General features: G+C 70.3%; 383 protein-coding genes, 2 tRNA genes and 4 pseudogenes (1 of these 389 running past the window's edge). 213 read left to right on the top strand and 176 right to left on the bottom strand.

Features of this window, described 5'->3' with window-relative positions; all coding sequences use genetic code 11:
• Positions 1–1,013: the 5' portion of a crotonyl-CoA carboxylase/reductase gene (gene ccrA / locus ACIOJD_RS26265; RefSeq protein ID WP_401918010.1), read on the bottom strand. The gene continues 334 nt to the left of window position 1, outside the view; the window shows 1,013 of its 1,347 coding nt (coding positions 1–1,013); it begins with the start codon at positions 1,011–1,013; its stop codon lies off the left edge, out of view.
• Between the two features lie 135 nt (positions 1,014–1,148).
• Entirely contained in the window at positions 1,149–2,363 is a 1,215-nt protein-coding gene (locus ACIOJD_RS26260) for a Glu/Leu/Phe/Val dehydrogenase dimerization domain-containing protein (protein WP_401918008.1), read from the bottom strand.
• A 255-nt stretch (positions 2,364–2,618) separates the two neighbouring features.
• On the opposite strand from ACIOJD_RS26260, the gene ACIOJD_RS26255 reads away from it, so the two are divergent.
• Positions 2,619–3,824, top strand: a complete 1,206-nt coding sequence (locus ACIOJD_RS26255) for an MBL fold metallo-hydrolase (RefSeq protein ID WP_401918006.1) — start codon at positions 2,619–2,621, stop codon at positions 3,822–3,824.
• Between the two features lie 53 nt (positions 3,825–3,877).
• Here ACIOJD_RS26255 and ACIOJD_RS26250 read toward each other — a convergent pair whose 3' ends face one another.
• The 4 genes from ACIOJD_RS26250 to ACIOJD_RS26235 are packed head-to-tail and all read right to left on the bottom strand — an operon-like array spanning position 3,878 to position 9,364.
• On the bottom strand, positions 3,878–4,885 hold the full coding sequence (locus ACIOJD_RS26250; RefSeq protein ID WP_401918005.1) for an ABC transporter ATP-binding protein: 1,008 nt from the start codon (positions 4,883–4,885) through the stop codon (positions 3,878–3,880).
• Positions 4,878–6,893: a dipeptide/oligopeptide/nickel ABC transporter permease/ATP-binding protein gene (locus tag ACIOJD_RS26245; RefSeq protein WP_401918003.1), complete on the bottom strand. Its 2,016-nt coding sequence runs from the start codon at positions 6,891–6,893 to the stop codon at positions 4,878–4,880. The genes ACIOJD_RS26250 and ACIOJD_RS26245 overlap by 8 nt, the downstream gene beginning before the upstream one ends.
• 14 nt (positions 6,894–6,907) lie before the next feature.
• Positions 6,908–7,834 (bottom strand): ABC transporter permease, encoded by a 927-nt coding sequence (locus ACIOJD_RS26240; RefSeq protein WP_401918001.1) that lies wholly within the window; start codon positions 7,832–7,834, stop codon positions 6,908–6,910.
• Positions 7,835–7,849: 15 nt separating this feature from the next.
• On the bottom strand, positions 7,850–9,364 hold the full coding sequence (locus ACIOJD_RS26235) for an ABC transporter substrate-binding protein (protein WP_401917999.1): 1,515 nt from the start codon (positions 9,362–9,364) through the stop codon (positions 7,850–7,852).
• 541 nt (positions 9,365–9,905) lie between these two features.
• Between ACIOJD_RS26235 and ACIOJD_RS26230 the strand changes: the two genes are divergently transcribed.
• Genes ACIOJD_RS26230 through ACIOJD_RS26210 form a run of 5 tightly spaced genes read left to right on the top strand, consistent with a single transcriptional unit; the run spans position 9,906 to position 13,781 of the window.
• On the top strand, positions 9,906–11,840 hold the full coding sequence (locus ACIOJD_RS26230; protein ID WP_401917997.1) for an ATP-binding protein: 1,935 nt from the start codon (positions 9,906–9,908) through the stop codon (positions 11,838–11,840).
• 7 nt (positions 11,841–11,847) lie between these two features.
• On the top strand, positions 11,848–12,285 hold the full coding sequence (locus tag ACIOJD_RS26225; protein ID WP_401917996.1) for a roadblock/LC7 domain-containing protein: 438 nt from the start codon (positions 11,848–11,850) through the stop codon (positions 12,283–12,285).
• A gap of 2 nt (positions 12,286–12,287) precedes the next feature.
• Positions 12,288–12,659 (top strand): DUF742 domain-containing protein, encoded by a 372-nt coding sequence (locus ACIOJD_RS26220; protein WP_401917994.1) that lies wholly within the window; start codon positions 12,288–12,290, stop codon positions 12,657–12,659.
• A complete protein-coding gene (locus ACIOJD_RS26215; RefSeq protein WP_401917992.1) occupies positions 12,637–13,254 on the top strand; it encodes a GTP-binding protein in 618 nt (205 codons plus the stop codon). The genes ACIOJD_RS26220 and ACIOJD_RS26215 overlap by 23 nt, the downstream gene beginning before the upstream one ends.
• On the top strand, positions 13,251–13,781 hold the full coding sequence (locus tag ACIOJD_RS26210) for a GAF domain-containing protein (RefSeq protein ID WP_401917991.1): 531 nt from the start codon (positions 13,251–13,253) through the stop codon (positions 13,779–13,781). The genes ACIOJD_RS26215 and ACIOJD_RS26210 overlap by 4 nt, the downstream gene beginning before the upstream one ends.
• A gap of 18 nt (positions 13,782–13,799) precedes the next feature.
• Here the strand turns inward: ACIOJD_RS26210 and ACIOJD_RS26205 are convergent, their stop codons facing one another.
• The 3 genes from ACIOJD_RS26205 to ACIOJD_RS26195 form a co-directional block, all read right to left on the bottom strand.
• Positions 13,800–15,227, bottom strand: coding sequence for a pyridoxal phosphate-dependent decarboxylase family protein (locus tag ACIOJD_RS26205; protein WP_401917989.1), 1,428 nt, complete (start codon positions 15,225–15,227; stop codon positions 13,800–13,802).
• On the bottom strand, positions 15,224–15,868 hold the full coding sequence (locus tag ACIOJD_RS26200) for a GNAT family N-acetyltransferase (protein WP_401917987.1): 645 nt from the start codon (positions 15,866–15,868) through the stop codon (positions 15,224–15,226). The genes ACIOJD_RS26205 and ACIOJD_RS26200 overlap by 4 nt, the downstream gene beginning before the upstream one ends.
• 95 nt (positions 15,869–15,963) lie before the next feature.
• Entirely contained in the window at positions 15,964–16,911 is a 948-nt protein-coding gene (locus ACIOJD_RS26195; protein WP_401917985.1) for a polysaccharide deacetylase, read from the bottom strand.
• A gap of 537 nt (positions 16,912–17,448) precedes the next feature.
• Between ACIOJD_RS26195 and ACIOJD_RS26190 the strand changes: the two genes are divergently transcribed.
• The gene (locus ACIOJD_RS26190) at positions 17,449–18,372 is read left to right on the top strand and encodes a hypothetical protein (protein WP_401917984.1); all 924 of its coding nucleotides are present in this window, start codon (positions 17,449–17,451) and stop codon (positions 18,370–18,372) included.
• 154 nt (positions 18,373–18,526) lie between these two features.
• Positions 18,527–19,744, top strand: coding sequence for an amidohydrolase family protein (locus ACIOJD_RS26185; protein ID WP_401917982.1), 1,218 nt, complete (start codon positions 18,527–18,529; stop codon positions 19,742–19,744).
• On the opposite strand, the gene ACIOJD_RS26180 is transcribed toward ACIOJD_RS26185, so the two are convergent.
• From ACIOJD_RS26180 to ACIOJD_RS26170, 3 genes are all read right to left on the bottom strand, one after another.
• Positions 19,741–20,253, bottom strand: a complete 513-nt coding sequence (locus tag ACIOJD_RS26180) for a DUF664 domain-containing protein (RefSeq protein ID WP_401917980.1) — start codon at positions 20,251–20,253, stop codon at positions 19,741–19,743. The genes ACIOJD_RS26185 and ACIOJD_RS26180 overlap by 4 nt on opposite strands.
• A 95-nt stretch (positions 20,254–20,348) precedes the next feature.
• Positions 20,349–21,248: a transketolase family protein gene (locus ACIOJD_RS26175; RefSeq protein ID WP_401917978.1), complete on the bottom strand. Its 900-nt coding sequence runs from the start codon at positions 21,246–21,248 to the stop codon at positions 20,349–20,351.
• Positions 21,249–21,316: 68 nt separating this feature from the next.
• Positions 21,317–22,018: a transketolase gene (locus ACIOJD_RS26170; protein ID WP_401917976.1), complete on the bottom strand. Its 702-nt coding sequence runs from the start codon at positions 22,016–22,018 to the stop codon at positions 21,317–21,319.
• Positions 22,019–22,156: 138 nt separating this feature from the next.
• On the opposite strand from ACIOJD_RS26170, the gene ACIOJD_RS26165 reads away from it, so the two are divergent.
• Positions 22,157–22,230 (top strand) — tRNA-Pro (locus tag ACIOJD_RS26165).
• A gap of 96 nt (positions 22,231–22,326) precedes the next feature.
• Here the strand turns inward: ACIOJD_RS26165 and ACIOJD_RS26160 are convergent.
• From ACIOJD_RS26160 to ACIOJD_RS26150, 3 genes are read right to left on the bottom strand one after another with little or no spacing between them, the layout of a single operon-like run.
• A complete protein-coding gene (locus tag ACIOJD_RS26160; protein WP_401917974.1) occupies positions 22,327–23,019 on the bottom strand; it encodes a site-specific integrase in 693 nt (230 codons plus the stop codon).
• Positions 23,020–23,066: 47 nt separating this feature from the next.
• On the bottom strand, positions 23,067–23,582 hold the full coding sequence (locus ACIOJD_RS26155; protein ID WP_401917973.1) for a hypothetical protein: 516 nt from the start codon (positions 23,580–23,582) through the stop codon (positions 23,067–23,069).
• A 1-nt stretch (position 23,583) separates the two neighbouring features.
• The gene (locus ACIOJD_RS26150) at positions 23,584–23,868 is read right to left on the bottom strand and encodes a helix-turn-helix domain-containing protein (protein WP_401917972.1); all 285 of its coding nucleotides are present in this window, start codon (positions 23,866–23,868) and stop codon (positions 23,584–23,586) included.
• 389 nt (positions 23,869–24,257) lie between these two features.
• Here ACIOJD_RS26150 and ACIOJD_RS26145 point away from each other — a divergent pair, with 389 nt between their 5' ends.
• The 8 genes and pseudogenes from ACIOJD_RS26145 to ACIOJD_RS26110 all read left to right on the top strand — a co-directional run bounded on the left by ACIOJD_RS26145 (position 24,258) and on the right by ACIOJD_RS26110 (position 27,849).
• The gene (locus ACIOJD_RS26145; RefSeq protein WP_401917971.1) at positions 24,258–24,395 is read left to right on the top strand and encodes a hypothetical protein; all 138 of its coding nucleotides are present in this window, start codon (positions 24,258–24,260) and stop codon (positions 24,393–24,395) included.
• Positions 24,395–24,595, top strand: coding sequence for a hypothetical protein (locus ACIOJD_RS26140; protein ID WP_401879417.1), 201 nt, complete (start codon positions 24,395–24,397; stop codon positions 24,593–24,595). Before ACIOJD_RS26145 ends, ACIOJD_RS26140 begins: the two co-directional genes overlap by 1 nt.
• Positions 24,596–24,606: 11 nt before the next feature.
• The gene (locus ACIOJD_RS26135) at positions 24,607–24,966 is read left to right on the top strand and encodes a hypothetical protein (RefSeq protein WP_401917969.1); all 360 of its coding nucleotides are present in this window, start codon (positions 24,607–24,609) and stop codon (positions 24,964–24,966) included.
• Between the two features lie 189 nt (positions 24,967–25,155).
• Positions 25,156–25,305, top strand: coding sequence for a hypothetical protein (locus tag ACIOJD_RS26130; protein WP_401917967.1), 150 nt, complete (start codon positions 25,156–25,158; stop codon positions 25,303–25,305).
• Positions 25,306–25,336: 31 nt separating this feature from the next.
• Positions 25,337–25,492 (top strand): hypothetical protein, encoded by a 156-nt coding sequence (locus ACIOJD_RS26125; RefSeq protein WP_401917965.1) that lies wholly within the window; start codon positions 25,337–25,339, stop codon positions 25,490–25,492.
• Positions 25,489–25,860, top strand: a pseudogene (locus ACIOJD_RS26120) (bifunctional DNA primase/polymerase); the annotation flags it as partial. The gene ACIOJD_RS26125 and the pseudogene ACIOJD_RS26120, both read left to right, overlap by 4 nt.
• Positions 25,861–25,876: 16 nt before the next feature.
• A complete protein-coding gene (locus tag ACIOJD_RS26115) occupies positions 25,877–26,902 on the top strand; it encodes an AAA family ATPase (RefSeq protein ID WP_401917963.1) in 1,026 nt (341 codons plus the stop codon).
• Positions 26,903–27,138: 236 nt separating this feature from the next.
• Positions 27,139–27,849 (top strand): HGGxSTG domain-containing protein, encoded by a 711-nt coding sequence (locus ACIOJD_RS26110; RefSeq protein WP_401917962.1) that lies wholly within the window; start codon positions 27,139–27,141, stop codon positions 27,847–27,849.
• A 115-nt stretch (positions 27,850–27,964) separates the two neighbouring features.
• Here ACIOJD_RS26110 and ACIOJD_RS26105 read toward each other — a convergent pair whose 3' ends face one another.
• The 5 genes from ACIOJD_RS26105 to ACIOJD_RS26085 all read right to left on the bottom strand — a co-directional run bounded on the left by ACIOJD_RS26105 (position 27,965) and on the right by ACIOJD_RS26085 (position 31,215).
• Positions 27,965–28,381, bottom strand: a complete 417-nt coding sequence (locus tag ACIOJD_RS26105) for a hypothetical protein (RefSeq protein ID WP_401917960.1) — start codon at positions 28,379–28,381, stop codon at positions 27,965–27,967.
• Between the two features lie 87 nt (positions 28,382–28,468).
• Positions 28,469–28,699, bottom strand: a complete 231-nt coding sequence (locus tag ACIOJD_RS26100) for an HNH endonuclease (RefSeq protein WP_401917958.1) — start codon at positions 28,697–28,699, stop codon at positions 28,469–28,471.
• Between the two features lie 157 nt (positions 28,700–28,856).
• Complete coding sequence (locus ACIOJD_RS26095) at positions 28,857–29,375, bottom strand: hypothetical protein (protein ID WP_401879430.1); 519 nt, start codon at positions 29,373–29,375, stop codon at positions 28,857–28,859.
• A gap of 50 nt (positions 29,376–29,425) precedes the next feature.
• Positions 29,426–29,953: a GNAT family N-acetyltransferase gene (locus ACIOJD_RS26090; protein ID WP_401917956.1), complete on the bottom strand. Its 528-nt coding sequence runs from the start codon at positions 29,951–29,953 to the stop codon at positions 29,426–29,428.
• Entirely contained in the window at positions 29,950–31,215 is a 1,266-nt protein-coding gene (locus tag ACIOJD_RS26085; RefSeq protein WP_401917954.1) for an XRE family transcriptional regulator, read from the bottom strand. The genes ACIOJD_RS26090 and ACIOJD_RS26085 overlap by 4 nt, the downstream gene beginning before the upstream one ends.
• Positions 31,216–31,443: 228 nt before the next feature.
• Between ACIOJD_RS26085 and ACIOJD_RS26080 the strand changes: the two genes are divergently transcribed.
• The 4 genes from ACIOJD_RS26080 to ACIOJD_RS26065 all read left to right on the top strand — a co-directional run bounded on the left by ACIOJD_RS26080 (position 31,444) and on the right by ACIOJD_RS26065 (position 36,973).
• Entirely contained in the window at positions 31,444–31,857 is a 414-nt protein-coding gene (locus tag ACIOJD_RS26080; protein WP_399339614.1) for an ATP-binding protein, read from the top strand.
• The gene (locus ACIOJD_RS26075) at positions 31,854–32,036 is read left to right on the top strand and encodes a hypothetical protein (protein ID WP_401917952.1); all 183 of its coding nucleotides are present in this window, start codon (positions 31,854–31,856) and stop codon (positions 32,034–32,036) included. The genes ACIOJD_RS26080 and ACIOJD_RS26075 overlap by 4 nt, the downstream gene beginning before the upstream one ends.
• Before the next feature lie 435 nt (positions 32,037–32,471).
• Positions 32,472–33,881 (top strand): methyltransferase, encoded by a 1,410-nt coding sequence (locus ACIOJD_RS26070; RefSeq protein ID WP_401917950.1) that lies wholly within the window; start codon positions 32,472–32,474, stop codon positions 33,879–33,881.
• A gap of 245 nt (positions 33,882–34,126) precedes the next feature.
• Positions 34,127–36,973 carry an AAA family ATPase gene (locus ACIOJD_RS26065; protein WP_401917948.1) on the top strand — a complete coding sequence of 949 codons (2,847 nt, stop codon included), beginning with the start codon at positions 34,127–34,129 and terminating at the stop codon, positions 36,971–36,973.
• A gap of 39 nt (positions 36,974–37,012) precedes the next feature.
• On the opposite strand, the gene ACIOJD_RS26060 is transcribed toward ACIOJD_RS26065, so the two are convergent.
• From ACIOJD_RS26060 to ACIOJD_RS26015, 10 genes are all read right to left on the bottom strand, one after another.
• The gene (locus ACIOJD_RS26060; protein ID WP_401917946.1) at positions 37,013–37,915 is read right to left on the bottom strand and encodes an alpha/beta hydrolase; all 903 of its coding nucleotides are present in this window, start codon (positions 37,913–37,915) and stop codon (positions 37,013–37,015) included.
• 30 nt (positions 37,916–37,945) lie between these two features.
• Positions 37,946–38,836: a BTAD domain-containing putative transcriptional regulator gene (locus tag ACIOJD_RS26055; protein ID WP_401917945.1), complete on the bottom strand. Its 891-nt coding sequence runs from the start codon at positions 38,834–38,836 to the stop codon at positions 37,946–37,948.
• Between the two features lie 333 nt (positions 38,837–39,169).
• Positions 39,170–40,114 carry an aromatase/cyclase gene (locus tag ACIOJD_RS26050; RefSeq protein ID WP_401917943.1) on the bottom strand — a complete coding sequence of 315 codons (945 nt, stop codon included), beginning with the start codon at positions 40,112–40,114 and terminating at the stop codon, positions 39,170–39,172.
• Between the two features lie 43 nt (positions 40,115–40,157).
• Positions 40,158–40,943, bottom strand: a complete 786-nt coding sequence (gene fabG, locus ACIOJD_RS26045) for a 3-oxoacyl-ACP reductase FabG (RefSeq protein WP_401917941.1) — start codon at positions 40,941–40,943, stop codon at positions 40,158–40,160.
• An 18-nt stretch (positions 40,944–40,961) separates the two neighbouring features.
• Complete coding sequence (locus tag ACIOJD_RS26040) at positions 40,962–41,231, bottom strand: acyl carrier protein (protein ID WP_401917939.1); 270 nt, start codon at positions 41,229–41,231, stop codon at positions 40,962–40,964.
• A 40-nt stretch (positions 41,232–41,271) separates the two neighbouring features.
• Entirely contained in the window at positions 41,272–42,057 is a 786-nt protein-coding gene (locus ACIOJD_RS26035; RefSeq protein ID WP_401917937.1) for an SDR family NAD(P)-dependent oxidoreductase, read from the bottom strand.
• Between the two features lie 69 nt (positions 42,058–42,126).
• Positions 42,127–43,098 carry a zinc-binding alcohol dehydrogenase family protein gene (locus ACIOJD_RS26030; RefSeq protein WP_401917935.1) on the bottom strand — a complete coding sequence of 324 codons (972 nt, stop codon included), beginning with the start codon at positions 43,096–43,098 and terminating at the stop codon, positions 42,127–42,129.
• Between the two features lie 55 nt (positions 43,099–43,153).
• Positions 43,154–44,158 carry an LLM class flavin-dependent oxidoreductase gene (locus tag ACIOJD_RS26025; protein ID WP_401917933.1) on the bottom strand — a complete coding sequence of 335 codons (1,005 nt, stop codon included), beginning with the start codon at positions 44,156–44,158 and terminating at the stop codon, positions 43,154–43,156.
• Positions 44,159–44,192: 34 nt separating this feature from the next.
• A complete protein-coding gene (locus ACIOJD_RS26020; RefSeq protein WP_401917931.1) occupies positions 44,193–45,083 on the bottom strand; it encodes an MBL fold metallo-hydrolase in 891 nt (296 codons plus the stop codon).
• Between the two features lie 29 nt (positions 45,084–45,112).
• Positions 45,113–45,427 carry an antibiotic biosynthesis monooxygenase family protein gene (locus tag ACIOJD_RS26015; RefSeq protein ID WP_401917929.1) on the bottom strand — a complete coding sequence of 105 codons (315 nt, stop codon included), beginning with the start codon at positions 45,425–45,427 and terminating at the stop codon, positions 45,113–45,115.
• Positions 45,428–45,650: 223 nt separating this feature from the next.
• Between ACIOJD_RS26015 and ACIOJD_RS26010 the strand changes: the two genes are divergently transcribed.
• From ACIOJD_RS26010 to ACIOJD_RS25960, 11 genes are all read left to right on the top strand, one after another.
• Entirely contained in the window at positions 45,651–45,968 is a 318-nt protein-coding gene (locus ACIOJD_RS26010; protein WP_401917927.1) for an antibiotic biosynthesis monooxygenase family protein, read from the top strand.
• Entirely contained in the window at positions 45,958–47,217 is a 1,260-nt protein-coding gene (locus ACIOJD_RS26005) for a nuclear transport factor 2 family protein (RefSeq protein WP_401917925.1), read from the top strand. Before ACIOJD_RS26010 ends, ACIOJD_RS26005 begins: the two co-directional genes overlap by 11 nt.
• A gap of 35 nt (positions 47,218–47,252) precedes the next feature.
• Positions 47,253–47,558, top strand: a complete 306-nt coding sequence (locus ACIOJD_RS26000; protein ID WP_401917923.1) for an antibiotic biosynthesis monooxygenase family protein — start codon at positions 47,253–47,255, stop codon at positions 47,556–47,558.
• Between the two features lie 23 nt (positions 47,559–47,581).
• A complete protein-coding gene (locus tag ACIOJD_RS25995; RefSeq protein ID WP_401917922.1) occupies positions 47,582–48,670 on the top strand; it encodes an LLM class flavin-dependent oxidoreductase in 1,089 nt (362 codons plus the stop codon).
• Entirely contained in the window at positions 48,667–49,503 is an 837-nt protein-coding gene (locus ACIOJD_RS25990; RefSeq protein WP_401917920.1) for an NAD(P)H-binding protein, read from the top strand. The genes ACIOJD_RS25995 and ACIOJD_RS25990 overlap by 4 nt, the downstream gene beginning before the upstream one ends.
• A gap of 163 nt (positions 49,504–49,666) precedes the next feature.
• Positions 49,667–50,932 carry a beta-ketoacyl-[acyl-carrier-protein] synthase family protein gene (locus ACIOJD_RS25985; protein WP_401917918.1) on the top strand — a complete coding sequence of 422 codons (1,266 nt, stop codon included), beginning with the start codon at positions 49,667–49,669 and terminating at the stop codon, positions 50,930–50,932.
• Positions 50,929–52,194, top strand: a complete 1,266-nt coding sequence (locus ACIOJD_RS25980) for a ketosynthase chain-length factor (RefSeq protein ID WP_401917916.1) — start codon at positions 50,929–50,931, stop codon at positions 52,192–52,194. The genes ACIOJD_RS25985 and ACIOJD_RS25980 overlap by 4 nt, the downstream gene beginning before the upstream one ends.
• 147 nt (positions 52,195–52,341) lie before the next feature.
• Positions 52,342–53,433, top strand: a complete 1,092-nt coding sequence (locus ACIOJD_RS25975; protein ID WP_401917914.1) for a phosphotransferase family protein — start codon at positions 52,342–52,344, stop codon at positions 53,431–53,433.
• Between the two features lie 23 nt (positions 53,434–53,456).
• Entirely contained in the window at positions 53,457–53,984 is a 528-nt protein-coding gene (locus ACIOJD_RS25970) for a flavin reductase family protein (protein WP_401917912.1), read from the top strand.
• A complete protein-coding gene (locus tag ACIOJD_RS25965; protein ID WP_401917911.1) occupies positions 53,981–55,036 on the top strand; it encodes an LLM class flavin-dependent oxidoreductase in 1,056 nt (351 codons plus the stop codon). The genes ACIOJD_RS25970 and ACIOJD_RS25965 overlap by 4 nt, the downstream gene beginning before the upstream one ends.
• 37 nt (positions 55,037–55,073) lie before the next feature.
• A complete protein-coding gene (locus tag ACIOJD_RS25960; protein ID WP_401918061.1) occupies positions 55,074–55,811 on the top strand; it encodes an SDR family NAD(P)-dependent oxidoreductase in 738 nt (245 codons plus the stop codon).
• Positions 55,812–56,026: 215 nt separating this feature from the next.
• Here ACIOJD_RS25960 and ACIOJD_RS25955 read toward each other — a convergent pair whose 3' ends face one another.
• Positions 56,027–58,849, bottom strand: coding sequence for an AAA family ATPase (locus ACIOJD_RS25955; protein ID WP_401917909.1), 2,823 nt, complete (start codon positions 58,847–58,849; stop codon positions 56,027–56,029).
• A gap of 266 nt (positions 58,850–59,115) precedes the next feature.
• Here ACIOJD_RS25955 and ACIOJD_RS25950 point away from each other — a divergent pair, with 266 nt between their 5' ends.
• Both ACIOJD_RS25950 and ACIOJD_RS25945 read left to right on the top strand, forming a co-directional pair.
• Entirely contained in the window at positions 59,116–60,048 is a 933-nt protein-coding gene (locus ACIOJD_RS25950; RefSeq protein WP_401917907.1) for an NADP-dependent oxidoreductase, read from the top strand.
• A 196-nt stretch (positions 60,049–60,244) separates the two neighbouring features.
• The gene (locus tag ACIOJD_RS25945) at positions 60,245–61,009 is read left to right on the top strand and encodes an SDR family NAD(P)-dependent oxidoreductase (protein WP_401917905.1); all 765 of its coding nucleotides are present in this window, start codon (positions 60,245–60,247) and stop codon (positions 61,007–61,009) included.
• A 121-nt stretch (positions 61,010–61,130) separates the two neighbouring features.
• Here ACIOJD_RS25945 and ACIOJD_RS25940 read toward each other — a convergent pair whose 3' ends face one another.
• Positions 61,131–61,784, bottom strand: a complete 654-nt coding sequence (locus ACIOJD_RS25940) for a hydrolase (RefSeq protein WP_401917903.1) — start codon at positions 61,782–61,784, stop codon at positions 61,131–61,133.
• A gap of 209 nt (positions 61,785–61,993) precedes the next feature.
• On the opposite strand from ACIOJD_RS25940, the gene ACIOJD_RS25935 reads away from it, so the two are divergent.
• Both ACIOJD_RS25935 and ACIOJD_RS25930 read left to right on the top strand, forming a co-directional pair.
• Entirely contained in the window at positions 61,994–62,467 is a 474-nt protein-coding gene (locus ACIOJD_RS25935) for a MarR family winged helix-turn-helix transcriptional regulator (protein ID WP_401917901.1), read from the top strand.
• A 338-nt stretch (positions 62,468–62,805) separates the two neighbouring features.
• Positions 62,806–64,766: pseudogene (locus tag ACIOJD_RS25930) on the top strand (glycoside hydrolase family 127 protein); the annotation flags it as partial.
• A gap of 31 nt (positions 64,767–64,797) precedes the next feature.
• Here ACIOJD_RS25930 and ACIOJD_RS25925 read toward each other — a convergent pair.
• From ACIOJD_RS25925 to ACIOJD_RS25860, 14 genes are all read right to left on the bottom strand, one after another.
• Positions 64,798–65,853 (bottom strand): acyl-CoA dehydrogenase family protein, encoded by a 1,056-nt coding sequence (locus ACIOJD_RS25925; RefSeq protein WP_401917899.1) that lies wholly within the window; start codon positions 65,851–65,853, stop codon positions 64,798–64,800.
• Positions 65,854–65,936: 83 nt separating this feature from the next.
• Entirely contained in the window at positions 65,937–66,884 is a 948-nt protein-coding gene (locus ACIOJD_RS25920) for a carbohydrate ABC transporter permease (RefSeq protein WP_401917897.1), read from the bottom strand.
• On the bottom strand, positions 66,881–67,711 hold the full coding sequence (locus ACIOJD_RS25915; protein ID WP_401917896.1) for a carbohydrate ABC transporter permease: 831 nt from the start codon (positions 67,709–67,711) through the stop codon (positions 66,881–66,883). Before ACIOJD_RS25915 ends, ACIOJD_RS25920 begins: the two co-directional genes overlap by 4 nt.
• Positions 67,708–69,105, bottom strand: a complete 1,398-nt coding sequence (locus ACIOJD_RS25910; protein WP_401917894.1) for an ABC transporter substrate-binding protein — start codon at positions 69,103–69,105, stop codon at positions 67,708–67,710. The genes ACIOJD_RS25915 and ACIOJD_RS25910 overlap by 4 nt, the downstream gene beginning before the upstream one ends.
• A gap of 264 nt (positions 69,106–69,369) precedes the next feature.
• Complete coding sequence (locus ACIOJD_RS25905; RefSeq protein ID WP_401917892.1) at positions 69,370–70,947, bottom strand: MFS transporter; 1,578 nt, start codon at positions 70,945–70,947, stop codon at positions 69,370–69,372.
• Between the two features lie 3 nt (positions 70,948–70,950).
• The gene (locus ACIOJD_RS25900; RefSeq protein ID WP_401917891.1) at positions 70,951–71,508 is read right to left on the bottom strand and encodes a hypothetical protein; all 558 of its coding nucleotides are present in this window, start codon (positions 71,506–71,508) and stop codon (positions 70,951–70,953) included.
• Entirely contained in the window at positions 71,505–73,175 is a 1,671-nt protein-coding gene (locus ACIOJD_RS25895) for a class I adenylate-forming enzyme family protein (RefSeq protein WP_401917890.1), read from the bottom strand. Before ACIOJD_RS25895 ends, ACIOJD_RS25900 begins: the two co-directional genes overlap by 4 nt.
• Positions 73,162–74,025 carry a hypothetical protein gene (locus tag ACIOJD_RS25890; RefSeq protein WP_401917888.1) on the bottom strand — a complete coding sequence of 288 codons (864 nt, stop codon included), beginning with the start codon at positions 74,023–74,025 and terminating at the stop codon, positions 73,162–73,164. Before ACIOJD_RS25890 ends, ACIOJD_RS25895 begins: the two co-directional genes overlap by 14 nt.
• Positions 74,022–75,281 carry a beta-ketoacyl-[acyl-carrier-protein] synthase family protein gene (locus tag ACIOJD_RS25885; protein ID WP_401917887.1) on the bottom strand — a complete coding sequence of 420 codons (1,260 nt, stop codon included), beginning with the start codon at positions 75,279–75,281 and terminating at the stop codon, positions 74,022–74,024. The genes ACIOJD_RS25890 and ACIOJD_RS25885 overlap by 4 nt, the downstream gene beginning before the upstream one ends.
• Positions 75,278–75,559 (bottom strand): acyl carrier protein, encoded by a 282-nt coding sequence (locus ACIOJD_RS25880; RefSeq protein ID WP_401917885.1) that lies wholly within the window; start codon positions 75,557–75,559, stop codon positions 75,278–75,280. The genes ACIOJD_RS25885 and ACIOJD_RS25880 overlap by 4 nt, the downstream gene beginning before the upstream one ends.
• Entirely contained in the window at positions 75,556–75,840 is a 285-nt protein-coding gene (locus ACIOJD_RS25875; protein ID WP_401917884.1) for an acyl carrier protein, read from the bottom strand. The genes ACIOJD_RS25880 and ACIOJD_RS25875 overlap by 4 nt, the downstream gene beginning before the upstream one ends.
• A 60-nt stretch (positions 75,841–75,900) precedes the next feature.
• Positions 75,901–77,355: a class I adenylate-forming enzyme family protein gene (locus tag ACIOJD_RS25870; RefSeq protein WP_401917883.1), complete on the bottom strand. Its 1,455-nt coding sequence runs from the start codon at positions 77,353–77,355 to the stop codon at positions 75,901–75,903.
• A gap of 6 nt (positions 77,356–77,361) precedes the next feature.
• Positions 77,362–78,561: a 3-dehydroquinate synthase II family protein gene (locus tag ACIOJD_RS25865; protein WP_401917882.1), complete on the bottom strand. Its 1,200-nt coding sequence runs from the start codon at positions 78,559–78,561 to the stop codon at positions 77,362–77,364.
• Positions 78,558–79,385 carry a 2-amino-3,7-dideoxy-D-threo-hept-6-ulosonate synthase gene (locus ACIOJD_RS25860; protein ID WP_401917880.1) on the bottom strand — a complete coding sequence of 276 codons (828 nt, stop codon included), beginning with the start codon at positions 79,383–79,385 and terminating at the stop codon, positions 78,558–78,560. Before ACIOJD_RS25860 ends, ACIOJD_RS25865 begins: the two co-directional genes overlap by 4 nt.
• Before the next feature lie 517 nt (positions 79,386–79,902).
• Between ACIOJD_RS25860 and ACIOJD_RS25855 the strand changes: the two genes are divergently transcribed.
• Together ACIOJD_RS25855 and ACIOJD_RS25850 are read left to right on the top strand one after the other, a co-directional pair.
• Positions 79,903–81,270 carry an MFS transporter gene (locus ACIOJD_RS25855; protein WP_401917878.1) on the top strand — a complete coding sequence of 456 codons (1,368 nt, stop codon included), beginning with the start codon at positions 79,903–79,905 and terminating at the stop codon, positions 81,268–81,270.
• A gap of 313 nt (positions 81,271–81,583) precedes the next feature.
• A complete protein-coding gene (locus ACIOJD_RS25850) occupies positions 81,584–82,213 on the top strand; it encodes a tellurite resistance TerB family protein (RefSeq protein ID WP_401917877.1) in 630 nt (209 codons plus the stop codon).
• Between the two features lie 293 nt (positions 82,214–82,506).
• Here the strand turns inward: ACIOJD_RS25850 and ACIOJD_RS25845 are convergent, their stop codons facing one another.
• From ACIOJD_RS25845 to ACIOJD_RS25830, 4 genes are all read right to left on the bottom strand, one after another.
• A complete protein-coding gene (locus tag ACIOJD_RS25845) occupies positions 82,507–83,181 on the bottom strand; it encodes a hypothetical protein (RefSeq protein WP_401917875.1) in 675 nt (224 codons plus the stop codon).
• Positions 83,182–83,306: 125 nt separating this feature from the next.
• Complete coding sequence (locus tag ACIOJD_RS25840; protein WP_401917873.1) at positions 83,307–84,311, bottom strand: LacI family DNA-binding transcriptional regulator; 1,005 nt, start codon at positions 84,309–84,311, stop codon at positions 83,307–83,309.
• Positions 84,312–84,330: 19 nt separating this feature from the next.
• Positions 84,331–85,368, bottom strand: a complete 1,038-nt coding sequence (locus ACIOJD_RS25835; RefSeq protein WP_401917871.1) for a LacI family DNA-binding transcriptional regulator — start codon at positions 85,366–85,368, stop codon at positions 84,331–84,333.
• 242 nt (positions 85,369–85,610) lie between these two features.
• On the bottom strand, positions 85,611–86,600 hold the full coding sequence (locus ACIOJD_RS25830) for an acetylxylan esterase (RefSeq protein ID WP_401917869.1): 990 nt from the start codon (positions 86,598–86,600) through the stop codon (positions 85,611–85,613).
• 236 nt (positions 86,601–86,836) lie between these two features.
• Between ACIOJD_RS25830 and ACIOJD_RS25825 the strand changes: the two genes are divergently transcribed.
• From ACIOJD_RS25825 to ACIOJD_RS25805, 5 genes are read left to right on the top strand one after another with little or no spacing between them, the layout of a single operon-like run.
• Positions 86,837–87,853 (top strand): ABC transporter permease, encoded by a 1,017-nt coding sequence (locus ACIOJD_RS25825; RefSeq protein ID WP_401917868.1) that lies wholly within the window; start codon positions 86,837–86,839, stop codon positions 87,851–87,853.
• A gap of 47 nt (positions 87,854–87,900) precedes the next feature.
• Positions 87,901–88,773 (top strand): carbohydrate ABC transporter permease, encoded by an 873-nt coding sequence (locus ACIOJD_RS25820; protein ID WP_401917867.1) that lies wholly within the window; start codon positions 87,901–87,903, stop codon positions 88,771–88,773.
• 47 nt (positions 88,774–88,820) lie between these two features.
• Positions 88,821–90,476 carry an extracellular solute-binding protein gene (locus ACIOJD_RS25815; protein ID WP_401917865.1) on the top strand — a complete coding sequence of 552 codons (1,656 nt, stop codon included), beginning with the start codon at positions 88,821–88,823 and terminating at the stop codon, positions 90,474–90,476.
• Positions 90,473–91,279: a hypothetical protein gene (locus ACIOJD_RS25810; RefSeq protein ID WP_401917863.1), complete on the top strand. Its 807-nt coding sequence runs from the start codon at positions 90,473–90,475 to the stop codon at positions 91,277–91,279. The genes ACIOJD_RS25815 and ACIOJD_RS25810 overlap by 4 nt, the downstream gene beginning before the upstream one ends.
• A complete protein-coding gene (locus ACIOJD_RS25805; protein WP_401917861.1) occupies positions 91,276–93,384 on the top strand; it encodes a beta-galactosidase in 2,109 nt (702 codons plus the stop codon). Before ACIOJD_RS25810 ends, ACIOJD_RS25805 begins: the two co-directional genes overlap by 4 nt.
• 65 nt (positions 93,385–93,449) lie before the next feature.
• Here ACIOJD_RS25805 and ACIOJD_RS25800 read toward each other — a convergent pair whose 3' ends face one another.
• On the bottom strand, positions 93,450–95,495 hold the full coding sequence (locus ACIOJD_RS25800) for an alpha-glucuronidase (RefSeq protein WP_401917860.1): 2,046 nt from the start codon (positions 95,493–95,495) through the stop codon (positions 93,450–93,452).
• Between the two features lie 152 nt (positions 95,496–95,647).
• Between ACIOJD_RS25800 and ACIOJD_RS25795 the strand changes: the two genes are divergently transcribed.
• Complete coding sequence (locus tag ACIOJD_RS25795; protein ID WP_401917858.1) at positions 95,648–95,854, top strand: MbtH family protein; 207 nt, start codon at positions 95,648–95,650, stop codon at positions 95,852–95,854.
• A 171-nt stretch (positions 95,855–96,025) separates the two neighbouring features.
• Here ACIOJD_RS25795 and ACIOJD_RS25790 read toward each other — a convergent pair whose 3' ends face one another.
• The gene (locus ACIOJD_RS25790) at positions 96,026–96,661 is read right to left on the bottom strand and encodes an RraA family protein (RefSeq protein ID WP_401917856.1); all 636 of its coding nucleotides are present in this window, start codon (positions 96,659–96,661) and stop codon (positions 96,026–96,028) included.
• Between the two features lie 650 nt (positions 96,662–97,311).
• On the opposite strand from ACIOJD_RS25790, the gene ACIOJD_RS25785 reads away from it, so the two are divergent.
• From ACIOJD_RS25785 to ACIOJD_RS25755, 7 genes are all read left to right on the top strand, one after another.
• A complete protein-coding gene (locus tag ACIOJD_RS25785; protein ID WP_401917855.1) occupies positions 97,312–98,688 on the top strand; it encodes an MFS transporter in 1,377 nt (458 codons plus the stop codon).
• A gap of 99 nt (positions 98,689–98,787) precedes the next feature.
• Positions 98,788–99,594, top strand: a complete 807-nt coding sequence (locus tag ACIOJD_RS25780) for a LamB/YcsF family protein (protein ID WP_401917854.1) — start codon at positions 98,788–98,790, stop codon at positions 99,592–99,594.
• A 20-nt stretch (positions 99,595–99,614) separates the two neighbouring features.
• Positions 99,615–100,346 carry an allophanate hydrolase subunit 1 gene (locus tag ACIOJD_RS25775; RefSeq protein WP_401917852.1) on the top strand — a complete coding sequence of 244 codons (732 nt, stop codon included), beginning with the start codon at positions 99,615–99,617 and terminating at the stop codon, positions 100,344–100,346.
• Positions 100,343–101,344 carry a biotin-dependent carboxyltransferase family protein gene (locus ACIOJD_RS25770; RefSeq protein WP_401917850.1) on the top strand — a complete coding sequence of 334 codons (1,002 nt, stop codon included), beginning with the start codon at positions 100,343–100,345 and terminating at the stop codon, positions 101,342–101,344. The genes ACIOJD_RS25775 and ACIOJD_RS25770 overlap by 4 nt, the downstream gene beginning before the upstream one ends.
• Before the next feature lie 92 nt (positions 101,345–101,436).
• The gene (locus ACIOJD_RS25765; RefSeq protein ID WP_401917848.1) at positions 101,437–102,231 is read left to right on the top strand and encodes an SDR family oxidoreductase; all 795 of its coding nucleotides are present in this window, start codon (positions 101,437–101,439) and stop codon (positions 102,229–102,231) included.
• Between the two features lie 26 nt (positions 102,232–102,257).
• Positions 102,258–103,427: a pyridoxal phosphate-dependent aminotransferase gene (locus ACIOJD_RS25760; RefSeq protein ID WP_401917847.1), complete on the top strand. Its 1,170-nt coding sequence runs from the start codon at positions 102,258–102,260 to the stop codon at positions 103,425–103,427.
• A gap of 32 nt (positions 103,428–103,459) precedes the next feature.
• Positions 103,460–104,041 carry a TetR/AcrR family transcriptional regulator gene (locus ACIOJD_RS25755; protein ID WP_401917845.1) on the top strand — a complete coding sequence of 194 codons (582 nt, stop codon included), beginning with the start codon at positions 103,460–103,462 and terminating at the stop codon, positions 104,039–104,041.
• A gap of 90 nt (positions 104,042–104,131) precedes the next feature.
• Here the strand turns inward: ACIOJD_RS25755 and ACIOJD_RS25750 are convergent, their stop codons facing one another.
• From ACIOJD_RS25750 to ACIOJD_RS25730, 5 genes and pseudogenes are all read right to left on the bottom strand, one after another.
• Entirely contained in the window at positions 104,132–105,739 is a 1,608-nt protein-coding gene (locus ACIOJD_RS25750) for an AMP-binding protein (RefSeq protein ID WP_401917843.1), read from the bottom strand.
• 146 nt (positions 105,740–105,885) lie between these two features.
• Positions 105,886–106,146, bottom strand: a complete 261-nt coding sequence (locus ACIOJD_RS25745) for a transposase family protein (RefSeq protein ID WP_401918059.1) — start codon at positions 106,144–106,146, stop codon at positions 105,886–105,888.
• 166 nt (positions 106,147–106,312) lie between these two features.
• The gene (locus ACIOJD_RS25740; RefSeq protein WP_401918063.1) at positions 106,313–107,434 is read right to left on the bottom strand and encodes a hypothetical protein; all 1,122 of its coding nucleotides are present in this window, start codon (positions 107,432–107,434) and stop codon (positions 106,313–106,315) included.
• Positions 107,435–107,510: 76 nt separating this feature from the next.
• Positions 107,511–108,017 (bottom strand): annotated as a pseudogene (locus ACIOJD_RS25735) (serine/threonine-protein kinase); the annotation flags it as partial.
• A gap of 211 nt (positions 108,018–108,228) precedes the next feature.
• Positions 108,229–109,722, bottom strand: coding sequence for an MFS transporter (locus tag ACIOJD_RS25730; protein ID WP_401917842.1), 1,494 nt, complete (start codon positions 109,720–109,722; stop codon positions 108,229–108,231).
• 234 nt (positions 109,723–109,956) lie between these two features.
• Between ACIOJD_RS25730 and ACIOJD_RS25725 the strand changes: the two genes are divergently transcribed.
• From ACIOJD_RS25725 to ACIOJD_RS25715, 3 genes are all read left to right on the top strand, one after another.
• Positions 109,957–110,610, top strand: a complete 654-nt coding sequence (locus ACIOJD_RS25725) for a TetR family transcriptional regulator (protein ID WP_401918057.1) — start codon at positions 109,957–109,959, stop codon at positions 110,608–110,610.
• A gap of 317 nt (positions 110,611–110,927) precedes the next feature.
• Positions 110,928–112,769, top strand: a complete 1,842-nt coding sequence (locus ACIOJD_RS25720) for a flavin-containing monooxygenase (protein ID WP_401917840.1) — start codon at positions 110,928–110,930, stop codon at positions 112,767–112,769.
• 112 nt (positions 112,770–112,881) lie between these two features.
• Positions 112,882–114,447: a hypothetical protein gene (locus ACIOJD_RS25715; protein ID WP_401917838.1), complete on the top strand. Its 1,566-nt coding sequence runs from the start codon at positions 112,882–112,884 to the stop codon at positions 114,445–114,447.
• 85 nt (positions 114,448–114,532) lie between these two features.
• Here the strand turns inward: ACIOJD_RS25715 and ACIOJD_RS25710 are convergent, their stop codons facing one another.
• The 24 genes from ACIOJD_RS25710 to ACIOJD_RS25595 all read right to left on the bottom strand — a co-directional run bounded on the left by ACIOJD_RS25710 (position 114,533) and on the right by ACIOJD_RS25595 (position 147,017).
• The gene (locus ACIOJD_RS25710) at positions 114,533–114,778 is read right to left on the bottom strand and encodes a hypothetical protein (protein WP_401917837.1); all 246 of its coding nucleotides are present in this window, start codon (positions 114,776–114,778) and stop codon (positions 114,533–114,535) included.
• Positions 114,762–115,013 carry a DUF6400 family protein gene (locus ACIOJD_RS25705; protein WP_401917835.1) on the bottom strand — a complete coding sequence of 84 codons (252 nt, stop codon included), beginning with the start codon at positions 115,011–115,013 and terminating at the stop codon, positions 114,762–114,764. The genes ACIOJD_RS25710 and ACIOJD_RS25705 overlap by 17 nt, the downstream gene beginning before the upstream one ends.
• Before the next feature lie 273 nt (positions 115,014–115,286).
• Positions 115,287–115,907: a chloramphenicol phosphotransferase CPT family protein gene (locus ACIOJD_RS25700; RefSeq protein ID WP_401918055.1), complete on the bottom strand. Its 621-nt coding sequence runs from the start codon at positions 115,905–115,907 to the stop codon at positions 115,287–115,289.
• A 224-nt stretch (positions 115,908–116,131) separates the two neighbouring features.
• Entirely contained in the window at positions 116,132–116,473 is a 342-nt protein-coding gene (locus tag ACIOJD_RS25695) for a hypothetical protein (protein ID WP_401917834.1), read from the bottom strand.
• Between the two features lie 280 nt (positions 116,474–116,753).
• Positions 116,754–117,635 (bottom strand): peptidoglycan-binding protein, encoded by an 882-nt coding sequence (locus ACIOJD_RS25690; protein WP_401917832.1) that lies wholly within the window; start codon positions 117,633–117,635, stop codon positions 116,754–116,756.
• A gap of 27 nt (positions 117,636–117,662) precedes the next feature.
• Positions 117,663–119,306 carry a DUF6519 domain-containing protein gene (locus ACIOJD_RS25685; protein WP_401917830.1) on the bottom strand — a complete coding sequence of 548 codons (1,644 nt, stop codon included), beginning with the start codon at positions 119,304–119,306 and terminating at the stop codon, positions 117,663–117,665.
• A 153-nt stretch (positions 119,307–119,459) separates the two neighbouring features.
• Entirely contained in the window at positions 119,460–121,694 is a 2,235-nt protein-coding gene (locus tag ACIOJD_RS25680; RefSeq protein WP_401917828.1) for a hypothetical protein, read from the bottom strand.
• Complete coding sequence (locus ACIOJD_RS25675) at positions 121,691–125,515, bottom strand: putative baseplate assembly protein (RefSeq protein ID WP_401917827.1); 3,825 nt, start codon at positions 125,513–125,515, stop codon at positions 121,691–121,693. Before ACIOJD_RS25675 ends, ACIOJD_RS25680 begins: the two co-directional genes overlap by 4 nt.
• Complete coding sequence (locus ACIOJD_RS25670; protein ID WP_401917825.1) at positions 125,512–128,775, bottom strand: putative baseplate assembly protein; 3,264 nt, start codon at positions 128,773–128,775, stop codon at positions 125,512–125,514. Before ACIOJD_RS25670 ends, ACIOJD_RS25675 begins: the two co-directional genes overlap by 4 nt.
• Entirely contained in the window at positions 128,772–129,164 is a 393-nt protein-coding gene (locus ACIOJD_RS25665; RefSeq protein WP_401917823.1) for a GPW/gp25 family protein, read from the bottom strand. The genes ACIOJD_RS25670 and ACIOJD_RS25665 overlap by 4 nt, the downstream gene beginning before the upstream one ends.
• On the bottom strand, positions 129,161–129,499 hold the full coding sequence (locus ACIOJD_RS25660; protein ID WP_401917821.1) for a hypothetical protein: 339 nt from the start codon (positions 129,497–129,499) through the stop codon (positions 129,161–129,163). Before ACIOJD_RS25660 ends, ACIOJD_RS25665 begins: the two co-directional genes overlap by 4 nt.
• A 79-nt stretch (positions 129,500–129,578) precedes the next feature.
• Positions 129,579–130,103 carry a phage baseplate assembly protein V gene (locus tag ACIOJD_RS25655; RefSeq protein WP_401917819.1) on the bottom strand — a complete coding sequence of 175 codons (525 nt, stop codon included), beginning with the start codon at positions 130,101–130,103 and terminating at the stop codon, positions 129,579–129,581.
• A gap of 63 nt (positions 130,104–130,166) precedes the next feature.
• On the bottom strand, positions 130,167–131,306 hold the full coding sequence (locus tag ACIOJD_RS25650) for a hypothetical protein (protein ID WP_401917817.1): 1,140 nt from the start codon (positions 131,304–131,306) through the stop codon (positions 130,167–130,169).
• Positions 131,299–131,667: a hypothetical protein gene (locus tag ACIOJD_RS25645; protein WP_401917815.1), complete on the bottom strand. Its 369-nt coding sequence runs from the start codon at positions 131,665–131,667 to the stop codon at positions 131,299–131,301. The genes ACIOJD_RS25650 and ACIOJD_RS25645 overlap by 8 nt, the downstream gene beginning before the upstream one ends.
• 5 nt (positions 131,668–131,672) lie before the next feature.
• Positions 131,673–132,359, bottom strand: coding sequence for a hypothetical protein (locus ACIOJD_RS25640; RefSeq protein WP_401917813.1), 687 nt, complete (start codon positions 132,357–132,359; stop codon positions 131,673–131,675).
• Positions 132,356–133,063 carry a hypothetical protein gene (locus ACIOJD_RS25635; RefSeq protein WP_401917812.1) on the bottom strand — a complete coding sequence of 236 codons (708 nt, stop codon included), beginning with the start codon at positions 133,061–133,063 and terminating at the stop codon, positions 132,356–132,358. Before ACIOJD_RS25635 ends, ACIOJD_RS25640 begins: the two co-directional genes overlap by 4 nt.
• A 24-nt stretch (positions 133,064–133,087) precedes the next feature.
• Positions 133,088–139,666: a DUF4157 domain-containing protein gene (locus tag ACIOJD_RS25630; RefSeq protein ID WP_401917810.1), complete on the bottom strand. Its 6,579-nt coding sequence runs from the start codon at positions 139,664–139,666 to the stop codon at positions 133,088–133,090.
• Entirely contained in the window at positions 139,663–139,959 is a 297-nt protein-coding gene (locus tag ACIOJD_RS25625) for a hypothetical protein (protein WP_401917808.1), read from the bottom strand. The genes ACIOJD_RS25630 and ACIOJD_RS25625 overlap by 4 nt, the downstream gene beginning before the upstream one ends.
• 23 nt (positions 139,960–139,982) lie before the next feature.
• On the bottom strand, positions 139,983–142,139 hold the full coding sequence (locus ACIOJD_RS25620; protein WP_401917806.1) for an ATP-binding protein: 2,157 nt from the start codon (positions 142,137–142,139) through the stop codon (positions 139,983–139,985).
• A gap of 6 nt (positions 142,140–142,145) precedes the next feature.
• Positions 142,146–143,036, bottom strand: coding sequence for a Pvc16 family protein (locus tag ACIOJD_RS25615; protein ID WP_401917804.1), 891 nt, complete (start codon positions 143,034–143,036; stop codon positions 142,146–142,148).
• 4 nt (positions 143,037–143,040) lie between these two features.
• A complete protein-coding gene (locus ACIOJD_RS25610; protein WP_401917803.1) occupies positions 143,041–143,760 on the bottom strand; it encodes a hypothetical protein in 720 nt (239 codons plus the stop codon).
• Positions 143,753–144,499 (bottom strand): hypothetical protein, encoded by a 747-nt coding sequence (locus ACIOJD_RS25605; protein WP_401917801.1) that lies wholly within the window; start codon positions 144,497–144,499, stop codon positions 143,753–143,755. The genes ACIOJD_RS25610 and ACIOJD_RS25605 overlap by 8 nt, the downstream gene beginning before the upstream one ends.
• Before the next feature lie 31 nt (positions 144,500–144,530).
• Entirely contained in the window at positions 144,531–145,055 is a 525-nt protein-coding gene (locus tag ACIOJD_RS25600) for a phage tail protein (RefSeq protein WP_401879346.1), read from the bottom strand.
• Between the two features lie 111 nt (positions 145,056–145,166).
• A complete protein-coding gene (locus ACIOJD_RS25595; protein ID WP_401917799.1) occupies positions 145,167–147,017 on the bottom strand; it encodes a phage tail sheath family protein in 1,851 nt (616 codons plus the stop codon).
• A gap of 581 nt (positions 147,018–147,598) precedes the next feature.
• Between ACIOJD_RS25595 and nhaA the strand changes: the two genes are divergently transcribed.
• Positions 147,599–149,434 (top strand): Na+/H+ antiporter NhaA, encoded by a 1,836-nt coding sequence (gene nhaA, locus ACIOJD_RS25590; RefSeq protein ID WP_401918053.1) that lies wholly within the window; start codon positions 147,599–147,601, stop codon positions 149,432–149,434.
• A gap of 53 nt (positions 149,435–149,487) precedes the next feature.
• Here nhaA and ACIOJD_RS25585 read toward each other — a convergent pair whose 3' ends face one another.
• The 5 genes from ACIOJD_RS25585 to ACIOJD_RS25565 all read right to left on the bottom strand — a co-directional run bounded on the left by ACIOJD_RS25585 (position 149,488) and on the right by ACIOJD_RS25565 (position 153,766).
• Entirely contained in the window at positions 149,488–150,321 is an 834-nt protein-coding gene (locus ACIOJD_RS25585; RefSeq protein ID WP_401917797.1) for an alpha/beta fold hydrolase, read from the bottom strand.
• A 225-nt stretch (positions 150,322–150,546) separates the two neighbouring features.
• A complete protein-coding gene (locus ACIOJD_RS25580) occupies positions 150,547–151,014 on the bottom strand; it encodes an STAS domain-containing protein (RefSeq protein WP_401917795.1) in 468 nt (155 codons plus the stop codon).
• Positions 151,011–152,615, bottom strand: coding sequence for a PP2C family protein-serine/threonine phosphatase (locus ACIOJD_RS25575; protein ID WP_401917794.1), 1,605 nt, complete (start codon positions 152,613–152,615; stop codon positions 151,011–151,013). The genes ACIOJD_RS25580 and ACIOJD_RS25575 overlap by 4 nt, the downstream gene beginning before the upstream one ends.
• A gap of 288 nt (positions 152,616–152,903) precedes the next feature.
• On the bottom strand, positions 152,904–153,215 hold the full coding sequence (locus ACIOJD_RS25570; protein ID WP_401917792.1) for an STAS domain-containing protein: 312 nt from the start codon (positions 153,213–153,215) through the stop codon (positions 152,904–152,906).
• 137 nt (positions 153,216–153,352) lie between these two features.
• Positions 153,353–153,766, bottom strand: coding sequence for an ATP-binding protein (locus ACIOJD_RS25565; protein ID WP_401917790.1), 414 nt, complete (start codon positions 153,764–153,766; stop codon positions 153,353–153,355).
• A 337-nt stretch (positions 153,767–154,103) separates the two neighbouring features.
• On the opposite strand from ACIOJD_RS25565, the gene ACIOJD_RS25560 reads away from it, so the two are divergent.
• The 10 genes from ACIOJD_RS25560 to ACIOJD_RS25515 all read left to right on the top strand — a co-directional run bounded on the left by ACIOJD_RS25560 (position 154,104) and on the right by ACIOJD_RS25515 (position 163,193).
• Positions 154,104–155,327, top strand: a complete 1,224-nt coding sequence (locus ACIOJD_RS25560) for a PP2C family protein-serine/threonine phosphatase (protein WP_401918051.1) — start codon at positions 154,104–154,106, stop codon at positions 155,325–155,327.
• Between the two features lie 86 nt (positions 155,328–155,413).
• Positions 155,414–157,135, top strand: a complete 1,722-nt coding sequence (locus ACIOJD_RS25555) for a CHASE3 domain-containing protein (protein ID WP_401918049.1) — start codon at positions 155,414–155,416, stop codon at positions 157,133–157,135.
• A 5-nt stretch (positions 157,136–157,140) separates the two neighbouring features.
• The gene (locus ACIOJD_RS25550) at positions 157,141–157,584 is read left to right on the top strand and encodes a response regulator (RefSeq protein ID WP_401918047.1); all 444 of its coding nucleotides are present in this window, start codon (positions 157,141–157,143) and stop codon (positions 157,582–157,584) included.
• Positions 157,585–157,739: 155 nt separating this feature from the next.
• Positions 157,740–158,207: an ATP-binding protein gene (locus tag ACIOJD_RS25545; RefSeq protein WP_401917788.1), complete on the top strand. Its 468-nt coding sequence runs from the start codon at positions 157,740–157,742 to the stop codon at positions 158,205–158,207.
• A gap of 137 nt (positions 158,208–158,344) precedes the next feature.
• A complete protein-coding gene (locus ACIOJD_RS25540; RefSeq protein ID WP_401917786.1) occupies positions 158,345–158,860 on the top strand; it encodes a MarR family winged helix-turn-helix transcriptional regulator in 516 nt (171 codons plus the stop codon).
• Positions 158,861–159,054: 194 nt separating this feature from the next.
• Positions 159,055–159,396: an STAS domain-containing protein gene (locus ACIOJD_RS25535; RefSeq protein WP_401917785.1), complete on the top strand. Its 342-nt coding sequence runs from the start codon at positions 159,055–159,057 to the stop codon at positions 159,394–159,396.
• A 218-nt stretch (positions 159,397–159,614) separates the two neighbouring features.
• Complete coding sequence (locus ACIOJD_RS25530) at positions 159,615–160,010, top strand: ATP-binding protein (protein ID WP_401917783.1); 396 nt, start codon at positions 159,615–159,617, stop codon at positions 160,008–160,010.
• A gap of 218 nt (positions 160,011–160,228) precedes the next feature.
• Positions 160,229–161,476: a Gfo/Idh/MocA family protein gene (locus tag ACIOJD_RS25525; RefSeq protein WP_401917781.1), complete on the top strand. Its 1,248-nt coding sequence runs from the start codon at positions 160,229–160,231 to the stop codon at positions 161,474–161,476.
• Positions 161,473–162,414, top strand: a complete 942-nt coding sequence (locus ACIOJD_RS25520) for a PmoA family protein (RefSeq protein ID WP_401917780.1) — start codon at positions 161,473–161,475, stop codon at positions 162,412–162,414. Before ACIOJD_RS25525 ends, ACIOJD_RS25520 begins: the two co-directional genes overlap by 4 nt.
• On the top strand, positions 162,411–163,193 hold the full coding sequence (locus ACIOJD_RS25515; RefSeq protein WP_401917778.1) for a cupin domain-containing protein: 783 nt from the start codon (positions 162,411–162,413) through the stop codon (positions 163,191–163,193). The genes ACIOJD_RS25520 and ACIOJD_RS25515 overlap by 4 nt, the downstream gene beginning before the upstream one ends.
• Before the next feature lie 89 nt (positions 163,194–163,282).
• Here the strand turns inward: ACIOJD_RS25515 and ACIOJD_RS25510 are convergent, their stop codons facing one another.
• On the bottom strand, positions 163,283–165,625 hold the full coding sequence (locus ACIOJD_RS25510; RefSeq protein ID WP_401917777.1) for a discoidin domain-containing protein: 2,343 nt from the start codon (positions 165,623–165,625) through the stop codon (positions 163,283–163,285).
• Between the two features lie 306 nt (positions 165,626–165,931).
• On the opposite strand from ACIOJD_RS25510, the gene ACIOJD_RS25505 reads away from it, so the two are divergent.
• Positions 165,932–169,237 (top strand): family 78 glycoside hydrolase catalytic domain, encoded by a 3,306-nt coding sequence (locus ACIOJD_RS25505; protein ID WP_401917775.1) that lies wholly within the window; start codon positions 165,932–165,934, stop codon positions 169,235–169,237.
• Between the two features lie 76 nt (positions 169,238–169,313).
• Here ACIOJD_RS25505 and cobF read toward each other — a convergent pair whose 3' ends face one another.
• The gene (gene cobF / locus ACIOJD_RS25500; protein WP_401917774.1) at positions 169,314–170,213 is read right to left on the bottom strand and encodes a precorrin-6A synthase (deacetylating); all 900 of its coding nucleotides are present in this window, start codon (positions 170,211–170,213) and stop codon (positions 169,314–169,316) included.
• 178 nt (positions 170,214–170,391) lie between these two features.
• On the opposite strand from cobF, the gene ACIOJD_RS25495 reads away from it, so the two are divergent.
• Genes ACIOJD_RS25495 through ACIOJD_RS25485 form a run of 3 tightly spaced genes read left to right on the top strand, consistent with a single transcriptional unit; the run spans position 170,392 to position 173,266 of the window.
• Entirely contained in the window at positions 170,392–171,111 is a 720-nt protein-coding gene (locus ACIOJD_RS25495; RefSeq protein WP_401917772.1) for a (Fe-S)-binding protein, read from the top strand.
• The gene (locus ACIOJD_RS25490; RefSeq protein ID WP_401917771.1) at positions 171,108–172,580 is read left to right on the top strand and encodes a LutB/LldF family L-lactate oxidation iron-sulfur protein; all 1,473 of its coding nucleotides are present in this window, start codon (positions 171,108–171,110) and stop codon (positions 172,578–172,580) included. Before ACIOJD_RS25495 ends, ACIOJD_RS25490 begins: the two co-directional genes overlap by 4 nt.
• The gene (locus tag ACIOJD_RS25485; protein WP_401917770.1) at positions 172,577–173,266 is read left to right on the top strand and encodes a lactate utilization protein C; all 690 of its coding nucleotides are present in this window, start codon (positions 172,577–172,579) and stop codon (positions 173,264–173,266) included. Before ACIOJD_RS25490 ends, ACIOJD_RS25485 begins: the two co-directional genes overlap by 4 nt.
• A 53-nt stretch (positions 173,267–173,319) precedes the next feature.
• On the opposite strand, the gene ACIOJD_RS25480 is transcribed toward ACIOJD_RS25485, so the two are convergent.
• Positions 173,320–173,799 (bottom strand): DUF309 domain-containing protein, encoded by a 480-nt coding sequence (locus ACIOJD_RS25480; RefSeq protein WP_401917768.1) that lies wholly within the window; start codon positions 173,797–173,799, stop codon positions 173,320–173,322.
• A 102-nt stretch (positions 173,800–173,901) separates the two neighbouring features.
• Between ACIOJD_RS25480 and ACIOJD_RS25475 the strand changes: the two genes are divergently transcribed.
• Positions 173,902–173,975: transfer RNA gene (locus tag ACIOJD_RS25475), tRNA-Pro, on the top strand.
• A 382-nt stretch (positions 173,976–174,357) separates the two neighbouring features.
• Here ACIOJD_RS25475 and ACIOJD_RS25470 read toward each other — a convergent pair.
• Positions 174,358–175,155 carry an alpha/beta fold hydrolase gene (locus tag ACIOJD_RS25470; protein ID WP_401917767.1) on the bottom strand — a complete coding sequence of 266 codons (798 nt, stop codon included), beginning with the start codon at positions 175,153–175,155 and terminating at the stop codon, positions 174,358–174,360.
• A 36-nt stretch (positions 175,156–175,191) separates the two neighbouring features.
• Between ACIOJD_RS25470 and ACIOJD_RS25465 the strand changes: the two genes are divergently transcribed.
• Positions 175,192–175,812: a TetR/AcrR family transcriptional regulator gene (locus tag ACIOJD_RS25465; protein ID WP_401917765.1), complete on the top strand. Its 621-nt coding sequence runs from the start codon at positions 175,192–175,194 to the stop codon at positions 175,810–175,812.
• 127 nt (positions 175,813–175,939) lie between these two features.
• Here the strand turns inward: ACIOJD_RS25465 and ACIOJD_RS25460 are convergent, their stop codons facing one another.
• The gene (locus tag ACIOJD_RS25460; protein ID WP_401917763.1) at positions 175,940–177,340 is read right to left on the bottom strand and encodes an isopeptide-forming domain-containing fimbrial protein; all 1,401 of its coding nucleotides are present in this window, start codon (positions 177,338–177,340) and stop codon (positions 175,940–175,942) included.
• 617 nt (positions 177,341–177,957) lie between these two features.
• Here ACIOJD_RS25460 and ACIOJD_RS25455 point away from each other — a divergent pair.
• On the top strand, positions 177,958–178,407 hold the full coding sequence (locus ACIOJD_RS25455) for a spore-associated protein (protein WP_401917761.1): 450 nt from the start codon (positions 177,958–177,960) through the stop codon (positions 178,405–178,407).
• A 220-nt stretch (positions 178,408–178,627) separates the two neighbouring features.
• Complete coding sequence (locus ACIOJD_RS25450) at positions 178,628–179,851, top strand: cytochrome P450 (RefSeq protein ID WP_401917759.1); 1,224 nt, start codon at positions 178,628–178,630, stop codon at positions 179,849–179,851.
• A 12-nt stretch (positions 179,852–179,863) separates the two neighbouring features.
• Here ACIOJD_RS25450 and ACIOJD_RS25445 read toward each other — a convergent pair whose 3' ends face one another.
• Complete coding sequence (locus tag ACIOJD_RS25445) at positions 179,864–181,942, bottom strand: BTAD domain-containing putative transcriptional regulator (protein WP_401917757.1); 2,079 nt, start codon at positions 181,940–181,942, stop codon at positions 179,864–179,866.
• Positions 181,943–182,481: 539 nt separating this feature from the next.
• Here ACIOJD_RS25445 and ACIOJD_RS25440 point away from each other — a divergent pair.
• Positions 182,482–183,183, top strand: a complete 702-nt coding sequence (locus tag ACIOJD_RS25440) for a DUF6875 domain-containing protein (protein ID WP_401917756.1) — start codon at positions 182,482–182,484, stop codon at positions 183,181–183,183.
• 109 nt (positions 183,184–183,292) lie between these two features.
• Here the strand turns inward: ACIOJD_RS25440 and ACIOJD_RS25435 are convergent, their stop codons facing one another.
• The 7 genes from ACIOJD_RS25435 to ACIOJD_RS25405 are packed head-to-tail and all read right to left on the bottom strand — an operon-like array spanning position 183,293 to position 191,261.
• Positions 183,293–184,342: an LLM class F420-dependent oxidoreductase gene (locus tag ACIOJD_RS25435; protein ID WP_401917754.1), complete on the bottom strand. Its 1,050-nt coding sequence runs from the start codon at positions 184,340–184,342 to the stop codon at positions 183,293–183,295.
• A 5-nt stretch (positions 184,343–184,347) separates the two neighbouring features.
• The gene (locus tag ACIOJD_RS25430; protein WP_401917752.1) at positions 184,348–186,045 is read right to left on the bottom strand and encodes a class I adenylate-forming enzyme family protein; all 1,698 of its coding nucleotides are present in this window, start codon (positions 186,043–186,045) and stop codon (positions 184,348–184,350) included.
• On the bottom strand, positions 186,035–187,195 hold the full coding sequence (locus ACIOJD_RS25425; RefSeq protein WP_401917751.1) for a CaiB/BaiF CoA transferase family protein: 1,161 nt from the start codon (positions 187,193–187,195) through the stop codon (positions 186,035–186,037). The genes ACIOJD_RS25430 and ACIOJD_RS25425 overlap by 11 nt, the downstream gene beginning before the upstream one ends.
• Before the next feature lie 26 nt (positions 187,196–187,221).
• The gene (locus tag ACIOJD_RS25420) at positions 187,222–188,253 is read right to left on the bottom strand and encodes an ornithine cyclodeaminase (RefSeq protein ID WP_401917749.1); all 1,032 of its coding nucleotides are present in this window, start codon (positions 188,251–188,253) and stop codon (positions 187,222–187,224) included.
• Entirely contained in the window at positions 188,250–189,296 is a 1,047-nt protein-coding gene (locus ACIOJD_RS25415; protein ID WP_401917748.1) for a PLP-dependent cysteine synthase family protein, read from the bottom strand. Before ACIOJD_RS25415 ends, ACIOJD_RS25420 begins: the two co-directional genes overlap by 4 nt.
• Positions 189,297–189,301: 5 nt before the next feature.
• Positions 189,302–190,198 carry an oxygenase MpaB family protein gene (locus ACIOJD_RS25410; protein ID WP_401917746.1) on the bottom strand — a complete coding sequence of 299 codons (897 nt, stop codon included), beginning with the start codon at positions 190,196–190,198 and terminating at the stop codon, positions 189,302–189,304.
• A gap of 40 nt (positions 190,199–190,238) precedes the next feature.
• Complete coding sequence (locus ACIOJD_RS25405) at positions 190,239–191,261, bottom strand: hypothetical protein (RefSeq protein ID WP_401917744.1); 1,023 nt, start codon at positions 191,259–191,261, stop codon at positions 190,239–190,241.
• 399 nt (positions 191,262–191,660) lie between these two features.
• Here ACIOJD_RS25405 and ACIOJD_RS25400 point away from each other — a divergent pair, with 399 nt between their 5' ends.
• From ACIOJD_RS25400 to ACIOJD_RS25340, 13 genes are all read left to right on the top strand, one after another.
• Positions 191,661–192,476, top strand: coding sequence for a thioesterase II family protein (locus tag ACIOJD_RS25400; RefSeq protein ID WP_401917742.1), 816 nt, complete (start codon positions 191,661–191,663; stop codon positions 192,474–192,476).
• Positions 192,477–192,703: 227 nt separating this feature from the next.
• Positions 192,704–192,991 carry an acyl carrier protein gene (locus tag ACIOJD_RS25395; protein WP_401917740.1) on the top strand — a complete coding sequence of 96 codons (288 nt, stop codon included), beginning with the start codon at positions 192,704–192,706 and terminating at the stop codon, positions 192,989–192,991.
• On the top strand, positions 192,988–194,406 hold the full coding sequence (locus tag ACIOJD_RS25390; protein ID WP_401917739.1) for a TrpB-like pyridoxal phosphate-dependent enzyme: 1,419 nt from the start codon (positions 192,988–192,990) through the stop codon (positions 194,404–194,406). The genes ACIOJD_RS25395 and ACIOJD_RS25390 overlap by 4 nt, the downstream gene beginning before the upstream one ends.
• A complete protein-coding gene (locus ACIOJD_RS25385) occupies positions 194,403–195,605 on the top strand; it encodes an acyl-CoA dehydrogenase family protein (RefSeq protein ID WP_401917737.1) in 1,203 nt (400 codons plus the stop codon). Before ACIOJD_RS25390 ends, ACIOJD_RS25385 begins: the two co-directional genes overlap by 4 nt.
• Complete coding sequence (locus tag ACIOJD_RS25380; protein ID WP_401917735.1) at positions 195,589–197,205, top strand: amino acid adenylation domain-containing protein; 1,617 nt, start codon at positions 195,589–195,591, stop codon at positions 197,203–197,205. The genes ACIOJD_RS25385 and ACIOJD_RS25380 overlap by 17 nt, the downstream gene beginning before the upstream one ends.
• Complete coding sequence (locus tag ACIOJD_RS25375; protein ID WP_401917733.1) at positions 197,187–198,014, top strand: alpha/beta hydrolase; 828 nt, start codon at positions 197,187–197,189, stop codon at positions 198,012–198,014. Before ACIOJD_RS25380 ends, ACIOJD_RS25375 begins: the two co-directional genes overlap by 19 nt.
• Complete coding sequence (locus ACIOJD_RS25370; protein WP_401917732.1) at positions 198,011–198,376, top strand: nuclear transport factor 2 family protein; 366 nt, start codon at positions 198,011–198,013, stop codon at positions 198,374–198,376. The genes ACIOJD_RS25375 and ACIOJD_RS25370 overlap by 4 nt, the downstream gene beginning before the upstream one ends.
• Positions 198,377–198,386: 10 nt before the next feature.
• A complete protein-coding gene (locus ACIOJD_RS25365; protein WP_401917730.1) occupies positions 198,387–199,229 on the top strand; it encodes an enoyl-CoA hydratase/isomerase family protein in 843 nt (280 codons plus the stop codon).
• Positions 199,226–200,161, top strand: coding sequence for a TauD/TfdA family dioxygenase (locus ACIOJD_RS25360; protein WP_401917728.1), 936 nt, complete (start codon positions 199,226–199,228; stop codon positions 200,159–200,161). The genes ACIOJD_RS25365 and ACIOJD_RS25360 overlap by 4 nt, the downstream gene beginning before the upstream one ends.
• A gap of 420 nt (positions 200,162–200,581) precedes the next feature.
• On the top strand, positions 200,582–214,996 hold the full coding sequence (locus ACIOJD_RS25355; protein ID WP_401917726.1) for an amino acid adenylation domain-containing protein: 14,415 nt from the start codon (positions 200,582–200,584) through the stop codon (positions 214,994–214,996).
• A 165-nt stretch (positions 214,997–215,161) separates the two neighbouring features.
• A complete protein-coding gene (locus tag ACIOJD_RS25350) occupies positions 215,162–233,503 on the top strand; it encodes an amino acid adenylation domain-containing protein (RefSeq protein WP_401917724.1) in 18,342 nt (6,113 codons plus the stop codon).
• The gene (ccrA, locus tag ACIOJD_RS25345; RefSeq protein ID WP_401917723.1) at positions 233,503–234,747 is read left to right on the top strand and encodes a crotonyl-CoA carboxylase/reductase; all 1,245 of its coding nucleotides are present in this window, start codon (positions 233,503–233,505) and stop codon (positions 234,745–234,747) included. Before ACIOJD_RS25350 ends, ccrA (ACIOJD_RS25345) begins: the two co-directional genes overlap by 1 nt.
• A gap of 19 nt (positions 234,748–234,766) precedes the next feature.
• Complete coding sequence (locus tag ACIOJD_RS25340; RefSeq protein ID WP_401917722.1) at positions 234,767–235,705, top strand: TIGR03621 family F420-dependent LLM class oxidoreductase; 939 nt, start codon at positions 234,767–234,769, stop codon at positions 235,703–235,705.
• A 92-nt stretch (positions 235,706–235,797) separates the two neighbouring features.
• Here ACIOJD_RS25340 and desII read toward each other — a convergent pair whose 3' ends face one another.
• A complete protein-coding gene (desII, locus tag ACIOJD_RS25335) occupies positions 235,798–237,264 on the bottom strand; it encodes a dTDP-4-amino-4,6-dideoxy-D-glucose ammonia-lyase (RefSeq protein ID WP_401917720.1) in 1,467 nt (488 codons plus the stop codon).
• Positions 237,261–238,457: a dTDP-4-dehydro-6-deoxyglucose aminotransferase gene (locus tag ACIOJD_RS25330; RefSeq protein WP_401917718.1), complete on the bottom strand. Its 1,197-nt coding sequence runs from the start codon at positions 238,455–238,457 to the stop codon at positions 237,261–237,263. The genes desII and ACIOJD_RS25330 overlap by 4 nt, the downstream gene beginning before the upstream one ends.
• Before the next feature lie 219 nt (positions 238,458–238,676).
• Here ACIOJD_RS25330 and ACIOJD_RS25325 point away from each other — a divergent pair, with 219 nt between their 5' ends.
• Both ACIOJD_RS25325 and ACIOJD_RS25320 read left to right on the top strand, forming a co-directional pair.
• On the top strand, positions 238,677–238,886 hold the full coding sequence (locus ACIOJD_RS25325; protein WP_401917717.1) for an MbtH family protein: 210 nt from the start codon (positions 238,677–238,679) through the stop codon (positions 238,884–238,886).
• 118 nt (positions 238,887–239,004) lie between these two features.
• Positions 239,005–239,880, top strand: coding sequence for a hypothetical protein (locus tag ACIOJD_RS25320; protein WP_401917715.1), 876 nt, complete (start codon positions 239,005–239,007; stop codon positions 239,878–239,880).
• Positions 239,881–239,902: 22 nt separating this feature from the next.
• Here ACIOJD_RS25320 and ACIOJD_RS25315 read toward each other — a convergent pair whose 3' ends face one another.
• The gene (locus tag ACIOJD_RS25315) at positions 239,903–241,201 is read right to left on the bottom strand and encodes a glycosyltransferase (RefSeq protein WP_401917713.1); all 1,299 of its coding nucleotides are present in this window, start codon (positions 241,199–241,201) and stop codon (positions 239,903–239,905) included.
• A 152-nt stretch (positions 241,202–241,353) separates the two neighbouring features.
• Here ACIOJD_RS25315 and ACIOJD_RS25310 point away from each other — a divergent pair, with 152 nt between their 5' ends.
• The gene (locus ACIOJD_RS25310; RefSeq protein ID WP_401917712.1) at positions 241,354–242,724 is read left to right on the top strand and encodes a glycosyltransferase; all 1,371 of its coding nucleotides are present in this window, start codon (positions 241,354–241,356) and stop codon (positions 242,722–242,724) included.
• Here ACIOJD_RS25310 and ACIOJD_RS25305 read toward each other — a convergent pair.
• Positions 242,677–243,408 carry an aldo/keto reductase gene (locus ACIOJD_RS25305; RefSeq protein WP_401917710.1) on the bottom strand — a complete coding sequence of 244 codons (732 nt, stop codon included), beginning with the start codon at positions 243,406–243,408 and terminating at the stop codon, positions 242,677–242,679. The genes ACIOJD_RS25310 and ACIOJD_RS25305 overlap by 48 nt on opposite strands.
• Before the next feature lie 529 nt (positions 243,409–243,937).
• On the opposite strand from ACIOJD_RS25305, the gene ACIOJD_RS25300 reads away from it, so the two are divergent.
• The 9 genes from ACIOJD_RS25300 (at position 243,938) to ACIOJD_RS25260 (ending at position 254,748) form a co-directional block, all read left to right on the top strand.
• Positions 243,938–245,368, top strand: a complete 1,431-nt coding sequence (locus tag ACIOJD_RS25300; RefSeq protein WP_401917709.1) for an FAD-binding oxidoreductase — start codon at positions 243,938–243,940, stop codon at positions 245,366–245,368.
• A gap of 291 nt (positions 245,369–245,659) precedes the next feature.
• Positions 245,660–246,838, top strand: coding sequence for a PLP-dependent aminotransferase family protein (locus ACIOJD_RS25295; protein ID WP_401917708.1), 1,179 nt, complete (start codon positions 245,660–245,662; stop codon positions 246,836–246,838).
• Positions 246,835–247,482, top strand: a complete 648-nt coding sequence (locus ACIOJD_RS25290) for a GNAT family N-acetyltransferase (protein WP_401917706.1) — start codon at positions 246,835–246,837, stop codon at positions 247,480–247,482. The genes ACIOJD_RS25295 and ACIOJD_RS25290 overlap by 4 nt, the downstream gene beginning before the upstream one ends.
• Positions 247,475–249,091 carry an ABC transporter substrate-binding protein gene (locus tag ACIOJD_RS25285; RefSeq protein ID WP_401917705.1) on the top strand — a complete coding sequence of 539 codons (1,617 nt, stop codon included), beginning with the start codon at positions 247,475–247,477 and terminating at the stop codon, positions 249,089–249,091. Before ACIOJD_RS25290 ends, ACIOJD_RS25285 begins: the two co-directional genes overlap by 8 nt.
• On the top strand, positions 249,088–250,089 hold the full coding sequence (locus tag ACIOJD_RS25280; protein ID WP_401917704.1) for an ABC transporter permease: 1,002 nt from the start codon (positions 249,088–249,090) through the stop codon (positions 250,087–250,089). Before ACIOJD_RS25285 ends, ACIOJD_RS25280 begins: the two co-directional genes overlap by 4 nt.
• Positions 250,086–250,910, top strand: a complete 825-nt coding sequence (locus ACIOJD_RS25275) for an ABC transporter permease (RefSeq protein WP_401917702.1) — start codon at positions 250,086–250,088, stop codon at positions 250,908–250,910. Before ACIOJD_RS25280 ends, ACIOJD_RS25275 begins: the two co-directional genes overlap by 4 nt.
• Positions 250,907–252,601 carry a dipeptide ABC transporter ATP-binding protein gene (locus ACIOJD_RS25270; protein ID WP_401917700.1) on the top strand — a complete coding sequence of 565 codons (1,695 nt, stop codon included), beginning with the start codon at positions 250,907–250,909 and terminating at the stop codon, positions 252,599–252,601. Before ACIOJD_RS25275 ends, ACIOJD_RS25270 begins: the two co-directional genes overlap by 4 nt.
• Positions 252,602–252,757: 156 nt before the next feature.
• Positions 252,758–253,003 carry a hypothetical protein gene (locus ACIOJD_RS25265; RefSeq protein WP_401917698.1) on the top strand — a complete coding sequence of 82 codons (246 nt, stop codon included), beginning with the start codon at positions 252,758–252,760 and terminating at the stop codon, positions 253,001–253,003.
• A gap of 608 nt (positions 253,004–253,611) precedes the next feature.
• The gene (locus tag ACIOJD_RS25260) at positions 253,612–254,748 is read left to right on the top strand and encodes a hypothetical protein (RefSeq protein WP_401917697.1); all 1,137 of its coding nucleotides are present in this window, start codon (positions 253,612–253,614) and stop codon (positions 254,746–254,748) included.
• Positions 254,749–254,832: 84 nt separating this feature from the next.
• Here ACIOJD_RS25260 and ACIOJD_RS25255 read toward each other — a convergent pair whose 3' ends face one another.
• Positions 254,833–255,729 carry a 2-hydroxy-3-oxopropionate reductase gene (locus ACIOJD_RS25255; RefSeq protein ID WP_401917696.1) on the bottom strand — a complete coding sequence of 299 codons (897 nt, stop codon included), beginning with the start codon at positions 255,727–255,729 and terminating at the stop codon, positions 254,833–254,835.
• A gap of 440 nt (positions 255,730–256,169) precedes the next feature.
• Here ACIOJD_RS25255 and ACIOJD_RS25250 point away from each other — a divergent pair, with 440 nt between their 5' ends.
• Together ACIOJD_RS25250 and ACIOJD_RS25245 are read left to right on the top strand one after the other, a co-directional pair.
• Positions 256,170–256,370, top strand: coding sequence for a DUF3311 domain-containing protein (locus ACIOJD_RS25250; RefSeq protein WP_401917694.1), 201 nt, complete (start codon positions 256,170–256,172; stop codon positions 256,368–256,370).
• On the top strand, positions 256,367–257,860 hold the full coding sequence (locus ACIOJD_RS25245) for a sodium:solute symporter (RefSeq protein WP_401917693.1): 1,494 nt from the start codon (positions 256,367–256,369) through the stop codon (positions 257,858–257,860). The genes ACIOJD_RS25250 and ACIOJD_RS25245 overlap by 4 nt, the downstream gene beginning before the upstream one ends.
• 227 nt (positions 257,861–258,087) lie before the next feature.
• Here ACIOJD_RS25245 and ACIOJD_RS25240 read toward each other — a convergent pair whose 3' ends face one another.
• The 4 genes from ACIOJD_RS25240 to ACIOJD_RS25225 all read right to left on the bottom strand — a co-directional run bounded on the left by ACIOJD_RS25240 (position 258,088) and on the right by ACIOJD_RS25225 (position 261,730).
• A complete protein-coding gene (locus ACIOJD_RS25240) occupies positions 258,088–258,795 on the bottom strand; it encodes an SDR family NAD(P)-dependent oxidoreductase (RefSeq protein WP_401917691.1) in 708 nt (235 codons plus the stop codon).
• Between the two features lie 177 nt (positions 258,796–258,972).
• Positions 258,973–260,229, bottom strand: a complete 1,257-nt coding sequence (rocD, locus tag ACIOJD_RS25235; protein WP_401918045.1) for an ornithine--oxo-acid transaminase — start codon at positions 260,227–260,229, stop codon at positions 258,973–258,975.
• A 17-nt stretch (positions 260,230–260,246) separates the two neighbouring features.
• The gene (gene ddaH, locus ACIOJD_RS25230) at positions 260,247–261,059 is read right to left on the bottom strand and encodes a dimethylargininase (protein ID WP_401917690.1); all 813 of its coding nucleotides are present in this window, start codon (positions 261,057–261,059) and stop codon (positions 260,247–260,249) included.
• 137 nt (positions 261,060–261,196) lie between these two features.
• Positions 261,197–261,730 carry an Lrp/AsnC family transcriptional regulator gene (locus tag ACIOJD_RS25225; protein ID WP_401917688.1) on the bottom strand — a complete coding sequence of 178 codons (534 nt, stop codon included), beginning with the start codon at positions 261,728–261,730 and terminating at the stop codon, positions 261,197–261,199.
• A gap of 290 nt (positions 261,731–262,020) precedes the next feature.
• Between ACIOJD_RS25225 and ACIOJD_RS25220 the strand changes: the two genes are divergently transcribed.
• Entirely contained in the window at positions 262,021–262,764 is a 744-nt protein-coding gene (locus tag ACIOJD_RS25220; protein ID WP_401917686.1) for a hypothetical protein, read from the top strand.
• Between the two features lie 112 nt (positions 262,765–262,876).
• On the opposite strand, the pseudogene ACIOJD_RS25215 reads toward ACIOJD_RS25220, so the two are convergent.
• From ACIOJD_RS25215 to ACIOJD_RS25205, 3 genes and pseudogenes are all read right to left on the bottom strand, one after another.
• Positions 262,877–263,287 (bottom strand): annotated as a pseudogene (locus ACIOJD_RS25215) (S8 family serine peptidase); the annotation flags it as partial.
• 159 nt (positions 263,288–263,446) lie between these two features.
• Positions 263,447–264,157 carry a TetR/AcrR family transcriptional regulator gene (locus ACIOJD_RS25210; protein WP_401917684.1) on the bottom strand — a complete coding sequence of 237 codons (711 nt, stop codon included), beginning with the start codon at positions 264,155–264,157 and terminating at the stop codon, positions 263,447–263,449.
• A 129-nt stretch (positions 264,158–264,286) separates the two neighbouring features.
• Positions 264,287–265,480: a cytochrome P450 gene (locus ACIOJD_RS25205; RefSeq protein WP_401918043.1), complete on the bottom strand. Its 1,194-nt coding sequence runs from the start codon at positions 265,478–265,480 to the stop codon at positions 264,287–264,289.
• A 485-nt stretch (positions 265,481–265,965) separates the two neighbouring features.
• Here ACIOJD_RS25205 and ACIOJD_RS25200 point away from each other — a divergent pair, with 485 nt between their 5' ends.
• On the top strand, positions 265,966–268,530 hold the full coding sequence (locus ACIOJD_RS25200; protein WP_401917682.1) for a SpoIIE family protein phosphatase: 2,565 nt from the start codon (positions 265,966–265,968) through the stop codon (positions 268,528–268,530).
• 60 nt (positions 268,531–268,590) lie between these two features.
• On the opposite strand, the gene ACIOJD_RS25195 is transcribed toward ACIOJD_RS25200, so the two are convergent.
• The 4 genes from ACIOJD_RS25195 to ACIOJD_RS25180 form a co-directional block, all read right to left on the bottom strand.
• On the bottom strand, positions 268,591–269,334 hold the full coding sequence (locus ACIOJD_RS25195; protein ID WP_401917680.1) for an SDR family oxidoreductase: 744 nt from the start codon (positions 269,332–269,334) through the stop codon (positions 268,591–268,593).
• A gap of 92 nt (positions 269,335–269,426) precedes the next feature.
• On the bottom strand, positions 269,427–270,740 hold the full coding sequence (locus tag ACIOJD_RS25190; protein ID WP_401917678.1) for an MFS transporter: 1,314 nt from the start codon (positions 270,738–270,740) through the stop codon (positions 269,427–269,429).
• 156 nt (positions 270,741–270,896) lie between these two features.
• Positions 270,897–272,537 (bottom strand): phosphoglucomutase (alpha-D-glucose-1,6-bisphosphate-dependent), encoded by a 1,641-nt coding sequence (pgm, locus tag ACIOJD_RS25185; RefSeq protein ID WP_401917677.1) that lies wholly within the window; start codon positions 272,535–272,537, stop codon positions 270,897–270,899.
• Between the two features lie 169 nt (positions 272,538–272,706).
• On the bottom strand, positions 272,707–273,783 hold the full coding sequence (locus tag ACIOJD_RS25180; protein WP_401917675.1) for a LacI family DNA-binding transcriptional regulator: 1,077 nt from the start codon (positions 273,781–273,783) through the stop codon (positions 272,707–272,709).
• A 203-nt stretch (positions 273,784–273,986) separates the two neighbouring features.
• Here ACIOJD_RS25180 and ACIOJD_RS25175 point away from each other — a divergent pair, with 203 nt between their 5' ends.
• From ACIOJD_RS25175 to yicI, 11 genes are all read left to right on the top strand, one after another.
• Complete coding sequence (locus ACIOJD_RS25175; RefSeq protein ID WP_401917674.1) at positions 273,987–275,105, top strand: asparaginase; 1,119 nt, start codon at positions 273,987–273,989, stop codon at positions 275,103–275,105.
• Between the two features lie 22 nt (positions 275,106–275,127).
• Positions 275,128–276,006 (top strand): polysaccharide deacetylase, encoded by an 879-nt coding sequence (locus ACIOJD_RS25170; protein ID WP_401917673.1) that lies wholly within the window; start codon positions 275,128–275,130, stop codon positions 276,004–276,006.
• A gap of 423 nt (positions 276,007–276,429) precedes the next feature.
• Complete coding sequence (locus ACIOJD_RS25165) at positions 276,430–277,809, top strand: MFS transporter (RefSeq protein ID WP_401917671.1); 1,380 nt, start codon at positions 276,430–276,432, stop codon at positions 277,807–277,809.
• Between the two features lie 121 nt (positions 277,810–277,930).
• Positions 277,931–278,719, top strand: a complete 789-nt coding sequence (locus ACIOJD_RS25160) for an SDR family NAD(P)-dependent oxidoreductase (protein ID WP_401917669.1) — start codon at positions 277,931–277,933, stop codon at positions 278,717–278,719.
• A gap of 113 nt (positions 278,720–278,832) precedes the next feature.
• Positions 278,833–279,600 carry an SDR family NAD(P)-dependent oxidoreductase gene (locus ACIOJD_RS25155; RefSeq protein WP_401917667.1) on the top strand — a complete coding sequence of 256 codons (768 nt, stop codon included), beginning with the start codon at positions 278,833–278,835 and terminating at the stop codon, positions 279,598–279,600.
• Between the two features lie 59 nt (positions 279,601–279,659).
• The gene (locus ACIOJD_RS25150; protein ID WP_401917665.1) at positions 279,660–280,244 is read left to right on the top strand and encodes a hypothetical protein; all 585 of its coding nucleotides are present in this window, start codon (positions 279,660–279,662) and stop codon (positions 280,242–280,244) included.
• A 146-nt stretch (positions 280,245–280,390) separates the two neighbouring features.
• The gene (locus ACIOJD_RS25145; protein ID WP_401917664.1) at positions 280,391–281,521 is read left to right on the top strand and encodes a LacI family DNA-binding transcriptional regulator; all 1,131 of its coding nucleotides are present in this window, start codon (positions 280,391–280,393) and stop codon (positions 281,519–281,521) included.
• 215 nt (positions 281,522–281,736) lie between these two features.
• A complete protein-coding gene (locus tag ACIOJD_RS25140; RefSeq protein ID WP_401917663.1) occupies positions 281,737–282,981 on the top strand; it encodes an extracellular solute-binding protein in 1,245 nt (414 codons plus the stop codon).
• A 10-nt stretch (positions 282,982–282,991) separates the two neighbouring features.
• Positions 282,992–283,948, top strand: a complete 957-nt coding sequence (locus ACIOJD_RS25135) for a carbohydrate ABC transporter permease (RefSeq protein ID WP_401917661.1) — start codon at positions 282,992–282,994, stop codon at positions 283,946–283,948.
• 5 nt (positions 283,949–283,953) lie between these two features.
• Positions 283,954–284,772, top strand: a complete 819-nt coding sequence (locus ACIOJD_RS25130) for a carbohydrate ABC transporter permease (RefSeq protein ID WP_401917659.1) — start codon at positions 283,954–283,956, stop codon at positions 284,770–284,772.
• Positions 284,773–284,847: 75 nt separating this feature from the next.
• Positions 284,848–287,205, top strand: coding sequence for an alpha-xylosidase (gene yicI, locus ACIOJD_RS25125; protein ID WP_401917657.1), 2,358 nt, complete (start codon positions 284,848–284,850; stop codon positions 287,203–287,205).
• Between the two features lie 133 nt (positions 287,206–287,338).
• Here the strand turns inward: yicI and ACIOJD_RS25120 are convergent, their stop codons facing one another.
• Together ACIOJD_RS25120 and ACIOJD_RS25115 are read right to left on the bottom strand one after the other, a co-directional pair.
• Positions 287,339–288,115 (bottom strand): chitinase, encoded by a 777-nt coding sequence (locus tag ACIOJD_RS25120; RefSeq protein WP_401917655.1) that lies wholly within the window; start codon positions 288,113–288,115, stop codon positions 287,339–287,341.
• A 158-nt stretch (positions 288,116–288,273) separates the two neighbouring features.
• The gene (locus tag ACIOJD_RS25115; protein ID WP_401917653.1) at positions 288,274–288,792 is read right to left on the bottom strand and encodes a lytic polysaccharide monooxygenase auxiliary activity family 9 protein; all 519 of its coding nucleotides are present in this window, start codon (positions 288,790–288,792) and stop codon (positions 288,274–288,276) included.
• Positions 288,793–289,162: 370 nt separating this feature from the next.
• On the opposite strand from ACIOJD_RS25115, the gene ACIOJD_RS25110 reads away from it, so the two are divergent.
• Together ACIOJD_RS25110 and ACIOJD_RS25105 are read left to right on the top strand one after the other, a co-directional pair.
• On the top strand, positions 289,163–291,478 hold the full coding sequence (locus tag ACIOJD_RS25110) for an MMPL family transporter (protein WP_401917651.1): 2,316 nt from the start codon (positions 289,163–289,165) through the stop codon (positions 291,476–291,478).
• Positions 291,479–291,598: 120 nt separating this feature from the next.
• Positions 291,599–291,799 (top strand): antitoxin, encoded by a 201-nt coding sequence (locus ACIOJD_RS25105; RefSeq protein WP_401880672.1) that lies wholly within the window; start codon positions 291,599–291,601, stop codon positions 291,797–291,799.
• A 64-nt stretch (positions 291,800–291,863) separates the two neighbouring features.
• On the opposite strand, the gene ACIOJD_RS25100 is transcribed toward ACIOJD_RS25105, so the two are convergent.
• The gene (locus ACIOJD_RS25100; protein ID WP_401917650.1) at positions 291,864–292,511 is read right to left on the bottom strand and encodes an endonuclease; all 648 of its coding nucleotides are present in this window, start codon (positions 292,509–292,511) and stop codon (positions 291,864–291,866) included.
• Between the two features lie 168 nt (positions 292,512–292,679).
• Here ACIOJD_RS25100 and ACIOJD_RS25095 point away from each other — a divergent pair, with 168 nt between their 5' ends.
• The 4 genes from ACIOJD_RS25095 (at position 292,680) to ACIOJD_RS25080 (ending at position 295,949) form a co-directional block, all read left to right on the top strand.
• Complete coding sequence (locus tag ACIOJD_RS25095; protein WP_401917649.1) at positions 292,680–293,939, top strand: SGNH/GDSL hydrolase family protein; 1,260 nt, start codon at positions 292,680–292,682, stop codon at positions 293,937–293,939.
• Between the two features lie 175 nt (positions 293,940–294,114).
• On the top strand, positions 294,115–294,657 hold the full coding sequence (locus ACIOJD_RS25090) for a DoxX family protein (RefSeq protein WP_401917647.1): 543 nt from the start codon (positions 294,115–294,117) through the stop codon (positions 294,655–294,657).
• Positions 294,626–295,018 carry a GNAT family N-acetyltransferase gene (locus ACIOJD_RS25085; RefSeq protein WP_401917646.1) on the top strand — a complete coding sequence of 131 codons (393 nt, stop codon included), beginning with the start codon at positions 294,626–294,628 and terminating at the stop codon, positions 295,016–295,018. Before ACIOJD_RS25090 ends, ACIOJD_RS25085 begins: the two co-directional genes overlap by 32 nt.
• A gap of 283 nt (positions 295,019–295,301) precedes the next feature.
• The gene (locus ACIOJD_RS25080) at positions 295,302–295,949 is read left to right on the top strand and encodes an aspartate/glutamate racemase family protein (protein ID WP_401917644.1); all 648 of its coding nucleotides are present in this window, start codon (positions 295,302–295,304) and stop codon (positions 295,947–295,949) included.
• A 373-nt stretch (positions 295,950–296,322) separates the two neighbouring features.
• On the opposite strand, the gene gndA is transcribed toward ACIOJD_RS25080, so the two are convergent.
• Positions 296,323–297,765 carry an NADP-dependent phosphogluconate dehydrogenase gene (gene gndA / locus ACIOJD_RS25075; protein WP_401917642.1) on the bottom strand — a complete coding sequence of 481 codons (1,443 nt, stop codon included), beginning with the start codon at positions 297,763–297,765 and terminating at the stop codon, positions 296,323–296,325.
• Between the two features lie 421 nt (positions 297,766–298,186).
• Between gndA and ACIOJD_RS25070 the strand changes: the two genes are divergently transcribed.
• From ACIOJD_RS25070 to ACIOJD_RS25045, 6 genes are all read left to right on the top strand, one after another.
• The gene (locus ACIOJD_RS25070; RefSeq protein ID WP_401917640.1) at positions 298,187–298,948 is read left to right on the top strand and encodes a DeoR/GlpR family DNA-binding transcription regulator; all 762 of its coding nucleotides are present in this window, start codon (positions 298,187–298,189) and stop codon (positions 298,946–298,948) included.
• 165 nt (positions 298,949–299,113) lie between these two features.
• Positions 299,114–300,493, top strand: coding sequence for an ABC transporter substrate-binding protein (locus ACIOJD_RS25065; RefSeq protein ID WP_401917638.1), 1,380 nt, complete (start codon positions 299,114–299,116; stop codon positions 300,491–300,493).
• Positions 300,494–300,516: 23 nt separating this feature from the next.
• Positions 300,517–301,473 (top strand): carbohydrate ABC transporter permease, encoded by a 957-nt coding sequence (locus ACIOJD_RS25060; RefSeq protein WP_401918042.1) that lies wholly within the window; start codon positions 300,517–300,519, stop codon positions 301,471–301,473.
• On the top strand, positions 301,470–302,375 hold the full coding sequence (locus ACIOJD_RS25055; protein ID WP_401917636.1) for a carbohydrate ABC transporter permease: 906 nt from the start codon (positions 301,470–301,472) through the stop codon (positions 302,373–302,375). The genes ACIOJD_RS25060 and ACIOJD_RS25055 overlap by 4 nt, the downstream gene beginning before the upstream one ends.
• On the top strand, positions 302,376–303,368 hold the full coding sequence (locus ACIOJD_RS25050; protein WP_401917634.1) for a zinc-dependent alcohol dehydrogenase family protein: 993 nt from the start codon (positions 302,376–302,378) through the stop codon (positions 303,366–303,368). It abuts the gene before it with no gap.
• Positions 303,365–304,354 (top strand): PfkB family carbohydrate kinase, encoded by a 990-nt coding sequence (locus ACIOJD_RS25045; protein ID WP_401917632.1) that lies wholly within the window; start codon positions 303,365–303,367, stop codon positions 304,352–304,354. Before ACIOJD_RS25050 ends, ACIOJD_RS25045 begins: the two co-directional genes overlap by 4 nt.
• A gap of 177 nt (positions 304,355–304,531) precedes the next feature.
• Here ACIOJD_RS25045 and ACIOJD_RS25040 read toward each other — a convergent pair whose 3' ends face one another.
• Positions 304,532–305,890 carry a GH1 family beta-glucosidase gene (locus tag ACIOJD_RS25040; RefSeq protein WP_401917630.1) on the bottom strand — a complete coding sequence of 453 codons (1,359 nt, stop codon included), beginning with the start codon at positions 305,888–305,890 and terminating at the stop codon, positions 304,532–304,534.
• Positions 305,891–306,059: 169 nt separating this feature from the next.
• Between ACIOJD_RS25040 and ACIOJD_RS25035 the strand changes: the two genes are divergently transcribed.
• Both ACIOJD_RS25035 and ACIOJD_RS25030 read left to right on the top strand, forming a co-directional pair.
• Entirely contained in the window at positions 306,060–307,472 is a 1,413-nt protein-coding gene (locus tag ACIOJD_RS25035) for an ROK family protein (protein ID WP_401917629.1), read from the top strand.
• Positions 307,473–307,662: 190 nt separating this feature from the next.
• The gene (locus ACIOJD_RS25030) at positions 307,663–308,988 is read left to right on the top strand and encodes a peptidoglycan DD-metalloendopeptidase family protein (protein WP_401917627.1); all 1,326 of its coding nucleotides are present in this window, start codon (positions 307,663–307,665) and stop codon (positions 308,986–308,988) included.
• Here ACIOJD_RS25030 and ACIOJD_RS25025 read toward each other — a convergent pair.
• The gene (locus ACIOJD_RS25025; protein WP_401917625.1) at positions 308,869–310,020 is read right to left on the bottom strand and encodes a DMT family transporter; all 1,152 of its coding nucleotides are present in this window, start codon (positions 310,018–310,020) and stop codon (positions 308,869–308,871) included. The two genes, ACIOJD_RS25030 and ACIOJD_RS25025, sit on opposite strands and share 120 nt — an antisense overlap.
• 284 nt (positions 310,021–310,304) lie before the next feature.
• Here ACIOJD_RS25025 and ACIOJD_RS25020 point away from each other — a divergent pair, with 284 nt between their 5' ends.
• Both ACIOJD_RS25020 and ACIOJD_RS25015 read left to right on the top strand, forming a co-directional pair.
• On the top strand, positions 310,305–310,715 hold the full coding sequence (locus tag ACIOJD_RS25020) for a winged helix-turn-helix transcriptional regulator (protein ID WP_401917623.1): 411 nt from the start codon (positions 310,305–310,307) through the stop codon (positions 310,713–310,715).
• 111 nt (positions 310,716–310,826) lie between these two features.
• Positions 310,827–311,750: an NADP-dependent oxidoreductase gene (locus ACIOJD_RS25015; protein ID WP_401917622.1), complete on the top strand. Its 924-nt coding sequence runs from the start codon at positions 310,827–310,829 to the stop codon at positions 311,748–311,750.
• Between the two features lie 69 nt (positions 311,751–311,819).
• Here the strand turns inward: ACIOJD_RS25015 and ACIOJD_RS25010 are convergent, their stop codons facing one another.
• The 4 genes from ACIOJD_RS25010 to ACIOJD_RS24995 all read right to left on the bottom strand — a co-directional run bounded on the left by ACIOJD_RS25010 (position 311,820) and on the right by ACIOJD_RS24995 (position 315,308).
• Entirely contained in the window at positions 311,820–312,623 is an 804-nt protein-coding gene (locus ACIOJD_RS25010) for an ABC transporter permease (protein ID WP_401917620.1), read from the bottom strand.
• A complete protein-coding gene (locus ACIOJD_RS25005; protein ID WP_401917618.1) occupies positions 312,610–313,641 on the bottom strand; it encodes an ABC transporter substrate-binding protein in 1,032 nt (343 codons plus the stop codon). Before ACIOJD_RS25005 ends, ACIOJD_RS25010 begins: the two co-directional genes overlap by 14 nt.
• 75 nt (positions 313,642–313,716) lie before the next feature.
• On the bottom strand, positions 313,717–314,562 hold the full coding sequence (locus tag ACIOJD_RS25000; RefSeq protein ID WP_401917616.1) for an ABC transporter permease: 846 nt from the start codon (positions 314,560–314,562) through the stop codon (positions 313,717–313,719).
• On the bottom strand, positions 314,559–315,308 hold the full coding sequence (locus ACIOJD_RS24995) for an ABC transporter ATP-binding protein (protein ID WP_401917614.1): 750 nt from the start codon (positions 315,306–315,308) through the stop codon (positions 314,559–314,561). Before ACIOJD_RS24995 ends, ACIOJD_RS25000 begins: the two co-directional genes overlap by 4 nt.
• Positions 315,309–315,735: 427 nt before the next feature.
• Here ACIOJD_RS24995 and ACIOJD_RS24990 point away from each other — a divergent pair, with 427 nt between their 5' ends.
• A complete protein-coding gene (locus tag ACIOJD_RS24990; protein ID WP_401917613.1) occupies positions 315,736–316,509 on the top strand; it encodes a nucleoside phosphorylase in 774 nt (257 codons plus the stop codon).
• Between the two features lie 147 nt (positions 316,510–316,656).
• Positions 316,657–317,364 (top strand): IclR family transcriptional regulator, encoded by a 708-nt coding sequence (locus ACIOJD_RS24985; protein WP_401917612.1) that lies wholly within the window; start codon positions 316,657–316,659, stop codon positions 317,362–317,364.
• A gap of 73 nt (positions 317,365–317,437) precedes the next feature.
• Here the strand turns inward: ACIOJD_RS24985 and ACIOJD_RS24980 are convergent, their stop codons facing one another.
• The 5 genes from ACIOJD_RS24980 to ACIOJD_RS24960 form a co-directional block, all read right to left on the bottom strand.
• Positions 317,438–318,454 (bottom strand): ABC transporter permease, encoded by a 1,017-nt coding sequence (locus tag ACIOJD_RS24980; protein WP_401918040.1) that lies wholly within the window; start codon positions 318,452–318,454, stop codon positions 317,438–317,440.
• 5 nt (positions 318,455–318,459) lie between these two features.
• Positions 318,460–319,425: an ABC transporter permease gene (locus ACIOJD_RS24975; RefSeq protein WP_401917610.1), complete on the bottom strand. Its 966-nt coding sequence runs from the start codon at positions 319,423–319,425 to the stop codon at positions 318,460–318,462.
• Entirely contained in the window at positions 319,418–321,052 is a 1,635-nt protein-coding gene (locus tag ACIOJD_RS24970; RefSeq protein WP_401917609.1) for a sugar ABC transporter ATP-binding protein, read from the bottom strand. Before ACIOJD_RS24970 ends, ACIOJD_RS24975 begins: the two co-directional genes overlap by 8 nt.
• 1 nt (position 321,053) lies before the next feature.
• Positions 321,054–322,142: an ABC transporter substrate-binding protein gene (locus ACIOJD_RS24965; protein ID WP_401917607.1), complete on the bottom strand. Its 1,089-nt coding sequence runs from the start codon at positions 322,140–322,142 to the stop codon at positions 321,054–321,056.
• 157 nt (positions 322,143–322,299) lie between these two features.
• On the bottom strand, positions 322,300–323,448 hold the full coding sequence (locus ACIOJD_RS24960; protein ID WP_401917605.1) for a LacI family DNA-binding transcriptional regulator: 1,149 nt from the start codon (positions 323,446–323,448) through the stop codon (positions 322,300–322,302).
• Between the two features lie 124 nt (positions 323,449–323,572).
• On the opposite strand from ACIOJD_RS24960, the gene ACIOJD_RS24955 reads away from it, so the two are divergent.
• The 12 genes from ACIOJD_RS24955 to ACIOJD_RS24900 all read left to right on the top strand — a co-directional run bounded on the left by ACIOJD_RS24955 (position 323,573) and on the right by ACIOJD_RS24900 (position 338,983).
• On the top strand, positions 323,573–326,233 hold the full coding sequence (locus ACIOJD_RS24955; RefSeq protein ID WP_401917603.1) for a PA14 domain-containing protein: 2,661 nt from the start codon (positions 323,573–323,575) through the stop codon (positions 326,231–326,233).
• 252 nt (positions 326,234–326,485) lie between these two features.
• Positions 326,486–327,406 (top strand): NADP-dependent oxidoreductase, encoded by a 921-nt coding sequence (locus tag ACIOJD_RS24950; RefSeq protein ID WP_401917602.1) that lies wholly within the window; start codon positions 326,486–326,488, stop codon positions 327,404–327,406.
• 146 nt (positions 327,407–327,552) lie between these two features.
• Positions 327,553–328,245, top strand: coding sequence for a GNAT family N-acetyltransferase (locus ACIOJD_RS24945; protein WP_401917600.1), 693 nt, complete (start codon positions 327,553–327,555; stop codon positions 328,243–328,245).
• 244 nt (positions 328,246–328,489) lie between these two features.
• A complete protein-coding gene (locus ACIOJD_RS24940) occupies positions 328,490–330,010 on the top strand; it encodes an SDR family NAD(P)-dependent oxidoreductase (RefSeq protein WP_401917598.1) in 1,521 nt (506 codons plus the stop codon).
• Positions 330,011–330,232: 222 nt separating this feature from the next.
• Positions 330,233–330,403 carry a hypothetical protein gene (locus ACIOJD_RS24935; RefSeq protein ID WP_401917596.1) on the top strand — a complete coding sequence of 57 codons (171 nt, stop codon included), beginning with the start codon at positions 330,233–330,235 and terminating at the stop codon, positions 330,401–330,403.
• Positions 330,404–330,810: 407 nt separating this feature from the next.
• Positions 330,811–331,998, top strand: a complete 1,188-nt coding sequence (locus ACIOJD_RS24930; RefSeq protein ID WP_401917594.1) for a DUF6777 domain-containing protein — start codon at positions 330,811–330,813, stop codon at positions 331,996–331,998.
• Between the two features lie 63 nt (positions 331,999–332,061).
• Entirely contained in the window at positions 332,062–334,134 is a 2,073-nt protein-coding gene (locus tag ACIOJD_RS24925; RefSeq protein ID WP_401917592.1) for a SpoIIE family protein phosphatase, read from the top strand.
• A gap of 109 nt (positions 334,135–334,243) precedes the next feature.
• The gene (locus ACIOJD_RS24920) at positions 334,244–335,635 is read left to right on the top strand and encodes a wax ester/triacylglycerol synthase family O-acyltransferase (protein ID WP_401917590.1); all 1,392 of its coding nucleotides are present in this window, start codon (positions 334,244–334,246) and stop codon (positions 335,633–335,635) included.
• A 199-nt stretch (positions 335,636–335,834) separates the two neighbouring features.
• A complete protein-coding gene (locus tag ACIOJD_RS24915) occupies positions 335,835–336,851 on the top strand; it encodes an aldo/keto reductase (RefSeq protein ID WP_401917588.1) in 1,017 nt (338 codons plus the stop codon).
• On the top strand, positions 336,848–337,159 hold the full coding sequence (locus ACIOJD_RS24910) for an L-rhamnose mutarotase (RefSeq protein ID WP_401917586.1): 312 nt from the start codon (positions 336,848–336,850) through the stop codon (positions 337,157–337,159). Before ACIOJD_RS24915 ends, ACIOJD_RS24910 begins: the two co-directional genes overlap by 4 nt.
• 6 nt (positions 337,160–337,165) lie before the next feature.
• The gene (locus tag ACIOJD_RS24905) at positions 337,166–338,017 is read left to right on the top strand and encodes an amidohydrolase family protein (protein WP_401917584.1); all 852 of its coding nucleotides are present in this window, start codon (positions 337,166–337,168) and stop codon (positions 338,015–338,017) included.
• A gap of 99 nt (positions 338,018–338,116) precedes the next feature.
• Positions 338,117–338,983, top strand: a complete 867-nt coding sequence (locus ACIOJD_RS24900) for an Fpg/Nei family DNA glycosylase (RefSeq protein WP_401917582.1) — start codon at positions 338,117–338,119, stop codon at positions 338,981–338,983.
• A 51-nt stretch (positions 338,984–339,034) separates the two neighbouring features.
• On the opposite strand, the gene ACIOJD_RS24895 is transcribed toward ACIOJD_RS24900, so the two are convergent.
• Complete coding sequence (locus tag ACIOJD_RS24895) at positions 339,035–339,703, bottom strand: zf-HC2 domain-containing protein (RefSeq protein WP_401917581.1); 669 nt, start codon at positions 339,701–339,703, stop codon at positions 339,035–339,037.
• Positions 339,704–339,814: 111 nt separating this feature from the next.
• Here ACIOJD_RS24895 and ACIOJD_RS24890 point away from each other — a divergent pair, with 111 nt between their 5' ends.
• The 4 genes from ACIOJD_RS24890 (at position 339,815) to ACIOJD_RS24875 (ending at position 343,799) form a co-directional block, all read left to right on the top strand.
• Entirely contained in the window at positions 339,815–340,564 is a 750-nt protein-coding gene (locus ACIOJD_RS24890; protein ID WP_401917580.1) for a LytR/AlgR family response regulator transcription factor, read from the top strand.
• Between the two features lie 150 nt (positions 340,565–340,714).
• The gene (locus ACIOJD_RS24885; RefSeq protein ID WP_401918038.1) at positions 340,715–341,077 is read left to right on the top strand and encodes a hypothetical protein; all 363 of its coding nucleotides are present in this window, start codon (positions 340,715–340,717) and stop codon (positions 341,075–341,077) included.
• The gene (locus ACIOJD_RS24880) at positions 341,074–342,612 is read left to right on the top strand and encodes a cation acetate symporter (RefSeq protein WP_401917579.1); all 1,539 of its coding nucleotides are present in this window, start codon (positions 341,074–341,076) and stop codon (positions 342,610–342,612) included. The genes ACIOJD_RS24885 and ACIOJD_RS24880 overlap by 4 nt, the downstream gene beginning before the upstream one ends.
• Complete coding sequence (locus tag ACIOJD_RS24875; protein ID WP_401917578.1) at positions 342,609–343,799, top strand: sensor histidine kinase; 1,191 nt, start codon at positions 342,609–342,611, stop codon at positions 343,797–343,799. The genes ACIOJD_RS24880 and ACIOJD_RS24875 overlap by 4 nt, the downstream gene beginning before the upstream one ends.
• Before the next feature lie 87 nt (positions 343,800–343,886).
• On the opposite strand, the gene ACIOJD_RS24870 is transcribed toward ACIOJD_RS24875, so the two are convergent.
• The gene (locus ACIOJD_RS24870; protein ID WP_401917577.1) at positions 343,887–344,399 is read right to left on the bottom strand and encodes a hypothetical protein; all 513 of its coding nucleotides are present in this window, start codon (positions 344,397–344,399) and stop codon (positions 343,887–343,889) included.
• Positions 344,400–344,474: 75 nt separating this feature from the next.
• Between ACIOJD_RS24870 and ACIOJD_RS24865 the strand changes: the two genes are divergently transcribed.
• A complete protein-coding gene (locus ACIOJD_RS24865) occupies positions 344,475–344,741 on the top strand; it encodes a zf-HC2 domain-containing protein (RefSeq protein WP_401917575.1) in 267 nt (88 codons plus the stop codon).
• Here ACIOJD_RS24865 and ACIOJD_RS24860 read toward each other — a convergent pair.
• Positions 344,678–345,256, bottom strand: coding sequence for a sigma-70 family RNA polymerase sigma factor (locus tag ACIOJD_RS24860; RefSeq protein WP_401917573.1), 579 nt, complete (start codon positions 345,254–345,256; stop codon positions 344,678–344,680). The genes ACIOJD_RS24865 and ACIOJD_RS24860 overlap by 64 nt on opposite strands.
• 265 nt (positions 345,257–345,521) lie before the next feature.
• On the opposite strand from ACIOJD_RS24860, the gene ACIOJD_RS24855 reads away from it, so the two are divergent.
• Positions 345,522–346,706: a CapA family protein gene (locus tag ACIOJD_RS24855; protein WP_401917571.1), complete on the top strand. Its 1,185-nt coding sequence runs from the start codon at positions 345,522–345,524 to the stop codon at positions 346,704–346,706.
• A gap of 108 nt (positions 346,707–346,814) precedes the next feature.
• On the opposite strand, the gene ACIOJD_RS24850 is transcribed toward ACIOJD_RS24855, so the two are convergent.
• Positions 346,815–347,276 carry a universal stress protein gene (locus ACIOJD_RS24850; RefSeq protein ID WP_401917569.1) on the bottom strand — a complete coding sequence of 154 codons (462 nt, stop codon included), beginning with the start codon at positions 347,274–347,276 and terminating at the stop codon, positions 346,815–346,817.
• A 287-nt stretch (positions 347,277–347,563) separates the two neighbouring features.
• On the opposite strand from ACIOJD_RS24850, the gene ACIOJD_RS24845 reads away from it, so the two are divergent.
• A complete protein-coding gene (locus ACIOJD_RS24845) occupies positions 347,564–348,403 on the top strand; it encodes a polysaccharide deacetylase family protein (protein WP_401917567.1) in 840 nt (279 codons plus the stop codon).
• Positions 348,404–348,431: 28 nt separating this feature from the next.
• On the opposite strand, the gene ACIOJD_RS24840 is transcribed toward ACIOJD_RS24845, so the two are convergent.
• Positions 348,432–349,094, bottom strand: coding sequence for a class F sortase (locus tag ACIOJD_RS24840; protein WP_401917565.1), 663 nt, complete (start codon positions 349,092–349,094; stop codon positions 348,432–348,434).
• A 311-nt stretch (positions 349,095–349,405) separates the two neighbouring features.
• On the opposite strand from ACIOJD_RS24840, the gene ACIOJD_RS24835 reads away from it, so the two are divergent.
• The gene (locus tag ACIOJD_RS24835; RefSeq protein WP_401917563.1) at positions 349,406–349,891 is read left to right on the top strand and encodes a hypothetical protein; all 486 of its coding nucleotides are present in this window, start codon (positions 349,406–349,408) and stop codon (positions 349,889–349,891) included.
• Between the two features lie 168 nt (positions 349,892–350,059).
• Here ACIOJD_RS24835 and ACIOJD_RS24830 read toward each other — a convergent pair whose 3' ends face one another.
• Positions 350,060–350,578, bottom strand: a complete 519-nt coding sequence (locus tag ACIOJD_RS24830; protein ID WP_401917561.1) for a hypothetical protein — start codon at positions 350,576–350,578, stop codon at positions 350,060–350,062.
• 294 nt (positions 350,579–350,872) lie between these two features.
• On the bottom strand, positions 350,873–351,640 hold the full coding sequence (locus tag ACIOJD_RS24825; protein WP_401917559.1) for a hypothetical protein: 768 nt from the start codon (positions 351,638–351,640) through the stop codon (positions 350,873–350,875).
• Between the two features lie 63 nt (positions 351,641–351,703).
• Between ACIOJD_RS24825 and ACIOJD_RS24820 the strand changes: the two genes are divergently transcribed.
• The 4 genes from ACIOJD_RS24820 to ACIOJD_RS24805 all read left to right on the top strand — a co-directional run bounded on the left by ACIOJD_RS24820 (position 351,704) and on the right by ACIOJD_RS24805 (position 356,624).
• Positions 351,704–352,168: a hypothetical protein gene (locus ACIOJD_RS24820; protein WP_401917557.1), complete on the top strand. Its 465-nt coding sequence runs from the start codon at positions 351,704–351,706 to the stop codon at positions 352,166–352,168.
• A gap of 299 nt (positions 352,169–352,467) precedes the next feature.
• A complete protein-coding gene (locus ACIOJD_RS24815) occupies positions 352,468–353,436 on the top strand; it encodes an SCO0930 family lipoprotein (protein ID WP_401917555.1) in 969 nt (322 codons plus the stop codon).
• Between the two features lie 207 nt (positions 353,437–353,643).
• Positions 353,644–354,456 carry an SAM-dependent methyltransferase gene (locus ACIOJD_RS24810; protein ID WP_401917554.1) on the top strand — a complete coding sequence of 271 codons (813 nt, stop codon included), beginning with the start codon at positions 353,644–353,646 and terminating at the stop codon, positions 354,454–354,456.
• Positions 354,453–356,624, top strand: a complete 2,172-nt coding sequence (locus ACIOJD_RS24805) for a putative bifunctional diguanylate cyclase/phosphodiesterase (RefSeq protein WP_401917552.1) — start codon at positions 354,453–354,455, stop codon at positions 356,622–356,624. The genes ACIOJD_RS24810 and ACIOJD_RS24805 overlap by 4 nt, the downstream gene beginning before the upstream one ends.
• Positions 356,625–356,740: 116 nt before the next feature.
• Here ACIOJD_RS24805 and ACIOJD_RS24800 read toward each other — a convergent pair whose 3' ends face one another.
• Positions 356,741–357,691: a LysR family transcriptional regulator gene (locus ACIOJD_RS24800; RefSeq protein WP_401917550.1), complete on the bottom strand. Its 951-nt coding sequence runs from the start codon at positions 357,689–357,691 to the stop codon at positions 356,741–356,743.
• Between the two features lie 82 nt (positions 357,692–357,773).
• Between ACIOJD_RS24800 and ACIOJD_RS24795 the strand changes: the two genes are divergently transcribed.
• Genes ACIOJD_RS24795 through ACIOJD_RS24785 form a run of 3 tightly spaced genes read left to right on the top strand, consistent with a single transcriptional unit; the run spans position 357,774 to position 361,196 of the window.
• Positions 357,774–358,481 (top strand): succinate dehydrogenase, encoded by a 708-nt coding sequence (locus ACIOJD_RS24795; protein ID WP_401917548.1) that lies wholly within the window; start codon positions 357,774–357,776, stop codon positions 358,479–358,481.
• 1 nt (position 358,482) lies between these two features.
• Positions 358,483–360,453, top strand: a complete 1,971-nt coding sequence (locus ACIOJD_RS24790; protein WP_401917546.1) for a fumarate reductase/succinate dehydrogenase flavoprotein subunit — start codon at positions 358,483–358,485, stop codon at positions 360,451–360,453.
• The gene (locus ACIOJD_RS24785) at positions 360,450–361,196 is read left to right on the top strand and encodes a succinate dehydrogenase/fumarate reductase iron-sulfur subunit (RefSeq protein WP_401917544.1); all 747 of its coding nucleotides are present in this window, start codon (positions 360,450–360,452) and stop codon (positions 361,194–361,196) included. Before ACIOJD_RS24790 ends, ACIOJD_RS24785 begins: the two co-directional genes overlap by 4 nt.
• Positions 361,197–361,274: 78 nt before the next feature.
• On the opposite strand, the gene ACIOJD_RS24780 is transcribed toward ACIOJD_RS24785, so the two are convergent.
• Positions 361,275–361,490, bottom strand: coding sequence for a dodecin (locus tag ACIOJD_RS24780; protein WP_401917542.1), 216 nt, complete (start codon positions 361,488–361,490; stop codon positions 361,275–361,277).
• A 346-nt stretch (positions 361,491–361,836) separates the two neighbouring features.
• Here ACIOJD_RS24780 and ACIOJD_RS24775 point away from each other — a divergent pair, with 346 nt between their 5' ends.
• Both ACIOJD_RS24775 and ACIOJD_RS24770 read left to right on the top strand, forming a co-directional pair.
• Positions 361,837–362,664, top strand: coding sequence for a GNAT family N-acetyltransferase (locus ACIOJD_RS24775; protein ID WP_401917540.1), 828 nt, complete (start codon positions 361,837–361,839; stop codon positions 362,662–362,664).
• The gene (locus ACIOJD_RS24770) at positions 362,661–363,629 is read left to right on the top strand and encodes a lysophospholipid acyltransferase family protein (protein WP_401917539.1); all 969 of its coding nucleotides are present in this window, start codon (positions 362,661–362,663) and stop codon (positions 363,627–363,629) included. The genes ACIOJD_RS24775 and ACIOJD_RS24770 overlap by 4 nt, the downstream gene beginning before the upstream one ends.
• On the opposite strand, the gene egtD is transcribed toward ACIOJD_RS24770, so the two are convergent.
• The 5 genes from egtD to ACIOJD_RS24745 all read right to left on the bottom strand — a co-directional run bounded on the left by egtD (position 363,524) and on the right by ACIOJD_RS24745 (position 368,740).
• Positions 363,524–364,486 carry an L-histidine N(alpha)-methyltransferase gene (egtD, locus tag ACIOJD_RS24765; RefSeq protein ID WP_401917537.1) on the bottom strand — a complete coding sequence of 321 codons (963 nt, stop codon included), beginning with the start codon at positions 364,484–364,486 and terminating at the stop codon, positions 363,524–363,526. The two genes, ACIOJD_RS24770 and egtD, sit on opposite strands and share 106 nt — an antisense overlap.
• The gene (gene egtC, locus ACIOJD_RS24760; protein WP_401917535.1) at positions 364,483–365,238 is read right to left on the bottom strand and encodes an ergothioneine biosynthesis protein EgtC; all 756 of its coding nucleotides are present in this window, start codon (positions 365,236–365,238) and stop codon (positions 364,483–364,485) included. Before egtC ends, egtD begins: the two co-directional genes overlap by 4 nt.
• Positions 365,238–366,653 carry an ergothioneine biosynthesis protein EgtB gene (gene egtB / locus ACIOJD_RS24755; RefSeq protein ID WP_401917533.1) on the bottom strand — a complete coding sequence of 472 codons (1,416 nt, stop codon included), beginning with the start codon at positions 366,651–366,653 and terminating at the stop codon, positions 365,238–365,240. Before egtB ends, egtC begins: the two co-directional genes overlap by 1 nt.
• Positions 366,650–367,924: an ergothioneine biosynthesis glutamate--cysteine ligase EgtA gene (egtA, locus tag ACIOJD_RS24750; RefSeq protein WP_401917531.1), complete on the bottom strand. Its 1,275-nt coding sequence runs from the start codon at positions 367,922–367,924 to the stop codon at positions 366,650–366,652. Before egtA ends, egtB begins: the two co-directional genes overlap by 4 nt.
• Before the next feature lie 393 nt (positions 367,925–368,317).
• On the bottom strand, positions 368,318–368,740 hold the full coding sequence (locus ACIOJD_RS24745; protein WP_401918036.1) for a type II toxin-antitoxin system PemK/MazF family toxin: 423 nt from the start codon (positions 368,738–368,740) through the stop codon (positions 368,318–368,320).
• 221 nt (positions 368,741–368,961) lie between these two features.
• On the opposite strand from ACIOJD_RS24745, the gene ACIOJD_RS24740 reads away from it, so the two are divergent.
• From ACIOJD_RS24740 to ACIOJD_RS24730, 3 genes are all read left to right on the top strand, one after another.
• Positions 368,962–369,987, top strand: a complete 1,026-nt coding sequence (locus tag ACIOJD_RS24740) for a LacI family DNA-binding transcriptional regulator (RefSeq protein WP_401917529.1) — start codon at positions 368,962–368,964, stop codon at positions 369,985–369,987.
• Positions 369,988–370,134: 147 nt separating this feature from the next.
• Entirely contained in the window at positions 370,135–370,425 is a 291-nt protein-coding gene (locus ACIOJD_RS24735) for a hypothetical protein (RefSeq protein WP_401917527.1), read from the top strand.
• 198 nt (positions 370,426–370,623) lie between these two features.
• Complete coding sequence (locus tag ACIOJD_RS24730) at positions 370,624–371,814, top strand: thiolase family protein (protein WP_401917525.1); 1,191 nt, start codon at positions 370,624–370,626, stop codon at positions 371,812–371,814.
• An 87-nt stretch (positions 371,815–371,901) separates the two neighbouring features.
• On the opposite strand, the gene trxA is transcribed toward ACIOJD_RS24730, so the two are convergent.
• Positions 371,902–372,312, bottom strand: a complete 411-nt coding sequence (gene trxA, locus ACIOJD_RS24725; protein WP_401917523.1) for a thioredoxin — start codon at positions 372,310–372,312, stop codon at positions 371,902–371,904.
• A 128-nt stretch (positions 372,313–372,440) separates the two neighbouring features.
• Here trxA and ACIOJD_RS24720 point away from each other — a divergent pair, with 128 nt between their 5' ends.
• A complete protein-coding gene (locus tag ACIOJD_RS24720; RefSeq protein WP_401917522.1) occupies positions 372,441–373,883 on the top strand; it encodes a dihydrolipoyl dehydrogenase family protein in 1,443 nt (480 codons plus the stop codon).
• 82 nt (positions 373,884–373,965) lie between these two features.
• Here the strand turns inward: ACIOJD_RS24720 and ACIOJD_RS24715 are convergent, their stop codons facing one another.
• Entirely contained in the window at positions 373,966–375,324 is a 1,359-nt protein-coding gene (locus ACIOJD_RS24715; RefSeq protein ID WP_401917520.1) for a M14 family metallopeptidase, read from the bottom strand.
• Positions 375,325–375,712: 388 nt separating this feature from the next.
• On the opposite strand from ACIOJD_RS24715, the gene ACIOJD_RS24710 reads away from it, so the two are divergent.
• Positions 375,713–378,097, top strand: a complete 2,385-nt coding sequence (locus tag ACIOJD_RS24710; protein ID WP_401917518.1) for an alpha-L-fucosidase — start codon at positions 375,713–375,715, stop codon at positions 378,095–378,097.
• A gap of 15 nt (positions 378,098–378,112) precedes the next feature.
• Here ACIOJD_RS24710 and ACIOJD_RS24705 read toward each other — a convergent pair whose 3' ends face one another.
• The 3 genes from ACIOJD_RS24705 to ACIOJD_RS24695 form a co-directional block, all read right to left on the bottom strand.
• Positions 378,113–378,583 carry a hypothetical protein gene (locus ACIOJD_RS24705; RefSeq protein WP_401917516.1) on the bottom strand — a complete coding sequence of 157 codons (471 nt, stop codon included), beginning with the start codon at positions 378,581–378,583 and terminating at the stop codon, positions 378,113–378,115.
• Between the two features lie 168 nt (positions 378,584–378,751).
• Positions 378,752–380,152 carry an FAD-binding oxidoreductase gene (locus tag ACIOJD_RS24700; RefSeq protein ID WP_401917514.1) on the bottom strand — a complete coding sequence of 467 codons (1,401 nt, stop codon included), beginning with the start codon at positions 380,150–380,152 and terminating at the stop codon, positions 378,752–378,754.
• 146 nt (positions 380,153–380,298) lie between these two features.
• The gene (locus tag ACIOJD_RS24695; RefSeq protein WP_401917512.1) at positions 380,299–380,664 is read right to left on the bottom strand and encodes a DUF488 domain-containing protein; all 366 of its coding nucleotides are present in this window, start codon (positions 380,662–380,664) and stop codon (positions 380,299–380,301) included.
• Between the two features lie 227 nt (positions 380,665–380,891).
• Here ACIOJD_RS24695 and ACIOJD_RS24690 point away from each other — a divergent pair, with 227 nt between their 5' ends.
• Together ACIOJD_RS24690 and ACIOJD_RS24685 are read left to right on the top strand one after the other, a co-directional pair.
• The gene (locus ACIOJD_RS24690) at positions 380,892–381,797 is read left to right on the top strand and encodes a hypothetical protein (RefSeq protein WP_401917510.1); all 906 of its coding nucleotides are present in this window, start codon (positions 380,892–380,894) and stop codon (positions 381,795–381,797) included.
• A 266-nt stretch (positions 381,798–382,063) separates the two neighbouring features.
• Positions 382,064–383,083: an alcohol dehydrogenase gene (locus ACIOJD_RS24685; protein ID WP_401917508.1), complete on the top strand. Its 1,020-nt coding sequence runs from the start codon at positions 382,064–382,066 to the stop codon at positions 383,081–383,083.
• 53 nt (positions 383,084–383,136) lie between these two features.
• On the opposite strand, the gene ACIOJD_RS24680 is transcribed toward ACIOJD_RS24685, so the two are convergent.
• The 3 genes from ACIOJD_RS24680 to ACIOJD_RS24670 all read right to left on the bottom strand — a co-directional run bounded on the left by ACIOJD_RS24680 (position 383,137) and on the right by ACIOJD_RS24670 (position 386,044).
• Positions 383,137–384,165: an L-idonate 5-dehydrogenase gene (locus ACIOJD_RS24680; RefSeq protein ID WP_401917506.1), complete on the bottom strand. Its 1,029-nt coding sequence runs from the start codon at positions 384,163–384,165 to the stop codon at positions 383,137–383,139.
• Positions 384,166–384,260: 95 nt separating this feature from the next.
• Positions 384,261–385,031 (bottom strand): SDR family oxidoreductase, encoded by a 771-nt coding sequence (locus ACIOJD_RS24675; protein WP_401917504.1) that lies wholly within the window; start codon positions 385,029–385,031, stop codon positions 384,261–384,263.
• Entirely contained in the window at positions 385,028–386,044 is a 1,017-nt protein-coding gene (locus ACIOJD_RS24670) for a 2-hydroxyacid dehydrogenase (protein ID WP_401917502.1), read from the bottom strand. Before ACIOJD_RS24670 ends, ACIOJD_RS24675 begins: the two co-directional genes overlap by 4 nt.
• Positions 386,045–386,206: 162 nt before the next feature.
• On the opposite strand from ACIOJD_RS24670, the gene ACIOJD_RS24665 reads away from it, so the two are divergent.
• A complete protein-coding gene (locus ACIOJD_RS24665) occupies positions 386,207–386,974 on the top strand; it encodes an IclR family transcriptional regulator (protein WP_401917500.1) in 768 nt (255 codons plus the stop codon).
• A gap of 41 nt (positions 386,975–387,015) precedes the next feature.
• On the opposite strand, the gene nac is transcribed toward ACIOJD_RS24665, so the two are convergent.
• A complete protein-coding gene (gene nac / locus ACIOJD_RS24660) occupies positions 387,016–387,981 on the bottom strand; it encodes a nitrogen assimilation transcriptional regulator NAC (RefSeq protein ID WP_401917498.1) in 966 nt (321 codons plus the stop codon).
• A gap of 260 nt (positions 387,982–388,241) precedes the next feature.
• Here nac and ACIOJD_RS24655 point away from each other — a divergent pair, with 260 nt between their 5' ends.
• The 7 genes from ACIOJD_RS24655 to ACIOJD_RS24625 all read left to right on the top strand — a co-directional run bounded on the left by ACIOJD_RS24655 (position 388,242) and on the right by ACIOJD_RS24625 (position 394,996).
• Positions 388,242–389,036 carry a LamB/YcsF family protein gene (locus ACIOJD_RS24655; RefSeq protein ID WP_401917496.1) on the top strand — a complete coding sequence of 265 codons (795 nt, stop codon included), beginning with the start codon at positions 388,242–388,244 and terminating at the stop codon, positions 389,034–389,036.
• 1 nt (position 389,037) lies between these two features.
• Entirely contained in the window at positions 389,038–389,799 is a 762-nt protein-coding gene (locus tag ACIOJD_RS24650; RefSeq protein WP_401917494.1) for an allophanate hydrolase subunit 1, read from the top strand.
• A complete protein-coding gene (locus ACIOJD_RS24645) occupies positions 389,792–390,775 on the top strand; it encodes a biotin-dependent carboxyltransferase family protein (RefSeq protein WP_401917492.1) in 984 nt (327 codons plus the stop codon). The genes ACIOJD_RS24650 and ACIOJD_RS24645 overlap by 8 nt, the downstream gene beginning before the upstream one ends.
• A 73-nt stretch (positions 390,776–390,848) precedes the next feature.
• Positions 390,849–392,216 (top strand): MFS transporter, encoded by a 1,368-nt coding sequence (locus tag ACIOJD_RS24640; RefSeq protein ID WP_401917490.1) that lies wholly within the window; start codon positions 390,849–390,851, stop codon positions 392,214–392,216.
• Positions 392,217–392,300: 84 nt separating this feature from the next.
• A complete protein-coding gene (locus tag ACIOJD_RS24635; protein ID WP_401917488.1) occupies positions 392,301–393,044 on the top strand; it encodes an SDR family oxidoreductase in 744 nt (247 codons plus the stop codon).
• A 1-nt stretch (position 393,045) separates the two neighbouring features.
• Entirely contained in the window at positions 393,046–394,260 is a 1,215-nt protein-coding gene (locus ACIOJD_RS24630; protein ID WP_401917486.1) for an aspartate transaminase, read from the top strand.
• Between the two features lie 61 nt (positions 394,261–394,321).
• Positions 394,322–394,996, top strand: a complete 675-nt coding sequence (locus tag ACIOJD_RS24625) for a 4-carboxy-4-hydroxy-2-oxoadipate aldolase/oxaloacetate decarboxylase (RefSeq protein WP_401917484.1) — start codon at positions 394,322–394,324, stop codon at positions 394,994–394,996.
• 12 nt (positions 394,997–395,008) lie between these two features.
• Here ACIOJD_RS24625 and ACIOJD_RS24620 read toward each other — a convergent pair whose 3' ends face one another.
• From ACIOJD_RS24620 to ACIOJD_RS24610, 3 genes are all read right to left on the bottom strand, one after another.
• Entirely contained in the window at positions 395,009–396,178 is a 1,170-nt protein-coding gene (locus ACIOJD_RS24620) for a PP2C family protein-serine/threonine phosphatase (protein ID WP_401917482.1), read from the bottom strand.
• A gap of 367 nt (positions 396,179–396,545) precedes the next feature.
• Positions 396,546–398,063, bottom strand: coding sequence for an amidohydrolase family protein (locus ACIOJD_RS24615; protein ID WP_401917480.1), 1,518 nt, complete (start codon positions 398,061–398,063; stop codon positions 396,546–396,548).
• A gap of 181 nt (positions 398,064–398,244) precedes the next feature.
• Complete coding sequence (locus ACIOJD_RS24610; protein WP_401917478.1) at positions 398,245–399,732, bottom strand: M14 family zinc carboxypeptidase; 1,488 nt, start codon at positions 399,730–399,732, stop codon at positions 398,245–398,247.
• A gap of 375 nt (positions 399,733–400,107) precedes the next feature.
• Between ACIOJD_RS24610 and ACIOJD_RS24605 the strand changes: the two genes are divergently transcribed.
• The 9 genes from ACIOJD_RS24605 (at position 400,108) to ACIOJD_RS24565 (ending at position 410,355) form a co-directional block, all read left to right on the top strand.
• A complete protein-coding gene (locus tag ACIOJD_RS24605; RefSeq protein ID WP_401917476.1) occupies positions 400,108–401,817 on the top strand; it encodes a purine-cytosine permease family protein in 1,710 nt (569 codons plus the stop codon).
• Positions 401,818–401,999: 182 nt separating this feature from the next.
• Complete coding sequence (locus tag ACIOJD_RS24600; protein ID WP_401917474.1) at positions 402,000–402,734, top strand: FadR/GntR family transcriptional regulator; 735 nt, start codon at positions 402,000–402,002, stop codon at positions 402,732–402,734.
• Positions 402,731–404,347: an amino acid permease gene (locus ACIOJD_RS24595; RefSeq protein WP_401917472.1), complete on the top strand. Its 1,617-nt coding sequence runs from the start codon at positions 402,731–402,733 to the stop codon at positions 404,345–404,347. The genes ACIOJD_RS24600 and ACIOJD_RS24595 overlap by 4 nt, the downstream gene beginning before the upstream one ends.
• Positions 404,348–404,349: 2 nt before the next feature.
• Positions 404,350–405,468, top strand: coding sequence for an asparaginase (locus tag ACIOJD_RS24590; RefSeq protein ID WP_401917471.1), 1,119 nt, complete (start codon positions 404,350–404,352; stop codon positions 405,466–405,468).
• Between the two features lie 82 nt (positions 405,469–405,550).
• Positions 405,551–406,957, top strand: coding sequence for an aspartate ammonia-lyase (aspA, locus tag ACIOJD_RS24585; protein ID WP_401917469.1), 1,407 nt, complete (start codon positions 405,551–405,553; stop codon positions 406,955–406,957).
• Between the two features lie 63 nt (positions 406,958–407,020).
• Entirely contained in the window at positions 407,021–407,287 is a 267-nt protein-coding gene (locus tag ACIOJD_RS24580) for a hypothetical protein (RefSeq protein WP_401917467.1), read from the top strand.
• 149 nt (positions 407,288–407,436) lie between these two features.
• On the top strand, positions 407,437–408,309 hold the full coding sequence (locus ACIOJD_RS24575; RefSeq protein WP_401917465.1) for a trypsin-like peptidase domain-containing protein: 873 nt from the start codon (positions 407,437–407,439) through the stop codon (positions 408,307–408,309).
• Between the two features lie 215 nt (positions 408,310–408,524).
• Positions 408,525–409,388 (top strand): helix-turn-helix domain-containing protein, encoded by an 864-nt coding sequence (locus ACIOJD_RS24570; protein ID WP_401917463.1) that lies wholly within the window; start codon positions 408,525–408,527, stop codon positions 409,386–409,388.
• A gap of 181 nt (positions 409,389–409,569) precedes the next feature.
• Positions 409,570–410,355 (top strand): SAM-dependent methyltransferase, encoded by a 786-nt coding sequence (locus ACIOJD_RS24565; protein ID WP_401917461.1) that lies wholly within the window; start codon positions 409,570–409,572, stop codon positions 410,353–410,355.
• Positions 410,356–410,444: 89 nt separating this feature from the next.
• Here the strand turns inward: ACIOJD_RS24565 and ACIOJD_RS24560 are convergent, their stop codons facing one another.
• Genes ACIOJD_RS24560 through ACIOJD_RS24550 form a run of 3 tightly spaced genes read right to left on the bottom strand, consistent with a single transcriptional unit; the run spans position 410,445 to position 412,872 of the window.
• Positions 410,445–411,089, bottom strand: a complete 645-nt coding sequence (locus tag ACIOJD_RS24560) for an RraA family protein (protein ID WP_401917459.1) — start codon at positions 411,087–411,089, stop codon at positions 410,445–410,447.
• Positions 411,086–411,475, bottom strand: coding sequence for a RidA family protein (locus ACIOJD_RS24555; RefSeq protein ID WP_401917457.1), 390 nt, complete (start codon positions 411,473–411,475; stop codon positions 411,086–411,088). Before ACIOJD_RS24555 ends, ACIOJD_RS24560 begins: the two co-directional genes overlap by 4 nt.
• Complete coding sequence (locus tag ACIOJD_RS24550; RefSeq protein ID WP_401917455.1) at positions 411,472–412,872, bottom strand: MFS transporter; 1,401 nt, start codon at positions 412,870–412,872, stop codon at positions 411,472–411,474. The genes ACIOJD_RS24555 and ACIOJD_RS24550 overlap by 4 nt, the downstream gene beginning before the upstream one ends.
• Before the next feature lie 395 nt (positions 412,873–413,267).
• Here ACIOJD_RS24550 and ACIOJD_RS24545 point away from each other — a divergent pair, with 395 nt between their 5' ends.
• From ACIOJD_RS24545 to ACIOJD_RS24490, 12 genes are all read left to right on the top strand, one after another.
• The gene (locus ACIOJD_RS24545; RefSeq protein ID WP_401917453.1) at positions 413,268–414,980 is read left to right on the top strand and encodes a thiamine pyrophosphate-dependent enzyme; all 1,713 of its coding nucleotides are present in this window, start codon (positions 413,268–413,270) and stop codon (positions 414,978–414,980) included.
• A gap of 183 nt (positions 414,981–415,163) precedes the next feature.
• Entirely contained in the window at positions 415,164–416,456 is a 1,293-nt protein-coding gene (locus tag ACIOJD_RS24540; protein ID WP_401917451.1) for a M20 family metallo-hydrolase, read from the top strand.
• A gap of 200 nt (positions 416,457–416,656) precedes the next feature.
• Positions 416,657–417,763, top strand: coding sequence for a phenazine antibiotic biosynthesis protein (locus ACIOJD_RS24535; protein ID WP_401917449.1), 1,107 nt, complete (start codon positions 416,657–416,659; stop codon positions 417,761–417,763).
• Positions 417,763–419,157, top strand: coding sequence for an aldehyde dehydrogenase family protein (locus tag ACIOJD_RS24530; protein ID WP_401917447.1), 1,395 nt, complete (start codon positions 417,763–417,765; stop codon positions 419,155–419,157). The genes ACIOJD_RS24535 and ACIOJD_RS24530 overlap by 1 nt, the downstream gene beginning before the upstream one ends.
• 54 nt (positions 419,158–419,211) lie before the next feature.
• Positions 419,212–419,721, top strand: a complete 510-nt coding sequence (locus ACIOJD_RS24525) for a MaoC family dehydratase N-terminal domain-containing protein (RefSeq protein ID WP_401917445.1) — start codon at positions 419,212–419,214, stop codon at positions 419,719–419,721.
• Positions 419,722–419,723: 2 nt separating this feature from the next.
• Positions 419,724–420,155: a MaoC/PaaZ C-terminal domain-containing protein gene (locus tag ACIOJD_RS24520; protein WP_401917443.1), complete on the top strand. Its 432-nt coding sequence runs from the start codon at positions 419,724–419,726 to the stop codon at positions 420,153–420,155.
• 86 nt (positions 420,156–420,241) lie between these two features.
• Entirely contained in the window at positions 420,242–420,505 is a 264-nt protein-coding gene (locus ACIOJD_RS24515) for an acyl carrier protein (RefSeq protein ID WP_401917441.1), read from the top strand.
• A gap of 6 nt (positions 420,506–420,511) precedes the next feature.
• Positions 420,512–421,762, top strand: a complete 1,251-nt coding sequence (locus ACIOJD_RS24510; protein ID WP_401917439.1) for a beta-ketoacyl-[acyl-carrier-protein] synthase family protein — start codon at positions 420,512–420,514, stop codon at positions 421,760–421,762.
• Between the two features lie 11 nt (positions 421,763–421,773).
• The gene (locus ACIOJD_RS24505) at positions 421,774–422,955 is read left to right on the top strand and encodes a beta-ketoacyl synthase N-terminal-like domain-containing protein (RefSeq protein WP_401917437.1); all 1,182 of its coding nucleotides are present in this window, start codon (positions 421,774–421,776) and stop codon (positions 422,953–422,955) included.
• Between the two features lie 145 nt (positions 422,956–423,100).
• Positions 423,101–423,817 (top strand): 3-oxoacyl-[acyl-carrier-protein] reductase, encoded by a 717-nt coding sequence (gene fabG / locus ACIOJD_RS24500; RefSeq protein WP_401917435.1) that lies wholly within the window; start codon positions 423,101–423,103, stop codon positions 423,815–423,817.
• 52 nt (positions 423,818–423,869) lie between these two features.
• Positions 423,870–424,604 carry a 2-hydroxychromene-2-carboxylate isomerase gene (locus tag ACIOJD_RS24495; RefSeq protein WP_401917433.1) on the top strand — a complete coding sequence of 245 codons (735 nt, stop codon included), beginning with the start codon at positions 423,870–423,872 and terminating at the stop codon, positions 424,602–424,604.
• 271 nt (positions 424,605–424,875) lie between these two features.
• Positions 424,876–425,775, top strand: a complete 900-nt coding sequence (locus tag ACIOJD_RS24490; protein WP_401918035.1) for an endonuclease/exonuclease/phosphatase family protein — start codon at positions 424,876–424,878, stop codon at positions 425,773–425,775.
• Between the two features lie 94 nt (positions 425,776–425,869).
• On the opposite strand, the gene ACIOJD_RS24485 is transcribed toward ACIOJD_RS24490, so the two are convergent.
• From ACIOJD_RS24485 to ACIOJD_RS24475, 3 genes are all read right to left on the bottom strand, one after another.
• Positions 425,870–426,580, bottom strand: coding sequence for a hypothetical protein (locus ACIOJD_RS24485; RefSeq protein ID WP_401917431.1), 711 nt, complete (start codon positions 426,578–426,580; stop codon positions 425,870–425,872).
• Between the two features lie 42 nt (positions 426,581–426,622).
• Positions 426,623–428,875 carry an aminodeoxychorismate synthase component I gene (gene pabB, locus ACIOJD_RS24480; protein WP_401917429.1) on the bottom strand — a complete coding sequence of 751 codons (2,253 nt, stop codon included), beginning with the start codon at positions 428,873–428,875 and terminating at the stop codon, positions 426,623–426,625.
• Positions 428,876–429,040: 165 nt separating this feature from the next.
• The gene (locus tag ACIOJD_RS24475; RefSeq protein ID WP_401917428.1) at positions 429,041–430,060 is read right to left on the bottom strand and encodes a diiron oxygenase; all 1,020 of its coding nucleotides are present in this window, start codon (positions 430,058–430,060) and stop codon (positions 429,041–429,043) included.
• A gap of 77 nt (positions 430,061–430,137) precedes the next feature.
• Between ACIOJD_RS24475 and ACIOJD_RS24470 the strand changes: the two genes are divergently transcribed.
• From ACIOJD_RS24470 to ACIOJD_RS24455, 4 genes are all read left to right on the top strand, one after another.
• On the top strand, positions 430,138–431,424 hold the full coding sequence (locus ACIOJD_RS24470; protein ID WP_401917426.1) for a 3-deoxy-7-phosphoheptulonate synthase: 1,287 nt from the start codon (positions 430,138–430,140) through the stop codon (positions 431,422–431,424).
• 324 nt (positions 431,425–431,748) lie between these two features.
• Positions 431,749–432,339: a hypothetical protein gene (locus ACIOJD_RS24465; RefSeq protein ID WP_401917424.1), complete on the top strand. Its 591-nt coding sequence runs from the start codon at positions 431,749–431,751 to the stop codon at positions 432,337–432,339.
• A gap of 191 nt (positions 432,340–432,530) precedes the next feature.
• Positions 432,531–432,977 (top strand): MarR family winged helix-turn-helix transcriptional regulator, encoded by a 447-nt coding sequence (locus ACIOJD_RS24460; RefSeq protein ID WP_401917422.1) that lies wholly within the window; start codon positions 432,531–432,533, stop codon positions 432,975–432,977.
• A gap of 151 nt (positions 432,978–433,128) precedes the next feature.
• Positions 433,129–433,482 carry a nuclear transport factor 2 family protein gene (locus ACIOJD_RS24455; RefSeq protein WP_401917420.1) on the top strand — a complete coding sequence of 118 codons (354 nt, stop codon included), beginning with the start codon at positions 433,129–433,131 and terminating at the stop codon, positions 433,480–433,482.
• A gap of 64 nt (positions 433,483–433,546) precedes the next feature.
• Here the strand turns inward: ACIOJD_RS24455 and ACIOJD_RS24450 are convergent, their stop codons facing one another.
• Positions 433,547–434,011, bottom strand: coding sequence for a hypothetical protein (locus ACIOJD_RS24450; RefSeq protein ID WP_401917418.1), 465 nt, complete (start codon positions 434,009–434,011; stop codon positions 433,547–433,549).
• Positions 434,012–434,308: 297 nt separating this feature from the next.
• On the opposite strand from ACIOJD_RS24450, the gene ACIOJD_RS24445 reads away from it, so the two are divergent.
• Entirely contained in the window at positions 434,309–435,703 is a 1,395-nt protein-coding gene (locus ACIOJD_RS24445; protein WP_401917416.1) for an LCP family protein, read from the top strand.
• Positions 435,704–435,784: 81 nt separating this feature from the next.
• Here the strand turns inward: ACIOJD_RS24445 and ACIOJD_RS24440 are convergent, their stop codons facing one another.
• The 7 genes from ACIOJD_RS24440 to ACIOJD_RS24410 all read right to left on the bottom strand — a co-directional run bounded on the left by ACIOJD_RS24440 (position 435,785) and on the right by ACIOJD_RS24410 (position 444,106).
• Positions 435,785–437,674 carry an APC family permease gene (locus tag ACIOJD_RS24440; RefSeq protein WP_401918033.1) on the bottom strand — a complete coding sequence of 630 codons (1,890 nt, stop codon included), beginning with the start codon at positions 437,672–437,674 and terminating at the stop codon, positions 435,785–435,787.
• A gap of 667 nt (positions 437,675–438,341) precedes the next feature.
• On the bottom strand, positions 438,342–439,331 hold the full coding sequence (locus ACIOJD_RS24435; protein WP_401917414.1) for an ABC transporter substrate-binding protein: 990 nt from the start codon (positions 439,329–439,331) through the stop codon (positions 438,342–438,344).
• A gap of 92 nt (positions 439,332–439,423) precedes the next feature.
• Positions 439,424–440,176, bottom strand: coding sequence for an amino acid ABC transporter ATP-binding protein (locus ACIOJD_RS24430; RefSeq protein WP_401918031.1), 753 nt, complete (start codon positions 440,174–440,176; stop codon positions 439,424–439,426).
• A gap of 98 nt (positions 440,177–440,274) precedes the next feature.
• A complete protein-coding gene (locus ACIOJD_RS24425) occupies positions 440,275–441,312 on the bottom strand; it encodes an amino acid ABC transporter permease (RefSeq protein ID WP_401917412.1) in 1,038 nt (345 codons plus the stop codon).
• 43 nt (positions 441,313–441,355) lie between these two features.
• Complete coding sequence (locus ACIOJD_RS24420; RefSeq protein ID WP_401917410.1) at positions 441,356–442,321, bottom strand: ABC transporter substrate-binding protein; 966 nt, start codon at positions 442,319–442,321, stop codon at positions 441,356–441,358.
• Between the two features lie 4 nt (positions 442,322–442,325).
• On the bottom strand, positions 442,326–442,973 hold the full coding sequence (locus ACIOJD_RS24415; protein WP_401917408.1) for a GNAT family N-acetyltransferase: 648 nt from the start codon (positions 442,971–442,973) through the stop codon (positions 442,326–442,328).
• Positions 442,973–444,106 (bottom strand): LLM class flavin-dependent oxidoreductase, encoded by a 1,134-nt coding sequence (locus tag ACIOJD_RS24410; protein ID WP_401917406.1) that lies wholly within the window; start codon positions 444,104–444,106, stop codon positions 442,973–442,975. Before ACIOJD_RS24410 ends, ACIOJD_RS24415 begins: the two co-directional genes overlap by 1 nt.
• An 831-nt stretch (positions 444,107–444,937) precedes the next feature.
• Here ACIOJD_RS24410 and ACIOJD_RS24405 point away from each other — a divergent pair.
• A complete protein-coding gene (locus ACIOJD_RS24405; RefSeq protein WP_401917404.1) occupies positions 444,938–446,008 on the top strand; it encodes an amino acid ABC transporter permease in 1,071 nt (356 codons plus the stop codon).
• Between the two features lie 76 nt (positions 446,009–446,084).
• Here ACIOJD_RS24405 and ACIOJD_RS24400 read toward each other — a convergent pair whose 3' ends face one another.
• A complete protein-coding gene (locus tag ACIOJD_RS24400) occupies positions 446,085–446,465 on the bottom strand; it encodes a VOC family protein (protein ID WP_401917402.1) in 381 nt (126 codons plus the stop codon).
• A gap of 180 nt (positions 446,466–446,645) precedes the next feature.
• Here ACIOJD_RS24400 and ACIOJD_RS24395 point away from each other — a divergent pair, with 180 nt between their 5' ends.
• The 3 genes from ACIOJD_RS24395 to ACIOJD_RS24385 all read left to right on the top strand — a co-directional run bounded on the left by ACIOJD_RS24395 (position 446,646) and on the right by ACIOJD_RS24385 (position 448,170).
• Positions 446,646–446,909 (top strand): hypothetical protein, encoded by a 264-nt coding sequence (locus ACIOJD_RS24395; protein ID WP_401917400.1) that lies wholly within the window; start codon positions 446,646–446,648, stop codon positions 446,907–446,909.
• A 174-nt stretch (positions 446,910–447,083) separates the two neighbouring features.
• Positions 447,084–447,452, top strand: coding sequence for a hypothetical protein (locus tag ACIOJD_RS24390; protein WP_401917398.1), 369 nt, complete (start codon positions 447,084–447,086; stop codon positions 447,450–447,452).
• A gap of 169 nt (positions 447,453–447,621) precedes the next feature.
• Entirely contained in the window at positions 447,622–448,170 is a 549-nt protein-coding gene (locus tag ACIOJD_RS24385; RefSeq protein ID WP_401917396.1) for an ATP-binding protein, read from the top strand.
• Between the two features lie 188 nt (positions 448,171–448,358).
• Here the strand turns inward: ACIOJD_RS24385 and ACIOJD_RS24380 are convergent, their stop codons facing one another.
• Together ACIOJD_RS24380 and ACIOJD_RS24375 are read right to left on the bottom strand one after the other, a co-directional pair.
• The gene (locus tag ACIOJD_RS24380; RefSeq protein ID WP_401917394.1) at positions 448,359–448,886 is read right to left on the bottom strand and encodes a DUF5709 domain-containing protein; all 528 of its coding nucleotides are present in this window, start codon (positions 448,884–448,886) and stop codon (positions 448,359–448,361) included.
• A gap of 81 nt (positions 448,887–448,967) precedes the next feature.
• Positions 448,968–450,113, bottom strand: a complete 1,146-nt coding sequence (locus ACIOJD_RS24375; protein WP_401917392.1) for a glutathione-independent formaldehyde dehydrogenase — start codon at positions 450,111–450,113, stop codon at positions 448,968–448,970.
• Positions 450,114–450,435: 322 nt separating this feature from the next.
• Between ACIOJD_RS24375 and ACIOJD_RS24370 the strand changes: the two genes are divergently transcribed.
• From ACIOJD_RS24370 to ACIOJD_RS24350, 5 genes are all read left to right on the top strand, one after another.
• Positions 450,436–451,875 carry an NAD(P)/FAD-dependent oxidoreductase gene (locus ACIOJD_RS24370; protein ID WP_401917390.1) on the top strand — a complete coding sequence of 480 codons (1,440 nt, stop codon included), beginning with the start codon at positions 450,436–450,438 and terminating at the stop codon, positions 451,873–451,875.
• 1 nt (position 451,876) lies between these two features.
• Positions 451,877–453,727, top strand: coding sequence for a transketolase (locus tag ACIOJD_RS24365; protein ID WP_401917388.1), 1,851 nt, complete (start codon positions 451,877–451,879; stop codon positions 453,725–453,727).
• Positions 453,728–453,920: 193 nt separating this feature from the next.
• A complete protein-coding gene (locus ACIOJD_RS24360) occupies positions 453,921–454,103 on the top strand; it encodes a hypothetical protein (RefSeq protein WP_401917386.1) in 183 nt (60 codons plus the stop codon).
• Positions 454,104–454,475 carry a WhiB family transcriptional regulator gene (locus ACIOJD_RS24355; RefSeq protein WP_401917384.1) on the top strand — a complete coding sequence of 124 codons (372 nt, stop codon included), beginning with the start codon at positions 454,104–454,106 and terminating at the stop codon, positions 454,473–454,475. It abuts the gene before it with no gap.
• Positions 454,476–454,687: 212 nt separating this feature from the next.
• Complete coding sequence (locus ACIOJD_RS24350) at positions 454,688–456,097, top strand: NADP-dependent succinic semialdehyde dehydrogenase (protein ID WP_401917382.1); 1,410 nt, start codon at positions 454,688–454,690, stop codon at positions 456,095–456,097.
• Between the two features lie 268 nt (positions 456,098–456,365).
• Here ACIOJD_RS24350 and ACIOJD_RS24345 read toward each other — a convergent pair whose 3' ends face one another.
• Entirely contained in the window at positions 456,366–456,713 is a 348-nt protein-coding gene (locus ACIOJD_RS24345) for a tetratricopeptide repeat protein (protein ID WP_401917380.1), read from the bottom strand.
• Positions 456,714–456,867: 154 nt separating this feature from the next.
• Between ACIOJD_RS24345 and ACIOJD_RS24340 the strand changes: the two genes are divergently transcribed.
• Positions 456,868–457,833, top strand: coding sequence for a pirin family protein (locus ACIOJD_RS24340; RefSeq protein ID WP_401917378.1), 966 nt, complete (start codon positions 456,868–456,870; stop codon positions 457,831–457,833).
• A 127-nt stretch (positions 457,834–457,960) separates the two neighbouring features.
• Positions 457,961–458,674, top strand: a complete 714-nt coding sequence (locus ACIOJD_RS24335) for a hypothetical protein (protein WP_401917376.1) — start codon at positions 457,961–457,963, stop codon at positions 458,672–458,674.
• Here the strand turns inward: ACIOJD_RS24335 and ACIOJD_RS24330 are convergent.
• Complete coding sequence (locus tag ACIOJD_RS24330; protein WP_401917374.1) at positions 458,644–460,203, bottom strand: hypothetical protein; 1,560 nt, start codon at positions 460,201–460,203, stop codon at positions 458,644–458,646. The genes ACIOJD_RS24335 and ACIOJD_RS24330 overlap by 31 nt on opposite strands.
• Positions 460,204–460,462: 259 nt before the next feature.
• Positions 460,463–460,786: a putative quinol monooxygenase gene (locus ACIOJD_RS24325; RefSeq protein WP_401917372.1), complete on the bottom strand. Its 324-nt coding sequence runs from the start codon at positions 460,784–460,786 to the stop codon at positions 460,463–460,465.
• Positions 460,787–461,373 lie beyond the last annotated feature (587 nt).

Below are 461,373 nucleotides of genomic sequence, written 5' to 3'. Positions count from 1 at the left end.
GTGACGATCGTGCCGCCCTTGCGCGTGACATAGACGCTCGCCCCGAAGGTCTCCCGGCCCGGGTGCTCGAAGACGATGTCGACATCCTCGCCGCCGGTCAGCTCACGGATCCGCTTCCCGAAGCGCTTCCATTCCTTCGCGTCCGGGGTCCGCTCGTCGGCCCAGAACCGGTAGTCCTCGGCGCCGCGGTCGATGACGGCCTCGGCGCCCATGGACCGGCACAGCTCCGCCTTGGCGTCCGAGGACACCACACAGATCGGGTGGGCGCCGCCGTGCAGGGCGAACTGAGTGGCGTACGAGCCGAGTCCACCGCTCGCGCCCCAGATCAGCACGTTGTCGCCCTGCTTCATGCCCGCTCCGTTGCGGGACACGAGCTGCCGGTACGCGGTGGAGTTCACCAGCCCCGAGCAGGCCGCCTCCTCCCAGGTGAGGTGGGCGGGCTTGGGCATCAGCTGGTTGGACTTGACGAGGGCGATCTCGGCGAGGCCGCCGAAGTTGGTCTCGAAGCCCCAGATCCGCTGTTCCGGGTCGAGCATCGTGTCGTCGTGCCCGTCGGCGCTCTCCAGTTCCACCGACAGACAGTGCGCCACCACCCGGTCCCCGGGCTTCCAGCGGCGCACTCCCGGACCGGTGCGCAGCACGACGCCGGACAGGTCCGAGCCGAGGACGTGATACGGCAGATCGTGACGCGCGCCCTCCGGCCCGCACCGGCCGTAGCGCTCCAGGAAGGCGAACGTGGGGAGCGGCTCGAAGATGGCGCTCCACACCGTGTTGTAGTTGATCGCGCTCGCCATGACCGCGATCAGCACCTCGCCGGCGCCGAGTGCCGGCGTCGGGACCTCACCGATATGCAGTGACTTGCCCGGATCCTTGTCCGCGGAGGCCATCCCCTCGAACATGCCGGCCTCTTCCTTCAGCGTGAACGCGCCGCGGTACGAGTCGGGCACGGGGAGGGCGGCGAAGTCCCCGGAGACGGCTTCGTCGGAGAGCACGGCTTCGATGATGTCTTGCACGAGGCCCCGGTCCTTCGGTCGGAATGCGGAGATGGCATGCGGACGGTACCGCTCGGGTACACGGGAATTCCCCAGGACCTGTCGTCCGTCGGCCTCTTGGCATCGGCCTTCGGTCCGCCCTGCTGCCGACCGGGCTCAGCGGTACCAGCCGTACCGCCGCACGATGGCCGCCAGCCGGTCGGCCGCCATGGCGTGTGCGGCGGCGCGTGGCGTGCCGCCGTCCGCCTCGGCGCGCTCCAGCATGTCGTCCACGAGTCGGCGCATCGCCCGGCGGATGTGGGCGAACGCCTCGTCCGCGTCCGGGCCGATGTCACCGAAGAGCGTCCACCACCACCAGGCGTTCGTACCGGAGTTGACCACCACGTCCGGCAGTACGGTGATGCCGCGTCGCGCCAACAGCTCCTCGGCCTCGGGCAGTACGGGCATGTTCGCCGCCTCGACGATCCAACGGGCTTTGATCCCGGCCTGATTGCCGACGTCGATCGCGTACGAGACGGCCGCCGGAACCAGCACCTCCGCGTCGATGGACAGCCAGGCGTCGCCCGGCAGTTCGCGGTCCCCGGGCCGCAGGGCGGTACGGTCGACGGTGCCGTACGGGTCGCGGGCCGCGAGCAGGGACTCGACATCCAGGCCGTCGGGGTGGGCGATGGTCCCCCGGACATCGGCGATCGCGACGATCTTCAGCCCGGCCCGGGACAGGAAGCGCGCCGTAGCCCCGCCCATCGTGCCGAACCCCTGGACGCCGACCCGGACTCCCTCGTACGCCGTCCCCGCCCGGTCGAGCGCGGCGAGCACCGACTCGGCGACCCCGCGGCCGCCGGCCAGCGCGTCCAGACCGATGCCGTCGACCCGTACGGCGAAGGCGTCGGCGAGACGCCGCCGCGCCTCCCGTTCGTCGTCCAGCAGGGGATGGACCGCCTGGACGGTCGAGACGAGACCGGCTTCGGCGGCGGCCCTGTCCACGGTGTCCTGGGTCAGCCCCAGATCCTCGCCGGTGGTCCAGAAACACTCGATGTACGGCCGTGTCGCGCGGAGAAAACGGACCAGCACGCCGTACGCCCCGGGATCGCGCGGATCGCAGTCGATACCGCCCTTGGCCCCGCCCAGCGGGACATAACGAACCCTCGGGTCGTCCGCGTCGAAGTGCAGGGCCTCCTTCATGGTCATCCCGCGGGCCAGGCCGGTCACCTCGTCCAGCGTGCAGCCCCGGCGCATCCGCAGGCCGCCACTGGCGACACCACGGACCAGCTGGTCCACCACCAGATACCCCTGCCGGCCGGTGACGTGGTCCGTCCAGGTCAGCGAGATCAGCGGAGCGTCGGGCGGCGATGCCCCGGTTGACGCGGACATGGAATCTCCAGGCGGGGTGAAGGACCGCGGGGCGAGGGGCCGAGGATCTACTGAACCGCCGGTCAGTATCGACAGGGCGATCACGTATGTCAAAGAGATCGTCTTGATTCGGCATACGAGGGCGTGCCCGGGAATCCAGGGGGCAGTGACGACGTTGGACCGGCGTACGCGAGGGCGGGGAACGGCACCGGCTCGCCCCGCACCGAACGAACACCGGTGGCCATAATGAGACAACACCGACCTCCAGGAGGTGCCGTGACAGGCGCTGGTTCCCCCCTCTCGTTGCGCTCACGGCTGCGCTCGTTGCGACCCGCGGCCTTCGGGGCCGACTCGGCGGGAGAGAGGCTGGAGCGGATTCACCGCTCGCCGAACTTCGCCGACGGGGTGTTCCAGAACCCGGTGGGTGCCAGGACCCGACCGTCCGGCGCCTCCGGCCTGGAACTGGCGAAGATCTACTTCCAGAAGGAAGCGCGGGCCCGGCGGGCTCCGAGCGGCACCATTCCCGTGCACTCCACCACCCTCGCCGATCTTGCCGAGCCCCCGGCCTCGGGCCTGCGGCTCACCTGGATGGGGCATTCGAGTGTCCTCGCCGAGATCGACGGCCGCCGCGTGCTCTTCGACCCCGTATGGGGCGACCGCTGTTCTCCGTTCGCCTTCGCGGGTCCGAAGCGGCTGCACCCCGTGCCCCTGCCGCTCGCCGCTCTCGGGCCCGTCGATGTCGTGGTGATCTCGCACGACCATTACGACCACCTCGATCTGCCCACGATCCGGGCCCTCGCCTCCACGGACACCCTGTTCGCCGTGCCGCTCGGCGTCGGCGCGCATCTGGAGAGCTGGGGTGTGCCCGCGTCCAGGCTGCGCGAGCTCGACTGGAACGAGTCCACCGAGATCGCCGGTATCCGGCTCACCGCCACTCCCGCGCGGCACTTCTGCGGCCGGGGCCTGCGCAATCAGCAGCACACGCTCTGGGCGTCCTGGGCGGTGGCCGGTCCCGAGCACCGGATCTACCACAGCGGGGACACCGGCTATTTCTCCGGTTTCGCGGACATCGGCGCCGAGCACGGCCCGTTCGACGCCACGATGATCCAGATCGGCGCGTACAGCGAGTACTGGCCCGATATCCATATGACCCCGGCCGAGGGGATGCGGGCCCATCTCGATCTCCAGGGCGGCCGGGCGTCCGGCGTGATGCTGCCGATCCACTGGGGGACGTTCAACCTCGCCCCGCACCCGTGGGCCGAGCCCGGTGAGGGTACGGTCGAGGCCGCCGCAGAGGCGGGCGCCGCGCTCGCGCTGCCGCACCCGGGCCAGCCCTTCGAACCCACCGGCGACGACGTCCCGGCCGCCCCGTGGTGGCGCGCAGTGGCGACTCCGCCGCCCGGCGGCTGGCCCGCATGGCCGCCCGCCGGACCGGCGGCGCCGTCCGCCGAGCCGGCCCAGCTCGACCTCGCGGCCGACTGACGGCGCCCGCTGACGGCCGATGTCCAGGTCCGGTCGTCAGCACGCCCCGGCTGTCACGTCCCGGCCGCCGTCGCGGGCGTTTCCTCCAGCGGGAAGTGGCATGCCGCCCAGTGCAGCGAAGTCGTGTGCGCCGGTGCGGGAACGGCCTCGGCGCACACGTCCTCGGCACGCGGGCACCGGGTCCTGAAGCGGCACCCGGACGGTGGGCCGGCCGGGGAGGGGATCTCGCCGGTGAGCAGGACGCGCCGCCTCTTCGGCCCGCCCCCGGCGGCCAGGTACGGGGCCGCCGACAGCAGCGCCGCCGTATAGGGGTGGAGCGGCCGCTCGAAGACCTCCTCCGTCGGGCCGGTCTCCACGATCGCGCCCAGGTACATCACGGCGACCCGGTCGGCGACGTGCCGCACCACGGACAGGTCGTGCGAGATGAACACGTACGACAGCCCCAGCTCGTCCCGCAGATCGCCCAGGAGATTGAGCACCTGCGCCTGCACCGACAGATCCAGCGCGGAGACGGGTTCGTCGCAGACGACGACATCGGGTTCCAGCGCCAGGGCGCGGGCGATACCGATCCGCTGCCGCTGCCCTCCGGAGAATTCCTGCGGGTGGCGGCGCGCGTCGGATGCCCGCAGCCCGACCATCTCCAGCAGCTCACCCACCCGCGCCGCGCGCTTCGCCGCGGGCACGAGTCCGCGGTGGGTGAGCCAGGGCTCGCTGATCAGATCCGCCGCGCACAGCCGTGGGTTGAGCGAGCCGAAGGGGTCCTGGAAGACCATCTGCACCGTGCGACGCCAGGCGAGCAACCGCGCGCCCGACAATGTGAACGGGTCCACTCCCTCGAACCGTACGGTGCCCGCGTCGGGACGCTCCAGCATCAGCAGAATCCTGGCCAGCGTGGACTTGCCGCAACCGGACTCGCCGACCAGGCCCAGGGTCTCCCCGCGCCCCAGGCTCAGATCCACTCCGTCGACCGCGCGCAGCCTGGTGCCGCCCTTCGCGGTACGCGGCACCGCGAAGCTCTTGGTCAGGCCGGTGGCCTCCAGCAGTGTCCCCGGGTCAGGCATCGGCCAGGTCCTTCGCGAAGTGGCAGGCGGCGGCGCGATCGGCACCGGTGACGGCCAGCGCCGGCCGGTGGGTCGCGCACAGGTCCCGGGCCATCGGGCAGCGTGTACGGAAGGCGCAGCCAGTGGGTACGGAGCGTGGGTCGGGCGGGCCGCCGGGAATGGAACTCAGCCGGGCGCCCTTGTGCTGCCGGCCCGGTACCGACGCCAACAGCCCCAGCGTGTAAGGGTGGTTCGGCTTGCCGAACACGTCGGCCACCGTGCCGGTTTCCACGACCGTACCCGCGTACATGACGGCGACCCGGTCCGCGTGCTCCGCGACCAGCCCGAGGTCGTGCGTGATGAGGACCAGAGCCATCCGCCGCTCGCTCCGCAGTTCCGCGAGCAGGTCCATGATCTGAGCCTGCACCGTGACATCCAGTGCCGTCGTGGGCTCGTCGGCGAGCAGTACCCTCGGCCGCAGCGCGACGGCCATCGCTATCAGCAGCCGCTGGCGCATGCCGCCGGAGAACTGGTGCGGATACGCGTCGGCACGCGAGCGCGCCTCCGGGATGCCGACCCGCTCCATCAGCTCCACCGCTCGGGCCTTCGCCGCACGTCGGGACATCCGCTCATGGATGCGGAACGGTTCCGCGAGCTGCGCCCCGACGGTGAGGACGGGGTTGAGCGCGCTCAGCGCGTCCTGGAAGACGATGGCCAGCTCCGGACCGGCGAGCCGGCGCCTGGCCCGCGCTCCAAGTCCGAGCAGCTCCTCGCCGTTCAGCCGTGCCTCACCGCCCACGACTGAGGCGGCCGGGTCGAGCAGCCCCGCGACGGCATGGGCGGTCATGCTCTTGCCGCACCCGGATTCGCCGAGCAGGGCCAGTGTTTCACCGGAGCGGACGGCGAAGCTCACACCGCGCACCACGGGAACCGGCCCGGCGGGGGTACGGATGTCGACCGACAGACCCGCCACAGCCAAGGTGTCCGCTTCCGTCGCCGGGGTCACCGGATCGCTGCCGCCGCTCGTACTCTCTGTCGCTGAACGAGGCCGCCACGAGCGCCCGTTGATGTGCCGGAGCCCGCGTCGCCAGCGCTGTCCGGGGTCGGTCGCGAGCCGCGCCCAGGCGGCGAGGACGGTCGCCGAGACGGTCGTGATGACGATGGCGAGTCCGGGGAAGACCGCGATCCACCACGCGCTCCGCAGCTCCTGCCGTCCTTGCGCCACCATCAGCCCCCAGCTCATGTCCGGCGGTTGGACGCCGATCCCCAGGAAGCTCAGCGACGACTCGGTCAGCATCACGAAGCAGAAGTCGAGTGCCGCGACGGTCAGCAGCGTGGGCAGCACCGTGGGAGCGACATGGCGTCGGATGGCGGCCCAGCCGCCGGTACCGAAGGTGCGGGCCGCGTCCATGAACAGACGGCCGCGCAGTTCGGCGGACTCGGCCCGTGCGGTGCGCAGGTATACGGGAATCCTGGCGACGGCCAGGACCGACACGATGTTGGCGGCGCTCGGCGAGAAGACGTACAGCACGACCACGGCCAGCAGAAGAGAGGGGAAGCTGAGGATCACATCGGCGATCCGCAGCGACACACTCTCGCGCCATCCACCGTGATATCCCGCCCACATGCCCCAGACCGAGCCCACGGCGAGAGAGCACAGGACTGCGGGCACGGCCACGGACAGGGTTGTCCCGGCCGCGACCGCCAGCCGGGCGGCGACGGGGCGGCCCAGGGAGTCGCTGCCGAGTACGAAGGCCCATCCATGGTCGAGACTGAACGGGGGGCGACCGGGATCGCGCAGATTCTGACGTGTCGCCAGATCCCCGACGAGGAGCGGGCCCAGCACGGCGCACGCCGTGACGATCAACAGGACCAGGGCCGCCGCGGACGCGAACCGGTCCTGGAGCAGCAGGTCGGGCCACTTCCACCGCGCAGCCGCCCGCCCGCTCCCGGAATCCGTGCCCGTGCCCGTGCCCGTGCTCGTATCCGTATCCGTATCCGTATCCGTATCCGTATCCGTCTGGACCATGTCACTTCCTCGACTCATGCCGCCGCCTGCTGCCGGACCCGTGGGTCGAGGAGCGCGTGAGAGATGTCCACCAGGATGTTGAGCGCGAAGATCACCAGGGCGGTCAGCAGCACCGCGGCCTGAAGAACGGCGAAATCCCGCTGAAGAACCGAGTCGATCATGAGCTTGCCGATACCGGGCCAGCCGAAGACGGTCTCGACGACGACGGCTCCGTTGACCAGCCCCACGGCGAGATCACCCGCGACCGTGAGCGCCGGTGCGGACGCGTTGCGCAAGGCGTGGCCGAAGACCACGCGCCCCTCGCGTGCCCCTTTGCCGCGCGCCACTTTGACGTACGGGGCGGACAGCGCCGAGACCATGGCCCCGCGCACCACTTGGACCAGCACCCCGAACGGACGGATGAGCAGAGTGGCCACGGGAAGGACCCAGGCCGCCGCACCGTTCGTGCCGGAGGTGGGAAGCCACCCGAGCGTCACGGCGAAGACCAGCACGCCCATGATGGCGAACCAGAAGTCGGGGACGCTGGCGGCCGTCGAGGACAGGAAGCTCGCGATCCGGTCGGTCGCCGAGTTGGGGCGGTACGCCGCCAGGCTGCCGATCACCACGGCGCCCACGACGGCGAGCAGCATCGTCCACCCGGCCAGCTGGAGGGTGGCGGGGAAGGCCCGCAGCACCGCCTCGCCGGCCGGCTGGGCGGTGCGCAGCGATTCGCCGAAGTCCAGGTGCGTGACCTGGCTCAGATAGTCACCGAACTGGGAGAGCAGCGGATCGTCGAAACCGTTCCGGGCGGCGAACTCGGCTCTCATCTCGGGTGTCGCGCTGAGCGGAAGGTACAGATTGGCGGGATCCCCGGTCAGGCGGGCCAGGAAGAACACTCCGAGGACCACGACAAGCAGGGGGATGACGCTGGAGACCGCGCGGCGGCGCAGCATGGTGAACATCGGTCCGCTCCTCCCTCAGTCCGCGCGGCGCATGTCGGCGAGCCGCATCTCGTCATTGGTGGCCGAGTCCGGCCGGTAACGGACGTTCGGGGAGAGGGCCATGATCGCGGTCATGTTGGCCAGGACGGCGTCCCTCACGACCTCGTCGTTCTGGTGGGCGAACGCGTCCGCGAACGCCTTCTGCCGCTCCCTGCCCGAGGCGAGCTGGGCCCGAGCTGTCAACGCGTCGAGTCCGGGGGTGCCGTAGCTGCTCTGCGCGCCCCTGCTGCCGTAGATCTGGCCCAGGGTGAACGCGGCGTCCCCTGCCTGGTTGCCATGCTGCGCCTGGAGAAGAGTGGGGCCCGCGCCGGTGGGGAAGGGCCGCAGCAGGTACTCCAGCCAGGCGTTGACGTCGAGCATCTTGATCTCGACCTTCAGACCGGCCTTGAGCAGGCAGTCCTGCACCACCTCCATCGCCTCGGCGGCCTTCGGGTAGATGCCGTTGCGGCCGATGACGGTGATGGTGGTGCCGGTCGGGACTCCGTCGGCGCGGGCCTGGGCCACGAGTTCCCGGGCGCGATCGGGATCGTACGGCCATGGCCGGATACGCGGGTTGTATCCGGTGACGCCCTTCGAGACGAGCTGGCCGCTCGGCCGTCCCGCGAAGACCGCCGTGACCAGTCCTTCCCTGTCGAGGGCGTAGTTGACGGCCCGGCGGATCCGGATGTCGTCGAGGGGCGCCTTGGTGGCGTCCATCCGCAGGTACGAGACTTCGTTGGTGGCGAACTCGACCGCCCGGTCGCCCGCACCGTCCTCGGGGGCGAGTCCGATCGCGACATCCGCCTCGTTGTTGGTCACCATGGCCGCGCGTACGCCGCCCTCCGCACGCCAGACGTACTTGGCCGCGGCGAATTCAGGAGCCTTGCCCCAGTACCCGGAGAAGCGCTTCAGACGCAGAAAGCGGCCCTGGTTCCACTCGTCGATCCGGTACGGTCCGGTGCCGACCGGCTCACGGACCCTGGCCCGGGTGTCCGTACTCGTCGGCACTATTTCGACGAAGGACAGGCGCAGGGGCAGGATCGGGTCCGGCTTCGCCGTGGTGACCTCGAGTGTGGTGTCGTCGACCGGCGTGGCGGTCACTTCGCTGTCCGTGAAGACGTAGCCGTCGACATTGCAGTTGAGGTCCGAATCCGTGGCGCGCTTGATCGAGAACGCGGCTGCCGCGGCCGTGAACCGCGAACCGTCATGGAACGTGACACCCCCGCGGAGGGTGAAGGTCCATGAAGTCGGGGAATTACGTGCCCACTTGGTGGCCAAAGCCTGTTCCAGCCCGCCGGTGGACGGATCGCGCTCGGTGAGTGCCTCCGTCACATTGGCGCGGGTCACCCGGCCCGTCGCCGTGAGCGAGGCATCGCAGGGCTCAAGGGTCGGTGGCTCCTCGGGCAGGACGACGCGCAAGGTGTCCGGGCCTTCGCCGATCGGATCGGAGCCGGCCACCGAGCATCCGGAGGCGCCGAGCAGGACGACCACGGACGTGAACGCACCGGCCACTCGCCCGCATGGGCGATGGGCGAGCCAACGAGTGGGCAGTAATCCTGGACCGGTCACTGTTCCTCCGCGCTTTTCGAGGTGCGATCCGCCGTCGGCGGAGCGATGGACCTGGGGCGAGGTCGTCGGGAAGCAGGAGCGACCCAGGATCAGCGTCCATAAGAGAGAACTCGGTTTAGATATGCGGACATTGACATTATTGAGTGGGCGATGCCGAGCGCGTCAATAGGCGTGCGGCGGATCCCGGACGTCCGCGGGCCGGGGCCGTGGGTTCATGTACGCGACCGCCGCGCGCGTGATCGTTCGGCCGAACCGGGCCGGGGTGAATGCATTAATTCGTGCTGATGTGCGAGGTCTCATACCGGAGCGGGATGCTCTGTGGGGAAGTTTGTCAACTACCCGCCATGGATGAGCGCTTGGCAACTACCGTGTGTGCTCGGTGATCAGCGGAGGGCTCATGCGGCATGCGCCGGTCCTGCCGCTGCGCCACAGCCGGAACACCAGCACGGTGCCGATTCCCGGGGCCCACGTACCGAGGACACTGATGTCTCAACTTCGCGCACCCGCCGCGCGGCCGGAGCGCCGTGAGGGCGGGCGGCACGGCCGGCCGGGCTCCCGCTCGCTGTCGGCCACGGGCCGGGCGAACACGCCGGTGCCGCCGGAGCTCCGTATACGGCCACAACTCCTGCGTGCCGCCGTCCTCCCCGCGATAGTGGCGGCGCTGAGCGGCGCGGCGGCCGTGGTGCTCGTCCTGCGCTCGACCACGGCGGAACCGACCCCCCGGACCTGGACGGCCCTGGTCGCGACGGCGCTGCTCGCCTTCGCCGCCATCGGTACGGCCGCCCTGGGAGCGGAACGTACCGCCAGGTCCGTGCTCGGCCGCTGTGACGTGCTGCGCCGCTCCACCGCACGCGGCCGGGCCGACCTCGACGCGGTGGTCGAGCAGCTCAGGCGCGGCGACCAGGTGTCCGCGCACCGCGCGCCGCCGCCTCCCGCGGACCCCGACGCGGACGAGTTCGACCTGCTGGCACACGAGGTCGGCCGGTCCCAGTACGCGGCCATCGGCGCCGTGGTGCAGGCGTCCCGGCTGTCCAGCAGCGCCGGAAACGAACAGAAGGTGGAAGTCTTCGTCAATCTGGCCCGTCGGCTCCAGTCCCTGGTCCACCGGGAGATCCAGCTGCTCGACGATCTGGAGAACGAGGTCGAGGACCCGGAACTGCTGAAAGGTCTCTTCCACGTCGACCATCTGGCGACCCGTATTCGCCGGCACGCCGAGAACCTCGCCGTTCTCGGCGGGGCGATCTCCCGGCGGCAGTGGAGCAAGCCCGTCACCATGACCGAGGTGCTGCGCTCCGCCATCGCGGAGGTCGAGCAGTACCCGCGGATCAAGCTGGTGCCGCCCATCGACGGTACCCTGCGCGGCCATGCCGTGGCGGACGTGATCCATCTGCTGGCCGAACTGGTCGAGAACGCCACGCTGTTCTCGTCACCGCACACCCAAGTGCTGCTGAGGGCCCAGCATGTGACGGCCGGTCTGGCCATCGAGGTGGAGGACCGCGGGCTCGGGATGCCGCTCGGCGAACAGAAGAAGATGAACGGCCTGCTCGCCGACCCGGATCAGGTCAATGTCGCGCATCTGCTCCAGGACGGGCGGATCGGGCTCTTCGTGGTGTCGGCGCTGGCGCGCAGGCACGGGATCACGGTGCGTCTCCAGTCCAACATCTACGGCGGTGTCCAGGCCGTACTGGTCCTTCCGCGTGCGCTGCTCGGCTCCGACCGGACGGAGCAGCCGGACCGGACGGGTCAGACGGGTCGACTGGCCCAACCGGGCGGGGCGGATCAGCCGGATCAGACGGGTCGACTGGGCCAACCCGGCCGGGCGGATCAGGCGGATCAGGCGGATCAGGCGGAGGGGAACGGCCACCTGCCGCCGCGGCCGCCGCAGCCCGCGCAGTCGTACCTCTCGGAACTGTCCCCGCGTCGGACCCAGGCGACGCCGCCTCAGATTCCGCAGCCCCCTGCCCAGCCCCCGGACCATCCCCGGCCCCCGGACCATCCCCGGCTCCCGAGCCCGCTTCAGCCCCAGAACCAGCCCCGGAACCAGCTTCAGCCGCCGGCCGTGCCGCTGCCCGTACGTGGCGCACGCCATGGACGCCCCGCCACCCCCACGGACCCGCCGTCCCGACCGACCGAATCCACCGGAGACGGCGTCGCTCCCGGTGGCAGGAGCAAGCCCCAACTGCCCAAGCGCCGTGGCCAGGAGCATCTGGTCCCGCAGCTTCGGGGCGCTCCCGTCCCGCCCCCCGCCCAGGAGCCCGTGCTCCATGACCCGGGCCTGATGGCCGCCTTCCAGCGCGGTATCGGCCTCGCCGAGTCCCAGCCCGCCGCAGAGCATGACCACACGCCCGCCGATCCCCTGTCCCAGCCGCTCCCGGATCAGCCGGAACCGCAGCGCCACACCACCACCCACAAGGAGTAGATGCACCATGGCGAGCGATGTGCCGACCGGCCATGTCTCCGACCTCGACTGGCTGTTGAGCGGTCTGGTCCAGCGTGTCCCATACACCCGCAGCGCGGTGCTGCTCTCCTGCGACGGCCTGGTCAGGTCCATGCACGGCCTGGACCCCGACAGCGCCGACCACATGGCCGCTCTCGCCTCGGGCCTGTACTCCCTCGGCCGCAGCGCCGGGGTGCGGTTCGGGGACGGCGGCGAGGTCCGTCAGGTCGTGGTGGAACTCGACTCCACCCTGCTCTTCGTCTCCACGGCCGGTTCGGGCACCTGCCTCGCCGTGCTGGCGGGGCGTGAGGCCGACGCGGCGGTCCTCGGTTACGAGATGGCGATGCTGGTCAAGAGCGTACGACCGTACCTGGTCACCCCGCCCAGGCAACGGGCCGACGCCTCGTCGAGCACGTCGAGGCTCTGACCGTGCCGGTCCCGGCGGACGGGCCGTGGCTGGACGACGCGGCCGGCCGGCTCATCCGCCCGTACACCGTGAGCGGAGGCAGGACCCGGCCGACCACGGCCCTCGATCTGCTGACGCTGGTGATATCCACGGGTTCCGTGCCCCCGGCGCACTTCGGCCCGGAGCACACCCAGGCCGTGGGCCTCTGCCAGGGACCGATCTCGGTGGCCGAGGTCGCCGCGCATCTGAAGCTGCCCGTGACGGTCAGCAAGATCCTGCTCTCCGATCTGCTGGACTGCGGGGCGATCACCGCACGGCCGCCCGACAGCTTCGACAACCCCACCGACCGTTTCCTGCTGGAGGCAGTGCTCGATGGCCTACGACGACAGCTCTGAACCCTTCCGCGACCCCTCCCGCGAGTCGTTCCCCACGGCTGTGAAGATCCTGGTCGCGGGCGGATTCGGGGTCGGCAAGACCACCTTCGTGGGAGCGGTCAGCGAGATCGCCCCACTGAGTACGGAAGAGCTGCTGACCCAGGTCAGTGCCGCGACCGACGACCTGACGGGTGTCGAGACCAAGACATCGACCACGGTCGCCATGGACTTCGGCCGGATCACGCTGGACGAGCGGCATGTGCTGTATCTCTTCGGCACACCGGGCCAGGAGCGCTTCTGGTTCATGTGGGACGAGCTGTCCCGGGGCGCGCTCGGCGCGGTCGTGCTGGCCGACACCAGACGGCTGGAGTACTCCTTCTCCGCGGTGGACTTCTTCGAGCAGCGCGGTATCGGATTCGTCGTCGCCGTCAACGAGTTCGACGGTTCGTACCGTTACGAACCGGAGGAGGTACGGGCCGCGATAGACCTCGACCCGGCGGTGCCGATCGTGCTCTGCGACGCGCGGATCGCCAGTTCCGGCATCCATACCCTGGTCACGCTCGTGCAGCATCTGCTCACCTCGGTTCCCCCTCCGAGCGACGGAGTGCGCTCATGACATACGACCCGATCGGCCGTCTGCTGCTCACCCCCGTCGACCAGGAAGCGCACGACCGCGTGGCGCGGTTGCGGGGGCTCGGCCTCGGTGAGCGTCCCGAGCCCGCCCTCGATGCCTTCGCCCAGCAACTGGCGCACCTGACGGGCGCTCCCTACGCGATGGTCAACTTCCCTGATGAGGAACGGCAGTTCTTCGCGGGGCTGCACACCCCGCAGGGTGCCGGAGGCGAGCGGTTCATGGACCGTGACCACGGCTACTGCCCGTATGTGCTGGTACGGCGCAAGGCGCTGGTGCTGGAGGACGTCCGGGACTTCCCCCGGTTCGCCGGGAACGCGCTGGCGGACGAGAGCGGCATCCGCTCCTATCTCGGCGCGCCGCTCAACGACCGTACGGGCATGGCCCTGGGCACCGTCTGTGTGGTCGACACCGAACCACGGCGCTGGGGGCGGGCCGGTCTGGACACCATCAAGTCCTTCGCCGCGGAGCTGATGTCGCGGATCCACCGCGGAGAGGACGGACTCATCTGAGGCGACGCGCCCCGGGGCTCACCGTTCAGCGGTGCTGAGCCGGTCGCGGTGTGCCCGGAGGAACGCCGACGCGGTGGCTTCCGCGCTCTCCCGGCCGCTCTGCCAGTTGGATACGGAGATCCGTACGGCGTCGTGGCCGGTCCAGGTGGTGGGGGTCACCCAGCAGGCGCCGTTGTCGTTGAGCGTGCCCACCACCTGCCGGGTGTGGTCGTCGTCGCCGATGTGCAGCAGTACCTGGTTGAGGGTCACCGGAGCCAGCAGGCCGATGCCGGGTTCCCGGGTGAGGATGTCGGCGAGTTCGTGCGCCGCCTCGCAGTTGCGCTCGACGATGGTGGCGATCCCGTCACGGCCCTCGTGGTGCAGGACCGCCCACAGGGTCAGGGCACGGGCACGCTGCGAGATCTCCACGCGGTGGTCCATCGGGTCGCGGCCGGTGCGCTCCGTGGTCTGGAGGTAGTCGGCGCTGAAACGCACCGCGTCGGCGAAGGCAGCCGGGTGGGCGCACAGGGCGATTCCGCAGTCGTAGGGCGTGTTCAGCCACTTGTGGCCGTCGCAGGCCCAGGAGTCCGCCAGCTCCAGGCCTCGCAGCCGTGGCCGCAGGGCGGGTGAGGCGGCGGCCCACATGCCGAAGGCCGCGTCCAGGTGGAGCCAGCCGCCGTGCGCGTGGGTGATGGCGGCGATCTCGACCAGCGGGTCGACCGAGCCGCAGTCGGTGGAGCCGACCTGCCCGCACACGATGAGCCCGCCGGGGGCCCGGTCCGCCAGCTCGGCCAGGTGACGCGCGTCCATGCGGCCGTCGTCGCCCGCGTCGACCCAGCCGATCTCGCCGGCCAGACCCAGCAGCCGCAGGCACCGCAGGCCCGAGACATGGGTGTGGCGCCCGACCAGGACCGTCAGGGGCGGGGACCGGCGCATTCCTTGCTCGTTGACCTTCCAGCCCGCCTCGTGGAGCTGTTGCTCGCGGGCCGCGGCCAGACACGCGAGGTTCGCTGTCGTACAGCCCGAGGTCAGACCCATCACCGTGTCCGTGGGCAGTCCGAACAGGTCGACCAGCCAGCGTTCGCAGACCTGCTCCGCCACCGAGGCCAGCGGACTGGTCTCGTAGACCGCCGAGCACTGGTCCCAGAGGCTCACCAGCCAGTCCGAGGCGATACCGATCGGCAGCGCGCCCCCGATCACATAGCCGAAGCTGTGGGAATCCCCGGAGGCAAGCAGTCCCGACTCGCCCGCCTCGATGAGCCGCCGCACCGTCGAGAGCTGGGCGTTCCCCGTTTTGGAGAGGTCTCCGCCCAGCACTTGGCCGAGCCGCTCCGGAGCGCGTGCCCGCACCGGACGAGGGGATTCCAGGAAAGAACGCGCGTACTGGGCCACGATGTCGAGGAGGTCGGTGTCCTCGGGCAGGATCCGGCCGTCCGGCGCGCCCGATGGGTCATGCCTGCCGGTCATCTCGTCGCTCCGTCCGTTGCCTGCGGCGGTCGCCAGATGGGAAAGATCCGAGGCCCGTCGGGAAGTGTCAGCGCCTGCCCCAACCGGCGCTGCCCCAGACGTTCGTAGAGGGCGAGATTGCGTTTCGACGAGGCTTCCGCGTAGGCGCCGGCCCGGTCCTGGTCCGCCAGCGCGAACAAGGATCGTTTGAGGCGGGTACCGAGGCCCTTTCCTTGATGCTCCGGCCGCGCGGCCACATAGGTTCCGTAGTAGTGGGGAGGAAGCTCCCGTGGGTGCGAGGTGTCGAGTGTGGTCAGCAGGTAGATGACTCTCTCGGACCGGCTGCCCAGTTCGTCACGCATCGAGCGGAGAAGCTGGTTCTTGGTCTCTTCCGGCTGCTCCACCGCGTGGGGCGGGAAAAACATACTGACAGCCCCGTAGTCCTCGGTCTGCAGAGCGGACCCGCCATGGGCGAAGGTGTGGTCGACCATGATGGTGAAGTACCGGTCGAGCAAGTGTTTTCGCGTCGTGTCGTCCGGAAATAGCCAGGAGAAGACCGGGTCGTTGTCGAAGGCTTCACGGTAGATGGAGATCAGTTCCGCCTGCCTGCCAGGAGACGCGAGGGAGCAGGAGAACTCGATTTCCGGATCGGTGGATGTCATGGTTTCCATCCTTTGCGGAACGAAAGGGGACGTGTGAAGAGGCTTTCTTTTCGTGGGTGCTTGCGGTTCCTGCCTGCCTGAGTGGCCTGCTGTTTCTACGTATGGTGAGGCGGGATGTCGATCCTCTTCCCGGCATGGCGCGCCACCTCTTCGTGTGTGGCGAACCAGACGCCTGCCTGATCGCTGATATGGGACAGCAACTCCCGCAGAACGAGCACGCGTGACCGGTGGCCGATCACATGAGGGTGCAGTGTGAGCTGGAAGAGCCCGCCCGCCGCGAGGGCGCCGTCGAACTCGTCCTTCCAGATCCGCAGAACCTGACGGGGAGACATGACCTGCCGGTCTGCCGGGTTGTCGGGAAAGTAAGGAGCGTCGTCCCGAATCCAGGCGACCGGAATCTCGACGATTCCGGTCCGCTCACCGGAGTGCAGCAACTCGTACGGCTCGTCGTCGGCCATCATCGACGAGTCGTACACCAGGTCCAGATGCCGTGCGACGGGGAGGGTGTGCCCACTGAAGTCCCACCACGGTGTGCGCATCCCCCGGGGCATGACACCGGTGTATCTCCGGAGAACGTCGACGCTCCGTTCGGCCAGCGCGTACTCCTCCTCTCCGGAAAGATCGCCGCACCGTTCGTGAATCCATCCATGCATTCCGATCTCATGTCCCGCTGCCTGGATATCCCCGATGCCTTCAGGATTGAGCTGCATCGATACGGCGGGAACGAAGAAGGAAGCCGGTACGTCGTACTCCATCAGGGCCGACAGGATTCTCGGCAGTCCGACGCGTGCACCGTAGTGTGCCTGCGAGATATATCCGGGGGATGTCACATCAAGGCAGAACGGCGCCGTTTCGTCGTCGACATCGAAACTGATGGCCACCGCGACGGACACCCCCTGTGGCCAGCGGTGAAGTCCTGTGCCGCGCCCCGCGCCCACGCGGGTGGCGAGCCCTCGCCACCTCTCCTCCGGCCAGCGCCAAGGCCGCTCGGCGGAGGGATCCTCGGGTGCCGTCTGCTCGATGTCCGACGTCCGGTTCTCCATGGATCACCAGTTCTGCGAGTCGTTGGGCAAGACGGCAGTCCCGTTTCCGAGTGTCAGCCCATCGGCTCCGCGGCGCCAACCGTGGCCGGTACGAGCGGCTGACCTCCACCGTCCGCCGGCCATTCGGGACATGATTCGACAAAAAGACGCGAACAGGCCGGACCGATTAAACTCAGGTAGGCGGCGCACGCCCCCGGAAGAGGCCGGGCTACTCCTCCCTCAAGGAGCCGAGTATGGGGCTGGAAATAAACCAGGAGGCCTTCGCCGAGGCCGACTACTCAACCTTTCGTGAACGCCTGGAAGATTCCGTCGCGGTCCTGGATAAGGCATTGTCCGCTCCTGGATTCGGACAGACCGAGACCAGCGTCGGGGCGGAACTGGAAATGTTCCTCATGGCAGCCGACGGCCGTCCCGCCGCGCTGCACGAACGTATCCAGAAATCTGTTTCGGACCGCCGTATATCTTTGGAAGTGGACCAGTTCAACCTGGAAGCCAATCTGACACCGGTCGCACTGCGGGGGCCGGCCCTTCACCACGATGCGCGTCGAGACCGACGATCTGCTGGAGGCGGTCGGCGCGGTGGCCGCCTCCTACAGAGCACTGCCGGTACTGATCGGCACGCTGCCCACGCTCACCCCCTCCGATCTGTGCCGGTCCGCGCTGACACCGTGCGGCCGCTTCCACCACATCGAGAACGCCCTGGCCAGGTCACGCGGCAGCACGCCGTACCGCATCAGCCTCCGTGGCGAAGAGCCGACCACCCTGCTGGCCGACTCCATCGCGGTGCAAGGCGCCACCTCCTCCTGCCAGCTCCATCTGGTGGTGTGCCCTGGGGAGTTCACCCATACGTACAACGCGGCGCAACTCGCAACGGGACCGGTGCTCGCGGCGGCGGGCAACTCGCCCCTGCTCCTGGGCCGTCGGCTCTGGCACGAGACGCGTGTGCCGATGTACGAGCGGGGCTTCGGCGACGGCGGCGGAAGCGCCGGAGCGGCGGCTCCCGCGCGCGCCTCCTTCGGAAATCGCTGGCTGGACGGTGGCGTTGTGCGGCTGTTCGAAGACGCCGTCCGCGATCACGAGGTACTGGTCCCCGCGCTGTCCGCACGGGAACCGGCGGGCCTCACAGCGTCCGGCCGCCATCCCCGGCTTACGGAACTGCGCCTGCATCAGGGGACGGTGTGGACCTGGAACCGCCCGGTGTACGACCCCGGCGGGCACATCCGTATCGAGTTCCGGGCGCTGCCCAGCGGCCCCACCTCCATCGACATGGCCGCCAACGCCGCATTCCTCCTGGGGCTCACCCTCCACCTGTCCCGGCGGTCGGCCGACCTGGAGGCCATGGAGGTGCACACCGAGCGACGTACCGCCCTGGGCCGGCTGACTCACGCCTACACCCGGCTGAGCACATCAGGCGAACCCGTGCACACCTGGGGGATCCCGGCCCGATCCGGAAGGGGGTGAGAGGAATGGGCGAACAGCCGTCGGCGCGAGGGGACTTCGGACCGGACGTCGAGCCGTGCTCCGGACCTGGATCCAGGGCCGGACTCCGGGGGAGCGGTCACCGGCGTCACCGCGTGAGGCGTGGCCGCCGTCCGCAGAGCCTGGAGAGGATGACATGCCTGGAACGTCGTATCGCGACCTATGGCTGAGCGCGGACCGGCTCTGGGACGGAAGCTCCGACGCCCCGTCCGACGGTGTCTCCGTACTGGTGCGTGAGGGGAAGGTCGCCGAGGTGGGCGTCGCTCCGCTGCGGCCGGTGGACGCCGACATCCTCGAACTGCCGGGCTGCACGCTGTTGCCCGGCTTCATCGACTGCCATGTGCACACTCTGGACGAACAACTGGATGCCGCGTCGCCCGCCTACCAGACCCTCAGATCCCTGCCCGCGTTGAGGACCCTGCTGGCCGGTGGCTTTACCACTGTCCGTGACCTCGGCGGAGCGGACCAGGCACTCAACACCGCGCTGCGGCGCGCGGTCGACGAGGGCCTCATCGCGGGCCCCCGGATGGTCGTCGCGCCGAACATCCTCTCCCCCCGGGGAGGCCACGCGGACAAGGCACCGGAACTCGCCGAACGCTACGGTACGGAGATCGGCACGCTGGCCGACGGCCCGGACGAACTGCGCCGCGCCGTTCGCCAACAGGCGCGCGCGGGCGCGGACTGGATCAAATTCGTCGGCAGCGGAGGCTTCTCCTCACCCTCGGACAACCCCGACGACACCGCCTACTCCCAAGTGGAGATGGACGCGCTGGTCTCCACAGCCAGGGACTTCCACCTTCCCTGCGCGGCCCATGCCTTCGACGACGAATCCATCACCCGTGCCATCCGCGCCGGGGTGCGCAGCATCGAACACGGCTGCCTGGCCACGCCGTTGGCCTACACGCTCATGGAGCAGCACGGGACCTATCTGATTCCGACCCAGTACGTGCAGACGTACTTCCTGGAAAGACTGGGCGACGACATCTGGGAAGACCGTCCCGCCAAGATGCGCCGCGCGTACCGGCACTACGCGCAGGATCTGCGCGAGGGCCTGCTCCGTCCCGCCCGCACCGATGTGAAGATCGCCTTCGGCACCGACGCCGGGATGTTCCCGTACAGCGAAGGCTGGCGGGAGTTCCCCACCATGGTCGCCAACGGACTCTCCCCGCTGCGGGCCCTTCGCGCGGCCACCAGCACCGCCGCCGAACTGCTGCGCCGCCCCGACCTCGGCCGGATCGCGCCGGGAACCACGGCGGACCTCGTGGCGCTGCACGGCGACCCGTTCCAGGACATCGACGCCACGGGGCGCGTGGGTTTTGTCATGCAGGCCGGGCACGCCTGCCCACGGCGTTAGGGCCGCTCCAGCCACCCCCGGACAAAGGCGGCCTGCCCGACGTGCTGGAGGTCGTCGGAGATGACACTGATGAGCCGTACACCGAGGGTGACGGCGGGAATCCACGCGTCGTCGACGACCCGTCCGAAGTCGGCGTCCTTGAGGGTGCCGAGATACTCGACCGTCCGGTCGTGGACGGCGTCGTGGTAACCGGCCAGCAGTTCCGCCGTCACGCCGCCGAGCTTCGACACATCCTTGGGCGCGTGTCCGTATCCGGTGGAGTGGCGCGAGAACGGCAGCCCGTACCGCCGCGACCACTCCCGCGCGATCCACACCTCGTCCGTCCCGGCCGCGTCGGAGATGTGATCGTCCTGGATCCGGGTGAGATGCCAGACGAGCCAGGCGATCGAGTTCGCCCCGTCGTCGATACGGACCGCGAGCTCGTCGGGGCCGAGGCCGTCGACCACCTCGTGCACGGTTTCACGGATCCGGCCGAAGGCGTCGATGAGCAGGTCGCCGCTCGCGGTCATGGCACACTCCCTTGCCTGGTGGGGACGGGGTCCCGGCCGAGACGTCCCGGACCCCTCCAGGTTCCCTCGCACAGCGCGGGGACGCGTCCCGGGCGTCAGCGCACGAGGAAGGCCGAGATCCGTTCCCGCAGCGACGCCGGGTCGAGCCCCTGCCCGGTCAGGTGCTCCTCCAGCGTCCCGTACCGGCGCAGCTCGCGCCGGGCCACCCCGAGCCCGAGCACCCGGTGCGGCGTCCCGGCCAGGGCGTCATTGGCGGCCGCCGTGGAGGTCCCGGCGAGATACGGCTCCACGATCACGGCGTCCGCCGCGTCCGCGACACCGACGGCCCGCCGCAGCGCCGCCCCGTCGAAGGGCCGCACGGTCGTCGCGTACAGCACGGTCGTGTCCAGGCCTTCCGTCGCCGCCAGTACGTTGTCCAGCATCGGCCCCACGGCGATCACCACCCCGCGACGACCCTCCCGTACGGTGCTGAACCCGGCCGCCGCCACCGCCCGCGCCCGCTGGTTGCTCTGCATGGACAGCCGTACGTACACCCGGCCGTCCCCGGCGGCGGCGTGCCGCAGCAGGACCTCCGCCTCGTCGGGGTGGCCGGGCACATGCACCGTCCAGCCGTCGAGGGTGTCCATCAGGGCGACGTCGCCCGGAGCCATATGGGTGAAGCCGCCGGCCGGCCAGTCGTACGACGCCCCGGCACTCACCAGGACCCCGCCGACCCCCTGGTGGCCGAAGTCCAGCTTGACCTGCTCGAAGGGACGCTCGACCAGGAAACTGGCGAATGTGTGCACGATCGGGCGCATCCCGGCGAGGGCGAGCCCGCCGCCCACTCCGACCAGCAGCTGTTCGCGGATCCCGACATTGATCACCCGGTCCGGGTGGCGCCGTGCCGCCTCGACGAAGCCGTCCCGGCCGATCTCGGCCAGGACGAGCGCGAGCCGTGGGTCCTCGTCCAGGAGCTGGGAGGTGGTGGAGGCGAAACGGTCGCGCATGGTGTCCATGGAAAACCTCTCTGGGTGGTGTCTGTGAGCCGATGTGTTCCGGCGGAGCCCCGCCGGGGGCGTGACGCTCAGGGCTTGGGCTCGACGCGTGCGACGACCGCCCGTGGCCGGCCCGCGTGCGGCGCGGTGAAGGCCGCGTACATCGCCTCGTGGTCCCGTCCGTCGACGGTCTCCGCCGACCAGCCCGCCGCCTCGAACCGGGAGGCGATGCCACCGGGCCAGCCGTGGGTCGCGGACGTGTTGTCGATCACCAGGGTGTGGAGCTGTTCGAGTCCGGCCGGCCCCGCGTAGGCGATCGCCTCGTGATTGCTGCCCTCGTCCAGTTCGGCGTCGCCGATCAGCACCCACACCCGTGGACCGGTGAGTCCCCGCGCCCGGAGCCCGAGCACACTGCCCACGGCGAGCGGCAACCCGTGCCCGAGCGACCCGCTGCCGATCTCCACCCCCGGCAGGAGTGTCCCGTCGGGGTGATGGCCGAGGGGTGAGTCGTACGAACCGAATCCGGGCAGCAGATCCTCGGAGAGGAACCCCTTGGCGGCGAGGACGGCGTAGTACGCCATCGGTCCGTGCCCCTTCGACAGCAGGAAGCGGTCCCGCTCGGGTGCCTCGACGGTCCCGGGCGACACGCGCAGCACCCGGTCGTAGAGGACCCAGAGCGCGTCCAGGGTGGAAGTCGCGGCGGGCCCGTGCTTCTCGTCACCCGTCATCAGGGCCAGCAGGCGGTTCAGCTCCCGGCGGTGTGCGGGGGTGATCGTCTCTGTCGTCGTCATACGAGCCACGGTGCAACCTCAAGAGCGCTTGAGGTCAAGACCTCCTCGCCTCGGGAAAGCGATTCGTGACCACCGGCCCAAGTGCGGTATCGTTCTCATGCGCGTTCGGGCCGGGAAAACCCCAGGTCAGACGAGCATCGGGACGTGGCGCAGCTTGGTAGCGCACTTGACTGGGGGTCAAGGGGTCGCAGGTTCAAATCCTGTCGTCCCGACAGAGAGATAGCAGGTCAGAGGGGTCCTTCGGGGCCCCTCTTGATCGTTCCCAAGGGCGCCGTCTCACAATTTCTCACAAACGCTGTTGATCAAGGTCAGCCGAGCAGTTCGGCCAGCTTCTCCGAACCCGCCTTCAGTGACTGCGGGTCGGGGTGGACGTAGGTCCGCTTCGTGAACCCGAGGTCCGAGTGACCGGCCCACGCGGAGACCACCGTGTCCGGCACCCCGTTGTTCGCCATCCAGGACAGGCAGGCGTGCCGCCCGTCGTACAACCGCACCTTCCGTACGCCCGTGGTGGCCATCAGCTTGTGCGCCTCGCGCCGGAGCTTGTCCGTCTTCCACGGCTGTCCCAGATCGTCCACGAGCACGTACCCGCTGTCCGTGTACGCTTCCCCGGCGGCCAGCTTCTCCGCTGCCTGCTGCGCCCGGAACGCCTTCAGCGCCCGCAGGACGGGTTTCGGCAGGGGCAAGGTGCGCTTCCCCGCGTCGGTCTTGGCGCCCTTCTCCACCACCTTGTTCCGCTGCCCGCGCTCGGCCGTGCGGTCGTAGACGATCGTCCGCGTGTTCGTGCCGACTGCGATCGTCCCGGCCGTCAGGTCCACGTCCGGGCTCCAGCGGGCGCCGCACACCTCCGCCGGACGCTCCGCGATCAGGGCGAGCAGCATGGGTGCGTACGAGCGGTGGCCCTGGATGCCCTCCAGGAACCTCTTCACCTCTTCCTGGTTCCACGGCTTGTGTACGGCGGTGGCCTTCTTCGCCTTCTCCTTCGCCTGCTTTGAGATGGTCACGTGCTCCGCCACGTTGCGGACCACCACCCCGCGCCGCACCGCGAGGTTCAGCGCCGCACGGAACCGCCCGAGGGTGAGCCGTACCGACCGTATGCCGAGCCCGTCCCGGGCTTCCCGCCACGCTGGCGCCCCTCGGTCACCATCCAGTCGATGAACGCTTCCACGTCCTCTTCGCTCAACTCCTGAACGGGCTTGTGCCCGAGGTACTTCCGCACGGGCCGTAGGGCGTTGTCGTAGTTGCTGGCGGTGGCCTCTTCCGCGTCCCGGGTGGCTGACTTCAGCCACAGGTCCAGCAGGGCGCTCACGGTCATCTTCGTGGGGGCCACGTACGTGCCCGCACTGCGCTGGTGGCGGATGCGGGCCAGCTCGTTCTTCGCCTCGGTCTTGGTGTCCTTGGTGATCGTGAGCTGCTTCCGCTTCAGCTTCGCCTGCCCGGTGGCAGGGTCGGTGATCACCTCGCCGGTGGCCTTGTCGGTCTGCGGCTCGTAACCGATGTCGATCACGGCTCGGTACCTGACCTGCCCTCTTCGGTTGGGTGGCAGCTTCTTGATCGGATCGGCCATCTCACTCTCCTTCGGTGGCGGCCGGAAACTCCGGCTCGGTTGTGCGGGGTAGCAGGGCCGACGGGGTAACACCAAGGACGGCCGCGAGCGCGGTCAAGTCGTCCACGGTGATCTGCCGTTGGCCGGTCTCCATCCGGGTCACGCCGGACTGAGAGACGGGGTGCCCGAGAGCTTCGAGGCGCCCGGCCATGGTGGTGGTGGACATGCCGAGCTCCGTGCGGAGTTGGCGGATGGAGGCGGCAACGTGCCGCGTGGTGGGGCCGATTGGCCTGCGTGCGGTTGGCATAGAACTAAGGTACACGCTTATGCGGTACTGCATAAGAGCGTTTAAACGTTCGTGTTGTGTCGCTCGTTCTTCGTGATTTCCTTGCCTGGATGATCGTCGCAGATCAAGGGCACTGCCAAGCTGCCAAGCTCCCCATTTCCGGCCCCGTATCTATAGTCTTCGCAGGTAGGAAGCCTGAGAGCACCCCTCGGGCCGTGTCATTCTGGAATCACACGGAAAGACCGACCGAGGATCGGAAGGGATCGGAAATGGCGACCGCTGTAACGATGAATTCGGCGCCGACTCTGGCGGAGATCAAGACCTGACCCGCCACGATCAGTGTCACCCGCTGCGCCCTGGCGCTCGGGTGCAGCAAGAGCAACCTCTACGACCGGATGAAGCGGGGGCAGATGCCTGTGCGCACCGTCCGGCTCGGGCCCGGCCGCACGGTCGTGATCACGGCCTCCCTGGTCCGTCTGCTGGAGACCGGCGACCCGGACCCGATTCCCCCGGCCACGGCTGCGGTTGCCGCTCTCCAGGCCGCGTAATGGCCGTCCTGGGCTCGCGTTTCTACCTCACCGCCGACGGCGGCGGCCGGGTGGAGAGCGTGACTCACCCCGAGACCGGCGAACGCGTCTGGTCCTGCTCTTCCTGCGAGGCGCAGGGCAAGGGCGAGGAGAACGGCCGCGACCACGCGGCCACTTGCTCCACCACCGTCCGCACCACCCTCCAGCACCACTTCATCTGAGAGGCGAGATCATGACGAACTACACCACCGATGCAGACGGCCGGATCACGCTGTCGGCCGAGCAGCAGGGCCCGTTGGCCAACATCACGGACGAAGAGATGTACGACGTGATCGACACCGAGTGGCAGTTCGAGCTGTCCAACGCGGCCGACGCCCGCGAGGTGTCCATGGCGCCGGAGCGCGGCGACCGCATCGGCAAGCAGTACACGATCGTCGGCGGGAACGTCGTCGCCACGGCGACCACCGCTGAAGGCGAGGTGGCTTTCCTGTACTGCTACGGCTGCGGTGAGCGCCGGGAGTTCGGCTACGGCTGGGACGACCGGACCCGCGAGCACGCCAACAAGCACGCGGGCGGGTGCCGCGCCGCCTGACCCCGGAAACGCCGAAGCGGCGCCCTCACAGGGGACGCCGCTTCGACTGACGAAGTGCAGACCTGGCCCGGCCGGGAGCCCGGTATCTACGTGTTCAGGATACCGCCCCTCCCGCCTGGTCCCGGTCTCCCAGACGATCCCCCATCGGCCGAGCACGCGAGACGAAACCGACCTTGCGGAGGGGCCGAAATGATCAAGTCCAGCGCTCATGAGGGGCGCGACTGGAAGCCGTCCAAGACGGACGAGCAGTACAACGCGGAGATGGTCCGTGACTCCCTGGAGCCTTCGAAGCGGTGGCGCGGGAGACCGGTCAGCCGATCAGCGAACTGCGGACCGTGATCGCCATGCGTCCCACCAAGGAGGGATCGCCGTGAACGTGACCCGCAACGACGGAACGGCCGGAGAGCTGAGCCCCTCCGACCGCCGTACGCCCGAGGTCCGGGCGGACGCTCCGGCAGACCCCTGGGATGCCTTCTGGCTGCACCTGGCCGAGCTGTTCGAGGCTCGGGCAGGGGGCCAGTCGTGAAGTACGTGAAGGGCGCTGAGCGCCCCGAAAAGGCCCCGGAGGTGCCGGAGTCCACCGACCCCGGGAACGGAGCCCTGGCGGACCCTGACGGCCTGCTGGCGGCGGCCCTCGCTCTCACGGCCGAGGGCGTGAAGGTCTTCCCCTGTCACCGGGTCACCGAGGACGGGTGCACCTGCGGCAACTACGCCTGCAAGTCGCCCGGCAAGCATCCACGCAACGACCACGGCTCGAAGGACGCCACCACCGAGCCGGAGACGATCCGCATGTGGTGGATCAAGTGCGGCCAGCACGGGCGGCTGAACCTGGGGCAGACGCTCACCGGTCGCGCAGTGGTGGACGTGGACGTGGCCGAAGGGAAGCCGGGAGAGGCCACCTGGGGAGGCGTTGAGCGCTGCTCAGGACGTGCCCAAGACGCTGACGTACCGAACGGGTCGCGCGGGCCTCCAGATGGTCTTCCAGCTCCCAGACGGGGAGACCGGCGGCAAGGCCGACGGCTACTCGAACACCCTCGGGGCGGCCGTGGACTTCAAGACGGGGCCGGGCGCGTACGTCATGGTCCCGGGGTCCAAGACGGACGACGTTTACACGGTCGTCCACGGCGCCGAACCGGCGCCGCTGCCCGGTTGGGTGGCGGAGTTGGCACGCACGGCGGTGCCCGGTACGGGTGGCAGCGCGGTAGCTGGCCGGCTGGAGGGGTCCCACCTCTCTGACCTGCTCTCTCTTGCTGTCGACGACCCGGCGCGCGGGAACAACTGGCTGGCGGCGGTGGCCGGGCACTACGCCGCCGACACCTGGAAGTTCGCCCCGCCGCGCGGCTGGTCCTGGTACTCGGACATGGCACGCGCCGCCAACTCCGCGTCCGCCGACCCGATCGGCGAAGCCGACCTGCTGAAGACAATGCGGTCCATCTGGGACGCGGAGGCCCGGCAGCACGAGCAGGCGGAGGCGGAGGCCGTGGAGAACCAGGCCGCCGCGCTGCTGGACGAAATGCTCACGCTGGACGACCTCGCGGCCATTCCTCCGGCGCGGCCCGTGCTGAAGGGATACCTGTACCGGGGCACCGTGGCGCGGATGTACGGCGCGTCCGGCTCTATGAAGTCCTTCCTGGCGCTGGACGTTGCCATCCACGTGGCGAACGGATGGGACTGGTACGGGCACCGCGTGGAGGCCGGGCCGGTGGTCTACATCGTGGCCGTGGGTGCCGCCGGTGTCTGGAAGCGCGGCGCCGCCTGGCAGCAGCACCACGGCAAGAAGATCGGCCCGAACCTGAAGTTCCTGCCCCGCCCCGTCCAGGTCACCGGTCCCGAGTGGGACGCGCTGGTGGCGGCCTGCGAGCGGCTGCGCTCGGGGTCAAGGGCTACGTCCTCGGGGACGCCGAAAAGGCCGCCGGACCTGTTCAGACGATCTTGAAATGAACCCCTGTTCTGAACAGGTCTGAGGCTCCGACCTGTTCAACGGCTTGAACAGGTATCGCCTCAGGTCAGGCCACTACCTGTTCAACCTGTTCAGCCCTGTTCAGAACAGCCGGGACCCTACCTGTTCACCTGTTCACACTCCGTAGGAGTGAACAGGTGAACAGGTCCCCCGAACCCCCAAACTGCGACCCCACACCGGGGTCGCAAGAAGCACAGCAGAGGAGCGAGATCATGAGCGAGGCGAGCAACCCCATGCGCGCGGCTGGAGGGCGCGGACCCCATGCGCGCGTCCAGGCGGCCACCGGTGGCGGGAACGGCCCGGAGACGCCCGAGGACGGCCGCTGTACGGCCCGGACGCGGTCCGGCGGCCGGTGTCGTGGCATGGCCGTCACCGGGGCGACCGTGTGCCGGATGCACGGTGGTGCAGCACCGCAGGTGCGGGCCGCCGCACAGCGCCGGGAAGCCACGGCCGAGTTCCTGCGCACGTACGGGGATGTGGACGGCCCGCAGGAAGACCCGGCGGTCGTCGTCTCCCGGTTGATCCGGCAGGCGTCCGGCCATGTGGCGTGGCTGCTGGAGCGCGTGCAGGAGACCGAGGCCGAAGCCCTGGTATGGGGCATGAACTCCGAAGTGGAGCGGCAGGGCGGGGAGTTCCCGGGCGTGGACACCATGTACAGCGCGGCTGTGAACGGGTGGGTGCGGCTGTACGGGGAGGAACGGGACCGGCTGTTGAAGATGTGCGACCTCGCGGCCCGCATGGGTGTAAACGAACGGCTCGTGACGATAGCCGAGGTCCAGACGAAGATCATGTTCGAGGCTATGAACCGGGCCTTCGACGCCCTGGAGCTGACGCCCGAGCAGCAGCGACGCGTACCTGACCTGATGGCGGGCCTTCTGCGGGACATGGCCGTAGAGGGGCGGCCGGAGTTGCCCGCAGAGTGACCCATTCCGCCGGCCTGAGCCCCGTTCGCACTCCGGACGGGGCTCTGCCGCGAACAGGGCTCAGGCGGTCTTCCAACCCTCGCGACAACACCCCAGACCAGGAAGGCCCCCGCTTTCAATAGCCCGATGCACATCCGTTCTTATTTACAACTTCGTCCACGAGGATCGGAGGTGTCGGCATCACTTTGACTGTCCTCGGGGCAGGCCTATTGAGCACCTCGTGCATCTCATGATGCAGGTCTTCCCAAATCGCAGGGAAATCATCAGAGACCGGTCCCGCCTCCAGGAAGGCGGTGGGGACTGGCCTGCCCAGTACTTTGCAGGCCCTCGTCACGGACGCGTTCAAGATCTGATTGGACAGCTTGCCCATGCCTTTCGGCGCCACCGTGCAGAAGCAGAACTCTGCATACCAGGCCTCCTTGGTCGCCTTTTCGATCGCTTGCAAGCCCCGCTGGAGTTCGCTGGCTGAGGAACCGCGCTGCTCTGCCGCCTGAAACGCGGAGACAGCCGTGAGGGACATTTCGATGAACACGCGGAGTTTTTGGTAGGCCGTCAAAAAGTCAATGCGATCAGGATGTGCAGCGAGAGCGTAGGGGGAGAACGGGCTCAGGTTCGCCTTTTACTGGAGCACGGAAACGCGATTGATATGGCCTCGATCGAAGAGCGTATGGCAGGTCGGACAGAGGGCGATCAGGTTCGCAAACTCATGTCGCCTTACCTGGCTCCAGGGCCGGATGTGGGCAATCTCGATGACAGGGACACGGCAGACTGGTATGGCACAACGATGACCGGCTTCGACACGGACTCGCCGGTCCAACGCGCTAGGGATTGCGGGGCGATTGGCGGGCATGGTCATCATGCTAGAGAGAGCCACCGACAATCGATGCCCACTGCCCGCGCACCCTCCGGGCAGCATGGCGGCAGTCTGAACGCGCGGAAGCCGCAGCCCGGGAGCTGCGGCTTCCTGTTGTGTAAACGCGAGCCTGGCGTGCTGCCAAGCTGCCCAGCTACTGCGCTTGGTCCGCGTCGGTCTGAAGCGCCTTGCGTCCGGCCCTTACGAACTCCTTCATCGCTGCACGGGCTTCGGCCATGAAGTCGCCGCTGATCCGAACAGGGCGACCGTCATCGTCGACCAGCCCGGAAAGGTCCGCGCTGTAAGCGGTTGCATGCAGGTCCGAGAGTGCTTTGATCACCGTGTTTGCCGCGTCACTCACTGCTTGCGGCCCCTCCAGGTCCACTTCGGCAAGCAGATGCATCAGGGCCGGGAAGCGCTCGTCAAGCGCGAGGCAGAGAGGTCCGAGGTCAACCTCTGCCGTGTCCTCATCTACGAGATCCAGTACGGCCGTAACCGCTCCTCGGCAGGCAGTCAGGAAGTCGCTGTAGACCTTCCGCCTCGGCTCACGAAGCGCCAGTTTCGCGTTGCTCCTGATCTGGACCTTCGTCTGTCGGTAGGTGAGAAACGCGCCCAACGACGCTACGGCGCCGGTGATCCCGGCGCCAAGCACCGCTGCAAGTCCTGAGTCCATGCATGCATGATGTTCGATCGCCGCAACGCCCCGGGTCCGGGAGCGAGGCGTCAGGACAGTGGGAGATCCACGAGCATCACGGCGTACACCGGGGAGTCCGGGAACGGCTGGTCTTCCCCGACCCGCCGGTACCCCCAGGACTCGTACAGGGCTTCCACCTTCGGGTGCGTCACGTCTACCAGCAGCACCGCGAGATCTTCGTTCCTGGCATCCATCAGCGTTCTGTGAAGGCGCTCGGCAGCGCCCGTCTTCCGCCACTGCTCGCGCACCATCAGCTCCGAGAAGTGGAACGTACGGCCCTTCTCCGGCGTCGGGTCCAGGTGCTCCCGCCACCACTCGCGGCCCTCCGCGCCGGGGGCGCCGTACGCGAAGCCCACCACGTCGGCGCCCTCGTACGCGATCACGCACGAGAAGCCGGGGCTCCCGCCCCAGTGATCCACGAACCAGGGGAACTTCTGCCGGAACTCGTCGTCGGCCATGCGGTCGGCGTGCACGTCCGCGTGCACGCCGATCAACGTCTGCCGGATCTCCGACAGGTCGTCGTGGCCGTAGTGGCGCAGCTCCAGGGCAGGGGTCATCGAACCTGGCTCCATTCAGATCGGTAACGGTCTTCCCACTCTCGCGCAGTCGTGGAGTGCGGCGCCAGAGTAATCAAGTCGCGGAGAAAGTCCCCGAGGTAGGACCGCATCCGGCCCGGCAGGGCGTTCCCGTGCATCAGCACGAACACCTTCTCCGCCGTCGCGCACGCCTGGTCCACGTCGCGCTGGTGAAGCTGGGCTGTGGCGAGTTGGAGGGTGGCCAGGGCCCGGTTCCGGCGGAACTGCTGCGGGATGGCGGCCAGGGCGCGGTGGGAGGCCGCCTCTGCGCCCGCTGCATCCCCGATCTCGTCCCGCACGATGGCGGTGATGGCCAGCAGCTCCGCAGACCCGTAGAAGGCCACCCAGGACGGCCGGGGCTCGTCCGCGCCCGCCTTCGCCAGAGCGTCTTCCGCGTGCCCCAGCGACCGCAGGGCGCCCCGGCGGTCCCCGACGCTGGAATGCCCCACCGCCGTGCGCGCGTGCGCCAGGGAGGCGAACAGCGGGTCTCTGCGCGTGATGGCGGTCGCCTGCGCGGCCTGGCCCGCGTCCACGGCTTGCGAGAACTCCCCGCGATGCAGCGCGAGCATGGCGTGCGAGTTCCACACGCGCAGCTCCGCCACCGGGTCCTTCGCCATGCCCGCCAGGTACAGCGCGCGGTTCAGGTGGGTCAGCGCGCGGTCGCTCTGGCGGGCGTCCACGGCCGACCACGCGGCCGACGCGGTGTAGTTCGCGGCGACGCTGAAGAGGCGCTGCCGGATGCGCTGGGAGGCCGCGCGCTTCTGGAGGTCCAGGGCCTCGGTGGCGCCCGCGAGCGCGGCCCGCTCCAGGGCCTCGTGGCCGCCACGGGTGGCGTCCAGGGCCGTCAGGGCGTCCAGGCCGCTGCGCAGCCGGATCACGTCCGTGGTGCCCACTGCGTGCGGCCGGGCAGCGACCAGCGGCACAGCGGCGGCGGTCGCGCCGGTGGCGGCGGCGAGGAAGTTCCTGCGGTGCACAGGGTCCTCCTTCCTGGTTGTGCTTCGTCGGCCTGCTGGGGGTCGGAACCCGAGTTTCCCGGCACTACGGCCGAATACTGCCTCCAGGGCCTCGCGCTGCCGAGGGTGGGGCCAGCGGGTCTTTCCGGTCAGCCAGTGCCGCACCGTCCGGTCACTGACCGTGCCGTCCTTGCCGACCGACCGGAGGTAGTTGTTCACCGCCTCCGCTAACTCGGTCTGGGTCAGCCCTGCTTCCGTGAGCGCATCCGCCAGGTGCCTGTTCGCCTCCACGCTTTCAAGGTAGCGAGGTAGCAGGATCGGGGCGCCGGAGTGCGCGCGAAATTTCCGGTTGCCCCCGTTGCACGGCGGCCGGACTTTTCCTCACGAGGCGTCACAGCCCGTCGTTCACTGAGTGACAGGCCGCCACCGGACGGACAGCGGCGGCCGGTTGGCGTGGACCGCCCCCGCGTCCCCCGTCGGGGGCGGGCCGCACCACCCGCTCACCGACGAGGGGTCCTGATGACCGTGACCACCACTCCCAGACCGACCGGGCATCCCGGCTACAGCGAGACCCTGCCCCGTGAGCCCGAGAGTGCCGCGACCGCCCGCCGTTTGGTGCGCGCCGCCTGCACGGCGTGGGGGCTGGAGAGCGCGGCAGAGAACGGCGCGCTGATCGTCTCCGAGCTGGTGGCCAACGCGGTGCAGCACGCCCGGCGGGAGTCCATCCGCGTGGTGGTGGAGCGCACCACCGTGCGAAAGGTCAGGGTGGCGGTCGCGGACTTCTCGCGGACGCGGCCCGTGGAGCGTGAGGCGGGCGACGAGGACGAGGACGGTCGGGGCCTGGCGCTGGTGGCGGTGCTGGCGGCCGACTGGGGCACCGACGAACGGCGCTGGGGGAAGATCGTGTGGGCTGAGCTGGAGGAGCAGAAGTGATCGAGAAGCGGAGCCCGTGGGTGGGCGACCTGATCCACGACGAGGACGCCGACCGGCGCGGGATCGTCACCGACGTGCGCGGCGGCACGCTGTGGGTGCTGCGGCCGGAGCACGGTGTAGATCAGTGGACCTCGGAGAGCCCCGAGCGGCTGACCCTGCTGGAGACGCGGCAGAACTGAGACGCGACGAAGCCCCGGCTCGGTGGAGTTCACCGGCCGGGGCTTCGTCGTCTCACGCTCGTCTCACACAGATCTCACAGACTGGGTGTCTCCCCCCCCTGGAGATTACGGCCCTGACCTGGACGGTTCCGCGTCCCCTGGACTCCATGAGACCCCCTGGACAGTGTTTCGTTCACTGGGGGTCAAGGGGTCGCAGGTTCAAATCCTGTCGTCCCGACTTGTGTATTCGCAGGTCGTAGGCGGTATCGGAGAAATCCGGTACCGCCTTTGCGTATTTCCGGGGGACCAGCCGGGGACCACGGAGTCTGACGGCGCGCGTCTTGAGTTCTCTCCGAGTCGGCTCTGAGCCCACCCACGCCATGATCGGTCCATCGGTTTCAGCGTCTGTTTGCGCTGTGGCCATGACAGCCGTACGGCGACGGTACAAGGAGAATCATGGCTCTCACGAGCGAATGGAACGTGGGCTCCCATGCGGCCGAGGCTCGGCAGGCACGGCCGTTCTGGGACCGGCACCTTCCGGACGAGGTGGTCTTCCGGCCCGAGGAAGGAACGGTCAGGGTCTCCTCGTCGGAGACGCTGCTGACCGTGCCGCTCACTGCCTGGGGTTCCGCGGAGCGGGCGGACGCCGGTGACACGGAGATACCGGTACTGACCTTGTGGGTCCCGGATGTCCGGGACGCGCACGGCGAGGCGCTGGCGGCCGGGGTCCGTCTGCTCTCCCTGCCTCTGGTCTCCTCCGGACGGTTCCGCGCTGTCGGACCGTACGGAACGACCGTGGAGTTCGCACAGATGCGGCCCGAGACCCTGGTCTCGCGTCTGTTCACCAAGACCGACACGATCACCCCCTGGGCGATCCGGGCCGCCGTGACGCTGCGGTTGCCCGACCTGTTGGCGAAGCGGTCCCTGACCGTGGCAGAGGCGGCGGAGCGAACCGGGACCGAACCGGACGCGCTGCACCGGCTGCTGCGGTTGTTGGCCGCGCACGGCATCCTCGCCGAGGACGCCGAGGGCCGGTTCCGCGGCACCGCTCTCTCCGAGGCGCTGCGGGAAGACCACGCGTCGGGCCTGGTATCGGCCTTGGATCTCGACAGCGCCCAGGCGCGTATCGACCAGGTCTCGCGGGAGATTCTCCACTCGATCCGCACCGGGAAACCCGTCTACGAGCGTGTCTTCGGGCGCCCGCTGTGGGAGGACTTCGCCGCGGAGCCCAGGCTGTCGCAGTCTTTCCAGGAGTGGATGAGCGGCAAGACGACGCTGCTGGCCCCCTCCGTGCTCGCTGGGTACGACTGGAGCGAGGTACGGCATGTGATGGATGTGGGCGGCGGGCTGGGCAACCTGCTGGCCGCGCTTGTGGAAGGCGCTCCGCACTTGCGGGGCACCCTGCTGGAACTGCCCGAGACGGCGGCCGACGCGGTCGGCGAACTGTCGAAGAGCCTTGTGGCGGACCGGATTTCCGTGGTCGGCGGCAGCTTCTTCGACCCCCTCCCGAAGGACGCCGACACCGTTGTGCTGTACAACGTCCTGGTCAACTGGGACAACGCCGCGGCGATCCGTATTCTGCGCCGGTGCGCCGAGGCCGTCGGGCCGGACGGACGGGTGCTCATCCTGGAAGGGCTGCCCGCGGACACCGTCGGCGAGGACAGCGGCCGAGCCGGCGGCGTCCTCGACGACCAGCGGCTGCTGGCCCGGATCGACCTGCTCATGCTCATGCTCTTCGGCAGCAAGGAACGTTCTCTGCCCGAGTACGCCGAGTTGGCCGCGACGTCGGGGCTGGCCATCACCTCCGTATCGCCGACGTCGTCCGGTGTCTTCGTCGTGGAGTGCCGAGCGGTCGACAGCCCTTAGAAGTCCGCCCAACGACATTCACGAAGCCCGGTGTCCCTTGTCAGGCGCCGGGCTTCGGCCTGCAGTCCACCATTTCCCGGCAAACAAGAACATAAGGGTTTGAGAACTTGGAGGGAGAGCAATGATCATGCCTGGATCGTGGACCATACACGAAAGGCCCCTTCGGGGCAGGGACTTGGTCTGGAAGAAGACCCTGGCGGGTTGATGGACATCCGGCCGTATCGGTATGGCGGAGAGACTGGAGCATGTCGGTGGCCAATCAAGAAGAAGTGATGTCCACCCTTTTGGAGTTCACGCGAAGTTCACTTGGGAAGAGTGCCGGAGTCGCGGTGATCGATGGTCCGACCGGAGCGGGGAAAACGTTCCTGCTCGAACGGTTTGCACAGGAGGCGCGAGCCGCCGGGGCCGTGGTTCTGGAAGCCACCGGGGTACTCACGGAGCGGGGCGTACCGCTGGGGCTGATCGACCGGCTGTTCGGTGACGACGAGATCGTGCGGAACATGAACGCGGCGCGTCCGCCGGAGGCGGGGCACTCCTGTGATGCCGGGGTGGGACGACCGTGCGGGCCGTGCCAGTCCCTGGCATCCCACGTATGCTTATTGATCGAGGAATTACTCCGGCAGTTGGACGGAACCTCCCGCATGGTCCTCGTCGTGGACGACCTGCACTTCGCCGATCCGCTCTCCTTGTGGGTGCTCCGCTCTCTGCCGCACCGGCTCCAGCGGGTCCCCGTTTTCCTGGTCATCTCCGGCTGTTACGCCACATCGTGGCAGTTTCGGGACCTTCGGTTCGCCTTCATGAAGATCTCCTCCACCCTGATGCTCGACCTGTCGCCTTTCACGTCGGACGAGGCGGCGAAGCTGTTCCAGCGGGCGACCGGAAGCCGGCCCGCGGCGGCCTATGTGACCCGGGCCATGGAGCTGACCGGAGGCAATCCGCGTCTGCTGGCGGCTGTTGCCCACGACGCCAAGTCGCCGCCGGGTCCCGGATCCACGCCGGAGCAGGTGCCGTATCCGGGAAAGGGCTTCCGGGAGTCGGTACGGCTGATGCTCCGCAACAGCCATGTGGACACACTCGAACGGGTCGCGCGGGCCATGGCGGTCCTGGGCGGTGGCAGGACAGACGCCCTGCTCGGTGCCCTGAGCGGAGTGGACTCGACGCAGACCGCCAACGCGGTGGAACTGATCGAGGCCGGCGGGCTGACCACCGGAGGCGATTTCCGGCACCCGACCATCCGTGCCGCGATTCTGGAGGACCCGGCCTTCACCGAGCGTATCGCGTTCCACCGGTCGGCGGCGCTGCTGCTCCACCAACAAGGCGTCCTGGCACGTGAGGTGGCCGAGTACATCGCCGCCGCCGGGGTCGTGACGGAGGCGTGGGAGACGGCGGTGCTGCGGGAGGCGGCGCGGCACGCGCAGGGCGAGGGCGACTGGCACGAGGCGGTGGACCGTCTGGAGCTGGCCCGGACATCCCCGTGCGAGCCCGGTGAACATGTGGACATCCTGCTGGAGACCATCTGCGCCAAGTGGCTGGTGGACCCCCAAGCGGCCTTGAGCCATGTCCCCGAACTGATCTCCCACGCGGATCAGCGGCGGCTGACGGGCCGGGGAAACCTCCTGCTCTCCGCCCTGCTCGCCTGGGTCGGGCGGCAGTCGGAGGCCGACCGGATACTGGATCGCCTGAGTGACGTGGAACGCGCCGTACTGGACAAGGCCCGCAGCGTGCTGACCGACCCCGACGCGGCGCCCGAGCCGACGAAGACGCCGCACCAGTTCCCGGTCGGTCCCGGGCACGCCACATCCGCCGACCCGTGGCGGCGCGGCGAGAGAGCCTCGGTCGCCGAGGCTCTCAAGGGCGGTACGTCCGGGGCCTTCGTCCTGAGCGAGCAGATGATCCGCTCCTACTTCCTGGACGCCGACTGGACGACTTGGCCCATTGACGCCGCCTTCTTCACCTCCAGATTGCTCTACCACGTCTGCATCGAGCTACCGGCCATGCCGTGCGTCGACGGCTTGGCGAAGGACGGATCCGTCCTCATGAGCCCGTTCCGGCGCACGGTCCTGCACTGCCTCCAGGCGGTCAACGCGCTGGCCTGCGGCGATCCGGCAAGGGCGGAGCGGGAGGCGCGCAACGCGCTCGCCCAGCCCGCCGGCTGGGGAATCCATGTGGGTCTTCCGCTGAGCATCCTGATCCTTTCCCAGATCAACCAGGGAAAGTTCGAGGAAGTGAAGCTGTCACTGCGTATACCCGTGCCCGAAAGGACCTTCGAATCGGAGTTCGGCCGTCTCTACATGTATTCTCGCGGGTTTTACCGGCTGGCCATCGGAATGCATTATTCCGCGCTGGGGGACTTCCTCGCGTGCGGTGAGATCGAGAAGCGCCGGAGGATTCCTTCCGTGCCGGCCTGTCCCTGGCAGGCCAAAGCCGCGCACGCGTATCTGCTGCTGGACCGGAAGCAGGAGGCGGTACGCACCGCGGAGGAGGTCGTCGCCACGTCCGGCGACATCAGGGTGAAGGCGGCGGCCCTGCGCGTGCTCGCGCTCTCCCGCCCGGTCGCGGACCGGGCGGGTCTCCTGCGAGAAGCGGTACGGCTCCTGGAAGGTTCCCCGTCCAGGGTCGAACTCGCTTGCAGCCTCTGCGAGTTGGGGCGCACCGACTACGCCCTCGGTCATACGAGGGCGGGCCGGGTGCTCATGCGCCGGGGCTGGAGCATCGCCAGGTTCGCCGGCTTCGAGCCGTTTCTGAGAGCGGTATCGGCCAATGCGCTGTTCGACGACGAGGACACGGCGCCGGCGCTCGTGAGCATGGCCGCCCATGACGTTCCGGGCGAGGTGGCGGGCGATGCGCGGCAGGGCGTCGGTGCATCGGCCGAGGCCGCCGCCGGAAGCGCCGGCCTGCTCAGCTCGGCGGAACGGCGGGTGGCCTGGCTGGCCGGCATCGGGCACAGCAACCGGGAGGTGGCGGCCCAGCTCAACATCACGGTGAGCACGGTCGAACAGCACCTGACGAGGATCTACCGGAAGCTCGGTCTGAGGCGCAGGGAGGATCTGGTGACGGCGGTTCCGATCCCGCCGGACGGAATGCTCGGGTGACGTCCGCCGGCCGAAGAGCGCTCCGCCGCGGCCGGCCGCTCAGGGCCGGTGGTCCGGGTCGGCGCGCGCCGCTTCATGGGGGACGAGACAGCTCTCCAGGAAGGCGAGGGCCCGCAGATGGTACGCGCGGGCGGCCCAGCCCAGGCTGATGTTGTGGCCGGACCCCGGCTGCCGGTCGACGGTGATGTGCCGGGCGGCGGTGAACTGGGCGGCCAGGTCGGCCAGCGTGGCATCGTCGTGCCGCCAGTACCCCTCGTACTCGGCGAAGGTGAGCCGGAGGGGAGCCTCGATGCGGGGCGCGGTGGCCCGGAAGAGCACGGGCCACCGCGCCAGCCCCGCGCGCTCACGCTCGGGCATGGGTTCGACGATCCCTCGCCCCATGCCGAACGTCCCGGGTGGGTAGAGGCGCAGGGGGCCCCAGCTCTTCGGGGACCAGCCGCGCTGCAACTCCTTCGACAACTGGCCGGGATCGACCGTGTAGGCGTGTCCGCAGCCCGAGATGTCCAGGCCGATCAGCCGCTGCGGCGGGTGCTCGGCGGCGGTGACGAGCGCGACCTTGCCGCCGTAGGAGTGTGCCAGGAGGAAGAATCCGGCGCCGGTCGCGAACCGGGCGGCGAAGTCGTCCAGGGCCGCTCGCACCAGCCCGGCCTGTTCCCTCACACCCAGACCGGCGGGCAGTCGGGCGGCGGAGGCACGGTAACCGGGCCGGTCCACGGCGAGCACCGTGAGCCCGAGGCCGGCCCCCAGCGACAGCAGCGACAGTCGCGGATGTGCGGGTCCCGCGAAGTAGCCGGCGTTCATGCCTCCGCCGTGCAGAGCGACGACAACGGCACGGGGTGGCGTGTCGACGGGTTCGCTCAGCAGAGCGGACAGGGTGACGCCGGCGGCGTCGAGCGTGATCCGCCGTACGCCGACGGCCGGCTCATGGGCTGGTGAGGCCATGGGGGACTCTCCTCTATGGCATGCGGTGGGTCATGGAGTTCGCCGGACGATCCCGGAAATGACCTTGCGGGTCTCCTCGGAGGGGGACGGCTCGGACAGGACCGAGACGGACCTGAGGATGGCTTCCTGGAGTTCGCGAAGTTGCGGAGACGGTTCGATGCCCACCTGATCCAGCATGTCGGAGTAGAACTTCCGGTAGCCGTGGAGGGATTCGGCGATCTGCCCCGACCGGTACAGGGCCAGCATCCGCTGGTACTGGATCTTCTCGTTGAGCGGATGCAGCCTGGCCAGAGAGTTCAGGTCGGGAAGAATCTGGAGGTCGCAGCCCTGACCGAGGCAGGCGTCCATGCGCAGGATGTGCGCGGACATCCGTACCTCTTCCAGTTTCACGGCGAAGCTGTCCAGCAGGGAGCCGCGGTGGACGTCGACAAGGGCGGAGCCGCGCCACAGGCCGAGCGCGCCGGTGAGCAGTTCCACCGCGTCCGGGTAGTGGCCGGACAGTATCTTCTGATGGCCCTTCTCCACGGACTCGCCGAACACTTCGAAGTCTTTCCTGGCGGGCTCCGGCGTCTGGAACATGTAGCCCCCCGGACGAGTGACTATCGAACCCTTGAGTTCATTGATGCCGGCCTCTCCTTCGCCCGCCTCCTTGAGGATCTTCCGGATTTGCAGAATATAGGTCTGAAGGGTGGTCGAAAGGCTTTTCGGTGGCCTGCTGCCCCAGATTTCGTCGACGAAATCAGAGATGGTTACGACAGAGTTCGACCGTATGGCCAGCAGGGCGAGTATCTGCCGGAGCTTTGGTGCGGATGGGACGACGGAGGTTCCATGTATGAAGACTTCGAGCGCACCGAGGATTTTTACTTCCACCATTACCTCCACCATTTCAAGCGGCGATTTTCGCTTCGTCGCCTCTGCCAATGAGCGTCACATTTGCAGAAGTGACGCTAGAGGGGTTCTTGTGGGCAGCCAACCCCTATTCCGATTAGGGTCGTTTATTCGTCATATATCGCACCTCGTGACAGTCGGGGGCGACAGGGGTGGGGTAGGGGGAAACCCGTTCAAATATCGTAGCAAAAGGGTGCAATCGACTGCTTTTTCGATGTGACTCCCTTGGCTCGCTCCCTTGGCTGTGTATTTCCCGGGTGGCTCGGCAAATTTACAAAGGTTTAGCGCCAGGATGGCCGAATCCGGGTGTCCGGTTCGGTCGGCTGTGTGCGCCCCGCAACATGCGCGATGTTACGGGGCGCCCAGTCAGGATTTCCTTTCCGCGTATTCCTTGGCGTACCCGAGGGTGGCCAGGCTGTTGGTGCTCAAGGCGTTCCGGACGAATGTCCGGGCGTCCGCCACTTCCGCTGTCCCGCCGAGTACCTGAGGGATGGCGCCGGGGTTCAGCACCACCGTGTGCCGGGAGGTCGCGACCAGCCCGTCGGCCTGCTCGACCAGGATCCACTCGCCCGTGTGCACGGTCATCAGCGCGGGGACCCGAGTCTGTTTGTAGACGATCCGTGTGCGCGGGAAGCACACGCGGATCGACTCCGTGGTGTGCTTCGAGCCATCCTTGGTCAGTGTGTCCATGGTGAGCACTTGAAGCCCGGGGTCGTCCTCGCGCAGCTCCACCCGGTCGACGTGCGGCAACCGGTCCCGCCACCGGTCCGCCGCGTTGAGGAAATCGTAGACGTCCTCGGCCGAACCGTCGATGCGGACGGCGTCGTCGAAGGTCAGGAACAACTCACCGGTGCCGCCGGCGAGTTCCGCGCTGTCGCGCAGAGCGGCCAGCTCGGAGCGGCTGTTGCGGTCGACCGCCTCCTCGATCCAGGCCAGCGCCTCGGGGGAGTCCCCGACCGCGCGGTAGTCGTGCAGCAGCCGGACCCGGCAGGTGTCCGCGGTCAGTGGTTCGATCACCCAGGCACCCCCCATCGAGGCGACGGGAGGCGCGGACACCTCCTGACGGAAGGTGATGCGCAGGGCGTCGGGGGCCAGTTCTCTGCGGGAGGTCCAGGTCTTCGCCTCGCCCCCGGCGGTGGCCCAGATCTGTATCCGCTCCGAGGACCCCTCGGTGTCCAGCCGTTCCACGTGGATGGTGGGCGGGAAGACGTGCGGCCAATTCGTCACGTCCTCGATCAGCCGGTACACCGTGTGCGCCGGGGCCTTGACCACGATCTCGTGCTCGACCTCGCGCGGTGCCGATTCGCTCATCCGGTCGTCTCCATTCCTGTACGGCGTGTCTGCCTGCGCGGCTTCAGAAGTTGCCCAGTCCGCCACAGACGTTGATGGCCTGGGCCGTGATCGAGGCGGCGGTGTCGGAGGTCAGATAGGTCACCAGGCCGGCCACCTCCTCGGGCGTCGAGTAACGGCCCAGCGGGATCTTGGCCTGGAACTTCGCCAGGACCGTGTCCTCCGAGGTGTTCCACGCCTCGGCATATCCCTGGCGGACCCGTCCCGCCATCGGCGTCTCGACATACCCCGGGCAGACCGCGTTGACGGTGATGCCGGTGGGGGCCAGTTCGTTGCCGAGCGCCTTGGTGAAGCCCACGACACCGTGCTTGGAGGCGGAGTAGGGGGCGCCGAGGACGACGCCCTGCTTCCCCGCGGTGGAAGCGATGTTGACGACCCGTCCCCGCTCCCGCTCCCGCATGCCGCCGACGGTGAGCGCCTCGCGGGTCATGCGGAACACACTGTTCAGGTTGGTGTCCATCACATCGGCCCACAGTTCGTCGGAGATCCCCGCGGTCGCTCCGCCGCCGCTTCGTCCGGCGTTGTTCACCAGCGTGTCCACCGCGCCGAACCGCTCGACGGCGGCGGCCATGAAGGCCCGTACGTCCGCGCCGGACCGCACGTCGCACGGGGCGCCGTCGATCTCCAGGCCCTCCTCGCGCAGGGTCTTGACCGTGGTGGCCACGGATTCCTCGGTGCGGGCGCAGAGGTAGACGCGGTAGCCCTCGCGCGCCAGACTCCTGGTCACGGCGAGCCCGATACCGCTCGTCGCCCCGGTGACGACAGCCATCCGCTTGTCCTGCTCAGCCATGGTGTGCTCCCCGCTCACTCACGCCGGATCGGCGACGGACAGATGGTTGTTGACGACCTCGACCAGTGCTCGGGGCGTGCGGGCCTCGCCGAGGACCTCCTCGCCCAGGGCTACTCCGAACTCCCGCTCGATCCGCGTGCAGGTCTCCAGGATCGCCAGCGAGTCGTACCCCAGATCCTGGAAGTCGAGGTCGACGGTCGCCGCCTCCACCCCCGGCCCCTCCGGCTCTCCCGCCCCGTCGAGGAGAATCTGCTTCAGGTCGTCGATACTGAATACATTCCTGTTCATTTCTTTCCCTCCTGGTCCGTCTCTTGGTTTTCCGCGGCCGTTATGCGCGCGCGGAAGTCATGGCGCCGTCCACGACGAACTCCGCGCCGGTGACATTGGGCACCCGGTCGGAAGCGAGCAGCAGCGCGAGTGCCACGACCTCCTCCTGCTCTGTGACCCGCCCGGTGGGAATTCCGGCCAGCTTCGGCATGACCTTGATGACCTCGTCCAGCGGAATGCCCAGGTCCTTCGCCAGCCGGTCCCCGGCGCCGCCCGGCGACGTCCACAGACTGGTGTTGACGACACCGGGCGCGATGGTGTTGACCCGCAGTCCGTGGCCGGCGTACTGCCTCGCCACGGCGGCGGTGAAGTTGAGCGCCGCGGCCTTCGCCGCGCTGTACGGCATGTGCGCGGGGTCCGGGACGCGGGCGGCGACCGAGCTGATGTGAATGATGCAGCCCTGTCGCTCCAGCAGACTGGGGAGCGCCGCCCGCGTCATGCGCATCGTGCTCAGGAAGCTGACCTTGAGCGAGTCGTACCAGAACTTGTCGTCGATCTCAGGGAAGAGCCGGTCCGGGATGGAACCGTCGCCACCGAGGTTGTTGACCAGCACATCGATGCCGCCGAGCTGCTCCAGGGCGTAGTCGGCCAGCTGCTTCGGACCCTCCGGGGTCGACAGGTCCACCTCCAGTGCGAGGACACCGCTGTTCTTCGGTTCGGCGGGGGGTGTGCGGGCCCCGAAGACCACCCGCACACCCTCGGCCGCCAGTCCGCGGGTGATGGCCAGGCCGATGCCTCGGCTGCCGCCGGTCACGACAGCGGTCTTTCTCGTCAGGTGCAGATCCATGGCTGCGATGACTCCTCGGGCGTGTGTCGGCGCTCCCGTCGTCCGGCGGGAGCGGCTTGACGGTCGGGTTCAGGGGATGAGCAGGAGGCGCCCGAGGTGACCGCGTTCTTCGATCAGCCGATGGGCCTTGGCCGCCTCGGTGAGCGGCAGCGTGGCGCCGAGGGAGACACGCAGTCCGCCCGAGGCGAGCAGCCCGGCGAGCTGGTCGAGGCCGGCTCTGACCTCGTCGGGCCGATGCTGCCACCAGGCCCACAGACTGGACCCGGTCACGAACCGGAGGCCGATCAGCTCCATCGGGGAGATCCGGGGGATGTCGCCGCTGGCCGCGCCGTAGAACACCAGCCGGCCGAAGGGGGCCAGCAGTTCGATGCCCTGGCGCAGGACATCGCCGCCGACACTGTCCACGATCACGTCGACGCCTCGCCCGCCGGTGGCCTCGTGCACCCGATCGGCCCAGTCGGGGGCCGAGTAGTCGACCGCCACGTCGGCGCCGTGCTCGCGGGCGAAGTCGAGCTTGTGCGCCGAGCTCGCCGTACCGATGACCGTTCCCGCGCCCAGGTGCTTGGCCAGTTGCAGTGCCAAATGGCCGATGGAGCCGGACGCCGCGTGCACCAGGACCGTGTCGCCGGGCTTTATCTGTCCGGTCTTGAGCGTGCACAGCGCGGTCTGCGCGGGCGATGCCAGGACACTCGCCTCGGCGAGGCCGAGGTCGGCCGGGATCGGGGCGAGGAAGGTGGCGTCGGTGACCGCGTAGTCCGCGTACGCCTCTCCCGCGACGGGCGCGGCCACCCGGTCGCCGACCGCGACCCCGGTCACGTCGGCACCGGCCGCCACCACCGTGCCCACCACGTCGCCGTGCGGGGCGTTGGGCAGTGGGGTGGGGAACGGTGCCGTGCCGCGCCGCCGTTGGGTCTCGACGAAGTTCACCCCGATCGCCTCGGCCTTGATGAGCACGTCGCCCGGACCCGGTTCGGGGACCTCGGCCTCCTCGACGGTCAGCACCTCGGGCCCGCCGTAGGAGCGGTACCGGATCACACGCATGAAGTCCTCCTTGTCTCTGTGGTACGGAGCAGCCCCGCGTCCCGGGCGCCAAAGGTCACCGGGGAGTCAGCTCGAACGCCTCGGCGAGCAGCCGGTACGAGCGCAGCCGGTCGCCCTGGTCGTGGATCATCGACACGACACCCAGCTCCTCGACGCCCGTCGCGTCGGCCATCTTGGTCAGCTGGTCATGGACCCGGTCCGGTGAACCGACCACATAGCGCGGCCACTCGAAGGACTCGTCGGCCAGCGGGTCGGGGCCCGGGGCGGCCATCTCCGCGACGGCGAGGTCGGCCGGCGGCAGCAGCCGTACGTCGCCCTGGGACATCCGGCGGTGGAACAACCGGTGGGTGGCGTAGACCCGTTGGGCCTCGGCGTCGGTCTCCGCGCAGCACACCACCACCGACATGATCGGGCGGGGCGACGGGATGTCCTGGCTCGGCACGAAGGCGGCCCGGTAGGTGTCCAGCGCCTCCCGGGTGAACTGGGGCGTGATGAAGTGCGCGTAGGCGTACGGCAGTCCGAGCCGGGCCGCCTCCTCGGCGCTGGACACGCTCGCCCCGAGCAGCCACAGCGCCGGTCCGCCGGGCAGTTGGGGGGAGACCGGGAACGGCAGCGAGCCGTCCGGGTCCAGATAGGCGCGCAGTCGCTCCAGCCGACGCCACAGGTCTTCCGCGGTGGGCTCCTGGCCGGCCGCGTCGTCCCGCAGCGCCGCGAACACCGGCGGTTTGACCCGGTTGGCGCGTCCGATACCGAGGTCGATCCGGTCCGGGTACAGGGCGTGCAGGGTGCGGAAGACCTCGGCGACCTTCAGCGGGCTGTACAGGGACAGCAGCACCCCGCCCGAGCCGACCCGGATTCCGGAGGTCTCCGCCGCGATCCGGGCGATGAGGATCTCGGGGGCGGGTACGGCGTTGAAGATCTCGGCGTGGTGTTCGGCCACCCAGAAGCGCTCGTACCCCAGGCGGTCCGCCAGTCGGGCCAGCTCGATGCTGTGCCGCAGTGAGTCGGCCGGGGTGAGCCCTTCCACCACGGGAGCCTGTTCGACCACCGACAGTTTCACGGGATGTTCCTCTCGTTGCTCGGTGAGGGGTGATTCAGGCCAGGCAGCGCAGCGGACGGCCGCCGTTGTAGACGGTCATCTCGCGGAACACCGGGCCGGAGGCGATGTGTTCGCCGGGCCGGGCGCCGCGTTCCTCCGCGTAGGCCCGGTGCAGATTGGCGACCAGCCGTTCCGGGTCGACCAGTACGGCGTACTCCCCGAGGGCGGTCTCCCGCGCCACGGTCAGCGGGTCGAGGCCGGCCGCGATGCCCTCCCGGGCCAGCCGCTGTACCCACAGCAGATACCGCTCGGTGGCGTCGAAGACCTCGGGCCCGCACACCGGGCCGTGTCCGCACACCACGGTCTCGGCACCGAGGGCCCGCAGCCGGGTCACCGCCCGCAGGCTGCCCTCCACCGACCCCATCAGGCAGAACGGGGTGCAGCCGGACAGCAGGACGTCCCCGGCGAACAGGCATTTGCGCTCCGGCAGCCACACCACGACGTCGTTGGTCGAGTGCGCCGGTCCCACGTACAGCAGTTCGGCGATCGTGTCGCCGAGATGCAGGGTGAGCCGGTCGGAGAACGTGAGGTCGGGGAGGCGCAGTTCGAGGTGCCCCCAGTCGACCCCCGGCCACACCTGGCACAGCGAGAGCTGTTTCTCCGCCATCTCGGTCCGCGCGAGGTCGTGGGAGACGACGGTCGCCTGCGGAGTGAAGAGGGAGTTGCCGAAGGTGTGGTCCCCGTGGTGGTGGGTGTTCACGAGAAACCTCGGCGGCCGGGCGCTGAGCCGGCCGAGCGCGGTGTGCAGGGCGCGGGCTCTGGCCTCGGTGGCGGCCGTGTCGACCACACACGTCCGCTCGCCGCCCAGGACGATGCCCGCGTTGCTCAGACACCAGCCGCCGTCGGGCTGCACGAAGGCGAAGACCCGATCGGCGACCTCCGTCACGCGCGTCCGTGGGGACGTGGCGGGTGCTGTCACGTGGGCAGGCCCGCCTCGCTGACCACCTCGTAGATCTTCGGCGCGCCCTGCGTCAGCTCACGGACGTGGGCCGCCCGGGTGCGCACGTCCGGCTCGGCGATGGCGGTCTCCAGCACCTGGACGTTGTCCCACTCGGCGTAGATCAGGTAGCTCTCCGGGTTCTTCACGGAGCGGACCAGCCGGAAGCGGCGGAACCCGGGCTGGCGCCGCATGAAGGCACCGGCCTCGGTGATGGTCTCCTCCAGGTCCTTGGCGGCCTCCTGGTTCTCCGGGTCCTTCAGCGTGAGGGCGTTCGCGAAGATCGCAGTCATGTCATCCGTCCTTGCGGCATAGGTGAATTCAGCGGTGGGGTGTGCTGCGACAAGTATGTAAGTCCGCTCCTCGGTCCTTGATCGGCTGCCGCTCGGAAACGTCTCGGAGAAATTCTCGAGAAATGCTCATGCCGGTTTCCGAGGGGCTTCCGAGCCGCGATCAAGGCGGCGACTCCTAGTATTCGGTGTATTCGAATTCCGCTCTCCGCCGAGAGGTTCAAAAATGGTTATCCTGCTCAGCGAGTTCCGACTGGAATCGGAATCCGAAGAATTCCGTGACGTCTTCGAGGAGACCGCGGACTTCTTTCGCGTGCAGCCCGGCTACATCAAGCACCAGCTGGTGGGTGCGCTCGAGGACCCGCTCGCCCAGGTCTCCATCAGCTACTGGGCGGACAACGAGTCGGTCCGGCACATGGCGGCCCGGCCGGGGTTCCAGGACGTGATCGACAGGCTCGGCCGGGCCGCCCGGCACGTCTCCGACACCAGCACCACCGTTCTGTCGGTCAAGCACTCCCCCCGGACCGACACCCATGCCGGCTGAGCCGGCGGGCCGGCCGGTCCACCACGCCGAGCACGACGTCACTGTGCGGGCTTCCGCCGACACCGTCTTCGGTATCGTCGGCGACTTGGCCCAGTGGCCCCGCTTCTTCCCCGAGACGGTGCACATCGAGCCCCTCGGCCGGGACGGCGACGAACTGCGGATCCAGATCTGGCGGGCGCCCGGTGGTTCCGCGGGCGAGCTGAAGACCTGGGTCTCGCGGGTCCGACTGGACCCGGAGCGACGGATCATGACGTTCCGTCAGGAAAAGTCCCCGGCGCCCCTGGCCGCGATGAGCGGCGAGTGGCACATCGAACCGCTCGGCGCGGACCGCTCCCGGATCGTCCTCACCCATGCCTACCAGGTGGTCGACGAGTCCTTCCGGGCCCAGCTGGACGCGCTCATCGACCGCAACAGCGACCTCGAACTCGGCCATCTGCGGAACGCGGCCGAACAGGACCACCTCGCCGGCGGACTCGTGGTGACAGCCGACAGCTCGGCCGAACTGCCTCTGAACGCGGAGGCGTTGTACGGGCGCCTGTTGGAGACGGTCCCCGTGGACACCACGGTACGCGTCGGCGTACCCGGCCGCCGTATCGCAGAACGGGACTTCGCCACCGACCCGTTGCTGACCGTCAGCACCTCGGTGCTGGAACTCACCCCCACGGCCGAGGGCGTCAGGCTGACCGCCCGACGGCACGCGGTTCTCGCCTTCCAGGAGGGCGAGGGCACCCCGATCGACAGCGTCAAGGACAAGGTTCGTACGACTCTCCAGACGGAGGCAACCATGGCGGTTCAGCAGGTCGTTCAGCAGGAAGAGGAAGAGACCGGCGGCGGCACGGATCCGCTGCTCTACACCGAGGTGGTGCAGTTCTACGCCCGCCAGGCGCACCTCCTCGACTCCGGCGAGGCCGAACGCTGGGCCGACACCTTCACCGAGGACGGCCAGTTCGTGCAGAACGCCCGCCCGGAGCCCTGGATCGGCCGCGACCAGATCCGCGCCCGGATGCGCGCCGGCCTGGACCGCATCTTCGGCGAGGGCCTTCAGCGCCGGCACTGGCTGGGCATGGTGGACGTGGTGGCCTCCGACGACGAGACCGTGACCACCCGCTACTACGCGGCCATCTTCTCCACGGTCGAGGACGGCACCCCCCAGGTCTATCTGAGCACCGCCGTCGACGATGTCCTGGTCCGCACCCCCGGCGGGCTGAAGGTCCGCCACCGCCTGGTCACCCACGACAACGTCCGCTGACCGATTGACCGACACCGACCGGAGGACCCACCCCCATGATCGTCATGATCAACAAGTTCACACTGCGCCCCGGCACCACGGCCGAGCAGTTCGAGGCCCTCTTCGACAAGATCTCCGACCTGGCCCTGGACCACCCCGGCTACATCGACCACACCTTCACGCGCGACCAGGAGAACTCCGGCAGCTATCTGAACGTCGCCCGCTGGGAGAACGTCGAGCTGTACCAGGAGTTCATGAAGATGGACGCGCACACCGTCTTCTACCCCGAGATTCTCGCGATGACCGAGGTGAGCCCCGCCCTGTACGAACTCCAGCTGGAGTTCGAGGGACCGACAGTCTGAACCGCAGGAAAGGCGGCCACACCATGAAATTCGCGATCGTGTTCTTCCCGACCGTGGGCGGCAAGAACGGCGAGCTCACTCCGACGCAGTACTACGACGACGGACTGGCCATCGCCGAACTCGCCGACCGGCTCGGCTATTTCCAGCTCAAGCTGGTCGAGCACTACTTCTTCGAATACGGCGGCTACAGCCCCGACCCGACGACGTTCCTCGCGGCGGTCGCCGCCCGCACCAGCAGGCTGCGGATCGCCACCGGCGCCGTCATCCCCGCGTTCACCCACCCCGTGAAGATGTCCGGACAGCTGGCCATGCTGGACAACATCTCCGGCGGCCGGCTCGACGTGGGATTCGGCCGGGCCTTCCTGCCCGACGAGTTCGACGCGTTCGGCATCCCGCTCGACCAGAGCAGGGCCCGCTTCGACGAGAACGTCGAGGCATGCCTGCGGCTGTGGACGGAGGACGACCTGACGTGGGACGGCACGTTCCACCAATTCGGCCCGGTCACCATGCTGCCCAAGCCGACCCAGCAGCCGCACCCGCCGGTCTTCGTGGCCAGCACCGGCAACCTCGACTCCTGCCGCACGGCGGGGGAACAGGGCCGCAACCTCCAGTTGATCGCCTCGGTCGCCACCCGCGAGACGATCCAGGAGGCGCTCGGTGTCTACCGCCGGGCCTGGGCCCAGGCCGGGCACACCCCCGGCACCGAACGTATCGACCTCTCCTTCCCCTGCTTCATCGACGAGGACCGGGAGGCCGCCTACCGCGCCGGCGAGTACGTGGAGCGGAAGATGAGCGAGAAGATGGCCTCCGCGGTCAGCGCCTGGGCCACGGTCAAGAGCGACCAGTACCCGGGCTATGAACGACTGGCCTCCGCCGCGGTCGGCAACGGCGCCGCCTTCGACGAACGGGTCAAGAACAACAAGGTCCTCGCGGGCACCCCGGACGACGTCCGAGGCCAGCTCGCCGATATCGCCGAGTGGTACGGCGACGACATCACCGTCGGGCTGTCCGTGTTCTCCGGGCACCTGCCCCGGGCGGACGTCGAGCGCGGTCTGGAGCTCTTCGCCAAGCACGTCGCGCCCACCTTCGCGGACGACCGGGAGCCGCGATGAGCGTCCTGGTCACCGGTGCGGGCGGTACCCTCGCCCGGCATGTCGCCCGTACGCTGACCGAGCGCGGCACCGCGGTGCGGGCGGGCAGCCGAACTCCCGCCGCCGTCAAGGGACTTGCGGATGGGACGGAGCTGGTGCCGCTCGACCTCGCCGCACCGGCGACCTTCGCGCCCGCCCTGGAAGGCATCGACAAGGTCTTCCTGTACTGCGAGCCGCGCGGCATAACGGAGTTCACGGCAGCAGCGCGCAGCGCGGGCGTCCGCCACATCACGATCCTCTCCTCGGCGGCCGTGATCGACGGGCAGCCGCCCGCCAACCCCATCGCCGAGACACACGCCCGGGTCGAGGAGGCGGTCGCCGCCTCCGGCATCGGCTGGACCGCCGTCCGGGCGGGCACCCTGGCCACGGCCGCGCTGGCCTGGGCGGACGAGGTCCGCACCGGAGTGGTGCGCGGCGCGTACGCCCGCTCCGAATCGGCGCCCGTGCACGAGGCCGATGTGGCGGCCGTCGCCGTCGAGACCCTCACCGGCGAGGGCCACGCCTCCCGCCGGTACGTGGTCACAGGCCCCGAATCACTCACCCAGCGCCGACAGGCGGAGACAGTCGGGACAGTCGTGGGACGGACCGTACGGTACGAGGAAGTGCCGCCCGAAGCAGTGCGTGAGGCCCTGCTCGCCTTCATGCCGCCGGAGTTCGCGGACACCGTTCTGGGGTATCTCGCCGCCGGCGTGGACCGCCCGGCCCCCGTCGAGGACACCGTTCTCCGCGTCACCGGCACCCCCGCCCGCACCTTCGCCCAGTGGGCCGCGGACCACGCGGCCGACTTCCGCTGACCCGTCGTCCGGGCCAGGTGTCGCACGACTGTCCGGGCCCTCGTGCGGGCCGGACCTCCCCCCACTTCGCCCCTCACCCCGCCGAAGCCGTCGGAAAAGGGCGATCAGCACCGTAAGGAAGCGAAGGAATCGACATGCATACGATGTACGACAGGAGTGTCGGATGAACCGCCGAGCGGTGATCACCGGCGTCGGGGTCGTGGCCCCTCAGGGAATCGGCACCAAGTCCTTCTGGCAGCTCCTCTCCGAGGGGCGCACCGCCACCCGGGCCATCTCGCTGTTCGACGCCTCGGCCTTCCGCTCCCGGATCGCCGCCGAGTGCGACTTCGACCCCGAGAGCCACGGGCTCACGCCCCAGGAGACCAGGCGCATGGACCGCGCCACCCAGTTCGCGCTGGTCGCCGCTCGCGAGGCGATCGCCGGCAGCGGTCTGGAGACCGACGGCTGGGACCCGTACCGCACCGGGGTGACCGTCGGCACGGCCGTCGGCTGCACGATGAGCCTCGACGACGAGTACCGGGTGGTCAGCAACGGCGGCGAGAGCTGGACCGTCGACCACACCTACGCCGTCCCTCATCTGTACGACTACATGGTTCCCAGCTCGATCTCGGCGGAGGTCGCCTGGAACGTCGGCGCCCAAGGCCCGGTGACGGTGATCTCGACGGGGTGCACCTTGGGTCTGGACTCGGTGGGGCACGCGGTGTCCCTGATCCGCGAGGGAGCCGCGGACGTCATGGTGGCGGGCTCGACGGAGGCCCCGATCTCCCCGATCACGGTGGCCTGCTTCGACGCGATCAAGGCGACCTCGCCCCGCAACGACGACCCGGAGCACGCCTCCCGGCCCTTCGACCGCAGCCGCAACGGCTTCGTCCTGGGCGAGGGCTGCGCCTTCTTCGTCATCGAGTCCCTGGAGCACGCGCTGGCCCGCGGCGCGGACATCCGCGCCGAGATCACCGGCTTCGCCTCCCGCTGCAACGCGTACCACATGACCGGGCTACGGCCCGACGGAAAGGAGATGGCCGAGGCGATACGGCTGGCCCTGGACGAGGCCCACACCGCGCCGACAGCCGTCGACTACATCAACGCGCACGGCTCCGGCACCAAGCAGAACGACCGCCACGAGACCGCCGCCTTCAAACGCGCCCTCGGCGACCACGCGTACGCCACCCCGGTCAGCTCCATCAAATCGATGATCGGCCACTCCCTCGGCGCCATCGGCTCCCTGGAGATCGCGGCCTCTGTCCTGGCCATCGAGAACGACCTGGTACCGCCCACGGCGAACCTGCACGAGCCGGATCCCGAGTGCGACCTCGACTACACGCCGCTGACGGCGCGTGAGCGGCGCATCGACACCGTCCTCACCGTGGGGAGCGGGTTCGGGGGATTCCAGAGCGCGATGGTCCTGGCCCGGCCCGGGGAGGCGGCATGACCAGCCCGACGATCGACACCGCGGGCCCGGCGGCCCCTCCGAGGGCGGCCAAGGCCGTGGTCACCGGAATCGGCGTCGCCGCGCCCAACGGACTCGGCCGTGAGGGCTGGTGGCAGGCCAGTCTCGACGCCGTCAGCGGGATCGCCCCGGTCCGTCGGTTCGACGCCCTCGGCTACCCCGCCCATCTCGCCGGAGAGGTGCCGGACTTCAACGCCGCCGAGCACATCCCCAGCCGCCTGCTGCCACAGACCGACCACATGACACGGCTCGCTCTGGCCGCCGCCGAAGAGGCCCTGGCCGACAGCGGAGTCGATCCGGCCGCACTGCCCGACTACGCGGCCGGGGTGACCACCGCCAGCTCCGCAGGCGGCTTCGAGTTCGGCCAGCGCGAACTCGAAGCCCTGTGGCGCGACGGCGGCTCCCACGTGAGCGCCTACCAGTCCTTCGCCTGGTTCTACGCCGTCAACACCGGCCAGATCTCCATACGGCACGGCCTGAACGGCCCCAGCGGAGTCGTCGTCTCCGAACAGGCCGGCGGCATCGACGCCGTGGGCCAGGCCCGTCGGCAGCTGAAGTCCGGGGTCACCCTCCTCGTCACCGGCGGTGTGGACGGCTCACTGTGCCCCTGGGGCTGGACCGGCCAGCTCGCCACGCGGCGGATCACCACCCGTAGCGACCCCAGCCGCGCGTACCTGCCCTTCGACCGGGACGCCACCGGCTACGTCCCCGGCGAGGGCGGCGCCCTGCTGATCCTGGAGGACGCCGACACGGCCCGCGCCCGGGGCGCCACGCCCTACGGCACGGTCAGCGGATACGCCGCCACCTTCGACCCCCGGCCCGGAACCGGCGGGGAGCCCGGGTTGCGCCGCGCCGCCGAGAGCGCCCTGGCCGATGCCGGCCTGTCCGCCCAGGACATCGATGTCGTCTTCGCCGACGCGGCGGGCGTCCCCGAACTGGACCGGGCCGAAGCCGAGGCCCTGCGCGCGATCTTCGGACCGTACCGGGTGCCCGTCACCGCGCCGAAGACCATGACGGGACGTCTGTACGCGGGCGGCGGCGCCCTCGACCTCGCCTGGGCGTTCATGGCCCTGCGCGAAGGCGTGATCCCGCCGACCGTGCACATCACCGACGTCCCGGCGCACTACCAGCTCGACCTGGTCGTCTCGCGGCCCCGGCGGACACCCCTGCGGGCGGCGCTGGTGCTGGCACGCGGCTACGGCGGGTTCAACTCGGCGATGGTGCTGCGAAGACCTGCGGACTGAGGGTCCGAGGGGCACGAGCCCCGCAGCGTACCGGTCGGCATGACGCCGTCCCGCGCCGTGCGGCGCACGCCCGGTCGTACGGCGCGGACGCGGCGCCCGGTCCCACCGTCCACCACCCCAACCACCCTCTTCCTGAAGGGAGTTCACATGCCCGTCCCTGTCCACCGCGACGCACGGGCCACCGCGGACCGGCTCGCGGGCTGGTTCGGCGCACGTCTGCCCGGCGCCACCGACATCGCCGTGTCCGGCCTGGACGCGCCGACCGGCGCCGGCTTCACCAACGAGACCCTGACGATCCGGCTGACCTGGCGGGACTCCCGGGGAACCGCACGGGACCACGAGGTGATCCTGCGTGTGGCACCCACGCGCCACCAGGTGCACCCCGACAGCCGCTTCACCGCGCAGGTACGCCTCCAGCGCGTCCTGGCCGTCGACACCGATCTGCCGGTGCCGCCCGTCCTCTGGCACGAGGAGGATTCCTCGGTCCTCGGTGCACCGTTCATGATCATGGAGAGGGTGGAGGGGCGGGTCCCCGCCGACGTGCCCTCCTACCACCGGTCGGGCTGGGTCACGGAACTCGCCCCCTCGCAGCGTCGCGCACTCTGGTTCTCCGGGGTCGACGTCCTGGCCCGGCTGCACGCCCTGGACGCCGACGTCCTCGGCCTGGACTTTCTCGCGCAGGGCGACTCGCCGTCGTACCTGCTGCGCCAACTCGACCACTACGAAACCCACTTCACCTTCTACGCCCCCCACGAACCGCCCGCCGCCCGCCACGCCCTGACCTGGCTGCGCGCCCACCGGCCGCCGGAGCACGGACCGGCCCGGCCGCTGTGGGGCGACGCCCGGCTCGGCAATCTCATCTTCCAGGGCCTGTCCCCGGCCGCGGTGCTGGACTGGGACATGGCCGAGACGGGCCCGCCCGAGAGCGACGTCGCCTGGTTCCTGCACCTCGACCGGCACCTCAGCGAGGGCATCGGCGTCCCCCGGCTCACCGGGCTGCCCGACCGCACGCAGACGGTCCGCCACTACGAGGAACGCACCGGCGCACGCCTCCAGCACCTTGATTACCACGAGGTGTTCGCCGCCTTCCGGTTCTGCCTGATCACCGCCCGGGTGACCGCGCTGCTCGGCGCCCACGCTCCCGGCACGGACATCCCGCTGCACCGCAACGCGACCGGGCTGCTGGCGAAGGTGCTGCGGGAACGGACCCGGGCCCCGTCCACCGCGTCGGTCCGCTGACCCCGAACCAGAAGGAGAGCTCCATGCCCACCGACACGTCAGAAACCACCTCCGTGAGGGACGGAGCCGTCTTCCGGCACGCCTTCGCCTCCCTCCCCACCTCCGTCGCCGTCATCACCACCACCGACGCCCAGGGCACCCCCAAGGGCCTGACCAGCAACGCGGTGTGCGCGGTGTCCATGGACCCGCCGCTGCTGCTGGTCTGCGTCGACAAGTCCTCCCGCACGCTGCCGGCCCTCCAGCAGGCGAACGGATTCGTCGTCAACTTCCTCGCCGAGGGCGCCGAGCACGTCTCGCGGCAGTTCGCGACGAAGAGCGGGGACAAGTTCGCCGGGGTCCGGCACCGGAGGTCGGCGAGGGCGGCGGGCTCACCGGTCCTGTACGACGACTCCGTCGCCCATCTGGAGTGCGCCACCGAGTCCCGGATCGAGGCGGGCGACCACTGGATTCTGCTCGGCCGTGTCCTCGGCGGCGAGGTCCACGACAAGGGCGCCCTGCTCTACCACCGCCGTTCGTACCTGAAGCTCCTTCCCGAGAGGAACGCGTCGTGAAGTTCGGTATCAACCTGTTCCCCACCGTCGGCCCCGAGGACAAGAGCGGGGCCCAGTTCTTCGAGGAGGCCCTGGCCCTCGCGGAACGCGCCGAGCAGCTCGGCTACCACCATGTGAAGACCGTCGAGCACTACTTCTCGGCGTACGGCGGCTACAGCCCCGACCCGGTCACCTTCCTCGCCGCCGCGGCCGCCCGCACCAGCCGGGTGCGCCTGATCACGGGCGCGGTGCTGCCCGCGTTCAGCCATCCGGTGAAGCTCGCCGGCAAGCTCGCCATGCTGGACCACCTCTCGCACGGCCGCCTCGATGTCGGCTTCGGGCGGGGTTTCCTGCCGGAGGAGTTCTGGGCGTACCAGGTGCCGATGGACGAGAGCCGGGCCCGTTTCAACGAGGGAGTGGAGGCCTGTCTGAAGCTGTGGACCGAGGAGGAGACGACCTTCAAGGGCGACTTCCACTCCTTCGGCCCGGTCACCCTGCTGCCCCGCCCGTTCCAGGATCCGCACCCCCGGGTCCTGGTGGCGACGGCGATCACCCCCGAGTCGGGCGAGGCGGCCGGTGCGGCCGGGTACGGCGTGATGATGGTCCCGTCGATCAACAAGCAGGAAAAACTCCAGGAGATGTTGGCCCGCTACCGGGACACCCGAACGGCGGCCGGCCTCGCGGTGACCGACGAGGACATCCACTTCAGCTACAACTGCTACCTCTCCGAGGACCGCGACAAGGCCCGCCGGTTCGGCGAGTTGTACTCCGAGCGCACCAACCGCCTGCTCGCCGCCGCCGTCTCCTCCTGGCAGACCAACCGCAGCGCCGACTACGCGGGCTACGAGCGGATCGTGGCCCGGGTCAACAGCAGCGACTTCGGCAAGCAACTGCGGGACAACAAGGTACTCGTGGGCGATCCGCAGGAGGTCGCGGACCGCGTGGACCTCATCCGTGACCTGTACGGGGAGACCACCATCAGTCTCCAGATCGTCTCCGGGAACATGCCGTTCGAGGAGTCCGTCCGCACCCTCGAACTCTTCGCGGAACACGTACTTCCCAGGTTCGCCTGAGCCGGAAACGACAAGGAGAGGGGGCGCTGTGCCCACTATGAGGCTGGCCGGCCGGAAGGCCGTGGTGACCGGAGGCACGAAGGGGCTGGGCCGGGCCGTCACCGAGGCGTTCATCCGGGAGGGCTGCGATGTCGTCACGGCCGCCCGCAACGCCGACGAGGCGGAGTGGGAGACGTCCACGGGGCCGGGAAAACACTTCTTCCACCCGGTCGATGTCCGCAGCCGCGCCTCGGTCGACGCGCTCATGGAGTACGCCGACCGCAGCCTGGGCGGCCTGGACATCGTCGTGGCCAACGCCGGGGTGAGCCGCCCTGGTCCCGCCGCCACACTGGCGGCGGAGGCATGGGACGAGGTGATCGACACCAACATCACCGGCGTCTTCCACTGCGTCCAGGCCGCCGTGCCCTACCTGGAGCGCAGCGACCACGCCCGGCTCATCACCATGTCCTCCGTCGTGGCCGGGCAGTTGACCCCCGGGGCATCGGCCTACAGTTCCTCCAAGGCCGCCGTCGAGGCGTTCACCCGCGTCTGCGCCGCCGAACTCGCTTCCCGCGACATCACGGTCAACTGCCTCTCACCGGGTCTCATCGACGCCGGAATGGGCAGCCTGCTGCCCCGCAACGAGAAGATCTGGCCCCACTTCGAGGCCAAGCTGGCCATGGGGCGTATGGGGAGACCGGAGGAGGTGGCGGACGCGGCGGTGTTCCTGGCCGGCACGGACAGCCGGTACGTCAACGGGCATGTGCTGGAAGTGAGCGGGGGGTTGCGGTGGTGAGGTGAGGACGGGCAGGTCCGGTGTGAGCACCGGCCGTCCGCACGAACCGACCCACGCCGTCTGATCCACCTGTGGCCGCGCCCCGCCCTCGGCCGAGAGCGGGGCGCGGCCACATTCCGGGCGACCTCCAGGGCGGGTCGACGGGGATGACCGACGGGGGTCCGTCGGCCCGGGGTGCTCCGGTCCGGCCGACCCGCCGTCGGGCCTTCGCCGGGCTATGGACTCTCCGCCAGTGGGACGAAGCACTCCTCCCGCGCACACCTCTGCGGCGTGAGCGTGACCGCGTGATCACGCAGTTGTCGGCGCGAGGAGATTCCCAACTTGCGGAAGATGCTGCGCAGGTGTGTGTCCACGGTCCGCCGGGACAGATACAGCGCAGCGGCGACTTCCTTGGAAGTGTCGCCCCGGGCCACGCGCCGCGCCACGCGCTGCTCCTGAGCCGTCAGCGCGGCCGGCTCGCCGCCCTCCGGGCGCGGTGCCCGCGCACCGGCCGCCGCCAGCTCACCCGCACAGCGCTCCCGGAAGGACCAGGCCCCGGCGCGGCTGAAGATGCCGTACGCCGTGCGCAGCGGTATCCGGGCGGCCGACATGCGTGCCTGTCTGCGCAGCCACTCGCCCCACAGCAGATGGCTCCGGCCCGCCTGCAAGAGCGCACCGGCGGCCGTCAGAGCGCACGCGGACTCCCGGAAGAGCCCATCGGCCTCGTCGTCGTCCGACAGCAGCGCGCGGGCCCGCAGATGAAGCCCCCGAGCCCAGTCGCTGCCGGTCAGCCGCGCGCACTCCTCCAGCCGGGCGGCGGCGGCCAGCGCGTCCGGCTGGTGCCGGGTGCGTACGGCGGCCTCGACCAGTTCGGGCAGCAGCCAGTTCCGGTACGCCAACTCGTCCAGGGACACCGCCTCGGCGCAGACCTCGAATGCCTGGCCGTAGCGCCCGTGCGCGTTGTACAGCACGGCCCGCGCGCACTCGGCCGCCGTCAGCAGCAGCCCTTCCTCGCGTGCCGCGGCGTCCTTGGCGGCGGTCGAGGCCAACGCCTCGACCGTGTCCCGCTGTCCGCTCCAGGCCGCCAGCGTCAGCGCGGCGTGGTCCAGTGGTACGGCGCCGATGGCCTCGTTGATCCGGTACGCCTCGGCGACGCGGACGCGCGCCTGTGCCAGATCGCCGTGATGGATGTCCGCCAGCGCCTGGTGCGTCAGGCCCCAGGGGAGCGCGGTCACCACGGCGAGCCGGCGCGCCGCCGCGGTCCGCCGGTCGGCCAGCGCCCGCCAGGCGGCGCCGTCCCAGACGCCTATGGCGGCATGGCAGGCGAGCCAGCCGCCGACGGCGTCGAGGTCGGTGTGCGCCGGGGCGTCCAGATAGGCGTCCACCGCCCGGCGCATCGGCTGGACGGCGGGGCCGTACCCCCGCAAGGTGTGGGCGGCGACGGCTGACACAAGCTCCTCGTGGGGGCGCGCGGCCGTGTCTCCTGAGGTCTCCTGGGCCGTCTCCCTCGTCGTGGCGAACGCGTACGCCCGCGCGGCAGCCGTGCGCAGCACCGGTGCCGGAAGCCGGCGACCGGCGAGGACGCCTGCCGACAGCGCCTCCAGCAGGGCGATGCCCTCCAGTCGTACGTCGTGGACGCGGGCGTGTTCCGCCGCCCCGTGCAGTGCCATCGCGGCCGGCCCGTCCCGGTCCACGCTGTACCGCGTCCGCGCGTGCAGGGATGTCGCCTCGGCCCGCTCCGCGCGCGGCAGCGCGGCGAGTTGGAGGTGGCCCAGCAGATCCAGCGCGTGCCGCAGTCCGCCGCCGCGCCGCCAGGCCGAGGCGGCGGCCAGGAGCCGCGACGCCCGCCGTCGGCGGTCGGCCGTCAGCAGCGCCGCCAGTTCCAGCAGGGCCGCTGCCGTCCTCGTCTCGTGGCGGGTCAGCCGGTGTTCGGCCGCCGCCTGCAACCGCGTCGCCACGCGCTCGTCGAACGAGGCCGCGGCCTGCCCGAGGTGCCAGGCGTGCTGTTCGGGAACGCGCAGGACATCGCAGGTGCCCGCCAGCGCGCCATGGACCAGCCGGCGCCGCGTGACGGACGCACACGCGTAGACGTACGTCCGCAGCAGGGGATGGGCGAACCGTACGCCCGGTCCGAACGTGACCAGTCCGGAGGACTCCGCCTCGGCCACCTCGGCACCGCGCAGGCCGAGCGCCTCGGTCGCCCGCAGTACGGTCACGGGGTCCCCCAGCGGTTCCGCCGCGGCCACCAGCAGCACCTGGTACGCCGAGTCCGGCAGGCCGTTGAGCGCGTCGCGCATCCAGTCCGGCGGCATCCACCCGTCCGGTTCCCGCGCCGGGGGCCGGACGGATGCCATCTCCGTCGGGGAGAGCGCGTGCGGTACGGCCAGCAGCGCCCGCGGGTTGCCATGGGCGTCGGCGACGACCCGCTCGCAGACGGCCGGATCGAGCGGGGCGGGCAAGTGGGCGCGCAGCAACGCGAGTGCGTCCCGCTCGGTCAGCCGGGACAGCCGCATACGGGGGAACGAGGCCAGCTCGGGGCAGTCGTCGCAGTGCGCCGACGGCAGCGTGAAGAGGCAGGCCACCCGCGCGTCGCCGTATCGACGCGCCGCGATGGCCAGGGCCTCGCGCGAGGGCTGGTCCAGCAGGTGGGCGTCGTCGTGGAGGCACAGCAGCGGTTGTTCGGCGGCGGCCGCGGACAGTAACCGAAGGAGCGCCAGGCCGATCTCCAGGGCGTCGGGGTGGCCGGCGCGCGGGCCCGGAGCGGGCCCCATGGACATCAGGCCCTCCACGGTCTCCCGCTGCCGGGGTGGCAGCCGGGGCACGTGGTCGCGCAGCGCGGCGAACACGCGTTGCAGGGCCGCGTAAGGAAGCCGCTGTTCGGCGCCGGTGCCCGCCACTCGCACGACGCGCAGGCCGGGCGATGTGGTGCGTATGTGCTCCAGCACGGCGCTCCTGCCGACACCGTGCTCCCCGTCCAGGACGATCGACCCGCCGCGGCCTTTCAGGGTGTCCCGTACCAGCCTCTTGAGCGCGGCGATCTGAGGGTCTCTGCCGTACAACTCGACCCTGGCTTCCTCCCCTTGACGTGCCGGACGTGCCCACGCGGCTCCCTGCATGCATCCCCCCCCAGCTCGACGGAGGTCCGGTCTCCGGACCGGCCGGCCGGACGGGGCGTCCACCGGCCGCCAACACCGCCCGCCGTACCTCCTCCGAGCCGCGCGGACGGCGACACGGGAAGGGAAGGGATGACCCGGAAGATGTTGACACGTCAATCATATGGGCTAGTGTTGACGTGTCAACAAAAGCTCGGCGAAGGAGAGCGAACATGAAGGCGCTGGTCGCGCGGTCCTACGGGCCGCTGGAAGATCTCGAGATCGCGGAACTGCCCGCACCGGTCCCCGGCCCCGGACAGCTCCTCGTCCGTCTGGAGGCCGCGGCCCTCAACGCCGTGGACAAGGCGCTGGTCACCGGCGCCATGCGGAACGCCGTTCCGGTGACCCATCCGTTCGTCCCGGGAGTCGACGTCAGCGGCACGGTCGAAGCCGTGGGGGAGGGCGTCACCCGGTTCGTCCCCGGGGATCCGGTCATCGCCTGGAACGGCATCGCCTCCGGCGCCCTCGCCGAGTACGTGGTGATCGACGACGCCCCCTCCGCCGCCCGACGCCCCGCGGAACTCACGCCCGCTCAGGGAGCCGCCCTGCCCACGGGCGCCCTTACCGCCGCCGCGCTGCTCGACCTCGCCGGTGTGCCCGGTGGCTCCACCGCCCTGATCGTCGGTGCGACGGGCGGCGTCGGCTCGTACGCGGTCCAGTTCGCGCGGCGGGCGGGGCTGACCGTGCTGGCCACCGGCCGCGCCGATGACGAGACGTTCCTGCGCGGTCTCGGCGCCGACCACGTCCTCGACTACCGGGCCGTGGACATCGCCGAGGAGGCCCACCGCCTGGCACCCGGGGGAGTCGACGTCGTGTTCGACATGGCCAACGCCGGTCCCGCCCTCGCCGCCACCGCCGCGGCGGCGAGGCCCGGAGGCCGTCTGGTCTCCCCGCTCGGTGGTCCGCCCGCCTTCGACCGCGACGTCACCGCCCTGTACGGCGGCACGCGCGCGACCGAAGGACGTCTGGAGTCGCTCGCCGCTCAGGCCGTCAAGGGTGAACTGCGCATTCCGATCGACGCCGACTACCCCTTCGCCGAGGCCCGTCAGGCCCTGCTCGACTTCGCCGGCAGCCATGTGAAGGGCAAGATCACCGTCACCTTCTGACGCCGTGACCTTCTGGGTGACTTTCCGAGTGACCGTCTGAGTGACCTTCTGACGCACCGACCGCTCCTGGTGGGGGCACCGGCAACACGGCACACGGCGCACCGCACGGCGGGCGCCTCGCCGCCCGCCCCACCAGGGCCCCGGACGGGACATCCCCGACCTCCCTCGCGCCCTTCCCCTCAGGAGCTGAACAGCCGTGACCTACCCGTACTTCGACTTCACCGGCAGGATCGTCCTCATCACCGGGGGAGCCGGCGGCATCGGACGCGCCGTCGCCCTCGCGTTCGCCCGGCAGGGCGCCACCGTCGTCATCGGTGACATCGACAAGCGCAGCGGCGAGACCGTCGCACTCATCGAGAAGGAGGGCGGCACGGCTCTGTTCGTCCCGACCGACGTCACGCGGGCGCGCGACGTGGAGCACCTGGTGTCCACGACCGTGGCCACGTACGGCGATCTGCACATCGCCTTCAACAACGCGGGCGTCTTCGTACCCCCCGCGCCCCTGGCCGAGCAGTCCGAGGAGGACTGGGACAAGGCGATCGCGGTCGACCTCAAGGGCGTCTTCCTCTCCCTCAAGTACGAGATCGCGCACATGGCCCGGTCGGGCGGCGGCGCCATCGTCAACACCGCCTCGATCGCCGGTCTCATCGGCGACCCCGACATGGCGCCGTACGTGGCGGCCAAGCACGGCGTGGTCGGCCTGACCAAGGCCGCCGCCGTCGACTACGCCAAGTCCGGCATCCGGGTCAACGCGCTCGCTCCCGGCCTCACCAGGACCGCGATGACCCAGCCCTGGCTGGACGACCCGGCCAAGCGGGACATCGTCCTGGCCGGACCGCAGATGGGGCGGGCGGCCGATCCCGAGGAGATCGTCGGCATGGTGCTCCATCTCGCCTCTCCGGCCGCGTCCTTCACCACCGGCGGCGTCTTCGTGGTGGACGGCGGCCAGACGGCCCACTGAGCCGGCCCCCCCCCGGCACTGCCGACGGCCTGCCCCCCCGGGGCACCGGCACGTGGCCCGCGTGACGACATCGGGGACGGGCCACGAGCATGGTCCCCGCGGGGGCGGTGGCCCGTGCTCCTCAGTCCTTGTTCTGGCCGAGAAGCTGGAGTTCCCAGGCCAGGCTGGTGCCGAAGCCGCCGCCGTGCTGGATGAGGATCTCGGTCATGCCGGGTACGGTCTCCTCGCGTGCCCAGTCCCGCTGCCACTCGGCGATGACGGTGCCGGAGCAGGTCGGGATGACACCGGCCTGGATCATGCGCTCGATGCCGCGTTCGTGGGCCTCGTCGGAGGTGGCGCCGGAGGCGTCCGTGACGGCGAAGACCCGGTAGCCGTCGGCGAGGGCGTGGATGGCGGGCCAGGCCAGGCAGATATCGGTCCACAGACCGGCCATGATCAGGTCCTTGCGGCCGGTCGCGGCGACCGCGTCCACGACACGCTGGTCCTCCCAGGTGTTGATCGTGGTGCGGTCTATGGGGGTCTGCTCGGGGAAGATGTCCTGGAGCGGGCGGATGAGGTGGCCGCCGCGTTCCTCGACCACCGTGGTCAGGATGGTGGGTACGTCGAACAGCTTGGCGCCCTTGGCCAGAGCGGTGACGTTGTTGACCACCAGGGTGGTGTCCATGCTGCGCATACCGGCGAACTGGGCGCCTTGATGGTCGATCAGCAGCAGCACCGACTTCGAGGGCTCCAGAAGTGCGTCGAGGCCGGTGTAGGTGATGCCGTTGGCTGCCATGTCGTCTCCGTGGTCGTAGCGGCGGCGGCCTTGACTGCGACCGCCACCAGCGACTTTTCCAGTCGGACCCCCGCCGCGACATCGGCAACCATTACGTAGCCGGTGATACCGAGGTCGATCCGGTGAAGGCGGCCGGTTCCCCGGGTGAGGGGTTCCCGGGAACGCCAGAACGTTTTGGTGATGTGTCAACAATCTGGTAGTTTCTGCATATGTCCGAACCGCGATGGCTTTCCCCGCGCGAGGCCGAGATCTGGGCTACGTACCGCCGACTGTGCCGCGACCTCCAGCGCGCCCAGGATCAGCAGTTGCAGCAGGATTCCGGTGTCTCGGCCGCCGACTACGCTCTTCTCGCCCCCCTGTCGGAGTCGGCGGGCGGAGTCCTGCGGGCCCGGGACCTCGGTGCGGAGGTCGACTGGGAGCGGAGTCGACTGTCCCACCAGATAAGCCGGATGGAAAAACGGGGACTGGTCGTACGGGAGGCGTGTGAGGACGACGCCCGTGGCTCGATGGTGCGCCTGACCGAAAAAGGCAGAGAGACCATCGAAGCGGCCGCACCCGGGCATGTGGACCTCGTGCGACAGCTTTTCTTCGACCCGCTGGACGCGGGTGAGATGGAAACGCTCGGAGAGTTCCTGGGGCGGATCATGGCCGCGGTGGAGGGAAGCGTCGAGCGTCGCGCCTGAGGTGTCGGCCGCACCTGGCCAGGTGCGGCCCTGTCCGCGGCGGGAATGTCGCCTCGTGTGCCGTCGCGGGCGTTCACGGCTGTGCGTCCGTCACGTGAAGAGTGTCGACGGCGTTGACGTCGCGGGGGGCGGCATCTATGGTTCCGGCGACGCCGCGAACACTGTTCGGCATATCGAACCAGCGGGCCGCGTCACCCCCGTACTTCACGCGTCATGACGCCTGCCGCATGCGAGGGTCCCCGGGCAGCGGCACCGCGGGAGTCGCCCGGGGCCGTCACGTTCGCCGTCGGCCCCGGCGACCGGACCGGTGCCCCCGAAGCGTTACGAAAGGGTGCACGATGTCGTCCTCCGTCAGCAGACGCCGGCTCCTTCAGATCGCCGGAGCCACGGCGACCGCCACCGCCACCGGATCCTTCCTCGGCGGCTCTCCCGCCCTGGCGGCGGTCGTACCGCCGGCCCGCGCCGACATCGGGGTCCTGGCCCAGCCCTTCGAACTCGGTCAGGTCCGGCTGACCGCGAGCCGGTGGCTGGACAACCAGAACCGCACCAGCGGCTACCTGCGCTACGTCGACGTCGACCGGCTGCTGTACAACTTCCGCGCCAACCACCGGCTGTCCACCGGCGGCGCGGCGGCCACCGGCGGCTGGGAGGCTCCGGACTTCCCCTTCCGTACTCACGTCCAGGGGCACTTCCTCACCGCCTGGGCGCAGTTGTACGCCGTCACCGGGGACACCGTCTGCCGGGACAAGGCCACCCACATGGTCGCCGAGCTGGCCAAGTGCCAGGCCAACAACGCCGCCGCCGGGTTCGGCACCGGATACCTCTGCGGCTACCCCGAGTCCGACTTCACCGCCCTGGAACAGCGCACCCTGAGCAACGGCAACGTGCCGTACTACACCGTCCACAAGACTCTCGCCGGTCTGCTGGACGTGTGGCGCCATATCGGCAGCACGCAGGCCCGCGACGTACTGCTGGCCCTGGCCGGCTGGGTCGACACGCGCACCGGCCGGCTCAGCACCGAGCAGACGCAGGCCATGCTGCAGACCGAGTTCGGCGGCATGAACGCGGTGCTGACCGACCTCTATCAGCAGACGGGCGACGCGCGGTGGCTCGCCGTCGCCCGCCGCTTCGACCATGCCGCGGTCTTCGATCCCCTGGCGGCCGGGCGCGACCAGCTCAACGGCCTCCACGCCAACACCCAGGTGCCGAAGTGGATCGGAGCGGCAAGGGAGTTCAAGGCCACCGGCACCACCCGCTACCGGGACATCGCCACCAACGCCTGGAACATCTGCGTCGGCACCCACACCTACGCCATCGGCGGCAACAGCCAGGCAGAGCACTTCCGCGCCCCCCATGCCATCGCCGCCCACCTGCGCCAGGACACCTGCGAGAGCTGCAACACCTTCAATATGCTCACCCTCACCCGGGAGTTGTTCGCCCTCGCCCCGGACCGGGCCGCGCTGTTCGACTACTACGAGCGGGCGTGGCTCAACCAGATGATCGGCCAGCAGAACCCGGCCGACGCGCATGGCCACGTCACCTACTTCACCCCGCTCAACCCCGGCGGCCGGCGCGGTGTGGGCCCCGCATGGGGCGGCGGCACCTGGAGCACCGACTACACCAGCTTCTGGTGCTGCCAGGGCACCGGCCTGGAGATGCACACCAGGCTGATGGACTCCGTCTACTTCCACTCCGGCACCACGCTGACCGTGAACCTGTTCCTGCCGTCGGTCCTCACCTGGACGCAGCGCGGCATCACCGTCACCCAGACCACCTCCTTCCCGGCGAGCGACACCACGACTCTGCGCGTCACCGGCAACGCCGGCGGGACCTGGGCGATGCGCATCCGCATACCCGGCTGGACCACCGCGGCCACCATCAGCGTCAACGGCGTCGCGCAGAACATCACGGCCACCCCCGGCAGTTACGCCACCCTCACCCGCGCCTGGACCGCCGGTGACACGGTCACCGTCCGTCTGCCCATGCGGATCGTCATACGGCCGGCCAACGACAACCCGGACATCGCCGCGATCACCTACGGCCCGGTGGTCCTGTCCGGCAACTACGGCAACAGCGCCTTGAGTTCCCCGCCGTCCCTGGACACGACCTCGATCAAGCGGACCAGCACCGACGCACTCGCCTTCACCGCGACCGCGGCCGGCTCCACCGTCGGCCTGGGCCCGTTCCACGACGCACACGGCCACAACTACACCGTCTACTGGAACACGACGGGGAGGTGATCGACGGCGGCGGTGATGTCCGCTTCCGTAACGCCCACAGCGGCAAGGTCCTCGGCGTGCGGTGGAAACCGTTCGACCCCGACCACTCCGTCAGGACCGCAGGGCCGTCAGGTGGGCCGTGCGGACTTCGGCGGTCTGGCCCTGGACGACGAGGAACAGGCCCTCCCTGGCGATTCGTTGGGCCGGGTGGGTCATGCCGAAGGAACGGCCGCCGCCCCCGGCGATCGCGGCCGTGGTGGCCGCGCGCATCAGATCGTAGGCCCGGGTCTTGACCGCGAGTCTGTCGTCCAGCCCTTCGGCGGGCGGAACCTCGTCGACCAGCGCGTAGGCGTCGCGGCGTGCCGCGTCCAGGCGTTCGCGCAGGACGCCCGCCGTCGCGGTCGCCTCGCCGTCGCCGTAGCCATCGAGGAGGTCGAGCGCGGCGCGGGCCACACCGAAGACTGCCGGGTTGGTGTTGGTGTTCTTCGGGCGGTCCTCCCTCGCCCAGCGCTCGTACGGGAGGCGTGCCGCCACCGCCTCGTCGGGCAGTACGAGACCGTCGAGCAGCAGACCGACCGTACGCGAACCGGTGAGCGCGGCGAGCTGGAGCGGGTCCGTGGCGGTGAGACCCGGCTGCTCGCGGGCGCCGACGACGCCGAAGACCACTTCGCCGTCCTCGGTCGCACCGCCCAGCAGGAACAGGTCGTTCAGCCCCCATCCCGTGTACCAGGGCACGCGCCCGTCGAAGCGCCAGCCGCCCGCCACCCGGGTGGCCCGCACGGGCAGCTCCGGGTGGGCGCGCAGGTGGGAGAAGGCGATTCCGGCGAGCATCGTGCCGTCGCTCAGCGGGCGCAGCCAGCGTTCGCGCGCCACCTCCTCGCCCGAGGCCAGCGTCCGTACCGGCGTGTGGTGCTGAGCCTGGACGAAGAACGTCGAGCAGCAGGCGCCCGCCAGGATCTCGGCGATCTCCCGGCCGACGGCCGCCGGAGCCTCGGCGCCGCCGTATGCCGCCGGTGCGTTGACCCCCAGCACGCCCGACGCCTTGACCGCGTCGACGGCCTCGGGCGTGACGCCCTCCCGGTCGTGCGTCCCGGCGGCGGGGGAGAGGACGTCGTGGGCCAGCCGACGGGCCGCTGTGACGAGGGGGTGGTCGGGCGTGGCGGTCATACGGAGTGCTCCTCTACGGTTGAACGGGGCTCGCCCAGGGTGAGCATCGGACGGGTGCCTTTCCAGGGGATCCTGGACGCTGCTCAGCCCGTCGCGTCCTCGCTCGCACGGTACGCGCGCAGGTACAGACGCGCGCCCGCGACCAGGAGGATCGCCACGCATACCGCCAGCGCGGAGGCGAGGCCGAGGTCCTGGTCGGCGAAGGCCAGCTTCTTGATCTCCAGCGGGACGGTCGTCGAGGTGTCCATCGGGCCGCCGCCGGAGAGCAGGTAGGGCAGGTCGAAGTCGTACGCCGTCCAGATGGTGCGCATCAGCATGGCGACGATCAGCGCGGGCGCGATCCACGGCAGCGTCACATACCGGAAGACCCCGAACCGCCCGGCCCCGTCCAGCGCCGCCGCCTCGCGCAGCTCGCCCGGCAGGGTCTGGAGGCGGGCGAGGACGACGATCACGATGAACGGCACGTACTTCCAGCAGTTCACGGCGACCAGCGCGAGCATCACCGTGGCCGGGTCGGCGAACGGGTTCACGAGGGTGTCGCTCAGCCCGAGCGTCCGCAGCAGGTAACCGGCCATCCCCGACGTGTCGTTGAACGCGAAGCGGAACACCATCGCGGCGACCACGGCGGGGACGACGTACGGGAAGAGCACGAGTCCGCGCGCCAGGTTCTGGCCGCGCAGCCCGGCGTTGAGGAGCAGCGCGACGGCGACCCCGGCGACGGCCTGGATCACGATGTTCCCCGCCACCCAGAGCACGCTGCGCCCGAACGCGCCGCGCACGGCCGGGTTCTCCCACAGGCGGCGGTAGTTGTCGAGGCCGAGGAAGGTGTGTTCGCGGGTGAGGAAGTCGACCTGGAAGAAGCTGTCGAGGACCGAGGCGAGGAAGGGATAGACACCGAAGACGAGCAGCAGCAGGAGCGCGGGCACCAGCATGAGGGTGCCGAGCGCCCGGTCGGACAGGCCCCGGCGCGGGGCGCGGTCGCGCGTCCGCGCAGCAGCCGGATTCGGTGAGGTCCGGGATACGGCAGTCACTTGACAGCCCCCTGTCCGATGCCGCCGACGAGGAACTTCTGGACGAACACGAACAGCACCAGCACGGGCGTGACCACGATCAGGGCGGCGGCCATCAGCACGCCCCACGAGTAGACGCTCGTCTGGTCCATGAGCAGCGAGAGCCCCGGGCTGAGCGTCAGCTTCTCCGGCTCCGCCATCAGCGTGGAGGCGAAGAGGTACTCGCTCCAGGCCGCGTTGAAGGCGAACACGGCGGTCGCGATCAGTCCCGGCACCGACTGTGGCAGCACCACCCGCACGAAAGCGCCGAACCGGGTGCAGCCGTCGACCATCGCCGCGTCCTCCAGTTCGACGGTGAGCCCGTGGAAGTACGAGCGCAGCGTCCACAGCGCGAACGGCAGCAGTGTCGCCGTGTAGATCACGATCAGCGCGACGAGGTTGTTGGCGAGTCCGAACCGCGCCACGAGCTGGGAGATGGGTACCAGGACAAGGATCGGCGGCACCAGATACGCGAACAGCGACAGCTCCCCGACCCATCGCAGCCCCGGTATCCGGAACCGGACGAGGGCGTACGCGGCGCAGGTGCCGAGCGTGACGACCAGCAGGGTCGATACCGCGGCCACGGTCAGCGAGTTGGCGAGGTACGTGCCGAAGGACGAGATCTCGAAGAGCGTGCGGAAGTTGTCGAGCGTGAACGTGTGCGGGAAGAACGTCGGGGGATAGGCGATGATCTCCTCGTCCGGTTTGACGGCCGTGAACAGGATCCACAGCAGCGGCAGATCGGCGATGAGCACGACGGCGGCCAGTGCCGCGTACTGGAGGGCGCGCCCGAGGCGGAGGGTCCTCATGCCGCGGGCCTCCACTCGGGGTTGGCCGACTTCCAGTCGCGGGCGGCGAAGGCGAACTGGTCCACGGCCCGGCGCCACGCCCGCTCGGGGTCGTCGCCGCGCAGCAGGATCGACTGCACCATCGTGGCGTCGGCCGGGGGCGGCGCCCACGCCTTGCCCGCCCAGGGGCAGGGGTTGGAGAGCTTGCCGTCGTAGCGCCCGTTGACGACCGAGCCCATGGCCATGTCAGGGCTCATCGCGTGCGGGACGAGATCCAGGATGGTGCGCACCCAGTCGCCGTGCTTCTTGAGGTACGGGGCGTCCGAGACGCCGATCTCCTCGCGGAGCCGCGCCTTGACGGACTTCAGCGGCGGCACGAGGTGGCCCGGGACGGTGAGGGCGAACCGCAGCGCGTTCTCACCGGTGGTCAGCTCCTTGAGGAAGGCCCTGGCCTCGCGTCTGTGCCGGGTGTGCGCGAAGACGCTGTACTGGTTCTTGCCGCCGTACGCCAGCCGCCCGGTACGGAACGGGCCCGCGGGGACCGGCAGGACGCCGGTGACCTCGGCGATCCGCGGGTTCTGCTCGGCGAGGTTGACGCCGAGCCTGCCCGCCATGGTCGCGAAGGCGGCCTTCCCGGAGATGTAGGTGTTCATCAGATCCGGGTAGTTGGTGTTGTACGCGCCCTTGCGCCCGTACCGCATGATCGCGACGTGCCGTTTCACCGCGTCGAGCACCTCGGCCTTCCCGAACAGGACCTCACCGTCCGGGCCGTAGTAGTCCCACCCCGCCTGGTAGACGTACGGGGCGAGGAACTGGGTCGTCATCCCAGGGGTGTTGCTCGCGCCGGACGAGATGCCGTCGACGCCGTCCCTGCCGTGCAGCTCGCGCACGGCGCCGAGGAACTGGCCGTAGGTGCGCGGCGGGTCGATGCCCGCCTTGTCGAGCAGGTCCCTGCGGTAGTAGAGGACCGAGGCGTTGGCCTGGAACGGCATCGCGTAGTCCTCGCCCCGGTGCACGATGCGGGTGCCGGGCAGGAAGTCGTCCTCGCCGATCTCCTCGATCATGCCGGCGAGGGACAGCAGATAGCCCTTGACGGCCCAGTCGAGGATGTTCGCCGCGGGCGGCGCGAAGACGCCGATGTCGGTGCCGGTCTGCATGGCCGACTGGAGGTACTGGAGCTGGTTCTCGTCCGAGTACAGCGTCATCTTCACGGTGACGCCGGGGTGCCCGCGCTCGAACTTCTTGATCACTGAGCGGTAGAAGGCGAGCGACTTGGGGTCCGACTCGGTCGTGTAGAAAGGCACGACCTTCTCGCCGGAAGCGGCGCCTGTGCCGCACGCCGACAGCAGAGAGACACCGGAGGAGGAGGCGGCCAGCGACAGCAGGCCGCGCCGCGATATGCGGGCGGAAGGCATGACGGTCCAGGGGAAGCGCGTAGGAAGAATGAGCGGTGCGGGAAGGGACCGCTCAACACCCCGTGGAGGTGGACCGGCGAAGATCGAGGTACCGGCGCTGGGTGAGACGCAGCGTCTTCACAGCCGCCCCCTCGGATCCTTGTACGACACAGGTGGGCCTGAAGTTATGCGGTGGGCTCGTCCGCTGTCAAAGGGAACGAGCCCTCGGCGCCGACCGGATCAGGCATGGCGGGTCGGCGGACGTACGGGGCGGGCAGTCAGCCCTCACGCGGATTCCACCTGCTCGTCCCGTGCCTCCCGGCCCGGGACGTCGCCCGGTCGTGGCGCCGGTGTCCGCAGGCCCACGACCGACACCACGAAGCCGACGAGGGCCAGAGCGGCGATGGCGACGGTGGCGGCGGACATCGCGTGGAGGAAGGCCCGGTCGGCCGTGGCCGCCAGTTCGGGCAGGCGCAGGGAACCGGCCAGTGAGCGGGCCGCCTCGGCGGAGGCTCGGGCCTGCTCCTGCGCCGCCGGTGACAACGCGCGCCCGGCGCCCGGCAGTTCGGCGTCCGACATCCGCGCCCGGTACACGCCGGAGAGGATCGAACCGGCCATCGCCACCCCGAGGGTCCCACCGACCTGCCGGGTGACGCTGTTGACGGCCGATCCGGCGCCCGCGAGCCCCGGGGGCACCCCGCTCATCATCACCGCGGTGACCGGCGTACCGATCAGCCCCATACCGAAGCCCTGGATCCACAGCAGCGCGGCGATGAACCAGATCGGGGTCCGTCCGTCGAGCCAGGCGTAGGCGAGGTAGGTGGCGGCCGTGGCCAGGATCCCGGCCGCGACCGTCCAGCGGGCCGTCAGCCGGCGGCTCATCGCGGGAGCCGCCTGGCTGCCCAGGACGATGCCGATCGCGGCGGCGACCATCACGGTTCCGGCGTCGGCGGGGGAGAGGCCGCGGGGGCCCTGGAGGTAGAAGGCCGCGTAGAACAGGTGCCCGGCCAGGGCCATGAACGCGATCAGCAGCACCACGCTCCCGGCTGTGAACCCGCGCTGCCTGAAGAGCCGCGGGTCCAGGCTGGGGGCCGGGGACCTGCGCTGACCTGCCACGAAGGCGGCCAGCAGGGCGCCGCCCAGCAGGAGAGGGAGAAGGACATGAGGGCCGTACCACGTCTGTCCGTTGCCGAGTTCGATGATTCCGTACACCACGCCACCGAGTCCGAGCACCGAGAGAGCCATCCCCGGCAGGTCGAGCCGTCCGCGCCCGGGGGCCTTCAACTCCGGTACGACGGCTGCCACTCCGGCCAGGCACAGGGCCACGATCGGCACATTGACCAGGAACACCGAACCCCACCAGAAGGTGCTGAGCAGCGCCCCGCCCACGACCGGACCCACGGCCACCCCCAGACCGCTGGACGAACTCCAGATCGCGATCGCCCGGGTCCGCTTCTCCTGCGGGGTGCTCCGCACGATGACCGACAGCGTCGCCGGCATCAGCAGGGCGCTGCCCGCGCCCATGACGGCCCGCGCCATGATCAGTCCCGTGGGGTCCGAGGCGAAGGCGCCCGCGCCGGAAGCGGCGCCGAACAGGGCGAGCCCGGCCAGGAGTGTGGTCCGGGGGCCGAAACGGTCGGCCAGGGCGCCGCCCGCGAAGAGGGCACCGGCGAAGACCAGGGTGTAGGCGCTCGCCACCCATTCCAGCTCTGCGGGGGTCGCGCCCAGTCCTTCGGCCGGGTCGGCCAGGGTGGTGACCGCGACGTTGAGGACCGAGGTGTCCAGCCAGATGAGCATCTGGGCGCAGACCACGACCACGAGGACGGGCCACGACCGGGAGGTCTTCCCCGTACCGTTGTTCACCGCTCAGCCTTCCGTACGGTCAGAGGGAGGAGGAGTACGTACGCGCATCAGCAGGCGGCACGCCTTGTCGCCGTCGCGCAGACAGCTCTCGGCCCGGTTCTCGGTGAGAGTGACGCCGAGTCCCTCGGACCAGCCCGCGTGGATGTCGGTGCACGGGCATCGGTAGCCGTCCAGCGAACCGGCCATCCGCACCATCGTGATGGCGAAGTTCCGGCGCAGGGTGAGGACGATCAGGTCGTCGCCCTCGACCTCGGTGGAGGCGTTGCGCAGCTCCGGCGGGAACATCCGGTCGCCGCACTCGTCGTACCGGCGGCGCAGCTCCTCCAGATCCTTGCGGCTGTCGCCGGTGCCGGGGAGCGCCCCGGACCGGCGGCCGACGCGCTGCCCGACGTGCGTCGCGATCTTGCGCAGCGCCTCGGCGTTGATCTCGTTCGCGGCCTCCTGCCCGAACCGGCTCGCCACCCCCTGGTACCAGTGGGCGTCGTGCTGCCACCACAGTCGGTAGGCCTCGACCGTCTGCGCGCGGTGGTTGACCTCGCCGGTGCCCTCGTCCGTACTCATGCCTGCTCCCGGGCCGAGGAGGCGGCGAGGCGGTCGCGCATCACTCGTTTGAGGACCTTGCCGGTGGCGCCCTTGACCACGTCGTCGGGCTTCACGCGCAGCGCGCGGGTGACCGGGGTGAGTCCGGCGGTCTTGAGGGCCGTGTTGACCCGGTCGGTCAACTCCTCGTCACTGCCCGCCTCGTCATCGGAGAGTTGGAGCAGCGCGTACGCCTGGGCCACCCCGTCGCCGTCCCAGTCAGCGCGTACGCCGTCCGGGGCGACCCCGACCACGGTGCAGTCGGCCAGTTCGGCCAGCTCGCGCAGGAGGAGTTCCTCGGTGCGGGTGCTCAGGACGAGGCCGGCGCGGGTGCGGATGGCGTCCGGTGTGCGGTCGAGGTGGTAGAAGTTGCCGTCCTCGTCCTGGTGCGCGAGGTCGCCGGTGAGCCAGTAGCCGCCGAGCCGCGTACGGTTCCAGGTCAGCGAGTCGTTCCAGTAACCCGGCGTGAGCGTAGGGGACTTGAGGCCGAGGCGGCCGATCTCCCCGGGCGGCAGCGGGGTGCCGTCCTCGGCGAGTACGGCGGCCTCGGCGAAGCTGATCGGCCTGCCGACGCAGCGCGAGTAGGCCGAGGTGTCCTTGGTGTGCCGGTTGTGGAAGAGGGAGTGGCCGGCCTCCGAGGAGCCGAGCCCGTCCACGAAGACGGCGCCGTCGACGCGCGTGCGGCGCAGGTCCTTGCCGATCGCACGGCGGCTGCCGTACCGCACGAGGGCCCGGATGTGCGCCTCGTGCGCCGCGTCCCCGGTGTTGAACCACACCTGCACGCTGGACAGGTCACGGGCGGCCAGGTCATCGGAGGCCATCTCGCCGAAGGTGCCGGCGAAGGCCAGCACGGCGGTGGGCCTGAACTCCTCGATGGCGTCCAGCACTTCGGTACCGCTCTGGCTGGAGAGCAGCTTGATGTCGCTGCGCAGCAGCAGGCAGTACAGCAGCGTCGCCACCATCGCGTTGTGCGCGCCCGGCAGCCCCACCAGGGTGCGTTCCATGTCGGTTCCGGTGGAGTGGCGCAGCCGGTGCAGTTGCGCGTACATCAGTGTTCGGTGGGTGTGCGGAACTCCCTTGGGCATACCGGTGGTTCCGGACGAGTGCGAGATGAGCACCGGGTCGGTGGGGTCGTGACGGTACGGGTAGGTGGGTGGGAGCGACGCGCGGTGCTCGGGGCCGATGTCGGCCGCGGTCACGTGGAAGCCGAGGTCCGCCCCGGGGGCCGACAGCACGGCCTGGTGGTCCCGGTCCGTGAAGGCACCTACGGCGCCCTGTCGTCGTACGTACTCCCGGGCGATGCCGGGCGGCAGATTGCCGTTGACGAACGACGGGATCGCGCCGAGGGACGTCAGCGCCAGGAAGTTCACCGCGAACTCGGTGCTGGAGTGGGAGTGCAGGGCGACAGGGTCGCGGGGGCGCACACCCTGGGCGGCGTACCAGCCCGCGTAGGTCTCGACCGACGCGCACAGCTGCCCGAGGGTCATGGCCTCGGGGCAACTGCCGTCCGGTGCCTGCCAGGTGCCGTCCGTTCGCAGTACGACTTCGTCGAGTGGACGGCCGTACGCCGTCAGGCGCGCCAGGACATTTCCGGCGCCCAGTCCGGTGTCGGAGCAGATCCGCGCCCGCTCCTGCCTACTGATGAGCATGGGTCTCCGTCTCGTTCCTTGCTGTGTCTCTTGTTCCGGTGCCGGATCCCGCTCCGCTGTGGGATCGTGCTTCGGCGCCGGAGCCGAGGATGAATGCGGGCTCTTCCGGTTCGGTCGCCAGGAGGTGGGTGCCGCCGTCCCGCAGAAGCCGCCGGTGGGCGTCGGCCAGGTCGAACAGGCCCTGGATGCTTCCGAGTCGGCGAGCCGCCCCGGTGCCGTACGCCGTCCCGGCCGTGCGGACCGACACCGGGGCCCCGGCGTCGCCGGGGCGGCCGAGCAGCGCCGCCGCCGCCAGACCGGCGGACACGGGGAGGTCCGGGACCGGACGTCCGCCGTCCAGCGCCAGTTCCCGGTGCACGGCGGCCACACGTGCGCCGCCGCCGAGCTCCACACCCAGCACCAGGACCCGGTCCAGCTCCGTGTCCTCCAGCAACAGGTCCGCCATGGCCAGCAGTTCGGTCAGCGGGTCGTCGAGGGTGGAGAGACTGAACATCTGTCCGGTGATCCCGAACTCACGACTTATGTGACCCAGCACGGAGTTGGCGGTGGCCTGCATGAACAGCAGTGGGTTGTGCACCCGGCCGGACACCATGCGCCGGCTGGCCAGATCGGCGGTGGTGGTGTCACCCGTCATGCTGGCCAGCGCCACGGCGGTGCGGGCGCCGTCCCCGGGCCACTCGGTCAGACACCGCTCGCCGACCTCGTACGCCAGCGGGCTGAACGCCGACTCCACGAAGCCCGGCAGCTTCGGGAGCGCGATGTCGTCGTCCCGGCCGGTGCCATGGGTCGCGGTGGCCGAGGCGAGGATACCGAGGGGCGAGCGCGGGACCATTCTGTCGGTCGTGGTCATGGCCGCTCCAGGACGAGCGCGGTGTTGGCGCCCCCGAAGGCGGCGTTGACGGTGAGGGCCCGGCGCGGGTCGGCGGGGCGGGGCCGGTTCGGCACGTAGTCGAGGTCGCATTCCGGGTCGCGGCCGCCGAATCCGGCGGTCGGCGGCAGCACGCCGTCCAGCAGGGCCAGCATCGTGATCACGAACTCCACGACGCCCGCCGCCTCCAGGAGGTGGCCGGTGGTGCTCTTGGTCGAGCTGACCGGTATCGACCCGGCCCGCTCCGGGAATGCGGCGCGCAGGCCCCGGGTCTCGGCCCCGTCGTTGTACTTGGTACCGGTGCCATGGGCGTTCACATAGCCGAGGGACGCCCCCTGCGGGTCACCGGCCAGCCGCAGCGCCTGCCGCGCGGCGCGCGCCAGCCCGGCGCCCTGCGGGTGCGGCTGCGCGATGTGGTGCGCGTCCGTCGCGGCGCCCCACCCGACGACGGACACCAGCGGCCGGGCCCCGCGGCGCCGGGCGTGCCCGGCGGACTCCAGTACGACGGCCGCGACCCCGTCGCCCAGCAGCAGTCCGCTGCGCTCTGCGCAGAACGGGCGCACCAGGCCGTCACGGGACAACGCCCGCCCGGAGTCGAACTTGCCGAAGGTCTCCTCCTCCACCAGATACCCGCCCGCGCAGACGGCCGTGTCGATCCGCCCGGAGGAGATCAGCCGGCAGGCGTGGATGATCGCGGCGGCGGACGCCACGCAGGCGTTGGTGAAGGTGAGCCGGGGCCCGGTCAGGCCAAGGCCGTCGGCCAGTAGTGCGGTGAGGTGAGCGGGCACGGCATCGGCGTAAGCGGCGGCCCGGCCGGTGTCCGCGCCGGGCCGCCGCACCGGTACGGACGCGGTGTCAGAAGCCGTTCCCGCCACAGCACCCGGCCCTGGCCCGGTGTCCGCCGGGGCTGCCGCCGCGCCCCGCCAGTACCGCGTCACCCCGCTGTGGTCACCGGCGACCCCCAGCAGGACCGCCGCCTGCGTGACCGGCCCGAGCCCGGCCATGTCGAGGGCGTCCGCCCCGCACCGGCCGAGCGCGTGCCGCAACGACCGGTCCTCGACCGCGTCGGGGCCGTCTGGAGCGGCGGCCGCCATCGGCGTACGGTACGGACCGGTGTCGAACCGTGTGGTGGGCCGGAACGCGGGAACCCCGGCGAAGACCCCGCTCCGGAGTGCCTCGGCACCCGCGCCGAACGCCGTACGTACGCCGAACCCGGTCACCGTCACTTCACGGCTCATCCCGGCAGCCCCCCTTCCGCCTGGGCGGCACGCAGATATCCGGTGAGCCGCCGGAGCGAGGTCAGCCCGCCGATGTCCTCGTCGGTGGGCTCGACGACCAGGCCGTAGCGCTCCTCCACCACATGGAGCAGCCACACCAACCCGAGGGAGTCCAGCACCAGTTCGGCGTCCTCGCCGAGATCGTCGGGCAGCCCCGGGAAGACCTTGCGGTCCGACAGCAGCTCCCGGACGGAGTCGGAGGTGATGACGGTGCCGGTGGCTTCCCCGCCCGTACTCATGCCTTCGCACCGCGTCGGACGACCTCGGTGACGAGTCCGCCGAGGGTCAGGGTGGCCAGGGGCTCGATGTCGGTGTCCGGGATCTCGACACCGAACCGGGTCTCCAGCCGCAGCGTGAGTTCGATCAGGCTCAGCGAGTCGATCTCCAGCCCGCCGACGGTCACCGGGCTGTCGTCCGTGATGCCGTCGCGGCTCAGCAGGATGTTCATCTCGTCGATGACCGAGGTCAGGACGAACTCGCGGATCTCGTCTTCCAGAATCGACGTGCTCATGATCGGCATCTCCAGGGGAAAGGTCGTACGAGAGGTGTCGGGAAGGTTGTTCGGATCGCCTCGGCCGGGCTACGCCTCGCCCGCCAAGGCCGCCTGAAGCGTCGCCGCCCGGCGTACCAACTTCCCGTTGGACGTGCGCGGCAGGGACTCCAGCAGCCGGATCACCCGGGGCACCTTGTAGTCGGCCAGCCGCTCCCGGCACCAGCGCGACAGGTCCTCGGCGGACGGCCGTCCGGCGCCGGCGGCCACCGCCACATACGCCTCGGTCACGTCCTCGTGGACCAGGACCGCCTGGTCGACCGCCGGGTGTTCGCGAAGGACGTTCTCCACCTCGGTGAGGTCCACCTTGAGGCCGCCGACCACGACGAGGGAGTCGGCGCGCCCGTGCACCAGGACCGCGCCGGTGGCGTCCACCGTGGCCCGGTCCCGGGTGCGCAGCCAGCCGTCCGCGTACTGTGCGCCGCCCGAGCCGAACAGGTACGGCGACTCGTCGAGGGCGACGTACAGTTCGCCGCGCCGCTCCCGTATCTGCACACCCGGCGCGGGCCGGCCGACGGAGGGCCGCAGTGTGCCGCCGATGTCGATGGTCACGATGCCGCTCTCCGTGGTCCCGTACGCCTCGCCGACCGTGAGGCCGTACTGTTCGGCGAACCGGGCCGCGACCCGCGGGGGCATGATCTCTCCGCCCGACACCGCGACCCGCAGGTCGGGCAGTGCGGGGGGATCGGTGGCGGCGGCGAGCAGTTCGAAGTGCGTCGGTACGCCGAACAGGGCGGTGACCCGGTGCTCCAGCGCGGTCCGCAGGATGTCGCGGGCCGAGACGCGGGGCGTGAAGACGACGGAGACACCGGCGGCGAGGGAGTACAACAGGCCGGCGACCAGACCGAAGCTGTGCGCCGTCGAGCTGAGCAGCAGCAGCCGGTCGCCCTCGACGGGCATCCCCGGGGCACCGGGAATCCCGGCGATACCGGCGAACCGGTCCACCTCGGCGATGAGCGACCGGGCGGTTCTGCCGATCACTTTCGGCCGCCCGGTGGAGCCCGAGCTGAACTGGACCAGCCGGTGCGCGGTGGTGGCCGGCCGGCCCGGTCTGAGGCGCTCGGTGACGATCTCGTGCTCGGACCGGAAACCGAACGTCGCCCGGACGTTGGAACCGGCGCTGACCATGAACTGCGGCCGGCAGGTCGTGCGGAGCGCCGCCACCTCGGGCGGTTTGAGCCGGAAGTCGAGGAGCAGCACCTGGGCGCCGAGCCGCCACAGCGCGAGCAGCACCTCGATCTGGGTGAAACTGGGTGGTGTCCGCAGGCCCACAGTGCTGCCCGGCCCGATGCCGTAACCGGCGAAGATCGCGGCCTGACGGGCCACCCGCTCCCGTAACTCACCTCGGGTGACGGTTTCCTGTTGGTGTGTCAGATACGGCAGTCGGTCGTCGCGCGCGTCGAACAGCTCCTGGACCAGTGAGCCCACCCCGTCGTCCGTCCCCGGGCCGGTACCGGTGTCCGTATCTTTGAGGAGTTCGTCCATGAGGCCTCAGACCTCCTTGCAGAACTCGCCGATGGGCAGCCCCACATGGCGCTTGTCGGCGGCCAGGTAGCCGAGCAACTCGTCCCCCGCCCGCAACGCGGTGACGTTGAGGACCTTCCCGCCCGGACCGAGCACCCGTACGTGCCAGTCGTCCTGCACGGTCAGGCTGACCAGCCGGCCGTCCTCGGCGTGGGTACGGATCTCCAGCAGCGGCCGGGACTCCAGCTTGGCGCGCCCGACCACGACCCGCCGGGTGCGCCCGTCGGCGCCGACCGCGAGCAGGGCACTGCCGGAGCCGACCTCGCTGAGGTAGCTGGTGCGGTTGTCGGGCCCGAGCGTGTACGAGTGCAGGGCACCGGCGTTGACCCGGAACGGCCTGGTCGGCATGTAGGGCAGCGGGTGGGTCTCGCTGCAGCACAGCACGAAGCCGGAGGAATACGAGCCGACGAGGATGCCCTCGTCCTCCTCGAAGTGTGAGCAGGTGTCGACGCAGACCCGGTCGCCGAGTCCGACATGACGGATGCTCTCGACGGTCAGTGTCGACAGCTCCAGTCGCGGTGTCGTCGCTTCCAGCAGGCGCCCCAGCGCGAACACGTCGTCGGCGCTCCGGGGAGTGAAGAGGATGCCGTCGGAGCCGCGCTCCAGCACGTCGAAGACGATGGCCGCCTCCTCCAGGCCGTCGACGACGGTCACCAGCTTGCCCTCGGCTGACTCGGCCGCCGCGAGCACGATCTCCAGCGGGATCTTGGTCGGGTCGGCGAAGTGGATGACGGTGTACGGCAGCACCATGGCGCCCGCGCAGGACAGTTGAAGAGTGCGGTCGTCCCGTACGTCGATGAAGCCGGCGGCAGGCGTGCCGCTCGTGCGATCGGCGCTGCGGTGGTCGGCGGCCAGGGTGTCCAACTCGTCCTGGGTGCCGAACTTCCGAAGGTGGACGTCGATTGAGGCGGCGCCCGTAGAACTGCCGGAAGGGGAGGGTGAGTTGGCCTTGTCGGCGCCCTTCGCCTCCTTGGCGGCGGGCTTGTTCGCGGCGGCCGGGGGCGGACCGTCGCAGACCAGTACCCGGGTGACGGTCGGGGGCAGGGTCCCGAGCAGTTCGGCGTCGGCCGCCACCACCCCGGCCATCCGGGCGTGAATGGCCGCGTCCACCACTGCCCGGAGCTGCGGGCGGGGGACTTCACGCAGATCGATCCATGCGAACCTCATGCCACTCCTGCCACGATCGTCGAGTAATTGGCCAGGGGCATGTCATCCGTGATGCCGCCCCCGCCGGGCATGCCGTGCACGACCGCCGCGAGCCGGGACACCAGTGCGGCGGGTGCGGGAGACGAGAAGATCCGGCGGCCGATGGCCAGCCCCCGGCAGCCGGTGGCCATCACGGCGGTGCCGTACTCGACGAGATCGGAGCCGTCCGGCGGCCCGCCGGCCGCGAGGACCGGCAAGGGGCTGTTGGCCACCACCTCGGCCATCCGGTCGAGCGGCAGGGCGACGGAGGTCTTCACCATGTCCGCGCCCAGGTCGGCGGCGACGTTGGCCAGATGGGCGAGGAGGGCGGGATCGCGCGGGTCCTCGATCCGGGGGCCGCGCGGGTAGATCATCGCGATCAGCGGCATGCCCCACGCGTCGCAGGAACGGGCCACCGCCCCCAGGTCGGCGAGCTGCTGCGCCTCGGTGTCCGAGCCGATGTTCACATGGACGCTGACCGCGTCCGCGCCGAGCCGCAGCGCCTCCTCGACATCGCCGACCAGCACCTTGGCGTGGACGTCGGCGGAGCAGGCGGTGCTGGCGCTCAGGTGCACCACCAGCGCGCAGCTCCTCAGGATGTCCGGCGCGAAGGCACGGGCACGCCCCTTGTGGACGATGATCCCGTCGGCCCCGCCGGCCACCAGGGCCCGCAGCAGGCCGTCCCACTTGTCGGCGGGGAGGATCGGGCCGTCCGAGACGCTGTGGTCGAGCGGTACAAGCAGATGTCGGTCGTCGCCCGCCAGTGAAAGTCTTCTCAAGCGTAATTGCTTGCCGGTTTTCAGCATGGGTAATGAGCCTTCCCAGCCCGGAGGTCGCATTTAAGAAAGCCGAACCGCGGCATTCTGCTGCGATTCTCCGTGTCCGAAAATCGATGGTTGTAGAACTTTCAAGTTAAGCGGTCATGAGCATTCCCGTGTGACTGTCCGTTGGCAAGGTGTGATCGTCGGGAAATTTTTATACCGAGTCCGGCATGAATATCGACGGCGGTTTTTGGCGGGTAGGGCGGGCTTGACGGCCTCCAGGCGTACTGTTCGTGCGCTGTTGGGCGGCAAATGGTGAGGTGGTGGGTGTCGTGCGCTCTAAGCCCTGTTGGGGTGGTCTGCGTGCCCGTGACCGCATCGGCTGCTTTATTGCTCGGGTGCTCGCTTGCCCGGTTATCAGGGCGGGGACTTCTTGTCGGAATTGAATTTGCGGGTTTAGGGTGACAGGCGCACTTCGGTTCGTGTTTCATACGGCGTCGTCCCCTCCCCGCCCTGGACCCGGACTGTTTCCACGCTCCGGGCATACCGGAAGTGACCCGCCATGCCCGAATTACCGTTCAAGACCGTTCCCGAGACCGTCGGCGCGAGACCGGGCGCGTCAGCGTCACCCGTGGTGGGAGACGGCAAGAGCCAGGCCCCGCGGGTCGCCGTCGCCAGTCTGGTCGGCACCACGATCGAGTACTACGACTTCACCGTGTACGGCACCGCCTCCGCGCTCGTCCTCGGCCCCGCCTTCTTCCCCTCCGGCAACGCCACCCTCTCGTCCCTGGCCGCGTTCCTCACGTTCGCCGCCGCTTTCCTCTCCCGCCCCCTCGGCGTCGTCCTGTTCGGGACGATCGGTGACCGGCTGGGCCGACGACGGGCCCTGGTCATCTCCCTGCTGCTGATGGGCGTGGCCACGGTCGGCGTCGGGCTGCTGCCCACGTACGGGACCGCCGGACTCCTCGCCCCCGTACTGCTGGTGACACTCCGTCTGCTGCAAGGCGTCAGCATGGGCGGTGAGTGGGGCGGGGCGGTGCTGCTCGCCGCCGAACACGCGCCGCCCGGCCGCCGCGCGCTGTACGCGTCCATCCCGCAGGCCGGTCCCTCGCTCGGTTTCCTGCTGTCCACCGCGGTCATCCTGCCGATCCTGAACACCGTGGGCATGGACGGCTTCACCGACTGGGCCTGGCGCATCCCGTTCCTGCTCAGCACCGTGCTCGTCGTGGTCGGTCTGTGGGTGCGTACGACAGTCTCCGAGTCCCCCGTGTTCACAACAGCGGCCCTCCGCACGGCACAGGCGCCGCGATCGGCGTCCCGCTTCCCGCTGGGGACGCTGCTCAAGCTGCACCCCGGCCGGCTGCTGCTCGGCACCGGCGTGGCGATCGGCGGCTCGGCCGTCTACTACCTGACGATCGTCTACAGCCTCTCGTACGGGCCGCAGGAACTCGGCATCCCCCGCAACACGATGCTGACCGCCGCGAGCATCGGCGCGGCGGCCGGAATCGCCATCACCCTCCCCGTCGCCAGGCTGTCCGACCGGATCGGCCGCCGCCCGCTGATGCTGGCCGGAGCCGTCGGCTGCGTGGTGTGGGCGGTGCCCATGTACGCCTCGCTGAGTTCGCGCGACGGGCTGGTGATCACCGGCGCCTACACGGTCGGCCTGATGCTCCTCGCGCTGATGTTCTCCCCGGTGGCTGCCTTCCTCCCGGAGCTGTTCCCGGCCCGGCTGCGCTACACCGGGGCCTCCGCGGCCTTCATCCTCGCCAACACCCTCGGAGGCGGCTTCGCTCCGCTCGTGGCCACCTGGCTCAACAGCCACTGGGAATCCCCGCTGGTCCTCGGCTTCTACACCGGCGGCCTCTGCCTGCTGAGCCTCCTGTGCCTGCTGGCCCTGCCGGAGACCCGCGACCACGAATTCGCCGACTGACGGCGACGGTTCGTGGCCGCCGTTGCCGGGAGCGACGCGGCCAGCGCGATGCACGCCGTCAGCGCTGTCGTACGGATACGGAAACCTGACACACGATCGACTGGACGGCCGCCCGCCACCGCGCGGCGTCCGGTCCCGCGGCCGAGGCGGTACGTCGCGGCACGCCACGGGGCAATTCGGTCTTTCTTTGCGTTGTCTTTGCGATGCGGGAACCCATCTACTCCTGGGGGCGTTTTACCTGGCGGATCGCGAAGTAGCGACCGACGGCCGAGGCCGGACAGAACAGACAGCAACAGAAGTCGAGGTGGCACCAATGCCGATGTGGGACCGGATCAAGGACCAGGCCAAGAACCTCCAGCAGTCCCAGGGCTCCCGGGGAACGGGCGGTCACGGGCAGGGAAGCGGCCCCTTCGGACAGGGGGGCCAGGGGAGCGGACCCTACGGGCAGGGACAGCACGGCGGCAGTGGGCCGGGCCATGGCTCGGGTTCGTCCAGCGGCGGCTCCAAGGCACAGCTGATCGGCGTGCTGAAGTCTCAGCTCGCTTCGGTCAAGACCGAGCTCAAGAGCGGCGCCTACCGGGATGCCAGCATGGCCATGTGCGCGCTGGTGGCCGCGGCCGACGGACATGTGGAGCCGATGGAGCGGCAGCGCGTGGAGGAGCTGATCGTCTCCAACGAGGTCCTGCAGAACTTCCCGGCCGACCAGTTGCGCCAGCGGTTCAACAAACACGTGGACCGGCTCGTGACCAACTTCCAGGTGGGCAAGGCGGAGGTGCTGCAGGAGATCGCCAAGGCCGCCAAGAAGCCGGCGGAGGCCCGCGCGGTCATCCAGACAGGCATCATCATCGCCGGTGCCGACGGGCACTTCGAGTACTCGGAGCAGCAGGCCGTCCGCGACGCCTGCAACGCCCTGGGCGTGTCGCCCGCGGAGTTCGGCATCTGACCGATGGCCTGCGCCAGAGTCCGGCTGCTCCCCTGACGGCGCGGTCAGGGTGACGCCGGGGGCGACCGGGATACCGAAGTTCGGTGCGCACGGCGACGAGCCCGGACAGGCACCTGGAACGAGTCGCTGAGGCACGTCCTTCATCGTTGGCGGCTAGGTACGCCTGTGCTTCGAGGGGCCCGGCCAATGGCCGGACGCCGCTGCGGTCGCGGACCCGAGACGCTGAGCGGAGTGTGACGGCGTGCCCGGGAGCGGTTGCCGCCCCCGGGCGTCAGCCTGCGAGATGCCCGACGTTACAGACCGTCACGAACCATGGCGGCGACGATCTGGACGTGACGATCGGCCGCCGTGTTCGAGAACTCGTTCTCGTAGTTCAGGCCGTAGGGCCAGAAGTGCCCTCCACCGGCGGACAGCGTGGCGCCCGAACCGTCGAACTGCTTGACGAGGCCAGTGGCCTGCGCGCCGCGCCAGGTTCCTCCGGTGGTGAGGGTGGACCAGCCGCCGCTGGTGCCCACGCCGATGGTGTGGGCGATCTCGTGCAGAGCGGTCCTCTGGGTCATGTAGCCGCGGTTACCGAAACGGATGGTTCCGTTGATGTTGCCGTCGGCGGTGGGCACGCCCGGGTCGTAGCGGACGGTGATGCTCTTGCCCAGGTCGCTGATGTTGTTGTAGCGGGCCACCGCGGCGTTCATCGCCGTGGTGATGAGGCCGTAGGCCGCCAACTGGTCCTGGGTGGGGTTGCTCGCCCGTTCCAGGGTCCAGGTGATGGTGGCCGCTGCCACCTGTTCCCGGGCTTCCGAGGCGGCCTGCGGTAACGCCCGCTCAGAGGCCTGCGCGATACCGGGACCGGCCAGTACGGCGCCCGCCAGTGTGGCGGCCGCCAGCGTGGTGATGACCGACCTGTTGCGCCGGTCGCGCCGGGGTATGGCCGTTCGCTCAGCGGGCTTCGGGGTCCGTCGTGGACTCATGTGAGGGGATCCTCCTCTGGGGGGTGGGCCGTCGCGTGCGGGGATGACCATGGCTCCGGAAGCCCGGCGTCCGTAAGTATCCAGCCGGGAAATGTGGCGTCAAGAGGCCCCGCACACAGGGAAGTTCAGCCGTCGCGCCCGGTAGCCGGACCGGTCGACTTCCGGATGACGAGGTCCACCGACATGTCGAGTCGCACGGGAGCCAGTGACGGGTCGTCACTGACGGCGCCCAGGACCCGGATGCTTTCGGCGGCCATCTCCTCGAAGGGCTGGCGAACGGTGGTCAGAGCGGGGGCCGAGGACCTCGCGGCGTCGACGTCGTCGAATCCGATGACCGAGACGTCCTCCGGAACCCGCAGTCCGCGCTCGGTACATGCCTCGATCACGCCCAGGGCCTGGAGATCGTTGCCGGTCACGAAAGCGGTCGGGGTCCGGCAGTTGTCCAGCAGGGCGTGGGCGGCGCGCCGGGCCGGCTCGGCCTGGAAGCGCACGGAGCGGATCAACGCGCGGTCCGGGCGGATGTCCGCCTCGCGCAGCGCCGAGAGGTATCCGCCGAAACGCGCGCGACAGCAGACCAGGTCCAGTGGCCCGGTGATGAGTGCGATCCTCCTGTGGCCGAGAGCCGTGAGGTGCTGGGCCGCCAGTGTCCCGCCGCGCCACTGGGTGGCCCCGACCGCGTTCATCTCGGCGGGAGCGTCGCCGATCGTGTCGAGGATGACGGTGGGCAGGCGCGCCTCGGCCAGTCGCCGACGGACATCGGGTGGCACAGGAGACAGGACGCATACGGCGCCGGCCGGACGATGGGAGAGCAACCGTTCCAGCCAGTCGGGATCACCGTCGGCATGGCTGACGGTGAGCGGTCTGCCGGCCGCGCGGAGCACGGCGGAGAACCCGCGCAGGAGCGGTGCGTTGAGGGCACTGCCCACACTGCCGAACACCACATCGACCGGCCCGTGGCGCGGCACGCGGCGATGCCATTGGTAGCCGGTCGCCGCGACGGCCTCCATGACCCGTTGCCGTAGTTCGGCGGAGAGTCCCGGCCTTCCGTTGAGCACCTTGGAGACGGAGCTCTGCGAGACGTTGGCGAGCTGCGCCACCGTGATCATCCGTACGGTCGTCCGTCCGTTCATCGCGCTCTCCTTCAAGGGGTCACGTGTGGACCGGGGGTCTCGCCTCGGCCGCGGTGGGCGGTGCGGTGCTGTCCCGGATCACGAGCGAGGTCGCGAGTTCGATCCGCCGCCCCAGCGACGAACCGGGCAGCGCCCGTTCCTGCGCGATGAGCCGTACTCCCTCCGCCGCCATTTCCGCCAGGGGCTGGCGGACCGTGGTCAGCGGCGGGGCGAGCATCGTGCAGATCGTGGTGTCGTCGAACCCGACGACGGAGAGATCCTCGGGGATGCGCAGGCCGCGCGCGCGGGCCATCTGGTAGACACCGGCGGCCTGTCCGTCGGAACCCGCGAAGACGGCGGTGGGCCGGTCCGGGAGGTCCAGCAGTGAGGCGCCGTGCGCGACTCCGCCCGTGAGGAGGAAGTTTCCGTAGCGGGTGAGGGCGGGGTCGGGGGCGAGCGAGAACTCACGGTGCGCGGCCAGGTAGCCCTCGTGCCGCTCGCGGGTGCACTGGATCTCGGCGGGCCCGCCGATGAATCCGATGCGCCGGTGCCCGAGTTCGAGGAGATGCCGGGTGGCGGCGGCGCCTCCCGACCAGTTGGTGGCTCCGACGGTCGGAATGGTGGGTTCGCCGGTACCCACCGGATCGAGCAGGATGAGCGGGGCCGACAGATCGGCCAGCGCGGCGATCTCGTCGTGGCGGGCACGGGAGAGTACGAGGATCACGCCGTCCGTCGGGCGCGCCCTGCGGACGGCGATCCATTCGCGGATGCTGAAACGCGGATGGCTGGTGGTCGTGAGCGCGAGTGTGTACCCGAGGCCGAACGCGGTTGTCTGCACTCCGGATATGAGTTCCCCCGCCCACGGTGTGGTGATTCCGTCGATGAGGACGTCGAGGACACCGTCCTGCGGCCGCTGTCGCCCTTTGCGCAGTACATATCCGGTTTCCTTCGCCGCCCGTGTGACGCGGCCCCGGGTCTCCTCGGAGATATCCGGTTTGTCGGCAAGGACCCGCGACACCGTGGAGATCGAGACCCCCGCCGCCTTGGCCACCGCCGCCATCGTTGCCCGACCGGTCATGCCGACTCCCTCTCCTGGGGCGTGTCTGCAAAGTCCCGCAACGGTGCGCGGAATATTCCGCCAACACCTCATGCAAACAACACGTGATCCGCGAGTTCACCACCGCTTCCTTGACACCCGTTTTTACCCGGACTTAGCGTCCGCGTCATGAATCCGCCGCAACTCTTGCGGTCGGTTGCGGAGATCCACTTGCCGGGAATCGCGGGATGGCCCGCCGAACGGAGAAGTGATACGTGTCTCGCTCAGTCGCCCACCACCTCGCGCAGCCAGAAGAGTTGTTCGCGCACATGCACCGCGTCACCCCCTTCGTGCCCGTTGAAGGGATAGGGGCGCATATCGCGGCGCGGTGCGCGACCGGTCAGTTCGCCGTAGCGGTTGAAGGCGGAGTAGACGCCGCTGGGCGGACACACCGTGTCGCGCAGCCCGACACCGAAGTGCGCCGGGGCGTGGGCGCGGCGCGCGAAGGAGGCGCCCTCCATGTACGAGAGGGTGCGCAGCACGGCCCGCGCCGCGCCGCGGTGCACCGCGAGGTACGCGGCGATCTCCTCGTAGGGTCCGGCGCCCGCGAGATCCAGCGCGCGAGCGATGCCGCACAGCAGCGGAGCGCTCACCAGCACCGCCGCGAGGTCGGGGACGAGGCCGGCGACCGCGAGCGCGAGGCCGCCGCCCTGGCTGTTGCCGACCGCGGCCACCCGCGTGGCGTCCACGCCCGGCAGCGCGCGTACGGCGGCGACCGCGCGCACCGCGTCCGTGATCAGCCGCCGGTAGTGGTAGTCGTGCGGCGCGAGCAGGCCGCGCGCGGCCGGACCGGGGCCACCGGGCGCGGAAGCGTGCGGGTCCGGAGTGTCGCCACCGCATCCGTACTGGTCGCCCTGCCCTCTGTTGTCCATGAGAAGGTGCGCGAACCCGGCGGCGGCCCAGGTGATCCGTTCATGCGGGAGCCCGCGCCCGCGCCCGTACCCCGCGTACTCGACGACGGCGGGCAGGGAGTGCGACACCCCGGCGGGGCGTGTGTACCAGGCGAAGACCGGCTCACCGGCGAATCCGCGGAACACCACGTCCCAGGTGTCGACCAGCCGCAGGCCGGTGTCCACACGGCGCTGCGACACCACGGGGCGGGCCTGTCCCGCCTCCTTCAGGGTGTCCTGCCAGAAGGCGTCGAAGTCGGCGGGCTCGTCGAGCACGGGCCGGTATCGCTGCAACTCGTCCAGGGGGAGATCGAAGGCGGGCACGGCACCTCGCAGGCGGTCGGGGACGGCGTACAGCCGTCCGGCCGTTCCGCTGTCCGGTCGAACTTCTCCGGAGGAAGGTAACAGCCCCCAGGGGGAGTTGACGCCCCATCCGCTGGGCAACGGGCACATCCGGACGTACCCATGCACCACACCCTCCGTACCCACGCGCCACCACCCTCCGTGGCCGGGCCCCAGGGCCCGGCCACCCACCCCGCCCACACCACGGAGGCCCGAGCATGAGCACCTCCACCGCACTGGACCCGCCGGACGGAACCCGCAGACCGACGCACAGCCCCTCGGATCCGAAGGCGGCCAGTGCGCAGCCACCGCCCCGCAAGCCGCCTTCCGCGCGCCGCAGTTGGCGCCAGGCGCTGGGCCGCGACTGGCAGTTGTACTCGCTGGTGGTGCTGCCGCTGCTGTTCTTCCTGGTCTTCCGCTACCTGCCGATGATCGGGAACGTGATCGCCTTCCGCCGCTTCGAACCGGGCGGTTCGATCCTGGGCGAGGACTGGGTGGGCCTGCGCTATGTGCACATGTTCCTCGGCGACCCCACCTTCTGGCAGGTCTTCACCAACACACTGTGGCTGGGCGCGCTCACGCTCGTGTTCTGCTTCCCGATCCCGGTCGTGCTGGCGCTGCTGCTCAACGAGGTGCGCACGCGCGCGCTGAAGCGGTTCGTGCAGTCGGTGTCGTACCTCCCGCACTTCCTCTCCGTCGTGATCATCGCGGGCATCACCATGCAGATCCTCGCCACGGACGGACCCGTCAACCACGCGCTGCGGACGTTCGGTCAGGCGCCGGTCCCGTTCCTCCAGGAGCCGGAGTGGTTCCGTACCGTCTACGTCGGCTCGGAGATCTGGCAGACCGCGGGCTGGGGCACCATCCTCTACCTCGCCGCGCTCACCACCGTCGACGACGAGCTGTACGAGGCGGCACGTATCGACGGCGCCAACCGCTGGCAGCAGATCTGGCACATCACCCTGCCCGGCATCCGCCCCACCATGATCACGCTGCTGATCCTCAACATCGGCACGTTCATGGCGGTGGGATTCGAGAAGATCATGCTGATCTACAACCCGCTGACCTACCCGACCGCCGATGTCATCTCCACGTATCTGTACCGCGCCGGTGTGGAGTCCAACAGCTTCAGCTACGCCGCCGCGATCGGCCTGTTCGAGGCGGTCATCGGCCTGGTGCTGATCTTCTCAGCGAACCACCTCTCACGCCGCACGGTGGGGACGAGCCTGTGGTGACCGCGCCGGGCGGCCCTCGGCGCCGCGCTCCGCGCCCGCGAATCTCGGTGCACGCGCCCTCCCGGGGCTACCGCGTCTTCCAGTGCGTGAACGCTCTGGTCCTGACCGGGGTCGTGGCCGTGACCCTCTACCCCTTCGTGAACATCATCGCCCGCTCCTTCAGCGCGGAGGACCGTATCCGGGCGGGCCAGGTCAACCTGCTGCCCGAGGGCTTCAACCTGACCACGTACCGCCTCGTCGTCGCGGACGGAATGTTCTGGCGGAACTACGGCAACACCGTGCTCTACACGGTGGTGGGCACCGTCATCGCCATGGTGCTCACCACCTGCTACGCGTACGTCCTGTCGAAACAGCGCCTGAAGGGCCGCAACGCGCTGACCGGCATCGCCGTCTTCACCATGTTCTTCTCCGGCGGTCTGATCCCGAACTACGTCCTCATCAGCGGCCTCGACATGAAGAACACACTGTGGGCGCTGGTGATCCCGAACGCGATCAGCGTCTTCAACCTGCTCGTGATGAAGGCCTTCTTCGAAAGCCTGCCGTCCGAACTGGAGGAGGCCGCGCAGATCGACGGTCTGAGCACCTACGGCATTCTGTTCCGCATCGTGCTGCCCCTGTCCAAAGCGGTGATCGCGACGATGGTGCTCTTCTACTCGGTGTCTTTCTGGAATTCCTGGTTCGGGGCCTTCCTCTACATGGACAGGGCCGAACTGATGCCGGTCACGGTCTATCTCCGCAACATGATCGCCGGCGCGACCGGCGGCGGAAACGTTGGCGCCCAGACGGAACAGCTCACCCAGGTGGGGGCGAACATCCAGGCCGTCACGATCCTGCTCACCGCACTTCCCATCCTCGCGGTCTACCCGTTCGTCCAGCGTTACTTCGTCTCCGGCGTCACGCTCGGCGCGGTCAAGGGCTGACGTGAAACACCCGATTTCGGAACAGACTTCGGAACAGAGGAGTAATCGTGAAGAACTCCGGACAGCTCTCGCGGCGCGGCCTGCTCGCCGCCGCCGGATTCGCCGGCCTCACCGTTCTCGTCGGCTGCGGCAGCGGCGCGGACGACGCGGACGCGAAGGACCTCTCCGGGAAACAGGCCGGAGCAATGAAGAAGTACGCGGTGGGCGACCAGTTCAAGGCCACCGAGCCGCTCTCTTTCACCATCCTCCACAACAACATGCCGACCTATCCGCTCAAGGAGAGCTGGCTCTTCTGGAAGGAGCTGACCAAGCGCACGGGCGTCACACTCAAGGCGACCGCCGTCCCGTACAGCGACTACGAGAAGAAGAGGGGCCTGCTCATCGGGGCGGGTGACGCGCCCTTCCTCATCCCCAAGACGTATCACGGTGCGGAGACCGCGTTCGTCTCCTCGGGGGCCATCCTCCCGGTCAGCGAGTACACGCACCTGATGCCGCACTTCCAGGACAAGGTCAGGAAGTGGGGGCTGGAGGGCGATCTGGACTCCATCCGGCAGGCCGACGGCAAGTACTACCTCCTGCCGGGCCTGCACGAGAAGGTGAGACCCGGCTACTCCCTCGCCCTGCGCACCGACGTACTGGAGAAGGCCGGACTCGGTCTGCCGACCACCTGGGACGAGGTCCACGAGGTGCTGAAGGGCCTCAAGGAGGCCCACCCCGACGTGTATCCCCTCTCGGACCGGTGGAACCAGCCCGAGCCGGGCGGCGCGCTGCTCAACTTCCTCGCCCCGGCCTACGGCACCAAGGGCGGCTGGGGCTACCAGAACGCCACCTGGGACGCCAAGGTGCGGAAGTTCGTCTTCACCGGCGCCATGGACGAATACCGCCGGATGCTCGCGTACCTGAGGAAGCTGGTGTCCGGCGGCCTGGTGGACCCGGAGAGCTTCACCCAGTCCGACGACCAGGCCAAGCAGAAGCTCTTCGGCGGCAAGTCCTTTGTGATCAGCGGCAATCCGCAGGTCCTGGCGGACGAGTACCGCAACAACCTGGCGAAGCAGATCAAGGGCGCGTCCATGGCGATGATCCCTGTGCCGATCGGTCCGGCCGGCCCCGTGGTGGACGGCAGCCGCCTGGAGAACGGCATGATGATCTCCAGCAAGGCCCTGAAGAGCGAGAACTTCGTCGCGATGATGCAGTTCGTGGACTGGCTGTGGTACTCGGACGCCGGGCAGGAATTCGCCAAGTGGGGAGTCAGGAACGTCACTTACACGACCTCAGGCCCCGGCAGGTACGAGCCCCTCGAGGGCATCAAGATCCTGGGCCTGAACCCGGAGGCGAAGAAGGACCTCCAGAAGGACTACGGATTCTCCAACGGAGTCTTCGCCTACGGCGGCAACTGGTCCCTGGTCGCGTCCTCCTTCACGGCGGACGAGCAGGCGTTCCAGGACTCGATGGCCCGGCGTAGGCGGCTCCCCGTCGAGCCCGCCCACCCGCTTCGGGCCATGGAGCAGGAGCAGGCCACGCTCTGGGAGACCCCGCTGAAGGACCACGTCAAGCAGAACACCCTCCAATTCGCCCTCGGCAGGCGCCCGTTGTCCGAATGGGACGACTACGTCACCGAACTGAAGGCCAAGAACATGGGTCACTTCATCGACGTGACCAACCAGGCGTACGAGCGCTTCCGGAACGAGAACGGCCGCCGATGACGGGCACGGCTCCGCGCCACCGCGTACCGGACCGCCCGGCCATCGACCTCGCACGAGCCCCGGACCGCCCGGCCATCGACCTCGCACGAGCCCCGGACCGCCCGGCCGCGACGAGCGCGCCAGAGGCGGCCCGCCGCCACACCTTCGGCACGGGAGCGCTCTCCCGCGCCGCCGCCCTGGTCCACACCCTGCTCACCACCCAGCTGATGATGCTCGCGGCCGCCTCACCAGCCCTTGTCGCCCTGCTCTTCCTGTCCCGCTCGGCGTCCGACCTGCCGCTCGCCGCCGCCTGCCTGCTGCCGCTCGGTCCCGCGCTGTCCGCCGCGCTGTACGCGCTCCACCACCGCGGCCGGGACCTCACGGAACTCCGGCCCGCCCGCGCCTACGCGCGCGGCTGGCGGCTGAACGCCCTGCCCGTGCTCAAGCTGTGGGCGCCCCTGCTCGGCTGGCTCTCCGTCATCGGCTTCTCGCTCGCCCATTTTCCCGCCGCGGGCCTGCCCCGCTGGTGGGCCTGGCTGCTGGTGCTCACCGGCCTGGTGTCGGTGCTGTGGGGAACGTACGCACTCGTGCTCGCCTCGCTCTTCACCTTCCGCACCGCCGACACCGCGCGCCTGGCCGCGTACTTCCTGCTCCGGCACGGCGGGGCCACCCTCGGCACCGCCTCCTTACTCGCCCTCGCCGGCGGCCTCACCGTGCTCTTCACCGAGGCCCTGCCAGCCCTGCTCGCCGCGCCAGGGCTGCTCTGCCTGCTGAACACGATCCGCCCGGTGACCACCGAGGCCCAGGAGGACTTCACCGTATGACCACCCCCAAGACCGGCAAGATCCCCTACGGCGGTGACTACACCCCGGAGCAGTGGCCCGAGGCCGTCCGCGACGAGGACCACCGCCTGTTCGGCGAGGCACGGATCGACACCCTCACCGTCGGTGTCTTCACCTGGGCACTCACCCAAATCGCCGAGGACACCTACGACTTCACCGTCCTCGACCGCACCCTCGACCGCGCCGCCGCCGAAGGCAGGCGTGTGTGTCTCGCCACCGGCACCGCCGCGCTCCCGCCCTGGCTGGCACGCGCCCATCCCGAGGTCAACCGCACCGACTTCGAGGGCCGCCGCCACGCTTACGGACAACGCCACAACTTCTGCCCCAGCTCGCCCGCGTACCGCCGGCTCGCCGCCGCACTCGCGGGCCGCCTCGCCGAGCGCTACGCCGCCCACCCGGCCCTGCTCGCCTGGCACATCAACAACGAGTACGGCGGGGCCTGTTACTGCGGCCTGTGCGCCGCCGCCTTCCGTGTCTGGCTGCGCGAGCGGCACGGCACCCTCGACGCACTCAACGACGCCTGGTGTGCGGCCTTCTGGTCGCACCGCTACACCGACTGGGACGAGATCGAGCCGCCCAGCGCCCTCACCGAGCACTGGCGCGGACCCGACCACACCGCCTTCCAGGGCATCACCCTCGACTACCACCGCTTCACCACGGACGCCCTGCTCGGCTGTTTCCGTGCCGAGAAGGAAGCGGTCCGCGGTCACGACCCGCACACACCGGTCACCACCAACTTCATGGGCGCCTACCGGCCGTTGGACTACCACCGCTGGGCGCCCCACCTCGACTTCGCCTCCTGGGACAGCTATCCGCCGCTCGACGCCCCGCCCACCCGGGCCGCTCTCGGACACGACCTGATGCGCGGACTCAAGGCCGGCGCCCCCTTCTGGCTCATGGAGTACACCCCCTCCACCACCGCCTGCCGCGACGTGAACCCGCTCAGGCGCCCCGGTGAGCTGCGGCTGGCCACCTGGCAGGCCATCGCCCACGGCGCGGACGCCGCCCTGTACTTCCAGATGCGTGCCTCGCGCGGCGCCTGCGAGAAGTACCACGGGGCGGTGATCGGTCACGCCGGACGCGACGACACCCGTGTCTTCCGCGAAGTCGCCGAGACAGGAAGGGAGTTGGCGGAGCTGGGAGGGGCCACGCTCGGCGCGCGCACCCCGGCCCGTACCGCCCTTCTCTTCGACTGGGACAGCTGGTGGGCGCTGGAGTTCTCCGACGGGCCGTCACGCCTCGTCCGCTACCAGGAGGTCGTCCACGCGTACTACCGGGCCGCCCGTGCGGCGGGCGCCGACGTGGACGTGGTCGCGGTGACCGCCGATCTCACCCCCTACGACGTGGTACTCACCCCCGCCCTGCACATGGTCAAAGGCGACCTCGCCGCGCGCCTGGAGGCCGTCGCCGCCCGCGGCGGCACCGTCCTGACGACCTTCCTCTCCGGCCGCGTCGACGAGAACGACAACGCCTTCCTCACCGACGTTCCCGGCCCGCTGGCAGGCATCATGGGCGTCCGCGTCGACGAGTGGGACTCCCGCCCCGCCGACACCGTCAACCCGGTCGTACTCGGCACGGGCGACGAAACCCTGCACACCACGGCACGTCTGGTCTTCGAGATCGTGCTTCCGCGGGGCGCCGAGCCGGTCGGCACCTACCAGGCCGACTTCTACGCGGGCACCCCGGCCGTCACCCGGCACCCCGTCGGCGAGAGCGGCGGCGAAGGCTGGTACGTCGCGACCGCGCTCGATCAGCCGGGCGTCGACTGGGTGGTACGCCGTGTCCTCGCCCGCCACGGCCTCGTGGGCCCGTACGCCCACCACCCCTCGGTCGAGACCGCCGCCCGCACCACCCCCGACGGCACGCTCCTGTTCTTCCTGCTCAACCACGCGCCCGACCCGGTGTCCGTGAGCGTCCACGCGACGGCCGTGGACCTGCTCACCGGCAAGCGGGCCGAGCGCGGCGAGACGCTCACGATGGACCCGCGCGGGGTCCGCGTTCTGCGTGTGGAACAGCTCCGAAGTGTGGAACGGGTCCGAAGTGTGGAGCAGCTCCGAAGTGAGGAACGGCTCCGAAGTGTGGAATAGCTCCGAACGCGGCGGCCCCGGGGCCACAACGCCACCGGGGCTGCCGCGTGTTCAGCGGATCCGCTTCAGTGGATCCGGCGCCCGCGTGCGTCCGGCACACCGGACTTCCGAAAGAAGTACGTGTTGATGTGGTCGCGCCACTCGCGGGCGCCGCGCACCTGCTCCTCGTAGCGTTCCGCCCCCCGCGCATGGCGTGCCGGATCCATGAGGTCCGCGAGTCCGGCCCACACCCGACGCGCCTCCTCGACCTCCGTCACGCCGTCGAAGTGCGTGTCGTAGATGTGCTGGATCACCGTTTCGCCGCTGTGCAGCACATGTCCGTACCGCACGTGGTGGAAGAAGAGCAGCAACTCGTCCGGGCAGGTCCCGGGCGACTCGTACACCTCCGCCCACGGCTTCGCGTACTGCCCGGCGAACCCGGTGCCGGTCGCCCGGCTGCGGTCGACGCCGACCCCGTCCCGGTCGGCGAAGTGGTACGTGCCCCACGGGCTGTACTCGTAGCCGTCCACGGCCGGCCCGTAGTGGTGCCCCGGCCGCACCATGAAACCGACGCCCAGCGGCGCCGTGTACTTCTCGTACGTCCGCCAGGAGCCGTCCAGGACCGCGAGCAGCCCGCCGCGCAGCCGCTCGGGATCGGCGGACTCCTCGGGTACGAAGGACAGTTCGATCCACTCGCGCAGGACGGCGCCCGGATCCGCGTCGGGCCGCCACGCCAGCCGGCCGACCGCGTACAGGTTGGCCTGCGCCAGCGGATGCCCGGTCCAGAACGGGTCGTCACCCGCGTTCGACACCGCCACCAGGCCATCGCCGCGCACCAACTCCCCTACGCTCGGGCCCTCTTCGCCCTCGGGACGGAACCGCAGTACCTCGCTCCACATCGGGCCGAGCCAGCACACGTGCCGCTGCTGTCCCGTGTACTCCTGGGTGGCCTGTATCTCCACCGAGAGACGGGTGTCCGGCATCGCTCCGATCACCGGGGAGACGGGTTCGCGCGCCTGGAAGTCCAGCGGCCCGTGTTTCACCTGGAGTACCGCGTTCGGCGCGAACTCGCCGTCCAGCGGGGCGAAGTGGTCGCGGGCCGCGCGTGCCCGGTCCGTCGACCGGTCCCGCCAGTCCTGCCGGTGGTTGTAGACGAAGGCCCGCCAGTGCACCGTACCGCCGTACGGGGCGAGCGCCCCGGCCAGCACGTTGGCGCCGTCCGCGTGGCTGCGGCCGTAGGCGAACGGGCCGGGCTGCCCCTCCGAGTCGGCCTTCACCACGTACCCGCCGAAGTCGGGTATCGCCGCGTACACCCGGCCGGTCGTCTCCGCCCACCAGTCGAACACCGCCTCGTGCGACGGGTCGGCGGTGGGCAGGCCGCCGAGCAAGACGGGAGAGGCGAAGGAGACGGACAGATGCGTGCGGATTCCGTACGGGCGCAGCGCGTCCGCGATCGCGGCCACCTCGCCGACGCGGTCGGTCAGCAGGTGGGCCTCGGTCTTGTGCACGTTCACGTTGTTCACGGCGACCGCGTTGACACCGCACGCGGCCAGCAGCCTGCCGTACCAGCGCACCCGCGCCAGTTCGTCCCGCGAGCCCCGCGCCAGGCCGTCGCGCCAGAAGAGCGAGCCACCGGCGTACCCCCGCTCCACCTGGCCCATCACCGGATGCACGGCCACGTTGTCCCAGTGGTCCAGCATCCGCAGCGCCAGCTCCGGGCGGTGCACTTCACGTGGCCGCTCGCCCCGGAAGACCGCCTCGCCGAGCCGCACCAGATGGAACAGCCCGTACAGCAGCCCGGCTTGACCGGTGGCCGTCACCCGGGTGACACCGCCGGCCCGTTCCAGGGCGAACCCCTCGTCCCCGAGCGCGTCCCGGTCGTCACCCTCACCGACTTCCAGCACCACGTCGTACGGCACCCCCCGTGTCGGCGCGCCCCTGACCACCTGACCGCCGAACCGCGCACAGGCGTACGCCACTTCGCCGTGCACCGTGTCCACCAGCGGCCCCGTACCGCGGATCAGCGTGCGCAGGGAACCGAGGTGGCGGAAGGCCTCGGGCGGCAGCCACGCCGGGTCGACGCCGCCGGGCAGCGTGGGCACCGGTACGGGTTCGGATACGGATGCCGGCACTCGGCCTCCTGGTCGGTGTGGTCGAGCTGGCCAGGGGCCGCCCGGTCGCGGGCGGCCCACGTATGTAGTACCCCTGCCCGCCTGCCGGGTACTCCCGGTACCGTCGTAGGACGCACGGCACACCGGAAAGAAGGACAAGGGAGAGATGCGGCATGAACCCTTTTGACGACCCCGACGCCGAGTTCCTGGTCCTGGTCAATCACGAGGGGCAGCACTCCCTCTGGCCTGGCTTCGCCGAGGTCCCGGACGGCTGGGACGTGGCACACGGCCGCGACACACGCGAGGCGTGCCTCGGCTACATCGAGGAGAACTGGACGGACATGCGTCCCAAGAGCCTCGTCGAGGCGATGGAGGGCTGAGCGCGGCCCCCTCGCGTGCGGAACAGCGTGCTGTGAACCCGTAGTTCGCCGGGGCGGCACCGACTCGGTGCGCTGCCGACGCGCGAAGACAGCGCTACCGAGTTCGCCGACCGGACAGCGGCGCGGCGGCCGTGCCGCTGGGCCGGTCCGTCGACCGGTGTCCGGTTGTCCTCACGCGAGGCTGCTGCGCAGCGCTCGGACCTCGGCGTCCAGCTCGGTTTCGCGGGCGACGATCTCCTTCACCGCCGTGAGCGCTTCGTCGGCGCGGTGCGGCGGAATGACGATGACACCGTCGTGGTCGGCGGCGACGATGTCGCCGGGGTTCACCACGACGCCGCCGATGGCGACCGGTTCGCCGATCGTGCCCGGTCCGTTCTTGAACGGACCGGCGGGAGTGAGCCCGCGTGCGAAGACCGGGACGCCGAGTTCCTCGATGATCGCGCTGTCGCGCACGTAGCCGTCGACGACCGCGCCGACGGCACCGTACACGGCGAATCGCTGGGCGAGGTTGTCGCCGATGACGGCGCGGCCATCATGGCCGAAGGCGTTGATGACGAGGATGTCACCGGGCCGGATGTGCTCGAGCGCGGCGATCACGGCCTTGTTGTCGCCCGCGACGGTGAGGACCGGGAGCGCTGTGCCGACGGCCTTGGCCCCGGTCCAGATCGGTGCGATGCCACCGTCGACGATGTTCAGCCGGTCGAGGGCGTCACCGAGATTGGCCACGGAGTGCTCGCGGAACTCATCGAGCATATGGCGGTCGACGCGGTGCCACGCGGTGTTGACTCGCACGTTGTCGTGGGACATCACGGTCTCCTTCGGATGGCGGGGAGGGCGGCCGGTACGACGGGCAGCCGTCCCGGCCGTGGGGGCCATGAGGCATTCCTCCGGCCCAGAAAGTGCGAAAGCTTTCGCGTTTCGCGAGAGCAAGAGACAGTGTGCATCCATCCGTGGCGCGAGACAAGGGTCGATGAGGGCCGGATGCGCCTGGTCGGGGTGGGGTTTGTGTCACGCGGCTCGGGCGGCGGGCGGCGGTCGACGGGTGCTTCTCCCTTTCTGGCGAAGAGCGGACCGGGGCGGAAGCGAGAGGTGACGTCGGGGCAACGCGGACCCTTGACCGCTTCGGAATGCGAATCTATTCTCATTCGAAATTCAAGTCGCAACTTGGCTCCGGCGCTATGCGGCGGCCCCTGTGCCGTGACGTCTTCTCCTGCCCCACTCGGGCGAGTTGAGGACGGCCTGAGCCGAAGCGCGCGGCGCGTCGGGAGCCCGGCATGGAACTTCGGCGCGCTCCTGGGCCGCACAACTCCGCCGAGACGCCGTCGTCGCCTTGCCACGAGGACCTGGAACGCCGGCGCGACCCCTCGGCGCAAGGGCGAGGGCCGGCAGCGACCACGTTCAAGCGCACGATTCTCAGGACACCGTTCCAGGAGTCCGCGACACCGAAAGCGAACGAAATGACAACGTCAGATCGGCTCGGCATAACGTCAGACCGGAACGGGACCGCGTTGGATCAGCCCGACGCGACAGCGGTCGATGTCGTCTCCGCGAACGGCAAGGTGGTCCGCAAGGCCACCGTCGCCGGCGCGATCGGCTCTTTCGTGGAGTGGTACGACTACGGCATCTACGGCCTGCTCGTCACCTACCTCGCGATCAACATGATGGGCGAGGCCGAGGCCGGAGGACTCTTCCTCACCAACGTCGGTTTCCTGGTCAGCTTTGTCGCACGCCCCTTCGGCAGCGTCATCTGCGGATACCTCGGGGACAAGATCGGGCGCAAGAGCCTCCTGGCCACCCTCCTGGTGCTCATCTCCACCGCGACAGCGGCCATCGGCCTCATCCCGTCCTCCACCGCCATCGGTGTCGCCGCGCCCGTCCTCCTGGTCCTGCTCCGTGTGCTGCAGGGCTTCTCGGCGGGCGGCGAGGTGGCCGGCGCCATGTCCTTCGTCGGGGAGTACGCCCCGGACGCGCGCCGCAACTACATGATGAGCTTCATCGCCGTCGGTTCGTTCGTCGCCCTCATGTTCGGCAGCGCCTTCTCCGCCGTCCTCATCACCACACTCGGCGACGACGCGATGGCCTCCTGGGCCTGGCGGGTGCCCTTCCTCCTCGCCGTCCCGCTCGGCTACGTCGGCTTCTACATCCGCCGGCAGTTGGAGGAGACCCCGCACTTCACGGCGCTGCGCGAACAGAACACCGTTGTGCGCAACCCGCTGAAGGCCGCGCTGACCTCGCCGCGGCACCTGAAGGCGATCGCGCTCACGATCTTCCTGCCCGCGCTCAACGGACCCGGCTACTACCTGCTGTTCGTCTACATGCCGACCTACCTGAAGACCTCGCTCGGCGCACACAACTTCCCGATGCTGCGGGCGCTCATGGTCACCGCGGTCAGCCTGATCGCCATCGTGATCTGTATCCCGCTCATGGCCCGGCTGTCCGACCGCATCGGCCGCAAGCCCGTGCTGACCCTGTCGGCGGTCGCGATGGCCGTGGTCTCCTACCCGATGTTCCTGCTCATCACGACCGGCGAGTTCGCCCTCGCGTGCGTCGGCACCACCGTGCTCGCGATCGCGTTCTCCGGCCACGCGGCGGTGGTGCACACGGTGCTCGCCGAACTGTTCCCGACCACCGTGCGCTACTCCGCGTACAGCATCGGGTTCAGCATCTCGACGATCATCTTCGGCGGCAGCGCCCCGCTGCTGATGACCGAGCTCATCGAGTCGACCGGCTCCAACCTGATCCCGGCGTTCGCCTCCATCGTGACCGCCGCCATCACTCTGGTCACCCTCGCGTTCCTGCGCGAGACCAAGGGCCGGCCGCTCGCGACCCACTGACGAGTATCCCACTGACTCCTATCCCACCGATCCGTGTCCCACTGAACTCGCATCTCACCACTCGCATCTCACCGAACCGCCACCCCTCCGGGAGACACCATGGGAATCAACTCGGTAGCCGTCGTCGCCGACCTCGGCGAGAGCTTCGGCAACTACACGATCGGCGACGACGGTGCCCTGCTCGGCCTCGTCACCTCGTCGAACATCGCCTGCGGCTTCCACGCCGGTGACCCGCGCATCATGGACCGCACCGTCGCCGACTGCGTCGCCCGCGGCATCGAACTCGGCGCCCACCCCGGATACCCCGACCTCGTCGGATTCGGCCGCCGGCTCATCGAGGCGTCGGAGGAGGAGATCCGTACCGATGTCCTCTACCAGCTCGGGGCGCTCGACGCCTTCGCGCGTGTGCACGGCGGAACGATCAGCCATGTGGCCCCGCACGGACGTATGGGCTCGATCGCGCAGACCGACGCCAAGCACGCCCGCGCCATCACGGACGCGATCGCCGCGTACAACTCCGACTACATCGTCATCTGTCAGCGCGGGCTGCTCGCCGAGGAGTCGCGCAAGCGCGACCTCGAGGTCGGTTACGTGTTCCTGGCGGACCGCGGGTACGGCGACGACGGCATGCCCGTGCCGCGCTCGCACGAGGAGGGCCTGGTCCACGACCCCGCACTCATCGGCGAGCGGTCCGTCCAGGTCGTGCGGGAGGGCACCGTGCGCTCGGTCAACGGCAACGTCGTACCGCTCGGCCACGACGCCGATGTGCTCCTGCTGCACGGGGACCACCCCACCGTGCTCCAGAACGGCACCTCGCTGCGTGCCGCACTCGACGCGGCGGGCGTCCGTGTCACGGGCCTGCGGGACGTCCTCGTGGAGAAGGCGGAGGTGGCGCTCGCCCGTTGAGGGTGAGCGCGCGATCAACCATGACCACCGCACAGTTGGCCAACGTCACCGTCGAGCCCTTCGGGGACTCGGCGGTGATGGTGACCGTTCCCCATGCCGACCAGGCGATCCGCAGGGCCGCGATCGTCACCTTCCGCGATCGCTTCCTGGCGTACCGCCCTCACGGCGTGCTCGATGTCGTCTCCGGTCTCGAGTCGCTGCTCATCGAGTTCGACCCTTTGGAGACCGCGCTCCCGCACATCGTGTACGCGGCCCGGCTGCTGGCGGAACGGATGCCGGCCGGCGACCGGGCACGGCCGCGTCCGGTCCGCCGGTTCGCCATCCCGGTCGTCTTCGACGAGGAGGCCGGACCTGATCTGGCGTCCGTCGCCGAGGAAGTGGGCCTGGCCACGGCCGAAGTCGTCGAGGCGATCGCGGAGTCCACGTTCACGATCTCTCTCCTGGGCGCGGCGATGGCTCCGATGATGGACGGGCTCAGGGTGCCCAGGCCGGTACGGCGGCGCGCCGAGCCGCGTACGGACGTCGCGCCCGGTGCGATCATGATCGCCGGTACCCACGCGATCATTCAGCCGTTCCCCGGCCCGACCGGCTGGCGGGTGGTCGGACACACGCCGCACACCATCGTCGACATCTCCCGCCCGGACCCCGTCTCGTTCGGTACGGGGGACCTCGTGCGGTTCGTCCCCGTCACGAGAGACGAGGCGGCGGCGCTGGACGCGGGCTTCCTGCTGCCCATGGAGGTGCCGGTATGACGACCGTGGGCCTCGACATCACCGGCACGGGATGGATCACGACGTTCCAGGATCTCGGCCGCCGGGACACCGAGCGCCGCGGTGTTCCCACCGGCGGCGCGGCCGACCAGCACTCCGCGGTCGTCGCGAACGTCCTTGTGGGCAACGCGCGCGGCGCGACGTTGATCGAGAACCTCGGGGGCGAACTGGCGCTGGTCCCCGACGCGGACGTCCTGGTCGCCGTGACCGGCGCCCCCGCCCGGGTGACCGTCGGCGACGTACCGGTCGACAGCTGGTCGCCGGTGGCGGTACCGGCCGGCCGCGAGATCCGGGTGCGCTGCGACACCGGCCCGGGAACCCGTACCTACCTGGCCGTGAACGGCGCGGTCGCCGCGCGGACCTTCCTCGGCAGCGCGGCCCCGGACGCGCGGATGGGGTTCGGGCAGGTCCTCGCCCGAGGAACGAGAGTGCGGCTGGAGACGGAGTTCCGGGGTTTCCGGCGCGGGGTCTTCGAGCCGCCGTTGTTCCGGCTCCCCGTCCCCGTCCTGCGCTGCGCGGAAGGGTCCTGGGGCATCGATGTGGTCGAGAGCGGGGGGATCCACGCGATTCCCGGGGTCCGCGAGGTGATCGAGGCATCGACGTACGTCGTCACCGCTCGCTCCAACCACGTCGGCCTGCGGCTCGACGGGCCGGTGCTCCACCCCGACACCGACACCGAGATCGTGTCGCACGGGGTTCCGGTCGGGGCCCTGCAGATTCCGCACGCGGACGAGCTCATCGTCCTCGGCAGGTACCGGAGCCTGACGGCCGGATACCCGATTGTCGCAGTCGCCTCACGGGGCTCGCTCCCTCTGCTGGGGCAGGCAGGACCGGGCCGGGAGCTGCGGTTCCGCTGGATCGACCGGGAGACCTCGCTCCGGGGCCACGCGGAGCGGGAGGGCGAGGTGCGAGCGCTTGAGCGCGCGGTGGCCCAGGCGTTCGGAGCATTCGGCTTCGCGACGCCCTTGTCGCAACGATAGATGAGAAGTTATTCTCATTTGGAATTCAGATCTCATATCATAATTCAGATCTCAGATCATTCAGGGTCCGGATTGTTCATGGAGGAGGAACGGTGACGTTGGCCGGCAAGACCGCGCTCATCACAGGAGCCGGCAGTGGAATGGGGCTCGAGACCGCGAGACTTCTCGCCCGGGACGGCGCCACCGTCGTACTCGTCGGCCGCCGGCAGAAGGCGCTCGACGACGTCCGGGACACGATCCACACCGAGGGCGGCACCGCCCACGCGATCGCGGCGGACATCACCCGCCCGGACGACGTGGCGCGCGTCATCGACCGCGTCCACGCCGAACTCGGTCCCGTCGACATTCTGATCAACAACGCGGGAAGTGCCTCGTCGGTGCTCAACCCGCAGTGGCTGCCGCACGACGAGTGGCGCCACGTTCTCGACGTGAACCTCACGGCGGTCTTCCAGCTCACCCAGGCCGTGCTCCCCGACATGCTCGGCCGCGGCACCGGAACGATCGTCACGGTCTCCTCGCTCGCCGCCGTCAACCCCAACCTGCTCGGCGGGGCCGCCTACGGCGCGGCCAAGGCCGGTGTCCGCAACTTCATGACCTTCCTGCACAACACCTTCCGCAACCAGGGCCTGCGGGCCGTCACCGTGCTGCCCGGTGAGGCGGACACCCCCATCCTCGACAACCGGGCCCGGCCGCCGGCCGCCGAGGAACGCGCCCACATGCTGCGGTCCGAGGACGTGGCCGAGGCCATCCGCCTCGCGGTCACGCTTCCCCAGCGGGTCGTCCTCCAGGAGATCGTGGTGGCCCCCACCCGGCAGCGCGACACCTCCGCCGACATCGAGATCAGCCGCTGGGCGGGCGCTCCCGCCGACGCCTCACCCCACAACTGACCACCTCTCGTCTCCAGGAGGAACGCATGCCGCCCACCACCGCCACCACGCCGCCCCCCTTCGCTCCCGCCGACGCCGTCGCCCGGATCGCCGCGGCCTCCCGCCGGACGCAGCAACCGCAGTCCGGAGGCGACCTCGTCTCCCTCGCCATGGGCGAGCCCGACTTCGACACGCCCGAGCAGGTGACCGAGGCGGCCCACGCCTCGCTGCGCGCCGGACGCACCCATTACTCGCCAGTGCTCGGCGAACCGGCGTTGCGCGAAGCGCTCGCCGAGAAGCTCGCCGGCATCGCGGGGGCACCGGTGTCAGCCGCCGACATCCTGATCACCCAGGGTGGAACGGCCGGTCTCGCCGCGTCGGTCCTCGGCATCGTCAACCCCGGTGACAAGGTGGTCGTCCCCGACCCCACGTACTCCCTCTACGCCGACCTGGTGAGGATGGCCGGGGGCGTCGTCGTGCCCGTGCCGCTCGGGCCGGACCTGCACTGGGACCTCGACCGGCTGGCCGACGCCCTCACCGGTGCGAAGCTCTTCGTGTTCTGCAACCCGGTCAATCCGACCGGAATCGTGCACCGCCGCGACGAACTCGAAGCGCTCGCCGGTCTGCTCGACGGCACGCCCACGATCGTCATCTCGGACGAGGCGTACTCCGACCTCGACCACACGGGCCGGCCGTTCACCTCCACGGTCTCGGTCGACGGCCTGCGCGACCGTACGGTCTACTGCCAGACCTTCTCCAAGAGTTACGCGATGACCGGTTGGCGCGTCGGCTACCTCTGGGGCCCGTCGCCGCTCATCCAGGCGTCCGCGCGCATCCACAACACCGTCAACGGGTCCATGAACACCGTCGTCCAGGACGCCGCGCTCGTCGCGGTGCGGACCTGCGACGCCGACATCGCCAGGATGCGTGCCGCGTACGCGCGGCGCGGCGAGATCATGCGCGCGGAACTGGCCGCGATCCCGGGCCTCACACTGAGCGAACAGGAGGGGGCGTTCTACCAATTCCCGCGCTACGACCTCGACTTGCCGTCGGCCGAGGTCGTCGCCGCGCTGCGTGCGCACGGCGTCGCCGTCCGGCCGGGAAGCGAGTTCGGCGCCCGGGGCGAAGGCCACCTGCGGTTGTCGTACGCTGCCAGCCCGGAATCCATCACCGAGGGCGTCCGCCGACTGGCTCGCGGCCTCTCGGCTCTTCAGTGAACGCCGTCTCACAGCAACGGGGGAGTCGACCCATGCGCAGTGACACCGAGCGCAACCGCAGGTACCTCATCAAGGCCGCCGCGCTGCTGTTCGAGAACTCGCCGACGCCGGTCAGTCTGGCCGAGATCGCCAAACACGCCGAGGTGTCCACCGCGACGGCCTACCGGCACTTCTCCTCCGTCGAGGAGATCCTGCACGCCTTCCGGGCGCAAGTCGGCTCCGAACTGAGGGACTTCAGCGCGCGGCAGACCACCCGGGGCATGGTGAGACTGGAGGCGGTGTCCCGCTACTGGGTGTCGCTCGTCCTCGAACACGGCGGGGCGATGGCCCAGATGCGCTCACACCGCGGATACCTCGAACGGCTGCGTGAGGGCACCGGCTATCTCGCCCCGCAGGCCGAGGCGCTCGCCGAGCCCCTGCGGCAGACCACCGAGGAACTCGGGCTCGGGGACCTCGGGGACGAGGCCCTGTTCCTCTGGAACGGCCTGTTCGACCCCCGGGACATCCTCGACCTCATCAAGAGCGGACGCCCCGAGGACGAGGCGGCCACCTGCCTGGTGGCCGCACTGCGCGGCGCCCTGATCGGCTGGGCGGCGGCCGGCCAGAACCACTGAGGCCGACGCGCCGCCGTCGCGGGGCACCGTACGGACCACGGACCGTGATCCGTACGGCACCGGTGCGATCCCGGCCCGGTGGCACGACCGTCAGGCCGTGGCGCGCTGCTCCTCGGCTTGCCGACGCAGTGCCTTCTTGTCCGGCTTGCCCGCGTCGGTCAGCGGCAGCGCGTCCACGAAGGTGATGTCGGCCGGTTCGTACATCGCGCCCCGCTCCTCCCGTACCAGGGCGCGCAGTTGCTCCTGCCGCAGGTCGCTGCCCGGAGCGGTGACGACCGCCGCGTGCACACGCTCCACGCGGTCGGCGTCGCGCACACCGAAGACGGTGCTCTGGTGCACCTGCGGATGGGAGTTGAGCAGGTCCTCCAACTCGCTGGTGTACACATGTCCGCCGACCACGACGATCATGTCCTTGAGCCGGTCGACGATGGTGAGGTAGCCGTCGGCGTCGAGGAAGCCCACGTCGCCGGTGTGCGCCCAGCCGTCCCGAAGCACCTCGGCGGTCAACTCGGGCTGCTTCCAGTAGCCCTGCATGATGCTCGCGGACCGTACGCAGATCTCGCCGTGCTCGCCGAGGGGCAGGTCGCGTCCGGACTCGTCACGGATCGCCACCTCGACCCAGGGCAGTACCTTTCCGGCGGACCGCAGCCGCTCCGGGCGCTCGGGGTCGTGGTCCTCCGGATGCAGGACGCTGACGCCGCCCGCCTCGTTCTGGCCGTAGAACTGCAGCAATACCGGGCCCAGGCGTCGGATGGCGTCGGCGATCCGGGCCGGGGAGGAGGGGCAGCCTCCGTACGTCAGGCTGCGCAGGCTGGAGGTGTCCGTCACCGCCGCGTCCGGGTGGTCGATGAGCTGGTACAGCAGGGGCGGAAGCAGGAACAGGTGGGATATGCGTTCGCGCTCGATCGTGGAGAGCACGGTGGCCGGGTCGAAGTCGGGGAGCAGTACGACCGTGCCGTTCGCGTGCAGCACGGCGTCGACCAGCATCCCGCTGAAGTGCGCGATCGTGGTGCACACCAGCAGTCGCGGGGGCTCCTCGTCCCGTGCTCGCAGTGAGTCCGCCAACCGGCCGGCGGCGTCGGGAGCGTCCGCCTGTGCCTCCCGCTGTGCGCGGGTCTCCCCGCGGAACGCCTGCATCTGCTCGAAGGTGCCGCAGATGCCCTTGGGATGGCCGGTCGTGCCGCCGGTGTGCCGGATGGAGCAGACGTCGTGCGGCCGGGCCTGGCTCGCGAACGGTTCGCCGGTCTGCTCGGCTGCCAGCTCCAGCAGATCGACGCCCACCTTCGCCGGGCCGAGGGTGAGGACGGTCGGGACCGGTGCCAGGCCGATCACACCCGCGGCACGTTCGTCGTAGTCGGGGTCGACGATCAGCGTGCGGCTCTCGACGTCCCGGACGATCGTCGCCTGCACGTCGGCGGCGAGTTTGTTGTAGAGGTGGTTGACCCGGCAGCCGATGAGGTTGGCGGCGTAGCGTACGGCGATGGCCTCCGGGAGGTTACCGCTCAGCAGGGTGACGGTCTGGCCGCGCTCGACGCCCTGGGCGTGAAGTGCCCACGCCATGCGGTGGACGAGGTCGCTGAACGCGCCGGCGGTGATGCGCCGCCCTTGGTGCACCAGCGCCTCGCGCTCGGGTGAGACTCCCAGCGCGTCGAGGTTCTCCTCCACGTGGGTGCGGAAGTTCGGTTCGACGACGGGCATGTGTGGTTCCTCCTGACCTGGCGCGGTCATGCGGGTGCCGGCGCCAGCGGTAGGTGCGTTACGGACGTGGTGCGCGCTTCCGACGGGACGTCGGGGGTGAAGGGTCAGGGCACCACTTACTAGTTGCTTGGGGCAACTAGGTCATGTTATCCCTTATGCTTCGTCACCTCCAACTTGCCCGCGTGTGCGGTCCGGAGTCCCTGGTGGCCGGCATCGGCAAGGATCTCGACTGTTGGACCGCCGGCCAGGGTTCGCGGCCGCATGCCGGGGCTGATGGCGCATCCCCGGTCCGCGAGCAGGGACCGCACCTCGCCGATGGCCCGGGTGACAGTCGAGCGGTCCCCGCCGAACCGGCAGGCCGGCACGTCATGAGTGACACCGTGGCGAAGGTTCACGAGCGTGGTCAGGAGCCGGTCGAGCTCAGCGTCTCACCGCTGACCGCGCACGAACTCGTAAGGACCGTCCCGCGATCCCCGGCGGGCGCATGACGTCAAGGGGTGACGGAGGCACCGGGACGAGTGAGCCGACAACCGGGGACGAGTGAGCCGACATACGACACGGCCTGACACCGTCTCAGGCGTGGAATCCGTTGCACACGACGGACGTGTACTCCTTGGGTCCGCCCTCGACGTGGTAGAGCACCACTGTCCAGTCACCCCTGTCGTCGCCCACCGGGATCGCGTCGACGACCCCTCCCTCGAAGTGGGCCCGGAAGTCGTCGGGGTACCTGAGTCTGACGGTTCCGCCCGACGACCACCGGGAGTAGATGTCGAAGGGCTTGCTGGTGAACCCGATGCCCTTGCCGACGGATCGCATGGGACGGCCGGTGCCGCGGTCGGTCTCGTGTGGCGGACGTACGCCCACCGATACGTAGTACGGCGCTGGGCGCTTCCCCTGCCCGGTGTCCTTGGGGCGCAGCTCCAACGAGGCGGTGTCCGTGCCGGTGGTGTGCGATACGGAGGACTGAAGGTCCATCGGCGGTGAGGACTCGGCGAGGCCGGCCAGCTCACAGAAGCCGATGCCCTGGGCGGCCTGCTCCGGATCGTCCGAGAGGACCCAACGGTCCTGCGAGACACGGTCGTTCAGGATGTGGTCCGGCGGTCGTCCGGCCGGGGCGCCGGCAGTCGGTCCGGACGCGGTCCGCGCCCCTGAGCCGGTGACTCCTGTGCTCGGTGCCTCCCCCTGGCTCTTGCTGTCCGTTTCCGGGAGCAGCCAGACGGCCACCGTCGCAGCGACCACCACCGCGCATGCCGCGAGCCAGGCTCTGCGCCGTGGGCCGGGAGCGGGGGCCTGATGGAGATCCGGCCGGTCGTACGGCGTGGTGCCGGGTGACTCAGGGCGTACCGGCGCGCCCCCTCCTTGCGCCACCTGGTCCACCGGCTCGCGGTCCCGCTGCCGTGTCGTGGCCTCTGTCCCGGGTTCCGGCTCCGACAGCACCTGTGTAGTGAACGACGAGGACGGCGTGCTCAACTTCCCCGGTACGGACGCGGATACGGGCACGGGGTCGGCGCTGTGGGCGACCGAGCGGTAGTGGGTGTCCGTCGCCAGCGCCGAGTCCACCGCGCATCCGGCGATCACGGCGGACAACTCCGGCCGATCGGCCGGGTCCTTGGCGACACACCGCCGGATCAGCGCGGCCAGCTCGGGCCGTACCCCCGTCAGGTCGATGTCCTCGTGCACGGCCCGGTAACTCACCACCGCCGAGTCTCCCGTGCCGTACGGGGGGGCGACCGGTCGCCGTGTACGCGAGCGTCGCCCCCAGTGCGAAGACATCGGCCGGCGGCCCGACGTCGTTGCGCAGGACGACCTCGGGCGCCGCGTACCCCGGTGTCCCGGGCGCCATCCCGTCCTGGGTGAGAATCGTCTGTTCGAGTCCTCGCGCGATACCGAAGTCGATCAACTGCGGGCCCTGCGGCGAGAGTATGACGTTCTGTGGTTTCAGGTCCCGGTGCGTGACACCGTGGAGATGGACCGCGGCCAGTCCCTCGGCGAGTGCCGCGAGCAGCCGCAGGGCACTGTCCGGCGGGAACGGGCCACTCGCGGCCACGGCGCCCCGCAGAGTGGGCCCGGCCACGTACTCGGTGGCCAGCCAGTAGGGGGACGCGTCGAGTGACGCCTCGATCAACTGGGCCGTGTAGGCGCTGCGTACGACCTCCACGGTCGCGGCCTCCCGCCGGAATCGGGCCAGCGCCTCGGGGTGCTCGCTTATCTCGTCACGGATCACCTTCACGGCCACCAGCCGTCCACCGGGTGACCGGCCGAGGTACACCTGGCCCATGCCGCCCGCGCCGAGACGCGCGAGGAGCTGGTACGCGCCTATTCGCGCCGGGTCTTGAGGTCGCAGTGCATCCACGGCATGACTGTGCCACATGACGGCCTTCGTGGTCCCCGCCCGAGCGAGCCGGGACGGATGCCGCACATGGAGGCCGGGCGCACGGGTGGGGCGGCGTCGCAGCCCAGAGCCGTGCCCCACCTGTGAGCCCGGCTCCTCACGCGGTCTCGGTCCGCGTTTCGGCAACCGCGCGTGCGCCGGGCTCCGGATGCGCCGCCGGCGCGGTGTCCGGGCGCTTGCCCGGCAGGAAGGACGCGATGGCGAAAGCGACCAGGGCCGCGCCCGCGCCGATCGCCATGACGGTACGGAAACCGTTCTGCGAGGGCAGCTCGACCGGTCCGAGGGCGGTGGTCATCTGCGCGAGGACGACACCGGCCACGGCGCTGGCCATCGACGTACCGACCGAACGCATCAGGGTGTTGAAGCTGTTCGCCGCGGCGGTCTCCGACACCGGTACCGCGCCCATGATCAGCGCGGGCATCGCCCCGTAGGCCAGTCCGATCCCGGCGCCGATCACGGTCGAGACCACCACCAGCTGCCAGATCGCCGACATCAGGCCGATGCTCGCCCCGTACCCGGTGGCGACGACCAGGGCGCCCACCATCAGCGTCACCTTCGGGCCCTGTGTCCGGGTGATGTACGCGGAGACCGGCGCCATCACCATCATCACGAGTCCGGAGGGCCCCATCACGAGGCCCACGGTGACCATCGAGGCACCGAGACCGTAGCCGGTGGACTCGGGCAGCTGGAGTACCTGAGGCATGACGAGGGAGTTGGCGAACATCGCGAAGCCGAACACGGCGGAGGCGATGTTGGTCAGCAGTACCTGACCGCGGGTCGTGGCGCGCAGATTCACCAGAGGCTGCGTCGTACGGAGTTCCCACCGGCCCCAGAGCACCAGAACGATCGCGGCCGTCGCGAGCAGCCCCAGGGTGAGCGGGCTGGTCCATCCCCAGTCCGCGCCCTTGGAGATGGCCAGCAGCAGGCTCACCAGCGCGGCCGGCAGCCCGACGGCTCCCACCATGTCGAAGCGTCCGCCGGTACGGATCCTGGATTCCGGTACGAGAACCAGGACGAGGACCGCGGCCAGCGCGCCCATGCCCGCGGCTCCCCAGAACAGCACGTGCCAGTCGGTGTTCTGGGCCAGGAAAGCGGCTGTGGGAAGGCCGAGGGCGCCGCCGATGCCCAGGGAGGCGCTCATCAGCGCGGTCGCCGATCCGAGCCGCTCGGCGGGCAGTTCGTCGCGCATGATGCTGATGCCCAGCGGGATGACACCGGCGGACAGGCCCTGGAGCGCCCGGCCGACGATCATGGGTGCCAGGCTGTCGCTGAGCGCACCGACCACCGACCCGGACACCAGCAGGGCGAGGCTGGTCAGCAGCATGCGCCGCTTGCCGTACATGTCGCCCAGCCGCCCCATGACCGGGGTCGCGACGGCCGCGGCGAGCAGGGTGGCGGTGATCGCCCAGCTCGTGTCGGCCGCCGAGGCGTGCAGCAGCCGGGGCAGCTCGGGTATGAGCGGGATCACGATCGTCTGCATCAGGGCGACGGTCACCCCGGCCAGCGCGAGCACGGCCACCAGGCCTTTCGTCGTCTCCCGCTGGGCTTCTTCGGGGGTTTCCCCTGTCTGAGGTGAAGCGCTGGGCGCCACTCAAACCTCCGCGTGGTGTGGGGCGGCAATGGCCGATTCTTAATTCAGTTGCTTGACTTACATTAGCAAGCTGGTTTCACTGATCATGTACGCGAACGACGGAACGCTCATGACGGAACGCTCATGACGGAAGGGGACCGCGATGATCCGGGAAGAGCTCAGGACACTGACCTGTCCACTGTCGGCGAATGGCGCGCCGGAGCCGCCCGTAGGGCCGTGCGAGCCCCTGGTGGGGTGGTGACGGTGGTCTCCAGAGCGCGCTCCCACCGGGCCGACGCGACCAAGGAAACGATCCTCGCCGTGGCCGAGCGCCTGTTCGCGGAACACGGGGTGATCGCCGTCTCCAACCGGCAGATCAGCGAGGCCGCGGGACAGGGCAACAACGCCGCCGTCGGCTACCACTTCGGCACCAAGACGGACCTCGTCCTGGCGATCGTCCGTCACCGCGACGAGCGGATCGCCGCCATCCGGGCCCGCATGCTGGAGGAAACCGGCGACTCCACCGAAGTACGGGACTGGGTGGCCTGCCTGGTCCGACCGGCGGCCGAGCACCTGGCCGAACTGGGCAGCCCCACCTGGTACGGGCGGTTCGGGGCCCAGGTGATGTCCGATCCCGTGCTGCGCGAACTCATGATCGACGAGACGTTCGGGCCGTCCTTGCAGCGGACCCTGGACGGACTGAACCGGTGCATGCCCGCCCTGCCGCCCCTCGTCCGGATCGAACGAGGCGACCTGGTCCGCAACATCCTGGTGCACATGCTCGCCGAACGCGAACGCGCCCTGGCCGACGGCGCCCCCACCGCCCGGAGCAACTGGCACTCCTATGCCACCGGGCTCATCGACGCGATCACCGGACTCTGGATCGCACCCGTCACTCCCGACCGGTGACCGCGAAAGCACGAAAGGACGTCATGACAGAAGCGGCGGTCCGCCCGGCCCGGCCCTCGCCATCCGACCGACCGCGCAGCCCAGGCCGGCTCACCGCGCAGCCCCGGCCGGCTCACCACGTGGCCCAGGCCCACCGACCGTACAGCCGCGGCCGACTCACCACGTAACTCCGGCCGACCGACCACGTACCCCCGGCCGACCGACCACGCAGCCCCGGTCGACTCATCACGCAGCCCCAGCGTTCCCCACTGGGCCGCCGCGACATCAACTCCCTGTCGCCGCGCGACTCAAGCCCTTCAGAGAGGAAGAGGCAACGCATGTCCAGCCCCAACACCCCGTCAGGCGCTTCGCCCGGCTCCACCCCTCAGGACCAGCGGGAGCCGGGTTTCGACCCGGACACGCTGCGCGCCCGCTACCGCGCCGAGCGCGACCGCAGGATCCGCCCCGAGGGCAGCGGGCAGTACCAGCGCGTCGACGGCGAGTTCGGCTACTACGCCGATGACCCGTACACCGACCAGGCCGTCGACCGCGCCCCGCTGAACGACCGGGTCGAGGCGCTCGTCATCGGGGGAGGTTTCGGCGGTCTGCTCGCGGGAGCGCGCCTGCGCCAGGCCGGCGTCGAGTCGATCCGGGTCGTCGAGAAGGCCGGGGACTTCGGCGGGACCTGGTACTGGAACCGGTATCCGGGCATCCACTGCGACATCGAGTCGTACATCTACCTGCCCCTGCTCGAAGAGGTCGGTTACCTCCCGAAGTGGAAGTACGCCCCGGGAGAGGAGATCCGGCAGCACGCGCAGGCCATCGGACGCCACTTCGACCTCTACCGCGACGCTTGTTTCCAGACCCAGGTGACCGAACTGCGCTGGGACGACGCCGCGTTGGAGTGGATCGTCAGCACGGATCGCGGGGACCGCATACGGGCGCGCCATGTGGTGATCTCCAGCGGAACGCTCAGCCAGGCGAAGCTCCCCGGCATCCCCGGGATCGAGACCTTCGCGGGGCACACGTTCCACACGAGCCGCTGGGACTACGCCTACACGGGCGGTGACGCGGACGGGAACCTGCACAAGCTCGCCGACAAGCGCGTGGCGGTCATCGGCACCGGCGCGACCGCCATCCAGTGCGTATCGCATCTCGGGGCCGACGCCCAGCAGTTGTACGTGTTCCAGCGCACGCCTTCCTCCGTCGACGTGCGGAACAACTACCCGACGAAGCCGGACCTCGCCGAGTCGCTGACTCCCGGATGGCAGCGGCGCCGCAGGGAGAACTTCCTCGAACTCGTCACCGGGGGCCGGGTGGACGAGGACCTGGTGTCCGACGGCTGGACCAGCAGCGCCCGGTTGCAGCAGAAACTCATTCCCAGCAGCGCCTATGACGACATTCCGGTGGAGGAGCGTGAACGCCTCTACGAGATCGCCGACTTCCAGAAGATGAACGAGATCCGCGCCCGGGTGGACTCCGTCGTGGAGGACCCGGCGACGGCCGAGAAGCTCAAGCCCTGGTACCGCTACATGTGCAAGCGGCCCACGTTCAGCGACACGTACCTTCAGACGTTCAACCGGCCCAACGTGACCCTGGTCGACACGGCCGACAGCCACGGCGTCGAGCGGATCACGGAGAACTCCGTCGTCGTCGGCGGCATCGAGTACGAAGTCGACTGCATCGTCTTCGCGACCGGGTTCGAGGTCGGTGTCTCAGGGGCCCTGTCCGGAAAGCTCCCGGTGTACGGCCGGGACGGCGTCGCCCTGATGGAGTCCTGGCAGAACGGTCCGAAGACGCTGCACGGCTTCTACAGCCACGGCTTCCCGAACTTCTACCAGCTCGGCCCGCTCCAGAACGCCAGCGCCGTCAACTACGTGCACATCCTCGACGAGCAGGCGACCCACGTCGCCGAGGTCGTCGCGGAGGCCCGCAAGCGCGACGCCCGTTACGTCGAGCCGACCGAGCAGGCCGAGGCCGCCTGGGTGGCCACGATCCGTGAGAACGCGCCCGACCTGTACAAGTTCCAGGCCGAGTGCACCCCCGGCTACTACAACAACGAGGGCAGGCCCCGGCAGCGCAGCGAATCCTACGGCGAGGGCCCGGTCGCCTTTCACGCGCTGCTCAAGCGCTGGCGCGAGGACGGCGGCATGAGCGATGTCGTCGTCGGCGCCGAGTGAGCGGCGGCGAGTGAAAGTGGGAGAGACAGAGACGGTGTGGCCCAGCCGATTCGACGGGAGCGGCCGTCACCCGGCGGCCACGAGCGGCCGTTGGGCCGCTCGGAGGCTCAACATGCCGACCCCGCTGTGGGGTTCGAACGGTGTGGCCTTCGGGCCCGACGGAAGGCTGTACGCGGCCCAGTTCCTCGCCGGGCAGATCAGCGCCGTGGACCCGGCCGACGGGGACGTGGAGGTGGTGGTGCCGATGGACGGTCCCGTCCAGTCCCCGGACGACCTCGCCTTCGGGCCGGACGGGTCGATGTACATCACCGACCTGGTCCCCGGAAGGGTGTGGCGGCGCACTCCGCAGGGCGTGTACACGCTGGTTTGCGAGGAGGTGAAGGTACCCAACGGCATCACCTTCGTCGGCGACCGGCTGTTCGTCAACGAGATGAAGATGAACGGCCGTCTGATGGAACTGTTCCCGGACGGCCGGGACCCGGTGGTACTGACCGAGGGACTGGCTTTCGGCAACGCGATGCAGGTCGGCCCGGACGGTTGTCTGTACTACCCGCACATGATGACCAACCAGGTCTGGCGCATTCCGCTCGACGGCGGCGCACCGGAAGTCGTCGCGGAGGACGTGCACGAACCGGTCGCCGTGCGCTTCGACCGGGCCGGCGTCATGCTCGTCCTGTCGCGTGGCGTGGCCGGCTTCGTGACCCGCGTCGACCTTCACGGGACCGGCTCACGGTCGATGATCACCAGTGGCGTCGCCGGGCTGGACAACGCGGCGTTCGACGAGCAGAACCGGATGTTCGTCTCCAGCTTCGCCGGCGGCGGGGTGACGGAGATGTACCCCGACGGCCGGACCCGGGAGATCGTGCCCGGCGGTTTCGACGGCCCGTTCGGGGTGACGATCGATCTCGGCGGCACGGTGTACGCGGCCGACCACTACCGTCTCGCGAGTCCGGAGAACACCGACGGCGGAGAGCCGGAACCGGGGCTGGAGCAGCCCGGCGGCGTGCTGACGCACGACCTGCTGCACTTCTGCCACGGCATCGCCGCCGACAGCGGGCTCCTGCACCTCACATCGCAGTACGGCAACGTGCAGACCTACGATCCCGAGCGCAAGACGAGTCGGGTACGGGCCACCGGGCTCGACCAGCCCCTGGGCATCACCGTGGGGACGGACGGCACACTGATCGTCGCCGAGGCGGGAGCGGGCCGGGTCCTGGCCATTGATGACACGGACACCGTCACCGTGCTCGTGGAGGGGCTCGAACACCCCGTGGACGTCGCCTTCGACGCGGAGCAGCGGTGCTACGTCAGTGACGACCGGCTCGGGGCGGTGTTCCGGATCGAGGACGGCCGGACGGTGGCCGTCGCGGAGGGGCTCGGCGCACCCCAGGGGCTGGCGATCCTGGGTACCGAACTGTTCACGGTGGAAGCCGAGCACCGGACTCTGCGAGCGGTCTCGCTCACCACGGGGGAGACCCGGGTCGACGCCAGGGACCTGGCGGTCGGTCCGCCGCCGGGCGTGTCCCGTCGTACCGAGCCCGCGCTGTTCGTCCATGGCATGCCCGGCTCACCGCGCCTGTTCGCGGGCCTCGCGGCCGCCCAGGACGGTTCCCTTCTCCTCTCGGCCAACGGCGAGGGGACGGTGGTGAGGCTGTCCCCGCTCTCCGACAGCTCATGACACCCTGACGACGGCTTGCGCGGACGCGTTCGGTGGCCTGCTCACGGGCGGCCCACCGAACGCGGCGCGAGCCACGGCATCAGGGTCAGGGGCGGGGGGTGCCGTCGTCGCGGCAGGTGGCGCCGGGCCGGGTGTTCAGTGACCACATGTGCGTGCATCGCGGGCACTGAAGGTGGACGACCGGTCCGTTGCTGGAGATGAGATAGCGCCAGTGCTCAGCGCAGTTGCGGCGATCCGCGCAGCTCACGCAACGGCGGGCGTCGTCGCAGACGGGGCAGGCCACCCAGGCACGGCGGGCGATGTCCGCCTGCGGATCAATGGGCAGCCGCACGGCCCGGCTCCTCACCCGGCAGAACACCTGCCGCGACCAGCAGGTCATAGGTGCGCTGCTGCTCGGCGTCCAGACCCGAGTAGAGGAGCGCGTACGCCTGGTCCTCGCCCCGGAGAACGGCCACCGGATCCCAGTCGGGCCCGAGCGCGGCCACGACCTCGGCCCGGCGACGGGCTTCTTCGAAGGTCAGGTCGATCGTGAAGGGGGTGAGGCCGGTGGTGTTGTCCTGATACATGGAGAAACTTCCGATGTGTTGGCGGAACCTCACCACCTTTACCAGCGTATGCCTCGACAGGGAAGGGTGACCTAAGTCGCCCCGGGATTCCGTATCGCCGGGTTCGTCGCCGGGCCTCCTCGGATCGGCCGACGGGGGCGGGTCGTTGCCGGCGGCAGGCCCTGCACGGCAGGCGCGGTCCGCTCGCGGTGCTGTGACGTACTTCACGGACTTGTCCCGCAGGCTTCATGATCTGTCTGCGGGACTGCCTGCCTGCGAGCCGACCTCTGTGCATCAGTCTTCTGGGTGGCCGTGGCCCTCTGGTCTCATACGTTCAAACGCGGTAGGGGTGGGCCGCCGGTGAAGGAACGTCTTGATCTGCTGAGCACACTCGAGCGGGCTCGCACTGCCGGTGTCGCACTCGATGTCATAGATGCCATGGGCATGGACGCGGTCGAACTGGCGGGCGGCCAGCCCCGCCGGACGATCACCACGTGCCTGCTCCCGGCGTTCCAGCTCCCGCACAGGGCAGTGCACTCCCACGAGGACGACGTTTTGAGGGGAGAACAGAGCCAGGCAATCGTGAAGGCGCCACGGCTCGCTCAGGATGTGATCCACGACGATGTGGTTTCCGGCCGCGGCCATGCCGGCGACCGCACGGTGAAACCCCATCCAGGTGCGTCTGAGTACGACACGGAGCTGGTCCGGGGGCAACTCGGGTCCTGATCGCATGGCATGGAACGCGTCCACGGGCATGTGAAACCACGGCTCATCGAGAACTCCGACGAGTTCCTTCGCGATGCTCGACTTCCCCGAACTCGACGTGCCGTTCAAAAAGATGATCAGCCCGCCGGCCGCCTGCTGGGACTCCGGTGGATTGGGGGACCCCTCGAACTCCGGGGCCGGACTCGTCATCATGCGTGCTCTCGCATCGTGCGCAGGCTCCAGACCACTCGATCTTCGACGGCAGAAACCTACTGGCCGCCGGACCCCGGCACAATGAGTGGTCCTTCAGCCCCGGCACTCCGATCGGAAGCGAACCGGCGCCGGTGGCGACGCGCCGTTACGTACCGGGCGCGACAGGTGCGGCTCGGTACGTAACGGCGGACGAGGGGACCGGGCCGGGATGCCCTGAGTTCTCAGTCCTTCTCGCACAGGGCGTACGCCCGCGCGCTTCCGACATGCATCTTGACCACCCACGCATTGCGGGTGACGGATGAAGGGGCGTTCATGTCGACCATGTCGGCCGGCATGCCGTTGGACAGGACGGCGGGCTCGGAGTGGTAGCCCCCGCCGATCAGCTCGGTGCCCTTGGGGCACTTCGCCTCGGACGGAGCGGCTTTCGCCCACTTTCCCTCCACGACCACGGGGGCACCGTCGGCCAGGGCCGGCCCGGTGGTCCCCGTGACGACTCCGGCGGCCAGCAGCAGACACACTGCCGTGCCTCGCAGAGCAGACGACCACGCGCGGTTCTTCGGCATCCAGGGCTCCTCACGGAAGACGGAGACGGACGCAGGCACTGCTGCGCCGTATCTCAAGATCATTGCGCGGTCAGGCTGCCAGCCTCCGTGGTGCGTCCATGCGGCGACACTCACGCGGGGCACTCGTACGAGGGATGGGCGCGAAGGGCTCGTACGGGAATCGCGTGCAACGGACACGCGCCGGGCGGCCTCCACCGCGGGGAGGGCCGCCCGGCGCGTGCCGGGGAGCGATACGCGTTGCCCGTGGCGATACGGGCGACACGTGGATACCGAGGTCCGGTCAGACGTTGGGCACCTTGAGCTTGTCCCAGCTCGTCTTGCCCGGGACCCCGTCGGCGTCGCTTCCCGAGTAGCCGAGCTTGCGCTGCCACGCGGCGTAGGACTTGCGGTCGGCCTCGGACCAGTCCGGGCCGGGGCCGACCTGGTACTTCCCGCAGCCCTCGGCCACCAGCCGCTTGCCCATCGCCGTGACGACGGCGCTGTGCCGGCCGGCCGCGAAGAAGGCGGCCCCGGGGAACGGCTCGTACTTCACCGGAGGCTGCGTCGGCGGCTTCGAGGGACCGTCCGGGCCGCCGCCGAGCCGCTTCGCGATCCGGGCGCGCATCGAGTCCATCGTGAAACCGCGAGGATCGACCTTGCCGGGCTGCCACTCCTTGTGCCCGATGACCGAGCGCTGGGTCCAGCCGTGCGCGCGGCAGAGCGCGACCGACGCCTTCTCGATCGCCAGCAGCTGAGCGGCCGGCCACGGGTCCTCGCCGTCGCCCCGGTTGATGCACTCGAAGCCGTAGAAGTGCCGATTGCCGTCGGTGTTGGCCTCGTTGTCGGCGGGCAGCGCGGATTCGTTGATCACCGCGCGCAGCACGTCGTCGTCACCGAGCCCGGCGTGATTGGCCCGGCCGTTGCCGACCAGATAGACCGAGCCGTCCTTGGCGATCACTCCGTGGCACAGCGGCCCCGGCAGGATCGAATGGCCGTTGTAGCAGAGCTCCACGGAACTCTGCGTGCCCGAGGACACGGTGTGGTGGATCATCACTCCGTGCATGGGCCCCCAGGGACCCTTGCCATTGCGGTTGTGCGTACGCCAACTCCGGTGCTCGATGACGTTCAGACCCTCGTTGCGGAGGGCGGTGAGCAGTTTGGTGGCGGTCAGAGGTGTGGCCATCCTGTTCTTCCTTTCCTTGGCGCGATGTCAGTTCCCGATCTGTTCCTGGTCGTCCGGCCCCTCCGCCCCCGCGGTTCCGGTCGACGGGCTCTCCGCGGCGGTACGTTCGGCGGCGACGGCCTCCTCCTCGGCCCTGGCCTCCGCCGCCAGCGCCGCCGCGTCCGCCGCCGGTATGTCGGTGGCCAGCGGGCCGAACGCGAGACGCAGGTCCGACGGTGAGCCTTCGCCGAACACCCAGGCCAGCGGCGCGTAGTGGACCTGAATCCCGGCGGGGGCCTGGAGCAGCGGCCTGCGGGCCGCGTCCGTCGGCCACTCGACGTCGCCCGTGGCCGTACGCGCGGGAACGGTCCAGAAGTCACCGGAGCGGTATGTCCTGCCCGGCTCGAAGTAGACGAGTACGCCGTCCTCCAGCGGCAGCCAGCCACCCTCCTCGATCCGCAGTGCGCCGTCGCGCAGCTTCGAGCCCCCCTGCTTCGTACGGGTGGACTGCCCCTGGCTCCCCGAGTGCCGCGCACCGGACCGGTGGTCCCAGCGCCGCAGGAACGGGTTGAGCCCGGGGCGCCGTCCCACCGACGGGTCCGGCTCCGCGGACAGCCGGACGCGCCGTCCCGGCAGGTCGGTCTCCTCCACCCGCAGCAGCGGCAGCGGCTCGCCCCGGCTGATGTAGGCGGTGTCGGTGAACTCGACCCAGTCACCGACGTTCAGGTCGAGCTTGTCGTCGCTGCCGAGCGACGCCAACTCCACCCACGTACCGTCGAGTTCGTCCACCGCGAAGGTCACCGAACCGTTCTCCCGCGACCACTTGAACGTCGCGTCCTTCGCCGCGCCGCCCTCGTGGATCTCGACGCGGTACATCTGATTCTCCGGGCCCCGGTAGCGGGCGTCCGGCCCCACCAGGCACGGGTCCTCGTCCGCGTGCTCGGGACGCCGGCTGCGCGCCGCCATCCGGGCCGTCGGCGCTTGCGCCGCCACCCACTTCGCGAACGCGGCACGGGCCTGGTCCTGGGGCTGCCCGTCCGCCGGATCCAGTTCCAGCTGCGAGCCGGGCAGCGGCAGCACCTGCCAGACGACCTTCAGCCGGGCCGCCGTGTCGGGCATCGCGGCCCCCAGCGCCACCTCGCGCAGCAGCGGGTCCTCGGCCGCGGTGACCGAGCGCTCCCACACCTTCAGATAGGCCAGATAAGGGAATTGGGTGGGCAGCCGGTCGCCGGGGCGCTCCGGGTCCCGGTGGCCGTCCGGCTGGTCCCAGTACGTCCAGGTGGCCGGCGGCTCGGCGGCGGGGGCGTCCTTGCCGCCTTCCTCGTCCGACTGCGACTGCGACTGCGACTGCGACTGCGACTGCGACTGCGACTGTCCGTCGTCCTCGACCGGAACACCGGGCTCCGGACGTGTCGCGTCCACCAGGATGCCGTCCACGTAGTAACGGCCGCCCCCGATGGACAGATCGTCCAGCTCCCGGCCGCCGCCCACGAAGTTCAGCCCGAAGCCCGTGGCGCCGAGCGGGCCGCCGTGCTGCCCGATCAGATCGGCGGCGGTGGTACGGGCCTGGTGCAGCTGGATCGCGGACTGTTCATTGGCGTCCGCGTCGAGCTGGACACGGCCCTGCTGTGCGATCACCGCCGAGTAGTGCCGGTCAGGCCGGAAGGTGTTGCGGGAGATGTCTGCGTGCATGGGAAGGGGTCCCCCTCGGAAGTTCGGCATTCGGTCGTACACGGTTGTGCGCGGTCGTGCTCGGTCTTACCCGGTCGTGCTCGGTAGTCCCTGGTTGTACGGCGGAACGGAGCTCCGCGTTCGGAGTTGAGCGAACGCTGTTCATGTCTCCGTTCATGTCACCGTGATGATCCCGGCGTCCGTACCGGCCGGGGTGTACTCCGCCAGCCGCGCCCGCAGACTGTCCATGCGCTGCGGCTGGTACAGATCGTGGAACGCGCCCATCTCGGAGCCGTCCTCGGCACCCCGGCGGATCTCCTCGGCGCATCCCGCCGCCAACTGCCCGTACGCGGGAGTGCCGTACCGCTCGCTCGTGAACAGCGGCCGTACCCGCCCAGCGTCCTCGCGGCCCACCGGATCCGGCTGGCAGCGGTGGCGGCGCGGGGTGCGCGAGCCGGGCGGCACGTACGAGAACCGCACACAGCCGATGCCCCGCCGGGCCACCCGCAGTTGCCCGGTGAAGACACTGTTCTCGGCGATCTCCACCGCGTGGGTGTGGACCTCGCCGATGACGGTGGTGCGGTGCGCGTGCAGTACGGCGTGTGCGTGGCGGCAGTCCGGAGCGGACAGGGCCGCCCGGTCGTGGCCGGTGGCGTCCAGAACGCTGTCGCGGATGTGGATGGGCAGAGGATCGTGCCGTACCTCGTCGCCGATCACCTCGATGGTGCCCAGGACGGTCCGCTCGATCGCCACACACGCGGTGGTCCGGTCCAGCACCAGGCTCGGCTCCTCGGGGGAGTGCGGTTCGCACCGGGGCTCCAGCGACCAGCCCGGTACGAGTGTGCAGTGCCGCAGCACGACCGCACCGACGGGCCCGGTGACATGGAGGCCGCGCCCGGTGATCAGCAGACCGTCCAGCACGATGCGCGGTGCCTCGCACTCCTGCCCGCCCGCGCCCGATTCGTTGTCCTGGCCCTGACTCTCGCCCGACCCCGAACTCTCCTCCCGCGCACGGATGTTGAGCGCGTCGGGCCGGTTGCTGTACCAGTCGAGCAGCCGGATCACCGGTCGGGTCCCCTCAGCCGCCCGTACTTCCAGCCGGTCGCCGGGATCCAGATCGAAGTCCAGCTGCTCCTGGTAGGCACCGCTGTGCGTGATCTCGATGATGCCGTCGGGCCCGCAGCGCCCGGACCGCCGGTCGGTGCGCCACTCGCCGTACGCGTCCATGATCCGCTGGTACGTCTGGCCGGGGCCGACCCGGTAGACCTTCGCGTCCACCGGCGTCTCACGGTCGCGCGGATACTCGCCGCCGCCCGTGTCGTCCGAGAAGGCGTAGTGATAGCTGACCCAGACGCCCTGGCGCGGAGCGGAACGCGAGCCGAAGGCGATCCGGCCGAGCACCGGATCGACAGCCACCTGGCCGCGCTTGGGGCGGTAGCGCCAGTCCGTCAGGTCCGCCACGACGAGGTCCGACAGCGGCACCGGCTCGTCCTGGCCGTCGCGCCAGATCGTGAAGCTCTTGCCGGGCCCGTAGTAGTCCGCGAGCCGGTCGGCGAGCTGTCGGCGCCGGATGTACGCGGGGACGTTGTCGATCGTCGCGACATGGGTGGCCGACGGCTCCGGCACCGGCTTGGTCACCAGCGGACTGTCGTTGCCCAGGATCGAGAAGGTGTAGAGATTGCGGGCCCGGTCGACGCAGTACGCCGGCGCCTTGGTCAGGTGGTACGGCTTCAGTCGCCATACGAACAGGCCCACCCCTGCGGGTGAGTAACCACCCTGTGTGCGCGACGAGTCGGCCCTCCGGACGTCGACCGACCGCGCGACCGTACCGAACGGACCACCCGCCAGGTCGAGTTGGCTCCCCTCTCGTACGTCCACGATCCGGCCGCGCTCGCGACGACGCCCGTTCATGGCCTCCGTCCCCGATCCGTACAGCTTGACGGGCTGCTGATGGGAGACGAGCCGGGAGAACTCCACGGCCCGCGACGGCCAGCCGGCGACCTCCTCGGCCAGCTCCTCCAACAGGGCGAGACTGCCCTTGCGCCGCCGGTTGGCGACGGTCGCGGCGACATCGCGACGTGGCGCGAGCGCCTCCGCGAGCCGGTCGCGCGAACGGTCGCCGTCGACCCCGCTCCCGTCGCCCCCACCGCTCTTGAGGCCCTTCGCCTGCACGCGCTCATAGCCGGGCAGCGGGGTGTAGCCGACCAGATCACCGAGGTACGGCAGCACCCAGGGCGCCGCGGTCTCCACGAACCAGTCGTCGTAACTCTGCTCGACCCCGTCCCGAACCCGGTCGACCTGCTCGGCGATCACCGCGAGGAGGGCGCGCAGCGACTCTCCGCCCTCGGCGTCGCGCAGCCGGTGCCACTGCGGGAGCAGCTCCGCGAGCCCGTCGGGTTCCCTGCTCATGCGGTGACCTCCGTCAGAATCAGTGTGTCCGCCACTCGCGGTGACAGCAAGGCGAGTTGGGCCGGCCTGATGCCCCGGAAGACACACACCACCCGCCCCTTGGCCAGCCGCCGGGTATCGGTGATGTCCGGGTTCAGACGCAGCAGTTCGGCCAGGGAGATGCCGTACCGGCCGGCGACATGGGTGAGCGTCTCACCGTCCCGCTCGGTGACCACGTGCATATTCTCGTCGTACTCGGCGAGCCTCGCCGGTACCGCCGTGCGGGGCCGGTCGAGCTGTCCCGCGAGCCCGGCCAGCTCGTCCGCGGTGACCGACGCCGGCACTCCGGTGAACACGTCCACGTCCACGTAATCCACACCGGGCACCCGGTGGGCCGCCGCCATGACGTCCGACAGCCGGGCCGGACGTCCCAACTCGGCCAGCCCGCTGCCGAATGCGTACAGCAACGCCTGCCGCAGCCGAGGCTCGACCACCGTCCAGGCGTGGTCCCGGGCCACCTTCACCCGCGCCGCGAGCAACAGAAGCACCGACTCGCGTACGTCCACCCGTACTGGCAGCCGCGCGTCACCGTACGTGGCGAGGGAGGAGCGCAACGCGCGCAGCACCTCCGAGTCGGCGGCGATCGGGATGTCGTCGACACCGGCGACCGTCACATGCAGCACCCGCCGCCGTCCGTCGAACACCTCCCGGGCCGAGGCCCGGCCGATACCCGCCCGCGAGCGGGCGAAGTCCTCGTAGTCCCTGACGGACACGAGCCGGTCCAGCGCCGATACGGCGAGCGGAATCGTGCGCCGGGTCAGCCCGGGACCGTCGGCGTCCGCGCCGCCCGTGGCGGGCTGCGGGTTGGTGACGGAGGTGACGCCCAGCGGCCGGGTGATCGCCTGGGTGACCCGGTTCGCCGGGACGTTGGCGGCCTGTCCGGTGCCGAAGCGGTACCGGGCCCGGACGTTCTCGTGCCCGGTGGGCAGCCGGGCGCCGTGCACCCCGTCGCCGAAGGTCACCGTCGTACGCCCGTCCCCGGCCGTCCCGGAGACGTACACCCGCTCGCGCGGACCGCGTCCGGCCAGGCTGTCCACCTCGTGCCACAGCAGTCCGTCGACGCGTATCTCCAGGGCCGGTGTCGCCCCCAGCGGGTTGTCGGCGGGCAGCCAGGTCAGCGGCGACTGCCACAGGGTGAACGTCTGGTTGATCCGGTCGGCGTCGCCGCCGCCGATCGGCTCGTCGCGGCTCTCCCCGTGCGTCGCCGGGACCACATTGCCCTGAACACGCACCGTGTCCCGGCGGTAGCGGTAGGACAGATCCGTGGTGAGTGTCAGCCTCGTATGGACATGGTCGCCCGGCAGCAGCGGGTCGAGGTGCTGCTCCACGGCGGCGATCACCACCAGTTCGGTGCCGCGCACCCCTGCCGTGTCGGGGATGTCGGTGCGCTCGCCGGACACGACCAGATGGCGGCCCGGCGCCAACCCGTCGTACAGATCGGCCAGTTCGAGCTGATTGCCGTGGACGTCCTCGCCGAGCGGCTCGTCGGCGAGGCGCAGCGCCTCACCGCCCGCGTACACGGTGGTGTCCCGGATCGTGGAGAGCAGCACATCGTGCTCGTCCAGCCAGGGGTCGGCGAGCGTCAGCTCGGTGCCCCGGCCCGTGATGCCGTAGTTGGTGTAAGCGGCGGTACGTACGGCGGTCACCCGGGTGGTCACGGACGCGAGGTTCTTGTCACCGGGGATCCCGTCGGGTTCCCCGGATCCCTTGCGGGGGCGCTCGACGCGGACCCAGCTGCCGACCGTGATCCCGTCCTGTACGGAATCGAGCGGCAGCACCTGGCGATTCGACCGCACGGGGAGGGTCGCGATGCCGATCTCGACATTCGCCGGCTCACTGCCCGCCACGTACCTCACGGTCACCTCGAACTCGTCGTTGGTGACTTGGTGATGCTCGCCGGGAGCCAGCCACCATTCCAGGGGTTCACCGTTCTGCACGGCGACATGCACCCGCCCGTCGTCGCCGGGGCGGGACACGAACAGCGTCCGCTCGGGCAGCGCGGACGTCAACTGGGCTGTGACGCCGGGCTCCTGGGAATCGGCCGGACGCGTGGAGAGCCAACTCAGGTGCCGGTCCTGGGCGGCGCGGGTCATCAGCGAGACCCGGCCGGGCGGAAGATCGAAGCTCGTCTCGGCGGGCACGGGCAGATTCTCCGACCGCTGTACCGAGCTGCCGGTCTCCGTGTGCTGGAACTCCGCGCGCACCGGCACCTTGCCCGCCGCGTCGTACACGACCCGCATGGTGGTGAGCGAGGAACCGCCCAGCGGCCAGTCCGTCTGGCGGATGATCCTTCCCCGGTCGTCCTGTACGGGCTTGAGCGGCGCCGTGGCCCCGAACGGCGCGGCGGTCACCCGCATCGCCTGGACCTCCCGGAGCAGGGACGGCGCGGTCGGGGCGGCGTTGCGCCAGGCGGCGTACATTCCGTGCGCGATCCGAGGATCGAGCGCCGACAGCAGCTGCGCGCCGAAGTCGGAACCCGGCGCGAAGAGCGTCGCCGGGTCGTGCGGCCGCGTACGGGCACCGGACGGGGGCCGCACGACCCGGCTGCGCAGGGCGGGCAGTACGGCGCCGAGCGCCCGCATGGCCGACGAGCCTGCCTCGGTGGCGACAGCCGGCGACACGGGTGACACGGGCTGTGCGGGCTCCAGCTCCGCCGCCCGCTCCATCAGATCGCCGACCACCGCCTCCAACTGCTCGAACCAGAAGGCGACTTCCTCGTAGGGAGCCGCGACGGCCTGAGCCTCGGCGAGCCGCTCGTGCGGGTCCACGAGCCGCCGGGCGAAGGCCGCCGGAGTGGTGATCCCGTCCAGGTCGGCGCGGAGCGGCGCCAGCACCTGGGAGTCGAACTGCTCGATGATCATGCTGACGGGGCGGGGGTTGGGGTTGTCGGGCGTCGGCTCCCCGTCCTCGGTCTCGCGGTCGTCCTCGGTGATCCACTCGCGGAGGTCCGCCACCAGCTCGGCCAGGGTCGGTGGCGCGGACCGCGGCAGACCGATCGCCGTCACGTCGTCCTCGCGGTCGATCCGTACCCGCGCGACCGACAGCAACAGCCGCTGACCGGTGGCCTCTTGGCTCGCCGCTTGATCTGCTGGACCCGCTTGACCGGCCTGTTCCGCTCCGAAGACGAACAGCAGCCTGTCACCGCTCTGGAGGGAGGTGCTGGTCCCGGAGACCTGGATCTCGGACCGCTTGGACAGATCGTCCGGGGTGAGCAGCGCCGGGCGGCGACGGCGTACCGCCAGCTCGTTCCAGGACGAGCGGGCCGTGAGGTCCTCACTCGTCTCGAAGGCCTGCGACTCCTCGTCGGCGGAGGCGGGCACAGTGTTGGCGCGCGCTCCGCGCGGGATCAGCACCGACAGGTCCTCGGCGCGCGGATCGCGATCCAGGCTGTACGCGAGATGTGTGTCGGCGGCTATGCCGGGACGCGGGCGGTGTCCCACCAGCCGCCCCAGCAGGGCGAGCGAGCGGTGCTCGTCGGCCGTGCGCAGATACCCCTCGTCGGCGATCCGCTCGGAGTGGAACGTGAGCAGGTCGCCGACGACCGCCCAGGAGTCCAGCAGCCCGATCGCCGGGTCGTCGGGTGTACGGACGGTCAGTCCGCGCAGTGCCGGATAGGCGGGAGAGGCGAGCCGGTCGAGCATGGCCGCCAGGAACGAGCCGTACTCGCCCACCCGGTAGTCGAGCGCGGTCCGGCCCGGCGGGTTGTACAGGGCGTCGGGCGCGTGGCGCTCGTCGTGCCCACCGCATCCGCATCCGCCGTCCGAGGCGTGAGCGCCACTCATCGGGCACCTCCGGCGAACGTGATCGACAGCCGGCCGTTCTCGGGCCGGTCGGGGTCGTTGTCGCAACGCGCGATCTCCAGCGGGCTGAGCCGCAGCACGCCTGCCTCCAGTGCAGTGTCGGTCGGGTCGTCCGTGCGGGTGACATCGTCCGCGTGGGTGATGTCGTCCGTGTTGTCCGTCCAGCTGGGGTCGTCCGTGTCGTGCGCACGGCTGCCGTCGAAGAGCCGGCTCAGTCGGGTCACGGTGACGCTCTCCACCCCGGGCACCGCCGCCGCCGTGGCCACCAGGCGGCTGAGCCGCACCGGGGCGCCGAAGGTCAGCGCGTCGGGATGGAAGAATCCGAGCCGCCCGCCCGGCAGCCTGCGACTGCCCAGCAGCCGGTACAGCTCGGCCAGGATCTGCCCGTGCTGATGGCCGGGCATCGCGCACACGGCGAGGGCGATGTCCAGTGGTACGTCACGAGCGGGGCCGACGACGAGGTCATGACCGATCCGGCGGTAGCGCTCCAGGGCATACGACACCGAGTCGAGCAGCTCGGGGGAGGGCTCACCCGACCCCAGGGCGTCGATGACGACATGCGCCTCCTGGACACTGCCGGTCCAGCGGATCTCCGCCGCCGCGCGCTGCACTCCCGGGAGCGTCGCCGCCAGCGCCGCGTAGTCCTCCGCCGTGACGGCGCGCAGCCGCGAGCGCTTCAGATCGAGCGGCGCCAACTGCCTTACCTGATCGACCGGTTCGGGCTCCGTGCCGCCGACGGCGGGCAGCGGATTGCGTACCCCGGCGACCGGCATCGGGTCCCCGGCGTCGGACTCGTCGGGATCGCGGCACAGCACGAGGTGGTTGATGGCCTCCGCGCCGACATTGCCCGCCGTACCGCCGCCGAGGCGGTAGCGCAGCTCCAGCCGGGCACCCGGCCGGGGCAGCGCACCGTACCGTCCGTCGCCGAACCGCAGGGCGATCCGGCCGTCGTCCTCCAGCTCACCGACGAAGTGCCGGTCCCGGGGGCCGCTGCCGAGCAGATCCCGCCTCGGGGTCCACGTCACGTCGCCGTCCGCGACGGTGACGGAGGGCAGCGCCGCCCGGGGATCCTGTACGAGAGCCGCCGCGGGCCCGCGCAGCACCGGCTCGCCCGGGTGCAGACCGGCCGCGTACCGCGGACCCCAACTGTGCGCGATCTCCCAGGCGATGGAACCGTCGAGTACGGCACCCGCGCGAGCCCGCGCGCTCAGCACGTCGAGGCGCCGCAGCTTCGCGGCCAGGAGCCGCTCGCTCCGGTGCAGCAACTCGCGTAGCGCGCGCACCGGATGGCGTGACAGCTCGACCCGCTCCAGCGTACGCAGCCCGAACAGAACGGTCAGCTCGGTGATCTCATGCTCCGTCAGCCCTTCGCGGTCGCGTGCACTGCGCCACAGCTCCACCAGCCGTCCCTGGACGCGGCCCGCGATGGCGGCCAGCCGGGTGGCCTGACCTGCCGAGACATGGCCGGGCTCCGGGAACGGTACGGACTGCACGACGGGGGACCGGTGCAGCACCGGACGGAAGCGCGGCCGGATACCCGGGTAGGTGACCTGCGCCAGCAGTGTCGCCAGCGCCTCGGCCTGGGCGTAGGCGGTGCCGGGGACGACCTTCTCCCGCTTCCGGCCCGCCAGTTCGAGACCGAGGCCGGCACGCTCGGTCGCGTCCTCGCCGACGACGGTGAACAGCTCCCGTATATGACGTGCCGTCAATAGTCGTCCATTACGCGTCTGTTCGAGACGAGAGGTGATGAGATGCGCGGTGGCATTGCCGCTGTCGCGGTCCCAGCAGCCGAAGCCGGACGGTTCGCAGGACCCGAGGACGGCCGGTGCGGGCGGCACGGTGACCGTCTCGGGGGTACCGCCGGTACCACCGTGGAAGGTGAGCGAGCGGCCGTGGTCGACGAGCACGACATTGCCGCGTGCCACGCTGACGTCCTCGACCGGCCGGCAGCCCGGCCCGCCGCGCGTGGACAGGCAGACGGAGAAGGCGAGCGCGTCCTCCGGCGCCCAGGTCACCTCCAGCGCCGGCTGGTCGGCGAGCCGGTCCACGACCGGGGTGACGGAAGTGAGGCGTACGGCCTGCCGGTGCGCCGGATCGGCGTCGCCGGGCGTACCGGACCGGGCTCCCCGCACCTCCTCGATCAACAGCAGATCGCCGGGAGACAGGTCCAGGGTGCGCGACTGGCACTCCTCGTCGGCCCACTCGTCCCGGAGGGTGGCGGCCGTGGCTCCCCTGGGCAGCGAGCACAGCTCGTCGCCCCAGGTCCAGAAGCGGATGGTGTTGTGTGCGGGCCGCAGTACCAGCGGCTCCTCGGCCACGACCGGCTCGAACACCTCCACCGAACCGCGCTCTTCCAGCACGGCCAGATCCCGGTCGTCGATGACGGTGCCGACCTCGGGCCGGTCGCGCGGCCCCAGGGCACGGGCATCGACATTGACGGCGGCGAAGCGGAACGCGCCGGGCAACAGGGTCAGTTGGCGTACGGTCTCGACCGCGACGAACGCACGGGCGTTGACGCCGTCGTGCATCGGGTAGTCGATGAGCCGCACATGACGGCGTACGGAAACCCGGCGCCGGGCCGTGTCGAGATACGCCTCCGTCGCGACCGCGTCCTGCTGATAGCTGATCCGGTCGGCGGTGTGGGCGAGGAGTTCGACCAGGGTCGTCCCGAGGTCCGCCGCGTTGCGCTCCACCCAGCCGGGGGTGGTCAGCGCCAGCCGGTCCAGGATCACCCGCCGGATCGTCTCGTAGTCGCGCGCCGTGTAATCGATGACGGGCGCGGGGGCGTGGACGGGCGGGCAGTCGGGCTGCTCGTCCACGCAGTCGAAGGGGGTGGGGCAGTCGGGCCGGAAGGCGAACTCGGCCGAGAAATAACGCTGGTCGAAACCGGGGAAGGGCTCGGTGCCGGGCCGTCCGTACGCATCGGTGTCGACCACCGAGAGACGGTAGCGGGACGTGTCCCCGGCACGGTCGAGCGTGACGAACAGCCGGTCGTCCAGCTCCGGGTCCTCCTCGCGTTCGACGGACACCTCGACGGCCTCGATGCCGGTGATCCTGCGCCCGCCGTCGATACGGATGTTCTCCGGGCAGAGGCCGTGGGGCGCCTTGCCGAGGAAGGTGACGGTCAGTGTCAGAGCGTCGTCACCGACCTCGACGGCGTCCACACCGCCGAGCTGTGCGGCGCGTATCTTCGCGCGCCTGCCGTCCGTACGGCACATCAGCGGATTGCCGAGTTCACTCATACCGCGCCGCTCCCCTCGAACACCTCGTCGCGCCGGGTCGCGGTGGAACGCACCACGTAACTCAGGTACACCCGGACCACGTTCTCCTCACTCACCACGTCGAGGGCCTGCACCTCGATCAGTTCGCCCAGCCAGCGCTGGAGCGAGGCCTGTACGGACAGCTCCAGCGCGGAGGCCAGCTCGGGGCTGTTCGGCGTGAAGACCAGATCCAGCAGGCCACAGCCGAAGTCGGGGCGCATCACGCGCTCGCCGGGACTGGTGAAGAGCAACTGCTCGATCAGGTCCCGCACATGGTCGTCGTACGAAGCGTGCGCGGTACGCCCGCGCCGGTCGCTCCGGAAGGGGAAGGCGATATCGGTCCTCTTGGCGCCGCTCGTCGTGTTCCTCACCGGCAGGACACCCCCCGGGTCGTCGCGGCGGCGACGACAGGCGGTCCCTGCGGCACCAGCGTGGCGCTGAAGCAGAGCGCGGACGTGCGCTCGAGCAGCACGGGCGCCCCGTCGATCAGTACACCGTCGCGGGCGGGCGTCCAGCGGACGGTGGCGCACGGATGCGGTACGCGGTCGACGGTGTGCCGGCAGCCGCTGACGGTGAAGACGTCGGAGGCGGTGGGTACGGGCAGGCCGTCGATCCGCACTCCGGACGACGGGGCGGAGGCGGGCACGACCCGGCCGCCGTGCGGGCAGCTGATCGCGTACCCGCCGTTCACGAGATTCCCGGACAACACGTCTGACTCCCCGTTCTGTTCATGATCCTGCTCGTCGTCTTCGCTGTGATCGCTGTATTCGTCGCCATCGAGGTCGTCATCGCTTCTTCGGCACGATCAGCCGACCGCCGTTGATGTTGACCTCGTCCCCGATCAACTCGATCGTCGCGCCACTCCCGTTGCCGACGGTCACGCCCTTCTCGTCGATCCGGATGTACGCGCCGCCCCTGGCTTCGAGCAGGATCCCGGTGCCGCCGGGTACGTCCGACATGACGAGCTTGTGATTGCCCGGCGTCTGGATCACCACAGGCTGGGAGCCGGGCAACTCAGCGCTCGCGCGGGGCGGCAGCTCGGAGACATCCCCGTACCAACAACCCGTCCAGACAGGGAAACTGACGTCCCCCTGCTCGAACTCCATCCACACGCCGGCCCCGACCTCGGGGACGACGTACTGGCCCGACTGGCGCCCGGTGAACGGCAGACAGGGCATCGCCCACGTGGAGGTCTCGTCGCCGAGCACGTCCGGGACCTTGGCCGTGATCCTGCCGATCCTCAGCGGATCGTTGTTGTCGATCACCCGGCCCCGGAACTTGCCGAGGAAGCGGTTGTTCGGTGCCGCCATACGAGGTTCTCCTGGTCTTCCTGGTCTGCCTGGGCCTTCTGGGCTTCCAGGGCTTCCTGGGCTTTACGGGCGCACTGTCCTGCTGCGGGCGATCAGGCCCTCGCGGGAGAGCGTGAAGTTCTGCTGGTACGAGCCGGGGCGGAGGTTGTGGGTGACGGACTTGACGTAGTAGTCGCCGTCGTAGGTCACTCCGCTGCCGCGCACCCCGACCAGTTCGCGCGGCCGAAGGATGTAGCCGTGCCGGTTCACATCGAGCGACCCGGAGCCGGAGATCGCGTCGGCGGACGTGGCGGCCCTGGCGAGGGCCGCCGCCTGGGCCTGCCCCTGATCCATCTTCGCGGTGCCGGAGAGCGTCCTGCGCTTGAGCGCCGGGGTGGCCCGCAGACCGAGCGGCGGCCGCAGCGGACTGATGTCGGGCTGGGCGAGGAGCGTCGAGTCACGGGACTTGGGATCCTGCACACGGGCCTGCGGCTCCTCACGGGCCGTCCCGTCGTACGCGAACGTCAGCTGATCAACGGTGGAGTTGTTGTCCATGTTGACGTTGAGCGCGTGCTGCCGCTGCCCGAGCCGCTGTTCGGGCCCCCAGAACGCGGTGGAGCGACCGGGCACCGGCCCGGGATCGAGATAGAACGTGAACCCGTTGGCCTTGGCCAGGTCGTTGATGTACTGAAGGTCGGTCCCGGTCTGATAGTCCACCCGCCGCTGCTCGTTGGGGGACTGCTGAATCTGCTCGCGGATGATGCGTGCGTCGATCCCGTAGTCGGTGTACTTGGCGAGGATCCGCTCGACACGCTGGGAGGGCGCGAGGTTGGGATACCGGTCGGTCCGCTCCTCGAGATCCATCAGCAGTGTGAGGTCCTCACCGGTGACGGTGAGGGTGGTCTGGCCCGGCTGGTTGCTGGCCCCGACCTCCTGACGCACGATCAGCCCGTCGAGCAGGACGGTCGGTGTGCCCTTGACGGTCGCCACGACGATGACCCGGGTCCGGGGGTCGAAAAACCCTTCCGGCAGCAGCCGTTGGGTGATGATCCCCTTCTTGGTCAGATCGAACGCGATCTGAAACCCACTGCGCTCCCCGGCCGTTGTGGTGATCTGCGCGGACAGCAGGGCTTCACTGACCTCGGCGGGGACAGGTCGCACGAGCTTGGGGCCCATGAGCAGCGTGAGGTGAACGGGTCCCTGCCCGATCGGCTCATCAGCCACGGCCGCCCCCGGGGAACCCACCCGGCAGCGGGATCGCTATCTCGCGTCCCGGCTCGGCGGTCAACTCGCCCGGGTCGATCGTGGGATTGGCGTCGGCGATCTGCCACCACTGCCCGGGATCCCCGAAGTACCGCTGCCCGAGCTGATCGGGGCGCTCCCCGCTGCTGACGGTGTGCGGGGCGGTGTCCTCGGCAGCATCGCCGAGCGGCGGCAACAACCGCCGCTTGGTGTACCGGACCGTGGTCCCGTCGGCCTGGGTGTGCACGCCGATCTCGGCGTCGTGATAGCGGCTCGTGCGCGGATAAGGGTGTGACCCGGGGATCGCGTCCAACGCGCTCTCATACGGCTCGATGCCGGCCATGTCTGCTACGCCCTCCCCGCCCCGATGTCCCCACTGCCCAGCCCCAACGCACTCAGCGCCCCACTGCGCGCCGCCGCGGCCAGCCGCTCCTTCTGCGCGAGATGCGCGAGGTACAGCTCGGCACCGCGGTGCCCGGCGGGCAGGTCGCTGACGGTCAGCACCTTCATGCCGATGCTGAGCGAGGCCCGTATGGGATTGAGGTTCACATCGAAGGCGGATTCGTTGATCGAGAGTTCGGTGAGCCGCACGGGCATCACGCGTTTGCTGCCCCAGGTGAAGAGGGTGAGGGGCATTTCGATGGGGCTGATCTCGATGGTCCCGTTCTTGGCAAGGTTCGAGGCAGCCCGGAGCTGGGCAGTGGTGGGCTGCACGAGCATCTCCAGCACGGCGAGCTGCGGATGAATCCCGTCGGGCGTGGCAACCTCGAACTGATCGGTCGCGTCGATCTCGGCGGTGAACTTCCACGTCTCCTGGGCGGGGCCCTTCAGACGCAGCGCCTCATTTCTGTCCCCGGTCCCGCCCCCGCCTCCACCGGAGTCTCCGCTGCCGCCGGCCGATTGGGGCGCGAGGCTGCGTTCGAGGGTGTCGGGATTGAACTGGAGGACGATGATGCGCTGGGGGGTGCCGCGCTCGGGGTCGACTATGACGATGCCGGAGCGGATGGGTTTGGGTATGTCGGCGTAGCGGGTCACAGCCGGGCCTCCAGGCGTCGCTGAAGTTCGGTGAAATCTTCATGAGGGAACAGGGACGGGAGCGTTTCAAGAGCGCGCCGCACACCCTCGACGATGTATGTACCCTCTCCGCTTCCGAAAGCCAGGTCTGCGAACAAGAATTGCCACCCGTGAAACCCTTTGGTTAGAAGAAGTGCCTCCATGTATCCGTGGTAGTCGAGGTCAAGTCTCACGTAACCACTTGGATATTGTGATTGTCCAATGTTTTCCATAGCTGCGAACCAGACCTCAATGGGGCTTGTCAGAGGCGTCATTCGCAGGCAAGAAATAAACCCCAGACTTGATCTGTAGGCGCTGTCGATACGCCGAAGTTGGCCTAGAAAGTCGCGTTGGAAATGATCCTTCAAATCCGCTGAAATTGGATCAGGTAGCTGAAGGAGAATTTCTCCAGCGGGGGGTATGGAATATTCCCCCGAGAATTTTGGCAAGGGGTCCCTCGTTTGCCAGTGGATGTTGAGCTGTGAGAATCTCAACGGCTGTTCCACCATGGTGGCATCGAGTTGCAGGCCTCGCCAGTCTCTGTTGTACTCCTCCGGGTCAGGCAACTCGTCGAAGCCTTCCTCGAGGTCCCCTATAGCGCTGTGTTCAACATGTAGAGACTGACATGATCTTATTGCCTCGATTGAGGCTGCGTGCTTCCTCTCAAGGGTGTTATATGTACTCACTCTCGCGCCTCCTCTGGAAAATCATCATGTAAGGGTGAATACTCCGTCGTCGTAGCGCTTTCGCACTCGCGCCATCTTTTCGGAAAGTGAATAGATGCGTTTTCCTGAGTCTGGGTTCCGAAATGCCTTCAAGCGAGCTTCCAGATCGTCCATGCTGGTAATGTCCGGAGTTCGCAAAGACATCACTGCATTGGCAATGGCTACGTCCCTTGGCCCAAACGCTGCCCTCACCCTGTCTTCCGGGTCCTTGTTGATGTTCGGGATGCGGGTCTTCGATGTGGGCGGTTCCTCGAAGGTCAACACTCCCGACTTTTGTTTTCTTTCAGGCTTCCACGAGGATCGCTGTTCTCCCGTTCCCTTGCCCTTGAATTTGTACATCCCCCACTCCGCCGTCAAGCTCTTCGGCCATCCTTCGGGGTACTTATTTTTGGGGTATCCAGTGGCTGGTCCCGAATACCTGTTGATCCATACCTGATACCATCCGGGTCGCTTTTCATCGGAGGTGTCTGTGTCGCCAAATTTCTCGGCAGGGAATCGCTCGAAATTTGAGTAGAAGGGGCGGTTTATGAAGTTGCGTGCTGGTACAAAGTTCGACCCGACCGCAGGTCCACCCAGCTGCCGTGGAAGAAGATGCATCATGTCCCACAATATTCCTCCGCGGGCTGTGTCTTCTTGAAGTCCGTGGTCCAACAGGTAGTTTGCTCCCTGGACGATCCGGCGCCCCTCGCCAGTCGGTGGTTCCTCTCCGTTTACCTTCGCCCACTTCTTGTTGATGAAGTCCTGTTTAAATCCAGTCGGCGTGGCGTTGTCGGCGAACGGGAGGTCATCGGTTTTGGGGAGGATGATCTCCCTGTTGAGATCTGTGTTCATCTCCTCCCAGCCGTTACCGGCTATACCAGACGGGTTGAGTACGGCTATTACATCAAACTTGTTCTTCCCCTGCATTTGCTTGTGCAGGCTGGTCAGTCGATACCAGTGGCGGAGCTGTCCAAGGAAATCTGTAAATTCTCCCGTTGGTACGCCTTCGTCCAGCTTGGCTTCGATGCGGGGACGGATACGTGCGATTATCATGCGTAGTCTATTCCTCTTCTCGTCCTCCGAGTTCTCCTCGCTTCTGCGTTGGTCCCTTTCGCTCTTTGTCGGACGATTCGGGGTTCTCCTGTCGTCGTCCTTGTCGCTCTTGCCCTTGGGGTTCCGGGGGTCGCCTTCCTTGTTCTTGGGCTTGCGAGGTTTGTCGCTGTCGTTGTCCGACTTCGGCTTACGAGCTCCGTCCTTGTCGCCCTCCTTGCCCTTGGGGCGGTTCGGATCCTGGTCCTTGGGCTTCTGGGGCCCCTTGTCATCGTCCTTCGGTTTGGTGGAGTCCTTGTCGTCCTTGGGCTTGCCCGGAGTCTCGTCCTTCGGCTTGGGCTTCGTCTCCGGCTCGGACTTCGGTTTCGGTTGGGGTTCCGGCTTCGGCTTGGGCTTTGCTGCCGGCGTCGGGCGGGTGTCCGGCCTGTCCTCGTCCTTGTCGGACTTCGGCTTGCCGTTCTTGTCGTTGCCTGTGGGTGTCTTTCCGCCGGCCGGAGCCTTGGGCTTGCTCGGGTCGGTGTCCTTCGGCTTCCCGGGGCCCTGTGTCGTGGGCTTGGTCAGGTCCGGTTTCGTGCCCGGCTTGTTGAGGTCGGGCTTTGTGCCGGCGCGCGGCCTGGTGGTCGTCGGGCGGGTGCCGGGGAGGCCCGGGGACTTCGGGGCCTGCTCCTGGTCCCTCTTGTCGTCCCGCTTGCCGCCCTTGTCGTCAGAGCCCTCGCCCGCCGCGCCCCTGCCGCCGCCCGGCTTGTCCTTCTTGCCGCCGCCGAGTTTGGCCGCCACGCCCTTGAGGCGGCGGCCCACCTTCGCCACGTACTTGCCGATACCGCTCAGCAGCGCCTCGTAGGCCAGCTCCAGCAGAGCCACGATGCCCGCCGCGACCGCCTTCGCGAAGAGGATGCCCGCGCCGCCGCTGCGGACGGCCTTCAGCCAGTCGAGGACGGCCCCCATCGCGCGCAGGATCTCGCCGAGCGCGCCGATGGCCGTACGGATGGCGTCGATGACCGCCATCACCCAGCCGGCGCCCGGGATCAGCTTGGCGACGACCTTGGTGATGACGATCTCGCCGATGATGAAGGGCAGTTGGGGGACGACGGCGTCCCACGTCTCCTTGACGATCTTCTCCATGGTCAAGCCGCCCTTGATCAGCTTGTCCAGGATGGCCTTCGGGACGCCGATGATCTCTTCGATCTTCGACTGGAACCATTCCTTGACCGCTGACTTGACCTCGCGGAACAGATGGTTCTTCGAGCCATCGACCGCAGAGTTCTTGGCGCCGCTCAGCCAGCCGCCCGGGTCGGAGAGGAAGTCGACCGCGATGAGCATGAACTCGCCGAGCCCGCCCAGCAGTTTGGAGGCGAAGTCAAGGACGGACTTGACCGCGTCCACAACGGCCTTGATCACGTCCTGCAGCATCTTCTTGAGCACGTCCAGGATGCTGCTGAGCATCTTGCCGATGGCGTTCAGCAGATCGGTGATGGCCTGCTTCAGCATGCTGGCGAGCTTGTTGACAAGCGCGATCGCGGCCGCGACCAGCGAAGTGATCAGCTTCCGGATGCGGTTGGCCAGTTCGATGACCGCCCGCACCATGGACTTGGCGAATTCGATCAAGTCCTTGATGAGGTTCTTGACGGTGTCGACAATGAACTTGCGAGCCGCGTTGATCCAGCGCTCGACCGTCTCCTTGAAATTCTTGATGAAACCGACGACCGCGTCGCGTGCCCTCTTGATGACACGGACGATCGCGTTCTTGATCTCAATGACTTTGTCTTTGATCCAGTTGAAGGCCTTGCTGACCCAGTTTCCGGATTCCTTGGCGCTGTCGTTTTTCTTCTTGTCGGCTTCTTGCTCGGCCTTGGTATTCTCGTCTTTGATCTTCTTGTCGCCGTCGTCCTTCTCGGACTTGACGTCGTCGTCGGTCTTCTCTTCCTTCTCCTTGACGTCCTTGCGGACCTTTTCGTGCTTCTCGGTCTTCTTCGTACCGAGCTTCTTCAGCTCCGCGTCCTGCTCCGTACGCCAGTCGGCACGCTGGGTGGTGACCTCGCTCAGAGCCTTTTCGCGCTCGCCCGCCTGGCTCTTGGTGTTGCCCGCGATCTCGGCGTCCACCTGCTGCTTGTGCTTCTGCTGGGAGGCACGGAAGTCCTTGTCCTTGGTCTGCCGGCCCTCGGACATGCTCTTCTGGCCGTCACTGAACGCGGCCCGGAACTCCGGCCCGCGCTCGTGTTCCGCCACTTCCGACGCGGCCTCGGGAGGTACGGCTCCGGTCGCCGCGCCGCCTCCGGGTGCACCGCCCTTGCCGCCCTGCTGACCGGGTACCTTCGCCTTCATCTGCTCCTTGGGAGCATCGGGGTACACCTGGTCTTCGCCCATCGCGCGGCCGGCGTCGTCGCGCCCCGTCGAGATGGTCTCCTCGCCCTTGGCGTCGACACTGGAGCCCTGCTCGTCGGCCGTCTGATCCGCCGCGGCCTGCATCTCCACGTCCGGCGCGTTACCCGCCTGGGCCTTCTTGAGCGCGTCGTCCTTGGTCGGCAGCCCGGCGAACTTCGCCGCCAGCTCCTGGGGGTCCACGACGGGTTTGTCGGCGCCGAAAACGCTCGCGACCCCGTTCACGATCTTGCCGCCGATGAAGCCCAGGGCCATCTTGAAGGTGTCCCAGCCGCCCGGCTCCTCCGCCTTCTCCGCCTCGATCTCGCCCTCGGGCTCCTTGGCGCCCTTGACCTCGGCTTTCTCATCCTTGGGAGCCTTGGACTCCTGCGCCGGATCCTGTGAGTACTGCGCCGGTGCGTCGGACGTCGGCTTGCCCTGGAGGGTCTGCGGCGCGCCCGCCGGGCGCTGCATCGAGGGCGGCGCGGAGGCGAGTTCCTTGTGCTCGTCGCCGACCGTACGATCCACCGAGCCACTCACGCCGCCCATGGCCGCGAGCGCCTTGTGGGGCTTGAGCTTCGAGGCCGTGGACAGACCGGCTTCCGGGGACACCTTCGAGAGGTTCGGGGCCGCTCCCGAGTCCTTCTTCCCCTTGCCCTTGGCCGGTGCGGCAGCCCTGCCGCCACCGCCGCCACCTCCACCGCCCCCACCGCGCGATCCCTTGGCGGAAGGGGCCGACTTGGAGGCCGCGGCCTTCGGCGCCGGGGCAGTCTCCGGCGCTGGTGCGGCGGCCGGAGCAGCGGGCGCCTTCGCGGCTTCCGGCGCGGCGGGCGCGGGCTGTTTCGCCGCCGGGGCCTGCGGCGCACCGGAACTCTGCTCGCTCGTCGCCGGACCCCCGCTCGACGGTTCGCTCTGCGCTCCACTGGCTGCTTCGCTGCTCGCACCGCCGGGCGTGTCCGCGTTGGACCCGCCGGAGACATGGGTGTCCCGAGCGGGCGAGGGGGACCCCGAATCCGCCGTCGCCTCGCTGGCGCCCGCCGGAGCCGAATCCGTCTTCTTCTGCTCCTCCTTGGCCGCGGGCTCCTGCGCCGCCGCCTTACCGCCTGCCTCCTGGGAGGCCTTCTCGGGCGCGACCTTCGACTTGTCGTCGCCGCCGGCGGGAGTGCCCTTCTCCTCCTTGGCGGCCTGCTCCTTGGCCTTCCCGCCGTCCTCGGCCGTGCTGCCGTCGGCCTTACCGCCCGGCGCCTGCTGCACCGTCACCTGTGCGTCGACCGGGCCGGCCTTCGGATCGGCGCCGCTCTTCGGGTCCTTGGAGGCCACGCCCGGTCCCTGCCGTGCCTCGGCGGTCTGTTCCAGGGCGACACTGTCGTCCCATGCCGATCCGGCTTCGTCCGCCTCGGCCGTCGGCTCCGTACCGGCGGGGGAGTCGGCGACGTCCTCCTCGGTCTCGTTCTCCGCCGCCGCGTCCTCGGCGTCCTCCGCGTCCCGCTCGGCCTGCACCTGGTCGGCCTTGGTCACCGGGGGAGCGGGGAACGACGGCACGGCGGGGCTGCCGGACGAGGCCGGGTCCAGCTTGTCCGCGGTCGGTACGGCCGATACGTCGAGGTCCTGCTGGGGAAGGAAGTCCTCCGGCTGGAGCTTGACGTCCCAGGCGCTCTTCTCTCCGCCCCCGACCTCGACCTCCGACCGGCTGCCGGAGCCGAACGGGTCCTCGTCGGCCCGCTCCTCCGGACCGTCGAGATCCTGGTTGCGTACGCCGTCGAGCCGACTGCGCGCCCCTGGCAGCTGGGGATCCGTGCCGGACGCCGTCGGGGAGCCCGTGGGCTTCTCCTGCCCCCGCTTGTCCTCCTGCCTCACCTGCTGACCCGCCACGAGCGGGTCGACCGCGCCCGGACGGTTCTTGGCCGCGGACTCCTCCTCGCTCGCGGCCGGGGCGTCCTGCTGGTCCTCCGCTGCCTCCTCGGAGCCCGCGTTCTTCTTCTCAGCGTCCTGCTGCCCACCCGCGGACTTGTCGCCCGAGGACTCTCCCGGAGCCGAGGACGACTCCTGCTGAGGCGCCGCTGCGGGCGCCTCGGACCGCTGCTGCGCCGACTGCTGCTCCCCGGAGGGCGAACTCCCGCTGCTACCACCCGCGTTGGACCCGGCTTCCTGCCCCTGTCCACCGCCCGGCCGCGCGCTGGTGCCCTGCGGAGTGGTCGCGTTCTCCGGAGTGCCACCGTTCTGCGGTGTACTGCCGACGGCACCGTCCGTGTCGCTGCGGTCCTTCTCCGGTCCCGGCGCCGCTGAGGGCTTCTGCTCCTGTTCCCACTGTTCTTCAGCCGTCCGCTGCTCGGCCTCGCGCTCGAACCGCAACTCCTCGACCGGATCCGGCTCGACGGCCGGGGCTTCGAGTGAGTTCTGCTCCAGCTCGTCGTTCATCTCGATCTCGTCGACGAGATCGAGCACCAGCTCATGCTCCGAGCTGAGGAGTCTGGTCTCCAGACGTTCGAGGACATCGTTCTGCAACTCGTCCGGCAGACGCGCCAGTTGCATACGTGTGCGCTTCGACCGGTCCTCCGGATCGCCGCGCAACGAGCGCACCACACCGTTGGCCAGCCGGTCCACCAGCGTCGCCGGGTCCAGCTGTTCCAGACGGTTACGGTCGGCGTCGACCGTGGCGTACCGCAGCCAGCCGGGGGTGGCCTGCCCCGGCTCCACCTCGGGGGCCCGCTCCTCGTCCCGTACGGACTGCTGCGCCGCCGACTCCGCCTCGCGCTCCATCGCCTGCTGCGGCAGACTCACGGCACCCAGGTCGCGGCCCGCGCGCAGTGCGCCCAGGCCGTCCGGGTTCTGCACCGTGTGCAGCAACTCGTGGGCGAGCAGCCGCTGTCCGTCCGTCGTGCCCGGACGGAAGGTGCCCTCGCGGAAGAAGATGTCCTGGCCGACAGCGACCGCGTCCGCTCCCAGCAGTTCCGTCAGTGTGCCCGCGTCGCGGTCGGTGTGCAGGCGTACGCGGCTGAAGTCGTGGCCGAGTTGCTCCTCCAAGTCGCGCCGTACGCTCAGGTCCAGCGGCTGACCGGCACCGCTGACGATGTTCTTCGGCTCCGGTGCACGGGATGCGGCGCGCTCCTTGCGCTTGCGCCGCCGTTCGGCCTGGGCCGCCTGGGCATCCTGGGACGAGGCGTGGGACGTACTCATCGCGTACCCCCTATGGGCGTCCCGGGCGACGAGGGCGACGAGTCCGTGGCTTCGCCCCGTCCCGAAAGCCCCGCGTGCACCGCGCGCGCCAGCGCCTCGCCCAGCCGGCCCGGCGAGGTGGTGGCGGGCAGGGGCGGCAGTCCGGACAGGGCGTCCAGCGCCTGTCCCCCGTCGGCGGCCAGCGGTACGCCCCGTTCCCTTACGAGCCGGGCCAGTTCCGTCTGGAAGGCGGCCGACACCCGGTCGGGGTCGACACGGTCGAAGCCGTCCAGGACCAGCTCGCCGATGTCCACTCGTATGGTGCTCGGTGTCCCGTTCAGACCCATCCGTTGACCTCCGAAGGCGTCAAGGAGCGGTCCAGCTTGAGGTATTCGGTGCGCGCGGCCTCCAGCATGTGGCGCATCTGGAGACGGTCGCCCTCCTCGGCTGCGAGGAAGGCGCCCGACAGCGCGATATTGCGGATAGAGCCGCCCGCCACCGTCAGCCGGGCCAGTTGTGCGGGATCGATGCCCTTCATCGGGGCCTTCGCGGGCAGCACCCGCCGCCAGATCTCGGCCCGTTCGCTCTCGCCGGGGAAGGGGAAGTCGACGACGAAGCGGATCCGGCGCATGAACGCCGTGTCCAGGGCCTGCTTCATATTGGTGGTGAGGATCGCCAGACCCCGGTACGCCTCCATCCGCATCAGCAGATAGCTGACCTCCAGGTTGGCGTACCGGTCATGACTGTCCTTGACCTCACTGCGCTTGCCGAAGAGCGCGTCGGCCTCGTCGAACAACAGCAGCGCGCCGCCGCGTTCGGCCGCGTCGAAGACTTTCCGCAGGTTCTTCTCGGTCTCGCCGATGTATTTGCTGACCACCTGGGACAGATCGATGATGAACAGATCCAGACCCAGTTCCTTCGCCATCACCTCGGCGGCCAGTGTCTTTCCGGTGCCGGAACCGCCCGCGAAGAGCGCGGTGACGCCCAGACCCCGGCGCAGGGTCGCCGCGAACCCCCACTCCTGGTAGACGGTGGCCCGCTGCCGTACGTGCGCGACGGTCTCCCGCAGGATCCTCAACTGCCGCTCCGCCAGCACCAGATCGCCCCAGCCGGCCTGGGGTTCGATACGCCGGCCCAGCCCGTCCATGCCCATCCGGGCCTCCGTGAGCCCGGCCTGCCAGGCCAGCCCGGTGGCATCGAGTTCGTCCTCGTCCGGCAGATCCCGTACGACGGCCGCTCCGGCGGAGCGGATCAGATGGGGCGGCAGCGAGAACTGCTCGACCAGGTTCCTCAAGTCGGTCTCGGAGACCTCAGGTATGTCCTCGAAGGCGTCGGCCCACACGCCCAGTTGCTCCTCGGAGTCGAGCATGGGCACGCTGACCCGGTCCCCGCGCGGCCGGTCGGTCTGCCGTGGGTCGAGGCTGGAGACGACGAGCGGTACGGCCGCGCTCTCGATGAACGCCTCGGCGGCGGCGGTCTGTTCGCGGTCCAGCTCGCCGATCTCCACCAGCAGCGCGGCGGGCAGCAGGATCGCCTCGCGCTGCCAGAGCCGGGCCAGCCGGTCGCGCTCGGCGGGCGCGGTGGGCAGGTCGTCGGCGGCCATCGCGTACAGGCCGAGCCCCGAGCGGCGGGCGGCGGCCGCCGCGATGTCGGCGCGCGAGCGCGGATCGCCGCCGACCAGCTCGACACGGAGCGGGGCGTACTGCCCGGCTCCCGCCCAACCCGCCGCGACGCGGCTCGCCGCCAGGTCGTACGAGGCCGGAAGGGCGTCCGGCACGGACGTACGGCGCAGCATCCCGTGCAACCGCGAGTCCAGATACGGCGATCCGACCAGGAAGTGCAGGATGCGTTCGTCGAGCCGGAGCCGCGAGGTGGTCAGCCGGGTCTCGTCGTCCAGCTCGATCAGCCGCCACCGGCGCAGCGGTGCGACGGGCGTCAGCGCGCTCCAGTGCGGTTCCGTGAGGGCGGCCAGGGCGAGGGAGAACGTCGGGTGCGCGCGGTCCGGATCACCGCTCGCGGCGGCGCAGCGGGCGCCGGTCGTGGGATCCAGCTCGGCGGCGGCGGCGAGCAGGACCACCTCGCGTTCGAAGGGACTCAGCCCGAAACAGCTGACGAGCGTGTCCATGGTCGCGGGTCCGGTGGGGCCGGCGGGACCGGCCGCCCCGGCGGGAGGGAGTTCCGGTGTGCCTGCCGGGGGACGCGATACACCGGAGCCGCCGTCGGTGCCGGCACGGCTGGTGGTGGCAGGCGCGTTGGCTTCCGCCGTACCGTCCGTCCGATCTGTTCGATCCGGCCGATCGCTGTCGGCGGGCGTGTCGCCCTCCGCGGACCTGTCCCGGTCCCGGGCGCGTCGCGCATGGGCGTCGACGCGCGCGAGGACCGACCGTACGGCCGAGGCCAGCGCCCGGCCGTCCGCACCCGCGTCCGCCGCGCCTCGCCCTGCCCGTTGGCCCTTGTCCGTGCCCACGCCCTCACCCGCCCCCGTGTCGCGCACCGTCCCTCAGCTCTCCTTGCCGTCTTCGCCCGCGCCCGATTCCTTACGGGTACGGGCCGGGGCACTGGTACGGGACGCGGGCGCCGCCCGCTTGGCGGCCGGTTTGGACCCGGTGGACTTGGACGCCACGGACTTGCTCGCGGTGCGCTTCTTCGCGGGTACGGCGGCCTGGGCCTGGGCTTCATCCTCGTCCTCGCCAGAGGCCGGACGCTCCGCCGGATCCTCTGCCGGTCCCTCTGCCGAAGCCTCCGCCGGTGCGGACGGGCCCGGCGGCACCGGCGCCCCCGGCGTCCCGAACGGGAGAACCCGTACCGTCCGCTCGGCCACCGGCTTCGCCGCGACCGGCTTCTCCCGGCCCTCGATCAGGACCAGCGACGCCTGATAGGCCACGGACAGTGTGTACGGGGTCTGATGGAGCATGCCCCAGAGCTTGGACGTCTCGTCGATGTCCATCACCGTCGGTGTGAACCGCACCCGCTGCGGCGACTCGGCCAGATCACTGCCCGCCAGATACGGACGTTCGGCCGCCAGCTCGATCAACTCCTGTGGCAGCACAGGGATTTCGTGCAGGGTCCGCACTACGCACCCGATCAGCCGCTGTCCGACCAGCTCGGTCTCGTCCCCGTACGCGCTGATCAGGTAGTGCAGATCCAGCGCGGCGGCGGGGCGTTTGAGCAGTGTGCCGTCCGAGGCGCGCGTCGGCAGGTCGGTGTGGCGCATCGAGGGGTTCGGTGTGACCTGGTAGAGGAACACATTGACGGTCGGTTCCGTCGGCGGCTCGGCATGGGGCTTACGGGCCTCCACCTTGACCGCTATGTCCATCTCGGGACCCAGATTGTTCTCGATCAGCAGAGCCAGAGCCTGGGTGACCGTCGCGATGGCAAGTGCGTTGCTCATGGCTTCAGTTCCTCTTCTCGCCGCGCGCCAGATAGTCGTCCAGGGTCAGCGCGGGCGCGCGGCGGCCGGTGCGACCGGGGGAGTCGGTGGCGCCGCGGTTCGCGCCGGGCGGTGGCGCGGCACTCACCTCCAGCCGGCCGATCTGTACGTGTACGACACGCTCCGCGGGCTTCGGCGCCCGCCGCCCCACCCCGCTCGGTGTGGTGCCACGGGCAGGGTTGAGGTCTGTGGGGCGCGGGCGGGCCGGTGCGGTGGCGGCCGGGGGAGCGGGGGCCGTCTCCCGCCGGGCGCCGGCGGGCGCGTTCGTCGGCGCGTCGGACCGCGTGCGCGTCCCCGGGCGACGCGCCGGGCGCGCGCTGTCGCTGTCCGCCGGACGCGCCCCGGGAGCGGTGCGCGCCGCGGGAGGCCGCGTCGTCGGATCCGTACGTGGCGTGAACGCGTCGGCCGGCCGTTCCGGCTCGCCCGGCCCTGCCGCCTCGGTCCGTACGACCGTGTGCCGGTCGGTCCGCACCTCGCGCTCGTGGCGGATCAACTCGGCTGTCCCGAAGACGGGTTGGGGCGCGGATGGAATCAGAGCGGCCGGCTCGTCGGGCTCCGTCGGTGCCGACCGCAGTGCCTCGACTCGTTCGAACGGGCCGGGCAGCCGTGGCCGGACCCGGGCCGCGCCACCGGCCGCGGGCACCGGCGTGTACCGGGCGAGCAGCCGGTCGAAGTAGTCAGGCATCCGTACACAGCTCCAGGTAGTAACGACGCCGCAGTGGGCTGAGCGCCAGGATCTCCGGCTCGCTCCACCCGTAGGCAGTGGCGAGCAGGTGGACATCGAGCATCAAGTCCCTTGCCCAGGTGTCCAGTTCGGTCCAGAGGTAGGAGGTGATGTCCAGCTCGGCCGGGGTGGCCTCACCGCACTCGGGACAGGCGACGTTCAGTGTCACGTCGGCCGCCGGGTCGGCGTCCGCCGCCGCCTCGGCGAGGCGGTGCTGTACGGGGAGCGGCAGCTGCCCGGCCAACTGCTCCGGGGGGACGGGTTTCCCGTCCCGTACGGCCGACACCGTGCAGCGCGTCAGGAGCAGCCGACGGGCCTCCCGCGGATCCGGCAGGCCACCGGCCGCCGCGAGGTCGGCGACCGTCGGCAGCCGGAATTCGACCACCCACTCGCCCTCCTCCACCCGCAGGGGCCCGTCCGGTGCCCGCCCCCGGACGCCGAGCGCTTTCGCGTCGAGGTCGAACTCCATGGCCTCGCCGCACGACGCGCACTCGATCCGTACCTGCATGCGCTCGCCGAACAGCGCCCGGCGCAGCGCGAACAGGTCGGCCTCCCGCTCGCCGACCGGCATCGACAGCAATTCGTCGGTGCCGGCCCCCGGCCGGGCCGCCCGGTGCAGCAGCAGAGACCTTCCCGAGTCGTGCTGTGCCAGCCCGGCTTCCCAGGTGGCGAGCAGCTCGGTGGGTCCCGTAGGCGTCATCCCTCATTCCTCCGGTGCGTGCCTCCGAGCCTCAGGCCGGATGGGTGAAAGAGGGCTCGACCGGCTCCACCACCTCGTAGTCCCGCTCCCAGCCCTCGCATTCGAGCTTGACGCTCTGGATGGCGACGGCGTTCGCGTTGGCGTCCAGCTCGCCGAGCACCTGGTACTCGCTCACCCAGGCCCGGTAGAGCTTGTGCGAGACGGCCACCTGCCCCGCCTCGTTGAGCACCTGGATGATGATGTCCTTGCGGAAGTCGCGCAGCGAGACCTCCGCTCCCAGCCCCGCACCGACCTGCCAGACCTTGTTGGCCCAGCGGTCGAATTCCGGGTCGTGCGTCACACCGCGTTCGAGCGTGACACCCTCGAACTCCGAGCGGCCCGGCGATTTGCGCGGTGAGCTCGGGTCGCCGCCGTGCCGGTGCTTGACCACCTCGGTGGTGCGCTTCAGGGGACTGATCTTGCTGATGCCCGCGACCGTTCGACCGTCCCACAGGACCAGGAACTTGAAATTCTTGTAGGGGTCGAAGCGATGGGCGTTTACCTGGAACTCAGCCATCGGTTTCCTTCGTGTTCCTTTTCCTTGATTACGAGCTTGGCTTCGGGTTCGGAATCCGCGTGGCTCCGGACTCTGTTACGTTTCCGGGCTTCATCACAGCTCCGGGCTTCGTCACGAGAGGGCGAACTCCCCGGCCACCTGCTGGATCTTCACGATCACGAACTCGGCGGGCTTGACCGGCGCGATACCGATCACCACATTGACCACGCCACGCTCGATGTCGGCGTCGGTAGTGGTGTCTTTGTCGCATTTGACGAAGTACGCCTCGCGCGGTGTGCCGCCCTTGAAAGCGCCCTGCCGGAAAAGATCGTTGAGATAGGCCGAGGCCTTCAGCCGGATCTGCTGCCACAACTGCTCGTTGTTGGGCTCGAAGACGACCCACTGCAAGCCGCGGTACAGGCTCTCCTCGACATGCAGCGCGAGCCGGCGCACCGGCACGTACTTCCACTCGCTGTCGAGCGCGTCGGCGCCCTGAAGCGTCCGGGCGCCCCACACCAGCGGGCCGACCACCGGGAAGGTGCGCAGACAGTTCACGCCCAGCGGGTTGAGCAGCCCGTTCTCCCGGTCGGTCAGCTTGACGGTCAGCGACCGGACACCGGACAGCCGTGCCTCGGTCCCGGCCGGTGCCTTCCATACGCCGCGCTCGCCGTCGGTACGGGCGATGACACCGGCGACGGCACCCGACGGCGGGAAGGAACGCAGCCGCCCGGTGAGCGGGTCCGTCAGTTGCAGATGCGGGAAGTACAGCGCCGCGTGATTGCCGCGTACGGGTTCGAACGCGCCGATGCCGGCGCGCGCGGCGTCCACACTGCCCCAGGTCGAGGGCGAGTCCACCAGCAGGAAGATCCGCCGCTCCTCGCAGAGTTGCTCGGCCGCCGACAGGACGGTGACCATGTCCTCGGTCGACTCGTACGAGGAAAGCTCCGGCAGGGCCAGCAGATTGACGTCGTCGACATCGCGCAGTGCCTGCACGCCCGTCTTGCTCACCTCGCTGCCGATGAGGTCGCGCGGTCCGGGCGGGTCGCCGTCCTTGCCGCCCTTCAGCGGGAAGACGGGCGGGTTGACCGAAGCCTCGAGCCCCAGGTCATTGGCGCACTCGCCGATGAAGCGCACGACGTCGTCGGGGTCGACGGATCCGGCGACGACCTGGAGCCGTCGGCCGAAGGCGATGACCTCGGCACCGGCGAAGGCGTGCTTGCCCGGTGCGTCGGGCAGCGCGCGCAGCTTGCGCTCCAGCAGGAGGGCCAACTCCGTCACGGTGCACGGGGCCTCGCCGTCATGATCGGGATCGTGGAGCGTGAACTCGCGCTCCACATCGCCGATCTTCACCTTCAACTCGACGTTCAGGTCGGGCAGTTCGGCCGAGAAGGGCTTGGACACGGTGCCGGACGGGTCGGGCCTGCCCTCGTCCACGGCCTTGACCCGTACGAGCGAGGACCCGGCGTTGACGACCGTTTCCACGAAGCGTCCGTGTCCGGCGTCCATCGACAGTCCGGTGAAGGACTCGCGGGTGCCGCCGCGCGCGTCGAGGATCTGGAGGTTGAACGTCTCGTCCGGGGCCGGTGTGTCGTGGTCGACGGCCACCCGCAGCCCCGAGCCCCAGACGCCGGGCTCCTTGGCGTGCACCTCCAGCACCGCGCATTCGCTGTGCCCCTCGGTGGAGTTGAGCGTGACGCAGGCCTCTTCGCCGGTACCGGCCTTGGCCACACGCACGATCACCGCGACCGTGCCACCGTTGCCGAAGAACTGGTGCACGGCGTAGCCGACAGCGCTCTGGGAAGTCAGCCCGCCGAAGCGTCGCTCGAAGTCGGCGAAGCTGGTGATCCGTACTGGCTGATTGAGCGGTCCCCGGCGGGTGTGCCCGACGAACGCGGTCACCGAGGTGGTGACCGACGCGATGGTACGGATGCTGCTGGGAAGTTCCTCGATGTAAACGCCGGGATAGCCCATATGCGTCGGCATTCCCCCTCCATTCCCTTCGCGCACCAAGAGATGAGGAGGGGAGGTGAAAGAAATGCGCGGATGAGTTGAATTCGTATCCATGCGCTCCGTTTTTCCCCCGTCACACACCCCATGCGATATCGGTCTCGCAGGGCCATCCGCATGCGCATGCGCTTGTGGCTCCTGATGCATGAGTGCTGCTTGCGAGTCTGGTTCTCGCTCCGAGGAACGGTCAAGGGTGTGATTCGGTCAGTGGGTGATCATTCCTTGAGATGTCGACCGGGACGATATATGGCCTGGTCAGCGAGGTGTCGTCCGGCGGGTATGAAGATGGGTTCACGGTTACTTCACAGGAAACTTCCTTCGAAAGAGAGAAACAAGCCGAATTTATTTCTCCTCGGCGCGCCCCTTGGTGTCTTGTTGGTGTGGAATGTGACCGGTTTGTTCGGTGGGAGTTCGGGTCAACCGCCCCCTGGCGCACCTACGCAGCCTGCGAGTGGGCCTCCAGCAGGCGCGCGGCACCAAGCCCGCAGGAGAATGGCCTGGTGACCGAGCCCCCGCCGGCCCCGAGCCCGTCCGCCCAGACCACCTGCGGCGACGACATGCGCACGCCGCTGCGCGACTTCCTGCGCACGGAGACCGGCAGCGCCGCCGTCCTGCTGGCCGCCGCGGTGGCCGCGCTCGTCTGGGCCAACCTCGGACCGGGGACGTACGAGGAGTTCTGGCGGACAGATCTCGCCGTCCGGGTCGGCTCCACCGGCGTCTCGCTGGAGCTGCGCGCGTGGGTGAACAGCGGGCTGATGACACTGTTCTTCTTCGTCGTCGGCCTTGAGGCACGCCGTGAGTTCGACATGGGCGAACTGCGCGAACGCAAACGGGTCGCCCTCCCGCTGCTCGCCGGCCTCAGCGGCATGGTCGTCCCGGTCGCCGTCTATCTCGCCTTCAACGCGGGACAGGCGTCGGCGCATGGCTGGGGCGCCGCCATGTCCACGGACACGGCGTTCGCGCTGGGCATGCTCGCCGTCTTCGGCACCCGCCTGCCCCGGGGCCTGCGCACCTTCATCCTCACCGTCGCGGTCGTGGACGACTTCGTGGCGCTCGGCGTGATCGCGATCGCGTACAGCGGCCGGATCAATGCGCTCGCGCTGGTCGTGGCCCTGGCGACGTTCGGGGTGATCCTGCTGGTACGGGCCCTCGGACTGCGCCACGGCGTGGTGTACGGGCTGCTCGCCGTCGTCGTCTGGGTGGCCCTGCTGGAGTCCGGTGTGGACCCGGTCGTGACGGGCCTCGCCATGGGGCTGCTGACGTATGCGTATCCCGCGGCCCGCAGCGACCTGGAGCGGGCGAGCGGGCTGTTCCGGCTGTTCCGCGAGCAGCCCACGCCGGAACTTGAACGCTCGGCGCGCATCGGACTGGCCTCGGCGATCTCACCCAACGCCCGGCTCCAGCGGATGTACCACCCCTGGACCAGCTATGTGATCGTGCCGGTGTTCGCACTCGCGAACGTCGGTATCCCCGTGAGCGGCGCCCAGCTGGCGGACGCCTTCGGCTCACCGGTCACCCTGGGCATCCTGTTCGCCTATCTGCTGGGCAAGCCCGTCGGCATCCTCGGCTCCGCGCTCCTCACCACCCGGCTCAGCCGTGGCCGTCTGCGCCCGCCGGTCGGCTGGGGTGCCACCGCGGCCGGCGGCACCATCGCGGGCGTCGGGTTCACGGTCTCCCTGCTCATCGCCACCCTCGCCTTCCACGGCGATCAGCTGGCGCAGGCGAAGATCGGCATTCTCAGCGCGGTGCTCTGCTCGTTCGCCGCCACCTGGCTGGTCACCCGCGCGATCGGCACGCTGCCCCGGCGCCCCCGGATCAACGCCCTGCTGGGCACGGCCGAGTCCATCGTCGATCTGTCCGCGCCCGTCGATCCGGACCGCGACCACGTACGCGGCCCGCGCCACGCGCCGGTGACCGTCGTCGAGTACGGCGACTTCGAGTGTCCGTACTGCGGGCTGGCGGAACCCGTCATCCGTGAGCTGCTCGCGGACTTCGGGGACGTCCGGTACGTCTGGCGCCATCTGCCCCTCAACGATGTCCACCCGAACGCCCAGCTCGCTGCGGAGGCCGCCGAGGCCGCCGCCGCTCAGGACGGCTACTGGGAGATGCACGACCTGCTGCTCCGCCACCAGGGCGATCTGCTCCCCGCCGACCTGCTCCGTTACGCCGAGGCGGGCGCGCTGGACACCGACCGTTTCCACCGGGATCTACAGGCGCACGCCGGAGCCGCCCGGGTCGCCGAGGATGTCGAGACCGCCGATGTGAGCGGTGTGTCGGGCACCCCCACCTTCTTCGTCAACGGGCGTCGGCACCACGGCGCGTACGACATCGAGGGACTCTCCGCCGCGGTGCGCGCCGCCCGCGCCCGATCCGCTCTGGCCGAGCCCTCCTGACTTCTGACCGAGCCTCCATGACTCCTCAGGCATGACTCCTCAGGCATGACTCCTCAGGCTTTGAGGAAGTCGAGCAGCGCCGGGTTGACGATCTCCGGGTGGGTCCAGGCGATGTTGTGGGGCCCGCCCTCCACCGTCACGAAGGTCAGATCCTTGATGAGCGCGGGGAGCCGCTCGGCGGTGTTCTCGTACGGAAGGATGCGGTCGGCGTTCCCGTGGAGGAGCAGCGTGGGCACATCGATCCTGGGCAGATCCTCACGGAAGTCGGTCAGCCAGGTGTCGACACAGACATGGGCCGCGTGCGCGGACGCGGCGACGGCGGTGTTGAAGCTGTTGTTCCACGCCTGGTCGCTGATGCGGGTGCCGCGGTACTGGTCGACGTTGTAGAAATTGTCGAGGAAATCCTTGAAGTACGCCGGGCGGTCGGCGACCACGGCGGCCTTGATGCCGTCGAAGACGGACCGGTCGACGCCTTCGGGATTGTCGTCGGTCTTCAGCAGGAAGGGCGGGATGGCCCCCATCAGCACGGCTTTGCCGACCCGGCTGGAGCCGTACGTACCGAGATAGCGGGTGACCTCGCCCGTGCCCATGGAGAAGCCGACCAGATCCACCTCAGGAAGGCCGAGGTGGTCGAGGAGGGCGTTCAGGTCGGCCGCGAACGTGTCGTAGTCGTAGCCGATGACCGGCTGGCTGGACCTGCCGAAGCCCCGCCGGTCGTAGGTGATCACTCGGTGTCCGGTCTCCAGGAGGACTCGCTCCTGCTTCTCCCACGAGTGCCCGTCGAGCGGATAGCCGTGGATGAGGACCACTGGGGGGCCGCTGCCGTGGTCCTCGTAGTAGAGGTCGATGGAGCCGGTGTTTTCCTGCCCGACGGTGACGAACGGCATGAAGGTGCCTTCTTTCTCCACTTGTCTCCCCGCGTCCTCGTCGCGACGTTCCCGCGATCGGGCCCGCTCTCCGGCACCCCGGCCGAGCCCGCTGTCCGGACCCCCGCGCCGGACCCCGCCCCGACCCGCTCTCCGGGCCGTCGCTCCGGGCCCGCGACGCTTTGCCTTCCATGAAACCGCGCCCCGCGCCCCCTCGCCACCGGGGACGGGAGCGCGGCCGACGGCTCAGCCGGGGCGGCCGTCGCCCGACGGTGAACGCTTCTCGCGCGCTTCGTGCTCCTCGTCCCCGGTTCCGTTCAAGTGGCCCATGGTGCCGGTTACTTCCAGCATCCGCTCCAATGTCGGCTGACGCTCCGTCAGGAACAGTTGTACGTCGTCGGCCTCGGCGAGACGCCTGATCATCAACAGCGCCGCGAGCCCCATCGAGTCACACATCGTGAGCCCGCCGCAGTGCAGCTCCAGCCTGCGCACGCCCCGGTGGGTGCGCAGCAGACTCCTTACGGAGTCCACCACTTCGTACGACGTCTCGTAGTCCATCTCCCCGTCCAGCCTCACCTCGACGGTGTCGGGCCGTGGCGTGGTGACGACAAAGGCCAGCGGCTCCGGAAGAGGTTCCGGCACGGACTCGGGAACGGATTCCGGCGGGGAGCCGGGAGCGGGCTCGGGGCGAGGGTCGGAAGTCGGAACGGTCATGCGGTGAACCTGCCCGGTCCGTGCCCTCCCACCGCGCTCAGATGATTCCGGCGCGGCGCTGTGATCGCGACCAGCGCCATGTCGTCGTGCCGGCCGGAGCCCACCCACTCGGTCGCGAGCGTCGAAACGCGTTCGACAACCGTCTCCGCCGGCATTCCGGCGCATTGGGAGAGCGTGGCCGAGAGCCGCCGCTCACCGAGCATCTCGGCACCGGACGGTCCGCCTCTCGCCTCCGTGATGCCGTCGGAGAAGAGGAGACACGTCTCACCCGGCTGAAGAGCCGTACGGAAGGTCCGCGCGGACACCTCGGGCAGTGCCCCGATGAGCGTGCCGTTCGTACGGGCCTCCTCCACCGTGCCGTTCGACCGGACGATCATCGGCGCGGGATGCCCGCCACTGGTCAGCCGCAGCTCGACGCCGTGCGCCAACCGCGCCACGGAGGCCAGCACCAGCGTCGCGAACCGGGTGTGGTGCGAGGTGAGCAGGGCGCCGTTGAGGAGTTTCAGCAGCCGCTCGTGGTCCGGTTCCACCAGCCGCAGCGCCTGAAGGGTGTTGCGGATCTTCCCGGTCAGCACGGCCGCTTCCAGCCCCTTGCCGCACACGTCGCCCAACACGGCCTGGGATTCCCCTCCCTGCTGATCGGCCGGGTAGAAGTCGTAGAAGTCCCCGCCGACTTGCTGGTCGTCCCGCGAGGTGCGGTAGCCGCCGGCGAACTCCACGCCGTCGTAGTGGTGCAGCCGCGGCGGCAGCAGATCGCGCATCAGCAGATTCGCGACCGAGGACTGCTCGGCGAAGACCAGGGACGCGGAGACCGCGGCGCCGGCCCGCGCCGCGAAGATACGGGCGAATCGCTCCTCGTCCTCCGTGAAGTGCGCCCGTCCGGCCCGGCGCAGCAGGATCAGCGCACCCGCCGGTGCCCCGTTGCCGGGCAGCGGCGTCACCAGTACGGAGCCGATCTCACCGAATCCCTCCGGGGCGAGCCAGGCGGGAGCGGTCCCCGGATCGATCCAGCGGGAGGGGGCCGGCGGGAAGACCTGGAGCGCCTCGGCCAGACCCGGCAGGTCCGTGGGGGCGGCGGAGCGCACCTCACGGGTGACGGTTCCGTCCTGCCCGGCGCGGGTGAGCGGTACCCGGCGGCCCGTCCGCGGTCCCACGACCACGGTCGCGTCGGCCAGATGCCCGGCGGCGAGCAGTGCCGTCGTGTCCACGCAGGTACGGGGGTCGAGGGACGAGAGGAGCCGGTCGGACACCTCGACCAGAAACGCGGTGCGCCTGCGCTCCGTGTCGAGCGCGTCCTTCGTCGCCCGGTGATCCGTCTCGTCGCTGAGCCACCAGGTCGTCTGGCCCCCGGAGCCCGTCTCGGCACCACTCGCCCGGTAGGAGCGCTCGCCCACGGCTCCGTACGCCGTCCACTCCCGCTCGGCATGGGCCTCGGCGAGCCAGGGCGGTCCCTGCCGGGCGAGCCGGGAACCGGCGGCGAGACCGGGCAGAAGCGTGACCGCCGCCGCGTTGACCAGCCGGATCACGCCGGTACGGTCGGCCACGATCACCGGGTGCGGCGACGACTCCGGAGCCACGCCACCTGCGGCCTCGTCGGTCATGGACGTGCTCGTCAACGAATGCCTCACATAGTGGAATGCCGTGGCCCAGAGCGGGTCTGCGAAGTCCCGCCCGGCACGAATTCCCTTCACCCTCTCGCTTCTTCGCCCGATGTGTTGTCGCACGGCAACGGTCCTCCATCGGGGCGAGGGGCGCAATCCCTCCTCCAGGTCCCCGATCGAGTGAAACCGGCGAATTCCGACCCGACCCGGGCCGGCCGTCAACTGCGAGTGGCCGACGTCAACCGACAAGTGGCCGGCCGTCAGGTGCGGGTGGCCTGGCGGCGGCCGTCAGCGGTGGAGCGCGGTGTCGAGATCGGGATCGACCGGGAAGCGCGCCGCCGTACCGGTCACGTCGAGCAGCCGCCGCACCGAGCGGTGCAACGGGCCCACGAGGCGCAGCTCGTACCGGCGCGCGGCGGACAGCAGCAGATGCAGGACCGTCGAGTCGGCGAAGACCACCTGGGAGACGTCGATGACCACGCGTGAGGCGCCGAACCGTCCCGCGTCGCTGAGCGCGAGTTCAATCTCGGACGCGCTGTCGATGTCGACCTCGCCCGCCAGTATCACCACGAACGAATCCCCGTCGGGGCGATGCGTCACGACAGCGTTCTCAGATGCCTGGTGATGGTCGGGACTCATGGGGCACCAGCATGCCATGGGTGTGGGCCGTTGACGGTCGCCGGATGAACGGCGGCCAAGCGGAAGCGGTCGCGGGCGGCGTCGGATCAGCGGGCGCGTCAATGACGGATCAGCGCCTTGATGAGCTTGCCGCCGTCCCCGAGCGCCGTCACCGTGACCTCGGCCAGCCGGTGCACCAGCGGCCAGCCGTAGCCGCCGGGCAGCCAGTCCTCCCGGTGCTGCTTGAGGGCGGGAAGCCGCGGACTCGCGTCGCGAACCGCGATCTCGACCACCCCGCTACGCGCGGAGATCCGGAAACCTGTCACCCCGCCGGCATGCCGGATGGCGTTGGTCACCAGCTCCGACACCACCAGCAGCACATCGACCGCCGTGCGCTCCGGCACCGCCGGCTCGTACCGGTCCAGGAAGGAGCGCACCAGCGCGCGGGCCTCGGCCGTACCCGTCGGGAGCGCGTCCAGCCATGCCGGTGTTCTCGAAACGGAGTTGTCCGCTCCGTCGCCTACCGTTGTCATCCCGGCACCCCCGTACGCGGCTGCTGGCTCGTGATCCGGCGGAGAGCATCGCATGTTTCGCGCGCGCGTGAACCGGAGTACGTGAATACACCACCCACGTGCGTAGGTTTGCCACAAGTGCACCCCTGAGAGGCGTTCTCTCACCGCGAGCGGAATGATGCTTGGGTTGTCGCATATGCTTCCCGCCGAACGACTCCGGGCGACCGGCGTCGCCTGGTGAGGGGGGTGGAAAGTGGTCGAGTTGCCCGCGGGCCTCTCGTCGCGGCCCGCGCGAGGCCGCCGTGCCAACGGAGTCGCCGTACGGTCACAGGAGGCTACAGCGGTCGTACGCGACTCCCTGTGGGCCGGCGACGCGATCCTGCTGCTGGTAGAGGACGACGCGGGCGACGCGCTGCTGGTCGAGGAGATGCTCGCGGACAGCGATCTGGACTCCCCGCTCACCTGGTGCAAGACGCTGGCCGAGGCCCAGCGGTTCCTGACCGCCCGCACCGCTCCGGTCTGTGTGCTGCTCGACCTGCATCTGCCGGACGCGCAGGGAGTCGACGCCGTCACCCGTATCGTCCGCAGCGCTCCGGACGCCGCCATCGTGGTCCTCACCGGCCTGGCGGAGGGCGAGGCGGGCCTCTCCGCCGTGGCGACCGGCGCGCAGGACTATCTCGTCAAGGGACGGTTCGACCCGGAGGCGCTGAGCCGGGCACTGCGCTACGCCCTCCAGCGCAAGCAGGTCGAACAGGCCTCGGCCGCCCTCCGCGCGAACGAGCAGATGGCCCAGGAGAACGCCCGGCTGGAACGCGGCCTCCTCCCCGTCCCGCTGCTGCGCGGGGACGACTTCGAGGCCATCGCCCGGTACGAGCCGGGGCGCGCCCACGGCCTGCTGAGCGGTGACTTCTACGACGTCGTCCAGACCCTGGACGGCACGGTCCACGCGGTCATAGGGGATGTCTCGGGACACGGCGCCGCGGAGGCGGCTCTCGGGGTCTGCCTGCGGGTCGCCTGGCGTACGGCCGTACTGTGCGGGACACGGCAGCTGGACCAGGTGCGCCTGCTGGAGGAAATACTGGTCGCCGAACGGGCCGACCAGCATGTGTTCGCCACCGTCACCTCGCTGGTCTTTCCCCCCGGCGGGCGGGAGGTACGGGTCGTCCGTGCGGGCCACCCGGGGCTGCTCGTACGGCACCGATCGGCGGTCCACTGGGAGGAGCCGCAGGTGGGCATGGCACTGGGCCTGCTGCCCGGCATGGGCCGCTGGACCGAGACCGAACTGCCGCTGCCGCCCGGCGGACACGTGGTGCTTTTCACGGACGGCCTCTTCGAGGGGCGTACGAGCCCGTCGACCCGGCTCGGCGAGGACGGACTGCTTCAGCTGGCGAGAGCGCACAGCGCGCTGTCGGCCGACTCCTTCGTCGACGCGCTGGTGGACGGGGCCACCGAGGGAGCGGCTCCCTACGGCGGCCTCGCGGACGATGTCGCCGTACTCCATCTCGGCTGGGCCGGTACGGGGAGCATTCCGGGGCAGGGGACCGGTACCACCGCAGGCAGTGCAACAGAGGACGGCACATGATGAGCCCCGACGAGCCAGGACAGATGCCCCGCGCCTCACCCGCCCTCCCCTCCCGCCCGGCGTCCCGTCCTTCGCCGTGGTCGACCATGCGGGCCCGGCTCTCGGTGCAGGGCTGGGTCCAGCTGATCCTCGTGGCCCTGGTGCTGGTGGTATGCGGCTGCACTCTCGTCGCCGGTGCGCTGCTGTCGCGGACGAACGACCGCACCAACGACCTCGTCGACCGGATCCAGCCCGCACGCTCCAGCGCGTACCAGCTCCAGAAGGCGCTCCTCGACCAGGAGACCGGCGTACGCGGCTTCGCGCTCACCGCCGACCCGTCCTTTCTCACGCCCTACAACGCGGGCCGCCAGGACGAGCGGCGGTCCGTCGCGCGTATGAGCGCCATCGTGGCGTCGAACCCCCGGTTCGCCGACGACCTCGCCCGGATAACGGGCGCCGCCGAGCGGTGGCGGCGCGAGCAGGCGGGACCGCTCATCAAGTCCGTACAGGTCCGGGGCGCCGAATCGGCGTCCGCGGAACGGCTGACAGGCAGCAAGGAAGGCTTCGACGAACTGCGTGGTCTCTTCGCCCTCCAGCAGCGCCATCTCGAAGAGGCCGGGAAGCAGGCGCGCACCGAACTCGATGACGCCCGTGAGCTGCGCGATGCCGTGTTCATCGCGGTCCTGGGCGTCTTCGCCCTCGCGGTGGTGGGACTCGCGTTCGTGCTGCACCGGATGGTGGGCCGGCCGCTGAACGTGCTGCGTGCCGCGTCCGACGGCGTACGCGCGGGGGCGTTCGACCGGCGCATCGAGGTCGGCGGCCCCTCCGACCTGCGGGCCGTCGGCGCGGCCGTCGAGGACATGCGCCGGCGCCTCGCCGATGAACTCGAAGCGTCCCGGTCGCGTGAGGCCCTCCTCGCGGAACAGACCGAGGAGCTGCGCCGCTCCAACTCGGAGCTGGAACAGTTCGCGTATGTGGCCTCCCACGACCTCCAGGAGCCGCTGCGCAAGGTCGCCTCGTTCTGCCAGCTGCTGGAGAAGCGGTACGGAGACCAACTGGACGGCCGGGGGAAGCAGTACATCGACTTCGCGGTCGACGGCGCCAAGCGCATGCAGATCCTGATCAACGATCTGCTCACCTTCTCCCGGGTGGGGCGGGTGCACGACGCCTGGCAGAGCGTCGAGCTCGACGAGGTGCTGGACCGTGCGCTGGGCAATCTCGCGCTGGTCATCGAGGAGTCCGACGTCACCGTCGAACGGGAACCGCTGCCGGAGATGACCGGTGACCCGACCACCCTGGCCATGCTCTGGCAGAACCTCGTCGGTAACGCGATCAAGTTCCGCAGGCCCGACGTACCGTGCCGGATCGCCATCGGCTGCATCCGGGAGGACGACGAGTGGCATCTGACGGTCTCGGACAACGGCATCGGAGTCGCGCCCGAGTTCGCCGAGAAGGTCTTCATCATCTTCCAGCGGCTGCACGCGCGGGACGAGTACGAGGGCACGGGCATCGGCCTGGCGCTGTGCCGCAAGATCGTCGAGTTCCACGGCGGCAGGATCTGGCTGGAGTCCGCACCGGAAGGCGGCACCCGTATTCACTTCACCGTGCCGGCCGTCGTCGTTGCGGAGGAGTCCACGCAGCCGCGGGTGGAATCCGCGGACCTGGCGGAACCGGTGGACCCCGCCGCCCCGGCCGCGCCCGCCGACTCCACCGTGCCCGCTGACACCGCCACGTCGGCTGCCCGCGCCGCGCCCGGCGTCAGCGGTGTCTCTGGCGCCTCGGAAGCCCCAGACGCCACACCGACCACCCCGCCGGGAGCTGCTCCGTGACCACTGTGAACATGCCCGCGCAGCCGATCGAGGTCCTGCTGGTCGAGGATGACGCGGGCGACGAGCTGATGACCCGTGAGGCGTTCGAGGACAACAAGATCCGCAACACCCTCCATGTGGTGCGCGACGGGGAGGAAGCCCTCGACTTCCTGTACCGGCGGGGCGAGCACGCGCAGGCCCCGCGCCCCGACCTCGTCCTGCTCGACCTCAACCTGCCGAAGTACGACGGACGCCAGGTGCTGGAGGAGATCAAGACGGATCCTGAGCTGGCGTCGATCCCCGTCGTCGTACTGACCACGTCGTCCGCGGAGGAGGACATCCTCCGCAGCTACAAGCTCCACGCCAACGCGTATGTGACCAAGCCGGTGGACCTCGATCAGTTCATCGCGGCGGTCCGGCAGATCGACGAGTTCTTCGTCAGCGTGGTCCGGCTCCCGGGACGTATGTGAGGCCGCCGTCGGCGCGCGCGTGGCATCCGCCGGTCCCGTCGGCGTACGTGACGCCCTTCATGGAAACCGGTGGGCATACCGGCAGCGTCATGGGGCATAAGGGAATTCGAGAAGGGGTCCCCCGATCGCCTTCACCGGTGCGCGGGCAGGAGCGTATGAACGAACAGACCATCGGCGGTGCGGCATTCACTTCCTTCGCGGACTCCGTGCAGCCACTGCGCCGGGCAGCGGAATTCAGCGGGGAACCGGGCTGTATCGCCGAGGCCCGGCTGCTCGCCGTCCGATTCCTCCAGCAGCTGGAGGCCGAATGGTTCGCCGCGCTCGGCGACCGTACGGACAGTGATCTGCTGCTTGTCGTCAGCGAGCTGGTCACCAACGCCGAGCGGCACAGCCATGGACCGTATCTGCTGGAGCTGGAGGGCACGGACCGGCAGGTGACCGTGACCGTGTACGACTCCAGCTCCTCCCTGCCGCGCCGCTTCGCGCGCGACCCCGGCCGGCTCGGCGGGCACGGCATCGAGATAGTCCACACGCTGAGCGACCGGCTGACCGCCGAGCGGGTCCCCGTCGGCAAGCGCGTCCAGGCGTTCTTCGACCTGGAGCGCCGCCGGATCCCGGTCTGACGTGGTCCGGGACCTCCGACGCGGTCCGTAGGTGCCGTAGGGCCTGTGGCGTACGGTTCGCGAGCGGGGGCACGCCTTCTTCCAGGGGCGGATCCTTCCGGGCTGACAAAGCCCGTACCGGATGAAAGAGTGGATCGATGTCCCGTTCCACCGGTGGGCCGCGCCAGAGCGACCAGGTCGCCGAGGCCGTCTCTACCGCCTCGGAGCTGCTCGAGGTGCTGTGGGGGCGTGGCCAGGAAGCGGCGCCCACCGGACCGGTCTCGCCGTCCCAGCTGCGGGCTCTTCTCGTCATCGAGCAGCATGAGGGCGCGAATCTGCGGACGCTCGGTGAGGTTCTCGGCTCACGCGCTTCCTCGCTGAGCCGGCTCTGCGACCGGATGGAGGCCATGGGACTCGTGGTCCGCTCGCCCAGCCCGACGAGCCGCCGCGAGGTCGAACTGCGGCTGGGCCGGCGTGGTCACACCGTGCTGGACGAGTACCGCGCCCTGCGTACCCGCGAGGTCGGCAGCGTGCTGGAGCGGATGGATCCCTCGGACGTCCTGATGCTCGCGGAGGGACTGTCGGCGTTCCGCGCCGCGGTGACCGGGTGTCCCGGCGCCGTGGAGAACGCGCCCGCCGAATCCCGGCGAGGCCACGTGACGGACCGCGCATAGCGCTGTCCTGGCCCTCTTCGCGGCAGCGTCACGGCACGCCGCTCTCCGCGCCCGGCCGTTGTACCGAAGCGGTGAACAGGCTGTTGTTCACCGAAGAATGTTGTCAAAGGGCAACTGTCACTTCTATCGTGGTGACGTCCTGTTCGTCAGCCCGAAGGATCCCGGTGCAACCCCCTCACAGCGCAGGTCAGGCCATGGGAGTGGTCACGAGCCAGGATGGCGACGCGGTGATCGTCGCCGTCAGCGGCGATCTCGATCTGGAGAGCATCGCCCCGCTCGTCACCGCACTGGCCGAGGCCGGGAAGACCCCGACCGGTCCTGTGGTGGTGGATCTGTCCCGGGTCACCTTCGCCGACTCCACCTCGGTGAACGTACTGCTCCGCGCCTACGGCGACCTGGGCCCGAGGCTGCGCCTCGCGCAGCCGTCCGCGTTCGTACGGCGGCTGTTCGACGTCATCGGCCTCGAACACGCGCTGCCGGTGTACGGCACGACCGAGGACGCGCTCGGGGCTGGCGACGCGGGCGACGGTTCGTGAGCGAGGCGCCCGCCGGGTGAGGGACGTGCCCGGCGGGCGCGTGTCGTGGATGACGCGTGAGCGCGATGAGCACGGCTCATGAACAACGATGAGCACGGCTCATGAACAACAAGGTTGACTCGGACACTCTTCGGATCTCATTGCTGGGGTAAACGGCCGGAAGAGATGGCCGCAAACGAAGTCCAACCGACGGGGTGAGCCCGATGCACCACCCGATCATGAGCGACGACGATTCCCACCGGTACACCGAGTGGGACTGTAGGCCGGAGTTGGCTGCCGAGGCCCGCGAGACGACCTACCGGTTCCTGGCCGGTCTGTGCCCGACGCCGTCCGCACACACCTCGCAGAATCTGGTGCTGATCGTCTCGGAGCTGGTGACCAACTCCCTGCGCCATGCCGGGGAGGTCACTTCTTTGCAACTGTGTGCGGATCGCCGCAGCCTGCGGATCGTGGTGAAGGATCCCAGCCCCGCGCAGCCGCAGGACCGTACACCGGACCTCACGGGCCGTACGGGCGGATTCGGCTGGCCCATGATCCAGCGTCTGGCCGAGAGGGTCACCGTCCGGCCACGCGTGGGTGGCGGCAAGACCATCCTGGCCGTTCTGGCGAGGTAGGCCACACACAGGTGGGGCGCCGCCCATCGGCGCGTGGTGCCCGCCCCACCCGCGCGCGGCATCGAAGGACCGACGGCCGCGCGGTTCCCGGGAGCGTGCGCCCGCGGCCGGGTTCGTGGCGCGTGAGCGTTGTCCGACCCGTTGACACGGATATCCGGTGACTTTACGTTTCTCGAAGAAAGCGCTTGCTGCACGAGGAACCAGAAGCCCGAAAGGGAGTGTTCGCGACGTCTCCGCGCAACGTGTCTCCGCGCAATGTGAAAGACCGGCGCGTCCGCGCCGCCGTCATCGGCACCGGACAGATCGCCAGGGGCGCACATCTCCCCGCCCTGAAGGCACTCGGCGACGACATCGACGTCGTCGCCGCCTTCGACATCGATGAGGACGCCGTACGGGCGTTCTGCGCCGAGGGCGGCATCCCGCACCCGTACACCGACCTGGGCCGCATGCTCGACGAACAGCGGCCGGACCTGGTCACCGTCTGCACGCCGCCCGCCTTCCACCGCGAACAGACCGTGGCCGCACTGCGGTCCGGCGCCTGGGTGTGGTGCGAGAAACCACCGTGCCCGTCGCTCGCCGACTTCGACGCCATCGAGGCGGCGGAGGGGCCGGAGGCGGACGGCGGACCGTACGCGTCGATCGTGTTCCAGCACCGATTCGGCTCCGGGGCCCGGCATGTCCGCTCCCTGCTCGCCGCGCGGGCGATGGGGCGCCCGCTGGTCGCCCACTGCCAGACCACCTGGTACCGGGACACCGCTTACTACGCGGTGCCCTGGCGGGGCAACTGGGCCAGTGAGGGCGGTGGCCCCGCGATGGGCCACGGCATCCACCAGATGGATCTGCTGCTCGACCTCCTCGGTCCCTGGAGTGAAGTACGCGCCATGGCGGCCCGGCTGGTGCACGACGTGGAGACCGAGGATGTCTCGACGGCGCTCGTCCGCTTCGAGAACGGGGCGCTGGCCACCATCGTCAACAGTGTGCTCAGCCCGGACGAGGTGAGCCGTATCCGCGTCGACTGCGAGCGCGCCACCGTCGAACTGACCCATCTGTACGGTCACTCCAACGACGACTGGCGGATCACCCCGGCGCCCGGTGCCGACGCCGGGGAACTGGCCGGCTGGCGTGACCTGGGCGAGGACGTGCCCAGCTCGCATCTCGCCCAGCTGCGTTCGCTCGTCACCGATCTGCGGGCCGGCCGACGGCCGCGCGGCAGCGGAGCCGACGGCCGCGGCAGCCTGGAACTGATCACCGCGCTCTACAAGTCGGCCTTCACCGACGCCACGGTCAGAGCGGGAGAGATCGTGCCCGGCGATCCCTTCCACACGGCCCTGCACGGCAATACGCCGGGCTGGGCGCCGGTGTCCGCACCAGCCTCCGCGCCCACCGGCCCCCCGTCCACACTCGCCGAAACCGCCGCCCCCGCCGAATCCGCCGCAGCCGTACCCGTCACGGAGACGCCCGTATGACAACGCACGCCCCGGCCACCCCAGAACTGCGGCTGACCCACGCGCACGGCGACCGCATCGATCTGCGGGCCGGCGAGGTCACCCTGCTCGGCTACGTCTACCAGCCCGAAGCGGCGTGGGAGGCCCCCAAGCCGTATCTGCACCCGCTGCGCACCCTGTCCGGCGGTGTGGTCACCGACTACCGTCCCAACGACCACCGCTGGCACAAGGGCCTCCAGCTCACCGCCTCCCATCTGTCGGGACAGAACCTGTGGGGCGGCAACACCTATGTGCACGGCGAGGGTTACCTCCCGCTGCCCGAGCGTGTCGGCTCGATGAGCCATGAGGGCTTCGACGAGGTGTCGGCCGCCGACGGGCGCGCCGTCATCGCCGAGCGGCTGGTCTGGCGCAACTTCGACGGCGACCCGTGGGCGGACGAGGCCCGCCGGATCGAGATCCACGACGTCGACACCGAGGCCGGTGCCTGGACGCTGACCTGGTCCAGCGCGATCACCAACCGTCGTGACGAGGCGCTGCGCTTCGGCAGTCCCACCACGGCGGGCCGTGAGATGGCCGGTTACACCGGTCTCTTCTGGCGCGGACCGCGTGGCTTCCGGGGCGGGCGGCTCCTGAGCCCCGAGCTGGAGGGCGAGGAGCTGATGGGCACGCAGGCTCCCTGGGTCGCGTACAGCGGGGAGTTCGACTCCGTCGACGGTCACGCCACGGTCGTCTTCGCGCACGCGCCGGAGAACGAACACACCGGCGAGGGGAGTGAGCACCCCGCGCACTGGTTCGTACGGAGCGACCCGTTCGCCGCCGTCGCGCCCTCCTGGGCGTTCCACGAGGAGCTGCTCCTTGCGCCGGGTGACACCCTGACCCGGCGCTGGCGGGTGGTCGTGGCCGACGGCAGCTGGGAGCGGGACGACATCACCGGCCACCTCGAGCGGCAGCCGTGGTGAGCGTGGATCCGGCGGCGAGCTTCGCCGGGCTCCCGGGGGCCGTCGCCGTCTCGCATCTGAGTGTGTACGACTGGGAGGCCGCCGACGGTTTTCGCGGCGGCACCCCGCATCTGCATCTCACCTGCTCCGAGGCGTACGTGGTGACCGAGGGCCGGGGCGCCGTCCAGACCCTCGGCCCGGAGGCCTCCGACACCACACCGCTGAAACCGGGTGCCCTGGTCTGGTTCACACCCGGCACCATCCACCGTCTCATCAACGAGGGCGGGCTGCGCATCGTCGTCCTCATGCAGAACAACGGACTGCCCGAGGCCGGAGACGCCGTGCTCACCCTCCCGCCGGAATACCTCACTGACCCGGAGACCTACGCGCGCGCCGTACGGATCCCGGACGCGGCCGAGGCCGAACAGGCCGCCGTGGCGCGCCACCGCCGCGATCTGGCGATCGAGGGTTTCACCGTGCTGCGTTCGGCGTGGGAGGCGGGGGACCCGGAGCCCCTGCTCGACTTCCAGCGGGCCGCCGCCATGCTCGTACGGCGCCGGGTGGCGGACTGGCGGTCCCGCTGGGAGGTGGGTGCGGCCGAGGCGGCCCGGCAGACCGGCGCCCAGCTCGACCGGCTCGCGGCGGGCGACGACTCGCATCTTGCGCAGGCGCGGACGCGTACCCGATTCCCGGCGGCGCACGGAAAGTTCGGCATGTGCGGACGGCTCGACACGTATGACGTACTGGGCTCGCACGACGATCCGGACAGGGGCCCGGATGCCGGCCGGGAGGGACTTTAGACAGCGGAACGGGCCCGGCCGGGACATCCCGGCCGGACCTTTCTCGTACGTACCTTTTCGTACGCACCTTTGTAGGCACCCGGACGGGATCAGCCGGTGTACGCCTCCAGCTCGGAGAGCTGCGCGGCCGGCCAGCCGGTGTTGGCGGTGAACGTCAGGCGCAGATAGCGCGCCGAGGTTCCGTTCAGATCGACGCTCGCGGTGTTGCCGCTCGACGGGTCGAAGGTGTATCCCGCCGACGACTTGAGCGTGCTGTACGAGGAGTTGTCGGTGCTGCCCGACACACTCAGCGTCTGTGTACGGGTCGCCCACGCCGATGACGGCGGCAGCTTCAGGGTCAGGCGCTTGACGGCCTTCGCCGCCCCGAGGTCCACCGTGATCGTCTGCGGGAAGGCGTGGTTGGTGCTCTCCCAGTACGTGCCGGCGTCACCGTCGACCGCGTTGGCCGCGCGGTACACGTCCGCGTGGCCGGACTCGGTGACCGGACGGCCCTTGGCGATGTTGTCGGTGTCACCCGGCGGAGTCGTCGGCGGGTCGGTGGGCGGTGTGGTGGGGTCATCCGGTACGCCGCCGTTGGTCCACACCGGATCGGGCCAGGTGCCCGTGCAGGCGGGCGGGTTGGCGTACCAGCCCGAGTTGCCGGCGCCCTGGGTGATCTGGAAGCCGCCGCCGACACAGTTGTGGATCGGGTTCGACTGCGCGACATGCGTGGCGGTCACATTGGTGAACGAGGCTGTTCCGGGTGCCTGGATCTGGAGCGCGTACGTACCGGCGCCGTCGATCCGCACGTTGTTGAAGTGCAGTCCGTTCGTCGCGCCCTCGATCAGGTGGATCGCCGCGTAGGAGCTGTCCAGGACCGCGGTGTCGGTGATGTTGATCGTGGCGTTGATCGGTTCGTTGAGACCGCTGAACCACATCGCGCCGACACCGAACCGCCAGTTGAAGTCGTTGTTCCCGGCACGTATCAGAGTGTTGCGCGCAGCGGTCGTGGTGCCCGAAACCGCCGTCCCCTGACCGGAGTTGACCCCCGGATAGCGGTTGGCGACATGCAGGCCGCCGCCGTTGGTGATGGTGTCCGACATGACGTTGTCGGAGATGGTGATGTCCCTGCCGCCGTACGTGACGATGTTGTTCGCCAGGATCGGCAGGATCACGGTGTTGAACGTGAACTTGTTCTTCACGTTCGGGACGTTCTCCGCCCACATCGCCAGGCCGTCGTCGCCGGTGTTGCGTACGAAGGTGTTGGTGACCGTGGAGTTCGTGACACCGATGTGGAAGTTCACACCGTCGGCCGTCTGGTCGAGGATGCGGCTGTTCTTGATGGTGAAGTTGTCCATGGGGCCGTCCATCCAGGCGCCGCACTTGGTGTGCTGCATCCAGACGTTGTCGACCGTCGAGTTGGACATCGCGCCACCGATGGCGTTGACCTGGTCGTTGTCCACGCGCTCACGGATGTCGCCCATGATGGCGAAGTCCTTGAGCGTCACATTGCTGCTGCCGCCCGCCGAGGCGTACTTGCCGTACACACCGACGGCCTTGGAGCGGTCGGACGGGTCACGTCCGGTCAGCACGCTGTACCAGGGGCCCGCGCCGCGCAGTGTCACCTTGTCGACGATGATGTGGTCGCGCACCTGGAAGGTGCCCTGCGGGATGTAGACCTCCTTGCCCTGGGTCCGGCCCGCGTCGACCGCCGCCTGGATCCTGGCCGTCGAGTCGGCCCCTCCGGTCGGGTCGGCGCCGAAGTCGCTCACCACGTCCAGCGCGCCCGACGGCTTGCCGACCGGCGCGCCGACCTGCTCGAAGTCGGCCAGGTCGACGGTGAAGGACGGTGACGAGGCCGTCGAGGAGACCTGGAGCCTGACCTTCGTACCGGTCGGCAGGGTCGAGCCGAACATGGTGCGCGTCTCGTCGTAGAAGTGGTGCGGGTTGGTGTCACCGGGGTTGTTGTTGAACGGGTAACCCCCGTAGTACCAGCCGTACTTGGACGTCACCGGCACACTCTTGAGGGCGCTGCCGTTGACGCGCAGGTCGATGGCGGCGTCCCGGCCGGTGCCGGCCGCGTTGTCGGGCAGGGAGTAGCGGAACGACATGGCGTTGGCCGGAGCGGTGAGGGTGAACTCCACATACTCACCGACCGCGTCGAGCGTGACGGCCTGCCGGCCCGAGGCCTCCGAGGGCAGTGAACCGTAGAGGCGGTCGGGGCCGATCAGCGTGCCGTTGGTGACGGCGTACTCGGCCTCCTGCTCCTTGAACGGTACGGACGCACCGCGCCCGGGGACATCGAGGGGGGAGGGGGCGGGGACCGCGGCCGCCTGGGCGGCGGGCGCGGTGGACAGCACGACCGCGGCGGCGGTGCCGGCCACGGTCAGTGCGAGAGACACGGATGCGGATAAGCCGCGGAGGAGCAGGCGGCGTCTTGGGGGGAGTGTCACAGACATACGTCCTTGCGGGCTCGTGGCGGACTCTGCGGACGCGAAAAATGCTAGAAGTAGGACCGCAGGAAGTCTATGAATCCGCGCAAATTTTGAAGGTGCGCGCAAAAATCTTCGACCATGGCGTGGTGAGACAGGGGCAGGAGGGAGGGAAAGGGTCGCACTCGGTCGCGCCGTCTCGTCCCGGTGGCGTCGCGCGAGCGCACCATCAGCCCCGCGCAGCCCTCTTGTAGCGCGCTCGCGGTCGGCCCTACGATGCATGAACGGGAGCGGTGAAACGTTTCAATCAAAGGGGTGGCGATGGGCATGGGCTGGACGCGAAGAGGTCTTCTCCACACCTCCGTGGTGGGCGCCGGAGCGGGGATCGCCGGGCTGGCCGCGGCGTCCGGGGCCGCCGCGGCCACTCCGGCGGGGGAGGGGAACGCCACCGCCCGAGCCGCCCGGCTCCGTGTCACGAGCGCGACCGTCGAGTACGTCGAGCACCTCCTCGGTACCGATGTCGCCGCCCCGCTGCTGTCCTGGGAACTCGAGTCCCGGGAGCCCGGAGGTGACGGCCGCGGCGCGCGGCAGAGCGCGTATCAGATACGGGCGGCGACCGATCCACACGACCTCACGGCCGGGCGTCACCTGATCTGGGACACCGGCCGGGTGGTGTCCGACCGCAGCCTCGCCGTCCCTTACGCGGGCCGCGCGCCGGCGCCCCGTACCCGCTGCCACTGGCAGGTCCGCGTCTGGGACGCCGAGGGGCACGCCTCCCCGTGGAGCACGGCCGGCTGGTGGGAGACGGCGCTCGGCGACGAGAAGTGGCAGGCGCTGTGGATAGGCGCCGAAGCGGCCGCCGGGCCGCCGGGCTTCGACGGCGCGTCCTGGATCTGGACCGAGGGAGCGACCACCGGCAACGCCCCTGTCGGGCCACGCTGGTTCAGGGGCGGCCTCGACCTTCCCACCGGTGTGACGAGGGCCGGCATCGTGCGCGCCACGGTCGTCGCCACCGCCGACGACGACTTCACACTCCACCTGGACGGCCGGCAGGTGCTGCACGCACCCGAGCAGGTGGACGGCTGGCGCACCGGCCGGACGGCCGATGTGACCGAAGCCGTACGGTCCGCCCCCGGCGGCCGGATCGTCCTCGCGGCCCTCGCCGCCAACCGGGGCAGCGGCTCCGTCAATCCGGCGGGACTGCTCGTACGCCTGCTGATCGAAACCGCCGACGGCGCCTCGCTCCACCTGGTCACCGGACCCGGCTGGCGGGCCGCCACGGCCGAGCGACAGGGCTGGGAACAACCGGACTTCGACGACAGCGGCTGGGCCGCGGCCCTCGTCCTCGCCCCGTACGGGCAGGGTCCGTGGGGGAGCGGTGTCGCGGTCGCCGCGCCCGAGGCGCCCGCGCCGCTGCTGCGCCGCGAGTTCACCGTACGCAAACCGGTCAGCCGCGCCCGGCTCTACATCAGCGGACTGGCCTACTACGTGGCCGAGTTGAACGGAGAGCGGGTCGGCAGCCAGGTGCTCGACCCGGCGTTCACCGATTACGACGAGACCGTGATGTACGCCGTGCACGATGTGACCTCGCTGCTGCGCCGCGGGGACAACGCGATCGGTGTGACCCTCGGCCGCGGCTTCTACGGTATGACCACCCCCAACGTCTGGAACTGGCACCAGCCGCCCTGGCACGGTGAACCCCGGCTGCTGTGCCGGCTGGAGGCCGACCATCCCGACGGCTCCCGCACGACCGTCGTCTCCGACACCGAATGGCGCATCACCGAAGGCCCCACGCTCACCAACTCCCTCTACGCGGGCGAGACATACGACGCGCGGCTGGCCCCCACCGGCTGGACCCGGCCCGGTTTCGACGACAGCTCCTGGCATCACCCGAAGCCCCTGACCGCCCCCAAGGGCACTCTCCGAGCCCAGCCGCACGACCCCATCGAGGTCATCGAGACCCTCACCCCCACCGCCGTCACGGAACTGCGCCCCGGTGTGTATGTGGTCGACATGGGCCGTACGACAGCGGGCTGGAGCCGGCTGACCGTACGGGCCCCGGCAGGCACCGTCGTCCAACTGGTCCACGGTGAGAAACTCAAGGACGACGGCAGTGTGCACGCGGAGACCGGACATGTGCCGGGACGCTTCCAGCGTGACGAGTACATCTGCGCGGGCAGTGGGACCGGCGGCGAGGCCGAGGTGTGGGAGCCCTCGTTCTCGTACAAGGGTTTTCGCTATGTCGAGGTCAGCGGGCTGCCCACCCGCCCACGCCCGTCCGACGTGGTCGGCCGCGTCGTCCATACGAAGGTGGCCGAGGTCAGCGATTTCAGCTGCTCGGAACCGTTCTACGAGCAGCTCGACCGCGCGATGCGCCGCACCCTGCTCAACAACCTGCACGGCATTCCCACCGACACCCCCATGTACGAGAAGAACGGCTGGACGGGGGACGCGCAGCTCGGCGCGCCCATCATGGAGTACGCCTTCGGGGTCCACCGCTTCCTGTCGAAGTGGCTCGGTGACCTGGCGGACAGTCAGAACACCGACGGTCAGCTCCCGGTGATCGTGCCGAGCGGCGGCTGGGGCTACGGCGATCTCGGGCCTTCCCCCGAATGGACGACCGTATATCCGTTCCTGATACGCGAGATGTACCGGATCTACGGCGACGACCGGGTGGCGCGCGAGCACTGGCCGACCCTGACCCGGTATCTGGACTGGGAGTTGACCAGGCTGAAGGACGGTCTCGCGGTCACCGCGCTCGGCGACTACCTGCCGCCCGGCTACGGCGGCAATCCGCCCGAGGACACCCGGCTGACGGCGACCGCCTATCTGCACCGTGCGCTGACGCAGACGGCCGAGATGGGCGACCTGCTGGGCCACGGCGAGACCGCGGACCGGTACCGTACGGCGGCGGCCGGGCTGAAGGGCGCCCTGAACGCCACCTTCCTCAACGCCTCCGGCCACTACAGCACGGCGAAGGACCCGGGATACCGGCAGACCTCCAACGCCCTGCCGCTGGCCTTCGGCCTGGTCCCGAGCGGCGCCCGCGCCTCGGTACTGGACAGCCTCGTCGCGGACATCGCCGCTCGCGGCGACCATCTCAACACCGGCGCGCTGGGCACGAGTGTGCTGCTGCGCGTCCTGTGCGCGCACGGCCGCCCGGAGGTCGCGCACGCGATCGCCATGCAGCGTACGTACCCCGGTTGGCGCTTCTGGTTCGACAACGGCGCCGACACCATGTGGGAGATGTGGCCGCTCGACTCACGCTCGCGCGACCACTACTTCCAGGGCACGGTCGTCCAGTGGCTGTACGAGAACGTCGCGGGGCTGCGCCCCGGGGACGCGGGCTACCGCACCTTCACGGTGCGGCCAGACGGACGGACCGGCGTCACCTGGGCGCGCACCTCGATCCGTACGGTACGCGGCCGGGCGGCCGTGGCCTGGTCGAAGATAGGCCGGGACCTGCGGCTCACGGTGCGGGTACCGGTGGGCGCGACGGCGGAGATACACGTACCGGCGGAGCGCCGGCACGACGTGAGGGCGGCGGACGGGGCCGAGTATCTGCGGACGGAGCCGGGGTTCGTGGTGTACCGCGCGGGGCATGGCGCCTGGGACTTCGTGGGGCGGGGGTGACCTGATGGCAGCCCGGTCGGACACGGCCCGGTCGCACACAGCCGCGTCGGATCGGGCTCGGTCACGTACGGATGTTTCAGGGGCCGGTGCCGCTTCCGTCACCGGGATCGCTTCCGCCGCCGGTGCCCCTCCTGTCACCGGTGCCCCTCCTGCCACCGGGATCACTTCCGCCACCGGGATCGCTTTCGTCACCCGTGCCACCACCGTCGCGCCGCAGCAGGTACGTGTCCATGATCCAGCCCTTGCGGGCCCGTGCCGCGGACCGCAGCTCCTCGATCCGTCCCGCGACCTCCGAGAGGCGCCCGGAGACCAGGATCTCGTCCTCGGTCCCCACATAGGCGCCCCAGTGGATGACCGGATCCGCCGCGAGATGGTGCCGGAAGGCCTGCCGCGCGTCCAGCATGACCACGAGATCGTCCACGCCCTCCGGCCAGCCCTCGGCGAGCCGCCGCCCCGTGGTGATCTGCACGGGCCCGCCCACCCGGTTCAGTGCGACGCGGTGCTTGGCGGCCAGCGCGGAGACACTGCTGATACCGGGAATCACCTCATGGTCGAAACGAACCGTGCCGCGCTCCAGGATCTCGTCGAGGATGCCGAGCGTGGAGTCGTAGAGGGCGGGATCGCCCCACACGAGAAAGGCCCCGGTCCGGTCCTCGCCGGGCCCCTCGCCCAGCTCATCGGTGATCATGCGCTCGTAGAGGTCCGCCCGGCGGCCCCGCCAGTCGTCGACGGTCCCGGGGTAGCCGGCGCCGTCGGGGGCCGGATCCCGCTCCGGATCCCGGGCCTCGACCAGCCGGTACCCGGCGCCGTCGACATACCGGCGCAGGACCTCGTGCCGGAGCCGCATGAGATCGGACTTCTCCTCGCCCTTGTCGAGGAGGAAGAAGACATCGACCCGCTGGAGTGCCGCGACCGCCTGCACGGTCAGCTGGTCCGGGTCGCCCGCGCCGATACCGATGACATAGATCTTTCGCACGCCACCGAGTCTGCCCCATCTCCCCGCAGTGTGTGCCGGCCACTTCTCCGTCGACTTGGCCGTCCGCTTTGTCATCTTTGTCATCTGAAGAAAGAGAACCACCCACCGGATGTCTGATGAGCCATCACGTCTGGCGGAGGTCTCGCGCGCGTCGCCGCGCCCGGCATATGCTCCGTCCATGCGTGCCGCACTCTTCGTGACCTGCGTCAACGACGCCATGTATCCGTCCACCGGGATCGCGACCGTACGGCTGCTCGAACGTCTGGGGGTCGACGTCGGCTTTCCCGAGGAGCAGAGCTGCTGCGGCCAGCCGCAGTTCAACACGGGCTACCGGCGGGAGACCGAGCCGCTGGTGCGGCGGATGACACGGGCCTTCGAGGAGTACGACTATGTGGTGACCCCGTCCGGCTCCTGTGCCGCGATGGTCCGTCACCACTATCCGAAGATCGGCGACACGGCCGCCGGGGCGCTGGCCTCGCGGACGTACGAGCTGACGGAGTTCCTGGTCGACGTGGTCGGTGTGACGGACGTCGGGGCGTACTTCCCGCACACCGTCACCTACCACCCCTCGTGCCACGGGCTGCGGATGCTGGGCCTCGGGGAGCGGCCGAAAAAGCTGCTGGAGGCGGTGCGGGGACTGGAGCTGCGGGAGTTGCCCGGCGCGGAGGAGTGCTGCGGTTTCGGCGGCACCTTCGCCCTGAAGAACTCCGATGTCTCGGCGGCGATGGGCCAGGACAAGGTACGCAACGCCGTCTCCACCGGAGCGGCGGTGCTGTGCGGCGCCGACAACTCCTGCCTGATGCACATCGGCGGGATCGTGAGCCGCGAGGACGCCCCGGTACGGCCGGTGCATCTCGCGGAGATTCTGGCGTCGACGGAAGAGGAGCCCTGGTCATGAGCGGTACGTATCTGGGGATGCCGGCGTTTCCGGTGGCGGCCAAGGAAGCGGTGGGCAACGAGACACTGCGCGGCAATCTGCGGCACGCCACACACACCATCCGCGACAAACGCGCCAAGGCCGTGGCGGAGCTGGACGACTGGGCGCGGCTGCGGGAGGCGGGCAAGCGGATCAAGGACCACACGCTGCGTCATCTGGACCGCTATCTGGTGCGGTTGGAGGAATCGGTGACCGCTGCGGGCGGGGTGGTCCACTGGGCCGCCGACGCCGCCGAGGCGAACCGGATCGTGGCGGACCTGGTGAAGGCCACCGGCGAGACGGAGGTCGTCAAGGTCAAGTCCATGGCCACGCAGGAGATCGGCCTGAACGAGGCGCTGGAGGCCGAGGGCATCTGCGCGTACGAGACCGACCTGGCCGAGCTGATCGTGCAACTCGGTGACGACCGTCCCTCGCACATCCTGGTCCCGGCGATCCACCGCAACCGGGGCGAGATCCGCGACATCTTCCGCGACCGGATGGCCGCTTGGGGCCGGGCGGCTCCCGACGGGCTGTCCGACACCCCCGGCGAACTCGCCGAAGCGGCACGGCTGCACCTGCGCGAGAAGTTCCTGCGCGCCAAGGTCGGTGTCTCCGGGGCCAACTTCATGGTCGCCGAGACCGGGACCCTCGTGGTCTTCGAGTCGGAGGGCAACGGCCGGATGTGTCTGACACTGCCCGAGACGCTGATCTCCGTCGTGGGCATCGAGAAGGTGGTGCCGAGCTGGCGGGACCTGGAGGTCTTCCTCCAGACGCTGCCACGCTCCTCGACGGCCGAGCGGATGAACCCGTACACGAGCATGTGGACCGGCACCCACGACACCGACGGCCCCCGGGCCTTCCACCTGGTGCTCCTGGACAACGGCCGCACGGACACACTGGCCGACGAGGTCGGGCGGCAGGCACTGCGCTGCATCCGCTGCTCGGCCTGCCTGAATGTCTGCCCGGTGTACGAGCGGGCCGGCGGGCATGCGTACGGCTCGGTCTACCCGGGCCCGATCGGGGCCATCCTCAGCCCCCAACTCCGCGGCACCCAGAGCGAGATCGACGCCTCGCTGCCCTATGCCTCCTCGCTCTGCGGCGCCTGTTACGACGTGTGTCCGGTCGCCATCGACATCCCCGAGGTCCTGGTCCACCTGCGTGAACGGGTGGTGGATCAGGGCGGCCGGGGGCACCGGCTGGAGAAGGCCGCGATGAAGGCGGCGGGCTGGGTCTTCGACCATCCGCGCGTGATGGGGCTGGGGGAGCGGGCGGCGTCGAAGACTCGCAAGCTGCACCCGTCGAAACTCCCGGGCACGGGAGCCTGGACGGACGCGCGCGATCTGCCGGAGATGCCGGCGGAGTCGTTCCGTGACTGGTGGAAGAAGAACCGCACGAACGACCGCACCGACGAGAACAAAACCCACGACGACCGGAAGGACAGCGGCACATGAGTACGGCTACCGGATCAGGCGCGGACCGGGAGCCGGGATCGGGATCGGGTCCGGGCTCCGGCTCACGTGAGCGGATCCTCGCCCGTATCCGTACGGCCGTGGCCGCCGCGCCCGACGCCCCGGAGCCCGCCCGCGACTACCTGGACACGCACACCGCCGCCGACCGCGTTGTCGACCTCCTCGCCGAGAACCTGGCCGACTACCGCGCACTCGTCCACCGCACGGACACCGACGGGCTGCCCGCGCTCATCGCCAGGCTCCTGTCCCGGCGCGGTGCCCGTACCGTCCTGGTGCCCCCGCTGCTCCCGGCGTCCTGGCTCTCCGCGACCGCCACCGAGATCGACCGGGTCCAGGACGGCCCCGAGGCCACGGCCCGGGATCTCGACGCGATCGACAGCGTGGTCACCGGCTGCGCGCTGGCCATCGCCGAGACCGGCACGCTCGTCCTCGACGCGGCCCCCGACCAGGGCCGACGCCGCATCACGCTCGTCCCCGACCATCACATCTGCGTCGTCGACGTCCCCCACCAGGTCGTCGCGTCCGTACCCCAGGCGATGCCCCGCCTCGACCCCACCCGCCCACTGACCTGGATCTCCGGTCCGTCCGCGACCAGCGACATCGAACTCGACCGTGTCGAAGGCGTCCACGGTCCGCGCACGCTGGAGGTCATCCTGGTCGAGGTCTGAGACCGGCCCGGACCGGACGGTGCTCACGTACCAAGGGGGAGGAAGGCGGGGCGTCAGGTCAGCCTAGGCGCCTCGTCGGCGGCGTCCACCGGCCCACCCGACTCCACCCGGCCCGCCAGCTCCCTGGCCCAGGCGACCAGCCCGGCGACATCGATGCCGTGCGGGCCGGAGCCCGTCCCGTACGCGGCGATCCCGCCCGCGCCCCGCAGCAGCAGGCGTGCCCCGCCCGCCGTATTGCCCCGGGCGGCGTGCGTGAGCCCGACCGCCAGCTGAGCCATCCCTCTCCACAGCGCCCGTTCCGTATCGGGACCCGACTTCCACGCGTCCTCGAACACCTCGTGCGCGTGGAAGGGCTTGCCCGCGTCCAGCAGCCGCTGCGCCTCCCGCAGGGTCTCCCCGGGCGTCCGGATCACCCCTTCGGGCTGCCGCTCCACCCCGGAGGCCCCGTAGGGCAGCGGACGCCCCAGCCCATCACGCGGCCGCGCGTTGCGCGCCCGTCCCTCGCTGTCACGGTCCCGCCGGTTCTCCTTCATACGTCGATTGTCGCCCGGGTGGGGGGCGTCTTCGCGCTGCGTGGAGTGAGGTAAAGTTCTCTTACGTGGTCGAGCGGGGAGCCCCCGCCGAGACCGGGTAAACGGGACGTGGCGCAGCTTGGTAGCGCACTTGACTGGGGGTCAAGGGGTCGCAGGTTCAAATCCTGTCGTCCCGACAGGGAAGAAGCAGGTCAGAGGGGTCCTTCGGGGCCCCTCTCGATCGTTCCAGGGATCGTCGTCTCACCATTCCTCACAGAGGTCGGCCGGGCAGTTCCGTATCGTGGACGACTGGTCCGAGTGCCCGGCCCACGACGACATCACCGTGTCCGACACCGCTTTGTTCGCCATCCAGGCGCGACCGTTGACCTGTTCGTCGTCGCCGGGGAACTGCTCATGCCGCGTGCCGTGTTGGACCGGCGGCCCGACCGGTGGGGCGGGCCTACGCCCAGCGCATCCCGGACGGCCCCACAGCGGCAGCCGAGCTGCCGCCGCCTGTCGTCCAAATGTATGAGGACATGACGTTGGTGACGGTCTGCCTGAGTGGTGCATCGGCGCCCATCAGATGGCGGCGAGGCTGTTGAGCAGGTGGCCAAGCTCCGCCGGCGCCTGAATGTGGGCCAGGTGGCCCTGGCCAGGCAGTTCGTGGACTTCGGCCTGAGCGACGTGCTGCCGCACGCTGTCGAACGACGTTCCGTAGGGGGCTGTTCCGCTAGTGCATTGGCCGATGATCAGGTCGACTTGCTCTGCCTGTCGCGCCATCGCATCCGGCGGCGGCGCCGCGTTGAGCGCGCGGAGTTCGGCGTACAGCGGTCCGCTCAATCGACGCAAGACCGCCCACCCGTCATGATCGACCCGGAGATCCTCGACATGTGCAGCGGAGAAGCCGGAGATCTGCCGATTGACGATCTCGACGCAACGATCCCAGTCGGCCGTCTCCTCTGCGATCTTCAGGTCCGGCAGTGCACGGCGTCCGAATGGCGGCATCACCGGCTCGTAGGCGATCACCTGGGGAATCGGGCGCTCGTTCGTGGTCAGCAAGGTGATCAAGCCGCCGTAACTCCAGCCGAAGAGCGCCTTGGTGTCTTCGAACTCGTCGAGGATCACGCGGAGATCCTGGACCTCTGCCCGCAGCGAGTACGCGCTGGTCAACGGCCCCGAGGGAGCACGGCCCCGGCGGTTTACGACTACCACCGAGGGCCAGGCGTGGATGGCACCCGCAACGCGGCGCCAGGTATGCGCATCGCTCATCACGCCCGGGACAACGACGAGGCCCGGAGCATCCGGCTCCCCGTACACATCGACCGTGACCCAGCTGTCCCCGCCGACTGACAACTTCTTTTGAATCGTTCGCTCCATAAATCTATTATGGAGCGAACGATCTACAATGCAAGCGTGACCGAACGCAACCGTGGACGACCACGAGCCTTCGACCGCGACCGTGCGGTTCTTGATGCCGCTCGCCTCTTCTGGCGACGCGGCTACTCCGGCACCTCGACCCGCGCCCTGACCGCGACCCTCGGGCTTTCCACCTCCAGCCTCTACGCCGCCTTCGGCAGCAAGGCCGGACTGTTCGAGGAAGCGGTACGGACCTACGCCGAGCGTTACCGCGAGATCTACCAGCAGGCTGTCGCCGAGACCGACGTCCGGACCGTCATCGAACGCATCCTCATTGACTCGGTGCACGAGTTCACCCAGCCAAGCGACACACACCCCGGATGTCTCATCAGCAGCGCCGTGATGACCGACAGCACGAGCACGCTCGATACCAGCGCCTACGTCACCGAACTGCACAGCTCGAACGAGCAGGCCCTCCTCGTGCGCATCGAACGAGCGATCCAGGACGGGGAACTGGCCACCGGCACCAACCCGGCGGTCCTGGCCGGACTCATCCAATCCGTCTGGCACGGATTGTCAGTGCGGTCCAACGGTGACGCGGCTCGCGAGGGGCTGCTCGCGACGGCGCAGCTTGCTCACCAACTGATCTGCGGGCAACTCACGTCACGAACGTCCTGACCCGCAACATCCGATTCCTCGGGACCAGTTGGGGATCACGGGGTCCAGCGGCGGAGGGGAGCGCGGGGAGCGGGTCCCGATATCGGCGCCCCGGGGCGCCGGGCGTGGCCCCGGGGCGCCGGCGGTGCTACTTCGTGGGAGGGCAGGGGGTGCAGCAGGTGGGTGCCCGCTCTACGCAGACGGTGACGGCGTCGGTGTTGTTGCCGGGGGCGGGATCGCGCTCGTTGCCGGTCGCGGTGGCGGTGTTGGTGACCGGGCCGCTCCGGGTGGCCTTGGCCCGCAGGGTGAGGGTCGCGGTGGCCCCCTCGGCGAGGCCGCCCACGGTCCACTTTCCGGTGGCCGGGGCGTAGGTGCCGCTGGAGGCGTGTGCGGACAGGAAGGCGAGGCCGTCGGGAAGCCGGTCGGTGACGACGACTCCGGTGGCCCCGTTCGGTCCCGCGTTGCGGACCGTGATGCGGTAGGTCACGGTCTGGCCGACCGTGACGGTGGTCGCGTCGGCCGCCTTCACCACGGCCAGGTCGGCTGCCGGCCTGACCTCGGTGACCGCCTCGTCGGACGTGGCGGTCAGCGGTTCCGCCGTCGGACCTAGCCGGTTCTCGTAGGCGGCGGTGGCGGTGTTGGTGAGCCGCTTGCCGGCGCCGGCGAGAGTGATGGTCACGCGGTACTCCACCGTGGTCCCGGCCGGCAGGGTCTCGGTGTTGGGCAGGCTTCCTCCCTGCGTGGCGGAAGCACCGTTGCCGAGCCGGAAGACGACCTCGTTCGTCTCGGGGTTGTAGGACGCCTGGTCGTCACCGTGCTGGTCGCTCTTCGGCCCGGAGTTGGGACCGTCGACGATGCGCAGGGACCCGGGTAAATACGTCGTCCCTTCCGGGACGGCATCGGTGAGGGTCAGGGCGTCGGCACCGCCACCGCCTTCGTTCCTGGCGGTGACGCGGTAGGTGATGACATCGCCCACCTCCAACGGGCCCACCGGGATCGCGGACTTGGTGAGGACCACGTACGGGGCGGTGCCGAAGAAGATGCCGTCGAGGAAGTTTCCGATACCGCGGTTGCCGCCCGCGGCGGAAATCGAGCGGAAGGCGAAACGCGTCAGCGTCTGGCCGGCCGGGACGGTGTAGGTACCGGTGTAGTACCCCCAGGCCGTGTTGCCGTCGGTGCACCTGCGCTGCTCGACCGCGGAGCCCGGCGCGCCGATGTCCAGCGCCATGGTGTCCTGCCCCTGGCGGCCGCGGTGGTACAGGCGCCAGTACAGCTTGGTCCCCGGGGTGGTCGGCAGATCCTGGTAGAGCGTGGCGACCTCGTTCGCGTTGAGTTCGGCGAACTGGGTGCCCTCGGCCGCCGGCACACCGTTGAAGCCCGACCGCCACAGCTCGATCATGTGGTCGGTGGCGGTGGTGCGCCAGCCCGGAACGCGTTTCGGCGCCTGAGTCTGCGAGGCGTCCGGCAGAATCTCGTAGCCCGTGACGACGGGCTGTTCGAAGCCGCCGTTGGCCAGGGCGACCCGCAGCGGTGCGGAAGGTGTGGACACAGTTTTCTCCCCTTTGGTTTCGGTCCTGTTGAGGCGTGCCGTCACACGACGTCACGGATGTGAGTCGCAGCGGCCCCGTGACCGATGGGAGCCGGGTCTCGTCGAATGCCGGGTCTCGTCGAATCCCGCATGCTCGCGGGGGAAGTTGTCCCGGCGCAGGTGCTGAGGCTGTGTGGCAGCGTCTCGGGCCTCCCCCTGGTCCGGCTCCTACTGAGAGTTGTTGCCTCCGGAGCGCTGGACAACCACCCTCGTGGAATCACTCGCCTGGCGTCGCGCCTCCGGCGCACGACAGGTGCCTGCGACTGCGACCGTGATCGCCTCCAGTTCACTCGTAGGTGTGGTTTTTCTCGGTGGTTCACTCCGCAGGCAGCGGAAATGTGAACGGACGTACGAGGTATCGAGGCGGGGCGAGTGTGGTGGCTTCTCGGCGTCCGGACGCGGCGCGAGGGTGATCTCCGGGGGCGCGCCGCGCGGGAGCGTCCGGCGGATCGAGGTGCCCGCCCAGCGCCTTCCGGGAGACCGCGGCACCTTCGGTGTACGCCGGGTACAACCATCCGGGCCCCTCGCGGGTCACAACAAGTGAGAGCAAATCGCTCCCAGGGGAACAAGGGGGAAATATGAGAATCGCACGTAATGTCGCCGCTGTTGGAGCGTTGACCGCGCTTGCGGTGGGTTCCGCGACCGCGTTCGGCACGACCGCTTCCGCCGCACCCAACGTCACACCGCAGGGCGTCTGCGGCAGCGCCTACAAGACCGTGAACTCGGCGGCCATCGGCTCGCTGGGCACCGTCTACCTGACCTACAACTCCTCGAACGGCAAGAACTGCGTCGCGACCATCCGCAGCAAGCCGGGCGCTACCAAGAACATGTCCACGTACATCTACGTCCCCGACAGCGACGCGTGGGCCGGGGACTCCGGTAGCTACACGTCGTACGCGGGGCCGGCCTACGTCTACGGCAAGGGCCACTGCGTGAGCTGGGGCGGCAGCATCGACAACGTCTACGTGTCGGTGGAGAACTCCAACTGCGCCGCCCTGAAGGAGCACCGGGTCACCGAGGTCCGCTGATCCGGCGGCTCATCACACGGCCGCCGGTTCCCGGCGGCCGTGCCCGCCACGGGACAACTCGGCCACCTGCCGGGCCAGGGGCACGTGCGCATACAGGAATGTGCAAGAAATGCCCCTGGTCAAAGGCTTGTTCGCATAGTTGGGTGGGCTGAGAGCGCGCGTCGCCAGGCGGCGTGGCGCCTCTTGGCCCACTGCGTCTCTGCGGCATTGAAGGAAGTTGATGGCCGACGCACACGTACTTCCGGACGACTGTGCCACCGTGGATTTCGCCGATCCCCATACGTTTCAGAGGTACGACCCGTTCGAGATGTGGCGGCGTCTTCGCGAGGAGAGGCCCGTCTTCCGGCAGGAACCCCGTGCCGGTCGCCCGGGGTTCTGGGTCCTCACGCGTCACGCCGACGTCCTCGATGTCTACCGTGACAACAAGCGGTTCACCTCGGAGCGGGGAAACGTGCTGGCCACCCTCCTGGAGGGCGGTGACTCGGCGGCCGGGAAGATGCTCGCGGTGACGGACGGGAGGCGGCACAGACAGGTGCGCAACGTCATGCTGAAGGCGTTCTCACCGCGTTTCCTGGAATCCGTCGCCGAACGGGTCCGGCACATGACCGACCGGCTGGTCGCCGAGACGGTGGCCCGGGGCGAGTGCGACTTCGCCCGGGATGTGGCCGAGAAGATCCCGATGGGTACGATCTGCCATCTGCTCGGAGTGCCGGAGAGTGATCAGGGCTTTCTGCTGAAGTTGACCAAGTCCGCGTTGAGTTCGGAGCACGAGGGCGCCTCGGAGCAGGAGTCGGTGCGGGCGCGGAACGAGATCCTGCTGTACTTTCTCGACCTGCTCGGCCAGGTGCGCGAGAAGCCGCGCGAAGGGGTTGTCACCGCTCTGGCGACCGGTTCGGTGGGAGACCATCCGCTCTCCGAGGAAGAGATCGTCTTCAACTGCTACAGCCTGATCATCGGCGGTGACGAGACCAGCAGACTGGCCATGATCGGCGCGCTGCCGGCGATGATGGAACACCCCGGCCAGTGGAAGCTGTTCAAGGAAGGGGAAGTGGGACTCGACACCGCTGTGGACGAGGTTCTGCGCTGGACCACGCCGGCCATGCACTTCGGCCGGACCGCTCTGGAACGGGTCACCATCGGCGGGCACACCGTCGAACCGGACGACATCGTCGTGCTCTGGAACAGTTCGGCCAACCGCGACGAGGAGGTGTTCGACGATCCTGGCCGTTTCCTGCTCGGCCGGACCCCGAACCGGCACCTCACCTTCGGTCACGGCCCGCATTTCTGCATCGGTGCCTATCTGGGCCGGGCGGAGGTCGGCGCCGTGCTGGCGTCGCTGCGCACCCACGCGGCCGGCTTCTCCCCGACCGCCGCACCGCGGCGTGTGCATTCCAACTTCCTGAGCGGGATCAGCAGCCTGCCGGTCGCGTTCACCCGCTCCTGAAGTGGCCGGGCGTCAGTGTGACTGCCGCCAACGGGCGTGGATCCGGGTGAGCGGCGGGAACGTGTAACGGCCGGTGTCATCGGGGCCGTTCAGCATCTGGTGGTCGACGAGCGAGTCGACCGCGTCCTCCGCGTCCGCCGGTCCGCAGCCCAGTGAGTCGGCGGCGTCGAGGACGGTGAAGGGGGCCGTACGGGCGTTGGCCAGGGTGAGCAGGGACTGCCTGGCGCGGTCCGGCAGCGCCGCGACGCCGGTGTCCAGCCGGGAGGACACGTCGAGGTCGCCGTGGACGAGTTCGAACAGCCGGGTCTCCTCGTCGAGGAGCCGGTCGGCCATCCGCGCCAGTGTCCAGTGCGGGCGGGTCGCCAGGCGCTGGCCGACGACGCGGACGGCCAGCGGCAGATGGCCACAGAGTTCCGCGATCCGGTCGGCCTCCGCGCGCTCGGCGAGCGTACGGTCCTCACCGGCGATCCTCCCGAGCAGCTGGACTGCCTGTTCGGTGGTGAACAACGACAGGGGGAAGTGACGGGCGCCGGGAACACCGGTCAGCGGCATGCGGCTGCTGAAAAGCAGCGCGCTGCTGAAGCCGCCGGGCAGCAGCGGCTGGATCTGCTCGTGGTGCGCCACGTTGTCCACGACCACCAGGACGCGCCGTTCGGCCAGAAGGCTGCGATAGGCGGAGATCCGCTCGGCCAGTTCCAGCGGCACATCCCGCTCAAGGGTTCCCAGCGCGCGCAGAAAACGGCCGAGGGTGGTGTGCGCCTGGTCCCGGTCCGGCAGCGCGTTGTGCATGTCGGCGTAGAGAATGCCGTCGACGTAGCGCAGCCGGCTGGAGTTGGCCACGCGTACCGCCAGGACGGACTTGCCCGCGCCCGGCGGACCGTACAGCGAGGCGACCGGAGCGGGGCCGAACAGCCCTGCCCTCGAACCGCCTTGGGTGAGATGCAGCAGCACCGGCCGGTGCTCGGTGCGCCCGACGAGGTCGTTGGTGTCGGGGGAGAGTTCGTACGGGCGCTCCACCTCGGCGCCGGACGGGCGGCGCTGCGACGGCACGGCGTCCGCCACCGAGGTGACTCCGCGCAGCACCGACAACTGCGCGGCCCGCAGTTCGGCCCCGGGCTCGATGCCGAAGTCCCTGCGCAGAGTGCGGTCCAGCCGGCTGAACAGACTCAGCGCCTCGACCTGCTGGCCGGTACCCGCCAGGGCGACCATGAGTCTGGCGTGCAGCCCCTCGTGCAACGGCTGATGGCGTACGACCGGGCGGAGTTGGTCGATGGCCTGCTCGTACTGGCCCGAGGTGACCGCCAGATAGCCGAAGCGCAGAGCCGAGGAGATCTGCTGCTGGCTGCACGCCACCGCGAGGGGATGCTCCCGCAACCGGGGCGAGAAACCGGCGAGTACCGGACCGGACCACAACTTCAGTGATTCGGTGAGGAGTTGAACCTCAAGGGTGAGATCACCGCTCAAGCGCGCGCTCTCGGCCTGTCTGGTCAGCTGACGGAATCGCAACAGGTCCAACTGATCACCCTCGACACGCAGTTCATATCCGCCGTTGCGTCGCTGGATGGCAGGTGTCCCGGACAGCGGGTCCTGGTGCTCGGCCATCAGGGCCCGCAGTCTCGACACATAGGTGTGGATGAGCTGGTTGAAGGAGTTGGGGGGATCCTCGCCCCACAGGACCTCGACCATCTCCGCCTGTGTCACGCTCTGGTTCGCGTGCAGGGCGATGAGCCCGAGAAGGCTCTGCTGCATCGGCGTTCCGGCGTGCAGGTTGGTCCGGCCCCGGGTGAGACTGAGCGGGCCCAGTATCCGCAGGACGAGCCCGTCATGATCGTCGTAACGGTCCGTGTCGTTCGATATCGTTGTCGTCCTGAAGTGCAGGAGCCGGGGTTCCTGGAGGGTTTCGGCGAGGCGCTGCACGGAGCGGGTGCGTGGCTCGCGCACCCGGCCCCGTTCGATCTCGCGGAGCGTGCGCAGACTGACGCCTGATTGCTCGGCCACCATGCGCTGACTCAGCCGCGCCCGGTCCCGGGCGTCTTTGACGACCTCGCCCAATGGATGCTGGTCAGAACTCGGTATGTATCTGTTGCCCACGGATATCCCCCTTTGCTGTCAGCCTCCCCGTGCTCGCCGCCAACACGGGTTGAGGGCATGCTGGTACATCGCGCAGTGAGGGACAACGGCATATCGCAGAGCGTACGACCTGCTCCCGCAGTACGCGGTCCCCCGACCGACGGTGTTTGCTGCCTCCGGTATTTCACATGGCTCCATGGCGGCGGGGAAGAGGCAGAACTCGCGTCTAGGGGCTGTCCAGTGGGCTGTCGCGACCCGTCGGTAATCTTCCGTCACGTGCGCGAAGCTCTTCGGAGATCACTCCGGCCGCAGGATGCCTTCCCATGGCGGAATGTTGACCTCCGATTTTGCGGCGTCTTTCGCACTTGCCAACGCCGCCCATGATTGCGCTCCGAAGCCCCGAAGTGGGCTTTCCGCGTGAATGGGTGTGGTGCCGGGGGGCGTCGAAAGGTGGGCAGAGGCAAGGAGGGCCCGCCGCATCGCCCAGGAAAATGCCACCTTCATGATCATTGCGACGTGTGCCGTACCTTCGGCCGCCAGGGGGCGATTGAGCCGTGCTGATGCGCGAGCACGACGACAGACTGACGCTGATCGAACTGGGCGATATGGGGCCCAGAGGGGTCCCTGAGGTGTTTCGTCCGTACGAGAAGCCGGTGCGGCAGATCATCGAATGGGCGTCCGCCTACCTCTGCCGGCCACACCCGGACCTGGGCCGAAAGGGGAATGTGTGTCCCTTCGTCCATACGTCGATGTCCAAGGGGCTGTTCTACCTCGCGGTGTGCCCCGGAATCCCCGGAAGTGTGGACGAGGTCGCGGAGGTGTTGCGCGGCTACCGCGACTGGTTCGTCGAACTGGTCGCCGACCAGGGGCGCGCCGCGCAGTACGCGACGATTCTCGTGTTGTTTCCGGACCTTCCGGAGGACGCGGTGGTCGGCGTCATCGACGAGGCGCAGAGTCTGCTGAAGGCCGATTACGTCTCACGAGGGCTGATGATCGGGGAGTTCCATGACGGCCCGCCGGTCAAGGGCGGGTTGTGGAATCCCGAATTCCGCCCGCTGTGCAGCCCCGTTCCGCTGCTCGCGGTCCGTCACATGGTGCCGACGGACTTTCCGTTCCTCAAGGACGATGCCGGTTCTCTGCGTGAATATCTCAGGCGGCATGGACGAAATCTCCCACCCCAGGCGAAGGGCGAGGCCGTGGAGGCGGCGGCACGCCTGGGGCTCACGACGGATTTCATGGAGCCACGGGAAGAAGACTGTTAGCGCCAGGCCCTGTCCGGCGGATCTTCGCGAGCCCGCGAAGATCCGCCGGACAGGGCCGAAGGGCCCTCCCGGCCGGTGCCGAGCAGATTCGGCGGCCGGTGCGCGGTGCTCAGCCGCACAGGTCCTTGAGCCGCCCCAGCAGGCCGGCCTCCGACTCGCCGTCCCCGGGTACCGGGATCACCTGTAGGTGGGTCACTCCCGCCGCGCGGTAGGCGTCGATCCGGTCCTTCACGTAACTCTCCGGACCGCACAGGGTCGTGGCCTCCAGGAGCCCGTCCGGGACCGCGGACGCCGCACCCCGGCGGTCGCCGCTCCGGTAGAGCCGGGCGACGGCTGCGGCCTGCGCGGCGTACCCGTAGCGGCAGACGAGATCGTAGTAGTAGTTGTGCCCGGGTGCCCCCATGCCCCCGATGAACAGGGCGAGTTGCTGACGCGCCAGCTCCCTGGCCCGAGCCGCGTCGGGGCCGATGGACACCAGTCCGCCGGCGGAGATCCGCAGGGGTCCGAGGAGCGGATCCCGCGCCGACGCTCCTTCCCGCAGCTCCTTGCCCCATACGGCATCGCACCACTCGGGCACGAAGAACATGGGGAGCCAGCCGTCCGCGTTCTCCGCGGTCATCCGCACATTGCGCGGGCCGAGAGCCGCCACCCAGATCGGCACGGCGGAGCGGACGGGCGGCGTCATGAGACGCATCGGCGCGCCCAGTCCCGTACCGCCGCCGGCTTCCGCGGGCAGCGGTATCCGCAGCGTCCGGCCGTGGTGGACCACGGGCTCCTGCCGCTTCCACAGCGCCCGCATCACCTCGATGGTCTCGCGCGTGCGCGCCACGGGCGCCTGGTAGGGGACGCCGTGCAGTCCTTCGACGACACGCGGGCCGGAGGTGCCGAGTCCCAGGTGACACCGCTGCCCTGACAGAGCGTCAACACCCGCCGCGGTCATGGCCAGTACGGCCGGGGTACGGGAGAAGACGGAGAGGATGCCCGAGCCGATCTCCACCCGGTCGGTGCGACCGGCGATGTACCCCATGAAGCTGGGGGCGTCGAAACCGTACGCCTCGGGCACCCAGACGAGGTCGAGTCCCGCCTCTTCCAGCTCCCGGACCTGTCCCGCGGCCGCGACGATGTCGCGGTCGTAGCGCAGTTGCATGGACAGCTTCATGGCGGTCACCGGCCTTCGGGGGCCGGAACAAGGCTCCGGTCGGAAGGAGGCGTGGCGCCGTCGTGGAGCTGCCGGAACGCGCCCCGGACCATCAGCTCCCGCACCCGGAACTTCTGGATCTTCCCGGAGGCGGTGAGCGGGAAATCGTCCGTCACGTACCACCGCACCGGGATCTTGTACGGCGAAAGGCGGGCACGACACGCCTCCAGGACGGCTCGCAGATCGACGGCCGCGCCGGCCGCCGGCTGGAGGACGGCGGCGACGACCTCGCCCCAGATGTCGTCGGGGACACCCACCACCGCGGCCTCCCGTACACCGGGGACAGCGGCCAGGACATCCTCGATGGAGCCGGGGGAGATGTTCTCGCCGCCCCGGATGATGAGGTCGCCCAGCCGCCCTTCGATGCGCAGGGTGCCTGCCGCGTTCAGGCTGCCGAGGTCGCCGGTGTGCAGCCAGCCGTCCGCGTCGACCTTGCCGGCGGTCGCCGCCGGATCGCCGTAGTAGCCGATCATCTGCTGGTAGCCCCGTGCGCAGATCTCCCCCGTCACACCGAGCGGCTGATCACCGCCCGAGTCCGGATGGACGATCTTGCACTCGACGTGCGGCAGCGGCCTGCCGACGGTGTTCGTCTTGTCCGTGAGGCTGTCATCGGGCCGGGTGAGGGTGAGCACCGAGGCCAGTTCCGTCTGGCCGTAGAGGTTGAACACGGTGGTGGAGAACAACTTCTCCGTCTCCGCGATCAATTGGGCCCTGACCGGGGCCGCGCCGGTGAGAACCGCGGACAGGGACACCGCCGTGGGGACGCCGCGTGCGGCCTCGTTGAGGGCGCCGAGGACCGTGGGGACGCTGGTCAGCACAGCTCCGGGCCGCTGCCGCAGGATGTCCAGCAGCGACGTGGGATCGAAGCGTTCCTGGAGGACGAACGTGCCGCCGCTCCACAGCGGGCCCAGGCACGAGATGACGCAGCCGGCGGTGTGGAACATCGGCAGCGGGGAGACGACGGTGGCCTGGTGCGGAACGCCCAGGGCCGCGAAGGTCAGCCGGGAGACATTGACCACCGCCTCGTGCGAGAGCAGCACGGCCTTGGGTGCGCCCGTGGTGCCGGAGGTGAACTGGATCTGGGCGGGGACGCCGGCCGCGACGATGTCGTGTTCCGACGGCAACTCCCCGGTGTCCCGCAGGTCCTCCCACGCGGACAGTGGGACGACGTGCCGCAGGTGCGGCAGTCCGGGGGCGACATCGCGGGCCACGGCCGCCATGTTGTAGGCGCGGTTGCGGTCCGCGTGGACGAGCATGCACGCCTCGGAGACACGGAGGGCGTGCTCCAACTCCCCGGCGCGCAGCGCGGGGTTCAACGTCACCAAGGTCGTGCCCGCCAGGGCCGCCGCGTAGGCGAAGACCGGCCAGCGGGCGACGCTCGGAGCCCACAGCGCGACCCGGCTGCCCAGGGGCACCAGGCGGCGGATGCCCGCCGCGACGCTCCGCGCCTCGGCGAGCAGTTCGGCGTACGTCCAGCTCTGTGGCGCGGCCGTACCGTCGGGGATGCCCGTCAGCGCGGTCGTCTCCGGGTATGTGGCGGCGGTCTCGCGCAGCAGACGGCCGACCGTGCCGGGGGCGAGCGGGACCGAGGTGTCCGCGGGGCGGAAGGACGTGCCGGGCACCCCTTCGCGGGGGCGCTGGTCCGAGGGGGCGCTACGTGGCACGGGGGCTCCTTGGGCGGTCGAGTTCTGCGAGGACTTCGGTGGTGTGCTCGCCGTGGGAGGGAGCCGCGCGGCGCAGGGATTCGAGTCCTGCCCCGAAGAGCACCGGGAACCTGACTTGTGCGCGAGGCACCTCGGTCACCGAGCCCGGCAGGGTCCCGACGAGGTCGCGGGCCCGCACATGGGGGTCCTGGAGGAATTCGGTCCCGGACTCGTAGACCGGCGCCCAGGGCACATCCAGCTCGGACAGACGCGCGGACCACCAGGGAAGCGGGCGCCGGGCGAACACGTCGGCCAGCAGTGCCCGCACGGCGCCCTTGTCGCGTGTGCGGTCCGCCCGGCTGTCCCACGTGTCGTCGGCGAGGGCGGGAAAATCCGCGGCGAAGCAGCGCCGGAAATTCAGCCAGAACTTGTCCTCGAAGGTGGCGAGGGTGAGCCTTCGGCCGTCGGACAGCACGAACACGTCGTTGTCCCCGGTGACGAGAGGGCTGTCGGCGGGCGTGCCGAGGGCCGAGGACGACAGCGCCAGCGGAGCCGCCCACGCCGCGGCGGCCTCGTGCAGGGAGACGTCCAGATGCTGTCCCTCGCCGGTCGCCCTGGCCCCGAGGACCGCGACAGTCGTGGCCAGCGCGGCGTACAGGGAGCCGGCCATGTCGCCGACGCGCAGCCCGATCCGGTCCACCAGCCCCTCGGCGCGGTGGGGTATGGCGAAGAACCCGGACAGCGCGAGGAAGTTCAGGTCGTGTCCCGGGCGGTGGGCGTACGGGCCGCTCTGGCCGAAGCCGGTGATCGAGCAGAGCACCACGGCGGGGTTGGCGGTGCGCAGCCGTTCGTAGTCCAGCCCCATGGCGGCCAGGACACCGGGGCGGTAGCTCTCCACGACGGCGTCACTGTTCTCGACGAGACGCAGCAGCGTGTCCCGCCCGGCCGCCTCCCGCAGATCCAGGACGACGGAGCGCTTGTTGCGGTTGAGCGCGGCGAAGGTGTCCGGGTCCACCTGCCTGCCGTAGTCACCGCCCTGCGGGCTCTCGACCTTGATCACATCGGCGCCGAGGTCGGCCAGCGCCAGGGTGGCGAAGCCCCCGGGCAGCAGCCGGGACAGGTCCAGGACACGTACTCCGGAGAGACCGGGCCAGTGCGGCGGGCGGTCCATCGGCACTCCTTTCTGGAGGGTGCGGGTCAGCGGGGCAGGGCCAGGCCCAGTCCGCGCTCGCGCGCTCGCCGGTACACGGCCGCCGCCACCGCGATGTCGTGGACGCCCATGCCGAACGGGTTGATCACCACACGCTCGTGGTCCGTCACCGGCCGGTCGTAGCCGCCGCGGAGCAGAGAGGGCAGCTCGGCATCCACACTCCGGCCGCCCTCGGGGGCCTCCTTGCCCGGCGCGCCGACCAGGCCGTTTCCGGCGAGGACGCCGAGCAGCCGGTGGTGGTCGTCGGCCACCAGCTCCCAGTCGTCGACGAACAGGTGGTCGCAGCCGAGCAGCAGACTCCGCGCCGCGTCGTCCAGCGAGACATTGACGAAGGTCGCTCCCGCCGGCAGCCAGTCCAGCTCGACGTACGGCTCGGTCGTGGTGGTCACGGCAATCGTCAACTCGGCCCGCTCGACCGCTTCACGGGCCCGCGCGGCCACACTCACCCCGGCCCGAGGGTGGGCATCTCCCAGGGCAGCCGCCAGTTGTCCGGCCCGTGCGGCGTCCCGGTCGAAGAGGACGATCTCGCGTACCGCCGGGAAGGCCGCCATCAGCATGCCCGCGTGGACCTCGGCCTGTCGTCCGCAGCCGAGGAACGCCACACGGGTGATCCGCGTCTCGTCCCGTACGGCCCGCACCGCTGCGAGCGAGACGCCCGCGGTCCGCAGAGCGCTGATCAGCCCGCCCTCCATGACGCACACCGGACGGGCCGTCTGCGGATCGTTGAGCACGATCAGGCCGGCGGCACGCGGCAGGCCCCGTGCCTGATTCCCCAGCGAGGCGTTGATGATCTTGCACCCGTAGGCGTCACCCGCCCAGGCGGGCAGGATGAGGCTGCGGGCCGAGTCGCCCGACGCGGTGGTCCACCGCAGGGCGGCCTCGGGGGACAGCCCGGCCTCCGCGCGGCCGAGGGCGGCCAGGGTCTCCTCGACCAGGCCGATCACGGACAGGTCGGCGCACAACCGCTGTACGTCCGTGCTGTCGAGGTAGGTGATCGGCTCCTGGGCCGGTGCGGTCACGGTGTGGTCCTCTCGTCGAGGCGGCCACGGCCCAACAGGCGCAGGGCCGCCGAGATCTCTTCCGACACCCCGGCGGGCCCGGCCGGGCCGTGGTCCGTGAGCCGGGGGTACTTCTCGCCGCTGTCGGGGCAGACACAGGCCACCTCCCGCAGCGAGGGATCGCGCTCCGCGTGGAGGACCGCGGCGAGCACCACCGCCCCGGCGCTGCCGCCGAGCGACAGCCCGGTGCTCTGCCGGATCCGGGCGCAGGCGGCGGCGACATCCGCGTCCCGCAGCCGTACCAGGTGATCCCAGTGGTGGCGCCGGACGAAGCCCGACACCCGCCCGGAGCCGAACCCGGCCAGTTTGTCCGGCCGGTACGCGGCGGTGCCGCCCAACGCGGCCGATCCCACGGCGTCCACGGCGATGACGCGGGTGGCGGGCCGCCGGACGCGGAAGTACTCGGCGAGGCCGGCGAGGGTGCCTCCGGTGGAGACCGCGACCGCGACCGCGTCGAAGCCGCCGTCCGGGGCGTCCTTCACCAGCTCCACCGCGGTCCGGGCCGCGTGCACACCGGGGTTGGCCGGGTTCGCGTACTGATTCGTCCATACGGCGGCGGGGTCCTGCCGCAGGATGGCGCGGACCGCGTCCAGCCGGGCGTCGACCGTTCTGCCGCCGGGCACCTCTCCCACGGTCACCACCGTGGCCCCGTGCGCGGTCATCCGGCTGACGCTGCTGGGCGGTGTGCCGGGTTCGACGACCAGTGTGCAGTCGTAACCGCGCACCGCGCACAGCCCGGCCAGCGCGATCCCGAGGTTTCCGGAGGTGGACTCCACGACCCGCCGTCCCGGGCGGAGTGTGCCGGTCGCCTCCAGGGAGTCCAGCAGAGCCTCGGCGGTACGGGCCTTGATCGACCCGAACGGGTTCTCGGCCTCCAGCTTGAGCCACAGTCGCGGGGAGGGCCGGCCGTCGAGCGGCACGCGCACCGGCACCAGCGACGTTCCGCCGATGCGCGGCTCGGCGGCGTCGGCCCGACGCGCCGGCGCGTATTCGTGGTCCGTCATCGTGTTCAGTCCCTGACGCTCTCTGCGGGTGGTCCCGGGCGGGTCGCGAGACCGGTGTGCCGGGGACCGATGTCGCTGATCCGGTAGCCCTTCGGGTAGCCGGGATACGTCCGGGCCGTCGGCCGGGTCATCAGCCGGGCCATCAGAGCGGGTGCCAGCCGCTCGGCCCTGGCGTGTCCGCGCAGGCCGACGCGGTTGAGGGCGCGGGCCCAGCCGGCAGGGCGGCCGATACCCAGGGCATCGCGGGCGACGCCGTCGAGGCGGCACGGGAGTGTGGCGGCGACCAGGGAACTGACCGGTCGCGGATACCAGGACGAGTAGAGCCGCATGACCGAGGCGCCGACGCGCCGGTTGCTGTCGGCCGGGCGGAAGTGGGCCTGTTCGTACTCCCGGTTGAATCGCTCGAACTCGTGGTAATCGACCGGCAGCGACCGGATGTTCATCCGGCGTCCCATCTCGACGTAGAAGAAGAAGCCGGCCAGCCGTTCCGTCTCGCTGAGCTCGCGCCAGGCCCACCGGTCGATCCAGCGGACGGGTTCGAAGACGAACGCGGACAGCACGTACAGCATGTCGTCGTTGGTGATGGGGAACCCGCGGTGGGCCAGGTTGATCTGGCTCAGCGCCTGGCGCCCGCGCTCGGAGTCGAGGCCGCCGCGTACCAACTCGCCCAGCAGGATGCGTGTGTCGTCGTAGCGCTTCTGGGCGCGCAGCGCGAACTCGTCGCTTCCGTCCAGCGTGGCGGAGATGCTGGGCACACAGCAGGTGCGCCAGATCGCGACCTCCAGCCCCCTGCCGTAGTCCCACGGGAACTCCGTGTCGGAGGAGGTGCGGTGGATCTCTTCGTGGTCCGCCTTCGGATCGAGAGTCCGCAGGTGTCTCAGCGTGGCGTACCGGTCTCGCATGCGATCCCCGATCACGGTGGAGGGAGGTTGAGGAGTGGCGCTACAAAGGGGTGGAGCCGGTAGCGCCGAGGATCTCGGGGCGCGTGGGGTCGAAGCGGGCGGTCTCGTGGCGCCACTGGAGCTGGCCGCTCGACCAGCTGCGCAGGCAGCCGACATGACGGCGCAGCATCTCCCGTACGTCCGGGTCGCAGTCGGGCGGCAGCGCGGTGTCCGGGAACTCCCGGCTGAGTTCCGCGAACCGGTCGAAGCGCTGCTGGATCATCGTGCCGACCGCGTCGGCGGAGGTCTGGAGGTCGGTGCCGTGCGCGTGCCGGTGCACCAGCACCAGGTTGTGCGGATCCCCCAGGCGGTCCTCCTTCTCGCAGGAGAAGAGGTCGTTGGTCCACAGATCGGCGTCCGACAGGGACTGGTTCAGCTCCGTGAGCTCCGGGAGCCGGTAGACCGCCTCCGGTATCTCCGCGTGGGTGGTGACCTCGATGAGATCCAGGTAGGGCATGAGCGCCAGGCCGCGCCTGCGGATGTAGTCCTCCAGACCGGGCACCCGTTTGTCCCGGCGGTTCTCGGCCTCCCAGACACACACGTCGAAGAAGGCACCGATGTGTTGTGCCAGCCGCGTGCGCCAAGTGGCCGAGGTGAGCGGGCGGGTACGGCGCCACAAGTCGTCGAAGGCGGGGTGGAAGGCCGTCAGGATCGAGTGTTCCGTCCCGCCGGGCGTGTACGGCGGGACGACCCCGTCGGGAGTGAGCCAGCCCAGCACCTGGTCGGTCACCATGCGCAGCCGTTCGGGCTCCTGTCCGAGGGCGGTCTCGTCGAACTGGTCGTCCAGGACCAGCATGCAGCTGATCCAGTCCGTCACCAGAGCCAGCTCGGCCGGACCCGCGTGCGGGTACGCGCGGGACATCAGTGTGCCGAGCAGCGAGCGTTCATGATGCTGTCGGGCACCGTCGTCGGGAGCCAGCCCGAAACGGCGGACGAACGCGCGCGTGCTTTCCTCGACCTGCTCGGTGTAGGGGCTGATCCCGGGGAGGAAGTGGGCGCGCAGCGGTGGCATTCGGAGGGTCACGGAGTCACCCGTCGTCGAGGAAAGAGGAATGGGGGAGCGGGCCGGACACCATCGCCCCCGCACCCGGGAATCACCATCGCCCCGCACCCGGGAATGTGCGATCCACGATCTGGGCCGCGGCCGGATTCTCCACGTCGACGGTCTTCCGCGTGAGCGCGGGTGAAATCCGGACGTACACATAAAGGGATTGCGGAGACAGGGATTTCACGTCCGGATGGTGGTGGCTCCTTATGGTGAGGGCGGGCAGAGCCACCTTACGGACGGGAGGTTCGGCAGTCTGGAAGAGTTCTGTATGCGGAACTGCCCCTGGCCCTTGTGGCGGTGACGGTTCACGGAAAAGTGGCTAGGGTGCGGAAGCCGATCAGACGTCAGTTTTTGTTTCCCGTGGAGAGCCGACCTGTGTCCTCAACCGCGATTCCCGACCCGGGCGGCGCCGGGAGCTGGCTCAGGCGCCACCGCCCGAGGTCGGCTCCGCGTGTCCGGCTCGTCTGCCTGCCGCACGCCGGCGGCAGCGCGTCCGCGTACCACGGCTGGGCAGCCGCTCTGCCGGCAGACGTGGAGCTGGTCGCCCTGCAGTACCCGGGCCGTCAGGACCGTTTCGGTGAGCCGTGCGTGGAGGGGATGGCGGAGATGGCCGATGCCGTCACCGCCGCTCTGCTGCCGCTGACGGACCGGCCCATCGCCCTGTTCGGGCACAGTATGGGAGCAGCGGTCGCCTATGAGGTGGCGTTGCGACTGGAGGGCCGGCACCAGGCCGGACCCCGGCACCTGTTCGTGTCCGCACAGGTCGCGCCGTCGCGCTGGAACAGAGGCGAGGACCTGCACCTGCTGGACGACGCCTCGATGGTGGCGGGCGTGGGCGGACTGGGCGGGATGGACGAGAGGGTGCTCACGGACCCTGACCTGTTGCCGCTGAGCCTGCCCTCCCTCCGGGCCGACCTGCGGATCATCGAGACCTACCGGCCGTCCCACAGGCAGCGGGTGAGGGCTCCGGTGACGGCGTACTCGGGCGATTCGGATGCCGGCGTTCCGGTGGCGGACCTGGCTGCCTGGAGTGAACTCACGTCGACACAATTCGCGTTGCGGATATTCGAGGGCGGCCACTTCTATCTGCTGCGGCAGCAGAGGGAACTGCTGGCCGACATCACGGCACGGCTGTCCGTCGTCCGGAATGCGGTGCGGTCCGGGGTGGACAGTGCAAAACGTGGTGAGTAGTCTCTGCCAGGCCGTTCCCCATTCGAGCTCGCCAGGTGCTCGAATCCCTGTTCCGGGACGAATCCCTATGTCGGGACGGGAATCGGCAAGGTGAAGTGCCGAGCCGCACGCCATGTCGAGACGGCTCGCGCCCATTTCATGGTGTCCGTGAGACCCACCGGCTGAACCGACGGACGGGCCGGTGCGCGGAACCCACTGATCCGGTACAAGCTCAGAGGAGTTTCTGGATGACCTGGAACGACGAGGATATCGCGGACAGGGTTCGCAAGATCATGGTGGATGTCCTCGACCTGCGGCTGAGCCCGGATGAGATCGGTAGGGGTGTCTCGCTCTACTCGCCGACGATACAGATGGACTCCTTGAACCTGCTCCAGTTGCTGGTGGCGGTGGAGGAGGAGTTCGGCGGGCGCATCGAGGACGAGGACGTCATGGAGGCGGACCTGCGCACGGTCGGCGACATCATCGAGCTGGTGCGCGCTCATGTGCGGACGTCGCGACCGGAGGCGACGGAGTGAAAGCCACCGGCGACCGCTTCCTCCTGGACGAGGACGACATCCCCACCCACTGGTACAACATCCTGGCCGATCTCGACGTACCGCCGATGGACGTGCGCCGGGCGCGCGCCGCGGCGCCCGCGAGCGGCCAGGACCAGGCCCGGGACGGATATCCGGCCCAGGCACGGGACTTGGCGCCGAACATCCCCCTGTCCATGTACCGGGGAAGCATCGGCAAACAGCGCCACGTGGAGATACCGGCCGAAGTGCGCGAGCAGTACGCACGCTGGCGGCCCACACCACTGGTGCGGGCCCGCCGTCTGGAGCAGGCACTGGACACCCCCGCCCACATCTACTACAAGTACGAAGGCACCAACGCCGCCGGCAGTCACAAACTCAACTCCGCGCTGGCACAGGCGTACTTCTACAAAAAAGCCGGAGTCCAGGAGCTGACCACCGGCACCGGCGCCGGGCAGTGGGGCACCGCCCTGTCGATGGCGTGCCAGGCACTGGGGCTCGGATGCACCGTGTTCATGGTCCGCCGCAGTCTGGAGCAGAAGCCCTACCGCGGTGTGCTGATGAAGCTCAACGGCGCCCGTGTGGTGGCCAGTCCGAGCGGAAGCACGGAGATCGGGCGGGAACTGCTCGCCGCCGCTCCCGGCACCGAGGGCAGCCTGGCCATCGCCAACGCCGAGGCGCTGGAACACGCCCGTACGGTCGCGCACGGCCGCTTCGCGGTCGGCAGCGGTGAGAATCATGTGCTGCTGCACCAGACGGTCATCGGCGAGGAGGCCCTGCGCCAGATGGAACTGGCGGGCGAATTCCCGGACATCGTCATCGCCTCGATGGGAGCCGGCAGCAACTTCGCCGGACTGGCCTTCCCGTTCCACCGGGAGAAGCTGCGGACCCACGCCGCCACACGGCTGATCGCCGTGGAGCCCGAGGCGTGCCCCAAGATGACCCGGGGCCGGTACGCCTGGGACTACAACGACTTCTCCGGCACCACACCGATGACGAAGATGTACACACTGGGCCACACCTTCGTCGCGCCGGGAGTGCATGCCGGCGGACTGCGGTACCACGGCGCCGCGCCGCTGGTCAGCGCCCTCTACGAACAGGGCCTGATGGAAGCCGTGGCGTACGGCCAGAACGCCGTGTTCGAGGCGGGCGCGCTGTTCGCCAGGACCGAGAACCTGGTCCCGGCCCCCGAGTCGGCACACGCCGTACGGTGTGTGATCGACGAGGCGGTACGCGCCCGTGAGGAACGTACGTCCCCGGTCATCCTGTGCAACATCAGCGGGCACGGACTGCTCGACCTGTCCGCCTACGACCAGTACCTGGCCGGTGGGCTCGAGGACCACACCGTGTCCGACGAACAGATCGCCGACTCCCTGGCCGACCTGCCCGAAGCGCTCTCCGCCGGTGTCGCTCAGTGAAACCGGGATGGACCGACGAGGAGCGGGCACTCGGCGAACGCATGCGCCGACTGGGCCAGGAGTTGGGGCACGACCTGCGGGCGCGCGAGGAGACCTGCACACTGCGGCCCGGCGACTGGAAGCGGAGCGCGGAGGGCGGGGTGCTCCAACTGCCCCTGCCCGAGCGGTACGGAGGCCGCGCACTGTCCCCGCTGACCTGCGCGTACGCACTGGAGAACCTCGGCTACGGCTGCCGGGACAACGGGCTGATGATGGCGCTGGGCGCGCACATCTGGGCCGTGGAACTGCCGATCCGTGAGTTCGGCACACCCGAGCAGAAGCAGCGCTACCTGCCCGCGCTGGGCGACGGACGGATGACCGGCGCCCACGCCATCACCGAGGCCGAGGCCGGGTCCGACGCCCTCGCGCTGACCGCGCGCGCCCGCCGCGACGGCGACGACTACATACTCGACGGCGTCAAGCGCTACATCACCAACGCCCCGATCGCCGACCTCTTCATCGTCTACGCCACCGTCGACCCGGAGCTGGGTTTCACCGGGGTGACCGCCTTCCTCGTCGAGCGGGAGCAGGCAGGTGTCACGGTGGAGAGCCGCCGCGACAAGACGGGACTGCGCACCGGACCGTGGGGAGAGGTCATCCTGCGCGAGTGCCGGGTGCCGTCCGCCCGGCGGCTCGGCGCGGAGAAGCAGGGGTCGCGCGTCCTGGCCCGGTGCATGGCGTGGGAACGTGCCCTGATCCTCGCCCCGATGCTGGGCACGATGCGCCGCCAGGTCGAGGAGTGCGTGGAGTACGCCAGAACGCGGGTGCAGTTCCGCAAGAACATCGGCCGGTTCGAGTCCGTCTCGCACCGCGTCGTCGACATGCGGATCCGGCTGGAGGAGGCGCGGCTGCTCACCTACCGGGCCGCCGCCGACCTCGTCGGCGACCCTCGGTCGATCTTTCCCGAGGCGGCCCAGCTGCGGACCAGCGAGAGCGCCGTCGAGACATTCCTCGACGCCATGCAGGTCTACGGAGGCCTCGGCTACACCACGGGCACGGACGTCGAGCGGAACCTGCGTGACGCCCTGGGCACCCGGATCTCGTCGGGCACCTCGGATCTTCAGCGCACCGTGATCGCGGAGAGGCTGGGCCTCACGACGGGGATACGCCGCCCGGACACCCGGCGAGCAGGAGGTGACCGCCATGCCGACGCTCGCTGACCGGCTGGCACGTACGGTGTCACAGCACTCGCGCTCCGAGGCGGTCCGCTGTCGCGGCCGGTCGCTGGACTACGCCGGACTGGACCGCGCCAGTAGCGCGCTCGCCGCCACGATGCGGGAGGCGGGCATCGGCCCCGGCGACCGCGTCGGCCTGTGGACCGGCACCTCGGCCGAGACGGTGGTGGCCGTGCACGCCGTCCTCAAGTGCGGCGCCGCGTATGTGCCGTTGGACCCGGCGGCGCCCGCGGCCCGGGTCGCGCACATCCTGCGGGACTGTGCGGTCGGGTGTCTGGTGGCCGACACCGACAGGCTCGCCCTGCTGGCGGACGAGCGCGTGCCGGAACACGCCGGCCCCCGGCTCCTGGTGGTGCTGGACGGGCAGGACGACGGCGTGCCCGCACCAGGCACCGGCACCGCACAGGTGAGCTGGCGGGAAGCCGTGGAGCGGCCCGTACCGGACGGTTTCGCGCCGGTCCCCGTGAGCGGGAGTGACCTGGCGTACGTGCTCTACACGTCCGGATCGACCGGGCTGCCCAAAGGCGTCATGCTCTCCCACCGCAACGCCCTGTCCTTCGTGGACTGGGCCGTCGGGACGTTCGGCATCACCGCTGACGACCGGCTGGCCTCCCACGCCCCCTTTCACTTCGATCTGTCGGTCTTCGATCTCTTCGCCGCGGCGAGCACCGGAGCCTGCCTCGTCCTGGTCCCGGAGAACCACAAGGGACTCGGAGTGGCTCTGAACCGCCTGGTGAGGGACGAGGCCATCACCGTCTGGTACTCGGTGCCCGAGGCCCTGGTACGGATGCTCGACGCGAAGAACAACGACGAGCTGGAGACCTCGCGACTGCGCACCGTGCTCTTCGCGGGCGAGGAGTTCCCCCTCAAACACCTCAGAAGACTGAGCGCCGCACTGCCGGGCGCGGCGCTCTACAACCTCTACGGTCCGACGGAGACGAACGTCTGCACCTTCCACCGTGTGTCGGCCGAGGACCTCGCGGACGGCCGCACGGCACCCCCGCCCATCGGCGCCCCCTGCCCGTACGCCGACGCCCGGCTGCTGGACCCGCGGGGACTGCCCGTACCGGACGAGCCGGGGGCCGAGGGCGAACTGTGCGTCGCCGGTGACTCGGTGATGCTCGGTTACTGGGACAGCTCCGGACGCGCCGCCCTCTCGGCCGGAGTGCACCGCACCGGAGACATCGTCCGGCGTGAGGAGCACGGCTACCGCTTCGTCGGCCGGCGCGACCACATGGTCAAAATCCGCGGGTACCGGATCGAACCGGCCGAGATCGAGGCGGTGTTGCTCGCCATGCCCGAGGTGCACGAGGCGGTGTGCGTGCCGGTGCGGGACGGTGACCAGGACCGGCTGCGGGCCGTCCTGGTGCCCGCCGCCGGGCGGTTGCCGACGGAGGGCGAATTGCGCCGGCACTGTCTGCGGAGGCTGCCGCGCTACATGGTTCCCGGCGAGTTCGGCCTCGTCGACGCCCTGCCCCGGACCTCGACGGGCAAGACCGACCGGAGCGCACTGGCCGCCCCCGCGTTCCGGGGATTCGCCCCCGTACTCCGGGAAGAGGAGACACCGTGCCGGCGCGGGTGGTGACCCGGCGATGGCCGAGCCGGGCTCTCGGCCGGGACAAGCGCGTGAACGTCGTCCTTCCCGGGCGGTACGGCGCCGAAGGGCCGCCCCACCCCGTCCTCTACCTGCTGCACGGCTACGGAGGCGGCCGGGACACCTGGCTGACGCACACCGGCCTCGTGGAGTCGCTGGACGACAGCCGTCTGGTCGTCGTGCTTCCGGAGAGCGGACGCCGCTGGTTCGTCAACGACCACGCGGGGCTGCCGTACGAGGACTACCTGGTCCAGGACCTGGTGGCCGACGTGGACCGCGAATTCAACACCATCGCCGACCGTGGTGGCCGGGCCGCCGGCGGCTTCTCGATGGGAGGGGCCGCGGCACTGTTCCTGGCCTTGCGCAACCGCGGTGTGTTCAGCGCCGCGGTCTCGCACGCCGGGGCCTTCGAGGCCCCCCTGCGCCGCGGAGACCCCTACGCCGCGCACCGCGGTGACCCGGCGATGCTGATGCCCGACGAGGAGAGCCACGACCGGGTCTGGGGCCCGCCGGGCAGCGCCACACGCCGGCGCTACGACCCGTACCGGCTCGTCGGCCTGCCCGGCCAAGGCCCCGGACCGGCCCTCTACCTGGACGTCGGCACGGGGGACCACGACCGCGTGATCCGGATGAACCGCCGGATGCGGGACGCCCTGAGGGCCCACCACTGGTCACCGGAATACCGCGAACGGCAGGGAGGCCACGACTGGGATTTCGTGCGCGCCGCCCTGCCCGCGTCACTGGCCTTCGTGACGCACCACCTTCTCGGAACGGCTGTGAACGGAGTGTCTTCGGTATGACACACGTCGAGGAATCCATTCGACGCATAGAGCGCTACTACGAACTGGTGGACCGGGACGACATCGCCGCTCTGGTCTCACTCTTCACTGCGGACGCCGTGTACGAGCGACCCGGCTACCCGCCCATCAAGGGCAACGACGCCCTGGAGCGCTTCTACCGTGAGGACCGCGTCATCGCCACCGGAAAACACTCCCTGCGCGGAGTGGTGGCGGAAAAGGACAAGATCGCGGTGCACGGGGACTTCGCCGGACGGCTGAAGGACGGACAGAGTGTGTCTCTGCGCTTCGCCGACTTCTTCCGCATCACACCGGAGGGGCGCATCTCCCGTCGCGACACGTTCTTCTTCAGTCCGCTGGTGTGAAGCCGCCGCCATGACGACCGAGAAAAGCCGATCCGCGGCAGGACCCCCGCTCCTGGTCACCCGCCCGTCTCCCGGGATCGTGGTCGCGACACTGAACCGGCCGCACCGGCGCAACGCGCTGACCGAGGACTCCTTCCGCATGCTGGCGGAGCTCTGCGCCGGCCTGCGGACCGACCCTCGCGCGCGGGTACTCGTCCTCGACGGCGCCGGGGACTCCTTTTCCTCCGGCTACGACATCGACGAGATCGGCCGCATCGCGGCCCTGCCCCCACCGGACCTGCTCGACCTGCTGGAACGGCACGCGGAGGCGGTGACCGGGTTGCGCGCTCTGCCGCAGGCCGTACTCGTCGCCGCGGACGGTGCCTCGGCCGGGGCCGGGCTCTCCCTGGCGCTCGCTGCCGACATCCGCGTCAGTACGACGCGCGCTTTCTTCCAGGCATCCTTCGTCTCGGTCGGTCTGTCCGGCGGCGACATGGGCGCCTCCTGGCTGCTGCCCCGGGTCACCTCGTTCGGTTTCGCCAACGAGATGATGCTGACCGGCCGGTCCGTACCGGCGGCCGAGGCATATGCCCACGGCCTGGTGAACAGGCTGACCAGCCCTGAGGACCTGCGCCCCGCGGCGCTGGCCCTGGCCGGGGAGATCGCCGGCAACAGCCCGACGGCAGTGGCCCTGACCAAGCGGGTCCTCCAGGCCAATGTGGACGCACCGTCCCTGGAGGACGCACTCGCACGCGAGGCGCCGCTCCAGGTGGTGGCCGCCGGATCCGCGCCGGTACGGCGGGCGGTCGCCGCGTTCCGCGCGCGCCGGGCGGGGCGCGAGACGACACCGAACCCTGAGGAGAGGCATCCGTGAACACCATCCCGACCTGGCAGCCCGCGGTGATCGAGCCCACCGGCAGCGGCATCGACGCGTCCCCGGCGGGACTGGCCGAGTACCTGCGCGACGCGGACCCGGGCGACCTGCTCGCCCGACGGGGCGCCGTGGTCTACCGCGGGTTCGGAGTCACACCCGAAAGCTACGACAGCGTCGCCGGCCCGCTGCTGCCCCGCCGGCTCGCGTACGTGCACGGCAACTCCCCCCGGACCAAGGTGGGGCGGAACGTCTACACCTCGACGGAGTACCCGCCCGAGTACGACATCTCGATGCACAACGAGCTGTCGTACAGCCACCGTTGGCCCGCGCGGATCCTCTTCTACTGTGAACGGGCGGCCGAGAGCGGCGGTGCCACACCGGTGATCGACGGCGCACTGTGGCTGGAGGCGATCGACCCCGAGGTGCGGACCGCGTTCGCCGCCGGTGTCCGCTACACACAGAACCTGCACGACGGCGTGGGGTTCGGCAAGAGCTGGCAGGCCACCTTCGAGACCGAGGACCGCGCCGAGGCCGAGGCGTTCCTCAAGGGCGCGGACACGGAGTGGGAGTGGCGCGCCGACGGCTCCCTGCGGATCCACCAGTGCCGCCGGGCCACCCTGCGGCACCCCGTCACGGGGCGTGAGGTGTGGTTCAACCAGGCGGACCAGTGGCACCCGGCGGGACTCGGCGAGGAGGCCGCGCTGCTGGCCGAGGTGGTACCCGAGGACGAACTTCCCCAGCACGCCACCTTCGCCGACGGCGCCCCGATCCCGGCCGCATACATCACCCACATCCGGGAGACCGGCCTGCGGCTGGCGGTGGACGTCGACTGGCGCACCGGCGACCTGCTGCTCGTCGACAACGTGGCCGTGGCACACGGACGTCGGTCCTACACCGGCCGACGGCGTGTCCTGGTCGCCATGTCGGACTGACAAGGGCGGGCACCGTCCCACGGACGCCGCGCACCATGCCCCCGGGCCCATGCCGTGGCAGCCCGCGGCAGGCGGCAGCATCCCGTAGAGAGGCAGTCCAGCCACGTCCGGCGGGCGCTGGATAGTGTCCCGCTAGGTCCTGTCCGGTCGGTCCTGTCGGATCAGCCCGGGGCGTCCGGCGCGGTGCATCGCAAGGCGCCGGGGCGCCCGCAGGGTGGTTTCCTGTGGGCGTTTCGGCAACGCGGCGAGGCGCCGTGCCAGGCGTTCCCGGGCAGACGGGACTTCGGAATAACTCGTCCAGGTGAACAGAGGCGCAGCGGCGAGGAGTTCGCCGTCGCCGGTCTCTCGGGGCCATTGGGGCCGGGCGCTTTCTCCCGTGCCGGGCCCGTCCGCCCTACCGCAGCAGAATGGCGAGGAGCCATGGACCGATCTCAGTCTTCCGCTGACCACGAGCAGCCGCTCCCACTGACCGGCGCACAGGCGGGCGTGTGGTTCGCACAACAGGTTGATCCCGAGAGCCCCATCTTCCGGGCCGCCGAATACCTGGAGATCCACGGGCCGGTGGACCCCGTGTGTTTCGAGCGGGCCCTGCACCAGGTGTTCTCCGAGGCGGACGCCCTGCACATCAGGTTCCTCGACACCGAGCACGGACCCCGGCAGATCCTGGGGGACCCGGTCGACTGGCGGCTGCGCGTCATCGACGTCTCCGGCGAGCCGGACCCACGCCGCGCCGCCGAGGAGTGGATGGGCCGCGATCTGCGCAGGCACATGGACCTCACGGTCTCACCGCTCTTCACCTACGCCCTGTTCCGCGTGTCAGCCGAACGCTGGTTCTGGTACCACGCCTACCACCACATCCTTCTCGACGGCGTCGGCGCGGCCCTGTTCGTCCGCCGGGTCGCCGAGGTGTACTCGGCCCTCGCCGACGGTGAGGCACCGGGCCCGGCCGCGTTCGCGTCCGTCCGCACACTGATCGACGAGGACCGCGCCTACCGCGCCTCCCGGGACTTCGAGCAGGACCGTACGTTCTGGCTGGAGCAGTACGCGGGACGGCCCGACCCGGCGGCCCTGTCGTCCCGACCGCTGCTCCCCACCGCCGACTTCGTCCGGCGCACCGCCCATCTGCCCGAGGACGTACGCGCCGACGTGGCCCGAGCGGCCCGCCACGCCGGCATCTCACCGTCCCGGGTGCTCGTCGTCGCCACCGCCGCCTACCTGCACCGCATGACCGGCGGTACGGACGTGGTGCTGGGACTGTCCGTGACCGCCCGGGTCGGTGAGAGGTCCAAGGCGGCGCCCGGTATGGCGGCCAACGTGCTGCCGCTGCGGGTGAGCGTCGAACCGGGCACCACCGTCGGCGACTTGCTCGCACGCACCCGCACCGCGCTGCGCGGGCTGCTGGCCCATCAGCGCTACCGAGGCCCGGAACTCCGCCGCGACCTGGGCATGCCCAACGACCACCGGATCTTCTTCGGGCCCCAGCTCAACGTGGTCCCCTTCGACTACGACCTCCGCTTCGCCGGCAGCCGGGCCGACGCGCACAACATGTCGCTGCGGCTCATCGAGGACCTGGCGATCTCGGTGTACGACCGGGGCGACGGCAGCGCGGTCCGGGTGGACTTCGACGTCCACCCGCAACTGTGGGACGCGGCCGAACTCGCCGTCCAGCAGGAGCGGTACGTCGCCTTCGTAGGACGCCTGGCCCGCGCCCTGACCGAGCCGGAGGCCTACGTCGGCCGCGTCGGCCTGCTGAGCGACGACGAACTCGACACCGTCGTCCCCCGGCTGCCGGAAACGGCCCGACCCGCCCCCGGTCTCACCCTGCCCGAGCTCTTCGCGCGGCAGGTGAACCGGACGCCGCGGGCCGTCGCCGTCGAGGACGGGACCGTCCGCCACACGTACGCCGAGCTGGACCGCAGGTCCAACCGGCTCGCCCGGCTGCTGCTCTCCCGGGGGGTGGGACCGGAGGACCGGGTCGCCCTGCTCCTGCCCCGCTCCGCGGACTTCGCGACCGCGGTCCTCGCGGTGGTCAAGGCCGGCGCCGCCTACGTACCCGTCGACCCGGCCTATCCCACCGAGCGCATCGCCCAAGTCCTCGGCGACACCGCCCCCGTGTGCGTCCTGGCGCACTCCACCACCGCCGAAGAGGCGGCACTCGTGGCCCTCGACGACCGTCTGACCGTGCGGCTGGACGACTCCGCCACGGCGGCCGTCCTCGGCGGCCGGGCGGACGGCGCCCTCACCGACGCGGAACGCACCGCCCCGCACGCTTCCCAATCCGCCTACATCATCCACACCTCCGGTTCCACCGGCCGGCCCAAGGGCGTGGTGGTCACCCACGCGGGTATCCAGCACCTCACCGAGGCCCTCGCCGAGCGTCTGGACATCCGCCCCGGCAGCCGGGTGCTTCAGTTCGCCTCGGTGAGCTTCGACGCGGTGGTCTCCGAACTGTGCATGGCCCTGCTGACCGGAGCGACCCTGGTGACCGCGCCCAGGGACCGGCTGCTGCCCGGCGACCCGCTGTCGGCCTTCGCCCACCGCGCGCGCCTCACCCACGCGTTGCTGCCGCCCTCCTCGCTGGCCGTGATGGATCCCGCGGACCTGCCCGCCGGTATGGCCCTCTTCGTCGGCGGCGAGGCGTGCTCCGCGGACGTGGCCGCCCGCTGGTCGGCCTCCCGTCCGCTGGTCAACGCGTACGGGCCCACCGAGACCACCGTGGTGGCCACCCTGAGCGGGCCGCTGAAGGAGGAAGGGACCCCGCCCATCGGCGCGCCCATCGGCGAAACCCGCGTCCACGTGCTCGACGGCGGTCTTTCCCCCGTGCCGCCCGGTGTCCCCGGAGAGCTGTACGTGGCCGGACCCGGCCTGGCGCGCGGCTACCTCGGCAGGGCCGCGCTGACGGGGGAGCGCTTCGTCGCCGACCCGTTCGGCCACCCCGGCGAGCGCATGTACCGCACCGGCGACGTGGTGCGCCGACGCCTCGACGGCGAGCTGGAGTTCGTCGGCCGTGCGGACGAGCAGGTGAAGATCCGTGGATTCCGGGTCGAACCCGGCGAGGCCGAGGCCGCCCTGCTGGAACTGCCCGAGGTCCGGCGGGCCGCCGTCGTCGTCCGCGCCGACGCCGCCGGTGAACCCGCCCTCGCCGGCTACCTGGTACCCGTCGACGGCACGGTCGACCTCGTCGGCGTACGGGAGGCACTGGCCGCGCGACTGCCGGGCCACCTGGTGCCCGCGACCCTGACGGTCCTCGAAGCCCTGCCGGTGACGCCCCAGGGCAAACTGGACCGCAAGGCCCTGCCGGACCCGGCCGCCACGCCCGAACGGGCCGTCACCGCCCCCCGGTCCGACCTGGAGCGCACCCTGTGCGTCCTGTTCGGCCGGGTGCTCGGCGTCGACGACATCGGCATCGACGACGACTTCTTCCACCTGGGCGGGCACTCCCTGCTGGTCGCCCGCCTGGTACTCGGCATCCGCAAGGAGCTGGCGGCGGAATGCGGTGTCGACGCGGTCTTCCTCGCCCCCACCGTACGGCGGCTCGCCGAGCGGCTGGGCGAACGGGGCAGCGCGGGCCCGGCTCCCGGCGGCCCGGTCGCGGTCCCTCGCGACGGCGACCTCGAACTCTCCTTCGCGCAACGGCGGCTGTGGTTCCTGCACCGGCTGGAGGGGCCCAGCACCGCGTACAACATCCCGCTGGTCCTCACCCTGGACGGCGACCTCGACCGCGAGGCGCTGACCGCCGCGCTCGGCGACCTCACCGACCGGCACGAGAGCCTGCGCACCGTCTACCGGGAGCACTCCGGGATCCCCGCGCAGCACATCATCGGCCCCGGCGGCCGGGTCCGCCCCCGTCCCGCCCTCGTCGAGACCGACGAGGGCCGGCTGAGCGAGGAGTTGGCCGCCGCCGCCCGGCACACCTTCGACATCACCGCCGAACCGCCCCTGCGCGCCACGCTGTTGGCACTCGCTCCCCGGCGGCACGTACTGGTCCTGCTGGTCCATCACATCGCCGCCGACGCCGAGTCGTTCGGCCCGCTGCTGCGCGACCTCTCCGCCTTCTACACGGCCCGCCGTACGGGGCGGCCCGCGGACATCGCACCGCTGCCCTTCCAGTACGCCGACTACGCGGCGTGGCAGCTGCGCGTCCTCGGCGAGGACGCCGGCCCGGACAGCACGGGCGCCCGGCAGACCGCCTTCTGGAAGCGGGAGCTGGCCGGCCTGCCCGACCACCTTCAGCTGCCCTTCGACCGGCCCCACCCGCCGGACGTCACCGCCGCACCCGCCCGCATGCTGACCCTCACTCTGGACGCGGAGCTGCACGGCAGGATCACGGCATTCGCCAGGGCCGGCGACGCCAGCACGTTCATGGTGCTGCACGCCGCACTGGCCACGCTGCTGACCCGGCTCGGCGCAGGCCAGGACATCGCGATCGGGGTACCCGTCGCCGGCCGCACCGAGGAATCCCTGCGCGATGTGATCGGCTTCTTCGTCAACACCCTGGTGCTGCGCACCGACACCTCGGGCGATCCGAGCTTCCGGGAGCTGCTCGGCCGGGTGCGCGAGGCGGACCTCGCGGCCTTCGCCCATCAGGACCTGCCGTTCGAGCGCCTGGTGGAAGCGCTGAACCCGTCCCGCTCGGCCTTCCGCCATCCGCTCTTCCAGGTCATGCTCGCCATGGACAGCTCGCAGCGGACCCTGCCGTCCCTTCCGGGACTGGAGACCGGCCTGCTGGACGTGCCCAACGGCACCGCCAAGTTCGACCTGTCGCTGAACGTACGGGAGAACTTCACCGCGGCGGGCGAACCCGACGGGATCATGGTCGCGCTGGAATACCGCTGCGACGTCTTCGAGGACAGCACGGCGCGGCGGCTCCTGGAGCGCTACGCGCGCCTCCTGGACGCTGTGCTGAGCGCCCCGGACACCCGCGTCGGGTCCGCGCGTCTGCTCGCCGACGAGGAGTCGCACGTCCTGCTCGACGAGTGGAACCGCACCCGGGCCCCGGAGCGGCTGGCCGATGTGGTCGCGCGGGTGCGCGCGTTCGCGCTGGAGCGCCCCCGGTCCGTCGCGGTCACCGACGACGACGGGGACCTGACCTACGGGGACCTGCTCGCGCACACCGACACACTGGCCGGCCAACTGCGCGACGCGGGTGCCGGGCCCGAGACGGTGGTGGCCGTCCTCGCCGACCGGAGCCGCTGGGCGGTGGTGGCCTTCCTCGGAACGCTGGCCGCGGGCGCCGCCTACCTCCCGCTGGACACCGGCGCGCCCACCGCGCGCTCCGCCGCGCTGGTGTCCGACTCCGGCGCGCGGTGGCTGCTGGCAGGACCGGGACATCAGGAGGAGGCGGCCCGCGCCGCGGCCGGCGGGGCCGCCCCGGTCACGGTACTGGCGCTCGGCCCTGTCCGGCCGGTCTTCGCCGGGCCCGGAACGCCTGAAACCGCACCTCGCCGCGTTGCCGGAACGCCTGGCACCGCGCCTCGCCGCGTTGCCGAAACGCCCACAGGAAACCACCCTGAGGGCGCCCCGGCGCCTTGCGATCCACGGCGCCGGACGCCCCGGGCCGATCCGACAAGACCGACCGGACAGGACCGGGGCGAAGCCGAAGGACCGGACCGCGCGGTGGCGCGCACCGGTGGTACGGGAACGCCACCGGGGGAGCGGCTCGCCTACGTCATCTTCACCTCGGGCTCCACCGGCCGGCCCAAGGGCGCGATGGTCCACCACCGGGGCATGAACAACCACCTGTCGGCCAAGGTCGCCGACCTCGGCCTCACCGCCGCCGACACCGTACTCGCCAACGCGCCGCTGACCTTCGACGTCTCCGTCTGGCAACTGATCTCCCCGCTGCTCGTCGGCGGCCGGGCGCGCGCGGTCGGGCAGACGCTCGCGGCCGACCCCGCGCGGCTGTTCGAGGCGGTGGCACACGAGGCGATCACCGTGGTGGAGGTGGTGCCCTCGCTGCTGCGCGCGGCACTGGACCTGTGGGACGAGGGGACGCCCGTACCTCAACTTCCCTCGCTCCGCTGGCTGGTGGTCACCGGCGAAGATCTGCCGGGGGAACTGTGCCGCCGCTGGGCGGCCCGCTTCCCCCTGGTCCCGGTGGTCAACGCCTATGGGCCGACGGAGTGTTCCGACGATGTCACCCATGCCGTCATCGCGGATGCCTCGGCCCTGGACGGCCAGGCCACCACCCCCATCGGCCGGCCGATCCGCAACACCCGGCTCTACGTACTCGACGACGGACTGGAGCCGGTGCCGGTGGGCGCGGCCGGTGACCTGTACGTGGCGGGTGCCGGCGTCGGCCGCGGATACCTGTACGACGCGGGCAAGACCGCTCACACCTTCGTGGCCGATCCGTTCGCCGCCGACGGAAGCCGCCTGTACCGGACCGGCGACCGGGTGCGCTACCGGGCCGACGGACAGCTGGAGTTCCTCGGCCGCCGCGACGCACAGACCAAGATCCGTGGCCGACGCGTCGAACCGGGCGAGGTCGAGGCCGCCCTGATCGCACAGCCGGGCGTCACGGACGCCGTGGTGTCCGTGCTGTCCGGCCCCGACGGCCGGCCCCAGCTGGTCGGGTACGTCGTGGGGACCCGGGATCTGCGCCCGGTACGCGCGGGACTCACCGCGACCCTGCCGGAGTATCTGGTGCCGTCGGTACTGGTCCCGCTGGACGCGCGTCCGCTGACGCCCAACGGCAAGACCGACCGGGCCGCGCTGCCGGTGCCCGCGTTCACCGGTCCGCCGAGCCGCGCGCCCCGCACCCCGCGGGAGGAGACCGTGTGCGCTCTCTTCGCCGACCTGCTGGAAGTGGAACGCGTCGGCATCGACGACGACTTCTTCCGCCTGGGAGGCCACTCGCTGCTCGCCGCCCGGCTGGTCTCCCGTATCCGGGCCACGCTCGACGTGGAGCTGGAGATCGTCACACTGTTCCAGGCACCGACCCCCGCCGCCCTGGTGCGCCGGCTCACCGACGCGGCGCCGGCGAGCCCACGGCCGGCGGGCCGGGAGCGCCCCGCCCTGGTGCCGCTGTCGCCCGTCCAGTACGGCCTGTGGTTCCTCAACCGTCTGGAGACCGCGTACGGCACCTACAACATCCCGTTGGCCGTACGCCTCAGTGGCCCCCTCGACACGGCCGCGCTCAAGGCCGCGCTCGCCTGGGTGGTGGAGCGCCACGAGATCCTGCGCACGGTCTTTCCCGAGACCGACGGGGTCCCGCACCAGGTGGTGCTGGAGCCCGCCGACGCCCGCCCCGTCCTGCGGATCGTGGACGCCGCCGGGGCGGACGTGGACGCCCTGGTCGCCACCGTGGCGCGGGAGGGTTTCGATGTCGCCGAGGAACCGCCGCTGCGGGCCGCGCTGCTGTCGGTGAGCGAGGGCGAGCATGTGCTGGTCCTGGTGATCCATCACATCGCGAGCGACGGCTGGTCCGCCGGGCCGCTGGCCCGCGATCTGTCCGAGGCCTACGCCGCCGCACTGCGGGGCGCGGTCCCCGACCGGGAGGCGCTGCCCGTGCAGTACGCCGACCACGCGCTGTGGCAGCGCGCGGTCTTGGGCGAGGAGAGTGATCCGCAGAGCGTGCTGGCCCGCCAGACGGTCTACTGGACGCGGACGCTGCGCGGGCTGCCCGACGAGCTGAGACTGCCCACGGACCGGCCGCGCTCGGCCGCGGCCGGACGCCGGGGCGCACGCGTCCCGTTCACCGTGGGGCCCGCCACCCACCGGGCACTGACCGAACTCGCCCGCGCCCGTGGCATGACCCCCTTCATGGTCCTGCACGCCGCGCTCGCGGCCCTGCTGAGCCGACTGGGCGCGGGCACCGACATCCCCGTCGGCACCTCGGTGTTCGGCCGGGGCGACGACGAACTGGACGACGTCGTCGGGTACTTCGTCAACTCCCTCGTCCTGCGCGTCGACACCGGCGGTGACCCCACCTTCGACGAACTGCTCACCCGCGTCCGCGCGGCCGACACCGCCGCGTTCGCGCACCAGGACCTTCCCTTCGAGCAGCTGGTCGCGGCGCTCAACCCACGGCGGGCGCTCAACCGGCACCCGCTGTTCCAGGTCAAGTTGCTGCTCCAGAACCTCGCACAGCCCGAAGTCGCCCTGCCGGGGCTGGACACCGAGGTGCTGGCGTACGACCCCGACCTGGCCAAGCTGGACCTCCACCTCAGTGTGTCCGAACGGTTCGAGAACCACGGCGCACCGGCCGGTATCGAGGGCTCCGTCGGCTACGCCGCCGATCTGTTCGACCACTCCACGGTGCGGTCCTTCGCCGACCGCTACGTACGGCTGCTGGAAGCCGCGCTGACCGGTCCCGGCCGGCCCGTCGGTGAGCTGGAACTGCTGGATGCCTCCGAGCGGCACGACCTGCTCGTGGCGCGGGGCGGGGAGTCGGCCCCGGTGCCCGAGGTGACCCTCCCCGAGCTGTTCGAGACGGTGGTGGCACGTGACCGGCGGGCACCCGCCGTGGTGCACGGTACGACCAGGCTGACGTACGGACAGCTCGACGACCGCGCCAACCGGCTGGCCCGGCTCCTGCTGGAGCGCGGCGCGGGCGCCCGCTCGCCGGTGGCGCTGGCGCTGCCCCGATCGGTGGACGCGCTGGTGGCCATGCTGGCGGTGGGCAAGGCGGGCGCGGCCTATGTGCCGCTCGACCCGGGCCACCCGGACGCGCGGCTGGCCCAGGTGCTGGACGATGCCCGCCCCGCACTGGTCGTCACCGTCGGCCACGTACTCGCACAGGCGCCGGGGCTCGCCGACCGCGCCGAACCGCTGCTGCTGGACAGCCCCGGCACACGGGCCGCGCTCGCCCGCCACCCGGCCGGTCCACTGCGCGCAGCCGACCGGGCGGTACCGGTGTCCGCGCGGGACGCGGCCTACGTCGTCTACACCTCCGGGTCCACCGGGCGGCCCAAGGGCGTGGTCGTCGAACAGCGGGCCCTGGTGGACTACGTGACGTACTGCGTGGCGCGTTACCCGGGCCTGGCCGGCCGTACCCTGCTGCACTCCCCGCTCTCCTTCGACCTGGGGCTGACGGCGCTGTACGGCACGCTGCTGGCGGGGGGCTGCCTGCACATCGCCGACCTGGACGAACGGGCCGCCGTGCCCGACGGGCTGACATTCGCGAAGATCACCCCGAGCCACCTCCCGCTGCTCGACGCCCTGCCCGACGGCTGCTCGCCGACGGCGCAACTCGTCGTGGGCGGCGAGGCACTGCGCGGCGAGCAGCTCGCCCGGTGGCGGGCCCGGCATCCCGCCGCCGAGGTCGTCAACCACTACGGCCCCACCGAGGCCACCGTGGGCAGCCTCGACCACCGCGTCCCCGCCGGGGCGCCGCTCCCCGACGGCGCGGTGCCGATCGGCCGGCCCATGCGCAACACCCGTGCCTACGTGCTGGACCAGAGGCTGCGCCCCGTCCCGGACGCGGTGGCCGGCGAGCTGTACCTCGCGGGTACGGGGGTGGCCCGCGGCTACCTGAACCGGCCCGCCCTGACCGGCGAACGCTTCGTCGCGGACCCGTACGGTCCCGCCGGTGCCCGCATGTACCGCACGGGCGATGTGGTGCGGTGGCGCACGGACGGCGCGATGGAGTTCCTCGGCCGCTCGGACGACCAGGTCAAGGTACGCGGCCACCGGATAGAACCCGCGGAGGTGGCCCACGCCCTGGCCTCGGCCGACGGGGTGGCACACGCCGTCGCCGTGGTGCGCGAGGACACACCGGGCGACCCGCGGCTCGTCGGCTACGTGGTGCCCGGTGAGGGTGCCGCCGTGGACGCGGACACCGTACGCAGACGGACGGCCGCGATCCTGCCGGCCTACCTGGTGCCCTCGGCGGTCGTCACCCTGCCCTGCCTGCCGCTGACCGCGAACGGCAAGGTGGACCGCTCCGCGCTGCCGGCGCCCGGCACGACGGGAGCGACGGCCGGCCGGGAGGCCCGCACACCGCGCGAGGAGATCCTGTGCGGGCTGTTCGCCGAGGTCCTCGGCGTGGAACGGGTCGGCGTCGATGACGACTTCTTCGACCGGGGCGGGCATTCACTGCTCGCCACCCGGCTGGTGTCGCGCATCCGCGCCACGCTCGGCGTGGAGACACCCCTGCGTGCCGTGTTCGAGACCCCGACCGTGGCCGGCCTGGCCGCGCGCGTCGCCGACGGGACACCGGCCATCCGGCCGCCGCTGACCCCTCGGCCCCGTACCGGCGCCGTGCCCCTGTCCTCCGCTCAGCGACGCCTGTGGTTCATCGACCAGTTGGAGGGACCGAGCCCCACCTACAACATCCCGCTCGTGCTGCACCTGAGCGGCACACTCGACCGGCCTGCCCTGCGGGCCGCGCTGCGCGACGTCGTCGCCCGCCACGAAAGCCTGCGCACCTTCTTCCCCGGCACCGACGGCGTGCCCTGCCAACACGTCCTGCCCCCCACGGAGGGCGCACCCCCGCTGGAGGAGGCGCGCGTCGCTCCCGAGGCCCTGGACGACGTGATCGGGGAGATCGTCTCGCGCGGCTTCGACCTGGCCGTCCGGCCACCACTGCGTCATGTGCTGCTCGACATCGGTGACAGCGCCGTACTCGTCGTGGTGACACACCACATCATCGGCGACGGCTGGTCGCACACACCGCTGCTGCGCGACCTCTCGCAGGCGTACGCGGCGCGCTGCCGCGAAGCGGCACCCGAGTGGGCACCGCTGCCCGTCCAGTACGCCGACTACACCCTGTGGCAACGTGAGTTGCTCGGGGACGAGGACGATCCGGACAGCGAGCTGTCCCGCCAGCTCCGCCACTGGACCGCGGCGCTCGACGGGCTGCCGGAGGGACTGGAATACCCCACGGACCGGCCCCGCCCGGACGTCGCGAGCCACCGGGGCGACAGCGTGCCGTTCGCACTCGACGCGGGGACACACGCCGGTGTCGTGGCGTTGGCCAGGGCGAACGGCGTCAGTGTCTTCATGGTGCTCCAGGCGGCCGTCGCGGTCCTGCTGACCCGGCTGGGCGCCGGCACCGACATTCCCCTCGGCGCGCCCACCGCAGGCCGCACCGACGACGCCCTGGACGAGCTGGTGGGGTTCTTCGTCAACACCCTGGTCCTGCGCACCGACACCTCGGGCGACCCGACCTTCCGTGAACTGCTCGGCCGCGTCCGCGCGAGCGACCTGGCCGCCTACGCGCATCAGGACCTGCCCTTCCAGCGCCTGGTCGAGGAGGTGAACCCGCCCAGATCGCTCGCCCGCCACCCGCTGTTCCAGGTGATGCTCATCCTGCACAACACCGGCCGCCCGGACATCGACCTGCCGGGTCTGCGGACGCGCGTGGAGGGCGCGGAAGCGGCGGTCGCCAGGTTCGACATGTCGTTCAGCCTCTGGGAGCAGTACGGCGACGACGGCACCGCGCGGGGCATACGCGGACAGATCAGGTACGCCACCGACCTGTTCGACCGGGCCACGATGGCGACGACCGCGGCCCGGCTGCGCCGGCTGCTCGCCGGGGCCGTCACGCGGCCGGACCAGCCGGTGGGACTGCTCCCCGTCCTCGGCGACGAGGAGGCGCGCGAACTGCTCGTCGCGCGCAACGACACCGCCCGCCCCGTGCCGGACGGCTCACTGGCCGGCCTCTTCCGCGCTCAGGCGGCCCGCACCCCGCGGGCACCCGCCCTTCTCTGCGGACCGCTGCGGCTCTCCTACGAGCAACTGGACGCCCGTTCCGACCACCTCGCGGCCCTCCTGCTCGGCCACGGCGTCCGGACCGAGGACCGGGTCGCCCTGCTGCTCGGCAGCCGCGTCGACCATGTGGTGGCGACGCTCGCCGTCGCCAAGGCCGGTGCCGTCTACGTACCGTTGGACGGGCGCGCCCCGCAGAGCAGGCTCCGGCATGTCCTGACCGGCACACGGGCCGTGGCCGTCGTCGCCGACCGGCGGACGGCGCGGCGTCTGGCCGACGGGCCCGTCGCCGTTGTCCTGGCCGACGGGCCGGTACCGGACGAGCCGCGGCCCGAGGGGTCGGCGAGCCCCGGCCCCTCCGTCCACCCCGACCAGCTCGCCTATGTCATCCACACCTCGGGTTCCACGGGCGAGCCGAAGGGCGTCGAGGTGTCCCAGCGCAGCGTCGTGGAGATGGTGCACGACCGCTGGTGGGGGCACACCGCCGAGGACCGCGTCCTGATGCACCTGCCCGTCTCCTTCGACGCCTCGACGTACGAGCTGTGGGGGCCGTTGCTCAGGGGCGCCTGCGTCGTCGCGTACGACGGCGATGCCACGGACCTGGCCGGGCTCGCCCGCACCATGGCCGAACACCGCGTCACCGTGGGGCTGTTCGGCGAGGGAGTGTTCCGGCTGCTCGCCGAGAACCACGCGGACGCCTTCCGCGGCCTGCGTGACGTCTACGTCGGCGGGGACACCGTCTCGGCCGCTGCCGCCCGCAAGCTGCGGGAGCACGCGCCCGGGGCCCGGCTGACCAACACGTACGGACCCACCGAGTGCACCCAGTGCGTCGTCCACCACGCGGTGACCGATCCGGACCTCGAGCGCGAGGTCATCCCGCTCGGCCGGCCGCTGGACAACACCCGGGTGTACGTCCTGGACGCGTATCTGCGCCCCGTCCCGCCCGGTGTCATCGGCGAGTTGTACGTGGCCGGCGGCGGCGTGGCCCGCGGCTACGCGCGGCAGCCGGGGCTGACGGCGGAGCGGTTCGTCGCCGATCCCTTCGGGCCCGCGTCGTCGCGCATGTACCGCACCGGCGACCGCGTCCGCTGGGACCGGGACGGCACTCTCGCGTTCGCGGGCCGGGCCGACGCCCAGGTCAAGATCCGGGGTTTCCGGGTCGAGCCGGGCGAGGTCGAGTCGGCCGTGGCCTCCTTCCCCGGCGTCGCCCAGTGCGTCGTGCTGGTCCGCGAGGACCGCCCCGGCGACCGGCGCCTCGTCTGCTACACCGTCGCCGCGCCCGCAGCCCGCCCGGAGAGGGACGCGCTGCGCGAGCACGTCGCCGCCCTCCTGCCCGACTACATGGTGCCGTCCGCCTTCACCGCTCTCGACACCCTCCCGCTGACCGCCAACGGCAAGCTGGACAAGTCCGCCCTGCCGGCGCCTCCGCTCGGAGCCGGGGCCGGGCAACGCCCGCGCGACCACCGCGAACGCGTCCTGTGCACGCTCGTCTCCGAACTGCTGGGCGTCCCGGACGTCGGCGTTCACGACAACTTCTTCGCCATAGGCGGCGACAGCATCGTCTCCATCCAGCTGGTGGCCCGTGCGAACCGGGCGGGGCTGCTCCTCACCCCGCGTGAGGTGTTCCAGCACCAGACCGTGGCCGCCCTCGCCGTGGTGGCGAGGGACGCAGGCGAGGAGCGGGCGCCCGCCGACGACGCCATCGGCACCGTGCCGGCCACACCGATGACGCGGTGGCTGCGCGAACTGACCGGCGCGGGCTGCGGATACAAGAGTTTCAACCAGTCCGTGCTGGTGCGCGTCGCGGCCGGGCCGGGCCGGGAAGCGCTCGTGCGCGCCGTCGGGTCGCTGCTCGACCGGCACGACGCCCTGCGCGCCGTCCTGGACCGGTCCGGGGACGAGGAGTGGCGGCTGGAAGTCCGGCCGCGAGGTGCGGTACGGGCCGAGGAATGCGTCCGCCGCGTCGACCTCGCGCCCCACGACGAGTCGCGGTGGGCGAGGATCATCGCCGAGCACGGCGCGGCGGCGCGGGCCGAACTGGACCCGGAATCCGGTGTGCTGACCCGCGTGGTGTGGTTCGACGCGGGCCAGGACCGGGCGGGCCGGCTGCTGGTCATGGTGCACCACCTGGTGGTCGACTCGGTGTCCTGGCGCATTCTGCTGCCGGACCTGCTGTCCGCCTGGCAGGCCGGCCCCGACGCCCTGCCCGCCGCGCCGGGCGCGTCCCTGCGCGGCTGGGCCGGTCTGCTGGCCGAACGGGCCCTGGCCCCCGGCCTGCTCGGTGAACTGCCGTTGTGGCAGGCGATCGGAGCCGCTCCCGACCCGCTGCTCAGCCACCGGCCGCTGGACACGGGCCGGGACACCGAGGCCACCGTACGCCGGTTCACCGTGGAACTGTCCGCCGAGCGCACCGGGCCCCTGCTGACGAAGGTGCCCGCCACGCTGCGCGCCGGAGTCGACGAAGTACTGCTCACGGGCTTCGCCCTGGCCCTCGTACGCTGGCGCCACGAAGCCGGACCGGGCGGCGGCACCGGCGGCGGAGTGCTCCTCGACCTGGAGGGCCACGGACGCGACGGCGTGGCGGCGGACCTGGACCTGTCACGCACCGTCGGCTGGTTCACCACGATGTACCCGGTGCGGCTCGACCCCCAGGTCACCTGGGCCGACCTGCGCGGCGGCGGCCCCGCGCCGGGCCAGGCCCTGCGCCGGGTCAAGGAGCAACTGCGCGCGATTCCCGGCAAGGGCGTCGGCTACGGCCTGCTGCGCAGGCTGAATCCGGACACGGCGCGGCTGCTGGCCCAGGGAGCCGCGAGCCAGATCGGCTTCAACTACCTCGGGCAGGTGCGTGTCGAGGAGCCCGGACGCGACTGGGGCGCCGCGCCCGAAGACGTCACCATCGCACCCGGCGGCCCCGAACTGCCGTGCGCGCACGCCCTGGAGGTGAACGCGGTCACGCACGGCCACGCCGAGGGCCCGCTGCTGCGGGTGACCCTGTCGTGGCCGGGGGACCTGTTCGACGAGGCGGACCTGCGTACGCTCGTCGGCCTCTGGTTCGCCGCGCTCGACACCCTGACCGAGCACGCCGCCGACCCGGGCGCGGGCGGACACGCGCCCTCCGACCTCCCCCATGTGGACCTGTCCCAGGAGGAGATCGACGAACTCGCCTTCGAACAGTGGGACTGACGGCCCCACGCCGGCCGGAGCCCACGGAACGCTCCGCACCGGCCACGACGCGATGAGGCGCCACCGGGGCACACCGGCCCGGCACGGTCCGAAGGACACCCCCCACCCCCCGCCCGGCACCCGCCCGGGTGACGACCGACGTGTGAGCCCACTGGAGGACTCCGAGTGATACCCGACGAACGACCTGGTGGGCTCCGGTCCGGACTCGAAGACGTCCTGCCGCTGACCTCGTTGCAGGAGGGGATGCTCTTCCACTCCCTGTTCGACACCCAGGGGCCGGACGTGTACACCGTCCAGCTGTCCGTGGGCCTGTGGGGACCTCTGGACGCCCCCCGACTGCGTACGGCCGCGCAGGGGCTGCTGCGCCGTCACCCCCACCTGCGGGCCGGCTTCCGGATCACCAGATCGGGCAAGGCCGTCCAGTACATCCGCCGGGAGACCGCGCTGCCGTGGCGCGAGACGGACCTGGCGGATCTCCCGGCAGCCGAACGGGAGACGGCGCTCGGCCGGCTGCGCGAAGAGGAGCGGACCACCCGCTTCGATCTCGACCGGCCTCCGCTGATCCGGCTGGTCCTGGTCCGGGAGGCGGCCGAGCGGTACGTCCTGGTGGTCACCCACCACCACATCCTGATGGACGGCTGGTCGGCGCCGGTGTTCCTGCGTGACCTCATGGCCCTGTACGAGCACGAGGCCGACGCCGCCGCGCTGCCGCCCGTCACCCCGTACCGCACCTTCCTCGACTGGCTCGCCGCACGCGACCACGAGGCCGGGACGCGCGCGTGGCGTCGGGCGCTCGACGGGCTGGAGCGGCCCACCCTGCTGGCCCCCGAGGGCACGACGGGCACGGTGCGGCCCGCGCGGCTCGTCGAGGTCCTTCCGGAGCCGCTGAGCGCGGCGCTCCGTCAACAGGCCGCCGCGCATGGGGTGACCATGAACACGGTCGTGCAGTCGGCCTGGGCCCTGCTGCTGGGCCGGCTCACCGGCCACGACGACGTCGTGTTCGGCGGGGTGGCCTCCATCCGGCCGGCCGAGGTGCCCGGCGTACAGACCATGGTGGGCCTGTTCATCAACACCGTCCCGGTACGGGTGCGGCTGCGACCCGGCCAGACGCTCTCCGGCCTCCTCACCCAGGTGCAGGAGGCGGGAGCCCGGCTGATGGACCACCAGCACGTCGGGCTGCCCGACATCCAGCGGGACGCGGGGCTGGGCGAACTCTTCGACACCACCGTCATCTTCGAGAACTTCCTCGTCGAACGTGAGGGCATGGACCGGCCGGTCGACGGCGTGCGGCTCACCTCGGCGGAGGGCCACGACGCGACCCACTACACCCTCGGCCTGGTCGCCGCCCGCTCCGGCGACCGCCTCGAACTGCGCCTGGACCACCGCCCCGACGTCTACGGCGCCGCCGAAGCACGGACCGTACTGGAGCGTCTGCGGCGGCTGCTCGAAGCGGTCGCCCACACCCCGGACCGGCCCATCGGCGCCGTCGACGTCCTGGCTCCTCACGAGCGGCGCCTGCTGCTCGGCGAGCGCGACGGCACGGAACCCCCCGCCCCCGCCCGTTCCCCGGTCGCCGCCTTCGAGGCGATGACGGCCGCCACACCGGACGCCGTCGCCGTCGTCCACGGGGACGGGACCACCACCTTCGCCGCGCTCAACGACCGGGCCAACCGGCTGGCCCACCACCTGATCGGACACGGCATCGGCGCCGAGGACGTCGTGGCGCTCGCACTGCCCCGCTCGGCCGGGGCCCTCGTCGCCCTGCTCGCCGTCGCCAAGACGGGCGCCGCCTGCCTGCTCCTCGCCCCGGACGCTCCGGAGGCTTCGAGCGCTTCGGATGCTTCGAGCGCCCCGGATGCTTCGGAGGCTTCGAACGAGAAGAGAGCGGCGCTGCTCGCCGCCGTCCGCCCCGTGCGGCTGCTCACCACGGCCGGGCACCACGCTGCCGGGTTCCCCGCGCTCTTCGCTCCGTGGGGCACCGCCGTGCCCGTGACGGTCCTCGACAGTACGGTCACCGCCGGCCTTCTCGCCGGAAGCCCCGCCACCGACCCCCGCCCCGGCGACCTCGTCCGCCCGGCCGGGCCGGAACACCCGGCGTACGTCCACCACGACCCGGACTCCCCGGGCGGCCCCGGGAACGTGGTCGTGACGCACGGAGCCCTGGCGCACGGCCTCCTCGCCCACCTGGAGGGGGCATGCGCGCCGACGTCGGCGGACCTGGGCGAGCCCCGGATGCGGGTCGCCCACACCGCCTCCCTGTCCTCGGAGGCGTTCTGGCCGTCCCTGCTGTGGCTCTTCGCCGGACATGAACTGCACCTCGTGCCCGAGGAGACGCGCCACGACGCGAAGTCCCTGGGCGCGTACGCCATTTCCCACGGCATCCACGTGGTCGACATCACCGCCACCCACGCCCGGCGGCTGCTCACCGGGGGAGTGCTCGACGGTGCCGGTCACCGGCCGGGCGCGGTCGTGGTCGGCGGGCCGATCGGCGAGACCCTGTGGCGGGACCTGCGGGACTCCTGCGCCGTCGGCACGGGCCGTTACGGCTCCCACGAGGCCGGTGCCGGAGCGCTCCTGGCCTCGACCCGGGACGGCGACCGGCCGGTGATCGACAACCCCCCGCGCGGCACCCGGATGTATGTGCTCGACTCGGCGCTGCGGCCGGCGCCCGCGGGCACGGCCGGTGAGCTCTACCTCGCGGGCGGCGGCCTCGCCCGCGGCTACGCGGGACGGCCGGGCGACACCGCACAACGGTTCGTCGCCGACCCGTACGGCGCCCCCGGCCTGCGGATGTTCCGCACCGGCGACCGGGCGCGCCGGCGCTCCGACGGCACGCTGGAGCTGCTCGGCCGGGCCGACGGCCACATGGACGCCGGCGGCCGTCGGGTCGAGCTGTTCGAGGTCGAGGAGACCCTGCGCGAGGTCGGCGATCTCGCCCAGGTCTGCGTCACCGTCCATGAGTTCGGCCCCGGTGACCGGCGGCTGGTCGGTCATGTGGTGCCGCGCGCCCACGCCCGGACCGACACCGGCGACCTGCTCCGCGCCGTCGCCGCCGTGCTGCCCGCCCACCTGGTCCCCGACACCCTCGTCGTGACGGAGGCACTGGCGCTGCTGCCGACGGGCGCACCGGACCGCGCCGCGCTGCCGGCGCCGCAGGCCACCGGCGCACGAGAGGCGCGCGGCCCGCGCGATCCGCGCGAGGAGGCTCTGTGCGGACTGTTCGGCGAGGTGCTCGGCCTCGCCGAGGTCGGCATCGACGAGAGCTTCTTCGCCCTGGGCGGACACTCGCTCACCGCCACCCGGCTGGTCAGCCGCATCCGCTCGACCCTCGGTGTGGCACTGCCGGTCTCCGCCCTGTTCGAGGCGCCGTCGGTGGCGGCCCTGGCCGGACGTATCCAGCGGACGGAGGGGACCACGCGGCCACCCCTGACCCCGATGGCGCGCCCCGCGGTGCTGCCGTTGTCCTTCGCCCAGCGCCGGATGTGGTTCCTCAACAGGCTCGGCGGACAGGCCAACGCGTACAACATCCCGGTCGCGGTACGACTGCGCGGCGCCCTCGACCGCGCGGCGCTGCGCGCCGCCCTCGCCGACGTGGTCGCCCGCCACGAGGCGCTGCGCACCACGTTCCCCGAGGACAACGGGGTGCCACGGCAGGAGATCCGGGACGCGTCGAGCGCGGCGCCGCCGCTGGAGGTGGTCGAGACCGGCGAGGACGGACTCGGCCGCGTGCTCGCCGAGGTGACCGACAGGGGCTTCGACCTCACGACCGGACTTCCGCTGCGCGCCCGCCTGATCGCGCTCGGCCCCGACGAACACGTCCTCGTCCTGGTGCTCCACCACATCGTCTGCGACGCCTGGTCCGTCGGACCGCTCGCCAGAGACCTGGGGGAGGCGTACGAGGCACGCCGCGAGGGCCGTGCGCCCGACTGGCGGCCACTGCCCGTCCAGTACGCGGACTACGCCCTCCACCAGCACGAGCTGCTGGGCGAGGAGGACGAGCGGGACAGCCGGCTGTCCCGGCAACTCGCCTTCTGGACCGAGGAACTGCGCGACCTGCCGGAGAGCCTGGAGCTGAACGCGGACCGCGCCCGGCGCGGTTCGGACGGTGTGCCCGGCCGCAGTGTGCGCTTCACCCTCGACGCTGACCTGCACCGCGCTCTGGCGGCGCTCGCCCGCGCTCGCGGGGCGACGGTGTTCATGACCCTCCAGGCGGGCCTCGCCGCGTTGCTGTCCCGGCTGGGCGCCGGCGACGACATCCCCATCGGCACGCCCGTCGCCGGGCGCACCGACGCCGAGACCGAGAACCTCGTGGGGCTCTTCCTCAACACGCTCGTGCTGCGCACGGACACCGGCGGCGACCCCGACTTCCGGGAACTGCTCGACCGGGTGCGCGCCACGGACCTCGCCGCCTACGGCCACCAGGACCTGCCGTTCGAGCGGCTGGTCGAGGTGCTCAACCCACGCCGTGTCCCGGGGCTCAACCCGCTCTTCCAGGTCTCCCTCACCTTGCTGAACGGCCCCGACACAGGCCTGTCCCTGCCCGGACTGACGGTCAGCGCCGAGCCGCTGGACGCCGAGGTGGTCAAGCTGGATCTGCTGCTCAACCTCCAGGAGCGGCGCGGCCCCGGCGGGGGACCCGCGGGCATCACGGGCATGGCCCAGTACAACGCCGGGCTCTTCAGCCATGAGGCCGTCGAACTGCTGATGGAACGCTGGGTGCGGCTGCTGCGCGCGGTGGTGGCCGACCCGGGCCGCCCCCTCAGCCGCCTCGACCTGCTCGCACCGGGCGAACGTGACCGGCTGCTCACCGAGTGGAGCGGCTCGGGCCGGCGGCCGGAAGCGGAGTCACCGGCGCCGGTGCCGGTGCTCTTCGAGGCCCAGGCGGCCCGGACCCCGGACGCCGTGGCCGTGGAACACCAGGGCAACGCCCTCACCTACGCCGAGGTCAACGCGCGCGCCAACCGGCTCGCCCGGCTCCTGATCGCCCAGGGGGCCCGGCCGGAGCGGACGGTGGCCGTGGCACTGCCGCCTTCCGCCCGGACGGTGATCACCCTGCTGGCGGTGATGAAGTCCGGCGCCGCCTACCTCCCCCTGGATCCCGGGCTCCCCGCCGACCGCGTCGCGGCCCTGCTCGACGACGCCCGCCCGGTGCTGGTCGTCACGACAGGCGCCGCCGGGCCCTCGCTCCCCACGGGCGCGCGGCTGATCACCCTGGACGCGGCCGCCACCGTGGACGACCTGGCCGCGCGGTCCGCTGCCGACCTCGCCGACGCCGACCGGCCGGTCGCGCTGTCGTCCCGGCACCCGGTCTACGTGATCTACACCTCCGGGTCCACCGGAAGGCCCAAGGGGGTGGTGGTGGAACACCGGTCGCTGTCCTCGTACCTGCGCTGGGCGAGGGAGAACCACCCCGCCGCGGGCGGCGTCGCGGCGCTGCACTCCCCGTTCACCTTCGACCTCACGGTCACCGCGCTCTACACACCGCTGATCAGCGGCGGCCGGGTCCGGGTCGTCGACCTGTTCGACACCTCCGGCGCGACGGGAGACGTGGCGCCGCCGCCGGGGTTCGCCTCGTTCATGAAGGTCACCCCCAGCCATCTGCCGCTGCTGGCCGAACTGCCCGACGGGTACTCGCCCTCGGCCGAACTGGTCGTCGGCGGCGAGCCGTTGCTGAGCCGGGACTTGGCATCCTGGCGCCTCGCACACCCCGCGGCGACGGTCTTCAACGCGTACGGTCCGACCGAGGCGACCGTCAACTGCACCGAATACCGGATCGAGCCGGGCGACGAGCTGTCCGGGGTCCGTGTCCCCATCGGCCGGCCGCAGGGCGAGGCCGGGGCATATGTGCTGGACGGCCGCCTGGAGCCGGTGCCGGTGGGCGTCACGGGCGAGTTGTATCTCACCGGACCGCAGCTCGCCCGCGGCTACCTGGGCCGCCCCGCGCTCAGCGCCGAGCGTTTCGTGGCCAGTCCCCACGGCGGTCCCGGGACACGGATGTACCGCACGGGGGACCTGGCGCGCCGACGCGCCGACGGCGACCTGGAGTTCGTCGGCCGGGCCGACGACCAGGTCAAGGTCCGCGGTTTTCGCATCGAACCCGGTGAGATCGAGTCGGTGCTCGCCGGGCACCCCCGGGTCGGCCGCGTCGCTGTCACCGTGCGTGAGGACCGTCCCGGCGACAAGCGCCTGGTCGCGTATGTGGTGCCGGACGGGGAAGGCGGCCTGGCCCCCGTCCCGGACGAACTGCGCGCCCTCGCGGCCGAGAGCCTGCCCGATCACATGGTGCCCGCCGCGGTGGTGATCCTGGACGCCCTGCCGCTGACGGCCCACCGCAAGCTGGACCGCGCGGCGCTCCCGGCGCCGCGACAGGCCGCCGCGGAACACACCGCTGCGCCGCGCACCCCGCACGAGGAGATCCTGCGCGGCCTGTTCGCCGATCTCCTCGGCAGCGACATCGCTCTCCACGACAGCTTCTTCGAGCAGGGCGGCCACTCCCTGCTGGCCATCCGTCTGCTCAGCCGTATCCGTACGGCCTTCGGGGCCCAGCTCGGTATCCGCACCCTCTTCGAGACGCCCACCGTCGCCGGCCTCGCGGAGGTGGTGCGCGGCGCAGGGACGGGATCCCGGCCCGCGCTGGTCGCGGCACACCGGCCCGACCCCCTCCCGCTGTCCTACGCGCAGCGACGCCTGTGGTTCATCAACCGGCTCGACCCGGCCGGTCCGCTCTACAACGTCCCGCTGCGGCTGCGGATGCGCGGACCACTGGACCCGGCGGCGCTGCGCGCGGCGCTCGCCGATGTCGTCGCACGCCACGAGAGCCTGCGCACCGTCATCCCCGAGACCGAGGGGGAACCCCGTCAGCGGATCCTCGACCCGCTCACCGCGACCGGGACACTCCTGCGGATCAGGGACATCGACGCGGGCGAACTGGAAGAAGCGGTGGGCGAGAGCGTCGGCGAGGGCTTCGACCTGACGGTCCACTGCCCCGTGCGCGCCACCCTCCTCACACTGTCGCCGCACGAGCACGTACTGGTCGTGGTGGTGCACCACATCGCCTGCGACGCCTGGTCGATGGGCGTGCTCGGCGCCGATCTGACCGCCGCGTACGCGGCGCGCGCCGCCGGAGCCGCCCCACGATGGGCGCCGCTCCCGGTGGGCTACGCCGACTACACCCTGTGGCAGCGCCGGGTGCTCGGCGAGGAGGACGACCCCGACAGCGAACTGGCCCGCCAGCTGGCCCACTGGCGGCAGACCCTGGCCGGCCTGCCCGCCGAGCTGAACCTGCCCACCGACCGGCCCCGCCCGGCCGCCGGGACGGCGCGCGGAGGACGCCTGCGGTTCGGCCTCGACGCCGAGTCGCACCGCGGCCTGCTGGCACTCGCCCGGGAGACCGGCACCAGCCTCTTCATGGTGCTCCAGGCGGCGCTGGCCACCCTGCTGAACGGACTCGGCGCGGGCGACGACATCCCGATCGGCGCACCGGTCACGGGCCGCTCCGACGAGGCGCTGGACGAGGTGGTCGGCTTCTTCCTCAACACCCTCGTGCTGCGTACCGACACCTCGGGCGCCCCGACCTTCCGCGAACTGCTGGCCCGGGTCCGGGAGTGCGACCTCGCGGCCTACGAGCACCAGGACCTGCCGTTCGAGCGGCTGGTTGAGGAGCTGAACCCGCAGCGCTCACTCACCCGCCACCCGCTGTTCCAGGTGACGCTGACCGTGCAGAACAGCGGTGGTACGCCACCGCGGCTGCCGGGTCTCGATGTCGCCGTCGAGGAGGGGGACACCCCGTACGCCCGCTTCGACCTGTCCTTCGGACTGGGCGAGCTGTACACCCCGGACGGGGAGCCCGACGGCATCGAGGGCGCCGTCGACTACTCGGCCGAGCTGTTCGACCGGTCCACTGTGACCGGCCTCGTGGCCCGGCTGGAACGGGTGTTGCGTGCGGCGCAGGCCGCTCCGGACTCGCGCATCACGGACCTGGAGATCCTGGACCCGGCCGAACGTGACCTGCTGCTGCGCGAGCGCAACGACACCGCGCGCGCACTTCCCCCGGCGCTGGTGCCGGAGCTGTTCGACGCACAGGCCGCCCGGGTACCCGACGCGACCGCGGTGTCGTGCGGGGGCGTGACCCTGACCTACGCCGGACTCCGGGCGCGGGCCGACGCGGTCGCCGCCGAGCTGGCCAGGATGGGTGTGGGACCCGAGTCCGTCGTCGCGCTGGCGTCGGCCCGGTCGGTGGAGTCCGTCGTCGGGATGCTGGCCGCGGGCAAGGCGGGCGCGGCGTTCCTGCCGGTCGACATGGACTTCCCGGCCGAACGGATCGCATACGTCCTGCGGGACGCGGCGCCCGCCGTGATCCTGACGACCGGGCAGGCACTGCCCGACCTGCCCGCCGGCCTCACCGCGCCGCTCGTGCTGCTCGACGGCGTCGAGCCCGCCACCGAACCGTTCCAGCCGGTCACGACCTCGCCCGAGCATCCGGCGTACGTGCTCTACACATCGGGCTCGACGGGACGCCCCAAGGGAGTGGTCGTCCCGCACCGCGCGCTGCGGAACTTCCTGCACGCGATGGAACCGCTCGTCGCGCTCACCACCGGGGACCGCTGGCTGGCGGTGACGACCTTCGGGTTCGACATCGCGCTGCTGGAGGTGTTCGCGCCGCTGGTCTCGGGCGCCACCGTGGTGGTGGCCGAACGGGACGTCGTACGCGACCCGGTGAGCCTGGGCCGCGAACTGCGCGAATGGGACATCACGCTGATGCAGGCGACGCCGAGCCTGTGGCGGGCCCTGCTGGAGGCGGACCCGCAGGCCGTACGGGGCCTGCGCGTACTGGTCGGCGGCGAGTCCCTGGACGCCGCGCTCGCCACCGAACTCTCCGGCCTGGCCGCGTCGGTACGGAACATGTACGGACCCACGGAGACCACCATCTGGTCGAGCGCCGCCCCGGTCACGGGCGAGCGGCCGGTGCCGATCGGCAGGCCGCTGGCCAACACCCGGGTGTACGTGCTGGACGCGGCCCTGCGCCCGGTTCCCGACTCGGTCCCCGGCGAGCTGTGCGTCGCGGGCGACGGCGTGGCCCGCGGATACCTGGGCCGGCCGGCGCTGACCGCCGAGCGCTTCGTCGCCGATCCGTTCGGTCCCGCGGGCACGCGCATGTACCGCACCGGTGACCTGGTGCGGTGGACGGCGGCGGGCGACCTGGAGTTCCTCGGCCGCTCCGACAACCAGGTCAAGATCCGCGGCCACCGGGTCGAGCTGGGCGAGGTGGAGGCGCGGCTGCGTGACCTTCCCGGGGTGACGGATGCCGTGGCGTGCGTGCGGGCGGCCCCGGACGGCCTTCCGTACCTGGTCGGCCATGTGGTGGGGGGCGGCGACGACCCCCGCGCGCTACGGGAGTTGCTCACCACGCGGCTGCCCGAATACATGGTGCCGTCGGCAGTGCTGACACTGGACGCACTTCCGCTGACACCGAACGGGAAGGTGGACCGCGAGGCGCTTCCCCGGACTCTGGGCCCGCGCCCGGCCGGCCGGGCTCCCCGCACCCCCGGCGAGCGGATCCTGCGCGACCTGTACGCCGACATCCTCGGCCTCGACACGGTCGGCATCGACGACGGATTCTTCGACCTCGGCGGGCACTCGCTGCTGGCCACCAGACTGGTGTCCCGCATCCGGGCGGCACTCGGCGTGGACGTGCCGGTACGCGCCGTCTTCGAAGCCCCCGCCGTTGCCCAACTGGCGGCCCGCGTCGGACAGGCGGACCGGGCCCGCGAACCCCTGGGGCCCCGGCCCCGGCCGGCCCGGCTGCCCCTGTCGTACGCGCAGCGCCGCCTCTGGGCGCTGAGCCGGCTCGCCGGCCCCGGCCCGCTGTACACCATCCCCCTGGTGATCAGACTGCGTGGCGCCGTGGACCGCGACGCCATGCGGGCCGCACTCGCCGATGTGGTGGCCCGGCACGAGAGCCTGCGGACCGTCTTCCCCGAACGCGACGGCGAACCCTGCCAGGTGGTGCTCGCCCCCGAAGCGGTACGCACACGGCTGACGGTCGTCGAGACCGGTCCCTCCGGCGTCGAACGAGCGGTACTCGCCGCGCGCGCCCACGAGTTCGACCTGGCGAGCCAGACGCCGCTACGGGCCACACTGCTGGTCACCGGCCCGGACACCTGCGTTCTCGTACTCGTACTGCACCACATCGCCGCCGACGCCGGATCCCTGCGGCCGCTGCTGCGCGATCTGTCCCTGGCCTACGAGGCCCGCCGCACCGGTGACGCCCCCCGGTGGAAGCCGCTGCCCGTCCAGTACGCGGACTACACGCTCTGGCAGCGCGCACACCTCGGCGACGACAGCGACCCCGGCAGCGAGCTGTCCCGCCGGCTCGGCTACTGGAGGGAAACCCTCGCGGGACTGCCGGAAGAGCTGACCCTGCCCACCGACCGGCCCCGCCCCCCGGAGCCCAGCCACCGGGGCGGTGTGGTGCCCTTCGCACTGGAGCCACGGCTCCACCGGGCACTGCTCGCACTGGCCCGCGCGCACGGGGCGACGGCGTTCATGGTGCTGCACGCCGCGCTCGCCGCCCTGCTGTCCCGCTCCGGCGCGGGATCGGACATCCCCGTCGGAACCGCGCTGGCCGGGCGCGACGACGAGGCGCTCGACGGACTTATCGGCTTCTTCGTCGCGACGCTGGTGCTGCGTACCGACACCTCGGGCGCCCCGACGTTCGCCCAACTGCTGGACCGGGTGCGGGACACGGATGTGGCGGCCTACGCACACCAGGACGTGCCCTTCGAGCGCCTGGTCGACGCCATCGGCCCGACCCGGTCCCCGGCGCGTCATCCGCTGTTCCAGGTGATGCTCGTACTGGACAACTTCGCCGCTTCCGACAACGCCCTGCCCGGTCTGCGCGCGGATGGGAGCCCGGACGGCGAACCGCGCCGGGAAGAGCCGGGGCGGGCCAAGTTCGACCTGTCGTTCCGGCTGGTGGAGCAGCCGTTCGACGGCGCGGCGGCGGGTGGCATGACCGGATCCCTCAGCTATGCCGAGGAACTGTTCGACCGGTCGACGGCGCAGGCGCTGGCGGCGCGGTTCGTGCGGTTGCTGCACGCCGTGGCCGCCGACCCCGGCCTGCCGATCGGCGATATCGAGATCCTCGATCCGGACGAGCGCCGGCAGTTGCTGCACGGCTGGAACGAGACCGGTGGACCGCTTCCCGGCACGCTCGTACCGGGGATGTTCGAGGCCCAGGTGGCGCGTACCCCGCACGCCCCGGCCGTGGTGAGCGGGGACGTCACCGTCTCCTACGCGGAGTTGAACGCGCGCGCCAACAGACTCGCCCGGTGGCTCATCGCGCGCGGCGCCCGGCCGGAGTGCGTCGTCGCGCTGATGGTCCCGCGCTCCGTGGACATGGTCGTCGCCGTCCTCGCCACCCTGAAGTCCGGCGCCGCCTACCTGCCGGTGGACAGCACGTATCCGCCCGACCGGATCGCGTACATGCTTCAGGACGCGCGCCCGGCGCTCGTCGTGACCACCGGGGCGGCCGGTGACGTCCTCCCGGCGCACACCACCGGTGACCGGATCGTGCTGGACGACCCCGCCGTGCTGGACGAACTGGCGGGCCTGCCCGCCACGGACGTGAGCGACACGGACCGCGCCGCCCCGCTCACCGGCCGCACCCCGGCCTACGTCATCTACACCTCGGGATCCACCGGGCGGCCCAAGGGCGTGGTGGTGGAGCACCGCAGCATCCCCAACCTGGTGGCGGCGCGGACCGGCCGCTACGGAATGGGTCCGGGCAGCCGCGCGTTGCAGTTCGCCTCCCTGAGCTTCGACGCCGCGCTGTCCGAGATCTGCACACCGCTGAGCGCCGGAGCCGCCCTGGTGCTGGGCCCGGCCGACATGCTGACCCAGGCGGACGAACTCCCCGAGCTGATCCGCCGGCACGGGGTCACGCACGCGACCCTCCCGCCCGCCATCCTGGCCCAACTGCCCGCCGGGAGCCTGCCGACCGTGCGCAACCTGGTCATCGCCGGCGAGGCCCCACAGGCCGGTCTGGTGCCCAAGTGGGCAGTCGGCCGCCGCATGTTCAACGCGTACGGTCCCACGGAGACGACCGTCTCCTGCACGATGGCGGGCCCGCTCCCCGCCGAGGACGGAGTGCCGCCGATCGGCGCCCCGCTGCCCAACCTGCGCACCTACGTCCTCGACGACCGGCTCCATCCCGTGCCCGCCGGTGTGCCCGGCGAGCTGTACGTGTCCGGTATCGGCGTGGCACGCGGGTACTTGCGGCGCCCCGCGCTCACCGGGCAGCGCTTCGTCCCCGACCCCTTCGGCCCCGCCGGAAGCCGGATGTACCGCACCGGCGACCTGGTGCGGTGGCGCCCCGACGGCCAGTTGGAGTTCGTGGGCCGCGCCGACGGACAGGTGAAGATCCGCGGCTTCCGCATCGAAACGGGCGAGGTGCGGCACGCGCTGGAATCCTGCCCCGGGGTGGGGCAGGCCGTCGTGGCCGTACGGGAGGACACGCCCGGCCACAAGCGCCTGGTCGCCCACCTCGTCCCGGCCCCCGGCGCCGCCGGCCCGGACCCGGCCGCGGTCAGGGCGCGCCTGGCCGGCCTGCTGCCGGACCACCTGGTGCCCTCGGCGTTCGTCGTGCTCGACCGCATCCCGCTGACCGTCAACGGGAAGGTGGACCACGCGGCGCTGCCGGCCCCGGCGGCTCCGGTGGCACCGGCCGCTCCCGCCGGCCACGGCGGCCGTCGTCGAGGCACCCGCCGCGAGGACCTGCTGTGCGAGGTGGTCGCCGATGTGCTCGGCCTGCCCGGCGTCGGCCCCGACGACAACTTCTTCCTCCTGGGCGGAGACAGCATCTCCGCCCTCCAGGTGGCGAGCCGGGCCCGCCGGGCCGGCCTGGCCGTCACCCCCAGGGACCTGTTCAGGCACCAGACGGTGGCCGAGCTGGCGACGGCCGTCCAGGAGATGGGCCCCGCGCGGGCCGACCGCGACGACGACGGCGTCGGCACCGTGCCGCCGACGCCGATCGTCCGCTGGCTGGCCCAGCGGCGCGGTCCCTTCCACACCCTCAACCAGTCGGTACTGCTACGTGTCCCGCCGCTGGGGCGTGTTGGCGAAGCAGCACCGTCCGCACCGGGACAGGAGCCGCTGACCACGGCGCTGCAGAGCCTTCTGGACCACCACGACGCGCTGCGCAGCACCCTGGTCGGTTCCGTCACCGGTGTCAGCTGGGGGCTGAAGGTACAGCCGCGTGGTGCGGTACGGGCCCAGGACCTCGTCACCCGGGTGGAGGCGTCCGGTCTCACCGCCTCCGGCCTGGCCGAACTGGTGACGGAGCACGGCGAGGCCGCCCGGCTGCTGCTGGACCCGGCGAGCGGGGTGATGCTGCGGGCCGTCTGGTTCGACGCGGGGCCGCGGCGGCCGGGCCGGCTGCTCCTGATCGTCCACCACCTCGTCGTGGACGGAGTCTCCTGGCGCGTCCTGGTACCCGACCTGATGGCCGCCTGGCAGTCGGCCGTCGCGGGCGAGGCACCGCGGCTCGCCCCCGTCGGCACGTCGTTGCGCCGATGGGCGCGACTGCTGCTCGCCGAGGGCCAGGACCCGGAGCGGGCCGCCGAGCTGGACCTGTGGACGGACATGCTCACCGGTACCGACCCGCGGCTGGGCGCCGGACCCCGTGACGCCGCACGGGACACGGCCGAAACCGCCGAGCACCTGACGGTGACACTCCCCGCCGAACTGACCGGGGCGCTGCTCGACACCGTCGCGGGGACATTCCACGCCCGGATGAACGAGGGGCTGCTGACCGCCCTCGCCCTCGCCGTCGCCCGCTGGCGTGAACGGCACGGCTGGGGCTCGGGACCGGACGTCCTGCTCGACGTGGAGGGGCACGGGCGCGAGGAGATCACCGAAGAGGTGGACCTGACCCGTACCGTCGGCTGGTTCACCAGCCTCTTCCCCCTCCGCGTCGACGCGGGACCGGCCGGGACCGACGACGAGTTCGCCGACGGACCGGCGCTCGCCGCCGCGCTGAAGCGGGTCAAGAGCCGCATGCGGGAACTGCCCGACAACGGCCTGGGGTTCGGCCTGCTGCGCTACCTCAACCCGGACACCGCCGGCCTACTGGCCTCCCTGCCCGCGCCGCAGATCGGGTTCAACTACCTGGGCCGCGTCAACGGGAGCGGTCCGGCGCCGGACGACGACACGGACTGGTCGCCCACCGCGGACGCCGGTGTGCACCTCGCGACGTCCGACGGGGCCATGCCGTTCGCCCACGCGCTGGAGGTCAGCGCCATCACCCGTGACCGGCCCGACGGGCCACGGCTGACCCTCACCTGCTCCTGGCCCGGGGCGCTCTTCACCCACGACGAGATCCGCGACCTCGTCGACACCTGGTCGCGGGCGCTGCGCGCACTGGCCGGCCTCGCCGAGCGCGCACGGCCCGGCGGCCTCGTCCCCGCCGACCTGCCCCTGGTCCAGGTCACGCAGGAGGAGATCGACGCCTGGGAGGCGGCGCCCGGCGGCCTGGAGGACGTACTCCCGCTCTCCCCGCTCCAGGAAGGGCTGTTCTTCCACGCCTTCTACGCCGACGACGGCCCCGACGTCTACACCATGCAGATGACGCTCGACCTGGAAGGCCCGCTGGACTCCGAAGCGCTCAGGACGGCCGGGCAGCGCCTGCTGGAGCGCCATGCCAACCTGCGGGCCCACTTCCAGCACCGCGCCACCGGACCCGCCGTCCAGGTGATTCCCCGTCAACTCCCGCTCCCCTGGGAGGAGATCGATCTCACCGGGCTGGACGAGCCGGCCCGGACCTCCGAGCTGTCCCGGCTCACCGACCGGGCCCGCGGCCACCGCTTCGACCTCGCCAGGCCGCCGCTGCTGCGATTCACCCTTCTACGACTGGCCGAGGACCGGCACCGTCTGCTGGTGGTCAAACACCACCTCCTGCTGGACGGCTGGTCGGTACCGCTGTTCCTGCGCGACCTCGTGGCGCTCTACCACCGGCCCGGCGACGGCGCGGCCCTGCCCCCGGTGGTGCCCTACCGGGAGTATCTGACCTGGCTCGCCCGCCAGGACGGGCGGGCCACCGAGGAAGCCTGGCGCCGCGCCCTGTCCGGGGCGAGCGAACCCACCCTGCTGGCCCCCGCCGGCTCCGGCGCCCCGACCGAACTGCCCCTGGTGGCCGACCGCGTCCTGCCCGAACCGCTCACGGCCGCGCTACAGGACCAGGCGGCCACGTCCGCCGTCACCCTCAGCACCCTGCTGCACTGCGCGTGGGCGGTCCTGACCGGCCGCATGCTCGGCCGCGACGACGTGGTGTTCGGCACCACCGTGTCCGGCAGGCCCCCCGAGATCCCCGGCATCGAGACCATGGTCGGCCTGTTCATCAACACCCTGCCGGTACGGGTACGTCTCGACCCGGCCGAGAGCTGGCGCCACACCGTGGCCCGGGTCCAGGAGGAGCAGGCCGCCCTCAGCGACCACCACCAGCTCGGCCTGTCCCGTATCCAGCAACTAGCCGGAGTGGCCGAACTCTTCGACTCGCTCGTGGTGTACGAGAACTTCCCGGTGGCGGCCTCCGGGGACAGCCCGGCGACCGGACTGAGGGTCGTGGCCTCGGAGGGACGCGCCGCCGCCCACTACCCGCTGGCCCTCATCGCCACCACCGGCCCGGCCGGCCTGCGACTGCGCCTGGAGTACCGGCACGACCTCTTCGACCACGACACCGTACAGACCATGCTCGACCGGCTGGTACGCGTCCTGGAGCGGACCACCGCCGACCCGGACCTGCCGGTCGGCCGCGTGGACCTGCTGGAGCCCGCCGAACGGCGGCAGCTGCTGGACGGATGGCACGGTGCGGCACTCACCGTGCCGTTCGCGCCCGCCACGATCACCCGCGGCATCGGCGAGGCCGTGGCGCGGGGGCCCGAGGACACCGCCGTGCGCCACGGCGACCGCCGGCTCTCCTACCGTGAACTGGACGAAGAGGCCGGCCGGCTGGCGCACCTCCTGGTCGCCCTCGGCGTGCGCCGGGAGACCCGGGTCGCCGTGCTGCTCGACCGCTCACCCGACCTGATCGTCTCGGTCCTCGCCGTCCTCAAGGCCGGCGGGGTCTACGTACCGCTGGAACCGGCCTACCCACCGGACCGGGTGCGGCTGCTGCTCACCGAGACCGGCGCGCCCGTACTGCTCACGGACGAGGCGGGCGCCGACCGGTGGTCGGCGGAGCTGTCCGGCCACGTCGACGTCGTCGCGGTGGACGGCGACCCGCGGCTGTCCGGCCTGCCCGGCACCACCCCCGACGTGGATGTGCTGCCCGACCAACTGGCCTACGTCATCTACACGTCCGGTTCCACCGGAAAGCCCAAGGGCGTGGCGGTCAGCCACCGCAACGTGGTGGAACTCGCGGCCGACCGGTGGTGGCGGCTCGATGCGGAGCAGCGGGTGCTCTTCCACTCCCCGCACGCCTGGGACGCCTCCACCCTCGAATGGTGGGTCCCGCTGCTGCACCACGGCGAGATCGTCGTCGCGCCGCCCGGCAGACTCGACCTCGACGCTCTCGCCAAGATGGTCGTCGAAGAGCGGATCACCGGACTGTGGGCCTCGGGCGGCCTGTTCCGGCTGCTCGCGGAGGAACACCCGGAGTGCTTCGCGGGCCTGCGGGAAGTGCGCACCGGCGGGGACGTGGTGCCGGCGGACGCCGTCCGCCGGGCCCTTGCCGCCTGCCCCCGCACCGTGGTCACCGCCGGGTACGGACCGACGGAGACGACCGTGTTCTCCACCCGCCACTCCCTGCGCGCCGGCGACCCCGTGCCCTCCAGCGTCCCCATCGGCGGGGCACTGGACGCAACCCGGACCTATGTGCTCAGCCCCGGCCTCGAACCGGTCCCCGTCGGAGTCGTCGGTGAGCTCTACCTGGCGGGCTCGGGGGTCTCACGCGGTTATGAGAACAACCCGGCCATGACCGGCGAACGCTTCGTCGCCGACCTCTTCGGGCCACCCGGCACCCGGATGTACCGCACCGGTGACCTGGTCCGCCGGCTCCCGGACGGCCTCATGGAGTTCGCGGGCCGCGCCGACGAGCAGGTGAAGCTGCGCGGCTTCCGGGTCGAACTACGAGAAGTGGAAGGCGCGTTGACCGACTGCGCCGGTATCGGGCAGGCCGTCGCCCTGGTACGTGAGGACCGGCCCGGGGACAAGCGCCTGGTGGGCTATGTGGTCCCGGACGCCGAAGGGCCGAGGCCGGACCCCGACGCGCTGCGCGACCACCTCGCCGGCCTGCTGCCGGACTTCATGGTGCCCTCCGCGCTGGTCGTGGTCGACGCGCTGCCGCTGACCGAGAACACCAAACTCGACCGCTCCGCCCTGCCCGCTCCCGTGTACGGGACGCGGCAGGTACGCCGGGCCCGCACGCCCCAGGAGGAGATCCTGTGCGAGCTGTTCTCCGACGCCCTCGGCGTCGCCGAGACCGGCATCGACGACAACTTCTTCCACACGGGTGGCAATTCCCTGTCCGCCGCTGCCCTCCTCAGCCGCATCCGGACCACCCTCGGCTCGCAGCTGAGCATCAAGGCCCTGTTCGCGGCCCCGACCGTCGCCGGGCTCTCCGCGTACCTGGAGTCGGGCATCGGCCCCGACGAGCACAGCGGCCTGGAGGTCCTGATGCCCCTGCGGCCCGTGGGGGACGCGGCGCCGGTCTTCTGCTTCCACGCCGGTGGCGGACTGAGCTGGCGCTACACCGGACTGCTGCCTCACCTGCCCCACGCCCACCCGGTCTACGGGCTCCAGGCGCGCGCGTTCAGCACCCCCGGCTACCGTCCCGGCGGCATCGAGGAGATCGCCGCGGACTTCGTGGCGCGGATCAGGAGTGTGCGGCCCACCGGGCCCTACCACCTTCTCGGCTGGTCCTTCGGCGGACTCGTCGCCCACGCGGTGGCCACCCGCCTTCAGGCGAGCGGTGACGAGGTCGGCCTGCTGGCGGTCCTCGACTCCTATCCGGTCGAAGGGAAGGAACCGTTCGCACAGAAGGAGGCGGGGGATCGCGAGGGCGGCGGCGCGGGCGAGGAAGCCGACCTCATGAAGGCGCTGCTGGAGGCGGCGAACGCCGGCTACGGCGACCAGGGGGAGGCGGTGACCGAGGAGTCGGCGGCCCGCGCTCTGCACGCCCAGGGCGACCCGCTGCTCGATGTGCTGGCCGAGAACGTCGGCACCGTCGTGCGGACGTTCCGTGACAACGTCCGGATGCGGGACGCGTTCGTCCCCGAGGTCTTCCGCGGCGATCTGGTCCTGATCGCGGCGCGGCCCGGCGGCCCCGGCGGCCCGGACGGTACCGAACGATGGCGGCCCTTCGTCGAAGGGCCCGTACACGGCCACGCGGTGCCCTGCGCGCACGAGGAGATGATGCTGCCGCAACCCCTCGCCGCGATCGGCCGGATCGTCACCGACCGCCTGCGCCACCACCACGGAGAAAAGCACCACCACGGAGAAGAGGACGCCTGATGGCGAGGGAAATCTACGAGCCGGGCGAGATCCCCCCACTGGGGGAGGTGCCCCGCTACATGTACGCGGCGCTCATCCGGCGCGACCGCTACGGGCAGCCCGCCGACGCGATACGGATCGAACCGGTCGAAGTACCGGCCGTGGGCCGGGGCCAGGTCCTGCTCATGGTGATGGCCGCCGGCGTCAACTACAACGGAGTGTGGGCGGCCCGCGGCACACCCGCCGATGTCATCGCCGCCCGGCTCAAACAGGGGGACCCGCACGATTTCCACATCGCCGGCTCCGAGGGCTCCGGTGTCGTCTGGGCGGTCGGCGAGGGTGTGCACGGGCTCGGCGTCGGCGACCACGTGATCGTGGGAGGCGTGCGCTGGGACGAGTCGGCCACCGATATCCGCATGGGTGTCGACCCGACGGCCTCCACATCCCAGCGCGCCTGGGGCTACGAGCTCAACTTCGGCTCGTTCGCCCAGTTCACGGTGGTCGACGAATACCAGTGCCACCCCAAACCCGCCCGGTTGACCTGGGAGGAAGCCGGCTGTTTCCTCGGCGGCGGCTCCACCTCGTACCGCCAGCTGTTCGGCTGGCCGCCGCACACCGTCCAGCCGGGAGACCCCGTGCTGGTCTGGGGCGGGTCGGGCGGCCTGGGGTCCATGGCGATCCAGCTGGTGCACCACTTCGGCGGAATTCCCGTCGCGGTCGTGTCCGACGACGCCAAGACCGACCACTGCCTGCGGCTCGGCGCCCGCGGGGTCGTCAACCGGCGCCGATTCGACCATTGGGGCCGGCTGCCGGACGCCGAGGACACCGCGGCGTTCCAGTCCTGGCTCCAGGGCGCGCGCGCCTTCGGCAGACAGATCTGGGAGACCCTCGGCGAGCGGCGCTCACCGCGCATCGTGCTGGAGCACCCCGGCCGGGACACCCTCGCCACGTCCGTGTACGTCTGTGACAACGCGGGGATGGTGGTGACCTGCGCCGGAACGAGCGGCTACAACGGGGACATCGACCTGCGCTTCCTGTGGATGTTCCAGAAACGGCTCCAGGGCTCGCACGCGGCGAACGTCCGGCAGACGCGCGCGGTCGTCGACCTGGTGGGCGCCGGCCGTATCGACCCGTGCCTGAGCCTGACCGTGCCGTTCGGGGAGATCGGCGCCGCCCACCAACTCGTGCACGAGAACCGCCACCCGTCCGGCAATACCGCGGTCCTGGTCAACGCCCCCGAGCCGGGCCTGACCGAGCTGCCCTGAACCATCCCGTGGAGTCCAAGTGACCCGGACCGAATCTGCCGACCGACCGTTCCGCTTCGGCGTGTACGCCGGGGCCACCACCGACATCCAGGCCTGGCGGCACCTGGTCAGGCGCACCGAGGACACGGGGTACTCCTCGCTCCTGGTGCCCGACCATCTGGACCAGCGCTGGGGGCCCCTGGTCTCGCTGGCCCTCGCCGCCGCCTGGACCACCCGTATCGCGCTGGGAACGCTGATGCTCGCGGTGGACCTGCGCCGTCCCGCCGTGCTGTTCAAAGAACTCGCGACACTCGATCAGGCGGCCCCCGGGCGGCTGGAGATCGGCCTGGGCGCCGGCTGGCTGGCCACCGACTTCGCCAGTGCCGGGGTGCGCATGGACTCCCCGGGGACCCGGATCGCCCGCCTCGACGAGGCGGCGCGTCTCATCCGCGACCTGTGGGACAACGACCGGGTGACCCACCGGGGAGAGCACTTCCAGGCCGTCGACGCGTTCGGCGCGCCGCGCCCCGGCCCGGCGCGGTGGGTGATGGGTGGGGGAGGCCGCCGCATGCTGCGGACGGCGGTACGGCACGCCGACATCATCTCCCTGACCGCCCAGCTCTCCTCGGGCCGTAAGGACCCGCTCGGCGCCAACGCGAGCGCCGCGCGGTTCGACGAACGGGTCGCGTGGATCCGCGAGGACGCCGGGGACCGGCTGCCGGACCTGGAGTTGCAGTGTCTGCTCACCGACGTGGCGGTGGTCGGCGACAGCGCCGGCCACGCCGAGCGGCTGTCCCCGGCGTTCGGGCTCTCCCCGGCCGAGGTGCTGGAATCACCCGTGGTGCTCGCGGGCGGCATCGGGGAAATGTGCGAGCGGCTGTACGAGCGACGGGCGCGGTTCGGTATCGGCTACTGGGTGGTGCCCGCCGCGCGGCTGGAGGAGTTCGCCCCGGTCGTGAGGCGGCTGGCGGGCACGTGAGCGCGGGCCCGGAGAGATCCGGGAAACAGGGCCGAGGCCGCGGCCGGACACGAGCCGGCCGCGGCGCCCGTCGCCCCGGGGCGGGGCGGGGATCAGCGCAGCAGACCGCGGTGATCCGACCAGCCGGCGGCGATGTCCGCCTCCAGCTGATTGAGGCGTGCCGTGACCACCTGGTCGAACCCGTCCATGAAGTACTCGTCACCGGCACTCGGCGGTACCCGCACCCGGCCGGTGACGAACCGGTCGACGACGGTGCGCAGCGAGGTGTCCGCGTCCACGCGCCCCGCGATGTACCGGTCGGCCCCCGGCAGACCGGGGAAACCCGCCTCGCGGTACAGGTACACATCGCCCAGGACATCGATCTGCGCCGCCACCTGCGGGTGCGCGGACGGCCGCATCGTGTCGGGCCGGATACGCACCAACTCGGCCTCGGTGCCGGACTTGAGGGCGTGCAGCGCGTAGCCGTAGTCGATCCGCAGCCGGGGGGCCACCTGCCGGGCCTTCTCCTCGAAGGCGAGCAGGACGCTCTGCAGCTCCGCACGCTCCGCCGGGGTCAGGGCACCGTCGGGCCTGCCGCTGTAGTCCTCGCGCAGATTCAGGAAGTCCAGCGGGCGCCCGGGGGCGGCGGCGTCGAGTTCGGCCACGAAGTCCAGCAGATCGAGCAGCCGGTGGGCCCGACCGGGCAGCACGATGTAGTTGAGACCGAGGCGCACGGGTGCCTCCCGCTCGGCCCGCAACTGCTGGAACCGCAGCAGGTTCCGCCGCACCCGGCTGTAGGACTGCCGTTTGCCCGTGGTGCGTTCGTACTCCTCGTCGCTCAGGCCGTACAGCGAGGTCCGCACGGCGCCGAGCTCCCACAGCCCGCTCTGGGCGCTCAGCGTCTTCTCCGTCAGAGCGAAGGAGTTCGTGTACAGCGTCAGCTCGAAGCCGCGCCGGGCGGCCCGGCTCACCAGGCCGCCCAGGCCCGGATTGGTCAGTGGTTCCAGGCCGCCGGAGAGGTACAGGGCGTGCGGGTCGTCGTCGGGCATCTCGTCGATGACCGCCGCCAGCGTGGCGTTGCCGTCGGCAAGGGCCGTCTGCGGATAGCGGGCACCGGTCACCCGCACGCAGAAGTGGCACCGGAACATACAGGTGGGTCCCGGGTAGAGGCCGAGCAGGTGCGGATGGCGGGGGGTGCCGTTCAGTACGGCGTCCAGCACACCCCGCCTCTCCAGTGGGAGCACGGTGTTCGACCAGTACTTGCCGGCCGGTCCCCGGACGACCGCCGCGCGCAGCTCCGGACGCCCGGCGAACAGCTCCAGCAGGCGGCGGAACGCGTCCACGTCCAGCCGTAGTTCGCGCCGCGCCTCCTCCAGCGGGGTGAACGGACTGGCGCCGTAGCGCCGGGCCAGGGCCACCAGTTGTTCGGCGGTCACCCCCGCCACATCGCGCGGAGCGCTGTCGTCCACCGTCAGCAGGCTCCGCAGGGCCGCCGCGGCGGCGCCCCCGTCGCTCCCGGGGGTCGCGCAACGGGAGACCTCCGCCGTGCGTGGATCGCCGGCCACCGTCATCCTGGTCATCCCTTCGTGTGCTGTTGGCGGAAGGTCACGTCCGCGCCCCGGGAGACGGCAAGTCGTACGACGTCGCACACCCGCCTGATGCTCTCGCGGGACACGGACGTGCCCGTGGGCAGCGCGAGGACCGAGGCCGCGAGCCGCTCGGTGTGCGGCAGACGGAAGTCTCCCCGGGACCGGTAGGGCTCCAGCTCGTGGCAGGGCGGGGAGAAGTAGGGCTTCGCCACGACGTTCTCGGCGCGCAGGAGCTCGATGACCAGGTCACGGCCGATACCCGTGGCGGCCTGGTCGATCTCGACTATCACGTACTGGTAGTTGTAGGTCTCCCCGGGGTCGTGCGGTACCACACGCAGACCCGGCACGGTGCCCAACTCCTCCTCGTAGTGGGTGAAGTTGTCCCGGTTGCGGGCGACGGAGCACTCGAAGGCGTCCAGCGAGGTCAGCGCCATCGCGGCGGAGGCCTCGTTCATCTTGCCGTTGGTCCCGCCGGAGGGGGAGCCGGCCACGAGACCGGTACCGAAGTTGTGCAGGGCGCGCAGCCGTTGGGCGAACGCGTCGTCGTTCGTGACGATCGCTCCGCCCTCGAAGCCGTTCACCACCTTCGTCGCGTGGAAGCTGAACACCTCGGCCGAGCCGAAGCCCCCGACGGAACGGCCCCCCGAGGTGCAGCCGACGGCGTGCGCCGCGTCGAAGAAGAGGGGCAGCCCGTGATCGGCTGCCACCTTCTCCAGGGCATCGACCGGACTGGGCCGGCCCCACAGATGTACGCCGATGATCGCGGATGTCGCGGGGCCGATCGCCTCGGCCACCAGGGCCGGGTCCAGCTGCCCGGTACGCGGGTCGACATCCACGAACACTGGATCGAGCCCCACCCAGCGCACCGCGTGTGCCGTGGCCACGAAGGTGAGTGAGGGCATGATCACCTCTCCGCGCAGTTCCGCCGCCTGGCACAGCAGTTGCAGCGCGACGGTGGCATTGCAGGTGGACACGCAGTTGCGCACACCCGCCAGCTCCGCGATTCTTCCCTCGAATTCCAGGGCTATCGGCCCGCCGTTCGAGAGCCAATTGTTGTCGAGGGCCCAGTTGAGACGGTCGAACAGCCGGGTGCGGTCTATCTGGTTGGGCGATCCCACATACAGCGGATTCAGGAAGGCGGGCCGGCCGCCGAACAGCGCGAGATCACCGATGTCACGCTTCACAGCGCCTCCACCTTCTCGATGTCTTCGGTGTTTGTCTTCGGTACTTCGATTCCCGGGTGATCGATTTGCCCGAGCGCGGCGGATCCGTAGCCTACAGCTGAATTCCCGCGCGCACGAGGGCAGTTCCGCGTACAGATCGAGTACAGACCCTCCGACTGATTCCACGGCATCCTCTGGACGCCATCTCTTTCATTCCCTATTGCGCGGAGGAGTGCCCGCATGACGAACCCGTTCGAGAATCCCGACGGCCGTTATGTCGTTCTGGTCAATGACGAGGGCCAGTACTCGCTGTGGCCGGTCTTCGTGGACGTGCCCGCCGGCTGGGAGGTCACGCATCCGGAGGACAGCCGGCAGGCCTGCCTGGACCACATCGAGGAGCACTGGACGGATATGCGGCCCAAGAGCCTCGTCGCACAGATGGACGGCTGATCCCCGATCACCCGGCACGCCCTGCCGTGCCGCCGCGCGACACCGGATCCCGCACCTTTCCGAGAAACCGTGGAACGGCCGGGACGGTCCGCGCGGTTACCGACATGGAGGAAATCGAATGACCGTCTCCGACACGGAGAAGCAGTCTCCCGTGCGACACCGGAAACTCACCGGATGGAGCGGCGGCGCGGATTACTTCATCGTGCGTGAATACCAAGAATTCGACCCGCGGGCCGTCATCGACGTCCTGCGCGGTCAGGTCGCCGGAGTGATATTCCGGGGAATGGTGGACCCCGGCACCTGCGCCGCTCTGTCCGACCGCTTCTGGAAAAGTCCGGACCGGGCGCGGCGCAGCAGCGAGGCGCCGAGCTATTACCTGGGGACGTACCACTACCACAAGACGACGACGGAATACCTCGACGAGTCCGAGCGCACCGCCGCGGCACTGGACCGTGTGCTCGATGTGCCGGACGATCCGGTGACATCGGTCTACGGAGGCCTGGCCGAGGCGCTCGCCGCGCAGGGCGCGACCGTACGCCCGGCCCGGCACGGCGACCGTCAGGCGTGCCGCGCACTGCTGCGGTCCTGGCACGGTGACGGGCGCTACGCCCTGGAGCCGCACGAGGACCGTGCCCAGTGCACCGAGCCCAAGCAGGCCGACTTCGAGATCCAGCGGGTGCTCGACCACCAGATCACGGCGCTCAACATCTGCCTGGAGAACGGCGACGGCGGCCGGCTCCTGCTGTGGAACATCCAGCCGGACGATGCCTCCAAGCGCGAACTGGGCCTGCATTACACCGGGTCGCCGTACCCCACGGAATCCCTCGAAGGCATCGAGTGCCGCCGTCTCGACATCGGCGCCGGGGACGTCTACCTGTTCAACGGCTCGCATGTGCACGCGGTGGAGCCCAACGTGGGCCGTGACAGCCGGCGCACCACACTCGCCGGCATCCTCGGCTTCATCGACGACCACACGGTCGTCTCGTGGACCTGACGGGACACGTGGGCGGCGCTGTTCACCTCCCGCCGCCCACACCCTGCGCGCGGATCTTCTCCAGGACCGCCACCGCGTCCGTCGACCAGTCCTCGGTGGCGAGTGCCGCCCGCAGACGGGCCGTCGCGGTGGCCGTGGCCGGGTCGGTCACCGCTTGCCCGATGTCGGCCGCGAGTCCCTCGGCGGTCAGGTCGCGCTGCATCGTGGGGGCGGGAGCGACACCGAGCCGGTGCAGATGATCGCCCCACATCTTCTGACTCGTCTCGAAGGAGCAGATGACCTGGGGGATTCCGGCCCGCAGCGCCGCGTTGTAGGTGCCGGGACCGCCCGCGTGCACCGCTGCGCGCACGCGCGGCAGCAGCCAGGCGTAGGGGACGTCCCGGACACTGAGGACGTCCTCGGAGCGGCCGGTGACCTCGATGCCGCCCCAGCCCTCGACGACCAGGGCGCGGTGGCCGCTGCGGCGCACCCCCTCCAGCACGATCTCCGCCGTCGCCCGCGGGTCGGGGCTCATGGTGCTGCCGAAGCCGACGAACAGGGGCTTGGACCCGGCCTCCAGGAACTCCGTCAGCTCGGCCGGCGGCCGCCATCCGGGCGCCGGTGGCAGATGCCAGAACCCCGGCGTGTGCACCCAGTCCGCCCAGTCCGAGGCGGGCTTGATCACATGCGGGCTGAAACAGTGCAGAACGGGGGTCGGGCTGCCGTCGGCCCGGTGGCGGAAGTCCAGGAAGTCCTCCCGCGGCGGCAGTTGGAGAGTCGTACGCCGCCACTGGGCGATCGTCTCGATCAGGTCCGGCGCTATATAGCTCCGCGGGTCGGTGCCCCGCAGATCCTCCTGGTCGGAGAAGACGTCCGACAGGCGGCCGAAGGCCGGATACTCCCGCGAGATGACGAAGTTCGGGTAGAGCACACCCAGCACGTTCGGGACACCCAGTCTCTCCGCGATCTGGGCGATCTGTTCACGCGAGGCCTGCGAGTGGACGATCAGATCCGCGCCGTCGGCGGCGGCCGCCCACATGTCGTCGAGGACGGCGGGGTAGTTCCGCTTCGCCTCGTCGCGCAGGGACTCCCGCAGCCGCTCGGTCTCCGGACTGCGCCGGTCGCTGGTCCAGCGCAACTGCCGCACGTCCGGCCGTTCCCAGACCCGCACCGCCCAGTCGTCCAGCGGGGCGAAGTCGACGCCGTAGGCCTCCGCGAAGGGCCGGAAGAGACGGGGAGCCACCAGAACGGCTGTGTGACCACTGCGGTCCAGGGCGTGAGCGAGCGCCAGATACGGCTCCACATCGCCACGGCTCCCGTAGCAGTACACCAGGACTCTCACGGTTGTGAACCTCCGACGGCGGCCAGTGGCGAAGCGCTTTCTCCGCCGGGTCCGAAGAGCCTGGCGGGCGGTTCGGCCGACGGCAAGAGGCAGCTTGCCCGGTACAGGCCGTGTCCAGCCCGTGCCGTCCACCGCGCTCTAGCCTGCCTGCCGTGAAGGCGCTGATCTACACCCATGGCACCCGCGGAGACCTGCAACCGTATCTGGCGCTCGCCTGTGCGCTCGATCGTGCGGGGCACACCGCCACGCTCGTGGCACCGGGCATGTTCGCTCCGTTCGCCGCCGAGTACGGCATACGGCTGGAGCCGCTGACCGACGCCGGTGTGCGGCTCAACGAGCGGCCGGACGTGCGGAAGCTGTTGCAGAACAACGACAGAAGCGAAGCCGGCGGCCACGCGTACCGGCAGGCCCGGGAGAAGATCTTCAACGAGGTGATGCCGCGGATCTACCCGGTGATGCTGCGCCAGCTGTGGAACGCGGCGCGCGAGGGCGCCGACATCGTGCTGCACTCGCATCACTCGCGCCAGGTCATCCACCAGATAGCGGAGAAGCTGGGCGTGCCGCATGCGCTGGCCACCCTGTACCCGCACTTCACGCCCTCGCGCCGCTATCCCCGTGAGATGGGTTCATTCGACGCCCGCCCCGACAATCTTCAGCGGCACACAGCCGCGGACAGCGTGCCCCTCAAGCCGATGCTGGCGGACATGATCTCCACCTGGCGGTCGGACACGCTGGGGCTCCCGCCCCGCGAGGGCTACCTGGACGCGCGCCTCCTGGCTGACGGCCGCCCCGCTCCCGTCCTCCACGGCTTCAGCCCGTACGTCGTCGAACCGGCCCCCGACTGGCCGCGCTGGGTGCACACCACTGGTTTCTGGGACCTGCCCGCACCTCCCGGCTGGGATCCCCCGCGCCGGCTGCTCCAGTTCCTGGCGGCCGGCGACAAACCGGTCTTCATCGGGTTCTCCAGCATGTCGGGCGGCGACCCCGGCGAAACGGGCCGGACGGTGCTGGAGGCGGTGCGGCTGGCCGGGGTGCGGGCCGTGGTCGGCACGGGATGGGGCGGGATCACCCTCACGGATCCGCCGGACGACGTGCTCGTGGAATCCGACATCCCGTACGACTGGCTGTTCCCCCGGGTGAGGGCCGCGGTGCACGCGGGCGGCCCCGGCACGAACCACGCCGCCGCCGTGGCCGGTGTCCCGCAGGTGATGTGCCCGTTCCACAAGGACCAGATGATGTGGAGCGCGCGGATGCACGAACTGGGCGTGGCACCGGAACCCATCGGACAGCGGGACCTCACGGCCGGCCGGCTCGCCGCGGCCATCAGGCAGGCCCTGACCGATCCGGGGATCGCCGCCGGGGTGCTGCGTACGGCGCGAGCGGTGCGCGCGGAGGACGGCGCCGGGCGTGCCGTCGAGGTGATCGAGAGCTGGGAGTACGCGCGCCCCCGCCGCGTCGGCGGCTCCGGCACCGGGTCAGCCATGCGCGAGCGGCCGGCGGCGGGTGGCCGGGTCGGTGAGTGACGGGGGCTGGTAGCCCTCGTCGGCCGGGCTGATCGTGGTGCCGGGCGGCACGATCTCGTCGATCCGGTCGAGCACGTCCCGCGGGAGACGGACATCGACGGCGCCGAGCTGGCTCGCCAGGTGCTCCTGGGTGCGCGGGCCGATGATCACCGTGGAGACCGCCGGGTGTTCCAGCACGAACGCCAGCGACAGGTGGATCAGCGACAGGCCCGCCTCGTCGGCCAGTTCCGCGAGTCGCTCCGCCGCCTCGCGCTTGCGCCTGTTGGCGACCAGCTCCGGATCGTGCCGGTGCGGCTGACGCTCCAGGCGGCTGGACTCGGCGTGCGTCGTGTCCCCCTTGCGATAGCGGCCGGACAGCCAGCCGCCGGCCGGCGGGCTCCACGGCAGGACCCCCAGCCCGTACCGCTCGGCGACGGGCAGTACCGCCCGCTCGGCCGCACGGGCCAGGATGGAGTACGGGGGCTGCTCGGTGACGGGGCGCTGGTGGCGCAGGCGTTCGGCGATCCACTGACCCTCGACGATCTGGTGGGGCTCGAAGGTCGTGGTGCCGAAGTAGCGGATCTTGCCCTGGTGGACGAGGTCGTCGAGCGCGCCGATCGTCTCCTCGAAGTCCGTGGCGGGGTCGGGCCGGTGCACCTGGTAGAGGTCGATGTGGTCGGTCTGGGGGAGGGTGCGGGCGGGCACGTCGAAGGTGCGGACGGCCTGCCCCGAGCGGGGATGCGGTCAGCGAGAGAAACAGGCGGCACTGGTGATCACCATGTGATCGACCGTGCGGCGGCGCGTCAAGCGACGGTTGCGCGACATGGGGAAGGATGCTCACAGCCCTCTTCGTCACAGGTCAAGGGCCGACCGCATCCTGAGATGGACGGGGACGTGGAGAGTTCCCGCATGGTGGTAGCCCCTTGACCGCTGCATGGATCTCGGTGTTTGGTGACGCCCATGGCCTCCGTATTTCTGGTGCACCGCCACCACGTCGACCTCGGTCGAGTGGTCAGCGCGCAGTGTTGTTGAGGCACTGAGTCCTGCCTGCGGGCATCCCTCTCGCTTGCGCGTGTGCGGGCGCCGCTCTCCTCGCCGCCCCGCCTCCCACCGGGTACCCCAGGCCCTGACTTCCCCCCGCGGGCCCGTCCATGAGTGACGGTCCGTCGTCCCCGCCCCCTGGCGCCGCGCCGGCATGTGCCGGTGAGGCCAAGAGGCCCACGAGGAAGCAACTGTGACAAGCCATCAGGTTCTGCCGCCCCGTACTCCGACCGAAGCCGAGCGCGAGTTCCTCGGGGATCTCCACGAGGCCTTCGCCGAGGATGGCGCGTCGCTCGTCGACGACGCGGACATCCTCCCCTACCTGCACGATCGCTCGGGGGCCGCGGCGGCACCGTGGGATGTCCGCGCTCTCGCCGTCGTACGCCCCCGCGACGCGGACCGGGTCGCCGCCGTTCTTCGGCTCGCCCACCGTCACCACGTCCCCGTCGTCACGCGCGGCGCGGGCACGGGACTGTCGGGCGGGGCGGCGGCGGTCGACGGGTGTGTGGTGCTCAGCACGGAACGGCTGGACCGCATCGTGGAGATCTCGCCCGACGACGAGGTCGCCGTCGTCCAGCCGGGGGTGATCAACGCCGATCTCAACAACGCCCTTGCCCCGTACGGGCTTTACTACGCCCCCGACCCGGCCAGCCACGCCATTTCCACGATCGGCGGGAACATCGCGACCAACGCGGGCGGACTGCGCTGCGCGAAGTACGGCGTCACCCGCGACTCGGTGCTGGCACTCGACGTCGTACTCGCCGACGGCACCGCCCTGCGCACCGGCCACCGCAGTGTCAAGGGCGTCACCGGGCTGGACCTGACCGCCCTGTTCGTCGGCTCGGAGGGCATCCTCGGTGTGATCGTCGGCGCGACCGTACGACTGCGTCCGATCCCCGTCGCCACGGCCACGGTCAGCGCGTACTACCCCTCCGTGCGGGCGGCGTCGGACGGCGTGCGGGAGATCTCGCGTGCCGGTGTCGTCCCGGCGATCGCCGAGCTGATCGACAACGCGAGCCTGCGCAACATCGACGAGTTCAGCGGCTCCCGGCTGACCGACGGCGGCGAGGTGCTGCTGCTGGTGCAGACGGACGGACACGCCGCGCAAGCCGAGGCGGCCGATGCCGCCACGGCGCTGCGCCGCGCCGGAGGTGACGCGCGGGTGGTCGCCGACGCGCGGGAGGCCGAACGGCTGTGGGAACTGCGCCGCTCCGGGCGCGGCCGGACCCGGCCGGTGTGGGCGGTCGGTGAGGACGTCGCCGTACCCAAGTCCCGGGTGGCGGACATGTACGAGGAACTGGAGCGGATAGGGCGGCGCCACGCGCTGGACTTCGCGGCCGTCGCTCACGCGGCCGACGGAAATCTCCATCCCGTGCTCTCACGGCCCGTGCCCGAGGGCACCGACCCCGGAGCCCCTGCGCCGCCGGAGATCGACGTCGCCGCCGATGAACTGGTGCGCGGAGCGCTGGCGCTGGGCGGCACGATCACCGGCGAGCACGGTGTGGGCGCCACGAAGCGGCGCCGGCTGGAGGACGAGCTCGGCCCGGCCGGGCTCGCGCTCCAGCGGAGCATCAAGGCCGTGTTCGACCCGCACGGCATCCTCAACCCCGGCAAGGGCCTCTAGATCCCGTCCGGTCGGTCTTCGCCCGGCCCGGGGCGTGCTGCGAAAGTCCCGCCCGGCCCGCGACGCCCGGCACGCGCGCTCGCCGCGTTGCCGGAGTCGTCCGAGTACGTCCAGCGCTGTGACCGGTCGGTCTTCGCGGGGACGCCTCGCACGCGCCTTCGCCACCGACGGGAGGAGCCCAAGGGCCGGACGGACGGCTCTCCCACGGCTCACTCGTCCAGCCCGACCGCACGGCTTCCGCCACCGACGCGCCGCCCGCCCACCCGTACCCCCTCACCAGGAGACATCCCCATGCCCCTGTCCCGCCGCGGCGCCGACACCACCGACCTGGGCGGCTTCGGCACCCCGCCGCCCGCCGGGGTCCCCGGCTTCCTCCTGCTCACCAGTGGCACACCCGCCGACGAGGCCTTGCCGATCAAAGAGGTGGCCGAGGCCGCAGCCGGCGTGCTCGGGGGTCCTTCGGCGGCCGGCGCGTTCCAGTACTCCGGCGTGCAGGGGACACCGGAGCTGCGCGAGCGGATCGGCCACCGTGAGGGGGTCGGCGCGGACCGGGTGATCGTCACCAACGGTGCGCTGCACTCGCTCTCGCTCGTCTTCGACGCGCTTCTCGACCCCGGCGACCTGGTCGCCGTCGAGGACCCCGGCTACCCGCTCGCGCTGCGCGTCCTCGGCCGGTCCCACGTCAGGTACCTGCCGGTCCCCGTGGGGCCGGACGGCCTGGACATTGACGCCCTGGCACGGGCGCTCGAAGGCGGCGCCCGCCCCAAGGTGCTCTACACCGTGCCCGACTTCCACAACCCCACGGGCGTCACACTGCCCGCCTCCGCCCGCGTCCGGCTCGTGGAACTCGCCGAGCGTTACGGTTTCACGGTCGTCGCCGACAGCCCGTACCGCGAACTGCGGTACGCCGGTGACCCCGTACCCCAACTCAGCGCCGACACCGAGCGAGTGGTCCGCGTCAACAGCTTCTCCAAGACCCTCGGGCCGGGTCTGCGTCTCGGCTGGATCGTGGGCCCGCCCTGGCTGCTCCCGGCGGTGGCGCGGCTGCGCGCCAACCAGGACCAGCACTCCTCGACGTTCACCCAGGCCATCGCCACCGCGCTCCTGACCACCCCGGACCTCTTCGACCGGATCACCGCCAACGCACGTGCGCTGTACGGGAGCAGGGCCCACGCACTCCACGCGGCTCTGGGCGCGGCGCTCCCGGGCCGTGTCGAGACCGTACTGCCGGAGGGCGGACTGTTCCTGTGGCCCACCGTGCTGGACGAGGGCTTGGACCTGCACGCGGCGCGGACGCGGGCCCACGCCCTCGGCACCGACTTCGGCGTCGGCAGCCATTTCTCGCCGCCCGGCGGGAGCGGCTCCCCGGGGCGAATCCGGCTCGGTATCGGCGCGGTGGCCGAGGCCGACGTGGCCACGGCGATCGGCCGGCTGGCCGCGGCACTGAACCCGGAGGCCGCGGCCCGATGACCCACACGTCCGCACCCCCTTCCGTATCCGCGCCCGCGCCTTCGTCCGCGTCCGCATCCGAGGCGGCCTCTGCGTCCGCACCCGAGGCGGCCTCCGTATCCACACCCGAGCCCGCCTCCGCATCCGCTCCCGCACTCGCCCCGGAAGGACCCGTCCGCTGGGCGGCACTCGGCTGGGACGATCCGGCAGCCGCCGGGCTCCGGGCGCTGATGGACCTGGAGATCAAGCCCCGTTACGCGGCGTACGGGCCGCGCCCGCATATGCCGCCCCCGCCCACCGCCGAGGAGATCGCCGTCACCGGGGTCGCCCTCGCCGGTTCCGGGGATCCCGTCGCGACCGGCTCGCTGCGTACGCTCCCCGGTCACCGATGGGAGATCAAAAGGGTGTTCGTACGCGCCGACCACCGCGGACGCGGTCTGGCAGTGGCGGCACTGGCCGCCGTCGAGGCATCCGCCGCCGAGCGGGGCATCGCGCAACTGCTGCTCCAGACCGGCGACCGGCAGCCGGAGGCCGCCGCCCTCTACACACGCGAGGGCTGGCAGCGCGTCGCGCCGTATCCGCCGTACGCGCTCGACCCGCACAGCGTCTGCTTCGCCAAACAACTGCCCGCCGCCCGCGCCGATGTGCGGGGGAGCCATGCGTAACCGCCGCCCGCTCGCCGCCGTCCTCGGCGCGCTGCTGCTGCTCGCCGGGTGCGCCCCGTCCGGGGCTGGCTCCCGCACCTCGGCCTCCGGCTCGTCCCTGACCTGGGGTGTCACCACGGAGCCGCAATGCTTCGACCCGCACCGCTCCTCGCAGCAGAACGCTTTCATCGTCATCCGCAACTACGTCGACTCACTCATCGCGAAGAAGCCGGACGGGACATTCGCCCCCTGGCTGGCAACGCGTTGGAAGATCTCGAAGGGCGGGACGGTCTACACCTTCCGGCTCCGCGACGATGTGACGTTCAGCGACGGCACCCGCTTCGACGCGAAGGCCGCGAAGGCCAACCTCGACCATGTCGCCGACCCCGCGAACGCCACGGATGCCGCCAGCCTGCTCGTCAACTACAAACGCAGCACCGCACCCGATCCGGCCACGCTCCGGATCGAGCTGAAGAAACCCGACTCCTCGCTCCTGGAGTCATTCTCCAGCGTCAAGCTCGGCTTCCTCTCGCCCGCCTCGCTGAAGAAGGGGGACACACTGTGCAACGCGAGCCGGTCGCTCGTCGGCACCGGCCCGTTCGTCGTCGACGGCTACACCCGCGGCCAGTCCGTACGCTTCCGAAAGAACACCGACTACCACTGGCCGCCCGCCTTCTCCCGGCACCACGGCCCGGCGTATCTGGACACCGTCACCTATCGCTTCCTGCCCGAGTACTCGACCCGCTCGGGAGCGCTCGCCTCGGGCCAGGTGGACGTGATCGAGGGCGTACAGCCCCTGGACGTACCGCTGTTCAAGAACGTCAAGGGCTTCCAGTACCTCACCGGACCCTCCCGGCAGACCTCGTTCACCCTCAACATCAACTACACCCGGGGTCCCGGCGCCGACATCCGGGTCCGGCGCGCGCTGCGTGACGGCGCCGACCTGGACGCGGTGGTACGGGCCGTCTACCGGGGCACCGTGCCCCGCGCCTGGTCCAACATCGGTCCGGACAACCCCGACTACGACGCCTCGCTGAAGGGCGGTTGGGGCAACGACCCCAAGAAGGCCAACCGGCTGCTGGACGAGGCCGGGTGGACCGGCCGCGACGGCGACGGCTACCGCACCAAGAACGGCAAGCGCCTCACCCTCGAGGTCGGCTACCCGCAGCCGTATGTGCGCGACAACCGTGACGTGCTGATCGAGGCGCTCCAGGCCGAGCTGCGCCAGAACATCGGACTCCACCTCGACCTGAAGATCAACACCGCCGGGGAGTTCACCGATCAGAAGGCCAACGGCAGCTGGAGCATCTACCCGAACACACTCAATCCGCTGGACGCGGGCAGGGAACTGCAACAGGTCCTCGGAAGCACCGAGTTCCTCTACGCCAACGTCCACGGCCATGACGGAAAGCTCGACGCCATGATCAACCGAGCCCTGGCCACCACCGACCTGGACCGGCGTCGCCCGCTGCTGGCGAAGATCCAACAGCGCGCCGTGGACCGGGCGTACATCGTCCCGCTGTTCGCCCCGCACTACCAGATCGCCGCCTCGGACGCGGTCCACGGGCTCGGCTTCGAAACCCAGCTCGACTCGCCCGCCAACCCCTACGAGATACGGGTCGGCCGATGACCGCGGGGCAGCCGACGACCGAGGCCACCGCCACGGCGGATCGCCCCGCCGACGACTCCCGGCTCCGGTCGGGAGCCGTCGCCTGGCGCCGGGTGGCCACACGTATCGGCACCGGCATCGGGGTGATGTGGGCGGCCGCCACCGTCGCCTATGTCGTTCTGCACACCATGCCGGGGAAGATCGAGGACATCCTGCTGGGCGACCAGAGCTACCCGGGCGCCCAGGAGGCGGTCGCCGCCGAATGGGGGCTGGACCGGCCGCCTCTCGTGCAGTACCTCGACTATCTCGGGCGGCTGCCGCACGGCGATCTCGGCACCTCGTACGCGATGCGGCAACCCGTGATCTCCGTCGTCGGCGACCAGCTGTGGCCGACGGTCGAACTCACCCTGCTCGCCGCGGGGTTCGCCCTGGTCCTCGCCCTGTCGGTGGCGATCGGCACCGCGGGCCGGGCACGTCCGCTGCGCGCGACGGCCTCGGTGGCCGAACTCGTCGCCACATCCATGCCGGTGTACTGGCTCGGCATCCTGCTGCTGATGGCGTTCTCCTTCGGGCTGGGCTGGTTCCCGGTCACCGCCGACAGCGGGGCCGCCTCCCTGGTGCTGCCCGCTGTCACCCTCGGCCTGCCCATGGCCGGGCTGCTGTCACAGGTCCTGCGCGAGGCCCTGGAATCCACGCTGGAGCAGCCGTTCATCACCACCGTCCGCGCGCGGGGCGTGGGCGAGACACTCGTACGGCTGCGCCACGCACTGAGCCACGCGCTGCCACCCGTGATCAACCTGGGCGGCTGGATGATCGGCTCCCTGCTCGGTGGCGCGGTCATCACCGAGACCGTCTTCGGCCGGCCGGGGCTCGGCGCCGTCACACTGACCGCCGTGACGCACAAGGACGTGCCCGTCGTGCTCGCCGTCGTCCTGCTCGCCGCCTTCGCCTACGTGGTCATCTCCACGCTCGTCGACATCGTCAACCTTCTCATCGACCCGAGGCTGAGGACCCGATGACCTTTCGCTTCCGATGGCTGCGCCACACCGGCACCGCCCTGTGCGCGGCGCTCATCACCGTGCTGCTGCTCGCCGCCGCCTTCCCTAGTCTCTTCGGCGACGTCGACCCACTGCGCTCCTCGATGTCCGAATCCCTCCGGGCACCCGGCGCACAGCACTGGTTCGGCACCGATCTGCTGGGCCGGGACGTGTTCGCCAGGGTTGTGCACGGAGCCCGCTACTCCCTGCTGCTCGGGGTGGCCGCGATGCTGATCAGCCTGGTCCTCGGCCTGGTGACGGGTGTCCTGGCGGGGCTGTCCGGCCGGGTGGCCGACGAGGCCGTGGCGCGGGTGCTCGATGTGGTCTCCGCGTTCCCGGGCGTGCTGCTGGCGATGCTCGTGGTGGTCTTCACCGGGCCCGGCGTCTTCAACATCGCGGTGGCGATCGGGATTTCGGGCGTCCCGAAGTTCGCCCGTGTGATCCGTGCGCAGACCCGGGTGGTGAAGGACGCCGGATACGTCATCCACGCCGTCGTCCAGGGACGCGGCCGCGGCTGGATCCTGGCGCGGCACATCGCCCCGAACGTCCTGACCGCCATCCCCGTCATCGCCACCATCGACATCGGCACATCCATCGTGGCCGTGTCCGGGCTGAGCTTTCTCGGACTCGGCCCCCAGCCGCCGATCCCCGAGTGGGGCGTGATGCTCTCCGAGGGACGCGACATCCTCCGTACCGCCTGGTGGGCCGGGCTCTTCCCGGGCGTGGCCATGACCGCCACCGTGATCGCCTTCACCGTCGTCGGCCGCAGGCTGCAACTCCTCCTGGAAGGCAAATCCTCATGACCGCGAGCGACGTGGCATCCGGCGGCCCGCTCGTCGAAGTGGACGCGCTGCGCGTCGGCTTCCGTACCCGCGGCGGCACCGTACCCGCCGTGCACGGCGTCTCCTTCGCCGTCCACCCGGGCGAGTGCGTGGCGATCGTCGGCGAATCGGGCTCGGGCAAGAGCGTCGCCGCCCGGTCCCTCGTCGGACTGAACGCCCGGGACGCGGTGATCGAGGCCGAGGCGCTGCGGATCGACGGCCGCGACGCGACCGGCTTCTCGCAGCGGGACTGGCGCGCGCTGCGCGGCCGGTTCGCCGGGCTGGTCCTCCAGGACGCTCTGGTCTCGCTCGACCCACTGCGCACCGTGGGTCAGGAGGTCGGCGAGGCGATCCGGCACCATCGGCTGGTGCCCCGGGCCCATGCGCGCGAACGCGTACTGGACACGCTGCGGGCGGTCGGCATGCCGGAGCCGGAGCGGCGTGTCGACGCCTATCCGCACGAGCTGTCCGGGGGATTGCGACAGCGCGCGCTGATCGCCTCCGCCATGGCCGCCTCGCCGCGGCTGATCATCGCCGACGAGCCGACCACGGCGCTGGACGTGACCGTGCAGCGGCAGGTCGTCGACCTGCTCGCGGCCCGGGTCGCCGATGGCAGGGGGCTGCTGCTGATCAGCCATGACCTGGCCGTCGTCGCCGACATAGCCGACCGCGTTCTGGTGATGGAACGCGGCCGGGTGGTGGAGGACGGCCCGGCGCACCAGGTGCTCCGCCGCCCCCGTGCCCCGTACACCCGGCAGCTGCTGGCGGCGATCCCCTCGGCCGCCTCGCGCGGCGGGCGGCTGACCGGCGACCGGTCGGCGGCCACGGGCATCGGCACCGTGCCGCCGGTGGCCGCCGCCACGGCCCCGGCACCCCCGCGGTGGTCCGAGGACGACGTGGTCCTCGAAGCGAGGGGCCTGACCAAGGCGTACGCGTTGCGTGGCCCCGGGCAGGAACGGTTCACCGCCCTGGACGACGTGTCGTTCCGACTCCACCGAGGGGAGGCGCTGGGCATCGTCGGCGAGTCCGGTTCGGGCAAGACCACCTGCGCCGACATCGTGCTCGCCCTCACCCGGCCCGACTCCGGCGAGGTACGGCTGCACGGCCGCCCCTGGAGCGTGATGACCGAGCGGGAGCGCAGGCCCGCGCGGCGGCTGGTCCAGTACGTGCCCCAGGACCCGCTCAGCTCCTTCGACCCGCGCTGGACGGTGGGCCAGGTGCTGGCGGAGAACATCCACCGTCAGGAATCCCGCTCCCAGCGGCGCGATGTGGCCGTCGCCGCCCTGGAGCGGGTGGGCCTGACCGCGGGCCACCTCACGCGCCGTCCCCGCTCGCTGTCCGGCGGGCAGCGCCAGCGGGTGGCGATCGCGCGTGCGCTGATCGCCGAGCCGGAGATCATCGTGTGCGACGAGCCGCTGTCCGCGCTCGATGTCCTCATCCAGGCCCAGGTCCTCGATCTGATCGCCGAGCTGCGGGCGGAGCTGGGAACGTCGCTGCTCTTCATCTCGCACGACCTGGGGGTGGTGCACCATCTCACCGATCGCGTGCTGGTGTTCAAGGACGGCCGGGTCGTGGAGCGGGGCGATGTCGACGAGGTCCTGAGGACACCGCGCCACCCCTACACCCACGAGCTGCTGGCCTCGCTCCCGGGTCAGGAACTGCGGACCCTCTGACCGGGGCGGCGGGGGCGGGCCGCCTGTACATCTGCCGGCTCAGCTTCCGGCCGGGGCAGGAAGCTGAGCGCATCTCGGCATAGTGAAATACGATATGCGGGCATAGGTGGGGGTGTGTAGACGCGTCCGGTACGCGTAAGGGAGAGAGGTCCGTCGATGACGGAAAGTGAGATTCCGCGAGCGCCGCTCACACCCATCGTGGTTCTGAAAGTCCACGACGGAAACCCACCCTTCCGGCTCCTGGAGGTCGAGGGGGAACCGGCCGGCATGGCCTTTTCACTGGAAGACGTTCTGAGTCACGTCCATCGGCTGGGCCTCAAGGCCTCCGACCTCGATGACCCGGACAAGGTGCGCTGGGTGGGCGGTGACAAATACACCTGGTACGCCAGTCCTTGGCGCTGAATGCCGCCCGCCACGGCCTTTTCTCTTTGAGGCTCTCTTGGCTACGCCAGGCATGGCCGGTCGCTGATTGTCCGGCATTCCCCCGCCAACGGATTCTGCCGGGAATTCCAGGAGTGGCACGGAGGGACCGCGGCCACTCGGAGGGTCGGCGCCTGGGGTCCGCGGCACTGCTGACCGGTCCTGACCTGCTGTTGGAGACAGGTGTACGTGACGAGGGCCGCACGGCGACCGGCGCGCCAGGGGGCGCGTGAGGGCCCTCGGGGGGACCTCAGCCGTCGTCAAGATGAATCCTTCCCCGTGATCCGGCGAAAGCGCACAGGCCGGCGCTGGATGGCGAAGTGACTCGTTGGACCGTGAACTGATCGCTCATTAGGGTCAGTTGTGCGAACCGGCCGAAGCCGGCCCTTTCCTGTCCGGTCTCGCGGTGCTGCCCGGATTCGATGCCCGGTGGTGTAACCCTTCGGCGGGGAAAGGGGCATGGTGGCGGTGGGGTATGCGCATTCCGTGAATTACCCCCTTCCTGGTCTGCGATATGAGGCCGACGGAGCCTGATTCGGGCGACGAAGGCGGACGCGCCGTCCGACGGCGAGTGGGGTGGGGAGTGCTGAGTGGAGGAGGAGATCGCCGGAGCGGGACTCGACCTTGGCGAGGACACCCCGGCGCGCAGGGAGTTCGACGCGCTGCGTGTGATCCCCCATGCCGTGGACCTCGCCGACGACGTGCGGACGCGTTTGTCGGCCCGCCTGCTCAGGCGCCCCCGTGACACCGACGCGGAGGCGGAGAAGGGGCGGAACAACTCCGCGGCCGACCTGCTCCCGGCGCTCGCCGTCCGGGTGTTCGGCGTGCGGATCACCGTGGTCGGGGGCGACGGCGGTTTCCAGGATTTCGCACCACCTGAACCCCGCCCGAACGCCGGACTTCTCCAGTCCGTGCTGGACGTGGCCGGGCAGCACGCCTCCCGTACCCCCGCGCATGTGGTGCTCAGCCTGGCCGACGGTCACTACCGGCTCGCGGTTCCGGTGAAGCCCCTACCGGCCGAGGAGACGGTGGAGCCACCGGGCAAGGGCCACGAGACTCACGAGACCGCCCCAGGGCCTGTCCGGCGGTTCGACGATGCCATGGGCGGGGTGCGCAAGCCCGGTGCCCATGCCGTCGCGGACGACGCGGCGGCGGAGCCGGTACCGCGCGTCAGCCGCACGGAGAGCCAACGCCTGCTGGCCGCGACCCTGGTCACGGCCGCCGACCTGCCCGAAGTCCCGCCCCTGCTCGGTCCGGACGAGACGGTGACCGCGGCCGAACTGAGCAGGGCGGGTGTCATGAACCCGGGGGCCGTCGTTCAGGCCACCCTGAACGGAACCCTTCGGGTGCGTGACAGCGGAATCGAACCACTCGACCACGTACGGCTGTTGATGGTCAGAACCGGTCCGTGGAGCGTGGCGCTCGACGCCGTCGCCGCGCGGGCGTCGCGTCGGGTGTGGCGCTCGGCGTACGAGGAGTTCGTGCTCACGGTGTCCCCGGGGTCCGGGATGCCCGCGTTGGATCCGACGGATGTGTGGCGGCGGGCGGTGGCTCTGGTTCTGCCGTCGGAGTCGCATCCGGTGCTCGGTGACTCCCGGTACGCCGGGAGCGAATTCCGTGATGCGGTACGGGAGATGGCCGAGCGTCTGGCGGCACAGGGTCGGGATGCCCGGCCGGGTGGGGAACTGGTCGGCGGGGGCGGCGGGCGGCACGCGCCGGGGCGATAGATGCCCGCACGCCTCCGAGAGGCCGTGACGGCCGGGTCCCGCCCCGGCCCTTGACGGCCTTGACGTGGTCGCCCCCCGTAGAGGTCAGTTGACGTCGCGGCCGGCGAGGCGCTCGACACCGCGCAGGAGCGCGGAGTGGTCCAGCCCGCCGTCGCCGCAGGCGCGGGCGGAGGCGACCAGTTGGGCGACGAGCGCCCCGACGGGCAGCGGGGCACCCACCGTCCGGGCGGCCTCCGTGACGATGCCCATGTCCTTGTGGTGCAGATCGATACGGAAACCGGGAGTGAAGTCGCGGCCCAGCACCGCGGCGCGCTTGCGGTCGAGGACGGTCGAGCCGGCCAGGCCGCCCCCCAGGACGTCCAGCGCCGCCTCGAGGTCCACGCCGGCGCTCTCCAGGAAGACCACGGCCTCGGCCAGCGCCTCCAGGTGCACGGCCACGATCAGCTGATTGGCAGCCTTGACCGTCTGGCCGGCCCCGTGCGGTCCCACCCGCACGATGGTGGTGCCCAGTGCCTCGAACACCGGCCCGGCATCGGCGAAGTCGGCGGGCTCGCCGCCGGCCATGATGGACAGCACGCCCTCGACCGCTCCGGCCTCGCCACCGGAGACCGGGGCGTCGAGCGTACGGATGCCCCTGTCCCGCGCGGCGGCGGCCACCTCCAGCGAGGTCTCCGGGGTGACGCTGCTCATGTCGATCAGCAGCGTGCCCGGCGCGGCATGACGCAGGACGCCGTCCTGGCCGAGGACGACCTCCTTGACCTGCGTGTCGGCCGGGACCATCGTGATCACGACCTCGGCGTCGCGAACCGCGTCGGCGATGCTGTCGGCGCCCTTGCCGCCCGCGGCGATCAGTGTGTCGACAGCGGGCCGGCTGCGGTTGTAGCCGGTGACGGTGTGGCCCGCCTTCGACAGGTTGGCGGCCATCGGGCCGCCCATGATCCCCAGGCCGATGAAGGCGATCCTCAGTGGGGTGGTGCTCATCGCATGTGTCCTTTTCTCTCGGCGCTGTGTGGAAAGCGATGCCCGGCCGGAAGCCGGACACGAGATCTGCCCTCGCACAGTCGGGAGAGCGGCGTCCGGCGGGACAGCGCAGCAGATTCTGTGATGCGGATACTATTTTCTGCATTACGGAATAACAACCCCTCGTCATCCGTGCGGCCGGGATCGCGGACCTCGTCGCGCCATGGGTCGCGAGCGCACCGGCGCACGCCCCTGCTGGTGGCCGCTACCAGGCGGTTTCCAGAAAAAAGTTGATCTGACAAGCTCGTGCGAAGGCGTTGACAAGGTCACTGGGCAGACCTGTACATCTCACAACTGAAAAAATACTTCCGCACAGCGAAATTACTGATCCGCAGCCATGGGTATGGCCCGGAGCAGCCCATGTGGCCAGTGCTGTGCTGCCCGCCCCAGGAGGTTTTGACGTGAAACCCATCCACCTGCTCGGTGCGCTCCCGTTCATCGGGATCATCGGCGGGATCTTCTTTGTGAACCGAGTGACCCCTTATGTCCTCGGCATGCCGTTCAACCTCTTCTGGCTGGTCATGTGGGTCGTCCTGATCTCGGCGACCATGGCGGTCATCTACCGGCTGGACCCGGCCAACCGTGAGGAGCACACGTCATGACGGCCATCGCGGTCATCCTCGTCTTCCTCGCCGCCGCCCTGCTGTTGGGTCTGCGTGCCCGCCGCGGCAAGGACATGGACTTCGAGGAGTGGTCGGTGGGCGGCCGGGGCTTCGGCACCGTCTTCGTGTTCCTGCTCCTGGCCGGCGAGATCTACACGACCTTCACCTTCCTCGGCGCCTCCGGCTGGGCCTACGGCAAGGGCGCCCCCGCCTACTACATCCTCTGTTACGCCTCGCTCGCCTACGTCCTCTCGTACTGGCTGCTGCCGGCGATCTGGCGCTACGCCAAGGAACACCGGCTGCTCTCACAGTCCGACTTCTTCGTGTCCAAGTTCGACAGCCCGCTGCTCGGCGCGCTCGTGGCGCTGGTCGGTGTCGTCGCGATGGTGCCGTACCTCGTCCTGCAGTTGAAGGGACTCGGGATCATCGTCTCCCTGTCCTCCTACGGTCACATCTCGCCGCACTGGGCCATCATCATCGGCACCGTCGCACTGACCGTCTATGTGACGATCTCCGGCATCCACGGTTCGGCCTGGACATCCGTACTGAAGGACGGCGCCATTCTGGCGGTCGTGCTGATCCTCGGCATCTACCTGCCGGTGCACTACTTCGGCGGCATCGGGGACATGTTCCGGGCCGTCGACAAGGCCCAGCCGGATCTGCTCACCCTCCCCTCCAGCGGCATGAGCCCGTCGTGGTTCGCCTCCACCGTGCTCCTCTCGGCGGTCGGCTTCTACATGTGGCCCCACACCTTCAGCGCCTCCTACAGCGCGCAGAACGAGCGGGTCTTCCGCCGCAACGCCATCTTCATGCCGCTCTACCAACTCATCCTGCTCTTCGTCTTCTTCGCCGGATTCGCCGCGGTCCTCGTCGTCCCCGGACTCAAGGGCGCCGACGCGGACCTCTCCCTGCTCCGTATCACCGTCGAGTCGTTCCCGCCGTGGTTCGTCGGTGTCGTCGGCGGAGCGGGTGTACTGACGGCGCTGGTCCCCGGGTCGCTGCTGCTGATGTCCTCGGCGACCTGCCTGGCCAAGAACGTCTACCGCCTCGCCCGCCCCCGGACGACCGATGCCCAGGTCGGCCGCCTGGCCCAGCTGCTGGTACCTGCGATCGCGTTGATCGCCCTGTACTTCACCTTCAACGGCGGCAGTTCCATCGTCTCGCTGCTGCTCATGGGCTACGCCCTGGTGACCCAGCTCTTCCCCGCCCTGCTGGCCAGTCTGGCCTCGCGCCGGATCGTCACCAAACAGGGTGCCGCCGCGGGCATCGTCGTCGGGGTGATCACGGTCGCCCTCGTCACCATCACCGGTGTGTCCGTCGGCAGCCTGCTCCCCGGCCTGCCCCAAGCGGTCAAGGACCTCAATGTGGGCGTCGTGGCGCTCGTCCTCAATGTCCTGGTGATGACGGCCGTCTCCGCGGCCACCCGCACACCGGCGTCCGGCGACGACCGTGTGAACCTCCGGCCCGAGGCCCCGGCAAGCGCCGGCTGACCTCGCGACGTACCCCGCTCCCGCCGCCGTACCACCGATGCACACGCGGGAACGCGCTCCGCCGGACGGCAACCCCGTCATGGCCGGAGCAGGGCCGGGCTCCCTCAGCCACGATCGCTGCCGGAGCCGGCCCACGCACATGTCGGCCCATGCATGTGCCCGGCCCCATGCACGTGCCGGCCCCATGCACGTGCCGGTGGCGCGCCCCTGCTGACGCGCCCCTTCTCCTACCAGGGAAGGGGCCCCTCGGAGTCGAAGTAGCCGCCGGTTGGGCCGTCAGGACCCACTTGCGCCATGCGCACGATGATCTCGGCACCCTGCTCGACGGTCTGGACGCCTGTGTTCCCGTTCAGGTCGGTCTTGGTGAAGCCGGGCTCCACCGCGTTGATCCGCATGGCCGGGAACGCCTTCGCGTACTGCACGGTGATCATGTTGACCGCGGTCTTCGACGCCGGATAGGCCACGCCCGGATAGGCGTACGCCGGGGTGCCCGGGGTGGTGAGCCGGGCCAGTGAGGCCAGACCGCTGCTGACATTGACCACGACCGGGGCGGCCGAGCGCTGGAGCAGCGGCAGAAACGCGTGCAGGACGCGCACCGCGCCGAAGACGTTCGTCTCGAACGTCTGCCGCATATGGGCGGCGGTCACATCCGCGGCGCCGATCACGGCGTTGTTCTCCCCCCTCCCTTCGACACCGGCGTTGTTGATCAGGACGTCCAGACCGCCGTCGGCCCGGACGGCCTCCACCGCGGCCCGTACGGACGCGTCGTCGGTGGTGTCGAGCAGGACCAGCCGCGCGCCCAGCTGTTCGGCGGCCCGGTGCCCCCGTTCGGCGTCCCGGCTGCCCAGGTAGACGGTGTGTCCCGCTGCGATGAGCCGGCGGGCGGTCTCGTAGCCGAGCCCCTTGTTCGCTCCGGTGATCAGTGTCGCTGTCATGCCTCCATCATTCGACGGAGCGGAGCGGTTAGCCAGTCGTCCCGTCTTCCTGGGACTGCCGGTGCCAGGAAGACGTCCGATCGCTCGTGCGCTGACGGGGGATCGGGGCCGCGCCGGAGATCCCCGGCGCGGCTCGACCGGCGGCCCATGGCCGACCCACAGGCGGCGGAGGCGCGCTCAGCCCGCCACGGTCTGCGCGACCACGGCGATCGCGTCCGTCAGCTCCTCCTCGGTGATGGTCAGCGGCGGAGCCAGCCGGATCGTGGAGCCGTGCGTGTCCTTGGCCAGCAGTCCGCGGGCCATCAGCCGCTCGCTGATCTCGCGGCCGGTGCCGACGGCGGGGTCGATGTCGATGCCGGCCCACAGACCACGGGCGCGGTAACGCAGCACGCCCTTGCCGACGAGCGGCCGCAGGCCCGCTTCGAGGACGGTGCCGAGACGTGCGGCGCGCTCCTGGAACTCGCCGGTGCGCAGCAGGCCGATGACCGCTTCCGCGACCGCCGCGGCCAGCGGGTTGCCGCCGAAGGTGGAGCCGTGTTCACCGGGGCGCAGCACGCTCATCACCTCGCGGCGGCCCACGACGGCGGAGACAGGCACGATGCCACCACCGAGCGCCTTGCCGAGCAGCACCAGGTCCGGTGTCACGTTCTCGTGCTCGACGGCGAGGGTACGGCCCGTACGGCCGAGCCCGGACTGGATCTCGTCCGCGATGAACAGCGCGTTCGCGGCCCGGGTCAGCTGTCGTACCCCGGCCAGATAGCCGTCGTCGGGAATGACGACACCCGCCTCGCCCTGGATGGGCTCGATGAGGACGGCCGCCGTGGTCTCGTCGATCGCCGCCTCGATCGCCGCCAGGTCGTTGTAGGGGACCACGCGGAAGCCGGGGGTGAAGGGGCCGAAACCCTCGCGCGCCTGCGGGTCGGTGGAGAAGGAGACCACGGTCGTCGTCCGGCCGTGGAAGTTGCCGTCCGCGACGATGATCGTCGCCTGGTCACGCGGCACCCCCTTGACCTCGTACGCCCACTTGCGGGCGATCTTGATCCCGCTCTCGACGGCCTCGGCACCCGTGTTCATCGGCAGGGTGACATCCAGGCCGGTCAACTCCGCCAGTCCCTCGGCGAATCCGGCCAGCCGGTCGTTGTGGAACGCCCGCGAGGTCAGTGTGAGCAGGTCGAGTTGTTCGTGGGCGGCCCGGACGAGCGCCGGGTGGCGGTGGCCGAAGTTGAGAGCCGAGTAGCCGGAGAGCATGTCGAGATAACGCTTGCCCTCGACGTCCTCGACCCAGCTCCCCTCCGCGCGGGCGATCACGACGGGCAGCGGGTGGTAGTTGTGCGCGAGACCGGTCTCCTCGGCCCGGATCAACTCGGCGGAGGAGCGCGGGGCGCCGCCGGGCGCCGCGCTGTCGCGGTCGGCCGAGGCGTTCGGGGCGGTCATGGCGTTCGTGGTGGTGGTCATGAACGGATCTCCTGGGTGCAGCACTTGATCCCGCCGCCTGCCTTGTGCAGCTCGGACAGGTCGACGGGTACGGGCGTGAAACCGCGGTCGGCGAGGCGCTCTGTGAGCGCGGTGGCGTACGGGGAGATGAAGACGTTCCGGCCGTCGGACACCGAGTTGAGACCGAAGGCCATGGCGTCCTCGCGTGTCGCGATCACGGCGTCGGGGAACAGCGTCCGCAGCACCTCCTGGCTGCCGGGGGAGAACGCGGCCGGGTAGTAGGCCACGTTGGTGTCGTCCAGCGCGAACAGCGCGGTGTCGAGGTGGTAGAAGTACGGATCCACCAGGCGCAGCCCGACGGTGGGCAGGCCGAAGTGCTCCTGGGCCTCGTGGTGGGCGCTGGTGGTGGTACGGAAACCGGTGCCCGCGAGGATCAGATCACCGACCGGCGTGAGGTCCCCCTCGCCCTCGCACACCGACTCCGGCTCCCGAACGTCGAAGCCGGCCTCCTTGAACCAGAGATGGAAGAGGCCGGCCTCGGGCTGCCGTTCGGGCGCGTGGAAGCGTGACCCCAGGACCCGGCCCCGGACGACGGCCGCGCCGTTGGCGGCGAACACCATGTCGGGCAGCCCCGGCGCCGGCGTCACCTCCTCGACGGTGTGGCCGTGCGCCCGGTAGACATCGACCAGGGTGTGCCACTGCGCGTCCGCCCGCTCGCGGTCGACGGTGGTGCCCTCGCTCATCCACGGGTTGATGACGTAGGACACGTCGAAGTACGTCGGCGCGCACATCAGGTAGCGGCGCGCTGTGAAGGCGTGTGGGGAAACCATCGACTGCGTGTTCCTCTCGCCGGAAACGGTTCGGCCGCCGGGAGTTGCCCGACACCACAACGGTAGGAATCACCGGAAACGGCTGACAAGCCATCACCGTTGCGCGGCCACGCAGTGTTCTTGCGTGAAAGCCCGCTTCAGCCGCTGTTCGTTCCATCGGCCGGTCCGGCGGGGCTTGCGGCATCGGTCAGTCCGGCGGGGCTTCCGGCTTCCGGGCTGCCCGGCAGCAGGTGGGTCAGCACCATGGTGCTGTCCGTCCTGCGGATGAAGGGCTCGTTCCTGATCCGTTCGAGTACGTTCTCGAAGTGCTCGACGTCGGCCGCGCGGATGTGCAGCAGCGCGTCGGCGGCTCCGGTGACGGTCACGGCGGCCACGATCTCCGGATGCCGCCTGGCGACTTCCGCTATCCGCCGGGGCGGCGCGGCGCTGTCGCAGTACACCTCCACATACGCCTCCGTACGCCAACCGAGCGCCCCCGGGTGCACGATGGTGGTGAACCCGGTGATGACCTGGGCCTCCCGCATCCGGTCCACCCGTCGCTTGACGGCGGGTGCCGACAGGCCGATGTCCGCGCCGATCTCGACGAAGCTCGCTCGGGCGTTCCTGACCAGCGCCGAGAGGATCTTGCGGTCCAGATCGTCGAGCGTGAGCGAGGGGCGGGGCTGTGTCACGGGGAGCACCTGTCCTTCCGGTGGGGTACGCGTCGCGCTTCTGCTCCGCGCGCGTACCGGTGTCTTCGTCGTTGAACGGCACGACCGCGCGCGCCGTACACGTGTACATGTACCGGATCGACGACGACTCCCGCTGCCGGTGCCCGGCAGGGCGGGACTCGTACCCCTGTCCATGGCCGTCCGACGGCCCGGGGCCCGCTCGGGGCGCCCGGACCACGCCCTCACCAACTTCTACAGTGCTGTAGATTTCTAGCTCCTGTCACATGGACATTCCTACCGGGAGTAAATGCATGGCCGGTCCGTTATGGCTGAGAGACGAAGACAGACCCGACTACGCCCAGGCCGTCGACGAGGCCATTCGATCGCCGGAGGGCCGGCAGTTGATCCGGCGGTCATCACTCAGGATCGGCCACGTACGGGTCAGGGCGCTCGACGCGGGGCCGCGGATCGCTTCCATGGCCTCCGCCGAATACGAGTCGTACACGGCGCTGCGACGACGGGCCCGCGACGGGGCCGGCCGGAGCGAGCCGGTCTCGCTGTCCGGTCGGGGAGAACAGGAGGCCGGCGCCGGAGTGCTTCCGCTCCTGGCGGTTCTGACGCCCGTCCTGGCCTGCGTCGCGGCGGTGACCTTTCTGGTGCTCGGTCACGGCCTGTCGCTGGTGGACGGCGAGTTGGCCCTCGCCGGGGCTCTGATCCAGGTCGGCTGGGTCTCCCTGGGGCTGGCGGCCCTGACCGCCGTGCTCGCCTTCATCGGCCTGTACCGGACCGCGGCGCGGAACCGGGACTCCATGCCGGCCGGCCCGGCCCCCGTGCCCGCCGAGGTGCTCCAGGCGCGGGAAGCATGGCTCACCGCCCTGCGGGACCGTGGTGTCCTCCCTTTCCTGCGCGACCAGTTGGGGGAAGCCGAACCGGCGGTCGGGCCGGGAGGAGACCCGGAAGTCCGCCGGGGCCCGCGATTCAGCAGCCCGGAATTCAGCAGCCCGGACTTCGCCGGCCCGGACTTCAGCAGTCCCACGTCCCGGTCGGACGAGTAGCGGGGCCACTCACCGTGCCGGCCGAGCCGTACGGTGCGCCGCCACGTGCCACGTACCGCGTGTGAAGCCCACCGCCTGGTCGACGGTGGGCTTCACACGCGGTGATGTGGGGTTACGGAACTATCTTCAGCAGCTTGTTGGGCGAGCCGGAGCCGGGGCCGGCCACCACTCCGGAGGAGGCGCCGTTCACCAGCGCCGTGGCGACCTGGGCCGGGGTGTCACCGGGGTGCCCGGCGAGATGGGCGGCGGCCGCGCCGGCCACATGCGGTGTGGCCATCGAGGTTCCGGAGATGGAACTGGAGGCCGTGTCCGAGGTGTTCCAGGCGCTGGTGATGGAACTGCCGGGAGCGAAAAGATCCACCTGTGAACCGTAGTTGGAGTAGTTCGCACGGGCGTCGGTGCCGGTCGTCGCCCCTACGGTGATGGCCTCGGGGACGCGGGCCGCTGAGTAGTTCTGGGCGTTGGCCCCGGAGTTGCCCGCGGCGACCGCGTAGGTCACGCCGCTGCGGATTCGCTGACGTAGCGTCATATGCATGACACATCGCCGCAATTGAACGGTATTGAGATCTGCCCGCTTGCTGACTTTTGCGTCGTCAGGACGTAACAGCGCGGCCACACTCGTGCGCCCGCCGGGCCGGCGCCCGCGCCCCGGCCGTCACGGCCGGAAGTGGCCCCGTACCGGTCACCACGCGTGGTGCGTGTCTCCGAGCAGCGCGGTGGTGAGCCCATGAACAGCCACCGTCAGGTTCGTCCCCAGTCGCCGCCAGGACCGCTCCGCTTCCGCGCCGCTGATCTCGCCGCGCGCCAAGTCGGTCTCGATCTCGGCGCACATGTGCACGATGAGCTGACGCACCATGACCCCGTGCTGCGCGTACAGCTCGGGGTCATGGTTGCGGTGCTCCCGCTGGGTGTACGCGTGCAGCGAGCCGAGGGACGGTGTGTTGAGATGCGCCTCGACGGCGTACTGGCGCAGCGTGGGCTCGACGATGACCTGGGCGAGGAAACGCCCGTACCAGGAGGGCGTGCCCAGTTCGATGTGGTGCTCGACATGGGGCAGGACGAAGAAGTCCATCCGTTCCCGTGGGGACATCTCGCTCGGCGGGCCCAGGCTCGCCGTCATCGCGGTGCGGTGCTTCTCGATCGCGTTCGCGTGCTCCGCCAGAATCGCCTTGATCAGCTCGTCGCGGCCGCTGAAGTGGTACTGCACCGCTGACTTGTTGCGCTGACCGGCCGCCTCGCTGATCTTCCTGACCGATACGTTCGCGAAGCCCTCGACGGCGTAGAGCCGCTCCGCCGTGCGCATCAGCTTCTCCCTGGCAGGCAGGGAGCGGGCCGTCGTCGCGGCGGTTCCCTCGGGACGCGCCCCTCGGACCTCGTTCACGGTGACCTTCATACCCACTCCCTGCCCGCTGCTCGCCCACCCCCTGCCGTCCTTCTTGTTATATCCCGTGTCGAACGCGAGGCCCGTCCCGGCGTCCCGTTCTCACCCGGTGCGAGGTCGCCGGGTGAGAACGGGATACCGCTACCAGGTGACGGGGAGCCGGTGGACGCCGTAGACGTTGGAGTCGTCCTTGAAGGTCAACTCGTCGAACGGCACGGCGAGTTCGAGACCGGGTATGCGTCGGAACAGGGTGTCGAAGACGATCTCCAGCTCGGTTCGGGCGAGGTTCTGGCCGAGACACTGGTGTGCGCCGAACCCGAACGCGATGTGATGGTTCGCGGTGCGTTCGATGTCCAGCTCGTCGGGATTCTCGAACACCTCCGGATCACGGTTCGCCGTATTGCCGAACGTGAGTACAGCCTCGCCGGCCCGGATGAGCGCCCCTCCGATCTCGACGTCCTCCTTCGCCAGGCGGGAGGTGGCGAACTCGGCGATGGTGAAGTACCGCAGCAGTTCCTCGACCGCGGCGGGGGTCCTGCCCGGGTCCTCGCGGATCGCGGCGATGTCGTCGGGGCGCTCCAGTAGCGCGATGGTCCCGAGCGAGATCATGTTCGCGGTGGTCTCATGACCGGCCACGAGCAGCAGCAGCGCCAGAGAAGCCACGTCCTCGCGGTCCTCCTCGCTCGCGGCCCCGCCCGCGCCCCGCCGCTTGAGGATCTGCCTGCTGAGCAGGTCGTCGGTGGGGGCCTTCTCCTTCTCCGCGATGAGGCCGTCCAGGTAGGACTTGAGTTCCACGACGGCCTTGTCGATCTCCCCCGGCGTGCTGGTGAGGTTCAGCAGCGTGGCCGAACGTTCCTGGAAGAAGTCGTGGTCGGCGTACGGGACTCCGAGCAGTCCGCAGATCACCAGCGACGGTACGGGCAGGGACAGCGCCTGGACCAGGTCCGCCGGGCGCGGTCCCGCCAGCATGGTGTCGATGCAGGTGTCCGTGATCTGCTGGATCCGCGGCCGCATCGCCGCGATCCGCCTGACCGTGAACTCTCCCACCACCGACCGGCGGGCCGGCTTGTGCTCGGGCGCGTCCATCATGATGATCGACGGTCGCATGCGGTTCGGGGGAGGGTCGGCGCGGGCCGGGGAGAGCGCGGGAAAGTCCGGATGCGCGCGGTCGGAACTGAACCGCGGATCGGTCAGCACGCTGCGGATGTCCTCGTGGCGGGTCACCGCCCACGCCGTCTTTCCGGTCGGCAGCATGACGCGTGAGACGGGGGCTTCCTCGCGCAGCCGCGTGTGCTCGGCGGGTGGAGCGTACGGGCAGCCCCGGGGGACCGGCATGGCGGGTACGGGTTCGCCGGCCGTCACCACGCGCCGCCCCTCACGTCTTCCGGTTTCCCGGGCGGCGGTCCGGTGCGCGGCGGGGTCGCTCGAGTGGTCATGGTGCCCTCCAGGTGGGAAACGTGACGCTCTCACCGTAAGGCGGTCACCTTAATGAGGCAAGCGCCTTAATTGGACAGGGTCTCTTCTCGGCCGTCGGGCATCCGGGCCCCTGGTCGCGGGGCGGTGGAGTCGGAGGAGGGGGTCGGTGAGCGATCGACGGCCTGTCTTCCCGGGTGCTCGAACCTGTGGAACGAAGGGGCGATCTGGGTATGTATGGACATAAGAGTCCTGTATGTATGCATGTGCAGGTTGTAGTCTTGTATGGAGCCGGTGAACGGTATGTCCACCGGCTCCGATGGCAGGCGCCAAGGGCGGGCCGGGCCGAGAGGCACCGGTACGTCCGGGAACCTGAAGGGCGGGAAGCCCGGCGGGGAGAGAGCGGAATGGATGACACTCGCGGCGCGCCTTCCGGGGCGGCAGCGGCTGGGTTCCTCGGTGGCGGCGGGGTGAAGTGGGCCACGACGGAACTGGACGCGAACGGCGTCGTCGCACGGTGGAGCGAGGGTGCCGAGTGGCTGCTGGGCTATCCGGAGGCCGACATCGTGGGGCGCCCGGCCGGGGAGCTGCTCCTGAGCGGTCTGCCCGAATCCGCCCGGCACGCGCTGGCCGACCAGGAGACATGGAGCGGCACGGTGACGGCGCGGTACCGGGACGGTGGCTCGCGCGAGGTGGGTGTGCTGGCGTGCCCCCTGAGGGACAGCGACGGGACCACCCGCTGGCTTCTCACGGCCGCGGCGCCGGTGCTGAGCCCCGGTCCCGATCGGGCGGGCTCCGGTCCCGGTCGTGCGAGCGCGGTCGGTGAGGGCGCGAGGCCGGTCCCCGGAGACGCGAGCCCGGAGCATGACGCGGTGGACCCGGGACCCCGCCGTTCCCGGCCGGCTCGCGACGAGAAGGCTCACGACGAGACGGTCACGGAGTGGGCCTTCACTCAGCAGGCGTTCCCGATGGCGATCCACGACCTGGATCTGCGGCTCCTGCGGGCCAACGACGTCTTGTGCCGGATCGACGGCCGTACGGAAGACGAGATGCGCGGGGAGCCGTCGGGATTCCTGACCGGAAACCGCGCGAACGCGCAGGTCGAGGCGGCCATGCGACGGGCGCTGCGGACAGGGGAGCCCGAGCATGTGCAGACCTTCCGCCAGGCGACGGGTGAGGCGCGCGAGCGCGCCTGGGCGGTGTCCCTCTCGCCTCTCAAGGACTCGGACGGCCGGGTACGCGCTCTCGCGGTCGCCGCGCTGGAGATCAGCGAGCAGTACTGGGCCCGCGAGAGTCTCGCCCTCCTCAACGAAGCCAGCATGCGGATCGGCACCACACTGGACGTGACCCGTACCGCACAGGAGTTGGCAGGCACCCCGCTGCCCCATTTCGCCGACTTCGTCAGCGTCGACCTGCTGGACTCGGTGCTGCGCGGCGACGAGCCGACCCCCGGCCCGGTCTCCGGTGACGTCCGGCTGCGCCGGGTCGCCCACGAGTCCGCCCATTCGAACGATTCCCCGGAGGCCGCCGTCGGCATAGGAGAGGTCGACACCTATCCGGAGTTCTCGCCCCCCGCCCGCTGCCTGGCCACCGCCAGGGCCGTCCTCACCGGCCCCTGGGACGCCGACTACACGGACTGGATGGCTCGCGACCCCAAACGGGATGCCAAGCGCGACGACTACGGAGTCCACTCGCTCATCGCCGCGCCCCTGGTCGCCCGCGGGAATGTCCTCGGCGCGGCCCTCTTCTCCCGTCGGCTGCATCTGGCGGCCTTCACCGAGGACGACCTGCTCCTCGCCGAGCAGCTGGCGACCCGGGCGGCCGTGTGTATCGACAACGCCCGCCGCTACACACGCGAACGCGGCACCGCCGTCACACTGCAACGCAGCCTGCTCCCACGGGGGTTGCCCCCGCAGTCGGCCGTCGAGGTCGCCACCCGCTATCTGCCCGCCGATTCCCAGTACGGCGTGGGCGGCGACTGGTTCGATGTCATCCCGCTCGCCGGCTCCCGGGTCGCACTCGTCGTGGGCGATGTCGTCGGACACGGCATTCACGCCTCCGCCACCATGGGACGGCTGCGCACCGCCGTCCGTACGCTCGCCGACATCGACCTGCCCCCGGACGAACTGCTCACCCACCTCGACGACGTGGTCATACGACTGGCCTCCGAGAGCACCGACCCGGAAGCCGGCCACGACATCGGTGCCAGCTGTCTGTACGCGATCTACGACCCGGTGTCCCGCCGCCTGTGTGCCGCCCGCGCCGGTCATCCGCCGCCCGCGCTCACCACCCCGGACGGCACGGTGGACATCCTCGACGTGCCCGCGGGCCCGACCCTGGGCCTGGGCGATCTGCCCTTCGAATGCGCCGAGTTCGAGGTGCAGGAAGGCAGCACTCTCGTCCTCTACACGGACGGCCTGATCGAGTCCCGCGAGCGCGACGTCGGAGCCGGAATCGAGGAGCTGCGCGAGGTTCTGGCCAGGCCGTCGCCCTCACTGGAAGCCACCTGCGACACCGTGCTCCGCACCCTGCTCTCCACCCCGCGCCCCACGGACGACGTCGCCCTGCTCGTCGCGCGGACCCGCGCGCTCGATGCCGGCCAGGTCGCCACCTGGGAGCTGCCCGCCGAGCCCGCGCTGGTCGGCCGTGCCCGCGACCACGCGACCGCCCAACTGGCCGCGTGGGGGCTGGAGGAGCTGACCTTCACCACCGAACTGGTCGTCAGCGAGCTGTTCACCAACGCCATCCTGCACGCGGAAGGCCCTGTCCAGCTACGGCTGATCCGCGACCGCACCCTCATCTGCGAGGTCTCCGACACCAGCACCACCGCCCCGCACCTGCGCCGGGCCCGGGTCTTCGACGAGGGCGGCCGGGGCCTGCTGCTGGTCGCCCAGCTCACCCAGCGCTGGGGTACCCGGCAGATCCCCACCGGCAAGGCCATCTGGGCCGAACAGGCTCTCCCGGCAGCCTGACAGCGGTCACGGTCGTAGGCATGGGCGCGCCCCCTGGCTCCCTGTCCGTACGCCGTCGGCTCAGTCCGTACGCCTCTCGAAGCTGAGACCGCCGGGCACTTGAAAAGTCGGCAGAATCTCGACCAGGGCGATGTTGACGTGCCGGGGTGTGCCGACGGCGTACTCGATGGCGTCGGCGACGTCTTCCGGCTTCAGCGACTCGTAGCCGTCGTAGTACAGCTGTTGGGCCTTGCTCATGTCGCCGAGCAGACGGCCGAAGATCTCGGTCTCGACTCGTCCCGGGCAGATCTCGGTGACCCGGATCCGCTTGCCGTACGCGTCGATACGCAGTTGCCGGGAGAGGGTGTGCACGGCGGCTTTGGTGGCGTGGTAGACGGTGTTGCCGCCGAAGTTGTAGACGCCGGCGATGGAGCTGATGTTGACGATGTGGCCGAGGTCCCGCTCCACCATGCCCGGCATGATCAGCCGTACGAGGTGCAGGACGGCCTGGACGTTGACCGCGATCTGCTCGTCCACGGCGAACTCGTCGGCGGTCAGGATGTTGCCGTCGCGCGACACTCCGGCGTTGTTGACCAGGACATCGATGGAGATGTCTTCGAGAAGTCCGGCCAGCGCGGCGGTGTCCGTGATGTCCACGGCGTGCGGGACACAGCCCGTACGTTCGGCCAGTTCGGCGAGCCGGTCGGTGTCGCGGGCGAGGGCATGGACCTGGAGCCCTCTGTCGGTGAGGCGCTCGACGACGACGGCGCCGATGCCGGTCGACGCGCCGGTCACCAGCGCGGTCCTGTAGTCGGAAAAGGCCATGGTGCGGTTCTCCTCTGTCGAGGTCGGGTCCGGCCGGACCGTCGAACTCTGCGGAGTCCTGACCGGTGGGGGAGTCGTGGACCGGGCCTCTCTCACTCGTCGCGCAGTGGGCCGAAAGCGGTCTCGCGGATGCTCAGCACCGCGAGGAACGTCCCGAGCGCGGTGGCGACGACGTAGTAGGCCGGGATGTACGTGTTGTGCGTCAGGCCGATCAGCCAGGTGATCAGGAAGGGGGCGGAGCCGCCGAAGAGCGCGGCGGAGATGTTGTAGCCGAACGCGTAGGCGGAGTAGCGGATCCGGGTCGGGAACAGTTCGACCAGCAGGATGTGGATCACCCCGGTGTGACCGGCGAAGACGACCGCCATGAGCGCCCCGCCGATGATGGCGAGTGCCAGGGAGCCCCGGGTGAGCAGCACATAGCTGGGGTAGCCGAGTACGGCCATGGCCAGCGCGGACCCGGCGATGACGGTGCGGCGGCCGAGCCGGTCGGAGAGTCGTCCGGCGTACGGGATGGCGATGGTGATGGCCACCAGGCTGCACGCGGTGACGATCAGGCCCTGGACGACGCTGAAGTGCAGCTCGCTGGACAGATAGGTGGGCATGTACGAGAACAGCACGTAGTAGCCGGAGCCGTTGAGCAGCGGGATGAGCGTGGCCAGCAGGACGGCCTTGCGGTGTTCGCGCGTGGAGAACGCCTCGCGCAGGGGGTTGGAGGACAGCTTGTTCTCGGCCCTCAGCCGTTCGAAGTGTGGTGTCTCCCTGATCCGTTTGCGGATGTAGAACCCGATGACACCCATGGGAACGGCCAGCAGGAAGGCGATGCGCCAGCCCCAGGACCGCATGGCTTCGTCGCCGAGGGTGGCGTTGAGGAGCGCGGCGGTGAGCGTGCCGAAGAGCAGGGCGCTGAAGGAGGCGATCTGCGCGTAGCTGGTGAGCCGGCCGCGGCGGCCGTCGGGCGCGTACTCCGCGAGGAAGGTGATGGCGCCCGCGGCCTCGCCGCCGACGGAGAAGCCCTGCGCGAACCGGAGCAGGATCAGCAGGACGGGCGCGGCGACGCCGATCGTGGCGTAGCCGGGGAGCAGACCGATCGCGGCGGTGGCAGCGCTGATCAGCATGATGACGAAGACCAGCATGCGCTGACGGCCGATACGGTCGCCGAGATAACCGCAGACGATGCCGCCGACGGGGCGGATGAAGAACGGGACACCGAAGGTCAGGAAGGTGAGCAGCAGGGCTGTCTGCGGGCTCTGTTCCGGGAAGAAGACCACGGCGAGCGTGACGGCGAGGAATCCGTAGATGCCGTTGTCGTACAGCTCGACGAAGACGCCGATACAGCCGGCGAGAGTGACCCGTCTGACGGTTCTGGCGTCCAGGCCGGGCACGTCGGGGTTGACGGTGGTGGCCATGCGTCCTCCGAGGGCGGAGAGGCTGTCCGGGCGCCGGGCCGTTGGCCTCTGGTGGCGCGCCCGGAGCGCATTGTGCCGCTCGCGGTGGAGGACGGCCGTTTCCGCCGACGGTGCGTCGGCGGAAACGGACCGTCTGGCCGGGTGGGCCGGCGGGCGTCAGCCGCCCAGTGCGGCGGAGACCACGTTCTTGGCCTCGTCCTGGACCCGGCTCAGGTGGTCGGGGCCCTGGAAGGACTCGGCGTAGATCTTGTAGACGTCCTCGGTGCCGGAGGGGCGGGCGGCGAACCAGGCGCTCTCGGTGGTCACCTTGATCCCGCCGATGGACGCGCCGTTGCCGGGTGCCTCGGTGAGCACGGCGGTGACCGGGTCCCCGGCGAGGGTGTCCGCGGTGACCTGCTCGGGTGAGAGCCGGGCCAGGACCGCCTTCTGGGCCGGGGTGGCGGGCGCGTCGATCCTGGCGTACGCGGGCTCCCCGAAGCGGGAGGTGAGCGTGGCGTAGTGCTCGGAGGGGGTCCGGCCGGTGACGGCGAGGATCTCCGAGGCGAGCAGGGCCAGGATGATGCCGTCCTTGTCGGTGGTCCACACGGAGCCGTCGTGGCGCAGGAACGACGCCCCGGCCGACTCCTCGCCGCCGAAGCCGAGCGAGCCGTCGGCCAGCCCGTCGACGAACCACTTGAAGCCGACGGGCACCTCGACCAGCTCGCGGCCGAGGTCGGCGGCGACCCGGTCGATCATCCCCGAGGACACCAGCGTCTTGCCGACCCCGGCGCCCGAGGGCCAGCGCTCGCGGTGGGCGTACAGGTAGGAGATGGCGGTGGCGAGGTAGTGGTTGGGGTTCATCAGCCCGGCGTCCGGGGTGACGATGCCGTGCCGGTCGGCGTCCGCGTCGTTGCCGGTGGCGATCTGATAGCGGTCGCTCTGGCCGATCAGCGAGGCCATGGCGTACGGGGAGGAGCAGTCCATCCGGATCTTGCCGTCCCAGTCCAGCGTCATGAACCGCCAGGTGGGGTCGGTCAGCGGGTTCACCACGGTCAGATCGAGCCGGTGCTGCTCGGCGATGCGGCCCCAGTACGCGACCGACGCGCCGCCCAGCGGGTCGGCGCCGATCCGCACCCCGGCGGCGCGCACCGCGTCCAGGTCGAGCACGGCCGGCAGGTCCGCCACATAGTGGCCGAGGAAGTCGTACCGCCCGGTGGCCGGCGCGGCGAGGGCGCGGGTGTAGGGCAGCCGCCGTACTTCCTTGAGGCCGCCCGCGATGATCTCGTTGGCCCTGTCCTGGATCCAGTTGGTCGCCTCGGAGCCGGCCGGGCCGCCGCTGGGCGGGTTGTACTTGAAGCCGCCGTCGGTGGGCGGGTTGTGGGACGGTGTGACCACCACGCCGTCGGCGAGCCCCGACGTACGGCCACGATTGTGGGTGACGATGGCGTGCGACACGGCCGGCGTGGGCGTGTAGCCGTCGTCGGAGTCGATGAGCACGGTCACGTTGTTGGCGGCGAACACCTCGACGGCGGTCACCCGGGCCGGCTCGGACAGCGCGTGGGTGTCCGCGCCGAGGAAGAGCGGACCCGTGGTGCCCTGCCGGGTGCGGTACTCGCAGATCGCCTGACTGGTCGCGGCGATGTGATCTTCGTTGAACGCGGTGGCGAAGGACGATCCGCGGTGTCCGGATGTCCCGAACGCTACGCGTTGGGCGGTTTCTTCGGGGTCGGGGCGCAGCGCGTAGTACGCGGTCACCAGCCGGGCGACATCGACGAGGTCTTCCGGACGCGCCGGCTGTCCCGCTCGTTCGTGCGGCATCTGCCCACTCCTCCACATCGGTTGATGCGATCCGTTGATGCGATCGATTCGTCGGTTCATCATCCCGGGTCGCTCGCGCGGTCGACGGGCGCCCCGCCGCTAGGGCCTGTTTCCCGGGACCACCGCGTGCCCGCGCGGAATCCGGGCCGTGCGGCGGCCGGTACGGGGATCAGTCGGCGGCGGTCGTGGAGGCGCGCACCATCAACTCCGGGGTGAACCGACGCGATCGTGCCGTACGGCCTTCGATCATGCCCACCAGGGCACTCGCCGCCCGCTCGCCCATGTCGCGCATCGGGGAGCGTACGGACGTGAGCGGGATGGGGAGTTGGGCGGAGAGCGGGACGTCGTTGAAGCCGGCCACGGCGACGTCGTGGCCGGGCACCAGGCAGGACGCGCGGAGCGCGCCCATGACGCCGATCGCGGCGAAGTCGTTGACCGCGAAGACCGCTGTCGGGCGCGGGTCCGAGGCCAGCAGGCGGTGCGCGGCGCGCTCGCCGCCGTGGACGTCGAAGGGGGCGTTGATGATCATTCGGGGGTCCACGGGTATGCCGGCCTTCGCGTAGGCGTCGGTGAAACCCTTGGTCCGTTCGACGCCCGTGGAGGCGTACGGTTCACCGGCGACGACGCCCACCCGGTGGTGGCCCAGTGCCATGAAATGCTCCGCCACCAGGCGCCCGCCGACGAGGTCGTCGCAGGTGAACGAGGTGACCCCGCGCAGCCGTCGGGAGACCAGCACGACCGGGACGCCCCGCGCGACCAGTTCGGAGGCGAGCTCGGTGTCGCCGCGCGCGTCCCCGAGGAGCAGTCCGTCGACCCGCAGGGCCAGCAGCCGCTCGACCTTGGCGCGCTGGACGGCGGGGTCGTCGCCGGTGTTGGCGACCACGGCCTGGTAACCGGCCGCCGCCGCGCCGGCCTCGATGCCCTCGTAGACGGTGGCCAGCACGATGTCGGTCAGCCGGGGGACCAGCACGCCCAGCAGCCGGGAGCGGCCGGTGCGCAGGCTGGAGGCGGCGGGGTTCACGACATAGCCGAGGCGCCTGGCCGACTCCCGCACCCGGTCCGCGGTGGCGGATCCGACCCCCGCGCCGTCCCGCAGGGCCCGGGAGGCGGTGGACTGGTGCACACCCGCGTCGGCCGCCACATCCGCCAGGGTCACACCGTTCTCGGCGGAGTCACGGGAGGCGCGGATACGGCCGGAAGTGCGGGCGTCGCCGGAGCCGCCGGCGTCCGTGGGCTGTCGTCTCAAGGCCGTCGTCCTGCTTCCTGTCCTGCCTCGGTAGCGGCCCGGTGAGGTCCTCGGGGATCCCGGGCCGGGGTCCCGGGGGATCCCAGGTGCCGAATTTCGAGAACCATCATCTTCCATGAAGATCCGATTACGGGGGTTGCCCTCTGGGCTGAGTGTGGAGCACAGTTACGCAATCGTTCTCGCAATCGATTGTGGAGCTTTGCATGCAGCTGAGTCTCATCGGTACGGGTGGCACCATCGCCAGCCGCTCCACGCCCGCCGGACGGGTCGCCGCCGTCGGAGTGCACGAGCTGCTGGAGACGGCGCGGGCCTTCCCCGTACCGGACTGGGCCGAGGTGACGTGCCGCGATCTGGGCCTGCGTCCCAGCTTCGCGCTCGGGCTCCCGGACCTGGCCTCACTCGCGGGAGCAGTCGGCGAAGGTCTTCGCGACGGGGCGCACGCGGTGGTCATCACGCATGGCACGGACTCCATGGAGGAGACCGCCTTCGCGCTCGCCCTGACGCACGCGGACGACCGGCCGATCGTCCTGACCGGCGCGCAGCGCCCCGCCGACGACCCGGCGGCCGACGGACCGCGCAATCTCGCCTCCGCCCTGACCTGGGCGGCCCACCCCGCGGCCCGGAGTCACGGCGTCAGCGCGGTCTTCGACGGCGCGGTCTGGCCGGCCGTCGGCCTGCGGAAGACCGACACCCTGGCACCGGCGGCCTTCAGCGCACCGGGCCGGGGGCCGCTCGCCCGGCTGGACGACGGCAGGGTCCGGCTGATCGCCCGCCCGCCGCGCCCTGCCGCCCTGATAGCCGCCGAGGATCTCGGCCGGCTGCCCCGGGTGGACGTCGTGCCGCTCTACGTCGGCTGTGACACCGTCCTGCTCGACGCCGCCGTGGCCGCCGGAGCACGGGGCGTGGTGCTGTGCGCCTTCGGCGCCGGGAACGCGCCGCCCGCCGTGACCGCGGCCGTCGAGCGCCTGGTGGCGCAGGGCGTCGTGGTCGCCGTCGCCAGCAGGGTGCCGACCGGGGCGACCTCGGCGGCGTACGGCGCGGGCGGCGGTGCGGACCTGCTGCGAGCCGGCGCGGTCTTCGCCTCCGACCTGTCTCCGTGGCAGCTGCGGCTGCTCCTCGCCGCCTCGCTGCACCGGGCGGCCGGGGAGGGGCCGGCCGGAGTCGCGGCACGGATGGCCGCCTGGCTGGCCGAGGCCGGGCATCTCGCCGAGGCGGGGAACACGGGGACCCCGGGGCTCCGGGAGACCCCGGGAACTGAACAGCCCCGAACCGCTCACAACAGACCGCATATCCCCACGGAGCACCACCAGCACCATCAGTGACACACCGAACAGGAGAAGCGAAATGCCGAAAGAGATTCTTGTGGCCTACGGGGTCGACGTCGACGCGGTCGGCGGTTGGCTCGGCTCGTACGGGGGAGAGGACTCCCCCTGCGACATCTCCCGCGGACTGTTCGCGGGCGAGGTCGGCGTACCCCGGATGCTGGAGCTGTTCCGGCGCCGTGACATGACCACCACCTGGTTCTGGCCCGGTCACTCGATCGAGACCTTCCCCGAGGAGTTCGAGGCATGTACCGCCGCCGGTCATGAGATCGGGGTCCACGGCTACAGCCACGAGAACCCGATCGCGATGAGCCGGACCCAGGAGTCCGACATCCTCGACCACTGCATCGACCTGATCAGCACCCGTACCGGACGGCGCCCCACCGGCTACGTCGCCCCGTGGTGGGAGTTCTCCGCGGTCACCAACGAACTCCTGCTGGAGCGCGGGATCGCTTACGACCACTCCTTGATGCACCGCGACTTCGAGCCGTACTACGTACGGGTGGGGGACAGCTGGTCGAAGATCGACTACGACCGTCCCGCCCGGGACTGGATGAAGCCGCTGGAGCGCGGCGAGGAGACCGACCTGGTGGAGATCCCGGCCAGCTGGTACCTCGACGACCTGCCTCCGATGATGTTCGTCAAGGCGAGCCCCAACAGTCACGGCTTCGTCAGCCCCCGCCACCTCGAACAGACCTGGCGCGACCAGTTCGACTGGGTCTACCGCGAGCACGACTACGCCGTCTTCACCATGACCGTGCACCCCGATGTGTCCGGGCGGCCGCAGAACCTGATGATGCACGAGCGGCTGATCGATCACATCAATTCCCACCCGGGCGTACGGTGGGTCACCTTCGACGAGATCGCCACGGATTTCGTCCGTCGCCGCCCCCGCGTCTGACCGTCTGACCGTCCGGGCTCCGTACCCGACCGTACGACCCGTACCCGACGCCAAGCCCCGCGCCCCAAGGCCTCGTGCCTGACGTACGGCCCCCGCGCCGGACGCACCGACCTGTGCCCGGCGTCCCGATGTCCGGCCCCCCGCCCGGTATCCCGCTCCCGTCCGCGCCCGACGACCCCCTCCGCGCGCTCGACGGCCTCCCTCTCCCCGCTCCCGCCCGTCCCCGGCGAAGAGCCGCGCCGGGCTCCGGCGCACGGCCCCCATCCCCGGGCCGACCCGCCGGAGCCCGCCTCCCCCGAGGCCCTCCCGGCCCCCGGGATCCGTCCCCGCCCCGACAGCGAAGGGCCCGGGGCCGCTCCCCTCCGTATGCCCCGCACCGCTACGTACCGTCCCCGCGTCCGTTCGCCCGTATCGGAGATCTCCGTGAACTCGTCCGCCATACCCTCCCCCGAGACACCGACACCCGACCTGTCCAAGCAGCCGGAGCGGTCCGCCGCCCCGCCGCAGACCGGCGACGAACCGTTCCTGCCGTCCCGCAAGCTGGTCACCCGCGCCTCGGTGATCTGCTTCCTGGCCTGGGTCTTCAGCGTCTACGACTTCACACTCTTCGGCACACTGCTGCCCAAGATCGCCGAGGACTTCGGCTGGTCCAACGCCACCGCCGCCAATGTCGCCACCGGTGTCACGGCCGGCACCTTCGTGGTGTCGCTCTGTGTCGGCCCGATCCTCGACCGCTTCGGCCGCCGCCCGGCACTGATGATCACCTCGGCGGGCGCCGCCCTCACGTCCGCCGCGACGGCCCTGGCCGGCGGTGCCGTCTCGATGGTCGGCATCCGCGCCTTCTCGGGCTTCGGCTACTCGGAAGAGGTCGTCAACACCGTCTATCTCAACGAGATCTACGGCAAGCACCCCCGGCGCGGACTGCTCTTCAGCTTCGTCCAGAGCGGCTGGCCGGTCGGCGCCCTGGTCGGCGCCGGCGTGACGGCCCTGACCCTGCCGACCTTCGGCTGGCGCGGCAGCTTCGTCATCGCCGCCGTACCCGCGCTGGTCATCGCCGTCCTGGTGCGCACGCTGCCCGAGTCCCCGGTCTTCCTCGGGATCAAGAAGGCACGCAAGCTGCGGGCCGAGGGACGCTCCGAGGAGGCCACCGCGGTGGAGAAGTCGGCGGGGATCGAGCCCGCCAAGGAGAAGGCGGGCCTGCGCGAGGTCTTCGCGCCCGCGCTGCGCCGGCACACCCTGTGTCTTTCGGCGGCCTGGCTCCTCAACTGGATGGGCATCCAGATCTTCTCCGTGCTGGGCACCACGGTGCTGGTCGAGGCGAAGGGCGTCTCGTTCGGCAGCGCGCTGATCGTGCTGGTCCTCGCCAACCTGGCCGGCTTCTTCGGCTACGTCTTCCACGGCTGGCTCGGCGACCGGATCGGCCGGCGCACCACCATCGTCATCGGCTGGAGCTGCGGTGGCGTGGCCATGACCGCGATGCTCTTCGGTCCCACCACGACCGTGTTCGTGATCGGCCTCTACGCCCTCGGGCTGTTCTTCCTGACCGGGCCGTACTCCGCGATGTTGTTCTACATGAGCGAGTCGTTCCCGGAGCAGGTACGCGGCGTCGGCTCCAATGTGGCGCACACGATGGGACCGGTCGGCGCCATCGCCGGTTCGGCGCTGCTCGGCGCCCTGCTCTCGGCCGGTGCCTCGATGACCACGGCGGCCTTCGTCGCCGGAGCCATCGGCATCTTCGGTTCCGGACTGGTGATGCTGGGCGCGCGCGATGTCGACCACCGAGGTGCGCCGGCGGCGGCCTGATCCGGTGCCGGGCGGACGCCACGCCATGTCGATCGGCCCTGGCCTCGCACACTCCCATCCGACGAACCCGAGCCACTCCACCAGATCCACCCACTCCATCCCCCTCGGAGACCTGAACACCATGACGGGACACCCACAGCAGGACGCGGCGCGGCGCGGCACCGCCATCATCACCGGAGGCGCCAGCGGTATCGGCCGCGCGACGGCGGTCGCGTTCGCCGAATCCGGCGTCGACACGGTGATCGGCTACCACGCCGCCGATCCGCACGATCCCCAGCAGACGGTCGACGCCGTCGCCGCGGCCGGCGGTCGATGTCTGGCCGTCGAGGCGGACGTCGCCGACAGCGCCGGCCCGGAGCGGCTCGCCCAGGCCGCCGTCGACAGGTACGGCCGGCTCGACATCGCCGTCGCGGCCGCGGGCATTCTGCGCCGGGCCCCGCTGGCCGAACTCACCGACGACGCCTGGCAGATCATGCTCGGTGTCGACCTCACCGGTGTCATGCGCACCTTCCGATCGGCGGTGGCGCGGATGGAGGGACCCGGCGCCCTGCTGGCCGTCTCCTCCATCGCCGGCGGTGTCTACGGCTGGGGCGATCACGCCCACTACGCCGCCGCCAAGGCGGGCGTACTGGGCCTGGTCAGGTCGCTCGCGGTGGAGCTGGCGCCGCGCGGGATCCGGGCCAACTCCGTGATCCCCGGCCTGATCGAGACCCCGCAGTCACTGGACGCGCGCAACTCGCTCGGCCCCGAAGGGCTCCGCGCCGCGGGCGGCGGCATCCCGGCCGGCCGGGTCGGACGCCCCGAGGAGGTGGCCGCCGCCATCCGGTTCCTGTGCGCCCCGGAGGCCTCGTACGTCACCGGACAGCAGCTCATCGTGGACGGCGGGCTGACCGTGCGCTTCCCCGACTGAGGCCGCGGGCCCGGGGCCGTCCGGACCCATCCCGGTTCCGTGCACACTTCCCCTCCCCTCCCCTCCCCTCCACCTCTCCTGATCCAGCCCTGATCCACATCTACGGAGGCCCCATGAGCACCGACACCCCGCACCGGCTCCGGCCCGGACCGCGCACCGTACTCATCACCGGCGCGGCCAGCGGTATCGGCGCCGCCATCGCCGAGGCGTTCGCCGGGGAGGGAGCCCGGCTCGCGCTCGCCGACCGGGACACCCGGAAGCTGGAGGCCCTGCGCGACCGGCTCACCGGCGCCGCCGTCATCACCCTGCACACCGTCGATGTGGCCGACGCCGACCAGGTCAGGGACACCGTGGAGGACGTGGTGCACCAGCACGGCGCGGTGGACGTCCTCGTCAACTCGGCCGGGATCCTCACCGAGGTCCCGCTCACCGAGATGGATCCGGCGACCTGGGACGAGACCATCGCGGTGGACCTGCGCGGTGTCTTCCTCAGCTGCCGGTACGCCCTCCCACACATGATCGAGCAGGGCGGCGGACGGATCGTCAACATCGCCTCGCAGCTCGGCCAGAAGGGCGGCGAGGGCCTGACCCACTACTGCGCCGCCAAGGCCGGTGTCATCGGCTTCACCAAGGCACTCGCCCGGGAAGCCGCTCCGCACAACGTCCTGGTCAACGCCATCGCCCCGGGGCCGGTCGAAACCCCGCTGGTGGACGGGCTCAGCCCGGACTGGAAGGGGGCCAAGCAGGCGGAGCTGCCGCTCGGCCGGTTCGGACGGCCGCAGGAGATCGCCCCCACCGTGCTGCTGCTCGCCTCCGACCCCGGTGGCAATCTCTACGTAGGGCAGACACTCGGCCCCAACAGCGGCGATGTGATGCTCTGAGAGAGGCGCGGACCATGTGTGGAGCGTGCGGGCGCCCCGCGGCCGGATGGCCGGAGCGTGTGGCGCCGCTCGGACAAGGCGGCACGGTCGCCCGGCAGCGTGCCGTACGGCGACTGCTGTCCGGTACGCGGGTGACGGTCCGGCCGTGGCCGGGCGGCGGCTGGCAGCTGGCCGACCGGGCCGGCCGCTGGCGGCATTGCCAGGACCTCGAAGCTCTCTGGACGACGGTACGGTCCGTCGCCGGAGCGGTGATCGCCCCTGAGACCGGCGACGACACCGACGCGTGGACCCGGCCGGACATCGGCACGGCGGACGCCTGTGCACCGGACGCCTGTGCACAGGCGTCCGCCGTGCCGGACCTCGGCACCGCGGGCCCCCGCGCCTCGGCTGTCCGTACCCCCGACCCGCATGCCCTTGTCGTCTGGACGTCGGCCGTACTGCGCGCGGGGCCGGCTCCCGAGCGGCTGGTCGTACGGGCGGCGGGCTGGCGGCTGACCGGCGCGGCGGGTTCGGCGGCCGTCACGGTGGCCCGGTGCGGCGGTGAAGGTCTCATGGTCGAGGCTCCCCGAGGTGCCCGCTCGCTCGCCGACCACCTGGCCGGTCATCTGTCGGAGCTGTCGGTGCCACCGCAGGGGAGCCGCTGACCTGGTCACCTGTCCTTCGCCTCGGCTCCGCCGGGCCTGCGTGACACCGGCGCCCGCGAACCCGTTCGATACGATGGCGTCTCACCGCCAGGCCCTGGGCCGGGCCCTGACGGCGGCGACGTGCCCGCACCATCGAAGGGTCGAGGATGGCTACCATCAGGGACGTCGCCCAGCGGGCCGGGGTCGCGCCCAGCACCGTCTCGTACGTCTTCAACGGTTCCCGGAGCATCTCCGAGGAGACGCGCCGCCGCGTCCAGGAGGCCGTGGACGCGCTCGGATATCACCCACGGGCCAGCGCGCGGACGTTGCGCAGCAGCCGTACCCGGGTGATCGCCCTCGCGCTGCCCCGCGCGGCCGGGCTCCAGCACACCGTGGACGGCCGGTTCGCGATCGATGTCAGCGACGCCGCCAACGGCCTCGGCTACGACCTGCTGTTGACCACGTCGCAGGACAAGGCGGAAGGGCTGCGGCGCGTGGCGCTCAGCGGACTCGCCGACGCGGCGGTACTGATGGCCGTCGACATGGAGGACGCCCGGATCGATGTCGTACGGGAGCTGGTCTTCCCCGCGGCCCTCATCGGTCGGCCCGCCGACGAGGACGCCCTGCCCTGGACCGACCTCGACTGGGAGGAGGCCGCGGCCCTCGCCGTGTCCGAACTGGCCGCCGCGGGGCACCGGGACATGGTGTACCTGGCGCCCGGCGAAGCGGAGGTCCGGGGCCGGCGCAGTTACGCGCTGCGCGGTATCGAGGGCGCCCGACGCGGTGCCCGTGCCACCCGCGCCGCTGTCGAGGTGGTCCACTCGGTCAGCGACCCGGCCCAACTCGCCCACCGGCTCAGCGCGTTGCTCGGGCACGGGGCGGACGAAGCGGGGAGCGCGCACAGCACGGACCGCACCGACGGCACGAGCGGTACGGCCGGTGCACGGGCCCCGGGCAGGCCGACGGCCCTGGTCGTACAGCACCCCTGCGCCCATCACCACATCCTGGCGTCCGTGACCGCGGCCGGTCTCCGGGTGCCGGAGGATCTGGCCGTCGTCGTCATCGGCAGCCTCCCCGGCGATCCGTCGAGCCGCCGGCTGCCGCGCATCGAACTCCCGGTGGAGACACTGGCCCTTGAGGTCACCCGGCTCGCCGTGGCCGCGGCGACGGCGCTGCGCGAGGACGGCCCGAGGAGTACGGAACCCGGTGCGCGGCTCCTCGCCGACTCCGTCGGGCATCTGCTGATCCCGCCGGTCCTGCTGCCCGGGGCGGTCCCCCTCGGCCCGCCGCACCGCTGACCGGGCGACGTCCGCTCCGGCTCTGCCCTACCTCTTGTCGCCGTTTCGGCGAGGGCCTAGCATCGCCGCAGCACCGCGTCGAATCGATTCGATATCGCGATTCGGCACGCAGCCGTCCGCAGGCGCCGGCCGCCGACCCCGCGCCACCCCGGCCTCGCCCCGCACCACCTCCGTCTCCTTTACAGAGTCGTAGACCGAACGGAGAGCCCCTCGTCATGCAGTTCTCCCGTCGACGTCCTCCGGCGCCGGCCGCGATCCTCCCGGCCGCCATGGCCACCGTTCTGCTGACCGTGTCCGGTGTCTCCGGGTGCGCGAAGGAGCCCGATCCCGGGGTCGTCACGGTGCTGAACTCGGCGACGGACATCGAACACACCCAGGAGCAGGAGTTCTACGACCGTTGCGCGAAGCCGCTCGGTGTGAGGGTCCGTCAGGTCAGCGTGCCCGCCGACCAAGTGGTGGCCAAGGCGCTCCGGATGGCCTCGTCCCACTCGCTGACCGACATCCTGGATCTGGACGGATCCGAGCTGCCGCGGTTCGCCGCCACCGGTGGTCTCCTCCCGCTGAGGAACGCGGGCGTCGACGTCACCGGAATGTCCGCCGGTGCCGGGACCATGGGCAGCTTCGAAGGCACCCGGTACGGCATCGCCCGTTCGGTCAACTCCCTCGCCCTGATGTACAACGTCGACCTGCTGAAGAGGGCCGGCGTCGAGCCGCCCACCACCTGGGACGAACTGCGGACGGTGGCCAAGAGGCTCACCCGGGGCCAGACGTACGGGATGGCCTTCAGCGCGACTCCCGACGCCGACGGCGTCTACCAGTTCCTGCCGTTCTTCTGGTCGGCGGGCGGAGACGAATCCCGGCTGGACGACGGCAGGGGAGCCCCGGCGCTCCAGCTCTGGAAGGACCTGATCGACAGCGGGTCCGCCTCCAGCGCGGCGGTCACCTGGAACCAGCAGGACGTCGCCGAACAGTTCACCGCCGGGCGGGCCGCGATGATGATCAACGGTCCCTGGAACGTGCCGGTGCTGAACGAGCACAAGGACCTGAACTGGGCGGTCGCCGCCATCCCGGTCCCCGAGGCGGGCCGGCCCCCGGTGCCCCCGATCGGCGGCACGGTCATGACCCTTCCCCGTACCGGCGACACCGCCCGGCAGAAGACGGCGGCCAGGATCATCAACTGCCTCAACGAGCGGCGCAATCAGGTCGATTGGGGCCAGTCCCGCAACAACGTACCCACACGTGTGACGGCGGCGGCCGAATACAAGGCCAAGAACCCGAAGCTCGGGGCGTTCGCCGACGAAGTGCGCACCGGCCGTTCCCGTACCGACCGCGTCGGGGAGCGGTGGCCCGTCGTGTCCGACGCGCTGGCGAGCGCCTTCCAGTCCGTGCTGACCGGCCGCGCCACCCCCGAAGCCGCCCTGGAGCGGGCCCAGTCACAGGCCGTCGCGGCCGGCGAGTGAGGAAACCGCCATGACCGTCACCGCCACCTCCGTCCCCGCGTCGCCCGCCGCCGGGACCGCCACGGCCAAGAGAGCGCGCGGGCGCCGCGGCTCGCTGCTGCGCTGGGGCTTTGTCGCCCCGGCCGTGCTCTACATGCTGGTGTTCTTCGGCTATCCGCTCGTACGCAACGTCACCATGAGCTTCCAGCACTACACGCCACGCACCTACTTCACCGGTGAGGCGCCCTTCAACGGGTTCGACAACTGGCGCGGTGTGTTCGACAACCCGCTGTTCACCGGCTCGCTCGGGCACACCCTCGTCTTCACCTTCGGCTCCCTGCTCGGACAGTTCACCATCGGCCTGGCACTCGCCGTGTTCTTCTCCCGGCGCTTTTGTCTGTCCGGCGTCGTCCGCGCCGTCCTGCTGCTGCCCTGGCTGGTCCCGATGGTGGTCTCGGCCGTCATCTGGCGCAGACTCCTGGACCAGGACAGCGGCGTGCTCAACACCCTGCTGACGAACCTGCACCTCGTCTCCGAACCCGTACCGTGGCTCAGCAGCCCGAGCATCGCCCTGATGTCCGCGATCCTCGTCAACATCTGGATCGGCATCCCGTTCAACATGGTGATCCTGTACGGCGGACTCCAGGAGATCCCGCGCGACCTGTACGAGGCCGCCGCGCTCGACGGCGCGGGAGCGTGGCGTACGTTCCGCAGCCTCACCCTTCCGCTCCTGCGCCCGGTCGTCACCGTGGTACTCATCCTGGGATTCATGTCGACGGTGAAGATCCTCGACCTGATCCTCGCCCTGACCGGAGGCGGCCCCGCCGAGTCGACCCAGACCCTGGGCACGGTCACCTATCAACTGTCCTTCCAGCAGATGGACTTCGGGCAGGGAGCCGTGGTCGGCAACGTCCTCATTCTTGTCAGCGCGGTGTTCGCCGTGCTCTATCTGCGGGCCAACCGCACCGACTTCGGCCCGGGGAAGTGACCGCCATGACCACCACCCGGATCCCGCGCCGGGGCGGCAACACCGTTGTCGCGATGATCATTCTCGTCATCCTGCTCTTCCCCCTGTACTGGATGCTCAATATCGCCCTCCAGCCCGGTGAGAGCCTCGCCGCGATCCACTGGCTGCCCACCTCGCCGGGAGGGGACAACTTCCGACGCGCCCTGAGCAGCCAGGGCGACTCGCTCCTGACGAGCCTGGTGGTCTCGCTCGGCGCGGTCGTGGTCTGTCTGGCGCTCGCGGCTCCGGCGGCGTACGGACTGGCCGGGCTGGGGCTGCGCGGCAGCCGGACCATCGTGTTCGGCACACTGATCACCCAGATGGTGCCGGGCATCGTCATCGCGAACGCGCTCTACAGCGCCTACGCCGAAGTGCGTCTGGTCAACTCCGTGCTCGGGCTGATCCTCGCCGACGCCTCGCTCGGGCTGCCGTTCTCCATCGTGCTGCTGCGGGCCTTCATGGTGTCGATCCCGAGGGAGACCGTGGAGGCGGCGCTGGTCGACGGGGCGAGCCGGTTCACCGCCTTCGTCCGCGTCGTACTGCCGATGAGCCGCAACTCCCTGATCACCGCAGGCCTGTTCACCTTCCTCTTCGCCTGGTCCGACTTCATGTTCGCGCTGACGCTCAACACCACGGACGACGTCAAGCCGATCACACTGAGCATGTACGAGTTCATGGGCGCCCATGTCAGTGACTGGGGCGCGGTCATGGCGACGGCTGTCATCTCGGCCGTGCCCGCCGCGATCCTGCTGGTGGTGGCCCAGAAATATGTCGCCGCGGGAATCACCGGCGGCTCCGTCAAGTAGACCGACCACACCGGGCACATCGGCCCACCGGACACACCCCCGGACATCCACACACGAGCAGGAGCAGGAGCACTGATGAAGTTCACTGACGGCTACTGGCAGATGCGTCCCGGCGTCACCGCGCGTTACGCGGTATCCGTGGCCGACGCCGTCGTGGCCGACGACCGGCTCACCCTCTACGCGCCCGTCACACAGGTGAACCACCGGGGCGACACACTCAATGGCCCGCTGCTGACGGTCGAGTGCTGGTCACCGGCCGAGGGCGTGATCGGCGTCCGCTGCACCCATCACGGCGGAGGCACCCCACGACGCCCGGAGTTCACGCTCGCGTCCCGCGCGGAGGGCTCCCAGGCCAAGGTGGTCAGAGAGGGTACGGCGATCGAACTCACCACCGGCGAACTCTCGTTGAAGACCGACACCGCCGCTCCCTGGCAATTGGACTTCACCGCCGGGGGACAGACCCTGACCTCGGTCGGCAAGCGCGGCACGGGGTTCGTGACCGACTCCGAGGACCGGCACTTCATGCTCGCGCAACTGGCGCTCGGCGTCGGCGAGAGTGTGTACGGGCTCGGTGAGCGCTTCACCCCGTTCGTCAAGAACGGCCAGAGTGTCGATCTGTGGCAGGCGGACGGCGGCACCAGCAGCGAACAGGCCTACAAGAACGTCCCGTTCCACCTCAGCAGCCGGGGATACGGCGTCTTCGTCAACCACCCCGGCAAGGTGTCCTACGAGATGGGATCGGAGACGGTCGGGCGGGTCCAGTTCAGCGTCGAGGACCAGTCGCTGGAGTTCTTCGTCATCCACGGCCCGGACCCCAAGGCGATCCTCGCCCGGTACACCGCGCTCACCGGCCGCCCCGCGCTGCCGCCCGCCTGGTCCTTCGGCCTGTGGCTGTCCACCTCCTTCACCACCTCGTACGACGAGGCGACGGTGAACCGGTTCGTGCAGGGCATGGCCGATGCCGAAATCCCGCTGAGCGTCTTCCACTTCGACTGCTTCTGGATGCGCGAGTACCAGTGGTGCGACTTCGTCTGGGACCCGGACGTCTTCCCCGACCCGGAGGGCATGCTCGCCCGGCTGAAGGAGCAGGGCCTGCGTGTCTGCGTCTGGATCAATCCGTACATCGCGCAGAAGTCCGCGCTGTTCGCCGAGGGGATGGCCGAAGGCTACCTGCTCAAGAAGCCCGACGGCGGTGTGTGGCAGTGGGACCGGTGGCAGGCCGGCATGGGGCTGGTCGACTTCACCAACCCGGCCGCACGCGACTGGTACGCCGGGAAACTGCGCCGACTGCTCGGCCAGGGCGTCGACTGCTTCAAGACCGACTTCGGGGAGCGCGTGCCCGTTGATGTGGCGTGGCACGACGGCTCGGACCCGGAGCGGATGCACAACTACTACACGCAGCTCTACAACGAGACCGTGTTCGACCTGCTGCTGGAGGAGCGCGGCGAGGGCGAGGCGGTCCTCTTCGCCCGCTCCGCGACCACCGGCGGGCAGCGGCTGCCCGTGCACTGGGGCGGCGACTGCGAGTCGACCTTCGACGCGATGGCCGAGTCGCTGCGTGGCGGCCTGTCGCTGGGGCTGTCCGGCTTCGGCTTCTGGAGCCATGACATCGGGGGCTTCGAAGGCACGCCGTCGCCCGCCGTCTTCAAGCGCTGGGTCCAGTTCGGACTGCTGTCGTCGCACAGCAGGCTGCACGGCAGCAAGTCCTACCGGGTGCCGTGGGACTACGGCGAGGAGGCCGTCGCGGTCACCCGCTCCTTCACCCGGCTCAAGCACCAGCTGATGCCGTACCTCTACCGTTCGGCGACCCAGGCCAGGGACGCCGGCACGCCCGTGATGCGCGCGATGCTGCTGGACTTCCCCGACGATCCGGCCTGCCGTCCGCTCGACCGGCAGTACATGCTCGGCGACGACCTGCTGGTGGCGCCGGTCTTCACGGAGGAGGGCACGGTCGAGTACTACGTGCCCGAGGGCACCTGGACCAATGTGCTCACCGGCACGCGGATCCCGGGACCCGGCTGGCAGCGCGAGACACACGGCTTCGAGACCCTGCCGCTGCTGGCCAGGCCCGGCTCCGTGATCCCCTTCGGCGCCGGGGCCGAAGGGCCCGTGTACGACTGGGCGGACGGTGTGACGCTCCGCGTGCACGCCCCGGCCGACGGCGATCTGACGGTACGTCATGAACCACACGGCGGGCGGCCGGAGGGCGGGGAGGTCGTCACCTCCATCCCCGCACCGGACGGATCGGGTGCGGCGGCGGTCTTCACCACCCGTCGGACAGGCGACGAGATCATCGTGGAGACCGGGAGCGAACTGCCCTGGAACGTACTGCTCGTGGGAGCCACCACCACGGGGGACGGTGTCGCCCACCCGCTGGGCGCCCTGTACGTCTGCCAGGCCGGCACCCGTCGGCTGACGGCCCGCTGGGCGTGAGCCGTCGGCGGCACGCACTCACCGCGGTGCCGTGACCGTGTCCGGTACGACGGATGGGTGCCGCCGGCCGGAAGGCCGACGGCACCCGTTCCCACCGGTGTTGCCGGTGTTTTCAGCGGCTCAGGTCACCGGCTCAGCAGCTGAGATTGCCGCCCGGGTCGACACCGAGGGTCTGGGCGAAGCTCTTGTACTTGTCGATCCGGCTCTGTACCTGCGCCGGGTTCCCGCCGTTGCATTCGATGCTGCCGTTGATACTACGGATGGTCTCGCCGAATCCGGCGCCGTTCACCATGGCATTGTGCGGTGTCATCGTTCCCGGACCACTCTGCATGTTCCAGTACCAGAGTCCGGTCTTCCACGCGACGGCCGAATCATTCTGCACGAGGTCGGGGTTGTTCAGCAGGTCGATGCCCAGCGCGTCACCGGCGGCCTTGTAGTTGAAATTCCAGCTCAGCTGAATCGGGCCGCGCCCGTAGTACTTGGCCGTACCCGCCGGGCAGCCGTAAGGCTGTGTCGCGTCGCAGTAGTGCGGGTAATTCGCCTGGTTCTGCTCCACGATGTGGACGAGGCCGCCGGTCTCGTGGCTGACATTGGCCAGGAAAGCCGCGGCTTCCTGCTTCCGTACGGTGTCGCTTCCTGTTCCGGTGAATCCCGGATAGGCGCTCAGCGCGGCGGTCAGCCCGCTGTAGCTGTAGAACGAGTTCCGGTTGGGGAACATCTGGTTGAACTGGGCCTCGCTGACGATGAAATCGGCCGCCTTCGCGTCGGGCGCGGCCTGTGCGACCGAGGCCGTACGCGTCGTGAGGTCCGGCCGGCCCGTCTGTGCGACGGAGGACGGCGCGAGGGCCAGCAGGGAGAGTGCGGCGGCCGCGGTGGTCGCGGAGAGAAGTCCGATGGCGCGTTGACGCATGTGGTGATCACTCCTCATGCCGGGCCGCCGCGCATGCGGCGGCCCGGTACGCGTGTTGTGGGGGGTGGTGGCGGGATCAACTCCGCCCGGTTGAAGCCTCGTTCCGGACAGTGCGGGGCGAGTCCCGCCCGGTGAACCGGAGAGCGGGGAGCGGGTTGTCAGCCGCCGACGTTCACGTCGATGCAGGCGTAGAAGGCGTTCGAGGTGTCCGCGATGTTCCAGACGGCCAGAACCTTCTGCTTGCCGGACAGGCCACCGAAGTTCACCTGGTGACTGACGGTCTCACCCGGCTGGGCTCCGTTGTCGTTGAACTCGGCGATCTTCTGGCCGCCCGCGTAGTACTGCCAGGTGCTGGTGGCGTGACGAGCCGTCAGCTTCCAGTTGAACGAGGTGGTCCTGCTGACGGGCGTGACGGTCCAGCCCTTGGAGTCGTCGTCGAGATCGGAGAACCGCGAATTGCCGCCACTGCAACTGGTCAGGCCCTTGGGCCCTTCCACGCTCTGCGGCTCGTAGGTGATGTCTCCGCAGCTGATGGTCTTGGCGGCGCACTGGGCCTGCCTGCTCGGCGGCGAGGAGATATATCCGTGAGCGCTGGCGGAACTTGCGGGAATGCTTATCGCGAGCACCGGCGCGACAACGGCTCCGAGCGCGACGGCCAGCTTCCTTTTCGCGTGCATGATTACTCCTTCACATAGGTCTTCCCGCGCGGTTTCCGATTCATGGGGGAATACGGAACAGGGCGGGCCGACCTCTCGAGTGTGGGGGGCCAAGAGGGGCGAAGGGCCGCGGTGGATTCCCTTTCCCGCTCCGCGTGGGGCGTTGCGAAAGAAAAGGTCTCGACCACTTGGACTAGACCATACAGGCCGATGTCCCTCCGTCAAGGGGACTTGAAGAAAGGCCAGTTCGGGCCGAGGGAGGGTGCGGCGCGCCCGGTGGGCGCCTGAGTATCACTTTTCCCGATCAAATGCATAAAATGCCGACATTTATCAGGTCGGTCGGTGTCCGCACCCGCTTCCGTACTCGCTTCCGCGCCGCTGGGAGGAACGTATGAATTCGCAGAACGGTACGGACGTACGAGCTACGGGAGACCGGGCCCGGGGCGGTCTGCTTCAGCGGCTGGGGGAGTGGTGCGCCCGGCGTTTCGTCGTGGTCATCGTGGCCTGGCTGGTCGCCCTCGGCGGGCTGCACGGCCTGCAGAGCGCGTTCGGCGGTGCGTACTCCGACAACTTCTCCCTCCCCGGTACACAGTCGGACGACGGGGCGCGCGTACTCAGCGCGCACGCTCCCGGGGCGGGCGGCATCGGGGCCCAAGTCGTCCTCCACGACGGGCAGAAGTCCCTCGCCGCCGTACAGAGCCAGATCGATGAGACGGTCGGTTCCCTCCAGCGACTTCCCCACGTCCTGTCCGCAGAGAGCCCGCTGCCCGCGACGCCGTCCTCGCCGCCCACAGGGGCGCTGACCGCCGACGGGAGGACCGGCTACATCACCGTCCGGTTCGCCGAGAACCCCACCGCGTTGGGGGACTCCTACCTGCACGGCGTCGACCGGGCCGTCGAACCTCTGCGCGCCGCCGGGGTCGAGGTCGAGTACGGCGGCCCGCTCGGCGAACTCGCCCGGCCCAAGGCCGCCGATCTGACCAGTGAGGCCATCGGGTTCGCCGTGGCGGTCATCGTCCTGCTGATCGGATTCGGCAGTGTCATCGCCGCGGTGATCCCGCTGGTCACCGCTCTGATCGGTGTCGTCGTCGGACTGAGCTGCCTGAGCCTGATCGCCGCCGCCACCACCTTCGCGAGCGTCTCACCGACCCTGGCCACGATGATCGGGCTCGGCGTCGGCATCGACTACGCGCTGTTCCTGATCACCCGTCACCGACAGCAGCTCATGGACGGCGCCGACCCGGTGACGGCGGCGGGCCGCGCGGCCGCCACCAGCGGCCGCGCCGTGCTCGTCTCGGGGTGCACCGTCATCGTCGCCCTCGCCGGGCTGTACGTGTCCCAGGTCAGCTTCATCGGGAAGCTCGGCGCGGCCGCCGCGGTCACTGTGGTCACGGCGGTCGTCGGCGCGATCACCCTGGTGCCGGCCCTGCTCGGACTCGCCGGACGCCGTATCGACCGCTACCGGGTCCGACGACCGGTCGCGGAGAGCGGCACGGACGCGGGCGCGCACGGGCGCGGTACGCAACCGCGCGCGGGCAGTACGAGGGCGGGCGGGGGCAGTGCGAGCGGGGGCAGTACGAGGGCGGGCGCCGATGGGCACGGAGGATGGCATCGCTACGCCCGGCGGGTGCAGCGGCGCCCCTGGTGGTTCCTGCTCGCCGGACTCGTGACCGTGGGCGTTCTCGCCATTCCCGTGTTCTCCATCCGCCTCGGCCACATCGACGACGGGGCCGACCCCAGAAGCTTCACGGACCGGCGCGCCTACGACCTCATCGCCGAAGGTTTCGGCCCCGGTGCCAACGGGCCGTTCACTCTCGTCGTCGACCAGAGCCTGGTCCCGTCGGCCGACCGTTCCGCGCTGGCGTCCAGCCTGAGCAGAGCGCTCACGGACGTCCCGGGCGCGGCCAGCATCAGCCCGCTCCGGCCCACCGGCGACGGCCAACTCCTGACGGGCACGGCCATCTCCAGCACCGCCCCGCAGGCGGCCGGGACGGCCGCCCTCTTCCACCGCCTCAAGGACGACGTCCTGCCCGAAGGGGTCTCCGGCACCGCCGCCACCACCTATGTGACCGGCACGACCGCCGCGCAGGAGGACTTCCTCGGCATCATCTCGGCGCGGCTCCCACTGATCATCGCCGTCGTCGTCACCCTGGCGTTCCTCATCATCCTGATGGTGTTCCGGGGGCTCCTGGTGGCGCTCAAGGCCGCCGTGCTCAATCTGCTGTCGATCGCCGCGTCGTACGGAGTCGTGGTCGCCGTCTTCCAATGGGGCTGGGGAGGGCCCGCGTTGGGCGTTTCCGGGACGGTGCCGATCGAGAGCTATGTGCCCATGATGATGTTCGCCATCGTCTTCGGGCTGAGCATGGACTACGAGGTCTTCCTGCTCGCCCGGGTCCACGAGGCCTGGCTGCGCACCCGGGACAGCAAGGGCAGTGTCGCGCACGGGCTCGAGATCACCGCCCGTGTGATCAGCTGCGCCGCGCTCATCATGGTCAGCGTCTTCGCCGCGTTCATCCTGAGCGACAACATCGTGGTCAAGATGCTGGGCCTCGGCCTGGCCGTCAGCGTGCTCATCGACGCGACCGTCGTCCGTCTCCTGCTCGTACCGGCGGTGATGACCCTGCTCGGAGGGAGCGCGTGGTGGCTGCCCCGATGGCTGGACAGGATCCTGCCCCGGGTGACCACGGAGGGAGAGCCCGTGCGCTAGGCCCTGTCCGGTGCCAGGCGTCGCGGGCGCAGCACTCCGACCGGTGTCGGTGCTGCGGATGCGGGATGGCCGGGCAGCGGGGAAGGTGGACGTGAGTACGTCCCGAGCGAGGAGCGGACCATGTCGATGCTCGACAAGCTGAAGGGCCTCATCAAGGGCCACGAGGACACGGCCCACCAGGGCGTGGAGAAGGCCGGCGACGCGTTCGACCGGAAGACCGGGAACAAGTACAGCGGCCAGGTCGACAGCGCTCAGAAGAAGATGGACGAGCAGCTGGGCTCGCAGGAGCCGCCCTCGGACGACAAGCCTCCGCACGGCTGACGGTACGTCGTTCGGCCCTGCTGACGAGGGGCCGCCTCTCCGCTCGTGGGAAGGCGGCCCCGCGTCAGCTCTTCCGTTCCTTCCGCGTCCCGCTCTTGTCGAGCGCGGCCCGGACCATCGCCGCCGCGAAGAGGGCCGGATCGGTGTCACCTGCCAGCCGCGCCAGTGCCCGGGGGTCGTCCGGCAGCCCGCGCTCGCGCGCGCCCTGGAGGGCCTTCTTGTCCAGATACGGTGCCACTTCCGGCCAGATCCCCTGCACCTCCCGCAGGAAGATGTCGACACCGACGGGGCCGAGCCCCGGCACCTCCCGGAGCAGCGAACGCAGGACGGCCATGTCCCCGTCCGCTCTGGCGCGGAGCCGGCGCAGATCGCCGTGATATTCGTCCAGCAGCAGCTCGGCGCCCGCACCGAGTTGCGTCGCCGTGCGCTCGTCGTAGCGCCGGTAGCCGCCCTCGCCCAGCGCGTCCACGCGCTCCTGCCAGGTCGCGTCCGCCATGCGCCGCGCGTCACGCAGCCCCGCGTCCGCGAGCGCGCGGCAAGTCGCGACCGCGGTGTCACTGCGGATCCGCGCGCTCAACAGGACGGACAGCACGAGGAGTTGGTAGAGCGGCTGTGGTGTGTTCCGCAAGTGGACATGTGCTTGATCGGCATAGGTACGGCCGTGCGTGACCAGCAGATCCCGCACGGCTTCCCGGGCGCTGGTCTTCGGCACAACGCGCCTCCTCCGTCCGGCGGATACCGCGGTGGTGATCCCGGTGGTTTCCATTGTGGCGCGGCCGGCTGCCGGTCGCATGCGTTCGCGTGTCGAACCGGAAGCGCCTTCCGCCCGTGCCATTAATGACATGGGCACGACTCCCGCTACGAGAGGGATCAACCCGCAATGAACAGACCGGAGTTACCCCGACGCGCCCGGAGCACGGTCGCCGTTCTCGCCCTCGTTGTCAGTGCGGTCCTCGCCGCCCCGACGGCGGCCTCCGCCCGTACCGCCCCCGCCGCCGCGCCCACGGCCGTCACGGCGCCGACCGCACCCACCACATCCGTCGTCACCTGGGGCGCCAGCGCCGACCGGCTGGATGCCGCGGTCCCGGCACGGACCCACCGGATCGTCGTCCACACCAGCGCCGGCGGCAGCGGCCTGCGGATCCGGCTGTCCAACGCCTTCGGCGAGCAGCCGGTGACCTTCGGCCGCGCCTACGCCGGGGTACGGGCCTCGGGCGCGGCCCTGGTGCCCGGCACCAACCGCGCGCTGACCTTCCGCGGGGCCGCCTCGGTCACCGTCCCGCCCGGCGGCTCCGTCTACAGCGACCCGCTGCGCGGGTCCGTACGCCCGGCGGCCGACCTGGCCGTGAGCGTGTACGTACAGGACGCGGCCGGTACCGCCACCGGCCACCGGATGGGCCTCCAGACCTCGTACATCGCGCCCGCCGGTGATCACGCGGCCGAGGAGTCCGGCACCGCCTACACCCAGCGGACGACCTTCCGTTACTACCTCGACGCGGTGGTGGTCGACGCCCCGCGCGGCACCGGAGCCGTGGTGGCACTCGGTGACTCCATCACCGACGGCGCCATCTCGACCGCCGACGCCAATCGCCGCTGGCCCGACTTCCTCGCGGAACGGCTGCGGAACGACCGTCGCACCACCCTCAAGGGCGTCGCCAACGAGGGAATCTCCGGCAACAAGGTGCTGTCGGACGGCGCCGGGGTGAGCGCCCTGAAGCGGCTGGACCGTGACGTCCTGTCGCAGCGGGGGCTGCGCACGGTGATCCTTCTCGAGGGCGTCAACGACATCAAGGCCACCCCCGCTCCCACAGCCGCCCAAGTGATCGACGGATACCGGGAGATCATCCGGCGGAGTCATGCCGCCGGTGCCTGTGTCGTCGGGGCGACCGTCATGCCGTATCAGGGCTGGGAGGAGTGGAACGAGAGCGGTGAAGCCGTCCGGCAAGCGGTCAACGCCTTTGTGCGCGAGAGTCACGCGTTCGACGCGGTCGTGGACTTCGACGCGGCGGTCAAGGACCCGGCCGCCCCCGCGAAGTTCCTGCCCGCGTACGACAGCGGGGACCATCTGCACCCGAACGACGCGGGGATGAAGGCCATGAGTGACGCCGTCGACATCGGCGGCCTGCGCTGCGACCGGTGACCGGCCTCAGCCGATAGCGGGCGCGGGGCGGGTGACATCGCCCGCCCCGCGTTCCGTGCGGACCCGTACGGCCCAGCAACACTGACCTGCCGCGCACCGGGACGCGGACAGTGGAGTCGTACGGCCCCATCCCTTCGTTCCTTCGTCACGCACCCCGATACCCCCGGAGTCCGCCATGACCTGTCCCTCCCGAAGCGACATCGGCCTGCTCGTCCTGCGGATCGGCACCGGAGGAGTGCTCTTCGCGCACGGCACCCAGAAACTGTTCGGCTGGTTCGGCGGCGGCGGAATCGAGGGAACCGCCCGGGGAATGGAGGCCATGGGCTTCAGGCCTGGCAGGCCGAGCGCGATCGCCTCCGGACTCGCCGAGGCCGGTGGCGGCGCACTGCTGGCCCTGGGCCTGGCCACCCCGGCCGCCGGCGCGGCGGCGGCGGGCGGCATGGCCGGGGCGGCGTCGGTGCACGCTCCCAACGGATTCTTCGCCCAGGAGGGCGGTTTCGAGCACCCGGGCCACCTTGGCTGGACGGCCGCGTCGATCGCTCTCATGGGCGCCGGCCGCTACTCCCTCGACCGGGCCACCTGCCACCGTCTCGACCAGCCCTGGATGGTGCCCGTAGCCTTCGCGGCGAGCGCGGTCGCGGCGGCCGTGGTCATCCGGAAGCGGGCCAAGGCTCTGGTGGCAGACCGTGAAGAAGAGGCGGCGCGCTCAGAGTTCTGACAGGGAGACCGATTTCATGACAGATCTCAACATCCGCGACAGCCGCTCGACGGGCCGCCTGGAGGCGTACGAGGACGGCCGGCCCGTCGGCGTCATCGCCTACTTCGTCCTGACCGGCACCCCGGCCGCGCTGGTCGCGGTGCACACCGTGGTGGAGGAGGGCCAGGAAGGCAAGGGCATCGCGGGTGCGCTGGTACGGGAGTTCTACGCGATGGCGAGGCGCGAGGGCGTGCCTGTGGTCCCGCTGTGTCCGTACGCGGCCAGGTGGGCGCAGCGCCATCCGGACGAGGCTCCCGCGGCGCCGGCCGGAGCGGTCGAGGCGGCGGAGCGGCAGCTGAGCGCCGACCCGCAGGCCTGGTGAGCGGATTGAGCCCGTCGGGCACGTCGAGAACCCGCCTCGTCTGGCGCCGGGACCGGCACCAGGCCGGACCGGCACGATCGACCGGACAGGGCCAGGGACATGTGGCGACAGTAGCGCCGTCCGCCCTGAGGGCGGGGCCTGCGGCGTCCGGCGCGCGTGCTCGCAAGGCGCAGGATCGTGTGCGTACTGGACGTACTCGGACGGCTCCGACAACGCGGCGAGCGCGCGGGCCGGGCGTCGCGGGCCGGGCGGGACTTTCGCAACACGCCCTACCATCGCGATCATGCTGGCTCTCCTGCACACGTCCTTCGTCCATGTCCCGGTCTTCGACGCTCTCCGGGACGCCGACCACCCAGAACTCGCGCTGCGGCACCTCGTGGACGAGGAGTTGCTGACCAGGGCCAGGGCCGAAGGCCCGGACGCCGTCGCGTCCGATGTCGAGTCGCTGCTCATGACCGCCGTCGAGGCGGGTGCGACCGCCGTGCTGTGCACCTGTTCGACCATCGGCGGTGTGGCCGAGGACGCGGCCGGGGCCCTCGGCGTGCCCGTGCTCAGGGTCGACCGGCCGATGGCCGCGGTGGCGGCCTCGGCCGGCCGGGTCGCGGTGGTCGCGGCGTTGGAGAGCACCCTGGAACCGACGCTCGCGCTGATCCGCCAGGAGGCGGCCGGGCGGCCCGTCGATCTGCGGACGCTGCTGGTCGAGGGGGCCTGGGAGCGCTTCGAGGCCGGCGACCACGACGGCTATCTGGACGCGGTGGCCGCGGCCGTCGACGGCATCACCGGAGTGGACGTGATCGTGCTGGCGCAGGCGTCGATGGCCGACGCGGCCGGACGCACCACCAACGGCGCTCCCGTGCTCTCCAGCCCGCGGCCGGGCCTGACCGCGGCCGCGGTCAGGGTCGCGAAGGGCGCCGCGGACGCCGCCCGCTGACGGCGATCGGCGCGGTTCCGGAAGGATCCGCGCCGATCACGCGTGGGACCCGGCGCGCGTGGGCACGCGCAACGCGAGACATTGGGAACGCACGACTCCCGTACTACTGGAGGTCAGGCATGACCAGCCCGTACCCCGATCCCGTATCGCCTCCTGATCCCGCGTCGCCTCCTGATCCCGTACCGCCGTCGCCCACGCCGCCGCCCGGCCCGCCGGGCCCGGGACCGGTCCCGACGCCGCCGAGTCCGTTGCCCGTACCTCCGCCGGACCCGGTCCCGACCCCGCCGGGCCCCACCCCCGTACCGGGGCCGGAGCCGGAGCCCGCACCCGGGCCGCTCGGCCGGAGGTGATCAGCCGGCCGCGCTGACCGCGATCAGCTGGACGAGACCTCGGAACGGTCGCCGCCCCAGAGGGTGTGGAACGAGCCCTCGCGGTCCACGCGCCGGTAGGTGTGCGCGCCGAAGTAGTCGCGCTGCCCCTGCGTGAGCGCGGCGGGCAGCCGCTCGGCGCGCAGCGCGTCGTAGTACGCGAGCGCCGCCGAGAAGCCCGGCGTCGGGACACTCTGGTGCACGGCGGCGGCGATCACCGCGCGCCAGTCGTCCTGCGCCGCGCCGATCTCCTCGGCGAACTGCTTGTCCGACAGCAGGCTCGGCAGGTCGCGCTGCGTGTCGTACGCCTCGCGGATCCGGTCGAGGAACGCGGCGCGGATGATGCAGCCCGCCCGCCAGATCGCGGCGACGGAACCGGAGTCGATGTTCCAGCCGTACTCCTCGCTGCCCGCCTGGATCTGGTGGAAGCCCTGGGTGTACGACACGATCTTCGACGCGTAGAGCGCCTGCTCGACCTGGTCGGCGAAGCGCGCCGCCTCGGCCTCGCCCAGCGGAGCCGCCGACGGGCCGGCCAGCGAGCGGGACGCCTCACGCAGTCCGGCGTGCCCGGAGAGGGAGCGGGCGAAGACCGCCTCGGCGATACCGGAGACCGGGACCCCCAGGTCGAGGGCGATCTGCACGGTCCAGCGTCCGGTGCCCTTCTGCTCGGCCTGGTCGGTCACGATGTCCACGAACGGCTTGCCGGTGGCCTCATCCGTATGGGCGAGCACCTCCGCCGTGATCTCGATCAGGTACGAGTCGAGCCGGCCCGTGTTCCAGGTCCGGAAGGTCTCCGCGATCTTCGAGGGGGAGTAGCCGGCGACGGACCGCAGCAGGTGGTAGGCCTCGGCGATCAGCTGCATGTCGGCGTACTCGATGCCGTTGTGCACCATCTTCACGAAGTGACCCGCGCCGTCCGGGCCGATGTGCGCCACCGTGGGCGTCCCGTCGGGGGCCTTCGCGGCGATCCGCTCCAGCAGCGGACCGAGCGAGGCGTACGACTCGGTGGAGCCGCCGGGCATGATGCTCGGACCGTGCAGCGCGCCCTCCTCGCCGCCCGAGATGCCCACACCGACGAAGTGGATACCGCGCTCGCGCAGTTCCTTCTCCCGGCGCCGGGTGTCGGCGAAGTGCGCGTTACCGCCGTCGATGATGACGTCGCCCTCCTCCAGCAGGGGGGCGAACTCCTCGATCACGGCGTCCGTCGGATCGCCGGCCTTCACCATGATGACCAGGCGGCGAGGCCGCTCCAGCGCCGCGACGAACTCCTCCGCCGACTCGGCCGCGACGAAGGATCCCTCCTCGCCGAACTCGTCCACCAGGGCACGGGTCTTCGACGCGGTGCGGTTGTGCAGCGCGACCGTGAATCCGTTGCGGGCGAAGTTACGGGCAAGATTGCGGCCCATCACCGCGAGTCCGGTGACGCCGATCTGGGCAGTACCACTCATGCGTGTGCTCCTGGATGTTCGTTCGGATGTGCCGCGCCCGCCGGAAGGCGATACGTACGGGCGAACACGGCCGTTCAACAATCGTCAAGCTGCCAGGAAGGTTACGCATTCCGGCCCTCGCGCGGACCACCCTGTCCAGGGTGCGGGCACGCGCGGCGCTCCCGTACGGGCTCCGTTTGCGGAGAAACCGCGTACCGCGGCGGGCGCCGAACGGGCGCGAAGAGGGCCCCAATCGGGCAGTGATACGTGCAACATCGTCCCTTCCCGCCGCGCTGACCAGCATGAACGCTCGCTGTCAAACGGGCATGAACGGTCGCAGTCGGTCGTGTGAAGGGCCTGGTGGCGGCGGGTGCCTTGCTTGTACAAACGACCCATGAGCCCGAACGGGTGCTGAGCCGCAGCAGAGCAGGGAAGTGTTGTCGTGGACACGGACGAGCGTCGACGAGAGATTCTTGAGATCGCCCGACGGGACGGGTCGGTCGAGGTCAGCGCGCTGGCCGTGAAACTTCTCGTGGCCAAGGAGACCGTCCGGCGCGACCTGCACACCCTGGAGGAACACGGGCTGGTGCGGCGCACCCACGGTGGGGCCTATCCGGTGGAGAGCGCCGGCTTCGAGACCACCCTCGCGGCCCGGACGACCCGACTCGTACCCCAGAAGTCGCGGATAGCGGCCGCCGCCGCGGACCTTCTCGGTGACGCGGAAACCGTCTTCGTCGACGAGGGCTTCACCCCTCAGCTCGTCGCCGAGGCGCTGCCCCGTGACCGGCCGCTGACCGTCGTCACCGCCTCACTCGCCGTGGCGAGCGCGCTGGCCGACTCCGAGAAGACGGCCGTACTGCTGCTCGGCGGCCGGGTACGTGGCTCCACGATGGCCACGGTCGACCACTGGACCACCCGGATGCTCGCCGACTTCGTCATCGACCTGGCGTACATCGGAGCGAACGGCATCTCCCGCGAGTTCGGCCTCACCACCCCCGATCCGGCCGTCAGCGAGGTGAAGTCCCAGGCCATGCGGAGCGCCCGACGCCGCGTCTTCGCCGGAATCCACACCAAGTTCGGGGCGGTCAGCTTCTGCCGCTTCGCCGAGGTCGGGGATTTCGAATCGATCGTCACGGATTCGGGGCTCTCCTCCGCGGAGTCCCAGCGCTACTCGCTGCTCGGGCCGCAGGTCATCCGCGTCTGAATCCGCGCCGCGCGCCGCTGTTCCCGGCGGCCCCACGGCTCCCTGTCCCCCCTGCTCCCGTTTCCTCACCCGACGGGCGGCAGAACCGTCCTCCCCGGCGGGCGGCAGGACAGAGCCGTCCCAGAATTTCCCCCCTCTCGCAACGAAATGATCAGGAGAAATCTCATGCCCCTCCAACAACGACCACGTGGACTCCGCGCGCGTGCACGCGGAATCCACGTGCGGGTGGGCGCGGGCGCCGCCCTGACGGCCCTGCTCGCGGGGTGCGCCGGAGCCGGCGGCACCTCTTCAGGAGGGGCCGACACGATCAATGTGCTGATGGTGAACAACCCGCAGATGGTCGAGTTGCAGAAGCTGACCGCGGACCACTTCACGAAGGAGACCGGAATCAAGGTCAACTTCACGGTGCTGCCGGAGAACGACGCCCGGGACAAGTTCACCCAGGACTTCTCCAACCAGGCGGGCCAGTACGACATCGCCACCATCAGCAACTTCGAGGTGCCCTTCTTCGCGAAGAACGGCTGGCTGCACCCGCTCGACGAGTACGCCGCCAAGGACAAGGCCTTCGACCAGGGCGACATCCTGCCGCCGCTCCAGGAGTCCCTCACCGCCGAGGACGGCAAGCTGTACGGCGAGCCCTTCTACGGAGAATCGTCCTTCCTCATGTACCGCAAGGACATCTTCGCGGAGAAGAACCTGAAGATGCCGGCGAAACCCACCTGGCAGGAGGTCGCCGACCTCGCCGCCGAGGCGGACGGCGCCCAGCCCGGCATGAAGGGCATCTGTCTGCGCGGACTGCCCGGCTGGGGCGAACTGATCGCCCCGCTGACCAGCGTCGTCAACACCATGGGCGGCACCTGGTTCACGAAGGACTGGAAGGCGAAGCTGACCTCCCCGGAGTTCACCAAGGCCACCAAGTTCTATGTCGACCTGGTCCGTGACCACGGCGAGGCGGGCGCTCCTCAGTCCGGCTACGCCGAGTGTCTCAACAACATGACCCAGGGCAAGACGGCCATGTGGTACGACGCCACCGCCGGCGCCGGATCGCTGGAGGCCAAGGGATCCCGGGTCAAGGGCAAGGTCGGCTACGTACCCGCGCCCGTGGAGAAGACCGAGAGCTCAGGCTGGCTGTACACCTGGGCCTGGGGCATGCAGAAGGCGTCGAAGAAGTCCGGCAACGCGTGGAAGTTCATCTCCTGGGCGTCCAGCAAGGAGTACGAGAACCTCGTCGGCGAGAAGATCGGCTGGTCCAACGTGCCCGCCGGCAAGCGCGCCTCGACCTACGCCAACCCCGACTACCTGAAGGACGCCGCCGCGTTCGCCGATGTCACCAAGCAGGCGATCGCCAGCGCGAACCCGCGTGACCCGGGCACCCAGCCACGGCCCACGGTCGGCATCCAGTTCGTCGACATCCCCGAATTCACGGACCTGGGCACCAAGGTGTCCCAGGAGATCAGCGCCGCCATCGCGGGCAAACAATCAGTCGAAGAGGCCCTGAAGACCTCGCAGGAACTTGCCGAGAAGGTAGGTGAGAAGCAGAAGTGAGTACCTCCGTCAGCACACCGTCACTGTCGCCGGCCGGCTCGTCGGACCCCTCGGCACCGCCCAACGCTCCCCGTAAGAGCTCCGGACGGGCCCGCGCCTGGGCCACCCGCGCCCCGTTGCTGCCCGCCCTTGTCTTCCTGATCGCGGTCACCCAACTGCCCTTTGTGGCGACCCTGGTGATCTCGCTCTTCAACTGGAACTCCCTCGCCCCCGACAACCGCGCCTTCGCCGGACTCTCCAACTACGGTTCGGTGTTCACCGACGCGAGCCTGCGCGAATCGGTGTTCACCACCGTCCTGCTCACCGCGACCGTCGTGATCGTCAGCGTCGTCCTCGGACTGCTGCTGGCCCTGCTGCTCGACCGGAAGTTCAAGGGCCGCGGATTCGTCCGTACCCTGCTGATCACCCCGTTCCTGCTGGTCCCCGTCTCGGCCGCGCTGCTGTGGAAGCACGCCCTCTACAACCCCGAGTACGGCCTGCTCAACGGCGGTTGGGCCTGGTTCACCGGACTCTTCGGGGTGGAGAACCCCGCCCAGCCGGACTGGATCTCCGACATGCCACTGCTGGCGGTGGAGACCTCCCTCATCTGGCAGTGGACCCCGTTCATGATGCTCATCCTGCTCGCCGGCCTCCAGAGCCGGCCCGCCGAGATCATGGAGGCCGCGAAGCTGGACGGCGCGAGCGGCTGGCAGATGTTCCGCTACCTGACCCTGCCGCATCTGCGCCGCTACCTGGAGCTCGGCATCCTGCTCGGCTCGATCTACATCGTGCAGAACTTCGACGCCGTATTCACCCTCACCTCAGGGGGACTCGGCACGGCAAACCTGCCGTACACCATCTACCAGACCTTCTACCAGGCTCACGAGTACGGACTGGCCTCCGCCGCCGGAGTCGTCGTCGTGATCGGCACGATCGTGATCGCGACCTTCGCCCTGCGCGTCGTCTCGTCCCTCTTCAGTGAGGAGGCGAACCGCGCATGAGCACCAACTCCGTCGCGCAGTCCCCGTCGGCCGCCCAGGCCGCGCCCCGTATCGACACATACGCTCCCGAGACCCGGCGGGCCAGGCGGCGCACCGCCGGGCTGGGCCTGCTGGCCTGGATCATCGGCATCGTCTTCTGCCTGCCGGCGATCTGGATGCTGCTCACCTCCTTCCACTCGGAGGCGGACGCGGCGACCAACCCGCCGTCGTTCGCCGCGGGTCTCACCCTCGACAGCTACCGGGTGTTCTTCGGCTCCGGGAGCGGGGCCAGCCCCTGGCCGCCGCTGCTCAACTCCCTGATGGCGTCCGTCTTCTCCACGCTGCTGGTGCTGGTGCTGGCACTCCCGGCGGCATACGCGCTCTCGATCAAGCGCGTGGAGAAGTGGACGGATGTGATGTTCTTCTTCCTGTCCACGAAAATGCTGCCGGTGGTCGCCGGACTGCTGCCCGTGTACCTCTTCGCCAACAATGTCGGCATGCTGGACAACATCTGGCTGCTGGTCATCCTCTACACCTCGATGAACCTCCCGATCGCGGTGTGGATGATGCAGTCCTTCCTCGCGGACGTACCGGTCTCCATCATCGAGGCGGCGCAGGTGGACGGGGCCCGGCTGCCGACCGTCCTGGCCCGGGTGGTGGCCCCGGTGGCGGCCCCCGGTATCGCCGCCACCTCCCTGATCTGCTTTATTTTCAGCTGGAACGAGCTGCTGTTCGCCCGGGTGCTCACATCGGTGACGGCCCAGACCGCACCCGTGTTCCTGACGGGCTTCGTGACCAGCCAGGGGCTCTTCCTCGCTCAACTGTGCGCGGCGTCCGTCGTCGTGTCCCTGCCGGTGCTCGCCGCAGGTTTCGCCGCCCAGGACAAACTCGTCCAGGGCCTTTCTCTTGGAGCTGTTAAGTAAATGAGGGCAGCGATTATCGAAGCCCCCGGCAAGGTCTCCGTCACGACGGTTCCCGACCCCACCCCGGGCCCCCGTGAGGTCGTCGTCTCCGTCGCCGCCTGCGGAATCTGCGGTACGGACCTGCACATTCTGCAGGGCGAGTTCGCGCCCACCCTGCCGATCGTGCCCGGTCATGAGTTCGCCGGCGAGATCGTGGGTCTGGGCTCCGACGTCACCGAGCTGTCCGTGGGCGACAAGGTCGCCGTCGACCCGTCGCTGTACTGCCACGAGTGCCGTTACTGCCGCTCCGGGCGGGCGAACCTGTGCGACAAGTGGAACGCCATCGGCGTCAGCAAGCCCGGCGGCGCGGCCGAGTTCGCCGTCGCGCCCGTCGCCAACTGCGTCCGGCTGCCCGACCACATCGACGTGCGGGACGCGGCGCTGATCGAGCCCCTGTCCTGCGCGGTCCGCGGCTACGACGTGCTCAACAGCTCCACCCTCGGTGCGGAGGTGCTGATCTACGGCTCCGGCACCATGGGCCTGATGATGCTGGAGCTCGCCAAGCGCACCGGCGCCGCCGTCGTCGATGTCCTGGATGTCAACCCGGAGCGGCTGGCGACCGCCACGAAGCTCGGCTGCTCGAACTCGGCCACCTCGGCGGACGAGTTCGACCGGCCCGGTGGCTGGGACTTCGTCATCGACGCCACCGGTAACGCGAAGGCCATCCAGGACGGCCTCGGCCGGGTCGCCAAGGGCGGCACCTTCCTCCAGTTCGGGGTCGCCGACTACGCGACGACCGCGGTCATCGAGCCGTACCGCATCTACAACCAGGAGATCACCATCACCGGCTCCATGGCGGTGCTGCACAGCTACGAGCGGGCCGCCGCGCTCTTCGCCACCGGGGTGCTCGACCCGGCGGTCTTCATCAGCGACCGGCTGCCGCTGGAGCAGTACCCGCAGGCGCTCGACCAGTTCAAGGCGGGCAAGGGACGGAAGATCGTGGTGCAGCCGTGACCGAAGGTCCCGACGCGGGGTCCGGCGCCGTCCTGGTGATGGGAGAGGCGCTCATCGACCTCGTCCCCTCGCCGGACGGTCCGGAGACACTGCGGGCCCAGCCCGGCGGCGCGCCCGCCAATGTCGCCGCGGGGCTGGCCCGGCTGTCCACGCCCAGCTGGTTCGCGGGCGCGCTCGGCGGCGACGGCTTCGCCCGGATGATCGAACAGCGACTGGCCTCCGCCGGTACGCGGCTCGGCCTCTGCGCGCGCTCGGAGCTGCCCACCACGCTCGCGGTCGCCGACCCGGGCCCGGACGGCACCGGCTACCACTTCCACCTCGCGGACACCGCCACCTTCCAGCTGCCGGACCACTCCGCCGAGGTGGCGGGGTTCGCCGCGGTGTACGTGGGCGGACTGGCCGCGGTCGTCGAACCGTCGGCCGGAGCCGTGGCGGCCACCGCGCGCGCGGGTGCCGAACGGTCCCTGCTGGTCGTGGACCCCAATGTGCGCGAGGACCGCACGCTCGACCCGGAGCCGAGCGTGCGCCGGCTGCGGGAGCTGTGCTCCCTGGCGCATGTCGTCAAGGCGAGCGACGAGGACCTCGGGCGCCTGTGGCCGGACACGGATCCCGACGAGACCTGCCGACGGCTGGCGGGGGAGGGCAGGCTCGTGGTGCTCACCCGGGGTGCCCGGGGCAGCACGGCCTACAGCGGCTCCGCCGAGCCGGTGTCCGTGCCCGCGGTGCCGGTCACGGTGGTCAACACGATCGGCGCGGGTGACGCCTTCATGGCGGGCGTCCTGCACTGGCTCACCGTCAACGGGGCCGCCGGACCCACCGGCTCCCCGGGCGGTGGCGCCACGCGCGTGCTCGGCGACGGCGGTGTGAGCCGGCTGCCGGGTGACAAGGTGGCCGCCATGCTGGGGTTCGCCTCCGAGGTGGCCGCCTCGGTGGTCGCCCAGACCGGTACGGAACCGTCGCTGCCGTCGACGCCGGCCCGTATCTGAGCATCCGTACGGGAGACCTCGTGTCCTGAAGACCACGCTCACCCCCCACAGCCGGAGCCACCGTCCCTCCCCCCGGAGGGGCGGTGGCTCCGGTCCGTTCCGCACGGTGGCCGGCCCTGGCCTTCTGTGGCTCGCGCCTTGAGCTTTTTGCGGCCTCGCGGCCCCGGCCTCCGGTGCTCAGGAGCCCTCGCGGCCGCGCGCGGAGCGGATGAGGTCCGCGTAATGCAGGCCGCTGGCCTTGATGGTGCGCCGCTGGGTCGCGTAGTCCACATGCACCAGACCGAACCGCTTGTCGTAGCCGTACGCCCACTCGAAGTTGTCCATCAGTGACCAGGCGAAGTATCCGGCGAGCGGAGCGCCCTTCGCCACGGCCCGCGCGCAGGCCGCCAGGTGCTCGTCCAGGTACCGGGTGCGCTCCGGGTCGTCGATGGTGCCGTCCGGGCGGACGGTGTCCGGGAAGGCCGAGCCGTTCTCGGTGACGTAGACGCGCCGCGCGCCGTACTCGTCGGTCAGCCGGATCAACAGCTTTTCCAGGCCGTCCGCGTGCACCTCCCAGCCCATATGGGTGTGCCGGGCGTCCGGCACGGCGACCTGCCGGGCGAACGGAGCTGTGCCGGCCGGGTCGTCCTGGACGACCTGGCGGAAGTAGTAGTTCAGCCCCAGCCAGTCCAGCGGCGCCGCGATCGTGGCCAGGTCGCCGGGGCGCTCGGGCAGCTCCACGCCGTACAGATCGACCATGTCCTGTGGGTAGCCGCGGCCGTGGATCGGGTCCAGCCACCAGCGGTTGGTGTGGCCGTCGGCCCGGACGGCGGCCGCGTGGTCCGCCTCGCTGTCGGTGGCCGGTTCGATCGGGCTGAGATTGTTGACGATGCCGATCCGCGCGTCCGAGGAGACCGCGCGGATCGCCTGCACCGCCAGGCCATGCCCGAGGTGCAGATGGTACGAGGCGCGTACGGCGGCGGTCAGGTCCCGCACTCCGGGTGCCATGCTGCCGTGGAGGTGGCCGATCCACGCCGAGCACAGCGGCTCGTTGAGCGTCGCCCAGTCCTTCACCCGGTCGCCGAGACGCTCGGCCACGGCGGAGGCGTACGCGGCGAAGTGCTCCGCCGTGTCCCGGGCCGGCCAGCCGCCCCGGTCCTGGAGGGTCTGCGGCAGGTCCCAATGGTAGAGCGTCGCGAACGGGGTGATGCCCGCCTCCAGCAGGCCGTCCACCAGCCGGTCGTAGAAGGCGAGTCCGGCCTTGTTGACCGGTCCGTCGCCGCCGGGCACGACCCGGGGCCAGGCGAGCGAGAAGCGGTACGCGCCGACGCCCAGCCGCTTCATCAGCCCGATGTCCTCGGCGACCCGGTGGTAGTGGTCGCACGCCACATCGCCGGTGTCGCCGTTGTCGATGGTGCCGGGCGTGTGGGAGAAGGTGTCCCAGATCGACGGGGAGCGGCCGTCCTCCGCCACCGCTCCCTCGATCTGGTACGAGGCGGTGGCGACGCCCCAGGTGAAGTCGGCCGGAAGGGCGGTGAGGTCGGTGAGGTCGCTCACGGACTGCCTTTCTGCAGGGGTGCTTGACTGGCCCGGCCGCTCAGAGGCTCCACTCCATTGCGCCAGGCCTCTTAATTCATGTCGTGATTTAAGAGGTGAGAGAAGGGCGCGTCAAGGGCGCCGACAGGGGTATGTTGCGTCCCGGAGGGGCAACAGGGGAGGAAGCACCATGGCAGAACGCGACAGACGGACCGTGCGTGACCTGCGGAGGGGCAATCGCGCCCTGGTCGTGCGGCGGCTGTATTTCGACGGCCCGCTGAGCCGCCAGGAACTCGGCCCCGCGACCGGCCTGAGCTCGGGATCCATCAGCAATGTCGTCGCCGAACTCGCCGCCGAGGGACTCCTGGAGGAGGCGGGCGTGGTCGACTCCGACGGCGGCCGTCCCCGTACGCTGCTGCGCGTCGCCCCCGGCGGCGGCCTGCTCATCGGCGTCGACATCGGCGAAACCCGCGTCCGTGTCGAGCTGTTCGACCTGTCCCTCACCGAACTGGCCCGCACCGACCGGCTGTTGACCCAGCACGGCTATGACGTCGGACGCATCGTCTCCCATGTCCGTACGGGCATCGCCGATGTCCTGCGCGACGCGGGCGCGGATGTGGGGCGGCTCCTCGGCATCGGTATCGGTGTCCCCGGCATCGTCGAGCGCGGCGGGGCGGAGGGCGCGGTCGTCCACGGCCAGACCATCGGCTGGACCGCGGTGCCGTTCGAGAAGCTGCTGCGCGCCGCTGTCGAAGTCCCGGCCGGGGTACCGCTGTTCATCGACAACGGCGCCAGGACGCTCGGCCAGGCCGAGATGTGGTTCGGCGCCGGCCGGGGAGCCGGTACGGCGGCCATCGCGCTCCTCGGCTCCGGAGTCGGCGCGAGCGTCGTCCGGAGCGGCGCGGTGTCCGACGAGGACGGCCAGGGCAGCGCACTCGAATGGGGCCACACCACCGTGCAGTTGCGCGGCCGCCGGTGCCGCTGCGGCTCCCTCGGCTGTCTGGAGGCGTACGCCGGAGCGCAGGCGATGCGCGAGAGGTGGGCCGAAGCGGGCGGGCCGCTTCCGGACGACGCGGACGACGAGACCGCCGTGGCCGCCCTGCTGGTCGCGGCCTTTCCCCGGCCCGGCGGCCCCCCGGTCGACCCGACGGCGCTGGCCCTGCTCGACGAGACCGCCGAATGTCTGGGCGCGGCCTGCGCTGATCTGATCAACATCTTCCAGCCCGAACGCATTCTTCTCGGCGGCTGGGCGGGACTGCTCATCGGCCCGCATCTGTTGTCGGCGATCCGGCGTCACGCGCGGGCGTACGCCCTGCGTCACGCGGCGGCACGCACCACGATCGAGCTGGGCAGGCTCGGGCCCGACGCGGTGACGGTCGGCGCGGCCACACTGCCTCTCGCGGCGTTTCTCGCGCGGGGCGGGAGCCGTCCGCGCACCGCCGCCGCGGTGGTCGAGGCGGACAGCCGGCGCTGGCTGCGCGACCGGGCCGGAACCGACCGGGCGGTCGAGCCCGACCGAACCGCCCAAACCAACCGGGCGGTCGGGGCCACGGGGACCACCGGAGTCACCGGAGTCACGGAAACCACGGGAACCACGGTCTGAACGGCCTCTCGGGCGGGTGCCGTGGTCAATGACGGCCAATTTCCGGCTCGGGAGGACGCGTCGGCCGTCAAGGTGGCACGCTGTGTGCGCAGATGCGGTCGGAGCGTAGGTGAGGCCTTGTCATGGTCCGTGCCCAGCCCCTAAGTTGACCGCGTGCGACGTGTCCTACTGCCAGTGGGGGAGCGAAGTCATGGCCGCAACCGGTCGGCACCGCCGATACCAGCCGAGTCGTATCAACCGCGCATCGCTGACTGTGACGGCGGGCGGCGCGGGCATGGCCCTTCCCCTGATCGCCGCCGGGTCGGCGCACGGGGCATCCGTGGATGTCTGGGAGAAGGTCGCGGCCTGCGAGTCGACCAACAACTGGGAAATCAACTCCGGTAACGGCTATTTCGGCGGACTCCAGTTCACCCAGTCGACCTGGGAGGCGTACGGCGGCGGGAACTTCGCCCCGCGTGCCGACCTCGCCACCAAGGACCAGCAGATCGCCGTCGCGGAGAAGGTGCTCAAGGGCCAGGGCCCCAAGGCCTGGCCCGCCTGTTCGGGCACCGCCGGACTGACCCGTGGCGGCGAGGCACCCGCCGTCACGCCGGACACGTCCCGCGTCACCGGGAACGCGCCCCAGGCCGAGACCGTCGCGAAGAGCGGACCGATCCGGACGAAGAGCGAGCCGGACCGGCAGAAGCGGATCCAGCAGAAGAAGGCCGCGTCGCCCACCAGCGTGCCGACGCAGCGCGAGGGATACACCGTGGCCCGCGGGGACTCGCTCTCCGGGATCGCCGTGGAGGAATCCGTCAAGGGCGGCTGGCAGCGGCTGTACGAGGAGAACCGCCGTCTCATCGGCAGCGATCCCGATGTGATCTTCCCTGGCCAGAAGCTGGTGCTGCATGTCCAGGCACCGTCCAAGGGCAGTGCCACCGCCTCTCCCAAGGAGAAGGCTCCCAAGGAGACGGCGAAGCCGAAGCCGGCTGCCGAGCCCAAGCAGGCCGAGAAGCCCAAGCAGGCCGAGAAGCCCAAGCAGGCGGAAAAGCCCCAGCAGGCGCAGAAGCCGAAACAGGCCGAGAAGCCGAAGGCCCAGAAAGTCCGCAAGACACAGGCCGAGCAGCCGAGGACCGCCGACATCACCGCCCCGGTCTCGGCCTCCACCGGCACCCAGTACCGCCAGCCCGGTTCCTGGTCCAGCGGCTACCACACCGGTGTCGACTTCCCGGTCCCCACCGGCACCTCGGTGAAGGCCGTCGCCGCCGGGCATGTGGTGTCGGCCGGCTGGGCGGGGGCGTACGGCTATCAGGTCGTCATCCGCCACTCCGACGGCAAGTACAGCCAGTATGCGCACCTCTCCGCGCTCAATGTGCGCGAAGGCCAGTCGGTCGGCAGCGGCCAGCGGATCGCCCGGTCAGGATCCACCGGCAACAGCACGGGACCGCATCTCCACTTCGAGATGCGCACGGGGCCGGGTTACGGAAGCGACATCGATCCCCTCGCCTACCTGCGAGCGGGCGGCGTCCGCCTCTGACGGCCCGCCACGGTCCGAGCGCGCGGACGCGAGGATGTCCGGAGACGCGCCGAGGTCCTCGTACGGACCGATGCGCGGGGGTACGCCGAAGCCGACCGGGAATGTGCCCGAGTCCTCGGGCAGGCCGGCCGGCGCCCCCCGGTCGTCGGGCAACTCGCCTCCCGGCGATGTACGCGCGGCCGATGACACCGACGTGCTGTCGTGCGAGGTGCCCATACGCTCGGTGGTGAGCAGGATCAGCCCGCCCGCCGCCACGAGACCAGAGGCCAGCGCCAGCCCCGTACCCAGTGCGCCGTACTGGAAGTTCTCGCCGAACAGGGTCAGGCCGACGGCCGCCGCCACCACCGGGTTGACGACCGTGACCGTGGCCAGGGGGGCGGCCAGTCCGGCGCCCCGGTAGGACGCCTGGGAGAGCAGCAGCCCGCCCGCCGCGAGGACCGCGATCACCGCCAGGCTCGGCACCTGCATGGCCGGATGGTCCGAGGCCCAGTCCACCGCCACGGTCTTGGTGAAGACCGAGGCGATGCCGAACGCGACACCGGCCGCGCCCGCCAGGAGCACACTGCGCACCACCGGCCGGCCCACCAGCTGCGCCGCCAGGAAGATCAGACCGACCCCGCCGAAGGTGGCCAGGGCCAGGATCAGCCGTTCCCCGCCGGCCAGCGAGTGCGAGTCCGTGCCCCCGGTCAGGGCGAGCAGCCCGGCCAGTCCCACGGTCGCCATGAGCGCGCCCCGCCAGGCGGTGTGTCCGGCCTTGCGGCCCACGAAGAGCGCCGCCATGGGCAGCGCGAAGACGATGGTGAGCGCCCCGAGCGGCTGGACCAGGCTGAGCGGCCCGTACGCCAGCGCGACGACATGCAGGGCGGCGCCCAGGCCGTTCAGTGCCACGGCGGCCCACCAGACCCCGTGGTGCAGGGGTGCGTACGGGCGGGCGGGGGTGGCTGCGGCGACGCGCTCCTGAAGGATCGCTCCGGAGGCATAGGCGACCGCGGAGACCAACGACAGCAGCACGGACAGGGCGAGTGCACTCATGTATCCCACGATCTCTCGTCCGCGCGATTTCGGCGTCGTCCTGAAGAGGCAAATCGGGTGTAGTGCTATCGGCGTACGGACGGGGACAGGAGTACTCCCACGGATGGGTTCCCAGGTCAGCGTGGAGTCCCCGGCGGCCGGCAGCCGCCGTCCGGGTGCACGGTCCTCGTTCTTCCGTTTGCGAATCCGAATGCCGTGAACATCGGGCGTGAACATCGGGTGGGTTACGATCGATTCGGAAGTAGGTATTTTTTAGTGCGTTGCGCTCCTGACAGGAGATACGGATGACCACCAAGGCGAAGCCTGCGCGGCGGATCGACCCCGGCACGTACGAGGCGTACATGCACGACTGTCCCGCGGTGGCGTTGCTCTCGACGATCAGCAACCGGTGGGTCAGCCTGACGATGTGCACCCTCGGGTCGTACGGCGACGCCATGCGATACAGCCACATCAGCCGAGAGATCCCGGGCGTCAGCCAGAAGATGCTCACCCAGACCCTGCGCATGCTCGAGCGCGACGGCATGGTGAAACGCACGGTCACACCGACGGTGCCCGTCCGTGTCGACTACGAGTTGACCCCGCTCGGGCAGGGCCTGTACGGCCTGCTGTCCCAGGTGCGCGACTGGGCCGCCGACAAGACCGATGAGGTCGACGAGGCGCGAGCACGCTACGACACCCGGAAGACCGACCAGTAAGGACGGCTCAGGGGAGTTACGCACTTTTAAGTGCCTACTTACGAATGGATCGTAACCCGCCTAGCGTTCGTAACATTCACAGTGTTCGATCAGCAAAGGGAAGAACGAATCATGCGCGCAGCAGTCGTGAAGAAGACCGGTGGACCCGAGGTGGTCGAGGTAGTGGAGGCCCCGCTCCCGGAACCAGGTCCCCTGGAGGTCCGCGTCAAGGTCGCGGCCGCCGCGCTCAATCCGGCGGACGCCGGTGTCTCGTCCGGGTTCTTCAGGCCGTTGGGGGAGGTCGAGTACACCGGGCTCGGACTGGACGCCGCCGGGACGGTCGACGCGGTCGGTACAGGTGTTTCCCTGGAGGTCGGGACTCCGGTGATCGCGTTCGACGCCCCTGTGCTGCGCCCGACGAAGGCTCAGGCCGAATACCTGGTGACCGACGTCAACTCTGTTGCCCTCGCTCCGGAGGGTATGGATCTGACGCTCGCGGCGACGATCCCTCTGAACGCGATGACCGCCTCACTGGCCCTGGAGAATTTCCCGCTGCATGCCCGCGACACGCTGCTTGTCACGGGCGCCGCCGGGGCCGTTGGCGGCTACGCAGTCGAGCTGGCCCGGATGCGGGGGGTGCGGATCATCGCGCAGGGGCGGCCCGAGGACGAGGAGTTTCTCCGCGGTCGTGGCGCCACCTGGTTCGTGTCGCGCGACGAGGAACTGGGTGAGGCTGTGCGCCGGTTCGTGCCGGAGGGCGTGGACGGCGTGTTCGACGCGGCGGCGCAGGGCGCCCCCGCGCTGGCGGCTGTCCGCGACGGCGGCGTTTTCGTGAGCGTGCGGAGTGACGTGGTGCCGGAGTCGCAGCGGGGCGTGGTGGTGCGGCTCACCAGCGCCGGTCCCGAAGGGACCCGTCTCTCGTACCTGTCCGCGCTCGCCGAGGTCGGCCTGCTGACGCCGCGGGTCGCTCAGACCTACCCCCTGTCGCAGGCGGCCGAAGCCCATGCCCGGCTCGCCCAGGGCGGTCTGCGCGGCCGGATCGTGCTGGTGCCGTGAGAGCCCTGAACCGGTGCTGACGTGCGGCGGGTCCCCAGGCCACAGAGCCTCGGGACCCGCCGGACAGCCTCAGGCGCCGAAGCGCGCGGTGAGCTTGCGCTCGACCAGACCGACCAGCGCGTACATCGCCCAGGCCAGCAGGCAGAGCAGGCCGAGAGAGATGATGACGAGCCGGATGTCGTCGTTGTCCTGGGCCTGCTTCTCCAGATAGCCGAGCCCCGCCTGCGCTCCGATGAACTCACCGATGACGGCAGCCGTCACGGCCTGGAGGATGCCCAGCCGCAGCCCGACGGCGATGGCCGGCAGGCTGAACGGAAGATCGATCTTGATGGCGCGGGCCACCGGGCCGATCTTCAGGAGCCGGGCCAGGTCGTCGACGCTCGTGGGGATGGAGCGCAGCCGCGTGATCATGTTGATCAGCACCGGATAGAACGACACCAGGGCGACCAGCGCGATCTTGGAACCGATCCCCAGGCCGAGCCAGAGCACGATCAGGGGGGCGATCGAGATCTTCGGTGTCACCTGCGCGATCACGATCAGCGGCATCAGCACGCGCTCGGCCCAGGGCATCCGCACGAAGGCGATCGCGAGGACCACGCCGATCGAACTCCCGATCAGCACACCCTGCACGACCTCCGCGAGCGTCTGCGCGATGTGCACGCCGAGCACACCGTCCTGCGCCAGCGTCCAGCCGTGACCGACCACCGCGCCCGGGGTGGGCAGCTTGTAGGGCGGCACATCGAACAGCACGGTCACCAGCCACCACAGCACGACCCCGGCGACCAGCGAGACCGTACCGACCGCGAGGGGCCGGACGGATCTCAGCGGGCCGTCCGGCCGTGCGCGCGGCGCGTGCGTGCTAGCCGAGGTCATTCGGCTTCACCACCATGTCGCCGGCGTCGAACTTCTCATCGATGATCTTGAAGTCGGCCTGCGCGTCGATCGCCTTCTGCCAGCGGTCCACGTCCGGCTGGCCGAGGCCGTCCTTCTTGGTCGTGGGCGACTGCCACAGGCTCTTGGCGAAGACGTCGTTGATGATGCCCGTGATGTCCTTCTCCTGCCCCTTGAACGAGGGGGCGTACTTGGAGACGGACATGTCGACCGCGGCCGCCGGGTTCTTGATGGTGTACTCGATGCCCTGGTTGAGGGCATCGTCGAACGCCTTGACCCTCTTCGGGTTGTCCTCGACCGTCTCGGGGCTGGCCACGACCACATTGCCGAACGACGGCAGGTACTTGTCGCTGAGCATCTGCTGTACGTCCACCCCGGCCGACTTCAGGGCGTAGTAGCGAAGCCGGGAGAAGACGATGCCGTCGACCTGGCCGTTCTTCAGCGCGTCGACGATGACGCCGGTGCCGATCGTACGGACCTTCACATCGCTGATGTTCAGCTTCGCGCTCTTGAGCATGGCCTGAAGCTGGATGTAGTTGGGGCTGCCGAGGTCGGTGACACCGATGATCTTGCCCCGGAGATCGGCGGGCGACTTGATGCCCGTGCCGGTCTTCGACAGCATGGCGCCGATTCCCTGCTGGTAGGTGGTGTGGACGACGTTCGTCTTGACACCCTGACCGTACGAGGTGATCACCGAATCGCCGTTCGGGAAGCCGAAGTCGACATTGCCCGCCGCGACATTCTTGACGATGTCCGACCCCTGGGCGTACGTGAAGGACACGTCGAGGCCGGCCTTCTTGAAGTAGCCCTGCTCCTTGGCCGCGTAGAGCGGCGCGTAGTACGGAGCGGCCGATCCGTCGATCTGGATCGTGACCTTCTTGATCCCACCGGAGTCGGCGTCGGACTCGTCCGACGAAGAGGCGGGGCTGCACGCCGTGGCCATGCCCACGAGCAGAGCGGCGGATCCGAGGCCGGCCACGTGACGACGGTCTATCTTCATGATTCTCCTTGGAAGTACGGGGGTGCGGAGTTCGGCGACGCGGAGGTCGGCGGTACGGACGGTATGCGTCGGGAGTCAGCGACTCCAGCGCAGGAGCCGTCGTTCGGCCAACGAGACGAGCCCGAAGCCGAGGAGTCCCACCACCACCGTGATCAGTACGGCGGCGATCAACAGCGGTGTGTTGTTGGAGGTGTTGCCGAGAACCATGAGATAGCCCAGGCCACGTTCGGAGGCCAGATACTCGGCGAGAAAAGCGCCTGTCATGGCGTCGATGACGGCGATCTTCGCGCCGGCCAGCATCGCCGGCATGGCGGCGGGCAGTTGGATCGTCCGCAGGTACTGCCGACGGGACAGATTCAGCAGTTTCCCCAGGGTGGCCACGTCCGCCGGGACATCACGCAGCCCCAGCATGGTGGCGGCGGTCATGGGGAAGAAGACGAGCAGCAGGATCAGCGCGTACTGGGAGGTGAGGCTGAGACCGAACCAGAGCACGAGCAGCGGGGCCACCGCGATCTTCGGGGCCGCCTGGAGGAGGACCATGTACGGGGCGAAGATCTCGCGTACGGTCCGCGACGCCCACAGGACCCAGCCCAGGGCGACGCCGATCAGCGACCCGACGACGAAGCCGAACGCGATGTTGCGGAGCGTGTAGCCGAGGTTCGGCCAGAGTTGGCCGTTGCGTACCAGTTCCACCGCCGCGGACCAGACCTTGTCCGGTGCGGGAAGCAGATAGCTCGGAACGTCCGCCGCCCGGACGTAGACACTCCAGGCGGCGATGATCACGAACAGGTAGGCGGCCACGGTCAGGACCCGCACCGCCGCCCGCCCGAGCGGCCCGCGCCTGCCGGCCGAGCGGGACTTCGCCGCCCGCCGCTCGCCGCCGAGGGGCGGACCCTTCCGCGTCACCGTGCCGCTGCTCATTCCAGCTCCTGTCGGAGCATGCCGGCGAACTCGGCGAACTGCGGCAGCTGTCTGGTCCTGGGAGTACGGTCGCGGTCGAGCGGCACCTTGTGCACGGCCTTGATCCGGCCCGGCCGCGCCGTCATCACCGCCACCTTGTCGGCCAGGTAAGTGGCCTCCTCCACGCTGTGCGTGACCAGGATGATGGTCTTGCGCGTGGTCTCCCAGATGCGCAGCAGGTCGTCGTGCAGCCGGTCCCGGGTGATCGCGTCGAGCGCGCCGAACGGCTCGTCCATGAGCAGGATCTGCGGATCGTAGGCCAACGCCCGCGCGATGGCGGTGCGCTGGCGCATACCGCCGGAGAGCTCCTTCGGGAACGATCCGGCGAAGTCGTCGAGACCGACGAGTTCGAGCAGCGAGCGCACCCGCTTCCGGCCCGCGGGCGACTTGTCCCGCTGCGCCTCCAGTCCCAGGGAGACGTTGCGCTCCACCGTCCGCCACGGCAGCAGCGCCGGTTCCTGGAAGACGTAGCCGATGTCCTTGCCGGGGCGGGGCTGCCTGGACCAGGCGAGTTGGCCCTCGAAGTCGGTGTCCAGCCCGGCGATCATCCGCAGGAGCGTCGACTTCCCGCACCCCGACGGGCCGATGAGGGCGACGATCTCCCCGTCCGCGACCTCGAGGTCGACATCGTCCAGCGCCACGACCCGCGAACGGTTGGCTGCCACATACGTCTTGCTGACGCCACGCACGGACATGAAGGCGCTCATCGGGCGACCACTCCCGTCCGTATGGACCGGGCGGTGCCCATGGCTCTGAGCCGGCCGCCGCCGGCCCATGTCCTGTGGCGATGTCGCACGAAGACCTCCAGGTCTCTCCAGATCCGTCACGGCCGGATCTCTCACTGGCCGGATCTGTCACGGCCGCCATGGTCATGGTGCTCATGGCGACGTCGTGCTCGACTTCCATGGATGGAAATCGCCTTTCCGACTACGAAGATCAGAGCCTGGACCGGTTTTCGGCCATCGTCAAGCTGTGGCATCAGTGGTTACATGCGAGACATTGCTGGAAACATCCACAAAACCTACACAGACAGATGTGTCAATTCGGCAACGCTCGGGGCTATTGACGCCGAATTTAGTGATGGTGCACACTTCCGCTGCTGGAAGCCAGCCATCCACATATGGAGGTTCACCGATGGCCAGAAGTGCCCAGGACCCCTGGCGGGACGGAGCGCCCCCGCACCTTCCGGCCAAACTGGGCATGCTGCCCCCGGTCTGTCTGCTGCCTGGTGACCCGGCCCGCGTCGACCTCGCCGCCGAAGTGCTCGCGGACTTCGACATCGTGGGCGACAACCGGGAGTTCAGAATCGGAGTGGGAAGCCTGGACGGGACACCGATCGCGGTGTGCTCGACCGGCATCGGCGGACCCTCGACCGAGATCGCCGTGGTCGAGCTGGCCAGGCTGGGAGTGACGACAGTGCTCCGTACCGGAGGCATGGGAGCACTGACCCAGCGGATCGCACCCGGTTCCGTGTGCGCCGTGACACGTGCCGTCCCCGGGAGCGGCGCCGCCGCGTACTATGCCACAACGCCCGACGGCAGCACGGCGGATGACGAGGTTCTCGCCGCACTGCGCGCCGGAGCCGCCTCCCTGGGGACCGGCCTGACCGAGGTGACCGTCGCCTCCACCGACTCGTACTACCTGGGCCAGGGCCGTCCCCTGCCCGGCCACCAGGACCGGGCGGCGGAGCGGCTGGCCGCCCTGAACCGGCTCGGCGTCGACGGTCTCGACATGGAGGCCGAGACCGTACTCGCGGTGGCGCGGGCCATGGGCGTACGGGCGGGTGCCCTGCTGGTGGCGCACGCCAACCGGGCCACGGACGACTGGCTGGAGGACTACCGGCCCGCGCAACTGGCCATGCTGCGGCTGGCGGCCCACTGCGCGCGGTCGTTGTCGGTGGTGGGGTGACCCACGTCCATGGTCGCGGGCCGGGGGGCGGGACCGGCATGCCAGGCACACACGCATCTCCGGATGACCGGATGAACGGACGGCTGAGGTATGCAGGTCACACGGGCCCTACGAGTCATCGGAACGCTGGCGGCCAGTCGCCGGGGCATGACCTTGCAGCAACTGCATGAGCAACTGGACATCCCCATCGGCAGCATGCACCGGGTGCTGGCCGCCCTCGCCGAGGAGCAGTACGTCACCAGATCGCCCATCAACCGCTGCTACTTCCTCGGCCCCGCCTCCACCGAACTGGCCGCGATCTCCTCGGGCGGCCAGGGCACCATCGTCCCTCCGCCCGCGCCCATGGAGGAAGCCGCCCGCGAGAGCGGTGAGACGGTGTTCCTCACCGAACTGGTCGGGCTGCGGCTGATCTGCGTCGCACTCGTCGAAGCACGTTATCCGCTGCGGCTGTTCGTCCGGGTGGGCCAGGAGATGCCCCCGCACGCGGCGGCCTCGGCCCGCAGCGTCCTGGCGTTCCTGCCTGCGGAGACCGTCTCCGTGATGCTCCGCGACCGGGATCTCACCGCGTACTCCGAGGAAACGCCGCGCACGGCGCAGGAGATGGAGGCCCATCTCGCCGAGGTCCGGTCGCGGGGGTACGACGTGTGCGCGAACGAACTCGACGACAACGTATGGGCGGTGTCCGCCCCCGTGTTCACCTCCACCGCGCAGACCTTCTCCAGCGTGACGCTCGCGGCGGCGGGCCACCGCATGAGCGACCCGCTGGAGCGGGCCCGAGCCACGGAGACCGTGCTGCGCGCCGCCCGCACGATGTCGCAGGAACTGGGCTACACCGGCGACTTCCAGGTGCACTGAGTCCGGCGGGCGCCGGCGGCGCGGTGCGCCCTGCCCGGGGGAGCGGGCGGGGCGGTCCCGGCGCCGGCGCCGGTCAGAGCATCCGGCGCCGTCGTCCCAGCCAGGTCTGCGCGATCACCACCACCGCCAGGAAGGCCCCGCTGACCACCTGTTGATACGCCGAGTCGAGCGAACCGATCTGGTTGATGACGTTCTGGATGACCTTCAGCAGCAGGACGCCCACGAGCGATCCGCTGATGAAACCGAAGCCGCCGCTCAGCAGCGTCCCGCCGATGACGACGGCGGAGATCGCCTCCAGCTCCATGCCGTTGCCGAGAATGGTCACTCCGGAGACCAGCCAGGCAGCGTTGAGCGCCCCGGCGAGCCCCGCGCAGAGCCCGGAGAGGGTGTAGACGGCGATCTTCGTACGGGCCACCGGGGCGCCCATCAGCGCCGCCGCGTCCTCGTTGCCGCCGACCGCGTACACGAACTGGCCGAACCGGCTGCGGCGCAACAACAGCGCGCCCAGCGCGAACAGCGCCACCGTGATCCACACCGGTACACCGATCCCCAGCAGTGTGTCCTGGCCGAGGCGGGCGAAGAAGGACGTCTCGTCCACCAGATAGGTCGTCGAACCCTCGTCGGTGACCGACAGCAGTACGCCGCGCGCCAGCAGCATCGCGGCCAGCGTCACGATGAACGGCGCCAGCCGGGCCCGCGCGATCAGCAGGCCGTTGACCAGGCCGATCAGCCCGCACACCGCGAGCGGGAGAAGCAGGGCCACGCCCGTGCCGTACCGCGAACCCCACGCGGCGAGCACTCCGCCGAGCGCGAACAGCGAACCCACCGAGAGATCGATGCCGCCGGTGATGATCACAAAGGTCATGCCGAGCGCGACAACGGCGAGGAAAGCCGAGGAGACGGCCATGTTCTCCAGATTGTCACCGGTCAGAAAGGTGTCGAAGCCGATCGAGGCGGCGACGGACACAAGGAGGAGCGTGACGAGTGCGCCGTGTTGCTGGGCGAGCGCGCTCAGCCGCTCGGCCCGGCTCGCGCCGAGTGGTTCCTCCTCCGTGCGCGCCGTGTCGCTCTCCGCGCTCTTGACCCGCACAGTGGTCACCGCTTTCCCCGTTCCCGTGCCGCGTACACCGCGAGCACGATCACCACGGCCTGGGCGATCTGCGTCCAGGACGGCGGCAGATCGTGCTTGATGAGCGTGGCGGTCAGCAACTGGATGAGGACGGCGCCCGCCACCGTGCCGCCGATCCTGATCCGGCCGCCGCTCAACGGCGTACCGCCGACGACCACGGCGGTGATCGCGGACAGCTCCATCAGCGTCCCGAGTGAGGTCGGATCGCTCGCCTGGAGCCGGGCGGTGGCCAGCACCCCGGCGATCGCGGCGAGCACACCCGAACAGACATAGACAAGGATCAGTACCCGGCGCACCGGGAGCCCCGCCAGCCGCGCCGCCGGCCGGCTGTCGCCGATCGCGAGGAGCTGCCGGCCGAAGGTCGTGCGCCGTACGGTGAAGCCGACGGCCAGCGCCAACGCGGCGGCGATCAGCACCAGATAGGGGATACCGAGCAGATCGCTGGAGCCCAGCGAGGCCAGCCCGGGGTCCCGTACGTCCTTGAGCTGGGGGAGCAGGACCAGCGCGATCCCGCGCCCCGCGACCATCAGCGCCAGCGTCGCCACGATGGGCTGCACCCCGATGAACGCGATCAGCGAACCGCTCGCGAGACCGACGACGGCCCCGCCCAGGACGGCCACGATCAGCGCGACCCACGGCCCGTACCCGAGATACAGCGAGAGCAGGGACGTCGACAGCGCCATCACCGAGCCGACCGAGAGATCGACGCCCTCGCTGCCGATCGCCAGCGCCATGCCGAGCGCCACGATGAGGACGGGGGCGACCTGCACGGCCTGGGTACGGAAGTTCTCGGCGGACAGGAAGTGGGGGGTGAGGACGGCGTTGGCCAGCAGCAGAACGGCCACGCCGGCATAGACGCCGTACTCCTGAAGGAAAGTCAGGAACCGTGCCCGGTCCAGGGGGGCGCGTCTGAGTTCCGCCAGGTCAGTCATGGTGCTCCCCGCCCTCTCCGCGACCGCCCTCTCCGCGACCGCCCTCTCCGCGACCGGTCTCCTCGCCACCGGTCTCCTCGTGCCCCTTCTTCGAGGCGATGGCGTGCAGCAGCCGGGCCTCCGTCACTTCGCCCCCGGTCAACTCCGCCACGACGGCACCGTCCTTGAGGACCACGATCCGGTCCGATCCCTCGATCAGCTCCTCCATGTCGGAGGAGATCAGCAGCACCCCGAGCCCCTCGTCCGCGAGTTCGTCGATCAGCCGCTGCACCTCGGCCTTGGCACCGACATCGATGCCCCGGGTGGGCTCGTCCAGGAGCAGCACCTTGGGCTCCATGGCGAGCCAGCGGGCGAGCAGCACCTTCTGCTGATTGCCGCCGGACAGTTCGCCGACCTTCTGGTGTGGCCCCGACGCCTTGATCCGCAGTCGTTTCATGAAGGTGTCCACCACCCGGTCGATCCGGGCGTCGTCGACGAGTCCGAAGCGGGAGAGGCCGGGCAGCGCGGCCAGGGCGATGTTCTCCCGTACGGACAGCCCCGGGACGATGCCCTCCGCCTTGCGGTCCTCGGGCAGCAGGCTGATGCCCGCCCTGATCGCGGCGGGTGTGGAGCCGGTACGGACCGGAGCGCCCGCCACCAGCACCCGGCCGGAGTCCGGTGACAGCGCTCCCGCGATGGCCTGCGCGGTCTCGCTGCGCCCCGAGCCGAGCAGCCCGCCGAGCCCCACCACCTCGCCCGGCCGCACGGTCACCGACACGTCGTCCAGTACATGATGGAGCGTCAAATGCTGTGCCTCCAGGACGGGTTCGCCGCCGGTGGAGTGGGTGCCGGTGAATTTGGTCAGGCCCTCGTCGCGGACCTCGCCCATCTCGCGGCCCAGCATCAGCGACACCAGCTCCAGCCGGTCGAGATCCGCGATCGGGCCCGTGTGGACCCGCTTGCCGTCGCGCAGGACGGTGACGGTGTCGCAGACCTCGTACAGCTCGTCGAGCCGGTGACTGACATACACCACGCCGATACCGCGCTCCCTGAGCATCCTGATCACCCCGAACAGGGTGCGCACCTCACGCGGTTCGAGCGAGGACGTCGGCTCGTCCATGATGACCACCCGCGCGTCGACCGAGACGGCCCGCGCCAGCGCCACCATCTGCTGGGCGCCGACGCCGAGCGAGCGCAACGGCCGGCGTACGTCGACCCGCAGCCCGAGCGCGCGCAGTGCCTCTTCCGCCTCCCGGTGCATCCGGCCGAAGTCGATCAGCCCGAGCCGGCCGCGGGGCTCACGTCCCAGGAAGAGATTGCGGGCCACGCTCATCAGCGGGACGAGATTGACCTCCTGGTAGATGGTGGAGATCCCGGCGTGCTGTGCCTCCAGCGGCGTGCCGAAGCGCACCGGTTCGCCCTGGAAGACGATCTCACCCCCGTCGGGACGGTGGACACCCGTGAGGAGCTTGATGAGTGTGGACTTGCCCGCGCCGTTCTCGCCGATCAGCGCGTGGACCTCGCCGGGCCCGACGGCGAAGTCCACCTCGTCGAGGGCTCGGGCGCCGGGAAAGGTCTTGGTCAGTCCGGTGACCGACAGGACGGCCGGCGGTGCGGCGGACGGCGCGGCCGCAGGGACCGACGTCATGTCAGAAGGCCTTGTCCAGATCGGACTTGGCGTTCTTCTCGGTGTAGGCGCTGTCCTGGATGACGATGTCCTGGGCGACCTTCTCCCCCCGGGTGAAGGTGTCGAGAGTCTGGAAGGCCAGCGGCCCGAAGCGCGGATTGGACTCGATGACACCGGAGATCCAGCCGTCGACGATGCCCCGCACCGCGTTGCGCGTCCCGTCGACCGTCACGATCTTGACGGCGCCCGCCTCCTTGCCCGCGCTCTTCAGCGCGTTGACGGCGCCGAGTCCCATCTCGTCGTTCTCGGCGTAGATCCCGGTGATGTCCGGATTCGACTGGATCAGCTGCTCGGTGACCTGCTGGCCCTTCTCCCGGGCGAACTCACCGGTCTGCTCGAACACCACCTCAAGGCCGGGCGCCTTGGCCTTGATCTCGTCCTTGAAGCCCTTGGTGCGCTCGGTGGTGACATTGTTCCCGGCAGTGCCGAGCAGAATGGCGACCTTGCCCTTGCCGCCCGTCGCCTCGATCATCCTCTCCGCGGCGCGCCTGCCCTGCTCGACGAAGTCCGAGCCGATGAAGCTCACATAGTCCTTGCACACGGTCGCGTTGATCTTCCGGTCGATGGTGACGATCGGGATCTTCCTGGCGGCGGCCGTACGCAGCACCGGGCCCCAGCCGTCCGAGTTGAGCGGGGCGATCACCAGCAGGTCCGCGCCCTTGGCGATCAGATCCTGGACATCGCTGATCTGCTTGGAGAACTGCGACTGGGCGTTGGCGGTGAGGAGTGTGACGCCCCGCTTCTCCGCCTCGGCCTTGATGGAGGCGGTCTCGGCGATCCGGAACGGGTTGGCCTCCTTCTCGGACTGGGAGAAGCCGACGGTCGCCCCGGCGAGGTCGGTCCTCTTGCCACCGAACTGCTCGACGGTGCAGGTCTCGGCGTCACCGGCGCCGGGAGTGGCGACCACCTGGCCCGAGCCGCCCCCGGTCGCGGAGCCGGTGTCGCCCGTGGAGCTGTCCTCGGACTTCGCGCACCCGGTGAGGGAGAGCGTGGCGAGCAGACTCGCCGCGAGAACGGTCGTGGTGGTGCGGCGGACGGCGGACGACTTCATGGTGGAACCCCATCTCGGCGCGGTCCCGTCGCGCCAGGCGCTCACGGGAGGTCAACTCGTGCGTACGTGCTGGTGCGGTGAGATCGTTCGGAAGGGTTTTACATCGTTGTACGGATCCTGTAAACCCTTCGCGCGATAACAGCTGGCCACGGTGTCGTCACTGCCTGCCGATCGTGCTCTCCCGCTCCACCAGCCGGAAATCCGCCCGGAGTTCACGCCTGCCGCCACCGGAGGTGCCCCCGGCCCCGGATGTCTCCGCGGGACCGGATGCGCCGGTGAGGCCGGATGCGCCCGAGGGGCCGGGCGCGTCGGTGGAACCGGTTGTGTTCTCGGAACCGGTTGAGTCCGACCCGCCCCGTGGCTCCGCCGCGACTCCCAGCCGCTCCACCACCGACTGCACCGCCAGCCGGGCGATGGTGTGTTTTTCGGGCGAGATGGTGGTCAGGGTCACCGTGCCGTAGCGGCCCTCGGTGACGTCGTCGAAGCCCACCACCGCCACATCCTCGGGTACCCGCAGCCCGCGCTCGGACAGCACCCGCATCGCGCCGATCGCGATCAGGTCGTTGTACGCGAAGACCGCGTCCGGCCGTTCGCCTGCATCCAGCAGGTGCCTCATCGCCGCCGCGCCGTCCGCGTGTTCCCAGCCGCGCGTCGGGGCGATCAGCGAATCCGGTGCGGGCAGCCCGACAGCCGTCAACTCCTCCCGCCAGCCCCGCAGTCGAAGGTGTGACGGCTGGTTGACCCGGTCGGTACGGGCCCCCAGGAAGGCGATCCTCGACCGGCCGAGAGCGAGCAGGTGCCGTACCGCCGTCCTGGCCGCCGCGACATTGTCGATCGCGATGTGGTCGTAGGGCAGGTCGTACTCCCGCTCGCCGAGCAGCACCAGCGGCGCGTCGTGGTCCCGCCCGCGCAGATCCTCCGGTTCCAGCTCGATGGGGCTCAGGATCAGCCCGTCGATGACCCGTGCCCGGAACCCCTGGCTGACCAGGATCTCCCGCTCGCGCAGGCCTCCGGTGTGGTCGAGCAGCACGGTGTACTCGTGCTCGGAGGCCGCGTCGATCACCGCGCCCGCCAGTTCGGCGAAGTACGGATTGCCCAGTTCGGGCAGCGCCAGCGCGAGGATGCCCGTACGGCCCTTGCGTAGGTGACGGGCCGTCAAGTTCGGCCGGTAGCCCAGTTCGTCGATCGCCTGCTGGACCCGGCTCCGCATCGCCGGGGTGACATGCCGGTAGTGGTTGACCACATTCGACACGGTCTTGATGGAGACGCCCGCGCGTTCCGCGACGTCCTTGAGGCTGACGGTCACCGACACTTCCCCTCCGAGGCGGACCCCTGCGGGCCCGCCTTTCGACCGAGTTCACACACCGTTATATACGGAGCCGCCCGCGCTCTGTCATGACTCTGGACAGCGAGCGGAACGGCATGTTGTCATGCCAACTGCCGCTCCTTTCAACGTTGTACAGAGTGTCGCAACGAGCCGCCACCCTCAGCTGCAAGGAGGATTTGTGCTCATCCGAAGAAAACTCGCCCTGTTGCTCGCCGCCGTTCTCGGTGTCGCGGGACTCGGCGCGGTTCCGGCCGCCTCGGCCGCGGACGACCCGGTCGAGGCCCATGGCCTCAAGGGCGAGTACTACACCCAATCCGCCCCCGGAGCCTTCGACTTCCACGAACTCAAGGCCACGGGATTCGACCCGTCCCTCGACTTCGCCAACCTCGAACCGAGGCTCACCGCCGCCACCGGACGGGCGGACGACGTCTCCGTACGCTGGACCGGCAAGATCGTGCCGGAGACCACCGGCGCGCACACCTTCTCGATGACCGGCGACAACGGATTCCGCCTCTGGGTGGACGGCCGGCTCACCATCGACCACTGGGTCGACGACTGGGACAAGGAACAGAGCGCCCCGCCCGTCGAACTCACCGCGGGCAAGGCCTACGACATCAAGGTGGAGTACTTCGAGCACTACGGAGGCTCGAACCTGCGCCTGAGGTGGACCGAGCCCGGCGGGGCCAAGGAGCCGGTGCCCTCGTCCGCGTTCCGGCTGCCCGACGGCTTCTCGTACGACGGCGCCCTCGCCGCCACCGTCCTGCCCGACGGCCGCACCCTGCGCCTGGACTTCGCCCAGCGCCTCACCTCGCCTCCCGCCGCTCTCGCCGCCCATCTCAAGGCGGTCATCGGCGGCGCCGAATGGCCGCTGGGCACCGTGAAGAGGGATGACTCCGACGACCGTCGGCTGCTCGTCTCCCTCAAGGAACCGGTCGTCGGCAAGGGCGGCCTGGCAGACCTCCGTTACGACGGAACGGGTGGCCTCGCGTCCCAGGAGGGCAAGCCGGTCGGGGCCTTCTGGAGCAGCGGACCCAACACCTCGGAGTACGAGCTGAGCACTCCCTGGGCCAAGGATGTCCGGCCCGGGAACGCCCATCCCGAGTACCCCAGGCCGCAGTTGACCCGCGACGCCTGGCAGAACCTCAACGGGCAGTGGCAGTTCGCCGCGGCCGAGGAGGGCGAGAGCCCGCCGGTCGGGAAGAAGCTCGCCGAGAAGATCCTCGTCCCGTACCCCGTGGAGTCACAACTCTCCGGCGTGGAACGGCACGAGGACCGGATGTGGTACCGCCGCACCTTCACCGTGCCCTCCAACTGGCAGATCGGCCAGGGCAAGCGGCTGAACCTCAACTTCGACGCCGTCGACTGGAAGTCCGAGGTGTACGTCAACGGCACCAAGGTCACCGAACACAAGGGCGGTTACGACCGGTTCACCGTCGATGTCACCGACGCCCTGAAGCCCGGCCGTACCCAGGAACTGATCGTGGGCGTCTACGACCCGACAGATGCCGAGGACGGCGAGAACCCGCCCATCGGCAAGCAGCGCCTGGACCCGAGCGGCATCTGGTACACCCCGTCCTCCGGTATCTGGCAGACCGTGTGGATGGAGCCGGTAGCGGCCGACCACGCCGGTTCACTCAAGCTCACCCCCGATGTGGCGGGGGAGAAGCTCGCGGTCGAGGTGCGCGGGATACGCGACGGTGTGCCCGTCACGGCCACCGCGTACAACGGAAAGCGCAAGGTCGGCACGGCCACCGGCCGCAGCGGATCCGCCCTGAGCGTGCCGGTCCGCGACCCGCACCTGTGGTCGCCGGAGGACCCCTACCTGTACCGGCTGGAGGTGACGGCGGGCAAGGACCGGGTCGGCAGCTACTTCGGCATGCGCTCCATCGCCGTCGAGAAGGTCGGCGGAGTGCCGCGTACGGTCCTCAACGGCAAGCCGGTCTTCCTGATGGCCACGCTCGACCAGGGCTTCTGGCCCGACGGACTGCACACCGCGCCGACGGACGAGGCGCTCGCGTTCGATCTCAAGAAGCACAAGGAGCTGGGCTTCAACTCCGTACGCAAGCACATCAAGGTCGAGCCCGACCGGTGGTTCTACTGGGCCGACCGGCTGGGACTGCTGGTGTGGCAGGACATGCCGGCGATGAACACGGTCACCCCGGACACCGCCTCCCGTGCCCAGTACGAGCACGAGATGAAGAAGATGATCGACCAGCACAGCAGCAGCCCCTCGGTGATCATGTGGGTCACCTTCAACGAGGGGTGGGGCCAGTACGACCAGGCCCGGGTCGCCGCTCAGGCGAAGGCCTGGGACCCGACCCGGCTGGTCAACAACATGAGCGGTGTCAACTGCTGCGGAGCGGTGGACGGGGGCAACGGCGACATCGCCGACGCCCACGGCTATCCGAGCCCGCAACTGCCCGCGCCCGACGGCAGACGGGCGCTGGTCAGCGGGGAGTACGGCGGCCTCGGACTGGCCGTGCCCGGCCACGCCTGGCCGGTGCAGCACACCTATGTCGGTGTCGACCAGTCCGCGTACACCGAGGAGTATCTGGGCCAGCTCGCCAACGTCCGGAAGCTGGCCTGCCAGGGCGGCAACGGGGCGGTGTACACCCAGATCACCGATGTGGAGGGCGAGTTGAACGGGTTGCTCACCTACGACCGCAAGGTGATGAAGCCCGATGTGAAACGGCTCAAGGCCGCGCACGAGGCACTGATCCACGAGGTCGCGGACCCGGCGTCGATGGAGTGCGGTACGTCCTGACCGAGCGTGTGGCCCCGGTCCGTCGCACCCCCATGACGGACCGGGGCCACACGGCTGCCCGGGGAGGAGCCGCCGCCTCCGCCCGCACCGGAGGACCGCCGCCGGGCACACCGCGACCACACCGCGACGCACGCCGCGCACTCCCGGGAATAGGCTGTTGGGGGATCGGCATTGCACCGTTTGTTGTACAGAGCGGCAACCGATCGTTGTCCAGCGCGGCAACCGACGCCATCGGCCACAGCGAGGAGCCCCATGCCCCAGGCGTATGTCTTCACCCAGCACGGCGGCCCGGAGGTGGAGGCCTTCATCGACCTGCCACCCGTGAGCCCCGGCCCCGGCCAGCTGCTCGTGGCCGTCCGCGCGGCAGGCGTCAACCCCGTCGACTGGAAGCTGCGCAACGGCTACCGCCGGCCCGGCTCCGCGCCCGCCGAACTGCCCTCCGTGCTGGGCAGCGAGGCCGCCGGCGTGGTCGAGGAGATCGGTCCGGGCGTCGAGGGCTTCGCCGTCGGTGACGCGGTCTTCGGGTCCACCCTCACCGGCGGATACGCGCGGTACACCCTGCTGCCCGTCGAGGTCACCGCGCACAAGCCGGACGCCCTCTCGTTCACCGACGCGGCCGCGCTGCCCGTCGCGGCGGCGACCGCGTACGACGCCGTCAACCAGGTCGCCCTGGCGCCCGGCGCCACCCTCCTGATCACCGGAGCCGGCGGGGGCGTGGGCGTGGCCGCCACACAGATCGCGCGCGGCTTCGGGCTGCGTGTCATCGGCACGGCGAGCGCGGGCAAGAAGGAGTTCGTCGAGTCCCTGGGCGCGGTCCATGTCCCGTCGGGCCCCGGTCTCGCCGAGCGTGTGCGAGCCGTGGCGCCCGACGGCGTCGACGCCGTCCTGGACCTCGTCGGCGGCGCCGCTCTCCAGGCCGTGGCCGAGCTGGTCGAGGACCGTACGAAACTGATCAGTGCCGCGGACAAGGGGACGGTGCCCCGGTTGGGCGGCGCGGCCGTCGTACGCCTGCGGACGGCCGCCGTCCTCGACGAGGTCGCCAAGCTCGTCGTGGCCGGCACCTTGCGGCCGTATGTGACCCGGACCTTTCCGCTGGAGCGGGCGGACGAGGCGCTGCGCGCGGTGGAGGACGGGCATGCCCAGGGCAAGATCGTGATCGAGATCGGACCGTGAGCGGCACCTCACGGTCCGTGCCGGACGCGCCGATATCCGGCCTGTCCGTGCCGCAGGGACCGACAGCTCGTCGGTCCGTACCGGGCCCGTCGGTGCCGCCCGTACCGGACCCATCGGTGTCGCGTCCGCACGCGGGGGATGCCCCGGTGCCCCACCGCCACCCGCTGGACAACCCCGTACGCTCCGCGCTCACCGGACCGCACGCCCACTTCGCCGAGCCGTACGGCCGGCTGCTGCGCTACCCGCCCGAGGTGTCGGGCTGGCTGGCACTGCCGGACGAGCCCGACGGTCCCGTCGACGCGGACTGGGCCGACGCCGCCGCGCTGGCGGGCCCCGGCGGGTTCCTCTCGCTCGCCGGATTCTCGGTCCCTCCGCCCGAGGAATGGGAGGTCACCTTCCACGCCGAGGGCGTGCAGCTCGTCGGTGCGGGGATGGCCACCGCGCCGGACGAGGAGGCCGTACGCCTCGGTCCCGCCGATGTGCCGGAGATGCTCGACCTGGTCGAGCGCACCAGGCCGGGCCCGTTCATGGTCCGCACCGTCGAGATGGGGACGTATCTCGGCATCCGTCGCGGGGGCGTGCTGATCGCCATGGCGGGGGAGCGGATGCGCCCGCCGGGCTGGTCGGAGATCAGCGCGGTCTGCACCGACCCGGCGTTTCGCGGCCAGGGGCTGGCCGCCCGGCTCGTGCTGGCCGTCGCCGACGGCATCCGCGCCCGGGGCGAGGAGCCGTTCCTGCACGCCGCCGCGGACAATACGAACGCCATCAGGCTGTACGAGTCGCTGGGCTTCCGGCTGCGCGCGACACCCACCTTCCTGGGACTGCGTGTCCCGGCCTGACCGGGACCGCGTATCCCGTCCCCACGGTCCCGCCGCCCCACGGCCGGGCGACCGGCCGTGGGGCGCGGTCCGGCAGCGAGGAAGTACCGGCGCGGCAGGACCACCCGACAACCGGATAAGATGTCGGCATTTTGTTGACCCCTGGCACGTCGGTATGCTCCTGACCTGCGGGGATCGCCGCAATAGCCAATAAAAGCCCCATCTGGGACTCCGGCGTACGAGTGATCGAGGAACGGCAACAGCGATGACGGTGACAGAGGACAGCCCTGGGTACGGCGGGGGCCAGGCGCGTGGCGAGAGCCCGGAGTACGGTCCCGGCATCGACCCCGAGCGCATGGCCGTCTGCCTGGGCGTGCTCGAGGAACTCGACAAGCTGGACGTCGACCACCCCGACGCGATCGCGGTCCGGCGGGCCACGGCCGGTATCTACCGGACCGTCAAACAGCGCCGCCGCCAGGAGCGCAGGGCCGCCAAGACCGCCCACGACAAGGCCGTCACCGAAGCGACCGCCACCGGCTCCGCCGAGCGCATCGACGACGAGACGCAGGGCCTGCTGCCCTCCTCGTCGGTCAGCGGCGAGATCGCGGGCATTCTCCAGCGGCCCCGCTCCTGCTACATCTGCAAGGCCCGCTACACCGAGGTCGACGCCTTCTACCACCAGCTCTGCCAGCCGTGCGCCGCCGAGAACCGCGCCCGCCGTGACGCCCGTACCGACCTCACCGGACGGCGCGCGCTGCTCACCGGCGGCCGGGCCAAGATCGGCATGTACATCGCGCTGCGGCTGCTGCGCGACGGTGCCCACACCACCATCACCACCCGCTTCCCCGGCGATGCCATCCGCCGCTTCAAGGCGATGCCGGACAGCGCCGACTGGATCCACCGCCTCAAGATCGTCGGCATCGATCTCCGGGACCCGGCGCAGGTCGTCGCCCTGGCCGACTCCGTCGCCGCCGAGGGCCCGCTGGACATCCTGATCAACAACGCCGCGCAGACGGTACGCCGTTCCCCGCAGGCGTACAGCGAACTCCTCGCCGCCGAGTCCGCGCCCCTGCCCGCCGGTGAACTCCCGGCCTCCCAGGTCATCGGAGCCTTCGGCAGCGGCGCTCGGGCCGTCCTGCCGGCCGCCGGCGCGCAGGCCCTGAGCGCCTCGGACATCACCGGTCTCGCGCTGGTCGGCGGTTCCGCGACGCTCGCCAGGATCGAGGCGGGCACGGCGATCGACGCGGGCGGTCTCGTACCCGATCTGCACGACAGCAACAGCTGGGTGCAGACGGTCTCCGAGGTCGACCCGGTCGAGCTGCTCGAAGTGCAACTGTGCAACTCCACCGCGCCGTTCATCCTCATCAGCCGGCTCCGTCCGGCGATGGCCGCGGCGGGCGCCGGTTCCGGGGACGGCGCCGCGGCCGGGGCCAAGCGCGCCTATGTGGTGAACGTCTCCGCGATGGAGGGCGTTTTCAGCCGTGGATACAAGGGCGCGGGTCACCCGCACACGAACATGGCCAAGGCCGCGCTCAATATGCTCACCCGCACCAGTGCGCAGGAGATGTTCGAGTCCCACCGCATCCTGATGACCGCCGTCGACACCGGCTGGATCACCGACGAGCGACCGCATCCGGACAAGATGCGACTGGCGGACGAGGGTTTCCACGCTCCGCTCGATCTGATCGACGGTGCCGCCCGGGTGTACGACCCGATCGTGCGCGGCGAGGGCGGCGAGGACCTCTACGGGTGCTTCCTCAAGGACTACGCGCCCGCCAACTGGTAGTCGGCCGGTTGGCCGGAAAGTCACCCGAACGCAGGCCCTATAGAGCGGGCTGACGCTCATTTGGTTAGTCTGATGTGAACGACCGGCCAAGCAGGGGATACACCATCCCCGCGGCCGTGCTGGGACAGGCCCACTACCACGGCCGCGATCCCGTTCTCGAAACGGCGCCACCGCGACGAAGCTGCCCCTGTCCCAGAGTTACCCGACACAGAGGAGTGCGCGGTGACACCAGATCTGACGAAGCCTGAAAAGCCCGTGAAGGAACCCGGCGAACGGATCCGTGGGCCCGAGAAGCTCGGCAGCCTCGAAGTGTGGGCGAGGTCCGCTCCGATCAGGCTGGCCGGTTACGAGGACGACCTCGCGGAGCCGCACATCCTGCGCGGTATCGACTGACGGAGCGTCCCGCGTCCCGCACCCCCGCGTCCCGTACTCCCGCGACGGCGGGGGTGCGGGACGCTTCCGGTTCTGCCGCCGGTCGGGGCGGGCCGTGGGCGAACCGGCGGCCGGCCACCGGCGGCGTAGTGCGCGGGGACCTGGAGCGGCGGCGCTCTTCGGGGGTTCCCACGGGCGTGGCCACGCGGGGTCGATCGCCGGCAGGCCGTCGCCATGATCACGCTGACCAGCACGGACACTCCGCATCACCTCCAGACTTGAACGCGTTCGATTCCCCCGCGAAGGGGACGCCGGGGCTTGAACACGTTCAAGCCCCGCGCCTGTCGGCGTCGGCCCGGCTTGCGGGCCGTAGGCGAATCCGGCAGACATAAAGAGGACATTCATGGAGGAAGAGGCGGGAGACTCTGGTGCGTTCACCCATCCGTCGTCGGCATGCCGCGATCGTCGCGCTGTCCGTAGGCATCCTGATCACGGCCGGCTGCGGTGGGAGCGGCGAGGGCGAGAGCGCGCCGGGCGCCGGGGAACTCTTCTTTCAGCGTGCGGCGGCCGAGGGGCCCGACCCGTTCACCTCGTCGACCGCCGTCGCCCCGCCCAGCGCCGGCTCGGCGGCATCGCCCGGCCCGGCGGCCCGGCCCTCGCGGCGGGGTTCCGAGTCCGGCGTCGATGACGGCGCCGCACGGGCGTCCCGCGCCCTTCCCGGCTCCACGCCCGGCCTGTACGGCGGAACCCGGTCCGTCGCCGGCTGTGATGTGGAGCGACAGGTCCGCCTCCTCACGGAGGTGCCGGCGAAGGTCCGTGCCTTCGCGCAGGGGGCGGGCATCACCCGCACGTCCGTGCCGGGCTTCCTGCGGGAGCTCACTCCGGTGACTCTGCGGGTCGACATCCGGGTGACGAACCACGGCTACCGCGCGGGATCCGCCCGTTCCTTCCAGTCCGTCCTCCAGGCGGGCACCGCCGTCATGGTCGACAACCGAGGGCTGCCGAGGGTGCGCTGCGCCTGCGGGAGTCCGCTGACCCCGCCGGTCGTCGCCAAGGGCTCCGTACGCCACCGGGGCGACCCGTGGCCGTCCTACCGGCCGGACCGGGTGGTCGTCATCCAGCGTGCCCCGCGGATCCTGGACAGCCTGGTCATCGTGGACACCGTGAACAACGCCTGGCTCGAACGGGGGACCGGCACCGACGGGGACGGCGACCGGCCGGCCGGGGCCCCGCCGGCGTACGGCCCGGAGGCCGACATCACCGATCCGGGCGTCGTGAAGCCGCCGGGCCAGGCCATGCCCGAGGCCCCCGCCGGCAACGCGCGGCCGTCCTCGCCGCAGGAGTCCGCGTCCCCGGGCGACCTCGGGGTGCTGGAAGGTCCGGATGCGCAGGCGGATCTGGACGCGGGGCTGGACGGGCCGCTGGGCGGCTCTCTGGACGGGTTGCCGGACGCGCCGGCGGACGGTCCGCCCGCCCCGGATGGTGAGCCGATCCTCCCGGACGCCGACGGCCCGGCGGACCCGTCGGGGGCCGCCGACGAGCCGGCCGCGCCCTATGACGCCCCAGGGGGCGTGCCCGGAGACGGGGCCGCGGGGACCGGCACTCTCCAGGGCTGACCGAACGGTTCAGGACAGGCGGGACCACTCGAAGAATCCGACAAATGATGACAGAGTGTCTCCATGGCTGAACGGGCAGCGGGTCCCCTGTCGCTCCCCGACGACTGGCCGGCCCATCCGGACATCAGTCTGTCCCTCAACAGGATGGGCACCTTCGACTGGGATCTCGGCCGCGAGCGGCTGCATCTCGACGTCCCGGCCCTCGAGGTCCTCGACCTGCGCCCCGACGAGTTCGACGGCCGTCCCCGGACCCTGGAGGCGCGGGTCCCGCACAGCGAGGGCATCCGGCTCGACGACGTCATCAAGCAGGCGCTCAAGGACGGCAGCGAGGGCTACGGCTCCTACCTGAGGATCCGGCGGCGGGACGGAACGATGCGCTGGACCCATATCCAGGGCCGCATCGTCCGCGACGCCGACGGTCGGCCCTGCCGGGTCATCGGCATCGTCCGCGACGCCGCCCGGGAACTCGTCGACTCCACCGCGCGCCTCGAGCTGGCCGCCGTACGCCGCGTACAGACCAGCGTCGTCGAGGGCACGGCGGCGGCGCTCGCCCACGCCAGGACCGTGCAGGACGTCATCGATGTACTGAACGAGTCCGACGGGCTCGAACACCTCGGTGCCACCAGCCTGGTCATGGGGCTGCTGGAGTCGGGACGCATCCGTCTGGTCGCCGAGGGGCCCGACGGCTCCTACGTGCCGGGCACGCGTATCACGCGGATCGACGAGGGATACCCGATGAGCGAGGTGCTGCGGACACTGGTCCCCCGCTTCATCGAGTCCGCCGAGGAGTTCGCGGCCTCCTACCCGTTGCTGTGGCCGCACATCAGTGAGCTGGCCGTCAACGCCGCCGCCTATCTCCCGCTGATCGCCCAGGCACGTCCCATCGGGGCGCTCGGACTGCTCTACCGCGACAAGAACGGATTCACCGCCGAGGACCGCAATCTGCTGGTCACCCTCAGCAGCAGCATTGCCCAGAGCCTTCAGCGCGCCATGCTCTTCGAGCAGGACCACGACCTGGCGGAGGGGCTCCAGCAGGCGATGCTGCCGCGCCGGATCCCCGCCGTGTCCGGGGCGGAGATCGCGGTCCGCTACCGCTCGGCCCGGCTCGGCCAGGAGATCGGCGGCGACTGGTACGACGTCATCCCGCTGCCCGGCGGCCGGGTCGGGGCGGTCATCGGGGACGTGCAGGGCCACGACACTCACGCCGCCGCCGTCATGGGCCAGCTGCGCATCGTCCTCAGGGCGTACGCCGCCGAAGGACACGCGCCGGCCACGGTGATGGCCCGCGCGTCGGTCTTCCTGCACGAGCTGGACACCGACCGCTTCGCGACCTGCACCTACGCGGAGGCCGATCTGTCGACGGGGGTGGTCCAGCTGGTCCGGGCCGGCCATGTCGACCCGCTGATCAGGGACACCGACGGAAGCTGCCGCAGGCTGCCGGTCCCCGGCGGGATGCCGCTGGGTCTCTCGGCGTTCTTCGGCGGGCTCGACTACCCCGTGGAGACCATCGAGCTGGACCCCGGCCAGACTCTGCTGCTCTACACCGACGGACTGGTGGAGCAGCCGGGCGCCGATCTGGACGACGGGATGCTGCTGCTGGCCGCGCTGGTACGGGACGGGCCGCGCGACCTTCAGTTGCTGGCCGATCAGCTCTGCGGGGCGGTGGACGAGCAGGGCGGCGAGGACGACGCCGCCGTGCTGCTGCTGCGCCGTGGCGGCGCCCGCTCCCCGGGGACCGGCGGCCGGCTCCAGCAGCACGTCGGTCAGGGCGATCCGGAGGCGCTGAGCACCACACGGCACATGATCCGGGCGGCCGTGAGCGCCTGGGGGGCGAGGCAGCGTGCGGACGAGATCGAACTGGCCGCCGACGAGCTGATCACCAACGCGCTGGTACACACCGACAACGGAGCGGTCGTGGTCGTACGGGTGCTTCCGGGGCCGGAGCGGCGGCTGCGGGTCGAGGTCGAGGACCGGTCCAGTGCGCTGCCGCACCGCCGCGAGGCCGGCGAGTCCGGGGTCTCGGGCCGGGGGCTGCTGCTCGTGGATCAGCTCGCGGACGAGTGGGGAGTCGAGTCGCGAGGCAGTGGCAAGTGCGTGTGGTGCGAGTTCATCGTCCCGGAACGCACATCTCGTTGAGTGAAACCCATCGTTAACTGAGTGCGCGTTGATCGTACTTGAACGTAACGGACAATTGGCGATTGTCTGTGTTCCTGCACTCCTTCACCTTCCAGGATCTGGGGCTTCTTTGACCACCGAGCTGCTGGCACCTCTCGATCTGGCTTTCTGGCACCTCGAATCCGCGGACCATCCCATGCACCTCGGTGCGCTGGCCTTCTTCACCACCACGCCCGGAACGTCGGGAGGCGCGGATGTGCTGGAGCTGCTCGCCGCACGGGCCGCCGCCATTCCCCGGCTCCGGATGCGGGTACGGGGCGTCTGGCTGCCGGTCGGCGGCGCGGCCTGGGCTGTGGACAAGGACTTCGACGTACGCCGCCATGTCCGCACGCTGTCGCTGCCCGGGGGCGACTTCGCGGCGGAGGCCGCGCGGCTGGCCGGGGAACTGATGGAACGACCGCTGGAGCGCGGCATCCCGCCCTGGGAGATGTACGTCCTGACGGAGCGGGGCCCGGCGGGCGGACCCGAGGCGGCCGGCCGGCCGTTCGCCGTCCTGGTGAAGCTGCACCACGCCCTGGCGGACGGTATGCGCGCGGTCGCCATCGGCGCGGGCATCTTCGACCAGATCGCCGACGCGCGGGCGGCCGGGGTGCGCAAGGTGCGGCCCGTGCCGCCCCGCTCCTGGCTGCCGGGTCCCTGGCAGGTGGCGGGACTGGCCCGGGGCCGGATCGAGGAGCTGGGCCGGGCGGTCGGCATCGGAGCCTCGGTCGTACGGGCCAGCCGGCTCGACCCGCGAGGGACGCCCGCCCTCACCGCCGGATCCAGCGGTACGCGCAGGCTCGCCACCGCCGTACTCGATCTGGAGGACGTCCGGCGTATCCGCAGGACCACCGGTGGCACGGCCAACGATGTCCTGCTCGCGACGGTGGCCGGAGCGCTGCGCCGCTGGATGCTCGAACGCGGCGAGCGGCTGCCCGCCGCCTCTCCGCGCGCCCTGGTGCCGGTCTCCCGGCGTCGTCCCGGCAGCCAGCCCGGCTCCGGGAACAAGTTCTCCGCCTATCTCCTCGGGCTGCCGGTCGCCGAGGCCGACCCCCGCGCCAGGCTCGCAGCCGTCCGCCGGGGCATGGACCGTAACAAGTCCGGCGGCCCGTCGCGGGGGGCCGGGGCCGTCGCCGTCCTCGCCGACCAACTGCCGCCGCTCGCCCACCGGCTCGGGGCGCCGCTGGCGGGCAGCGCGGCCAGGATCCTCTTCGACATCCTGGTGACGAGCGTGCCGCTGCCGCGCTCGACACTCTCGCTGGGCGGCTGCCCGCTGAGCGAGGTGTATCCGATGGCGCCCCTGGCGCGCGGACAGTCCCTGGCGGTGGCGATGTCCACGTACGGCGGGCGGGTCCATGTGGGACTGGTCGCCGACGGCAAGGCCGTCCCCGATCTCGACCGGCTGGCACGCGGCATGAGCGACGAACTGGCGGAGCTGCTCCTGGTCACCGGACAAGCGGGACCGGCAGGCGGATCGGGCTGATGAGGAAGACGAGCAGGGTGCGAAGGGGGAGGCGGGTCGGGAAGACCGGGCGGATCGGACCGATCGGCGTCGAAAGATCGGACACATCGCTGTCAAAAGAACCGTGGAAGCTCCTCCCTGGGTGTTGACGGGCTGTCAGCCATCCGATGAATATTCATCGTGATCGAACGGCGGACCACCTTCGGGAGGCGGCAGCGGTATGCGGCACACCACGCTCGGACGCGGTGCGGTCAGCGTGAGCGGACTGTCCTTCGGGGCGGCCGGGATCGGCAATCTCTACACCCCGGTCTCCTCCGAGCAGGCCCTGGCGGCGGTCGACGCCGCCTGGGACGCGGGCATCCGCTACTTCGACACCGCACCGCACTACGGCCTCGGGCTCTCCGAACGGCGGCTCGGCGAGGCACTGCGCGACCGGGCACGCGACTCGTACACCCTCTCCACCAAGGTCGGCCGACGCCTCGAAGCCGTATCCGGCACCGGGCCGACGGGCGACGATCTCGCCCATGGCTTCGCCGTACCGGCCACGCACCGCCGTGTATGGGACTTCAGCGCCGACGGGGTACGACGCTCCATCGAGGACAGCCTCGGGCGGCTCGGCCTCGACCGGGTCGACATCGTCTACCTGCACGACCCGGACGACCACGAGGACGAAGCTTTCCAGCAGGCCTGTCCGGCCCTGGAGAGGCTGCGCGCCGAGGGGGTCGTGGGCGCGATCGGCGCCGGGATGAACCAGACCGCGATGCTCACCCGCTTCCTCCGCGACACCGACGTCGATGTCGTCCTGTGCGCCGGGCGCCTCACCCTGCTCGACCAGTCGGCGCTGACCGAACTGCTGCCCGAGGCCGGGGCGCGCGGCAGGAGCGTGATCGTCGGCGGGGTCTTCAACTCGGGCCTGCTCGCCGATCCGCGCCCCGGCGCGACGTACGACTACACCGCCGCACCGCCCGCCCTGCTCGACCGGGCCCTGCGCATGGACGCCGTGACCCGGCGGTACGGACTCCCCCTGCGCGCCGCCGCGCTGCACTACCCGCTGCGCCATCCGGCCGTCGCCGGTGTCCTGGTGGGCACCCGGTCCGCGGCCGAGGTGCGGGACGTGGCCGAACTCCTCGCCCGTACCGTTCCCGAAGACCTGTGGGCGGAACTGCGCGCCGAAGGTCTGCTGAGTGAGGAACCCCCGCCCGGAGAACCGACGGCCGAGGGCGGAGCGGTGTCATGAGAGTCGCTCTGCACACCAGGGTCCGCGCCGACCGGGTCGGGGAGTACGAGAGGGCGCACCGCGAAGTGCCCGCCGGACTCACCGACGCGATCCGCGCGGCCGGCGCCACCTCCTGGACGATCTGGCGCAGCGGTACCGACCTCTTCCATCTGCTGGAATGCGAGGACTACGCACGCCTGCTCGCCGCGCTGGAGCGGCTGCCGGTCAATATCGCCTGGCAGGCCAGGATGGCCGAGCTGCTCGATGTCGTGCACGACTACTCCGAGGGCGGCGCCGGAGCCGGACTGCCCGTGGTCTGGGAGCTCTGACGTCCGATGCCCCGGCCGGACCTCGTCGATGCCCACCACCACATCTGGGATCTGTCCGTGCGCGACCAGGACTGGATCACCGGCCCCGCGATGGCGCCGATCCGCCGCAACTTCACCCTCGGCGAGCTGGAGGCCCAGGCGCGGGCCGCCGGGGTGACGGCGACCGTTCTCGTCCAGACCATCGGCGTCCCCGAGGAGACACCGGAATTCCTGGCGGCCGCCGCCGGCGGCGACCTCGTCGCCGGGGTCGTCGGCTGGACCGATCTCACCGCGCCCGGGATCGCCGACACCCTCGCCGCGCTGCGTGAACTGCCCGGCGGGGAGCGGCTCGTGGGGATCCGCCACCAGGTGCAGGGCGAACCCGATCCGCGGTGGCTGCTGCGCCCGGACGTCCTGCGGGGGCTGGCCGCGGTCGCGGCGGCGGGGCTCGCGTACGACCTGCTCGTCCTCCCGCACCAGCTGCCCGCGGCGATCGAGGCCGCGGAGCTGCTGCCCGACCTCACTCTCGTCCTCGACCACCTGGCCAAACCGCCGGTGGCCTCGGGAGTCACGCAGCCGTGGGCGGACCGCATCCGGGCCCTGGCCGCCCGCCCCAACACCGTCTGCAAGCTCTCCGGGATGGTCACCGAGGCGGCCTGGGACTCCTGGACGGCCGACGGGCTGCGGCCGTACGCGGACGTCGTCCTGGACGCCTTCGGACCCGGACGGCTGATGTTTGGTTCCGACTGGCCGGTGTGCCGGCTGGCCGCCACGTACGGCGAGGTGCTCGAAGCGGCCCGGACGGTGACCGACGGGCTCAGCGAGGACGAGCGCGACGCGGTCTTCGGGGCCACCGCGCGGCGCGTGTACGGCCTCTGAACAGGTCCCGTGGCTCAGCCGCGAGCATCGCGGCCGCCCCCGTCGGCCGGTGGACCGGCTCACCGGGCGGAGGTACGGGGCCTGCGGCACGCTGGACGCATGCCGGAAGTACCCGAAGTCGAAGCGCTGCGAGAGTTCCTCGACGCCCAGCTGGTGGGCAAGGAGATCGTCCGCGTCCTGCCCCTGACGGTCAATGTCCTCAAGACCTACGATCCGCCGGTCTCCGCACTGGAAGGAGTCACGGTCACCTCCGTCGCCCGGCACGGCAAGTACCTCGACATCGTCGCGGGGGACGCCGGGCTGCATATCGCGATCCATCTCGCCCGCGCGGGCTGGCTGCGCTGGAAGGACTCGTTCCCGGCCGTCCCGCCCCGGCCCGGCAAGGGACCGCTCGCCCTGCGGGTCGTCCTCGGCGAGGGGGACGGGTTCGATCTGACGGAGGCGGGCACCACCAAGCGCCTCGCGGTCCATGTCGTACGCGACCCGGCGGACGTCCCCGGCATCGCGCGGCTCGGTCCCGATCCGCTGGACGACTCCTTCGACCGCGCCGCGTTCGCCCAGCTGCTCGCCGGTGAACACCGGCAGCTCAAGGGCGCCCTGCGGGACCAGCGGCTGATCGCGGGGATCGGGAACGCGTACAGCGACGAGATTCTGCACGCCGCGAAGATGTCGCCGTTCAAGCCGGTGAAGAACCTCACCGAGGAGGACATCACGGTCCTCTACGAGGCGATGCGGTCCACTCTGCGCGAGGCGATCGAGCGCTCGCACGGGCTCGCGGCGGGGCGGCTCAAGGCGGAGAAGAAGAGCGGGCTGCGGGTGCACGGCCGTACCGGCGAGGCCTGCCCGGTCTGTGGTGACACCATCCGGGAGGTCTCGTTCAGCGATTCCTCGCTCCAGTACTGCCCCACCTGCCAGACGGGCGGCAAACTGCTCGCCGACCGCAGAATGTCCCGGCTCCTCAAATAAGCCGGCCGGTACGCCGGGGAGGTTCCGTACGTCGCACGGAGCGGATCCCGGTCATCCGCCGATCACCACCAGCCTGACGCCGTCCGTGCACCGCATCTCGAAGTGGTCGATCTGATCCGGCCGCAGCGCCGCCCCGCCCCGGATGGCCAGTGGTTCCTTGCCGCCCGCGCGGGCCGCCCAGGTCGTCACCGTCTCCTGCGACCCGTCCTGCCCCACCGCGACCAGGGAGCAGACACCGGAGTCGGCCGGCCGGACCAGTTCGAGCCCGACATCCGTCCCCCAGTCCCTCTTCGCGACGGTCACCACGGCCGACGTTCCCGCCGCCCGGTCCGACGCGGCCCACCGCGCCGTCAGGGGAGTGGCCGAGGCCGCCTCCTGCCCCGAGGACGCGCCGAGGACGGCGAGCGGAGCGCCCACGGCGAGCACCGCCGCCACGGCCACCAGCCCGAACCGCCGCCTGCGTCCCCCGCGCCGCTCGGCCGCCGTCGTGCCGAGCAGCTTGGTCAGCAGCTCCGGGTCCGCCCCGGTCACCGGCGTCATCCCGTCGGGAGTCCGCCGGGCGAACGTGTCGAGCTGTGTCTTCACTCCGTCGAAGTCAGCCAGCAACAGAGTGCATTGCGGGCATTCCATCAGATGATCTTCGAAGCGGAAGGCGTCCGGGGCGTCGAGCACACCAAGTGCGTAGGCGCCGACATCACGATGGAGGTCCAAGGTCCGCATGGTGTCTGGTACGTACCGGAGCCCGGATTCATTCAAGGCATATGCAGGTCCTGCCCGGCCGATCCTTGCCGCGCCCGCGGGACCGGCCGGACAGGACCTAAACTCCGGCACATGCTGCGTGTGCTGGCCGTGGACGACGAAGAACCCGCCCTCGAAGAACTGCTCTACCTGCTCAGGGCCGATCCGCGGATCCGCGCCGCCGAGGGGGCGACCGGCGCCACGGACGCGCTGCGCCGGATCGGGGCCGCGCTCGACGCGGGGGCGGCCGAGGCCGCCGCCGTCGACGTGGTCTTCCTCGACATCCACATGGCCGGCCTGACCGGACTCGATGTCGCCCGGCTGCTGGCCGGATTCGCCGAGCCCCCACTGATCGTCTTCGTCACCGCCCACGAGGACTTCGCCGTCCGGGCCTTCGACCTGAAGGCCGTCGACTACGTCCTCAAGCCCGTCCGCAAAGAGCGGCTCGCCGAGGCCGTCCGCCGGGTCGCGGAACTGGTGGGGGAGCGGGCGCCGCTGCCCGCCCAGCCCACCGACCAGATACCGGTCGAACGCGGCGGTGTGATCCGCTTCGTCGCCGTCGCGGACATCGCCTACGCCGAAGCGCAGGGCGACTACGCCCGGCTGCACACCGACACCGGCAGCCACTTGGTGCGGATCCCGCTCAGCACACTGGAGGAGCGCTGGCGGGCCCGCGGGTTCGTACGGATCCACCGCCGCCACCTCGTCGCGCTGGCCCGGATCGACGAACTGCGCCTGGACGCGGGCGCGATGAGCGTCCGCGTCGGCGATGCGGAGCTGGCTGTCAGCCGACGCCACTCCCGCGCCCTGCGTGATCTGCTGATGCGGCAGGGCGGGCGCTGACCAGGCCCTTCCCGCCGCGACGCCGGGATGCGTACACTCCGGTCGACCGGGTGGCAAGACGGGGGAGGCGGCGCCATGACAGGAGAGCCCACGTCCCGGTCGTCCACGTTCCGGCAGCCGGCGTCCCGCACGTCCGTGCCTGGCTCGTCGGTGCCCCGGCAGCCCGTGCCCCGGCGCGAGGTCGTCACCGGTGAGCCCCGTCGCGTACGCCCTCTGCCGCGCTACCGGGCCCAGGCCGAGATCGAGGAACAGACCGCGCTCGGCGATGCCTATGTCCGGTCCCTGATGCGCAGTCAACTACGCGCCGGTATCACGGCGTTCGCCGTTCTCGCCCTGGTCGTCGGCATACTGCCGCTCGCCTTCGCCGCGCTCCGCGACGCGACCGTGGTCTGGGCTGTGCTCGGCTTCGCCGCCTACCCGCTGCTCACCCTCCTCGCCTGGTGGTACGTACGCCGCACGGAACGCAACGAGCGTGACTTCGCCCGGCTCGTGAAGGGCCGGCCCGTCCCGTGAGCCAGAGCTACACGGTGACGGCCGTCGCCGTCGTCGTACTCGCCACCGTGCTGGTCGGTGGCTTCGGGCTGCGGATATCCCGTACCACCTCGGACTTCTACGTGGCCTCCCGTACGGTCGGACCCGCCCTCAACGCCGCCGCGATCAGTGGCGAATACCTCTCCGCAGCCTCCTTCCTGGGCATCGCGGGCCTGGTGCTGCTGCACGGCCCGGACATGCTCTGGTACCCGGTCGGCTACACCGCCGGTTATCTGGTCCTCCTGGTCTTCGTCGCCGCCCCGCTGCGCCGCTCGGGGGCCTACACCCTCCCGGACTTCGCCGAGGGACGGCTCGAATCCCGTCCGGTGCGCCGACTGGTGAGTGTGTTCGTGGTGGGAGCCGGCTGGCTCTACCTGGTGCCCCAACTCCAGGGCGCGGGAATGACGTTGAAGATCCTCACCGGGGCACCCGACTGGTTCGGCGGGGTGCTCGTCGCGCTGGTCGTGGTGGTGGCGGTCGCCGCCGGCGGCATGCGCAGCATCACCTTCGTCCAGGCATTCCAGTACTGGCTCAAGCTCACCGCACTGCTCGTACCCGCCCTCTTCCTGCTGTTGGTCTGGCAGGGCGACGGCCGGCCGCGTGCCGCTCTCGATGTGACGGCCGCCGTCGCGGGACGTGCCGACCATCCGCTGTACGCGACCTACGGACTGATCGTGGCGACCTTCCTCGGCACGATGGGGCTGCCCCATGTCGTCGTCCGCTTCTACACCAGCCCCAACGGTCGCGCCGCGCGCCGCACCACCGTGGTCGTGCTGGCGCTGATCGGCGCGTTCTACCTGCTGCCGCCCGTCTACGGCGCTCTGGGCAGGCTGTACGTACCCGAACTCCCGTACGGCGCGGACGCCGACGCCGCCGTACTGCTGCTGCCGGAGCGGGCGATCGGCGGACTCGGCGGGGACCTGCTCGGCGCGCTGGTCGCGGGCGGGGCCTTCGCCGCGTTCCTCTCCACGGCCTCCGGGCTGACCATGGCCGTCGCCGGCGTCCTCACCCAGGATGTCCTCCCGTCGCGGGGCGTACGGCACTTCCGGCTGGCCACCCCGCTCGCCATGGCCGTACCGCTCGGTGGATCGCTGCTGGTGAGCGGAATGCCCGTGGCCGACTCGGTGGCCATGGCCTTCGCGGTCTCCGCGTCGTCGTTCTGCCCGCTGCTGGTGCTCGGCATCTGGTGGCGGCGGCTCACCCCGCCCGGTGCGGTCGCCGGGCTGCTCCTCGGTGGTGGTCTCGCGTTCGTGGCCACGGTGATCACGGTGAGCGGGGCCGTACGGTCCGGCTGGCCGCACGCGCTGCTCGCCTGGCCCGCCGTCTGGTCGGTCCCGGTCGGCTTCCTCGCGATGATCCTGGTGTCCCTCGCCACGCGCGGCCGGATACCGCCCGGCACCAACGCCGCCATGACGCGCTTCCACCTGCCGGAGGCACTGATGCCGGGTGCCCGCCCCGGTGAGGACTGCGCGGGCGGCGCGGGCGGCACCGGCGGCGGTACGGGGCGTACGCGGTGAGCACAGAGGCCCTCGCCGTACTCGTCGTCCTCGGCCCGCTGTTGCTGGCGGGTGGCTTCCTGCTCGGCCGCCGCACCGCGCGCCCCGAGCGGACCAGCGATGTCGGAACCCCTGTGGAGCACGCCACCTTCGAGACCCTGCACACCGCCTCGCTCGCCGCGCCTCCGCTACGGGCCGGTCTCACCGAGGAGAGCGCCCGCAAGGCGGCCCACCGGCTGCGTTCCCTGCTGGGCACCGACGCGCTGTGCCTCACCGACCGGGAGCGGGTCCTGGCCTGGGACGGTCTCGGCGAGCACCACGGCACCCATGTGATGGCGGAGGTGGACGGACTGCTCGGCAGCGGCCGCGGCACGGCCTTCGCCAGTGGCTGCGACGACCTCGACTGTCCGCTGCGCTGGGGCGTGGCCGCCCCGCTGACCGTCGACCACCGGGTGCTCGGCACTCTGGTCGCCTACGCGCCGCGCGAGTCGGCCGTTCTGGCCCGCGCGGCGGGGGAGGTCGCCCGCTGGGTCTCCGTACAGCTGGAACTGGCCGAGCTGGACCACTCCCGCACCCGGCTGATCGAGGCGGAGATCAAGGCGTTGCGCGCCCAGATCTCGCCGCACTTCATCTTCAACTCGCTCGCCGCCATCGCCTCGTTCGTCCGCACCGACCCCGGGCGGGCCCGCGAACTCCTGCTGGAATTCGCCGACTTCACCCGCTACTCGTTCCGCAGCCACGGTGACTTCACCACGCTCGCCGACGAACTGCACTCCATCGACCAGTACCTGGCTCTCGTACGGGCCCGGTTCGGCGAGCGGCTCTCGGTCACGCTTCAGGTCGCACCGGAGGTGCTGCCCGTCGCGATGCCGTTCCTCTGTCTGCAACCGCTCGTCGAGAACGCGGTAAAGCACGGGCTCGAAGGGGCCTCCACCACAAGCCGTATCACCATCAGCGCACTCGACGCCGGAGCCGAGGCCGAGGTGGTGATCGAGGACGACGGGGTCGGCATGGAGCCGGAGAGGCTGCGCCGGATTCTGCGCGGCGAGGGCGGCGCGTCCACCGGAATCGGGCTGCTGAATGTGGACGAACGACTGCGCCAGGTGTACGGGGACGCGTACGGCCTGGTCATCGAGACGGGCGTCGGGGCCGGAATGAAGATCACGGTACGGATCCCCAAGTACCGCGCGGGTGTGCACGGCACGTGACGGACGAACCGTCACGAGGGACGAACCGTCACGACGGACGATTCCCGCGGCGCGGCCACTGCGGCGCTTCGGAAATCGGACGTGACGTCAGAACAGGTGGATCGCCAGATGCCCCAACGGCAGCCCCAGTTGCCAGGCCGGCGTCCACACCTGGGGCCCCTCCTCCCCGGTCACGAACGGATCGTCGCCCGCCGGTCCCACCGCGTCGAGATCCGGCGCCAGCAGCTCCGTCTCCTCCAGCCACCGCCAGGCCGCGCCCGCCAGCTCCAGGTCCGGGTCACGGCTGCGCGTACCGGCCTCGAAGGCGACCGCCTCAAGACGGTCGAGCCGCCCGCAGACCCACTCCTGCCAGCAGGTCCCGTACGCGGTGAGGGAGCGCCACTCCTCCATGTGGGCCACCATCCGCGGACCGCCCGCCGAGCCGTCGGTGAGGAAAATGGTCAGGGCCAGCGCGTCCCGGCCCGCCCGGTACTCAAGTGTCGTGGGCGGCATCAGATCGCCGGTGCGCAGCAGTTCGTCGGCGAGGTATTCGGCGTACATCCAAGCCATCGGCACCAGCAGATCACCACCGCCCGCCCCTTCCGTACTCTCCGGACGCATCGCTTTTCCGCCTTCCTTTGTTTCTTCCTCCGAAGCGTGCTTCAGGGAGCATTGAACCGGCGGAGGCTGCCGCGCGTGGCCAGAAGGGCAGGATCGGGCGGCGGACGGGAGCGGATTGTGACGGGTGTGGCCGACGGTGACGCGACCGACGGTGGAACGGCCGATTCCGGCCCGCATGTACGGTCACTCCTCGGCGCCTATGTGCTGGGAGCCCTCGCGCCCGAGGAGGACCTGCGGGTGGTGGATCATCTGGCCGGCTGCGACCCGTGCGGCGCCGCCTATCTGGAGGTGGCCGACGTGCCGTCGCTGCTCGCGCTCTTCGACGAGGACGACCTGCTGTAGCCGGGCAGGGACCGGCCCAGTGCCCGAAGGGCGTAGTAGGAACGGGACTTGACCGTGCCGGGTGGGATCCCCAGTACTTCCGCGGTCTCGTTCACGCTCAGCCCGCGGAAGTAGATCTGCGCCAGCACCGCACGGTGCTCGCGGCTGAGGGCCTTCACCGCCTCCCGTACGTCGAGCACCGCGACGGTGCTCTCCGCGCGGTCGTCCGGGTCGGGGGTGGCGGCGAGGATTCCGTCGCTGACCTCGGGGGGCCGCGCCATCCGGGACCGGCGGGCATCGATCGCCAGCCTGCGCCCGACGGTGAACAGCCAGGGCCGCATGGAGTCGAAGGGCCCGTCGAACGCCTCGGGGTGCTGCCAGGCACGTACCAGCGTCTCCTGGAGCAGATCCTCGGCACGCTGCCGGTCGCCGTATGTCAGCCCCAGCAGAAAGTTCAGCAGGGCGGGTCCGTGATCACGCTGAAGCTCCGCCAGAACCCGCTCGTCGGCCGTCTCCGTTGCCGTGGCCGTGGTCATCGTGAACGCCCTTTCCCCGCCGGGATCGCTGTGGTGGCGGGATCGCGCCACCTGGCGTATCCGAACGCATGACGGCGTCCGGGGACAGGCGGCGCACAGAGGTCTGCGACGAGCGGTCGCTCACTGCGGCGAGCGGTGCGGTGAACGGTCCGGGAGAGGCGTTTGGGCCCTTTCATGCTCCTTGTCGGCTTGGTTACTTGACATCCATTTATGCGACTATATGGATTCATCGGGACGGTATCCCCGGAAATACGGAGCCTGGCCGATGACGAAACGTATGCGCAAAGGAGCGGTGGCCGCTGCGGCGCTGCTCATCGGAACGGCGGCGGCGTGCGCCGGGCCCGAACGGATCCCCGCCTCCGACCGGGGCGCCGCGGGACCCGCCGCGGCGCGGGGAGCGGAGCCCCCGGGCGGATTCACGCTCGTCGCCTCCGGCGATGTCCTGCCGCACGAATCCGTCATCAGGCAGGCCAACATCGACGCCGGCGGCGACGGCTACGACTTCGGTCCGATGCTCGCCGCGGTGAAGCCGGTCGTGTCCGGCGCCGATGTGGCGATCTGTCACATGGAGACCGTGTACGGGGAGGAGGACGGCCCGTTCAGCGGCTATCCCGACTTCGTTTCACCGCCCCAGATCGCCCAGGGCCTGCGGGACACCGGCTACGACTCCTGCTCCACCGCCTCGAACCACGCCCTGGACGACGGATCCGCGGGTGTGCGCCGCACCCTGGACGCCCTCGACAAGGCGGGCGTCAAACACGCGGGCTCGGCCCGCACGGCAGCCGAGGCCGCCCGCCCCGCCCTGATGACGGCGGGCACCGCCAAGGTCGCCCAACTCGCCTACACCTACGGCATCAACGACTCCCCGCTGCCCGACGGACAGCCCTGGGCGGTCGCCCTCATCGACGAAGAGAAGATCATCGCCGATGCCCGCGCCGCCCGGAAGGCCGGCGCCGATGTCGTCGTGGTGAGTGTCCACTGGGGCACCGAGTGGCAGGCGGCCGCCGACGAGGATCAGATCGATCTCGGCAGGAAGCTCACCGCGTCCCGCACGGACGGCCGGCCCGACATCGATCTGATCCTCGGCACCCACGCCCATGTGCCGCAGGCGTACGAGCAGGTCAACGGCACCTGGATCATCTACGGGATGGGTGACCAGATCGCCGGCACCATGACCAACGACGACGGCGAGCTCGACTCGCGCGGCAACCACGGCTCGATCGGCCGGTTCACCTTCGAGCCGCCCGCGGTGAAGGGGGAGCGCTGGCCGGTGAAGAGGGCCGAGTTCATCCCGCAGATGATGGATCTGGGGACCATGCGCGTGGTCAATCTGCCGGAGGCCGTACGCGAGGATCCCGACCGGGACGACTACAGCGAGGTCCAGGAGGAGATCAGCACGGCGGTGCTCAGCCGTGGCGCGGCGGTCGACGGCCTGTCCATGGCGAGGTAGTGCGCTGCCGGGACTCGACGCCGTATCGGGTGCCGGTGCCGGTGCCGGTGCCGTGCTGGTCGCGGTTCGGGGTGCCGGTGTCGGTTCCGGTTCTGGTACTGGTGTCGGCTACGGGACGACCGTGACCGGCCAGCGGCCCGCCTTGACCAGCCGTACCGCCACCGATCCGATCAACCGGTGCCCCGCCGATTCCGAGGCGCCGACCACCACGGCATCCGCCTTCAGTTCATCGGCCGCGCTGACCAGTCCGTTGTACGGGTCGCCGTGGAAGGTGTGGAACTCCCAGCGGACGTCCCAGACATCCCTGACCCGGTCTATGGCCACGCGGAGCTCCGCCACCAGCGCCTCGGCGATCTCCCCGGTCGTCTCCGCGACCGGGGCGCCGAGGGTGGCGCCCGCGGGCAGTACCGGCTGCACATAGACGATGGCGAGCAGCGCGTTCTGCCGCCTGGCGAGACCGCCGGCGTACGCGGCCGCGCGGAATGAGGTCTGCGATCCGTCCACACCGGCGACGATCACCTTGGGGCCGTCGGTTCCACGTTCGAATTGGGTGGGCTGCTGCTCGGTCACGGCAGGCAGGCTATCCGCTCCCGAATCGCAGCTCGCGGGCGGTGTCCCCGCGGAGCGGTCCGCGTCGGGCCGCGCCTCCACGGAGCGTTGGGCCGACGAGGCATCGAACACAGGGGCGGCCGCCAGTGGCGCGCGCCCCTGTGCCGGCGCACCGCTGTTCCACCGGAGCGTCGTTGCCGCGCCGGAGACGGGGCCTGGCCGGGCGCAGCTCATCCCATCGGGTGCATTCCCCTGGATCGCCGGTGTTGCTGAGCGGCACGGAGCATCCGCCGTGCGAGCTATTAATCATGAGAAGTGATCAGCTGATTCCGGGGCGCCGTGCCGTCCTTCGGATCGCGGCCTGCCTCGGCGCCGCCGTCACCGCCCGGATCCTGACCGCGGGTCAGGCCGGCACGCCGGGCCGCCCGCCGGCTCCGGCCCCGGCGGCGGGCCCGAAGCGGGCCGCCGCCCTCAAGCCCTCCGCGTACCGGCTGGATCCGATGACGGAAGCCGTACTGCCCGGCAGTCGCAGGAACCCGCCCCCGGTACGCCAGGTGCCCTTCCTGGAGTTCCCCGAGCTGGGTCACACCATGGTGCTCACCTTCGACGACGGGCCCGACCCCGCCTACACACCCGGCATCCTGCGCACGCTGCGCGAGTACGACGTGCGCGCGATGTTCCTGGTCTGCGGGGAGATGGTCGACTCGAGCCCCGATCTGCTGCGGGAGATCGCCGACGACGGACATGTGATCGGCAACCACACCTGGTCGCACCCGCGGATGACCAAGCTCGCCCGGTCGGAGATCCGCAACGAGATGGAGCGGACCAGCGAGGTCATCGAGGAGGCCATCGGCACCGCGCCGCTCTGGTACCGCGCGCCCTACGGCGCCTGGAACCGGCACTCCTTCGAACTCGGCGCCGAACTGGGCATGGAACCACTTGCCTGGACCGTCGACAGTCACGACTGGACCACCCCGCCCCCTCCGGCCGACAGCATCGTCAGCAGGGTGCTGGACGGGGCGGGCCCCGGGGTCGTCATCCTCTCGCACGACGCGGGCGGCGACCGCACGCAGAGCGTGGCGGCGCTGCGCCGCTATCTGCCTCAGCTGCTGGACGAGGGCTACCGCATCGCCGTACCGCACCGCTGAGCCGCCCCACCCGCCCGTTCCTGGCTGGTCAGCGGGTCTTGACCAGCCGGGCGAAGACGACGACATTTCCGTCGTAACCCTGTGCCTTCGAATAGGTGCCGCCGCAGGTGATCACCCGGAGTTCGGCGTGGCCGGTGTCGCCGTAGACCTGGGATCCGGGGAAGTCGTTCTTGGAGAAGACCTCGACGCCGTAGATCTCGAACACCGCTGTCCGGCCGTCGAAGCGGCTCACCTCGACGTGCTGCCCCTTCTCCAGGGAACCGAGCCCGAAGAAAACAGCGGGCCCGCCCTTGTTGTCGACATGCCCGACGACCACCGCTGTGCCACGCTGGCCGGGGGAGACGCCGTTCTGGTACCAGCCGGCCAGATTGGGGTCCTGCGGCGGCGGAGCCGCGATCCAGCCGTTCTGGTCGAGCCCCACGTCCACGACCGGTGCGTCGATCTTGATCGCGGGGATCCGTACCCGGGACATCGGGGCGTACGGCAGCGGCTTCATGACCGGGAGGGGCCTGGTGGCGGCCGCCGCGGGGTCGGGCCGGTCGTCCAGCGAGGCGGCCGCCGCCGGCTGCGGGGGTCCCAGTGGTGTGTCCACCCCGTTTCGCATCATCGCCAGGCCGGTCAGCATGACAAGAGCCAGAACCCCCCAGGGAGAGCGTTTCCTCGACTGCGGGGTGCTGTGGTCCTGGCCCATAGTTCTCCCTTCGTGGGCACCTGGGGGCACGCTAAGCGCGGACCGCCCCGGTGGCGATCACTGGCGGGCGAACGGGTGGCCGGTCCGGCCGCGATGACCCATCCGAGTAGGCCGCGTGCAAAAACTTCTGACGGTCTGTGACCTGCGGCTCCGTCAGGCGCGGGCGTCTTTCCCGGGCGTGTCGTCTCACCGAGGTGGACCAGTGCCGAAATGCGGCGATTGGATCATCCGGTGAGGGTTCGTCATGGAAGGCGTACTCGTCGAATTTCCCGGAGCACCGCTTTGGGGCGTCTTCCGCTGGAGGTTCAACGATGCGTGCTTCACGCGCTCTCGCGGTGACCGCGACCGCCTGCGCGGCCGTGGCGCTCTCCGCCCCGCTGGCCGGCGCCAGCAACGGTCCGACCAATGTCACCGTCAACCCGTTCTCGGTCCACCAGGGCAGCCGGATCGAGATCTCCGTCCGGGGCTGCGGCCACGGAGGCACCGTCACGTCCAATGCCTTCTCGAGGGCGGAGCTGTCGGTGAACGCCTCGGGACACTCCACCGCCACGGCCCGTATCCACGACAACGCCACACCCGGCCGCTACAACCTGGCCGTGCGGTGCAGCGACAACCCCAGAGTCGCGACGCACCAGTTCGAGGTGCTCGCCGGACTTGGCGCGCTCGGCGGCCTCGGCGGTTCCGTCGGCCCCAGCTCGACGGAGATGGCCTTCGGCGGGGGGCTCGTCGTCATGGCCGCCGCGGGTGGTTCGCTCTTCCTCGCGCGGCGTCGCCGTCTGACCGGTGTGCGGGTCTGACCGGTCGCCCGTGCCCCGGTCGCCCATGATCTTGTGTCTCTTGTCCGCCCGTCCCGCTCCGGTCGATTCCGTGAGCGCCCCGACATCGCGAGTGCCCCGGACGCCCGTCGCCCCGAGTCCTCTGCCAGGACTCGGGGCGACGGGCGCGATGCGCGGTGGTGAGCCGGGTCAGTGTGCGCGGGCGTCTGCCCGCCGACGGACGGCGTAGATCGTTCCGGTGGCCGCCGTCACCACCAGCGCGGTACCGGCGACGATCTCGGCGGCGCTCACGCCGCCGACGCTGCCGCCGAGACCCCCCTGGACACCCGCGGGCAGAATCGAGGTGGAACTCGCCGTGGGCGTCGACGGGGCGCGGGCGATGGTGAGCGTCCTCGTACCCGTCGTGCCGTTGCAGGAGAAGGTCACCCGGTACGACGCACCGGGCTTGGCGTCCCAGTCCACCGTGGCGGTGGCCGGTCTGCCCGACGTCACGGTGACGGTGTCGAAGACCGCGGAAGAGGCGGTGGCGGACGACGCGCAGTTGGTGACGGACAGGGTCACCCGGCCTCCCGGTGCGACCGTGGAGGGGCTGACGGTGTATCCGAACCGCGTGCTGCCGCCGTTGACCGCGGCCGCCGCCGTGGGGGCGGTGAGTGCGAGTGCGGCCACTGAGAGCAGAGCGGCGGATGCGGCACGTATCGCGCGCATGGTCAGTCCTCCGGGTCCCCGAGGAGCAACTGCGGAACCGATTTCCACAAAGGGCAAGGGATGCGCCTCGATGCCGGAAACGCTAGGAGCGCCCTATCACACCCGCGATCGCTGACGGGCGAATGGGGCACGGGTGTCCCCCGGGCGGCGGAGCCCGTGCCGTGCCACGCCTCTCTGTCACGGCCGAAGACATGACAGGGAGGCGTGACCCGACGTCACGGGCCGAGACCATGGCCGTACGCCGGACCTCGGCTTCGGAAGTAAGACGTCAGAACTGGACGTCAGAACCGGACGTCACGAACGGATCTGTGGGAACAGATCGAGGAACGGCGCCGTCGTCGCGCCGATACCGCGGCCGTAGGGAGCGTCGAAGTCCCAGATGAGGAAGAGCAGGAAGGCGATCAGCACGCTGAAGAGTCCCGCCAGCAGGAGCTCGCGGAAGGTACGGCGGATCTGGAGGACGAAGATCATCCCGACCGTGACCAGTGCGCCGCCGATGAGGCCGGCCCAGACGACGCCGGGCATGGTGGCACCCGCGTTCTCCCCTCGGGCGCCTCTGGCGTCGTCGGCGGTGGCCACCTGGTCGAGCAGCGGCTGATACGCCTGGCCCTCCAGATCCGTGCGCGGCGCGTACTGGGTGACATCGCGGCGGAGCTGACCGAACAGCCGCGTGCCCTCCGGGTTGAGTGCCTCGTGCTCGGACATGTGCGGCCACTCGGTGTGGACGACGTACGAGACGTAGGCGTCCACGTCGGCGCGGATCCGGTTCCTGACGTCGGCCGGGTAGACCTGGACCCGCTCCCGGACCTCGTGGAGTGCCTGCGCCTCCTGGCGTACGGACTCCTGGGCCGCGCCCCGCGCCTCCCAGACGCCGGCGATCGCGAGGCCCAGCACGATCGCGTAGACCACGCCGATCATCATCGTCATGTAGTCCATGACGTCAGGGGTTTCGGAGGGATCGTCGTCGTCCTCGTCGATACGACGGTGATTGATGACGACGGTGGTGAGAACGACCGCGCAGACAGCGGCCAGAGCGATGCTCAGAACGAGCCATTCCGACATGGGGTCTCCGTCGGTCAGCGGGAACGGGGGCGTAATACGGCCGCGGCGAGCACGGCCGGAGCCGTGATCAGGAGCATCAGGAGGACGGGCGAGGTGCCGTTCCGGGGCTGCTTGCGGGGCGCCTTGTGGTACGCGGGCAGGGCCACCGCGGGTGGCGTCGGGCCGGCGGACGGAGTGGGCGACGGACGGCTCGGGCTCGGGCTCGGCGCAGGCGTGGGCGGCGGCTCGGGCGCTCGCGTCGGTGGCGGTGTCACCCGGGGCGGGCGGGGAGCCGGCCGGGCCCGCGGTGGTGGCGCCGGAGGCTCCGGTACGACGCTCGGCGGCCTCGGTGGCGACGGCCTCGGCGGCTTCGGCGGTTCCGGAGGCGTCGGTTCCGGAGATGCCGGTGGCGTCGGAGACGGCGTCGGTTCGGGCGGGGACTCGGACGGCCGGGGAGGAGTGGGCGTCGGGGTCGGGGTCGGCCGACAGTCGCCGCTGCCCGCCACGGCCACCGCCCAGACGGAACCACCGGGACCGATCGAGACGTAGGCACAGCTGTGGGCCGAGGCGGGCGTGGAAGCGGCCGACAGCGCTATGAGTGCGGAGGCTGCCAACAGCCGTCCGACGAGCGATCCATACACGGGCAGGAGCTTGGTCCCGATCCGGTCAGATCATGCCTGAAGTACTTCAAATTCCCTCGGACGAGGGTATTTGGCGGTCCTGTGAGGAGCCTGTCAGAAGTTTTTTCGGCCGCGTTGAACGCTACGCGCCCCCGGACCCGTATTCAGGGCTATGAACGGCGGCGCAGTCGAGCGCCTCAACTGGAGTCACTGACAACAGGAGTTGACATGAACACCTGGCGGAACGCCTCGCTCGCGGTGACCGCGGCGGCCGTACTGGCCCTGACGACGGCGTGCGGTCAGGACCCAGGCACCAACACCAACGGACAGTCTGTCGGGGCGGCTTCGCCGGCCGGTCAGCCCGGCTCCGCCGGTTACGGCGACACCGACTACGGCGCCGGTGCGGGAGCGGGAGCGACGGGGGCGGCGGCCGCCGCGGCCAAGCCCGCGGGACAACTCGCCGTGTTCGAAAGCAAGAAGCTCGGCAAGGTCGTCACCGACAGCGAGGGGTTCACGCTCTACCGCTTCGACAAGGACACGCCGAGCCCGCCCAAGTCCAACTGCGTGGGCGACTGCGAGAAGACCTGGCCGATCGTGAAGGCGGGCGACGCCAAGGCCCCGGCCGGTACCGACGCCGCGCTGCTCGGCGAGGTCACCCGCGCCGACGGCACCAAGCAACTCACCATCGACGGCTGGCCGATGTACCGCTACGCCAAGGACGCCAGCGCCGGCGACGCCAACGGCCAAGGTGTGGGCGGCACATGGTTCGCCTCGGCCCCCGACGGCAAGAAGGCCTCCACCGGGGGCTCCGCCTCCGGGGGTGCTCCGGCCGACCTCGCGGGGCTGTCGGTCCGCAAGGACCCCAAGCTCGGTGACATCGTGGTCGACGCGAAGGGAATGACGGTCTACCGGTTCACCAAGGACACCGCCTGGCCGATGAAGACGGCCTGCACCGGAGCCTGCCTCGACAAGTGGCCGGTTGTCGCTCCCGTCGCCAAGAACGATGTCGAAGGCGTCACCACGAAGGGCTTCGTGACCTTCGACCGTCCCGACGGAATCAAGCAGCAGACCCTCAACTGCTCGCCGATCTACACCTTCGCCGGTGACAAGAAGCCGGGCGACACCAATGGTCAGGGCGTCGGCGGCACCTGGTACGCCGTCTCCCCCGACAATGAGCTGGTCGGAGCGTCCAAGTAGTCCCCACGCCCACGCTCCGGCCCACCGGTCCGCCGTCACGCCCCCCGTGTGACGGCGGGCCGGTTGCATGTGCCGTTGACGTGTGACCAAGAACGGATCGTTAATTTCCGTTTGGGCTCGCTCTCTTGGCGGGCGATCAGTAGCCTCGGCTCGAACAACCGGCCGTGTACTCGGCCGTGACTCCGTGGCGACTTGTTGGAGACATCGATGGAGCGTCCCGCCTGGGCCCCGCAGGGCATCGACATATCGATGCCAAGCGTTTCCCGTATTTACGACTACTATCTGGGCGGTTCGCACAATTTCGAGGTGGACAGGGAAGCCGCCCGCCGGGCGATGGGTTTCATGCCGGGACTTCCCACGATCATGAAGACGAACCGCGCGTTCATGCGCCGCGCGGTGAAATTCGCGGTGGACGAGGGAATCACCCAGTTCCTCGACATCGGCTCCGGCATTCCGACCTACGGCAATGTTCATGAAGTCGCCCAGGCCGCCCACCCCGACAACCGGGTGCTCTACATCGATCACGACCCGGTCGCGGTCGCCCACAGTCAGGCCGTTCTCGCGGGCAACGACAACGCTGCCATCCTGGCCGCGGACCTCCGCAAGCCCCGCCAGATCCTGGACAGTCCCGAGACCCTCCAACTGCTCGACCTGGACCGGCCCGTGGCGCTGCTCCTCGTCTTCGTACTGCATTTCCTGGAGGACGAGGACGATCCGTACGGGGCGGTGGCCGAGCTGCGTGACGCACTCGCGCCCGGCAGCCTGGTCATCCTCACCCACGCCTCCTACGACGGCGTCCCGCTCCCGCAGGAGCAGGCGGGCGGTGCGGTGGACGTCTACCGGGAGATCCGCAACCCGCTGGTGATGCGGAGCCGCGAGGAGACGGCACGGTTCTTCGACGGCTTCCGGATGGTCGCGCCCGGCCTGGTGTCCATGCCGGACTGGCGGCCCGACTGCCCCGCCTCCGCGGAAGACCCGTACGCCTACTCGGGCTTCGCCGGAGTGGGACGCAAGGCGTGAGGGTACCGGCGCGGGCGACGGGCTCCGGGGCGGATCCGGACGGCCCGGAGGACAGACTGAGGCGTTTCGCGACGATCTGGAGCCGGGCGATCTTCCCGTCGACAGCCACGTCCTTGACGCGCCCCGAGTTCGAAACGCATCTGACCCCGCTGGCACGGGAGTTGAAGGAGGCGCTGCACGCGCGTCACTTCGACACCACGCCCGCCGGGCGAGTCGGGGCCGACCTCGTGGCGGCCAACTGCACCGACCCCGACGCCCTGAGCCGTACGCTCGGCGTCATCGACTCCTATCTGGTGCTGTACTGCGGTACGGAGGACCTGCCCGCGGAGGAGTGCCGGGCCCGCTGCGCCCGTCTCCAGCATGTGCTCGCGGCCGGTTTCGCCCATGCGCTGCGCGAACGGACCCTCGCCGAGCAGGAGGCCATCGCCCGCTCCGCGCTCGCCGCGCGCAGCGAGGCCGAGGTGGCGCTGCACGCCACCGAGGCGCGCTTCCACGCGGTGTTCGAGGGCGCGGCCATCGGTATCGGCATAGCCGACCTCGACGGCAACGTGCTGGAGGTCAACGACACCCTCACCCAGATGTTCGGCGGGCTGGAGCACCACGTCCGCAGCCGCAAGGTGAGCGAGTGGGTCCATCCCGAGGACGGGCCCCATGTCTGGCGCATGTACGGCGAACTCACCCGGGGAGAGCGCGAGCACTTCCGTGTCGAGAAGCCGTTCTACCGCAACGACGGCACGGTGCTCTGGACCAATCTGACGCTCTCGCTGTTGCGCGACGCCGAGGGAGCCCCGCAGTACCAGCTGGCGCTGATGGAGGACACCACCGAGCGGCGGCTGCTCAATCTGCGGCTGAGGTACGAGGCCACACACGACGCCCTGACCGGGCTGCCCAACCGGACACTGTTCTTCGAACGGCTGGAGAAGACCCTCGCCGCGGACGAGGGCGCGCGCTTCGGCCTGTGCTATCTCGACCTCGACGGCTTCAAGGCGATCAACGACAGCCTCGGCCACGCGGCGGGGGACCGGCTGCTCGTCGAGGTCGCCGACCGGCTCCAGAGCTGCGCCACGGCCCCGGGCGAGATGGTGGCCAGGCTGGGCGGCGACGAGTTCGTCGCACTGACCACCGGGCCCGGTACCGAGACCGGCGCGACCGATCTCGCCTCCCGGATGCTCGGCGCGCTCTCCCACACGGTCCGGCTCGACGGCCGGGAGTTCACGGTCAGGGGCAGCGTCGGCATCGTGGAGGGGCTCGCCGCCGAGCACAGCGCCGCGGAGGTGCTGCGCAGCGCGGACATCACCATGTACCGGGCCAAGGCGGCGGGCGGCAACCGTTACGAGCTGGCCGACGCGGAGGCCGACGCCCGCGCCATCACCCGGCACGGACTGACCACGGCGCTGCCGGCCGCCCTGGAACGCGGCGAGTTCTTCATCGAGTACCAGCCGCTGGTGCACCTGGGGGACGGCACGGTGCACGGTGCCGAGGCGCTGGTGCGCTGGTCCCATCCGCAGCACGGCATTCTCGGCCCCGACCGGTTCATCCCGCTCGCCGAGCACACCGGGCTGATCGTGCCGCTCGGCCGCTGGGTGCTGGAACAGTCCGTACGCCAGGCCATGGCCTGGCAGCAGCAGTTGCCCGATGGGACACCCGGCGCACCGCTGCGGATCAATGTGAACCTCTCGCCCACCCAGCTGCACCACCCCGGACTGGTCACCGACACGGTGGAGGTGCTCGACCGGATCGGCCTGCCGCCGGGATCGCTCTGCCTGGAGGTCACCGAATCGGCGCTGATCGGGGCCGACGAGGATCTGCTGAAACCGCTGCGCCAGCTCGCCGAGATGGGCGTGGACATCGCGCTGGACGACTTCGGCACCGGCTACTCGAACCTGGCCAACCTGCGCCGGCTGCCGGTGAGCGTACTCAAGCTGGACCGCTCCTTCACCCAGGGAATGCAGCAGCATCCGGCCGATCCGGTCGACCTGAAGATCGTGGAGGGGATCGTCTCACTCGCGCACAGCCTGGAGCTGGCCGTGACGGTGGAGGGCGTGGAGACCGGGGCGCAGGCGGAGCATCTGCGGCGGCTGGGCTGCGACACCGCACAGGGCTGGTACTACGCCAGACCGGGGCCGCCCGAGCAGCTTCGCTCGCTGTCGCTCGCGGACGCCGTCTGAACCGTCCCCCGTGCCGCCGAGCGGGTCGCCGTACGCCCGGGTCCTGTGCGATCCGTTCGAGGTCCTGTCCGGGCGTTCCGGGCCCGGCGAAGACCGGCCGGGCAGGACCTGGCGGTTCACTCCGTGCGGGGCGCCCATGGTGACGGCCCGGCAGAAGCCGGGGCCCCGCCTTCCGCCGGGCCCCGGACCCCGGCCTGGGTGGCCAGCAGCACCTTCTGGAGCTCGCGGGCGGCCCGCGGCGGGGCGACATCGCTGCGGTGCGCGAGCGCGATCGTACGGCGCAGCCCCGGCCGGGCCAGGGCGGTGACCCGCAGATCGCGGGCCCGCGCCGCCACCATGCTCGGTACGACGGCCAGGCCGAGACCGGCCCGTACGAAGCCGAGGACGGCGTCCATCTCGCCGCCCTCCACGGTGAACGACGGCTCGAACCCCTCGGCCCGGCAGGCGGCCACGGTCAGCTCGCGCAGATCGTAGCCGTGCCGGAACATCACCAGCGGCTCGCCCTCCAGATCGGCGATCCGGACCGGGCGCCGCGGGGCGGGCGAGGCCGCCGAGGAGACCACGACCAGATCCTCGTGCAGCAGCTCGACCGTGGTGAGCGCGGGGGAGGCGGCCGGCAGCGGCATCACCACCAGCGCGAGATCCAGCGCGCCGCGCGCCAGCTCCCGTACCAGATCGTGCGAACCGCTCTCCTCGATCAGCAGCTCGATGCCCGGGTGGAGATCGTGGAAGGCCCGCAGCACCTCGGGCAGCAGCCCCGTGCACAGACTCGGTGGCGCCCCCAGCCTGACCCGGCCGCGGCGCAGCTGCACCAGCTCCAGTACCTCGTGCCGGGCGGTCTCCGTGTCGGCGAGGATGCGCCGGGCCAGCGGGAGCAGTGCCTCACCGGCGTCGGTGAGCGCGACATTGCCCCGGGCCCGGCTGAACAGCTCGGCCCCCAGCTCCTTCTCCAGCGCCCTGATCTGCTGAGACAGCGACGGCTGCGAGACATGGACGCGCTCGGCGGCGCGTGTGAAGTGCCGGGTCTCCGCGACGGCCACGAAGTACAGAAGCTGCTGGAACTGCATCCCTTCATGATAGGCGCAGCCTATGGAGATCAGCCGGACCATGTCTTGGACCTCTGAGCCGCCGAGATCTAGCGTTCTGTCCATGGCTCTGGCAACGCGGACGGACCGACGGCCCTCCTTGGCCCGCACCCTGTGGGTATCGACGGTCGGGAAGAAGACGGTCATGGCCGTGACCGGCCTGATCATGCTCGGCTATCTGGTCGCGCACATGTACGGCAACCTGAAGATCTTCTTCGGGCTCGACGCCTTCAACGAGTACGCGCACTGGCTGCGGACCATGGGCGAGCCCATGCTGCACTACGAATGGGCGCTCTGGATCGTACGAGTCGTCCTCGTCGTCGCCGTCGTCCTGCACGGCGTCTGCGCCTACCAGTTGAGCCGCCGGGACCTCGCCGCCCGCCCCAGCAAGTACGTACACAAGCGGCCCCGCGCGAGCTATGCCACCCGCACCATGCGCTGGGGCGGGATCATCCTCGCCCTGTTCATCGTCTGGCACATCCTCGACCTGACGACCGGCACCGTGCACACGGGCGGCTTCCAGTCCGGCCGCCCGTACCAGAACGTCGTGGACACCTTCTCCACCTGGTACGGCAACGTCATCTACATCGTCGCGATGCTCGCCCTCGGCCTGCACATCCGGCACGGCTTCTGGAGTGCCGCACAGACCCTCGGCGTGGGCAACGCCACCCGCGACCGCGTCCTCAAGGCCACGGCCAACGTGCTGGCGCTGGTCCTGACCGCGGGCTTCGTCGCCGTACCCGTCGCCGTCATGACCGGAGTGGTGAGCTGACATGAACAACCAATCCACCGACTACGCCGACTACAGCGCGTACGCCCTCGGCGAACCGATCGCCGACACCAAGGCCCCGGACGGCCCCGTCGCCGAGCGCTGGAACAGGCGCCGGTTCGAGGCCAAGCTGGTCAACCCGGCCAACCGCCGCAAGCACACCGTGATCGTCGTCGGTACGGGGCTGGCGGGCGGCGCCGCGGGCGCCACGCTCGCCGAACAGGGCTACCACGTCGTCCAGTTCTGCTACCAGGACTCGCCCCGCCGCGCCCACTCCATCGCCGCCCAGGGCGGCATCAACGCCGCCAAGAACTACCGCAACGACGGCGACTCCGTCCAACGGCTCTTCTACGACACCGTCAAGGGCGGCGACTTCCGGGCCCGCGAGTCCAACGTCCACCGGCTCGCCGAGGTCTCGGTCGAGATCATCGACCAGTGTGTCGCCCAGGGCGTGCCCTTCGCCCGGGAGTACGGCGGACTCCTCGACACCCGTTCCTTCGGCGGCGTGCAGGTCTCCCGTACCTTCTACGCGCGCGGCCAGACGGGCCAGCAACTGCTCCTCGGCGCCTACCAGGCACTGTCACGGCAGATCGCCGCGGGCACCGTCGAGATGCACCCCCGTACCGAGATGCTCGACCTGATCGTCATCGACGGACGGGCCCGCGGCATCGTCGCCCGGGACCTGATCACCGGCAGGATCTCCACGTACTTTGCGGACGCGGTGGTCCTCGCCTCCGGCGGCTACGGCAACGTCTTCTACCTCTCGACCAACGCCAAGAACAGCAACGCGACGGCCATTTGGCGGGCGCACCGGCGCGGCGCGCATTTCGCCAACCCCTGCTTCACCCAGATCCACCCCACCTGCATCCCGCGCTCCGGTGAGCACCAGTCCAAGCTGACGCTGATGAGTGAATCGCTGCGCAACGACGGCCGGATCTGGGTGCCGAAGGCGCGCGGCGACCGGCGTCCGCCGGCCGAGATCCCCGAGGATGAGCGCGACTACTACCTGGAGCGGATCTACCCCGCCTTCGGGAACCTCGTCCCGCGTGACATCGCCTCGCGGGCGGCGAAGAACGTCTGCGACGAGGGACGCGGCGTCGGGCCCGGCGGCCAGGGCGTCTATCTCGACTTCGCCGACGCCATCGCCAGGCTCGGCCGCAAGGCGGTCGAGGAGAAGTACGGCAACCTCTTCGAGATGTACGAGCGGATCACCGCCGAGAACCCGTACGAGGCGCCGATGCGCATCTACCCGGCGATCCACTACACGATGGGCGGACTCTGGGTCGACTACGACCTCCAGACCACCATTCCCGGTCTGTTCGCGATCGGCGAGGCCAACTTCTCCGACCACGGAGCCAACCGGCTCGGCGCGTCCGCCCTGATGCAGGGCCTGGCCGACGGCTATTTCGTCCTGCCCTCCACGATCAACGACTATCTCGCCCGCCATCCGCACCACGACGAGATCGACGACTCCCACCCGGCTGTCGAGGAAACCGTCGCCGAGACCGAGGACCGGCTGCGGTTGCTGCTCGCCGTCGACGGCGACCGCACGCCCGACTCCTTCCACAAGGAGGTCGGCGAACTCCTCTGGGAGCACTGCGGGATGGCCCGCAGCGAGGAGGGACTGCGCAAGGCGCTCGACCGGATCCCGCAGATCCGCGCGGAGTTCTGGCGCCGGATCAAGGTGCCGGGCACCGGCGAACAGCTCAACCAGTCGCTGGAGAAGGCCAATCGCATCGTCGACTACCTGGAACTCGCCGAGCTGATGTGCCTCGACGCCCTGCACCGCGCCGAGTCCTGCGGCGGCCACTTCCGCGAGGAGTCACAGACCGGGGGCGGTGAGGCGGCGCGCCGCGACGAGGAGTTCACGTACGCGGCGGCCTGGGAGTTCACCCGGACCGGCGCCGCGCCCGTCCTGCACAAGGAAGACCTCGTCTTCGAGTACGTCCACCCCACCCAGCGGAGCTACGCATGAGGCTCACCCTGCGCGTCTGGCGCCAGCCGGACGCCGACGCCCCCGGTGCCATGGTCACCTACCGCATCGACGGCATCTCCGAGGACATGTCGTTCCTGGAGATGCTCGACACCCTCAACGAGGAACTGATCCTCAAGGGCGACGAACCGGTCGCCTTCGACCACGACTGCCGCGAAGGCATCTGCGGCGCCTGCGGCGTCGTCATCAACGGCGACGCCCACGGCCCCGAACGCACCACCACCTGCCAGCTCCACATGCGGCACTTCGACGACGGCGACACCATCGACATCGAGCCCTGGCGGGCCGGTGCCTTCCCGGTGGTCAAGGACCTCGTGGTGGACCGTACCGCCTTCGACCGGATCATCGGCTCCGGCGGTTACATCACCGTCCCCACCGGAGCCGCGCCCGAGGCCCACGCCACCCCGGTGCCCAAACCCGACGCCGACTCCGCCTTCGAACACGCGGAGTGCATCGGCTGCGGCGCCTGCGTCGCGGCCTGCCCCAACGGCTCCGCGATGCTCTTCACCTCGGCCAAGGTCAACCACCTCAATGTGCTGCCGCAGGGCGCGCCCGAGCGGGAGACCCGCGTCCTCGACATGGTCGCGACCATGGACGAGGAGGGCTTCGGCGGCTGCACTCTCACGGGCGAGTGCGCCACCGCGTGCCCGAAGGGCATTCCGCTGCCGTCGATCGCAGCGATGAACAAGGAGTGGCTGAGGGCGGCCCGCAAGGTCACGCGTTAGGGCGGCGGCCGGGGCGCGCCCGTGCGGGTTTCAGGGGCGCACGGGCGCGCCCCGGCCGGCCCGCCCCGCACCGGCCTGTCAGATGCCCTCCTCCAGGCGGAAACCGACCTTCAGACCCACCTGGTAGTGCTCGATGTCGCCGTCGACGATATGGCCGCGGACTTCCGTCATCTCGAACCAGTCCAGACCTCTCAGCGTCTGGGAAGCCCGGCTGACGCCGTTGCGGATGGCGTCGTCGATCCCCTCGTGGGAGGTACCGACGATCTCGGTGACCCGGTAGGTGTGGTGGGACATGAGCCGCTCTCCTCTTCGCGCGTTTCATGCGTCTCGTACGTCTCGTACAGCTTTTGCGTCTCTTGCATCATGGATGTCATCAGGTGTCGTGAACGTCTTGCTCGTCACCCCACCGTGCCCCACCACGCGGCGGTCCGCGAGGCGCGTGGCCGGTAAGTGCCCCCTGGCTCGGGAGACCTCTTTTCGGGGGAGACCCCTTCATTCAGCCGTCTCACATCCGCACTCCTCCGTGTGGTCATGTCAAATCCAGTCGGTCACGGAAGAAACGAAGGGACAGCGTGCGGGGCCCGACGCGCCGACGTCGGGTTCCGGCCACCGGCCTTCCCCACCGGCACAGGAGTTCGTCATGTCCGCCATCGCACCCGCTCCGTTCCCCTCGTCCACCCTGACCGCAGCCGCGTTCGCCCCCACCGTCACTCCGGCTCCCCCCGCCGGCGGTGACGAGTCGCGCTACGTGGTCTCCCTCGCCCGCACCCAGGACGACGTACGGGCCGCGCAGCGCCTGCGTCATCTGGTCTTCGCCGGCGAGCTGGGCGCGCGGCTCGACGGGCCGGAGCCCGGCCTGGACGTCGACGCGTTCGACGACTACTGCGACCACCTGTTGGTGCGCGAGGAGAGCACCGGCGAGGTCGTCGGTACGTACCGGCTGCTGCCGCCCGCGGCCGCCAGGGCCGCCGGACGGATCTACTCCGACAGCGAATTCGACCTCACCCGGCTCGCACCGATCCGGCACGACCTGGTCGAGGTCGGCCGTTCCTGCGTCCACCCGCTGCACCGCACCGGCGGCGTCATCGCCCTGATCTGGGGCGGACTCGCCCGCTACATGACCGCCACCGGACACAACTGGCTGGCGGGCTGCTGCTCGATTCCGCTCGCGGACGGCGGCACCCTGGCGGCCTCGACCTGGCACGGCGTGAAGAACAGGAACCTCGCGCCCGAGGAGTACCAGGTCACCCCGCGCCGCCTCTGGACCCCGGACGACTCCGTCGCCCCCGCGGTCCCCTCCGAGCTGCCGCCCCTGCTGCGTGGCTATCTGCGGCTCGGCGCCTGGGTGTGCGGGGCGCCCGCGCACGACCCGGAGTTCGGCGTCGCCGACCTGTACGTCCTGCTGTCGATGCGCCGCACCAACCCCCGCTACCTGCGGCACTTCCTCTCCCTCGTTCCCGCCGCATGAGCGCCTGGCTGCCCGTCGCGCCCTGTACCCCGCACGACTGCGCCACCCACCGCGGCCCCAGGACCCGCGCGTTGGCCGCGGTGGGCCGACTGCTGGTGGGAATCCCGCTCGTCCTGGCCGGGGCGCTGCTCACGCCACTTCTCGCCCTGTTGGGTGCGGCCGTACGGGACCGGCTCACCGCCGCATGGGCCCATTCGGTCCTCCGGGTCTTCGGACTGCGGGTCCGGGTCGCGGGACAGCGCCCGGCCCTGCGCCGGTCCCGGCAGGCGAGCGGTGGAGTGCTGGTCGTCGCCAACCACATCTCCTGGCTGGACATACCGGCCCTCGGCACCGTCTTCCCGTCGCGGATGCTGGCCAAGAGCGAGATCCGGAGCTGGCCGGTCATGGGTGTGCTGGCCGCCAGGGGCGGCACGCTCTTCGTGGAGCGCGAAAGGCTGCGGGCCCTGCCCGGCGCCGTACGGACCGTCTCCGAGGCGCTCACCGCCGGTTCCCGGGTGGTCGTCTTTCCCGAGGGCTGTACGTGGTGCGGCCAGGACCAGGGCCGGTTCACCTCGGCGGTCTTCCAGGCCGCGCTCGACGCCGGGGTTCCCGTACGTCCCGTACGCATCACCTACCGGGCACCGGACGGACAGGCCTCCGGCGCCCCGGCGTTCGTCGGGAACGACACACTGCCCGCGTCGCTGTGGCGGGTCGTGACGGCCGGCGGGCTCACGGCGGAGATCACGGTCCTGCCGCCGATCCCCGCCGGGCGCCACACCGACCGCCGATCGCTGGCCCACGCGGCCCGTACGGCCGTACTCGGGTCCGCTGCCGCCGGTCGCGCTTCCTCCGGGACCGCCGTCGCGCGCGCCGCCGTGGCTCAGACCACCGTCGCGAGCGACAGGGCGAACCGGCCGGCCTCGTCGGTCCACCAGTGCGACAACTCCATTCCCGCATCGGCCAGTTCGGTCCGTACCCGGTCCTGACGGAACTTCGCCGACACCTCCGTACGCACCTCCTCACCGGCCTCGAAGTGCGCCACCAGATCCAGTTCGGGGATCTTCACGGTGAGGGCACGGCGTGCCCGCAGCCGCATCTCGATCCACTCCCGCTCCGGATCCCAGAGCGCCACATGGTCGAAGTCGGCCGGGGCGAAGTCCGCGCCGAGCTCCCGGTTGATGACGGTCAGTACGTTCTTGTTGAACGCGGCCGTCACACCGGTCGCGTCGTCGTATGCCCGGACCAGCACGGACTCGTCCTTGACCAGGTCCGTGCCGAGCAGCAGGGTGTCACCGGGCACCAGCAGCGCCCGGACCGAGGCCAGGAACGCCGCGCGTTCGGCGGGCAGCAGATTGCCGATCGTGCCGCCGAGGAACGCGACCAGCCGGGGCCCCGGGGTGCCGGGCAGCGCCAGCCCGCCGGTGAAGTCGGCGATCAGCGCGTGCACATGGAGTCCGGGCCGCTCGCCGAGCAGGGTCTCGGCCGCCCCGGTCAGCGCGCTCTCGCTCACATCGACCGGCACATAGCTGTGCAGGCCGGTCAGCGCGTCGAGCAGATGGCGGGTCTTGTCGGACGATCCCGAGCCCAGCTCGATCAGGGTGCGCGCGCCGGTCGCCGCCGCGATCTCCGGCGCGCGGGCGACGAGGATCTCCCGTTCGGCCCGGGTCGGGTAGTACTCGGGCAGCCTGGTGATCTCCTCGAACAGCTCGCTGCCCCGGGCGTCGTAGAACCATTTGGGCGGCAGCGTCTTGGGCGTACGGGTCAGCCCCTGGAGCACATCGGCACGCAGTGCGGCCTCCGTGGCATCCTCGGGCAGCGTGCGGGTCAGCAGGAACGGGCTCACGCGGGGGGCTCCTTGAGAGGGGAGAGCAGAACGTCGGTGCGGGTCGCCACCAGCAAAGTGCGGTCCGGGACCTCGCGCCAGCGCGGATCGTCGTCGTACGGCTCCGAGGCCACCACCGAGCGGTCGCCGGGACCGGTGAGGCACCAGAGCGTGTCGCCCCAGGAGGTCGCCGCGATCCGCTCACCGTCGGTGACCAGCAGATTGAGCCGGGAGACGGGCGCGGCCGTGGCGACGTCGAGGACGGTGTCGGCCAGCGCCTGGCCCAGCTCGTCCCCGGCCCGCAGCCGGTGCAGCAGCAGCGCCCACACCAGCGCGGAGTCGTTGCGGGCCGCGAGCGAGAGCAGTTCCTCGGCGGGGAGCGAGGCGGCCAGGGGCGCGACACCGCCGGGCCAGCCGCCGACCGCGCCGTTGTGGCTGAACAGCCAGCGGCCGGCGGCGAACGGCGCCGCCGCCGCCTCGCCGTCGGCGCCCGGTTCGGTCGCGTCACGCACCGCGGCGAGCAGGGATCCGGTACGGACCACCCGTGCCAGATCGGTGAACCCGAGGTCCCCCCAGATGGGACCGGCCCGCCGGTAGCGGGCGGGCACCGGATCGCCGTCGGCGTACCAACCGACGCCGAAACCATCAGCGTTGACGGTCCCGTTCCGCTGGCGGCGCGGTGCCCACGACTGCCGGTACAGCGCGTGCGGAGGCTCGACGAGAATCTCGCGCAGCGCCACCGGTGGTCCGAGGTAAGCGATATGACGGCACATCAGGCACCACCGGACCCTGACCCCGAGGAACCCGCCGTGGTGGAATCGGCGGGCACACGATCGCTGATCACGGAATCGGCCGTACGGGCCGTACGGAAGCCGGAGAAGATCTGGCGGCGCACCGGCAGGTCCCAGTTGCGGAACGTACCCCGGCACGCCACCTCGTCCACCGCGAACGAGCCGCCCCGCAGCACCTTGTGCGCAGCGCCGAAGAACACCTCGGAGTACTCGCGGTACGGGAAGGCCGCGAAGCCCGGATACGGCAGGAAGTCGCTCGACGTCCACTCCCAGACGTCCCCGATCAACTGCCGTACCCCCAGCGGGGAAGCGCCTCGCGGATAGCTGCCCGCCGGGGCCGGCTGAAGATGGCGCTGGCCCAGGTTGGCCCGCTCAGGTGTGGCCTCCTCGTCGCCCCACGGATAGCGCGACGACCGGCCCGACGCGGGGTCGTAGCGGGCCGCCTTCTCCCACTCCTCCTCGCTCGGCAGCCGCCGCCCCGCCCAGCGGGCGTACGCGTCGGCCTCGTACCAGCTCACATGCAGCACCGGCTCCTCGGCGGGGACCGGCTCCACCGCCCCGAAGCGGCGGCGCACCCACTGCCCGCCCTCGCGCCGCCAGAACAGCGGCGCGCCGATGTTGTGTTCGCGGATCTGCGCCCAGCCCTCGGCGGCCCACCAGCGCTCGTGCGTGTAGCCGCCGTCCTCGATGAACTGCTGATAGGCGCCGTTGGTCACCGGCACGGTGTCGATGAAAAACGCCGGGACGAGCCGCTGATGCGCCGGGCGCTCATTGTCCAGCGCCCATGGTTCGGTGGAGGTGCCCATGGTGAAGGGCCCGGCCGGTACGAGCACTTCGGAGGGCAGCCCCGACGTGTCCCCGGCGGGCGGCGGCGGCGCGGTCAGCGCGCTGGGGCCCCGCCGCAGCTGGTGGGTGATGAGCATGGTCTCGTCGTGCTGCTGCTCGTGCTGCGCGATCATCCCGAAGGCGAAGCCCGCGTCCAGCAGCGGACCGCCGCCGTGCAGCGGCGTGCGCTCGACGATGTCCAGGACCCGGCCCCGTACGTCGGCGGCGTACGCCCGTGCCTCGGCCGGCGGCAGCAGGGGCAGCGTGGGCCGCGCGGACCGGGGATGCTCGAACGCGTCGTACACCGAGTCGATCTCCGGGCGGATGGCGTCACGGCCTCCTACGGTCCGCAGCAGCCACTGCTCCTCCTGATTGCCGATGTGCGCCAGGTCCCAGACCAGCGGGGACATCAGCGGCGAGTGCTGCGCGGTCAGCTCATGGTCGTCGACACACGAGGTCAGCAGGGAGGTACGGTCCCGGGCGGCCGTCAAGGAGTCGAGGGCGCGGCGCCGCAACTGCTCGGCCGGTACGGCGGCGGGCAGGTCGGCGGTCCGGGTGGGGCGGTCGGTCATGAGAGGAGATCCTTCCCGGTCACGGGCGTGCGCAGATCGTCGGCGGGACATCGGCCCGGCAGGACGTAGCGGTCGTTGAAGGCGGCTACCGCGTCCCGCACGGCCGGGGTGGCGCCGATGCGCGGAAGAGCTTCCTGGGCGGCGGCGAAGCAGGCCGTCGCGGCGGAGTGCAACTCGGGGTCGGCCAGGCCGTACCGGGCGGCGTTGACCCAGAGGGGGTTGTGGGGGGCGGTCAGGGAGCCGGCCGTCTCGGCGAGTGACTTGACGGTGCGGTACACGGTCTCCGACGCCTCGGCGTCGTCGAACAGCGCGGTGGTGACGGCGAGCGGCACCATCCAGCCGTCCTCCCCGGGCTGCGCGTCGATCATCCGCAGTTCCAGATGACCGCGCGGCCGGATGGGCGGGAAGAGCGTGGTGAGGTGGTAGTCGAGATCGGCGCGGACCGGCGGACGCGGCAGCCCCGACCGGATCCAGTCCCGGAAGCTCAGCCCCTCCGGCACGGACCACGGGCCCCGGTCCGCCCTGATACACATCACCGGCGCGTCCAGGGCGTGCGTGGCCCACGCCTCGCGCGGCCCGGACCGGGCGGACGGCGCGGCGGTGCGAGCCGGGTCCAGCTCGGCCCACATCGCCTGCCGGGTGGAGCGCCAGCCGGTCTGTCCGCCCTCCCGCATCGGCGAGTTCGCGAACGCGGCGACCAGCACCGCGCCCAGCAGATGGGCCAGCTGCCAGCGCCTGCCGTACCCGAGCGGGCCCGGCTCCTCGTGGCCCGCGTCCAGGCACACCTGGATGGAGGCCGTCGACCGCATCATGGCCCGCCCGGCCGGACCGATCCGGTCCAGATAGGCCTCCATCGCGTCGTAGCGCGGCTCGCGCAGCATGCGGTGGGGGGAGTGCCAGGGATCGTGACCGAGACCGGAGAGTCTGAGGCCTGCCGTACGCAGCGCCGGGCGTACGGCGTCCAGGTCGGCGGCGGTGGTGGTGATGCACTCCATCAAGGACTCGGCGGGCGGGGAGCTGAGCTCCAGCTGGCCGCCGGGTTCGAAGGTGAGTGCCGATCGCAGGCGCAGGGTCCGCAGGTCGTCGAACGCGTCGTGGAGACGGAGGGCCGGGACCGGTCGTTCGGGGGAGTGCAGGTCGTGGACGAGCCATTCCAGTTCTACGCCCACGGTGCGGGGCGGGCCCGTCTTGAAGCAGATACCGCGGACCAGATCCAGGGCGTCGTTCTCGCCGAGCGGTGAATCCTCATCGGTGAAACTGTCGGGTGGCATGGCCGGATCCTTCTGTCGAAGACCGTGACCGGACCCCGTCCCGGGTCGGGGCGGAGCGCTTCGTCCAACCTAAGGGCACTCTTGCCGCTTCGCACAAGAGTGCCCGTGCGATCACTGTTCCGTCGGATATCCGCTTGCCCCGGGCCCGGTGGTCCACGCACGATTTCCCCCGTGAGCGCATGGTTGCGGGGCGTCGCGAAGCACACCGGGGAGATCGTCCGAACGGGGAGGCGCCGCGCCCCGGACGGGTCTGGGGCGAGGATGCGCGGGGTGGTGGAAGCGGCGCCGGCCGGAACGACGGACGTACCGGCCAGGGCCGGTTCCGGTCACCCTGGAGCCGGATGTGCGGGCCGGGCGGTGTCCACCGTCCGGCCCGCACCGTAAGGCTTCGGCTCAGCGCCAGCCGTAGAGCTCCCTGAGCCGGTTGACGACCAGGTTGAACCGCCCCCGGTCCAGAGCGCACGCCTCGCGCCGCATGCCCTTCTCGTGGACCCGCAGGACCCGGTCGACATTCACCCAGGAATCACGGCCCGCGCGGTCCCACGGCCCCACACCGATCGGCACCCACTCACGGTCGTTGTTGTGGCGCTTGCTGGAGAGCTGCACGGCGAGCAGTGTGCCGGCCGCCTCACGGGCGACCACCAGCACCGGCCGGTCCTTGCCGCGCCCGTCGTTCTCCTCGAAGGGCACCCAGGTCCAGACGATCTCGCCGGGGTCGGGGTCGCCGTCGTGTTCCGGGGCGTACGAGGTGCGGACTGGGCCCACCTGGCGGGGCTCGGCCTCGGTCGTCGCGGCCGGACCGCCGCGACCGGGCAGGTCAGGGCTGTCGTCGTGGGCGTGGTGGGGGGCGCGGTTGCCGCTGCCGGCATCGGAGAAGGGCCTCATCCGCACGACGTTAGATCCCGTCCACCGCTGCCCGTCGGCCGGGTCTCCACACTCGCCGTCGACGGCTGCCGGGAACAACCGGCATCCACTGCCGGTGATTAACCGGCATCCGCCGGACCGCGCCGTCGGCCGTCTGGAAGGATCCGGGAGCGATGAACCACTTACCTGAGCAGTTCTCCGCCGACCACCCCGTTCCGACCAGTGCCGACGTCGCACGACTGGCCGGAGTCTCGCGGGCCACCGTCTCGTACGTACTGAACAACACCTCGGCCGTACGGATCAGCGAACCCACCCGGATCAAGGTGCGCGAGGCCGCCGAGCGACTCGGCTATGTGCCGCACGCCGCCGCCCGCAGTCTGCGGGCCGGGCATACCCGGATCGTGCTTCTGCCCTCGGGCCGAGTCCCGGTCGGGCGGTTCTACAGCCGCTTCTTCAACGAACTCCAGTGGGCCCTGCGCCGGCTCGACTACACCGTGGTGCAGTACGGGAGCCTCGGCCTCGACGGGGACGGGGCGGCCCGTGCCTGGGCCGAGTTGCGGCCCGTCGCCGTCGTCTCGCTCGGCGAGGTCGCCCTGACACCGCAGGGAGTGGACACACTCAAACGGTCCGGCGCGCGCGCCGTCATAACGCTCGGTCCGGAACCGGTCGCCGGGGCGCATGCCCTGGTCATGGACCAGCGCGAGATCGGCAGCCGGGCGGTGGCCCATCTCATCGAGCGCGGCTACCGGCGGATCGGTGTGGTGATGCCCGACGAACCGGGGCTGGAAGTCTTCGCCGACCTGCGCCTGACGGGCGCTCGCGCCGTCGCGGCCGGTACCGGCGCGCGGATCGAACCGCTCCCGCTGGTGTACGAGGAGGAGCCGGCGGCCCGCCTCGCCGCCCGCTGGCGCGGGCTCGGCCTGGACGCCGTCTTCGCGTACAACGACGAGTACGCGATGCTGCTGATGCGGGCGCTTCTGGACGAAGGGATCGGCGTGCCGGAGGAGACGGCGGTGATCGGCTCCGACGATGTGCTGCTCGGCAGACTGCTGCGCCCCCGGCTCTCCACGGTGCATATCGACCTGGTGACGGGACAACGGCTGGCGGACCTGGTGGACCGGGTCGTCCGTGACCCGGACGGGGAGCCGGAACGGCTCGACCTGATGGGGGCGCGGGCCGTCCACCGCGAATCCACCTGATCGGACCGGACGGTGAGGGGGGCGGGGCGCTGCCGGGAGCGGTGGTCCCGGCAGGGACGTTCGGGCGGGACGTTCGGGCGGGACGCTTCCGGGGAGGCGCAGGGCGGCGACATGCGGCGACACGGCCGGGTGGCTAGCGTCGGCTGCATGACTACCGTCCCGCGGCGCTTCGAGATCCTGCTGGTGGCCGAGTTCACCGACGAACACCACCACGGCCCGCCCACTGCGGAGAACGCCCTGCGCTCGGCCGTCGTCGAGGCGACGGGCGAGAGGGGATCCTCCGGCTATCCGCGCTACACGGGCGGGGGCATGGAGGCGGACATCGACACCGAAACCCGCACGGTGGAAGCGCTGTTGATCGACGGTGAGGAACTCGACTACGGCTTGTCGGTCCGTGTGATCGCCGCCTCCGGCGGGCTGACGCGGGGACCGGATTGACGGCGGCGACGACGAGGCCACGCGGCACGGCAGCTCCCCGCTCCGGCGGGCCGGCAACTTCGGGGCGGGTTCCGCCCGTTGACAGCGGTGGCCGGCGGGCAGAGACTCGGGGTCGATCATGGTGAACGATGGTTCACGTGGCGGGCAAGCCGGCCTGGTGTGTCGCCGTCGTGGGAGAGAAGCCGGAGCGGAGATCCGATGAGCATTCGCGACGTCTACATCGTCGACGCCGTCCGTACGCCGATCGGTAGATTCGGTGGCGCCCTGTCCTCCGTGCGCCCCGACGACCTCGCCGCGCATGTGGTGAAGTCGCTGGTGAGCCGATCCCCGCGGCTCGACCCGGGCAGGATCGACGATGTGGTCCTCGGGGACGCGAACGGCGCCGGCGAGGACAACCGCGATGTGGCACGCATGGCCGTCCTGCTCGCCGGACTGCCGGTGACCGTGCCGGGAGTGACCGTCAACCGGCTCTGCGGTTCCGGCCTCGAAGCGGTCATCCAGGCGGCCCGCGCGATCGCCCTCGGTGACGCGTCCGTCGTCGTGGCGGGTGGCGTCGAGTCGATGTCCCGGGCTCCCTGGGTCCTCCAGAAGCCGGAACGGGCCTTCCCGGCCGGACATCAGCAGCTGCACTCGACCACCCTGGGCTGGCGCATGACCAACCCCGCGCTGCCCGCCGAGTGGACCGTCCCGCTCGGTGAGGGCGCAGAACAGATCGCCGACAAGCACACGATCACCCGTGAACAGCAGGACGCGTTCGCCCTCGCCAGCCACCGCAAGGCCGCCGACGCCTGGGCCGCGGGTCTGTACGACGGCGAGGTCGTCCCGTACGACGGTGTGGAGCTGGGCCGGGACGAGTGCGTCCGGGACGGCGGCTCGATGGAGGCGCTCGCCAAGCTGAAGCCGGTCTTCCGTACCGACGGGACCGGGACCGTGACGGCCGGCAACGCCTCGCCTCTCAACGACGGGGCCGCCGCACTGCTCCTCGTCGACGAGGACGGCCTGCGCGAGACCGGACGCGAGCCGCTCGCCCGGATCAGGAGTTCCGCGGTCACCGGCGTCGAGCCGCAGCTCTTCGGTCTCGGGCCGGTCGAGGCGGTCCGGCGGGCCCTGGCCAAGTCGGACCGTACCTTCGCCGACCTCACCACGTTCGAACTCAACGAGGCGTTTGCCGCCCAGTCGTTGGGCTGCCTCGCGGAGTGGCCCGGTCTCGATCCGGCCGTCGTCAACCCGCGCGGCGGCGCCATCGCCCTCGGCCATCCGCTCGGCGCCTCCGGTGCCCGCCTCGCCGGATCCGTGGCCCATCAGCTCGCCGCGGCCGGTTCCGGTACGGGCCTGGCCGCGCTCTGTATCGGCGTGGGCCAAGGCCTCGCGCTCGTCCTGGAACGCTGACGGTCGAGGGGGCACGCACACGGCCGGGGCCCGGCCGTGTCATGACTCGGGTCCCGGCCGTGTCCGGGGCCTCACACCGGACAGGACCTAGGAGCCCTGGACGCCCTGCGGGGTCTCGGCGCCTTCGGCGGCCGACTGGGCCTCGGCCTCCGCGACCGACTTGCGGACCTCGTCCATGTCCAGCGCGCGCGCCTGGCCGATCACGTCCTCCAGGGCCGCCTCGGGCAGCGCGCCGGGCTGGGCGAACACCGCGACGTTCTCCCGGACGATCATCAGCGTCGGGATGGAACGAATGTCGAACGCGGCGGCCAGCTCCTGCTGCGCCTCGGTGTCGACCTTGGCGAACACGAGGTCGTCGTGACGGTCGGAGGCCTGCTCGTAGACCGGGGCGAACTGGCGGCACGGACCGCACCAGGAAGCCCAGAAATCGATCAGAATGAAGTCGTTCTCCGACACCGTCTGGTCGAAGTTCTCCTTGGTGAGTTCCACTGTGGCCATGGCCTGATTACCTCTCTCTGCTCTCCGGGTGAAGCCGCTTGCGACAACGGTGTGCGTCTTCGGCGTATTCCTGGCCCCTGCCCGAAGATCGTGTCGCCATGCGAACGGCATCGCACCAGACTGATCCCATGACGGAACCCATGGAGTACGACGTTGTGGTGGTGGGCGCGGGGCCGGTCGGGGAGAACGTCGCCGACCGGGTCCGGGCCGCCGGGCTGAGCGTGGCGGTCGTGGAGAGCGAACTGATCGGCGGCGAGTGCTCGTACTGGGCCTGTATTCCCAGCAAGTCCCTGCTGCGCCCCGCGCTCGCCCGTGCGGACGCCCGCCGGGTACCGGGACTGCGTCAGTCCGTGCGGGGGCCGCTGGACGCCAAGGCCGTGCTCGCCCACCGTGACGAGTTCACCTCGCATTGGAAGGACGACGGCCAGGTCGCGTGGCTCGACGGCATCGGAGCCCGGATCCACCGGGGCCACGGCCGGCTGGACGGCACGAAGCGGGTCACCGTCACCGGCCGCGACGGGGAGGAACAGGTACTGACCGCCCGCCACGCCGTCGCCGTGTGCACGGGCAGCCGGGCCGTACTGCCAGCTCTGCCGGGGCTCGCCGACGCCCGGCCCTGGACGAGCCGCGAGGCGACCAGCTCCCAGGAGGTACCGGGCCGGCTGGTGGTGGTCGGCGGGGGCGTGGTGGGCGCGGAGATGGCGACCGCGTGGCGGGCGCTCGGCGCGGAGGTCACACTGCTGGTCCGCGGCGGCGGCCTGCTGCCGAGGATGGAGTCCTTCGTCGGTGAGCTGGTCGCCCAGTCGCTGACGGAGGCGGGCGCCACGGTCCGTACGGGGGTCTCGGTCGCCGCGGTCGAGCGCGAGGGCGGGAAGGGCCCGGTGACCGTGGTGCTGGCGGACGGCGAACGGATCGAGGCCGACGAGGTGCTCTTCGCCACCGGGCGCGCTCCGCGTACGGACGACCTGGGCATGGAGTCGGTCGGCCTGGAGGCGGGCTCCTGGCTCACGGTCGACGACAGCTGCCGGGTCGAGGGTATCGACTGGCTGTACGCGGTCGGCGACGTCAACCACCGTGCCCTGCTCACCCACCAGGGCAAGTACCAGGCCCGTATCGCCGGGCCCGCCATCGCGGCCAGGGCGCGGGGCGCGTCCGCGCCGGACTCCGGCCCCTGGAGCGCCCACGCCGCCACCGCCGACCACGTCGCTGTCACCCAGGTCGTCTTCACGGAACCCGAGGTCTCCTCGGTCGGCCTCACCCTCGCCGAGGCCGAAGCGGCGGGCCACCGTGTCCGCGCCGTCGACTGCGACCTCGGCGCCGTCTCGGGCGCGGCCCTCTACGCCGACGGCTACCGGGGGCGCGCCCGCATGGTCGTCGACCTGGACCGGGAGATTCTCCGTGGCGTCACTTTCGCGGGCCCGGCGGTCGGGGAGATGCTGCACTCCGCGACGATCGCGGTCGTGGGGGAGGTGCCGATCGCCCGTCTGTGGCACGCGGTTCCGGCGTTCCCGACGATCAGCGAGGTGTGGCTGCGGCTGCTGGAGGCGTACCGTGACGGCGACAGCGGCTGAGCGGTGTCGCCGTCACGGGCGACCCGCGTACGGCGGGGGCACCCCGTGAGGATCGGAGCGCCCCCGACGGCCGGGCACCGGCTCAGCAGTACTGAGACTCCTTGCCGATGGACCGGTACATGCAGTCCGAGTTCTCCAGGAGTTGCAGCACCGCGTCCCGGTTCCTGCTCGTCTCCCGGTCGATCACCTCGTCGGGCGGGTAGAAGCCACCGCCCGAACTCGATGAGGGGTACATCTCGAAGGTGTACGCGAAGACCTTCTGTGACCCCCACAGCCAGTCGTCGATCGAGCCGTCCGTGATGTAGAGGTCGCTGGACTGCTCGGGGGTGTAGCCGTTGCTGGCGGCCATCTTCCCGCCCACGGCGGCGAAGGCGTTACGGTCGTCCGCCGTCATCCCCGTGGTGGTGTTGGCGGTGGTGTAGCCGAACGGCCAGAGCACCAGCTCGCTGTAGGTGTGGAAGTCGATCGCGGCCTTCAACTGCTGTTTGCCACCGACGACCCGGCTGCGTGCGAAGTTCGCCACGACCTTCACCTCGGGCGCGGACTCGGCGGCGGCGCCCCGGTAGGTGTCCGAGGACGCGCTGCCGGACGAGCCACCGCAGCAGCCCCACTGGTACGCCCAGTTGCGGTTGAGGTCCGTACCGACCGCGCTGGAGCCGGAGTTGGGCTGGCGGTTCTTGCGCCAGCTGCGGTACGAACCGGTCGCGATGTCGTACTCGCCGCCGTCCGGGTTGAGGTCCGGGACGATCCAGATCTCACGGTTGTTCACGATGTCGGTCACGCGTGAGTCGGTGCCGTACCCGGAGGTGAACTGCTTCAGCAGATAGAGCGCCATCTCCACCGTGAGGTGCTCACGCGCGTGCTGGTGGTGCGTGAAGAGGACCTCGGGCTCGCTCTCGTCGGTGGCGACGTTGTCGCTGACCTTGATGGCGACGATGTTCCGGCCCTGGTACGAGGTGCCGATGACGCGCTGGCTCACGATGCCCGGGTTCGCCGCGATGACGGAGCTGATCTCGCTCGTCATCTCCGCGTAGTTGTGGTACTTCGAGTCCGCGGAGGGAAAGTCGAACGGCTTGACGTCGCCGTTCGCGGTGCGGTCCGGTACGGCGCCCAGCGGTGTGGGTTCGTAGCCGAGTGCGCGGAGCTTCTTCGCCTGCGCGGGATCGGCGGAGACGACCACGCTCTCGCTGTCCGACTCGTCGATCGTCACACCGGTCCTGGCGAGCGTGGTACGCGTCGCGGAGGTGGCGTGCATCTGGATCTCGTACTGCTGGATGTCCTCGTCTGCGGCCGTCGCCTCGTCGGAGGCCACCGGGGGAGCGGAACCGGCGTTGCTGGCCGTGGCCGTGGCGGTGAGGCCAAGAGCCAGCGTCAGCACGGTGGCCAGGGTGGCCGCCCGTCTGCGTCTGTTGCCGCCGCTTCCGCGGATTCGGAGTCGCATGAAGTCTCCCGGGAGTGGAGTGGTGGGGGTGTCACCGCGACGTGGTGGGGGTCACTGCGACATGCCCGGTGCGGGATGTGAGGGAAGTGAGGGTGGTCCGTCCGGGGCCATCCTGAACGCATGGCATGACCCGGTCAAGGGTGTGATGAGGATGAACGGGATTGGCAACTTCCTTGAAATAGAGCCGAGTTGGCGCGATGAAGTCGATGCTCTCATCGCCCGTGCGGGCGGGACCTATGGTCGCCCGCTTCGGCGGCCGTCGTGTGACGGCGCGCCGAGGGGCGCGTCGTCGGCCCGCCATTCATCCGATGAGTGGGGGATGGGAATCCGAGGCACGTCCTGAAAGATGCATTGACAGCTACTTGTCATGCTCCAATCATCGGATCTCATGACGGAGCTCCCCAGACGCCACCTGATCGGAATGACGGCAGGAGCGGCCATCGGCGCCGCTCTGATCCACCCGGCCACGGCTGAAGCGAGTGCGCACGCCGTGCCCACAGGGACGGGCGCGGATACGGACACGGAGGCGGAGATGGACCGGCGGGGTGAGGGATGGGGCACGGTCCCGGCCGCAGTGCCGGTTCCGCTGGAGCGGTGGTTCGACAACGACGGCATTGACACCGAGGACGCCCGAGGAGGCGACTTCGACGGCTCCGGCTACACCTTCCCCGGAGAGGAACTCCCTTCCGGAGAAGTGGAGTTCGGTGGCATCGGCTACCTCTTCCCGCCCTCCGCGGCGGGGGCGAGGAACAACATCGTGGCCCTCGGTCAGCGGATCGAGCTGCCTGCGGGCCGGTATCTGTCGGGCCACTTCCTCGTCGCGTGCAGCTACGGCGCGGCCTCGGGCACCGTCACCGTCCACTACGCCGACGGTTCCACCTCGACCGCGGCGCTCGGCGGTCCCGACTGGTACGTGGGTACGGGCGGTCTCGCCGCCCCGTACCGCTACGGCCCCACCGGCGCCAAGGACCCGCACCGGGTCGTCATCGCCGCGTCCGAGATCGCCGTCGACCCGGGCAGGGAGGCGGTGGCACTGACCCTGCCGGTCACCCGCCCCGCCGAACCCGACGCCTCGTCGCTCCACGTCTTCGCGCTCTCCCTCCAACCGGTCGCGGAAGGGCGGGTGTTGGCGGTACGGGACGCGCGTTCGACGCCCTCCCTGCTGGACCATGGCGACCAGAGCGTCGAGGCCACGGTCGTCAACGCGGGCACGGTGGGCATCCTCGCCGCCGACGCGCTCAGCCTCTCCGTGGACGTCCCGGGCGCCCGTACCGTCGCACCGGCCACGGTCACCCGGCTCGCCCCCGGCGAGCAGGCCCGCGTCCGGATCGGGATCAGACCGGCGCCCGGCACCGTGCCGGGGACGAGCCGGGACGGCCGGGTCGTCGCACGCGGCCGGGGACAGCAGGCCGCGCACGCCCGGAGCCCTCTCACCCTCGGGGTGCCCGACTACCGGCCGGCCGACGACTCCCTCAACACCCATCAGGCTCCGTACTGGTTCCAGGACGCGAAGTTCGGCATCTTCATCCACTGGGGGGTCTACTCCGTGCCGGCCTGGGCACCGGTTGGTGTGCAGTACGCCGAGTGGTACTGGGACCAGATGCAGGACCCGGACAACCCGACGTACGCCTACCACCGGCAGACGTACGGCGAATCGTTCGCCTACGACGACTTCATCCCGCGCTTTGGCGCCGAGAGGTTCGATCCTCGGTCCTGGGTCGAGCTGTTCCGGGACGCGGGCGCCCAGTACCACGTCCTGACCTCCAAGCATCATGAGGGCTTCGCCCTCTGGGACACCAAGGTCTCCGACCGCAACTCCGTGAAGATGGGGCCGAAGCGCGACCTGATCAGAGAACTGTTCGACGCGTCGCGCCGCTACACACCGGAGTTGCACCGAGGCCTGTACTTCTCGATGCCGGAATGGTTCAACCCCGACCACCCCTGGCAGGGGCACGCGCCCCGCAATCCGTACACCCTCGAACCGGTGCCGTACACGGGTCACACGGCGGGCAAGGACTACATCAAGGATCTCCAGGCCCCGCAGATGCTGGAGTTGATCCACGGATACGACCCCGAGGTCCTCTGGTGCGACATCGGCGGTGACAACGACAGTCACCGGGTCCTGGCCGAGTACTTCAACCACGCCAAGAACCGGGCGCGCCCCGTCGAGGTGACCGTCAACGACCGCTCCGGCATCGGCCCGCACGACTTCACCACACCCGAGTACACGACGTACGACTCCGTCGTCACCGCGAAGTGGGAGGCCAGCCGTGGGCTGGATCCGCGCTCCTACGGCTACAACCGGGCCACCCCCGACGACAGATACATGACCACCGAGGAAGTCGTCCACGCCCTCGTCGACATCGTCTCCAAGAACGGCAACTTCCTCCTCGACATCGGTCCCCGGGCCGACGGCACGATCCCGGAGATCATGGAGCGCCGACTGCGCGAGACCGGTCAGTGGCTGAAGGTCAACGGCGAGGCGATCTACGGCAGTACGTACTGGGCGAGAATGCCGCAGCTCGGCGAGGACCTGCGCTTCACGGTCCGGCAGAACAAGGCGTTCTACATCCACTCGCTCGCCGAACCGGGCAGCACCCTGACGGTCGAGGCACCCGTGCCCATCAGGCCCGGGGACCGGGTGACCCTGCTCGGGTACGGCCGGCCGCTGAGCTGGCGCGGAGCCGGCGGCAAACTGGTCGTCGACGTACCGGCGGCGGCGCGCCGGGCCGGCCGGTACGCGTGGGTGTTCAAGATCGAGTGGCGCTCCTGAACCACGCGTGTGCCGTTACGTCGCGGGTGAACTGGTCGCGGGGGCGGGGTCGTTGATGCTGCGCAGTTCCTGGAGCTCGCCCCCGACCTTCGTACGGAGCTGCTCGAGGACGCCTACCTTGGCACCGATGGCCCACTTCGGGCCGACGAGATAGGTGCCGCCGTACATGCTCGCGGTGTCCAGCCAGGTCCGTTTGAACTTCTCGGCGGGGAACGTGGTCACGATCCAGTTCCCCCGGGGTGTTTTGCACACGCCTTCGCGGAGTTCGTCGGCCTCCATCCGGATCTCGGCCTCGCAGCCGGTAAGGGAGGCGATCTTCTCGATGTTCGCGGGTGCCGGGGAGGGCACGGCGCTGGTGCTCGGCGTGGGGCGGGCGGTGTTGCGCGTGTCGGCCCGGTCGGCCGAGCAGCCCACGAGGAACGCGGGCAGGAGGAGGGCCGCGAGGAGCGCGACGGCGCGCGGGGGGTGGGGGCGGCAGGGCGTCACCGGTTGTCCCTCGTTTCACATGGTGGGTTCGGGCGTCCGGAGGGATACGGACGGCAGGGCCGGTCCGTTCACGCGACGGGCGGGACAGACCGGCGTGCGCCTGGGCGCACGGGAGTTGTCCGGTCAGCCGTGGCCGGTCGCGGACGACGCGCGACTACGTCGCGGACTCTAGAACTCCCCGGCCGGCGCGGGCTTGATGTTGTGGTTGAGCCGGAAGACGTTGTCCGGGTCGTACCGGGCCTTCACGGCGGCGAGACGCCGGTAGTTCTGGGAGCCGAGCCCCGCGACGACGCGTTCCTCCCCCTCGCGCCCGATGAAGTTGAGATACACGGCACCACTCGACCAGGGAGCGACATCGGCTCGTAGGTCACGGGCCCACCGCCTGCCCCGGTCGTCGTCGGCCGGGTTGTCCCACAGACCGAAGGGATGCACGACCCACGGCGCGCGACGCCAGGGCAGGGGGCGGTCCATGGGACCACGGGCGACCGCGCCACCCTGCGGGAACAGCACATGCTGCGAGGGTGAGGGCACGATCATGTCGTCGGCGCGGGCGCAGAAACGGTCGACGGCCTCGTCGGGGAGGCTGTCGAGGTGCTCGGCGGACCAGTAGTTCCGGTAGCCGGGCGGGGCGTCGAGCATGCGTTGCAGCTCGGCGTACGGGATTTCGGCGATCATCTCGGCCTCGTGACCGAGACCCAGCATCGGCCGGGCCACCTCACGTGCCGCCGCCTCGCCGCCCGTGTACGTGATCAGCACAGCGCACACGAGCGTGCCCACCAGGTGTTCCGGTACGAATGGTTCGGGCGGCGCGGTGATGTATATCAGCCCTCCGCCGACCTCGTCCGGCGCCGATGCGACGAAGTCCCGGTAGGCGCGCAGGACTTCCGGTCCCGCCTCGGGCGCCCACAGCAACAGGGCGGCGGTCATCGCGGGCAGTGGATACAGTCTGAAAGTCATCGAGGTGGCCACACCGAAGTTGCCGCCCCCGCCGTGCAGCGCCCAGAACAGCTCGGGGTTCTCGTCCTCGCTCGCGCGTACGGTGTTTCCGTCGGCGGTCACCAGGTCCACCGAGAGCAGGTTGTCGCAGGCCAGACCGAACTTGCGGTCCAGCCAGCCGGTGCCACCACCCAGGGTGAAACCGCCGATCCCCGTGGTGGACACCCGGCCGCCGGTCGTCGCCAGAGCGTGCGGCTGCGTCGCCCCGTCGAGATCGCTCATCACCGCGCCGCCGCCGACCCGCGCGGTGAGCGCGTCGGCGGCGACCGAGACCGCGTTCATCCGCCGCAGGTCGACGACGAGACCACCGTCGCTGAGGGCCATGCCCGCGACGCCGTGCCCGCCACCGCGAACCGCGATCTCCAGACCGAGGCCGCGTCCGAAACAGATCGCCCGTGCGACGTCGCTCTCGGTCGCGCACTGGGCGATGACCGCCGGGCGCCGGTCGATCATCCCGTTGAAGACGGCGCGAGCCTCGTCATAGGACGTGTCCGACGGCACGATCACGTCGCCCTCGAAGCCCGTGCGGAGGCGGTCGAGAGCCGTGTCCTTCTCCCCGTCACGCGGTGCCATGTCGTCCCCGCTTCCCGCGGGGGAGGAGGCGCCCCCCGCTGTCTCGGGCGGCTGTTCTCACATACTTCGACGGTAACCCCGGAGCCGTACCCCGGTCATGTGCGCACCCAGGAGCCGACGGCACACCTGGACCGACGACCGGCTGATCAAACGAAATCGCCCAGGCGCTGGAGCAGTGTCGGGAGGTGGCTGTGGTCCACGTCCTTCACCGCGGTCACCAGGGTGACCGGCTGCTTCCCGGCGATGTCCAGCAGGTGGTCCAGGGCCTCTCGGCGCCCGGCGTCGTCGAGTTCGTCCCGGTACCGGGACGTGAACTCCTCGTACCGGGAGGCATCGTGGTGGTACCAGGAGCGCAAGTCCGCCGAGGGGGCGATGTCCTTGAGCCATTCGTCGATGTCGGCACGTTCCTTGGACACGCCCCGGGGCCACAGCCTGTCCACCAGGACACGCGTCCGGTTCGCGTCGGCCGGGTCCGGGCCGTCGTACACCCTTCGTACGGCGAAGGTGTCCATCACGCGTCCCTCTCGATCCCGTGCCGGTCTGCTGCTTTGCACCAGGCTTCTGCTGCCTTGTACCAGGCTCGGCCGGTGCGGCGTCCGCCGCAAGGCGGCCGGTGATGGCTTGTCCCTACGGCAAACGTTGTTGCTGTGCCCGCAGAAGCTTGGCAGACTCGCCTGGCGGACCGACAGGGAGGCCTGTCGGGAGGGGACCGCGCAAATTCCCAGGGGGGAATACACATATGAAACTCAGCGCGCCCAGACGCGCCCTCGCTCGTGTCACGGTCGTCCTGTCGCTGGCTCTGTCGCTGGCCACCGGTACGGCCGCGCTGGCGGGTGCCGCGCACGCCGCTCCGGTCGAGTCCGGTTCGCTCAGCTTCAGCGGCGACCCGGGCGATTACATCAGCGGCGGACAGTCCTACTCCTACTCGACGGAGTCGCGGGACGGCTTCAACGCCAGCGCCAGTACGGACAACAGGGTCGTCTCCCTCTCGGTCGACGGGGCCAACGGCGACTGGTGGTCCCTCGACCTCGCGGCGCCGAGCGGCAAGGCGCTGACACCGGGCGAGTACACCGGCGCCACCCGTTACCCGTTCAACGGCTCGGCACAGCCGGGCCTTTCCCACAGCGGGAACGGACGCGGCTGCAATACGCTCACCGGTTCCTTCTCCATCCAGCGGGCGGAGTTCGGGCCCAACGGGTACATCCACACGCTGGACGCCACGTACGAGCAGCACTGCGAAGGTGATACGGCGGCGCTGCGCGGTGAGGTCCACATCAGCAGGCCCGCACCGCCCGCGGCTCTCGATCTCGGGCTCGACGTCGCGCTCGACGGCACGGCCGGCAGCCTCAACGGCAAGGCCACCGTGCACGGCACGGTGAGCTGCACGGAGCCGGTTCGGGTGACGGTGTCGGGCGGTGTGACACAGGTCAGGAGAGGTGTGATCATTCGCGGTTCGTTCACCACTTCGGTGGCCTGTGAGCCGGGCGCCGCGGCGGAGTGGACGGCAGCCGCCGTCCCCGTCGGCACCACCCCGTTCCAGAAGGGTGATGTCGAGGTCGAGGCTCGGGCGTCGGCGGTGGACCCGAACTACGGCGGGATCGCGGAGGCTTCGGAGACCGTGGCCGTGCGCCTTGGCAAGGGCTGAGCAGGACGGTATGCCGCTGAGCCCCGCGGGGTCCTGATCGACTGAAGCGGCCCCGGTCGCGTTCCCCCACAAGGGATGCGACCGGGGCCGCTTCGTGCCCGGTCGGTCCGGAGGCGGCGGACCGGTGGGACGCGGTGGCGAGGGCCGCCCGTGCCGGGGAGCGTCGTGGTGCGGGTGCGGGTGCGGGTGCGGGGACGCAGGCTTGTCGGCAGGAACAACATTCCGGTCACCGACACTTTCGCCCCACCGCACCCGGAGGGATCCAGATGAGTACCTATCGAGTCGCAGAGGCCGCGGCCCCCGGCGGTTCGTTCCGGATCGTCGAGCGCGAGGTGCCACAGCCGGGCCCCGGCCACGTACGGGTCGCCGTGGACGCCTGCGGGATCTGCCACAGCGACGCCCTGTTCGTCGACGCGGGGGTACCGGGTGTCGAGTTCCCGCTGGTTCCCGGGCATGAGATCGCCGGACGCATCGAGGCACTGGGCGAGGGAACCCGGGGCCCGAAGGTGGGCGACCGGGTGGCGGTGGGCTGGTTCGGCGGCAGCTGCCACCACTGCACGCCGTGCCGGCAGGGCGACTTCATCGTGTGCGAGAACCTGAAGGTACCCGGATGGGCGTACGACGGGGGTTACGCCGAGACGGTGATCGTGCCGGAGGACGCCCTGGCCCCGATCCCCGACTCGCTGTCGGCGACCGACGCGGCACCGCTGGCCTGCGCGGGGGTCACCACGTACAACGGGCTGCGGCGCAGCTCCGCCCGGCCGGGTGACCTGGTCGCCGTACTCGGCATCGGTGGCCTGGGGCACCTGGGGGTGAAGTACGCGGCCGCGATGGGATTCGAGACCGTGGCCATCGCCCGCGGTTCCGACAAGGCCGACTTCGCCACGCAGCTCGGCGCCCACCACTACATCGACAGTACGGCGGGCACCGGCGTCGCGGACGCGCTCCAGGCCCTCGGCGGAGCCAAGGCCGTCCTGGCCACCGCCGCCAACTCCGCCGCCATCACCGCGACGGTGGACGGGCTGGTCCCCCGTGGCGAGCTGGTGGTGATCGGCGCCGACACCGAGCCGCTGGGAATCAGCCCGAACCAGCTTCTTCTACAGGGCAGGATCGTCCGCGGTCACCCGTCCGGCACCGCGCAGGACATCCAGGACACCCTGGCGTTCAGCGTCCTGCACGGGATCGTGCCGATGGCCGAGGTCGTGCCCCTGGACGACGCCGATCAGGCATACAAGAAGATGCTCTCCGGCGCCGCCCGCTTCCGGATGGTGCTCACCAACCGCTGACGGCGCTCACCACCCGTCGGCGCCGCGCCCCGCGAAACGGGCGGCGCCCTTGACTACTCGCTGTCCAGGTCGAGGAGGACCTTGGACGCGCGGGTCCGGTCTCCCGCGAGATCGAAGGCCTCGGCGGCCTCGGCCAGCGGGAAGGTGTGGGTGATGACGGGCTCGACGTCGAGCCCGTCGGCCAGCAGCGAGAGCGCCTCGTCGAAGTCGGCGTCGAAGCGGAACGAGCCGCGCACGGTGATCTCGCGGGTGACCACGGTGTTCCCCAGGAATCCGATCTCTCCCGGCGGGAGCAGGCCCAGCAGCACCAGGGTGCCGCTGCGGCGTACCCGCTCGACGCAGGTACGCAGACCGGCCGGGGCGCCCGAGGCCTCGATGGCGATGTCTGCGTCCTGCGCCCGTTCCTGCTCGTCCGGGCGGTCCGCCCGGACGGTGGTGGTGGCGCCCACCCGGGTGGCCAGCTCCAGGGGCTGCTCCAGGAGATCACTCACGATGATCTCGGCCGCTCCCGCGTGGCGCAGGATCGCCACGACGAGCAGGCCGATCGGCCCGGCGCCGGTGACCAGTACGCGCTTGCCCGCGACGTCGCCCGCGCGGCGCACGGCGTGCAGGGCCACGGACAGCGGCTCGGCGAGAACGGCCCGGCGCGGGCTCAGCCCGGCGGGCAGCGCGCGCACCTGGGCGGCGGGTACGACGATGCGCCGCGCGAAGCCGCCCTGGACATGCGGCGTGCGGGCCGCACTGCCCAGGTAGCGGGAGTGGGCGCACACGTTGCGGTGGTCCTCGGCGCACTCGCGGCAGCTGTCGCACGGAGTCGCGGGATGGATGGCCACCGGGGTGCCGACGGCCGGGCCGTCCGCGCCGGGGCCGAGCGAGGCGACCCGGCCGACGACCTCGTGGCCGAGCACCATGGGCTCGCGCAGCTGGAAGTCACCGACCGCGCCCCGGTGGTAGTAGTGCAGGTCGGATCCGCAGATCCCGCCCAGCGAGACCGCGACGGCGATCTCGTCAGGGCCGGGGACGCCGGGGTCGTAGGCCTCGACACGCAGGTCTTTGGCCCCGTGGACGACGCAAGCTCGCATGGTGGGTGCTCCGGGGGTGTGGCGGCCGGTGGCCGACGGTGTGGTGACGGCCGCCGATGCTGTGGTGGCCGGTGGTGCGGGTGGCGACCGGGCCGTCACAGGACGGAGAGCATGCCGCCGTCGACGTAGAGGATCTGTCCGTTGACGAAGTCGGACGCGGGCGAGGAGAGGAAGACCAGCGCGCCGATCAGGTCCTCGACCTCGCCCCAGCGCCCGGCCGGAGTGCGACCGCGTACCCAGGCGCTGAACTCCTCGTCCGCGACCAGCGCGGCGGTCAGTTCGGTCCGGAAGTACCCCGGTCCCAGGGCGTTCACCTGGATACCGGAGGGGCCGAGGTCTGCGCACATCCCCTTGGTGAGCAGCTTCAGACCGCCCTTGGTGGCCGCGTACGGCGCGATTCCGGGGCGTACGACCTCGCTCTGGAGCGAGCAGACGTTCACGATCTTGCCCCGGCCGCGAGGGGTCATCCTGCGGGCGACCTCACGACCGACCAGGAAGGCGCTGGTGAGGTTGGTGTCGAGCAGGCGGTACCAGTCGTCGTCCGCGAAGTCGGTGAAGGGCGTGCGGTGCTGGGCGCCGGTGTTGTTGACCAGGATGTCGATGGGGCCCGCCCGGTCCTCGACCCGGGCGATGCCGTCGGCCACGGCGGCCGGGACCGTCACGTCGAAGGCTTCGGCGAGGACCGTGCCGCCGGTGAGGTCGGCCAGTTCCCGGCGGGTGCGTTCCAGCGCGGTCTCGTCGCGACCGTTGAGGACGACGGTGCAGCCGGATTCCAGCAGGCCCTGGGCGAGCGCACGGCCGATGCCCCGGCTGGAGCCGGTGACCAGGGCGACGCGACCGCCGATGTCGAAGAGCGGGTGACTCATGCGGGGTCCTTACGGGGAACGGGGCTGGACCCCGGGATCGCGGTGCGGGCCGGGTTCCCGCCCAGCACGTCGAGGATGTTGTCGGCGGCGAGGCCGACCATGTGGGCCCGGGTCGACTCGGTGGCCGAGCCGATGTGCGGGAGGGGCACCACATGCGGGTGGCGGGCCAGGGGAGTGGGCTCCGGGCCCATCGGCTCGCGCGCGAAGACGTCCAGACCGGCCGAGTGGATGGTGCCCGCGTGCAGCGCCTCGAGCAGGGCGTCCTCGTCGACGACACCGCCGCGAGCGGTGTTGACGAGGGTGGCGGTGGGCTTCATGGCGCGCAGTTCGGCGGCCCCGATGAGATTACGGGTGGCGGGGCTGAGCGGGACGTGCAGGGAGACGATGTCCGACTCGGCGAGGAGGGTCGGCAGGTCGACCGCCACGGAGCCGTTCTCGTCCGGTGCCGTGTCCGGCGTACCGCTCGGGGCGGTGCTGCGGGAGTGGTGCAGTACCCGCATGCCGAATCCCTTCCCCCGCCGGGCCACGGCCTGGCCGATCGCGCCGTAGCCGACGATGCCGAGTGTCGCGCCGTACACATCGAGACCGAGGTGGCCGCCCATGTCGAAGGCCTGCCACTCGCCGCCGAGCAGGCTGTCGCGGGCGGTGCCGAGCCGTCGGCGCGCCATGAGGAGCAGTCCGAACGCCAGGTCCGCGGTGGTCTCGGCCAGCACGCCCGGGGTGTGGGTGATGACGACACCGCGGTCGGCCGCCGCCTGCTGGTCCACCCCGTCGAAGCCCATACTGGCCAGGCTCACGACCTTCAGGGAGGGCCCGGCCGCGTCGAGCAGGGCGGCGTCGACGGAGTCGTTGCCGAGGCACAGGATCCCGTCCACACCCGCCGCGAGCTCGTGCAGTGTTTCCGGGGCCGGCTTGCCGGGGCCCGGAGGACGTACCAGGTCCACCGCCGCACCCAGCCGGTCCAGGCCGTCCCCGGGAAGCATGGGACGGGTGGTGAGCACGCGCTGCGCCATACCCTCTCCTCTTTCCACTCAGTGAGAAATGAATCCGTTGAACGGAAACCATGGTGTTCATCGACCTGGAGAGATGTCAACCATCGTGTTGTGCGGCGAGACGAAATCCACTGAATGGAAACCATTTCCGTACAGTGGCAAGCCGAGTGGTATTTTGGCGCGGTGCACACCAATGACGTACCTGCCGATGTAGTGGGCCGGGCCGTGCGCCTGCTGGTCCTGGTCGGCGAACACCCGCACGGCATCACGTTGTCGGAGCTGGCCCGTGAGAGCGGCGTCCCCGTCAGTACGTCACACCGGCTGGTGAACGCGCTGTGCCGGGAAGGCCTGGTGGAGTTCGAGTCGTCCGGCAAGCGCTACAAGCCCGGTCTGCGGCTGTTCCAGCTCGGCCAACGGGCGGGCCAGGCCTACGGGTTCGCGGGCACCGCCCTCCCCGTCATGCAGGAGGTGACACGGGCGACCCAGGAGGCCACCTTGATGTCCGTCCTCGACGGGACGCGTCATCTGTACGTGCACTACGTGGACGGACCGCTCACGGTCGGGGTGCGCAGCGAACCGGGCCGGCACGGCCCGCTGCACTGCACCTCGATGGGCAAGGTCCTGATGGCGTTCGCGGCCCAGGACGTCCGCGCCGACCTCCTGGACCGGGTGGAACTCACGCGCTTCGGGCCGAACAGCATCACCGACCGCGAGGTACTGCGCGAGGACGTACGACTCGCCGCCGAGCGCGGCTACGCCACGGCCGACGAGGAGCACCACCAGGGGCTGCGGGCCGTGGCCGTGCCCATTCTGCGACCGGACGGCGGTGTGTTCGCCGCACTGTCCACGGCCGCCCCGGCCTTCCGCCGCACCATGGACGACCTGGTCACGATGGTGCCGCTGCTCCGTTCCGCGGCCGCCGAACTGGGTGCCCGGCTGCCCCCTCGCTGAGCGGCCTTCGCCGAAGGGCGCTCGCCGGGGGCTTCGTACCGCTACGGCTCCTCGGTCCGGTCGGTCCGACGGTCGCCCTGCCGGTCTGTCTGTACGAACGCGCCGATGAGCTCGTGGAAGACGTCGTGCACGGCGAGCGCGGGCTCGGACAGTGGCTGGTGGTGCGAGAAACAGAGGGAGAGCGTCACCTCGATCGAGGGACCGGTGATCCTTCGGACCGTGACGTCCCTCGCCTCACGCGTCGCGCGAGCCAGCGACCGGGGAAGCACCGTCGCCCCCATCCCCTCGACCACCGCGGCGACCAGAGTCGACGTCGACTCGGCCTCGCCGATGACCCTCGGTTCGACGGAGGCCGTCCTAAGGGCATGGTCCATCACCTGCCGGATGGTGTGGGACGGGCTGGGCAGCAGCAGTTCGGCGCCCGCCAGCTCGCTCAGCGCGACCTCGGGAATCCGCGCGTCCTCGGCCCGGGGATCGCGCGGTGCCGCGTCCGGCGCCGTGACCAGGAACAGCTCCTCGGTGAGCATCGGCTCGAACTCGACGCCGCGCATGGGCCCGGATCCATAGATGAACGCCATGTCCATCCGGCCGGTCATGATCGCTTCGCTCAGCACCCCGCCCGAGTTCTCGTTGAGGTGCAGAACGATGTCCGGATACCGCTCCCGCACCGCGCGGAGCAGCGGAAGCGCCAGCGCCGCACCCGTGCTGCACGGCGCGAGGCCGACCGAGACCCGGCCGGCCGGCGTCCGGCCGCCGGTCCCGACGGCGGCGTGTGCCTGCTCGACCTGGTGCAGGATGAGCTGCGCGTGCCGGTAGAGGGCCCGGCCCGCCTCCGTGGGGACGACGCCGCGCTTGCTGCGGATGAGCAACTGCTGCTTGAACTGGGCTTCCAGGGCGGAGACCTGCTGGCTCAGCGCGGGCTGCGCGACATGAAGGATGTCGGCGGCGCGCGTGATGCTTCCCGCGTCGACGATCTTTACGAATGAGTGGAGCCGTCGCGTGTCCATCGACCCTGACCCTCCGGTTCCGTGTCGGGGGCGGAGGCCAGCAGGATACGCGCCCGTCAGCGCCCTTGTTCCGCGGCCGTCGGGTCCGTGAGCAGCTCCGCGGACAACTTCGTGGGCTGCCCACATCGGCTGATCCATAAGCCTCGCGCGGGCCGATCCATAAGTGTCGCCGATCACGTCACGCAGAACAGGTATTTGTCGGCGACGGGTGGCTGAAAGTAGCTTCCTCGTCATCCAACGTTCCCTCGCCGGAGGCCGCTATGACGCTTGCAGTTGATCTTGTCGCCGACCTCGGCGAAGGCTTCGGCGCGTACCGGATGGGCGACGACGAAGCACTGCTCTCCCTGCTCACCTCGGCAAACATAGCCTGCGGATTCCACGCGGGCGATCCCCGGATCATGGACGCCACGGTCCGCTCCTGCGTCGGCCGCGGTGTCGGCGTCGGCGCCCACCCCAGCTTCCCCGACCTCGTCGGCTTCGGGCGGCGTGCCATGGACCTGACACCGGAGGAGGTCCGCACCGACATGCTTTACCAGATCGGTGCGTTGCACGCCTTCGCCACCGCCCATGGCACCCGCGTCGCGCATGTCGCGCCGCACGGACGGCTCGGCAATCTCGTCGCGGTCCGTGCGGACTACGCGCGGGCCGTCGTGGACGCGGTCGCCTCCCTCGACCAGACGATCATCGTCCTTGCCCAGGACGGTGAACTCGCCACGGCAGCGCGCGAACGCGGCCTTCGGGTCGGCATCGTCGGCATCGCCGACCGTGCCTACCGGGACGACGGCACCCTGGTGCCGCGTGGCGAGCCCGGCGCGGTCATCACCGCCCCGGACGAGATCGCGCGGCGCACCGTCCGCATGGTGACCGAGGGCGTCATCCGCTCCGTGGGCGGCAACGACATCCCGGTCGAGTGCGACACCGTCCTGCTGCACGGTGACACCCCCGGCGCCGTCGCGTGCGCCCGCACCGTACGTGCCGCACTGGTGGACGCGGGCGTCGAGATCGCCGCGCTCGCGGACGTACTGGACCGAAACGCCCGACGAGCGGCGGCCTGAGATGGATCTCGACGACTGTCCCGTCCGTGAGGAGCGGCCCGCCCGCGAGGAGCGGCCCGGTATCCATATCGCCGACTGCGGCGACTCCGCCGTGGTGGTCACCGCCACCGGGGCCGACGCCGACAGTCGCTGGCAGACCGTCCACGCCGTGGCCGACTCGATCGGCGCCGACGAACCCCCGGGCGTGTACGGCATCGTCCCGGCCTACGACAAGCTGCTCGTGGAGTTCGACTGCGCCGTCACCGACCACGAGGCCGTCACCCGCGCGGTCCGGGCCGCCCTGGCCGGGTCCGCCGCCGGCACAGCACAGCGCCCGGCCGCCCAGCACTTCACCGTGCCCGTCGTGTACGGGGGCGAGCACGGCCCGGACCTGCCCGTCGTCGCCGAGCAGCTCGGGCTGACCGAGCAGGAGGTCATCGACCTGCACTCCGGCACCTCGTTCACGGTCCGATGTCTCGGCGCCCCGGCCGGCTCCCCGATGATGGACGGGCCGCCGTTCCCCGCCCCCGTTCCCCGGCTGGCCTCGCCCCGTACGAGCGTCCCCGCCGGATCGATCGCGGTGGCGGGCCGGCAGGCCGTCATCTGCCCGATGCGCTCACCGGGCGGCTGGCCGCTGCTGGGACGTACCCCGCTGCGCATCCTCGACCTCGACGCGGACCCGCTGTGCCCCTACCGGCCCGGCGACCGCTTCCGGTTCGTGCCGATCAGCCCCGACCGGTGGGACGACTACACCGGCGCCTCGCTGGAGGCGGCACATGAGTGAGACTCTGACCGTCCACAAAGCCGGTATCTCCGTGCTCCAGGACCTCGGCCGGTACGGCCGCTCCCGCTACGGACTGCCCCTCAACGGCGCCCTCGACCAGTACTCCGCGCAGGCCGCCAACGCGCTCACCGGCAACCGCCCGAGCGACCCGATGATCGAGATCACGGCACTCGACTTCAGCTGCACCCCGTCCACCGACGTCCTCATCGCCGTCACGGGCGCCCCCGCCGACCTGACCGTCGACGGCGTCCCGCAGGCGTGCTGGGAAGCGGTGGCCGTCCGGCCCGGCCAGACCATCTCCATCTCCCGGATCAGGGACGGGCTGCGCGTCTACCTCGCCGTACGCGGCTCCATCGAGGCACCCACCCTCCTCGGCAGCTGCGCCCCCGACACCGTGCTCGGCTTCGGCCGCTCCCTGAGCGACCGCGACGAACTCGGCATCACCAACGCCTGCCCGCCCATCGACCACCCCGTCACCCGCATCCCCCTTTTCCGCCTGGGCGCACCCATACCCCGGGTCGGCGAGCCCTGGACCATCGACACCACCGAAGGTCCCGACGCCGCCGAATTCGGCACCACCGGTGAACTCCTCTACCGTTCGGAATTCACCGTCACTCCGCGGAGCAACCACATCGGCCTGCGCCTCAGCGGTCCCGTACCGCAGCGCGTCACCACCGGCGAAGTGCTCTCCCGCGGTGTCCCGGTCGGGGCCGTAGAAGTCCCCGCCGGAGACGAACTGCTCGTCCTGCACCGAGGTCGCGGGGTCACCGCCGGATATCCGGTACTCGCGGTCGTCACCTCAACCGGCCTGTCGGACCTGGGACAGGTCCGGCCGGGTCAGACCGTCCGCTTCCGCAAACGCACCGTCGCGGAAGCGGTCGCCGCTCACCGTCAGCGGCAGAACGCGCTCCAGGCACTCAGCCGACGGGCCACTGCTGTCTTCGACGCACTGAAAATCCCCGCTGTCACCCATTGACAGCGGTCGGAGCCGCCTCCCCGGCGGGCGCGTTCCCGCGCGCCCGGACAGCCTCTCCGCATTCGGAGGAAGCATGGCCACTACCGTCAACTCCAGCACCCCCAACCCGCCTGGAACCACAGGTGACTCCAGCACCACAGGGTCCACGGAAGAGACCGTCCTCGACAGTAAAACCGTCAGGCGGGTCACTCTCGCCGGCTGTATCGGCGTCTTCGTCGAGCTGTACGACAACGGCATCTACGGATTCCTCGCCGGCACGCTCGCCCTGGTCTTCTTCCCCGACCAGAGCGCCCAAGCGGCGATGCTGCTCACCTTCCTGACCTTCGGCATCCCGTTCTTCGTCCGTCCCCTGGGCGGCATCGTCTGCGGCTACCTGGGCGACCGTATCGGCCGTCAGCGGATGCTGGTCTTCGTCATCATGCTGATCAGCGCGGCCACCGCGGCGATCGGTCTGCTTCCTGGATACGCGTCGATCGGTATCGCGGCTCCGATCCTGCTGGTCCTGCTGCGCTTCGCGCAGGGCTTCTCCGTCGGTGGCGAGGCCGCCGGCGCGATGACCTTCCTCGCGGAGTACGCGCCCGAAGGGCGCCGCGGCCGGCTCACCAGCTACGCGCAGATCGCCTCGTTCACCGCGCTGCTCGTCGGTACCCTCACCGCCACCACCCTCAACGCCACCCTCAGCGAAGACGCGATGGTGTCGTGGGGCTGGCGCATCCCCTTCCTGCTGGCGATTCCCATGGGCGTCATCGGGTTCTACCTGCGTAAGCGGATCAAGGACACCCCGCGCTTCGAGCAGATGAAGGCGGAGAAGAAGCTCTCCAGCAACCCCATGCGCGAGGCGTTCTCCACGAAGGAGCACCGCAAGGCGGTTCTCCTCGCGATGCTCATCCCGCTGCTCAACGGCTCCGGCTACTACGTCCTGTTCTCGTACATGCCCACGTACCTGAACAAGGAGCTGCACTTCAGCGTCGTCCAGGGCCTGATCGTCACCGCGTGCAGCCTGGTGGCCATCAACATCGCCATCCCGTACGCGGGACGGCTCTCCGACAAACTCGGCCGCAAAAAGGTCATCGCCGGATCGGCCATGGCGATGGCCGTGCTCGGATACCCCTGTTACCTGCTGCTCACCCAGGGCTCCCTGGCGCTGGCGATCCTCGGCGGGATCCTCATGGCGGTCGTCTTCGCCGGTCACACCGGTGTGATCCACATCCTGCTGGTCGAACTGTTCCCGACCCGGATCCGCTACTCCGCCTACGGCTTCGGCTACAACATCTCCGCCGCGGTCTTCGGCGGCTCCGCCCCCTTCCTGATGACCTGGCTCATCGGGCTGACCGGCAACACCCACATCCCGGCCTTCTACGTCGTGGCCACCGCACTCGGCACGTTCTTCGCGGTGCTGCGCATCCGCGAAACGGCCCACACCCCGCTGCGCGACGAGTAACCCTCCCGCCCCCGGACTCCCCACACACCCGAACGCCCCACCTGCCGGCACCCGCACGACAGAGCAACAGAGGAGAACACCCTCATGGCCTTTTCCGACTACAGGACCGCGCTGGTGACCGGCGCGTCGACCGGCATCGGCGCCGTCGTCGTCGAGCGCCTCACCAAGCAGGGACTTCAGGTCCACGCCGTGGCCCGCAACGCCGACCGGCTCGCCGAACTGGCCGAACGTACGGGCTGTGTCCCGCACGCCGTGGACATCACGGACACCGCCGCGCTGGCCGAAATGCTCGAAGGCATCGAGATCGATGTCCTCGTCAACAACGCCGGGGTCTCCCGCACCGGCAACATCCTGACCGCCGACGAGTTCGCCGTGGACGAGCAGATCGCGGTCAACGTCCAGGCCGTCCTGCACCTCGTACGGCTGATCATGCCGGGCATGGTGGAGCGGGACCTCGGCCACATCGTCAACATCAGCTCCATCGCCGGCGTCTACAACTTCGGCGGCAACACCGTCTACCACGCCACCAAGGCGGCCGTGCACACCCTCTCCCGGCAGCTGCGCGTCGACGGCTACGGCAAGCGGATCCGGGTCACCGAGATCTGCCCGGGACGAGTCGAGACCGAGATCTTCGGCCGTCTGCTCGGCGACATGGACAAGGCCCAGGAGCTGTACTACGACGGCTACGAGTCGCTGAAGCCGGAAGACGTCGCCGACGCCATCGAGTACGCCGTCGGCACACCCCGGCACGTCAACATCGGACACATCGAGATCCTGCCGACCTTCCAGGTGCCCGGCGGTCTCAACTTCGAGAAGAGGGAGGGCTGAGGTGACCACCGCCGAGAACTTCACCCCCGCCGCCCGGCTGCTGCGCATCAACGAGTCCCCGAGCACCGCCGCGGCGGCGCGGGCCCGTGAACTGAAAGCCCAGGGCCGGGACATCCTCGACCTCACCGTCGGGGAACCCGACTTCGACACCCCCGAGAACATCAAGCAGGCGGCGGTCGAGGCGATCGGTCGCGGCGAGACCAAGTACACGCCGGTCAACGGCACCCCCGCGCTGCGTGACGCCATCGTCGCCCGGCTCGCACGGCGGACCGGCATCACGTACGGCACCGACCGGATCGCGGTGGGCGGCGGCGCGAAGCAGATCATCTTCCTCGCGCTGATGGCCACCGTCGACACCGGCACCGAGGTCATCATCCCGGCGCCCTACTGGGTGTCGTACCCCGACATGTGCCGCGCCAACGACGGCGAACCGGTCATCGTCCCGTGCCCGCGGGAGGACGGCTTCAAGCTCACCCCCGAGCGGCTGTCGGCGGCCATCACCGAGCGCACCCGCTGGCTGATTCTCAACACGCCGTCGAACCCGACCGGTGCGGCGTACTCGGAGAGCGAGCTGCGCGCGCTCGCCGACGTCCTGCTCGCCCATCCGCACGTGTCCGTGCTGACCGACGAGATCTACGACGAGATCTGGTACGAGCAGACCGCCGCGCTCAGCATCGTCGGCGTCGAGCCACAGCTCAAGGACCGGGTCCTGCTGGTCAACGGGGTCTCCAAGACCTACGCCATGACCGGCTGGCGGATCGGCTACGCGGCCGGGCCGGCCGGCATCATCGGCGCGATCAACAAGCTCCAGTCCCAGATGTCCTCGTGCCCGTCCTCGATCAGCCAGGCGGCGGCGGCCGAAGCACTCAGCGGTGACCAGGGGTTCGTCGGCGAGAGCGTCGCCGTCTACCGTGAGCGGCGCGACCGCGTGATCGGACTGCTCGAAAAGGTCCCGGGACTCTCCTGCACGGAGCCGAGCGGAGCCTTCTACCTGTTCGTCGGCTGCGAGGGCCTGATCGGGCGGCGTACCCCGGACGGCCGTCTCCTCGACACCGACCAGGACGTGACCCTGTACCTGCTGGAGCAGGGCGTGGCGGTCATCCACGGCGGCGCGTACGGGGCGTCCCCGTACTTCCGGGTCTCCTTCTCGACGTCCATGGCCGTCCTCGAAGAGGCCTGCGAACGCATCGCCACCGCCTGCGCCGCCCTGACCTGACCCGCACAGGACCGCTCCGAACCGTCCTGACCACCCTGTCCCCGAGCCGAGAGGACTTCCCATGCTTCATGTCACCACCAAGGTCGACCGCCCCGACCCCGACCTCGTCGCCCGGCTGGCAGCCTACGGGTCCGCCACCGTCCACGAGGCCCAGGGCCGCCTCGGCGCCCTCAGCTCCTCGATCAAACCGGTCGACCGCACCATGTCGTTGTGCGGGCCCGCCTTCACGGTGCGGTGCGCCCCGCGCGACAACCTGATGCTCCAGGTCGCCATCGCCCACGCCCAGCCCGGCGACGTCGTCGTGGTCTCCGCGGGCGAGTACACCGAGGCCGGCTCCTTCGGCGACGTACTGGCCAACGCCTGCCAGGCCAAAGGCCTCGCCGGACTCGTCACCGACACCGGCGTCCGCGACACCGAGCAGCTCCGTGCGCTCGGCTTCCCGGTCTTCTCGTACAGCGTCTCCATCAAGGGCACGGTCAAGGAGACCGTCGGGCCCATGAACGAGCCCATCCTGATCGGCGGCGAACTCGTCCGGCCCGGCGACGTGATCCGCGGCGACGCGGACGGCGTCGTGGTCGTACGCCGCGAGGACCTGGCGTACGCGGTCGAGAAGTCGCAGGAGCGCGAGGACGCGGAGGAGGGCTACATCGCCGACTACCGCGCCGGCAAGAGCACCATCGAGGTGAGCAACCTCGCAGGCGTGCTCAAGGCGAAGGGCCTGGTGATCGACGGCTGATCCCCGTTCGGATCACACCGCGCCCCTCGGGCCCACCGGATCGGTACGGCGCAGCGTAAGGATGGCGATGTCGTCCTGCTGATGGCCGGCGGTGAAGGCACGCGCATCGTCGTGCAGCGACCGGGCGAGGTCGCGCGGCGACTGCGCGAGCCGTCCTTCGGCCTCCGGCCGTGCCCAGTCGGCCAGGCGTTCCTCCAACGGGAAGAAGACACCCGCGGGGGAGCGCGCCTCGGTCAGACCGTCGGTGCACAGCAGCAGTGTGGTGCCGGCCGGGAAGTCGAACCGGTCGACGGCGCGGTGGCCCGGCGCCAGTGACCGGAGGCCGAGGGGCAGGTCGGCCTCGCCGAGCGGTACGGACAGGGGCACGCCGGGGCCGATGAGATACGGGCGGGGGTGGCCGCAGTTGACCACTTCCACCCCCGGTGTGCCGCCGATGCCCAGGACGAGGGCCGTGACGAACCGTTCCGGCTCGTCGGTCTCGGCGGCGACGGCGTTGTGCCGTACGACGGCGTCCTCCAGGGCCTCGACAAGTCCGCCGAGTGTCGCCTCGCGATGGGCCGCCTCACGGAACGAGCCGATCACGGCGACGGCCACCCCGATCGCGGCCAGGCCCTTGCCCTGGACGTCACCGATCAGCACCCGGGTGCCGTAGGGCGAGGCGACCAGATCGTAGATGTCGCCGCCGACGAGCTTGTCCTCCTGGAGCGGCTCGTAGACGCCGTCCATCAGAACCTGGCCGGTGAGCAGGGGCAGCGGACGCAGGATGCTGCGCCGCATCGCGGTCGCGGTGGACCGCAGCCGCAGCAATTCGTTCTCGTGCCGGATCCGGTAGCGGCAGCCCAGCACACTGAGCACGCCGAAGACCGCGGTGAGCAGCACCGCCACGAGGTTGTCGGTCCGGTGCTGCGGCTGGTAGGCCAGTGACAGCGCCACCACGGCCGTGGCCCAGCAGGCGGTGACCGTGGTCTGCGGCACGGTGCAGAACGCGGCGGCGAACGCCGGGAGGAAGGCGAGCAGCCCGGCGAGGCGTACCCCGACGCCGGTCAGCACGTCGAGCGCGATGATCAGTGCCGTCAGTCCCACGATCCACAGCAGTACGGCGCCGTTCGACGGCCAGCGAGCGCGGCGGCCGGCCCGCCGGAGGCCGGCCGTTTCCGCACGCTCGTCGGCCCTGCTGGCCACACCGCACCCCCTCCGTCGCCGGGCTCCAGTGCCCCTCCCGGCAAGGTTTGCCCGGTCGCGGCCTCAGGGTCTTTCGTTTGGATCTTGCCGGGCTCGCGTGCCCCGGCACCGCGCCTCGCCGCGTTTCGTCACTCGACGACTCCTCCACTGCCTCAAGGGCGTGGGAGGTGCCCCCTCCGCGTCGCCTCACTCCTCCGCCTTGCCATGCACGGCGCCGGACGCCCCGGGCCGTCCGACAAGACCGACCGGACAGGACCTAGCTCCCACTCTCGGCCCCGGCCCCTTCGGGCGCGAGCGGCGAAGGGCACGCGTGTGACCGGGACGGAGATCCGGAAACCCGCGACACCGGCCTCGGATCAGTGCGAGATCACCGCGACAGATACGTCCACTCGCCCGCGAGCAGCGTGCCGTGCACCGGCATACGGCGCAGCACGGCCGGGTCCGCGGTGAGCGGATCGGCGTCCACGACGACCAGGTCGGCCCGGTCTCCCACCCGTACGGACCGGCGTCCGCGCGCCGATGCCGCCAGCGCCTGCGCCACCGACAGGCGCTGCTCCGGGTGCCAGGCCGGGCGGGAGTCGTCGGTACGGTCGACGGCGTTCGCGATGGACCGCCAGGGATCGAGCGCGGCCACCGGGGCGTCGGAACCGAGCTCCAGCCGGGCCCCGGCGGCGAGCAGGTCCGCGAACGGGAAGGCCCGGTGCGTACGGCCGTGCCAGTGCCGGTCGGCGACGTCCCGGTCGTCGACGGCGTGCGTGGGCTGCACCCCCACGGTGATGTCGAGGTCGGCGAAGCGCGGCAGGTCCTCGGGCCGCAGGAGCTGACCGTGTTCGATCCGGCCCCGGCAGCGGACGGACGCGAAGGCGTCGAGCGCCATTTCGTTGGCGTGGTCGCCGATGGCGTGGACCGCCGGCTCGATGCCGTGCGCGGCGGCCCGGCGCATCACCGCGGCCAGGGACCCGGGCGTCACCCGGGCGATCCCGTACTCCTCGGGATCGCCCGGCACCATGCCCGGATACGGGTCGTGGCACAGGGCCGTACGGGTGTTGAGGGAGCCGTCGGTGAACAGCTTCAACGGGCCGGTCTCCAGCAGCCCGCCGGGCAGGTCCGGCGGCGCGGCGCCGGTCCGCAGCCCCCTGCCGATGGCCGCGTCCAGGTACTCGGGATAGACGGCGGCGGCCACTCTGACCGGTACGGTCCCGCCCGCCATCCGGCGGGGCCAGTCGGTGAGATTGTCCGCCCACTCGAAGTCCACCAGGCCCGTGATGCCGAGTCGGGCGGCCGCGGCGCAGGCGTCGCGGACCCAGGTGTCGGCGGACTCCTGGGACACGGAGGAGAGTGCGGCGGTGGCCTGGAGGCACTCGGCCTCGCGCAGTATCCCGGTGGGGTGGCCGCCGTGGCCCAGCGAGGCGAGAGCGGCGGAGTTGAGCCAGGCCGTGTGCAGGTCGGCGCCGACGAGGATCGTGGGGCGGTCCGGGACGACGGCGTCCAGCAGATCCTTGTGGGGGAGGTCCGGCCACAGGCCGTCCCGGAAGCCGTAGCCCGCCAGCAGTTCACCGGGTGACATTCCGGCGGCGCGTTCCCGTACGGCGTCCGCGGCGGCGCGGGCCGAGACGGTGCCCGCCAGGTCGAGACGGCGGCGGGCCACGGCCCACTGCACGATGTGCACGTGCGCGTCCCACAGGCCGGGCAGGAGCGTACGGCCGTCGAGATCGACGCCGCGTTCACCGACGCGTCGCGATGCCCCCGCCGGGTGGATCTCGCTGACGAGTCCGCCCTCGGTCCGTACGTCGCACAGCGGCCCGCCCGCCCCGAGGCGGACCCGGCGCAGTGTGCGCGGCGCGGCGGGTGAGGCGGACGGGGAGGGTGGCTGGGGTGCGGTCACGGCTGCCTCCTGACGGCGCGCATGGCGCGGGCGGGTTCCGGGTGGTCGAAGGTCCGGTCGGTGCTGATGATCCGTGCCCGGGGCGGACACCGGCTCGTCGCACTCCGGAATCCCGTCCTCGCGGCGCGGGCACCCGCGCGATGCCGACGCGCCGCGAGGAGACGGCGTAACGGATACGGGGTCACAGCGGCTTCCCGGCCCCTTCACGGCGGGCGGTCGCCGGCTCCGGAACGGGAGTGGTCCGTGCGTGGTCGGCGGCACCCAGCAGCGTGGCGTACTGGATTCCGGCGAGCGTCGCGATCGGCAGGGGATCGCCCGTCACCGGCTCCGCCTCGTCCTCCCACGCGGTGTACACGCGCAGCAGGTCCTGGTGGCATTCGCGCACGAGGGGAGTGGCGGTGCCCGCGGTCAGTTCGGCGCCCAGGGCACGCAGCAGCATGCCGCCGAACCGGATGCGGAAGCTGTGCACGGAGTGCCGGCAGGCGTAGCGTTCCGCGACGGTCGCGGGCCGGGCCTCCAGGCCGTCGGCGCGGGTCCTTTCCAGCGCGGCGATCTTGGGCAGCGAGGGGACGAAGTCCCGTACGGCCCGCAGGAACGGGGTCGGGATGGTCAGCTGCGGACCGGCGGCGTCGAGGATCGAGCCCAGTACCTCGCCGGTGCCGGACAGTCCCTCCGCCCGTTGCCGCACGACATCCGCGTAACTCTCCGGTACGGGCGTGTTGTCGTCGGCGTCGGGGTGCGCCCAGTGCGGGACCTCGGTCGCGAAGTAGAAGGTGCCGTATGCCTCGGTGTACGCGGCGCTCGAAGCCCCCGAGATCTCGGTGGCGGGGTCGGCTCCGAGGCTGTCCAGATAGTCGTAGGCGTCCCGCATGTCGATGCAGCCGTACACGGCCGGCGCGTAGCGGGGAGCGTGCGCGGCCTCCGGTTCGCCGGTGGCCAGCGGGATTCCGGCCGCCGCCGGGATGGCCTCCAGGAGTGAGTACAGTTCGGGCGCCGGCCGGTTGACGTAGTAATAGACGCCGCCCGCCTCGCAGTTGTGCAGTGTGGTGAGGAAGCGGGGCCGGGTGGCGTCCAGCAGCCGCATCAGGGCGAGCGTCTCGGGCAGGACCCGGTCGAAGTAGGCGTCGCGGTAGGAGAACGGGAAGGTCCACTCGACCTGCTCGTCGCCCGCGGGACGGTAGAAGTGGCGTCCGTAGAGCCGCTTGTCGGCGGGGGCACGGAACCAGCCCTCGTTGAGCCGGGCACCGTCCGGATCGATGCACGGCACGATGTGCCACTCGCCGCCGAAGTGCGACCGCAGCCCGTCGTCCTCGCACAACTCGGTCGCCAGGTGCAGGGCGGTGACGGCGCCGACGGGCTCGTTGGGGTGCACCCCGCCGACGACGACGAAGTGGGGTACGGAGCCGGTGCCGGTGTCCGTGAGGTTGTCGGCGGGGGCGTCGCGGTGGTGCACGGTGAAGCAGTACAGGGGTTCGCCGAGGCGGCTGGTGCCGATCCGCCGCTCGGTGATCCGACGCGGATGCCGCGCGGCCAACGCCCGGAAGGAGGAGAGGAGTTCGTCCATGCCCGGGTAGGTGTCCGTCGTGGGTACGGTCCCGGTGCGCCGGACCCATTCCGCCGGGGTGAGGCCGGATGAGGGGGCGGACTGCTGAGAGGTGGCGCTTGCCATGGGGGTGTGGTTCTCCGGGTGTCGTCGAGAAACTGTGTCAACGCAAAGATAGGCGTGCCGGATCCGCGTCCGGAGGCGTGCCCGCAGGCGCGTTCGGTGAGGCACCGCTCCAGCGCCGTCTGCCGATGACGGGTAAGTCCCGTACTGGCGAGGCAACTCGTCCCGGACGCCCTGTGGACGGCCGTCGACGAGGCCGGGGCCCGCCTGGTGTGCCGAGATCGTCGGGGCGGCCGACGACCGCCGTTGCAGCGGGAGGTGGGAGCCGTCGGCCGTGCGGGCGGGTGCGCACCGGAGGCGATGGGTCCCGGGTCGCCGGAAACGCGGCCGACATCTGCGAGCCGATGCCGGGAAACACACGCTGCCTACTGTCCCGCCATGGACACAGGGCTGCACGCACAGTCGGACACGGTGGACGACCCGCCGGCCGGCGGTCCTCCCGAGAGGCCGTCGGCCGTCGCCACGAGCGGGACAGGTACGGGCCTGGCCGCCGACGAGACGCTGGAGGACTACACCCTCCGGTTCGCCCCGCGCTCGTACCGCCGTTGGACACCGATGGTCGTCGCGACCACCGCGCTGGGCGGGATCGCGTATCTCGCCGACTTCTCCATCGGCGCCGGTATCGGCCTCGCGCACGGCACCGGGAACGCGCTGGCCGCGATCGCCGTCGCCGCCGCGGTCATCTTCGTCACCGGCTTCCCGCTCGCCTACTACGGGGCTCGCTACAACATCGACCTGGACCTGATCACCCGGGGTTCCGGCTTCGGCTACTACGGGTCCGTCCTGACCAGTGTCATCTTCGCCAGCTTCACCTTCATCTTCTTCGCCCTCGAAGGCTCGATCATGGCGCAGGGGCTCAAGCTGGGCCTGGGACTGCCTCTGTGGCTGGGGTACCTGGTCTCGACCCTCATGGTGATCCCCCTGGTCATCTACGGGATGAAGGCGCTCAGCAAACTCCAGGTCTGGACGACTCCGGTCTGGCTGCTGCTGATGGTGGGCCCGCTGGTGTACCTGATCGCCACCGACCCGGGCACGGTGAACCGTTTCCTCTCGTATGCGGGATCCGACGGCGACGGGGGCGTCAACACCGCGTCCGTGCTGCTGGGCGTGGGAGTGTGTCTGTCACTGATCGCGCAGATCGGCGAGCAGATCGACTATCTGCGCTTCATGCCGCCGAAGACCGAGGCGAACCGGCGCGGCTGGTGGACCGCGGTGATCATGGCCGGTCCCGGCTGGGTGGTGCTCGGCGCGCTGAAGCAGGCCATGGGGGTCTTCCTGGCCGTGTACATCCTTTCCGAGGTGGGGCCGGTGGCGGCCACCGAGCCGATTCAGCAGTTCCGGGGCGCCTTCGACGCGATGATGCCGTCCTGGCTGGTCGTTCCGCTCGCCGTGGTCCTGGTGGTGATCAGCCAGATCAAGATCAATGTCACCAATGCCTACTCCGGCTCGCTGGCGTGGACCAACTCCGTCACCCGGGTCACCAAGCACTACCCGGGCCGGATGGTCTTCGTCCTGGTCAATCTGGCGTTCGCGCTGATCCTGATGGAGGCCGACATGTTCAGCTTCCTCAACAACATCCTGGGCTTCTACTCCAACTGCGCCATCGCGTGGGTCGTCACCGTCGCCACCGACATCGGGGTGAACAAGTACCTGCTCAAACTGTCCCCGCACGCCCCCGAGTTCCGCCGCGGCATGCTCTACGCCGTCAACCCGGTGGGTGTGGTGGCCTTCGTCGCCGCTTCCGGTCTGTCGATCGCCATGTACTTCCACGCGCTGGGCGACACACTCCAGCCGTACTCGCCCGTCGCCGCCGCGCTGATCGCCTTCGTCGTCACACCGCTGATGGCCGTGGTCACCAAGGGCCGTTACTACCTGCGGCGGACGGACGACGGGATCGACGAGCCGCTGCTCGACGCGGAGGGCAATCCCGCCGCGACCACGTACGAGTGCCATGTGTGCCGGCAGGAGTTCGAACGCCCCGACCTGGCCGCCTGCCGTACTCATGACGCGGTGGTCTGTTCGCTGTGCCTGAGCACGGACAAGGCGGGCGACCACGTGCTCCCGGCGGAACCCGCCACCGCCGGGTGACCCGCTCGCACACGACCTGATCCGCTTCTCCCCGGCCCGGTGGCAGCTGCCACCGGGCCGGAGGTGCCCGACCGGCGATGTGCGGTCCGAGTGTCACGTGGCGGTGTGACCCGGCCGCCGTCGTGCATAAGGGGACGTCACACCCCTTGACAGTGTTCTCCCGGGCGTTCCAGGATGCCCGGGTGAACCTGTCAGACAGCCAGACAGCTGGCGCACCCCGGCGGATCAGCGCGATGGAAGCGGTCCTGGTGCATCTGCGCGCCGCCATCGAGGGCGGAGAGTACGCGGTGGGGGAGAAGCTTCCCTCCGAAGCGGAGCTCTGCCGCCGCCTCGAAGTGAGCAGACCCGTACTCCGTGAGGCCCTGCGCGCTCTGCAGACGATGGGGCTCACGGTGTCCCGTACCGGCAAGGGCACCTTCGTCGTCGCCAACGGTCCGGTCGAGGATCCGACCTTCGGCGACTACGCGGCGAGCGACCTCATGGAGGTACGCCGCCATGTGGAGATCCCGGTGGCCGGGTACGCGGCCCTACGGCGTACCCCCGAAGATCTCGACCATCTCTCCCACCTGCTGGAGCGGATGGAGCGTGAGACCGACACCACGGCGTGGGTGGCGATGGACACCCTCTTCCACCTCACCGTGGCCCAGGCCGCCCAGAACCCGGTCTTCCGCAGGGTCATAGAGGAGATCCGGGACGCGCTGGCCCGCCAGTCGGCGTTTCTGAACGAGCTCGGCGGACGGCGCGAGCAGTCGAACCAGGAGCACCGCGAGATCGTCGAGGCGCTGATCGACCGCTCCGAGCCGGACGCCGTCGAAGCGATGACACACCATCTCGCACGCGTCGAATCGACGCTGACCAGCATCGTGCGGCCGCCCCACCGCACGGTTTCCCCCACAGAAGGCGAAGACCAGACGTGAGCGACCAGTTCCTCAAGCAGGCGGACCAGAAACCGCGGGACCAGCGGCCGGCGACGGCACAGCACACCGTGCACGTCGACGCGGGTGACGCCGGATACAGCAAGTCGCTGAAGTCCCGGCACGTCAACATGATCGCCATCGGCGGGGCCATCGGCACCGGGCTGTTCCTCGGCGCGGGCGGCCGTCTCGCCAGCGCGGGTCCGTCCCTGGCCGTGGCGTACGCGGTGTGCGGTGTGTTCGCCTTCCTCGTGGTGCGGGCACTGGGAGAGCTCGTACTGCACCGGCCGTCCTCCGGGGCGTTCGTCTCGTACGCCCGTGAGTTCCTCGGCGAGAAGGGGGCGTTCGTCGCGGGCTGGATGTACTTCCTGAACTGGGCGACCACCGGAATAGCCGACATCACCGCGGTGGCGACCTACACGCACTACTGGGGCATGTTCACCGACGTCCCGCAGTGGGTGATCGCCCTGATCGCCCTCGCGGTCGTGCTGACCGTGAACCTCATCTCCGTGAAGATCTTCGGCGAACTGGAGTTCTGGTTCGCGATCATCAAGGTCGGTGCGCTGGTCCTCTTCATGCTGATCGGCATCTTCCTGCTGGTCACACAGCAGCCGGTCGACGGCCACACCCCCGGCCCCTCGCTGATCACGGACAACGGCGGTTTCTTCCCGGCCGGCATGCTCCCGATGCTGCTGGTCATCCAGGGGGTCGTCTTCGCGTACGCCTCGGTCGAACTGGTCGGCGTCACGGCGGGCGAGACCGCGGAGCCCGAGAAGATCATGCCGAAGGCCATCAACTCGATCATGTGGCGCGTGGCCCTCTTCTACGTCGGCTCGGTCGTGCTGCTCACGATGCTGCTGCCGTGGGACGCCTACTCGGGCAAGGAGAGCCCCTTCGTCACCGTGCTGTCCAACATCGGGATACCGGCGGCGGGCGGTGTGATGAATCTCGTCGTGCTCACCGCGGCGATGTCCAGCCTCAACTCCGGGCTCTACTCCACCGGCCGCATTCTGCGCTCGATGGCGATGTCCGGCTCCGCGCCGAAATTCACCGGCGTGATGAGCCGCACCCAGGTCCCGTACGGCGGCATCCTGCTCACCTCCGCCGTCTGCGTGCTCGGCGTGGGCCTCAACTACGTCGTGCCGAGCGAGGCGTTCGAGATCGTGCTGAACTTCGCGGCGATCGGCATTCTGAGCACCTGGGCCATGATCATGGTCTGTCACCTGCTCTTCTGGCGGAAGACACAGGCCGGGCAGCTCGAACGCCCCAGCTACCGGCTCCCCGGCTCGCCGTGGACCGAGATCGTCACCCTGATCTTCCTCGCGTCCGTACTGGTCCTGATGTGGGCCGACGGAGGGCCCGGCCGGACGACCGTCCTGTCCCTGCCCGCCATCGCGGCGGCGCTGGTCATGGGCTGGTATCTGGTACGGGGCCGGGTCGGGACCGTACGGGACGCCGCGGCGTACGAGAAGACCGGCAGCACCGACAGTGTGACCGGTAATCACAACAGCAACAGCAACAGCAACAGCAACAGCAACAGTACGAGCGGTACGGGCAGCGCCGGCAACACCGGCAGCGCTGACGGCACCGACGGCACCACGAACACCGAGAGCTGATCATGAGCCACACCACCGCCCCGCGCCCCGTCCACGCGGAGCCGCCCGCCATTCGCGAACCGGCCCACGTCCCCGTCGCCCATGTGGTGCGCGACGGCATAGTCGAAGGCGTCCACCACGGCTCGGTCGTCGTGCTCGCGGCCGACGGCGGCGTGGAGTTCGCGGCGGGCGACATCGAGGCCGCCTTCTATCCGCGCTCCGCGCTCAAGCCCGTCCAGGCGGTCGGCCTGCTGCGCGCCGGCCTGCTGCCGCCGGACACCGAGTCGCTGGCCCTCACCGCGGCCAGCCACTCCGGCGAGGACCGGCACCTGGCCACGGCCCGGCGCATCCTGAGCGCCGCCGGGCTGACCGAGGACGACCTGCGCAACGTCCCCGATCTGCCGTACGGCACGGCGATGCGCGAACGGTGGCTGCGCGCGGGCCTCGGACCCACCCGGCTCGCCCAGAACTGCTCGGGCAAGCATGCCTCGATGCTGATGACGTCCAAGGCCAGGGGCTGGTCGCTGGAGAGCTACCTGGACCCCGGTCACCCCCTCCAGTGGCAGCTCGCCGTGACCGTGGAGGACCTCACCGAGCAGGGCATCGCCCGGGTGACCCTGGACGGATGCGGGGCGCCGCTGTTCTCCGTCTCCCTGCACGGCCTCACCCGGGCCGTCGCCCGGCTCGCCACGGCCGCGCCCGACACCGACGAGGGCCGGGTCGCGGACGCGATGCGCGAACACCCGGAGCTGGTGTCCGGCAGCGGACGGGACGTCGCCCTGCTGATGCGCGCGGTGCCGGGCCTGATCGCCAAGGACGGATTCGAGGGCGTACAGATCGCGGCGCTGCCCGACGGGCGCGCTGTCGGCGTGAAGATAGCCGACGGCGCCGACCGCGCCCGGATGCCCGTGACGGCGGCCGCCCTCGCCCGGTGCGGAGTCGACCCCCAGGTCCTCGCCTCCTTCGCCCGTACGCCGGTACTCGGAGGGGGGAAGGAGGTCGGCAGCCTGCGTGCGGCGGGCGCGCTGGCCCCTCCTCCCACCGGATCCGACCCGGTCGGCCGGTCCGCGCGGCCCAAGCAGCGCGTCCGGCCCGAAGGGCCGGCCCCTTCCGCCGAAGGGCCCGCCTCTTCCGTCCTGTGACGGAGACCTGCTCCACACGCGCGAGACCGTTCCGCATGCGCGGGACACCACCCTCACCACCTCACGAAGGAACACCTGCGCCATGACTGCCGGCCACCGCCGTGAACATGACCTGCTCGGCGACCGCGACATACCCGCCGACGCGTACTGGGGCGTCCACACCCTGCGCGCCACGGAGAACTTCCCCATCACCGGTACGGCCATCTCCGCCTACCCGCATCTGATCGACGCGCTCGCCGCGGTCAAGGAGGCGGCGGCCCGCGCCAACCAGGACCTCGGACTGCTCACCGGCGAGAAGGCGGACGCCATCGCCGCCGCCTGCCGGGAGATCCGGGACGACGGCCTCCTGCACGACCAGTTCGTGGTGGACGTGATCCAGGGCGGCGCCGGTACGTCGACCAACATGAACGCCAACGAGGTCATCGCCAACCGGGCGTTGGAGATCCTCGGCCACGACAAGGGCGACCACGGCCACCTGCACCCGAACGAGGACGTCAACCTCAGCCAGTCGACCAACGACGTCTATCCGACCGCCGTCAATGTCGCCACGATCATCGCCGTACGGGAACTGCTCGACGCGATGACGGTCCTGCGCGAGGCGTTCGCGGCCAAGGCCGAGGAGTTCCACGACATCCTCAAGATGGGGCGCACCCAGCTCCAGGACGCGGTGCCCATGACCCTGGGCCAGGAGTTCTCCGCGTACGCCGTGATGCTGGAGGAGGACCAGAGCCGGCTGGCCGAGGCGATCCTCCTCGTCCACGAGATCAACCTCGGCGCGACCGCCATCGGCACCGGCCTGAACGCCCCCAAGGGGTACGCCGAGGCCGCCCGCCACCACCTCGCGGACATCACCGGTCTGCCGCTGGTCACCTCGGCGAACCTGGTCGAGGCGACCCAGGACTGCGGGGCCTTCGTCCACCTGTCCGGAGTGCTCAAGCGCGTCGCGGTCAAGCTCTCCAAGAGCTGCAACGACCTGCGTCTGCTCTCCTCGGGACCGCGCGCGGGCTTCGCCGAGATCAACCTGCCGCCGGTGCAGGCCGGTTCCAGCATCATGCCCGGCAAGGTCAATCCGGTGATCCCCGAAGTCGTCAACCAGGTCGCCTTCGAAGTGATCGGCAACGACGTCACCATCACCATGGCCGCCGAGGCGGGGCAGCTCCAGCTCAACGCCTTCGAACCGATCATCCTGCACTCCCTGTCGGAGAGCATCACCCATCTGCGTGCGGCCTGCGTCACTCTCGCCGAGCGCTGTGTCTCCGGCATCACCGCCAACACCGAGACCCTGCGCGCGACCGTGGAGAACTCCATCGGGCTCGTCACCGCGCTCAACCCGCACATCGGCTACACGGCCGCGACCGACATCGCCAAGGAGGCACTCGCCACCGGGCGCGGCGTCGCCGAACTGGTGCTGGAGCGTGGGCTGCTCCCGGCCGAGCGGCTCGCCGCTCTGCTGCGCCCTGAGGTGATCGCGGGCACGGACCGGCAGTAGGCCACACGTATGCCCCGGCCACCGGTCGCGTGTCCTCCGGGGCTCACGCGCGTTACACCGGCCATGAACGTGTATCGATTTCTCACCAGCGCGGCCACTGCCGCGGCCGGCACCGCGCTTCTCGCCGCCGTCGCCCCCTCTGCCCAGGCCCTCGAATTCGGCAACACCCTGAGCAGCGCGGCGCAGACCGCGGCGACGGTGGCCGTGAAGGCCGAGCCGGTCGTGGAGGGGGTCGTCGGGGGCAAGGTCAACAAGAAAGTGGGCGCCGTGAAGGGCGTCGTGAAGGCGGGCAGCGACGCGGTGAAGGCCGGTAACGACCTGCTCAGCTGAACGCATTGATGGGGGCGGCGCCGACACCGGTGCCGCCCCCATCGGTGTGTTCGAACGGCCCCTCTGTGAGGCGTGGTTGCCCGTTGGCGCGCATGCGTCAACAATGCCCATGACAAACCGAAGGAACTTCGGTCACAGAGGGGACCCCCATGAGAAAGCCTCTCCTTGGTGCGCTTCTCGCCGCCCTGCTCCTCGGAGCCGGTGTGGCACCCGCGATGGCCACAAGCCATGACGCGGGCGCGCCCAGCAAGACCGCCCAGGCCGGCTCCGTACCCCAAGCCAAGGTCCAGGCAGTCGACTTCGCCGGAACGGTGGCACTCAGCAACTGTTCCGGCTCTGTCGTCCGTACACCCGATTCACAGCCGACCGACCCCGCCCTCGTGCTGTCCAACGGACACTGCCTGGAGAGCGGCTTCCCCGCAGCCGGCCAGGTGATCACCGACCGGGCGTCCTCCCGCACCTTCACTCTGCTGAACTCCTCGGGCAGCGGCGTCGGGACCCTGCGAGCGAGCAAGATCGCGTACGCGACGATGACCGACACCGACATCTCGCTGTACCAACTCACCAGCACCTACGCCCAGATCCAGAGCACCTACGGAATCACCGCGCTGGAGCTGAACGCCGCCCGCCCGGCACAGGGCTCCGCGATCAAGGTCGTCTCCGGCTACTGGAAGCGGATCTACAGCTGCAACGTCGACGGCTTCGCCTACCGTCTCAAGGAAGGCGACTGGACCTGGAAGGACTCCGTCCGCTACACCTCCGCCTGCAACACGATCGGCGGCACCTCGGGCTCGCCCGTGATCGACAACACCACCGGCAAGGTCGTCGCCGTCAACAACACGGGTAACGAGGACGGCGGCCGCTGCACGCTCAACAACCCGTGCGAGGTCGACGCGAACGGCACGGTCACCGTGCGCCAGGGCATCAACTACGCCCAGGAGACCTATCTGATCGTGCCGTGCGTCGGCGCGGGCAACAAGATCGACCTGAGCCGCACGGGCTGCGCCCTGCCCAAGCCCTGACGGCCGGAACGCAACTACGGCAGCGCCGCCAGGGGGACCGGCGGCGCTGCGCGCGTAAGTGCCGGGCTCGCGACGGTGTCGCTGCCCCGCGACACTGCCGGCCGTCGGCTCCAGGACGCGGGCGCAATCCACAGCGGGTCCGCCAACAAGCCTCACTCGTGCCCACGTTGCTGTGGCAGACTGCCCGGTATGCCTTTGGTGCGTGGGGGTGGGGTGTGAGCGAGCCGCGTTCTGCCCCGACGATCGGGCAGCTCGTTCTCAGCAGACAACTGCGGATTCTGCGGGAGAAGGCGGGACTGAGCAGGGAGCAGGCCGGCCGGCTGCTGCGTGTCACCGCCGCCACCGTCCGCCGGATGGAGACGGCCGACGTCGCGCTCAAGATCCCGTACCTGCGGATCCTGTTGCCCGCGTACGGCGTGCCCGGTGCCGAGGCCGAGGTCTTCCTGCGGCTGACGGACGAGGCGAACGAGCCGGGCTGGTGGCAGCGCTTCCACGACATTCTCCCGGACTGGTTCAGCGCCTACGTCAGCCTCGAAGAGGCCGCCACGATCATCCGCTCCTATGAGCCGCACTTCGTGCCGGGGCTGCTCCAGACCGAGGAGTACGCCCGCGAGGTCCTGACCACGGGGGCCTTGGGGCGTACCGCCGACGCCGCGCGGATCGAGCGTCATGTGGCGCTGCGCCTGAAGCGCCAGATGTTGCTCAGCCGCTCCGAACCCCCGGTGTTCTGGGCCGTGCTGGATGAAACGGTGCTGCGCAGGCCGGTGGGTCCGGCGCCGCTGATGCGCAGGCAGCTCGACCATCTGCTGGCCGTGTCCGACATGCCGAATGTGACGCTCCAGATCGCCGAGTTCGCCGTCGGCCATCACCCCGGTACGTACAGTCCGTTCGTGCTGTTCCGCTTCGACGCCCCCGAAGTGTCCGACATGGTCTATGTCGAGTACCTGACCGGCGCGCTCTATCTCGACGAGGACGGCGAGGTCTCGGAGCACATGGAGGCGATGGACCGGATGGTGGCGCACGCGGAGTCCGCCGGGCGCACCAGACAGCTCCTCGCCGATTTCCGCCGGGAACTGTGAACGCCCGTCCCCTCCCCGTCCGTACTCCTCACGACGGGACAGTCCCTACCCGTCGGTGACGGGACCGGACGGTGCGTCCGTGCCCGTCGATGACGAGACACGCATCAGGTACGCGTCGGACAGGAGCCGGGCCCGCGTCGGGCTGGCGTCCGGTACCGCGTCAGACCCATCGGAGTTCGGCATGACCACCGGTACGCCCAGACCCCAGGTCGACACCAGCAAACCGCACCCGGCGCGGGTGTACGACTATCTGCTCGGAGGCAAGGACAACTACGCCGTGGACAGGGAAGTGGGGAAGCGGTTACCCGACCTCGGCAAGCGCAGCGCCCGGCAGAACCGCGCCTTTATGCACCGTGCCTCCGCCTGGCTGGCCGAACAGGGCACGGACCAGTTCCTCGACATCGGAACCGGCATACCGACCGCGCCGAATCTGCACCAGGTCGTCCAGCGGATCGATCCGAAGGCCCGGATCGTCTACACCGACAACGACCCGATCGTCCTGCGCCATGCCGAGGCCCTGCTGATCAGCACTCCGCAGGGCGGCACCGACTATGTCGAGGCGGATGTGCGGGAGCCGGAGGCGATCCTCGAACACGCCCGTGCGTTCCTGGACTTCAGCCGCCCCATAGCCCTCTCCCTGGTCGCCCTCATGCATTTCGTCCCGGACGAGGACGACCCGTACGGCATCACCCGCACCCTTGTCGACGCGCTCCCGTCCGGCAGCCATCTCGTGCTCTCGCACGGCACCTTCGACTTCCACCCGCAGGTGGCGAACCAGGTGACCGGGGCGTACGCCAATGGCGGCATCGATCTGCGGTTCCGTACCCACTCCGAGGTCGAGCGGTTCTTCGACGGGCTCGACCTCGTCGAGCCGGGTCTGGTGACGGGCCCTCGGTGGTACAAGGACACCGCCGCTCCGGCGAGTGAGGACAACGCTGTCTACGTCGGAGTCGCCCGCGTCGCTTAGGTACTGTCCGACCGGACAGGACCCAGGTACCTCCGGCGTACACCGGCCCGCGCGCCGGGCCCGGACCGGTGTACGGGACCGGCGCGCGGTCAGCCGAGAAAGAGGAGGTCTTCCAGCGCCTCGCCTTCCACGATCCGGCGGATGAGGCCGGGTTCCGCCGCGTCCGAGCGCTCCGCCGCGTCCAGTGCGCCGGCCAGGACGTCCGGAGCCAGAGCGATCACGCCGTTGGCATCGCCGAGGATCACATCCCCCGGTTCGATCCGGACGCCCCCGACGACGACGGGTACCTGCCGGTGTCCTCGCGCGCCGTCCAGCCTCTTGGTCGTCAGGCAGGTGGTGCCACGGGCATGGAGGGGAAGGCCGGTCCGGGGGTCGGCGAGCGCGTCGCGGTCGGTGACCGCGCCGTCGACGAGGATGCCCGAGGCGCCACGAGCCCGCGCCGCGGCCGCCGTCACCGCGCCGACGACCGCGTGCGCGTGATCCCCCCGCGCGTCGATGACCAGCACTTCGGAGGGGCGCAGCTGGACGATCGCCCGGTTGACCGTCGCGGCGTCCGGTGCGTCGAGCCGGAGCGTGGCGGCGGTCCCGATCATCCGCTGGGCGAGGCCGATCCGCCGGAGGGTCAGATCGACGAATCCGTCCTCCAGGAAGTGACCGAGCGTCGGAAAGTCGACACCGGCGGCGCGCTCGAGGAGTTGGGGGAGGCCGGGCGGGGATTGCCCGGTCTCCGTCACGCGCCCTGCTCCGTCTTGACGACGGCGACACAGTCGATCTCCATCGAGACGCCCCAGAGACCCACGCACACGGTGGTCCGCGCCGGGCGATGACCGGCGAAGAACTTCTCGTACACCCGGTTGTAGGTGTCGAGTTGGTCGTGCGAGCCGAGGTACGTGTTGACCTTCACGATGTGGTCGAGATCGGATCCCGCCGCCGTGAGTACGGATTCGAGGTGGCCGAGTGTCGCTCGTACCTCGTCCTCGAAGGTGCCGGTCGCCTGCCCCGGGGCCGCCGGAATCTGCCCGGTGGTGAAGACGAATCCACCGGCCGAGGTCGCCTGGACGTAGGGGCCGACGGCGGCCGGGACGCCCGGAGCCGACACGAACCGTTCGATGTCACTCATGCGTTGACCTCGTTGTGCGAAGAGGGGGATTCCGCGTCCACCTCGTCGATGTTCCCGAATCGCGTTTCGGAGAGCAGGAAGAGAGCGATCAGGGACACCAGAGCGGCGGCGAGTATGTACCAGGCGATGGAAGAACTCTCACCGGTGAGTGACAGCAGCCCGACGGTGATCGCCGGTGTCGCGGCGGATCCGAGCAGGCCGGAGAGCATATAGGCGACCGAGAGTCCCGAATACCGGACCCGGGTGCCGAAAAGCTCCGCGAGGAATGTCGCGATGGGGCCGTAGTTGGCGGCGAAAGCGACGGTCATCAGCGCGTACGCGACGAATACGAGAGAAGCCGATCCGGTGTCGAGAAGCCAGAAGAAGGGGAAGGCGAGAACCGCCTCCGCCGCGATTCCGGCATAGATGACAGGCTTCCGGCCGAAGCGGTCGGAGAGGCGTCCGAAGAGGGGAATCAGCGTGAAGGCGATGGCACACGACGCCATCACCACCCACAGCATCAGATTCTTCGAGTGCCCGAGTTCCTGGGTCCCGTAGCTCACGCCGGACGTGATCATCAGGGTGAAGGTCGAGCCCGTGGAGAGCGTGGCGACGCCGCCGAGCAGGACCTGGCGCCAGTACTGACGCATCAGGACGAAGAAGGGGATCCTGGCCTTCGCGCCCGCCTGCCTGACGGCCTGGAAGGTCGACGTCTCCTCGATGTGCAGCCGGATGTAGATGCCGACGCCGACCAGGACGGCGGAGATCAGGAACGGGATCCGCCAGCCCCACGAGAGCAGTTCGGCGGTGTCGGTGTTGGACGCCACCACCAGGAAGACCGCGTTGGCGAGCAGGGTTCCGATCGGGACACCGATCTGGACCATGGAGCCGAAGAAGCCGCGCCGGTGGGAGGGAGCGTGCTCGACCGTCATGAGGACGGCGCCGCCCCACTCGCCACCGAGGGCCAGGCCCTGGACGACCCGCAGGCCGAGCAGGATGAGCGGCGCGGCGACCCCGATGGTGTTGTAGTCCGGCACGAGGCCGATCGCGAACGTCGCGACACCCATCATCATCAGAGAGGTCAGCAGCATGGATTTCCGGCCCACCCGGTCACCGAAGTGCCCGAAGAGGATGGCACCCACCATCCGCGCCAGATAGGCGGAGGCGAAGGTGAGGAAGGCCAGGAGGGTGCCGATCGTGCCGTCCAGCTGCGGGAAGAAAATCTTGTCGAACACGAGCGCGGAGGCGGTACCGAAGACGAAGAGGTCGTACCACTCGACGGTGGTACCGATCACGCTCGCGACGGCGATCTTGCGCATCTTCCGCGGTTCGGGCTGGGCCGCGACGGTCTTCCCGGGGGCGGTCTGCTCGACGGTGGTGGGTTCGGGGGTGGTCGGATCGGGCGTACGGGTCGTCATGGAGAGCTCCGTTTCGAGCACGGGTCATCGACGGCTCTGCTTGCGCGGAATGGATGGGCCAACTTTGTGGTGCGCCCCGGGTGACCGCAAGAAGCATTCGTACAGTGTTGGCGGCGATCGAGTGTTCACATGCCCATCGGCTCCTGTGGGCGACTCGGCCCATGGGCTCGGCGTACTCAGCTCGGTTTCAGGAGTTGTGTCGAGAACGCAGGGAAGTGTGTCGCGGCCCGCACCGTGAGGTAAATGTCCCGTTACGGCCTGATGGGGTAGGCCCCTGATGTTCATCTGCACACTCGGCGCCCACTAATTCGGTGAGTACGTCAGGTGCCACCGACGGGGTCGGACCAGACAATGGGAAAGGAAAACGCACCCTCGACGAAGGAATGAGAACGACCGTGAATGTCGAATCTCCCTCGCGGCCCGTCTCGGCCGGACATCTGATCGTCGCGCAGCTGGAGCGAGAGGGCGTCCGGCGTGTGTACGGGGTTCCCGGGGAGTCGTATCTCGACGTGCTCGACGGTTTGTACGACTCGGAGATCTCGACGGTCGTGACGAGACACGAGGGCGGCGCGGGGTTCATGGCGCTGGCGGAAGGGCGGCTGACGGGCCGCCCCGGAGTCGCGCTGGTGACCCGGGGGCCCGGGGCGGCGAACGCGTTCATCGCCGTACACACCGCACATCAGGACGCTACGCCACTCGTCCTGTTCGTCGGTCTGATCCCCGTGCCAGACCGGGGCCGGGAGGCCTTCCAGGAGTTCGACCTCACCGGGTGGTTCGGCACCACGGCGAAGAAGGTCGTCACGCTGGACGACCCCACAGCCGCGGCCCGTGTCGTCGCCGACGCCCTGCACACGGCCCGCAGCGGACGGCCCGGCCCTGTGGTGATCGGGCTCCCCGAGGATGTCCTCACCCACCCGGCCGGTACGTCCGGCACCGTGGAACCGCTCTCCCTGGCCCGGCCGCGCGCGTCCGAGTCGGCGCTCAAGGAGGTGGCCGGCCGTGTCGAACGCGCCCGTAGGCCGCTCATCGTCGTCGGAGGTGAGGGATGGAGCGCGGAGAGCGGCGAGCATCTCGTCCGGTGGGCGGCGGCGCGCTCCATTCCCGTGGTCTCCGACTTCCGCTCCTACGACGCGGTGCCCCACGAGATCGACGGCGGCAACGCCTTTGTGGGCTCTCTCGGGTACGGCCGCGGCGATCACGCGGCGGGACTGCTGGACGAGGCCGACCTGACACTTTTTCTCGGGGCCCCGCGCGCCGATGTCCTGAGCGACGGTTACCGACGCGGCCTCGACTCGGAAACGGTGCTGGTCCTGCCCGGCGCCGCCCTCGGACACGCGGGCCGTATCGACCAGTTGATCCAGGCGGACGCCCCGGCCTTCGCCCGCGATCTCGCGATGTCACCCGTGTCGACGGGGGCGGACGAGGGCTGGTTCCGGGCGGCCCGGGAGGCGTTCCTCCGCTTCAGCACCCCCGTGCCCGCCCCTTCGTCCCCTGTGTCGTCCGAGCCCGCGTCCCCCCTCCCGGCGGACGTCTCCGCCCCGGGGAGGAGTGACGCGTACGTCGACATGACGGCTGTGATGGGCGTACTGCGCACGGAACTCGCGCGCGACGCCGTCATCACCTTCGGCGCCGGCAACCACGCGCTGTGGCCCGCCCGGTATCTGCCGCACCGCTCTCCGGCATCGCTCGTCGCGCCGCGCAACGGGGCGATGGGGCTGGGGATCCCGGCCGCCGTGGCCGCGTCCCTCGCGTTTCCCGGGCGCGAGGTCGTGTCCGTCGCGGGCGACGGCTGCTTCATGATGAACGGGCAGGAACTGGCGACGGCCGTGGGATACGGCGCGTCCCCCATCGTGCTGGTGGTCGACAACGGCTGTTACGCCACGATCCGGCAGCACCAGGAGGACACGTACCCCGGCCGTCCGTCCGGCACGCACCTGACCAATCCGGATTTCGCCGCCTGGGCCCGGTCGTTCGGGGCCTTCGGCGAGACCGTGAGGTCGACCGCCGACTTCGGTGACGCGTTCCTGCGCGCCCGCGCGAGCGGCCTTCCCGCCGTACTCCACCTGTTCCAGGACCCGTCCGTGCGCGCCCCGTCCACGGCGGTCTGAGTCGCCCCGCCAACCCGTACCCGCGCCGATCCCACCCGTACGCCCGCGCCGATCCCACCCGTACGTCCGCGCGGCCCCGCCCGTACCTCCGGCCACCACCTGCCTGTCCGGTTCGTCCACCGCGTGACCAGGGGCGGGAGGCGGCGGCCCGGCGTCATATATCCGACCCCGGAAGGACCCACCATGAATGCCACGAATACGTCCACCGACACCCCGAGCAGCACGCCCGGCCCCGAACTCCGCCCCATGGACGAGAGTTTCGTCAGGGACTTCGGGACCATGAGCACCTTCGGGGCCACGGCAGCGGGCGGCGTCGACCGGCAGGCGGCGAGCCCGGCCGATGTGAGCCAGCGGCGATGGTTCGCCGAACTGCTCGAATCACACGGCCTCCGTGTCGAATACGACCGGATCGGCAACCAGTTCGGACTCTTGGAGCGCGTTCCGGGAGCGCCTTATGTCGTTGTCGGATCACACATGGACTCGCAGCCGACCGCGGGCCGCTTCGACGGCGCGTACGGTGTTCTCGCCGCGGCGCATGCGGCGTTCCGGCTGGCCGAGGAGTGGGAACGCACCGGAGACGTCCCGCTGTTCAACATCGCCGTCGTCAACTGGTTCAACGAAGAGGGCTCGCGCTTCGTCCCGTCCATGATGGGCAGCTCGGTCTTCACCGGGAAACTGCCGCTGGAGAAGGCTCTCGCGACGCTCGACCGCGACGGTGTCTCGGTCCGGCAGGCGATGGAACCGACCGGATTCCTGGGCGACGGCGACGGCCCGACCGCCGCGTTCTGCGCCGAGATCCATATCGAGCAGGGCCGGAACCTGGAGAACTCCGGTACGACGATCGGTCTGGTGGCCTCCAGTTGGGCGGCGAACAAGTACGAGTTCGTCGTGAACGGCGACCAGGCGCACTCCGGCGCGACGCTGATGGAGGACCGCCGCGACGCGCTGCTCGGCGCGTCCATGCTCGTGGTCGCGGCCCGGGAGATCGCCGACCGCTTCCCGGGCGTTCTGCACACCTCGGTGGGGCAGCTCGACGTCTACCCCAACTCGCCCGTTGTCGTGGCCTCCCGTGTCTCCCTCCTGCTCGACCTCCGCTCCGCCGACGAGTCGGTGCTCACCCGGGCCGACGAACTCCTCCACGAGCGGATCACGGAGATCGAGGCGACCGCCCGCGTCACGGTCGAGCGCCACCACTCGCACAGCTGGGGAGTCAACCCCTATCAGCCGAAGGGGGTCGAGCTGGCGCGGCGTTGTGCGGCGCGGCTCGGTCTGTCCCACGCCGATGTCATGACGGTCGCCGGTCATGACTCCATCAACATGAAGGACGTCGTGCCGACCGTGATGCTCTTCGTCCCGTCCTCGGAGGGCATCTCGCACAACGAGCTCGAATACAGCACGGACGAAGACATGCTCGCCGGCCTCTCCCTGCTGACGGAGGTGATGCGCGGCCTGGCCGCGGGTGAACTCGCCAGGTGAACCGGCCTCAGCCGAACTCACCCCGTGCATCCGGGGCATCTCCGTGCGTCATTCAAGGTGTGCGCATTCCTTGACTGTGCATGTATTGCTGTGTCAGCATGGCACTCACGAACCTCACTTCACCCTGCCGCGCGCCTCCTGTGTGCGGCCCTGGCAGGTGATGCGTGAGTGCCGATGCTTTTCCGGTGGGAAGGACGCAGATGCCGAACCACAGTCCCGACGTCCGGGTTCTCGACTGCCCGACAGATGAGATTCCGGATGCCCAGGAGCTGCTCGAGGCGGCTATGCGATGGCACTTCGGTCCGGAGACGGGATCGCCCTTCTGGCTCGAACGGGCCAAGAAGCTCGACTTCGATCCCCGTACGGACGTGCACACCGCCGATGACCTCAAGCTGTTTCCCAACATCGTCAACGAACTGCGCGACGTCCGCGTGGAAGACCTGATCCCGCGCGGATACGGCTCGCTCACGGACCTCTACGGCGTGTACGAGAGCGGTGGCACGACCGGCGCGCCCAAGCGTGTGGTCTGTATGAACGACTGGATGGAGCGCTGGCTGGCCTTCAGTCAACGGAAGCTGGACGAGCGCGGCTGCCCGCGCGGCGTCAACTGGCTGGCGCTCATGCCGGACGGCCCGCACATCTTCGGGGCCGCGCTCCGCGAGGGCGCACGCAGGAGCGGTGGCATTCTCCTCACGATCGACATGGATCCCCGGTGGGTCAAGAAATGCATCGGCGGCGGCCGGGCCGAGGAAGCGGGCCGCTACGCCGAGCACCTGGTCGACCAGGCCGTCTTCCTGCTGGAGACACAGGACATCGGCGTCCTCATCACCACACCGCCGCTGCTGGAACGGCTCGCGAGGAACGAGCGGCTGGTCGCGCTCATCAACGAGAAGGTGTCCCACATCCAGTGGGGCGGAGCACACATGGACGCGGACACCCGGCACCTGTTCCGTACGGAAGTGTTCCCCGGCATCGAGTTACAGGGCGCCTACGGCAGCACGATGATCCTGGGCGGTTCGCTCGAACGCGTCGACACCACAGGCGAGGACCGCTGTGTCTTCGATCCGTTCTCGCCGTACATCTCCTTCTCGGTGATCAACCCCGGGACGGGCGAGAGTGTGGCCTACGGCGAGCGCGGCCAGGTCGTGATGAACCACATCAGCAAGGGGATGCTGCTGCCGAACAACCTCGAACGGGACACGGCCATCCGTATGCGTCCCCCGAAGGGGCAGTTCGGGGACTCCGTCACGGAAGTCGGTCCCGTCGCGAGCTTCGATGACGAAGTCGTCATCGAAGGGGTCTACTGATGGAACCGCCGATCCAGCAACCGCTGATCCAGCTCGTAGCGCTGGGCCGCAACGGCCCCTTCCGCGCCCGCAACCGTGCGACCGTGTCAGACGTCGTCGGGACGCCCCTCGCCGAACTGAGCCTGGTGCCCTCCCTGTACGTGCGGCGCAGCCTTGCCGCACTGCGTGCAGCGAACCCACTGCCCGCCACCGAGCGGACCGCCGCGCTGGCACGGGCCGGCCGGCTCTTCGCCGACGCGACCCTGGGCGGGGTGTCCCCCGGGGAGTACCGCGACCTCGTCAGCCGCTGCTCCGGGCTGCCGGTCTCCGTCGTGGCGTCCGCCGCCGGGATCGTCGCGGACGCCGCGGCGGAGGCCCGGAACACCACACTCCAGGCCCGTCCGAGCGGCGCGGTCGACCGCTGGGACGCGCCGTCGACCCGGCAGGGGCAGGCGGTGTGGACCCGGCGCGGGGAGGTCTTCGCCGTGCACGCCGCGGGCAACCACCCCGGGGTGCACGCCCTGTGGCTGGAGGCCCTCGCGCTCGGCTACCGCGTCGCCGTACGGCCCTCGCAGCGCGAGCCGTTCACCCCGCACCGCCTGGTCACGGCCTTGCGCGAGGCGGGGTTCGGGCCGGACCGCATCGCCCTGCTGCCCACCGACCACACGGTGGCCGACAGCATCATCGAAGGCGCCGACCTGGCCCTGGTGTACGGCGGCGACGAGGTGATGAGGAAGTACCGCGCCGACCCCACGGTGCTTCCCCAGGGACCGGGCCGGTCGAAGATCCTGCTCACGGGTGAGGACTGGCGGGACCATATGGATGTCGTCGTCGACTCGGTCGGCGCCGAGGGCGGAACGGCCTGTGTGAACGCCACCGCGGTCTTCGCCGAGAGCGGCACCGTCGACACCACGGAGGTGGCCGAGGAGACGGCCGCCCGGCTCGCGGCGATCCCCAGCCTGCCGCCAGGGGATCCCAAGGCCGTCCTGCCCGTCCTGCCGGTGGCCGAGGCGCGCGCCGTCGAACGCCACCTTCTGCGCGCCGCCGAGGGCGCAACCGCCCACCTCGGCGGGGACGGCATCGTGGACGAACTGGGCGACGGCAGCGCGGTCCTGCGGCCGGCGGTCTTCCGGCTGGACCGTGCCGATGCCCGGCAGACCGGGACAGAGCTGGGTTTTCCCTGCGTCTGGGTAGCACCCTGGTCGGCGGCCGACGGCATCGGGCCGCTCAGGAACACACTGGTGCTCACCGCGTTCACCGATGACACACCACTGATCGAACGGCTGGTGGACGAGCCGACCATCAGCAATGTCCACGTCGGCGACCATCCGACGCACTGGATGCGCCACGGTATTCCGCACGACGGCTATCTCGCGGACTTCCTCATGCGGAGCAAGACCGTCATCCGCGACTGATCCGCGACCTGACTGACCGCGACTGATCCGCGACCCATGACACGGGGGTGGACAATGGCACTCAACCACGACTTCACCGGGCGCGTTCAAGAGCCGCCCGGCATCTACGAAGTGAGCCGGGAGAAGATCCGCGACTACGCACTCGCGACCGGCGACGCCCACCCCGCCTATCTGGACCCGGAGGCGGCCAAGGCGCTCGGCTACCCGGACGTCATCGCACCACCGTCCTTCGCCGTCCTGCTCTTCTTCCGCTTCGGCGGCTGGCCGCTGTACGACCCCGAATTCGGCAAGCGGAAGGAACCGGTGTGCGTGCACCGCGCCCAACAGGTCATCCACCGCCGGCCCATTCAGGCCGGTGACCGCCTGGTGCAGACCACACGCATCGACGACATGGCCGTCCTGGGCGTGCACGAGCAGTGGACGATGACACACACCATCGACACGGTCGACGGCGAACATGTCTGCACGGTCGTGAACACCATCCTGTCGCGCGGTACGGCGGAACCGGGTCCGGCGCAGCGGGGTCCGGCAGCGGCCCGTACGGCAGAGACCACGGAGGTATGACGGTGGCCGCACGCGTCGACTACGACGACATCGAGGTGGGTACCGAGGTCCCCGGGCAGCGGTTCACGGTGAAACGGGTCGACCTGCTGCGTTACTGCGGCGCCTGCTCGGACTTCACCATGACGCACTGGAACGAGCGCGTCGCCAAATCCGTCGGCCTCCCCGATGTCATCGCGCACGGCACCTTCACCATCGCCGAGGCCGTACGCATCGTCACCGACTGGACCGAGGACCCCGGCGCGTTGCTCGCATACTCGGTCCGGCGCTTCTCCCGGCCGGTCGTCGTCCCCGATGACGAGGGCGGCGCCACGGTCGACGTGACCGGATACGTCGAGGAGAAACTGGCCGGCCGACGGGCCGTGATCCGGTTGTCGGCGATATCGGGCGGACACCAGGTCATGGCCGGAGCGCGGGCCGTCGTCCAACTCGCCTGACGGCGACGGCGCGTGACCACGCGCGAAGGCGCTCGCGGGAACAGCACCAAGGAATTCGCGTAAACAGCGGAGACAAGGACACAGCCATGACAAGCCCCAGCATCGACGCCGACCAGGCGAGCCGGATCAAGGAGATCGTGACCGACATCCTGGAGATCGAACCCGACGACATGACGCTCACGAGCCTGTTCAAGGAGGACCACGACGCCGACTCGCTGCTCGCGATAGAGATCCTCGCGTCGCTGGAGAAGAACTTCAGGATCACCATCGGGCAGGACGACCTGGCACGCATGGTGAACCTCCAGGGCGTCAACGAGGTGGTGGCCGAGGCCGCCGCCAACAGCCGGTAGGCCGCGATGACCTGGCCGGACACCACCCCGCCACGACGGGTCGTCGTCACCGGCCTCGGCGCGGTGACCAGCATCGGGACCGGCGTACGGGACTTCCTCGCCGGGCTGCGCGCGGGGCGCAGCGGAGCCAAGCCCATCACCTCCTTCGACGTCACCGGCTTCGAGCACTCCCAGGGCTGCGAGATCGACGACTTCGCCGCGGAGGACTTCGTCTTCCGTCTCCCGCCGAGTGAGTACGGCAGGGCCAGCCATTTCGCGGCGGCCGCCGCCCGGATGGCCGTCGACGACGCGGCCCTGCCGGTCGAGGTGCTGCGCGAGGCCCGGTCACTGGTCACCGTCGGCACCACGGACGGGGAGTCCCGCGACCTGGACCGGCTCGTCCAGCAGGAGGTCGCCGACGGGCCCGAGCGGATGGACCCGGTGGTCGCCCGGCGCGTTCCGGCCGGGAAACTGTCCGTGGCCGCCGCCCGCGAACTCGGGCTGGTCAACGTCGAGGCGGTGACCCTGCCGACCGCCTGCGCGGCGGGCAACTACGCGATCGGCTACGGCTACGACGCGGTGCGCACCGGAGAGGTCGACTTCGCCCTGTGCGGTGGCGCGGACGCCGTATGCCTGAAGACATTCGCCGGGTTCTACCGGCTCGGGACCATCGCCCCGGAGAAGTGCCAGCCCTTCGACCTGCACCGGCGGGGCATCCTGACCGGCGAGGGTGCCGGCATCCTGCTGCTGGAGAGCCTGGAATCGGCGCTCGGACGCGGCGCGCGCATCCACGCGGAAGTGCTCGGTTACGGGCTCAACTGCGACGCGGACCACCCCGTCGCGCCGAACTCGGACAGCTTCGCCCGCTGCGTACGGCTGGCCCATGACAACGCGGGAATCTCCTCGGACGACGTCGACCTCATCTCCGCCCACGGCACCGGTACGAAGGCCAACGACATCAGCGAGTCCCGCGCCATGCGGCAGGTCTTCGGGGACAAGACCCCGCGCACCATCTCGATCAAATCGATGATCGGACACACCATGGGCGCGGCCAGCGCGCTGGCCGCCATCGCGTGCACGCTCGCCATCCGCGAAGGGTTCATCCCGCCGACCATCAACCACACCGAGACCGACCCCGAGTGCGACATCGACTGCGTGCCCAACGTGGCGGTCGACGCCGAGCTGCGCGTCGTACAGAACAACGCGCTGGCCTTCGGCGGAAACAACGCGGTGCTGATGCTCGGCCGGTACGAACGCGACGGGGGAGGCCCACAATGACCGTAGGGCCCGTGAATGAGAGATCTCAGAAGGAAAGTGCCGCCACCGCGACAACGGCGGCCGCGGTCACGGTGACATCGCGGCCCGGCCCGTACATCTCCGCCTGGTCGGCGGTCTCCGCCTTCGGAATCGGCCGCGTGGAGTTCAGCGAGGGAGTACGACGCCAGGAACCCGCTCTCACCGGCCTGGCCCCCGAGGAGGGACCGGCCACCATGGCGTGGGCCGGGCTCGTACCGAACGGCGGCCCCCGCGAACTGCTGGGCCGCAAGGGAACCCGCTCCATGGACCGGGCCACAGGGCTGGCCGTCGCCGCCGTGGGCCGGCTGCTCGACGACGGCGCGGGAGGCCGTATCGACGGGCTGGACGACAACACCGCGCTGGTGCTCGGCACTTCGAACGGCAGTGTGCGCAGCATTATGAGCTTCACCCGTGACGCGCTGACCGAGGACAAGCCGTACTTCGTCGATCCGGCCCGCTTCCCGAACACCGTCATGAACTGCGCCGCCGGGCAGTCGGCCATCCGCCACGGGCTGCGCGGCCCGAACGTGACGGTCGCGGGCGGCCGAGCCTCCGCGCTGCTCGCCCTGAACCACGCCCGGCGCCTCCACCGCTCGGGCCGTGCCCGCAGTGTGGTCTGCGGCGCGGTGGAGGAGTACTCCCCGGAGCGCGCCTGGCTCGACTGGCACACGCATGGCGGCCGGCAGGCACCGGTCATCGGCGAGGGCAGTGCCGTACTGCTGCTGGAGAGCCTGGAGTCGGCGACGGCGGGCGACCGCGCTCCGCTCGCCGAACTGGCCGCGGTGCGCAGCGCGTTGCCGGCCCGTGAGGCGGACGTCCCCACCGTACTGGCCGAGTGCCTCCGCCAGTCACTCACGGCCGCCGGGACCGACGCCTCCGACGTCTGGGCCGTCGCGCCGACTGGGGTACGGGGCGACCTCGGCGCGTACGAACGCGCGGGCCTGGCCGACGTTTTCGCCGAACGCGTCCCCCGCGAGGTGGTGTGCTCCGAACTGCTCGGTGACACCTACGCCGCTTCGGTCGCCTTCCAGACCGTCAGCCTCCTCAGTCTCGCCGAGCGCGACACGGACGCGGCGGGACGGGCGGGACTGGTGACGACGGTGGACGCGGACGGTGTCGTCGGCTGCGCCGTGCTGCGCTTTCCGCACCGAGACACCACCGGCCAACGGCTCTGAGAACGGGCGTGGAGGAGAGGTACGGATGGACAACGGACAGCGGTCCGCGGAGCGGCCGGGGCAGAGTTCGGGGCGGCAACAGAGACAGCAACAAAGACAGCAACAAAGACAGCAACAGGGGCCGGGGCAGCGGCCCGTAGCCCTGGTGACCGGAGGCTCCCGAGGCATCGGCCGCGCCGTCGTCCGCAGGCTCGCCGAGGATGGCCACGACGTGAGTTTCTGCTACCGGTCGCGGTCCGAAGAGGCACGGGAGGCCGAGAAGGAGGCCGAGGAGCACGGAGCCAGGGTCCTCTCCCAGGAGACCGATGTGACGGACCCGGTTGCCGTGCGCGCGCTCGTCCAGGACACGGAACAGCGGCTCGGCCCCGTCGACGTACTGGTCACCTCGGCCGGAGTCACCCGCGACAAGCCGCTGGTGACCATGGCGGAGGAGGACTGGCACAGCGTGCTGCGGGTGAACCTGGACGGCACGTTCACGGTCTGTCACGCCGTGATCCTGGGGATGATGAAGCGCCGGAGCGGGGTGATCCTCACCCTCTCGTCCACCGCCGGGGTGTACGGCAACCCGACACAGACGAACTACTCCGCCTCCAAGGCCGGGATCATCGGCTTCACCCGCGCCCTGGCCAAGGAAGTGGGCGGGTACGGCGTCCGCGCGAATGTCGTGGCCCCCGGCTTCATCGAGACCGACATGACGGCCGTGCTGGCGGAACGCCAGCGGAAGAAGGCGGTCGACCGTATCCCACTGGGGCGTTTCGGCGGCCCGGACGAGGTCGCGGACCTCGTCGCGTATCTCGCCTCACCACGCGCCTCGTACATCACCGGAGCCGTCCTCCAGGTCGACGGCGGTCTCACCATCTAGTACCCCGACCGGCGTCGAGTGCTGTGCGGTCGGCCCTCAAGGAGTCTCTCTCATGGAAGTGCCCCGCCGCCCCCGGTCGCGCCCCCGTCCCCTCGTCTACTTCTCCTTCCGAAGCCCGTACTCCTGGCTGGCCCACCACGATCTGACGCGTCATCACCCGGAGGCGGCCCGTGCGGTCCAATGGCGGCCCTTCTGGGAGCCGGACGAGGAGAGCGAACACGCGCTGGCGCAGACGGGCGGCCGGTTCATCTACACGCCCATGTCCCGTGAGAAGCACCTCTACATACTCGGCGACATACGCCGACTGGCCAACCGCCGTGGAATGAAGGTGAGTTGGCCAGGCGACCGTGACGCCTGGTGGGAGCCGTCCCACCTCGCCTATCTGGTGGCCGAGGCGGAAGGCAGAGGGCCCGAGTTCATCGAGCGTGTCTACCGCGCGCGCTGGCAGGAGGGACTCGACATCTCGGACCGCAGGACCGTCGGGAAACTGGCGGCCGACGTCGGGGTCTCGGCCGCGGCCGAACGTGCCACCGACGACCCGGACCTCCGTCGGCGCGGTGTCGGAGCCCTCTCGGACATGGACCACGACGATGTCTTCGGTGTTCCGTTCTTCGTCAACGGGCGTCAGAAGTTCTGGGGCCTCGACCGGCTCGCGGACTTCCTCGCCACTCTCGACACCGGAGACAGCCCCGACCCCACCACTGCGTCCGTAGCCGACCCGCCGGATCCGGCGCCCCTGCCCGCCTCGCGGTCGAGCGACCACGGACACGCCGGCGGCTGCGGCTGACCCCTGGCCCGGTCCGTTCCCCCGGCAGGCCGAGGGCGCGAACGGGAACCCCCACCACCGGGTCGTGCGTCGTAACGGGCAGCGTCGTGATCATGGCCACGGGGCAGGGCGGGTCCGAAGAGATGGGTGAGACGTGGTGGAGCGGGCGGAGAGCCGTGTGGACCTGGAGGCGGAGCCGCGAACGGCGCCGCCTCGGCGGTGGGCACGGAGCACCGGCCGGTGGCGGTGGGGTACGGACGCGCGGGGCCGCTCATCCTGGTCGCGAGGGCGGATTCTCGCCGCGTCGGCCGTACTGAGCGCCGGTCTGCTGGCGTTCCATGGCGCCGTGCCCAACACCGTCGGGCACCTCGGCAGCCTGCTGGAGGCATTCCTGCCGTGGCTGGGCCTGGCCGTTCCGGTGCTGCTCTCCCTGGCACTGCTGCGCCGCTCGGCCACCGCGCTGGTGGCACTGCTGCTGCCGGCGGCCGTCTGGACGGGGCATTTCGGCGGGCTGCTGCTGCCCGTGGACGACGGCGCGCACGACATCACGGCGGTTCAGCACAACGTCAGCGACGAGAACAGCGATCCCGAGGGCACCGCGACAGCCCTGGCCGAGGCCGAACCGGATCTCATCGCCCTGGAAGAGCTGATCCCCTCCGCGCTGCCCGCCTATGAGAGGACGCTGGCGGCGGATTACCCGTACCACGCGGTCAAGGGCACAGTCGGACTCTGGTCGAGACATCCGCTGTCGGACGTCCGGTCGCTGGACATCAAGCCGGCGGGGATCGGCGAGGGCTGGAGCCGTGGGCTGCGGTCCAGTGTGCGTGTGCCGCGGGGCGAGATCGCGGTGTACGTCGCCCACCTGCCCTCGGTCCGGGTGCGGTTGAGCGGTCTCGAGTCCGACTGGCGGGACGAGAGCGCCCGCCTCCTGGGCGAGGCCATCGCCGCCGAGAAGGTGGATCAGGTGATTTTGCTCGGTGACCTCAACAGTACGGTGGACGACCGAGGGCTGGCCCCGGTCACCTCGCGGATGAACACGGCTGAGCGGGGCCCCGACTTCAGTTGGCCCGCGGCCTTTCCCGTCTCGCGGATCGACCACGTCATGGCACGCTCGGCGAGGGTCACCGACATCCGGACTCTGCCCGTGACCGGCAGCGACCATCTTCCGGTGGTAGCCCGCCTCAGGTTCTGACGGCCCGCCTCAGACTCTGACGGCCCACATCAGGTTCTGGCAGTCGCCACCCGCCTCGTGCTCCGAGCCCTCGCGAGCGCGCGGCCTCAGGCTCTCAGCGGATCAACAGCGCGGGGCAGACCCGGACCACCGCGATGCCCCGGTCCGGGCGTCCCAGCCGGAAGCGCACCTTCCCGTGCAGCACCGTGCCCGAGGCGGCGCGGCCACCCGTCAGCTCCTCCCCGGGGAAGAGCGTGAACGTCCACCCGCCGCCGACCTCGCAGTCCGGCAGCTCGCCGCCGGACTGGAGCACCCGCGCACCCCAGATCTGGCGCACCATCAGGTCACGGGTGTCGAACCCGTCCACGGTGAAGGACTTCACGCCGTGCCCGTCCCGGATATCGGCGTAACTGCCGAAGTGCAGACCGGCGGCGCCGGTGATGGTGGCCACCGGGGTCCAGTCGGTGCCCGGCCGGACCGGCAGCGCGCCGGCGGGGAGGGCCTTGTCCACGACATCGGCCGTGGGTTTTCCGACCTGGTCCCCGCGCATGGCCGGATCCACGGCCCCCCGCGTGTCGAGCTTGGCCGGATCGGGCACCAGCAGCACGCCGTAGGTGGCTTCGTCGGCGAACCGCGCGTCCTTGAAGTGCCCGCGCAGGGCCTCGACGGCTCGCCGGGCCCGCTCCCAGCGCTTGGTGGAGATGGTCTTCTCGAGATACGCGGCCGTCGGCACCGGCAGCCCGGCAGCGCCGAGTCCTTCGCGTACGGAGGCACATGTGTTCCAGCCGGACTTGGCCAGCAGTTCGATCTGCTCGTTCGCGAACACCGCAACCTCCGGTGGGCCGTGGGTCATTACGGGCTCGTCACGCTATCGGCTGTCGTCCGCGAGCCTCGGGAGCGCCACTCGGGAAGCGGGGGCGGGGCCGGCAACCGGTGCGGGAGCCGGCGCGAGGGAGTGGGTGGGGGTGGCGGCGGGCGTCTGCTGGGCAGCGCCGGCGGGCGGCAACGGCAGCGCGCGCAGCGTGGCCTCGGCCTTGAGCAGCATCTCGTCGTACTCCGCCACCGGGTCCGAGTCCAGCACGATCGCGCCGCCCGCGCCGACCGTCAGCTCGTCCCGCCATCGTACGGCTGTGCGGATCACGATATTGAGGTCCGCGCTCCCGGAGAATCCCAGATAGCCGAGGGCGCCCGAATAGACGCCCCGCGCCTGTCCCTCCAGCGAGTCGATGATCTCCAGCGTGCGGAGCTTCGGCGCCCCGGTCATCGACCCGCCGGGGAAACACGCCCGTACGCAGTCGATCGCGCCGGTGTCCGCGCGCAGCACACCGCGGACCGTGGAGACCAGCTGGTGCACCGTGGCGTAGGACTCGGTGGCCATGAACGCCGGTACGGTCACGCTGCCCACTTCGCAGACCCGGCCGAGATCATTGCGGAGGAGATCCACGATCATCAGATTCTCCGCGCGTGTCTTGGCATCGGTCCGCAGCGAGTCACGCAGCGCCTCGTCGGTCCCGGGATCGGGGTCACGCCGCGCCGTGCCCTTGATGGGCTTGCTCTCCACGACGCCGTCGCGGCCGAGGCGGAGGAACCGCTCGGGGGACGAGCTGAAGACCGTGAGTTCGCCCAGACACAGCAGCGCGGAGTACGGAGCGGGGTTGAGACGGCGCAGCCTGCGGTAGTAGGCGAGGTCGTCGGCCGGCGCGGGCAGCCGGACGCTGTTGGTCAGGCATATCTCGTAGCTCTCGCCCGCGCGCAGCTGCCGGCGGCACTCCTCGACGTCGGCCAGATACCGCTCCCGCGGTCGCGCCAGCATGCGGGCGGTGTCCGGCCTCGCCGGCACCGGGGGAGCGGTGACATCCTTGCTCGTAGGGGCACCGGGCGCGGCGTCCGGCAGGCCCGCCAGCCGCGCGAGCGTACGGTCGGCCCAGGACAGCGCGGCGGCGGACTCGCCCTCTCCGGCCACCGCCACGACGTACGTCCGGCCCTCCGCGTGGTCGACAGCGACGAAGCGGTTCACCCGCAGCCATACCGCGTCCGGTGTCGGCGCCCGGTGGGCGGCGGTCGAGCCCGTATCGGCCTTGAGCTCGTAGCCGAAGTACCCGACGTATCCGCCGGTGAAGTCGAACGGCAGCTCGTCGGCGCCCTCCACGCGCCGTTCCAGCCGGTCCCGGAGCACGTCGAAGACGTCGCCCGACTGGAGATACGGGATACCGCCCGACGGCTCGACGATCACCGCGCCGTCCCCCAACCGGTAGGTGAGGACTTCACCGCCCGCGCCCTCGGCGTCCCCCAGGAACGAGAACCGCGACAGCCCTTCCTCGACCAGCGCGCTGTCCAGCCAGAACGCCCGGTCGCTCGCCCCGTGCAGCGCGAGGAACGCGGCCTCGGTGTCGATGTGCCGGTCGATACGACGCGTATGCAGGCGCAGTCCCGTGGAGCGGGATTCGGTGGGGTTCGGCTCGGTGGAACTCCGCTCGGCTCCCGGGGCGCGGCCCTCCTCGGGGCGTGCGCCCGGTCGCGTACGGGAGACCGTGTGCCGCCTCGAACCCAGCGCCAGTTCACGGAAGTTCGACACCAGCTCGGCGCCGTACTCCGTGCTGATCGACTCCGGATGGAACTGCACGCCCCACAACGGGAGTTCACGATGACGCAGGCCCATGATCACACCGTCCTCCGCCCACGCCATCGCCTCCAGCTCCGCCGGGATCGGCTCGGCGACACACAAGGAGTGGTAGCGCACCGCGGTGAACCGCTGCGGAATCCCGGCGAAGAGCCCCTCACCGGTGTGCTCGACGGTGGTCAGATGGCCGTGCCGCGGCTCCGGTGCGCTCTCCACGCGCGCGCCGCCCAGCAGCCCGATCCCCTGATGCCCCAGGCAGACGCCGAGGGTGGGCAGCTCCGCCCGCCGCAGCAGATCGCGGGAGTGGCCGAAGTCGCGGTGTGCGTGCGGCCGGCCGGGGCCGGGCGAGACGACCGCACAGTCGAACCGCCGGAGATCGAGTCCGCCCCACTCCGGGTCGTCGTTGCGTACGACCGTCGGCTCCACGCCGTAGACCTCGGCGATCAGTTGACAGAGGTTGTACGTGTAGGAGTCGTAGTTGTCGACGAGCAGTGTGCGCATGGCCCCTCTCAGGGTCGGACGGTCGTCGTCCGCGGCGGGGTGCGGGCGCCGAGGATACGGGGAGCGCCGGAAGCTCCGGCGACGGAAGAAGCTGAAGAACGGAAGGAACGGAAGGAACGGCGGGAGCGGAAGGAAACGCGGGAGCCCCGGGATCCCAGACCCTGGTCAGCCGGTCGAGACCGTGGACCAGTCGAAGGGGATACGGTCGAGGACCTCCATCTCGTCGCACAGCCGGTGCAGCGCCCCGAAGTCCTGGAGCAGGCGCCGACGGGACGCGTCGTGCTCGACATCCAGCACCATGTTCCGTCCGCCCTCCACACCCACCAGGTCGACGATCCGGTGCCAGGTCCGGAAGTCGTTGGCAGCGAACGCCTCCATGCCGTCGGCGAGGGCCGCGAGGAAGAGGGCGCGCCGCGGCGGGGCGAGGCGCGCGTACGCCGCCTTGGCGATCTCGTCCGCGATGGACGCGTGGCAGTGCTCGTCCCGGTTGTGCAGAGCGGCGGTGGTCCGGTTGACCGGCTGGATCACCTCGTTGTCCGCGATGAGGTCCAGGTACGCGTTGATGGCGATCTCGGCGACGGTGGTGTAGGCGAGCGTGTCGATCTCGCGGTGGCCCGCCTCCGACGCCATCGCCATCCGCTGCCCGTACCGCCGGGCCTTGTAGCCGAGCGGCAGCGCCGCATCGGGCATCCGCCAGCCCCGCCGCCGTCGGGTCACCGCGCTCGCGTTCAGGTGCATCAGTGTGTGGTACTGCTCGTCGACCATCGCCTGGGTCACCGCGACGGTCATCGTCTCGCCCAGGCCGGTCTCGAAGACATCCGTCATCAGCAGTCCGAAGCCGGGATTCACCACGTGCTGTTCGATGTCCATGACGTTCTTGTTGAACGCTATCCAGGCCCACGCGCGCAGCTTCGCCCTGGTCTCGTCGTCCAGCGCGAGGTACGTCGGGTGGTCGTGGAACGGCAACAGGCCGTCCGGGTAGTCCGGGCGGTCCGGCTCGAACAGGTCTTCCAGTACGGGTTCCTGCCGCTTGACCGCCGCGCGTCGGTGCCAGTTCCCGGAGAGCCGGTCGATCACGGCGTTCTCCACCGGATCGCGCGGATCGTACGCGGGTAACTCCGCCCGCCCTCCTCCGTTCACCTCGCCACCACTACCATGTTCAATACCGTGAAAATCTAGACTCATGCATACATTGTACTGCTCTATACTTTAGGGCAGTAGCCCCGGAGCCGAACGGATCCCGTACGAGAGGTGATTGAGTGATGCGGACAGAAGTCTCGCCTCCGGTGCCCGGCACCCCGAGCCCCTGGCATCCGGGCCGCTGGCGGCGACCGCGGGCCCAGCAGCCGCCCGGCTGGCCGGAGAGCGCCGGTCTGCGGGAGATCCGCGAGCGGCTCGTCGCCAGGCCGCCACTGGTGACGCCGGCGGAAGTGGCCGGTCTGCGCCGGCGGCTGGCCGATGTCGCGTCCGGCCGGGGCGTGGTCATCCAGATGGGGGACTGCGCCGAGACCTTCGCGCTGCCCACGCCGACCGACTCGGCCCGTACGGTGGCGCTGGCCCGTGCGGCCGCGTCCCTGGCCGAGGAGCGGCTGGGCGTGCGGGTGGTCAGCATCGGCCGCATCGCGGGGCAGTTCTCCAAGCCCCGTACGTCACTGACCGAAGAGGTGGACGGTGTCCAAGTGCCGTCCTTCAGGGGCGACTTGGTCAACGCCTCCGCGCCGGACGAACTCTCCCGCCGCCCCGAGCCGCGCAGGCTGCTCTGGGGGTACGAACATGCCGCGCGCACGCTGTCCTTGCTGCGCCGTGCCGGAGCGGACGGCACTCCCGAGCCAGGCTCCGGCGCCCGCGTCTCCTCCGTCCCCGCGCTCGCGCCCGGCCCTGTGCTGTGGACCAGTCACGAGGCGCTGATCCTCGACTACGAGGAGCCCCTGACCCGGTGGGACGCCGAGAGCGGGGCGTGGGTCCTGTGTTCCACCCACTTCCCGTGGGTGGGGGAGCGCACCCGTCATGTCGACGGCGCCCATGTGCGTTTCCTCGCCGAGGTGGCCAACGCGGTCGGCTGCAAGGTGGGTCCGGGCATGACACCGCGGGAGATCGTCCGGCTCGCCGGAATCCTCGACCCCGGCCGCAGGCCCGGAAGGCTCGTGCTCATCGCGAGGATGGGGGAGGGGCGCGTCGGGGCGGTGCTGCCGGGGCTGGTGGAGGCCGTACGCAGGGCGGGACACCCCGTCGGCTGGCTGTGCGACCCCATGCACGGCAACACCGTCCGTGCCTCCAGCGGGCACAAGACCCGGCACATGAGTGCGGTGCTCGCGGAGATCGCCGGTTTCGTGGCGGCCGTTCGGAGCGGGGGCGGCAGGCCGGGCGGCCTTCACCTGGAGAGTACGGCCGATTCGGTCACGGAATGCGTCGGAGGTCGCTGCGGAATCCTGGAGAGCCAGGTGCCAGAGGCCTATTACACCGCCTGTGACCCGCGGTTGAATGCCGATCAAGCTCTTGAGGCCGTCGCGTACTTCGCTGATGCTCTGGTGAACTCAAGTGGCGTCTGACTCTTGTTCACGCCATGGCCGGGCCAACAGCGAGTCAACCAAGCCCCCGAGAAACCGCGGTGCAGTACAGTTCATGGGAGTGGGGACAGGCCGGGTGCGTTGACCGTATTCTGGACGGGGAATTTCATGACCGTACAACCTCCTATTGACTCGGATGTGATCCTTTCGCCATGGCCCTTACGGGCCGACTCCAGGGCGACTCAGGTCCGTCAGTTATTGGCACGTGCCGGTGTGCAGCCGGGGGAGCGAATACTGGATATAGACGGACAACTGTGTGAGCGAGGAACCTCGCGGCCACAGCTCGAGGAATTCAGGATCCACGCGGTGCGCGAGAGCGACAGCACCGGTGGATCCTTCGGCGTTTCAGGCCCCCGGTTCGACGCGCTGGTGGCGCTGGACTGCTGGCCGTCGGTTTCGGTCCCCGCCGCGCTGCGCGCCTGGCGCGGGCTGCTCGCGGCCGGACGGGGCGTCATCGTCGTCGCCGGAACGGATACCGGAACCGATACGGGATCGGGCGCCTGGGCCGAAGCGCGGACAGGTCCGGAGCCCGGAGCGGGGGCCGGTGTGGCGGCGAAGGCCGAGGGCCGGCGCGCCTCGCAGCAGTGGGCGGACGAGCTGAGCGAGGGAGGGTTCGAGATCGAGCTGATCGCCAAGTCCCCGGTGACATCGCATCATTACGAGGCGCTGGCGCAGTCGGCGCGCGGTGCTCGTGCCGCTCTACGCGCGGTGCTGGGGGCGGGGCCGGCGAATTCGTATCTGACCCATGTCGAGCGTCTGGAGGACAGTGTGCGATTGTCGCGGTCCGAGCGGTTCGAGATCATCGCGCGGGCGCCGGGCGGGAGGGCTGTCCCGCGAAGCGGCGAGGAACCGCGCCGGTATGTGAATGTCAAACCGTCGGCGCGCTGTCGAACGTGACTCCCGCGACCGGCGTGCGTGGCACTCTCGCTCCCGGCGGACATACCAGTGCCCTGCCGGGGTAAGATGTATGCAATGTATAGTGACGCACAACTAATGTGCGCAACTTTACAAGCTTGCTGAGGGCTTGCGCATCTATTCGAGACGCTCCTTCTCGGTGCGGCTTCTCAGTCGTCGGGAGGATGGTGGCCATGAAGAGAGCGATGTCCGAACGTCACGCCAGCGACCAGGAGCAGGGTGCCTGGAACCAGCTCGCGATGTTCCACGCGCGTGTGTCCGCCATGGTGGGACGCTCGTTGCAGGATCGGTTCGGGCTCTCCCTCACGGAGTACAGCGCACTGGAGGCGCTCGCCGAGGCGCAGGGGACCGATGGGCTGCGTATGCAGGTGCTCGCGGACACCGTCGGCCTGAATCAGAGTTCCGTCAGTCGCCTGGTCGCCCGGCTGGAGCGGGAGGATCTTGTCGAGCGGAACCTGAACCAGCGCGACCGGCGCGGCGTATTCACCACGATCACCCCGGCGGGACGCGAGATGCTGGGCGAAGCGATGCCCGTGTATTCGCAGACGCTCGCCGCCGCATTCGACAGACTGGGCGCAGATCCGGAACTGCGAGAACTGGTCGAGCGAATCGGCCGGTGACCCGTGGGTCGTTCTGCTTCCGGATCGTTCCCGGCCCGTCGGTATTCGGGTGGGGAATCGATGGTCCGGCTCCCTTCCTGTTGCTGTGGTATGTCGCGCGTGCGAGCCTGGTTCGGGTGTCCTGAAGGACTACGGAAATAGGGGTTCGATCATGACTGCGCCGGATGCTGTCGAGCGGTATTACGACGCCTGGATCAATCGAAATGGCGATATGACCCACGTTCCGCTCGCGGAGGACTTCACCTTCGTCGGACCCGTCGGTTCTTTCGATTCACCCGAGGGATTCCGGGAAATGGCAGCCCAGTTCGGACCCATTGCCCAGGATTTCACGGTCCGTCACCAGTTCTCCGACGGTGATCTGGTGTGCTCGATCGTGGAATGGCACCTCCCGCAGGTGCCGGGCACGACCACCGCCGCCGAGCTGCTGACGGTCGAGCACGGAGCCCTCGTGCGTGCCGAGGTCATCTACGACGGCGAGCAGTTGCGCAAACTCGCCGCCGGGTGATGTCAGGACGATGCCGCCCCGGGCACCGGTATCCGGTGCCCGGGGCGGCATCGTCCTGTCGGAGTCAGAGGGGCTTCCTCGCGCGCCGCCGGCGCCGGTGGGGGTAGGTGAGCAGCAGAAAGACCGTGGCGACGACAGCGACCGCCTCGGCGAGCGCGGTGAGTCTCTTTTCGCCGTACCAGAGGGGCTCGTACATGTTCGGGATCGGGCCCAGTTCGCCGACGTCGACATAGCGGTAGACCAGCAGGAGCGCGAGGCCTCCCGCCGCGACCGCCCAGGCGAAGAGGTCGCCCGGCACCCGGCGCCAGACCAGGACGACCAGCGCCGCGAGCGCGGCCAGCCCGGCCTCGATACGGAAGAGCGTGCCCTGGCTGATGCTCGCTGAGACGGTGTCGTACTGGTCGGCCAGCCGCGCGTGCAGATAGGCGTCCACCGCGAGCCCGGCCGCGGCCAGGACGCGGGCCGCTCCCCTCAGCAGCCGGAGCGTCCGCCCACGAGGAGAAGGTACGGCGGAGGTGTCTGCTGACATCGCGTCTCCTGTTGCACCGGGGCGGCACTTCTCGAACATGGGTGGGGATCCGCCGGACAGGGCCTAAGGGCACCACCCACTACACGGCACCCCCGGATACGGGGCCACTGGACAGAGCCGTCCGACGTACGTGCCGCCGTGGCCCGCCCCTTCCGGTATCTCCAGCGTCACGATGACCCGGCCCACCGTGCCCAGCGGGCCGGGTCCGCTGTTCTCCAGGTGGAAGTTCGACGGCGCGCCGCCGTGATCCGTACCGAGCACGGCGGCCGTGATCGACGCAGTGAGGAGCCTGACGCAGTGAACGCAGCAGCAATCAGACGGATGGGCCGGCCCGGCCCGCCGTCACCCGGTGGGCAGCGCGGACGGCCGCCGCGTACACGCGTAGGCCTGTGGATCGCCCTGGCCGCCGCCGTCCTGGTGCTGGGAACGGCCGGGACGGGCGGCTGGTTCTACACCGAGCTCAGCGGCAACATCCACGGCGCGGGCGTGGACGACGCGCTCGGCGACAACCGGCCCGGGGCCACCAGGGGCGGCGAGAACATCCTGGTCATCGGCTCCGACAGCCGCCGGGGGCTGGGCGACGCCTACGGCCGGGGTCTGACCACGATGCAGTCCGACACCCTGATGCTGCTGCATGTCGGCGGAAGCCGGCGGTGGGCCACCGTGGTCTCCTTCCCCCGCGACTCCTGGGTACGGATCCCCGCCTGCGAGCAGGGCAACGGCACCTCGTCCGTACCGCACCACTTCAAGATCAACGCCGCGTTCGCGATCGGCGGCGCCACGGGCGACACCGCCAAGGCCGCCGCCTGCGCGATCAAGACCGTCGAGCAGAACACCCGTGTACGGGTCGATCACTTCATGATCGTGGACTTCCGGGGGTTCACCGGCATGGTCAACGCTCTGGGCGGCGTCGAGGTCTGTCCCACGCGGCCCATCCACGACACACGAGCGCATCTGGACCTCCGGGCGGGGTGCCAGACGGTCAAGGACGACCAGGCCCTCGGTTATGTGCGGGCCCGCTACAGCCTCGGTGACGGAACGGACATCGGCCGTATCGGCCGCCAGCAGGAGTTCATGCGGGCCCTCACCACGAAGGCCAAGGCCAGGCTGTACAACCCCAAGGCGCTGTACGGCTTTCTCGACTCGGCCACCAAGTCACTGACCACCGACCCCGATCTGGCCGGACTCCGGCCTCTCTACGAACTGGCCTCCGGCGTCAAGGGTCTGCCCACCGACCGGATCGAGTTCCTGACCGTCCCCCACTACCCCCGGGCACGGGATGTGCCCGGGGACCTGGCCAATGTGGTGTGGAACCCGCCCGCGGCCCGGCAGTTGTTCACCGCGCTCACGGCCGACCGTGAGATGACCGGGGCCCGGCTCAAGAAGGCGGCCGGCCAACTGCCCCCCGCCGCCAACACCGTTCCGGTAGCGGTCCTCAACGGCACCGACACCAGCGGCAAGGCCCGCGCGGTCGCAGGCCGGCTGAGCGAACTCGGCTTCCGGATCACCGCGACCGGCAACGCCCCCGAACCGGTGGGACGGAGCACCCTCACCTATCCGCAGGGCCTCGCAGGCCAGGCCAAGGCCCTTGCCGAGAGGATCCCCGGACTCGACCCCACCGTCTCCGACCGGGCCGCCCCCGGCACCGTAACCCTCACCATCGGCCCCGACCTGCCCGTTCTCCGTGGGTGACCAGCGGGACCGTCGCGGGCGACCCGGCGGTCAAACCGACTCTTGGGCAAGGGAGTTGTGCATGACCGTGTGGTCTGATTTTCATCGACCACCGTCGTGCACATGGAAGGGCACGGTGGTCACCACGATCTTCGGCAGGGGCCGCAGGGCGCGCCGCAGCCGTCCCGCCAGGTGGCTGTGGAGCACACGGTGCCACCGGTGCCGTACGACGATCTCCGGGAGGATGACGGTGATGGTCAGGTCCGGGCGTTGGCGGTGCAGCGACTCGATGTAACTGATCAGCGGCGCCACGACCGCCCGGTAGGGGGAGATCACGATGCGCAGCGGGAGATGGTCTCCCCAGAGGTGCCAGCTCTCACGGAAGCGTTCGGCGTCCTCGTCGCTGGGGCTGACATGCAGGACGAGGACGGGCTGTTGGAGGGACGCCGCATACGCCAGGGCGCGCATGCTCGCCTGGTGCAGCGCGTCGATCGGGACGAGGGACAGATGGCGGATCTCCTCGGGGGTGTCCTCGCTCTCCGAGTCCCGGTCCCCGCCGGACGGCACCGGCGGCACGGAGGGCGTGGACGGTACGCGCGGGGTGGGCTCCGCCGGTGCGTGGGCCCCGGGCCGCGGCGAGATCGTACGGCTGGGAATCTCGATCATCTGCGGGCGAAGGCGCAACGCCCGCCGCACCATGTCGTAGTGACGCCGGATGCGCGTCGTCACGAGCAGGAACCCGGCGACGGCCAGAATGGCGAGCCACGCGCCCTCCGTGAACTTGGTGATGCCGGCCGTGATGAAGACGACCGCGGAGAGCAGAGCGCCGGTCGCGTTGAAACACAGGCTCTTGCGCCAGTGCCGGTCGCGCCTGCGCCACCAATGCACGACCATGCCGCTCTGTGACAGGGTGAAAGCGAGAAACACACCGACGGCGTAGAGCGGAATCAGCGTCGCCGTCCTGCCGTCGAACGCGACATAGACGACCGCCGCCGCCACGGACAGCACGATGATTCCGTTGCTGAAGGCCAGCCGGTCTCCCAGTCGCAGGAAGATTCTCGGCGCCTGGCTGTCGCGCGCCAGCAGGAACAGCACCCGGGGGAAGTCGTTGTACGCGGTGTTCGCCGCGAGCAGGAGCACCAGCGCGGTCGCCGCCTGCGTAAAGACATACATGCCGCCCGACCCGAAGCTGTGATGGGCCAGTTGGGACAGTACGGTCTCCTGCGACCGCGGGACGACACCCTCCAGGTACACCATGGCGACCGTGCCGGCGAACAGGGTGATGAGCAGCCCGATCATCCACGACAGCGTCGTACGCGCGTTGCGCCAGGCGACGGGCCGGAAGGCGGGCACCGCGTTGGAGATCGCCTCGATCCCGGTCATCGCCGTCGAGCCGGAGGCGAAGGCCCGCATCACCAGCAGCAGGCCGACGCTCTCGGTCGCGTGGAGCGGCGGGGTCGGCAAGGGCTCGAAGCCCCGGCCGGCCGCCTCGTACACACCGGCCCCCACCAGCGCCAGAATGGCGATGATGAAGGCGTACGTGGGCGCCGCGAACAGTGCGCCGGCCTGCCGGACGCCCCGCAGGTTCCCCGCGAGCAGGACCGCGATGACCAGCACCCCGATCAGGACGACATCATCGGCCAGTTGGGGGAGCGCCGAGGTGACCGCCGCCATCCCGGACGAGACGGAGACGGCGACGGTCAGGATGTAGTCGGTCATCAGACCGGCCGCGGCCATCAGCCCCGGTACACGCCCCAGATTGTCCGTCGCGACGATGTACGACCCGCCACCGTGCGGATACGCGCGGATCGTCTGGCGGTACGACAACCCGACCGCCAGCATCAGGAAGACGATCGCCAGGGACACCGGCACCGAGTAGCCGAGACCCGCCGTACCACCGAGCACCAGCACCGCGAGCAAGGCCTCGGGGCCGTACGCGACCGAGGACAGCGCGTCCGCCGAGAGAACGGGCAACGCCACGATCTTGCGCATGTGCTCGCGCGCGATCGCCGTACTCCTCAACGGCGCCCCCAGGACCGCCCGTCGCAGGCGGGCGCCGAAACGCCCGGCCTGGCCCGCGCCGTCCCCTTCGGCCTCCACCTCGCCCACGTCCGCACCGGACGGTCTCCCGCCGAACGGGGGCACCCGTACGAAACGGCCGAAGCGGGCCGGCACGATCTGCGCGGGCTCGGGATAGCTGCCGACATCGGGATCCACCGGCAGCGCGTCGCGCCAGGTGCCCGGAGCGGCGGACACCCGCCCCCACTCCCGCCCCACCAGCCGCAGCAGCATGGACTGCTCCGCGTCGGGCTTCTCCGCGATGACCGGCGCGCCGGCGGTGTCAGCGGCCGTGTTCCCCGGGTCCTGGCGGCGCCGTCGGTCTTCTCCTTGATTGTCCGTCACGCTCGCGAGTCTCTGCGGGGAGCTGTGCCGCCGGTCGCTCCTGGGGCGGTCGACACACGGGCGGGAACGCCGACAACCCGTTCGGACGTACGGCGAGCGCGGGGCACGGCCATCGTCGCGGCCACGGTTCCCCGTCGCGGGTCGCGGGTCGCGGGTCGCGGGTCGCGGGTCGCACGTCACGCGTCGCACGTCGCACGTCACAGGTACGGCCCGGAGCGGCCAGGGCGTGGAGGCGGCCGTCCGGGGAGCGGGCCGTCTACGAGGCCGTCTTCGGCAGCCCCACGGGGTTGAGCTCCGAAGAGGGCACCGCCTCGTTCGGCAGTCCCCAGCGCTTCAGGACCTTCCCGTACGCGCCGTTCTTGATCACGGTGTTGAGCGCCTCGTGAACCGGCTTGATCAGGCCGTTGTCCTTCTTGGCGGTGGCCGCGATCTTGCCCTGCACGGCGCTGCCCGCTCCCGAGAATGTACCGACGATCTCGGTCTGCCCGGTGGAGGCCGCATGGTAGGCGGCGACCGGGTTCGGCCCCAGATAGGCGTCGAGGCGCCCGGAGCCGAGCGCCAGATAGTAGTCGCTGGTGTTCTGGTAGATCTTGATGTCGGTGGGCTTGCGCCCCTCCCGCACGTTCTCCTTGTTCCAGTCGACCAGCAGTTTCTCCTGGTTGGTGCCGGAGGAGACCCCGATGCTCCTGCCCGCCACGTCCTTCGGGCCCTTCACCCGCCAGCCGGTGCCCTTCTTGGCCTCGAAGGCGATGTTGTCCAGCCGGTAGGTCGCGAAATCGTACTTCTCCTTGCGCTCCTCGGTGACGGTGATGTTGCTGAGGCCGATGTCGTACTTGCCGCTGTCGAGACCGACGAAGATGTTCGCCCAGTCGACCGGGTTGTAGTGCAGCTTGAGCCCGAGCACATCCGCCACCAGCGAGGCGATGTCCGGTTCCACACCGATCACGGTCTTGTCGTCGGTCGCGTAGAAGGTCAACGGGGGCACGGAACCAGCCGAGTTGACGACCTCCAGGGTGCCCCGCTTCCGGATGGCCGCCGGCACCAGTGCGGCGATGGAGTCCACCTTGGCCGCGGTGACCCGCTTCTGGTCGGGGCCCAGGTTGATCTGGAGGCCGTTCTTCCCACCGCCCTTCGCCGCGGTCCCGCCCGTGGTGCCGTCGGCGGAGTTCCCGCATCCGGTGAGCGAGAAGGCGGTGACGAGGCCGAGCAGGGCGGCGGAGGCGCGGAGGATGCGGCGGGGTGGCACGAGGAGCTCCTTGTCGAAGGTGGGAGGCGCGGCGCGAACGGGGAGGGGGAGGAAGGGGAGGAAATACGGCCGGGAGACAGGACGTCCGTAGGTCACAGGACCTTGGACAGGAACGCCTTGGTGCGTTCGTGCCGCGGACGGTCGAGCACCTCGGCGGGTGGGCCCTGCTCGACGACCACTCCCTCGTCCATGAAGACGACGGTGTCGGCGACCTCACGGGCGAAGCCGATCTCATGCGTGACGACGATCATGGTGGTGCCGGTACGGGCCAGATCCTTGATGACATCGAGGACCTCACCCACCAACTCGGGGTCCAGCGCCGAGGTGGGCTCGTCGAAGAGCAGCACCTTCGGCTCCGGCGCGAGAGCGCGGGCGATGGCCACGCGCTGCTGCTGGCCGCCGGAGAGCTGCCGCGGATAGGCCCCGGCCTTGTCGGTGAGTCCCACCCGCTCCAGCAGCCGTTCGGCCTGTTCGACGGCGGCCTTGCGGGGCCGGCGCAGCGCCGAGACCGGGGCCTCGATGATGTTCTCCACCACGGTGAGATGGGGGAAGAGATGGAAGTTCTGGAACACGAATCCGATGTGCATGCGCTGCTTGAGTACCTCACGCTCCTTGAGTTCATGCAGCTTGGAGCCGGAGCGGCGATAGCCGACCAGCTCGCCATCGATGCTGACGTATCCGCGGTCCAGCCGTTCGAGGTGGTTGATGGCGCGCAGCAGCGTCGACTTCCCGGAGCCCGAGGGGCCGAGTACGACGGTGACCTCTCCGGCGCGGACCTGGAGGTCGACCCCGCGCAGCACCTCCAGGGTGCCGAAGCTCTTGTGGACGCCGCGCACATCGACCATCAGAGCGCCGTCGGCGGCCGGATCGGGGTCGGTCGCCGGTACGGGGTCGGCGCCCGGATCGGCGGAGGCGAGCGGGGAAGGCGGCCGGGTGTCGGTGCTCATCGTGGGAATCCTCCGGTGGCGGCAGTGGCCCGCATCCTGCGGGTGAAGGCGCGGGCCCGCTGGAACGGCGTGGGCGGGGGCGTGCGTTCCGCACCGCGGGCGAAGTGCCGCTCCACGTAGTACTGGGCGAGGGTCAGCAGGGTGGTCAGCAGGATGTACCAGACGGTGGCGACCATGAGCAGGGGGACGACCCGCCCGTTACGCCCGTAGATCACCTGCACTTGGTAGAACAGCTCCCCGATGGCCATCACGGAGACGATCGAGGTGCCCTTGAAGAGGGAGATGACCTCGTTGGCGGCGTTGGGGAGGATGCCGCGCATGGCCTGCGGCAGCAGAATGCGGCGCAGTTGGCGCAGCCGGGGGATGCCCAGGGCGGCGGCGGCTTCCAGTTGCCCGGCGTCGACCGAGATGATCCCGCCACGGATGATCTCCGCCGCGTATGCGGCCTGATGCAGCGCGAGCCCGATGACGGCGGCCGAGAGCGCCCCCACCAGGTTCATCGTGTCGAAGCTCCACAGGACCGGGCCGAAGGGGATGCCGATTCCCAACTCCTCGTAGAGATAGGCCAGGTTGAACCAGAACAGCAGTTGCACGATGAGTGGGATGGAACGGAAGGCCCAGATGTACGTCCAGGCGACGGTCTGCAGAATGACGCTTCTGCTCAGCCGCATGAACGCGAGGACGACGCCGAGTGCGAAGCCCAGGGCCGTTCCGTACGCGGTGAGTTGGAGCGTCACCCAGACGGCCTTGAGCACGGTGTCGGTGGACAGGTAGAGGAAGAAGGTGTCCCATTCCCAGCCCGGGTTGGTGACCAGACCGTGGATGAACTGCGCGACGACGACAAGCGTGGCCACGCCGGCCACCCAGCGCCAGTAGTGGCGTGCGGGCACGACCTTCAAGGTGGCGGGGTCCTCGCAGGAGGGGCCCCCGGAGGCGGGATCGGTGCCGGACGGTGCCGGTGGTGCGGACGGCCGGACCTTCCCGGGTGGTTCGGGCGCCGACCGGGTGGCGGCGGTGCCGGTGGGGGATGTCATCGGAGGCTCCTGTCGGCTGCTTCTTCTACTTCTTCTGCTTCTTCTACTTCTTCTCGGGCGGGCTGATCCGGGACTCCTCGATGGCGGATTCCGTCGTTCCCCACTTGTCGAGGATCTGGCCGTAGGTGCCGTCGTCGATCAGCTTGTTCACGGCTCCCTGGAACGCCTTGAGCAGCGGGGAGTTCTTCTTGAAGGCGAATCCCACGTCGAGCCGGTGGAATTCGTTGAGGAACCGGACCCCGGCCGCCGGCTGATCCGCCTGGTGACGCAGGCCGTTGATCGTCGACATGACCACTTCGACCCGGTTCTGCTGGAGGCTGGTGAGCAGCGCGCCGTTGTCGGAGTACACATTGACCGTGTACGGCTTCTTGCCCGCGTCGGCGCAGACGCCCTTCCGGGAGTTGAGAGTGGTCTCGAAAGTGGTGCCCGCCCCCACCCCGACGGTCTTGCCGCACAGCTGGTCGAGCCGGGTCACCTTGCCGAGGCTCTTGTCGTCCTTACGGACGGAGAACCCCTGACCGTCATTGATGTAGGTGACGAAGTCGATCGTCCGGCGGCGCTCGTCGGTCACCCCGAAGTTTCCGGTGCCCACGTCGTACTTGCCACTGCCGAGCGCGGGCAGGATCGTCTCGAATCCGGCCTCCTGGCGCTCCAGCCTCAGCCCCAGGAGCTTGCCCACGGCATCGGCGATGTCGATGTCCTGCCCCGCGGGCAGGCGGCTCGACGCGCTGGGGAAGTAGGCGCTGGGCGGCGCCCCCACGGAAGCGGCGATCCGGAGCGTTCCCCGCTCCCGTACGTCCTCGGGCAGCAGCTTCGCCAGCGAGGCGTCCTTCATCAGTGACGCCGTGACATTCTCCGACGGCGCGGGCGCGGCTCCGCCCGCGCTCTCCTGCCCGGCAGCCGGGCCCGTTCCGCACCCCGCCAGGGCAGGCAGGAGCAGGGCGGCCGCAAGCGCGGCGGTCACCGGGTGGCGCACGGGCCGATGACGGCTCGGGATCAGGGTGTGCACGGGGTCATGCCTTTCTTCCGGTAAGGCTTTCGGCGGAGGCCGGGGAACGGTCGGAGAGATGTTTTTCGAAGGCGAGAGGGCCGATGGTCTCCGGATCGGCGCTCGTGTCGAAGAGCGGTGTGTATCCGGTCGTCAGATACAGCCCCCGGGCCTCCGGCTGACGCGGCCCGGTGGTGAGGAAGATCCGGCGGTAGCCGTGGTCGGCGGCGACGCGCTCCAGCTCGGCGACCACCAGCCGGGCCAACCCCCGCCGCCGATGGGCCGAGTGGGTCCAGATCCGCTTCAGCTCGGCGGTCGTGCTGTTGATGCCGGCCGGGGCGTCGGTGCCGTTGACGGTGTCGGTGTCGGTGTCGGTGCCGTTGACGGTGCTGTCGGTGCTGTCGGTGCTGTCGGTGCTGTCGGTGCTGTCGGTGTGGTCGTAACGGCGGAACGCCCCTCCGGCGACCGGCTCGCCGTGCTCCAGCAAAAGCAGCAGAACCCCGTGCGGCGGGTCGAACTCCTCTGCCGGGTAACGGGCCAGCTCGCGGTGCGCGTCCTTGCCGTAGCGGCTGGAGTACTCGTCCCCCAGCTCCCGCAGCATCGGCCCCACCAGCGGGTCCGAGACCCGGGTCCGCAACCAGGTCAGAGCGCCGGGCTCGGCAACGGAGGTCATCAGCCGGCCTCGACCAGCGTCCGCGGGGCACGGGCCGCGCGCTCCGCGTCCCGCTTGGCGACCTCTTCGCGTACCAGCGGAATGACATGCCGGCCGAAGTCGATGGCGTCGCCCAGCAGGTCGTATCCGCGGGCGGAGATGATGTCCACCCCGAGGTCGTAGTAGTCGAGCAGGGCTTGGGCGACCGTCTCCGGTGTGCCCACCAGCGCGTTGGAGTTGCCCGCGCCCCCGGTGGCGGCTGCGGTCGGGGTCCACAGCGCCCGGTCGTAGCGTTCACCCGACTCCGCGATCGAGATCAGGCGTTGCGACCCGGCGTTCTCCGGCTCTCCTCGGCGGTGATGGCGCACCACGGCTGCCTCGCCCTTCTCCTTGCGGGCCTTGATCGCGGCCACCGTCCGGTGCGCCTTCTCCCAGGCGAGTTCCTCCGTCGGAGCGATGATCGGCCGGAAGGCCACCTGGATACGGGGCGCGGTCGTGCGGCCGGCCGCACGCGCCGCGGCCTTCACCGCCTCGATCTGCTCGGCCGTCCTGTCCAGCGGCTCACCCCACAGGGCGTAGATGTCCGCCTCGGCGCCTCCGGCCTCGTACGCGGCGGCCGACGATCCGCCGAACGAGACATCGGGCCGCGGCTGTTGGACGGGAAAGACATCGCTGACGAAGTCGTGGAACCGGTAGTGCTCGCCCTCGTGGTCGAAGGCCTCGTGCGAAGTCCAGATCCGCTTGACGATCTCGATGTACTCGCGAGTGCGGGCGTAACGCCGGTCCTTGGTGAGTGTGTCGCCCTCGCGCCCCTGCTCGTGGTCGTTGCCGCCGGTGATGAAGTGGACCGTGAGACGGCCGTCGCTGATCTGGTCCAGTGTGGCGAAGGTCTTGGCGGCGAAGGTCGGATACGAGACGTTCGGCCGGTGCGCGAGCAGGATCTGGAGTCCGTCCAGCCGGGAGGCGATGTACGCGGCGGCCGGAGCGGGATCGGGCGAGCCCGAACCGTACGCGAACAGCACCCGGTCCCAGCCGTGGTCCTCATGGGCGCGGGCGAGCTTGAGCGTGTACTCCTTGTCGAACGCGGCGCCGGAGCGGGGATTCGTCTCCGACCCGTCGTGGGTGGCGGCGATACCGAGGAACTCCACAGGCATGACGGACCTTTCGAGCAGGAGAGCGAAGGGGGGGGGCGAAGGAGAGCCAGGGGCAATGCGAGGAGAGGATGGAGAGGGCTGAGCGGAGACAGGAGTTGTGCACCGGCGCCGGGCAGGCCGAAGCCGACCCTGGACGGACCGCGGGACACGGTGGAAGTGGAACGGGAGCACGTGTGACGGCTGGAGGCGCGATGACGGGCGGACACGACGGGTGGCGGCACGTGTGACGACGGGTGGTGGCACGTGTGACGACGGGCAGGCGTGATGGCGCGTGGAACGTCACATCAGGGATGCGGCGGCAGCGTGCGCCCGGTGAGATACGAGGAACTCGGCCCGCGACGGGATCACCGAGGGAGGGAAGGGCCGGTCAGGCGGCCCGCTGCCGGGTCAGGCGCAACAAGAGGAGGACCACACTCGACCGAAGTCGATGTGTCCGCGGGTGACCAACGGCAGCTGCTTCTGCATGGAGCCAATTGAGCACGGTACGTTCGCCGAAGTCAACACGCGCTCGCTCCATGGGCCGAAGTCGACCGGCGTTGGCCGACGGGCGTCCGCTCCGTGAACTGCCGCTCCGAGGCGGGCGTGGACGCTTCTTGACAGACACGCGGCATCCGCCCGTACGATCGAGACGCGTGCGGCTCTGTGTGAAGACGGAGGCGTGCCAGCCGTGTTGAGGGACACGGTTCGCGTGATGACGCCGTGACGACACCCGGATGTGCCGTGACAACCCCCGGATATGGCCGTGACCACCTCGGATGTTCCGTACGGATGTCGCGCAGCGAACGGATCAAGCCGAACCACCGCCGACCGTCTCTCCCGCCGGAGTCCCTCATGTCCGTAACGCCCTCGCCCGATGGCCTGCGCGTATCCCATGCCCCGCGCGTATCAGGGGCGTCGCCCACGAAGACGGACGCCACCGCGCCGGGGACACCCCCGCCGTCCCCATCTCTTCGGGATACCGAATCTCTCCGGGATACCGACGAGGCCCCGCGTATCGTCCCCCGCCGTCACCCCGGCCGGTGGCTGTCGGCCGCCGTGGCTCTGCTGGCCCTCGCGATGGCCGTCAACTCGGTCATCCGCAACGAGAGGTTCCAGTGGGGAGTGGTGGGCCAGTACTTCACCACCCCCGCCGTGCTCGACGGTCTGCTGCTCACCCTGTGGCTGACCGCCGCCGTGATGGTGCTCGGGTTCCTCATCGGAACGGTGTTCGCCGTCATGCGGCTGTCGGCCAACCCCGTGCTGCGCACGATCAGTTGGGGGTACGTCTGGATCTTCCGGTCCACCCCGCTGCTGGTGCAGCTGCTGTTCTGGTTCAACATCGGCGCGCTCTATCCGACCCTGGGCATCGGTATCCCCTTCGGCCCCGAATTCGTCACCTTCAAGACCGTGAACCTCTTCGGCGCCGGTCTCACCGCCCTGATCGGCCTCACCCTGCACGAGGCGGCCTACGCGGCGGAGGTGGTACGCGGCGGGATCCTGTCCGTCGACGCCGGACAGACAGAGGCGGCCGCCTCACTGGGGCTGAGCCGACCGCGGGTACTGCGCCGCGTCATCGTGCCGCAGGCCATGCGCTCGATCGTCCCCACCGCCGGCAACATGCTCATCGGCACCCTCAAGGGGACCAGTATCGTCAGTGTTCTCGCGGTGCAGGACCTGCTGTTCTCGGTGCAGTTGATCTACAACCGTACGTACCAGGTCATCCCGCTGCTGATGGTGGCGACCATCTGGTACATCATTGTCACGACGGTCCTGTCCGCCGGTCAGTTCTACATCGAGCGCCACTACGCCCGCGGCGCGGCACGCGAGTTGCCGCCCACACCTCTCCAGCGTCTGCGCCGCCGGCTCCACACCTTGGGCGTACGGCTCCGTACCGCGAGCGCCCCCGACGCAAAGCCGCTGTGACGTTGCCGGGGTCCGGCCGCCGGCCACAGGCGGGTCGGACTCCCCGTACGACGGCCACGGTTGACGACTGCGCTGGTCAGGGGCGGACGGACAGGATGAAGGAGTGCCCGGCCGGATCGGAGTAGATCCGCGTGTCGCGGGGTCCGCCGTTGTCCTTGGTGTCCAGCGGCCTGGCCCCCAGGCTGATCGCTTCGCGTTCCGCCTCGTCCATCTCCTCCCGTGACACCAGAATCCGCAGATGCGCCTGCTGGGAACTCTCGGGGCGCGGCCAACTGGCGGGCGCGTGGCCGTGATCCCTGCGGATCGCCAGATGGACCCCGGCGTGGCCGACTATCTCCACGAAGTCCGGATCCTTGCCGATCCGGGTCTCCGCGTCGAAGAACGCCGAGTAGAACTCCGCGAGTTCGGCGGGTTCGGCACTGTCGAGTACGAGCACACTTGTCTTCGCGACGGTCATGTCGCAGCGTCTACCCCCGGTCCCGGCCCGCACGCGTGGCATCGGCCCGTGCACAGTCCGTACAGGATCCGTCAGGTTGATTGCCCGGGAGAGTGAGCGGGTAGCCGCCCGCCGCGAGAACGTGACGCGACGCAATAGGACCGACCGGCAATTACAGGTCGGTCCAAGGAGAGGAGACGTGTGAGCGAGCGACACACGGCAGGCCCGGGACAGCAGGAGCGAACCGTCCCCAGGGACATGCCGGATCAGCAGGCCACCACGGGCCACGACCCTCTGGACCCGGGCCCCCTGGAAGCGGAGTCCGCCGGAGGCGAGGCACCGGACCACGCCGACCCCGACCATCGGATTCCCGACGCGGACGAGGCCGGAGCGGGCCGACGCGGCAGTCCGAACTCGGGCGCGGTGCATCCGGAGAAGCCGGTACCGGACGAGTCACCCGGTTGACGGTTCACGCACCACCACGGCCACCGTCGTCACCGCGGGGACCGCACCGCTCCAGTCGCACACTCGCGGCACCGGGGAGAGCCTGGAAGCGATCACGCCATCGCCGGGACACCTCGGGAGGACCCGGGTGCACCCCGTGACGGTACGGGCGCGGCAGGAGAGAGGAAGATCCACGTGACCAGTGCGGAGCATCCCGATACGCAAGTCGTGGTAGCACTCAGCGGCGGGGCGAAGGAGGACGCGCACGTCGTGTTCGGTGTGCTCGGTACGGCCTTCGCCTCGGACCGCGCGGCCGACGACGCCCCGCAGGAACTGCCGGGCGGGCGGCCGACCGTATGGACCGCGACCTTCGACGTCGCCGACGCGCACTCCGAACCCGGCCCCGCCCGGCTGACGGCGCCGGTCACGGCCAGCGTCCAGGGCGGCTACACGGCGGTGGAGAGCCTGCGGAAGGCTCTGGCCTCCGCTTTCACGGTCCGTGTCGTCGGAACGGCCTCGGGGGACCAGGAGGAGGAAGTCCAGCTGAAACTCGAAAGCCGGTAGCCACCGGTCCCTCTGCGCCGTGTCACTCCGCCGTTCGTGTTGCGGTTCCCGTGCGGCGGAGTCACGCTATGAGTGACCCAGAAGTGGTTATCGCTCACGCTTCGTGCTCGGGGGTCGTTGGTTCAACGTGGTGAAGCCTGTGGGCCTCTCTGTGTGAGGAGCCTGGACCATGACAGTTCCACTCGAACGTCACTACGTGGTGGAATTGCACGCCTCTGAGGAGCGCGTTCCGGAGATACGGTGCAGCGTCGCCGCGGTCCTCCGGTACTGGAAACTCGAACCGCACGTCGGCCCCGTCTGCAAGGGCATCGACGAACTGCTGGCCAATGTCCGCCGCCATGTCGGTGACGACAACAGGTGTGTGGTCGAACTGCGCTGGGCCGGCCGGCATCTCACCGTCTCGGTCGAGGACGACGGCCCGCGGATGCCGCCGCTGCTCACCGCCGGGGGGCGCGGGCTCGGCCGGGTGGCCGCCCTGAGCGACAGCTGGGGCACCTGCCCCACCGCCGAGGGCAAGGTCATCTGGTTCACCAGGAGTGTCCGCACTCCACAGAACGTCCCCCGTACGCCCTGGATCCCGCTGTCGGGCATCGACGCGGCACAGCGGAGCCCGATTCCGGCGCCCGCAGCCGTCCGCGTCCTTACGGCCGCGCTGCCGACCGCTTCTCCGGCCGTCCTCCGGGCCCGTACGCCGGCCTGCGTGCCGGCCATCGCCTGAAGCCCCCAAGTGCCGTGCACCGGACGGAATTTCACCCACGTCCGGTGCGCGGCACTCACGGCACGTGTGCCGGTTGTCGGTGCGGTCGGTGCGGTCGGCGGTCGGTACGGTCGCCGTCGGTACGAGAGACGGCACCTGGGCTCGTACGGAACCCAACTCGGCTGTGTTCGTACGCTCGTGCGGAGAACCTACTCGGCTCCGCTTTCCGTCTCTGCCTCCGCCTCGTCCGGGTCGGGAACGAGATGCACCGCGGCCTCCTCCGCCGACGCGGCCGCGCCGTCGATGCCGACGTCACTGGCGATCATGTCCTTCTCGGCATCCTCGTGGGCGCCTTCGTCCGGAGCCACCAGCCGACCGGACCGGCCGTCTCCGACCTCGTCGTCCAGCGATTCGCCCTCGCCGTACGGCAGATCCCCGATGCCGTCCCCGGCGAGACCCGTCCGGTCGGGAACCTCCTCCGCGAGCCGCTGGTCCAGCGATTCACCGGCCCGCTGCTCGGCGGGCGTCGTCCCCGTGTGCTCCACACCCAGCGGACGCTCGGGAGGGGACCAGCCCTCGTCGAAGGGATCGGCACCCCGGTTGAGGAGCGTGTCCTCGGGGTCGAGGATGCCCTCGTCCTCGGTGACCTCGCCGTCGTCCGGCTGGTACACCTCGTCCCCCATCGGCTCGTCGCCGTCGCCGCTCACGTCGTTCTCCTCGCTCTGTGTGTGCCACATGCCTCCGTCATTCGTTCCTGGTCGGTCCGCGCCTGGTCGGACCGCGCCTGTTCAGACCGTGCACGTTCAGACCGTGCCTGTTCAGGCGGCCGGGTGCAGGAGCACCTTCGTCCAGCCCTCGTCACGGGCATCGAAGTGCCGGTACCCGGAGGGAGCCTCGGCGAGTGGCAGTTCATGCGAGACGATCCAGGACGGAGTGGCCCTGCCCTGCTCGATGAGCCCGCACAACTGCCGGTTGTACGCCTTGACGTTGCACTGGCCCGTGCCCATGGTCTGTCCCTTGAACCAGTGCAGGCCGTAGTCGAAGGCGACCTCGCCGTCCTGGTACAGACTGTCGGGGCTGTTCGGGTCCTGCGGGACGAAGACACCGACCACACCGATACCGCCGGTGAATCTGACCGAGTGCACCAGATTGTTCAGGGTGGCGTTGGGGTGTTCGTTGCCCTCGATGTCATGGGCCTGATAGCCCACGCACTCGCAACCGCGGTCGGCACCCGCGCCGTTGGTGATCTCGTCGACCCGGTCGACCGCCGACCCCGTCGAGTCGTCGATGGGGATCGCGCCGATCTGCTCCGCCAGTGCCAGCCGGTCCCGGTGACGGTCGACGATCATGACCTTGCCGGCGCCCTTCAGCGTCGCCGAGAGCGCGGCCATCAGGCCCACCGGTCCGGCCCCGTAGATCACGATCGACTCACCCGCCCGCAGACCGGCGAGCTCGGTGGCGTGCCAGCCGGTGGGGAAGACGTCGGAGAGCATGACGTAGTCGCTCTGTCTCTCGCGGGCCTCCTCCGGCAGCACCAGACAGTTGTGGTCGGCGTACGGCACCCGCAGCAACTCGGCCTGACCGCCGTTGTGCGGGCCCATGCCGGCGAAGCCGTACGCGGCGCCCGCCATCCGCGGGTCCGGGTTGGTCGTGAGGCAGTACGCGGTCCTGCCCGCCTCGCAGTTGCGGCAGAACCCGCAGGAGATGTTGAACGGGAGGCAGACCAGGTCGCCAACGCGTACCCGGTCGACACCGTCCCCGACGGCGATCACCTCACCCATGTTCTCGTGACCGAGGACGCGCCCGGTCTCCATCTCGGTACGCCCTTCGTACATGTGCAGGTCCGAACCGCAGATGTTCGTGGTCGTGACCTTCACCAGGACGTCGGTGGGACGCTCGATCCGGGCGTCGGGCACATCTTTCACACTGACGTCGCGCGCACCGTCGTAGACGAGAGCTTTCATGACGCGATCCCTTGCCTTCCGGCGTGCCCCGGCGTCATTCCACAGCCGGTGATCCATTTCACGGCCGGTGAGATTTCCGGGAGCACGCGTGTGGTCGGGGCAGCGCTTGGCCGGGCTGCCTGCCCAGGCGCGGCTCATCCGCTTCGTCCACCCTCCCACCATTCACTGCCGTGTCAAACGGCAGGTGCGCCCCCGTGCCGCACGTCGTGGCCACACACCGGGGCCGTACCACGCGGGCCCCTCTCCGGGGTTTGTCGCCGCCCTCGGCGGGCACGTGACCCATGATCCGTACGACCCGAAAAGTAACTCTCCGGAGTCGAACGTGAGCCGAGAACGCATCGTCATCGTCGGGGCCGGGTTCGCCGGCTACCAGGCCGCCCGCACGCTCTCCCGCCGACTGCGGGAAAGGGCCGAGATCGTCCTGCTGAACCCGACCGACTACTTCCTCTACCTCCCGCTCCTGCCCCAGGTGGCGGTGGGAATCCTGGAGCCCCGCCGGGTGACGGTCTCTCTGACCGGCACACTGCCGTACGTACGGCTCGTCCTGGGCGAGGCCGACCATGTCGACCTGGAGAAGCGGCGCGTCGGCTACACCGGCCCGGAGGGCGAGCGGGGTGAGCTGGCGTACGACCGGCTCGTCCTCGCCGTCGGCAGTGTCAACAAACTGCTGCCGGTCCCCGGAGTCGCCGCGTACGCGCACGGCTTCCGGGGCCTGCCGGAGGCGCTCTATCTTCGGGACCATGTGACGCGCCAGATCGAACTGACCGCCTCCGCCGACAACAGTGCGGAGCGCACCGCCCGCGCCACCTTCGTCGTGGTCGGCGCCGGTTACACCGGCACCGAAGTCGCCGCTCAGGGCAAGGTGTTCACCGACGCGCTGGTCCGTGAGCGGCGGGGCCGGGGCCCGGTGCGAAAGCCCCGCTGGCTGCTCCTCGACATCGCTCCACGTGTCCTGCCCGAGCTGGACCGCAGGCTCTCCGACACCGCGGACCGGGTCCTGCGCGGGCGTGGCGTGGATGTCAGGACGGGCACCTCCGTCAAGGAGGCGGGACCGGCCGGGATCACACTGGACGACGGCGAGTTCATCGCGACACACACCCTCGTGTGGTGTGTCGGTGTTCGGCCGGACCCACTGGTCTCGGAGATCGGTCTGCCCGTCGACCAGGGCCGGCTGCGGGTCGACCCCCAGCTCACCGTGGTGGGCCACCCCGAGGTGTTCGCCTGCGGTGACGCGGCGGCCGTGCCGGATCTCACCAGGCCGGGGAAGTTCACCCCGATGACCGCTCAACACGCGGGCAGGCAGGGCAGGATGGCGGGCCGCAACGTGGCCGCCTCCCTCGGCCACGGCCGACGGGGAACGTACAAACACAACGATCTGGGATTCGTCGTGGACCTCGGCGGAGTCAAGGCGGCGGCCAACCCCCTCGGGGTGCCTCTGTCAGGACCGCTCGCGGGGGCCGTCACGCGCGGCTACCACCTGGCGGCCATGCCCGGAAACCGGGTGCGTGTCGCCGCCGACTGGCTGCTCGACGCGGTGCTGCCGCGCCAGGCCGTACAGCTCGGACTCGTCCGCTCGTGGACGGTGCCGCTCGAATCTTCGTCGCCCGAACTGGCGCGGGTCCCCGGCGGACCGGAGAAAGGCGGCGCGCCGGGGAAAACCGGCGCATCCGACGAATCCGGAGCACCTGACGAATCCGAAGTAACCGATGTACCCGGCGCGCCCGGCGCACCCGATGACCCAGGAGCAGCCAAGGAGGAGTGACATGAACAGCGAACAACTGACCGAACTGGCACAGCAGTTGAGGGTCGATTCCGTACGTGTCGCCGACACGGCGGGATCGGGCCACCCGACCTCGTCGATGTCCGCCGCCGATCTGATGGCGGCCCTGCTCGCCAACCATCTTCACTACGACTTCGAACGCCCCTCCCATCCGGGCAACGACCGGCTGATCTTCTCCAAGGGGCATGCTTCGCCGCTGCTGTACTCCATGTATCTGGCGGCGGGAGCGATCGACGAGGACGAGTTCCTCACCTACCGCACACTGGGCAGCAGGCTCGAAGGCCACCCGACCCCGGACCTTCCGTGGGTCGACGTGGCCACCGGTTCGCTGGGGCAGGGACTGCCCGTGGCGGTCGGCATGGCGCTCGCGGGCCAGCGGCTCGGCCACATCCCGTACCGCGTCTGGGTGCTCTCCGGCGACAGCGAGATGGCCGAGGGCTCCGTGTGGGAGGCGATCGAGCACGCGGGGGACCAGCATCTGGACTCGCTGACCCTCGTCATCGACGTCAACCGCCTCGGACAGCGCGGCCCCACCCGCCACCAGCGGGACCTGGACGCGTACGGCCGCAGGCTGCGCGCGTTCGGCTGGCACACCATCGAGATCGACGGCCATGACATGGAAGCCGTCGACGCGGCCTTCAACGAGGCCCGGTCGACGCTCCGCGTGCCGACCGCGATCATCGCGGGTACCCGCAAGGGGCAGGGCGTCGCCGCCGTCGAGGACCGTGAGGGCATGCACGGCAAACCGCTGCCCGACGCCGAGAGCGCCATCGAGGAACTGGGCGGCCGACGCTTCATCCGGGTGCCGGTGACCAAGCCCGGGGCGCCCGGCACACCCGCCCGCACCGCCCGGCACACCGCCACCGTCGAGCTGCCGCGTTACGACGTGGGCGACTCGGTCGCCACCCGTGACGCGTACGGCAAGGCGCTCGCGGCCCTCGGCTCCGCCCATGGCGATGTCGTCGTGCTGGACGGCGAGGTCAGCGACTCCACCCGCACGGAGTTCTTCGCCAAGGAACACCCCGACCGGTTCTTCGAGTGCTACATCGCGGAGCAGCAACTGGTGGCCGCGGCCGTCGGTATGCAGGCGCTGGGACATGTCCCGTACGCGTCGACCTTCGCGGCCTTCCTGACGCGCGCGCACGACTTCATACGGATGGCGTCCGTCGGCCGGGCCTCGATCAACGTCGTCGGCTCGCACGCGGGTGTCGCGATCGGCCAGGACGGTCCGTCCCAGATGGGCCTGGAAGACCTGGCGATGTTCCGTGCCATACACGGCAGTACGGTGCTGCACCCCTGCGACGCCAATCAGACGGCATGGCTCGTGGCCGCGATGCACGACCTGACGGGCGTCCGCTACCTGCGCACACTGCGGGCGAAGACCCCGGTCGTCTACGGCCCCGACGAGCGGTTCCCGGTCGGCGGCAGCAAGGTGCTGCGCCGTTCGGACGCGGACCGGGCGACACTGATCGGCGCCGGCACCACGGTCCATGAGTGCCTCGAGGCGGCGGACCTGCTGGCGCGGGAGGGCATCCCCGTCCGGGTGATCGACCTGTACTCGGTCAAGCCGGCCGACGAGCGGACACTCCAGGCCGCGGCGTCCGACACGGACTGCCTGGTGACGGTGGAGGACCACCACCCGGAGGGCGGCATCGGGGACGCGGTGGCCGAGGTGTTCTCCGACGGCCGCCCCGCACCGCGGCGGCTCGTACGGCTGGCGGTGGGCGACATGCCGGGCTCGGCGACGCCGGAGGAGCAGCTCCGGGCGGCGGGCATCGACGCGGAGTCGATCGCTGCGGGGCTGCGGCTGCTGACGGGGAAGGTCATCCGCTGACCCGCGAGTCTCCCGTCCGCCCGTTGTCGCGTGTCATAGCTGTCGTGCCGTCGTTGTGAGACAGGGCCACGGCAGGCGGTAAGGGCTGTCCTGTTTGGGAGCGAGTGATTGGGTACGCGAAGGACGAGCGCCCGCCACGACGGACGCACCCCAACTGTCGCAAGAGCGGGTACGAGAAGAGAAGGAGTCAGGCATGAGTACCGACCACGGCCCACGGCGCGTACGGAACGCCGCCCACCGGCCCACCGAACGCGAAGGCCGTATACGTACCTGCGTGTCGGCGCGAGCGACACAGCGCGAATGCCGGGCGAGGAAGGCCCGGAAGGGGCACGAGGCGGCGGACCAGGACTGGAACGTAGTGCGGGGAGAGGACTGAGTGACTGTGCGGCTGACCACAGCAGCCCAGCTGGACATGGGACCGGACACGGGATACGACGCGGACACCTGGAAATGGCTGCGCCACGCGGCCTGTGTCGGTGTGGACCCGGAGCTGTTCTTCCCGGTCGGGGACTCCGGTCCGGCTTCCGAGCAGGCGCAGCGGGCCAAGGAGGTCTGCCACAGCTGCCCCGTGGAGCGGCAGTGCCTCGAATGGGCGCTGACCACCAACCGTACGTCCGGTGTGTGGGGCGGTACGGACGAGGAGGAGAGGCGGCGGCTGCGGCGCCGCTCCGACCGGCGCAGGGCTCCGCAGAGTTCCTCGACCCGCGCCCGGCAGTCCTCGGCTCCCGGCGGATCGCGGCGTCCGTAGACGGGAACCGCGGACGCGTCCGCGCACCTTCCCGTTCGGACACCGCCCGGTCCGCGCACCTTCCGGTCCGTACCTCCGCGCACCTTCCTCCGTACGCCTGAGTCCGGGGCGTGCGCCTTCCCGCGGCCGGGGCCCGTGTTGCGTGCCGGGGCGGGTCGCGGAAGGGTCGGAGTGTCGAATCGTCGGAGTGTCGAACCGAGAAGGAATCGCCCATGCCCATCGCGACGGTGAATCCCGCCAACGGAGAGACACTCAAGACCTTCGACCCGCTGGGAGCCGAGGAGATCGAGCGTCGCGTGGCGGCTGCCGACAGCACGTTCCGTACGTATCGCACCACCGGATTCGACGAACGGGCACGGCTGCTGAACCGCGCCGCCGACCTGCTGGAGCAGGACGCGCCGGAGATCGCCCGCACCATGACCACCGAGATGGGCAAGCCGGTCGCGGCCGCCCGCGCGGAGGCCCTGAAGTGCGCCAAGTCGATGCGCTGGTACGCGGAGCACGCCGGGGAACTGCTGGCGGACGAGCGTCCCTCGGACGCGGACGCCGAGGACTCCGGTGCGGCACGCGTGAGCGTCCACTACCGGCCGCTGGGCGTGGTCCTCGCGGTGATGCCGTGGAACTTCCCCCTCTGGCAGGTCGTACGGTTCGCGGCCCCCGCCCTCATGGCCGGCAACGTGGGTCTGCTCAAGCACGCCTCGAACGTCCCGCAGACCGCGCTCTACCTGGAGGACCTGTTCCGCCGGGCCGGATTCCCGGCCGGCTGCTTCCAGACGCTGCTGGTCGGCTCCGGCGCGGTCGGGGCCATCCTGCGCGACCCCCGGGTGGCCGCCGCGACCCTGACCGGCAGCGAGCCGGCCGGCCGCTCGGTCGCCGCGATCGCGGCCGACGAGGTGAAGAAGACCGTCCTGGAACTGGGCGGCAGTGACCCGTACGTGGTCATGCCCTCGGCGGATGTCGAGCGGGCGGCGAAGACCGCGGTGACGGCCCGCGCGCAGAACAACGGCCAGTCCTGCATCGCCGCCAAGCGCTTCATCGTGCACGAGGACGTCTATGACGCCTTCGCCGCGCGATTCACCGCCGGGATGCGGGACTTGACCGTCGGCGACCCGCTGGACGAGTCCACCGACATCGGGCCGCTCGCCAGCGAACAGGGCCGCGCCGATCTGGAGGAGCTGGTCCACGACGCGCTGAGCGGGGGAGCCACGGCCCTGTGCGGCGGACAGCGTCCGAAGGGACACGAGCAGGGCTGGTTCTACGCCCCCACGGTGCTCGCCGGCATCACCGAGTCCATGCGGATCCACCGCGAGGAGACATTCGGCCCGGTCGCCACGCTCTACCGGGTCGCGGGCCTGGACGAAGCGGTGGAACTGGCCAACGACACACCGTTCGGGCTGAGTTCCAACGTGTGGACACGCGACGAGGAGGACATGCGCCGGTTCGTACGGGACCTGGAGGCGGGCGGTGTGTTCTTCAACGGCATGACGGCCTCGCATCCCGCACTGCCGTTCGGCGGTGTGAAGCGCTCCGGGTACGGGCGTGAGCTGTCGGCCCACGGCATCCGCGAGTTCTGCAACATCACCACGGTCTGGTACGGCGCCGAACCGGGCAACGGCTCGTAGTGGACGCTCTGGTGCCCGGCACGGCGCCTCGCCGCGTTGCCGAAACGCCCTGATCCGACAACATCGGCCGGACAGGACCCAGGACCTGTCCGGCCGATCTTCGCCGGGCCCGGAACAGGACCTGGCCGCGGCCGACTTGAACGCGACACGCTTGACGTCGAACGCGGCGTGCCCGAACGCGACATGAGTCCCCAGTACCCAGTCCCGAGGCGCGCGGCGGGCGGCTCGGTCCGGGCAGCCGGCCCACCGCCGCGCTCCGGTCGGGCGGTCACTCGCCGGGGAACTCGCCGGACATGACGGCGGCCAACCGCAGATGCGGCGCGGCCTCCGCCGGCCGGCCCTGGCGCTCCAGCGTGCGGCCCAGCATCAGGCGCGCGTAATGCTCCACCGGGTCACGCTCGACGACGATCCGCAGTTCGGTCTCCGCCTTCGCCAGCCGCGCCGAGTGGTAGTAGGCGCGGGCGAGGAGCAGCCGCGGGGCGACCTGCTCCGGGACCTCGTCGACCAGTCCGCCGAGGATGCGGGCGGCCGTGACGTACTCCTTGGCGTCGAAGAACAGCTGAGCGCGGTCCCAGCGCTCGGCGGCGGTTCCGTACTCGTAGTACGTGCTTTCCACGTGCCCTCCTCCATCGCATTCGCCTGACTTCGGCCGACTTCGCCTGGCTTCGATTGCCGTCGCCCCGGTCAACAGGGGAAGGTGGTTGAAAATTCCACTACCGATTTCGTGTGGATGTCGCCGCCGCGGGTGCTACGGGAATAGGTTGGGCGCCATGAGCAATCTTGATCGTCAGGCGTCCCCCACCGTCTGCGGCGGCCGGGGCTTCGTCGTCGCCGAACCGGTGCGCGAGCTGCTGAGCCCGCGCCGGGTCCAGTTGGGCGAGTCAACCGAGGTCCGCCGGCTGCTGCCCAACCTCGGGCGCCGCATGGTGGGTGCCTGGGCCTTCGTCGACCACTACGGTCCCGATGACATCGCCGACGAGCCCGGAATGCGGGTGCCGCCCCATCCGCACATGGGACTCCAGACCGTCAGCTGGCTGCACGACGGCGAGGTGCTGCACCGCGACAGCCTCGGCAGCCTCCAGACCGTCCGTCCGCGCGAGTTGGGCCTGATGACATCGGGCCGGGCGATCTCCCACTCCGAGGAGAGCCCACGTACACACGCCCGCTTCCTGCACGGCGCCCAGCTCTGGGTGGCGCTCCCCGACGCACACCGCGAGGTCCAGCCGCACTTCCAGCACCACGCCGGCCTCCCCCTGGTCACCGCGCCCGGCCTGAGCGCCACCGTCATCCTCGGCGCACTCGACGGCGCGGTCTCGCCCGGCACGACCTACAGCCCGATCGTCGGCGCGGACCTGGCACTCGACGCCGGCAGCGAGACCCGTCTGCCGCTCGACCCCGATTTCGAGTACGCGGTCCTGGCGATGTCCGGTGAGGCCGAGGTCGACGGAGTGCGTGTACTGCCCGGCTCGATGCTCTATCTCGGCTGCGGCCGATCGGAACTTCCCCTGCGCGCGGTGTCCGACGCGGGCCTGATGCTCCTCGGAGGCGAGCCCTTCGAGGAGGAAATCGTCATGTTCTGGAATTTCATCGGGCGTTCACAAAAGGAAATCGAAGAGGCCAGGCAGGCATGGATGGAGGGGTCCCGCTTCGGTGAGGTGCACGGTTACGAAGGTGAGCGACTGCCCGCTCCGGAATTGCCGCCGGTGCCGCTGAAACCCCGGGGTCGGGTGCGCTGAACTGGGATGATGAGCCCGTGCGGAGTCCCTGTCGCGAATTCCTCTCTGCTCGATCGGTCAGCGAATCGAGGGGCTGGCCTTTATTGCTGGTGGCGGCACACAAACCCGTTCGCATAACCTCATGGACATGGCAGATATGTTTGCGGGAGTCCGTCTGCTCGGCCCGCCAGTGACCGACGGCGAGTACATCGCGCTGAGTGAGCACGAGATAGTGCACTTGCACCAGTACACGCGGATCTACGCCGTGCCCGGCCTCTATGAGTATGTCGTCCAGGAACGGCTGCAGTGCACGTCGCCGCAGGTCGCGGCAGAGGGCTTCCTGCGCGCGGCCGCGCGCCTCGGGCTGGAGCCGGGCTCGTTGACGGTCCTCGATGTCGGCGCCGGCACGGGACTGGTCGGCGACCTGGTGCGTCGCGGTGGCGTAGCCCAGGTGGTCGGGGTCGACTCGCTGGCGGCAGCGCGCGTGGCGAGTCTGCGCGACCGGCCAGGCGTCTACGCCGACTACGTGGTCGGCGACTTCTTGCGCGACGACACACTCCGTGAGGAACTGCGCCCGTACGCGCTCGGGGGACTGGTGTCGGCCGGAGCGTTCGGCGGCACACACGCCACACCGAAGGCGCTCGACAACGCGCTCGCGGTCCTGCCACCCGGCGCTCCCGTGGCCTTCACGATCGATGAGCGGTGGATGGACGAATCGGATCCGGACGGATTCGGCGCCGCCGTCGAGCGGCTGGTGGCCGACGGAGAACTTGTGGTGATGGAACGAACCCGGTTCCAGCACCGGGTGACGACGACCGGCGAGCCGATCTTCTACGAACTCGTCGTGGGCCGGACCGGGTGAGGCGCCGGTGCACGACCGTCCGGCTCAAGTGACCCGCCGCTCCGCCCCGTTGGGCGGCTTCGCTCCTGGCCCCGTGCGGTGGTGAGTTGGAAGACGGGGACGCCGGTGCCTCCCGTGCTCACGTTGATGATGTCGTCATGGCCCAGACGGCTGATGCAGCCGTGAGCGGTGGTGCCGAACAGGTAGGGGTCGGTGCCCTCGTACCAGTCGTCGACAAGCAGCCGTCCTTCGTGCCACCGGGGATAGGGGATTCGGGGAATGCTCACGCGTTCCTGGAGGACATGGGGGACGGTCAGAGCCCGGCGCAGGTCGTCGCGCCACTGCCGTTCGGTGCGGTGCCGGCCGCGCAGGATCCCATGGCCGCCGTAGGAGTCGTTGGGTTTGAGGATCAACTGGTCGCGCCGGCACTGGGCGAAGTCGAGCAGGTCGATTTCACGGTCGCCGTGGGTGGTGGATCCCGGGCGCAGGAGTCGTGTCCAGGGGACGTGGGCGCGGGCGGCCGTGCGTTCCCGGGGGGAGAGCAGGTGCCTGGTGGTGGGGTCGGTGAGAAGGGCGAGGGCGGATTTCTTGTGGGCGAGGTGGCTGGAGGGTGAGTTGACCATCACACAGGCGCCGTCGGCCCATCCGCGCATCATGGGGTGCTCGGGCAGGGAGTTGCCGTGGCGGGCGATCAGATCGGTGAGGACCGCACGGCGGTAGACCACGGTGACCGGTCGGTGGCTGCCGTTGTCGTCGCGGGCACGCAGGCCCTGGCCGGGTGTGTAGGTGAGGTCGTCGGTGGAGCAGACCAGGGCATCGATGCCCTGGTTGGCCAGGTGTTCGCGCAGGTGGTGAAATTCCCAGCCGGCGACCGAGGTACCGCATTCGACGATGGCCACGGACGGGTGGCCTCCGGGGGCTCCGCCCGTTTCCCACGCGTGGAGCAGGGTGTCGGCGACGCGGGGGCCCGTCGCCGTGCTGTGGGTGGGGAATTCGCGGGTGAAGGCGCGCATCGCGGGGGTGTCGGCGTAGATTTCGGCGATGATGTCCTGCGTCAGGACGCCGCCGGGCGGGTGGGCGTTGTATTCGACGAAGGCGATCCGCTCGCCGTCGAGGAATCCGTCGAGCCTGCCGTGGTCGGGTGCGCCGTCCGTGGCCGGGGCCATGGCGGCCACAGCCATCTCCAGGGGCGCGGGTGCCAGGATCGAGCGCACCCGCCGCCCCATCTCGTCGTCGGCCAGGGCGTGGGCGGCGAGGCGGTGGACGGCACCGGTGAGGAGCGCGGCAGTGGTACAGATCCGGGCGTGGTCGGTGCCGGCGATCAGGCGGGGCCGCAGTGTGGATGAGTACGGACGCCCCTCCACCCGCAGTCCCGCGTCGTGCTGGCGGCGTGCGAGGAGGTCATGGGTGGACGACGCTACCCGGTCGTGGGCGAGGATCGCGTGGAATCGCTCGATCGCGGCTCGGATCGCATCCGGTCCCGTGGAACCGGCCGCAGTTGATTCCCGGTCGTCTCCGCGCCGACCGGTCACATCCGGGTACGTCGTCATGCTGTGCCTTTCCTGGAACCCGGGAGGCTGGACCCTGAATTTCGTTACCAGGTCAACGAGTTCATGACCACGAGGGCACGGACACGATCCCGTCCTCGACGCCGAGCCGAGGCCCGGACCGTGCCGACGGGACGTGCCTGTGCGGACGTTGATCACCCGGGGACACCGGCCGACGGTGACTCGGCCGGCTCCAGTGGACGCCCAGCCCCGCTCCCCGTTCTGTCAGTTCCAGTGGGGGAGGCGGGGCTTCGCCGTCCGGTCAGCCGATCTTGAGTTCGCCCATCTCGCTCCAGCCGGTGGCTCCTTCGATCGTGGTGCTCACGATCTCCGGAGTGCCGCTCAGCAGGGGCCGCATGGTCTCAAGACCGGCGCGGAAGTGGTCGGAGTTCACGTGGGCGGCCGCCGCGTCGTCCTGGAACGCCTCGACCAGCACGTACGTGTCCGGGGCCTCCAGGCTCCGGGACCACTCGAACCAGAGATTGCCCGGCTCGGACCGGGTGGCGGAGGTGAAGGCCGCCACGTGCGTCGGCCATTCGTCGACGTACTCGGGCTTCACCTGGAACTTCACAACGATAAAAATCATCCGTCCATCGTAGGACCTTTTAGACCAGGCGGCCCGGCCCCCAGGGCCGACCCACCCGCACCAGCCCTGGGGGCGGACAGGAATCGAGAGGCCCTGCAGGCGGGGATTGCCGGACAGAGCCTGGGCCGGTGGTCTTTCAGCGAGGTAGAGGCGGGCTGGGTGGTTGGGCCGTAGGTGAACCGGGGTCTGGTGCGCGGCCGCTTCTCACCGTCAGGTGGTGGGCGTGCGAAGGCCGGCCACCGCCCATTTCGCCCGCGTGGACAGCCGGCTGAGTGTCTTCGCCGACTCCTTGCCGATCCTGTCCAGCAGGAGCCCGCCGTGCGCCATCGTCGTACGTACGAGTTCCTCGTCACCCGCCTCGACCGCGGCGAGTGTCAGCTCCAGATGCTGCTCCGTGATCAGGCGGCCGAGTCCCCGGCGGTGCCACTGGGGAGCCGTTCCCTCCGGCGCGGTGCCGTCGGCGCCGACCGCCGCCCGTGCCCGCTCCAGCGCCCGCCCGGCTGCCGCGAGGTCGCCCTTGCGGCGCTCCAGGCGGGCGAGGACGTGGGCCTCCGAGGCCCTGTCCCAAGCGGTTTCCTGAAGCGAGA

The sequence above is a fragment of the Streptomyces sp. NPDC088116 genome, assembly GCF_044741745.1.
Taxonomy (GTDB): Bacteria; Actinomycetota; Actinomycetes; order Streptomycetales; family Streptomycetaceae; genus Streptomyces.
This window is presented reverse-complemented; position numbering and strand designations above follow the sequence as displayed.

Bases quoted from the DNA above. Each gene is read 5' to 3' on its own strand.
- ACIOJD_RS26260 (WP_401918008.1), bottom strand. From the start codon at position 2,363: ATGTCCGCGTCAACCGGGGCATCGCCGCCCGACGCTCCGCTGATCTCG.
- ACIOJD_RS26250 (WP_401918005.1), bottom strand. From the start codon at position 4,885: ATGCCTGACCCGGGGACACTGCTGGAGGCCACCGGCCTGACCAAGAGC.
- ACIOJD_RS26245 (WP_401918003.1), bottom strand. From the start codon at position 6,893: ATGGTCCAGACGGATACGGATACGGATACGGATACGGATACGGATACG.
- ACIOJD_RS26240 (WP_401918001.1), bottom strand. From the start codon at position 7,834: ATGTTCACCATGCTGCGCCGCCGCGCGGTCTCCAGCGTCATCCCCCTG.
- ACIOJD_RS26230 (WP_401917997.1), top strand. From the start codon at position 9,906: ATGTCTCAACTTCGCGCACCCGCCGCGCGGCCGGAGCGCCGTGAGGGC.
- ACIOJD_RS26225 (WP_401917996.1), top strand. From the start codon at position 11,848: ATGGCGAGCGATGTGCCGACCGGCCATGTCTCCGACCTCGACTGGCTG.
- ACIOJD_RS26215 (WP_401917992.1), top strand. From the start codon at position 12,637: ATGGCCTACGACGACAGCTCTGAACCCTTCCGCGACCCCTCCCGCGAG.
- ACIOJD_RS26210 (WP_401917991.1), top strand. From the start codon at position 13,251: ATGACATACGACCCGATCGGCCGTCTGCTGCTCACCCCCGTCGACCAG.
- ACIOJD_RS26205 (WP_401917989.1), bottom strand. From the start codon at position 15,227: ATGACCGGCAGGCATGACCCATCGGGCGCGCCGGACGGCCGGATCCTG.
- ACIOJD_RS26200 (WP_401917987.1), bottom strand. From the start codon at position 15,868: ATGACATCCACCGATCCGGAAATCGAGTTCTCCTGCTCCCTCGCGTCT.
- ACIOJD_RS26195 (WP_401917985.1), bottom strand. From the start codon at position 16,911: ATGGAGAACCGGACGTCGGACATCGAGCAGACGGCACCCGAGGATCCC.
- ACIOJD_RS26190 (WP_401917984.1), top strand. From the start codon at position 17,449: ATGCGCGTCGAGACCGACGATCTGCTGGAGGCGGTCGGCGCGGTGGCC.
- ACIOJD_RS26185 (WP_401917982.1), top strand. From the start codon at position 18,527: ATGCCTGGAACGTCGTATCGCGACCTATGGCTGAGCGCGGACCGGCTC.
- ACIOJD_RS26180 (WP_401917980.1), bottom strand. From the start codon at position 20,253: ATGACCGCGAGCGGCGACCTGCTCATCGACGCCTTCGGCCGGATCCGT.
- ACIOJD_RS26175 (WP_401917978.1), bottom strand. From the start codon at position 21,248: ATGGACACCATGCGCGACCGTTTCGCCTCCACCACCTCCCAGCTCCTG.
- ACIOJD_RS26170 (WP_401917976.1), bottom strand. From the start codon at position 22,018: ATGACGACGACAGAGACGATCACCCCCGCACACCGCCGGGAGCTGAAC.
- ACIOJD_RS26155 (WP_401917973.1), bottom strand. From the start codon at position 23,582: ATGGCCGATCCGATCAAGAAGCTGCCACCCAACCGAAGAGGGCAGGTC.
- ACIOJD_RS26150 (WP_401917972.1), bottom strand. From the start codon at position 23,868: ATGCCAACCGCACGCAGGCCAATCGGCCCCACCACGCGGCACGTTGCC.
- ACIOJD_RS26145 (WP_401917971.1), top strand. From the start codon at position 24,258: ATGCCTGTGCGCACCGTCCGGCTCGGGCCCGGCCGCACGGTCGTGATC.
- ACIOJD_RS26140 (WP_401879417.1), top strand. From the start codon at position 24,395: ATGGCCGTCCTGGGCTCGCGTTTCTACCTCACCGCCGACGGCGGCGGC.
- ACIOJD_RS26135 (WP_401917969.1), top strand. From the start codon at position 24,607: ATGACGAACTACACCACCGATGCAGACGGCCGGATCACGCTGTCGGCC.
- ACIOJD_RS26130 (WP_401917967.1), top strand. From the start codon at position 25,156: ATGATCAAGTCCAGCGCTCATGAGGGGCGCGACTGGAAGCCGTCCAAG.
- ACIOJD_RS26110 (WP_401917962.1), top strand. From the start codon at position 27,139: ATGAGCGAGGCGAGCAACCCCATGCGCGCGGCTGGAGGGCGCGGACCC.
- ACIOJD_RS26100 (WP_401917958.1), bottom strand. From the start codon at position 28,699: ATGCCCGCCAATCGCCCCGCAATCCCTAGCGCGTTGGACCGGCGAGTC.
- ACIOJD_RS26095 (WP_401879430.1), bottom strand. From the start codon at position 29,375: ATGGACTCAGGACTTGCAGCGGTGCTTGGCGCCGGGATCACCGGCGCC.
- ACIOJD_RS26090 (WP_401917956.1), bottom strand. From the start codon at position 29,953: ATGACCCCTGCCCTGGAGCTGCGCCACTACGGCCACGACGACCTGTCG.
- ACIOJD_RS26080 (WP_399339614.1), top strand. From the start codon at position 31,444: ATGACCGTGACCACCACTCCCAGACCGACCGGGCATCCCGGCTACAGC.
- ACIOJD_RS26070 (WP_401917950.1), top strand. From the start codon at position 32,472: ATGGCTCTCACGAGCGAATGGAACGTGGGCTCCCATGCGGCCGAGGCT.
- ACIOJD_RS26065 (WP_401917948.1), top strand. From the start codon at position 34,127: ATGTCGGTGGCCAATCAAGAAGAAGTGATGTCCACCCTTTTGGAGTTC.
- ACIOJD_RS26060 (WP_401917946.1), bottom strand. From the start codon at position 37,915: ATGGCCTCACCAGCCCATGAGCCGGCCGTCGGCGTACGGCGGATCACG.
- ACIOJD_RS26050 (WP_401917943.1), bottom strand. From the start codon at position 40,114: ATGAGCGAATCGGCACCGCGCGAGGTCGAGCACGAGATCGTGGTCAAG.
- fabG (WP_401917941.1), bottom strand. From the start codon at position 40,943: ATGGCTGAGCAGGACAAGCGGATGGCTGTCGTCACCGGGGCGACGAGC.
- ACIOJD_RS26040 (WP_401917939.1), bottom strand. From the start codon at position 41,231: ATGAACAGGAATGTATTCAGTATCGACGACCTGAAGCAGATTCTCCTC.
- ACIOJD_RS26035 (WP_401917937.1), bottom strand. From the start codon at position 42,057: ATGGATCTGCACCTGACGAGAAAGACCGCTGTCGTGACCGGCGGCAGC.
- ACIOJD_RS26030 (WP_401917935.1), bottom strand. From the start codon at position 43,098: ATGCGTGTGATCCGGTACCGCTCCTACGGCGGGCCCGAGGTGCTGACC.
- ACIOJD_RS26015 (WP_401917929.1), bottom strand. From the start codon at position 45,427: ATGACTGCGATCTTCGCGAACGCCCTCACGCTGAAGGACCCGGAGAAC.
- ACIOJD_RS26010 (WP_401917927.1), top strand. From the start codon at position 45,651: ATGGTTATCCTGCTCAGCGAGTTCCGACTGGAATCGGAATCCGAAGAA.
- ACIOJD_RS26005 (WP_401917925.1), top strand. From the start codon at position 45,958: ATGCCGGCTGAGCCGGCGGGCCGGCCGGTCCACCACGCCGAGCACGAC.
- ACIOJD_RS26000 (WP_401917923.1), top strand. From the start codon at position 47,253: ATGATCGTCATGATCAACAAGTTCACACTGCGCCCCGGCACCACGGCC.
- ACIOJD_RS25995 (WP_401917922.1), top strand. From the start codon at position 47,582: ATGAAATTCGCGATCGTGTTCTTCCCGACCGTGGGCGGCAAGAACGGC.
- ACIOJD_RS25990 (WP_401917920.1), top strand. From the start codon at position 48,667: ATGAGCGTCCTGGTCACCGGTGCGGGCGGTACCCTCGCCCGGCATGTC.
- ACIOJD_RS25985 (WP_401917918.1), top strand. From the start codon at position 49,667: ATGAACCGCCGAGCGGTGATCACCGGCGTCGGGGTCGTGGCCCCTCAG.
- ACIOJD_RS25980 (WP_401917916.1), top strand. From the start codon at position 50,929: ATGACCAGCCCGACGATCGACACCGCGGGCCCGGCGGCCCCTCCGAGG.
- ACIOJD_RS25975 (WP_401917914.1), top strand. From the start codon at position 52,342: ATGCCCGTCCCTGTCCACCGCGACGCACGGGCCACCGCGGACCGGCTC.
- ACIOJD_RS25970 (WP_401917912.1), top strand. From the start codon at position 53,457: ATGCCCACCGACACGTCAGAAACCACCTCCGTGAGGGACGGAGCCGTC.
- ACIOJD_RS25960 (WP_401918061.1), top strand. From the start codon at position 55,074: ATGAGGCTGGCCGGCCGGAAGGCCGTGGTGACCGGAGGCACGAAGGGG.
- ACIOJD_RS25950 (WP_401917907.1), top strand. From the start codon at position 59,116: ATGAAGGCGCTGGTCGCGCGGTCCTACGGGCCGCTGGAAGATCTCGAG.
- ACIOJD_RS25940 (WP_401917903.1), bottom strand. From the start codon at position 61,784: ATGGCAGCCAACGGCATCACCTACACCGGCCTCGACGCACTTCTGGAG.
- ACIOJD_RS25935 (WP_401917901.1), top strand. From the start codon at position 61,994: ATGTCCGAACCGCGATGGCTTTCCCCGCGCGAGGCCGAGATCTGGGCT.
- ACIOJD_RS25925 (WP_401917899.1), bottom strand. From the start codon at position 65,853: ATGACCGCCACGCCCGACCACCCCCTCGTCACAGCGGCCCGTCGGCTG.
- ACIOJD_RS25915 (WP_401917896.1), bottom strand. From the start codon at position 67,711: ATGAGGACCCTCCGCCTCGGGCGCGCCCTCCAGTACGCGGCACTGGCC.
- ACIOJD_RS25910 (WP_401917894.1), bottom strand. From the start codon at position 69,105: ATGCCTTCCGCCCGCATATCGCGGCGCGGCCTGCTGTCGCTGGCCGCC.
- ACIOJD_RS25900 (WP_401917891.1), bottom strand. From the start codon at position 71,508: ATGAGTACGGACGAGGGCACCGGCGAGGTCAACCACCGCGCGCAGACG.
- ACIOJD_RS25895 (WP_401917890.1), bottom strand. From the start codon at position 73,175: ATGCTCATCAGTAGGCAGGAGCGGGCGCGGATCTGCTCCGACACCGGA.
- ACIOJD_RS25890 (WP_401917888.1), bottom strand. From the start codon at position 74,025: ATGACCACGACCGACAGAATGGTCCCGCGCTCGCCCCTCGGTATCCTC.
- ACIOJD_RS25885 (WP_401917887.1), bottom strand. From the start codon at position 75,281: ATGAGCCGTGAAGTGACGGTGACCGGGTTCGGCGTACGTACGGCGTTC.
- ACIOJD_RS25880 (WP_401917885.1), bottom strand. From the start codon at position 75,559: ATGAGTACGGGCGGGGAAGCCACCGGCACCGTCATCACCTCCGACTCC.
- ACIOJD_RS25875 (WP_401917884.1), bottom strand. From the start codon at position 75,840: ATGCCGATCATGAGCACGTCGATTCTGGAAGACGAGATCCGCGAGTTC.
- ACIOJD_RS25870 (WP_401917883.1), bottom strand. From the start codon at position 77,355: ATGGACGAACTCCTCAAAGATACGGACACCGGTACCGGCCCGGGGACG.
- ACIOJD_RS25865 (WP_401917882.1), bottom strand. From the start codon at position 78,561: ATGAGGTTCGCATGGATCGATCTGCGTGAAGTCCCCCGCCCGCAGCTC.
- ACIOJD_RS25860 (WP_401917880.1), bottom strand. From the start codon at position 79,385: ATGCTGAAAACCGGCAAGCAATTACGCTTGAGAAGACTTTCACTGGCG.
- ACIOJD_RS25855 (WP_401917878.1), top strand. From the start codon at position 79,903: ATGCCCGAATTACCGTTCAAGACCGTTCCCGAGACCGTCGGCGCGAGA.
- ACIOJD_RS25850 (WP_401917877.1), top strand. From the start codon at position 81,584: ATGCCGATGTGGGACCGGATCAAGGACCAGGCCAAGAACCTCCAGCAG.
- ACIOJD_RS25845 (WP_401917875.1), bottom strand. From the start codon at position 83,181: ATGAGTCCACGACGGACCCCGAAGCCCGCTGAGCGAACGGCCATACCC.
- ACIOJD_RS25840 (WP_401917873.1), bottom strand. From the start codon at position 84,311: ATGAACGGACGGACGACCGTACGGATGATCACGGTGGCGCAGCTCGCC.
- ACIOJD_RS25835 (WP_401917871.1), bottom strand. From the start codon at position 85,368: ATGACCGGTCGGGCAACGATGGCGGCGGTGGCCAAGGCGGCGGGGGTC.
- ACIOJD_RS25825 (WP_401917868.1), top strand. From the start codon at position 86,837: ATGAGCACCTCCACCGCACTGGACCCGCCGGACGGAACCCGCAGACCG.
- ACIOJD_RS25810 (WP_401917863.1), top strand. From the start codon at position 90,473: ATGACGGGCACGGCTCCGCGCCACCGCGTACCGGACCGCCCGGCCATC.
- ACIOJD_RS25805 (WP_401917861.1), top strand. From the start codon at position 91,276: ATGACCACCCCCAAGACCGGCAAGATCCCCTACGGCGGTGACTACACC.
- ACIOJD_RS25795 (WP_401917858.1), top strand. From the start codon at position 95,648: ATGAACCCTTTTGACGACCCCGACGCCGAGTTCCTGGTCCTGGTCAAT.
- ACIOJD_RS25790 (WP_401917856.1), bottom strand. From the start codon at position 96,661: ATGTCCCACGACAACGTGCGAGTCAACACCGCGTGGCACCGCGTCGAC.
- ACIOJD_RS25785 (WP_401917855.1), top strand. From the start codon at position 97,312: ATGACAACGTCAGATCGGCTCGGCATAACGTCAGACCGGAACGGGACC.
- ACIOJD_RS25780 (WP_401917854.1), top strand. From the start codon at position 98,788: ATGGGAATCAACTCGGTAGCCGTCGTCGCCGACCTCGGCGAGAGCTTC.
- ACIOJD_RS25775 (WP_401917852.1), top strand. From the start codon at position 99,615: ATGACCACCGCACAGTTGGCCAACGTCACCGTCGAGCCCTTCGGGGAC.
- ACIOJD_RS25770 (WP_401917850.1), top strand. From the start codon at position 100,343: ATGACGACCGTGGGCCTCGACATCACCGGCACGGGATGGATCACGACG.
- ACIOJD_RS25760 (WP_401917847.1), top strand. From the start codon at position 102,258: ATGCCGCCCACCACCGCCACCACGCCGCCCCCCTTCGCTCCCGCCGAC.
- ACIOJD_RS25755 (WP_401917845.1), top strand. From the start codon at position 103,460: ATGCGCAGTGACACCGAGCGCAACCGCAGGTACCTCATCAAGGCCGCC.
- ACIOJD_RS25750 (WP_401917843.1), bottom strand. From the start codon at position 105,739: ATGCCCGTCGTCGAACCGAACTTCCGCACCCACGTGGAGGAGAACCTC.
- ACIOJD_RS25720 (WP_401917840.1), top strand. From the start codon at position 110,928: ATGTCCAGCCCCAACACCCCGTCAGGCGCTTCGCCCGGCTCCACCCCT.
- ACIOJD_RS25715 (WP_401917838.1), top strand. From the start codon at position 112,882: ATGCCGACCCCGCTGTGGGGTTCGAACGGTGTGGCCTTCGGGCCCGAC.
- ACIOJD_RS25705 (WP_401917835.1), bottom strand. From the start codon at position 115,013: ATGTATCAGGACAACACCACCGGCCTCACCCCCTTCACGATCGACCTG.
- ACIOJD_RS25700 (WP_401918055.1), bottom strand. From the start codon at position 115,907: ATGACGAGTCCGGCCCCGGAGTTCGAGGGGTCCCCCAATCCACCGGAG.
- ACIOJD_RS25695 (WP_401917834.1), bottom strand. From the start codon at position 116,473: ATGCCGAAGAACCGCGCGTGGTCGTCTGCTCTGCGAGGCACGGCAGTG.
- ACIOJD_RS25690 (WP_401917832.1), bottom strand. From the start codon at position 117,635: ATGGCCACACCTCTGACCGCCACCAAACTGCTCACCGCCCTCCGCAAC.
- ACIOJD_RS25685 (WP_401917830.1), bottom strand. From the start codon at position 119,306: ATGCACGCAGACATCTCCCGCAACACCTTCCGGCCTGACCGGCACTAC.
- ACIOJD_RS25680 (WP_401917828.1), bottom strand. From the start codon at position 121,694: ATGAGCAGGGAACCCGACGGGCTCGCGGAGCTGCTCCCGCAGTGGCAC.
- ACIOJD_RS25675 (WP_401917827.1), bottom strand. From the start codon at position 125,515: ATGAGTGGCGCTCACGCCTCGGACGGCGGATGCGGATGCGGTGGGCAC.
- ACIOJD_RS25670 (WP_401917825.1), bottom strand. From the start codon at position 128,775: ATGAGTGAACTCGGCAATCCGCTGATGTGCCGTACGGACGGCAGGCGC.
- ACIOJD_RS25655 (WP_401917819.1), bottom strand. From the start codon at position 130,103: ATGGCGGCACCGAACAACCGCTTCCTCGGCAAGTTCCGGGGCCGGGTG.
- ACIOJD_RS25645 (WP_401917815.1), bottom strand. From the start codon at position 131,667: ATGGCCGGCATCGAGCCGTATGAGAGCGCGTTGGACGCGATCCCCGGG.
- ACIOJD_RS25630 (WP_401917810.1), bottom strand. From the start codon at position 139,666: ATGAGTACGTCCCACGCCTCGTCCCAGGATGCCCAGGCGGCCCAGGCC.
- ACIOJD_RS25615 (WP_401917804.1), bottom strand. From the start codon at position 143,036: ATGAGCAACGCACTTGCCATCGCGACGGTCACCCAGGCTCTGGCTCTG.
- ACIOJD_RS25610 (WP_401917803.1), bottom strand. From the start codon at position 143,760: ATGCCTGACTACTTCGACCGGCTGCTCGCCCGGTACACGCCGGTGCCC.
- ACIOJD_RS25605 (WP_401917801.1), bottom strand. From the start codon at position 144,499: ATGACGCCTACGGGACCCACCGAGCTGCTCGCCACCTGGGAAGCCGGG.
- ACIOJD_RS25600 (WP_401879346.1), bottom strand. From the start codon at position 145,055: ATGGCTGAGTTCCAGGTAAACGCCCATCGCTTCGACCCCTACAAGAAT.
- ACIOJD_RS25595 (WP_401917799.1), bottom strand. From the start codon at position 147,017: ATGCCGACGCATATGGGCTATCCCGGCGTTTACATCGAGGAACTTCCC.
- nhaA (WP_401918053.1), top strand. From the start codon at position 147,599: ATGCGCACGCCGCTGCGCGACTTCCTGCGCACGGAGACCGGCAGCGCC.
- ACIOJD_RS25585 (WP_401917797.1), bottom strand. From the start codon at position 150,321: ATGCCGTTCGTCACCGTCGGGCAGGAAAACACCGGCTCCATCGACCTC.
- ACIOJD_RS25580 (WP_401917795.1), bottom strand. From the start codon at position 151,014: ATGACCGTTCCGACTTCCGACCCTCGCCCCGAGCCCGCTCCCGGCTCC.
- ACIOJD_RS25575 (WP_401917794.1), bottom strand. From the start codon at position 152,615: ATGACCGACGAGGCCGCAGGTGGCGTGGCTCCGGAGTCGTCGCCGCAC.
- ACIOJD_RS25565 (WP_401917790.1), bottom strand. From the start codon at position 153,766: ATGACAACGGTAGGCGACGGAGCGGACAACTCCGTTTCGAGAACACCG.
- ACIOJD_RS25555 (WP_401918049.1), top strand. From the start codon at position 155,414: ATGCGGGCCCGGCTCTCGGTGCAGGGCTGGGTCCAGCTGATCCTCGTG.
- ACIOJD_RS25545 (WP_401917788.1), top strand. From the start codon at position 157,740: ATGAACGAACAGACCATCGGCGGTGCGGCATTCACTTCCTTCGCGGAC.
- ACIOJD_RS25540 (WP_401917786.1), top strand. From the start codon at position 158,345: ATGTCCCGTTCCACCGGTGGGCCGCGCCAGAGCGACCAGGTCGCCGAG.
- ACIOJD_RS25535 (WP_401917785.1), top strand. From the start codon at position 159,055: ATGGGAGTGGTCACGAGCCAGGATGGCGACGCGGTGATCGTCGCCGTC.
- ACIOJD_RS25530 (WP_401917783.1), top strand. From the start codon at position 159,615: ATGAGCGACGACGATTCCCACCGGTACACCGAGTGGGACTGTAGGCCG.
- ACIOJD_RS25520 (WP_401917780.1), top strand. From the start codon at position 161,473: ATGACAACGCACGCCCCGGCCACCCCAGAACTGCGGCTGACCCACGCG.
- ACIOJD_RS25505 (WP_401917775.1), top strand. From the start codon at position 165,932: ATGGGCTGGACGCGAAGAGGTCTTCTCCACACCTCCGTGGTGGGCGCC.
- ACIOJD_RS25495 (WP_401917772.1), top strand. From the start codon at position 170,392: ATGCGTGCCGCACTCTTCGTGACCTGCGTCAACGACGCCATGTATCCG.
- ACIOJD_RS25490 (WP_401917771.1), top strand. From the start codon at position 171,108: ATGAGCGGTACGTATCTGGGGATGCCGGCGTTTCCGGTGGCGGCCAAG.
- ACIOJD_RS25485 (WP_401917770.1), top strand. From the start codon at position 172,577: ATGAGTACGGCTACCGGATCAGGCGCGGACCGGGAGCCGGGATCGGGA.
- ACIOJD_RS25480 (WP_401917768.1), bottom strand. From the start codon at position 173,799: ATGAAGGAGAACCGGCGGGACCGTGACAGCGAGGGACGGGCGCGCAAC.
- ACIOJD_RS25470 (WP_401917767.1), bottom strand. From the start codon at position 175,155: ATGGAGCGAACGATTCAAAAGAAGTTGTCAGTCGGCGGGGACAGCTGG.
- ACIOJD_RS25455 (WP_401917761.1), top strand. From the start codon at position 177,958: ATGAGAATCGCACGTAATGTCGCCGCTGTTGGAGCGTTGACCGCGCTT.
- ACIOJD_RS25450 (WP_401917759.1), top strand. From the start codon at position 178,628: ATGGCCGACGCACACGTACTTCCGGACGACTGTGCCACCGTGGATTTC.
- ACIOJD_RS25440 (WP_401917756.1), top strand. From the start codon at position 182,482: ATGCGCGAGCACGACGACAGACTGACGCTGATCGAACTGGGCGATATG.
- ACIOJD_RS25435 (WP_401917754.1), bottom strand. From the start codon at position 184,342: ATGAAGCTGTCCATGCAACTGCGCTACGACCGCGACATCGTCGCGGCC.
- ACIOJD_RS25425 (WP_401917751.1), bottom strand. From the start codon at position 187,195: ATGGACCGCCCGCCGCACTGGCCCGGTCTCTCCGGAGTACGTGTCCTG.
- ACIOJD_RS25415 (WP_401917748.1), bottom strand. From the start codon at position 189,296: ATGACGGACCACGAATACGCGCCGGCGCGTCGGGCCGACGCCGCCGAG.
- ACIOJD_RS25410 (WP_401917746.1), bottom strand. From the start codon at position 190,198: ATGCGAGACCGGTACGCCACGCTGAGACACCTGCGGACTCTCGATCCG.
- ACIOJD_RS25395 (WP_401917740.1), top strand. From the start codon at position 192,704: ATGACCTGGAACGACGAGGATATCGCGGACAGGGTTCGCAAGATCATG.
- ACIOJD_RS25380 (WP_401917735.1), top strand. From the start codon at position 195,589: ATGCCGACGCTCGCTGACCGGCTGGCACGTACGGTGTCACAGCACTCG.
- ACIOJD_RS25370 (WP_401917732.1), top strand. From the start codon at position 198,011: ATGACACACGTCGAGGAATCCATTCGACGCATAGAGCGCTACTACGAA.
- ACIOJD_RS25365 (WP_401917730.1), top strand. From the start codon at position 198,387: ATGACGACCGAGAAAAGCCGATCCGCGGCAGGACCCCCGCTCCTGGTC.
- ACIOJD_RS25355 (WP_401917726.1), top strand. From the start codon at position 200,582: ATGGACCGATCTCAGTCTTCCGCTGACCACGAGCAGCCGCTCCCACTG.
- ccrA (WP_401917723.1), top strand. From the start codon at position 233,503: ATGGCGAGGGAAATCTACGAGCCGGGCGAGATCCCCCCACTGGGGGAG.
- desII (WP_401917720.1), bottom strand. From the start codon at position 237,264: ATGACCAGGATGACGGTGGCCGGCGATCCACGCACGGCGGAGGTCTCC.
- ACIOJD_RS25325 (WP_401917717.1), top strand. From the start codon at position 238,677: ATGACGAACCCGTTCGAGAATCCCGACGGCCGTTATGTCGTTCTGGTC.
- ACIOJD_RS25320 (WP_401917715.1), top strand. From the start codon at position 239,005: ATGACCGTCTCCGACACGGAGAAGCAGTCTCCCGTGCGACACCGGAAA.
- ACIOJD_RS25295 (WP_401917708.1), top strand. From the start codon at position 245,660: ATGCCCCTGTCCCGCCGCGGCGCCGACACCACCGACCTGGGCGGCTTC.
- ACIOJD_RS25290 (WP_401917706.1), top strand. From the start codon at position 246,835: ATGACCCACACGTCCGCACCCCCTTCCGTATCCGCGCCCGCGCCTTCG.
- ACIOJD_RS25285 (WP_401917705.1), top strand. From the start codon at position 247,475: ATGCGTAACCGCCGCCCGCTCGCCGCCGTCCTCGGCGCGCTGCTGCTG.
- ACIOJD_RS25280 (WP_401917704.1), top strand. From the start codon at position 249,088: ATGACCGCGGGGCAGCCGACGACCGAGGCCACCGCCACGGCGGATCGC.
- ACIOJD_RS25275 (WP_401917702.1), top strand. From the start codon at position 250,086: ATGACCTTTCGCTTCCGATGGCTGCGCCACACCGGCACCGCCCTGTGC.
- ACIOJD_RS25270 (WP_401917700.1), top strand. From the start codon at position 250,907: ATGACCGCGAGCGACGTGGCATCCGGCGGCCCGCTCGTCGAAGTGGAC.
- ACIOJD_RS25265 (WP_401917698.1), top strand. From the start codon at position 252,758: ATGACGGAAAGTGAGATTCCGCGAGCGCCGCTCACACCCATCGTGGTT.
- ACIOJD_RS25255 (WP_401917696.1), bottom strand. From the start codon at position 255,729: ATGAGCACCACCCCACTGAGGATCGCCTTCATCGGCCTGGGGATCATG.
- ACIOJD_RS25245 (WP_401917693.1), top strand. From the start codon at position 256,367: ATGACGGCCATCGCGGTCATCCTCGTCTTCCTCGCCGCCGCCCTGCTG.
- ACIOJD_RS25240 (WP_401917691.1), bottom strand. From the start codon at position 258,795: ATGACAGCGACACTGATCACCGGAGCGAACAAGGGGCTCGGCTACGAG.
- rocD (WP_401918045.1), bottom strand. From the start codon at position 260,229: ATGACCGCCCCGAACGCCTCGGCCGACCGCGACAGCGCGGCGCCCGGC.
- ddaH (WP_401917690.1), bottom strand. From the start codon at position 261,059: ATGGTTTCCCCACACGCCTTCACAGCGCGCCGCTACCTGATGTGCGCG.
- ACIOJD_RS25220 (WP_401917686.1), top strand. From the start codon at position 262,021: ATGGCCGGTCCGTTATGGCTGAGAGACGAAGACAGACCCGACTACGCC.
- ACIOJD_RS25210 (WP_401917684.1), bottom strand. From the start codon at position 264,157: ATGAAGGTCACCGTGAACGAGGTCCGAGGGGCGCGTCCCGAGGGAACC.
- ACIOJD_RS25205 (WP_401918043.1), bottom strand. From the start codon at position 265,480: ATGCCGGTCCCCCGGGGCTGCCCGTACGCTCCACCCGCCGAGCACACG.
- ACIOJD_RS25200 (WP_401917682.1), top strand. From the start codon at position 265,966: ATGGATGACACTCGCGGCGCGCCTTCCGGGGCGGCAGCGGCTGGGTTC.
- ACIOJD_RS25195 (WP_401917680.1), bottom strand. From the start codon at position 269,334: ATGGCCTTTTCCGACTACAGGACCGCGCTGGTGACCGGCGCGTCGACC.
- ACIOJD_RS25190 (WP_401917678.1), bottom strand. From the start codon at position 270,740: ATGGCCACCACCGTCAACCCCGACGTGCCCGGCCTGGACGCCAGAACC.
- pgm (WP_401917677.1), bottom strand. From the start codon at position 272,537: ATGCCGCACGAACGAGCGGGACAGCCGGCGCGTCCGGAAGACCTCGTC.
- ACIOJD_RS25175 (WP_401917674.1), top strand. From the start codon at position 273,987: ATGCAGCTGAGTCTCATCGGTACGGGTGGCACCATCGCCAGCCGCTCC.
- ACIOJD_RS25170 (WP_401917673.1), top strand. From the start codon at position 275,128: ATGCCGAAAGAGATTCTTGTGGCCTACGGGGTCGACGTCGACGCGGTC.
- ACIOJD_RS25160 (WP_401917669.1), top strand. From the start codon at position 277,931: ATGACGGGACACCCACAGCAGGACGCGGCGCGGCGCGGCACCGCCATC.
- ACIOJD_RS25155 (WP_401917667.1), top strand. From the start codon at position 278,833: ATGAGCACCGACACCCCGCACCGGCTCCGGCCCGGACCGCGCACCGTA.
- ACIOJD_RS25145 (WP_401917664.1), top strand. From the start codon at position 280,391: ATGGCTACCATCAGGGACGTCGCCCAGCGGGCCGGGGTCGCGCCCAGC.
- ACIOJD_RS25140 (WP_401917663.1), top strand. From the start codon at position 281,737: ATGCAGTTCTCCCGTCGACGTCCTCCGGCGCCGGCCGCGATCCTCCCG.
- ACIOJD_RS25135 (WP_401917661.1), top strand. From the start codon at position 282,992: ATGACCGTCACCGCCACCTCCGTCCCCGCGTCGCCCGCCGCCGGGACC.
- ACIOJD_RS25130 (WP_401917659.1), top strand. From the start codon at position 283,954: ATGACCACCACCCGGATCCCGCGCCGGGGCGGCAACACCGTTGTCGCG.
- yicI (WP_401917657.1), top strand. From the start codon at position 284,848: ATGAAGTTCACTGACGGCTACTGGCAGATGCGTCCCGGCGTCACCGCG.
- ACIOJD_RS25120 (WP_401917655.1), bottom strand. From the start codon at position 288,115: ATGCGTCAACGCGCCATCGGACTTCTCTCCGCGACCACCGCGGCCGCC.
- ACIOJD_RS25115 (WP_401917653.1), bottom strand. From the start codon at position 288,792: ATGCACGCGAAAAGGAAGCTGGCCGTCGCGCTCGGAGCCGTTGTCGCG.
- ACIOJD_RS25110 (WP_401917651.1), top strand. From the start codon at position 289,163: ATGAATTCGCAGAACGGTACGGACGTACGAGCTACGGGAGACCGGGCC.
- ACIOJD_RS25105 (WP_401880672.1), top strand. From the start codon at position 291,599: ATGTCGATGCTCGACAAGCTGAAGGGCCTCATCAAGGGCCACGAGGAC.
- ACIOJD_RS25095 (WP_401917649.1), top strand. From the start codon at position 292,680: ATGAACAGACCGGAGTTACCCCGACGCGCCCGGAGCACGGTCGCCGTT.
- ACIOJD_RS25090 (WP_401917647.1), top strand. From the start codon at position 294,115: ATGACCTGTCCCTCCCGAAGCGACATCGGCCTGCTCGTCCTGCGGATC.
- ACIOJD_RS25080 (WP_401917644.1), top strand. From the start codon at position 295,302: ATGCTGGCTCTCCTGCACACGTCCTTCGTCCATGTCCCGGTCTTCGAC.
- gndA (WP_401917642.1), bottom strand. From the start codon at position 297,765: ATGAGTGGTACTGCCCAGATCGGCGTCACCGGACTCGCGGTGATGGGC.
- ACIOJD_RS25065 (WP_401917638.1), top strand. From the start codon at position 299,114: ATGCCCCTCCAACAACGACCACGTGGACTCCGCGCGCGTGCACGCGGA.
- ACIOJD_RS25055 (WP_401917636.1), top strand. From the start codon at position 301,470: ATGAGCACCAACTCCGTCGCGCAGTCCCCGTCGGCCGCCCAGGCCGCG.
- ACIOJD_RS25050 (WP_401917634.1), top strand. From the start codon at position 302,376: ATGAGGGCAGCGATTATCGAAGCCCCCGGCAAGGTCTCCGTCACGACG.
- ACIOJD_RS25035 (WP_401917629.1), top strand. From the start codon at position 306,060: ATGGCAGAACGCGACAGACGGACCGTGCGTGACCTGCGGAGGGGCAAT.
- ACIOJD_RS25030 (WP_401917627.1), top strand. From the start codon at position 307,663: ATGGCCGCAACCGGTCGGCACCGCCGATACCAGCCGAGTCGTATCAAC.
- ACIOJD_RS25025 (WP_401917625.1), bottom strand. From the start codon at position 310,020: ATGAGTGCACTCGCCCTGTCCGTGCTGCTGTCGTTGGTCTCCGCGGTC.
- ACIOJD_RS25020 (WP_401917623.1), top strand. From the start codon at position 310,305: ATGACCACCAAGGCGAAGCCTGCGCGGCGGATCGACCCCGGCACGTAC.
- ACIOJD_RS25015 (WP_401917622.1), top strand. From the start codon at position 310,827: ATGCGCGCAGCAGTCGTGAAGAAGACCGGTGGACCCGAGGTGGTCGAG.
- ACIOJD_RS25010 (WP_401917620.1), bottom strand. From the start codon at position 312,623: ATGACCTCGGCTAGCACGCACGCGCCGCGCGCACGGCCGGACGGCCCG.
- ACIOJD_RS25005 (WP_401917618.1), bottom strand. From the start codon at position 313,641: ATGAAGATAGACCGTCGTCACGTGGCCGGCCTCGGATCCGCCGCTCTG.
- ACIOJD_RS25000 (WP_401917616.1), bottom strand. From the start codon at position 314,562: ATGAGCAGCGGCACGGTGACGCGGAAGGGTCCGCCCCTCGGCGGCGAG.
- ACIOJD_RS24995 (WP_401917614.1), bottom strand. From the start codon at position 315,308: ATGAGCGCCTTCATGTCCGTGCGTGGCGTCAGCAAGACGTATGTGGCA.
- ACIOJD_RS24990 (WP_401917613.1), top strand. From the start codon at position 315,736: ATGGCCAGAAGTGCCCAGGACCCCTGGCGGGACGGAGCGCCCCCGCAC.
- ACIOJD_RS24985 (WP_401917612.1), top strand. From the start codon at position 316,657: ATGACCTTGCAGCAACTGCATGAGCAACTGGACATCCCCATCGGCAGC.
- ACIOJD_RS24975 (WP_401917610.1), bottom strand. From the start codon at position 319,425: ATGACTGACCTGGCGGAACTCAGACGCGCCCCCCTGGACCGGGCACGG.
- ACIOJD_RS24970 (WP_401917609.1), bottom strand. From the start codon at position 321,052: ATGACGTCGGTCCCTGCGGCCGCGCCGTCCGCCGCACCGCCGGCCGTC.
- ACIOJD_RS24965 (WP_401917607.1), bottom strand. From the start codon at position 322,142: ATGAAGTCGTCCGCCGTCCGCCGCACCACCACGACCGTTCTCGCGGCG.
- ACIOJD_RS24955 (WP_401917603.1), top strand. From the start codon at position 323,573: ATGCCAACTGCCGCTCCTTTCAACGTTGTACAGAGTGTCGCAACGAGC.
- ACIOJD_RS24950 (WP_401917602.1), top strand. From the start codon at position 326,486: ATGCCCCAGGCGTATGTCTTCACCCAGCACGGCGGCCCGGAGGTGGAG.
- ACIOJD_RS24940 (WP_401917598.1), top strand. From the start codon at position 328,490: ATGACGGTGACAGAGGACAGCCCTGGGTACGGCGGGGGCCAGGCGCGT.
- ACIOJD_RS24925 (WP_401917592.1), top strand. From the start codon at position 332,062: ATGGCTGAACGGGCAGCGGGTCCCCTGTCGCTCCCCGACGACTGGCCG.
- ACIOJD_RS24915 (WP_401917588.1), top strand. From the start codon at position 335,835: ATGCGGCACACCACGCTCGGACGCGGTGCGGTCAGCGTGAGCGGACTG.
- ACIOJD_RS24910 (WP_401917586.1), top strand. From the start codon at position 336,848: ATGAGAGTCGCTCTGCACACCAGGGTCCGCGCCGACCGGGTCGGGGAG.
- ACIOJD_RS24905 (WP_401917584.1), top strand. From the start codon at position 337,166: ATGCCCCGGCCGGACCTCGTCGATGCCCACCACCACATCTGGGATCTG.
- ACIOJD_RS24900 (WP_401917582.1), top strand. From the start codon at position 338,117: ATGCCGGAAGTACCCGAAGTCGAAGCGCTGCGAGAGTTCCTCGACGCC.
- ACIOJD_RS24895 (WP_401917581.1), bottom strand. From the start codon at position 339,703: ATGCGGACCTTGGACCTCCATCGTGATGTCGGCGCCTACGCACTTGGT.
- ACIOJD_RS24890 (WP_401917580.1), top strand. From the start codon at position 339,815: ATGCTGCGTGTGCTGGCCGTGGACGACGAAGAACCCGCCCTCGAAGAA.
- ACIOJD_RS24870 (WP_401917577.1), bottom strand. From the start codon at position 344,399: ATGCGTCCGGAGAGTACGGAAGGGGCGGGCGGTGGTGATCTGCTGGTG.
- ACIOJD_RS24860 (WP_401917573.1), bottom strand. From the start codon at position 345,256: ATGACCACGGCCACGGCAACGGAGACGGCCGACGAGCGGGTTCTGGCG.
- ACIOJD_RS24855 (WP_401917571.1), top strand. From the start codon at position 345,522: ATGACGAAACGTATGCGCAAAGGAGCGGTGGCCGCTGCGGCGCTGCTC.
- ACIOJD_RS24845 (WP_401917567.1), top strand. From the start codon at position 347,564: ATGAGAAGTGATCAGCTGATTCCGGGGCGCCGTGCCGTCCTTCGGATC.
- ACIOJD_RS24840 (WP_401917565.1), bottom strand. From the start codon at position 349,094: ATGGGCCAGGACCACAGCACCCCGCAGTCGAGGAAACGCTCTCCCTGG.
- ACIOJD_RS24835 (WP_401917563.1), top strand. From the start codon at position 349,406: ATGCGTGCTTCACGCGCTCTCGCGGTGACCGCGACCGCCTGCGCGGCC.
- ACIOJD_RS24830 (WP_401917561.1), bottom strand. From the start codon at position 350,578: ATGCGCGCGATACGTGCCGCATCCGCCGCTCTGCTCTCAGTGGCCGCA.
- ACIOJD_RS24825 (WP_401917559.1), bottom strand. From the start codon at position 351,640: ATGTCGGAATGGCTCGTTCTGAGCATCGCTCTGGCCGCTGTCTGCGCG.
- ACIOJD_RS24815 (WP_401917555.1), top strand. From the start codon at position 352,468: ATGAACACCTGGCGGAACGCCTCGCTCGCGGTGACCGCGGCGGCCGTA.
- ACIOJD_RS24810 (WP_401917554.1), top strand. From the start codon at position 353,644: ATGGAGCGTCCCGCCTGGGCCCCGCAGGGCATCGACATATCGATGCCA.
- ACIOJD_RS24800 (WP_401917550.1), bottom strand. From the start codon at position 357,691: ATGCAGTTCCAGCAGCTTCTGTACTTCGTGGCCGTCGCGGAGACCCGG.
- ACIOJD_RS24795 (WP_401917548.1), top strand. From the start codon at position 357,774: ATGGCTCTGGCAACGCGGACGGACCGACGGCCCTCCTTGGCCCGCACC.
- ACIOJD_RS24790 (WP_401917546.1), top strand. From the start codon at position 358,483: ATGAACAACCAATCCACCGACTACGCCGACTACAGCGCGTACGCCCTC.
- ACIOJD_RS24785 (WP_401917544.1), top strand. From the start codon at position 360,450: ATGAGGCTCACCCTGCGCGTCTGGCGCCAGCCGGACGCCGACGCCCCC.
- ACIOJD_RS24780 (WP_401917542.1), bottom strand. From the start codon at position 361,490: ATGTCCCACCACACCTACCGGGTCACCGAGATCGTCGGTACCTCCCAC.
- ACIOJD_RS24775 (WP_401917540.1), top strand. From the start codon at position 361,837: ATGTCCGCCATCGCACCCGCTCCGTTCCCCTCGTCCACCCTGACCGCA.
- ACIOJD_RS24770 (WP_401917539.1), top strand. From the start codon at position 362,661: ATGAGCGCCTGGCTGCCCGTCGCGCCCTGTACCCCGCACGACTGCGCC.
- egtC (WP_401917535.1), bottom strand. From the start codon at position 365,238: ATGTGCCGTCATATCGCTTACCTCGGACCACCGGTGGCGCTGCGCGAG.
- egtB (WP_401917533.1), bottom strand. From the start codon at position 366,653: ATGACCGACCGCCCCACCCGGACCGCCGACCTGCCCGCCGCCGTACCG.
- egtA (WP_401917531.1), bottom strand. From the start codon at position 367,924: ATGCCACCCGACAGTTTCACCGATGAGGATTCACCGCTCGGCGAGAAC.
- ACIOJD_RS24740 (WP_401917529.1), top strand. From the start codon at position 368,962: ATGAACCACTTACCTGAGCAGTTCTCCGCCGACCACCCCGTTCCGACC.
- ACIOJD_RS24735 (WP_401917527.1), top strand. From the start codon at position 370,135: ATGACTACCGTCCCGCGGCGCTTCGAGATCCTGCTGGTGGCCGAGTTC.
- ACIOJD_RS24730 (WP_401917525.1), top strand. From the start codon at position 370,624: ATGAGCATTCGCGACGTCTACATCGTCGACGCCGTCCGTACGCCGATC.
- trxA (WP_401917523.1), bottom strand. From the start codon at position 372,312: ATGGCCACAGTGGAACTCACCAAGGAGAACTTCGACCAGACGGTGTCG.
- ACIOJD_RS24720 (WP_401917522.1), top strand. From the start codon at position 372,441: ATGACGGAACCCATGGAGTACGACGTTGTGGTGGTGGGCGCGGGGCCG.
- ACIOJD_RS24715 (WP_401917520.1), bottom strand. From the start codon at position 375,324: ATGCGACTCCGAATCCGCGGAAGCGGCGGCAACAGACGCAGACGGGCG.
- ACIOJD_RS24710 (WP_401917518.1), top strand. From the start codon at position 375,713: ATGACGGAGCTCCCCAGACGCCACCTGATCGGAATGACGGCAGGAGCG.
- ACIOJD_RS24700 (WP_401917514.1), bottom strand. From the start codon at position 380,152: ATGGCACCGCGTGACGGGGAGAAGGACACGGCTCTCGACCGCCTCCGC.
- ACIOJD_RS24695 (WP_401917512.1), bottom strand. From the start codon at position 380,664: ATGGACACCTTCGCCGTACGAAGGGTGTACGACGGCCCGGACCCGGCC.
- ACIOJD_RS24690 (WP_401917510.1), top strand. From the start codon at position 380,892: ATGAAACTCAGCGCGCCCAGACGCGCCCTCGCTCGTGTCACGGTCGTC.
- ACIOJD_RS24685 (WP_401917508.1), top strand. From the start codon at position 382,064: ATGAGTACCTATCGAGTCGCAGAGGCCGCGGCCCCCGGCGGTTCGTTC.
- ACIOJD_RS24680 (WP_401917506.1), bottom strand. From the start codon at position 384,165: ATGCGAGCTTGCGTCGTCCACGGGGCCAAAGACCTGCGTGTCGAGGCC.
- ACIOJD_RS24675 (WP_401917504.1), bottom strand. From the start codon at position 385,031: ATGAGTCACCCGCTCTTCGACATCGGCGGTCGCGTCGCCCTGGTCACC.
- ACIOJD_RS24670 (WP_401917502.1), bottom strand. From the start codon at position 386,044: ATGGCGCAGCGCGTGCTCACCACCCGTCCCATGCTTCCCGGGGACGGC.
- nac (WP_401917498.1), bottom strand. From the start codon at position 387,981: ATGGACACGCGACGGCTCCACTCATTCGTAAAGATCGTCGACGCGGGA.
- ACIOJD_RS24655 (WP_401917496.1), top strand. From the start codon at position 388,242: ATGACGCTTGCAGTTGATCTTGTCGCCGACCTCGGCGAAGGCTTCGGC.
- ACIOJD_RS24650 (WP_401917494.1), top strand. From the start codon at position 389,038: ATGGATCTCGACGACTGTCCCGTCCGTGAGGAGCGGCCCGCCCGCGAG.
- ACIOJD_RS24645 (WP_401917492.1), top strand. From the start codon at position 389,792: ATGAGTGAGACTCTGACCGTCCACAAAGCCGGTATCTCCGTGCTCCAG.
- ACIOJD_RS24640 (WP_401917490.1), top strand. From the start codon at position 390,849: ATGGCCACTACCGTCAACTCCAGCACCCCCAACCCGCCTGGAACCACA.
- ACIOJD_RS24635 (WP_401917488.1), top strand. From the start codon at position 392,301: ATGGCCTTTTCCGACTACAGGACCGCGCTGGTGACCGGCGCGTCGACC.
- ACIOJD_RS24625 (WP_401917484.1), top strand. From the start codon at position 394,322: ATGCTTCATGTCACCACCAAGGTCGACCGCCCCGACCCCGACCTCGTC.
- ACIOJD_RS24610 (WP_401917478.1), bottom strand. From the start codon at position 399,732: ATGGCAAGCGCCACCTCTCAGCAGTCCGCCCCCTCATCCGGCCTCACC.
- ACIOJD_RS24605 (WP_401917476.1), top strand. From the start codon at position 400,108: ATGGACACAGGGCTGCACGCACAGTCGGACACGGTGGACGACCCGCCG.
- ACIOJD_RS24590 (WP_401917471.1), top strand. From the start codon at position 404,350: ATGAGCCACACCACCGCCCCGCGCCCCGTCCACGCGGAGCCGCCCGCC.
- aspA (WP_401917469.1), top strand. From the start codon at position 405,551: ATGACTGCCGGCCACCGCCGTGAACATGACCTGCTCGGCGACCGCGAC.
- ACIOJD_RS24580 (WP_401917467.1), top strand. From the start codon at position 407,021: ATGAACGTGTATCGATTTCTCACCAGCGCGGCCACTGCCGCGGCCGGC.
- ACIOJD_RS24575 (WP_401917465.1), top strand. From the start codon at position 407,437: ATGAGAAAGCCTCTCCTTGGTGCGCTTCTCGCCGCCCTGCTCCTCGGA.
- ACIOJD_RS24565 (WP_401917461.1), top strand. From the start codon at position 409,570: ATGACCACCGGTACGCCCAGACCCCAGGTCGACACCAGCAAACCGCAC.
- ACIOJD_RS24555 (WP_401917457.1), bottom strand. From the start codon at position 411,475: ATGAGTGACATCGAACGGTTCGTGTCGGCTCCGGGCGTCCCGGCCGCC.
- ACIOJD_RS24550 (WP_401917455.1), bottom strand. From the start codon at position 412,872: ATGACGACCCGTACGCCCGATCCGACCACCCCCGAACCCACCACCGTC.
- ACIOJD_RS24540 (WP_401917451.1), top strand. From the start codon at position 415,164: ATGAATGCCACGAATACGTCCACCGACACCCCGAGCAGCACGCCCGGC.
- ACIOJD_RS24535 (WP_401917449.1), top strand. From the start codon at position 416,657: ATGCCGAACCACAGTCCCGACGTCCGGGTTCTCGACTGCCCGACAGAT.
- ACIOJD_RS24530 (WP_401917447.1), top strand. From the start codon at position 417,763: ATGGAACCGCCGATCCAGCAACCGCTGATCCAGCTCGTAGCGCTGGGC.
- ACIOJD_RS24525 (WP_401917445.1), top strand. From the start codon at position 419,212: ATGGCACTCAACCACGACTTCACCGGGCGCGTTCAAGAGCCGCCCGGC.
- ACIOJD_RS24515 (WP_401917441.1), top strand. From the start codon at position 420,242: ATGACAAGCCCCAGCATCGACGCCGACCAGGCGAGCCGGATCAAGGAG.
- ACIOJD_RS24510 (WP_401917439.1), top strand. From the start codon at position 420,512: ATGACCTGGCCGGACACCACCCCGCCACGACGGGTCGTCGTCACCGGC.
- ACIOJD_RS24495 (WP_401917433.1), top strand. From the start codon at position 423,870: ATGGAAGTGCCCCGCCGCCCCCGGTCGCGCCCCCGTCCCCTCGTCTAC.
- pabB (WP_401917429.1), bottom strand. From the start codon at position 428,875: ATGCGCACACTGCTCGTCGACAACTACGACTCCTACACGTACAACCTC.
- ACIOJD_RS24475 (WP_401917428.1), bottom strand. From the start codon at position 430,060: ATGAGTCTAGATTTTCACGGTATTGAACATGGTAGTGGTGGCGAGGTG.
- ACIOJD_RS24470 (WP_401917426.1), top strand. From the start codon at position 430,138: ATGCGGACAGAAGTCTCGCCTCCGGTGCCCGGCACCCCGAGCCCCTGG.
- ACIOJD_RS24460 (WP_401917422.1), top strand. From the start codon at position 432,531: ATGAAGAGAGCGATGTCCGAACGTCACGCCAGCGACCAGGAGCAGGGT.
- ACIOJD_RS24455 (WP_401917420.1), top strand. From the start codon at position 433,129: ATGACTGCGCCGGATGCTGTCGAGCGGTATTACGACGCCTGGATCAAT.
- ACIOJD_RS24450 (WP_401917418.1), bottom strand. From the start codon at position 434,011: ATGTCAGCAGACACCTCCGCCGTACCTTCTCCTCGTGGGCGGACGCTC.
- ACIOJD_RS24440 (WP_401918033.1), bottom strand. From the start codon at position 437,674: ATGCGCAAGATCGTGGCGTTGCCCGTTCTCTCGGCGGACGCGCTGTCC.
- ACIOJD_RS24430 (WP_401918031.1), bottom strand. From the start codon at position 440,176: ATGGTCGATGTGCGCGGCGTCCACAAGAGCTTCGGCACCCTGGAGGTG.
- ACIOJD_RS24425 (WP_401917412.1), bottom strand. From the start codon at position 441,312: ATGACATCCCCCACCGGCACCGCCGCCACCCGGTCGGCGCCCGAACCA.
- ACIOJD_RS24415 (WP_401917408.1), bottom strand. From the start codon at position 442,973: ATGACCTCCGTTGCCGAGCCCGGCGCTCTGACCTGGTTGCGGACCCGG.
- ACIOJD_RS24410 (WP_401917406.1), bottom strand. From the start codon at position 444,106: ATGCCTGTGGAGTTCCTCGGTATCGCCGCCACCCACGACGGGTCGGAG.
- ACIOJD_RS24405 (WP_401917404.1), top strand. From the start codon at position 444,938: ATGTCCGTAACGCCCTCGCCCGATGGCCTGCGCGTATCCCATGCCCCG.
- ACIOJD_RS24400 (WP_401917402.1), bottom strand. From the start codon at position 446,465: ATGACCGTCGCGAAGACAAGTGTGCTCGTACTCGACAGTGCCGAACCC.
- ACIOJD_RS24385 (WP_401917396.1), top strand. From the start codon at position 447,622: ATGACAGTTCCACTCGAACGTCACTACGTGGTGGAATTGCACGCCTCT.
- ACIOJD_RS24380 (WP_401917394.1), bottom strand. From the start codon at position 448,886: ATGTGGCACACACAGAGCGAGGAGAACGACGTGAGCGGCGACGGCGAC.
- ACIOJD_RS24375 (WP_401917392.1), bottom strand. From the start codon at position 450,113: ATGAAAGCTCTCGTCTACGACGGTGCGCGCGACGTCAGTGTGAAAGAT.
- ACIOJD_RS24365 (WP_401917388.1), top strand. From the start codon at position 451,877: ATGAACAGCGAACAACTGACCGAACTGGCACAGCAGTTGAGGGTCGAT.
- ACIOJD_RS24360 (WP_401917386.1), top strand. From the start codon at position 453,921: ATGAGTACCGACCACGGCCCACGGCGCGTACGGAACGCCGCCCACCGG.
- ACIOJD_RS24350 (WP_401917382.1), top strand. From the start codon at position 454,688: ATGCCCATCGCGACGGTGAATCCCGCCAACGGAGAGACACTCAAGACC.
- ACIOJD_RS24340 (WP_401917378.1), top strand. From the start codon at position 456,868: ATGAGCAATCTTGATCGTCAGGCGTCCCCCACCGTCTGCGGCGGCCGG.
- ACIOJD_RS24335 (WP_401917376.1), top strand. From the start codon at position 457,961: ATGGCAGATATGTTTGCGGGAGTCCGTCTGCTCGGCCCGCCAGTGACC.
- ACIOJD_RS24330 (WP_401917374.1), bottom strand. From the start codon at position 460,203: ATGACGACGTACCCGGATGTGACCGGTCGGCGCGGAGACGACCGGGAA.
- ACIOJD_RS24325 (WP_401917372.1), bottom strand. From the start codon at position 460,786: ATGATTTTTATCGTTGTGAAGTTCCAGGTGAAGCCCGAGTACGTCGAC.